Annotated in this window: 428 protein-coding genes, 2 tRNA genes, 2 pseudogenes and 3 riboswitches (1 of these 435 running past the window's edge); of the genes and pseudogenes, 207 read left to right on the top strand and 225 right to left on the bottom strand. The window is 45.5% G+C overall.

Going from position 1 to position 461,373, the window contains the following annotated elements:
• The first annotated feature begins 21 nt into the window (after positions 1 to 21).
• Positions 22 to 1,308, top strand: a complete 1,287-nt coding sequence (hemL, locus tag FLM48_RS05175) for a glutamate-1-semialdehyde 2,1-aminomutase (RefSeq protein ID WP_179023930.1) — start codon at positions 22 to 24, stop codon at positions 1,306 to 1,308.
• An 83-nt stretch (positions 1,309 to 1,391) separates the two neighbouring features.
• Here the strand turns inward: hemL and FLM48_RS05170 are convergent, their stop codons facing one another.
• The 3 genes from FLM48_RS05170 to FLM48_RS05160 form a co-directional block, all read right to left on the bottom strand.
• Complete coding sequence (locus FLM48_RS05170; protein ID WP_179023929.1) at positions 1,392 to 1,586, bottom strand: hypothetical protein; 195 nt, start codon at positions 1,584 to 1,586, stop codon at positions 1,392 to 1,394.
• Positions 1,587 to 1,866: 280 nt separating this feature from the next.
• A complete protein-coding gene (locus tag FLM48_RS05165) occupies positions 1,867 to 2,922 on the bottom strand; it encodes a general secretion pathway protein GspB (protein ID WP_179023927.1) in 1,056 nt (351 codons plus the stop codon).
• On the bottom strand, positions 2,922 to 4,541 hold the full coding sequence (locus tag FLM48_RS05160; protein WP_179026276.1) for an ExeA family protein: 1,620 nt from the start codon (positions 4,539 to 4,541) through the stop codon (positions 2,922 to 2,924). Before FLM48_RS05160 ends, FLM48_RS05165 begins: the two co-directional genes overlap by 1 nt.
• Positions 4,542 to 4,703: 162 nt before the next feature.
• On the opposite strand from FLM48_RS05160, the gene FLM48_RS05155 reads away from it, so the two are divergent.
• The 3 genes from FLM48_RS05155 (at position 4,704) to FLM48_RS05145 (ending at position 6,917) form a co-directional block, all read left to right on the top strand.
• Positions 4,704 to 5,933 carry a multifunctional CCA addition/repair protein gene (locus FLM48_RS05155; protein ID WP_179023925.1) on the top strand — a complete coding sequence of 410 codons (1,230 nt, stop codon included), beginning with the start codon at positions 4,704 to 4,706 and terminating at the stop codon, positions 5,931 to 5,933.
• Between the two features lie 230 nt (positions 5,934 to 6,163).
• Positions 6,164 to 6,430, top strand: coding sequence for an Lpp/OprI family alanine-zipper lipoprotein (locus tag FLM48_RS05150; protein WP_028774029.1), 267 nt, complete (start codon positions 6,164 to 6,166; stop codon positions 6,428 to 6,430).
• A 289-nt stretch (positions 6,431 to 6,719) separates the two neighbouring features.
• The gene (locus tag FLM48_RS05145) at positions 6,720 to 6,917 is read left to right on the top strand and encodes a hypothetical protein (RefSeq protein WP_028773712.1); all 198 of its coding nucleotides are present in this window, start codon (positions 6,720 to 6,722) and stop codon (positions 6,915 to 6,917) included.
• Between the two features lie 106 nt (positions 6,918 to 7,023).
• Here the strand turns inward: FLM48_RS05145 and FLM48_RS05140 are convergent, their stop codons facing one another.
• The 5 genes from FLM48_RS05140 to folB form a co-directional block, all read right to left on the bottom strand.
• Entirely contained in the window at positions 7,024 to 7,947 is a 924-nt protein-coding gene (locus FLM48_RS05140) for a L,D-transpeptidase family protein (RefSeq protein WP_179023922.1), read from the bottom strand.
• A 79-nt stretch (positions 7,948 to 8,026) separates the two neighbouring features.
• Complete coding sequence (locus FLM48_RS05135) at positions 8,027 to 8,857, bottom strand: methyltransferase domain-containing protein (RefSeq protein ID WP_037471434.1); 831 nt, start codon at positions 8,855 to 8,857, stop codon at positions 8,027 to 8,029.
• Positions 8,858 to 8,883: 26 nt separating this feature from the next.
• Positions 8,884 to 9,684, bottom strand: a complete 801-nt coding sequence (locus FLM48_RS05130; protein WP_179023920.1) for an undecaprenyl-diphosphate phosphatase — start codon at positions 9,682 to 9,684, stop codon at positions 8,884 to 8,886.
• A 52-nt stretch (positions 9,685 to 9,736) separates the two neighbouring features.
• Complete coding sequence (gene folK, locus FLM48_RS05125; protein ID WP_179023918.1) at positions 9,737 to 10,231, bottom strand: 2-amino-4-hydroxy-6-hydroxymethyldihydropteridine diphosphokinase; 495 nt, start codon at positions 10,229 to 10,231, stop codon at positions 9,737 to 9,739.
• Between the two features lie 2 nt (positions 10,232 to 10,233).
• A complete protein-coding gene (gene folB, locus FLM48_RS05120) occupies positions 10,234 to 10,587 on the bottom strand; it encodes a dihydroneopterin aldolase (protein WP_028774291.1) in 354 nt (117 codons plus the stop codon).
• 269 nt (positions 10,588 to 10,856) lie between these two features.
• Here folB and plsY point away from each other — a divergent pair, with 269 nt between their 5' ends.
• The gene (gene plsY / locus FLM48_RS05115) at positions 10,857 to 11,465 is read left to right on the top strand and encodes a glycerol-3-phosphate 1-O-acyltransferase PlsY (RefSeq protein ID WP_179023916.1); all 609 of its coding nucleotides are present in this window, start codon (positions 10,857 to 10,859) and stop codon (positions 11,463 to 11,465) included.
• Positions 11,466 to 11,510: 45 nt separating this feature from the next.
• On the opposite strand, the gene tsaD is transcribed toward plsY, so the two are convergent.
• Positions 11,511 to 12,527, bottom strand: a complete 1,017-nt coding sequence (tsaD, locus tag FLM48_RS05110) for a tRNA (adenosine(37)-N6)-threonylcarbamoyltransferase complex transferase subunit TsaD (protein ID WP_179023914.1) — start codon at positions 12,525 to 12,527, stop codon at positions 11,511 to 11,513.
• A gap of 287 nt (positions 12,528 to 12,814) precedes the next feature.
• Between tsaD and rpsU the strand changes: the two genes are divergently transcribed.
• The 5 genes from rpsU (at position 12,815) to FLM48_RS05085 (ending at position 17,552) form a co-directional block, all read left to right on the top strand.
• The gene (rpsU, locus tag FLM48_RS05105; protein WP_006080725.1) at positions 12,815 to 13,030 is read left to right on the top strand and encodes a 30S ribosomal protein S21; all 216 of its coding nucleotides are present in this window, start codon (positions 12,815 to 12,817) and stop codon (positions 13,028 to 13,030) included.
• Between the two features lie 6 nt (positions 13,031 to 13,036).
• Positions 13,037 to 13,480 (top strand): GatB/YqeY domain-containing protein, encoded by a 444-nt coding sequence (locus FLM48_RS05100; protein ID WP_028774294.1) that lies wholly within the window; start codon positions 13,037 to 13,039, stop codon positions 13,478 to 13,480.
• Positions 13,481 to 13,575: 95 nt separating this feature from the next.
• The gene (dnaG, locus tag FLM48_RS05095; RefSeq protein ID WP_179023913.1) at positions 13,576 to 15,303 is read left to right on the top strand and encodes a DNA primase; all 1,728 of its coding nucleotides are present in this window, start codon (positions 13,576 to 13,578) and stop codon (positions 15,301 to 15,303) included.
• 123 nt (positions 15,304 to 15,426) lie between these two features.
• Positions 15,427 to 17,262 (top strand): RNA polymerase sigma factor RpoD, encoded by a 1,836-nt coding sequence (rpoD, locus tag FLM48_RS05090; protein WP_157577635.1) that lies wholly within the window; start codon positions 15,427 to 15,429, stop codon positions 17,260 to 17,262.
• Positions 17,263 to 17,475: 213 nt separating this feature from the next.
• Positions 17,476 to 17,552 (top strand) — tRNA-Ile (locus FLM48_RS05085).
• Between the two features lie 167 nt (positions 17,553 to 17,719).
• Here the strand turns inward: FLM48_RS05085 and FLM48_RS05080 are convergent.
• From FLM48_RS05080 to FLM48_RS05070, 3 genes are read right to left on the bottom strand one after another with little or no spacing between them, the layout of a single operon-like run.
• A complete protein-coding gene (locus FLM48_RS05080; RefSeq protein ID WP_179023911.1) occupies positions 17,720 to 19,138 on the bottom strand; it encodes an FUSC family protein in 1,419 nt (472 codons plus the stop codon).
• A 10-nt stretch (positions 19,139 to 19,148) separates the two neighbouring features.
• On the bottom strand, positions 19,149 to 20,021 hold the full coding sequence (locus FLM48_RS05075) for an HlyD family secretion protein (RefSeq protein ID WP_179023909.1): 873 nt from the start codon (positions 20,019 to 20,021) through the stop codon (positions 19,149 to 19,151).
• Positions 20,022 to 20,034: 13 nt separating this feature from the next.
• Positions 20,035 to 20,235, bottom strand: coding sequence for a DUF1656 domain-containing protein (locus FLM48_RS05070; RefSeq protein ID WP_028774301.1), 201 nt, complete (start codon positions 20,233 to 20,235; stop codon positions 20,035 to 20,037).
• Positions 20,236 to 20,567: 332 nt separating this feature from the next.
• Between FLM48_RS05070 and FLM48_RS05065 the strand changes: the two genes are divergently transcribed.
• The 3 genes from FLM48_RS05065 (at position 20,568) to FLM48_RS05055 (ending at position 23,992) form a co-directional block, all read left to right on the top strand.
• Positions 20,568 to 21,464: a LysR family transcriptional regulator gene (locus FLM48_RS05065; protein WP_179023907.1), complete on the top strand. Its 897-nt coding sequence runs from the start codon at positions 20,568 to 20,570 to the stop codon at positions 21,462 to 21,464.
• Between the two features lie 238 nt (positions 21,465 to 21,702).
• Positions 21,703 to 22,878 (top strand): BamA/TamA family outer membrane protein, encoded by a 1,176-nt coding sequence (locus FLM48_RS05060; protein ID WP_179023905.1) that lies wholly within the window; start codon positions 21,703 to 21,705, stop codon positions 22,876 to 22,878.
• Positions 22,879 to 23,059: 181 nt separating this feature from the next.
• On the top strand, positions 23,060 to 23,992 hold the full coding sequence (locus tag FLM48_RS05055) for an SPFH domain-containing protein (protein ID WP_028774304.1): 933 nt from the start codon (positions 23,060 to 23,062) through the stop codon (positions 23,990 to 23,992).
• 54 nt (positions 23,993 to 24,046) lie between these two features.
• On the opposite strand, the gene FLM48_RS05050 is transcribed toward FLM48_RS05055, so the two are convergent.
• Positions 24,047 to 24,901 carry a sulfurtransferase gene (locus FLM48_RS05050; protein ID WP_256871126.1) on the bottom strand — a complete coding sequence of 285 codons (855 nt, stop codon included), beginning with the start codon at positions 24,899 to 24,901 and terminating at the stop codon, positions 24,047 to 24,049.
• A gap of 361 nt (positions 24,902 to 25,262) precedes the next feature.
• Here FLM48_RS05050 and FLM48_RS05045 point away from each other — a divergent pair, with 361 nt between their 5' ends.
• Together FLM48_RS05045 and FLM48_RS05040 are read left to right on the top strand one after the other, a co-directional pair.
• Positions 25,263 to 25,613, top strand: a complete 351-nt coding sequence (locus FLM48_RS05045; RefSeq protein ID WP_179023903.1) for a hypothetical protein — start codon at positions 25,263 to 25,265, stop codon at positions 25,611 to 25,613.
• A gap of 415 nt (positions 25,614 to 26,028) precedes the next feature.
• On the top strand, positions 26,029 to 26,331 hold the full coding sequence (locus FLM48_RS05040; RefSeq protein ID WP_037471437.1) for a hypothetical protein: 303 nt from the start codon (positions 26,029 to 26,031) through the stop codon (positions 26,329 to 26,331).
• Positions 26,332 to 26,408: 77 nt separating this feature from the next.
• Here the strand turns inward: FLM48_RS05040 and FLM48_RS05035 are convergent, their stop codons facing one another.
• Entirely contained in the window at positions 26,409 to 26,591 is a 183-nt protein-coding gene (locus FLM48_RS05035; RefSeq protein WP_179023901.1) for a hypothetical protein, read from the bottom strand.
• A 169-nt stretch (positions 26,592 to 26,760) separates the two neighbouring features.
• On the opposite strand from FLM48_RS05035, the gene FLM48_RS05030 reads away from it, so the two are divergent.
• Entirely contained in the window at positions 26,761 to 27,108 is a 348-nt protein-coding gene (locus tag FLM48_RS05030) for a DUF3634 family protein (RefSeq protein WP_179023900.1), read from the top strand.
• Between the two features lie 71 nt (positions 27,109 to 27,179).
• Here FLM48_RS05030 and FLM48_RS05025 read toward each other — a convergent pair whose 3' ends face one another.
• Positions 27,180 to 27,365, bottom strand: a complete 186-nt coding sequence (locus FLM48_RS05025; RefSeq protein WP_179023898.1) for a hypothetical protein — start codon at positions 27,363 to 27,365, stop codon at positions 27,180 to 27,182.
• Positions 27,362 to 28,291, bottom strand: coding sequence for a DUF368 domain-containing protein (locus FLM48_RS05020; protein ID WP_179023896.1), 930 nt, complete (start codon positions 28,289 to 28,291; stop codon positions 27,362 to 27,364). The genes FLM48_RS05025 and FLM48_RS05020 overlap by 4 nt, the downstream gene beginning before the upstream one ends.
• 193 nt (positions 28,292 to 28,484) lie before the next feature.
• Between FLM48_RS05020 and FLM48_RS05015 the strand changes: the two genes are divergently transcribed.
• On the top strand, positions 28,485 to 28,961 hold the full coding sequence (locus FLM48_RS05015; RefSeq protein WP_028774311.1) for a hotdog fold domain-containing protein: 477 nt from the start codon (positions 28,485 to 28,487) through the stop codon (positions 28,959 to 28,961).
• Between the two features lie 30 nt (positions 28,962 to 28,991).
• Here the strand turns inward: FLM48_RS05015 and FLM48_RS05010 are convergent, their stop codons facing one another.
• Positions 28,992 to 29,423: a MarR family winged helix-turn-helix transcriptional regulator gene (locus FLM48_RS05010; protein ID WP_179023894.1), complete on the bottom strand. Its 432-nt coding sequence runs from the start codon at positions 29,421 to 29,423 to the stop codon at positions 28,992 to 28,994.
• A 163-nt stretch (positions 29,424 to 29,586) separates the two neighbouring features.
• Between FLM48_RS05010 and FLM48_RS05005 the strand changes: the two genes are divergently transcribed.
• From FLM48_RS05005 to FLM48_RS04995, 3 genes are all read left to right on the top strand, one after another.
• A complete protein-coding gene (locus FLM48_RS05005; protein ID WP_179023892.1) occupies positions 29,587 to 30,036 on the top strand; it encodes a hypothetical protein in 450 nt (149 codons plus the stop codon).
• A gap of 53 nt (positions 30,037 to 30,089) precedes the next feature.
• Entirely contained in the window at positions 30,090 to 30,485 is a 396-nt protein-coding gene (locus tag FLM48_RS05000) for a DUF1294 domain-containing protein (protein ID WP_179023890.1), read from the top strand.
• 162 nt (positions 30,486 to 30,647) lie between these two features.
• Complete coding sequence (locus tag FLM48_RS04995) at positions 30,648 to 31,121, top strand: FKBP-type peptidyl-prolyl cis-trans isomerase (protein WP_028774314.1); 474 nt, start codon at positions 30,648 to 30,650, stop codon at positions 31,119 to 31,121.
• Between the two features lie 93 nt (positions 31,122 to 31,214).
• On the opposite strand, the gene FLM48_RS22845 is transcribed toward FLM48_RS04995, so the two are convergent.
• The 5 genes from FLM48_RS22845 to FLM48_RS04970 all read right to left on the bottom strand — a co-directional run bounded on the left by FLM48_RS22845 (position 31,215) and on the right by FLM48_RS04970 (position 39,783).
• Entirely contained in the window at positions 31,215 to 32,918 is a 1,704-nt protein-coding gene (locus FLM48_RS22845) for a glycoside hydrolase family 19 protein (protein ID WP_179023888.1), read from the bottom strand.
• Positions 32,919 to 32,997: 79 nt separating this feature from the next.
• The gene (locus FLM48_RS04985; protein WP_179023886.1) at positions 32,998 to 35,601 is read right to left on the bottom strand and encodes a glycosyl hydrolase family 18 protein; all 2,604 of its coding nucleotides are present in this window, start codon (positions 35,599 to 35,601) and stop codon (positions 32,998 to 33,000) included.
• Between the two features lie 150 nt (positions 35,602 to 35,751).
• A riboswitch (cyclic di-GMP riboswitch) is annotated at positions 35,752 to 35,874 on the bottom strand.
• Positions 35,875 to 36,160: 286 nt separating this feature from the next.
• Positions 36,161 to 37,378, bottom strand: coding sequence for a Xaa-Pro peptidase family protein (locus tag FLM48_RS04980; protein WP_179023884.1), 1,218 nt, complete (start codon positions 37,376 to 37,378; stop codon positions 36,161 to 36,163).
• Between the two features lie 234 nt (positions 37,379 to 37,612).
• Positions 37,613 to 38,386, bottom strand: a complete 774-nt coding sequence (locus tag FLM48_RS04975) for an ROK family protein (RefSeq protein WP_028774318.1) — start codon at positions 38,384 to 38,386, stop codon at positions 37,613 to 37,615.
• 188 nt (positions 38,387 to 38,574) lie between these two features.
• The gene (locus tag FLM48_RS04970; protein WP_179023882.1) at positions 38,575 to 39,783 is read right to left on the bottom strand and encodes an MFS transporter; all 1,209 of its coding nucleotides are present in this window, start codon (positions 39,781 to 39,783) and stop codon (positions 38,575 to 38,577) included.
• 200 nt (positions 39,784 to 39,983) lie between these two features.
• Here FLM48_RS04970 and FLM48_RS04965 point away from each other — a divergent pair, with 200 nt between their 5' ends.
• The 6 genes from FLM48_RS04965 to FLM48_RS04940 all read left to right on the top strand — a co-directional run bounded on the left by FLM48_RS04965 (position 39,984) and on the right by FLM48_RS04940 (position 48,724).
• Complete coding sequence (locus FLM48_RS04965; RefSeq protein WP_179023881.1) at positions 39,984 to 41,771, top strand: aminopeptidase P family protein; 1,788 nt, start codon at positions 39,984 to 39,986, stop codon at positions 41,769 to 41,771.
• Between the two features lie 1,371 nt (positions 41,772 to 43,142).
• Entirely contained in the window at positions 43,143 to 43,676 is a 534-nt protein-coding gene (locus tag FLM48_RS04960; RefSeq protein ID WP_179023879.1) for a HEPN domain-containing protein, read from the top strand.
• 627 nt (positions 43,677 to 44,303) lie between these two features.
• Entirely contained in the window at positions 44,304 to 45,602 is a 1,299-nt protein-coding gene (locus tag FLM48_RS04955) for a DEAD/DEAH box helicase (protein ID WP_179023877.1), read from the top strand.
• A gap of 160 nt (positions 45,603 to 45,762) precedes the next feature.
• A complete protein-coding gene (locus FLM48_RS04950) occupies positions 45,763 to 46,395 on the top strand; it encodes a peroxiredoxin-like family protein (RefSeq protein ID WP_179026275.1) in 633 nt (210 codons plus the stop codon).
• A 179-nt stretch (positions 46,396 to 46,574) separates the two neighbouring features.
• Positions 46,575 to 47,207 carry a DUF2913 family protein gene (locus FLM48_RS04945; RefSeq protein ID WP_179023875.1) on the top strand — a complete coding sequence of 211 codons (633 nt, stop codon included), beginning with the start codon at positions 46,575 to 46,577 and terminating at the stop codon, positions 47,205 to 47,207.
• Positions 47,208 to 47,242: 35 nt separating this feature from the next.
• Positions 47,243 to 48,724, top strand: a complete 1,482-nt coding sequence (locus FLM48_RS04940) for a carboxypeptidase M32 (RefSeq protein WP_179023873.1) — start codon at positions 47,243 to 47,245, stop codon at positions 48,722 to 48,724.
• 38 nt (positions 48,725 to 48,762) lie between these two features.
• Here the strand turns inward: FLM48_RS04940 and FLM48_RS04935 are convergent, their stop codons facing one another.
• Positions 48,763 to 49,131: a hypothetical protein gene (locus tag FLM48_RS04935; RefSeq protein WP_179023871.1), complete on the bottom strand. Its 369-nt coding sequence runs from the start codon at positions 49,129 to 49,131 to the stop codon at positions 48,763 to 48,765.
• A gap of 209 nt (positions 49,132 to 49,340) precedes the next feature.
• On the opposite strand from FLM48_RS04935, the gene FLM48_RS04930 reads away from it, so the two are divergent.
• The 5 genes from FLM48_RS04930 to FLM48_RS04910 all read left to right on the top strand — a co-directional run bounded on the left by FLM48_RS04930 (position 49,341) and on the right by FLM48_RS04910 (position 54,431).
• On the top strand, positions 49,341 to 50,432 hold the full coding sequence (locus tag FLM48_RS04930; RefSeq protein ID WP_179023869.1) for a calcium:proton antiporter: 1,092 nt from the start codon (positions 49,341 to 49,343) through the stop codon (positions 50,430 to 50,432).
• Positions 50,433 to 50,497: 65 nt separating this feature from the next.
• Positions 50,498 to 51,151 carry a DedA family protein gene (locus FLM48_RS04925; protein ID WP_179023867.1) on the top strand — a complete coding sequence of 218 codons (654 nt, stop codon included), beginning with the start codon at positions 50,498 to 50,500 and terminating at the stop codon, positions 51,149 to 51,151.
• Between the two features lie 50 nt (positions 51,152 to 51,201).
• The gene (locus FLM48_RS04920; protein ID WP_179023865.1) at positions 51,202 to 52,593 is read left to right on the top strand and encodes a magnesium transporter; all 1,392 of its coding nucleotides are present in this window, start codon (positions 51,202 to 51,204) and stop codon (positions 52,591 to 52,593) included.
• Positions 52,594 to 52,640: 47 nt separating this feature from the next.
• Positions 52,641 to 53,291 (top strand): MarC family NAAT transporter, encoded by a 651-nt coding sequence (locus FLM48_RS04915; protein ID WP_179023863.1) that lies wholly within the window; start codon positions 52,641 to 52,643, stop codon positions 53,289 to 53,291.
• Between the two features lie 222 nt (positions 53,292 to 53,513).
• The gene (locus tag FLM48_RS04910) at positions 53,514 to 54,431 is read left to right on the top strand and encodes a LysR family transcriptional regulator (protein ID WP_179023861.1); all 918 of its coding nucleotides are present in this window, start codon (positions 53,514 to 53,516) and stop codon (positions 54,429 to 54,431) included.
• A 29-nt stretch (positions 54,432 to 54,460) separates the two neighbouring features.
• On the opposite strand, the gene FLM48_RS04905 is transcribed toward FLM48_RS04910, so the two are convergent.
• Together FLM48_RS04905 and FLM48_RS04900 are read right to left on the bottom strand one after the other, a co-directional pair.
• Complete coding sequence (locus FLM48_RS04905; protein WP_218645329.1) at positions 54,461 to 56,296, bottom strand: mechanosensitive ion channel family protein; 1,836 nt, start codon at positions 56,294 to 56,296, stop codon at positions 54,461 to 54,463.
• A gap of 139 nt (positions 56,297 to 56,435) precedes the next feature.
• Entirely contained in the window at positions 56,436 to 57,467 is a 1,032-nt protein-coding gene (locus FLM48_RS04900) for an alpha/beta hydrolase (protein WP_179023859.1), read from the bottom strand.
• A gap of 249 nt (positions 57,468 to 57,716) precedes the next feature.
• On the opposite strand from FLM48_RS04900, the gene FLM48_RS04895 reads away from it, so the two are divergent.
• The 3 genes from FLM48_RS04895 to FLM48_RS04885 all read left to right on the top strand — a co-directional run bounded on the left by FLM48_RS04895 (position 57,717) and on the right by FLM48_RS04885 (position 59,075).
• Positions 57,717 to 58,196 (top strand): GNAT family N-acetyltransferase, encoded by a 480-nt coding sequence (locus tag FLM48_RS04895; protein ID WP_179023857.1) that lies wholly within the window; start codon positions 57,717 to 57,719, stop codon positions 58,194 to 58,196.
• Positions 58,197 to 58,272: 76 nt separating this feature from the next.
• Positions 58,273 to 58,524 carry a DUF2960 domain-containing protein gene (locus FLM48_RS04890; RefSeq protein WP_028773247.1) on the top strand — a complete coding sequence of 84 codons (252 nt, stop codon included), beginning with the start codon at positions 58,273 to 58,275 and terminating at the stop codon, positions 58,522 to 58,524.
• Positions 58,525 to 58,565: 41 nt separating this feature from the next.
• A complete protein-coding gene (locus FLM48_RS04885; RefSeq protein ID WP_028773246.1) occupies positions 58,566 to 59,075 on the top strand; it encodes an RDD family protein in 510 nt (169 codons plus the stop codon).
• Between the two features lie 1,178 nt (positions 59,076 to 60,253).
• On the opposite strand, the gene FLM48_RS04880 is transcribed toward FLM48_RS04885, so the two are convergent.
• From FLM48_RS04880 to FLM48_RS04810, 16 genes are all read right to left on the bottom strand, one after another.
• Positions 60,254 to 60,544: a hypothetical protein gene (locus FLM48_RS04880; protein WP_179023856.1), complete on the bottom strand. Its 291-nt coding sequence runs from the start codon at positions 60,542 to 60,544 to the stop codon at positions 60,254 to 60,256.
• An 83-nt stretch (positions 60,545 to 60,627) separates the two neighbouring features.
• Positions 60,628 to 60,978, bottom strand: coding sequence for a hypothetical protein (locus FLM48_RS04875; RefSeq protein WP_179023854.1), 351 nt, complete (start codon positions 60,976 to 60,978; stop codon positions 60,628 to 60,630).
• Positions 60,979 to 61,079: 101 nt separating this feature from the next.
• Positions 61,080 to 61,412, bottom strand: coding sequence for a hypothetical protein (locus FLM48_RS04870; protein WP_179023852.1), 333 nt, complete (start codon positions 61,410 to 61,412; stop codon positions 61,080 to 61,082).
• Positions 61,413 to 61,517: 105 nt separating this feature from the next.
• On the bottom strand, positions 61,518 to 61,856 hold the full coding sequence (locus FLM48_RS04865; protein WP_179023850.1) for a hypothetical protein: 339 nt from the start codon (positions 61,854 to 61,856) through the stop codon (positions 61,518 to 61,520).
• A 62-nt stretch (positions 61,857 to 61,918) separates the two neighbouring features.
• Positions 61,919 to 62,233, bottom strand: a complete 315-nt coding sequence (locus FLM48_RS04860; RefSeq protein ID WP_179023848.1) for a hypothetical protein — start codon at positions 62,231 to 62,233, stop codon at positions 61,919 to 61,921.
• An 82-nt stretch (positions 62,234 to 62,315) separates the two neighbouring features.
• Positions 62,316 to 62,648: a hypothetical protein gene (locus tag FLM48_RS04855; protein ID WP_179023846.1), complete on the bottom strand. Its 333-nt coding sequence runs from the start codon at positions 62,646 to 62,648 to the stop codon at positions 62,316 to 62,318.
• Positions 62,649 to 62,753: 105 nt separating this feature from the next.
• A complete protein-coding gene (locus tag FLM48_RS04850) occupies positions 62,754 to 63,134 on the bottom strand; it encodes a hypothetical protein (protein ID WP_179023844.1) in 381 nt (126 codons plus the stop codon).
• A gap of 20 nt (positions 63,135 to 63,154) precedes the next feature.
• Positions 63,155 to 63,508, bottom strand: a complete 354-nt coding sequence (locus FLM48_RS04845; RefSeq protein WP_179023842.1) for a hypothetical protein — start codon at positions 63,506 to 63,508, stop codon at positions 63,155 to 63,157.
• A 1-nt stretch (position 63,509) separates the two neighbouring features.
• Entirely contained in the window at positions 63,510 to 64,541 is a 1,032-nt protein-coding gene (locus FLM48_RS04840) for a hypothetical protein (RefSeq protein ID WP_179023840.1), read from the bottom strand.
• 367 nt (positions 64,542 to 64,908) lie between these two features.
• Complete coding sequence (locus tag FLM48_RS04835; protein WP_179023838.1) at positions 64,909 to 65,118, bottom strand: hypothetical protein; 210 nt, start codon at positions 65,116 to 65,118, stop codon at positions 64,909 to 64,911.
• Positions 65,115 to 65,480: a T6SS effector amidase Tae4 family protein gene (locus tag FLM48_RS04830; protein ID WP_179023836.1), complete on the bottom strand. Its 366-nt coding sequence runs from the start codon at positions 65,478 to 65,480 to the stop codon at positions 65,115 to 65,117. Before FLM48_RS04830 ends, FLM48_RS04835 begins: the two co-directional genes overlap by 4 nt.
• A 42-nt stretch (positions 65,481 to 65,522) precedes the next feature.
• Positions 65,523 to 65,771 (bottom strand): T6SS effector amidase Tae4 family protein, encoded by a 249-nt coding sequence (locus FLM48_RS22880; protein ID WP_372847470.1) that lies wholly within the window; start codon positions 65,769 to 65,771, stop codon positions 65,523 to 65,525.
• Positions 65,768 to 66,010 (bottom strand): type VI secretion system amidase effector protein Tae4, encoded by a 243-nt coding sequence (locus FLM48_RS22615; RefSeq protein ID WP_218645328.1) that lies wholly within the window; start codon positions 66,008 to 66,010, stop codon positions 65,768 to 65,770. Before FLM48_RS22615 ends, FLM48_RS22880 begins: the two co-directional genes overlap by 4 nt.
• A complete protein-coding gene (locus tag FLM48_RS04820) occupies positions 66,007 to 66,387 on the bottom strand; it encodes a Rap1a/Tai family immunity protein (protein WP_179023834.1) in 381 nt (126 codons plus the stop codon). Before FLM48_RS04820 ends, FLM48_RS22615 begins: the two co-directional genes overlap by 4 nt.
• A 416-nt stretch (positions 66,388 to 66,803) precedes the next feature.
• Positions 66,804 to 67,235 carry a T6SS amidase immunity protein Tai4 family protein gene (locus FLM48_RS04815; protein WP_179023832.1) on the bottom strand — a complete coding sequence of 144 codons (432 nt, stop codon included), beginning with the start codon at positions 67,233 to 67,235 and terminating at the stop codon, positions 66,804 to 66,806.
• The gene (locus tag FLM48_RS04810; protein ID WP_179023831.1) at positions 67,217 to 67,705 is read right to left on the bottom strand and encodes a type VI secretion system amidase effector protein Tae4; all 489 of its coding nucleotides are present in this window, start codon (positions 67,703 to 67,705) and stop codon (positions 67,217 to 67,219) included. The genes FLM48_RS04815 and FLM48_RS04810 overlap by 19 nt, the downstream gene beginning before the upstream one ends.
• A 665-nt stretch (positions 67,706 to 68,370) precedes the next feature.
• Between FLM48_RS04810 and FLM48_RS04805 the strand changes: the two genes are divergently transcribed.
• Complete coding sequence (locus FLM48_RS04805) at positions 68,371 to 68,517, top strand: hypothetical protein (RefSeq protein ID WP_179023829.1); 147 nt, start codon at positions 68,371 to 68,373, stop codon at positions 68,515 to 68,517.
• Positions 68,518 to 68,910: 393 nt separating this feature from the next.
• On the opposite strand, the gene FLM48_RS04800 is transcribed toward FLM48_RS04805, so the two are convergent.
• A complete protein-coding gene (locus tag FLM48_RS04800) occupies positions 68,911 to 70,176 on the bottom strand; it encodes an amidohydrolase family protein (RefSeq protein ID WP_256871125.1) in 1,266 nt (421 codons plus the stop codon).
• Positions 70,177 to 70,568: 392 nt separating this feature from the next.
• Here FLM48_RS04800 and FLM48_RS04795 point away from each other — a divergent pair, with 392 nt between their 5' ends.
• From FLM48_RS04795 to FLM48_RS04770, 6 genes are all read left to right on the top strand, one after another.
• Entirely contained in the window at positions 70,569 to 72,296 is a 1,728-nt protein-coding gene (locus tag FLM48_RS04795) for a pepsin-like aspartyl protease (protein WP_179023827.1), read from the top strand.
• Positions 72,253 to 72,843, top strand: a complete 591-nt coding sequence (locus tag FLM48_RS04790; protein ID WP_179023825.1) for a GNAT family N-acetyltransferase — start codon at positions 72,253 to 72,255, stop codon at positions 72,841 to 72,843. Before FLM48_RS04795 ends, FLM48_RS04790 begins: the two co-directional genes overlap by 44 nt.
• Positions 72,844 to 72,951: 108 nt before the next feature.
• The gene (locus tag FLM48_RS04785) at positions 72,952 to 73,791 is read left to right on the top strand and encodes an SAM-dependent methyltransferase (RefSeq protein ID WP_179023823.1); all 840 of its coding nucleotides are present in this window, start codon (positions 72,952 to 72,954) and stop codon (positions 73,789 to 73,791) included.
• Between the two features lie 177 nt (positions 73,792 to 73,968).
• Positions 73,969 to 74,259 (top strand): hypothetical protein, encoded by a 291-nt coding sequence (locus tag FLM48_RS04780; RefSeq protein WP_179023821.1) that lies wholly within the window; start codon positions 73,969 to 73,971, stop codon positions 74,257 to 74,259.
• 110 nt (positions 74,260 to 74,369) lie between these two features.
• The gene (locus FLM48_RS04775; protein ID WP_179023819.1) at positions 74,370 to 74,633 is read left to right on the top strand and encodes a hypothetical protein; all 264 of its coding nucleotides are present in this window, start codon (positions 74,370 to 74,372) and stop codon (positions 74,631 to 74,633) included.
• Positions 74,634 to 74,754: 121 nt separating this feature from the next.
• On the top strand, positions 74,755 to 76,434 hold the full coding sequence (locus FLM48_RS04770; RefSeq protein ID WP_179023817.1) for a GGDEF domain-containing protein: 1,680 nt from the start codon (positions 74,755 to 74,757) through the stop codon (positions 76,432 to 76,434).
• A 131-nt stretch (positions 76,435 to 76,565) separates the two neighbouring features.
• Here FLM48_RS04770 and FLM48_RS04765 read toward each other — a convergent pair whose 3' ends face one another.
• Positions 76,566 to 77,102, bottom strand: a complete 537-nt coding sequence (locus FLM48_RS04765; RefSeq protein ID WP_179023815.1) for an NADPH-dependent FMN reductase — start codon at positions 77,100 to 77,102, stop codon at positions 76,566 to 76,568.
• Positions 77,103 to 77,226: 124 nt separating this feature from the next.
• Here FLM48_RS04765 and FLM48_RS04760 point away from each other — a divergent pair, with 124 nt between their 5' ends.
• A complete protein-coding gene (locus FLM48_RS04760; RefSeq protein WP_028773235.1) occupies positions 77,227 to 78,126 on the top strand; it encodes a LysR family transcriptional regulator in 900 nt (299 codons plus the stop codon).
• A 181-nt stretch (positions 78,127 to 78,307) separates the two neighbouring features.
• Positions 78,308 to 80,476: a cation:dicarboxylate symporter family transporter gene (locus FLM48_RS04755; RefSeq protein ID WP_179023813.1), complete on the top strand. Its 2,169-nt coding sequence runs from the start codon at positions 78,308 to 78,310 to the stop codon at positions 80,474 to 80,476.
• A 58-nt stretch (positions 80,477 to 80,534) separates the two neighbouring features.
• Here FLM48_RS04755 and FLM48_RS04750 read toward each other — a convergent pair whose 3' ends face one another.
• Positions 80,535 to 81,317, bottom strand: coding sequence for a CLCA_X family protein (locus FLM48_RS04750; protein ID WP_179023811.1), 783 nt, complete (start codon positions 81,315 to 81,317; stop codon positions 80,535 to 80,537).
• 169 nt (positions 81,318 to 81,486) lie between these two features.
• Here FLM48_RS04750 and FLM48_RS04745 point away from each other — a divergent pair, with 169 nt between their 5' ends.
• The gene (locus FLM48_RS04745) at positions 81,487 to 81,672 is read left to right on the top strand and encodes a hypothetical protein (protein WP_028773232.1); all 186 of its coding nucleotides are present in this window, start codon (positions 81,487 to 81,489) and stop codon (positions 81,670 to 81,672) included.
• Between the two features lie 22 nt (positions 81,673 to 81,694).
• On the opposite strand, the gene FLM48_RS04740 is transcribed toward FLM48_RS04745, so the two are convergent.
• Both FLM48_RS04740 and FLM48_RS22840 read right to left on the bottom strand, forming a co-directional pair.
• Positions 81,695 to 82,372 carry a DUF4124 domain-containing protein gene (locus FLM48_RS04740; protein ID WP_179023809.1) on the bottom strand — a complete coding sequence of 226 codons (678 nt, stop codon included), beginning with the start codon at positions 82,370 to 82,372 and terminating at the stop codon, positions 81,695 to 81,697.
• 219 nt (positions 82,373 to 82,591) lie between these two features.
• Positions 82,592 to 83,122, bottom strand: coding sequence for a type II secretion system protein (locus tag FLM48_RS22840; RefSeq protein WP_179023807.1), 531 nt, complete (start codon positions 83,120 to 83,122; stop codon positions 82,592 to 82,594).
• A gap of 271 nt (positions 83,123 to 83,393) precedes the next feature.
• On the opposite strand from FLM48_RS22840, the gene pyrC reads away from it, so the two are divergent.
• Positions 83,394 to 84,425 (top strand): dihydroorotase, encoded by a 1,032-nt coding sequence (gene pyrC / locus FLM48_RS04730; RefSeq protein ID WP_028773231.1) that lies wholly within the window; start codon positions 83,394 to 83,396, stop codon positions 84,423 to 84,425.
• Positions 84,426 to 84,502: 77 nt separating this feature from the next.
• Here the strand turns inward: pyrC and FLM48_RS04725 are convergent, their stop codons facing one another.
• Together FLM48_RS04725 and FLM48_RS04720 are read right to left on the bottom strand one after the other, a co-directional pair.
• The gene (locus FLM48_RS04725) at positions 84,503 to 85,729 is read right to left on the bottom strand and encodes a threonine/serine exporter ThrE family protein (protein ID WP_028773230.1); all 1,227 of its coding nucleotides are present in this window, start codon (positions 85,727 to 85,729) and stop codon (positions 84,503 to 84,505) included.
• 138 nt (positions 85,730 to 85,867) lie between these two features.
• Positions 85,868 to 86,101 (bottom strand): hypothetical protein, encoded by a 234-nt coding sequence (locus FLM48_RS04720; RefSeq protein WP_028773229.1) that lies wholly within the window; start codon positions 86,099 to 86,101, stop codon positions 85,868 to 85,870.
• A 182-nt stretch (positions 86,102 to 86,283) separates the two neighbouring features.
• On the opposite strand from FLM48_RS04720, the gene FLM48_RS04715 reads away from it, so the two are divergent.
• The gene (locus FLM48_RS04715) at positions 86,284 to 87,159 is read left to right on the top strand and encodes a LysR family transcriptional regulator (protein WP_179023805.1); all 876 of its coding nucleotides are present in this window, start codon (positions 86,284 to 86,286) and stop codon (positions 87,157 to 87,159) included.
• A gap of 19 nt (positions 87,160 to 87,178) precedes the next feature.
• On the opposite strand, the gene FLM48_RS04710 is transcribed toward FLM48_RS04715, so the two are convergent.
• The 5 genes from FLM48_RS04710 to FLM48_RS04690 form a co-directional block, all read right to left on the bottom strand.
• Positions 87,179 to 87,739, bottom strand: coding sequence for a cytochrome P460 family protein (locus FLM48_RS04710; protein ID WP_179023803.1), 561 nt, complete (start codon positions 87,737 to 87,739; stop codon positions 87,179 to 87,181).
• A 68-nt stretch (positions 87,740 to 87,807) separates the two neighbouring features.
• Positions 87,808 to 88,785 (bottom strand): linear amide C-N hydrolase, encoded by a 978-nt coding sequence (locus FLM48_RS04705; protein WP_179023801.1) that lies wholly within the window; start codon positions 88,783 to 88,785, stop codon positions 87,808 to 87,810.
• A gap of 315 nt (positions 88,786 to 89,100) precedes the next feature.
• Complete coding sequence (locus tag FLM48_RS04700; protein ID WP_179023799.1) at positions 89,101 to 90,240, bottom strand: permease; 1,140 nt, start codon at positions 90,238 to 90,240, stop codon at positions 89,101 to 89,103.
• Positions 90,241 to 90,523: 283 nt separating this feature from the next.
• Positions 90,524 to 90,823 carry a helix-turn-helix transcriptional regulator gene (locus FLM48_RS04695; protein WP_028773224.1) on the bottom strand — a complete coding sequence of 100 codons (300 nt, stop codon included), beginning with the start codon at positions 90,821 to 90,823 and terminating at the stop codon, positions 90,524 to 90,526.
• 496 nt (positions 90,824 to 91,319) lie between these two features.
• Positions 91,320 to 91,895, bottom strand: a complete 576-nt coding sequence (locus FLM48_RS04690) for a sigma-70 family RNA polymerase sigma factor (protein WP_179023797.1) — start codon at positions 91,893 to 91,895, stop codon at positions 91,320 to 91,322.
• A gap of 260 nt (positions 91,896 to 92,155) precedes the next feature.
• Between FLM48_RS04690 and ppiC the strand changes: the two genes are divergently transcribed.
• A complete protein-coding gene (ppiC, locus tag FLM48_RS04685; protein WP_028773222.1) occupies positions 92,156 to 92,434 on the top strand; it encodes a peptidylprolyl isomerase PpiC in 279 nt (92 codons plus the stop codon).
• Positions 92,435 to 92,511: 77 nt separating this feature from the next.
• Here the strand turns inward: ppiC and FLM48_RS04680 are convergent, their stop codons facing one another.
• The 3 genes from FLM48_RS04680 to rsgA all read right to left on the bottom strand — a co-directional run bounded on the left by FLM48_RS04680 (position 92,512) and on the right by rsgA (position 95,611).
• On the bottom strand, positions 92,512 to 93,291 hold the full coding sequence (locus FLM48_RS04680) for an alpha/beta fold hydrolase (protein WP_179023795.1): 780 nt from the start codon (positions 93,289 to 93,291) through the stop codon (positions 92,512 to 92,514).
• A 24-nt stretch (positions 93,292 to 93,315) separates the two neighbouring features.
• On the bottom strand, positions 93,316 to 94,323 hold the full coding sequence (locus FLM48_RS04675; RefSeq protein WP_028773221.1) for a DUF2817 domain-containing protein: 1,008 nt from the start codon (positions 94,321 to 94,323) through the stop codon (positions 93,316 to 93,318).
• 145 nt (positions 94,324 to 94,468) lie between these two features.
• Complete coding sequence (gene rsgA, locus FLM48_RS04670; RefSeq protein ID WP_179023793.1) at positions 94,469 to 95,611, bottom strand: ribosome small subunit-dependent GTPase A; 1,143 nt, start codon at positions 95,609 to 95,611, stop codon at positions 94,469 to 94,471.
• 503 nt (positions 95,612 to 96,114) lie between these two features.
• Between rsgA and FLM48_RS04665 the strand changes: the two genes are divergently transcribed.
• The gene (locus FLM48_RS04665) at positions 96,115 to 98,241 is read left to right on the top strand and encodes a GGDEF domain-containing phosphodiesterase (protein ID WP_179023791.1); all 2,127 of its coding nucleotides are present in this window, start codon (positions 96,115 to 96,117) and stop codon (positions 98,239 to 98,241) included.
• Here FLM48_RS04665 and FLM48_RS04660 read toward each other — a convergent pair.
• Complete coding sequence (locus FLM48_RS04660) at positions 98,238 to 98,603, bottom strand: DoxX family protein (protein ID WP_179023789.1); 366 nt, start codon at positions 98,601 to 98,603, stop codon at positions 98,238 to 98,240. The genes FLM48_RS04665 and FLM48_RS04660 overlap by 4 nt on opposite strands.
• Before the next feature lie 131 nt (positions 98,604 to 98,734).
• Here FLM48_RS04660 and FLM48_RS04655 point away from each other — a divergent pair, with 131 nt between their 5' ends.
• The 7 genes from FLM48_RS04655 (at position 98,735) to FLM48_RS04625 (ending at position 108,386) form a co-directional block, all read left to right on the top strand.
• Positions 98,735 to 99,637 (top strand): LysR family transcriptional regulator, encoded by a 903-nt coding sequence (locus FLM48_RS04655; RefSeq protein WP_179023787.1) that lies wholly within the window; start codon positions 98,735 to 98,737, stop codon positions 99,635 to 99,637.
• A gap of 86 nt (positions 99,638 to 99,723) precedes the next feature.
• A complete protein-coding gene (locus FLM48_RS04650; RefSeq protein WP_028773217.1) occupies positions 99,724 to 100,185 on the top strand; it encodes a DNA polymerase III subunit chi in 462 nt (153 codons plus the stop codon).
• Between the two features lie 37 nt (positions 100,186 to 100,222).
• Positions 100,223 to 103,084, top strand: coding sequence for a valine--tRNA ligase (locus FLM48_RS04645; protein WP_028773216.1), 2,862 nt, complete (start codon positions 100,223 to 100,225; stop codon positions 103,082 to 103,084).
• Between the two features lie 447 nt (positions 103,085 to 103,531).
• Positions 103,532 to 104,203 carry a hypothetical protein gene (locus FLM48_RS04640; RefSeq protein ID WP_256871056.1) on the top strand — a complete coding sequence of 224 codons (672 nt, stop codon included), beginning with the start codon at positions 103,532 to 103,534 and terminating at the stop codon, positions 104,201 to 104,203.
• Between the two features lie 47 nt (positions 104,204 to 104,250).
• Positions 104,251 to 106,575, top strand: a complete 2,325-nt coding sequence (locus tag FLM48_RS04635) for a GGDEF domain-containing protein (protein ID WP_256871055.1) — start codon at positions 104,251 to 104,253, stop codon at positions 106,573 to 106,575.
• Positions 106,576 to 106,587: 12 nt separating this feature from the next.
• Entirely contained in the window at positions 106,588 to 107,814 is a 1,227-nt protein-coding gene (locus tag FLM48_RS04630; RefSeq protein WP_179023783.1) for a hypothetical protein, read from the top strand.
• 164 nt (positions 107,815 to 107,978) lie between these two features.
• Positions 107,979 to 108,386 (top strand): hypothetical protein, encoded by a 408-nt coding sequence (locus FLM48_RS04625; protein ID WP_179023781.1) that lies wholly within the window; start codon positions 107,979 to 107,981, stop codon positions 108,384 to 108,386.
• 81 nt (positions 108,387 to 108,467) lie between these two features.
• On the opposite strand, the gene FLM48_RS04620 is transcribed toward FLM48_RS04625, so the two are convergent.
• The gene (locus FLM48_RS04620) at positions 108,468 to 108,872 is read right to left on the bottom strand and encodes an HMA2 domain-containing protein (protein WP_218645327.1); all 405 of its coding nucleotides are present in this window, start codon (positions 108,870 to 108,872) and stop codon (positions 108,468 to 108,470) included.
• 107 nt (positions 108,873 to 108,979) lie between these two features.
• Between FLM48_RS04620 and FLM48_RS04615 the strand changes: the two genes are divergently transcribed.
• The 6 genes from FLM48_RS04615 (at position 108,980) to FLM48_RS04590 (ending at position 114,524) form a co-directional block, all read left to right on the top strand.
• Complete coding sequence (locus tag FLM48_RS04615) at positions 108,980 to 109,315, top strand: HMA2 domain-containing protein (RefSeq protein WP_179023779.1); 336 nt, start codon at positions 108,980 to 108,982, stop codon at positions 109,313 to 109,315.
• The gene (locus FLM48_RS22610; protein WP_218645326.1) at positions 109,308 to 110,084 is read left to right on the top strand and encodes a YtxH domain-containing protein; all 777 of its coding nucleotides are present in this window, start codon (positions 109,308 to 109,310) and stop codon (positions 110,082 to 110,084) included. Before FLM48_RS04615 ends, FLM48_RS22610 begins: the two co-directional genes overlap by 8 nt.
• Positions 110,081 to 110,386: a hypothetical protein gene (locus FLM48_RS04605; protein ID WP_179023777.1), complete on the top strand. Its 306-nt coding sequence runs from the start codon at positions 110,081 to 110,083 to the stop codon at positions 110,384 to 110,386. The genes FLM48_RS22610 and FLM48_RS04605 overlap by 4 nt, the downstream gene beginning before the upstream one ends.
• The gene (locus tag FLM48_RS04600) at positions 110,379 to 110,690 is read left to right on the top strand and encodes a YtxH domain-containing protein (RefSeq protein ID WP_179023775.1); all 312 of its coding nucleotides are present in this window, start codon (positions 110,379 to 110,381) and stop codon (positions 110,688 to 110,690) included. The genes FLM48_RS04605 and FLM48_RS04600 overlap by 8 nt, the downstream gene beginning before the upstream one ends.
• Positions 110,690 to 112,750, top strand: coding sequence for a heavy metal translocating P-type ATPase (locus tag FLM48_RS04595; RefSeq protein WP_256871053.1), 2,061 nt, complete (start codon positions 110,690 to 110,692; stop codon positions 112,748 to 112,750). Before FLM48_RS04600 ends, FLM48_RS04595 begins: the two co-directional genes overlap by 1 nt.
• Positions 112,751 to 112,991: 241 nt before the next feature.
• Positions 112,992 to 114,524, top strand: a complete 1,533-nt coding sequence (locus FLM48_RS04590) for an MFS transporter (protein WP_179023771.1) — start codon at positions 112,992 to 112,994, stop codon at positions 114,522 to 114,524.
• A 35-nt stretch (positions 114,525 to 114,559) separates the two neighbouring features.
• Here FLM48_RS04590 and FLM48_RS04585 read toward each other — a convergent pair whose 3' ends face one another.
• From FLM48_RS04585 to FLM48_RS04575, 3 genes are all read right to left on the bottom strand, one after another.
• On the bottom strand, positions 114,560 to 116,599 hold the full coding sequence (locus FLM48_RS04585; RefSeq protein WP_179023769.1) for an EAL domain-containing protein: 2,040 nt from the start codon (positions 116,597 to 116,599) through the stop codon (positions 114,560 to 114,562).
• A 139-nt stretch (positions 116,600 to 116,738) separates the two neighbouring features.
• Complete coding sequence (locus FLM48_RS04580; protein ID WP_179023767.1) at positions 116,739 to 117,443, bottom strand: pseudouridine synthase; 705 nt, start codon at positions 117,441 to 117,443, stop codon at positions 116,739 to 116,741.
• Positions 117,444 to 117,446: 3 nt separating this feature from the next.
• On the bottom strand, positions 117,447 to 118,073 hold the full coding sequence (locus tag FLM48_RS04575) for a metalloregulator ArsR/SmtB family transcription factor (protein ID WP_028773209.1): 627 nt from the start codon (positions 118,071 to 118,073) through the stop codon (positions 117,447 to 117,449).
• A 144-nt stretch (positions 118,074 to 118,217) separates the two neighbouring features.
• Here FLM48_RS04575 and FLM48_RS04570 point away from each other — a divergent pair, with 144 nt between their 5' ends.
• Positions 118,218 to 118,826: an NADPH-dependent FMN reductase gene (locus FLM48_RS04570; protein WP_179023765.1), complete on the top strand. Its 609-nt coding sequence runs from the start codon at positions 118,218 to 118,220 to the stop codon at positions 118,824 to 118,826.
• A gap of 24 nt (positions 118,827 to 118,850) precedes the next feature.
• Positions 118,851 to 119,276: a VOC family protein gene (locus FLM48_RS04565; protein ID WP_179023763.1), complete on the top strand. Its 426-nt coding sequence runs from the start codon at positions 118,851 to 118,853 to the stop codon at positions 119,274 to 119,276.
• 30 nt (positions 119,277 to 119,306) lie between these two features.
• Here the strand turns inward: FLM48_RS04565 and FLM48_RS04560 are convergent, their stop codons facing one another.
• Positions 119,307 to 120,053 carry an SDR family oxidoreductase gene (locus FLM48_RS04560; protein ID WP_179023761.1) on the bottom strand — a complete coding sequence of 249 codons (747 nt, stop codon included), beginning with the start codon at positions 120,051 to 120,053 and terminating at the stop codon, positions 119,307 to 119,309.
• A 227-nt stretch (positions 120,054 to 120,280) separates the two neighbouring features.
• On the opposite strand from FLM48_RS04560, the gene FLM48_RS04555 reads away from it, so the two are divergent.
• Entirely contained in the window at positions 120,281 to 120,496 is a 216-nt protein-coding gene (locus FLM48_RS04555) for a hypothetical protein (RefSeq protein ID WP_028773205.1), read from the top strand.
• 62 nt (positions 120,497 to 120,558) lie between these two features.
• Here the strand turns inward: FLM48_RS04555 and FLM48_RS04550 are convergent, their stop codons facing one another.
• Both FLM48_RS04550 and FLM48_RS04545 read right to left on the bottom strand, forming a co-directional pair.
• On the bottom strand, positions 120,559 to 120,807 hold the full coding sequence (locus FLM48_RS04550) for a hypothetical protein (protein WP_256871050.1): 249 nt from the start codon (positions 120,805 to 120,807) through the stop codon (positions 120,559 to 120,561).
• 115 nt (positions 120,808 to 120,922) lie between these two features.
• The gene (locus FLM48_RS04545) at positions 120,923 to 121,150 is read right to left on the bottom strand and encodes a hypothetical protein (RefSeq protein ID WP_179023760.1); all 228 of its coding nucleotides are present in this window, start codon (positions 121,148 to 121,150) and stop codon (positions 120,923 to 120,925) included.
• A 162-nt stretch (positions 121,151 to 121,312) separates the two neighbouring features.
• Between FLM48_RS04545 and FLM48_RS04540 the strand changes: the two genes are divergently transcribed.
• From FLM48_RS04540 to FLM48_RS04525, 4 genes are all read left to right on the top strand, one after another.
• Entirely contained in the window at positions 121,313 to 121,873 is a 561-nt protein-coding gene (locus FLM48_RS04540; protein WP_256871049.1) for a YcxB family protein, read from the top strand.
• 156 nt (positions 121,874 to 122,029) lie between these two features.
• A complete protein-coding gene (locus FLM48_RS04535; RefSeq protein WP_179023758.1) occupies positions 122,030 to 124,759 on the top strand; it encodes a PAS domain-containing hybrid sensor histidine kinase/response regulator in 2,730 nt (909 codons plus the stop codon).
• Positions 124,746 to 125,087 carry an Hpt domain-containing protein gene (locus FLM48_RS04530; RefSeq protein ID WP_179023756.1) on the top strand — a complete coding sequence of 114 codons (342 nt, stop codon included), beginning with the start codon at positions 124,746 to 124,748 and terminating at the stop codon, positions 125,085 to 125,087. Before FLM48_RS04535 ends, FLM48_RS04530 begins: the two co-directional genes overlap by 14 nt.
• Positions 125,084 to 126,247, top strand: a complete 1,164-nt coding sequence (locus tag FLM48_RS04525; RefSeq protein ID WP_179023754.1) for a response regulator — start codon at positions 125,084 to 125,086, stop codon at positions 126,245 to 126,247. The genes FLM48_RS04530 and FLM48_RS04525 overlap by 4 nt, the downstream gene beginning before the upstream one ends.
• 29 nt (positions 126,248 to 126,276) lie before the next feature.
• Here FLM48_RS04525 and FLM48_RS04520 read toward each other — a convergent pair whose 3' ends face one another.
• From FLM48_RS04520 to FLM48_RS04510, 3 genes are read right to left on the bottom strand one after another with little or no spacing between them, the layout of a single operon-like run.
• Entirely contained in the window at positions 126,277 to 127,374 is a 1,098-nt protein-coding gene (locus FLM48_RS04520) for an ACP S-malonyltransferase (protein ID WP_179023752.1), read from the bottom strand.
• Entirely contained in the window at positions 127,374 to 129,605 is a 2,232-nt protein-coding gene (locus FLM48_RS04515) for a dehydrogenase E1 component subunit alpha/beta (RefSeq protein WP_179023751.1), read from the bottom strand. The genes FLM48_RS04520 and FLM48_RS04515 overlap by 1 nt, the downstream gene beginning before the upstream one ends.
• Before the next feature lie 59 nt (positions 129,606 to 129,664).
• Positions 129,665 to 130,840, bottom strand: coding sequence for an acyl-CoA dehydrogenase (locus tag FLM48_RS04510; RefSeq protein WP_179023749.1), 1,176 nt, complete (start codon positions 130,838 to 130,840; stop codon positions 129,665 to 129,667).
• Positions 130,841 to 131,087: 247 nt separating this feature from the next.
• On the opposite strand from FLM48_RS04510, the gene FLM48_RS04505 reads away from it, so the two are divergent.
• From FLM48_RS04505 to FLM48_RS04485, 5 genes are all read left to right on the top strand, one after another.
• On the top strand, positions 131,088 to 131,930 hold the full coding sequence (locus tag FLM48_RS04505; protein ID WP_179023747.1) for a LysR family transcriptional regulator: 843 nt from the start codon (positions 131,088 to 131,090) through the stop codon (positions 131,928 to 131,930).
• A 167-nt stretch (positions 131,931 to 132,097) separates the two neighbouring features.
• Positions 132,098 to 132,988: a MipA/OmpV family protein gene (locus FLM48_RS04500; protein ID WP_179023745.1), complete on the top strand. Its 891-nt coding sequence runs from the start codon at positions 132,098 to 132,100 to the stop codon at positions 132,986 to 132,988.
• Positions 132,989 to 132,993: 5 nt separating this feature from the next.
• The gene (locus tag FLM48_RS04495; RefSeq protein WP_245608419.1) at positions 132,994 to 133,416 is read left to right on the top strand and encodes a DUF3019 domain-containing protein; all 423 of its coding nucleotides are present in this window, start codon (positions 132,994 to 132,996) and stop codon (positions 133,414 to 133,416) included.
• On the top strand, positions 133,416 to 134,129 hold the full coding sequence (locus FLM48_RS04490; RefSeq protein WP_028773192.1) for a response regulator: 714 nt from the start codon (positions 133,416 to 133,418) through the stop codon (positions 134,127 to 134,129). The genes FLM48_RS04495 and FLM48_RS04490 overlap by 1 nt, the downstream gene beginning before the upstream one ends.
• A gap of 21 nt (positions 134,130 to 134,150) precedes the next feature.
• Positions 134,151 to 135,437, top strand: coding sequence for an ATP-binding protein (locus FLM48_RS04485; RefSeq protein WP_179023743.1), 1,287 nt, complete (start codon positions 134,151 to 134,153; stop codon positions 135,435 to 135,437).
• Between the two features lie 16 nt (positions 135,438 to 135,453).
• On the opposite strand, the gene FLM48_RS04480 is transcribed toward FLM48_RS04485, so the two are convergent.
• On the bottom strand, positions 135,454 to 135,729 hold the full coding sequence (locus FLM48_RS04480; RefSeq protein ID WP_028773190.1) for a DUF1289 domain-containing protein: 276 nt from the start codon (positions 135,727 to 135,729) through the stop codon (positions 135,454 to 135,456).
• Positions 135,730 to 135,889: 160 nt separating this feature from the next.
• Between FLM48_RS04480 and FLM48_RS04475 the strand changes: the two genes are divergently transcribed.
• Positions 135,890 to 136,426 (top strand): DUF4136 domain-containing protein, encoded by a 537-nt coding sequence (locus FLM48_RS04475; RefSeq protein WP_179023741.1) that lies wholly within the window; start codon positions 135,890 to 135,892, stop codon positions 136,424 to 136,426.
• A gap of 339 nt (positions 136,427 to 136,765) precedes the next feature.
• Here FLM48_RS04475 and FLM48_RS04470 read toward each other — a convergent pair whose 3' ends face one another.
• Both FLM48_RS04470 and FLM48_RS04465 read right to left on the bottom strand, forming a co-directional pair.
• Positions 136,766 to 137,902 (bottom strand): HlyD family secretion protein, encoded by a 1,137-nt coding sequence (locus FLM48_RS04470; RefSeq protein WP_179023739.1) that lies wholly within the window; start codon positions 137,900 to 137,902, stop codon positions 136,766 to 136,768.
• Between the two features lie 2 nt (positions 137,903 to 137,904).
• Positions 137,905 to 138,276, bottom strand: a complete 372-nt coding sequence (locus FLM48_RS04465; protein WP_028773187.1) for a DUF3302 domain-containing protein — start codon at positions 138,274 to 138,276, stop codon at positions 137,905 to 137,907.
• Between the two features lie 275 nt (positions 138,277 to 138,551).
• Between FLM48_RS04465 and purT the strand changes: the two genes are divergently transcribed.
• Positions 138,552 to 139,727, top strand: coding sequence for a formate-dependent phosphoribosylglycinamide formyltransferase (gene purT, locus FLM48_RS04460; protein WP_179023737.1), 1,176 nt, complete (start codon positions 138,552 to 138,554; stop codon positions 139,725 to 139,727).
• 54 nt (positions 139,728 to 139,781) lie between these two features.
• Here the strand turns inward: purT and FLM48_RS04455 are convergent, their stop codons facing one another.
• Genes FLM48_RS04455 through FLM48_RS04435 form a run of 5 tightly spaced genes read right to left on the bottom strand, consistent with a single transcriptional unit; the run spans position 139,782 to position 143,922 of the window.
• A complete protein-coding gene (locus FLM48_RS04455; protein ID WP_179023735.1) occupies positions 139,782 to 140,735 on the bottom strand; it encodes a D-2-hydroxyacid dehydrogenase in 954 nt (317 codons plus the stop codon).
• Positions 140,736 to 140,750: 15 nt separating this feature from the next.
• Complete coding sequence (locus tag FLM48_RS04450) at positions 140,751 to 141,368, bottom strand: outer membrane beta-barrel protein (RefSeq protein ID WP_028773184.1); 618 nt, start codon at positions 141,366 to 141,368, stop codon at positions 140,751 to 140,753.
• Positions 141,369 to 141,401: 33 nt separating this feature from the next.
• Positions 141,402 to 142,178 (bottom strand): co-chaperone DjlA, encoded by a 777-nt coding sequence (gene djlA / locus FLM48_RS04445; protein WP_028773183.1) that lies wholly within the window; start codon positions 142,176 to 142,178, stop codon positions 141,402 to 141,404.
• 56 nt (positions 142,179 to 142,234) lie between these two features.
• Entirely contained in the window at positions 142,235 to 142,921 is a 687-nt protein-coding gene (gene murU / locus FLM48_RS04440; RefSeq protein ID WP_179023733.1) for an N-acetylmuramate alpha-1-phosphate uridylyltransferase MurU, read from the bottom strand.
• Entirely contained in the window at positions 142,918 to 143,922 is a 1,005-nt protein-coding gene (locus FLM48_RS04435) for an aminoglycoside phosphotransferase family protein (RefSeq protein ID WP_179023731.1), read from the bottom strand. The genes murU and FLM48_RS04435 overlap by 4 nt, the downstream gene beginning before the upstream one ends.
• 157 nt (positions 143,923 to 144,079) lie before the next feature.
• Between FLM48_RS04435 and lptD the strand changes: the two genes are divergently transcribed.
• The 7 genes from lptD to FLM48_RS04400 all read left to right on the top strand — a co-directional run bounded on the left by lptD (position 144,080) and on the right by FLM48_RS04400 (position 153,051).
• Positions 144,080 to 146,401: an LPS assembly protein LptD gene (lptD, locus tag FLM48_RS04430; protein ID WP_028773180.1), complete on the top strand. Its 2,322-nt coding sequence runs from the start codon at positions 144,080 to 144,082 to the stop codon at positions 146,399 to 146,401.
• Between the two features lie 125 nt (positions 146,402 to 146,526).
• Complete coding sequence (surA, locus tag FLM48_RS04425) at positions 146,527 to 147,831, top strand: peptidylprolyl isomerase SurA (RefSeq protein WP_028773179.1); 1,305 nt, start codon at positions 146,527 to 146,529, stop codon at positions 147,829 to 147,831.
• 5 nt (positions 147,832 to 147,836) lie between these two features.
• A complete protein-coding gene (gene pdxA, locus FLM48_RS04420; RefSeq protein ID WP_028773178.1) occupies positions 147,837 to 148,835 on the top strand; it encodes a 4-hydroxythreonine-4-phosphate dehydrogenase PdxA in 999 nt (332 codons plus the stop codon).
• The gene (gene rsmA, locus FLM48_RS04415) at positions 148,835 to 149,638 is read left to right on the top strand and encodes a 16S rRNA (adenine(1518)-N(6)/adenine(1519)-N(6))-dimethyltransferase RsmA (RefSeq protein ID WP_028773177.1); all 804 of its coding nucleotides are present in this window, start codon (positions 148,835 to 148,837) and stop codon (positions 149,636 to 149,638) included. Before pdxA ends, rsmA begins: the two co-directional genes overlap by 1 nt.
• Positions 149,639 to 149,690: 52 nt before the next feature.
• Complete coding sequence (apaG, locus tag FLM48_RS04410) at positions 149,691 to 150,071, top strand: Co2+/Mg2+ efflux protein ApaG (protein WP_028773176.1); 381 nt, start codon at positions 149,691 to 149,693, stop codon at positions 150,069 to 150,071.
• 32 nt (positions 150,072 to 150,103) lie between these two features.
• Entirely contained in the window at positions 150,104 to 150,928 is an 825-nt protein-coding gene (locus FLM48_RS04405; RefSeq protein ID WP_179023729.1) for a symmetrical bis(5'-nucleosyl)-tetraphosphatase, read from the top strand.
• Positions 150,929 to 151,026: 98 nt separating this feature from the next.
• Positions 151,027 to 153,051 carry a methyl-accepting chemotaxis protein gene (locus FLM48_RS04400; RefSeq protein WP_179023727.1) on the top strand — a complete coding sequence of 675 codons (2,025 nt, stop codon included), beginning with the start codon at positions 151,027 to 151,029 and terminating at the stop codon, positions 153,049 to 153,051.
• 67 nt (positions 153,052 to 153,118) lie between these two features.
• On the opposite strand, the gene FLM48_RS04395 is transcribed toward FLM48_RS04400, so the two are convergent.
• The 7 genes from FLM48_RS04395 to rplU all read right to left on the bottom strand — a co-directional run bounded on the left by FLM48_RS04395 (position 153,119) and on the right by rplU (position 157,630).
• Complete coding sequence (locus tag FLM48_RS04395; RefSeq protein ID WP_179023725.1) at positions 153,119 to 153,505, bottom strand: DUF3718 domain-containing protein; 387 nt, start codon at positions 153,503 to 153,505, stop codon at positions 153,119 to 153,121.
• A gap of 99 nt (positions 153,506 to 153,604) precedes the next feature.
• On the bottom strand, positions 153,605 to 154,087 hold the full coding sequence (gene folA, locus FLM48_RS04390) for a type 3 dihydrofolate reductase (protein ID WP_179023724.1): 483 nt from the start codon (positions 154,085 to 154,087) through the stop codon (positions 153,605 to 153,607).
• A 326-nt stretch (positions 154,088 to 154,413) separates the two neighbouring features.
• On the bottom strand, positions 154,414 to 154,881 hold the full coding sequence (locus FLM48_RS04385; protein ID WP_179023722.1) for a threonine/serine exporter family protein: 468 nt from the start codon (positions 154,879 to 154,881) through the stop codon (positions 154,414 to 154,416).
• Positions 154,878 to 155,639 (bottom strand): threonine/serine exporter family protein, encoded by a 762-nt coding sequence (locus tag FLM48_RS04380; protein ID WP_179023720.1) that lies wholly within the window; start codon positions 155,637 to 155,639, stop codon positions 154,878 to 154,880. Before FLM48_RS04380 ends, FLM48_RS04385 begins: the two co-directional genes overlap by 4 nt.
• Before the next feature lie 35 nt (positions 155,640 to 155,674).
• Positions 155,675 to 156,832, bottom strand: a complete 1,158-nt coding sequence (cgtA, locus tag FLM48_RS04375) for an Obg family GTPase CgtA (protein ID WP_179023719.1) — start codon at positions 156,830 to 156,832, stop codon at positions 155,675 to 155,677.
• A 216-nt stretch (positions 156,833 to 157,048) separates the two neighbouring features.
• Positions 157,049 to 157,303, bottom strand: coding sequence for a 50S ribosomal protein L27 (rpmA, locus tag FLM48_RS04370; protein ID WP_028772566.1), 255 nt, complete (start codon positions 157,301 to 157,303; stop codon positions 157,049 to 157,051).
• Between the two features lie 15 nt (positions 157,304 to 157,318).
• Positions 157,319 to 157,630, bottom strand: coding sequence for a 50S ribosomal protein L21 (gene rplU / locus FLM48_RS04365; RefSeq protein WP_028772565.1), 312 nt, complete (start codon positions 157,628 to 157,630; stop codon positions 157,319 to 157,321).
• A 271-nt stretch (positions 157,631 to 157,901) separates the two neighbouring features.
• Between rplU and ispB the strand changes: the two genes are divergently transcribed.
• Positions 157,902 to 158,873 carry an octaprenyl diphosphate synthase gene (gene ispB, locus FLM48_RS04360; protein WP_028772564.1) on the top strand — a complete coding sequence of 324 codons (972 nt, stop codon included), beginning with the start codon at positions 157,902 to 157,904 and terminating at the stop codon, positions 158,871 to 158,873.
• Between the two features lie 70 nt (positions 158,874 to 158,943).
• Here the strand turns inward: ispB and mdh are convergent, their stop codons facing one another.
• Positions 158,944 to 159,879: a malate dehydrogenase gene (gene mdh, locus FLM48_RS04355; RefSeq protein WP_028772563.1), complete on the bottom strand. Its 936-nt coding sequence runs from the start codon at positions 159,877 to 159,879 to the stop codon at positions 158,944 to 158,946.
• Positions 159,880 to 160,195: 316 nt separating this feature from the next.
• Here mdh and argR point away from each other — a divergent pair, with 316 nt between their 5' ends.
• On the top strand, positions 160,196 to 160,666 hold the full coding sequence (gene argR, locus FLM48_RS04350; RefSeq protein WP_028772562.1) for a transcriptional regulator ArgR: 471 nt from the start codon (positions 160,196 to 160,198) through the stop codon (positions 160,664 to 160,666).
• Between the two features lie 163 nt (positions 160,667 to 160,829).
• Positions 160,830 to 161,288 carry a cupin domain-containing protein gene (locus FLM48_RS04345; protein WP_179023717.1) on the top strand — a complete coding sequence of 153 codons (459 nt, stop codon included), beginning with the start codon at positions 160,830 to 160,832 and terminating at the stop codon, positions 161,286 to 161,288.
• A 31-nt stretch (positions 161,289 to 161,319) separates the two neighbouring features.
• Here FLM48_RS04345 and FLM48_RS04340 read toward each other — a convergent pair whose 3' ends face one another.
• From FLM48_RS04340 to FLM48_RS04325, 4 genes are all read right to left on the bottom strand, one after another.
• Complete coding sequence (locus FLM48_RS04340) at positions 161,320 to 162,255, bottom strand: Dyp-type peroxidase (RefSeq protein ID WP_179023715.1); 936 nt, start codon at positions 162,253 to 162,255, stop codon at positions 161,320 to 161,322.
• Positions 162,256 to 162,447: 192 nt separating this feature from the next.
• Positions 162,448 to 163,476, bottom strand: coding sequence for an ABC transporter ATP-binding protein (locus FLM48_RS04335; RefSeq protein ID WP_037470689.1), 1,029 nt, complete (start codon positions 163,474 to 163,476; stop codon positions 162,448 to 162,450).
• A 3-nt stretch (positions 163,477 to 163,479) separates the two neighbouring features.
• Positions 163,480 to 165,108 carry an iron ABC transporter permease gene (locus FLM48_RS04330; RefSeq protein ID WP_179023713.1) on the bottom strand — a complete coding sequence of 543 codons (1,629 nt, stop codon included), beginning with the start codon at positions 165,106 to 165,108 and terminating at the stop codon, positions 163,480 to 163,482.
• Positions 165,109 to 165,287: 179 nt separating this feature from the next.
• Entirely contained in the window at positions 165,288 to 166,295 is a 1,008-nt protein-coding gene (locus FLM48_RS04325) for a Fe(3+) ABC transporter substrate-binding protein (RefSeq protein WP_179023711.1), read from the bottom strand.
• Positions 166,296 to 166,537: 242 nt separating this feature from the next.
• On the opposite strand from FLM48_RS04325, the gene FLM48_RS04320 reads away from it, so the two are divergent.
• Positions 166,538 to 167,014 carry a hypothetical protein gene (locus tag FLM48_RS04320; protein WP_179023709.1) on the top strand — a complete coding sequence of 159 codons (477 nt, stop codon included), beginning with the start codon at positions 166,538 to 166,540 and terminating at the stop codon, positions 167,012 to 167,014.
• On the opposite strand, the gene FLM48_RS04315 is transcribed toward FLM48_RS04320, so the two are convergent.
• From FLM48_RS04315 to FLM48_RS04305, 3 genes are all read right to left on the bottom strand, one after another.
• Entirely contained in the window at positions 167,011 to 167,601 is a 591-nt protein-coding gene (locus FLM48_RS04315) for a glutathione S-transferase (protein WP_179023708.1), read from the bottom strand. The two genes, FLM48_RS04320 and FLM48_RS04315, sit on opposite strands and share 4 nt — an antisense overlap.
• Before the next feature lie 10 nt (positions 167,602 to 167,611).
• Positions 167,612 to 168,358 carry a ferredoxin--NADP reductase gene (locus FLM48_RS04310; RefSeq protein ID WP_179023706.1) on the bottom strand — a complete coding sequence of 249 codons (747 nt, stop codon included), beginning with the start codon at positions 168,356 to 168,358 and terminating at the stop codon, positions 167,612 to 167,614.
• Positions 168,359 to 168,448: 90 nt separating this feature from the next.
• Positions 168,449 to 169,048: a DUF5610 domain-containing protein gene (locus FLM48_RS04305; protein WP_179023704.1), complete on the bottom strand. Its 600-nt coding sequence runs from the start codon at positions 169,046 to 169,048 to the stop codon at positions 168,449 to 168,451.
• 174 nt (positions 169,049 to 169,222) lie between these two features.
• Here FLM48_RS04305 and FLM48_RS04300 point away from each other — a divergent pair, with 174 nt between their 5' ends.
• Positions 169,223 to 169,735, top strand: a complete 513-nt coding sequence (locus tag FLM48_RS04300; RefSeq protein WP_179023702.1) for a phosphoglycerate mutase family protein — start codon at positions 169,223 to 169,225, stop codon at positions 169,733 to 169,735.
• A 354-nt stretch (positions 169,736 to 170,089) separates the two neighbouring features.
• Here FLM48_RS04300 and FLM48_RS04295 read toward each other — a convergent pair whose 3' ends face one another.
• Together FLM48_RS04295 and FLM48_RS04290 are read right to left on the bottom strand one after the other, a co-directional pair.
• The gene (locus FLM48_RS04295; RefSeq protein WP_028772553.1) at positions 170,090 to 170,353 is read right to left on the bottom strand and encodes a hypothetical protein; all 264 of its coding nucleotides are present in this window, start codon (positions 170,351 to 170,353) and stop codon (positions 170,090 to 170,092) included.
• A 90-nt stretch (positions 170,354 to 170,443) separates the two neighbouring features.
• Positions 170,444 to 172,219: an ABC transporter ATP-binding protein/permease gene (locus FLM48_RS04290; protein WP_179023700.1), complete on the bottom strand. Its 1,776-nt coding sequence runs from the start codon at positions 172,217 to 172,219 to the stop codon at positions 170,444 to 170,446.
• 339 nt (positions 172,220 to 172,558) lie between these two features.
• Between FLM48_RS04290 and FLM48_RS04285 the strand changes: the two genes are divergently transcribed.
• Entirely contained in the window at positions 172,559 to 172,735 is a 177-nt protein-coding gene (locus tag FLM48_RS04285) for a hypothetical protein (protein ID WP_157577481.1), read from the top strand.
• Positions 172,736 to 172,800: 65 nt separating this feature from the next.
• Here FLM48_RS04285 and aroG read toward each other — a convergent pair whose 3' ends face one another.
• The 5 genes from aroG to FLM48_RS04260 form a co-directional block, all read right to left on the bottom strand.
• Entirely contained in the window at positions 172,801 to 173,853 is a 1,053-nt protein-coding gene (gene aroG / locus FLM48_RS04280; protein ID WP_179023698.1) for a 3-deoxy-7-phosphoheptulonate synthase AroG, read from the bottom strand.
• A 380-nt stretch (positions 173,854 to 174,233) separates the two neighbouring features.
• Entirely contained in the window at positions 174,234 to 175,397 is a 1,164-nt protein-coding gene (locus FLM48_RS04275; RefSeq protein WP_179023696.1) for a lipopolysaccharide assembly protein LapB, read from the bottom strand.
• Positions 175,398 to 175,480: 83 nt separating this feature from the next.
• Entirely contained in the window at positions 175,481 to 175,819 is a 339-nt protein-coding gene (locus FLM48_RS04270; RefSeq protein WP_372847447.1) for a hypothetical protein, read from the bottom strand.
• A 92-nt stretch (positions 175,820 to 175,911) separates the two neighbouring features.
• Positions 175,912 to 177,162: an ammonium transporter gene (locus FLM48_RS04265; RefSeq protein WP_179023694.1), complete on the bottom strand. Its 1,251-nt coding sequence runs from the start codon at positions 177,160 to 177,162 to the stop codon at positions 175,912 to 175,914.
• An 11-nt stretch (positions 177,163 to 177,173) separates the two neighbouring features.
• Entirely contained in the window at positions 177,174 to 177,512 is a 339-nt protein-coding gene (locus FLM48_RS04260; RefSeq protein WP_028772547.1) for a P-II family nitrogen regulator, read from the bottom strand.
• A gap of 248 nt (positions 177,513 to 177,760) precedes the next feature.
• On the opposite strand from FLM48_RS04260, the gene FLM48_RS04255 reads away from it, so the two are divergent.
• Entirely contained in the window at positions 177,761 to 178,303 is a 543-nt protein-coding gene (locus tag FLM48_RS04255) for an isochorismatase family protein (RefSeq protein WP_028772546.1), read from the top strand.
• A gap of 55 nt (positions 178,304 to 178,358) precedes the next feature.
• Here the strand turns inward: FLM48_RS04255 and nrfA are convergent, their stop codons facing one another.
• On the bottom strand, positions 178,359 to 179,762 hold the full coding sequence (gene nrfA, locus FLM48_RS04250; RefSeq protein ID WP_179023693.1) for an ammonia-forming nitrite reductase cytochrome c552 subunit: 1,404 nt from the start codon (positions 179,760 to 179,762) through the stop codon (positions 178,359 to 178,361).
• Between the two features lie 246 nt (positions 179,763 to 180,008).
• On the opposite strand from nrfA, the gene narQ reads away from it, so the two are divergent.
• On the top strand, positions 180,009 to 181,715 hold the full coding sequence (gene narQ / locus FLM48_RS04245; protein ID WP_179023691.1) for a nitrate/nitrite two-component system sensor histidine kinase NarQ: 1,707 nt from the start codon (positions 180,009 to 180,011) through the stop codon (positions 181,713 to 181,715).
• Between the two features lie 138 nt (positions 181,716 to 181,853).
• Positions 181,854 to 182,483 (top strand): response regulator, encoded by a 630-nt coding sequence (locus tag FLM48_RS04240; protein ID WP_028772543.1) that lies wholly within the window; start codon positions 181,854 to 181,856, stop codon positions 182,481 to 182,483.
• A gap of 55 nt (positions 182,484 to 182,538) precedes the next feature.
• Here FLM48_RS04240 and FLM48_RS04235 read toward each other — a convergent pair whose 3' ends face one another.
• Together FLM48_RS04235 and fkpA are read right to left on the bottom strand one after the other, a co-directional pair.
• A complete protein-coding gene (locus FLM48_RS04235) occupies positions 182,539 to 182,916 on the bottom strand; it encodes a YacL family protein (RefSeq protein WP_028772542.1) in 378 nt (125 codons plus the stop codon).
• 140 nt (positions 182,917 to 183,056) lie between these two features.
• Positions 183,057 to 183,839, bottom strand: a complete 783-nt coding sequence (gene fkpA / locus FLM48_RS04230) for an FKBP-type peptidyl-prolyl cis-trans isomerase (protein ID WP_179023689.1) — start codon at positions 183,837 to 183,839, stop codon at positions 183,057 to 183,059.
• A 224-nt stretch (positions 183,840 to 184,063) separates the two neighbouring features.
• Here fkpA and FLM48_RS04225 point away from each other — a divergent pair, with 224 nt between their 5' ends.
• From FLM48_RS04225 to FLM48_RS04195, 7 genes are all read left to right on the top strand, one after another.
• A complete protein-coding gene (locus FLM48_RS04225; protein ID WP_179023688.1) occupies positions 184,064 to 185,014 on the top strand; it encodes a WD40 repeat domain-containing protein in 951 nt (316 codons plus the stop codon).
• Between the two features lie 14 nt (positions 185,015 to 185,028).
• Positions 185,029 to 185,241: a SlyX family protein gene (locus FLM48_RS04220; protein ID WP_179023686.1), complete on the top strand. Its 213-nt coding sequence runs from the start codon at positions 185,029 to 185,031 to the stop codon at positions 185,239 to 185,241.
• Positions 185,242 to 185,270: 29 nt separating this feature from the next.
• Positions 185,271 to 185,756: a peptide deformylase gene (gene def / locus FLM48_RS04215; protein WP_256871048.1), complete on the top strand. Its 486-nt coding sequence runs from the start codon at positions 185,271 to 185,273 to the stop codon at positions 185,754 to 185,756.
• Positions 185,753 to 187,120, top strand: coding sequence for a COG3014 family protein (locus FLM48_RS04210; RefSeq protein WP_179023682.1), 1,368 nt, complete (start codon positions 185,753 to 185,755; stop codon positions 187,118 to 187,120). Before def ends, FLM48_RS04210 begins: the two co-directional genes overlap by 4 nt.
• A gap of 114 nt (positions 187,121 to 187,234) precedes the next feature.
• The gene (gene lpoB / locus FLM48_RS04205) at positions 187,235 to 187,828 is read left to right on the top strand and encodes a penicillin-binding protein activator LpoB (protein ID WP_028772537.1); all 594 of its coding nucleotides are present in this window, start codon (positions 187,235 to 187,237) and stop codon (positions 187,826 to 187,828) included.
• A gap of 102 nt (positions 187,829 to 187,930) precedes the next feature.
• Positions 187,931 to 190,564 (top strand): aminopeptidase N, encoded by a 2,634-nt coding sequence (pepN, locus tag FLM48_RS04200; RefSeq protein ID WP_179023680.1) that lies wholly within the window; start codon positions 187,931 to 187,933, stop codon positions 190,562 to 190,564.
• A 211-nt stretch (positions 190,565 to 190,775) separates the two neighbouring features.
• A complete protein-coding gene (locus tag FLM48_RS04195; protein ID WP_179023678.1) occupies positions 190,776 to 190,991 on the top strand; it encodes a hypothetical protein in 216 nt (71 codons plus the stop codon).
• A 62-nt stretch (positions 190,992 to 191,053) separates the two neighbouring features.
• Here the strand turns inward: FLM48_RS04195 and FLM48_RS04190 are convergent, their stop codons facing one another.
• Both FLM48_RS04190 and FLM48_RS04185 read right to left on the bottom strand, forming a co-directional pair.
• Positions 191,054 to 191,614 (bottom strand): phosphoribosyltransferase, encoded by a 561-nt coding sequence (locus tag FLM48_RS04190; RefSeq protein ID WP_028772534.1) that lies wholly within the window; start codon positions 191,612 to 191,614, stop codon positions 191,054 to 191,056.
• 264 nt (positions 191,615 to 191,878) lie between these two features.
• Positions 191,879 to 193,651 carry an alkaline phosphatase gene (locus FLM48_RS04185; protein WP_179023676.1) on the bottom strand — a complete coding sequence of 591 codons (1,773 nt, stop codon included), beginning with the start codon at positions 193,649 to 193,651 and terminating at the stop codon, positions 191,879 to 191,881.
• A 320-nt stretch (positions 193,652 to 193,971) separates the two neighbouring features.
• On the opposite strand from FLM48_RS04185, the gene FLM48_RS04180 reads away from it, so the two are divergent.
• A complete protein-coding gene (locus tag FLM48_RS04180) occupies positions 193,972 to 194,391 on the top strand; it encodes an HPP family protein (protein WP_028772532.1) in 420 nt (139 codons plus the stop codon).
• A gap of 137 nt (positions 194,392 to 194,528) precedes the next feature.
• Here the strand turns inward: FLM48_RS04180 and FLM48_RS04175 are convergent, their stop codons facing one another.
• Both FLM48_RS04175 and FLM48_RS04170 read right to left on the bottom strand, forming a co-directional pair.
• The gene (locus FLM48_RS04175) at positions 194,529 to 195,173 is read right to left on the bottom strand and encodes a peptidylprolyl isomerase (protein WP_179023674.1); all 645 of its coding nucleotides are present in this window, start codon (positions 195,171 to 195,173) and stop codon (positions 194,529 to 194,531) included.
• A 95-nt stretch (positions 195,174 to 195,268) separates the two neighbouring features.
• Entirely contained in the window at positions 195,269 to 196,195 is a 927-nt protein-coding gene (locus FLM48_RS04170; RefSeq protein WP_179023672.1) for a DUF808 domain-containing protein, read from the bottom strand.
• 295 nt (positions 196,196 to 196,490) lie between these two features.
• On the opposite strand from FLM48_RS04170, the gene rpiA reads away from it, so the two are divergent.
• On the top strand, positions 196,491 to 197,147 hold the full coding sequence (gene rpiA / locus FLM48_RS04165) for a ribose-5-phosphate isomerase RpiA (protein ID WP_179023670.1): 657 nt from the start codon (positions 196,491 to 196,493) through the stop codon (positions 197,145 to 197,147).
• A 339-nt stretch (positions 197,148 to 197,486) separates the two neighbouring features.
• Here the strand turns inward: rpiA and recJ are convergent, their stop codons facing one another.
• From recJ to brnQ, 4 genes are all read right to left on the bottom strand, one after another.
• Positions 197,487 to 199,211, bottom strand: coding sequence for a single-stranded-DNA-specific exonuclease RecJ (gene recJ / locus FLM48_RS04160; RefSeq protein WP_179023668.1), 1,725 nt, complete (start codon positions 199,209 to 199,211; stop codon positions 197,487 to 197,489).
• A 572-nt stretch (positions 199,212 to 199,783) separates the two neighbouring features.
• The gene (dsbC, locus tag FLM48_RS04155) at positions 199,784 to 200,515 is read right to left on the bottom strand and encodes a bifunctional protein-disulfide isomerase/oxidoreductase DsbC (RefSeq protein ID WP_028772527.1); all 732 of its coding nucleotides are present in this window, start codon (positions 200,513 to 200,515) and stop codon (positions 199,784 to 199,786) included.
• 164 nt (positions 200,516 to 200,679) lie between these two features.
• A complete protein-coding gene (xerD, locus tag FLM48_RS04150; protein WP_028772526.1) occupies positions 200,680 to 201,585 on the bottom strand; it encodes a site-specific tyrosine recombinase XerD in 906 nt (301 codons plus the stop codon).
• A gap of 97 nt (positions 201,586 to 201,682) precedes the next feature.
• Complete coding sequence (gene brnQ, locus FLM48_RS04145) at positions 201,683 to 203,023, bottom strand: branched-chain amino acid transport system II carrier protein (RefSeq protein WP_037470679.1); 1,341 nt, start codon at positions 203,021 to 203,023, stop codon at positions 201,683 to 201,685.
• A 442-nt stretch (positions 203,024 to 203,465) separates the two neighbouring features.
• Here brnQ and FLM48_RS04140 point away from each other — a divergent pair, with 442 nt between their 5' ends.
• From FLM48_RS04140 to FLM48_RS04110, 7 genes are all read left to right on the top strand, one after another.
• Positions 203,466 to 204,173, top strand: a complete 708-nt coding sequence (locus FLM48_RS04140; RefSeq protein ID WP_179023666.1) for a tRNA1(Val) (adenine(37)-N6)-methyltransferase — start codon at positions 203,466 to 203,468, stop codon at positions 204,171 to 204,173.
• A gap of 109 nt (positions 204,174 to 204,282) precedes the next feature.
• The gene (srmB, locus tag FLM48_RS04135) at positions 204,283 to 205,515 is read left to right on the top strand and encodes an ATP-dependent RNA helicase SrmB (protein ID WP_028772523.1); all 1,233 of its coding nucleotides are present in this window, start codon (positions 204,283 to 204,285) and stop codon (positions 205,513 to 205,515) included.
• Between the two features lie 467 nt (positions 205,516 to 205,982).
• Positions 205,983 to 207,185 carry an efflux RND transporter periplasmic adaptor subunit gene (locus FLM48_RS04130; RefSeq protein WP_179023664.1) on the top strand — a complete coding sequence of 401 codons (1,203 nt, stop codon included), beginning with the start codon at positions 205,983 to 205,985 and terminating at the stop codon, positions 207,183 to 207,185.
• Complete coding sequence (locus FLM48_RS04125; protein WP_179023662.1) at positions 207,185 to 210,319, top strand: efflux RND transporter permease subunit; 3,135 nt, start codon at positions 207,185 to 207,187, stop codon at positions 210,317 to 210,319. Before FLM48_RS04130 ends, FLM48_RS04125 begins: the two co-directional genes overlap by 1 nt.
• Positions 210,320 to 210,420: 101 nt before the next feature.
• Positions 210,421 to 211,020 (top strand): TatD family nuclease-associated radical SAM protein, encoded by a 600-nt coding sequence (locus FLM48_RS04120; protein WP_028772520.1) that lies wholly within the window; start codon positions 210,421 to 210,423, stop codon positions 211,018 to 211,020.
• A gap of 172 nt (positions 211,021 to 211,192) precedes the next feature.
• Positions 211,193 to 213,406, top strand: a complete 2,214-nt coding sequence (locus tag FLM48_RS04115) for a diguanylate cyclase (RefSeq protein WP_179023660.1) — start codon at positions 211,193 to 211,195, stop codon at positions 213,404 to 213,406.
• 197 nt (positions 213,407 to 213,603) lie between these two features.
• Positions 213,604 to 213,948, top strand: a complete 345-nt coding sequence (locus FLM48_RS04110) for a hypothetical protein (protein ID WP_028772518.1) — start codon at positions 213,604 to 213,606, stop codon at positions 213,946 to 213,948.
• A 24-nt stretch (positions 213,949 to 213,972) separates the two neighbouring features.
• Here FLM48_RS04110 and FLM48_RS04105 read toward each other — a convergent pair whose 3' ends face one another.
• The 8 genes from FLM48_RS04105 to tkt all read right to left on the bottom strand — a co-directional run bounded on the left by FLM48_RS04105 (position 213,973) and on the right by tkt (position 223,710).
• Complete coding sequence (locus FLM48_RS04105) at positions 213,973 to 215,364, bottom strand: hypothetical protein (RefSeq protein ID WP_179023658.1); 1,392 nt, start codon at positions 215,362 to 215,364, stop codon at positions 213,973 to 213,975.
• Positions 215,365 to 215,509: 145 nt separating this feature from the next.
• Complete coding sequence (locus FLM48_RS04100; RefSeq protein WP_179023656.1) at positions 215,510 to 216,022, bottom strand: hypothetical protein; 513 nt, start codon at positions 216,020 to 216,022, stop codon at positions 215,510 to 215,512.
• Between the two features lie 4 nt (positions 216,023 to 216,026).
• Entirely contained in the window at positions 216,027 to 216,761 is a 735-nt protein-coding gene (locus tag FLM48_RS04095; RefSeq protein ID WP_179023654.1) for a winged helix-turn-helix domain-containing protein, read from the bottom strand.
• Between the two features lie 298 nt (positions 216,762 to 217,059).
• Positions 217,060 to 217,800, bottom strand: a complete 741-nt coding sequence (locus FLM48_RS04090) for a YdiY family protein (RefSeq protein ID WP_028772514.1) — start codon at positions 217,798 to 217,800, stop codon at positions 217,060 to 217,062.
• Positions 217,801 to 218,063: 263 nt separating this feature from the next.
• Positions 218,064 to 219,128 (bottom strand): class II fructose-bisphosphate aldolase, encoded by a 1,065-nt coding sequence (gene fba / locus FLM48_RS04085; protein WP_028772513.1) that lies wholly within the window; start codon positions 219,126 to 219,128, stop codon positions 218,064 to 218,066.
• Between the two features lie 164 nt (positions 219,129 to 219,292).
• Complete coding sequence (locus FLM48_RS04080; protein ID WP_179023652.1) at positions 219,293 to 220,468, bottom strand: phosphoglycerate kinase; 1,176 nt, start codon at positions 220,466 to 220,468, stop codon at positions 219,293 to 219,295.
• Between the two features lie 100 nt (positions 220,469 to 220,568).
• Entirely contained in the window at positions 220,569 to 221,585 is a 1,017-nt protein-coding gene (gene epd / locus FLM48_RS04075; RefSeq protein WP_179023650.1) for an erythrose-4-phosphate dehydrogenase, read from the bottom strand.
• 130 nt (positions 221,586 to 221,715) lie between these two features.
• Entirely contained in the window at positions 221,716 to 223,710 is a 1,995-nt protein-coding gene (gene tkt / locus FLM48_RS04070; protein ID WP_179023648.1) for a transketolase, read from the bottom strand.
• 389 nt (positions 223,711 to 224,099) lie between these two features.
• On the opposite strand from tkt, the gene metK reads away from it, so the two are divergent.
• Positions 224,100 to 225,254, top strand: a complete 1,155-nt coding sequence (metK, locus tag FLM48_RS04065) for a methionine adenosyltransferase (RefSeq protein WP_028772509.1) — start codon at positions 224,100 to 224,102, stop codon at positions 225,252 to 225,254.
• A gap of 62 nt (positions 225,255 to 225,316) precedes the next feature.
• On the opposite strand, the gene FLM48_RS04060 is transcribed toward metK, so the two are convergent.
• From FLM48_RS04060 to FLM48_RS04050, 3 genes are read right to left on the bottom strand one after another with little or no spacing between them, the layout of a single operon-like run.
• On the bottom strand, positions 225,317 to 226,036 hold the full coding sequence (locus tag FLM48_RS04060; RefSeq protein WP_179023646.1) for an SDR family NAD(P)-dependent oxidoreductase: 720 nt from the start codon (positions 226,034 to 226,036) through the stop codon (positions 225,317 to 225,319).
• Positions 226,033 to 226,419: a thiol-disulfide oxidoreductase DCC family protein gene (locus FLM48_RS04055; protein WP_028772507.1), complete on the bottom strand. Its 387-nt coding sequence runs from the start codon at positions 226,417 to 226,419 to the stop codon at positions 226,033 to 226,035. The genes FLM48_RS04060 and FLM48_RS04055 overlap by 4 nt, the downstream gene beginning before the upstream one ends.
• 49 nt (positions 226,420 to 226,468) lie before the next feature.
• A complete protein-coding gene (locus tag FLM48_RS04050) occupies positions 226,469 to 226,897 on the bottom strand; it encodes a DUF3429 domain-containing protein (RefSeq protein WP_179023644.1) in 429 nt (142 codons plus the stop codon).
• A 162-nt stretch (positions 226,898 to 227,059) separates the two neighbouring features.
• Here FLM48_RS04050 and FLM48_RS04045 point away from each other — a divergent pair, with 162 nt between their 5' ends.
• Positions 227,060 to 228,043, top strand: a complete 984-nt coding sequence (locus FLM48_RS04045) for a glucosaminidase domain-containing protein (protein WP_179023642.1) — start codon at positions 227,060 to 227,062, stop codon at positions 228,041 to 228,043.
• Here the strand turns inward: FLM48_RS04045 and FLM48_RS04040 are convergent.
• From FLM48_RS04040 to FLM48_RS04030, 3 genes are all read right to left on the bottom strand, one after another.
• The gene (locus FLM48_RS04040) at positions 228,037 to 228,489 is read right to left on the bottom strand and encodes a VanZ family protein (RefSeq protein ID WP_256871047.1); all 453 of its coding nucleotides are present in this window, start codon (positions 228,487 to 228,489) and stop codon (positions 228,037 to 228,039) included. The two genes, FLM48_RS04045 and FLM48_RS04040, sit on opposite strands and share 7 nt — an antisense overlap.
• 83 nt (positions 228,490 to 228,572) lie before the next feature.
• Positions 228,573 to 228,908 (bottom strand): hypothetical protein, encoded by a 336-nt coding sequence (locus FLM48_RS04035; RefSeq protein WP_179023640.1) that lies wholly within the window; start codon positions 228,906 to 228,908, stop codon positions 228,573 to 228,575.
• A gap of 5 nt (positions 228,909 to 228,913) precedes the next feature.
• Positions 228,914 to 229,456, bottom strand: coding sequence for a GNAT family N-acetyltransferase (locus FLM48_RS04030; protein ID WP_179023639.1), 543 nt, complete (start codon positions 229,454 to 229,456; stop codon positions 228,914 to 228,916).
• 125 nt (positions 229,457 to 229,581) lie between these two features.
• On the opposite strand from FLM48_RS04030, the gene FLM48_RS04025 reads away from it, so the two are divergent.
• Positions 229,582 to 230,532: a GGDEF domain-containing protein gene (locus tag FLM48_RS04025; RefSeq protein WP_179023637.1), complete on the top strand. Its 951-nt coding sequence runs from the start codon at positions 229,582 to 229,584 to the stop codon at positions 230,530 to 230,532.
• Positions 230,533 to 230,755: 223 nt separating this feature from the next.
• Positions 230,756 to 231,700 (top strand): GGDEF domain-containing protein, encoded by a 945-nt coding sequence (locus FLM48_RS04020; protein WP_179023635.1) that lies wholly within the window; start codon positions 230,756 to 230,758, stop codon positions 231,698 to 231,700.
• 5 nt (positions 231,701 to 231,705) lie between these two features.
• Here FLM48_RS04020 and FLM48_RS04015 read toward each other — a convergent pair whose 3' ends face one another.
• Positions 231,706 to 231,936, bottom strand: coding sequence for a hypothetical protein (locus FLM48_RS04015; protein WP_179023633.1), 231 nt, complete (start codon positions 231,934 to 231,936; stop codon positions 231,706 to 231,708).
• Between the two features lie 192 nt (positions 231,937 to 232,128).
• Here FLM48_RS04015 and FLM48_RS04010 point away from each other — a divergent pair, with 192 nt between their 5' ends.
• A complete protein-coding gene (locus tag FLM48_RS04010; protein WP_179023631.1) occupies positions 232,129 to 232,542 on the top strand; it encodes an META domain-containing protein in 414 nt (137 codons plus the stop codon).
• 177 nt (positions 232,543 to 232,719) lie between these two features.
• Here the strand turns inward: FLM48_RS04010 and FLM48_RS04005 are convergent, their stop codons facing one another.
• Positions 232,720 to 233,097, bottom strand: coding sequence for a hypothetical protein (locus FLM48_RS04005; protein WP_256871046.1), 378 nt, complete (start codon positions 233,095 to 233,097; stop codon positions 232,720 to 232,722).
• A 141-nt stretch (positions 233,098 to 233,238) separates the two neighbouring features.
• Between FLM48_RS04005 and FLM48_RS04000 the strand changes: the two genes are divergently transcribed.
• A complete protein-coding gene (locus FLM48_RS04000; RefSeq protein ID WP_028772499.1) occupies positions 233,239 to 233,682 on the top strand; it encodes a GNAT family N-acetyltransferase in 444 nt (147 codons plus the stop codon).
• 55 nt (positions 233,683 to 233,737) lie between these two features.
• Here FLM48_RS04000 and FLM48_RS03995 read toward each other — a convergent pair whose 3' ends face one another.
• Positions 233,738 to 235,105: an L-serine ammonia-lyase gene (locus FLM48_RS03995; RefSeq protein WP_179023629.1), complete on the bottom strand. Its 1,368-nt coding sequence runs from the start codon at positions 235,103 to 235,105 to the stop codon at positions 233,738 to 233,740.
• 77 nt (positions 235,106 to 235,182) lie between these two features.
• The gene (locus FLM48_RS03990; protein WP_179023627.1) at positions 235,183 to 236,478 is read right to left on the bottom strand and encodes an HAAAP family serine/threonine permease; all 1,296 of its coding nucleotides are present in this window, start codon (positions 236,476 to 236,478) and stop codon (positions 235,183 to 235,185) included.
• Positions 236,479 to 237,075: 597 nt separating this feature from the next.
• Here FLM48_RS03990 and yjjX point away from each other — a divergent pair.
• The 6 genes from yjjX (at position 237,076) to yegS (ending at position 242,850) form a co-directional block, all read left to right on the top strand.
• Positions 237,076 to 237,654, top strand: a complete 579-nt coding sequence (gene yjjX, locus FLM48_RS03985) for an inosine/xanthosine triphosphatase (RefSeq protein ID WP_179023625.1) — start codon at positions 237,076 to 237,078, stop codon at positions 237,652 to 237,654.
• 187 nt (positions 237,655 to 237,841) lie between these two features.
• Complete coding sequence (locus tag FLM48_RS03980; protein ID WP_179023623.1) at positions 237,842 to 238,882, top strand: helix-turn-helix domain-containing GNAT family N-acetyltransferase; 1,041 nt, start codon at positions 237,842 to 237,844, stop codon at positions 238,880 to 238,882.
• A 106-nt stretch (positions 238,883 to 238,988) separates the two neighbouring features.
• Complete coding sequence (locus FLM48_RS03975; protein ID WP_179023621.1) at positions 238,989 to 240,029, top strand: NADP(H)-dependent aldo-keto reductase; 1,041 nt, start codon at positions 238,989 to 238,991, stop codon at positions 240,027 to 240,029.
• Between the two features lie 124 nt (positions 240,030 to 240,153).
• On the top strand, positions 240,154 to 241,368 hold the full coding sequence (locus FLM48_RS03970; RefSeq protein WP_179023619.1) for an aminotransferase class V-fold PLP-dependent enzyme: 1,215 nt from the start codon (positions 240,154 to 240,156) through the stop codon (positions 241,366 to 241,368).
• Between the two features lie 19 nt (positions 241,369 to 241,387).
• Positions 241,388 to 241,825, top strand: coding sequence for a SufE family protein (locus FLM48_RS03965; RefSeq protein WP_179023617.1), 438 nt, complete (start codon positions 241,388 to 241,390; stop codon positions 241,823 to 241,825).
• Positions 241,826 to 241,947: 122 nt separating this feature from the next.
• Positions 241,948 to 242,850 (top strand): lipid kinase YegS, encoded by a 903-nt coding sequence (gene yegS, locus FLM48_RS03960; RefSeq protein WP_179023615.1) that lies wholly within the window; start codon positions 241,948 to 241,950, stop codon positions 242,848 to 242,850.
• Positions 242,851 to 242,854: 4 nt separating this feature from the next.
• On the opposite strand, the gene FLM48_RS03955 is transcribed toward yegS, so the two are convergent.
• From FLM48_RS03955 to FLM48_RS03940, 4 genes are all read right to left on the bottom strand, one after another.
• Positions 242,855 to 243,949, bottom strand: a complete 1,095-nt coding sequence (locus FLM48_RS03955) for a DUF5700 domain-containing putative Zn-dependent protease (RefSeq protein WP_179023613.1) — start codon at positions 243,947 to 243,949, stop codon at positions 242,855 to 242,857.
• Between the two features lie 190 nt (positions 243,950 to 244,139).
• Positions 244,140 to 246,080 carry a TRAP transporter fused permease subunit gene (locus tag FLM48_RS03950; protein ID WP_179023611.1) on the bottom strand — a complete coding sequence of 647 codons (1,941 nt, stop codon included), beginning with the start codon at positions 246,078 to 246,080 and terminating at the stop codon, positions 244,140 to 244,142.
• 101 nt (positions 246,081 to 246,181) lie between these two features.
• Positions 246,182 to 247,108 (bottom strand): TAXI family TRAP transporter solute-binding subunit, encoded by a 927-nt coding sequence (locus FLM48_RS03945; RefSeq protein WP_179023609.1) that lies wholly within the window; start codon positions 247,106 to 247,108, stop codon positions 246,182 to 246,184.
• Positions 247,109 to 247,319: 211 nt separating this feature from the next.
• Positions 247,320 to 247,868, bottom strand: coding sequence for a GNAT family N-acetyltransferase (locus FLM48_RS03940; RefSeq protein ID WP_256871045.1), 549 nt, complete (start codon positions 247,866 to 247,868; stop codon positions 247,320 to 247,322).
• A gap of 229 nt (positions 247,869 to 248,097) precedes the next feature.
• On the opposite strand from FLM48_RS03940, the gene FLM48_RS03935 reads away from it, so the two are divergent.
• Both FLM48_RS03935 and FLM48_RS03930 read left to right on the top strand, forming a co-directional pair.
• Entirely contained in the window at positions 248,098 to 249,213 is a 1,116-nt protein-coding gene (locus FLM48_RS03935; protein ID WP_179026265.1) for a membrane dipeptidase, read from the top strand.
• A 35-nt stretch (positions 249,214 to 249,248) separates the two neighbouring features.
• Entirely contained in the window at positions 249,249 to 249,608 is a 360-nt protein-coding gene (locus tag FLM48_RS03930) for a RidA family protein (RefSeq protein ID WP_256871044.1), read from the top strand.
• A gap of 182 nt (positions 249,609 to 249,790) precedes the next feature.
• Here the strand turns inward: FLM48_RS03930 and FLM48_RS03925 are convergent, their stop codons facing one another.
• The gene (locus tag FLM48_RS03925; protein WP_179023608.1) at positions 249,791 to 251,266 is read right to left on the bottom strand and encodes a lytic polysaccharide monooxygenase; all 1,476 of its coding nucleotides are present in this window, start codon (positions 251,264 to 251,266) and stop codon (positions 249,791 to 249,793) included.
• Positions 251,267 to 251,707: 441 nt separating this feature from the next.
• Here FLM48_RS03925 and FLM48_RS03920 point away from each other — a divergent pair, with 441 nt between their 5' ends.
• From FLM48_RS03920 to FLM48_RS03900, 5 genes are all read left to right on the top strand, one after another.
• Positions 251,708 to 252,178 (top strand): GNAT family N-acetyltransferase, encoded by a 471-nt coding sequence (locus FLM48_RS03920; RefSeq protein ID WP_179023606.1) that lies wholly within the window; start codon positions 251,708 to 251,710, stop codon positions 252,176 to 252,178.
• Positions 252,179 to 252,218: 40 nt separating this feature from the next.
• Complete coding sequence (locus FLM48_RS03915) at positions 252,219 to 252,824, top strand: DUF998 domain-containing protein (protein WP_179023604.1); 606 nt, start codon at positions 252,219 to 252,221, stop codon at positions 252,822 to 252,824.
• A gap of 92 nt (positions 252,825 to 252,916) precedes the next feature.
• On the top strand, positions 252,917 to 253,354 hold the full coding sequence (locus tag FLM48_RS03910) for an acyltransferase (RefSeq protein WP_256871043.1): 438 nt from the start codon (positions 252,917 to 252,919) through the stop codon (positions 253,352 to 253,354).
• A 63-nt stretch (positions 253,355 to 253,417) separates the two neighbouring features.
• Positions 253,418 to 254,005, top strand: coding sequence for a hypothetical protein (locus FLM48_RS03905; protein ID WP_179023602.1), 588 nt, complete (start codon positions 253,418 to 253,420; stop codon positions 254,003 to 254,005).
• A 43-nt stretch (positions 254,006 to 254,048) separates the two neighbouring features.
• Positions 254,049 to 255,056, top strand: coding sequence for a hypothetical protein (locus tag FLM48_RS03900; protein ID WP_179023600.1), 1,008 nt, complete (start codon positions 254,049 to 254,051; stop codon positions 255,054 to 255,056).
• A gap of 81 nt (positions 255,057 to 255,137) precedes the next feature.
• Here FLM48_RS03900 and elbB read toward each other — a convergent pair whose 3' ends face one another.
• The 5 genes from elbB to norR form a co-directional block, all read right to left on the bottom strand.
• Positions 255,138 to 255,788: an isoprenoid biosynthesis glyoxalase ElbB gene (gene elbB, locus FLM48_RS03895; protein WP_179023598.1), complete on the bottom strand. Its 651-nt coding sequence runs from the start codon at positions 255,786 to 255,788 to the stop codon at positions 255,138 to 255,140.
• A 96-nt stretch (positions 255,789 to 255,884) separates the two neighbouring features.
• On the bottom strand, positions 255,885 to 256,463 hold the full coding sequence (locus FLM48_RS03890; RefSeq protein ID WP_179023596.1) for a dienelactone hydrolase family protein: 579 nt from the start codon (positions 256,461 to 256,463) through the stop codon (positions 255,885 to 255,887).
• A gap of 170 nt (positions 256,464 to 256,633) precedes the next feature.
• Positions 256,634 to 257,011: a PH domain-containing protein gene (locus FLM48_RS03885; RefSeq protein WP_028772476.1), complete on the bottom strand. Its 378-nt coding sequence runs from the start codon at positions 257,009 to 257,011 to the stop codon at positions 256,634 to 256,636.
• A gap of 40 nt (positions 257,012 to 257,051) precedes the next feature.
• Complete coding sequence (locus FLM48_RS03880; protein ID WP_179023594.1) at positions 257,052 to 258,968, bottom strand: U32 family peptidase; 1,917 nt, start codon at positions 258,966 to 258,968, stop codon at positions 257,052 to 257,054.
• Positions 258,969 to 259,072: 104 nt separating this feature from the next.
• Complete coding sequence (gene norR / locus FLM48_RS03875) at positions 259,073 to 260,644, bottom strand: nitric oxide reductase transcriptional regulator NorR (protein ID WP_179023592.1); 1,572 nt, start codon at positions 260,642 to 260,644, stop codon at positions 259,073 to 259,075.
• Between the two features lie 282 nt (positions 260,645 to 260,926).
• Between norR and FLM48_RS03870 the strand changes: the two genes are divergently transcribed.
• From FLM48_RS03870 to hmpA, 3 genes are all read left to right on the top strand, one after another.
• A complete protein-coding gene (locus tag FLM48_RS03870) occupies positions 260,927 to 261,223 on the top strand; it encodes a hypothetical protein (protein WP_179023590.1) in 297 nt (98 codons plus the stop codon).
• A gap of 94 nt (positions 261,224 to 261,317) precedes the next feature.
• Positions 261,318 to 262,583 (top strand): NnrS family protein, encoded by a 1,266-nt coding sequence (locus tag FLM48_RS03865; protein WP_179023589.1) that lies wholly within the window; start codon positions 261,318 to 261,320, stop codon positions 262,581 to 262,583.
• 118 nt (positions 262,584 to 262,701) lie between these two features.
• Positions 262,702 to 263,925, top strand: a complete 1,224-nt coding sequence (hmpA, locus tag FLM48_RS03860) for an NO-inducible flavohemoprotein (RefSeq protein ID WP_179023587.1) — start codon at positions 262,702 to 262,704, stop codon at positions 263,923 to 263,925.
• Between the two features lie 49 nt (positions 263,926 to 263,974).
• On the opposite strand, the gene FLM48_RS03855 is transcribed toward hmpA, so the two are convergent.
• Positions 263,975 to 264,649: a nitroreductase family protein gene (locus tag FLM48_RS03855; protein WP_028772471.1), complete on the bottom strand. Its 675-nt coding sequence runs from the start codon at positions 264,647 to 264,649 to the stop codon at positions 263,975 to 263,977.
• Positions 264,650 to 264,977: 328 nt separating this feature from the next.
• Here FLM48_RS03855 and FLM48_RS03850 point away from each other — a divergent pair, with 328 nt between their 5' ends.
• Positions 264,978 to 266,663: a diguanylate cyclase gene (locus FLM48_RS03850; RefSeq protein ID WP_179023585.1), complete on the top strand. Its 1,686-nt coding sequence runs from the start codon at positions 264,978 to 264,980 to the stop codon at positions 266,661 to 266,663.
• 94 nt (positions 266,664 to 266,757) lie between these two features.
• On the opposite strand, the gene FLM48_RS03845 is transcribed toward FLM48_RS03850, so the two are convergent.
• From FLM48_RS03845 to nagB, 3 genes are all read right to left on the bottom strand, one after another.
• Positions 266,758 to 268,893: a TonB-dependent siderophore receptor gene (locus FLM48_RS03845; protein ID WP_179023583.1), complete on the bottom strand. Its 2,136-nt coding sequence runs from the start codon at positions 268,891 to 268,893 to the stop codon at positions 266,758 to 266,760.
• Between the two features lie 327 nt (positions 268,894 to 269,220).
• Entirely contained in the window at positions 269,221 to 269,754 is a 534-nt protein-coding gene (locus tag FLM48_RS03840; protein ID WP_179023581.1) for an SRPBCC family protein, read from the bottom strand.
• A gap of 147 nt (positions 269,755 to 269,901) precedes the next feature.
• Entirely contained in the window at positions 269,902 to 270,696 is a 795-nt protein-coding gene (nagB, locus tag FLM48_RS03835) for a glucosamine-6-phosphate deaminase (protein ID WP_179023579.1), read from the bottom strand.
• A 230-nt stretch (positions 270,697 to 270,926) separates the two neighbouring features.
• Between nagB and FLM48_RS03830 the strand changes: the two genes are divergently transcribed.
• The gene (locus tag FLM48_RS03830; protein ID WP_179023577.1) at positions 270,927 to 271,514 is read left to right on the top strand and encodes a pseudouridine synthase; all 588 of its coding nucleotides are present in this window, start codon (positions 270,927 to 270,929) and stop codon (positions 271,512 to 271,514) included.
• A gap of 416 nt (positions 271,515 to 271,930) precedes the next feature.
• Here the strand turns inward: FLM48_RS03830 and FLM48_RS03825 are convergent, their stop codons facing one another.
• The 4 genes from FLM48_RS03825 to prfB all read right to left on the bottom strand — a co-directional run bounded on the left by FLM48_RS03825 (position 271,931) and on the right by prfB (position 276,518).
• On the bottom strand, positions 271,931 to 272,410 hold the full coding sequence (locus FLM48_RS03825; protein WP_179023575.1) for a helix-turn-helix domain-containing protein: 480 nt from the start codon (positions 272,408 to 272,410) through the stop codon (positions 271,931 to 271,933).
• Between the two features lie 71 nt (positions 272,411 to 272,481).
• A complete protein-coding gene (locus FLM48_RS03820) occupies positions 272,482 to 272,832 on the bottom strand; it encodes a DUF2628 domain-containing protein (protein WP_179023573.1) in 351 nt (116 codons plus the stop codon).
• Between the two features lie 1,072 nt (positions 272,833 to 273,904).
• Complete coding sequence (lysS, locus tag FLM48_RS03815) at positions 273,905 to 275,407, bottom strand: lysine--tRNA ligase (protein WP_028772128.1); 1,503 nt, start codon at positions 275,405 to 275,407, stop codon at positions 273,905 to 273,907.
• A 12-nt stretch (positions 275,408 to 275,419) separates the two neighbouring features.
• Positions 275,420 to 276,518 (bottom strand): peptide chain release factor 2 gene (gene prfB / locus FLM48_RS03810; protein ID WP_179023571.1). Its coding sequence is split into 2 segments (ribosomal slippage): positions 275,420 to 276,442 and positions 276,444 to 276,518, totalling 1,098 coding nucleotides; the frame shifts between segments, so codons are not numbered across the junction.
• A 235-nt stretch (positions 276,519 to 276,753) separates the two neighbouring features.
• Here prfB and FLM48_RS03805 point away from each other — a divergent pair.
• The 3 genes from FLM48_RS03805 (at position 276,754) to FLM48_RS03795 (ending at position 282,410) form a co-directional block, all read left to right on the top strand.
• Positions 276,754 to 277,737, top strand: a complete 984-nt coding sequence (locus FLM48_RS03805; protein WP_179023569.1) for an ion channel — start codon at positions 276,754 to 276,756, stop codon at positions 277,735 to 277,737.
• 247 nt (positions 277,738 to 277,984) lie between these two features.
• Positions 277,985 to 282,208: a formate dehydrogenase subunit alpha gene (fdhF, locus tag FLM48_RS03800; RefSeq protein ID WP_179023568.1), complete on the top strand. Its 4,224-nt coding sequence runs from the start codon at positions 277,985 to 277,987 to the stop codon at positions 282,206 to 282,208.
• A gap of 64 nt (positions 282,209 to 282,272) precedes the next feature.
• Positions 282,273 to 282,410 carry a hypothetical protein gene (locus tag FLM48_RS03795; protein WP_157577362.1) on the top strand — a complete coding sequence of 46 codons (138 nt, stop codon included), beginning with the start codon at positions 282,273 to 282,275 and terminating at the stop codon, positions 282,408 to 282,410.
• Between the two features lie 137 nt (positions 282,411 to 282,547).
• Here FLM48_RS03795 and FLM48_RS03790 read toward each other — a convergent pair whose 3' ends face one another.
• Together FLM48_RS03790 and chrA are read right to left on the bottom strand one after the other, a co-directional pair.
• Positions 282,548 to 284,215 carry a methyl-accepting chemotaxis protein gene (locus tag FLM48_RS03790; protein WP_179023566.1) on the bottom strand — a complete coding sequence of 556 codons (1,668 nt, stop codon included), beginning with the start codon at positions 284,213 to 284,215 and terminating at the stop codon, positions 282,548 to 282,550.
• Positions 284,216 to 284,332: 117 nt separating this feature from the next.
• The gene (chrA, locus tag FLM48_RS03785; RefSeq protein WP_179023564.1) at positions 284,333 to 285,481 is read right to left on the bottom strand and encodes a chromate efflux transporter; all 1,149 of its coding nucleotides are present in this window, start codon (positions 285,479 to 285,481) and stop codon (positions 284,333 to 284,335) included.
• A gap of 379 nt (positions 285,482 to 285,860) precedes the next feature.
• Here chrA and FLM48_RS03780 point away from each other — a divergent pair, with 379 nt between their 5' ends.
• Positions 285,861 to 287,333, top strand: coding sequence for a VCBS repeat-containing protein (locus FLM48_RS03780; protein ID WP_179023562.1), 1,473 nt, complete (start codon positions 285,861 to 285,863; stop codon positions 287,331 to 287,333).
• 194 nt (positions 287,334 to 287,527) lie between these two features.
• Here the strand turns inward: FLM48_RS03780 and rlmC are convergent, their stop codons facing one another.
• The 3 genes from rlmC to FLM48_RS03765 all read right to left on the bottom strand — a co-directional run bounded on the left by rlmC (position 287,528) and on the right by FLM48_RS03765 (position 290,430).
• A complete protein-coding gene (gene rlmC, locus FLM48_RS03775; RefSeq protein ID WP_179023560.1) occupies positions 287,528 to 288,667 on the bottom strand; it encodes a 23S rRNA (uracil(747)-C(5))-methyltransferase RlmC in 1,140 nt (379 codons plus the stop codon).
• A 69-nt stretch (positions 288,668 to 288,736) separates the two neighbouring features.
• Positions 288,737 to 289,903, bottom strand: a complete 1,167-nt coding sequence (locus tag FLM48_RS03770) for a glycerol-3-phosphate dehydrogenase/oxidase (RefSeq protein ID WP_179023558.1) — start codon at positions 289,901 to 289,903, stop codon at positions 288,737 to 288,739.
• Between the two features lie 68 nt (positions 289,904 to 289,971).
• Positions 289,972 to 290,430: a MarR family winged helix-turn-helix transcriptional regulator gene (locus FLM48_RS03765; RefSeq protein WP_179023556.1), complete on the bottom strand. Its 459-nt coding sequence runs from the start codon at positions 290,428 to 290,430 to the stop codon at positions 289,972 to 289,974.
• Positions 290,431 to 290,752: 322 nt separating this feature from the next.
• On the opposite strand from FLM48_RS03765, the gene FLM48_RS03760 reads away from it, so the two are divergent.
• From FLM48_RS03760 to FLM48_RS03750, 3 genes are all read left to right on the top strand, one after another.
• Complete coding sequence (locus FLM48_RS03760) at positions 290,753 to 291,181, top strand: hypothetical protein (protein ID WP_179023554.1); 429 nt, start codon at positions 290,753 to 290,755, stop codon at positions 291,179 to 291,181.
• A 243-nt stretch (positions 291,182 to 291,424) separates the two neighbouring features.
• Positions 291,425 to 292,837 (top strand): thioredoxin family protein, encoded by a 1,413-nt coding sequence (locus FLM48_RS03755; protein WP_179023552.1) that lies wholly within the window; start codon positions 291,425 to 291,427, stop codon positions 292,835 to 292,837.
• A gap of 160 nt (positions 292,838 to 292,997) precedes the next feature.
• Positions 292,998 to 293,195: a hypothetical protein gene (locus tag FLM48_RS03750; protein ID WP_028772117.1), complete on the top strand. Its 198-nt coding sequence runs from the start codon at positions 292,998 to 293,000 to the stop codon at positions 293,193 to 293,195.
• A 54-nt stretch (positions 293,196 to 293,249) separates the two neighbouring features.
• Here the strand turns inward: FLM48_RS03750 and FLM48_RS03745 are convergent, their stop codons facing one another.
• The 5 genes from FLM48_RS03745 to FLM48_RS03725 all read right to left on the bottom strand — a co-directional run bounded on the left by FLM48_RS03745 (position 293,250) and on the right by FLM48_RS03725 (position 298,746).
• Positions 293,250 to 294,383, bottom strand: coding sequence for a GGDEF domain-containing protein (locus tag FLM48_RS03745; protein ID WP_179023550.1), 1,134 nt, complete (start codon positions 294,381 to 294,383; stop codon positions 293,250 to 293,252).
• A 114-nt stretch (positions 294,384 to 294,497) separates the two neighbouring features.
• Positions 294,498 to 296,063 (bottom strand): alkyl hydroperoxide reductase subunit F, encoded by a 1,566-nt coding sequence (gene ahpF / locus FLM48_RS03740; RefSeq protein ID WP_179023548.1) that lies wholly within the window; start codon positions 296,061 to 296,063, stop codon positions 294,498 to 294,500.
• Positions 296,064 to 296,215: 152 nt separating this feature from the next.
• Complete coding sequence (ahpC, locus tag FLM48_RS03735; RefSeq protein ID WP_028772114.1) at positions 296,216 to 296,785, bottom strand: alkyl hydroperoxide reductase subunit C; 570 nt, start codon at positions 296,783 to 296,785, stop codon at positions 296,216 to 296,218.
• Positions 296,786 to 297,017: 232 nt separating this feature from the next.
• A complete protein-coding gene (locus tag FLM48_RS03730) occupies positions 297,018 to 297,761 on the bottom strand; it encodes a spermidine synthase (RefSeq protein ID WP_179023546.1) in 744 nt (247 codons plus the stop codon).
• A gap of 247 nt (positions 297,762 to 298,008) precedes the next feature.
• Positions 298,009 to 298,746, bottom strand: a complete 738-nt coding sequence (locus FLM48_RS03725; RefSeq protein WP_179023544.1) for a dienelactone hydrolase family protein — start codon at positions 298,744 to 298,746, stop codon at positions 298,009 to 298,011.
• Positions 298,747 to 298,984: 238 nt separating this feature from the next.
• Here FLM48_RS03725 and FLM48_RS03720 point away from each other — a divergent pair, with 238 nt between their 5' ends.
• The 3 genes from FLM48_RS03720 to FLM48_RS03710 are packed head-to-tail and all read left to right on the top strand — an operon-like array spanning position 298,985 to position 300,242.
• Positions 298,985 to 299,395: a hypothetical protein gene (locus FLM48_RS03720; protein WP_179023542.1), complete on the top strand. Its 411-nt coding sequence runs from the start codon at positions 298,985 to 298,987 to the stop codon at positions 299,393 to 299,395.
• Positions 299,370 to 299,915, top strand: a complete 546-nt coding sequence (locus FLM48_RS03715) for a bifunctional 2-polyprenyl-6-hydroxyphenol methylase/3-demethylubiquinol 3-O-methyltransferase UbiG (RefSeq protein WP_179023540.1) — start codon at positions 299,370 to 299,372, stop codon at positions 299,913 to 299,915. The genes FLM48_RS03720 and FLM48_RS03715 overlap by 26 nt, the downstream gene beginning before the upstream one ends.
• A 33-nt stretch (positions 299,916 to 299,948) precedes the next feature.
• Positions 299,949 to 300,242, top strand: coding sequence for a hypothetical protein (locus FLM48_RS03710; protein ID WP_028772109.1), 294 nt, complete (start codon positions 299,949 to 299,951; stop codon positions 300,240 to 300,242).
• Between the two features lie 533 nt (positions 300,243 to 300,775).
• On the opposite strand, the gene FLM48_RS03705 is transcribed toward FLM48_RS03710, so the two are convergent.
• Positions 300,776 to 301,027 (bottom strand): hypothetical protein, encoded by a 252-nt coding sequence (locus FLM48_RS03705; RefSeq protein ID WP_179023538.1) that lies wholly within the window; start codon positions 301,025 to 301,027, stop codon positions 300,776 to 300,778.
• A gap of 410 nt (positions 301,028 to 301,437) precedes the next feature.
• Complete coding sequence (locus FLM48_RS03700) at positions 301,438 to 303,567, bottom strand: winged helix-turn-helix domain-containing protein (RefSeq protein WP_179023536.1); 2,130 nt, start codon at positions 303,565 to 303,567, stop codon at positions 301,438 to 301,440.
• 191 nt (positions 303,568 to 303,758) lie between these two features.
• Between FLM48_RS03700 and rluA the strand changes: the two genes are divergently transcribed.
• Positions 303,759 to 304,436, top strand: a complete 678-nt coding sequence (rluA, locus tag FLM48_RS03695; RefSeq protein ID WP_179023534.1) for a bifunctional tRNA pseudouridine(32) synthase/23S rRNA pseudouridine(746) synthase RluA — start codon at positions 303,759 to 303,761, stop codon at positions 304,434 to 304,436.
• Positions 304,437 to 304,572: 136 nt separating this feature from the next.
• Positions 304,573 to 305,034, top strand: a complete 462-nt coding sequence (gene asnC, locus FLM48_RS03690; RefSeq protein ID WP_028772105.1) for a transcriptional regulator AsnC — start codon at positions 304,573 to 304,575, stop codon at positions 305,032 to 305,034.
• A gap of 86 nt (positions 305,035 to 305,120) precedes the next feature.
• Here asnC and FLM48_RS22835 read toward each other — a convergent pair whose 3' ends face one another.
• From FLM48_RS22835 to FLM48_RS03670, 4 genes are all read right to left on the bottom strand, one after another.
• Positions 305,121 to 308,921, bottom strand: a complete 3,801-nt coding sequence (locus FLM48_RS22835) for a S8 family serine peptidase (protein WP_306294427.1) — start codon at positions 308,919 to 308,921, stop codon at positions 305,121 to 305,123.
• Between the two features lie 360 nt (positions 308,922 to 309,281).
• Positions 309,282 to 310,388: a succinylglutamate desuccinylase/aspartoacylase family protein gene (locus FLM48_RS03680; RefSeq protein ID WP_179023532.1), complete on the bottom strand. Its 1,107-nt coding sequence runs from the start codon at positions 310,386 to 310,388 to the stop codon at positions 309,282 to 309,284.
• Between the two features lie 3 nt (positions 310,389 to 310,391).
• Complete coding sequence (gene lysC, locus FLM48_RS03675) at positions 310,392 to 311,771, bottom strand: lysine-sensitive aspartokinase 3 (protein WP_179023530.1); 1,380 nt, start codon at positions 311,769 to 311,771, stop codon at positions 310,392 to 310,394.
• 132 nt (positions 311,772 to 311,903) lie between these two features.
• Positions 311,904 to 312,083, bottom strand: a riboswitch (Lysine riboswitch).
• Positions 312,084 to 312,226: 143 nt separating this feature from the next.
• Positions 312,227 to 312,655 (bottom strand): DUF3293 domain-containing protein, encoded by a 429-nt coding sequence (locus FLM48_RS03670; protein ID WP_028772102.1) that lies wholly within the window; start codon positions 312,653 to 312,655, stop codon positions 312,227 to 312,229.
• Positions 312,656 to 313,233: 578 nt separating this feature from the next.
• On the opposite strand from FLM48_RS03670, the gene arcA reads away from it, so the two are divergent.
• Positions 313,234 to 313,953, top strand: a complete 720-nt coding sequence (gene arcA, locus FLM48_RS03665) for a two-component system response regulator ArcA (RefSeq protein ID WP_179023528.1) — start codon at positions 313,234 to 313,236, stop codon at positions 313,951 to 313,953.
• A gap of 129 nt (positions 313,954 to 314,082) precedes the next feature.
• On the opposite strand, the gene FLM48_RS03660 is transcribed toward arcA, so the two are convergent.
• Positions 314,083 to 316,332, bottom strand: coding sequence for a DPP IV N-terminal domain-containing protein (locus FLM48_RS03660; protein WP_179023527.1), 2,250 nt, complete (start codon positions 316,330 to 316,332; stop codon positions 314,083 to 314,085).
• A gap of 262 nt (positions 316,333 to 316,594) precedes the next feature.
• Here FLM48_RS03660 and FLM48_RS03655 point away from each other — a divergent pair, with 262 nt between their 5' ends.
• On the top strand, positions 316,595 to 317,584 hold the full coding sequence (locus FLM48_RS03655) for a class 1 fructose-bisphosphatase (RefSeq protein WP_179023526.1): 990 nt from the start codon (positions 316,595 to 316,597) through the stop codon (positions 317,582 to 317,584).
• Positions 317,585 to 317,782: 198 nt separating this feature from the next.
• Here FLM48_RS03655 and FLM48_RS03650 read toward each other — a convergent pair whose 3' ends face one another.
• Positions 317,783 to 319,570, bottom strand: coding sequence for a flavocytochrome c (locus tag FLM48_RS03650; protein ID WP_179023524.1), 1,788 nt, complete (start codon positions 319,568 to 319,570; stop codon positions 317,783 to 317,785).
• A gap of 416 nt (positions 319,571 to 319,986) precedes the next feature.
• Between FLM48_RS03650 and FLM48_RS03645 the strand changes: the two genes are divergently transcribed.
• Together FLM48_RS03645 and FLM48_RS03640 are read left to right on the top strand one after the other, a co-directional pair.
• The gene (locus tag FLM48_RS03645; protein WP_179023522.1) at positions 319,987 to 321,960 is read left to right on the top strand and encodes an ATP-binding protein; all 1,974 of its coding nucleotides are present in this window, start codon (positions 319,987 to 319,989) and stop codon (positions 321,958 to 321,960) included.
• Positions 321,961 to 323,337: a sigma-54 dependent transcriptional regulator gene (locus FLM48_RS03640; protein ID WP_179023520.1), complete on the top strand. Its 1,377-nt coding sequence runs from the start codon at positions 321,961 to 321,963 to the stop codon at positions 323,335 to 323,337.
• A 70-nt stretch (positions 323,338 to 323,407) separates the two neighbouring features.
• Here the strand turns inward: FLM48_RS03640 and FLM48_RS03635 are convergent, their stop codons facing one another.
• The 9 genes from FLM48_RS03635 to FLM48_RS03595 all read right to left on the bottom strand — a co-directional run bounded on the left by FLM48_RS03635 (position 323,408) and on the right by FLM48_RS03595 (position 338,240).
• Positions 323,408 to 324,667, bottom strand: a complete 1,260-nt coding sequence (locus FLM48_RS03635; protein ID WP_179023518.1) for a dicarboxylate/amino acid:cation symporter — start codon at positions 324,665 to 324,667, stop codon at positions 323,408 to 323,410.
• A gap of 478 nt (positions 324,668 to 325,145) precedes the next feature.
• The gene (locus FLM48_RS03630; protein WP_179023516.1) at positions 325,146 to 326,366 is read right to left on the bottom strand and encodes a phosphoenolpyruvate carboxylase; all 1,221 of its coding nucleotides are present in this window, start codon (positions 326,364 to 326,366) and stop codon (positions 325,146 to 325,148) included.
• 1 nt (position 326,367) lies between these two features.
• Positions 326,368 to 327,021, bottom strand: coding sequence for a hypothetical protein (locus FLM48_RS03625; protein ID WP_179023514.1), 654 nt, complete (start codon positions 327,019 to 327,021; stop codon positions 326,368 to 326,370).
• Positions 327,021 to 330,695, bottom strand: coding sequence for an ATP-binding protein (locus FLM48_RS03620; protein ID WP_179023512.1), 3,675 nt, complete (start codon positions 330,693 to 330,695; stop codon positions 327,021 to 327,023). Before FLM48_RS03620 ends, FLM48_RS03625 begins: the two co-directional genes overlap by 1 nt.
• Before the next feature lie 422 nt (positions 330,696 to 331,117).
• Positions 331,118 to 331,828, bottom strand: a complete 711-nt coding sequence (locus FLM48_RS03615) for a DUF3581 domain-containing protein (protein WP_179023510.1) — start codon at positions 331,826 to 331,828, stop codon at positions 331,118 to 331,120.
• Between the two features lie 85 nt (positions 331,829 to 331,913).
• Positions 331,914 to 332,888, bottom strand: a complete 975-nt coding sequence (locus tag FLM48_RS03610; RefSeq protein ID WP_179023509.1) for a sterol desaturase family protein — start codon at positions 332,886 to 332,888, stop codon at positions 331,914 to 331,916.
• 36 nt (positions 332,889 to 332,924) lie between these two features.
• On the bottom strand, positions 332,925 to 335,147 hold the full coding sequence (locus FLM48_RS03605) for a TonB-dependent receptor domain-containing protein (RefSeq protein ID WP_256871042.1): 2,223 nt from the start codon (positions 335,145 to 335,147) through the stop codon (positions 332,925 to 332,927).
• Positions 335,148 to 336,386, bottom strand: a complete 1,239-nt coding sequence (locus FLM48_RS03600) for an imelysin family protein (RefSeq protein WP_179023507.1) — start codon at positions 336,384 to 336,386, stop codon at positions 335,148 to 335,150.
• Positions 336,387 to 336,476: 90 nt separating this feature from the next.
• Complete coding sequence (locus FLM48_RS03595) at positions 336,477 to 338,240, bottom strand: DUF4856 domain-containing protein (RefSeq protein WP_179023505.1); 1,764 nt, start codon at positions 338,238 to 338,240, stop codon at positions 336,477 to 336,479.
• A 669-nt stretch (positions 338,241 to 338,909) separates the two neighbouring features.
• Here FLM48_RS03595 and FLM48_RS03590 point away from each other — a divergent pair.
• Entirely contained in the window at positions 338,910 to 339,551 is a 642-nt protein-coding gene (locus FLM48_RS03590; RefSeq protein ID WP_179026260.1) for a CatB-related O-acetyltransferase, read from the top strand.
• Positions 339,552 to 339,568: 17 nt separating this feature from the next.
• On the opposite strand, the gene mrcB is transcribed toward FLM48_RS03590, so the two are convergent.
• The 3 genes from mrcB to FLM48_RS03575 form a co-directional block, all read right to left on the bottom strand.
• Positions 339,569 to 341,902 carry a penicillin-binding protein 1B gene (gene mrcB, locus FLM48_RS03585; RefSeq protein ID WP_179023503.1) on the bottom strand — a complete coding sequence of 778 codons (2,334 nt, stop codon included), beginning with the start codon at positions 341,900 to 341,902 and terminating at the stop codon, positions 339,569 to 339,571.
• A gap of 36 nt (positions 341,903 to 341,938) precedes the next feature.
• The gene (gene hrpB / locus FLM48_RS03580) at positions 341,939 to 344,422 is read right to left on the bottom strand and encodes an ATP-dependent helicase HrpB (RefSeq protein WP_179023501.1); all 2,484 of its coding nucleotides are present in this window, start codon (positions 344,420 to 344,422) and stop codon (positions 341,939 to 341,941) included.
• A 103-nt stretch (positions 344,423 to 344,525) separates the two neighbouring features.
• Complete coding sequence (locus FLM48_RS03575; protein WP_179023499.1) at positions 344,526 to 346,715, bottom strand: bifunctional diguanylate cyclase/phosphodiesterase; 2,190 nt, start codon at positions 346,713 to 346,715, stop codon at positions 344,526 to 344,528.
• 139 nt (positions 346,716 to 346,854) lie between these two features.
• Between FLM48_RS03575 and FLM48_RS03570 the strand changes: the two genes are divergently transcribed.
• On the top strand, positions 346,855 to 347,382 hold the full coding sequence (locus FLM48_RS03570) for a 2'-5' RNA ligase family protein (protein ID WP_179023497.1): 528 nt from the start codon (positions 346,855 to 346,857) through the stop codon (positions 347,380 to 347,382).
• Between the two features lie 95 nt (positions 347,383 to 347,477).
• Here FLM48_RS03570 and FLM48_RS03565 read toward each other — a convergent pair whose 3' ends face one another.
• The 4 genes from FLM48_RS03565 to pepB form a co-directional block, all read right to left on the bottom strand.
• Entirely contained in the window at positions 347,478 to 348,509 is a 1,032-nt protein-coding gene (locus FLM48_RS03565) for an HlyD family secretion protein (protein WP_179023495.1), read from the bottom strand.
• Positions 348,509 to 348,817, bottom strand: a complete 309-nt coding sequence (locus tag FLM48_RS03560) for a hypothetical protein (protein ID WP_028772084.1) — start codon at positions 348,815 to 348,817, stop codon at positions 348,509 to 348,511. Before FLM48_RS03560 ends, FLM48_RS03565 begins: the two co-directional genes overlap by 1 nt.
• A 420-nt stretch (positions 348,818 to 349,237) precedes the next feature.
• On the bottom strand, positions 349,238 to 350,089 hold the full coding sequence (locus FLM48_RS03555) for a winged helix-turn-helix domain-containing protein (protein ID WP_179023493.1): 852 nt from the start codon (positions 350,087 to 350,089) through the stop codon (positions 349,238 to 349,240).
• A gap of 171 nt (positions 350,090 to 350,260) precedes the next feature.
• A complete protein-coding gene (gene pepB, locus FLM48_RS03550; protein ID WP_179023492.1) occupies positions 350,261 to 351,541 on the bottom strand; it encodes an aminopeptidase PepB in 1,281 nt (426 codons plus the stop codon).
• 138 nt (positions 351,542 to 351,679) lie between these two features.
• Between pepB and sfsA the strand changes: the two genes are divergently transcribed.
• From sfsA to FLM48_RS03510, 8 genes are all read left to right on the top strand, one after another.
• A complete protein-coding gene (gene sfsA / locus FLM48_RS03545; RefSeq protein ID WP_179023490.1) occupies positions 351,680 to 352,402 on the top strand; it encodes a DNA/RNA nuclease SfsA in 723 nt (240 codons plus the stop codon).
• A 160-nt stretch (positions 352,403 to 352,562) separates the two neighbouring features.
• Positions 352,563 to 353,006, top strand: a complete 444-nt coding sequence (gene dksA, locus FLM48_RS03540) for an RNA polymerase-binding protein DksA (protein ID WP_028772080.1) — start codon at positions 352,563 to 352,565, stop codon at positions 353,004 to 353,006.
• 75 nt (positions 353,007 to 353,081) lie between these two features.
• Positions 353,082 to 353,963, top strand: a complete 882-nt coding sequence (gluQRS, locus tag FLM48_RS03535) for a tRNA glutamyl-Q(34) synthetase GluQRS (protein ID WP_179023488.1) — start codon at positions 353,082 to 353,084, stop codon at positions 353,961 to 353,963.
• Positions 353,964 to 354,210: 247 nt separating this feature from the next.
• A complete protein-coding gene (gene pcnB / locus FLM48_RS03530) occupies positions 354,211 to 355,506 on the top strand; it encodes a polynucleotide adenylyltransferase PcnB (RefSeq protein WP_372847469.1) in 1,296 nt (431 codons plus the stop codon).
• On the top strand, positions 355,506 to 356,009 hold the full coding sequence (gene folK, locus FLM48_RS03525) for a 2-amino-4-hydroxy-6-hydroxymethyldihydropteridine diphosphokinase (protein WP_179023486.1): 504 nt from the start codon (positions 355,506 to 355,508) through the stop codon (positions 356,007 to 356,009). The genes pcnB and folK (FLM48_RS03525) overlap by 1 nt, the downstream gene beginning before the upstream one ends.
• A gap of 67 nt (positions 356,010 to 356,076) precedes the next feature.
• A complete protein-coding gene (gene panB / locus FLM48_RS03520) occupies positions 356,077 to 356,871 on the top strand; it encodes a 3-methyl-2-oxobutanoate hydroxymethyltransferase (protein WP_028772076.1) in 795 nt (264 codons plus the stop codon).
• A 67-nt stretch (positions 356,872 to 356,938) separates the two neighbouring features.
• On the top strand, positions 356,939 to 357,784 hold the full coding sequence (gene panC, locus FLM48_RS03515) for a pantoate--beta-alanine ligase (protein ID WP_028772075.1): 846 nt from the start codon (positions 356,939 to 356,941) through the stop codon (positions 357,782 to 357,784).
• Positions 357,785 to 358,030: 246 nt separating this feature from the next.
• Entirely contained in the window at positions 358,031 to 358,558 is a 528-nt protein-coding gene (locus tag FLM48_RS03510; protein WP_179023484.1) for a DUF4124 domain-containing protein, read from the top strand.
• A gap of 25 nt (positions 358,559 to 358,583) precedes the next feature.
• On the opposite strand, the gene FLM48_RS03505 is transcribed toward FLM48_RS03510, so the two are convergent.
• Positions 358,584 to 358,754: a hypothetical protein gene (locus FLM48_RS03505; protein ID WP_157577429.1), complete on the bottom strand. Its 171-nt coding sequence runs from the start codon at positions 358,752 to 358,754 to the stop codon at positions 358,584 to 358,586.
• Between the two features lie 327 nt (positions 358,755 to 359,081).
• On the opposite strand from FLM48_RS03505, the gene FLM48_RS03500 reads away from it, so the two are divergent.
• Positions 359,082 to 360,812: a tetratricopeptide repeat protein gene (locus FLM48_RS03500; protein ID WP_179023482.1), complete on the top strand. Its 1,731-nt coding sequence runs from the start codon at positions 359,082 to 359,084 to the stop codon at positions 360,810 to 360,812.
• A 46-nt stretch (positions 360,813 to 360,858) separates the two neighbouring features.
• Here FLM48_RS03500 and FLM48_RS03495 read toward each other — a convergent pair whose 3' ends face one another.
• The 8 genes from FLM48_RS03495 to FLM48_RS22670 form a co-directional block, all read right to left on the bottom strand.
• Positions 360,859 to 363,033 (bottom strand): peptidase domain-containing ABC transporter, encoded by a 2,175-nt coding sequence (locus tag FLM48_RS03495; protein WP_179023480.1) that lies wholly within the window; start codon positions 363,031 to 363,033, stop codon positions 360,859 to 360,861.
• A 1-nt stretch (position 363,034) separates the two neighbouring features.
• On the bottom strand, positions 363,035 to 364,294 hold the full coding sequence (locus tag FLM48_RS03490) for an HlyD family secretion protein (RefSeq protein WP_028772072.1): 1,260 nt from the start codon (positions 364,292 to 364,294) through the stop codon (positions 363,035 to 363,037).
• Positions 364,295 to 364,320: 26 nt separating this feature from the next.
• Positions 364,321 to 364,887, bottom strand: a complete 567-nt coding sequence (locus FLM48_RS03485; RefSeq protein ID WP_028772071.1) for a hypothetical protein — start codon at positions 364,885 to 364,887, stop codon at positions 364,321 to 364,323.
• A gap of 104 nt (positions 364,888 to 364,991) precedes the next feature.
• Complete coding sequence (locus FLM48_RS22690) at positions 364,992 to 365,120, bottom strand: hypothetical protein (RefSeq protein WP_256871039.1); 129 nt, start codon at positions 365,118 to 365,120, stop codon at positions 364,992 to 364,994.
• Between the two features lie 28 nt (positions 365,121 to 365,148).
• Positions 365,149 to 365,277 (bottom strand): hypothetical protein, encoded by a 129-nt coding sequence (locus FLM48_RS22685; protein WP_256871038.1) that lies wholly within the window; start codon positions 365,275 to 365,277, stop codon positions 365,149 to 365,151.
• 31 nt (positions 365,278 to 365,308) lie between these two features.
• Positions 365,309 to 365,437 (bottom strand): hypothetical protein, encoded by a 129-nt coding sequence (locus tag FLM48_RS22680; protein ID WP_256871037.1) that lies wholly within the window; start codon positions 365,435 to 365,437, stop codon positions 365,309 to 365,311.
• 31 nt (positions 365,438 to 365,468) lie between these two features.
• Positions 365,469 to 365,597: a hypothetical protein gene (locus tag FLM48_RS22675; RefSeq protein ID WP_256871037.1), complete on the bottom strand. Its 129-nt coding sequence runs from the start codon at positions 365,595 to 365,597 to the stop codon at positions 365,469 to 365,471.
• Positions 365,598 to 365,629: 32 nt separating this feature from the next.
• Positions 365,630 to 365,761, bottom strand: coding sequence for a hypothetical protein (locus FLM48_RS22670; RefSeq protein WP_256871036.1), 132 nt, complete (start codon positions 365,759 to 365,761; stop codon positions 365,630 to 365,632).
• Positions 365,762 to 366,143: 382 nt separating this feature from the next.
• Between FLM48_RS22670 and FLM48_RS03480 the strand changes: the two genes are divergently transcribed.
• Positions 366,144 to 366,527, top strand: coding sequence for a DUF4144 family protein (locus tag FLM48_RS03480; RefSeq protein WP_179023479.1), 384 nt, complete (start codon positions 366,144 to 366,146; stop codon positions 366,525 to 366,527).
• A 39-nt stretch (positions 366,528 to 366,566) separates the two neighbouring features.
• Here FLM48_RS03480 and FLM48_RS03475 read toward each other — a convergent pair whose 3' ends face one another.
• The 5 genes from FLM48_RS03475 to mpl all read right to left on the bottom strand — a co-directional run bounded on the left by FLM48_RS03475 (position 366,567) and on the right by mpl (position 371,004).
• A complete protein-coding gene (locus FLM48_RS03475; protein ID WP_179026259.1) occupies positions 366,567 to 367,337 on the bottom strand; it encodes an ABC transporter permease in 771 nt (256 codons plus the stop codon).
• Between the two features lie 19 nt (positions 367,338 to 367,356).
• Complete coding sequence (locus FLM48_RS03470; RefSeq protein WP_179023477.1) at positions 367,357 to 368,298, bottom strand: ABC transporter ATP-binding protein; 942 nt, start codon at positions 368,296 to 368,298, stop codon at positions 367,357 to 367,359.
• A 79-nt stretch (positions 368,299 to 368,377) separates the two neighbouring features.
• Entirely contained in the window at positions 368,378 to 368,908 is a 531-nt protein-coding gene (gene hpt / locus FLM48_RS03465) for a hypoxanthine phosphoribosyltransferase (protein WP_028772068.1), read from the bottom strand.
• Between the two features lie 17 nt (positions 368,909 to 368,925).
• Positions 368,926 to 369,585 (bottom strand): flavin prenyltransferase UbiX, encoded by a 660-nt coding sequence (locus FLM48_RS03460; RefSeq protein WP_179023476.1) that lies wholly within the window; start codon positions 369,583 to 369,585, stop codon positions 368,926 to 368,928.
• 30 nt (positions 369,586 to 369,615) lie between these two features.
• Complete coding sequence (mpl, locus tag FLM48_RS03455) at positions 369,616 to 371,004, bottom strand: UDP-N-acetylmuramate:L-alanyl-gamma-D-glutamyl-meso-diaminopimelate ligase (protein WP_179023474.1); 1,389 nt, start codon at positions 371,002 to 371,004, stop codon at positions 369,616 to 369,618.
• Positions 371,005 to 371,270: 266 nt separating this feature from the next.
• Between mpl and FLM48_RS03450 the strand changes: the two genes are divergently transcribed.
• Positions 371,271 to 371,981 carry an oxidative stress defense protein gene (locus FLM48_RS03450; RefSeq protein ID WP_179023472.1) on the top strand — a complete coding sequence of 237 codons (711 nt, stop codon included), beginning with the start codon at positions 371,271 to 371,273 and terminating at the stop codon, positions 371,979 to 371,981.
• A 50-nt stretch (positions 371,982 to 372,031) separates the two neighbouring features.
• Here FLM48_RS03450 and FLM48_RS03445 read toward each other — a convergent pair whose 3' ends face one another.
• Positions 372,032 to 374,095 carry a TonB-dependent receptor gene (locus FLM48_RS03445; protein WP_028772065.1) on the bottom strand — a complete coding sequence of 688 codons (2,064 nt, stop codon included), beginning with the start codon at positions 374,093 to 374,095 and terminating at the stop codon, positions 372,032 to 372,034.
• Between the two features lie 155 nt (positions 374,096 to 374,250).
• On the opposite strand from FLM48_RS03445, the gene FLM48_RS03440 reads away from it, so the two are divergent.
• From FLM48_RS03440 to FLM48_RS03430, 3 genes are read left to right on the top strand one after another with little or no spacing between them, the layout of a single operon-like run.
• Positions 374,251 to 374,514 carry a hypothetical protein gene (locus FLM48_RS03440; RefSeq protein ID WP_179023470.1) on the top strand — a complete coding sequence of 88 codons (264 nt, stop codon included), beginning with the start codon at positions 374,251 to 374,253 and terminating at the stop codon, positions 374,512 to 374,514.
• Positions 374,511 to 374,810, top strand: a complete 300-nt coding sequence (locus FLM48_RS03435) for a hypothetical protein (protein WP_179023468.1) — start codon at positions 374,511 to 374,513, stop codon at positions 374,808 to 374,810. The genes FLM48_RS03440 and FLM48_RS03435 overlap by 4 nt, the downstream gene beginning before the upstream one ends.
• Complete coding sequence (locus tag FLM48_RS03430) at positions 374,807 to 376,435, top strand: PepSY domain-containing protein (protein WP_179023466.1); 1,629 nt, start codon at positions 374,807 to 374,809, stop codon at positions 376,433 to 376,435. Before FLM48_RS03435 ends, FLM48_RS03430 begins: the two co-directional genes overlap by 4 nt.
• A gap of 79 nt (positions 376,436 to 376,514) precedes the next feature.
• Here the strand turns inward: FLM48_RS03430 and FLM48_RS03425 are convergent, their stop codons facing one another.
• The 3 genes from FLM48_RS03425 to FLM48_RS03415 are packed head-to-tail and all read right to left on the bottom strand — an operon-like array spanning position 376,515 to position 377,695.
• Positions 376,515 to 376,877 (bottom strand): hypothetical protein, encoded by a 363-nt coding sequence (locus tag FLM48_RS03425; protein WP_051484432.1) that lies wholly within the window; start codon positions 376,875 to 376,877, stop codon positions 376,515 to 376,517.
• A 47-nt stretch (positions 376,878 to 376,924) separates the two neighbouring features.
• Positions 376,925 to 377,287: a hypothetical protein gene (locus tag FLM48_RS03420; RefSeq protein ID WP_179023464.1), complete on the bottom strand. Its 363-nt coding sequence runs from the start codon at positions 377,285 to 377,287 to the stop codon at positions 376,925 to 376,927.
• A 45-nt stretch (positions 377,288 to 377,332) separates the two neighbouring features.
• Positions 377,333 to 377,695, bottom strand: coding sequence for a hypothetical protein (locus FLM48_RS03415; RefSeq protein WP_037470508.1), 363 nt, complete (start codon positions 377,693 to 377,695; stop codon positions 377,333 to 377,335).
• Between the two features lie 547 nt (positions 377,696 to 378,242).
• On the opposite strand from FLM48_RS03415, the gene FLM48_RS03410 reads away from it, so the two are divergent.
• A complete protein-coding gene (locus FLM48_RS03410) occupies positions 378,243 to 378,503 on the top strand; it encodes a hypothetical protein (RefSeq protein WP_051484431.1) in 261 nt (86 codons plus the stop codon).
• Between the two features lie 4 nt (positions 378,504 to 378,507).
• Here the strand turns inward: FLM48_RS03410 and FLM48_RS03405 are convergent, their stop codons facing one another.
• The 5 genes from FLM48_RS03405 to FLM48_RS03385 all read right to left on the bottom strand — a co-directional run bounded on the left by FLM48_RS03405 (position 378,508) and on the right by FLM48_RS03385 (position 384,009).
• A complete protein-coding gene (locus FLM48_RS03405) occupies positions 378,508 to 379,032 on the bottom strand; it encodes a hypothetical protein (protein ID WP_179023462.1) in 525 nt (174 codons plus the stop codon).
• Between the two features lie 600 nt (positions 379,033 to 379,632).
• On the bottom strand, positions 379,633 to 380,817 hold the full coding sequence (locus tag FLM48_RS03400) for a potassium/proton antiporter (RefSeq protein ID WP_179023460.1): 1,185 nt from the start codon (positions 380,815 to 380,817) through the stop codon (positions 379,633 to 379,635).
• 273 nt (positions 380,818 to 381,090) lie between these two features.
• Positions 381,091 to 381,879, bottom strand: coding sequence for a prolipoprotein diacylglyceryl transferase (gene lgt, locus FLM48_RS03395; protein WP_028772058.1), 789 nt, complete (start codon positions 381,877 to 381,879; stop codon positions 381,091 to 381,093).
• A gap of 140 nt (positions 381,880 to 382,019) precedes the next feature.
• The gene (locus tag FLM48_RS03390; protein ID WP_179023459.1) at positions 382,020 to 383,477 is read right to left on the bottom strand and encodes an NAD-dependent succinate-semialdehyde dehydrogenase; all 1,458 of its coding nucleotides are present in this window, start codon (positions 383,475 to 383,477) and stop codon (positions 382,020 to 382,022) included.
• A gap of 1 nt (position 383,478) precedes the next feature.
• A complete protein-coding gene (locus tag FLM48_RS03385; RefSeq protein WP_179023457.1) occupies positions 383,479 to 384,009 on the bottom strand; it encodes a DUF3087 family protein in 531 nt (176 codons plus the stop codon).
• Between the two features lie 345 nt (positions 384,010 to 384,354).
• Between FLM48_RS03385 and FLM48_RS03380 the strand changes: the two genes are divergently transcribed.
• The 3 genes from FLM48_RS03380 (at position 384,355) to FLM48_RS03370 (ending at position 387,269) form a co-directional block, all read left to right on the top strand.
• On the top strand, positions 384,355 to 385,701 hold the full coding sequence (locus FLM48_RS03380; protein ID WP_028772055.1) for a Na+/H+ antiporter NhaC family protein: 1,347 nt from the start codon (positions 384,355 to 384,357) through the stop codon (positions 385,699 to 385,701).
• 160 nt (positions 385,702 to 385,861) lie between these two features.
• Positions 385,862 to 386,542 (top strand): hypothetical protein, encoded by a 681-nt coding sequence (locus FLM48_RS03375; protein WP_028772054.1) that lies wholly within the window; start codon positions 385,862 to 385,864, stop codon positions 386,540 to 386,542.
• 25 nt (positions 386,543 to 386,567) lie between these two features.
• Positions 386,568 to 387,269: a pseudouridine synthase gene (locus FLM48_RS03370; RefSeq protein WP_179023455.1), complete on the top strand. Its 702-nt coding sequence runs from the start codon at positions 386,568 to 386,570 to the stop codon at positions 387,267 to 387,269.
• Between the two features lie 458 nt (positions 387,270 to 387,727).
• Here FLM48_RS03370 and FLM48_RS03365 read toward each other — a convergent pair whose 3' ends face one another.
• Both FLM48_RS03365 and FLM48_RS03360 read right to left on the bottom strand, forming a co-directional pair.
• Positions 387,728 to 389,884 (bottom strand): S46 family peptidase, encoded by a 2,157-nt coding sequence (locus tag FLM48_RS03365; RefSeq protein ID WP_179023453.1) that lies wholly within the window; start codon positions 389,882 to 389,884, stop codon positions 387,728 to 387,730.
• 181 nt (positions 389,885 to 390,065) lie between these two features.
• Positions 390,066 to 391,265 (bottom strand): aromatic amino acid transport family protein, encoded by a 1,200-nt coding sequence (locus FLM48_RS03360; protein WP_028772051.1) that lies wholly within the window; start codon positions 391,263 to 391,265, stop codon positions 390,066 to 390,068.
• A 463-nt stretch (positions 391,266 to 391,728) separates the two neighbouring features.
• A riboswitch (yybP-ykoY riboswitch) is annotated at positions 391,729 to 391,894 on the top strand.
• Between the two features lie 21 nt (positions 391,895 to 391,915).
• On the opposite strand from FLM48_RS03360, the gene FLM48_RS03355 reads away from it, so the two are divergent.
• Positions 391,916 to 392,470, top strand: coding sequence for a TMEM165/GDT1 family protein (locus tag FLM48_RS03355; protein WP_179023451.1), 555 nt, complete (start codon positions 391,916 to 391,918; stop codon positions 392,468 to 392,470).
• 108 nt (positions 392,471 to 392,578) lie between these two features.
• Here the strand turns inward: FLM48_RS03355 and katB are convergent, their stop codons facing one another.
• The 5 genes from katB to FLM48_RS03330 all read right to left on the bottom strand — a co-directional run bounded on the left by katB (position 392,579) and on the right by FLM48_RS03330 (position 397,405).
• A complete protein-coding gene (katB, locus tag FLM48_RS03350; protein WP_179023450.1) occupies positions 392,579 to 394,045 on the bottom strand; it encodes a catalase KatB in 1,467 nt (488 codons plus the stop codon).
• A gap of 378 nt (positions 394,046 to 394,423) precedes the next feature.
• The gene (locus tag FLM48_RS03345) at positions 394,424 to 394,669 is read right to left on the bottom strand and encodes a YgjV family protein (protein WP_028772048.1); all 246 of its coding nucleotides are present in this window, start codon (positions 394,667 to 394,669) and stop codon (positions 394,424 to 394,426) included.
• A 97-nt stretch (positions 394,670 to 394,766) separates the two neighbouring features.
• Positions 394,767 to 395,204 carry a PaaI family thioesterase gene (locus tag FLM48_RS03340; protein WP_028772047.1) on the bottom strand — a complete coding sequence of 146 codons (438 nt, stop codon included), beginning with the start codon at positions 395,202 to 395,204 and terminating at the stop codon, positions 394,767 to 394,769.
• A 187-nt stretch (positions 395,205 to 395,391) separates the two neighbouring features.
• Complete coding sequence (deoD, locus tag FLM48_RS03335; protein ID WP_179023448.1) at positions 395,392 to 396,102, bottom strand: purine-nucleoside phosphorylase; 711 nt, start codon at positions 396,100 to 396,102, stop codon at positions 395,392 to 395,394.
• A gap of 76 nt (positions 396,103 to 396,178) precedes the next feature.
• Entirely contained in the window at positions 396,179 to 397,405 is a 1,227-nt protein-coding gene (locus tag FLM48_RS03330) for a NupC/NupG family nucleoside CNT transporter (RefSeq protein WP_028772045.1), read from the bottom strand.
• Between the two features lie 819 nt (positions 397,406 to 398,224).
• Between FLM48_RS03330 and FLM48_RS03325 the strand changes: the two genes are divergently transcribed.
• Positions 398,225 to 398,611 (top strand): curlin, encoded by a 387-nt coding sequence (locus tag FLM48_RS03325; protein ID WP_179026258.1) that lies wholly within the window; start codon positions 398,225 to 398,227, stop codon positions 398,609 to 398,611.
• 13 nt (positions 398,612 to 398,624) lie between these two features.
• A complete protein-coding gene (locus FLM48_RS03320) occupies positions 398,625 to 400,145 on the top strand; it encodes a curlin (protein WP_179023446.1) in 1,521 nt (506 codons plus the stop codon).
• A 66-nt stretch (positions 400,146 to 400,211) separates the two neighbouring features.
• On the opposite strand, the gene FLM48_RS03315 is transcribed toward FLM48_RS03320, so the two are convergent.
• Positions 400,212 to 400,877, bottom strand: a complete 666-nt coding sequence (locus FLM48_RS03315; protein WP_028772042.1) for a LuxR C-terminal-related transcriptional regulator — start codon at positions 400,875 to 400,877, stop codon at positions 400,212 to 400,214.
• Between the two features lie 261 nt (positions 400,878 to 401,138).
• Positions 401,139 to 401,747, bottom strand: coding sequence for a DUF2238 domain-containing protein (locus FLM48_RS03310; protein ID WP_179023444.1), 609 nt, complete (start codon positions 401,745 to 401,747; stop codon positions 401,139 to 401,141).
• Positions 401,748 to 401,910: 163 nt separating this feature from the next.
• Here FLM48_RS03310 and serA point away from each other — a divergent pair, with 163 nt between their 5' ends.
• Positions 401,911 to 403,140 (top strand): phosphoglycerate dehydrogenase, encoded by a 1,230-nt coding sequence (serA, locus tag FLM48_RS03305; protein ID WP_028772040.1) that lies wholly within the window; start codon positions 401,911 to 401,913, stop codon positions 403,138 to 403,140.
• Positions 403,141 to 403,255: 115 nt separating this feature from the next.
• On the opposite strand, the gene FLM48_RS03300 is transcribed toward serA, so the two are convergent.
• The gene (locus FLM48_RS03300; protein ID WP_028772039.1) at positions 403,256 to 403,684 is read right to left on the bottom strand and encodes a GNAT family N-acetyltransferase; all 429 of its coding nucleotides are present in this window, start codon (positions 403,682 to 403,684) and stop codon (positions 403,256 to 403,258) included.
• A gap of 176 nt (positions 403,685 to 403,860) precedes the next feature.
• Between FLM48_RS03300 and ygfZ the strand changes: the two genes are divergently transcribed.
• The 9 genes from ygfZ to FLM48_RS03255 all read left to right on the top strand — a co-directional run bounded on the left by ygfZ (position 403,861) and on the right by FLM48_RS03255 (position 414,629).
• Complete coding sequence (gene ygfZ, locus FLM48_RS03295; protein WP_179023442.1) at positions 403,861 to 404,823, top strand: tRNA-modifying protein YgfZ; 963 nt, start codon at positions 403,861 to 403,863, stop codon at positions 404,821 to 404,823.
• 387 nt (positions 404,824 to 405,210) lie between these two features.
• Positions 405,211 to 405,879, top strand: a complete 669-nt coding sequence (locus FLM48_RS03290) for an ABC transporter ATP-binding protein (protein ID WP_028772037.1) — start codon at positions 405,211 to 405,213, stop codon at positions 405,877 to 405,879.
• Positions 405,872 to 408,370, top strand: coding sequence for an FtsX-like permease family protein (locus FLM48_RS03285; protein WP_179023441.1), 2,499 nt, complete (start codon positions 405,872 to 405,874; stop codon positions 408,368 to 408,370). The genes FLM48_RS03290 and FLM48_RS03285 overlap by 8 nt, the downstream gene beginning before the upstream one ends.
• Positions 408,371 to 408,489: 119 nt before the next feature.
• Positions 408,490 to 409,497: a lipocalin-like domain-containing protein gene (locus FLM48_RS03280; protein ID WP_256871035.1), complete on the top strand. Its 1,008-nt coding sequence runs from the start codon at positions 408,490 to 408,492 to the stop codon at positions 409,495 to 409,497.
• Between the two features lie 346 nt (positions 409,498 to 409,843).
• Entirely contained in the window at positions 409,844 to 410,113 is a 270-nt protein-coding gene (locus tag FLM48_RS03275; protein WP_028772034.1) for a chaperone NapD, read from the top strand.
• Positions 410,110 to 412,590 (top strand): nitrate reductase catalytic subunit NapA, encoded by a 2,481-nt coding sequence (gene napA / locus FLM48_RS03270; RefSeq protein ID WP_179023437.1) that lies wholly within the window; start codon positions 410,110 to 410,112, stop codon positions 412,588 to 412,590. The genes FLM48_RS03275 and napA overlap by 4 nt, the downstream gene beginning before the upstream one ends.
• A gap of 31 nt (positions 412,591 to 412,621) precedes the next feature.
• On the top strand, positions 412,622 to 413,353 hold the full coding sequence (napG, locus tag FLM48_RS03265) for a ferredoxin-type protein NapG (protein WP_179023435.1): 732 nt from the start codon (positions 412,622 to 412,624) through the stop codon (positions 413,351 to 413,353).
• Positions 413,350 to 414,207: a quinol dehydrogenase ferredoxin subunit NapH gene (gene napH, locus FLM48_RS03260; protein ID WP_179023433.1), complete on the top strand. Its 858-nt coding sequence runs from the start codon at positions 413,350 to 413,352 to the stop codon at positions 414,205 to 414,207. Before napG ends, napH begins: the two co-directional genes overlap by 4 nt.
• Positions 414,204 to 414,629 (top strand): nitrate reductase cytochrome c-type subunit, encoded by a 426-nt coding sequence (locus FLM48_RS03255; RefSeq protein WP_028772031.1) that lies wholly within the window; start codon positions 414,204 to 414,206, stop codon positions 414,627 to 414,629. Before napH ends, FLM48_RS03255 begins: the two co-directional genes overlap by 4 nt.
• Positions 414,630 to 414,692: 63 nt before the next feature.
• On the opposite strand, the gene FLM48_RS03250 is transcribed toward FLM48_RS03255, so the two are convergent.
• Positions 414,693 to 415,004, bottom strand: coding sequence for a hypothetical protein (locus FLM48_RS03250; protein ID WP_179023431.1), 312 nt, complete (start codon positions 415,002 to 415,004; stop codon positions 414,693 to 414,695).
• 238 nt (positions 415,005 to 415,242) lie between these two features.
• Between FLM48_RS03250 and FLM48_RS03245 the strand changes: the two genes are divergently transcribed.
• The 5 genes from FLM48_RS03245 (at position 415,243) to FLM48_RS03225 (ending at position 417,889) form a co-directional block, all read left to right on the top strand.
• Positions 415,243 to 415,503: a DUF5062 family protein gene (locus FLM48_RS03245; RefSeq protein WP_028772029.1), complete on the top strand. Its 261-nt coding sequence runs from the start codon at positions 415,243 to 415,245 to the stop codon at positions 415,501 to 415,503.
• A gap of 122 nt (positions 415,504 to 415,625) precedes the next feature.
• Positions 415,626 to 416,270, top strand: coding sequence for a hypothetical protein (locus tag FLM48_RS03240; RefSeq protein ID WP_179023429.1), 645 nt, complete (start codon positions 415,626 to 415,628; stop codon positions 416,268 to 416,270).
• 498 nt (positions 416,271 to 416,768) lie between these two features.
• Complete coding sequence (locus FLM48_RS03235; protein ID WP_179023427.1) at positions 416,769 to 417,041, top strand: helix-turn-helix transcriptional regulator; 273 nt, start codon at positions 416,769 to 416,771, stop codon at positions 417,039 to 417,041.
• The gene (locus FLM48_RS03230) at positions 417,004 to 417,369 is read left to right on the top strand and encodes a hypothetical protein (protein WP_179023425.1); all 366 of its coding nucleotides are present in this window, start codon (positions 417,004 to 417,006) and stop codon (positions 417,367 to 417,369) included. The genes FLM48_RS03235 and FLM48_RS03230 overlap by 38 nt, the downstream gene beginning before the upstream one ends.
• The gene (locus FLM48_RS03225) at positions 417,344 to 417,889 is read left to right on the top strand and encodes a hypothetical protein (protein ID WP_179023423.1); all 546 of its coding nucleotides are present in this window, start codon (positions 417,344 to 417,346) and stop codon (positions 417,887 to 417,889) included. Before FLM48_RS03230 ends, FLM48_RS03225 begins: the two co-directional genes overlap by 26 nt.
• Before the next feature lie 88 nt (positions 417,890 to 417,977).
• Here the strand turns inward: FLM48_RS03225 and FLM48_RS03220 are convergent, their stop codons facing one another.
• Positions 417,978 to 422,528, bottom strand: a complete 4,551-nt coding sequence (locus FLM48_RS03220; protein ID WP_179023421.1) for a biotin carboxylase N-terminal domain-containing protein — start codon at positions 422,526 to 422,528, stop codon at positions 417,978 to 417,980.
• Positions 422,529 to 422,648: 120 nt separating this feature from the next.
• On the opposite strand from FLM48_RS03220, the gene FLM48_RS03215 reads away from it, so the two are divergent.
• Entirely contained in the window at positions 422,649 to 423,560 is a 912-nt protein-coding gene (locus FLM48_RS03215) for a LysR family transcriptional regulator (RefSeq protein WP_179023419.1), read from the top strand.
• 12 nt (positions 423,561 to 423,572) lie between these two features.
• Here FLM48_RS03215 and blaOXA read toward each other — a convergent pair whose 3' ends face one another.
• Positions 423,573 to 424,367 carry a class D beta-lactamase gene (gene blaOXA / locus FLM48_RS03210; RefSeq protein WP_179023418.1) on the bottom strand — a complete coding sequence of 265 codons (795 nt, stop codon included), beginning with the start codon at positions 424,365 to 424,367 and terminating at the stop codon, positions 423,573 to 423,575.
• A 192-nt stretch (positions 424,368 to 424,559) separates the two neighbouring features.
• Between blaOXA and FLM48_RS03205 the strand changes: the two genes are divergently transcribed.
• The 10 genes and pseudogenes from FLM48_RS03205 (at position 424,560) to FLM48_RS03160 (ending at position 439,394) form a co-directional block, all read left to right on the top strand.
• Complete coding sequence (locus FLM48_RS03205) at positions 424,560 to 425,732, top strand: hypothetical protein (protein ID WP_179023416.1); 1,173 nt, start codon at positions 424,560 to 424,562, stop codon at positions 425,730 to 425,732.
• Positions 425,733 to 425,834: 102 nt separating this feature from the next.
• Positions 425,835 to 426,338 carry a SprT family zinc-dependent metalloprotease gene (locus FLM48_RS03200; protein ID WP_372847468.1) on the top strand — a complete coding sequence of 168 codons (504 nt, stop codon included), beginning with the start codon at positions 425,835 to 425,837 and terminating at the stop codon, positions 426,336 to 426,338.
• Between the two features lie 125 nt (positions 426,339 to 426,463).
• Positions 426,464 to 427,188, top strand: a pseudogene (locus tag FLM48_RS03195) (endonuclease).
• Positions 427,189 to 427,192: 4 nt separating this feature from the next.
• Complete coding sequence (rsmE, locus tag FLM48_RS03190; protein ID WP_179023414.1) at positions 427,193 to 427,924, top strand: 16S rRNA (uracil(1498)-N(3))-methyltransferase; 732 nt, start codon at positions 427,193 to 427,195, stop codon at positions 427,922 to 427,924.
• A 30-nt stretch (positions 427,925 to 427,954) separates the two neighbouring features.
• Positions 427,955 to 428,908 carry a glutathione synthase gene (gene gshB, locus FLM48_RS03185; RefSeq protein WP_179023412.1) on the top strand — a complete coding sequence of 318 codons (954 nt, stop codon included), beginning with the start codon at positions 427,955 to 427,957 and terminating at the stop codon, positions 428,906 to 428,908.
• Positions 428,909 to 428,914: 6 nt separating this feature from the next.
• A pseudogene (locus FLM48_RS03180) lies at positions 428,915 to 430,222 on the top strand (alkaline phosphatase); the annotation flags it as partial.
• A 600-nt stretch (positions 430,223 to 430,822) separates the two neighbouring features.
• Positions 430,823 to 431,854 carry a methyltransferase gene (locus FLM48_RS03175; protein WP_179023409.1) on the top strand — a complete coding sequence of 344 codons (1,032 nt, stop codon included), beginning with the start codon at positions 430,823 to 430,825 and terminating at the stop codon, positions 431,852 to 431,854.
• 189 nt (positions 431,855 to 432,043) lie between these two features.
• On the top strand, positions 432,044 to 433,714 hold the full coding sequence (locus tag FLM48_RS03170) for a DUF342 domain-containing protein (protein WP_179023407.1): 1,671 nt from the start codon (positions 432,044 to 432,046) through the stop codon (positions 433,712 to 433,714).
• 112 nt (positions 433,715 to 433,826) lie between these two features.
• On the top strand, positions 433,827 to 434,960 hold the full coding sequence (locus FLM48_RS03165) for a site-2 protease family protein (protein ID WP_179023405.1): 1,134 nt from the start codon (positions 433,827 to 433,829) through the stop codon (positions 434,958 to 434,960).
• A gap of 117 nt (positions 434,961 to 435,077) precedes the next feature.
• Entirely contained in the window at positions 435,078 to 439,394 is a 4,317-nt protein-coding gene (locus FLM48_RS03160) for a response regulator (RefSeq protein WP_179023403.1), read from the top strand.
• Positions 439,395 to 439,561: 167 nt separating this feature from the next.
• Here FLM48_RS03160 and FLM48_RS03155 read toward each other — a convergent pair whose 3' ends face one another.
• From FLM48_RS03155 to FLM48_RS03140, 4 genes are read right to left on the bottom strand one after another with little or no spacing between them, the layout of a single operon-like run.
• Entirely contained in the window at positions 439,562 to 440,323 is a 762-nt protein-coding gene (locus FLM48_RS03155) for a hypothetical protein (protein WP_256871033.1), read from the bottom strand.
• Between the two features lie 11 nt (positions 440,324 to 440,334).
• Entirely contained in the window at positions 440,335 to 440,589 is a 255-nt protein-coding gene (locus FLM48_RS03150; protein WP_179023402.1) for a DUF2024 family protein, read from the bottom strand.
• Positions 440,590 to 440,603: 14 nt separating this feature from the next.
• A complete protein-coding gene (locus FLM48_RS03145; RefSeq protein WP_179023400.1) occupies positions 440,604 to 440,837 on the bottom strand; it encodes a hexameric tyrosine-coordinated heme protein in 234 nt (77 codons plus the stop codon).
• A gap of 27 nt (positions 440,838 to 440,864) precedes the next feature.
• Entirely contained in the window at positions 440,865 to 442,319 is a 1,455-nt protein-coding gene (locus FLM48_RS03140) for a hypothetical protein (RefSeq protein WP_179023398.1), read from the bottom strand.
• 89 nt (positions 442,320 to 442,408) lie between these two features.
• Between FLM48_RS03140 and FLM48_RS03135 the strand changes: the two genes are divergently transcribed.
• Entirely contained in the window at positions 442,409 to 442,975 is a 567-nt protein-coding gene (locus tag FLM48_RS03135) for a MarR family winged helix-turn-helix transcriptional regulator (protein WP_179023396.1), read from the top strand.
• Between the two features lie 319 nt (positions 442,976 to 443,294).
• On the opposite strand, the gene FLM48_RS03130 is transcribed toward FLM48_RS03135, so the two are convergent.
• Positions 443,295 to 443,379: transfer RNA gene (locus FLM48_RS03130), tRNA-Leu, on the bottom strand.
• A gap of 314 nt (positions 443,380 to 443,693) precedes the next feature.
• Here FLM48_RS03130 and FLM48_RS03125 point away from each other — a divergent pair.
• Positions 443,694 to 443,822 (top strand): DUF3149 domain-containing protein, encoded by a 129-nt coding sequence (locus FLM48_RS03125; protein ID WP_179023395.1) that lies wholly within the window; start codon positions 443,694 to 443,696, stop codon positions 443,820 to 443,822.
• 118 nt (positions 443,823 to 443,940) lie between these two features.
• Here the strand turns inward: FLM48_RS03125 and FLM48_RS03120 are convergent, their stop codons facing one another.
• Positions 443,941 to 444,552, bottom strand: a complete 612-nt coding sequence (locus FLM48_RS03120; RefSeq protein WP_179023393.1) for a superinfection exclusion B family protein — start codon at positions 444,550 to 444,552, stop codon at positions 443,941 to 443,943.
• Positions 444,553 to 444,780: 228 nt separating this feature from the next.
• Here FLM48_RS03120 and FLM48_RS03115 point away from each other — a divergent pair, with 228 nt between their 5' ends.
• Complete coding sequence (locus tag FLM48_RS03115) at positions 444,781 to 446,406, top strand: ATP-binding protein (protein WP_179023391.1); 1,626 nt, start codon at positions 444,781 to 444,783, stop codon at positions 446,404 to 446,406.
• Between the two features lie 38 nt (positions 446,407 to 446,444).
• Here FLM48_RS03115 and pepT read toward each other — a convergent pair whose 3' ends face one another.
• Positions 446,445 to 447,686: a peptidase T gene (gene pepT / locus FLM48_RS03110; protein ID WP_179023389.1), complete on the bottom strand. Its 1,242-nt coding sequence runs from the start codon at positions 447,684 to 447,686 to the stop codon at positions 446,445 to 446,447.
• Between the two features lie 125 nt (positions 447,687 to 447,811).
• Positions 447,812 to 448,633 (bottom strand): tRNA cyclic N6-threonylcarbamoyladenosine(37) synthase TcdA, encoded by an 822-nt coding sequence (tcdA, locus tag FLM48_RS03105; RefSeq protein WP_256871032.1) that lies wholly within the window; start codon positions 448,631 to 448,633, stop codon positions 447,812 to 447,814.
• 398 nt (positions 448,634 to 449,031) lie between these two features.
• Between tcdA and FLM48_RS03100 the strand changes: the two genes are divergently transcribed.
• On the top strand, positions 449,032 to 450,090 hold the full coding sequence (locus FLM48_RS03100; protein WP_179023385.1) for a porin: 1,059 nt from the start codon (positions 449,032 to 449,034) through the stop codon (positions 450,088 to 450,090).
• A 586-nt stretch (positions 450,091 to 450,676) separates the two neighbouring features.
• A complete protein-coding gene (locus tag FLM48_RS03095) occupies positions 450,677 to 451,702 on the top strand; it encodes a porin (protein ID WP_179023383.1) in 1,026 nt (341 codons plus the stop codon).
• Between the two features lie 348 nt (positions 451,703 to 452,050).
• On the opposite strand, the gene FLM48_RS03090 is transcribed toward FLM48_RS03095, so the two are convergent.
• Positions 452,051 to 452,710 (bottom strand): thiopurine S-methyltransferase, encoded by a 660-nt coding sequence (locus FLM48_RS03090; protein ID WP_179023381.1) that lies wholly within the window; start codon positions 452,708 to 452,710, stop codon positions 452,051 to 452,053.
• A 169-nt stretch (positions 452,711 to 452,879) separates the two neighbouring features.
• Positions 452,880 to 453,224 (bottom strand): hypothetical protein, encoded by a 345-nt coding sequence (locus tag FLM48_RS03085; RefSeq protein WP_028773682.1) that lies wholly within the window; start codon positions 453,222 to 453,224, stop codon positions 452,880 to 452,882.
• Positions 453,225 to 453,481: 257 nt separating this feature from the next.
• On the opposite strand from FLM48_RS03085, the gene FLM48_RS03080 reads away from it, so the two are divergent.
• Entirely contained in the window at positions 453,482 to 455,290 is a 1,809-nt protein-coding gene (locus tag FLM48_RS03080; RefSeq protein ID WP_179026256.1) for a protein kinase, read from the top strand.
• Positions 455,291 to 455,366: 76 nt separating this feature from the next.
• Here FLM48_RS03080 and FLM48_RS03075 read toward each other — a convergent pair whose 3' ends face one another.
• Complete coding sequence (locus FLM48_RS03075; RefSeq protein WP_179023379.1) at positions 455,367 to 455,930, bottom strand: FxsA family protein; 564 nt, start codon at positions 455,928 to 455,930, stop codon at positions 455,367 to 455,369.
• 259 nt (positions 455,931 to 456,189) lie between these two features.
• Between FLM48_RS03075 and cutA the strand changes: the two genes are divergently transcribed.
• From cutA to FLM48_RS03050, 5 genes are all read left to right on the top strand, one after another.
• A complete protein-coding gene (gene cutA / locus FLM48_RS03070) occupies positions 456,190 to 456,513 on the top strand; it encodes a divalent-cation tolerance protein CutA (protein WP_028773685.1) in 324 nt (107 codons plus the stop codon).
• The gene (locus FLM48_RS03065) at positions 456,510 to 458,321 is read left to right on the top strand and encodes a protein-disulfide reductase DsbD (protein WP_179023377.1); all 1,812 of its coding nucleotides are present in this window, start codon (positions 456,510 to 456,512) and stop codon (positions 458,319 to 458,321) included. The genes cutA and FLM48_RS03065 overlap by 4 nt, the downstream gene beginning before the upstream one ends.
• 211 nt (positions 458,322 to 458,532) lie before the next feature.
• Positions 458,533 to 460,167: a cation:proton antiporter family protein gene (locus tag FLM48_RS03060; RefSeq protein WP_179023375.1), complete on the top strand. Its 1,635-nt coding sequence runs from the start codon at positions 458,533 to 458,535 to the stop codon at positions 460,165 to 460,167.
• 114 nt (positions 460,168 to 460,281) lie between these two features.
• Positions 460,282 to 461,241 (top strand): hypothetical protein, encoded by a 960-nt coding sequence (locus FLM48_RS03055; protein ID WP_256871031.1) that lies wholly within the window; start codon positions 460,282 to 460,284, stop codon positions 461,239 to 461,241.
• A 27-nt stretch (positions 461,242 to 461,268) separates the two neighbouring features.
• On the top strand, positions 461,269 to 461,373 hold the 5' end (the start) of the coding sequence (locus tag FLM48_RS03050; protein ID WP_256871030.1) for a glycoside hydrolase family 2 TIM barrel-domain containing protein. The gene runs 3,117 nt beyond the window's last position; the window shows 105 of its 3,222 coding nt (coding positions 1-105); it begins with the start codon at positions 461,269 to 461,271; its stop codon lies off the right edge, out of view.

Raw genomic sequence — 461,373 nt, 5'->3', positions numbered from 1 at the left:
GACTGACTTAAAGGATTTAGCATGACCCGTTCTGAAACGCTATTTGAACAGGCGAAAAAAACCATTCCTGGCGGCGTTAACTCGCCAGTACGTGCATTTAACGGTGTAGGTGGCTCGCCACGCTTTATCGAAAAAGCAGATGGTGCCTATATCTATGATGCAGATGGTAAAGCTTACATTGATTATGTAGGTTCGTGGGGCCCAATGATTTTAGGCCACAACCATCCAAAAATTCGTGAAGCGGTATTAGCTGCAGTAGAAAACGGCCTGTCTTTTGGCGCCCCAACTGAACTAGAAGTGACCATGGCTGAAAAAGTCATTGAAATGGTGCCTTCAATGGAACAAGTTCGTATGGTGAGCTCAGGCACAGAAGCCACTATGAGTGCCATTCGCCTAGCACGCGGTTTCACTAACCGTGACAAAATCTTGAAGTTTGAAGGTTGCTACCATGGCCATGCTGACTGCCTACTCGTTAAAGCGGGTTCTGGCGCACTGACCTTAGGTCAACCAAGCTCTCCGGGTATTCCTGAAGACTTTGCTAAGCACACATTAACCGCCGTTTATAACGAGCTTGAATCGGTTAAAGCCCTGTTTGAACAGTACCCAGAAGATATTTCTTGTATCATTCTTGAGCCTGTTGCTGGCAACATGAACTGTATCCCACCAATCCCAGGTTTCTTAGAAGGTCTACGTGCATTGTGTGATGAATACGGTGCGCTACTGATCATTGATGAAGTCATGACCGGTTTCCGCGTTTCGAAAAGCGGTGCTCAAGGTCACTACGGCATCAAGCCAGACCTAACCACACTAGGTAAAGTTATTGGTGGCGGCATGCCAGTTGGTGCTTTTGGTGGCCGTAAAGATGTCATGCAGTTTATCGCACCTACTGGTCCGGTTTACCAAGCAGGTACACTTTCAGGTAACCCTATTGCCATGACTGCAGGTTTGGCACAAATGGAAGCCCTATCAGCACCAGGTCTATATGAAGAGTTGGCAGCAAAAACTAAACTTATCGCCGAAGGCTTTAAAGCTGCAGCCGATAAGCATGGTGTGCCAATGTCTATCAACTATGTTGGCGGCATGTTTGGTTTCTTCTTCACTGACGAAGCGCAAATCACGCGTTTTGACCAAGTGACTCAGTGTAATGAAGAGCAGTTCCGTGTCTTCTACCACGGCATGTTGGACGAAGGCATCTACCTAGCACCAAGTGCTTATGAAGCCGGATTCTTATCTATGGCTCACGGTGAAAAAGAGCTAGAAGCAACCTTAGCTGCCGCTGATCGCGTATTAGCCAGCATGGCAAAATAATATTGCTTTATTAGCCCAAACAAAAAAGGACGCCAAGGCGTCCTTTTTTAATGTCACGATAAAAGCATTCACACTACCAAATACTAGTATGGGTCGCGTTTACCGCCCATATTCATCCGTAAAATAATCAAAGCCACTACCACCTGCATAAGCAATGAAGTGTGTTCGAATATGACACTAGGGTTATCCATTACGCCCATGCTCAGCAAGCTTTTAGCGCTGATAATTAACCAGATTAATGCGCCCATTAACAGGCCACTTCTGAAGATAAAACTCATAGCGATTCCCAAAACCGAGCGGCAAAAGTGTGCAGCTCAAAACAATATCAGCCGCAGATTACTGTTTATTTATTGCCCGGTCAATATTTTGACTTCGTCAAAATATTGTTTGCTGCAAGCGTTTTAATACTTAGGAAAAAGTTATACAAAATCCAGCAGATTAAGTGACTATTTTTTCGGATATTTATCCCCGTTAAACAATCCAGTTCAGTAGAAAAAATAATCCATAAAAAAACGGATACCTAGGCATCCGTTTCATCATAAAAGCGGCAAAGCTTAACTATATTGCCGGTACTTTAAACTCTGTGCCTGCCACCTCTAACACCACGTCGCGCGGACGGATCTCTACAATGGTCATCTTGCCACCAATAAGATCGCCTTGTTGCAGCTCTGCCCCATCAACATTAAGCCAGCGATTATTAGGATCGCTAGCATAAACATGGGCCAAGATAGTAAATTCAGGCACCTGTAACTGCACCCCGGCCGGCAACTCTCCATAACGCGGCAGTTCATCACTTGGGGTTGCAGGGATTGGGTCAAGCTTGGGCTCAGTGACCGGCGTCGCCACAGAGTTTTCCCGCTCCAGCTCTAGCAGCGCGGCTTCAAAAGCGGCCACTAAATTATTGTCAGGCTGCGCTGTTTGACTGTCGCTACTGACCGTCTGTTGCGCGTTATCTTGGCGACGGGCACTATTGACCGTTTCGTCAAACCCCACATCATTGGCAGCGGCTTCCACCTGATACTTCAACGAATCGAGGAGTTGCTGACCACGTTGGTTGCTATTAGCACCTAATATGATGGGCTCTTCGGCAGTGACTGTTTGATCACTCGCAGATGGGGTATTGCGGCTTGAATTCGACACGTTTAACTGACTGGACATTGACTCACCACCGACTCGCAAGGGTTCATCAACAGCATTAGCCGCGCTAGCTGACTGAGGCACATAAGCCTGGTTAGCTGGCGTGTTAGCCACATAGGCCTGCGCAACTGGCAGTGCAACTTTACCGGCTAAACGCACTGATTGCTGCGGAGTTGGCAAAGCAGGTTCAGCAGCTAAACTATCAGGCTTTGGCGCGGTTAGCGGTGTCTTTTCACTCTCAACTTGCACTTGATGCTTGCTACTCTGCGCTGCGTTGCCTTTAAGTTCAAAAAACTGGCTAAACAACCACGCGCCACCAATACTCAGTGCTATCGCACCAGTAAGTAATGCCACTTTACCCCAAGGTAAGGTTCGCTCATTCGCCAGTGTCGATTGCGCACGCGGCGCCATTACCGGATCAATTTGACCATCTTGTTGCTGCTTAGAACGTGTCACCGCATCGAGTAAAATCGACATTAGTAACGTCCTCGATTTTCAACCAACCTAGGGCCTTGATCACTCAAATATAAATTAAGCTGCACTAAGGTTTGGCTACCTGCAATCGCATCGGCACGCAGTCCATGGGTTCGCTGGAACTCACGCAGTGATTGTTCAAGTTGCTGATCGAAATAACTCACTAATCGAGGCGGCTTGCTGGCAATGGTGGCTAAACTATTTTCAAGCCATTGCAACTGTGCTTGACTGGCATTGCGGCCGATTTCAGTGACATTAGAATTGGGCGACTGCCAGAGTAGTTCAAAGGTGCCGCTAAAGTGACGATTAAACCAATCGCGATCAACCCATAGCTGCTGCTCATTGAGTTGAATTAACATCTGCTCACCTTGACGAGAGACCAGCGTGCCGTAAAAAGGCTCACCACTGTCATCTTGCAGGTAAACCACCGCAGGAAAGTTTAGCTTCACAATCGTATGCCAATTGCCCTGCTGCTGAAAACAGTCAAGACCTTGTTGCTGCGCCGATTGGCACGCCGTTAATCCAACATAAGGCGCTTTGCCCCATAGACCAAGAATGCTGGCATAAGCACTGTCGATATCACGACTGGCATTGATGGCGTTTTGCAGCACACGCTGACTTGCAGAAAGCTGCTGGTTACTGGCAGATTTAGTCACTTGCTGCGTTATAGGCTGTGTTGTAGGCTCGCTCGCTGCTGTTGACGTTTGCTTTACTGGGCCGTCGCCGCCTTGGCTGAACCAGTAAAGCGCACCACTAAAGGTAGTCACCACAGCTAGCCCTGCCACCGCAGGCCACAGGTAGTTAGTTTGCTTAATCTCTTCACCTAACACTTCACCAGAGGCGGTGCGCACCATCTTGGCATCAATCGGCACTTTTGATTGAGCATAACCCGCCATCAAGGCGCGTTCACATAACAAATTGATTAGCCGTGGGATCCCGCCACTGTGCTTATGCAGGGCTTTTATTGCGCCGCGATTAAATAGCGGCTCATGTCGACCCGCAACTTGCAACCGGTGTTGCACATATAACGCGATTTCCTGCTCAGTCAAAGGCAATAAATGGTAACGAGCTGTAATACGTTGGGCAAGCTGACGCAGCTCTTGGCGTTTAAGCAGCTGCTGTAACTCTGGCTGACCGATTAAGATCACCTGTAATAGCTTTTTTGTGTCGGTTTCTAAATTGGTTAATAGCCTTAACTGCTCTAACACTTCCGCACGTAGATGTTGCGCTTCATCAATGATCAGTACCGTATTACGGCCTTTCTCATGATTAGCCAATAAGAACGAGCTAAGTAGATCGGTAAGCTGCTTGAGAGTGGGTGAGTCACCAGATTCAATGCCTAGCTCATCACACAAGGTGGCGAGCAACTCAAGTTCTGTCAGCGATGGGTTAAGAATGAATGCGGTATCGGTATTGTCAGGCAGCTGGTTCAACAAGGTTCTCGATACCGTGGTTTTACCGGTCCCCACCTCGCCCGTTAGCAACACAAAGCCACCGGTTTCACCCAGCCCGTATGTCAGGTGTGCTAGCGCTTCACGGTGACGATCACTGAGAAAAAGATAATGCGGGTTGGGTGCGATAGAAAACGGGTTATCGCTTAGTCCATAAAACGCCTTGTACATGCAGCCTAGAGTCCAATTCAATAAATGAGGCTCCAAATTAATCCCTAGGCCAATCATTGTCAAAAATTACCCTAAATTAATTCTAACCAATCACAGTTCAGTCCCCGATTTGATATACAGCCATGCTAAGATATCGCCAAGCAGTTAAAGAGGTGAATCAAGGTGAAAATCTACCTAGTAGGCGGTGCAGTGCGTGATGCTTTGTTGGCGTTACCAATAAAAGATCGCGATTATATGGTGGTGGGGGCAACCCCAGAACAGATGTTGGCACAGGGCTACCAACAAGTGGGCAAAGACTTTCCGGTATTTCTGCACCCCAAAACACAGCAAGAGTACGCCCTTGCACGTACCGAACGAAAAACCGCAAAAGGCTACAATGGGTTCAGCTGCTACGCTGCGCCAGATGTAACGCTTGAGCAGGACTTGATTCGCCGAGACTTGACCATCAACGCCATAGCCCAAGACGATGAAGGCAAGTTATACGATCCTTACGGCGGCCAACAAGATCTGGCCCGTAAACAGCTGCGACACGTATCAGCGGCATTTATTGAAGATCCATTGCGGGTGCTAAGAGTAGCACGCTTTGCCGCTCGGTTTGCTCACCTAGGCTTCACGGTAGCTGAGGAAACCCAAACCTTGATGGCAACCATGGCCAGCAATGGCGAATTAGACGCCTTGACACCAGAGCGGGTATTTCAAGAACTAGATAAAGCATTAGCCACCCAGTCACCGCAGGTTTTCTTGCAGGTATTACGAGATTGCGGCGCCTTAAAGGTATTATTTAAGGAAATTGATCAATTATTTGGTGTACCGCAACCGCAAAAGTGGCACCCAGAAATAGACAGCGGAATTCACACTTTACTGGTATTAGAGCAAGCCAGCTTACTGAGTGACGATAAAGCAGTCCGCTTCGCTGCATTACTGCATGATTTAGGTAAAGGCGTAACGCCTGCAGCCATGTGGCCGAAACACCATGGCCACGGGCAAAAAGGCCTGCCTTTAATCAAACAATTGTGTGCCAGAATTAAGGTTCCAAACGAATACAAAGACTTAGCTTTACTTGTTAGCGACCAGCATCAAAACATCCATAATGCATTCGAGTTACGTGCAGAGACTTTGTTAAAAATACTCGATAAAGCCGATGTTTGGCGCAAACCACAACGATTAGCACAATTACTGCTTTGTTGCGAAGCTGATATGAAAGGCCGAACAGGCTTTGAGCAGCAGGACTATCCGCAAGCAGATTATGTCAACGCCGCCTATGAAGCCGCTAAAAATGTGCCAGTAAAAGCCATTATCGAAGCGGGTTATCAAGGGGCTGATATTAAAACTCAGTTGCAAATCGAACGCATCGCTTGCATCGAGAAAGTTAAAGCCAAGTTAGTCACTTAGGCATCAGAACAGTCGAATAAACTGTCGATATATGACTTTTATGTGAAGAAAACGTCAACTTAGTTTAAAAATGCGGCTTTCGACTTGCATTTGGGCATTTATTAGTTAATGTATTAATACCTTAGGGTGAAAATAAATAGCAAATTACGCTATCTATGACATAATTAACAAGTTGCAGTTGTACTACGCATCTGCTCCATTCAATCCAACTGATTTAAAGGGATTTCCCAATGAACAAAAAAGTACTGATGATTGCTGGTGTAGCAATGACTGCCCTACTTGGTGGCTGTGCAAACACTACTGCTCTTGAAGAAAGCGTTGCTAACCTAGGTAACAAGGTTGATCAATTATCAGCTGAAGTTAGCTCTCTGAAGTCTGAGCAAGGTTCTCTAGCTTCTGATGTTAAAGACGCTAAGTCTGCTGCGATGGACGCACAAGCTGAAGCTAAGCGCGCTAACGATCGTATCGACAACATCGCTTCTTCTTACAAGAAGTAATGTGTCATGTCGGCAACACGTCAGTGTTGCCGATATCTCCTCCCCCACTGCCACTTCTTCGCCCTCTAATTGTAAAGCCCCGCTAAAACTGTCTTGCTTATTATTAGAATTTAATTGCGCTAAATTTCACGCCGTCAATCAGCGTATCCGCCGCATAAATACCACAGAAAATGAGCCTGCACTAAACTCGCGCTATGAATAATACCAATCAGTATAAGAATTTGATCAACTCAGCGCGCTTTTGGCAAACTAATTCAAGGCGAATAATTGAAACAATGGTTGTTCCCTTGTGAAATTATTCAACGCAGAAGTAGGTAGCCAAAAACGCGCCACAATGGCGAGTTTTAGCGGTTCTGATGCTGAGTTAACGAGCTTAACCGTAGAACAACTATGCTCTTCACTCGTTGCAAGCCACATGGATGTGGTGAATGTCATTAATGCAGGAGCATTTAAGGACCTTGCCTCAGTACCGCTAAACTCTCGCTGAGTGACTAAATGTTTATACTGATTGGTATAAGACCTAGTTCAATCATAAGCCAAGATTCAGACACAAAAAAACGCCCATATAGAGCGCTTTTTCAATACCGGTTTGATTATAACTCCGCAGTTAACTCACTGACACTAATATCCAGTGGTAAGCCACTTTGCGTTAAGATGGCGTCGTTAGCTTTAAAACTATCGACCTGTGCATTGCTAATGAAGTTTACAATGTCACTGCTTAAAGCAGTCACTTCATCACTACGTTGATTCTCATGCTTTGATAGTGGCGAGTGTACCTCTATCAATTTACGGCCATCGGGCTCTGCAGAGACTTTCACCGTTTGATTAATAATCTGCACATCATCACCATACTTCATCTGATGGAATAACCATTCGATGTCATCGGGATTTAGGCGAATACAGCCGGCACTCACCCGCATACCAATACCAAAATCTTTATTAGTGCCATGGATCAGGTAGCTGCCGTCACCGTAGGATAACTGCATGGCATACTTGCCCAACGGGTTATCAGGCCCAGCCGGCACGACTCTTGGGAGCACTTCGCCAAGTTGCTCTAAATGCTCTTTACGGATACTGGCAGGCGGTGTCCAACTTGGATTTGGAATACGTGCCTTAATCTTGGTGACCATTTCAGGGGTTTCGCGACCTACACGCCCAATCCCAACAGGAAACACGTGCACTTCTGCTTTATTTTTTGGAAAGTAGTACAGGCGCAATTCAGCCAAATTAATCACGATGCCCTTATGCGGCACATCAGGCAGCAACATCTGTGTTGGAATCAGTAGCTCGCTACCTACAGCCGGTAAGAACGGATCAACACCAGGATTGGATGCCATCAGCTCCAAAATACCGATATTGTATTGTTTAGAAATGGTTTGAAAGAAGTCGCCTTGTTGAACCACATGGATCTGGGTATCGCCCACTAACCGACTGCCCTTTTCGGGCATAGGGTAAACATTGGCCAAACTACACAGAGGAATAAAGCTCACGATGAGCAACAGCAATTTACGCATCATCAAATTAACAACTTCCACATTAGATTTTTATTAAGTGCTCAAAGATTAACGTGAGCAGCAGCATTTTTCCAGTAATACCTTAGGAGGTAGACTTTTTAGCCAGTGTCACATGGTAACCGAGCTCAAGTGCCGCAAAGCTATCCATTTCAATCTGTTTTAGCACCTTGTCATTAGCACGCCACGCAAACGGGCTCATTTGCAATAACGTCACCGCTTGCTCGCCAGAAACTACAGCTTGATAATTGACCTCTTGCGTCGAAATTAGCTCAAAACCTTTGGGCAGGTTAATGTCGACTTGTTTTTGCTGCAGATTGTCATACAAATGGTTTTTTATCTGCCACAAATGTCTAGCCGCCGGCTGAACCAATAGCAATAATCCACCCGGCTTGAGCACACGTAGCGGCTCTTTGCCTTTTAACGGCTTATCAACCACGCTGACCAAATCGACACTATCGTCACTTAATGGCAGCTGCTTAAGCTGGCTGACAATCAGCTGTAACTCAGGGTCTATCTTTGCCCCAGCAAAGAGGGCATTTTCCGCCTCGCCTAATCCACAACCATTGACCTGTTTATCAAGTTTTTGCAGTTGCTGCTTAATTGCGCGCAAATAGAAGCCGTCACCACAGTCAATATCTAGCACATCGATGCTTGAAGCCGGCAAGTGCATGCTGGCTTCGCTTAACACCTTAGACAAGGTATCGATTAATGGCTGATGAATGCCTGATTCCAATAAAAACCGCTTGGCACGCATCACTTGGCGCGAATCAAGCTGTGGTTTCTTAGCCTGACTGAATACCCAGTAACCTTGTTCGTGCTTGTCATAGTGATGCTTATTAGCACAATAAAAGCCCGCTGATTGCGCATGCACCATTAACGGTTGCTGACACTTTGGACATAAAAACGAGCTCATAATATTCCCCGGCTAAAGGCCGCCACTTAGAAAAAGATAAACGCACATAATAGGCCGCCAAGTGCAAGTCGATACATCACAAAAGGTGTCATACCCATACGGCTAATAATCTTCAAAAACAGATGAATACAAGCATAGGCTGCCACAAAAGACACCGCCACACCGACCGCGAGTTCTGTAAAGTTAAATACGTGACCGCCTTCAGTTAAATCTTTACTCATCAAAATCGCAGCACCTAAAATGACCGGAATAGACATTAAGAATGAAAACCGCGCAGCGGCCTCTCTATTGAGGCCAAGCATCAAGGCTGCGGTTATCGTGATGCCCGATCTTGAAGTACCTGGAATAAGTGCCAATGCTTGAGCAAAACCAATGAGCAGTGCTTTTTTCCAGCCGGTTTGATATTCCGATAGCTCACAGCGCGACATCTTGTCTGCCCACCATAGCAGCAAGCCAAACAGTACCGTAGTAACCGCAATCACCCCAGGCCCTCGCAGGTAGGTTTCAACCACGTCCTTCAGCATAAAGCCAAACACGACTGCGGGAATCGTGGCCAAAATAATCCACCAAGCTAATTTGCTATCATCCGTGTGTTGACCTTTAAAAATGCTCGCAATCCATGCATTCAGCATAGAGACGATCTCTTTGCGAAAATAGATCATTACCGCTAGCAGTGAGCCAATATGCACTGCAACATCAAAGGCTAAACCTTGGTCTTCCCAACCTAGAACCTGTGAAGGCAAAATCAGATGTGCAGAACTAGAAATAGGTAGAAATTCTGTTAGCCCCTGAATTAGCGCTAAGACAATTACCTGAAAGATTTCCATGAGTTTCCTTTTAATAAGGCGATGAGTTCACCGCTTAATTACCGCGTAAAAATTATTGATTGGGCCAGTCAAATTCAATGGGCCACAAATGCTGACTACTTTTGTCAAACTCGGCCCACATCTGCTGGTAGTTTTTCTGTGTCACTGGATGCACGGTATCGGGTGCTAATTCAGCCAGAGGCCATAATACAAATGCGTTGTAAGTAATTTCAGCTCGCGGCAATACTACCGGCACTTCAGTTACTGTGTGGTCATACAACAGTAGGTCAAGATCTATGGTTCTTGGACTGAACTTCTTAGCGCCACGTTGACGACCATGTAACTGCTCTATCTCTTTGAACAAGCTGACGACTTGCTCAATCGGTTTATCCGTTTCTGCCGCCACCACCATGTTTAAAAAGTTGCTACCGTCGAAACCGACAGCTTCGCTTTCATAAACTGATGAGCAGCGGATCTCGCCGAGATGATAGGTGAGCTCACTTAAAGCAGCCTTAACATATTTATGTGGCTCAATATTGCTACCAATACTGATGTATATTGTTGCCATGCCTAGATATGACCTCGCTCAATTTCAACCCCAACGGCTTGCGCGGTTGGCACAGCTCCGGGTTTCATTACCCGCACTTTAACCCAAGGCACATTAAACTCTGTCATGACACATTGGGCACAGCGCTCAGCAACGGTTTCAATCAACTCAATCGGCGCTTCGGTGATCAATTTGGTCAGCGTATTCGATACCGTCTCATAGCAAAGGGCATGCTGATAATCATCTGTTTGCGCAGCGGGTCGGTTATCCCACGCCATTTCCAGATCGATCAGCAAGGTCTGATGGATCTGCTTTTCCCATTCATAAATGCCAATCACAGTCTCAACTTTTAACTGTGAAATAAGTACCTTGTCCATGACTTCTCCCAAAGCGGTGGCCTTTGTCTATCGATGAAAACAGCCCTTGTACTCGCCTAATGCCGTTTCGAGGTAATTTACCAAGATTAATACTTTCTTACCGCGGCAAACACAAGTAGGATAAGCCACTGTAAAGTGACTCATCGCAGCACACTTGGCGAGTAACAGCTCTATTAAACTTGGTCTATGTGACACAATAAAATCCATAGACACTAATTGAGTAAACTGTCGAGGCGCGATAATACCTTAACAAGGATAAGGAAACCAATTTGAGCGAAGCAGTATTGACAGTTTCTCTGATAATAGCAGCCTATTTAGCCGGCTCTATATCAAGTGCTGTGCTTGTCTGTCGCTTAAGAGGTCTTCCCGACCCCCGTACTGACGGCTCTGGTAACCCGGGCGCAACGAATGTATTGCGCATTGGTGGTGCGACGGCCGCCGCTATGGTACTGATTTTCGATATGCTTAAGGGCGCACTGCCAGCCTACCTCGCATTTCGCCTTGGAGTCGATGCCGTCTCACTTGGCCTGATTGCCATTGCTGCTTGTTTGGGACATATATTTCCCATTTTCTTTCACTTTAAAGGCGGTAAAGGTGTGGCCACGGCCTTTGGTGCTATGGCCCCTATTGGTGAAGATCTAGCCCTAAGCTTAATTGGCACTTGGATTGTGTTAGTGCTGATATGTCGTTACTCGTCACTGGCCGCCATTATCACCGCCATACTAGCCCCAATATACACTTGGTACTTTGATGACCGCTTTACCATCCCTGTTGCCATGCTGTCGGTGCTAATCGTGATCCGCCATCGCGACAATATTCACCGTTTGTTGAATGGCGAAGAGTCACGCATCTCCAGAAAAAAACGCCAACCTAAATAGGCTGGCGTTTTCAATTAAACAATACACTCACAAGGTTGTGGCTAACTAATCCACCGGCGGCAAGGTATCTAGCGGCCAACGTGGCTGGCCTTTCACAGCGAGGTCTTCAATTTGCCCGGCTTTTAGACGTTGCATACCCGCATAGGCAATCATGGCGCCATTATCAGTACAAAACTCGCCACGAGGGTAATACACTTGGCCTTGCAGGCTTTGCATCATCTCAGCCAACGAACTTCTTAAACGCTGATTAGCACTCACGCCACCGGCAATAACTAGACGCTTATAGCCGGTTTGCTTTAAAGCGCGCTTACACTTAATCGCTAATGTATCCACCACAGCTTCTTCAAAAGCGCGGGCGATATTGGCACGGGTCTGCTCATCATCTGGCTCTTTGGCAATGGTATTAGCCGCAAAGGTCTTTAACCCAGAGAAACTAAAATCTAAACCAGGACGATCAGTCATTGGTCTCGGGAAACGGTAACAGTTTGGCTCACCTTGCGCAGCTAACTTAGCAAGACGCGGCCCACCTGGGTAATCAAGCCCCATAAGCTTAGCGGTTTTATCAAACGCTTCACCGGCTGCATCATCGACCGACTCACCCAAGACTTCATAGCGGCCGATCCCCTCTACCGCAACCAACATTGAGTGACCGCCAGAAACCAGCAAGGCTAAAAAAGGAAACTCAGGTACATCATCTTCTAACATAGGTGCGAGCAAGTGGCCTTCCATATGATGCACCCCCACGGCAGGCTTACCCCAGGAAAATGCCAAAGCTCGGCCTACACAAGCCCCCACTAACAATGCACCAACCAATCCAGGGCCCTTAGTATAAGCAATACCATCAATATCATCTTGGCTGCAATTGGCATCGGCCAGCGCCTGACGAATAAGCGGCACAATTTTGCGCACATGGTCGCGACTGGCAAGCTCAGGTACTACCCCGCCATAGTCAGCATGTAACTTCACCTGACTATATAAGGTGTGAGACAACAGTCCCAATTTGTCGTCATAAACCGCTATACCGGTTTCATCACAAGACGTTTCTATACCTATTACTCGCATGCTTATCTTTCTACCCCGTGGTCAATGGCCGCCAATTTTACCTATCTCTTAGCAATTATACCAATCATGTTGCCTCGCATTTAGCCACAAACTCAACCACACTTAAAATTGACATAAAATATCGCTATAATCGCCGCGATCGATTGGTGATGGAAAAGATCTGAAATTGGATCGCAATATGGGCTTTACAAACCTGTATGAGTCGGTATAGAATTCCGCACCATTTTTAAATTAACTTGAGTTAATTATTTAACTCAATACAACCTACACCTAAGGGGTGATGGCGTATGCCAATTATTAAAGTACGTGAAAATGAACCATTTGACGTAGCTTTACGTCGTTTCAAGCGCTCTTGTGAAAAAGCTGGTATTTTAGCTGACGTTCGTGCTCGTGAATTCTACGAGAAGCCAACTACTGCACGTAAGCGTGCTAAAGCCGCTGCAGTTAAGCGTCTTGCTAAGAAGCTTTCTCGCGAAAATGCGCGTCGCGTACGTTTATACTAATCTATTATGAGCCTAGTTGATCAGCTAAAAGAGCAGATGAAAGTTGCCATGCGTGCCAAAGATAAGGTGCGCTTGGGAACCATTCGTATGGCACTGGCTGCCGTTAAACAGATTGAAGTGGATAACCGCGAAACTCTGTCTGACGATCAAGCCATAGCGGTCTTAACCAAAATGGTTAAACAACGTCGTGATTCGATTGCTCAATATGAAGCAGCCGGTCGCAGCGAACTAGCTGAAGTCGAGGCAGCAGAGATTCAAGTTCTTGAAGACTTTCTACCTCAAGCTCTTACTGAAGAAGAGATCACTTCACTAGTTGATGCCACTATTACTGAAATAGGTGCATCATCCATGGCGGATATGGGTAAAGTAATGGGCGCATTGAAACCGAAAGTACAGGGACGAGCTGATATGGGCGCCATTGGCGGCATGATCAGAGCGAAACTGAAATAACTTTTTGTTTTATGCGTAAATAAGCCGTGCCTGTGCACGGCTTGTTTGTTTATACTGATTATGTTTTAGCTGCGTTAAGGTGATATTGACGATAAATGGCGATTCCGCGTGATTTTATCAATGAGCTCGTTGCTCGAACCGATATTGTCGATCTTATCGACGCTAAGGTACCGCTAAAAAAAGCAGGTAAAAACCACTCTGCCTGTTGTCCTTTCCACAGTGAAAAGTCTCCGTCGTTCACAGTAAGTCGAGATAAGCAGTTTTATCACTGTTTTGGCTGTGGTGCTCACGGTAATGCCATTGACTTTGTCATGGAATATGACCGATTAGAATTTGTCGACGCCATTGAAGAACTGGCCGGACAGCTTGGATTAGCCGTCCCCCACGAACAAGGCACCGGTAAACGCCGCGATGAAGGACTCAGTCGCGACCTGTACCAATTAATGGAAGAAGCGAGTTTATTTTATCAAAATCAACTCAAGCAACATCCAGACAAACAAAAAGTCGTCGACTATTTAGCCCAAAGGGGCCTATCCACCGAAGTGGTAAACCACTTTAACATCGGCTTTTCACCCGATGGTTGGGATGGATTGTTAAGTCGATATCGACAAAACCAAGATTCACAAGACAAATTGCTCACCGCAGGAATGGTGATCGAGAACGATAACGGCAAACGCTACGATCGCTTTCGCGACAGATTAATGTTTCCCATTCGTGACCGTCGTGGTCGAGTAATTGGTTTTGGTGGGCGAGTATTAGGAGAAGGTACGCCAAAGTACTTGAATTCTCCAGAAACGCCCATATTTCATAAAGGCCACGAACTCTACGGCCTTTATGAATTAAAGCAACGTCACCGTGACCCACAACATGTACTGATTGTTGAAGGCTACATGGATGTTGTTGCATTGGCACAATTTGATGTCGATTACGCCGTCGCTTCTTTGGGCACCGCAACCACCGCTGAACAATTTCAGCTTCTGCTGCGTACTGCCAAAGAGGTGATTTGTTGCTACGACGGTGACAGAGCCGGTAGTGAAGCCGCTTGGCGAGCACTAGAAACGGCGCTACCGCTGATTAAACCCGGCGACCAAGTAAAATTTATGTTTTTACCTGAAGGCGAAGACCCTGATTCACTAGTCCGGCAGATTGGTAAGACCGAGTTTGAAAAACTAGTGAGTAATGCCAAATTGCTGCCAGAGTTTCTGTTTGAAACCTTGGCGGCCAAATATGGCACCGATAAAGGCACCTTAGCCAAACAAGCTATGGCGTTAATCGAGAAAGTACAAGACACAGTATTACAGAGTTTGCTGCTGGAAAACTTAGCCTACAAGTTAGGTATGAACAGCGCAGAAGAACTCAAGCGTAAACTTGGCTTTAAAGGACAGAACGACAATAAGCCATTAAAAAACAAAGCGCTGAAAGGGCGCGGTACCCCATTGCGATTAGCCATTGCCTTGTTGGTACAGCACCCCAAGTTAGGCAATGGATTACCGATACAACCAGCACTACAACATATCAAGATGAACGGTATAGCACTACTGATCAACTTATTAGATATAACTCGCGACACCGAGATTAACAGCGCACAACTACTTGAACAATTCAGAGGTGAAGAGCAATTAGCCACTCTGAAGAAACTAACCCAATGGGAACATCAAGTGGCGGATGAAAACTTGGCTCAAGAGTTTAAAAAAGCCCTGGTATGGTTGAACAATCAATATATTGAACAACGTTATCAGGAGCTAAGCTTAAAGCAGAACCATTCTAAAGAAGAACGGATTCAGCTACAAAAGCTAATTGCAGTGATGCAAGGTCGACATTAAGGCAATTTTTGTCTCAAAATTCGACACTTGCACTAGCACAGCAAACAACACAAGGCTATAATTGACGATTTGCGCGGCAAAATTGCCCGTCGTTGTAACAGTTACCCAACTTGGATGATATCTATGGATCATACTCCGCAGTCGCAACTCAAATTGTTGCTAGCCAAAGGTAAAGAGCAAGGTTATTTAACCTATGCAGAGGTGAACGATCACTTACCTGCAGATATGGTCGATTCCGACCAGATCGAAGATATTATCCAGATGATTAATGACATGGGTATTCGCGTCTATGAACAGGCGCCGGATGCTGATGACATGATGATGTCTGAAGACAGCACTGATGAAGATGCTGCAGAAGAAGCCGCAGCGGCACTTGCTACGGTAGAAGCTGAACTTGGCCGTACCACGGACCCAGTACGTATGTACATGCGTGAAATGGGTACCGTTGAACTTCTTACACGTGAAGGCGAAATTGTTATCGCTAAACGTATTGAAGAAGGGATTAATACTGTTCAAGCCTCTGTGGCTGAATACCCACAAGCGATCTCAATGATCCTTGAGCAGTATGATCGTTACGAAGCCGAAGAGATCAGACTATCTGATATTATCTCTGGATTTGTTGACCCTAATGCTGAAGATGTGGCGCCAACCGCGACACACGTTGGTTCTGAATTATCTGACGAAGATCTTGATGACGAAGATGATGATGAAGATGAAGACGAAGATGACGAAGATGATACGCCAAAGGGCCCATGCCCGGAGGAAGCTCGCGAGCGCTTTACTCAGTTAAGAGAAGCCCACGAGCATGCGTTAAGCACCATTGCTAAGAAAGGTCGCGAACATCCAGAATCAACCGGTGCATTATTTGTTATCGGTGAAATTTTCAAAGAGTTCCGCTTAGTACCTAAGCAGTTTGACCGCCTAGTAAAGAACATGCGCGAAATGATGGACAAAGTCCGCATTCAAGAGCGTTTGATCATGAAGCTATGTGTTGAACAAGCGAAAATGCCAAAGAAAAACTTCGTTAAGGTCTATACCTCAAACGAAAGCTCAATTGCATGGTTTGACGAAGAAATCGCTGCTAATAAGCCTTATAAAGAAGGCTTAGAGATGGTAGAAGACGATGTTAAACGTTGCCGCGCTAAGCTAGATGCCATTGAAGTTGAAACCGGTCTTGCGATTGCGGCCATTAAAGATATCAACCGTCGTATGTCTATCGGTGAAGCTAAAGCTCGCCGCGCTAAGAAAGAGATGGTTGAAGCGAACTTACGTCTAGTAATCTCTATCGCTAAAAAGTACACCAACCGTGGTCTACAGTTCTTGGATCTGATTCAAGAAGGTAACATTGGTTTGATGAAAGCGGTTGATAAGTTCGAATATCGTCGTGGTTATAAGTTCTCGACCTATGCAACTTGGTGGATCCGTCAGGCTATTACGCGTTCAATCGCTGACCAAGCCCGTACTATCCGTATTCCGGTGCATATGATTGAAACCATCAACAAGCTAAACCGTATCTCGCGCCAAATGCTGCAAGAGATGGGTCGTGAGCCTTCACCTGAAGAGCTTGCAGAGCGCATGTTGATGCCTGAAGACAAGATCCGCAAGGTATTGAAGATTGCTAAAGAGCCAATCTCAATGGAAACCCCTATCGGCGATGATGAAGATTCGCACTTAGGTGATTTTATCGAGGATACTACCCTCGAGCTACCATTGGACTCAGCAACAGGCGAAAGCTTGAAAAACGCGACCCACGAAGTGCTAGCAGGCCTAACAGCCCGTGAAGCTAAAGTACTGCGTATGCGTTTTGGTATCGACATGAACACTGACCACACCTTAGAAGAAGTGGGCAAGCAGTTTGACGTAACCCGTGAGCGTATTCGTCAGATTGAAGCGAAGGCACTACGTAAATTACGTCACCCATCGCGTTCAGAAATCTTAAAGTCGTTCTTAGACGAATAAGACTTTTTCGATACGAAAGACTAAACCTAGACAAAAAAGCCAACCTCGCGGTTGGCTTTTTTATTGGTGTTTTTTGGACTAAAAGCAAAGAGATTGCACAACAGATAAGCAATTGAATTCAAACTTGGGTTTTCAGGCTAAAACACAGGTGACAAGCGCTTTTAAACCTCGTATACTTCTCTGCGCTTTCGATAGTGACGACTATCTTAAGTCGGCCCCTTAGCTCAGTTGGTTAGAGCATACGACTCATAATCGTCAGGTCCCCAGTTCGAGTCTGGGAGGGGCCACCAATTTAAACAGAAAAGCCTGCATTAATCTGCGGGCTTTTTTGTGCCTGAAATTCAAGCTCCCTTGTATAACCCATGATCGTCGTCTCTTGTACTCACAGCTTGAGTCTGGGAGAGGCAAAGCAATCTATATGAAAAAGCCCGCATTATCTGCAGGCTTTATTGTAATACTAGGACCTTAACGGCTGAAACAACCTCATGAAAAACACTATAGCCACCAGTGCCACACTTAAATCCACTAACATGTTCAGGGCAATACTAATGTCATAACTTGGGGTGGTACTCAGTGCGCTCACCGTTAACAAAACCAGTAAATTTCCAGCTAACATGCGTTGCAACATCAATCGCGGTGATTGGCATAGCATCCAGATGGCAAAGCAGTTAATAAAGTAAAACAAGCCTAGCTGCCAAGCTTCGGTGAGCGTGGGCAGTAACAACACATACTGAGTTAATATTAGGGCTGTCCAAAGCGGTAAGCCTTTAGCCACGTCGCCTAAAATCGTTGTCGGCATTGCTGCCATAGTGACACTCAAAGAGGCGACAACCATAGGAAACATCACCCCGCCAGGAAACGCCGTCCACAACCAAAAACCATAGCAACTAGTGATACATAGCATCGCCATTAGCGCGTCAATGGCGTGGCTTTTCCTATCCAGTGGCTGCGCAAATTGCTCTTGCAGCTCTTGCCAACTAATCACACCTTTACTGTGACGATGATTAACGATATCGATACTCAATTGCGGCTGCGCCATTGCATCTTCCACTAACATCAATCTTGACGAAGACAATAGCGTTTGCGAGTAAAAATTAGTCTGTTGACGAAACGACAGGCCAGGCTCAGTTTGATTAAATTGATAGGCCAGCCGTTGCAGTAGCAGGCCGTTGTCATACAGCACCCGAATCACCATTTGCCACTGCTGTTTGTTAGCCTTTAAATGCAAACTATCGGTTAACGGTAACCCCAGTATTAAGCTCATTTTATGTAAGCTTTCAAAGCCAGCAATGGTTTTGCTGTCTAGCGCTTGCTCCCCATCGCCTGCCATCGCACCGTACAGCGCTTGCTCTAATTGACGCTGTTGAGCTACAACCGCTGCCAGTGCAGCAAAAAAACGCGATTCGCTGGTCACCGGCCATAAAAACCGATACACCATTGAAAACACGCAAACACCAAGCAATGTCTCTTGGATCCGTAAAATCGCAATATTAAAAGTGGCAGCGCCGTCAAAGGAGCCAATACAGCTAACAATCGCGCACACCATAAAGCCGATTTTGAAAATGTAGCCGTAGTGATAGTTAAATGACAGGTAGGTACATAAGCCAGCAAAGCCGATAAAACAGGTTAAAAACAGTAGCGGCTCTTGGGCAAAATTAATAATGAGTACCAATGCTGCGCCTATGCCGAACAAGGTGCCTAAAACTCGATCACGCGCGGTTTTAATCGAATGCGCAAATGTCTCATTCATCACCAACACTATCACTGTAACGGCAGCCCAGTAGGGCTTATCCCAGCCTAGCGCCAAGGCGATGATGATCGCCAACGAAAATGACAAGGCGACTTTGATGGCTTCTTTGGTGGATAAGCTCAGCATCGGTTAACCCCTATTGCGGACCGACAGATTTAGCAATCAATACCGAGGCGGTGGTCCCTACCCGTAACTGCACATCAGCGGGCACATCAAGTAAGCTGACTTTTACGGGTAACCGCTGCGCTAAGCGTATCCACTGAAAATTGGCATTAACATTAGGCAGCAAGGTATTGCCGGTACTGCCATCGGCTTTGGCGATACCATAACCCACACTCGTTACCACTGCTGGCATTGGCTCATCTGGGTTCATCATTAAGGTTACCATCGCAATATCACCCGTTTGCACGCCTTGTAGATCAGTCTCCTTAAAGAAGCCCTCAACCCAAAAACTGTTGGCATCGATCAAAGCCACAACTGGGGAGTTAGCCACCACTTGCGCGCCCACACGTAAATTCAAGTTAGTGATATAGCCAGAGGTGGGCGCGATCACTTTGGTAAAATCCAGGTTCAACCTGGCCTGTTCGACCACTGCGGCCGCTGCAGCTAAGTTGGCTTCAGCGGTTTTGACTGCATTATGGACATTGTTTAAATCTAAGGTTGAAACAGTGCCTTTCTCTAATGTTTCTAACGCGGTAATACGGGCACTTTCGTTGCGCGCTTTCTCAAGTAACGCCGATGCTTGCAGCTCATTGGCTTTAGCATTAGCCAATGCGGCAATATAAAGACTCGGCTCAATTTCAAACAGCAAATCTCCTTTGCGGACATACTCATCATCACCCACATGCAATCGCGTCACGGGACCGGTGACTCTTGGGGTGATCTGGATAATGTGGGCACGTACCTGGCCATCTCGCGTCCAAGGGTTTGAAAAGTAATGGCTATAGGCCTGCGACAGGCACATCATAGCGATAATCACCACCGTCATAGTGGCTAACTGTTTTTTCATCTTCTGTTACCTATTAAATCGCGATGAGTTTGCTAATGGCGCTAGCAAAAATCACCACCAGAGACACTTCTAGTAATGCGGGCATAGCAAAATACTTAAGCCAATCCAGCCGTGACAGTATTTGCATCACCACCAGCATAGAAATGTATGCCATGGCACAAACAACCAATAGTGGCGGCAAATAGATTTCACCTAAAATAAACTCATGCGGCATACGTCACTCAGCAAGCTAAGTTAACTAGCTCACTCCCATACATTGTTAGTTAATTTTCAAGCACATATCTGTGTATGAATAGATTGGTTAGTTGGCTGAAACACCCACGCACTGTTGATGACTGCACAGTTTCGGGTGGTACTCTCTCAGCGATTGAATCAACGGCTTAAGCGGTTTTAAGCGTTAATCGTCACGTTATTGCCACAATGATAACTGACTCAATAAGCTATACTGAATCGCATATGCAGGATCAAACCCTGCAAAAAAAGCGACAATATGCAATGATGGCGCTAATATATGCTCAGTTCAGGCGATTTTGGCAGAGGAAAAAGATGAACTTCAGCTTAGAGCAGTTAATTACCTTTGTTGCGGTTTACGAGCAACGCTCATTTAGTCAAGCAGCGGCTAAGCTCGACCGTCACCGCACTACGGTTGGCCAAGTTATCACTAACCTTGAAGATCAATTAGCCATTGCGCTATTTGACAGGGTTGGTCGCAAGGTAGAGCCAAGCGAAGAGGCGACCTTACTCTATCACTACGCAAACCAAGTTGTTGAACAAGCAAGAACTTTCGACAAAGTCGCCTTAAGCCTGTCTTACGAGCAATTAGCCTCTATCACTATCGCTTATGCCAGCTTTTTGCCACATACCTTGCTGTCGCACATTCGTAAATCACTCACAGCCGCCTACCCCAGCATGCGAGTGAATTTTATTGTGCGAACTCAACCGGAAATTAAACAAGGTATCCAAGATGGCAGCATTCATTTCGGGATTGTAAATGTGCACAAGAGTAAGTTGATTAATAGCATCGACTTTACCTTTTTGGGGCATATGGACTTCTCTTTGTTTGTTGGCAACAACCACCCATTAACCCAGTGTGAAAGCAGCGAAATGCTCACCGCCATGAAGAACAGTAAACAACTGGTGGTCAAATCTTTATTAGATGATGATATGGCAGAAAAAGTGATTCTGTCGGCCGAGTATGAAATCATTGATCAGCTCGCCCTAGTGATTAAATTTGTCCAAGAAGGCTTAGGTTGGGCACTGCTCCCCAGAACCATTCTCGAGTCAGAATACGTCACCAGCAATTTAGTTGAGATCCACAGCGCTCAAATTAAAGATAACGTTAAAGTACCCATCGCCCTCTGGTCCCCACACAATAAGCAAGTCATCTCGATTAAGAAAACGATTGTCGATAGCATCACCAGCCGAGAACCTAAAATCACCTAGCAACCGCGGGGGCTTGGTTAGCAGAGCCACTGGTTATCACAAACAAATATCCATGCCCCCTCTTTAGCTATCCAAATAACCCCGCAAATCAAACCGCTTTAGCCTAAACCGATGACAGGATCCATCATAAGCGAGTTATATCGTTAGCCCATCAAAGCTACACTGGCCAGCTTAATTAAGGCTGGTGCGCTGCTATTAAAGCTCCCGGTAGCCGCGTCCGCAGATGATGAGAGAACAAATGGCAATCAAACAACTCGGTCTATTGTTAACACTGATGAGCGCGCCAATAGCCTCAGCAATGGCCATCTCCTTTACCGACCCCCTCGACGGCCAGTTCGATATGGGTGAGTACTTAGCTGAAAATGCCTATGGCTTTTTGCCTGTCCCCATTTTACTGACAGAACCCGCACTGGGTATCGGTGGCGGTGTTGCTGGGGTATTTTTGCATGAGAATGAACAAGAAAAACAACAAAGACAGCAGCAAGCGGCGCAGCGTCTAGATGGCGGCGCGAATCTCATGACCCCAGCCATAACGGTTGTTGGTGGCGCAGGCACCGACAATGGGACTTGGATAGGTTTTGCGGGTCATCGTCATTCATGGCTCAATGATAGCATTCGCTACACTGGGCTTGGGGGCTATGGCAAAGCCAACTTAGCTATCTACTCCGACTTAGGCGGCCTGATGCCGCCAGAAAATGCTATCGGCTTCGACACCACCACCGAAGGCTTTCTTGCAGTGCAGCATTTACAGTTTCGTGTTGCTAAAACCCAGCTCATGCTGGGCGTAAAACAAAGCTATAGCCAATCATCGGTTTCTTCATCTAACGCTTTGGTAGACTTGCTACTGCAGCGCTATCTTGGTGACGCGACAGCCCAGTCAGCCATAGGACTCACCGCAGAATTTGACCAACGCGATAACCATTTCTTCCCAAAAGATGGCTACCTCATTGATGCGCAATATATGGCTTATCGGCAGTCTTTCGGTAGCGATGAAAACTACGACACTGCAGAGGTAAACGCCGAATACTACTTACCTGTCAATCAACGATGGACTGTGGCATTCGCAGGTAGTTACCAAGGCCTATACAGTGATAACCAGCAACTGCCACCCACGGTACGCCCTTATGTCAAACTGCGCGGTGCACCCGCCTACCGTTATCAAGGCGATGAAGTGCTGACCGCACAAGCGCAGCTGATGTACCACATTAACCATCGTTGGTTAGTATCGGCTTTCTATGGCCAAGGCCATACCAAAGAGCAGACTAACCTAGGCAGTAGCGCACAAACCATTAGCGCTTATGGCAGCGGTTTTCGCTATCAAATTGCCCGCCGCTACGGCTTACATATGGGGATTGATGTGGCCCGAAGTGACGAAGATAGCGCCATATATTTTCAAATAGGTTCAGGGTTTTAGTCTGCCGTAGGCTGTCACGCAACTAACCATGGATGCAAGATGGGACGGGAGATGACAAATGGCCAACACAAGGGTTTTACTCCATGAAATCAACCATATTGACTAATCATGTTAATCAGTTAGGATGCTGCTTAGCTGGCAAACCTTGCCAACCACGGATTTAGTCTAACAGGGAAATGAAATGGATTTATTGAAAAAAAATGGCCCACAACAAAATATAAAAACCAAAGGCAAAGGCGCCGCTATTGCTGTCATTGGTGGGCTGATTGTTATCAGCACTTTATTCCAAACTTTATATACCGTTGATGAAGGCCATGTCGGCATCATTAAACGCTTTGGCGAAGCAACCGAGCAAGTCAATCCCGGCTTACATGTAAAAATACCTTTTGTTGATAAAGTAGAAGTATTAGAAATTCGTACCCGCAAAAACTCTGAAAAACTTAACGCCTCTACCCACGAGCAAATGCCAGTTACCGCTGAAGTCTCGATTAACTGGACCGTCAATCGCGACCAAGCATTTGATCTGTTCAAAAGCTATGGTGGCCTAAGTCAATTCGAATCCCGCATACTCGACCCTAAATTACGCTCAGCCGCCAAAGATGCCCTGGCACGCTATAAAGCCGAAGAGATCATTCAAAACCGTGGCCAAGTGATCGCCCAAATTGAAGATGTCTTAGTTGAAGAGATGAAAGACTATCCGGTGAAGTTAGACTCAGCCCAGTTAGAAAACTTAGGTTTACCCCAAAAGTATATTCAGTCGATTGAAACTAAACAGACTGAAAAGAACTTAGCCGCCGCAGAAAAGCATCGCCTAGAGCGACAAAACCTAGAAGCCCAACGTGAAGTTAACACCGCAAATGCGAAACGAGATGCGGCCAAGGCCACCGCAGATGGTAAAGCCTATGCAATTCAAACTGAAGCCATTGCTGAAGCTGAAGCCATTCGACTCAAAGGCTTAGCAGAAGCAGAAGCGATTCAGAAAAAGGCCGAAGCGCTGCGAGAATCGAAAACCTTAGTGGAATACGTGCGCGCCCAGCAGTGGAACGGACAAATGCCAACCACCGTCATGGGCAGCGACCAAAGCGTGCTATGGAACATGGACAGTAAAAAATAGGTCCTGCACAAAGGAGCACTTTTACAGCGTTAAAAGTGCTTTGCTTTGCCAACGTTAAAGCGTTTCAATCGGCATATCATCAAGACTGCCCCACTCCGCCCATGAACCATCATATAAGGCAAGCTGCTGATACCCAGCCTCACTTGCGGCTAGTAGGCCGATACAGGCAGTAATCCCTGAGCCACAACTCATCACCAATAACTGCTGTGCACTCAACCCTTGCAGGTTAAAAATTGCCGCAAGTCTTTGGCTATCATGCAAGCAATGACCATCAAAAAACGCTGCAAAGGGGATATTGATTGCACTCGGAATATGACCACTGCGCACGCCTTGACGAGGCTCTGGCGTATTCCCCAGAAAACGCCCGTTGGCCCTCACATCCACAATTTGCAGGCCAGTCGAGGTTATTGCCGCGTGGATCTGTTCAGCACTAACAACACTGTCACCGTCAAATTGGTACGCATGGGGCGGCAAAACGAGTGCACCAGTGCTGCGCGGTCGATGGTTATCCGCCACGGCATGTCCAGCTGCTATCCACTGCGGTAGGCCGCCATCTAACACGTAAACCTGCTTAAAGCCCATAGACTTGAAAATCCACCAAGCGCGTGGCGAGCTATAAATTCCTTGGTCATCGTACAGCACCACTTTACTCTCAGGGCCTATCCCCACAGCAGCGATAGCTTGGTGAAACTGCGCCGCGGTTGGCATCGCATGTAACATCGCACTGCTGCTATCGTATAGCTCGGTTTCTAAGCTAAGTTTCATCGCGCCCGGTATGCAACTAAAGTGGCGATAAACGATAGGCTCTTTGCCCACAACCTTACTCATGCTGACATCCAATACAATAAGCGAACTATCGGCAATATGCGCCGCAAGCCATGGGACCGAAACTAACGAAGAACCGACCAAATGAATTACCTCAAAGCATTCCAATTAAATATCATATAAAATTGCTAACAAAAGCCTAGCAATGAATAAGCTTTTAATAGCTTTCCCAAAAAAATTAATAAAAATATAGCACGGCCAGCAATTTAATACTTTTAGTTGACGCAAAAAATAGCTAAGCCTATAAAAACAGCATGAACTGGCGTAAATTACAAAGACAAGTCATTCAATTACGCTGAAACCTCCCCCTACAAATATACTATTTTTGTTACATCTACGACTAAAACCCCGATTCAAAGCTCGCCAAACGCTTGTAGTAAATAATAAATGTGATTAATTTAATATTGTCGTTCTATCCAGGGACATAATTTAATATTAAGGGACTATGATGTTAAATAATTTGATTAAAGCAAATTTACTGATTGCATTACTAGCACTTACTGCTTGCAGTTCAACTACTGACTCAAACAATCAACAAGCCATAGCAGACACTAATGAGAACATAACGGCAGCTGACGATAACTCTAATGCATTAAGTGATGCAGAACAGCGAAGAATCGCTCGATATGAAGGTTATCGCTGCGACAGAATAGCAAGAACGGGCTCACGTATTAAGACTAAAACTTGCTCGACTAAAGCTGACCGTGAAGCCGCAGAGCTTGCTGCAAAAGAGCTGCTCGACCAAGGTCGCCGAAGTACACGAATGATTGAAGATGTCAGCTTCTTACGCCAATAAAAAGCCACTCAAAAAAACCGCCTAACGGCGGTTTTTTTGAATCATATAAAGCATTCGTCGTTTTTTATTTACTTCAATGCCACTGTAAACTTCAATCAAATTGAACTAGCTAACTGCCGCATACGCCTAAACCTTTAGCTTTAATCGCTGTCAACAATACTAATAGCCAATAGAATTTTAATACTTTTGACCTACTTCAATAAAAAAAACACAACAAAAACCCTGTAAACCACTGATTAATAGTCCTTAAGCTCCATAGATAGTTATCATTCCCCCCCTACTAAACTACTATGAGCGCAGAATTATTTACAATCATAAGAGCTTGATACAAACACAGACTTGCAGCAAAAGTTATATTTTCTTAATTTGATATTGTTGTTCTATCAAGGACATAATTTAATATTAAGGGACTATAATGTTAATAAAACTCATTAAAGCTAATTTGATAGTAGCACTAATAGTGCTTACTGGGTGCGCTTCAACCTCTGAATCAGACAGCCAACATGCGAACACCTCAACTGAAACAACCGAAAATAGTGATGCAGAAAATCAGAAATCAGCACGCTATGCTGGATATCGATGTGAAAAGGTAGCTAAAACAGGTTCACGTATTAAAACTAAGCAATGTTCGACACAAGCCCAACGAGATGCAGCTGAATTGGCAGCCAAAGAGCTACTTGATCAAGGGCGACGCAGTAGCCGATTAATTGAAAATTAAAATATATCCTGTTGATTACAAAAAAGCCGCCTTTCGGCGGCTTTATCATTAGCAGGTTCGATTAACTGTCTTTGTTGTTACTCGACATCAAACAGTTTAGGTTTCACCCCGTTGACAATCTGCTGCTCAAGTCGGCGCCAGCTTAAACCTAAATTAGCATGTTGCTCTCGACGCTCTGGGAATGTTTCAGAAAGGCTTTCAATTAGTTCAGCTTGATCATGGCATAACTTGGCCCACTTTTGGGCATTTGATAGATACATAATGTCTTCCTTAACTGGTATGTAAGACCGTAAACTCACTCCGTACAAGTTTCAGTCTAGTCAGGGTTCACAAAAAATTCAAACTAAAAAACATGATCTATGCTACTACCAAAAATAAGCTAGCCAGAGTATCTTTACCATAAGCACCTAGTTGATAAGGGAATAACATATGTCGCCAACCGTTTATAAAGTCCTGTTTATCTTAGGCGGACTCTTCTTGGCCTATAAGCTGATTTTTTCCGGAAAAAAAGGGCTAACCGTGTTTGAGTTACACTTTAAAGAAGGCCGTTTAGATCGACATAAAGGCAAAATTCCAGAGAAGTTTCAACGCGAATGCAAGGCGCTGGCTAAAGCTGAAAAGCTAACCGGATTAGTGCGGGCTGAAAAGCTTAATGGCGCAGTTAGATTACATGTCTCTGCCAATATTAGTGACGATATCACCCAGCGCATCCGCAACGTATTTCCATTTGAATACTACGATAAAAAAACCATCGACAATAGTCGCCAAGCGGGCTAAGAATTGACGCGCAACATAGATCCAAATACCAAAAAGCCTAGCAATTGCTAGGCTTTTTACCGCTGTCAGCGCTATTTTAGTCGGTCTCTTTCCCTGGCATCATCTAAAATACGTTGATTATCATCAGCCATAGGATTAACGGGTTCAACTAAAGGCTCTGGCCTATTAGCATCCACATCGTCTAACTGCCAGCTTATATCATTTGCGCAACCGGCTAAAAAGATAGCGGTAACGGCCATTATCCATCGTGCGTTCATACTTCATCCTTGTGTTGTTTGCCTGCAAACTGCTCCAGCCCCCACACCAAAGCCATGCCGACTAGCATAGCAACAATGGCGGCGACTAGCTGTGGGTTTTGGCCGGTAAGTTGCTCAAACGCCAGCGGGCTTAAATTCGCTTCCAGTAACGGCACTTGCTCACCAGATGAATTTTCCCGCCAAGTCAGTACCTGCTTCCAAGGCCATATTTTACCTAATGTGCCTAACATTAACCCGGTAAGAAACACCAAAGTTTCGTCATGATAGCGCTTAAGCAAAGCACTCAATAGATGACTAAATGTCAGCAAACCACAAATACAGCCTAACGCAAACAAGCTGATAATCACTAAATCAAAGCTCTTAACCGCACCAATCACCGAAGTATAAAGCCCCAGCAGTAACAGGATAAAACTGCCTGAAATCCCAGGTAATAGCATCGCGCATATGGCAATACAGCCTGCAAAAAAGATATTTAGGTAACTCATCTCAAGGGCAATTGGGTTAAACATCGTAATACCCCAAGCAAATGCTACTCCAATCACAAACAAACTTGCCCGCAGCAGGCTAAAGCCTTTTACTTGGCGCAACATGTGCACGACTGAGATTAAGATCAACCCAAAGAAAAATGACCATACCGGAATGGGGTAAGTTACCAGTAAATAAGAAATTAACTTTGAAAGACTGAAAATGCTGGTCAGTATACCGCCAAACACAGCCACCAAAAATGGGCCATTAATATGATAAAACGCGCCCTTAATGCCTTGAGATCTCACCACTGAGATTAAACTCGGGTTAATGCGTTTAATACTCTCCAATAAGGTATCGAGTATCCCAGTAATAAAGGCTATAGTACCTCCTGACACACCTGGCACTACATCAGCTGCCCCCATCGCCATTCCCTTAAAATAGGTCAGCAGATATTTCACAAATCACCCTTAGTTTCATTTAAATTCCGCCAAATTGTACCTTGTGTACCGTGAAAGGAAAGTGAACTTTACTTCATAGGTAACACAAGTCTCTTCATTTGAAGCAACATGCTAGTACGGCATAACACCTGTTCTTATTGTTAAAATCGTGTAAACTCATCCGACCAGAACAAAAAATAATAACGGAGTTGCTATGGGTAGCGGTAAAACGACGAAAGTCATGGGACTGTATAACAAGGTCACGCGTCTTCCTTGGGGACACAAAATCTTCTCTATCATGGTGTCTCGCATGGCGCCCTATTTCGGCACCATTAAGCCATTGATCACTGAATTAAGACCTAACTATTGCGAGTGTAAAATCACCAAGGGTAAACGGGTTCATAATCACATAAAAACCGTCCATGTCATTGCCATTTGTAATGGTCTCGAAATGGCAATGGGCGTAATGGCTGAAGCATCCATTCCGGCACACCTACGTTGGATCCCAAAAGGTATGAGCGTTGACTACACCGCCAAAGCGGGTACTGACATTCGTTGTGTTGCAGAAGTCACCCCCGATCAATGGCAAGAAGGCGACATGCTGGTTAAAGTGACCGCTTATGACACCAACAATACGGTGGTGGTGTCGGGCCACATTAAATTATGGATCTCAGCTAAACCTGCTAAATAGCAATGGCACTACCCAGAAGCAGCTAATGAATTAAGACTGCTCAAAATGCTGCGTCAGCTTGGCAACGACCTTTAACGTCGTTGCCAGCTCCTGTTCACTAATCCCTGCTAACGCCGCTTCACTCCACGCAGGCAACATAAGTGCAAGCTGTTCAAACAGTTCAGCACCTTTTGGCGTTCGTTCAATTAGCTTGGCCGTTTTGTGATGCGGATTATCCACAAATCGAACTACCGCTAACTTTTCCAGTTCGTTGGCAATACGCTGCACACTTTGGCGGGTTTGCCCCATGGCCTTGGCAATTTGTGAAACCGTCTGTCCACCATGCTCAATCGCCCCCAACACCTTCCATCTAGCGCTGGTTAACCCTAGTGGTTGGCTCAAATTATCGCCTTCATTAATGAGCAAGCCGTTTAGTCTAAAAACGCCTAATACCAGTTGCGTAAACCCTTCTGTTTGAGCCATACCCTTATCACCTAGCCGACTGAGTGGCAGCCCTTTAGCTGCATTAGGCTAACTAGTTTAGCAACTGCCAGCAAATATGACAACACACTGTCAAACTTGACAGCATTCTGTCAAAAAACTATATTATGACAACACACTGTCAAAATATAGATCGGAGTGAGTTATGATATTACACCTACATCGCGGCGCCGCCATTGTGGCAACCTTATGCATTGCAAGCTTTTTTAGCCTCACACTAATCACAGAGCTTGTCGCCAGTCATGCCACCATAGCCTTAGTCAAAGCTGCCGTTGTGTGGCCAGGATTGTGGATCTTGATTCCGGCGATGGCACTAACAGGCATAACGGGCAACCTGCTTGCCAAAAAACGCCGTGGCAAATTGATTCAGCAGAAACTCGCAACAATGAAGATCATTGCCGCCAATGGCTTGTTGATTTTAGTCCCCTGCGCTATCGTGCTTAATCAATGGGCACAGGCACAGCAATTTGATACGATTTTTTACCTAGTCCAAGGCGTTGAGCTACTGGCCGGTGCGACGAATCTCTGCCTATTAATAGCCAATGCCCGTAGAGGCATGAAGTTAACCCAAGGTGCAAGGAAACCACGTCATTAATCTCAGCAATATTCACCCTAGCTACAACAGCCTATTCGTTTGGCAACAACTTAATGAATCAGCAATGGTGCGAGCGCAGCAAGATGAATAGTAAAGTGATCGCTTGTTTACTGTTTATCAGCGCGCTGCTATGTGCCAGCTACCTCAATAAGCTGCCAATGATAGTCACAGCCGTCTATTTAGGCTGCAGTATTATTACCTTTGCTGTGTACGCATGGGATAAATCTGCGGCAAGAAAAGGTCATTGGCGTGTTAAAGAGCGCAGCCTGCATCTACTTGCCCTCGGATGTGGCTGGCCCGGGGCGCTCATCGCTCAGTCCGTGTTACGGCACAAATCGCAAAAGCGGCCTTTTAGACTAATGCTTGCTGTTATTGTGTTAGTTAACCTCATGATGCTGGGGCTGCTAGCGTCCCCGATAGGTGAGCCACTTACCCAAGCATTGCCTTAATTGAACTGACTCCACGGTAAAGATGCTGGCATAGAGTGAAGAACTGGTAGTCAGGCTGTAGCCTAAATGTCCTTTTTAGTGATCACCATTCAGGCTTTTATTTGCCTAAACAATGAGATTGGTTATGATAGGCGCTCTGTTACTTGAACAAGACCACTACCCATGAAAGTACTACTTGCAGTCGTCGTTTTTGCCGGCGTGATTTTTTATTTTTTCAGCTCGATGAATAACCAAAAAGCAGCCAAAGAAAATATCGCTTTAGGCAATGCTTTCCTCGCAGAAAACAAAACTAAAGAAGGCGTGGTAGAAACCCTTTCAGGCTTACAATATAAAGTCCTCAATAAGGGCGATGGTGAGCGCCATCCTAAAGCCACAGATACCGTCACTGTGCATTATCATGGCACGCTAATCGATGGTACGGTATTCGATAGCTCCGTTGAGCGTAATGAACCTATCGCTTTCCCACTTAACCGCGTTATTAAAGGTTGGACCGAAGGAGTACAGCTCATGGTTGAAGGTGAGAAAATGCGCTTCTTTATCCCTAGCACCCTCGCTTACGGTAATCGTAATGCAGGTAAAATTGCCGGCGGCTCAGTACTTATTTTTGATGTAGAACTGATCAGTATTGATGACTAAACCGCTCGCGGTTTTAATGAGTCATCAATAACAAAAATGCGCCATTTGGCGCATTTTTGCTATCTATAGATTTTATTGAGTCTACTGGGCAAACTACTTGGCTATCCAGGCATCTTGCCAAGCCGCACCTACTCCGGGCTCGTAGGCCCAAGCTGCACCGCCGCACCATGCGGTATAGGGAAAAGGTTTACATTGGTAAACTCCACCCATATTACTCACTAAATCACCATCCGCATAAGCCGTACCGGCTTGATAAGCCGCCACATCATCGGGTGGCGTGCTGCTATCGACATTGACCATCACATTATGACTAACACTATCACTTAGCCCCGCCCCGTCGGTCACCGTCACCATCACTGAGATTACCGTGCTCTGGGTTAGCGTTGGTAATGTCAGCGTCAGGGTGGGTTGATCTATAACAGCAGCTACAGCACCTGACGGTAGTTGCCATAGATAGCTTAAGGCCGTTTGCTCAGGGTCACTCGACTGCGCGGCAGAGAGCTGAATTTGCGCACCGCTACTGGCACTCGCTGGCCCAGTAATGAATGCTGTTGGCGCTTGATCTACTGGGTCTGTCGGATCCGTTGGTTCACCACGACCTTCAATCACCACTTCAGGGAAAAAGTGCTGTAAACACTGGCCATAGTCACCAGCTTTAAATGCACTAAAACGAGTTTGATAGCCAACCAACTTACAAGCATAACTTTTACCACCATTAGGATTACCCGGTACATATGACCAATCTTGCTCCCAATAAATCGCCATCGCTCCCGCGCCTTGGGTATCGAATGGTTGCATGGATTTACACCCTAACTGCTCACCACTGTCTATCGGCACGCCAAGATATGGGGCGATAGCTTGATAATAACTGATTCGATTTAGCGACTGAGGTTTTTCAGCGCCGGCACCACACTCAATACCGCCGTTGATAATGTGGGTCGTCAAACCAAACCCTGCGGTTAAGCCCTTAGTTGCATCATGACTATTGGGTTGCCACGTACCATCTATCACATGCAACATAGAGGGTTTTGGCGGCTGCGGATAGGTAAAAAAGAACACCGCACTAGCTAGGTTTAACCAAGTATCAGCCACCTTTTGTGGATCGTTAAGCAGCACGCTGACATCACCAAACATGGCATCAGAAAACGGCCCATAGTTGTAGTTATATGAAAGCTGCTTTGCCCCACGGCCAAAATAGCTTTTATAACTGCCATCAGCAAATGTGCCGCAGGGCCACTGCTGTCCTTGCCAAGTGCTTGGGTTACATTCCATGTTGTAACCTCCGCGCTTGGTCTCATCCCAGCCCACTTCACGCACCCAATATAATCCTTGGCGCCATTCAGGCTCAGGGCGATACTGATCATGCGCACCCGTTTCTTGGGCAAAATGAGCAAACATGGTTGCCAGTGACTTTCTACATATGGCTTCGCTATCGCGGCCATCATCATAACTGCCACAAAGGGCGGGAAATTTAGCCGCGGCTTGTAGCAAACCTTGGTAGGTATACTCAGGTGCACGCAGCGCAAATAAATACTCAAATTGGCTTTGGCTAAAAACCGATTCAAGTCGTCTAACATTGTCTGGGTTGTTGGAATTTAGTGGCGTAACGGCTTCAACAATGGAGTTGTCTCGGGTAGCAATAGACGCTTTTACTGCTTGCATCAAAGGAAAGTCAGTTAGCTGGTTTTCTGTGGCATCGACCTGTGCTTGGGTCAATATTACCGGCTCCACGGCCGCAACTTGTGCAGCCGTTAGCGCACTTAGGCCAAGACCTAAGATCTGTATGGGATATTTCATCGAAGAGTACTCAATATGATCAACAAGAAAAACCTTGCTGATGGTTGGCCACCAGCAAGGTTGAGCGAGCTAAATAGCGTTAGTTAGCTGGACCAATATCGGTCCACACGCTGGCAACACCAGGCTCTTCACCGCGGGTCCACCATTTGGCTTGCCAACTGCGACCATTGTGGGTAGTGGTTTCACCGCCATTGTAGGCAACATTGGCATTCCAGCCCATTGCGACACTACTCACCAGCGCCCAAGCATCGGCACTCACTGTTGGCTCGTTGCCTTGAGTCCAGTATTTGGCTTGCCATACTAAACAATTGTGACTCACAGTATCGCCACCTGTATAGACTGTGCTTGCATCCCAAGCAGGATGGTTGGGTGCATCTGGGTCACTAACATCACAGCCTCCAGTGCTTTCTGCCGTTACAGTTAATACCGTTTGAGCACTGGCATCTAACGCCCCATCAGAGACGGTTAAACTTAGGGTGTAATCGGTATCAACGGTCACTGTTGGCGCGGTAATCGCTAAGGTAGCAGTGGTGTCACCGCTGACCACTAGGCCTGCTGGCACTGACCAGCTGTAGGTCAGTGGATCACCGTCAGGGTCGGATGCGCTAGCGCTCAAGCTCGTACTCTGGCCAGATACCACCGATGCGGTAGCAGGTAAACTCAGCACTGGCGCGCCATTAGCTTGTTCGGCAAGATGGTTAACCGTGGTGCTAGCCACAGCCGAGAGCCCTTCAGGATCGGTCACAGTTAAACTGAAACCGTATTGAGTGTCAGTCTCTGTTGCCATAAGAGCAAAACTAGCTGCAGCTAAATCAGCGTTCACTAGGGTCACTGCTGGGCCGGAAGTTTGCTGCCAGGCGTAAGTTAACGCCTTATTTTCCGGATCGCGAGATAAGCTACCATCTAAAACAACATCCACTGTGCCAGTGACATTTTGCGCCGCGCCCGCATTGGCAATCGGGGCTTTATTCGCTGGCGGATTAGTGCCTTCACCGTGGCCTAACCCTTCGTGCATTGCATTAAGAATGTCACCATTATCGGCATCAATTTCCCAAGCAAATAGACCACCAAGCTGATTTGCTGTGACATACTGGCCTTTAGCTGTTACTGAGCGAGGATCATCATAAGTAATTAAGTCACCGGTTGACGCCTTAAACACATAAGGTGCTTCGGCAATCTCATCATATTGATATTCCCAGCCAGCACCTAGATACTCATTGACGATCTGGCGGTAATCGACCACGCCATCTTCCCAGGTGCCTTTAACTTTCCCTGTGGCGGTGCCGGTAAATGGATTATTACCTTGGTAGCCACTGACACCGGTCCAGCCACGGCCATACATCGCCGCACCTAAAACGATTTTGCCCGGCGTCACCCCTTGAGCAAGCAGCGCATTGACACCTAAATCAGCGGTATTTTTAGTCTCGGGATCCCAGCTCGCGGCATACAAGGCAGCTTGGTGATTCAAATCAGTATTTGACCAACCACCGTAAAAGTCGTAGCTCATTAGGAAGATATAATCCATATACTGCTGAGCAGCCTGATAATCAACAACGGCAACCTTTTCACGACCCGCACTGATAGCTGAAGAAAGCTCATAGGTTCGCCCTGTCTCTGCCGATAACTCATCGAGCATCGCGCGCAGGTCTTTCATCAACAGTACATAGGTATCGCCGTCATTCACTGGATCCCCAAGATCGGGATTAGCCCCTGCTCCACCTGGGTACTCCCAATCGATATCGACACCATCGAAGAATTTCCATGTTTGCAAAAACTCTTTCACTGATGCCACAAAGCGGTCTCGCTTAACCTTGTCACCAAAGAAATAAAACGGGTCTGATAAGGTCCAGCCACCCACCGACGGTAGAATTTTTAAATCAGGGTAAGCCTGCTTTAACGCCATTAACTGGCCAAAGTTGCCTTTGTAGGGATCGCCAAAATCGCTGACGCCACTTTGTGGCATTTGCAGCGCCGCCCAAGGATCGTGAATGGCGACTTTGAAATCTTCTCGGCCACTACAGGCACGTTGCAATGCTTGAAAACTGCCTTCAATTTCTTTGAGGCTATCGTTAATGCCATCGCCGCCACAAATAGGGGTAAAGCCATATAAAATATGAGTTAAGTTTTGCGCCGGAATTTTATCAACCGGAAACTTACGACCATACACGCCCCACTCGACAAAATAGGCCCCCACCACCTTGCCGGTTTTGTTGACATAGGGTTTATTGTTTTCTTGCAGTGCAGTTTGCAATGGCGCTAAATGGCTACCATCGGTGTCGGCTACCACAATCTCTTTGGCATCACTTTGAGTACAGCCGCTGGCATTACATAACTCAACCTGCATTTGATAACGGCCACCTTGGCTAACATCAAACACTGCACTACCCGACGCTGCTGAAGGCCCGCTCCATACGGTAACACCATCAAGCAGTACATTGGCGGTGTCACCAACATCGCCACTCCATAAATTCCAATTTACATCGACACTGGCAGCATCTTTTACAGTGATAAGTTGCTCGTAAGCGGTAGCCGATTGGCTGACTTCGATGATAGCAAAGTTGGTTTCTCCCCAGCCGATAGTCGGCTTTCCAGGAGCGTTGGCATAGGCGGCACCAGATAGCACCGAGCTGACGAGCAAAGCGCACAGGCTTGGTGTCGTCATGTTAGATTTTGCGTTAAACATAGGGTAAAAATCCTTATTTCTAATTATCTATTAGCAATAAGGCAAACAAAGCGATGACAGAATACAAATCTGCTCTTAAGACCATAAACTCCTGCACTTAATGACCTTTGCGGTTCTATTTAAGCAGCACTCATTTATGAAGAAACTTCCTGTGGCATCCCCGCTGTCCTAGGTACTTCCGATGTAGCACAATAGTGCGACCCTATTGGCTATATTCCCCTTAGACCGGTAGCTTTGCGTCCCAACTTTTCAATTGGTTTGCCTTCCACTTTATTTGATGACAACGCTGTCATCGGTAATTAGCATAGACCCACAATTAACAAAGATGCAACAACTTATTTTATAAAAATTGGAAAATAATGGTAAAAAAGGAGATAAACAATCATTAATCGGCCAACTAAAAGCATAAAACTCTGGCCGATGGTGAGCGTCATTTCAATGTCATAAAAAGATAAAAAAAGCGACAAGAATCAAGTTCATGTCGCTTTTTAATAATTTAGCCAGTGCTAATTTGAAAGGGCTTACACCTAGCTATAAGTATTAGCACTAGTCCAACAAGTTATGCCTCATAACCAAATGGATCATCAATCGAGTGTGCCGGTGCAGTAAACCATTGTGGGCCATCATCAGTCATAAAGAAATGATCTTCATGACGTACACCAAACTCACCCGGTACACAAAGCATAGGTTCATTGCTAAAACACATGCCCGCTGCCAATGGTGTTTTATCATTCAATACCAGATAAGGCCATTCATGAATATCTAAGCCCACACCATGACCAGTACGGTGCGGCAAGCCCGGAATATCATAACCAGGGCCAAAACCTGCAGCCTCTAAAACAACCCGCGCCGCTTTGTCTACATCGGCACAGGGAGTACCAATTTGCGCCGCTTCAAAGGCCGCAATCTGTGCGTCTTGTTCATGCTGCCACAAACTGCGCTGACGCTCGCTGGGGGTACCAAAAACATAAGTGCGAGTAATGTCTGAATTGTAACCCTGTACTTGGCAACCGGTATCAATCAGTACTGTGTCATTCAACTCCAACGCTTTAGGCGATTTAACCCCGTGTGGATAGGCACTGTCTTCGCCAAATAATACGATGCAAAAATACGAACCTGCTGGTGCCCCAACAGCAATGTGCGCCTGATTAATAAAGCTTTCAACCTCAGCAACGGTTATACCTTCACGTAAAATACGTGCCGCAGCTTTATGCACCTCTAACGTCATGTCTTTAGCACGCTGCAACAGGCTGAGTTCAGTGGCAGATTTAATCATTCTGCAGCCCGCGGTCACGGGTTTAGCATTGACATATTGGTAATGAGCATGGGCCTGACGTAATCCATCAAAAATGAAAAAAGCCGCCGATTCATCAATGCCAATAACCCCTTGGCTGATACCCATAGCCGCTATCGCATCGCCGCATAGTGCATAGGGGCTTTCATCTTCTTGCCAGGTGTTAACCTTACCCTTAATCACCATAAAGCCCTCAAGCGTATCAAGCTCGAACGCCGGTGCGATGTACTCTAGCTCGCCCTGTGCCGGCAAAATAGCGCCAACCATACGCTCGCTGGCATACCAACGGGTCCCGGTGTAATAGTACAAATTGGTCCCGGCATTAAGGTAGATAGCCGCAATTCCTTGCGCTTGCATTATCTGCTGCGCCTTAGCAATGCGTTGGCGATACTCTTGCTCTGTGATCGGCTCAACACCTTGGGTCATGTCGGAAAGTTTTGCTAATTCTATTGCTGCGGTTGAACCGCCTACACCTAGGGTCATTTTATTGCCTCGCACGGTCTGATAACTGTTCGCTATATTGCGAATTGATGGGTTCTCTAGCAAGCACAGCGTCAGCTGATTAACTCAGCTGTCACGCACTGGGCCGCGTTATGCTATTGAGCTGCCTGTTTTAGCATAAAGTATACAAATATGCAGTAGAAAAATATTCAAACTGATGGCAAAACGGCGCGAATCGCGCCGTTTTGCTCAACAAATAACTCAATAGGAGAAAAGTTAAGATCTATCTAGCAATACACTTAAGCCTCTGCAGACCAAAGTTTCCATGTCATCTACTCGGCCAATTTGAGTTTCACTGAGGGGATCAGGTAACGCCATCTCATTGATCGCGTTAATACAACCTTTGTAATAGTCGGGATTGTTCATCATGCCACCCGCCAACCAGATACGGTTAGGATTAAACAGGTTTACGGCCCAAGCCAAGCCCATGCCAAGGTAGCTGCCAGCGCGATAAAGTTGTGCAGGGGTTTTTAAATCGCGGGTACGAATTGAATCTCCACTGGCAAGCTGCTCTAAACTAAACTCACCAGATTCGGTCATCACTCGGCAATGGCCTAACTCACCCGCCAAGCCACTTGCGCCAGAAAATGGTTTACCATTAAGCGCAATCGACATACCAATGCCCGTACCAGCCATCACCAGTAACTCGCTGGTGTGTTTAGGGTCGCATACCGCCTGCATCCCCGCATCAATGTCGTTATAAATAATGACATTAGCAGCCTCAGTGGCCAGGTGCTCAGCGGTTAAGCCATTGAGACAAGGCAGTGACTTGCTGGTCAACAGGGTGTTATCTCTCACTAGCCCCGGCACAGCGATAGCCAACTGATAGCCAGTTAAACCGTAATCACTCTCTAACTCAGACAGTTGCTGATTGAGAACCGTCGCGTTAAAGCCTTCGCCAGTTAAGATCTTGTATTGCTCAGTACGACCATCAAAGCTGATTTGAAATAGTGCTTTGGTACCGCCAATATCAACCGTAATTTTTTGCATAACTTGCCCCAAACGTCGCCATCCGTGAGCGCTTAATTTTCTTTTTATGTGGCAGTCACATTAACACATTAGCGGTACATTTTCGCTATAAAATCTTAACCTATCTTATGTCATCTAAAGTGCGTTAGCTCTCACCTAATAGGTTGAAAATAATTAATTTATACCCGCCACACACCTAAACAGTCGCATCAGCTATTTTCAACTGCCGAAGCCTGCTTGCTGTAGAAGTATTGCCAAGCCATTAGCAATAAATGTAGTGCAATAAACGGAATACAACTGAGCAGTAAAACTTGCCAACCGAGTAAATGAATCACCCAGCCTGCACTTAATGACGCAATGGCTTGGGCACCAAACACAAATGAATCGTTAAATGATTGCATGCTATAGCGTTCACTGCGCGCATAATAACGTGGTAATAACACCGTGCCGGACACAAACAAAAAGTTCCAACCTATGCCTAATAACACTAACGCCAACCAATAGTTAAGTAACTCAGCCCCCATTAAGGCCACGACAATAGTGACCACATAGGCCAGTAAGCCAATAAGCATCATTTTCGATGTGCCCCATTTAGCAATCAAATAACCACTAAACAGGGACGGCAGATACATGGCGATAATATGGCTTTGAATCACCCATTTAGTATCGGCCAGTGAATGATGCTCAATATGGTGCATGTGCAGTGGGGTGGCCGTCATCACAAAGCTCATTAATGCATAACCTATGGTTGCCGCAGAAATGGCGACCCAGACCCCAGGCGTTGCCAAAATATGTATCAGCGGCCGCGGCGACACGGGCGTGCTATCGAGTCGATCATCACTTGCCTGCTGCTGTGTCACTTCGGCTTGGCTATCATAAAAACTTAAGATGATGGCTGCGCCCAAGCTCACCAAACTTAAGAACATAAAGGCCCCTACATAGGGAAGACTAATCAACTCGCCACCCAATACGGCGAGTTCTGGCCCCACAAAAGCCGCGACTAAGCCACCGACTAAAACCCGCGACGCCGCCTTAGGTGCCAACTCGGCACTGACCGACTCCATCGCCGCAAAACGATACTGTTGCACTACCGCGCCGGCACTACCTAGCATAAAGCCACTGAGACAAAACAGCGCAAACCATTGCTGCCCGGTGGCGATGATAGCCACCCCGCCCGATATTGCAGCCCATAACGCGCCGGCAATAAACAGGGGTTTACGACCAAAACGACGCATCAAGCGGCTCACTGGCACAACCGATAACGCCACGCCAATCACCATAGATGCAATTGGCAGCGTAGCTAACGCTTCACTGGGGGCTAGCTTTGCGCCGATAATGCCACCTAACAGCATCATCATCGGCGTTGCGCTCATGGCAAACGCTTGCGCTAAGGTGAGAATCCAAACATTCTTGGCCATAGTTAAATCCCTAAACTTAGACAAAATGGATTGCGGCAAACCGCCTAAAAAACAACACCATAACATTAAGTTTTACACTCAGGTAAAATTTGCATAAAGAAAATTGTCGCCTAACCTTCCCTCACACATATTCAACTGCCATAATCAGCCACTTTCTCACAACCTCTATGCCCTAACCGGCTGCCGTCCTTGGAGAGTTTATGACCCAATCAATTGCCGATCGTCTTAGCGCAGTCCGCGCTGAAATGGCCAAAGCTAACTTAGATGCTTTTATTGTTCCACGCGCCGACGAATACTTAGGTGAATATGTGCCTGAACGCAACGAGCGCCTGCACTGGCTCAGTGACTTTACCGGTTCAGCGGGTATGGCTATTGTGTTGAAAGATAGCGCCGCAATATTTATTGATGGCCGCTATACCGTGCAAGTTGCCCAGCAGGTAGATTCATCTCTGTTTGAATATTTAAGCCTCACTGATGTGCCGCAATTGCCGTGGTTAGCTGAGCAGCTGAGCGCCAACGCACGTATCGGCTATGATGCCAAGTTACATCCACTAAGCTGGCAACAGAACGCACAAGCGCTATTTAGCAGCCAACAGATGCAATTAGTGGCCGTTGAGCAAAACCCTATCGACAGCAACTGGCAAAACCGACCTGCATTATCTAACCAAGCAGCCCGTCTGTTTGATGAGCAAAGCGCCGGTCGCAGCAGTTTGGATAAACGTCAACAAATTGGAGCTGCCATTGCCAAACAAGGCGCTGATGTTGCACTCGTTGCCGCATTAGACTCCTGCTGTTGGTTATTAAATCTACGTGGCAACGATGTACCGCGCCTGCCTGTTATTCTTTGCACCGGCTTACTGCACGCCAATGGCGACATGCAGGTGTTTACCGACCTCAGCAAGCTACCAGCAGGGACCCAAGAGCATGTGGGTTCAGGCGTTAGTTTATGTGACGAATCAGCCCTAGCTGGAGCTTTGGCTAACCTTGACGGTGTGAATCTATTAGCCGACCCCAACAACGCCAATGCTTGGTTACAGCTCACAGCAGCCAACCATGGTGCTAAACTGATTGCCGCAAGCGATCCCGTCGCCCTGATAAAAGCACAAAAAAATGAGGCTGAACTAGCCGGTATGACAGCTTGCCATATTCGTGATGGCGTTGCCGTTAGCCAGTTTTTAGCCTGGTTAGACCGTGAAGTGGCGGCAAAACGTTTTTATGATGAAGGCCAGCTTGCCGACAAGCTCGAATCTTTCAGACTCAAAGATGCACAATACATCGAGCCTAGCTTTGACACCATTTCTGCCACCGGCGGCAATGCCGCCATGTGTCACTACAACCACAACAATGGCACCCCTGCCATGATGCAAGATAACAGCATCTACTTGGTTGACTCTGGCGCCCAATATCTAGACGGCACCACCGACGTGACCCGTACTATCGCCATTGGCGAAACCACGGCTGAACAGCGCAAAATGACCACCTTAGTGTTAAAAGGCCACATTGCGTTAGATCAAGCCAAATTCCCCCGCGGTACAACCGGCCAGCAACTCGATGGTTTTGCCCGTCAGCACCTATGGCAATACGGTTTTGATTATGATCATGGCACTGGCCACGGTGTGGGCCATTTCCTCAGTGTGCACGAGGGACCACAGCGTATCGCCAAAAACAGTAACAATGTCGCCTTACTACCGGGCATGGTGCTATCTAACGAGCCAGGCTACTACCGCGCCAACGAGTTTGGTATTCGCTTAGAAAACCTAGTAGAAGTCCGCCCTGCAACAAGCCTTGCCGATGCAGAGCGCGAGATGTTTGAGTTTAACCCGTTAACGCTGATCCCAATGGATACACGTTTGTTTGATAAGTCGCTATTAAACGAGGCGGAAATCAATTGGCTGAACGCCTATCACCAACGAGTATTTGAGGCCATCGCCCCACATATGCAAGGTGAAGATCTCGACTGGCTACATCAAGTGACTCAAGCCATTTAACCTCGCGGTTAACCCTCCAATTTAAGAAGCCACCTAATTTAAGGTGGCTTTTTTGGGCCTCTCGGCCAGAGGTTAGGTTCCACCGCACACCAAACCAGAACAAGGGGTGGGTAATCATCCACCTTGATGATTTAGCAAATAGTGTCGCTTCCCAGCGGGGCATTGTTGGACGCTCATCCAGCGTTGAACGGTAACATCCGCCAAACTACGTTTGGCAATAGATCGCAGGATTCCATCCTGCACCGGGCAAGGAGGACTGCTCGTCCTCATCCTCCTTGCAACCACCATAACGCCCGGCGAACATTTCAAAAAGCGAAATTTCGCGACGGGAACTCCCTTGTAGCGTCTGGCCTTAGTTGAATCTAGATAGGTTATCCATCTATTACATCTTCATGGGACAGTAAACGGTAAATTCAAAGAGAAATTATACCCAGTGCAAGCGCGGCTGTGACTGTCCATGACAGGGATGTCATGGCCAAGCGTATAGGGATATATCCACAGCGTGTCACAGAAGTGCTTGTACTGGGATTCTACTTGCTTCGATTTGACAGCGCTTTGTACAGTTATCGCTCTTTCCAAAAAAGCCATGAAAACGAGCAAAACGAGGAAACTGAGAACTCGAGCACCGATGAACTTCCAATTAGCCTCTGACTTATCGATAATTTCTTTTTCATAGCAGCAGAAAAGCGTCACAAATAAGTCAACTGCGACTTTCTACAGCGAACAATGAAGATAAATCACCCTCGACTTGTTCATAAGCTATTGAAGGTGAATAACTTTTAAGTTAACTTGCTAGTATTAAAAGCAACATGGCTGTCCGTTATTATGCGGAATTCAGCCTAATATACTGTTATACACCTTTCAGGCATGGAGTGCATTTGAATCAATTTAAATCGAATCTACAATCAACAATTAAGTTTGTATCTTTGGTGTATTTTCCGATATCGATATACATAATAATTGATTCGTTGCTGGATAATAATTACGAAAACGCCTTAATTCCATTGTATATGTTGTTTCTATTACCGAGCCTAATGGCTTCCGTTTACATTTTTTCGAAGTTAGAAGGTGTTCAGCTAAATAAATATATAAAAGCGGTAATTTTCTCTGTATTGAGTACGTTAGCTTTTATTCTTTTCTGCGCTGCAGGTGATTATTTAGATGCTCAAGAATTAAACCTTAATTCTATATTTCGTTTTTCAATTTTAAGTTTAATTATTCAAGCATTACTGTATATTCAATTACCGTGGTCTAGTGATAGCGATGTATAACAAGCTAATTAATAAGGACAAAAAACAGTTGGCTGTTTTCGTTCCTCAACATTTTATTGCCCATTATTAGGGCGTTAAATACAAGGAAGGTATCCAAATTATGTCAGTTTCATCGAAAAACTTTAATCTAGCAATTTCTGATGCTCAGGAATTACTAGATTGTTATGACTCATTGAATAAATGTGGAGGCGAATTACCGCCTGAAGTATTAAAACGTGCAACTTTGATAATGGTCTTAACTGCTTGGGAAACATATGTAGAAGACATTGCGACTGAACTTTTTGAAAACAAATTTGGTGCATTAAAAGGCTGTCATGTTGGAAACTTCATGGAAGAACAATTTACGACTCGCCTTAAAATGTTTCATAACCCAGACTCACAAAAAACTAAGAAGTTATTTGAAGAATTCTTTGGAATTGACGTGACAGAAAAGTGGGTCTGGAACAATTACCAACATCCTGATCAAGTGAGGAAAAACTTGAATAAATGGTTAAAAAGAAGAGGCGAGGCTGTTCATCTTGCTCAAGTTGATATAACCAAGCCAGGCATTGTAAAAAGAGATGAATTAGATAAATGTGTAAGATTCTTTTCTGAGTTGGTTATTTCTACTGACAGAACACTAGAATCAGCATAATAGGTATTTAACAAACACTTTAAACTGAACTCAATCAGTAGGCTCAGTTCCGCTTCACTACACATTTTAGCAAACAGTTATCAGCCCTTTAAATGGGCGTTGGGATATGGTGGTCAATAAAAATTGGCCACATCCATAGATGTCTTCTCATATATTCATTGCCATCAAGGCTTGCTTTCTATTTTACCGACTTCACTACCAATAAAAGTAGACGCTACAAGTATTTAAATAAGTTAGGTATTCATCGAACGTGCATACCACAGGCAACGGTAAATTCGAAGAAATAGTTAACCCAGTGCAGGTGCGGTTGAGGGTATCGAAAACATGGATGTTTTCGTTAAGCGGCCATGGATGGCGTAAAGCGTCCCGAAAAAGCACCTGCACATCCCCCGCTGGGAAGGCGTCACTATACTCACTAAATGGCGATAGCCTAACTTTAAACACATACCCCGCCCGGAAGGCGATACCCCCTCCCCCAGCTAAGAAGCCAATATCCAACAGATAAATAATAAAGATCAGGTGCAAACCTAAAAGATTTGCTATACTCCGCGGCCGCTAAATCGCTTAATATTAGTTCAGTGCTCGATTTGGCCTATGCTCAAGTTCGGTAATTAATAGGATATCCCCATGAAATTTGAATCTTTTAGTTTTGCCCCTGAGATTTTGCGCGCTGTCGCTGATTGTGGATATCAGAAAATGACCCCGATCCAACAGCAAGCCATTCCCGCGATTCGCCGTGGCCAAGATGTACTCGCGAGCGCGCAAACCGGTACCGGTAAAACGGCAGCATTTGCTTTGCCTATTTTGCAAAAAATGCTCGATAACCCAAGCGATACCCAGCGTTCTAACACCCGGGCTCTTATTTTAGCCCCAACCCGCGAGCTTGCCGCGCAAGTGGCTGACAACATAAAAGAGTACAGCCGTTACCTGCCTATTTCAGTGCTGACGATTTATGGCGGGGTAAAAATGGATACTCAAGCCAATAAGCTAAAGCGCGGCGCTGATATTATTGTGGCCACACCCGGACGCCTGCTAGAGCACTTGCAAGCCTGTAACCTCAGCTTGTCACACGTTGACTTTATGGTGTTAGATGAAGCCGATCGCATGCTCGACATGGGCTTTATTAGCGATATTCAAAAGATTCTTCAAGCGGTAAACAACAATCGTCAAAATCTACTGTTTTCTGCCACCTTCTCTAGTGCAGTTAAACAACTAGCCAATGAGATGTTGGTTAAACCTAAGCTGATTAGTGTCGACAAGCAAAACACTACCGCGGTTACCGTCAGCCAAGTTGTTTATCCGGTAGAGCAACGCCGCAAACGCGAACTGCTGTCAGAACTCATAGGTAAAAAGAACTGGCAACAAGTGTTGGTATTTACTGCTACCCGCGAAGCAGCAGATACTTTAGTAAAAGAACTCAATCTCGATGGTATTCCATCAGCCGTGGTTCACAGCGAAAAAGCCCAAGGGAATCGTCGCCGTGCGTTACGTGAATTTAAAGAAGGCAAAGTGCGCGCGTTAGTGGCAACAGAAGTGGCGGCTCGTGGTCTGGATATTCCAGAACTTGAATACGTAGTGAACTACGACTTGCCGTTTCTGGCCGAAGATTACGTGCACCGTATTGGCCGTACTGGTCGTGCTGGTCGCAGTGGCGTAGCTATCTCATTAGTCAGCCGTGAAGAAGAGCGCACCTTAGCCGATATTGAAAAATTGATTGGCAATAAAATCCGCCGGATCACCATTCCAGGTTATGAAGTGGGTAGCCGTGAGCTACTTATCAAGCAGCTGCAGAAGCGTCGTAGCTTTGCTAAACGTCAACAGCGTAGCGATAATGTCGGCGCCCAAGTGGTCGCTGAAAAGAACATGGGGTCGCGCCGAGTAAAATTGAAAAACTCAGCCAACGCCAAAACAAAGAAGGCAAAATAATCGACGTACGGTCATAAGATTTTTTGTTACACGATTAAGGCACCAAAAGGTGCCTTTTTTGATCAATATGATTTATTTTCGATCGCGGTGAAATATTTTCTGCACTAGCAGGGTCTTGTTTGGTAACGCAAACAATCAGCCAAATTTTACCGGAGAGAAAATGCCGTTTATTGCCCGTCTTAGCCTACTGTTAATCTTTTTTGCCTTACCCAGCGCAGCTAAACCTATCGCAGACGATGACCTGAGTGTCGCCCCGTTAATGAACGGGCAAACTGTACCATCAGCACAAGTCAGTACGTTAGACGGTAGCCAAACTGATATCGCCAAACTCATTGATGGAAAGCCAAGCGTGATATTTTTTTACCGTGGTGGTTGGTGTCCATTTTGTAATGCCCAAATGGGACAACTAAAAGCCATTGAGCAAGATCTGCTAAAAATGGGCTTTCAGCTGATTGGCATATCACCTGACTCACCTAAAATGCTGCAAGACTCACTTACCGACCAAAAACTTGATTACACTTTAGTGTCTGACAGCGAGTTACATGTAATGCGTGCCTTTGGTTTAGCTTATTACACCAGCGAAAAGACTACCGAACGCTACCGTAAAAAAATGCAGCTCGGCAATAAACTATGGACCACCCCAGCTGGAGATGAGCGTTTAGTGCTGCCTGTGCCAGCCATTTACATTGTTGATGAAGATGGCTTAGTTCACTTTCAATACGTCAACCCTAACTTCCGTGTCCGCGCCGATCCTAAATTGATCATCACCGCCGCCAGCTTGATTGCCGACTAAGCAAACCGTGCGGCTATTATCGCCGCATCACTCCTATTTCGTTAACTCCATGTTGGCCGCAATTGCGGCCTTTTTTTTGGCCTTATCAGGGCTAGCATCACAACTTTGTTTACCGCAACCGCGCAGCATTAAGCTATAATCTTGGCGATAAATTTAGGCGCCTTTTTTGTGGAGACCCCATGTCCGCCCAAACCTATAACCAAGCCATTGTTGAACTTGTCCAAGCCGGTCTTAGCGCACTAGCCGAACGCAAACAAAGTACCAAAGCCATTCAGACACCCGCCGCAGAAAGCCATTTTTTATGTAGCTTTTTGGTACAAGCATTAAAAGAGCGTCGCTTCTCTAAATTGGTTGCTGACGACATAAATACCTGGATCCGCAACGGCCGTAGCATGGGCGCAGGCGCACAACTGCCCGCTTTAATGCAGCGTATCGACGAGCAATACTTAGCCTTAGCAGACAGCAAACAGTTAGGTGACAAGCTGCAAGCGATGCTAGATGAGCTTGACGAACAAGACTGGGTGGTGATTATTGATTGCGATGTTGATACCAAACTGAAACTCGACAGCGATGGTAGCGCCAGCTTAGTGATTGATGCCAGTCAATTTGAGCAACATATCGACCAAGGTGAAGTGGTTAAGGCCATTAACATTTTTGTGCGCGCCGATGAACAGCAACTTGCCGCGGCCGCGGCTAAGCACGGTTTACTACTTAGCCAAGGTAATAAGAAAACCAGCCTAGTCAAACACCATAAAACCTATGTGTTGCAGCCTAATAATCAGCAGCCAGCGTTAGGCTTGTTAGTCAACTAGTCACCGCCTGTTTGTGGTAAAAACAAGGAGCCAGTATGAGCCAAGACAACACTGCCTATCAGCGACTTAGCGCTCGATTTAATCAAATAGCCCAATTTGAACATCTCAATGCGCTCGGCGATTGGGATCAGGCCACCATGATGCCTCCTGGTGGCAGTGAAGCTCGGGCAGGTGCTATGGCAGAGCTGGCTAAACACATCCACCAGCTTAAAAGCGATCCGCAAGTGGGTGAATGGCTAGAGTACGCCCAAGATGAAACCTTAACGTCAACTGAGCAGGCCAACTTAAGGGAGATGCAGTATCACTATGGCCAAGCAACCGTAGTGCCCAGCGACTTAGTAGAAGCCAAAACTAAACAGGCCTACGCCTGTGAACATGCCTGGCGTGAGCAACGCGCCAATAACGACTGGCAAGGTTTTGCACCTAACCTCAAAAAGGTGATCAGCTTAGTGCGTGAGGAAGCGCAAATTCGGGGCGAGCAGCAACAGCTATCCCCGTATGATGCCTTGCTGCAAAAGTTTGAGCCGGGAATGGACAGCCAACGCATCAGTGATATTTTCAACCAAGTTAAAAGCTGGTTACCACAACTGATTAGCCAAATACGAGCCAAACAACAAAGCCAAGCTAGCATTGTCATCCCGCCATACAGCGCCGACAGCCAAGCAAAGCTTGGTCGCGCAGTCATGAGCTTGCTCGGTTTTGACTTTAATCATGGTCGACTCGATATCAGCAGTCACCCATTTTGTGGCGGCAGCAGTAGCGATATTCGCCTCACTACCCGCTTTGACGAAAGCGATTTTACCAGCGGCTTGATGGGGATCATTCATGAGACTGGTCATGCACGTTATGAACAAGGCCTGCCCATTGAATGGCGCGGCCAGCCCGCAGGGCAGTATCGGTCAATGGCGATTCACGAAAGCCAAAGCCTGTTCTTCGAGATGCAAATGGCCCGTGGCAGTGGCTTTCTAAGTCTGTTAGCGCCGTTACTGAAACAACACTTAGGCAGTGAGCTTTCACTAGCGCAACTGCAGCAAATTTATTCGCGAGTGGAGCCTGGCTTTATCCGCGTTGATGCCGATGAAGTCACCTACCCATGCCATATCATGCTGCGCTTTGAAGCGGAGCAAGCCATGGTTAACGGCGAACTTACGGTCGATGACCTACCTGATTTTTGGGATCAACACATGCAGCAACTGCTAGGGTTAAGCACCAAAGGCAATGATAAAATGGGCTGTATGCAAGATATTCACTGGCCAGTGGGTGAACTGGGTTACTTCCCAAGCTACAGCTTAGGCGCCATGTATGCCGCGCAGTTCAAGCACAGTATTGAGGCGCAACTAGGTGATATCGACAGCCTAGTTAGTGCGGGTAAGCTCAATGATATCTGCGCTTGGCTACAACAGAACATTTGGTCTAAAGGCGCATTATTGACCACCGATGAGCTGGTCAAACACGCCACCGGGGAGTCGCTCAACCCCGATCATTTTAAGCACCACTTACAGCAGCGTTATCTATAGCCGCTCAACAAAGTGCTTTGCCATGTTCACGTGCCACATCAAGCCGCTGTGGTACGTGGCTCCACCACAAAACGCCCTTCTGCCTGGCCTTGCAAGATATTGGCAAAGGTCTTTGGCATGGGGGCAATATCTATCCGTACTTCATCCAACCAAAAAATATCAATCAGTAAGTGAAGATCTTTGGCTAGTGTGATGCTGTCTTCAATCGAGATCTGAGTGATATCAATACCGCTTTGCCAAAACGGCACCGCAATATAAATCAACCTCTCCCCAGTTTGCAGTTGCTCGTTTGCGCAAGCCATTACCTGCGAGAACTGCTGAGTATCAATCAACCTTATCAAACAATCACCATCGCCTACATCAAGAATTTGATAGCAGCGATCGTGCAGGTAAACCATCGTTTCCATAATTGAACCATAGTCAGTAAAAACCCCATCTTAGCCCTGCACTATTCACAACCACATGAATTACAGAAATGCATATTTGACTATCGAGCCAATGCAAAAATGAATTTGTGGAAACCATAGGCCCAACAGTGCGCACTGCTTAATCTACTCGCCAAGGCAATCCGGCCAACGTCTAGCTTCTCTTTGCTGATAAACTTTAGGAAACCACTATGTTTACTGCACTTAAAGGTGAATATCCGCTAATACTCGGCATATTTACCATTATCTTTTTCAAACTGATTGGTGAGAACCTACTCGCCACCAATCTGGCAATCGTACCCTACCTGGTCACTACAGCAGTGTTGTTTTATGTGGTGATGCGGATGATCTTCGCGGTCGTGAGGCATTCCGATGCCTTAGCCATTAAATTAGGCGACCCCTACGGTACCCTCATTCTGACACTGGCTGTGATTTCGCTAGAGGTGATCATGGTGTCATCGGTCATGTTAACTGGTGATGCAAATCCCGTGCTCGCCAGAGACACTATGTTTGCTGTAGTGATGACGGTGCTCAATGGTTTTGTCGGTGTGACCCTGCTCATTGGTGGGATTAAATATCACACTCAAAGCTATAACCTCGATGGGATTAAAGCCTACATGCTGGCAATTATCCCACTGGCAACCCTATGTTTAGTGCTACCGAATTTCACCAGCACCGATGCCCAAGGCAATATGTCTACAGGCTTAACCTGGACATTGGTACTAGCCTCAATCGCACTTTACGGGCTATTTCTGTTTATTCAAACCCGCAGTCATACACACTTTTTTATCGATGCGGACAATCAAGATGACCATGACCACCATGGGCCAGTAAACAGCACCGTATTCCACAGCGTGATGTTAGTTGCCTATCTTGCGGTAGTGATTCTACTGGCTAAGGGCTTAGCCATTCCAATCAATGACAGTATTTCAGTGATGGGAGCACCAGCTGCCCTGGGCGGTTTAGTGGTGGCATTAATCATCTTGGCACCCGAAGCCGTTGGCGCCATCAAAGCAGCACTAAGTAACCAGCTTCAGCGCGCTATGAACCTGTTCTTTGGTTCGGTGCTGGCCACCATCGCCTTAACCGTACCCGCAGTGTTATTTATCTCAAACTTTGTCAATGAGCCGATTCAATTAGGGCTAGCACCAGCAGAGATGGTGCTATTAGGGGCAACGTTACTGATGAGTATCGTCAGCTTTAGCAGCGGCAGAACCAACTCCCTCAACGGTGCGGTGCATCTAGTACTGTTCTTCGCCTACATCATTTTGATGTTCGACTAATTCATTAAGCTCGAAAGCAGCCTGCATGCCTAACGCGCAGGCTGCATGATTTATTTGAGGTTTTTATGTCTGAAATGCTAACGGCCATTTGGCTGCAAGATTTTGATGCCTTGTTGGCAATGCCATCGTTTTTATTACTACTACTGCTACTGACATTAGTACTGTTTTTAGAATCGAGCTTTTTCTTTCTACCGTTACCGGGTGATGGCCTAGTGCTATTTGTCGGTGGCATGATTGGTATGGGGTTCATTGAGTTCTATCCCGCATTCATCCTACTCACCTTAGCAGCGTTTAGCGGCACCATGCTCGCCTATTACCAAGGCTACTGGTTGCAAGATGGCCTTTTCATGCAAAAGGCGCAGCGCAGCTTACCGAGCAACGCATTACCTAAAGCCAAGAAACTGTTGAATAAATACGGCTTACTGTCGTTATTTTTCTCACGTTTTGTGCCCTTTGTACGGGTACTGACCCCGATGCTAATGGGCATTACTCACATTAACCCGTGGCGAACGCTGTTCATCAGCCTCATCAGTGCGGCCTATTGGGTGTTAACCCTATTACTTGTCGGCCAATGGGTGATTAAACACCCTTTAGTGAGTGAGTACCAACCCTTGCTAACTAAATGGCTGATTATAGGGAGTTTTGGCCTAATGCTCGTCGCTTCTTGCACCCTTATTGTTCGACTATTTAAACGCAATAGACATAGCAAAACCGTGTGATCGCCCATGACCTTGAAGATCCACAAAACAACTAGGGATACGCAACCGATATGACCCGACTCGCACCCGCGTTACACTCAGAACAAGCGGTAGCATTGCATCACGCATTGCTAACCGCCATTGAGCAAGCTAATCACACTACGATTGTTGAATTGGCCAGCCATGCTGATTCAGTCAATCTAGCGTTAGTACTGCGCCGACTTGAGGAGATTGATACCATACAACTATGGCGATTACTCAACCAAGATGAGTCACAAACTGCGACTCACTTGTTTAACCACCTCACCACAGAACAACAGGTCGCATTAATCCAAGGGTTACCATTTAGTATCGCAGGTAACTTGTTTCATGATTTGCGTTCTGTCGATCGTCGTAAGCTATTACTGCTATTACCAAAGACTCTGAGGAAGCAATTACTACAAACACTGCCGCAAGCAACTCAAACTGAGCAACATGCCAGCCTTGCCTATCATTCACATTTCGCAGGTGGTATCTGCAACAATGACATCATTAAGGTTTCGGGATTAAGCCAAGTCAGTGAACTGCAGCAGCAACTGCAAAATCAAGGCCTGTTCACTGAAAAGTTAGAATGGCGCTACGTGTATCTATATGACCAATATGGTAACTATCTGGGCGCGGTAAAAATCCATGATCTGTTGCTGCTTGCACCTGAAGATATCTTGGTCGATCACATTGATCCGAGCATCGTCAGCATCGATCCACAACTTGATTTACAAACATTGAGCCATGAACTCGACAACAGTGTTCACCCCACCTTACCGGTGGTCGACAGTAATGGCTTACAAATTGGTGTTGTTGGCCGCAACCAGTTAAATCAGGCATTGCTCGAACAATCCCAGCAGCAACTTTTAGAAAACTCAGGAGTATTGGGTGGTGACGAGTTCCGTCACATGCCGACCTTTTCCCGTAACCTCCGTCGGCTTGCATTTTTGTTGCCGTCGGTGGTGCTCAGCTACGCCGCCATTTCCATCATTACTAACTTTGAATCTTTGATTGAGCAGATTGCTCTGCTAGCAGCTATTTTACCGCTAGTGGCAAACCTTTCTGGTGCGGCGGGAAATCAGGCAGTGGCAGTATCAATACGTGAACTATCAACGGGCCATATCAGCTACAAGGACTTGCTGTTTGTCGCGGCCAAAGAGCTGCCTATTGGTGCCATCAACGGTGTCATTCTCGGCACTATTATGGCAATGCTATTAGTTTTCACCCAGCAACAGCTAGACATTGGTCTACCGATCATTGTGGCATTGGCTTATACCATCTCATCAACGCTAGCAGCGGTAATCGGCGGTTGCTTACCACTGATACTAAAAGGGTTAAGGCTCGACCCTGCCATGCTTTCAAGCCCCATTTTAACCACAGTAACCGATGCAATTGCCTTTTTCTCTGTACTGATTCTATGCCAAATGTTCTTACTGTGATCCTTGAGTTTTTATGAACTTGCCAACTAAATTTATGAGAATAAACTATGCACTTTGAAACCTTATTTACCTACCTTATCCTCACCGTCATTGGTCTGCTACCTATGATGAACCCACCTGCTGCGGCCTCGATTTTTCTTGGTCTCAGCAAAGGCAAAGATCGGCAATACATGACTAAGCAATCAAAAACCGTCGGTATCTACCTGTTCTTTGCCCTCACTATCACCTTTTTAATTGGCACATCAGTGTTGGAGCTTTTTAGCATTTCAATTCCTAGTCTTAGGCTAGGCGGCGGCATGATAATTATGGTGATAGGCTTTAACATGCTGTTTCCTAAGCCCACTACCAATGAGTGCCCTAATAGCCAAGGTTCAATCGCGCTGGTACCGCTGACAATCCCATCCCTGTGCGGCCCAGGCACCATGGCACTGATCATCAGCTTGGCTGCTGAAATCGCCACCGACCAACAACCTGTGGCGAGTTTAAGTATTTATAGTGGCGTGGTCATGGGTTTTGCCATTGTCAGTGCCATCGCGGCATTTACCTTAAGCATGGCCTACCCACTGTTAAAGCTACTGGGTGACAGCGGCATTAATGCCTTTACTCGCATCATGGGCTTTTTATTGATTTGTATGGGCGTGCAGTTCTTTACTGCAGGTATTGCCGAAGTGGTACAAGAGATAGCATTAATCCTGTAACCCTGCAGCAACCAAGCCTACTTTTTCAAGTAGCAAACGCTGCACGGTTTGGCATCAACCTCGGGTAATAAGCTTACAACGCCCCCATGCCAAACCGTCGCAGCAAGTCAAACTCCCCTGCAAACAACACCAGCATATAGATATTTCCAATAGTTATTATTTCCCTTATGCTTAACACACTTGGCTCATTATCAAAGCCATCGACAGTAGGCATATTGCACGATGAAAAACGTACAAGATTTAGATCTCAATCTGCTCAAAATACTCAAAGCGGTAGTGGAAACCCGCAACACTCACGCAGCAGCAGACAAGCTCGGCATTTCGCAAACCAGTGTCAGCCGAGGCTTAGCCAAACTGCGAGAGTCATTTGGCGATCAGTTATTTGTGCGCAAAGCCCATGGCGTTGAACCTTCAGAGCTCGCCGAAAAACTCGCCGAAGCTGCCGATGAAATGTTCAACCCCATTGTCAAAGTGATAGAGCAATACCAAGAGTTTGACCCGCAAACCTATGCGGGTACCATCACGCTGGCCATGCATATTTATTTTCTTGAAATACATGGTGAGGCTATCTTTGACAAGTTGCGTCAACAGCTTCCTAACGCTAAGTTCAAGTTAAACTATTGGCAAGATAACTCGTTAACAGAAGTGCTCAAAGGCGAGATAGATTACCTCATCCATCTCAGCGGCTACCCGCTGCCTCAAGATGTCTATCAGCATAACCTCAAACAGGTCAAATTCGGTATTGTCGCCAAGAAAGACCACCCGGTACTCAGTCAGGGCTCAGACTGGGAAACCATGCACTCATTGCCGGTAGCGCGCGTGGCTGTAGACGGCCTGAACACTAAACGCTCCCCCATAGAAGAGATATATTTGAATAAAGGCTATCAAGCCAATGTGGTATTAGTGACCCACAACGTCAATGTGGTGATTAACCAGCTTAAACATTCAGATGCAATCCTATTTGGCAGTGCCGTGGTGGCCGCCATGGATGATGAGCTAGCCTTTTATCCGCTGCCCCCTCTAGCAGCACAATACCGACAAGTTCAGTACTTTGGTGGTTATCTGCAGTCCAAAAGAGGATTACCGCTAAACCAATTGCTGCAACACACAATTGAAGAGTTTTTTAGCGCGCTCCCCTAAGCTATCATTCGCAGCGGAACCAATGCCGTTTAGCCTTGGGACTTTTGCCGCGTCGCTGCTGTATTGGCGGGATAAATAATGGTATCGGTAATTTCATAACGATATTCCGCACTAAAGTCAGGAAACGGAAAGTTATGATTATCGTGCCATTGTTGCACAGTATCAGTGGCTTTTTGTTTATGTTGCGCATCGATTGCCGCCAATTTACCTGCAAACTGATATTGATTAGAAAACGCCAGTTGGGCGCCAACCAGCTCAACCTGGCGCATCACCATAAACAACACATCTTCCTGAACCGCCATAAACTCCTCAGTATCGCGGCACTTGATATAAACCACCACATTGATTAAATAGGCAAATTCCCCGACCCCCATAAATCGCACCCTCACTGGGTCTTCGTCAAGCATAGGATGCTGCAATAACACCCGACGTACATTGACTAAGAGCAGTCGCAATTGATCTTGGCTCAGCTCGGAACGAAAACGAAACACATGCTCCATCCGGCGCTTATCTCGACGTTCTAAATTATCCACTTCCATATTGGCAAACTCAGAGTTAGGGATGGTGATTAGCGAACGCTCTAAAGTGCGAATGCGAGTCGAGCGTAGGCCAATGCTTTCAATCGTGCCTAAATTGTCACCGTAACGGCACAGCTCGCCAATTTTAATGCCGCCATCTGCATACAAGGTCAAACCGTTAATCACATTTTCAAGTACTGGCCGAATCGCTAATGCCACTGCTAAGCCGCCCACACCTAAACCGGCCAAAATAGGCGAAATTGACACCCCCATAAACTCAATCACGTAAATGCCCAGTAACGCGATAGTTAGCCCACCTGCTATCCGTGCTAATACGATCAACAAAGATGAGTCAACGTGACGGCCTTGGTGCTTTTTAAACACCAATATAGCCGCAATATAGTTAAAGGTGGCCATGATAAGCCATGAGATAAAGAAGAACTGACCAATCAAAAATGACGACGAGAAAAACTGATAAACTTGACCGGTGATCCAAATACCATCATCTATCACCCGTCGCGTCACCGCGAGGATGATGACAATCGCCACCAAGGCGAGCAGCTTACCCACTTTCCATTTAATGCTTTTCTGCTGCCAGCGATCATTCCAACGCCGCCCCAGCATAAAGCAAACTTGAATGCATAACTTGCAACTGAACATCACCAGCAAAATAGCCAACCACTGCCAAGCCGGTAGCGGGCCATACAATTGACTAAAAGAGCTGGGCAATGAATCAATCAACTGCTTGGAAAACAGCGGCCCTGGGCTAACTAAAAATATCTGATACAGATCAGCGCGCTCTTCCTGCACATGAGGCAATGCAGACACCTGCCGATACCAGCGTGGCAACTGTGCCACGGTATTGGCTGAAAAGCGAAATTGACCATGGCTGGCCGATTGTGAAATTAACAAGTCTGTCTGCGATAAGCGCCAACTTGTTAGCTCGTTGCGGTTGACTTCGGCAACATTGGGCGCATCAGCCAAGCTGGCAGGATCCATTCTGGCAATGATTTCCCGCAACAACACCACTCGTTCCATCACCACCACCGTACGGGCACGGTTGGCGACCAAAGACAAGTCCATCGTTCGCAAGGTTTGCTCTAGCGCGTGCTGCGCTTCGCTTTGACTTAACTGCTCGTTGAGCCAGTGCTGGATCACTATGTCAGAAAAATGAACAAAGCTGGCTAACGTGGCTTTGGGGCTGCGGATATCAGCTAAGTGCTGCTCATTATTAGCCAATGCTTGAGCGCTGCAAAGCCAAAGTAGCATCATTAAGTTAAGCCATGAAATCAGCCTAAATTTGCTGGGTAATACTGAACAGTAATGACGCCAAACACGAGTTAGCATTCAGGCTCCTTAATATTGACCATCAGTTAGCGAAAATTACCCAGTGCAGCTCTAAGCTAGTAGCTGCCTACCCCGTGAATTTTCACTAAAAGCGCAACGATAAAGAAGGCTGCCGGTATCGGCAGCCTTGGTCGAGAGATTACTTCAAGTGCAGGTTAAAGAAAGCGTTAAGCTCTTTTATTGCATCATCAGATTCAGGAAACGGTGTCATTGCACCATGCAAGTAATCTGCATGGGATTGGCCATCATAAATATGCAACTGGGCATCAACATCAGCGGCGCGCAACACTCGGTGCATACGCACTGTGTCGCTAAGCAACAAATCGCGGGTGCCTGAAATCAACAAGGTAGGTGGAAACTGCTCAATATTAGCGTTCACAGGTGATAATAACGGGTCACTCAAAGGCGTCTCTCCCGCATAAAGATCCATAGCGCCTTGCACTAAGCCGTCACGTTGCCCAAGCGGATCTAACCCTTGCAAGGTGTACCAACTGTCTGTGGTTTGCGCGAGATCTGTGGCTGGCGTCCCGGTAAATAGCGCCGCAGGTAATGGTAGGTCATGTTGCTGCAACTTCAACGTGGTGGCTAAAGTTAAGTTGCCTCCAGCTGATGTACCAAATAGTGCCATCGATTGCGGATCGTGAGCTTCTAGTAGCGCTTTCCATACCGCAACACTGTCTTCTAGTGCCGCTGGATGCGCGTGCAATGGCGGTTTACGATAATCAATCGACACCACTTTAACCCCCAAACCATTCGCTATCCATACCGCCTCACGCAGCGCAGACTCTTGGCCACCAAACACGAAAGCACCGCCATGTAAGTGAACAAATAAGCGCTGCTGATGCTCCTTTGCAATCTGTTTAGGCGTCACCACAAACGTATCAACACCGGCTATTTGCTGTTGCTCGTAGCTCACCTGATGCTTTTCAGCTAGCGCTTTACCTAACGCAATACCCGGCGCATCAAATTTCTTTTGAAAAGCTTGCCACTGCTGCAGTGTTTGCGGCGTAGGCACACTAACTGGCGCAGCGCGATCAGCAAGGATTTGTCCAAACTCTGCCGATACTCCTACCGGTGTTGGAACATCGTCATGATTGGCAACCGCCATCGAACTGGTAATAGCCGCACTAAGGGCTAAAGTAGGGAGTAAGCTAAATACGGTCGATTTCATAAGGCCTCCAACAGGCGAGTAAATAGTGGGCGTGATAACGCGATGGAGGCATTATGTGGCAGCCAATAAGCTAATCCCATGAATTAGAGAAATTCAAATTTGCGCCGAGCAATTATCCTTTTGTCAGGCGTAGTACCTCAAACTGTCCCGCTGATTAAATACTCACTCGCCCCGCATTCACGGCGGTTCAGCGACTGTGGTAAACTGGCGAAATCGACCCCTTAATCACCTACCTAAGCGGTACTGACGATGCAAATACGCCGTATTAACGCCAGCGACTGGCCAGCGATTATGGATATTCAAGCGGCGAGTTATCCCAGTATTGAACCTGAATCGTTAACCGTGATGCAAAACAAAGCCGAGCTTGGTCCTCAAACCAGCTTTGTCGCCGAGCATCATGGCAAGATCATCGGCTACTGTTTAGCGCATCCGTGGTTGTTAGGCACACCTCCGGCATTGGCGCAGCAGCTCAGCCCTTGCCCGCAACCCGACACTTTGTATTTACACGATATGGCGCTTGCGCCTCTAGCGCGTGGCCAAGGGTTAGGTCAGGCATTTTTTCAACAACTATTGCAACAGGGCCAACAACTGCAGCTTGGCAGTATCAGCTTGGTGGCTATCGCGGGCGCCAGCAGCTACTGGTCGACCATGGGTTGTGAAATCTGCCCTATCGACAAAGATTTAAGCAGCTACACCACTGATGCCTGCTATATGGTGCGTCGGTTATAGTAGGCACACAGCACAAATTACGCTAAAATCGGCGCGAAAATTCTGCCCTCACGGGCTGCACAGCATAGAGAATCACATGGCACGTAAAGTCGGCTACACCTTTAAAAAGCAGTATAAAGAGATTAACTTTGTCTACGACAGGTACCACGACATGTACGAAGCCGTGGCCGATGCCGAAGGGATTGACCTTACGCGCTTTCTTGCCATGGAAGCCCAAGTCGCCATGACCTCTAAAGGCTCCAAAGCGGTAAAAGATTTTCGCATTAAAGAGTTTGAACGCTTTGGCTTTAACAATATCCATTTCATTCGTGAAGAAGAACAAGAATAAGCCTAAACAGCAGCCCTGTTTCACAACCGATAGGATCTCCCATGTCCAATTTTGAACATGCTAACTTTCCCCGCGCTGGCTTTTTTCGTCGCATCGGCGCCATTGTTTACGATCTGTTATTAGCCGTAGCGGTTTACATGATTGCTGGCGCCATTGGCTTTGGCGTGTTTACCGCCCTGACCTCAAGCGGCATGATTGCCATGCAAGATTACGAACATGTATCAGACTTGCTCAACGGCACGCCACTTTACAAAGGCATTTACCAATTGTGGATCACCTTATGTGTGGGCGCTTTTTATGTGGCCTTTTGGAGCCGCGGCGGCCAAACACTTGGCATGCGCGCATGGCGACTTAAGATTCAGCACCCCAACGGCCAAAGCCTCAGTGCAGTCACCGCCACCGCCCGCCTTGTCTGGTCACTACTGGGCATCGGCAACCTATGGATTTTGATTAACGGTGACAAACTAGCCTTGCAAGATATGATGACCCGCTCTGAAGTGGTGGTGTTATCAAAAGAAGCCAACCAGCTGCGTAATTGGCGGGGAGTGTAATACCAATCAGTATAAGAAATTGATCTACTCAGAGTGTTTTTGGCAAGCTAATTCAAGGCGGATTATTGACATAATGGTCATTCCCTTATGAGTTAATTCAACGCCGAAGTAGTAAGCCAAAAACACTCCTACTGGCGAGTTTTAGCGGCTTTGATGCTGCGTTAATGAACTTGAACGTAGAATGACTATGCTCTTCATTCCTTGCCTTACCTCAAAGCCGCTAAACTCTCGCTGAGCGATCAAATCTTTATTCTGATTGGTATAAACCTTCAAACTAAGGCTTGGTTCGCTTCCCAGCAGGGGATGTGAGTAATCATCACCTGATGATTTAGCGAAGGGTTTCGCTTCCCAGCGGGTAATAGTTGGACGCTCATTCAACGTTGAGCGGTAACATCCGCCAAACTACGTTTGGCAATAGATCGCAGGATTCCATCCTGCACCGGGCAAGGAGGACTGCTCGTCTTATTCAGTTTGAATTTTCAATATCCTCCTTGCAACCACCATAACGCCCGGCGAACATTTCAAACAGCGAAATTTCGCGACGGGAAAACCCTTGTCGCTTCTAGCCGTAGTTCAATCTAATTAGGTTATCTATCTATTACATCTTCATGGAACAATAAACGGTAGATTCGAAGAGAAATTATATCCAGTACAAGCGCGGCTGTGACTGTCCATGACAGGGATGTCATGGCCAAGCGTATAGGGATATATCCACAGCGTGTCACAGAAGTGCTTGTACATTCGCCTGCCGCAGGCATCACGACACTTTCAGTGTATGGCAATAGCCTAACTATAAACACATACCCCGCCGGAAAGGCGATATCTCGCGACGGGAAAATCTTTGTAGCGTCTGGCCTTAGTTGAATCTAAATATGTAAAACACTTATCGAACCTTAATGCCACACCATGCCGCAAATTCGAAGATAAATTATATCCAGTACAAGCGCAGTTGTGACTGTCCATGACAGGGATGTCATGGCCAAGCGTATAGGGATATATTCAAAGCGTGTCACAAAAGTGCTTCTGCATTCGCCTGCCGCAGGCATCACGACACTTGTGGATATGGATATGGATATGGATATGGCAATAGCCTAACTTTAAACAAATACCCCGCCGGAAAGGCGATATCTCGCGACGGGAAAACCCTTGCCGCTTCTGGCAATCCTAACTTACCCGACTCATAAATGCTGGCCATACAGTATGAAATGAATTGCACCAATAACTAGTAGCAATACCAAGGACAGCAGCATCCAACCAGCAAAGACACGATCAATAGGCCGACTAAACTTCAAAATAGCCTCATCATTAACAAAAGCTTGATTGTCAGCTTTATTGCGAATAAGGACAATTGCATACATAGAGAATCGCATACCAATGCCTGAATCCCAACCAGGTAATTCAATGCCCTCAATGGCCATTTCTCGCTCAATGCGTTTGATAGATAGCCGATGAAATAATATGGTACTCATGCACCATGAAAATATCAGAAGTACAAAAATTGATAGAAAAGTGATGTCTAGAATAGTTATTTCCATAAATTACCAACTTATTTTTAGTCAAAATAAATTGCATGAATAAGGCAACCTAAACAAAGCAGCCCAAAAGACACTCGCAGCCACATAGATAAGAACCAGTCAATTTTACGAGTATGTCGCTTTATGGCTGCCACATTAACAAAAGGATTAGTGTCCGGGTAATTAGGTCGCAATATAATCGTCGAATACATGGCTAGACGTGTCCCGACTCCCCTATCCCACTGAGGCGGCTCAATACCTTCTTTACTCATTTCTCGCTCAAGATGTTTCACAGTAACTTGCGCGAAAACCAATACACCAACTCCCCAAGCAAGAAATATGATTACTGAAGTAATTACAAAAACAATTTCAATTAGCGGCATATCCACTATATCGCCCTATCCTTAACTCGAAATGCCCTAGTCATATCAATATGCTAAGTCCCGTTAACTACAATCAAAAACCTAAATGAAGCATTTACTAAGCACGCTTAATAGAACAATGCTATGAGCATTAAAATGACAAATGAACTCATCATCCAAATAGCTAAAAAGCGATCGATTGGACGGGCATACTTGAGCACTGCTGCGTCATCTATTGGTGATCGCGCTGCCGCCTTGTTACACACTAATACCATCGCGTACATGCCATACCGCATACCTACACCGCTATCCCATGAAGGAATCGATTGCTGCTCCTTAGCCATCATTTTTTCTAAATAACGACCAGAAAATATCGTGAATGCTAGAAAACTTACACTCCAACTTATCAGCAGCAATACAGGAAAAAGCAAATACCAATCTTCAAAAATTGATGACTCCATACATTTTTCACCTAAAACCAAGAGCTATTTGAGCTACAACTCATTTCACGAAAAACATATTTGCAGATGAACGTAACTAAAGCGCCATAGCCAACTCATATTTAACTAATTGGATAGAAAATAAAAACACACACAAAAGAACATCGCACCGATAAAGGAAATAACAGTCCAAAAAGCAAGAATTCTATCGACTTTTCTTGCGTACTTTAAAACGGCTAGATCATCAATTGGCGAAACTTTTGCTGCCGTATTGGCAACAAGCACCATGGCATACATGTTGTATCGAGTGCCTATCCCACGATCCCACCTAGCTTGGTTCAAGGCATCTTGTTTCATTTTTCTCTCGAGGTAATTACCTGATACCTGCATAAATACCAGCACACTTACCATCCAATTAATGCTAAAAATGCCTGTAGCTAGCAATATTAAGTCAACAAATTTCATTTCAGTATCTGTAGAAATGCCAAGCCCTGTCATTTCAAGAAAGGGCTTCCGCAACGATTTATTTATTGTTCAAAAAAAACAAGATTAATTAAACTAGCTAGAAAAAGCAGCCCAAACGACACTCGCAGCCACATGGATAAGAACCAATCAATTTTTCGACTATGTCGCTTTATGGCTTTGACATTAACCAAGGGATTAGTATCCGGGTAATTTGGCCGCAATATAATCGACGAATACATCGCCAGCCTCATGCCTATACCACGATCCCACTGAGGCGGCTCAATCCCCTCTTTACTCATTTCTCGTTCGAGATGTTTCACAGTGACTTGCGCGAAAACCAAAACACCAACTCCCCAAGAAAGAATCAAAATAGCCAAAAAAATTCCAAAGTATAAACTCATATTCGCCAAACAAACATTTATGAATTATTAAACAACTGATTTAAATGACAATTAAAGGCTAATCTAAAAAAGCCAATACAAGAAAAAAAATAAACGAATCCATGGTCCAAATAGCTAAAAAGCGGTCAATTGGACGGGCATACTTAAGTACTGCCGCATCATCGATTGGTGATCGCACTGCCGCCTTGTTAAACACTAATACCATCGCGTACATGCCATACCGCATTCCAACACCGCTATCCCATGAAGGAATCGATTGCTGCTCCTTAGCCATCATTTTTTCCAAGTAACGACCAGAAAATATCGTAAATGCTAAAAAACTCACTAGCCAACTAACAAAAAACAAACCAGAAAAAAGCAAATACCAATCTTCAAAAATTGATGGCTCCATACATTTTTCACCCGAAACCAAGAGCTATTTGAGCTACAAATCATTTCACGAAAAACATATTTGCAGATAGCCGTAACTAAAGCGCCCTAGCCAACTCATATTTAACTAATTGGATAGAAAATAAAAAAACACACAAAAGAACATCGCGCCGATAAAGGAAATAACAGTCCAAAAAGCAAGAACTCTATCGACTTTTCTTGAGTACTTTAGAACGGCCTGATCATCAATTGGCGAAGCTTTTGCAGCCATATTGGCAACAAGTACCATGGCATACATGTTGTATCGAGTGCCTATGTCACGATCCCACCTAGCTTGGTTCAAGGCATCTTGTTTCATTTTTCTCTCGAGGTACTTACCTGGTACCTGTATAAATACCAGCACACTTACCATCCAACTAATGGTAAAAATGCCCGTAGCTAGCAATATTAAGTCAACAAATTCCATACCTGTGTCTGCAGAAACGCCAAGCCCTGTCGTTTCAAACAAGCTCTTTCTAAACGACTTCTTTATTGATCAAAAAAAATGAAGTAAATCAAGCTGACTAAACAGAGTAAAGCAAAAGAGACTCGCAGCCACATAGATAAAAACCAATCAATTTTTCGACTATGTCGCTTTATGGCTGCAACATTAACTAAAGGATTTGTGTCTGGGTAATTAGGCCTCAATATAATCGTCGAATACATGGCAAGTCTCATGCCCACTCCACGATCCCAACGAGGCGGTTCAATACCCTCCTTACCCATTTCTCGCTCAAGGTGCTTTACAGTGACCTGCGCGAAAACCAATATACCGACTCCCCAAGCAAGAATAATAAGCACAGAGGCAACAATAAAAACTATCTCTATTAGTGGTTTATCCATTCTACCTCCACTTAATGGATGAACTTATATCATAAGCGCTGCCCGCGATGAACTGTCCGACTTCGTCAAGCGCTACTGAAGCTAATGTTCCCATAGCTATCGCCCCTCCAACCGCTAACACCCAACCAACAGGAGTTGCGAGTAATGCGACACCAAGCGCTGACATAACAACCTGAGAACCAACCCAAAGCCCTGCAGCAGTCCCTAAACCAAACCCGGTTGTTTCAACTACTGCACTGCGGTGCCAATCTCTACCGGCATAGAAGTCTTCTCGTACACTTCTTGCTCGAATGCCTGCATCGAGGACTATCATGCCACCGCCGAACAATTTTGCCCCTGCTTCAAAGCGGCGAATAGAGTTAAATGAATTTGTCGAAGTCAGGTTCAACTTAGCTGGATGTCGAGAGGTTTTTGCAATGGCAATGCCGCGGTTTGGATTAGTCCAAACGTTGCCTCGCTTACCTGATTTAACTCTGCCTAAAAACTTACCAAACTCCGTTTGGAAGCGGCCATTAAACTCCTGATAACAACGCTTTGCTATCTGCTCTAACATCACCATTTGATGTTTGGGTAGCTTGGCTTTGGCCCCCTCCCTCACCTTCAGTAACGCATCTTGATATTTAATAATTGATTTACCAAATTGAGAAACACGCTCATCGATTGCAGTTGCCGCCGCCCCCGCAGCGCCAACCGAGTACTTTTCTAATACCGGCTGGACTTCAACGGCATAAAACTCTGACATGGCCACAATGACATCACCACCAAAGGTTTCTACCATATCGGCAATATTGCGCCGTGATTGCGCCGGTAAGCTATTGGCTTGATTAAGAGCACAGGTCAAATCTGGCCTAAGCGCTGATATATCATTACTGTTACCACTGCGCACCACCATCGGCATGCCTTTGGGGATCCGCGGGCCTATAATATGTGGATTATCTTTTCGAAACTGCTTTACCGCTGCAGCATCATTCATATCTACAGGGTATTCACTGTAGGGTTGGTTGCTAAAGCAAAATGATTGAGTGGCCGACATAGAAAATCCTTCTCTATTGATGTTTATCCGATGGAACCTGTCCTTGTGTGGTGCAAATGGTACCAATCACCCGTTTAAAACCCTATGCATCAAAAGTTGCATTTAAATTGGCCGGTTTAGTATGAAATTAGGGGATGGGTATACCCAGATTGCTATTTGCACACTCGCGGGGATAGTTGGACGCTCATCCAACGTTGAGCGGTAACATCCGCCAAACTACGTTTGGCAATAGATCGCAGGATTCCATCCTGCACCGGGCAAGGAGGACTGCTCGTCTTATTCAGTTTGAATTTTCAATATCCTCCTTGCAACCACCATAACGCCCGGCGAACATTTCAAACAAACTGCATCAAGCTCAATGAAAAGCTCATGTTTTTTTATTACTTAATCTATGGCCAATAAAAAAACCAACCGCAATAAAGCACAACGCCACTCCCAAAAAAACTTTCACATTCCTCGCTGCTTCATCTTCGCCTTGATAGAGTGGCCCGAAAAAATGCCCAGCCAAAAAAAATATGCCGACGGTTAGGATGAAGCCGATAATCCCGCCAACAATTGGAAAGAGTATTTTACTCATTTCAACGCTCTCCAAAAAATAATCTCTTTAGACTGACTGAAATCAGACCAAACTCCATCAATTGTCAGGCCGGTTGAAATTCTTATCCAAGACGTCCAATCTGTTAACCTTGAACCATTCCAAAGGTCTATATGATCACCTGTAGGGTTATTTGTTGGATCAGAATTTCTTAACCAATAATCTTTAAAAAATATTATTTCTTTTTTCCCGGATATATGTTTCTTAAAATCTCTAACAGGAATTTTTATACCTTTTGTAAAAGATGCTGGCCAGCTTTTTGTCAGTGCGGAGGCCAACTCTTCGGCTCTAAGTATGTGTCCTTCAGATTTAGCGTGATGCCAACAATGCTCAGCCCCTAGCAAGCTAGTGGTATCGTTAGCCCCTCTCAATTGCTATTATTAGCCCTAGCTTAATGGCCAAAACCATATTTCTTTTGAGTTTATATAACAATTTGAACTGCATACTGCAGAAGCTGTTGTGGAGTCAATAAGATCGATATGGCCACCACCATACCCAGTAATTTTCCAGAACAGAACTACACCTTTTCTACCTTTGATATTCGAAAGAAATTCAGTAGGTTTGTTTATTTCGGGCATACCAAATAATGACGGTTTTTTTAATTTATCTGCCAGGAGCTTAGCCCCCGCTTCTATTTTTTTCCTGCAAACCTCCCACTCTTGACAGGCAGTCTGCCTACAAATGACACACCTGATTTTAGCAATGCTAGACTTACCCTAGCTGCACAAGTATTAACATATGCGGGGTTTTGCTTGATTAATTTATCATGTTCTATACCCATCTCAGCGTATAAATCTGCACCACTTTTATAATTTGATTGAAGCTCATTGGATGAATAATAATTTGACTTAAGAGATTGAAATGTGGGTTTCATTTGTCTTCCTTACAAGGTAATAATTCTTTCAATCTCGAAACAATTGCTTTGGAGGCTCTTTCATCTGGTTTAGCATTAAGAGTATTTTTTAATCCGATATAAGCTTGCTCTTGAATAGCGCTAGGGGAAGCCGCACCATATCCGCACCAAATTCGCCCTTCAGTGCTATCAATAACACCAACCAAATACATTTCAGCAAGCCTCCGTTGCTCCAGATTCGCCCCCATATAGACTTCCATAAATGATTTCGTGCTCATATCCAAGTTTTGAGAAATCATCCTTTGAGTATCACTTTTTGGTACAACCAAGTTAGCTGCACACGCAGTTTGCATTAATAAAACTGCTATAACAGGTAGGTAGAGTAAATTTATTAACATTTAATTTCCTATGTTTCTCCGAACCCAAAGGGGGCTAACATAGCCACATAGAGCTAAGGAATTTCCAACTCTAATTGCACATTGATTTGAAAATACTGGTTTGCCGTCTTTTAAGGATGGGGTCTCGACATCACTAAATGGTTGCATGAGAGTCCCATAGCCCATCAAATTTGACCATTTGTCGTTCCTTCTCCAAAATTCATGGTGTTATAACCTTTTGCTAAAGCAAAATGATTGAGTGGCCGACATAGAAAATCCTTCTCTATTGATGTTTATCCGATAGAGCCTATCCTTGTGTGGTGCAAATGGTACCAATCACCGGTTTAAAACCCTATGCATCAAAAGTTGCATTTAAATTGGCCGGTTTAGTATGAAATTAGTGGGATATACCAACTTTTTAGCCGACATACCTTAGCCTAATTTGATGACTCTAAAGGACAACGAACTTTAAACTGACTCTTATCTCGCCAATTCGTATCATCTAAACAAGGATTGTTTTCTAAAAAAAGATTCTCAATTTCAGGTGAATTATGGAAATCAATACAGCGGGCAAGCTTTATAGGATCGCCAGATTGAGATAAGTAAGGTTTGCTTTTCCAGTCTTCTAATAAAGCATAAGCATCGCGGTACACGCCAAGGTCTAGCTTTCCAAACTCTCTATATCCAGTTAGTGCGCGACCTGCATCTTTAGAAATACTTAACTCCTTATATTCAGAAGCAATGCATATAGCTAAAGCATAATTTTTAAAGAGCTTTTTTTCTGTCATCAAATCTAACTCATGAGCATGAGTCATTACAGACGTCAAATAGCACATACACGAAAGAATAGTTAACTTTTTAATGCCCATAAATATGCCTTGTGCGATAGCGGAAAGTAACACTCATCAGAGCAATTTATTCCATTCCAAATTGTTGCATGGCCTGATGCATCCCCCCAACCTTGAACCTCAACGACCAAAATTCCACGAAAATTTTCTAACTTAGATGCTGAAGGAGAAGGTACGACGGTATCTGGTTCACCAAATGTGTCGTATAAGAAATCTATCAAATCGCTAACTCTATATAGATACCAGTTCCCTCTCCCTCCAGATATAGTCTTTCCTTTTAGATAGGGAACTTTAACGCCTATTGTATTTAGCACATAACTCATTCTAATCGCACAGGCATTTTCAAATCGACCTTGCTCTATAGTTAGCATGTTAATATTGTAATCAACATTACCACCGATTTTAGTGCCAACGGAAGACACTGACTTCCCAATGTCATCGTAGATATTCTTAAATGCGTTCCTTGCTAAAATCAAGCTGGGTCTTTTCATTTCACCTCATTCAATACAATCATTTTGATTACCTCAGGATGACTCATATCAACGGGGTATTCACTGTATGGTTGGTTGCTAAAGCAAAATGATTGAGTGGCCGACATAGAAAACCCTTCTCTATTGATGTTTATCCGATGGAGCCTATCCTTGTGTGGTGCAAATGGTACCAATCACCCGTTTAAAACCCTATGCATCAAAAGTTGCATTTAAATTGGCCGGTTTAGTATGAAATTAGGGGGTGGGTATACCCAGATTGCTATTTGCATACTCGCGGGGATAGTTGGACGCTCATCCAACGTTGAGCGGTAACATCCGCCAAACTACGTTTGGCAATAGATCGCAGGATTCCATCCTGCACCGGGCAAGGAGGACTGCTCGTCCTCATCCTCCTTGCAACCACCATAACGCCCGGCGAACATTTCAAACAGCGAAATTTCGCGACGGGAAAATCCTTGTAGCGTCTAGCATTACCTGAATTTAAATAGGTTAAATACTTATCGAACCTGCATGCCAAAAGCAACGGTAAATTCGAAGGGATATGAAATCCAGTGTAGATGTGGTCGAGGCCTTTGACAGCATGGATGCTGTCGCAGAGCGCCCAAGGATGGGTTCACAGCGTGCCGAGCAAGTATCTACACATTCCTCGCCGGGAAGGCGTCACAATGCTAGCTAGATGGCGGACTGTCCATGACAGGGATGTCATGGCCAAGCGTATAGGGATATATCCACAGCGTGTCACAGAAGTGCTTGTACATTCGCCTGCCGCAGGCATCACTGCACTTTCGGATATGTCGATAGCCTTGCTTTAAACACATCCCCCGCCCGTAAGGCGAAATGAGTAAATTCGAAGAGAAATTATATCCAGTACAAGCGCGGCTGTGACTGTCCATGACAGGGATGTCATGGCCAAGCGTATAGGGATGTATCCACAGCGTGTCACAGAAGTGCTTGTACATTCGCCTGCCGCAGGCATCACTACACTTCCAGTGTATGGCAATAGCCTAACTTTAAATACATACCCCGCCGGGACAACGCTCACTGCTGTTAGGCACACTGTGCCGTTCGCCAACCTTGCCCCATTGGGTAACAATTGCAAATCAGATACAAAAAAGGGTTAGCAATTAATGCCAACCCTTTACTCAAAGAAGATAAAACCACTCGATTATTGGTGTGTCACCAACCAACTTTGATTTATCACCAAGCTATTTTTGTTTATAAACCACGCCGCCTTTCATAACAAAGTCGACATCAAGTAAGGCTTTGATGTCATCAAGCGGGCTTATCTCGGTGGCAATAATGTCGGCGTATTTACCTGCTTCTAGGGTACCTAGTTTGGCTGACTTACCGCCAAGATCTGCGGCGTTAATGGTGGCAGAGACTAAAATATCGCTGTTGCTCATGCCCGCTTGATGCATTAATACCGCTTCTTGGGCATTGTTACCGTGCTGCGATACGCCGCTATCGGTGCCATAGGCAATTTTAACCCCGGCTTTATACACGGCTTTAAAGTTAGCGGTCATGTCAGCGCCAACGCGCTTAGCTTTGGCTTTAATCGCCTCTGACATAAAGTCGGAGTGGTGCGCCATTTGCACCACGGTATCCCCTGCAAGCAAGGTTGGTACTAAATAAGCGCCGTTTTTCTTAAACAGCTTAATACTCTCTTTATCGGCATAGCTGCCGTGCTCAATGCTATCAACACCGGCGCGCAGTGCGGCATTAATACCGGCGGTGGCGTGGGCATGACTCGCCACTTTACGCCCTAAGCCATGGGCGGTCGCCACAATTTCGGTTAGCTCATCATCGGCCATCTGCTGCCCAGTACCGGTATTGGTGTCTGACAACACCCCGCCAGTTGAGGTCACTTTAATCACATCGGCACCAAACTTAATCGCACGGCGGGTGGCGCTACGGCAATCATAAGGGCCGTCACAAATGGTTTTTTGGGTGTACTTTTCCAGCAAATCTGGGCTCATGCCATCCACATCACCGTGACCACCAGTAACAGAAACCCCGCCTGAGGCAATGATACGTGGCCCTGCAATCCAGCCTTTATTAACCCCATCGCGCAGCGCATAAATTTGCTCAGGTTTGGCACCTAAATCACGCACGGTAGTAAAGCCGGCCATTAAGGTTTTATTGGCAAAATGTACACTTTGCATGGCCACATCGGCATCAGACATACGCAGTTTCTCGCTGTCGTTTTTCGGCCCTAGCTCGCCTTGTAAATGCACATGCATATCCATTAGACCGGGCATAACAAAGCGGTTTTTCAGATCGATATAGGTCACATCATCACCAAAACTAGCGGCATCGACATAACCGGATTTAACCTGTTCAATCACGCCGTTATTAATCACCACAGTTTGCTTTTTAGCGCTGGACTTACCGGGCACTGCCAGTAGCTCTCCGGCGTGAATCACGGTAACAGGCGCGGCAATGGCGGCAGTGCTGGCTGCGGCGCTCAGCATTAACGCCGCGCTCATGGCCGCCAGCGACTGGCGATTGTTGGTTTTTGATGGCTGGATTTGCTGCTTCATGTCTTTCCCTCAGGGGTAGGTTAGCGGCTTTTCGCCACGTATCTTCCACCTTGTTGTTATCGTTTATTATTGTTATTTCAATGGGCTAACCATAGCATCGTAACTTGCAAGTTCAGTTGTTTAGCCATTGATTAGCGCTAATAACATACAAGCAGCTCTGGTCGCTTTCCAAGTCATAAATTGTAACAAAAGGGTTAAAAGCAGTTGAAGGCGGCAGTAAAACTAGGTAAAAATACGCAATAAAACATAGTGTTGAATAAAGCTAACTGCTTAAATTTGCAGCTGTTAAGCAGGTTATTATACCAATCGCAAGGAAAGCCAACATGCCATCACCTGCCAAACCTGCGGCCGTAAAGCCACGCACGTTAAAAATCCCGCTCACCAATGTTTACGCCCGCGGTGGTTATAGCGCCCAGTTAACAATTGGCGCCAATCAAGATACGGTGAACCTTATCCTAGATACTGGCAGCAGCACTTTGGTAATTAGTGGCAGCGACTATAACGAGCAACAGGACAAGGCCCTCAATCCCACCAGTTTTGCCCAAGAAGTGCTATACGGCATGGGCGGCTGGGATGGACCTGTGGTGCATACTCGTGTGGGGATTTGTGAAAATGCCATCGACTATGATCTTACTGACGACTATCACGAGCATGCCCATCAGCCGGTGGTTCTGAGCAGCTGCCCAGTTGCCGTGGTGTATTGCAATGCCCAAGAAACCACCTTTGCCGAAGCCGATGGCATTTTGGGGCTGGCCTATCATGCGCTTAACAAAAGCTATAACCTCAAGCCCTATTTTGAGCACTATGATATCAACCCAGCGTTAACCCACCCTTGGCCCTTCGATGATGAAATTGCTTTAGACCCAAAAGACTTCACCCCCATACTCAACCCCGATGCCGATACTGAAAACAGCGCTGACGGTCAGTGTGATTGCGTGCCCGGCGGCGCCACTCAAACAGACGCAGACAATCAGGGTAAAGCCCAAGCGGACAGCACACCAAAAGATGCTACAGAGCCGTTTACTAGCCACGATTTACGTAAATTTAAGCAGTTTTTAAATCAGCAACCTAGCCAAGATGTGGTGCCCTATTTTACCGAGCTCACCCAGCACGGTTTAACCGCTAACAAGTTTGCCTTTTACTGTCGCCGTTCCAGTATTCATGTCAATCAACAACTTGCTAGCACCACCAGTGCCGATGGTACTCGGCAGCTCAATCACTACGAACAGTTAGGCCAAGATCCACTTAACCAAGGTTGGCTAATTTTGGGCGGAGGCGAAGAACATACTGAATTGTACCAAGGCGATTTTGCCACTATTTCGGTGGTGGAAGATAAATACTATAACGTCAACCTAATCGCCCTGCAGGTTGCTGACAATGAAGAGATAGACTCGCAGCTCACCAACGAACTAGAACAAGAGCTAGAACAAGCGCAAGCAGATGCAGAACAGCAAGCCGCAGGCGATACAGAAAGCCACAGCCACTCTCACTGCCACGCTGACAGCAAATCAGACAACCACTCTCACAGCCACACCCATGGGGTGAGTTTTAGCCCCGCAGCGCGAGGCCGCAGCAATGCCATTATCGACACAGGTGCATCGGCCATTGTGCTCACTCGCTATCTGTTTGATGCCATGGTTGAGCAGCTTAATGCCATCAACCCCCAATTTGGCCAGCAAATTGCGCCATTTAAAGCGGTATCTCAACAGTTTGTGGGAATCGACATGGATGAGCTTAACTTAAATGACTGGCCAACGCTGACCTTTCGTTTTGTTGGCTTTGGCCAAAATGACACACCACAAGCGGTCGATATTGAGGTTGCCCCGCAAGATTATTGGCAACTCAATACCCCAGCGGCAGGCAAAGCTTGCTTTAAAATACTGTCGCAATTTCCCAATTGGCCCAATCAATCCATTTTGGGGCTACCACTAATGAGCCGCTATTACGTGGTGTTTGACCGCAGCGCCCACCAAAATGGCGTCATTCGCTTTGCCAAACAGCAAGTTAATGCTAGCAGTGCCGCGCCACAGCCGCGCACCGTGGCCAACTAACCGAGACATCATCATGCATCAATTTACGACTCAACGCCTGCATATGCGCCTGCTGGATGAACGCGATAAGGCACTGTATTGCTCGTTATATACTGACCCCATTGTCATGGAAAAAATTGGCAAAACACTAGCCTATGAAAAAACGGAAAAATCTTTTGCCATCGCTTTAAAGCTATTAAACGCGACGCCACAGCGCCATTATGTCTGGCTAATTTCAGATAAGCACACTGGTGAAGCACTGGGGATGCAAAATATTGCTATCAATAAACACGATAGTACCCAAGCTGAGTTTGGGATCATGTTAACCCCCAAGAGCTATGGTAAGCATATTGCTTTTGAGTCAATTGGCGCATTAACCGAATACGGGCTTCATACGCTTAAGCTGCAAAAAATGTACTCCTATTTTCAGCCTTCCAATACGGCCATTTTAAAAATCGCCCAAAGACTAAATTACCAAATAGATATGCAGAATTTACAGCCCAATACAGGACAAGCAAGTTGTTATATGCTGCAAGCTCAATACAAAGACACATTTATACAACATTAGTATCACGATAGCGTTTCAAATTTTGGCATTAACTGGTATCTTGCCATGTATATCAGCTTGGTTTTGTTGCTAAATTATTCTAATAAATTGATTGCCTAAGGTTTTAACATGTCTGGAAGTTTAGCCTGCGTAGGGATAGGTATGACGCTAGGGGCGCACATCTGCCCACTGGCGCGCAGTTACATTGAGCAAGCCGACGTGGTGTTCTCCGGCGTATCCGATAGTGTGGTTGAGCTGTGGCTGCAAGAGATGCACTGCGATGTGCGCTCATTGCAGGTGTATTATGCCGAGGGCAAATCACGCCATATCACCTACCGCGAAATGGTCGAGGCCATGCTAAGCGAAGTGCGTGCAGGCAAAAAAGTGGTTGGCGCATTTTATGGCCACCCGGGCGTATTTGCCCACGCGCCGCACAAATCCATTGAAATGGCCCAAAATGAAGGCTACCCCGCGGTGATGGTGCCCGGCATTAGCGCCGAAGATTGCTTAATTGCCGATTTGGGTATTGATCCTGGCCGAGTCGGCTGTCAGCAATTTGAAGCCAGCCAGTTTATGTTTTATCAGCGCCAATATGACCCTTCATGCTATGTAGTGCTGTGGCAAATTGGCCTAGCAGGTGACAAAAGCCTGACTAAATTTGCCACGGGTAGGGCTCATCGCCAAGTCTTAATAGAGTTACTGGCCGATAAATACCCACTCGATCATCAAGTCATATTATATGAAGCCGCGGTGCTGCCCATCGACAGCGTGCGCAAACAGCGGCTCAGTATTAGCGAACTGGCTGATGCCGATATCCATATGCATACCACGTTAGTGATTCCGCCTAGTGAAAAAATGCGCCCCAACCAAGCGGTATTAGACAGGCTGGCGCAAATAGAGCAGCAATTAACACAGGCTGAACCAGCATCAGCTGCGCCAACGGCAGCCACACTGGCCTTGGTAAAATAGCCATGAATGTTTTTGCCAAATGGCAGCCAAAATCATGGCCAAAAACCAGCGTTGCAGTAGTCAGAAACCAGCGTCGCAGTGGTCAGAAAAATAGCTTAATAACGATAAAAAAATAACAACACAGTGGCAGTTACGCTGCCACGCAATCATTACACATAACCTTGAGGGAACAAAATTATGTCAACCAACAAAACAATGTCAACCATTACGCAGCTATTAGAACAACTCGGGCAGGATGCCAGCTTGCAAATTGATACAGCACAACGCCACGCAGCAATTACCTCAGCAGATATCAGCAATGAGCTTAAACAAGCCTTGATACAAGGTGATAGCTTAGCGGTTAAAAACCAGTTAGATGTCTGCCCTGATGTTTATTGCGTTTTTGTCGCCCACGAAGATGAGGATGATACAGGTGAGAGCGATAATAGCAGCCAGGATAACAATCCAGTGATCGAAAAAGCCGCTTAAGCTGCAAAAGGTGCTATAGCCAGTCGTTAAGAAACGAAGCTATAGCACTAAAAAAACCAAACAACAGTTAACCCCTTTTATTAATATCCAACAGCCAATAAGGAAATACTATGTCATCGGTCATTGAACTACTTGAACAAATGGGTCAAAACGCCGCGCTGCAAAACCAAACTAGCTTCGAGCAAGCAATTGAGCAATCAGATCTGTCTGACAACTTAAAAACCTCGCTACTGAATCGTGATGATATCAGCCTTAAACGCGAGCTGGATGTGGTACCGGATGTTGTTTGTGCTTTTTTACCTGCGGAGGATGAAAAAGAAGAGAAAAAAGAAAAAGACGAAAGTCCTTCAGAAAAAACTGACGTTCATAATTAATACTATCATTATGCACTTTTTTGTTAAAGTTGGGTTCTTTGTAATCAGCTTCATCTATTTCACAGTTCCCAACCTGTGCTTTGCTTCAGGTGTTGGGCTTTCAATAAGCGAGAAGCTAGTTTTGGCTGATAAGTCTAGAAGCAGTAACCCGGAAGACTTTACTCTCTTAGTTGATGAACTTAAAGAAAGAAAGCTTGATATGTCTTTGGATGAAAAAGACTATCTTAAATATTTAATTGCATATCAGTTATCCTTCTCAGGCGAGTTTTCTAAAGCGGTATTAATTTATAAAGACCTTACACTAAACTCTAAAAATGAGATTCTTAAATTTCGCGCCAACCTATCTCTAGTAAACACTTATGCAATATCAAAAGACTGGGCTACTGGATTAGAGCACCTTTCTACTAATTTAGACCTTTTACCCAATATTAAAGAAGCTGAATTTAAACAATTAGGGATTCTAATCGCTGCGCTATTTTATAATCAACTGGGTCAATATGAATTAGGTTTATATTACGCTAATCAACTAGACGAGCTCGTACATGAAGGCCGTAATGCCTGCTTAGCAAAACAGTTAGCTATTGAGGCTAAACTGAAATTAGGTAAACTCAACGAACGCAGTAGCGAAATAGAGTCGGCAACGAAAATTTGTCAACAAAGCGGTGAACATTTGATCGTTGCAATCATCGCTGGTTACACTGCTACTAACTTAATAAGTGAAGAGAAGGTAACCCAAGCATCTAATGTACTTCATTCTCATTTAGATGCTGTAAATAAAATCAACTACCCTCCTGTATCATCAAGATATTACTCTCTTTTATCTCAAGCTTATTATCTAAACGATGAAATAGTTAAGGCTGAATCCTTTGCTGCAAGGGCATTAGAAAAGTCTATTTCTTTAGGTAACAATGAATCGACACTGGAGGCCTATTACATCCTATTCCAAATCGCCGAATCCCGTGGTGAGCATCAATTGGCGCTGGATTACCATAAAAAGTACGCCGCTGCCGATAAAGCTTATTTAGATGATGTTAAAACCAAGCATTTGGCGTTTCAGCTGGCCCAACACCAAGCCACCGAGCAGCGCAACCAAATTGATCTGTTAGACAAGCAAAACAACCTCTTGCGGGTGGAGCAAAAACTGGCCACCACTGAAGCAGAAAACAACCGCTTGTTTATCTCACTGCTGATATCAATTATTACCTTACTGGGGTTTTGGGCCTATAAGTCGTGGAAAACCCAGCAACGCCTAAAACAGTTGGCCGAATACGATGCGCTTACCAAAGTGTACAATCGTGGCCACTTTACCCACTTAGCTGAAGATGCGCTTAAATACTGTGGCAGTGCCAATATCCAGCTTAGCTGTATCTTGTTTGACTTAGATAAGTTTAAACAAATTAACGATAACTATGGCCACGGCTGTGGCGACTGGGTGCTAAAACAGGTGGCTAAAGTGTGCCAAGCTCAAGGACGCAAAAACGATATTTTTGCCCGCTTAGGCGGCGAAGAGTTTTGCATGATTTTACCAAGCTGCGATCTGCATACTGCCTTAAAGCTAGCGGAGAGTTGCCGTGTGGCGATTAATCAAATTGATACCGCACCTTCAGGGCACGACTTTACCATTAGCGCCAGTTTAGGGGTCACCGATACCCAGTTGTCGGGCTACAGTTTAGAGCAGCTCACTACCGATGCCGACAGCGCCATGTATCAGTCTAAAGATGACGGTCGCAACCGCATTAGCGTATATAGCCCCAAGGGTGAACAGCTCAGTTTAGATGCACTTAGCTCGGCGCGCTTATAAACTGCTGTGATTTTATAAGCCAGTGCCTAGCTAGCTGCGCCATTGTGCAAAGCGGCGCAGCTTAATCCAGCGTACCGCGACTTCATCATGCATTCAGCCGCCATAACTATTAGCCGCGCAGCAATGTTCCCTTAAGCAATCGTTGCCACTGCTGATTGCAGTTTATCCAGTAACTCAGGATTGCTTAACTGCTGGCTTTGCATGTCGAAATTATCAAAAAAGCTAGGAATAGAAAGACTCGCTTTCACATCGGCGCCAAAATACGGTGCGCTTGTGGTTGCCGCGGTCAGTACAGTATTGGCACCACCTGGGCCTGGTGATGTGGCTAACATGACCATAGGCGTATTTTGAAACACCTTCATGTCGATACGTGAGGTCCAATCAAACAGGTTTTTATAAGCTGCGGTGTACGAGCCGTTATGCTCAGCAAACGAGATAATAATGGCGTCAGCTTCGGTAATTTTGGCAAAGAAGCGTTGGGCTTGTTCTGGCTGGCCTAGCTCGGCTTCACGGTCTTGGCTAAAAATCGGCATTTCGTAATCGTTGATATCAAGCACTTCAACTTCCACGCCCTCTTGACCTGCTGCGACGAGCGAAGCGGCATAGGTGGCAAGTTGCTTGTTGATTGATTGGCTGCTGTTGCTGGCGGCAAAGGCTAATAGTTTCATAATCATTCCCTCAAATTTAGTGATGCGAGCCAGTAACTGGCGCTGTAATGTCTTTCAATGCAAATCAGTGTATATTAATAGTTAACTGTAATTAATCACCTCAAAAGACAATCACTGTTTCCATATGACTAACAATAATCTATTTGAAGGGGTAGTGATATTTACCGAAGTGGTCAACCAAGGTGGTTTTAGTGCCGCAGCGCAGGCCCTCGGCCATTCGACCTCGTTTGTCAGTAAGTCGGTGAGTAAACTTGAAGCCCGCCTTGGAGTGCGCTTACTTAACCGCACGACCCGCTCAATTGGCCTCACCGCAGAAGGCCAAGCCTACTATGATCGCTGCCTCGCCTTAGTGAGCGACGCCGAACAAGCCGAGCAACTTCTCACCCCCCATAATGCCACCCCTAAGGGGCGGTTAAAGATCAGCTCGCCGGTGGGCTTTGGCCGTAGCCACTTACAACCGATTATTTCCGAATACCTGCATTTATATCCCAACGTCTCTCTAGAAATGGATTTAAATGATAAACGCATTGATGTGATTGGCGATGGCTACGATTTAGCCATAAGAGCCTCGGCGCAGCTGGAAGAGTCGAGCCTGATTGGCCGCAAGATCTATCAGTGCGACGCACTTACCGTGGCATCAAAAACCTATATAGAAAAACGTGGCCTGCCCCATCACCCTATGGAGCTCGCTCACCACGACTGTATTAGCTATAGCAACTTGAAAATGCCTAACCGATGGCAGTATCTCGATGCCAAGGGCGAGCCTTTTAGCGTTGATGTGCGCGGTCGCATTTTGTGTGACAGCGGCGACTTTGAACTGAGCCTAGTGCGCAACCACCACGGCATTTGCCGCTTACCGGGCTTTTACCTCGATGAAGTGCTTAAAAATGATGAACTGGTCGTGCTGTTTGACAACCTGCCCACGGCGCAGGTAGAAGTGTACGCCGTCTACCCTAGCCGTAAACATCTGTCGCCCAAAGTGCGCGCCTTTATTGATTTAGCCGTGGCGCGCTTGGAGGGTTAACACCTCGTCAATGTCATTGAGCTAGCGTTAAAAAATCTTCGCACCGATAACATTTTACTATCAAATTTTTAGCTGATTTACGCTACAATCAGTAGCAAAGTGGCGCTCTGCTGATTTGGACGCTTGCCATGATGTCTAACCACGTGCAGTGAACGCGTGACTTCAATATGGAAGTAATGAAGTGATAAAAAGAATTCTAAAAATGCCAAGCTCGAGCTTGATGATTGTCGCCATGTTTGTCGGTTTTGCGGTGGGGATTTTTTTTGGTGAGATGGTGGGCTGGCTTAGCACCATAGGGACCAGTGTCATTTTGCTGATGCAGATGACCGTTCTACCCTATATTGTGGTGTCACTGGTTGGCGGTATTGGTAAGTTACAAAAATCTACCGCGATTATGATATTTAGCCGTGCTGGTTTAATTATGGCGCTGCTGTGGTTATTGGCATTGGTGTTAATTGCTTTAGTACCGCTGTCGTTTCCGTTTGTTGAATCCGCTTCGTTTTTTAGTACCAGCAGCATTGAAGCCGTTGAAGCAATTAACTACTTTAAACTGTATATCCCCTCTAATCCGTTCGAATCAATGGCCGCAGGTTATGTCCCCGCCATCGTGGTGTTTAGTATTGCCATGGGGCTGGCATTAATCGGCATGGAAGGTGAGCCTAAACTGCAAATTTTGTCGTTTATGCATACCACCTCAGAAATATTTTCTCGCATCACCCAAGGGCTAGTGAAGATTTTACCTATTGGTATTTTTGCCATGTCAGCCGCAGCGGCTGGCACCATGGGGGTAGAAGAGTTTGCCAGCATGCAGGTCTACCTCATTACCTATTTTGTGTTGTGTTTACTGCTGACGTTCTGGGTGTTGCCTTGGATTGTGGCATCGCTCACGCCAATCACCTACAAGCAAGCTGTGAGCATTACCCGCTCGACCTTAGTGACAGCGTTTGCCACCGGTAATATCTTTATTGTTATTCCGGTGATTATTGAAGAGTGTAAGCAGATCATGCGCGAGCATGACAAGCTGAGTGATAACGGCGAAACGCTGATTGAAATTCTAATCCCCATAGCCTTCACCTTCCCCAATATCGGCAAGCTAACGGTGATTTTATTTGTGCTATTTGCTGGCTGGTTTAACGGTACGCCGGTTGAAATGAGCGCAATTCCATCGCTGTCGATAAGTGGCTTATTATCGCTGTTTGGCAGTGTGTATGTGGCTATTCCATTCATGTTGGATTTAGTGCACTTACCCTCAGATCTGTTCCAGCTGTTTGTGATGTCTGGCTTTATTACCGGCAAGTTTAATTCGATTGCCGCAGTAATGAACCTGTTTGTACTGACACTGCTTACGGTGTGTTTATTTGAAGGTTGTTTGCGCATTAAGCCACCACAAATCGTTAAGATGACAGTGGGTATTGCCATTAGTGTTGTGGCAACCTTGCTGGTTTGCCGAGTCGGCATGGGCATGTTTATTCACAGCCCTGAGGTCACCAGCGGTGTGATTGCTAACATGCAGGTAGCAGACAAGGTGCCTACCAAAGTGAAGCGCCAGTTCCCAGTGGTGGGTGAAACGCCCCAAGAGCCAATTGCTAATGTTAGGCAAATACGCGAGCGCGGCGTATTACGAGTAGGCTATATCCCCAGCAATGTGCCATTTAGCTACTACAACAACGGCGCGCAACTGGTGGGCTTTGACAGCGCCATGGCCACTAAACTTGCCGAAGATTTAGGGGTAGAGATTGAGTTTATCCCGTTTAGAAAATCGCAGTTAGCCGCCTCATTAGAAGCAGGCTTTTTTGACATTGCCATGTCAGGTCTAGCGATGGATATTGAGCAAATGGATAAGCTGAGTTATGCCGACCCAGTATTGGAGCTTACCTTAGCCATTGCCACCCGCGATCATATGGTGAGTCAGTTTAAAAACGCCGAGTCGATTCAGGCATTACAAGACATTAAGGTGGCCTATGTGGAGCATAGCGATATTGTCAGCGATGCCAAGCAGAAGTACCCGCACATTGAGTTTGTCAAAATTGATGGTTACAAAGACTTTTTCCGCCAGAAAAAGCACAAGTATGACGCGCTAATTATCAGTGCACAGGCGGGCTCAGCGTGGACCCTGTTCTTCCCCGGCTATGGGATTGCCATTCCCACCAACAAGAATCGTTATCCGGTGGCTTACGCCGTTGCGCAGAGTAATCAGTCGCTACTTAACTACGTCAATAACTGGCAGAAGCTACGTAAAGTTGATGGCCATCAGGACCGCTTTTATGAGTACTGGATGCTAGGTAAAGGTGCCAGCAAAGAGCAACCTCGTTGGTCAGTGATCCGTAATGTATTAGGCTGGGTTGATTAAGCCTCTGCCCCGCCCGACACCACAAGGCTAGCACTGCCGCGCTAATTGATTGGCGCGGTTAACCCTCGCGCCCAAGGGCATCCCCTAAGGGTTCAAAATAAGCCAATAGTGCCGCAAAAATTTGCTGCCGATGCTGCGCGTCTGGGTAACCGCCCGCTGCCGCTAGATCAGATTTAAGGGTTTCGTTGACCAAGTAGGGGTTACGGATATCGCTGCAAGATTCAATACACGCTTCAAAGGCACGTGCCATCAACTCAGTGGGTTTAGAGAAATATTGCCGCGCATATTGCTTATCGAGCGCCACCGCCCGCGCTACATAGTCGTGGCCATCGTTACCATCGTCGGTTAATAAGGTCACCGCAAACAGCCTAGATAAACGCTGGTTGAGCTGATGGTCTATCAATGGCACATCGGCTAGCCAGGCATTACTGGCAAAGGAGATCGCGCCGGGTTTAACCCTAAAAGCCTTTGCAGCAATATAATGATCAAACGCATGCCAAAATTCATGGGCCAATGCCCCCGCGCCAGCATTTTTAGCTAATGCCAACTCACGATGGGCAGGCATATAGTGCGCCTGCACCCCCTGCTGTCCACCAGTACCAAATGCTAGGTTAAGTGTTTGCCGTAAGCCAATCGCTTTGGGTGGCAGTTTGAGCATGTAAGCTAAATCGGCAAGCGCATCAAAAATGAGATTGGCGGCTTTGTGTTTCTCTTGCTCTTCCACCCAACTGCCAATGCGGATTTGGTTTAAGTTAAAGGTATGCTTCACATCCACAAACGACACTTGTTCGCCGAACCGGTAGTCTGGCCCTTGGCGTTGGTACTGTTTTTGTTTTAACACGGCTTTTGCTCTACCACTGAGTGACTCAATTGTCGGTAATTGGACCTGGCTATTGTAACGGAAGTCGTCGCAATCACGTGATAAAAGTTTAGCAAAAGGTGTTCAACAATCATTCAGCTAGTGCTTGTTATTCTAGCCCCGCATTCACAAAACAGCAGGAGATAGCACAATGAAATTATCAACTTTATGGTTAGTTATTTTAGTAATGAGTACTGTAGTGGTTGCAGTTTCAGGTACTGTCTTTTGGCCAATGTTAGCCACCATGTTTGTTGCAATGAGCTTAGGTTTGTTGGTGATGTATAAGCTAGGTAAGGCAGCCGACAAACATTTTGTTGATTTTTGCTCACCGCACTAGCACGGCAAATAACTTGGCAAAATTAGCTGCTGTCGGTGGTGACAAGATGCACTGCAGCTAGCGCCTTTGCATAGGCGCTCGAACCGATATCATGACTCAAAATGGTAATATTGATTAGCAGATCCCCACTGACAATCGCACCGCCGGTAACATATGCAAATTGTTGCTGGCGAGTTCCCCCCATCCCTACTAGCTTGTTATCCACATAGTGGCTCAAACGCCCATTTCCAGCCAGCATCACAGGTTGAAAATCATCACTGCCCAATTTTACGCTTTGGCTTGGCTGCAAATACTGCAGATCCGTTTGCTGTTCTATTTGCGCTAATAACGCCATGGCATCTGATGTTTGCTGACGCTGAATAAAGGTCATGAGTAATCGGGTCGCTTGCCGACCAGTGCCAGCTTGCGCCTTAAAAGTGGATGCACCACCGCTCACTTGACGAGTCACCTGCCAATGACTGGGCAGCCCAATAAGATAATCGCTGCCTGCTGCGCTAATGCGGTGTAACTTCAATGCTGCAGGCGCATTTTGCAAGGTCACTTCGATTGATTCAGCTTGACTGGAATCGGGGCACGGTCGGTCCTGATAACTGATTTGTCCTGCCGCATTGACGCATTTATTGATGGCGGCATGACTTGGACTGAGGAGCAAAACTAGCGCTAGTGTTAGCTGAGATAAGCAAAGCTTAATGACTGACATGATTGGCCGCACTCCTTAAATTCGTAACATAGGATTACGCTTTAAGGTTAGCCCGTGGTGCAGGCTATCAGCACAGGACAATGTAACAAGTTACGTGAGTTGTTACATTGCCGCGATGACGACTTACAGGGCTATCTCAAATAGGAATAGGCCAAATAGAGCTAAGCTCAAACAGGTCAGCCAATACGGTTGGCAACGCTGAGCTTGATACCACGCAGATTAGCAACCGTCGGTTCGAATATCGATGGAGTATTCAGTATCTGATGGGTTTTGTGAACCGCCGGGCTCGTTGTAACGCACATAACAAGCATCGGCATCGTCGGGGATGTCGGTACCTGGGCTTAAGTTATAGCCCACTTGCAAGCGCGATGAGTTAGATGAGTCTGAACACGGATCGCCGTAACACACGTCAATACCTTCGCTGATATCGAGCATATCTAAAATATCTAAGCCATCTTCTGCCCACGCTTCAGGGTAGCCATATTTAAGCTCAAAAATACCGGCTGGGATCTCCACATAAGGTGGGTTACTGTCTGAGCTGCGCTCTTGATCCGCAGCATTATTGATTTTGGCCTTAAGATAGGTTTCATCGGCGGCAAATTTCATAGCAGCAGCTACGCCGTCAATCACGCTCACCTTGGCATCACTCGATAGATTAATAAACTTAGGTGCAGCAACAACGGCCAAAATACCGAGAATTACTATCACTACCACTAACTCAATTAAGGTAAATCCGCGAGGCTTATTCATATTGCTACCCATTAATCATTCAACGTTTGTCACTGCAGGTAAAACCGGCAAGTTTTGCTGTTAAGTTACAGAGAACACGTATTTTTATTGCTTAGCAATAGCGTAACATAATTTGCAACGTGAAAGACAAACCGTGGTGCTACTCCTACCAGCAACAGCCACGAACGATGAATATCAACCATTACTATGCAAGTTGATCTATGCTGATTATCGGTTTTCAGGCACAATATGCGCCATAATTTGGCCCGCTAATAACCGCTTAGGAACTCTAATGACGCAGATCACCCTACTTACCCCTGACGATTGGCACCTACATTTTCGCGATGGCGATATGTTACAAGAAACAGTGCCGGCCACTGCCCGCCTGTTTCAACGCGCAATCGTTATGCCTAACCTCCTGCCGCCAGTGACCAATGCGGCAATGGTCAATCAGTACCGTGAGCGTATTTTAGCGGCGCGTCCACAAGGCTCAACTTTTGAACCTTTGATGACAATCTTCTTAACCAACGACACCACTAAGCAAGATATTATTGATGCCAAAGCCGCGGGCGTTGTTGCCGCCAAGCTGTATCCTGCTGGCGCGACCACTAACTCTGATGCCGCGGTTAAAGCCTTAGATGCGCTGTTCCCAATTTTTGAAGTGATGGCTGAAGAAGGCATGTTGCTATTGGTGCACGGTGAAGTGACTGAATCGCACATCGATATTTTTGATCGCGAAGCCATTTTCATTGAGCGCAACCTCACTCGCATCGTTGCGGCCTTCCCGCAGCTTAAAGTGGTGTTTGAGCACATTACCACTAAAGATGCAGCTGAGTTTGTGGCAAGCGCCTCAGACAATGTGGCGGCCACCATTACCCCGCAGCACTTATTGCTTAACCGTAATGATTTATTAGTTGGCGGCGTGCGCCCGCATAACTTCTGCCTGCCTGTGCTAAAACGTAACATCCACCAGCAAGCACTTCGCGAAGCCGTGGCAACCGGTTCATCGAAGTTTTTCTTGGGTACCGATTCGGCGCCGCACGAAAAACATCGCAAAGAATCTGCCTGTGGCTGTGCAGGTTGTTACAGTGCCTGGAGTGCACTAGAGCTATACGCACAAGTCTTTGATGACCTAGGCGCGCTCGATAAGCTAGAAGGTTTTGCCAGTACCCATGGCCCAGATTTTTATGGATTACCACGTAACACCTCAACCGTGACCCTAGTGAAAGAGACCTGGACAGTACCCAGCGAGATTATTTTGCCAAATGGTAACCCGATTGTACCGTTCTTTGCGGGCGAAGAGGTTCACTGGAAAGTGAAATAATTACCGCCAGTAAATAACAACGGCCAAGGTGCGTGCACCTTGGCCGTTTTTTTATGCCTATTAAATTCGTGTGGTGTTTACAATGCCTTACGTGTGGGGACTATCACGTTAGCAAAAATCAATCCCGCCACCAGCGACATGAAGATAATAAACACCTCTGGGCCCATGTTTTGTGTATTGACCAGATCTTTACCGGAAATAAACGAATCTAACCCCATGTAGGTTTTCGAGCCGGGCACCAGCAAAATTAACGCATGCATGGCCACAATGCTGGACGGCTGATTGGCAATACGGCTGAAGATATTTGCAAACGCCCCAAGCGCGAATGCGCCCAAAAATGATCCCACGCCTTGGGTGACATATTGTGAGCTCCAAACCGTGACGCCAAAAGCAATAAACGCCCCTACAACCGCCCACGGGATATGTTTGATCCGAATCCGGAATATGGGCACTAAGGCTAAGCTTAAAAACAGAACCCCAAGCCAGCGCCCCCAATAGGGTAGTGACTCACCGGCTTGATAGACGTTCTCGCCAAATAACGCAAAGCCCAAGCTAATGCCTAGAAATGCGCCAAAGAACAACTTAAATAGCTGCATAATCGAGTCCATCACCCTAGCCGTGCCCGACACTAAATTGCGCGATGACAGCTCAGACAAGCCAATGGTAAGCGATAAACCGGGGATCAAAATAATGATTGATGACAGCACAATAATGGGGATATTAATACCTGGGTCGAGATAATAGCCGATAGCACAGGCAATTAAACCCGACACAAATGCCGTGACCGGTTCTAACATCGCTAAATATCGATCAGATTGCAGCGACCCCAAAATACCGATGTAAGTGAGTGCGCCTAACAAACTGGACCAGACAATCTCTGACACGCTGGCGCCCATTAACATGGCAAACGCGCCCGATGCCAAACAATACGCCAATAAGGTGAGCACTTTACCGTAAGGCGGCTGCATCATGTCGATTTCATCAAGGCGTTGATCGGCGGCCGCCAAGCTGATTTCGCCCGCTAATAATGCCGCTGCAACTTCATCGGTCAGCGACAATGCTGCCATATCGATCTCGCCCGGCTGCATCCGTACCGCATGGTGATATTCATCTTCTTGATCGCTAGTACGCAACATGAAAATGATTGACGTGGGTGTTGAGATAAACGACGAATTGAGCCCAAAATGATTAGCAACCTCAATCAGGTAAGACTCTAATCGAAATGATGGGCTACCGTATTTGTGCAGCATCTTGCCCAACTTAACGATAAAACGCCGATAAGCTTTAAACGCTTGCGGATCCATGTGGTGTTTCCTCAATCCTGCATTGCCAATCAATATTGCACTGCTGACGTACTATAGGCTAATAAGCTAACGCGAAAAGCAGCTTCTGTGCAAAAATACTTGTCCATTAATCAATGAAATTCAATATCTAAGCCAAATTTAGTACAGCTCTGCCCCATCGTGTGGGTCAAGTGCATCTTCTAGGATGATTCTATCTTCAATGTCACGCCGAATAAGCTCATCTTTCATACGCTGACAAGCAAAGTCACAACCTAAGTGTTGATTGTGTACCCGATGAGTCACGCTAGAGCCAGTGTCACTTCGTTGGGCGCAACCGCTAGTCATCGCCAAAACGGTGGCAACGAGTGCCAATAGGATTAACTTTTGCATCATAAACCTCGCAGTTTGGTCATTACCAATGATGGAACGTCTGCGAGTATTATCTATTCAAGTCGCGCTATTACTAAGGCAGCTACTATTCACAATTTAAATAGTTTGTTGCATTTACAGCGATTCATATTAAATTATTGCTTAGGTGGCTTAATTGAGTCATTGCAACCAAAGAGAGCAGCAAAATGTTAATGACGACCGAGCGATTACGCTACCTAGTTGAAGTCGCCAATAGTGGCTCATTTTCCGCAGCAGGACGCAATCTAGGTGTCAGTGCCTCTGCGGTCAATCAGATGATCAACAATATGGAAATTGATTTAGATCTGAGCCTGTTTGATCGAGTTGCAGGCAAAACGCCGATACTGACCGCTGCGGGCAAAGCTATCTACTTTCAAGCACAAGAGCTGCTGCCTCGTCTCAATGCTATTGAACTTAAAGCACAATCATTAAAACAAGGCGTTGAACCTAGCCTCACCATTGCCTTGCACGGCTTGACCTTCTTTCCGCGATTTCAGCAAGTACTGCATCAACTTAGTGAAGCTTACCCTGAGCTACAGATAAACCTGGTGGATAGTGAAGTGGCAAGCCTGCAGCCCAATCCCGAACAGAAGTTAGCTGACATTACCATCGCCCCGGCTAACCTTGAGCCTAAACGGGGTGTGGAATCAAAAATTATCGACAAGATCAATTGGTGCTTTGTGGCCGCCCCAACCCACCCATTGGCAAAACGTCGCGGCGAGCTTTCGAGCGCCGATTTGAGCCAATACCAACAATTGCTACCCAGTGAAGGCAATATTGCCACACCTGAGTTAATAGAATCGCTGCGTTACAGCCCCAAAGTGGTCAGTTGCGACCGCCTGTATCAAATCACTGAGCTAGCCTGCTCAGGAATGGGGTTCGCGTTATATCCACAAAAACTGCTACACAGCGAATTACGCCAACGTTTAGTTGAGCTGCAAGTCGATTTTGTCGAGGGGGCACTCGAATGGCCCGTTGAGATCTGCTGGACCCAATCTTTAGGGGTGGCTGGTAACTGGCTGGTCGATGAGTTAACCGAGTAAACCTAACCACCCGCCCTACTTAGCGTTGCATCAACGGATAAATATCTGTGTACAACCAGTCAGTATTTTTGCGTGGCATATGGCAACCTTGGCAATAATTTCTATCGTCATTGGTGTTGCGGCTTAGATCTTTGGGGTCTGTAAACTGCGCCCAGCCCCACCCTTCACCCCATACGGCTTTATTGGCAGTATTTTGAAAGCGGCCAACACGGTCTTTAATCATCACAAACTCAATATCACGATCTGTTTGATGCTGCACATCGCCTGACAACAGTGACTTTTTGTCTGATACAAATTTGATTGATTTGACAATCATGGTGCCATCGGGCCATTGCCCAGTTTGCCTATATTCCTGCAACGCCGATTTTTGTACATAGGTGGCATTGATATTAAGCAAGGTTTGCGTTTGCGGGTCGGCAACGGTGTTACTGCCAACGTGGACAAAGTCCTGCATTAAATAATCGCTAGGTAGGCTAATGTTGCCCTGCGTATCGACAAAGGTTTGATAGGTCTGTTGATGATCAACCGCGCTGGCATAAGTACTGGCTAACAATAAGCCTAAGATCATTAGTTTTTTCATGTTGCACTCTCTCATGATTGAGTAATAAAAAGCACCGCCTTAGGCGGTGCTTTACTGACTATGGCTGCCTACTTGTTAGCAGGGTGAGCACCCAGTACAACTCGCTTGGCTTCGTCGTTGTTGAACATATCGAAGCTATAGTGCTCGACAGCCCAGGTGTCGTAGCGATCGAATGTCCAAGTTTTTGCATCACGGTCGGTGTAGTTGGTCCACAATGTTGGGAAGACATCGTTAACCGATTTATCAATTTGGTCGTAGCCTGCAAATGCGGTCGCACCTACAGCTTTCATTGAATTTTGTGCTTTAGTCGCATCAGTCACATTGCGCTCATACATGTCAGCAATCACTGATTTGGCACGTAGGCGACGGTCTGATGGCAAGATAGTCGACCCCGCCTCAGCTTGTTGCTCGTCCAACGCTAAGTGCTCATCAAATGCTGGGTCATTGCTCATGTAAGCTGAACCTGAACCCGTGTAGATCTTCATTTCACCTTTGATGAACTCAACAACCGCAGTGTTACCTTGCGCATCGGCAAACTGGTAGTGTACTGGTGGGTAAATGCATTCACCTTCATGATTTGGTAAGTCACATACCGCTGTGGGTAGCACATCTACACTTTGCAGGGCGCTAACGACTTCAGTCACTGAGCTGAAGTTATCAACTGCCCAAGTAGGCACCATGCCTGCGTCAACATTTTTAGTGTCAGCTCGGTCTTGCGCAAACTCAGTACCTGCGCCAGTGCCAAGATACAAAATGCGTGCTTCTAGGCCTTGCTCGTTCATGGCTTCAGCGACGATGCCTGGGTTGAAAGATTCGATTTTAAGCGCAGCAAACTTACTGCGAGTCGCTACGCCGTCAGTGGCGCTGTATTGGGTGTCGATACCAGCACCTGTGCCGACAACAACCGCTTGGTCATGACCAAACCAATCCATTGTGCGCATGGTTAGCTGCGCTTCACCATTGTTGTAAACTGCGGTGGTACAAGCATTGGCGATGCCAACAGTAGCGGTAGTAGCAAGTGCGATAGCAAGTAGTGTCTTTTTCATAGTGTTGTCCTCAATGTGATTGTTTGCCTCGTTGGCTTGGTTGAATTATTGCCGAATTGACTATGTGAGGTACAATTAACACCTATTAGCTTTGCTTACAGGCTGACTGATAACATGAAGCACTAACATGAAGTGCTAAGATGAAACACTAAGATGAAGTGCTGAGATTGAGTGTTGAGATGAACGACTAAGATGAAGCACTAGAATGAAGTGCTGGTAGGAAACGGCGAAGCAGTGCTACAAGCCAATGCTAAAAATGTAAAAAGCGCCTGTGTTACCACAGACGCTTTACGTTTACGCTAACTAAGCGGCTAATTAGCTAAACAACCATTGATACATAAACCCGGCGCCAATGGCCATGGTTAATATGACGCTAACAAAGGCAATGATCATTTGATTCTTGAAAATCGATTTCAATAGAATCACTTCAGTCAAACTTGCCCCTGCACTGCCAATAATCAATGCCATAACTGAACCCAGCGCCATGCCCTTTTTCACTAAAGCAGCACTCAATGGAATCACTGCTTCTGCACGAATATACAGCGGAATACCGATAACGGCTGCAACAGGAATCGCATACCATAGGCCATCACCCGCATATTTTACGATTAACTCGGTTGGCATAAAGCCATAAATAAATGAGCCTAACGTAATACCAAGCAATAAGTACGGCAGCACCTGTTTAAAATCTTTCCAGGTTGAATGCCATAACGCCAGCCACTTATTCGGTGTAGCCTTTGGTGCATCTTCACTGCCACAACATGATTGTGCGGCCTGTGGCTTAGCGTCTTCAGCGGCGCAATTCGTTGCCGTAGGTGTCGATTTAGCTGAATCACCACAGCAGCTTTCTGCAACCGATGCCGACAGCGGAGCCTTGGCCGAATCACCACAGCTGCTTACCTTTGGCTGTGGTTCACCACAACACGCAGTGGAAGCAACAGCTTTTGCCTTAGGTTCGCCACAGCCAGTACTAGCGCTACAACCACTCACACCCGCTGCTTCATACGCTTCTGGTTTGACATAACGTTCAAAGCCCAGTTTTTCCAGTGCCCAACCAGCAATAATTGACACAACCAAGGCTACAGCAAAATAAAATAGTGCTACCTGCCAGCCAAACGTCACGACAAACAAGCCAATAATAATGGGGTTAAGTAGTGGGCTTGAGAACAAGAACACCATCATAGGACCAAACCCAGCTTTGGCTCGCAGTAATCCTTTTAAGAAAGGGATTGTTGAGCAAGAACAAAACGGTGTAATTGAACCTAATAAAGCCGCAATCACATACCCTTTGCCATTTTTTGAACTTAAAATGGTTTGAATTTTCTCAGGCGTAATGTACATCTGTAGTACGCCCACTAAATAGCTAATCGCTAAAAATAGCAGTGTTAGCTCTACCGCTAAAAACACAAACATATCTGCGGCCTCGTAGGCCATGGCTAATGTTTCAGGACTCATTACTTTTCCCACCTTGATCTGACTTAGTACGGTTTATCGACTTATTTCGATATTTGTCGAAATAATACTCCTGAAAAATATCAAGTCAACCCATAATTCCAGAATTATGGAAATATTTATTAAAAAATCTAATATGCATTGATGGCGGCGATAAAAGAACAACCTAATGCTTTGATATGGTTAAATTATTTTGTTTTTACTGCGAAAAGAAGTGTAACGAAGTGATGTTTGGTGCCCGTATATCACACCAAACAAGTTAGCATAGTTCAACTTTAACAAAGGGTTAGTTGCAGTTTTGCTCATCAAAACAACACTCATCCTGTAAGAAGCCGATCACTTGCTCTAGGTTGTCGAACTCACCAACACAATATAAGGTTCGTCCCTCTCGACGCTGCGATAATAATCCAGCCGACATTAAACTGGCGATATGGTGAGAGAGTGTCGAAGCAGGAATAGACAGTTGCTGCTGTATATCACCAACTGCCACACCTTGATATCCAGCACGAACAACGCGCTTATAAATCCCTAAGCGGGTGGGATGACCTAACTCTTTGAGGGCCTTGGCAACAACTTCAATATCCATTGTTATAACTCAACTGTATTAGCAATATTTCGATAATAATAGAATTAATTGTTAAACAAAACAACCCACAATAGCGTTAAGCCATTGTGGGTTGCCGTATGACCGCTCAATGAGCAGTAAATGGGGAATTATCGATTATGGTTATGCACAGCACTTGGCCTGTTCGGGACAACAGCCATCGGTGCAGCAATCATCATTAGCACAGCACTGTTGATCACAGCAGTCAGGCTGACAGCATTCGGGTGTGCAGCACTGTTGGTCCGTGCAACAATCTGCCTGACAACAATTATCTGTGTCACAACAGTTAGACGTGCAGCAACTGTTGCTACTTGGCTGTTTATCTGTGGTAGCTGCGCAGCAAGCTGCATTGTCTGTGTAGTTTTTGGCGTTGGTTGGTTGCATAGGTCTCTCTTAATTAAGTTAGCTCAATAGCATGGTGAGTCTTACTTAGATAGACGAAGCACAACCAAAAAAGATGCAAATAATTGCCGCTAATTTAACACCCCTTGCAATTTGCCTGCTCAGTATCAAAGTCATCAATGCGGCCACTTTTGTTAACTACTGGGGCGCAGCAACCTTGAATACTGCTTGCCAGCAATTGGCGTCCACGACGTACTCGAGATTTGACTGCCGGTAAACTGAGATTAAGCTGGTCCGCCACAGCTTGATGTTTGAACCCTTCCAACTCACTTAGCAGTAGCACGTGTTGATACTTATCATCTAAGGTCATGATCATCGGTCGCATGCACTCACTCATATCGCGAAAAGCATCACTTTTCTCGACCTCTTGCAGTAGATCTTCGGGCAAGGCCTCGTTGGGCTTGCGCGTGCGGTAATAGTCAATAATCGCGTTTTTAGTCACTTGGTATAGCCAAGCAATGGGCGAGTTGGGCGGAGTCTGCTGTTGTAGCAGCTTAACGAAAACACCACTGAGAATATCTTGTGCATCATCTCGGTGGCCAATCTTTTTAATGATGTAAGCGAGCAATTCTTGCTGGTACTGTTTAAACGCCGTCGATGCGACTTGCTGCATAGCATAACCTCTTGGGTAAATACACGTGGGCTTATTCATACGCCCGGTCATTGCAGGCATTAGCCATAGTTAGTGCTAATGACGATCCACTCGCCAAAAAGATGCAAACTAGGTAATTATTTTTGCAGTTTAATCAATATTAGCCATTTATGCAGAGGTTAGTGACTGCTAATTGACTACCAATTAAACCTTTCGCTTATTCCACCCTAATGAAAATCCCCACCTACATCGCAGTGGTCAGCTTTTTACTGATATAATTAGCGGATCACTCACTATCGCTCAATACGGCTTTCACTATTATGGCAAGAACCGCTGCAGCATTGCATATATTGGTTAAACACAAAGAACTCGCAGAAGAGATCATTCAAAAACTCAATAAAGGCGCTAAGTTTGATGTGCTTGCCAAAAAGCACTCTAGCTGCCCGTCGGGCAAAAAAGGCGGTAGCCTAGGTGAGTTTAAAAAGGGCCAAATGGTACCGGCGTTTGATAAAGTTTGCTTTACCGGTGAGCTAATTACCCCACACCTAGTAAAGACCAAATTTGGCTGGCATGTGGTCAAGGTGCTGTACCGCACTTAAACTAGCGCCATATTTATCAGCCTTAGCAATCTGTATATCTAGACTTTTTAGCAAAAATAAACAGAACATCGGCAGGATTATTGATACTGCAGGAGTTTTCGTAGCAGTATTTGCGGCTGATCTAAACTGATGTCATGGCCACAGCAGTCAATCTTTACTAGCTCGGTTTGGTAAAATTGGGCTAAGGCAGCACTGCAACTGGGCATCACCAAAGCATCTTGGTTAGCCACCATCACATAGATTGGGCAAGAAAGTGCGCTGGGGGCATTAAATTTAGCGCAGGCGATTATCTGCCTGACACCATTAAAAAAGTGGCAATGTCGCTCGGTCCGCCACTGTGACCATTGCTGAATATAATCTATTTGATTCGCCGCTTTTAGACTGGTCAGTGCCAACACTAATCGCTCTACTGGGCTGGCCTTTTTTGCACTCCCTCTAGCGTTAAGCTGTTGTATTACATGTCGCCAACACTGGGCTGCGCCAATAGCGATTAGCCGATCGAGCCGAAAGCGTTGATACCAGCCGGAGAGATTAGCAGCGCTGCTATTAAGCAGCACAACCTGCTTTATCATCTGTGGTTGCTGCTTGGCTAAACGCAGTGCAATCATCCCTCCCATTGATAGACCCACTATGGTCAGCTGAGGCACACTTTGACCTTGAAAGTGCGCCTGTATTTGCCGGGCAACTTGCTCGGCGTATTCATCAATATTCAAGGGGCTGCGCTGCCGGTAATAGTGGCCGTTACCCAGCACGTCGACACTCAAAACCTGACAACCTGCATCAATAAGCCGCTGCTCAAAACCATGCCAATGACGTTGGTCTCGCATTAGGCCGCGCAGCAACACCACTTGCATCATTGTAGCTCCTAAGCACTGAGTGAATTAACGGTACCACACCCGCTGCGCATCATGATTAAGTGCCATAACTGATTGCGCAGGTAGCTTTTCCAATACGTTAGCATATGCCGACTCCATCAAGAACTGCATCAAAATCAAGTGCCGACGCAAAATACGGTCATGACGATGGGGCTTTTGTGGATTGAAATAGCCAGGGAAATTGAAAATTTGCCGTGGATTTTTGCGCACCCACGCCCACGAGCCCATCTCTAAAGTTAACGGAATAAACAAGCTATCGCTGCTGTTAGCAACACTCAGGTAGTCCCAGATGTCACCATGGGTTTGATAAAAGTGATTTTGCGGCGCAAAACGATAGTAGCCGTGGTGCGGGTAACCTTTGTCAAACAGCTGCTTTAGATGGTAGATATAACCGGCATTCTCAAAGGGTTGCTTTGAATGCGCATAGGGAAACCAGATGTGATCAACCATGCCAAAGCCAGAATGCACATCTAAACACACTAAACTACTACTGCTCTGTTGTAGGGTTTGCACATAATCGATAACCGCTTGAGTTTCCGCCTCCACTTTTGTGCCACGGTACCAAGGCAGTTTGGGGGAAAATGTCTGCCCACCCACCATGAAAGTCACTGGTTGTTCAGAGTCTATGGGGGCGTTGCGCATTAAGTCGACATTATTGCCATTACCACGGCTGCCACGCAAAAAACCCACCGGATTAACCACAGGTAGAAAAGCAATTCTGACATGGCGTAATAGCTGTTGTAGATGTGTATCCCAAGGCAGTCTATTAAGTAAATTATTGAGAAAAGCCAACACCACTTGCGCGCCGATTCGCTCAACGCCATGCACCCCACCGACAAATAGCACTGTAGGGCAATGATGTTGATTGCCTAGCTCTATGGCCGTTAAAGACAAAGGCGTGCCGCGGTAATGCAGATCCAATAAAGACTGATGCCTGAAGTGGTTTTGATGCTTAGCCACTAAACGTTTTAGCGTATCGATCTCAAATGCATGTTCAAACGAAAACTTAGCCATTATTCTCAAGACTTTATCGCCACTTTGACAATAAATCTAACTGTTCAATGAGACAGATAAATGACAGTCCAAGAGAAAATTAGCCCCACAAGTTTAAACTTGTGGGGCTATAAAGTTGACGATAATTTGAACCCGCTAAGCGGCGTTAACCGCGTTTATGACTGCGCGCATCATCTTGAACACGGCGGTACATCTTACTTAAGCTTTTACCATGGGCACGTTTTTGCGCGATTGTGGCACCGTTAAGCGCTTGCTCTCGCAAAAGCTTTTGATAACTCACCAACCGGCGCTCATCTATTTGCCCTTGTACTATTGCCTGTTGCACGGCGCAACCGGGCTCGTTGTGGTGGCTGCAATCAGCAAAGCGGCACTGCTGAGCTAACGCCGTGATATCTGCAAAAGTATGGTTCACGCCCTGTTCACAGTCTGCCAGCTGCAACTCGCGCATCCCTGGGGTGTCGATAAGTAACCCGCCCCCTGCGGTAAAGTGTAGCGATCTACCGGTGGTGGTATGGCGGCCTTTCGCGTCATCTTCTCGAATCCCTGAGGTTTGTTGCGATGGTTTCACAAGCAAACTGTTAACTAAGGTCGACTTACCCACACCCGAAGAGCCAATTAACGCAACCGTTTTACCCCGGCTTGCATAACTGGCAAGTACAGCAACGCTTGCACTATCAAGACCATTAACCGTTTCAATAAGCAATTGACTATCGAGCTGCCTTAACTGAGTGATGTAGGCTTGCGTGTCGGCACATAAGTCTTGTTTTGTCAGCACTACCACAGGGGTAACGCCCGCCTCATTGACCAGTGCCAAATAGCGCTCAATACGGTTAAGATTAAAGTCTTGGTTGAGTGACGAGACAATAAACACCCAGTCAACATTGGCGGCAATCAATTGCTGCGCAATTTTACTGCCTGCGGCCTTACGGCTAAACAATGATTGTCGCTCAAACAGCTGTAAGAACTGCTGTTCAGAATCAAGCATCACCCAGTCACCAACCGTCATTGCAGGCAGTTGAGGATGCATGTTTAGCTTGTGCTCGCCTTGGGGAGATAACAGCTGGTAGTGTTGGCGATGATGACTAGTCACTCTGGCCAAAATACCGGTCTGAGTATCAATGCTGTTGTTTAGCTCTATCTCGGCAAGCTGAGTTTGCAACGCGCTATTCCAGCCCAATTGCTGCAATGTCAAAGCGGCACTACTTGCAGATGCTGATGTTGTTGTGGTTTTCGTTACGGTTGTTGTTTTGTTCGCGCGAATTGACGCGAAACGATCGAATTTTGTCATGGTGACCCCAGCGCAAAGCGCCTGAATATTACATTCTGGGATACTTAAATTAGGTAAGTTCCCCGGTATTAGTTATCTCAATGACCGGGCAATATGCAGCAGTTAACGACTTTGTCGACAGGACAAAACCGTGTCAATTAACGTGCGTTTGTTGCCCAGTTAAGGCTAACAACAATCATCAAATCTCCTTAATTACTTATATCAGTAAATATCATTTAGCTTAAGTTGGCGAATTTAGCAGCATACTTAGCCAATGGCTAGTCAAATTAGAAACTGCGCTAAGCCTTTATGTAAACTATGTATATTCAGTCACACTTTGAAGCTTCCGCCCCAAAGCAGCAGCTACCGCTAAACATGAAGTTGCAAACAATATTTTCCACTAAGTAAAGCGAAAAGCGCAACCATAAACTAAACTCAATAATACTGTTTGATGTCATTTCAGCACGGACGCCACTGGACTTGTGTGAGCACCCAAGAGTTTTGCAGCTAAAGGATTAGTGACAATGAGAATAATCAGACCTACCCAGCCCCCAATCACAGAATTTAACGGCATTTTGGAGCTGTTCCCCTACCCGGCTGCAATTTTAGATCTCTATGGCGTGATTGTGATGACCAATCAAAAATGGCAACAATTTGCCTGCCTTAAAGGCTTACAAGTTTCACAGTGGGTAGGCGCTAATTACTTAAACCTATTAAAACAGCAAGACAAAAACGCCGCTATTCTCCCCCAAGATGCTCACCTGCAGTTGGATCAAGTCATTGAACAAAAAGTGGATATGACGAAATACAGTTATACCTGTAAAAACAATGGCTGTGGCCACTTTTACGAAATGGTCACTAAGCGTTTTCAGTGTGAATGTCATGACTACTTGATTGTCAGTCACCAACAAAAGGAAAACCGCGACGAGTTAATCAATAGCCAACAAAGGTTAGCTATTGCCGCTGATGCGGCGCAGATTGGTATTTGGGATTACGATTTAAAACATGATCTATTGATTTGGGATGAATGGCTGTATCGAATATATGGTATCGATTCTTCTACCACCCAAGCAGTGTATGAAACCTGGGAAAATGGCGTTCACCCTGAGGATCTGCCACAAGCGATACAAGATTTCCAACGGGCAATCACCACCGGTGAGAACTTTAATAGCCAATTTAGGATTATTCGCGGTGATGGTGAAATCCGCCATATAGAAGCTTCGGCCAAAGTGATTAAAGATAACCAAGGTAAATCAACCCGCATTATTGGATCCAATATCGATATCACCGATAGAGTCGCTTCAAATCACACAATTGAGCAGCTGTCCCACTATGACCCACTGACGAAGTTACCGAATCGACAATCATTGGAGCAAAAATTACTCCGCGGTTTTACTAGCCTAGATAAACCCGGCTTTTTTGCCGCTCTACTACTGATTGATATAGACCATTTTAAAGAGGTGAATGATATTCATGGTCACCCTGTTGGTGATCAGGTGCTCATCAGCGTCGCAAAGCGCTTAAAAGCTAACATTGGCAGCGAAGACTATATTTGCCGCTTTAGCGCCGACGAATTTGTGATTTTTGTGCCGCACATCTCCGATAGTATCAACACCACCAAGCAATATTCACAAGTCTTTGCAGACAACATTCAGCACAGTTTTAGGCAGTCACTACTGACAAATCAGGGGCGCTTTAAGCTGACCTTAAGTATCGGCGTCACTTTATTTAACGAAGCACGCTCCAACACTGACGAACTGCTACAGCAAGCAGATTTAGCTTTATATCAAGCCAAGAAAAATGGCCGCAATAGTGTCAGTTTTTTCGCCGAGACCATGTTAGATTGCATGCTGGAAAAGAAACAGATGATGAGTGATCTGGAATATGCTTGTCGGCATCATCAATTTGAACTGCACTATCAAGGGCAGTTTTCGCAGCAACACGGGTTAATTGGCGCTGAAACACTGCTGCGCTGGCACCACAAATCAAAAGGGATGATTTCACCAGACCAGTTCGTTCCTTTACTCGAAGAGTCCGGATTAATTGTCCCAACAGGAAAGTGGATACTCGAACAAGCCTGTCTGCAACTCGGAGACTGGGCAAAAGATGACAAATTTAAAAACCTCACCTTGTCTGTCAACGTGAGCGCGGTGCAGTTACTTGATGATCAATTCTGCCGAGATGTAAAACGACTGCTAGCCCTATATCATGCCCCCGCAGACAAACTTAAGCTGGAGATCACCGAAGGAATATTCATTGAAAATATCCAAGCAACCATTGCCATCATGGCGGAGTTGGCCGAGATTGGTGTCACCTTTTCACTAGACGACTTCGGTACGGGTTTCTCTAGCCTAAGCTATTTAAAAAGCTTGCCATTGTCGCAACTAAAAATAGATAAATCTTTTGTCACGGATATCTTGCACGATGACAACGATGTGGCCATCGCTGCAACCATTGTAACCTTGGCTAAGAGCTTAGGGCTTAACGTCATTGCAGAAGGCGTTGAGCTAGAACAGCAACAAGCGGTGCTGAAAAAAATTGGTTGTGAATGCTATCAAGGCTTCCTGTATCACAAGCCGTGTAGAATTGACGAGTTTAAGCAGCTCGTCAATCATTCTCTCCCTGCTGAGCCACATATGCAGCGCGCTTAAAACAGCGCCAGTGATTCGTTGAGCGCGAGTAGTGTAACAGACAGGCTTAAGGTCACTATTGCTGCAATGGCATTCTTGGCACTGTCATAGCGCAAGTGACACGCTATCGCCCCAGCTGAGACTGTCGCTATCACCATCGCGCTTATAACGGCAATGATTGTTTGCGGCCACCACAAACCCAGTGCCGCAAGCATTTCAATCACCCCCACTAACCCCATGAATTGTCTATTAAAGCCATAACTTTTGAAAAATGCTAACTGGGTTTCAAATATCAACTTTTGCCAGCCAAACACTTTAACCGAACCGGCAAATACGAAGAAAACACTTAATAAACTACTAAGCACTAATGCGACAGGTGTCATTGGATAACTCCCACTACTGATGAATTTGAACTCATTATAATCAAGACTTTTTGTCGCAAATACAGGGTTAATAGACTAGTATCTATTCCAAAATAGAATAGATATCAATGTAAGAAAGTGGGTAAATTGTCATGAACAAATTGGATGCTATGGTGGATTTTTCACGAGTAGTCGCCCTTGGTAGCTTTTCAGCTGTGGCGGCTGAGCGCCAAGTATCACAAAGCAGCGTCAGTAAAAAGGTCGCGGCACTTGAGCAGCATCTCGGCGTGCAGCTCCTCAACCGTACTAGTCGCCAATTAAGCCTCACCGCGGCTGGCGAAATGTACCTGAACCAGTGTCAGCAAATACTCACTAAACTGGCTGATATTGAAGCTGAGCTTCAACAAGGCAATGTCACCCCGACGGGGCGGTTAAAGGTATCCATTCCGGTATCACTCGCCGAGTCGCTACTGGTTGAAATGCTCGCTCAGTTCGCCGCTAGCTATCCGGATATTGAATTGGCAATCTCTTTGAGCGACCACTATGTAGATTTGATTGGTGAAGATTTTGATGTGGTTATTCGTGCTGGCGAGCTAGATGATTCAAACCTAAAAGCGCGCAAGCTATTTAACAATCAAGCGGTATACGTTGGCTCAGCAAAGTATTTCGCCCAACATGGTATCCCTAAGCACCCCCAGGAACTATCTAGCCATCGCTGCATTGGCTATTCATTGTCACCTAGGTTAAGTAGCTGGCCCTTCACCCAATCTAATACCACAACTCAGATCAGCATAAGACCAGCAATTAAGTGTGATAACGCCAATATGATCATGCAGTTGGCTATGGCAGGCCAAGGGGTTGCCATGCTGCCCTATTGGATGGTTGAGCACGCGATAGCTCAAGGAGCACTTCAGCAAATTTTTAGCGACTATCAAGGTTTAGCCATGCCGGTACATGCGCTTTATCTACGCAGCAGTCATACACCGTTGCGGATCCGCTGCTTTATCGATGACTTGGTGGCACATTTTAGTCATCACCCACCAAAAAGATGCTGAACTTAGCCCGCGTTTTAGTGTAAAATCCCCTCTTTCGTCAGTGGCAAAATGCCACTTAACCCAACTGATGCGATTGACACTACACTATGCCTAACGCCTTGTTTCATGTACTGCCAGCGCTAGCTCAGAATCCAACTGCCGATTCTTCAGCAGCCAAACAAGCCGTATATCGATTAGCTTGCCAGCTATCGCAACAAGCATATAGTCAGCAACAATGGGTGTATATTCACTGCCAAGATCAACAGCAGGCCTATGATATTGACGAATTATTGTGGCAATTTGAGCCCAGTGCTTTTGTACCACATAACTTAAAGGGCGAAGGCCCTACAGGCGGGGCGCCAGTTGAAATTGGCTTTGACAAGCTAGGCGCCAATAAAAATCGTCATGTTCTGATTAATCTTGCAGACCAAGCACCGCAGTTTGCGGTAAACTTTGCCCAGATTATCGATTTCGTTGCTAGTGATGATGCCCAAAAAGCGATCGCCCGTGATCGTTATCGACAATACCGCGATTTAGGTATTCAGTTGTCGACCGAAAATCATCAGTAGCACAACCATTTAATTAGTTTGAGAAGCACACGCTCCTATGGAAAAGACATACAACCCGCAATCCATTGAACAATCTCTATACCAACAATGGGAAGAGAAAGGTTACTTTAAGCCCCATGGCGATACGTCAAAGGGCAACTATTGCATCATGATTCCGCCACCAAATGTCACTGGTAGCTTGCACATGGGTCATGCTTTCCAAGACACTATCATGGATACGCTCACCCGTTACCAACGCATGAAAGGGAAAAATACCCTTTGGCAAGTGGGTACCGACCATGCGGGTATTGCGACTCAAATGCTAGTTGAGCGCAAAGTGGCGGCGGAAGAAGGGCTTAATCGTCACGATTTAGGTCGCGAAAACTTTATTGAACGCATTTGGGATTGGAAAAACCACTCAGGTGGCACCATCACTAAGCAGCTACGTCGCCTTGGCGCCTCAGTTGATTGGGATCGTGAACGTTTCACCATGGATGAAGGTATGTCTGAAGCCGTACAAGAAGTGTTTGTACGCTTGTATGAAGATGACCTCATTTACCGTGGTAAGCGTCTAGTTAACTGGGATCCTAAGCTACACACCGCGATTTCAGATCTAGAAGTCGAAAACAAAGAAAAGCAAGGCAGCATGTGGCACTTCCGCTACCCGCTAGCCGATGGCGCGTTAACAGCTGATGGTAAAGATTACCTAGAAGTTGCGACCACCCGTCCAGAAACAATGTTAGGTGACAGTGCCGTTGCCGTGCACCCAGACGATGAGCGCTATCAGTCACTTATCGGCAAGTTCATTCTACTGCCGATAGTCAATCGTCGCATTCCGGTTGTCGCTGACGACTATGTTGATATGGAGTTTGGTACAGGCTGCGTGAAAATCACCCCTGCACATGACTTTAACGATTATGAAGTCGGTAAACGCCACGCACTGCCCATGTTCAACATCTTGACCATTGATGCCGCAATTCGTAGTAGCGCTGAAGTAGTTAACACCGATGGCACCGCCAACAATGAGCTGGATAACAGTCTACCTGAGCGTTACGCCGGTTTAGATCGTTTTGAAGCGCGTAAGGCCATTGTTGCTGAGTTTGAAACATTAGGACTACTTGGCAAAATCGATCCCCACGGACTAAAAGTCCCTTACGGCGATCGCAGTGGTGTGGTTATCGAGCCACTACTAACAGACCAATGGTATGTGTCGGTTGCGCCAATGGCTAAAACGGCCATGGAAGCGGTGGATAACGGCGACATTAAGTTTGTACCGCAGCAGTATGAAAACATGTACAACTCTTGGATGCGTGACATTCAAGACTGGTGTATTTCACGTCAGCTTTGGTGGGGTCACAGAATTCCAGCTTGGTATGACGAAGCGGGTAAAGTCTATGTTGGCCGCGATGAAGCTGAAGTACGTGCCAAGCATAACTTAGGCAATGATGTTGTACTGCGCCAAGACGCCGATGTTTTAGATACTTGGTTTAGTTCCGCATTATGGACCTTCTCAACCTTAGGTTGGCCAGAAGACACCGAAGCACTGAAAACCTTCCACCCAACCGACGTGTTGGTTACAGGTTTTGATATTATTTTCTTCTGGGTAGCCCGCATGATCATGATGACCATGCACTTCATCAAAGATGAAAACGGTAAACCTCAGGTGCCTTTTAAAACCGTGTATGTAACAGGTCTCATCCGCGATGAAGCCGGTAACAAGATGTCGAAGTCTAAGGGTAACGTGCTTGATCCTCTCGACATGATTGACGGTATCGACCTTGAAAGCTTGGTTGAGAAGCGTACTGGCAACATGATGCAGCCTAAACTGGCGGCTAAAATTGAGAAAAGTACCCGTAAAGAGTTCAGTGAAGGGATTGAAGCCCACGGTACCGATGCATTGCGCTTTACATTAGCAGCAATGGCGTCGACAGGACGTGACATCAACTGGGACATGAAGCGTCTAGATGGTTACCGCAGCTTCTGTAACAAGATTTGGAACGCCTCACGCTACGTGTTGATGAACACTGAAGAGCAAGATTGTGGTCAAGCAGGCGGCGAGATGCAACTGTCACTGGCGGATCGCTGGATCACCGGTTTGTTTAATCAAACAGTGAAGAGCTTTGATGAACATATGGCCAGCTACCGTTTTGATTTGGCAGCCAATACCCTTTATGAGTTCACTTGGAACCAGTTCTGTGATTGGTACCTAGAGCTGACTAAACCAGTACTGCAAAATGGTACTGAAGCAGAGCAACGTGGTACGCGCCATACATTGGTGACCATCCTAGAAGCTATGCAACGCTTATTGCACCCAATGATGCCCTATATCACCGAGACCATTTGGCAGCGTGTTAAGCCGCTAGCTGGCGTTGAAGGTGATACCCTAATGTTAGCGCAGTTCCCGCAATATCAAGCGGAGCAAGTTAACAGCCAAGATATGGAAGATCTTGAGTGGGTTAAGCAAGTTATTACTGCTGTGCGTAATATTCGCGCCGAGCTTAACATCGCCCCATCTAAGCCGCTTAACGCCCTATTAAAAGGTGTGAGCGCCCAAGATAAAGCACGTGTTGAAGCCAACCAAACCTTCTTTGCAACCTTAGCTAAGCTTGAGTCAATGACCATTCTTGCTGACGGTGAGGAAGCGCCAATGTCGACCACGCAACTGGTGGGAGAGATGGAACTGCTTATCCCTATGGCAGGCTTAATTGATGTGGCCAAAGAGCTGGCACGTATCGATAAGCAGCTTGAGAAAGTGACCGGCGAGTTTAAGCGTATTGAAGGCAAGCTATCTAACCAAGGTTTTGTAGCTAAAGCGCCGGCAGCCGTGATTGAAAAAGAACGCGCTAAGCAAGCCGAATATCAACGAGACATGGATAAGCTCATTGAGCAGAAAGCGGAGCTCGCTAAGCTAGAGAGCTAATTTGCTCACGCTAAATCGCTAAACACTCACTAAAAAAGCAAAACATCAGTTTTGCTTTTTTTATGTCTAGCTTTTAACAAATCCATACCGCCGACATTGCAGCCACATAGACCATCTTAACGCTGACTACTCCACACTAACGACTCAACACTGACTACTCAACACCGGCAGGCTTTATACTGCTGCGTAAACGCGGTCAGCAAGCTGCCATCCAAAGCCACTGTGGGCAGCGGGTAGACTTTGCCACCAAACCAGTCAGCGTTTTGAAGGTAAAAATGCGTAGACCCAGAGGTAGTAACAATTGCTCATATTTTGCTACGCTTATAACAGCTTGAAATAATTATCATGATTCCCCGTTCTATTATCTCAAGCGGTACAGGTGAGTCATATCCAAGCTGGATAACTGACCTGATGAGGATTGGTATAACGGCATAATAAGAGGTTGTTGTGGGCAGCAAAGGTATCAAAAAATTTATCCCCCTCGTTGGCGCGATGATCGCAGCCATAGGGTTACCAGCATCAGCGACTGAAATCGTTGTACATAACGCTGACGGTGAGCCAATGTCAGGCATGGTGGTGTATTTACAAGCTGATGCCACCAACCAGGCGACCAAGGTTGACACAATCCGAGAACCGATTGAGATCCATCAGTACAACAAGCAATTCACCCCTTATATCACCGTGATTCAAAAAGGCTACCAACTGCAATTTATCAATGACGATGATATTACCCACCACATCTATTCCGCATCTGGACCAAAACGTTTTTCATTCAAGTTGAAAAAAGACAATGCCCAAAAACAGATGCTATTTGATGAAACTGGGCATATTTCTATGGGCTGTAATATCCACGATTGGATGAGTGGTCATGTGTTGGTGGTTGATACCCCCCACTTTGGTGTGACAGATGAGCAAGGTACTGTTAACTTAGAACAAGTAGCAGACGGACACTATCAAGTCGTTATTTGGCATCCACAATTACTCAGCCAAGATAACATCGCCACATCTGTTGGCCAGTGGCCATTGACCCAAGCCATGACTATCAGTGTCGCCGCTCCTATGGCAGATATTCCGACCCAACAAAGTTTGGATGATTTTGAATTTTTGGAAGGATATTAACGTTCGATATGTTTAATCGAATTCAGACAAGGATTTTTGCGTTTTTCGTGATCTTATTGATCGCTGTGCAAGCGATCTCGTTTGCTATCACTTTTTACGCCAACAAACGCCTTGAGCAACAGCAACTGGGCAATCAACTGTCTATTGCTGAATTAGTCTTTAAATCTGAATACGACAATCGTAATTACTACCTGTCAGCGTTTGCCGAAACCGCTGCAAAAGACTTCGGTCTTAAGGAAGTCTTTATTGATAACGACCGCCGTAGCTTCTTAGTCGCCCTTAATAACCACCGTAAGCGCATCAATGCCGATCTTGCCATAGCAGTCGATAAACAAGGTAAAGTGATTGGTGAATTGCTGTTAACGCCCGCAGGCGTCGATCAAGGTAAAGTCAAAGTTGGCCCAGAGCAGGGTAACTTGTTTCGTTATCCCTTAGGCTCGGAATTTGACAACAACAGCCCGCTTTATCCCTTAGGCGAACATGTCTATCAGTTAAAGTTCGCCCCCATTACTAGTGGCGCGGCTAATATCATTGGCTGGATCGGCTTTGGCTACATTATTGGAGATGAGCTCACCCACTCGCTATCGCAACAAACCGGCCTCAATACAGGCTTTATGCTAAGTGGCGATAATCAGGCTCAGCAAATCATTAGTTTATCTGCTGGCGAGCTGTCTACAAGCGACAGCCAAGTCCTCAATGACTTTATTCAGCAAGGTGTGCGTAGCGAAGAATATCAGTTATGGCAGGCTTTCTTAGGTGAAATTAAGGGCAGAAAGTTACACGCTTTTATGTACTTAAGCCGCACAGATGCACTTGAATCATCGCAAGCGCAATGGCTGCAGCAACTGATGTTGATTCTGCTGATGTTGCCGTTGTCGTTAATGGTTGCCTACATCATCGCCCGCGGCGTCACTAAACCGATTACCCAATTAATCACCCAAGCCCGATTTATTGCTAAAGGTAATTACCACACTAAAGTAGAGGTGGGTTCTAGCACTGAAATGCAAGCGCTAGCGCAAGAGTTCACCGAGATGCAGCAAGCGATTTTAAGCCGCGAAAACAAGATTGCATTTCAAGCCTTCCACGATCCGCTCACCAATTTAGGCAATAAGAATGAGCTTGCAAGGGTCACCCAAGCTTGGTTTGAGCAAAAAATGCCACTGGCGTTATGTCAGATCAACATTCGCCGCATGACTGAAGTTAACGGCACCTTAGGCCATGAAGTCGGGGATAAAGTCATTGAAGAGGTGAGCCGCCGACTCACTAACTTCAACAATATTGACTTAGTGTGCCGTCTTAACGGCGACGAATTTGTCGTGGCAATCAAGCAAACCGAAGCCAAAGCGATCAGGAGCTTGATAGCGCAAATCCAGCAAGAGATTGAAGCTGAGTACTGCTACCAAGATATCTCTTTGCATTTACAGCTGACTATCGGGGTTAGCTTTGTCCATTACCCAAGTGACTTAGAAACCTTATTGCGCCAAGCCGATACCGCACTGCAGCACGCCAAAAAGCATCGCTTAGATGTACAGATTTACCACCAGCAAATAGATGTAAATAGTGTCGACCGTTTGCAGCTGATCAACGAGCTAAAACCCGCTATAGCCAATGATGAATTAGTGCTTTACTACCAACCTAAGCTGAACCTATCACTGAACAAAGTCACCCATGTCGAGGCCTTAGTGCGCTGGCAACATCCGGATCGTGGCATGATCCCACCGGATACGTTTATCCCGATTGCTGAGCAGATGGGACAAATGAATGCCCTAACCCGCTGGGTCATTAATTCTGCATTAACCCAATACTTAGATTGGCAGGCACAAGGTGTGGACTTAGCAATTGCGGTGAATATCTCTGCAGAGAACCTTAAAGATCCGGATTTCTGTGACTATGTGCTAACAACTATTGCCAACAAAAAGGTGCCCATTGAAGCACTCACCCTTGAGATCACTGAAGATGCTGTGGTTGCCGATCCTGAGAATGCCATTAAGCAATTATCAGTGCTAAAACAGCACGGTTTGAAGCTGTCCATTGATGATTATGGCACCGGCTACTCTTCACTAGCCCAATTAAAACAGTTGCCCGTAGACGAGCTTAAGATTGATAAGTCATTTGTACAAAATCTGATGATCAATAATGATGACCAAATCATCGTCGCCTCCACATTGCAATTGGCCCACAACTTAGGCCTAGGCGTTGTCGCCGAAGGCATTGAAAACCAAGCCACACTCAGTTGGCTAACCGAACGTGGCTGTGAAATGGGCCAAGGGTTTTATCTATCTAAACCCATAGATGCGCAGGCATTGACCCTATGGTTGGCAAAGTCTGGCTATCAGCGTAAACGTCACAACACTGTCGTAGAACTCAATTAACAAGGGGCACGGATGAGATACTGGCTATGGATGCTATGTTTTTTAACTGCAGATATTACAGCTGCAGAACATAAGTTCAGCGGAGTACTCGATGTAAGAGCCAGTTATACCGACGGAATTGATTCCTATGTTGATGGCGGCCTAGGCAAGCTGCGATATGATGATGGTAGCCAATTTTCCATAGCGCAAGCGGGATTGACCTATCAATTGGCCCTAGACAATGGCTTAGCGGCGCACGTGACTGCTAATGGCTATTTAGACGGCGTACGAGATAGTCTAGGGATCACTGAAGCCTTCGTTAAGTATCGTGGTCTACCCTCGCAAAACGGTTTTAGAGTGCAAGCTAAATTAGGGTTAATGTATCCCAGTATTTCACTTGAAAATGTCGCCACCGCTTGGTCTTCCCCCTATACCCTCAGTTATTCAACAATCAATAGTTGGCTTGGAGAAGAATTTCGTCATATCGGTGCTGAAGTCACCCTAGAACATTTAGGGAAGTTCACTAACAGCCAGCATGATTTTGCCCTGTCAGCAGCGACCTTCCAGCACAATGATACCGCTGGGGCGATGTTGGCTTGGCATGGTTGGACAATGAGTTCGAGACAAACCTTGATTCAAGAAACTCTGCCGCTGAGTAATATGCCAAGCTTATCTGGCGGTACACTCAAAGATCAGGCAGCGGGATCAGACCCTTTTTTAGAACTCGATAATCGTTTTGGTTACCACGTGAAAGGCAGCTGGCGCTACAAAGGCAACGGCGAACTGTCTGCCGGCTACTACGACAATAACGCCGATACCTTAGTGTTTGAAAACGGCCAATATGCTTGGCGCACCCGTTTCTTTCATATCGACAATAAATGGCACCTCCCCTATAAAATACTGCTACTTGCTCAATATATGCGGGGCGATACTTTGATGCAGTCTCCCCAAGGCATTGACGTGGTAAACAACCAGTATCAGTCTGCTTACCTACTACTTAGCCGCCGCTGGCAGCAACATAGACTGACCTTGCGTTTCGAGAAGTTCGAGGTAACAGATAACGACCTGACACCCGATGATGACAATAATGAAGACGGTTATGCCATGACGGCATCGTATCAATACCGCCTAAGTAAAGGCTGGTTTCTACAGGCTGAATACAACCGCGTTGACTCCAGTCGCGCCGCTAGAGTCGAACAAGGTTTGCCTTATGACTTGATAGAACAGCAATGGCAGCTAGCAAGTCGCTGGTATTTTTAATCGGCACGGCAATAGCGGCGCTTTACACTACAATTCATCAAGCTCAGTTTCTGCCTGCTCATTATATTAGCGATCACACATTAATGCGATTAATTATCATTTAGCTTTAAAGCCAAGAAAAATATTGTTATATTGCTTACAGAATTTAGAGTCTATGAGGTGAAATGTTGAACGCTAAAAAAGCACTGAAGAAGCTCAAAAAAAGCGCTAAAAAGGCTAATAAGCAATCACTGAAACAACTTAAAGGGTTACACAAGCGTGTCACCGAGTTAGAGAGTGTCAATGATGAACTTCGGGTTGAATTAAGCCAGCTCTCTCAGCAAGCACTTAAGTCTGCGGTGAATGAACTAAAAACGCCTTTTAGTCCTGTTCTGTCCTGGTTTGATGATGGTGAAGTGGTGGCGAAAGAAACCACCAAGACCAAGCAGAAACTGGCACCGGTTACTCGCCTAAAACCCGCAGTGGCCAACAAAGATATCACCCATTTCCCATTCAAGTCACCGCCATGTAAAAAGTGCCCAGCACGTCAGGGTGGTCAATGTAAATGCGCATTAAAAAAGCTGGCTATGTAGCCAGCTTTTTTATCGAAAACTCATCTTAAAATAACGATTCTATTGGGCATTAATACCTATAAACGGTTTGCCACACCTAGTTTAAATACTCAGGATTGCTCGGCTAAATGTCGGGCCAACTAACTGCTTCAGTGCCATCACTGTCACGCCCTTGGCTAAAGTTTTAGTGCCTTTTACCACCGCAGTTTCAATATAAGAAGGCTTAGCGGTTTCTTGCATCCAACTATGGCTTTCTAGCAACTCTTGTAAATCATCAGCACTCATCTGCTGTGCATCAAAACAAACTGCAACCGAACCCGCATGTTTTTTATGCTTAATCTCAGTAACGGCATCAATTTGCTGCAACTGTGACAGTAACTGCGTTACCTCAACAGGGTGATTACGAATATAGTCAGAACGAACCCGTAAACGCTGTGCAGTTTTATGAATATAGGTTTGCATAATTTTACCAACCATTCTCAATAGTGTGATGATAATCATTTTCATTCGCAATCATATCATTTAAGTTTGATTTAGCACAAACAAAAGTCGATTAATCTTAAAATTTACCTATCTATCAATGGATAAAGCCTAATTGTGGATATAATCTAAACATGAACAAACATATAGAGTCGGCGCTAAAGCTAAGGCGCTGGGTGACAATTGGTCACCATATACCAGGTCGTATTAGGCTGAAATATAAACTGGGCATTTTGGCCCAGTTTGCTTCATTTAATACCGGCGATATTGAACAAGCGGTACAAAAGGTGCCCGCTTTGAAGCAATACAAGATTAATCACTCGACCGGCAGTGTGGTTATCGAATACGACCCTCAACAAATCACACCAGCACTAATTGACGCCTTATTTGCTGAATCAGAGCAAGCAGCCCGCGAGGCCTGCCATCAAATTAGTGACCGTTTAACGCTAAATGGAGCAGATAATGAGTGATGACAAGGAACAGGCATATAATCAGCCTCCAAACGGCACTGAGCCAGCTAACCCTTGGGGCCAACCTACTCCGCCACCGGGATACTATGCTCCGCCACCTCATATGATGCACCCCTATTATTATCCACCTGTGCACCACTATGGTTATCCGCATGGCGGCTACCCTCACGGTAGCCACCCACAACCACAACACCCAGGGCAGCCCTATGGACATCCGTATGCGCACCCAGCAGAGCATGCTTCTCCCTATGGGCCGTCGCATATGCCACCTGCTGGAATGCCCCCAAATATGACGCCATCAGATCCACAACAGGGTGACGTCAGCGACCCTTTCTTCGAACAAGCACAAGCCATGTTAGAAGGTGCTTTGGGAGAGGAAGCTGGAATTTTTAAAGAACTACTAGGAAATATGGGTATGAATGATAAAGAATTTTGGAAAGGCGCAATGGTCGGTGCCGCAGCGGCATTACTACTAAGCAATGAAAACGTCAGAAAAGGCCTGATGAATGCCGTATCTGGTGCGGGCAATATGCTAAAGACTGGCGGTGAAGGTGTTAAAGACGCTGCGGTAAAAACCGCATCGAATGTGCAGCAAAATGTGAATACTGGCGGAGAAATATTCCGCGATACCTACTCTGCCGGCAAAGAAGGTTTCAAAGAGTCTGTTGACCGCCACAAGCAAGCAGAGCCACAACAACTAGGTAATGAAGAGGCTGAAACTACGGCTGCTGAGCCTGAACTTACCACCGCACCAGAAGCCAAGTCATGAGCAACAGCCAAGACACGCTAAGCCCTGCCAGCAGGGCCATGCTGGTTGGCGCACTCGTCGGTGGGGCAGCGTCAGCGGCCAGCCAATGGCAACGCCGTCAAAGTGGCGAGATAGACACCGACCATATGGTCAAGCAGGCAACACAAGATGCCCTAAAAACGGGCATTGCCAGTGGCGGTGCCACTTATCTTGCGCAACAAATGGCGGGCCGTCCAGCATTGTCGATGCTCACAATACTGAGCGTCGGTGCTGCGGGACTCTATATGCTGCAACAACATAAAGATGGTCAACACAATGAATAATCATAAACCTTATTACCCCTACCCTTATTATGGCGCGCCTACGCAGCCAACCTCGACGCCTCCAGCACCGGAGCAGCCGAATTATAAGAGTAGTAATAGCAAAACCCACTTTGTCATGGGAATTGCTGCTGGTGCAGCCGTTGCCTACCTACTGAGTAACAAGAAAGTTCAGCAAGGTGTTACCGCAACCGGAGAAAAAGCTTGGTCGGCAGTCCGTGGTGAAGTAGAAGAGTTAAAAGAGCGTCTTGAAGATACCCAAGCAGAGCTAGAGTATTACCGCAACTTGCATAAAGGTGAGGAGTGATGGCCATTACCATCAAGCACCACATTCCGGGGCGGGTTCGCTTCAGTTTGGCAGTGCTTAAGCAATATCGCGATCTGGAAGATTGGATAAAGCAAAGCTTAATCGCTATACAAGGTATCAAGCAGGTCAGAGTCAACAGTCATGCAGGTTCAATTGCGATTGAATACGATGCACAGATACTGACCGAAGAGACAATCAAGCAACGGGTCGCGGCGCTAGACTTTGAACAAGGCGAAGCGAAAGAGACTGAGCATCAATATACGCGCGGTGATGTTGCCATGAATGCGATTGGCACATTAGCTGCAGTATTATTGCCTTCTCGATGGGGTGCGATGACAACCGCAACCTTAATTGCTCCAACCTTGATTGAAGGCGTGAATGAGCTCAAAGATAAGCGTTTATCTGTTGAGGTACTCGACGCTATTGCCGTAGGTCTGTCTGCTTGGCGTGGCGACTACAGCACCGCCATGATGACCCAAAGCCTGATTAGTTTTGGTGAATACATGGAACAACGCACCAGCCGCAATAGCGACCAGTTGTTAGCAGAGCTTATGCAACCTGCTGAAACTATGGTGTGGAAGCTCAATGATAACCAGTCTGTTCAGGTGCACTCTTCTTCATTAATCGAAGGTGATCTCATCGAGCTCAAACCCGGCGATGCGATTCCCATAGACGGTACCATTATCAAAGGCGCAGCGCTGATTAATCAATCGGCACTCACCGGAGAAAATGTGCCAGTACGCAGAGAAGAAGATGCCGTCATCTATTCTGGCACCAGTGTCCATGAGGGCAATATTTTGGTGCGTGTCGATAAAGTCGGCAGCGAAGCCACTACGGCAAAAATCGCCCAGTTAATTTATGACTCTTTAAGCAGTAAAAGTGAGATTCAGCAAGTCACTCAAGATATGGCTAACCGCCGAGTGAAAATCACCTTAGGAATTGGAGCTGCGGTGTTTGCGCTGACCCAAGATGTTAATCGACTCGCTTCGGTGTTCCTAGTTGACTACTCCTGTGCTCTCAAACTGAGTACACCGGTGACTTTCAAATCCATTATGTACCGCGCCGCTCAAAATGGCATATTGCTCAAAGGTGGCAGCGCCATTGAAAAGCTAGGTCAGATTGATACCTGTGTTTTTGATAAAACCGGTACCTTGACCTACGGTGACATGCAAGTTACTGATGTTGTGCCGCTCGATGGTACTAATGATGCGCGTGGTCTGCTCGCGATAGCGGCTTCTGTTGAAGAGCATAGCAACCACCCTTTGTCTCAAGCGATAGTCAATGCCGCTCAAGATAACCAGCTGCCGCATATCGCCCATGGTGAAGTGGAATACATTATTGCCCATGGCTTGAAAAGCACACTAAACCAGCACTGTCTCAATATGGGCAGTCGCCACTTCCTTGAAGAACATGAAAATGTCGATTTCAGTCCTTTTGAAGCTGAGATCAAAGCCCTAGAACAACAAGGGCGACACTTGATTTTTATTGCCCATCAAAAACGTCTAATTGGCATGATTGGCCTGCGTGATCAGTTGCGCGAAGATGTAGTAGATACCTTGTCGCAGTTACGCGCCAGCGGTATCAAGCAATTGATCATGATCTCTGGCGATAGTCAGTATAAAGCGCAAATGCTGGGTGATGAGTTGGCTTTAGATAAAGTGTACGCACAAGCAACACCAGAGAGTAAGTCCCGCATCATCGAACAGCTCAAACAAGCTGGTCATAAAGTCATGTTTGTTGGGGATGGCGTTAATGATGCACCAGCGCTCACCCAAGCCGATGTCGGTATCGCAATGCAAAACGGTACTGAGTTGGCACGCCAAGCGGCGGATGTCGTATTGCTAAAAGATCAACTCTACGCCGTTGCAGAAGCGAGAACTCTCGCCAATATCGCGATGAAGTTAATCAACAGCAACATTAAACTCACTGAGTATATCAATAGTGGCATTATGTTAGCTGCGGCCTTAGGCTGGCTAACCCCTGCCACCAGTGCGTTGCTCCATAACGGCACAACCATTGGTATTCTTGCTCGCTCCTTAGCTGCTAAACATGCCAAATAACCATCTCGACCAATTAAAAAGCTGCCTAATGGCAGCTTTTTTTATCGCCATAGTTTTGATTGCAACGATTAACATGAGATTTGCTCATTAAGTATCACAACAAGCGTACAAGTATGGATTTGGCGCTGTTCTTTTGCGGCAAATTAGGTAAAGTGTGGCAAGCACTCACAAGCGCTTAGCGTTCTGGCAAACTTGCTAGTCGCAAATAACAACAATAAACAACAAATTGTAAAGGATAACTATGAGCGACCCTAAGAACCCTTATGCGGATAATGATCTGCGTGAGGTAAAACAGCTCGGTATGTGGGCCTCCATTGCCAGTTTGAGCTATGTATTTTGGATTGTTGGCGGTATGGAGCTGGTCGAACGTATCGCATACTACGGCGTTAAAGCCAGTGCCGGCCTCTATGCTAAAGCCCCTGTATCGGAAGGTGGCTTGGGTATCAGCCTAAATGATTACGGTGTCATCATCGCAATTTGGGCATTTATGCAGACCTTTATTCCAGTTTTTACCGGCGGCATTTCTGACCGTGTAGGTTATAAAGAAACAATTTTCGCCTCAACAATCATTAAGATTGCAGGCTATTTAGTCATGGCATTTTTCCCAAGCTTTTGGGGATTCTTATTTGGGGCGATTTTGCTCGCGGGTGGTACCGGCATATTCAAACCCGGGATTCAAGGCACCTTAGTATTATCAACAGGAAGGCAAAACACCTCGATGGCTTGGGGTATCTTCTACCAAGTCGTTAATATTGGTGGTTTCCTTGGCCCGCTAGTTGCGGTACATATGCGCCAGCTATCTTGGGACAATGTGTTCTACGCCTGCGCAGCGATAATCTCTCTTAACTTCCTATTTTTGCTCGCATATAAAGAGCCGGGTAAAGAGGAGCGCTTAGAGCGTAAGCGTAAGATTCAAGCGGGTGAGATACAGCAACAAGCGCTTTGGAAAGATGCGTGGCATGAGTTGAAAAAACCTGTCGTTATCTACTATATGTTGGTGTTTTCTGGCTTCTGGTTCCTATTTAACTCACTGTTTGATGTGTTACCTATTCATATTGCTGAGTGGGTAGATACCAGTATCATTGTGACCTCATTATTTGGTCCAGAAGGCACCTCAAACGGGGTGATCCAATTCTGGCTAGGTTTGGATAACACCGGTACCAAGGTTATGCCTGAAGGTATGCTCAACCTCAATGCAGGTATGATCATGACCTCCTGCTTCTTGGTTGCAGCACTAACCGCCAAGTATCGTATCACCACGGCTATGCTCGGTGGCTGTTTAATGAGCATCATCGCATTTTTCCTGATTGGCGCAACCAACGCGGCTTGGATGATGGTATTGGCCATCGCGATGTTCTCATTTGGTGAAATGATGATCAGCCCTAAAAAGAATGAATTTATGGGTAACATTGCCCCTGAAGGCAAAAAAGCCATGTACTTAGGCTTTGTAATGCTACCTCAGGGTATCGGCTGGACCTTAGAAGGCTACTTTGGCCCTAAGCTATACGAGATGTACGCGTCTAAAGAGATCTTCTCGCTGCAGTTACTGGCAGAGCGAGGCATGAGTGCCCAAGAGATCGAGGTGATTCCTCAAGGTGAGGCGTTTACTACGTTGGTGAGTTATACCGGCGAATCTGCACAAGCACTGACAACCTTGCTATACAACACCCATGACATTGGCATGGCTTGGTATATCATTGGCGCCATTGGCACTATCTCCGCCGTTGGTATCTACCTCTACGGCAAGTGGTTACTCAAACTGCAACGAGCTTAACCACCGCATTAAAAAAGCAGCCAATGGCTGCTTTTTTATTGCTTAACCACCGCAGACGAAGTACCAAGTTGCTGCGATAAAATCATGTAGCGCTTGGCCTCTTCTCGCGGCAACGCTTTGGCATAAAGCCATCCTTGTACATAATCGACACCCGCAAGCTTAACAAATTTGGCTTCCTCGGTCGTTTCCACACCTTCAGCAATCAGGCTAAAACCAAGGCTTTGGCACAACATACAAGTGTGCGAATAAAGCGTTCGCCCTTTGGGGTTAACAATATTTTCTAACAGGGTTCTATCTAGCTTAATGCCATCAATTTTAACCTTGCTAAGTAAGCTAATACTTGAAAAACCGGTGCCGAAATCATCGAGCAAAATAACAAAGCCAGCGTCTCTTAGGCGTTTGATGCAGCTTTCAATACGTTCAAAATCAATCATGAATGCCGACTCAAGCAGCTCTATCTCTATCGACTCGGCATATTGACCGAGCTTTTCAAACAGCAAGGTTTGAATGGCTTCATCAATAATATTATTGGGATTAAGGTTAAGGCTAACCTTGGGGAAGAAGTTACTGTTGTGCCATTTGAGCATATCTTCAGCCAAGCGGTTTATCACAAAGGTATCAATCAAATTGGAATACCCTGCTTGGTCAAACTCCTCAATGAAATAGGGACCGACCACATTGCCTTCGCTATTTTTTAGCCGTAATAATGCTTCGAAGCCCACGGCAACGTTATGCTCAACATCAACCTTAGGCTGATAATAGAGTAGCAACTCACCATTCAACACCTCTTTCATTGTCTTCTCTAAATTGCGATTGTGCTCAATGGATTGCTGCTGTTTTTGTGAGTAATTTTGCTCGGCAATTTTGTCGATATCGTGTTGAAGTTGTACCCGTTTAATCATGGTTGCATCGATGCTATTGACGCTTGAAATCAGATTAGAACGCTTTACAAAAGGCAGGTATATCACCACACCTAAGGCGATTAATATCAGCTGCAGGATCACCACGCTTAAGCCTTGGCCCGCAATAAGACCATTAAGAATAGTCGGGGTTACCCAGGGAAACCCTTGGCCGGTAAAGGCGATAAAGCCATGTTCTACAGCAAAATAGCCGATCAACATATTCAAACAAGGCACCAGCACAAAAGGCAGCACTAGCCTAGGGTTAAAGATGATCGGCAGACCATAGATCAGTATTTCGTTAATATTGAACAACGAAAACGGTAATGAAATGCGAGCAACGTTAATCGCATTACGATCTTCCGCTGCAATAAAAATAGCAATAAGCAAAGACAGGGTTGCCCCACTACCGCCAAAGAGTACAAACAGATCCATAAACTGCGCGATAGTGAGTGCCGGAAACACCTGCTGCAATCCATTGTCGACGCCAACAACCAGCAGGTAAGCATTATCACCATGTACCCCAAAACACCAAAGGATATGGGTGACGAGCACTCTGAAAAATACTTGGCTAAATAGACCTGCCCCCGCCAACTGTTGTACAAACGGCTCAAGTATATTTTGCGCTAGCTCACTCACCATCCACACACTGCTGGTCACCACAATAAAACAGATTATCAACGGCAGCAGCATATTCAAATGCTGTTTAAGGTAACCACTTAACGAGGTACTGGTCAGTATCTGTAGGCGCTCAATCGACATCACAAATTGCAGGCTATAGGCCATAACAATGGGAATGATCACGGCTCTGGGATCACCGAAAAACTGGCTAAAGCTCTCGCTGTCGATAGACACACCGTGAACATGAATATGTAAGGCAATTAATGCGCTAATGGATAACGATGCCACGACGACGGCAGAAATATTGAGATATTTGGCAAAATGAAATGACAATGACAACATCGCCATTAACGGAAAAAATGAGAACAACACAATGCCGAACTCTCGCAGCCACGTATAAAAGGCATACTGCTGCCATTGCGGCTGCCACACATCGACTAACGCAAGAATTAACGCCATTAGCGAGTTTACAAAAAGAAATGGCAACAGAGCGATAAAGGATTCGCGAATCGCTATTAAGAATCGACGTTCTGCAACCTTTTGTGTGCCCGGCATGCTGTCCTAAAGTGTTTGTGGCTAACACTTTAAGTTAGTCTAAAAACAGCAAAATAGACAAATAAATCAATATAAACAGTGCAGAATATTGGTCGGCCTAAAAATCAGTAATATTGACCTCGATGGCACAACAACTACGCTAAATTTGGCTGACCTCATCGGCGCTCAACATTCTGCTTTGGCCAACCTGCAAGCTGTCATCGAGAACAAGGTTGCCCACTGCAAACCGATGTAAACCAATGACTGGGTTTCTAAATCGGCCAAACATGCGCTTGATCTGATGATAACGCCCTTCGGTCAAGGTCACTATCGCGCTTGTCGTATCAATGATTTCCAATTGCGCAGGTTGAGTAACAATGTCTTCATACTCAAAATACATCCCCTGTGCAAAAGCCTCTACATAATCATTATTTAGTGGATTTTGTAGTGTCACTCGATATCGTTTAGCCACCTTGTGCTCGGGCGACATTAAACGTTTTGACCATTGTCCATCATTGGTCAATAACATTAATCCTGAGGTATTGAGATCTAATCGGCCTACGATATGCAGTTGCTGCTTATCTTGATGGTCAATAAGGTCTAAAACGGTTTGGTGTTTATCATCAACCGTAGCGCTCACCACCCCCACCGGCTTATGCTGCATTAGGTAAACGGGCTGTTGCGCTTGCAGCACCTCACCGTGCAGACAGATATAACTAAACTGATTGATTTGCATGGCGACATCGCGAGCTACAACCCCATCGACGGTCACAGCACCTTGCGCCACAAGCAGGCGTATCTGTTTGCGCGGCAACTGTTGGTGTTGGCTAATGAATCGATCCAAGCGACTTCTATTTGATCTCATGGTTTAAGCAGTCAAGGGGGTTAATTTGTAGGCACATCGTCTAGCACCTTCGATGATATGCTCTTCACGGCTAACACTCGCTAAGTCACCCAGTAAGCTCTGAAATAGTGCTAATTCGGAACGACAGAAATTTAGACAACCACTGGCCGCAGCACAAATAGGGCAATGATTTTCCAATAGCCAGTAGCACTGGCCATCAAACTCAACATTGGCCACATAGCCCTCTTCAGTACGAATTTGTGCTAACTCATTAAGTTTTCCTGCCAAGTCAGGGTGCGATTGCAGGCGTTGTGAATACTGCTTATAGCTTTGCTGCTCGCGGTGAGCAATAAGCTGCTCTAAGCCACCGTCGCCAAAAACAGTGACCACAGACTCAATCAATTGACTGGTAAGATCATCATGTCGATCGGGAAAGAACTTATTGGTACTTGCTGTTAAAGCCCAATAACGTGTCGGTCGACCACGGGCGGCTTTTTTATCTTCAAAAACCAACATGCCGTCATCTTCCAATGACTGCAGGTGCTGACGCACTCCCATCGTCGTCAAAGCAAACTCGCTCGCGAGCACTTTAGCCGTTGTTGGTCCATGCTGCTTAATATACTCAATAATACGTTCACTGGTTTTCTTCACATGCGTACCTGTTTCAGCCTATCGCTATAGGTCTATTATTACCTATTCACCACTTAAGTAAACTTTTTTATTTACTTTATACTTTACTTTATTAAGTAAAGCATTTACCTTACATAATATTAAGTAAACAAAAAGGATTACATAATGAACTTACTCATCATCAGTAGCAGCCAAAGAGCAGCCTCACAAAGCGACAAGGTAGGTCGATACTTAAGCGAGTCAGAGACGCAATTTGAACAAATTAACTATGTGGAACTATGTCGCTACCAAATTCCATTCTGGGATGGCAGTCAAGAAAGTAAAGCGGCGTTAGGTAGTGATTGGAGTGCGCTAAATGATCTCGTTGCAACCGCTGATGCCATGATACTCATAACTCCTGAGTGGGGAGGAATGGCATCCCCCATTTTGAAGAATTTTTTATTGATGTGTGACAACCAAACCACCGCCCATAAACCGGCGTTGTTAGTGTCAGTATCTAGTGGCATAAGCGGCGCCTACCCAATTGCAGAGCTGCGAATGAACGCACTTAAAAATAATAAGATGATTGCCTTACCCGATCACCTGATCATTCGCGATGTCACCCAAATGTTAGAAGCTGATAGCAAGGATAATAGCCGCGATCAGCAACTTAGGCAGCGTATTAGCTACAGTCAGCATATGCTTTATCAGTACGCCCAAGCGTTAGCGGTTATTCGTCACAACCATCAGCACAAGCCCTACCCGAAACAACAAGAATACATTTACGGCATGTAATACCAATCAAACAAGGATAAAATTATGATTCATTTAGAGCACATTAATTTAGTAGTAAGAGACATACCAACAGCACTGAAGTTTTACCAAGCCGCCTTCCCACATTGGTCTGTGCGCGGTGGGGGAACGGGTAGCTGGTATGGGGTGGCACGTCAATGGGTACATTTTGGCGATGATTATCAGTACATTGCGTTTAATGACGATGGCGACAGTGATAACCGCGATTTAAGTGGCCATCAAGTCGGGTTAGCCCACTTTGCTTTTGTTACCGATAACTTAGATGCCATCATCGAAAGACTTGCTGCTGCCGGTTTTAACATCGACAAAGACGGTGCCGAAGATCCCTATCGCCGCAATGTCTACTTTATTGACTCAGATGGCTATGAGATTGAGTTTGTACAGTACCTCAGCGATGTTCCTGCGCTGCGTAACCGCTACGATGAGTGCTAATTTAACTCACCCTAAAAGCCATAGGTGCCGTTAACTGAATTTGCGTAGTACAGACAACGGCACAAACTTCAACAAACGATATACCACTGACCAAGGCCAACTGGGCACATAACTATGACGTCGCTCCTGCTCTATCGCACAAAATAGGGCTTTACCACCCGTTTCAAGGTCGACAATAAAAGGTACTTTTTCCACTTTGGCGTTGATCTCAGTACGAATAAAGCCTGGATGTATGCACGACACCTTAATAGGAGTGCCTAACATCTCTACCGCGAGACCTTCTGTCATTGAGGTTAATGCGGCTTTTGTTGCACCATAAACTGTCAGAGCACGCCTAAATCCCCTAGCGGCGCTAACTGAAGAGATAGTCACCAAATGGCCGTAGTTTTGCTTTCTAAAAATTTGCATTGCGGCTTCAGTTTGCGCTAAAGCGGCAACAAAGTTAGTCATTGCCGTTGCCTTATTGGCTTCAAATTGCCCAGTACCTATGCTGGCACCTTTGCCAATGCCGGCGTTAATAATGATCCGGTCAAGCCCGCCAAATTGCTCGGCTGCTTGCTCAAATGCGCTGAAAACCGCTTGGTGGTCATCAACATCAAGCTGCTGAATCAACACCTTTATACTGGGATTGATCTGCTTCAATTGTTGTTGCAACTGCTGCAAGTTATCTAGCCGTCTGGCACATAACACTAAATCACGACCATGTGCTGCGAACTCAATGGCCATCTGCTTGCCAAGCCCTGAACTTGCGCCTGTTATTAGTATCCTTTTACGCATATCCATCCCAAACTGAACAATGACTCTAGAACGTAATGCTTATATAAGTAAATGTAAACCATTAAGGATTATATGACGCCAAAAAAACTACAACTAAATATTGAGATTACAGTCGAAAATTTCGCTGAAAAGCATTATATAAAATCGTCATTAATTAAGTAATGATGAAGTTGAGTAACACTCAAAAATAACAATCAGAAATAACAACCACTACAAGGAATTAGTAAATGAATATCAAAAAAACACTCGCGTTAGCCGTCACTGCCATTGCAATCTCTACCGCAGTACAAGCTGCTTATTGGGAGTTTTCCATCTACTCATATGTCGATGACAATGGTGTTGAAGTCGGCCGAGTTTATATCCCGTGTTTTAACCGTAAAGCGGTCCTTACCGGTGTTAGAACCAGTAATAAAGTACTGGTAGAGCGCGGCGTGTGCGCATAGGGAACAAGTACCGCTAACGACGTATGTTGGCGGTTTTTCAGTTCAAACTAAAACATAAAATGCTAGTAGAAATATATTAAGGCAGCAAACAGGACAACATAAAATACAATACCTAAAGCACAAACAGCATTAAAATCTTTACTTTTAATTCGCTTTTCTCGGCTAAAAATAGCAGGTAGATATAATGGCTTTTGTATTTTCCCAAAGGAAAATATCGCCAATAAAACCGCCCCTGTTGTATAAAACAACACGGACAAAACTAACTCCCATACAACCCAAAAAATCAGTTCTGCCGCAAACTGCACCACCATGAGTCCTCCTTGAAACGATATTGTGTTACTGCGCAATTAAGCCAAATGGAACATTCAAACTAAAATGCGCCGATAATAAGTAAACTGAGCGTTACCTCTATCTTTAATTACCACCTTAGCCAGCCATATACTTGAGCAGCAGAAAAAATCCACCAAAGAAGCACAAACCAAATAACACCATCATGGTCAACGTCTTAGATTGGCGCATCGATTTAACTAGCGCGAACAGGGTATCAGCTTCGAGTAAGTCACGAGCCCAGCCACCAGCATGACTTTTGTTTCGACGCTCGATGTTGGCTTGAAAACGGTGAGATTGCTTAGGTGTAGAAACGAAATTATCCATGTTTTGCCTCTTCTGCTTCATTGCAAAAGCCAGCATAACCACACCAAGGTTAACCAAATAACAACAAACCATTAAACTTAATTAACAGTGGAACGAGGGACATTTGAGTTTATTTATTAAATGATGAAGTTGGCAACGATAGGCAAAGGTCTTTTGCGGCTAATGAAACACAGTATTTTGCAAGGACAAGCATTGCAGTTAAACTACAACAAACACTTTTACTCATTTTGTGTCATGACATCAGCATATCGCTACCAGCACCAATACACCCTAGATAAACACTACTACCTAGAATGCTTTGATCAATCAGTACCGACCGTTGAAGGCTATAAACCCTACACTAAAGCAATCGGATTTATTTTTGTGGGTACCGCATTGTTACTTACCGACACCAATGCCTATGCTTCTTGGTTTATTATTGGCTTGGGATTTGTTGAGGGGCTCAGTGTCCGTTTCAAGCGTACATGGTGGTTATGGCGACAACTCATGAGCAAAGCGTCTGGCCACAGTGTGGATCTAACCATCGATGATGAGGGGATCACTAGCCAATCGGCCGTCATTACCCACACCATAGCATGGCAGCAGGTCAATCAAGTTATCACCACCAGCAAGGGCTTGTTGCTACAACTGGAAAAGGGCCAAACCTACTTATCAAATCAGGTGCTTGATGAGTCGGCAATTGCATTTATTCATCAAAAAGTCGCCGAGACAAAACCTGCGTAACACTTAACTATTGCCGAAGGTATTTCTTATCACTGAATTACCTTTGGCTAGATTTAGCCTACATAACAGCATAAAAAAGGTGCTTATTCACAACGCAGTAAAATTTTGAACTGCTACACTTAAAGCCACACCCCTATATATGGATGTATATGGCTTATGTATCAAAAGTTCATGGATGATGACTTCCCCTTTGCCATGATGCTGTCCAGCGTTAATGGTGACATTATTGAGTGCAATCAGGCGTTCAAGTCCCAGTTTAACTATCAGTTTGATTCAACGATAAAAACAAGTGTTACGTCGCAGCTTGTACCACTGGGTGCAGCCTTTGCTAACCAAGCTAGTAAACAATTTAGTGATTTGGTCCTGCAAAAAGATGGCTTGTTTATGTTCAAGCATGCCAACGGATGCACACGAGTACGAATATCAGCGCAATATGATCATCACCAGCACCACTACTTACTTCTATTTACGCCGCAGTCTTCTGATAAAGCTTGTCCATTACAACTAAATCAATTGATCGACAGTGCCAGTATTGGTTTGTGGCGATATGACATTAAAACAGGGCAATTTAGCTGCTCGCAAAAAATGCTATCACTCCTTGGCCTCGAGCTTAACTGTCGCTATCAATGGCAAGAGTTTGTCGAACAGATTTGTCCTAATGACCGACACAAATTTGCCAGCCTAGCCGACCTAGCATCCGCCAATAGCAGCAACTGCTTTCAATTTAGTATGGAAAACAATCCTAGCAGTCTTTTCGAACTGCGCTGCAAGCACTTTAGCTATCAATCATCGTCAGAGCTCATCGGCTTAGTATTTGATAGAACTGAATCTAATGACATGCTGCAGGATTTGAAGAAACTGCACGAAGCGCGAGACTTAGCACTCGATGCGGGCAACATCGGTAATTGGCACGCCGAAATAGACCGTCAAGGTCAGTGGATGTGGAACTGGGACAAACGTGCCAATGAGATGTGCGGTATTGCTGAGCATCGGCGCGGAGATATTAAAGCTTGGGTGGAACGTCTACATCCAGAAGATTGTGATCGGGTGTTTTCAGCAATAGAGCATTCCCTTGAAACGGGTGAAGCTTTTCATCAAGAGTATCGCGCTATCCATGACAATGGCGATATCGTCTACGTTGTCGGTAAGGGCCAAGTGGGTAAAAACGATCTCAATCAAAATAGCCGAATCGATGGGGTTTGTATCGACCAAACCCCGATTGTAGAAGCACAAAAGGCACTTCAAGAAAGCAATAACACCTTAGAGTCGCGAGTAGCGCAGCGTACAACGGAATTACAAAAGGCCAAAGAACTTGCCGAACGTGCCAGTCAGGCAAAAAGTGAGTTCCTGTCGATGATCAGTCACGAATTACGCACCCCGATGAATGCGGTAATCGGTGCACTTGAATTGCTAGAGTTTACTGACGATTCTAAGGAGGCGGATGAACTGATCAATACGGCCTCCACTTCGGCAAACAACCTTATATACATACTCAACGATATTCTCGATATCAATAAAATTGAGTCTGGAAAGATGGATGTCGAACAAGCTGATTTTTGCATCTCAGAGGTCGTGCAAAACCTGCAACAGCTATTTGCCCCGACAGCCCATCGTCAAAACCTAGATTTTGTGATTAATGAAGACCCTGACATTCCAGCCTTACTTGAAGGCGACAGTGTCAAAGTCAGGCAAATATTATTTAACCTGCTAAGCAATGCGATGAAGTTTACCCATTCAACTTCAGATGTAAGAGGCAAAGTTGGCCTCAAAGTATCCATTAGCGAACAAAACAGTGTGGTAACTAAGGTTCGATTCACGGTCACAGATACCGGCATTGGTATAGACAAAGACACTCAAAAACAGTTGTTTACTCCATTTACCCAAGCTCAAAAATCAACTACCCGAGAGTACGGTGGTACTGGGCTGGGCTTAGCAATTTGCGGCAAGTTGACCAATCTACTTGCAGGAGAAATCAGCTTAGAGAGCGAGCAAGGCAAGGGTTCCAGTTTCAGTGTTGAGCTGCCTTTCTGGCCAGCAAAATCAAGTGGCCCCGCCCCGGCGTTACTGCATCATCAAATAGCAGTAGTGACGTTACAGCATAATCCGCTCGATACTCACCGAATCACCCAGTACTTAATCAATGCCGGTGCAAACGTCACCAAGGTTTCACTTGATGAGCTTTTTGATGCCGAGCAGCACTTCGATGCAGTGCTAGTGCTCAGCGGCAACTACACTGAAAGCCAGCAGGAGTTGGTGCAACTTTTTGGACAAAATGAACAAGCTGATAATCTATTGCTACTGATCCCCAATGGCGATAAAAACAAGCTGCAAAGCCTAATACCACTTGCCGTTAGCTTAAATCCTTTTCCGCTGTGTCAGGCACAGCTAATTCAAGCCTTAAGCGACTCGATTAATCAACGAGATACCATAGACTTAGATAACCTAGACTTGAGTTTTACTAACCTTAGCCAGCCGCAACAGACCACAGAAACTGCTCGTCAACATGCCGACATTTTGGTGGTAGAAGATAACCCACTCAATCAAAAGCTCATCGTAAAACAACTCAAGACATTAGGTTATCAATGTGACTTAGCTGAAGATGGTGTCGATGGCATTGCACTATGGCAAAACGATCAATACAAGCTTATTTTGACCGATTGTCATATGCCTAATTTAGATGGTTACGACATGTCTAAAAAGATTAGAAATCTTGAGTCATTAAGTAATAAGGATGCCATCCCTATTGTGGCCATTACCGGTGCGGCGATGAGCACTGAATTAGACTATTGCTATCAATCTGGCATGAATGATTTTGTCAGTAAGCCAATCCAGTTGCGCGATTTAGAAAAAGTGATGCAAAGGTGGTATAGCCATGACTCCTATTGAAAGCGCCATTTTGGATCGCAATATCCTAATTAGTCTCATTGGCGATGACCCGCAAGAAATTGCCGATTTTCAGCATCAATTTATCGCTCAGGCACAACAGAGCCTTAAAAAGTTAGCAATGGACTTCAATCAAGCCGACTTTAATGGGGTAAAACAAGAAGCTCACTTCTTAAAAACATCGGCTAAAGCCATTGGCGCACTGCAAGTGAGCGATATTCTACAATCGATAGAACATGCCGCCGTTGCTCACGATAAAGCGACCACTAAAAGCCTCATTTTGTCACTTAAACACGCGCTGCAAAGCTTAATTGGAGCGATTCAACAATGATGAAAAAATCCAATATTGCCAGCCGTCATCCTAAGGTGATTATGATTTATGATCACGAAGAAGACATTGTCGGTGCTGCGAGTATTATTTCGGAACAAGTACCAGACTACCGCACCCTCCCGGCAGATAGGCACATTAAAGATAGGTTGCAGGAGTTTAAGCCCAGTGTCATTTTATTTGCGATGAGTACCATTACCGACAGTATCGAGCTTTATACTAAGCTTATCGACGCCAAGGTCATTGATTTTATTCATTACAGTGTCTTGATGTGTAAAAACAAAGAATCAGGTATCGCCTTTCGTTGTTGCATCAAGAATGTGTTCGACAATTACTTTGTTTACCAACCTTTATACGAAAAGTTTCGTCTCAAGGCGATAGTCCATAACGGCTTATCGATCACCCAATCCCACAGTCAATACCAGGGCCTTTCAGACGACCAGCTCGATGATATTGATGCCAGCTTAAAAACCCTCATCGATAGCGGCAGTGATTGTCGGCAGCACCTACTTGATTCAGTGGCAGAGTGTAAATCAGCACTTGCTGCCGCACCAGCAACCAACCACGGCATTAATGATGACCCGGAACAGATCATTGCGGCACTAAAAAGCCAACATATCGATCCACTGCTGGCTGATTTAGAAGACCAGATAAAGTCCGGCCTCGATGCCATGCTAGATCAAATGCTAACCAAGCAGTTAGCGTTAAAACAGAGTAATCGACGTCAGCAACCAAGGGAGAAAACCAGTAGCAACACCCTGAATGACTTGCTTGTCCCACCGCCCATAACCAAAGCCAAGCGCCACAAAATTCTCGTCGTTGAAGACAATCACCTGTACCGAGAAATGATCGTTAAAGCCCTGCAACAAGATAAATTTGATACCGATGAAGCCAGTGACGGCATCACCGCATTGAAAAAGATTAAGGCGAATGACTACTCACTTATCCTGATGGATCTGTTCATGCCTAATTTGGATGGCATTAACACCACCAAACAAATCCGAGTGGTTAATAACGGGCAAGATATCCCGGTCATCGCGCTCACAAGCAATAATAACCGCGACTTAATTAAACGTTGGGCACAATTAGGGCTCAAAGGTTATATTCTGAAACCCTCAACCAAACAAGAGATTATCGCTGCAGTAAACACCACCATTAACTAATTGGGTGTATTGGCAGTGACAAAGTGCCTCTACGTAACAAAGTGCCGCTGCGTAATAAGATGACGCTGCGCTTCATCACCCATAGAGATCAGTTGTGGCTGCTTAACTTGCGCCGTGCTAAAGCTGGCTTTATCTGCCCAAGCAAACCAATTGATATCTATCAATGACTGCGCAGTCGCGCCGCCTAAGGTGTTACCCGGCCCGAGTATAATCACTTTATCGGGTGCAAACTCCTTCACCGCTACCTGAATCGCGCGAGTAAAGTCATAGGGCTCGACCACCTGATTGCGCAAAGTATATTGATGCAACTGGCGTATATCGGTGCTGAGCGGATACCACAAGTGACCGCGACCATCGACCATCGGAATAGTGGGTGCTTGAAACAAGTGCACAGGTAACAACTCTTGACCTCGCTGCGAAATATCTTGCATCAGCGGCGTGTGAAATGCGCCATGATTATAAAGGCGCAGCGGATACTTATCGTCAATACTGGGCAACAACTCAACCGCTTGGCTCAAACCCGCTTCGTTACCAGCGATAACTTGATAGCCACCTAGATTTATTGACAAATATAACTCGCAGCCGTCAATTTGGCTGACTTGTTGGATCACCTGCTCAACTGCCTTTTTCGCCTGTGAATTAACTTGCCAGTGCGCATCCATTACTGGGTAAATAATCTGCCCACCAATCAAACCATCTGCCATCATAGAGCCCATGGTGTTAATCACTTCAATCGCATTAGGCTGTGACAACGCGTCCGCGCAGGCCATCGCAATATACCAGCCCATCGAATTACCGGTCACGGCCACCACTTCATAACGGCTTTGATCGATATCCATAAAATCAGCTAAAGCACAGGCATAAATCAATGCAGAAGCATTCTCCCCAGGCGTATGCAACTTGAAATTGTATTTCTTGGCCTGATCTAATTGGCTGATGGCTGCCTGTTGTTGCTTAGCTCTAAAGTGGTCAATGCCTGCAACAAGCTGTTTTTTATCAGCATGGTACTTAGCGAGGTAACCCAGTTCAGTCTTGTTGTAGCAACCGCGTCCAGGTGCGACTACGACCACTCGCTCACGCTCAGCGCTACCATGTTGGCTCTGGTCACTATGTGGATTAAAGCTCATCAATTGGCCTCGTTCGAGTTAGAATCGTTTAACATAGCAAGCGCTTTAGTCATGATGTCATTGCGACTTGGCAGTGGTAAGGTGGCCGCATCAGCCAGAGGAATAAAGCTGTCTTGTGCGGTAATGCGCGCAAGCCTTGGCGTATCGTCCCCCAAATGCTCATGCAGTTCCGTACATATTTGCTCACTGATAGACCCGGTACGGCGACACTCATCAACAACCAATACATTAGTCGCCCCACTAATTTCAGCCGCTAACCCCTGGCTATTTAATGGTGCTAACCAGCGCAGATCAATAACGGAAACCTGCCAGCCCTGTTGCAATAGTGCTTGCTGTGCTTGGCGGCAAAGAAAGTAGCCATTACCGTAGCTGATCATGACCAATGCTTTACCCTCACCCTCAACATGAAAATCCCCGCATCTCATCGGCACACTGGCGGCTTCGCTTTGGTAACTATGACTCCAGAGGCCATCGCCCTCTTTCAGCAAATCTCGAGTCATATAACGTGCGATAGGCTCCAGAAAAATCACCACTCGCTGCTCTTCTAGCGCTAACCGCACGCATTCACGCAACATAGCCATGGCATCAAAACCATTTGATGGACAGGCAATGATGACGCCGGGAATATCTCTAAATACCGCAAACGAGTTGTCATTGTGGAAATGACCACCGAAGCCTTTTTGATAGGCGAGGCCAGCAATGCGGATCACCATAGGGTTAGTAAATTGACCATTTGAGAAAAATGGCAACGTAGCGGCCTCGCCTCTAATTTGATCTTCAGCATTATGCACATATGCAAGAAATTGGATTTCAACAATCGGCAAAATACCATTGTGGGCCATGCCGATCCCCAAACCCAAAATGGAGGTTTCATCTAACAAAGTATTAATGACTCGGTTAGGACCAAAACGCTCAACTAATCTGGCAGTAACGTGGTAAACCCCACCTTTACGACCGACATCTTCACCGCATACCACGATGTTTTTGTGCTTCGCCATCAACTCCGTGAGTGTTAAGTTAAGCAACTTCCCCATATGGATGGGCTTACCCAGTGATGCTTTGTCAGCTTTTAGCAACAAGCTGAGTTGCTGCTCATCTAGATTTGGCGGTGATAGCCGGTCACGCTTTGGCGGAATGATTGAGGCCATCACGTCGGCGGCACTCGTTAGTTTAGGCCGACTAACCGCAGCGTTAGCAACAGCATGGATTTGCGTTTTTAATTGCTGATACCGCTCAACAATCTGCGTCGCCGTCATCAGCTCGCTGTCAATGAGTTGCTGGGCAGTAACCAACAATGGGTCTTGCGCTTCGTTGTCCAATATTTGCTGTTTGCTCATATAAGCAATTTCGGCATCACTACCCGCGTGCCCCATCAGTCTCACGGTACGAACATGTAAAAATACTGGAGTACGATGAGTACGGGCATAATCTGCGGCCGCTCGGCTAGCCTGATAGCAATCCAATATGTCACGTCCATCACAACGGATGTACTTTAATGCGGGCCGATTGGCAAAGTTTGCAGCAATCCAGCCTTGTGGCGTCGGTGTAGAAATACCTATGCCGTTATCTTCACAGATAAACACTAATGGCATTGGCACATGTTGATATGCCGCCCAACAAGCCGCATTGATTGCAGTTTGTGCGCTTGCATGATTTGCTGATGCATCGCCAAAGTTACACAGCACCACACTATCGGCAGCCATGTGAGCCGCCACAGCCACTCTTTCGGTGAGCGGAATACTCAGCGCTGCGCCTACGGCTTTAGGTAAGTGCGAGGCAATCGTTGATGTCTGCGGCGGGATATTAAGGGCTTTACTGCCAAGCACTTTATGACGACCGCCGGAGATAGGATCATCACTGGCGGCGGCAAAAGATAACAACATGTCGTATAGCTGACTCTCACCGTCTAAATGACGACCACGTTCTAACATAAATGCGGCACTACGATAGTGCAAAAAAGCCATATCATCGACCCGAAAAGCCAGTCCATAAGCCGCGTTGCCTTCATGGCCCGCACTGCCAATGGTGTAGAAGCCTTGATTACGACTGCGCATTTGCCGAGATTCTAGATCTAATAAGCGGCTTTTCAACTGAGAATCAAATAAGCCAATAAAGTCATGTTGACTCAAACCTAGCTTGCGATAGTCATGCCCATGGGCAATATCACTAAATTGCTGTTGATTAATGCGATCGATAAAACTGCGATCGATAGCGATAGCTCTGTCTTCCATACGAATCCATTACCTTGCTAATAAAGAGGAGCAAGGGAGCAAAGCTCCCTTGTTATCGATCACCCGAAGGCTTGAATGCCGGTTTGTGCCCGTCCTAAAATGAGTGCGTGAATATCGTGAGTGCCCTCATAGGTATTAACAGCCTCAAGGTTCATAACATGGCGAATAACATGAAATTCATCTGAAATACCATTGCCACCATGCATATCTCTTGCAACTCGCGCAATGTCCAATGCTTTACCACAGGAGTTACGTTTTATCAGCGAGATAGCCTCAACCGGTAACTGGCCAGCATCCATTAACCGCCCAGCCTGCACACAGCTCAGTAAGCCTGTGGCTATCTCTGTTTGCATGTCTGCGAGTTTCTTTTGAATCAACTGTGTAGCCGCCAATGGTCGATTAAACTGAACTCTATCTAAACTGTATTGCCTTGCCGCATGCCAGCAAAACTCTGCGGCACCCAGTGCGCCCCATGCAATCCCATATCGGGCTTTGTTAAGACACCCAAATGGCCCTTTTAGACCGCTGACATTTGGAAGCAGGGCTGACTCGCTCACCTCGACATTGTCCATGACAATTTCACCGGTTATCGAAGCTCGCAAAGAGAATTTGCCTTCGATTTTCGGTGCACTTAATCCGGGCATGCCTTTTTCTAAAATAAAGCCCCGAATTTCACCGTCCAACTTAGCCCATACCACGAATACGTCAGCAATCGGCGAATTAGTGATCCACATTTTGGCTCCGTTTAACCGATAGCCCCCCTCAATCGCTTCCGCGCGCGTTTTCATGCCGCCGGGGTCAGAGCCAACATCAGGCTCTGTTAGACCAAAGCAACCGACCCACTCGCCTGTTGCCAATTTAGGTAGGTACTTCTGTCGTTGATCTTCGCTACCATATTCATGGATCGGGTGCATGACCAATGAAGATTGCACACTCATCGCCGAACGATAGCCACTATCTACCCGCTCTATCTCTCGCGCCACCAGTCCGTAACTGACATAATTTACATTCGAACACCCGTATCGCTCTGGCAGCGTCGCGCCTAACAAGCCTAATTCACCCAGCTCATTCATAATTTGCCTGTCAAAATGCTCTTGGCGATTAGCCATTAGCACCCGGCTCATCAATTTATCTTGCGCATATTCGTGCACACTATCGCGGATCATCCGCTCTTCTTCAGTTAAGAGTTGATTTAATTGCAGTGGATCAGCCCAGTCAAAATGTGCACGTGCCATGAGAATTCCTTTGTTGATGTCGATTTAATAACCCAGCAAGTGATTACCGATGTTAGCGAGTAACGCCACGCCCTAGCAGCGAGTGTTTAATCCGTCCGTTATGCCAGTAATCAATAATCAGCAATAGCTACAATAAGGGGATTCTCGGTCAATAAAAAATATTGTTTTTCTTTGTCATTTATAGTTTTTAGCTATACCTTACGTAAAGGTAAATAAAATCAAACGTTGAGTGATTTTGGGGGCAGCGATGAACCTGCGAGCGCTAAAATATTTTGTCGCGGTATTAGAAAAAGGCAGTATTAGTGCCGCTGCGAAGCACTGTTATATTGCTCAGCCTTCGATTTCAACGGCCATTGTACAGCTGGAAAAACAGCTCAATAATCAATTATTCATCCGTCACGGCAAAGGCGTGCGTGCCACTGAAGCGGGTTTACGGCTTTACCCTTTGGCGCAACAACTACTCAGCGAAGCAAAAGCCATTGAATCTTTGTTTAGTTCACCTCTGCAACGGGCAACATTCAAGCTGGGACTAATCCGCTCATTGGGCGTACAGCGGATGAGTCAACTACTAAAAGAATTTACCCACACGGCAAGCGATATTGAGCTCAGTTTAGTTGAGCCAAACGAGCCTGCTGACGCTAGAATTATTACTACGACAGATTTGGTCTCCACTGAGCATTTTGAAGCAATCTGGCACGATAACTACCTACTGGCGATTCCTGCCAGTTTTAGTCTCAGTTTACAAAGCAAAATACAGTTACAGGATCTTAACCAGCAGCCTTTTATTTATCGCGCCCCTTGTGAAGCCTTAGCAGAAATGCAGCAGTTAATGGATTTAGAAGGGATACAGCTGCAAATTCGCGCGCGTATTCAAACCATAGAGTATGCAGTTGGTTTGGTCAGTGCCGGAGTCGGCATCGCGCTTGTTCCCGATATTCCAGCCATTACTGAGCAGAAAAATATTGTATTTAAGACTTTGCAGGATATCGAATTAAAACGCACTGTAGGATTGGCACTCCCCAGAGAAAGGCAGCTCACTTCAGCACAACAACTCCTGCAACAAATCTGCCAACAACACAAAACCAAATAGCAGCATTAACACACAAAGTGGCAACATAATAGTCGTTACCGACAAACAATCACCTAGTTTGTGTATCAGTTTGCATCAGAAACCATTAAAAAACTGCTTAAGAGTGAGCGAGATGATACTCTGTTGCCGGATATGTTAATTCTGTGATGGGGTTTTGAGTAGCTGCTATGAAAAAGCTTAACCTGATTTTGCTCAGTGCAACTTTATTGTGCACACCACTGTTTGCCAGCGAGCAAAACTCTTGTGGTGAGTATAGTGAGTGCATTGCCATTGATCGTTGGGATATCGGTATTGCTGCTGGCTACGGTGAAAGATCTAATCCATTAAAAGACTACGATGATATTCCCATCTACCTGGCACCGACCATTGCCTATTACGGCGACAGTTGGTTTTTTGACAATGGTAATTTTGGCTATACCTTAGCAGAACAAGAAAAATATACCGTCAACCTAGTCACCAGCTTTAGTGCCGATAGCGCGTTTTTCTACCGCTGGGATCCATCTAATATCTTTATTGCTGGAACAAACTCGTTCAAACAACAAGTGAGCGCGATGCCAATGCTTGCTGACTCGAGTGGCAAAGACAAGCATTCTGCGTCAAAAACGGTTTTTAACGAACTAGAAACTCGACACTTTACACTTCTTGGCGGAGCCGAAGCATTTATTTACACTCGAGCTGGTATTATCAATCTCAGCCTTGCACATGACATGTTCAATGTGCATCAAGGCACAGAGGCCAAAGTGAAATGGTTGTATAACGTCGCCATTGAACAATGGAAGTTCGAATTAGCCGCAATAATGAACTGGAAAAGCGAAGAGATAGTGGACTACTACTACGGAGTGAGACCCAGTGAAAATATCTACTGGAGTGAACACTTTGATGCTAAATCAGCGATTAATCTTGGTATGGAATTTACCAGTCAGTTCGTAATGACCGAACATTGGGAGCTAGTGTTTTTAGCTCGCTATACAGATATTGCTGATGAAATAGCTGACAGCCCACTGCTCAATGAACGCTACTCGAGCACTTTTTTTGTCGGCACGGCTTATAGGTTTTAAGTGTAGTGCGTTTGTTTCATCCTTTATTGATAACTTGGTGTTTATTGTTACTGTCTTTATTTGGCAGTGATTTTGCGCAGGCCAATGATGATAAATTTGATCTAGGGCCCAGTTTAAATCTCTCACCTCAGTTTTGTATCACGTCAATAGACGATAATATCTGTGAACTAGATATCACACTCGAGTGGGATGACAGTGTGACACAAACAGTGTGCATATTATCTGATCACGAGGCGCTGCCTAAATGGTGCGCTCAATCAGCTGATATTCACTCATATAAGTTTTCAATAGAAGCTAGCAAGGACGTGCAATTTATCATGACTGATAAAGCCAGCAATCAAACATTAGCTGGTGTAAAACTCAAGGTCACGCCCGCCACTGAAAAGCAGGTGCGACGTCGCTACCGAAACCCATGGAGTTTATTCTAATGACCGAACCTCAATCGACCCATCGAGTCCTGTTGGTAGAAGATGATATTCGTCTTGCCAATCTGATTGTGGATTACTTAAAGTCGCATGGAATGCACGTAGAAGTCGAACGCCGCGGGGATACCGTTCTTACGCGTTTAATTAACTACAAGCCTGATATTATTCTACTTGATATCATGTTACCTGGCATGGATGGCTTGACCCTGTGTGAGAAACTACCAGACTACTTTGCTGGCCCAATATTATTAATGAGCGCTTTAGGCTCTAATGAAGACCAAATTAAAGGCTTAGAACTTGGGGCTGACGACTACGTAGTTAAACCTGTCGACCCAGCGTTACTCATTGCCCGAATCAATAACCTATTGCGCCGCACAGCAAAACCACCTCAAGTGGAATCGCACTGCTTAAGCTTTGGTAAATTGAGCATTGACCCTCATACTCAAGCAATTCGACTAGGTGAAACCGAAGTTGATCTGACCAGTCACGAATTCGAGCTATTGTGGTTACTTGCTTCGCAAGCCGGACAAGTACTAAGTCGCCAGTACATCTACCAATACCTGCTAAATATTGATTTTGACGGTAAAGATCGCAAAATAGATGTAAGAATTTCTCGCTTGCGTAAGAAATTAGGCGATAATATTGAAACACCGTTCAGAATTAAAACGGTATGGGGCCAAGGCTACTTATTTGCGCCGGAAGCTTGGAACAACTAATTAACCAATATTGGATTTCGCTTGAAACGACTTTTTATCAGCCTTTACCTGCTACTGAGCTTAAGTTTTTTAGGTATTGGCTGGACGTTAGATAGCATATGGCAAAACAATATTGAAGACAGTGGCGACATGGATGCGCCGCTGATTGCCCTCGCACAGTTACTATCAAGCTTGCCAGAATATGAGCGCGATGAGTATCTACAAAAAATCAATCACAATCCTAGCTACCCGCTACGATTACTCAATCAATCCCAAGTTGCATTTGGTAAAAGCCAAGGCCTATCCTCTGACAGTATTCTGGTCACGCGTCACGATGATAATCACGAACTGCAATTTATCGCAGTCGACAGTCAAGTGCTGGTCGCTGGCCCGGTCGAGATCGATCCCCGTGGGCGCTTACGTGGCTTGTTTACCTTGTTCTTTTATCTGTCGCTCGCTTTTGTCGCCTTGATTTGGGTTTGGCCCCTATCGAAAGATTTAAAAACCTTGCGCCATGCCACTCGTAAGTTTGGCCAAGCTAATTGGGATACCCAAATACAATTATCTCCTAGCTCGCAGGTACACTCTCTGGCCGATACTTTTAACGAGATGGCTAAACACATCAGTGCGCTGATTGAAAATCAAAAGCACTTATCAAATGCCGTTTCCCATGAAATTAGAACGCCGCTCGCTAGGCTCAAGTTTGCCCTTGCCTTAGCACCGCAATACTGTACTCCAGAGTCTGACCCAGAAAGGCGTCAAGCTTTTTTAGATGACATGCAGCAAGATGTCAAAGAGATGGAGAACCTACTGCAGGAACTGCTGACCTACGCCAGTTTAGAGTCCAACCGCCAAGGGTTAGATTTTGAACGTTGTAATTTAACCCGCTTAACCCAACAAACTATCGAGCGCTTACGTGGCTTAGGGCCGCAAAATATTAGTATCAATACCGATAGAACCATGGAAGTGATGGGCGATCCATCACTTATTGAGCGCGCACTTCAAAACTTAGTCACCAATGCTCAACGCTTTAGTGAACATAATATTGACATCAGCCTGATTAACCAAGGCAATCGGATCTGCTTAACCGTAACCGATGATGGCCCAGGCATTGCGGAACAAGACCAAGAGATGATTTTCGAGCCTTTTTACCGCAGTAAAGTGGTGCAAAATGGCAACAAAGGCCACGGCTTAGGTTTAGCGATTATTAAACGCATCATGGAGCGTCATCAAGGTGAGGTGAAGTTATCTAGCCAACCGGGAAAAACGGCATTTACCCTTATTTGGCCTCATGTTGATTTACGAAAAAGCCCCCAACATAGCGAATAACGGCTGATTTTCGCTATCAGTCTGGCTCTGGTTCTTCAAAATCAAACGTGGGAGTCGCAGACTGTCTGGCGGCAATAATTTGTTGCTTTTTCGCCTTCATTAACGCCAGCTGGCGTCGGCGCTTACGCTGTTTACACAGTCGAATCACATCATATTTTTTTGCATCAGAGAAATGTAACCAATTAAAGCGCTCATCTCGATTTCTTAAACATCCCTTACAGTAACCCTTAGCATCTGTTTGACAGATACCAATACATGGGCTGGGGATATCAAAAAACTCGAGTTGCTCCATAACGATAACTGACAGGCTCCGCGACCATAATAATCTATACTTTAACCATAACTGATTTATTAAGCCTTGGCTAAAAATTATCCGCTATTGAGCAAAAAACCTTGCATACTGAGCGCGTTAGCGCCACATTGAAACAAACACCTTGAGGATAATAAACGATATGAAACAACTTCTGGTTTGTCTTTTTACCCTATTATTTATAAGTGGTTGTGCGACTAAGTCACAGCAAGACTACGACACCAATTATGATTTCACCCAACTACAGCGTTTTGACCAATTAGCCGCAAGTGAAAGTAATGATAGGTTAAGCGCCGGAAGAATCGAGCAAGCCATACTAGAAGAAGTATTAGCAAAAGGTTTCGTGCTCGATACCAACAATCCACAGTTTCATGTGACATATGGCTTTAAAGTTGAAGACAAACCCAAAGACTCTGGCATGTCGATTGGGGTAGGCACCGGTACATGGGGCAGCGGCGGCGGAGTCAGTGTTGGCACCTCCGTTGGCGTACCACTTGGTAGTGACAATGTTAAGGTGCAAACAATTCAAATAGACGTTATTGATACTGAGACCAATCGACTGGTTTGGCGCGGTACCGATAAGTTTAATTTTGATGCCGGTGGAGAACAAAAAGCCGCCGATACCCGCAAAACCGTGGCGAAAATCTTAGCCCAATTCCCGCCCAAAAAAGGCAACTAAAGCCATTTATCATAAAAAAAGAGGCGCAAGCGCCTCTTTTTTATCGTTGTAGCGCTAGGTTATACCAATCAGTATAAGAATTTGATCTACTCAGCGCGCTTTTGGCAAACTACTTCAAGGCCGGCTAATTTAAAGTGAGTACTGAAACAATGGTTGCTCCCTTGTGAGGTTATTCAACGCAGAAGTAGGCAGCCTAAAACGCGCCACAATGGCGAGTTTTAGCGATTCTGATGCAGTGTTAACGAGCTTAACCGTAGAATAACTATGCTCTTCACTCGTTGCCTTGCCTCAGAACCGCTAAACTCTCGCTGAGTGACTAAATGTTTATACTGATTGGTATTAATGAAACAGATAGTTTAACCAGCCTTGCATCCGCAGAATTACCCGGCGCATCACTGCAACGTGGGCAAAGTGCTCAGTATAGATAGCTGCTTGACCCGCCACACCCGCAGGGAAACGGGTATTCATGTCATCGGCTTCTAAATCAATCAGCACGATTGAGCGGCCGCGAGGCATCAACGCCACACCTGAAACCAATAACCCCCGTGATTGCATTTCACCTTCTGCCATTGCAGGAAGAATTGTTGCAACCTTGCCCTTAAAGACTTCACCTGGGGCTGCATCAAGAATAATCTCTGCTTCATCGCCCTCTTTGAGCCTTAGCAGCGAGTTCTGCCAAAATGCGCCAGCGAAGTAACGCTCTTCATCTGGAATAAAGCTCACTAACGATCGCAGCGGCATAGGCACGGCTATAATACCGGGGCGCAATAGCATTTGGGTCACCATACCATCAGCCGGCGCACGTACCACAGTTTGCTCAAGATCGAACAGGGCTTTATCCAGCTCAGCCTTAATGCCAGCCACTTTAGTATTCACGCCATCAACGTTAGACTCAAAAGCCAAGCGAGCACGTAATTCCTGCGCTTGAGCTGCAGAAAGCGACGCTTCAGAACCCAGATAAAGTTGGCGTTTGTTATCGAGTTCTAACTCAGTAAACGGAGAATTAGCACCGCCACGTTTACGCCCTTTCTCATAACGTTCATAGGCCGATTTAGTCCGGTCTCTGTCTGCTACCGCACGTTCAACGCTTGCCAATGAGGTTTTCCACTGCGCTTCGAGCTGCGGCACTTCGAGTTCAGCTGCGACTAACGCGGCTTTCTTTTGCTGCACAATCGCTTCAAAAGGACGCGGGTCGATTCGGAATAACACATCGCCTTTTTTCAGCGACACATTAGGCTCAACTTCGACCTCTGTAACAATCCCTCTAACCGCAGGGTTAATAGGCACCGTAACGAAAATCTCTTTGGCAAAAGGCGTGTAAGGATGGTTGTAATTCATTAACAGCACTAACGCACCAACAATGAATACCCCACCTAAAATAGCGGTAGGAACGGTCCACTTATTTAACGGGATCTTAAATACTTTAAATACGGCGATACAGATAGCGGCATAGGTAAGAATCAGTAGTAAATCCATGGTTATTTCTCTCCCGACTTATCTGCATCGCTAGCTTGTGTACCCGCGCTTAATGCGGCGACTTGTTGCTGCAGCTCAACTACCGTTTGATTGAGCTTTTTGACATCATCTTCAAGCTCTATCTCGCGTTTAGCCACATCATCAAAGCCCCAACCTCGGTCTTCTCGATACAATGTGGCCCATATCCATAAAAATGGCCAAATGGCATGGAGCGTAAATAAGCTGATCCAACCAGCGACATGTAAAGCATCTTGCTGAGGATGGTTGCGCTTTTTGGCTATTTCATAGGGAATATCATGAATCACAATAATTCCGTAGAAAATAAAAATAGCCACAAAAAATAACACACCTAACGCAAAGTAATCTAAGAACACTATTCGCTCCTTAAAAGTCGATATCGCAATCCTGCGACATTTAGTGGCTTTAGTTTTTTGTAAATAAAGGATAAACACCTTATTCAACATCTTCCCAACATTTGGCTAGCAAATCCAGTAATTTTTATCAGCATCTGGTCTTAGTTTGGTGATCTAACACACAGCTTCTATTGTACAAAAAGCGTTTGTCATTGCTTCACGCTATGATATTGCGCAACTGCAAACTGCTTTGCTGATAATCATTTTTATAACAAGTAACCGACAAGGTACCCACAATGATAGGCACCCCAAACTCTACAAATGCCACTCGCGCTATGCTGCTAGGCTGTGGCGAACTTGGTAAAGAAGTCGCAATTGAGCTGCAACGCATGGGCGTTGAGGTCATCGGTGTAGACCGCTACCCAAATGCCCCCGCAATGCAAGTGGCTCATCGCAGCCACGTCGTCAACATGCTTGACGCCAGCGCATTAAGAGCGGTGATAGAAGCCGAAAAACCTCATTACGTGATTCCTGAAATCGAGGCGATTGCCACCCAAACATTAGTCGAAATGGAAGCTGAAGGCGTCAATATTGTTCCCACAGCCAAAGCCACGCAACTCACAATGGATAGAGAGGGGATCCGTCGCCTAGCTGCGGAGACTTTATCGATTCCAACCTCACCCTATTTCTTTTGTGATACTGCAGAAGAATTTGAGCAAGCGGTGACTGACATTGGCTTACCTTGCGTCGTTAAGCCGGTAATGAGTTCTTCAGGTAAAGGCCAAAGCGTTATTCGCCAAGCAAGTGACATTGACAGCGCGTGGCAATACGCGCAAGAAGGTGGCCGTGCCGGCCAAGGCCGAGTGATAGTAGAAGGCTTTATAGAGTTTGACTATGAAATCACCCTACTCACAGTCAGCGCTGTAAACGGTATTCATTTTTGTGATGCCATTGGCCATCGCCAAGAAGATGGCGATTACCGCGAGTCATGGCAGCCACAAGCGATGTCTGCGACCGTACTAGAGAAGTCTCAAGCAATCGGTAAAAAAGTCGTTGAAGCACTAGGCGGCTATGGTCTTTTCGGTGTCGAGCTATTTATTAAAGGCGATGAAGTGTATTTCTCTGAAGTGTCTCCGCGCCCACATGATACCGGTTTGGTTACGCTCATCAGCCAGGATTTATCAGAGTTTGCCCTGCATGTTCGTGCAATTTTAGGCCTGCCTATTGCTAATATTGCCCAGCATGGGCCTTCAGCATCTGCTGTGGTACTCGCTGAAGGCACCTCAAGCAATATTCGCTTTGAAGGTGTCGAGCAAGCACTTACACAAATTAATACCCAAGTGCGTTTGTTTGCGAAACCCGATATTGACGGACGCCGCCGTTTAGGTGTTGCACTGGCACGGGATAACGATATCGACAGCGCGGTAACCAAAGCGGTTAGCGCAGCCAGCGAAATTAAGGTTATTCTTTAACAGTTAGTACCTTTAATCAATAAAATAGGGCTATCAGCCGATAGTCCTATTTCATCAATTGACCTGATTTTCAGGCGTGCCGGCCAAAAACGCTTGCAAATTGGCTACCGCTATCGCCATTAAGCTTTGCCGCGCTTCTCGGGTTGCCCAGGCGTTGTGAGGGGTGATATTGGCATGCTTCGCAGTTAACAATGGATTATTACTGCTTGGTGGCTCAGTCGATAAAACATCCAACCCTGCCGCAGCAATTTGACCTCGATTGAGCGCATTAGCTAACGCTTGCTCATCAACCAGCCCACCCCGCGCAGTATTGATCAGCATTGCCGATGATTTCATCTTAGCCAAGTTTATACTGTTAATTATCTCCTGGGTTTCAGGGGTTAATGGGCAATGCAGTGATAAAATATCACTGTCTTTAAAAAGTTCGACTTGCTCGCACCAACGCACACCATCAGGCAGATCTTGTTTTTCATTTGGTGTATGAATTAACACGGACATTTGAAATGCCACCGCTATGCGAGCCACTTGCTGGGCAATTGCACCGTAGCCCAGTAATCCAAGTGTTTTGCCTTTTAATGATGTAAGTTGCGATAGGGTAAAACAAAAATCCTCACAAGATTGCCACTGACCGCGACTCACCGCTTGGTGGTGGATAGCAACTTGTTGAGTGTGGACTAAGATGTGAGCAAATACCATCTGTGCAACCGCATCTGGCGCGTACGCAGGTACATTGGTTACTATGATACCCAGCTTGGCTGCAGCCTTAATATCAACCACATTAACACCGGTAGCCAGCACCCCAATGTAGCGTAATTTGGGTAACTGCTGCAGCAACTTTGCATCAAGTACGGTCTTGTTGGTTAAAATAATTTCAGCATCAATGGCTCTAGGCAATCGTTGCTGTTCAGCACTACGCTCATACACTGTAATATCTGCTAAATCAGCAAAGCCTTGCCAGCTGATATCACCAGGATTAAGGGTGTATCCATCCAACACAACTAAATTCATCGGGTAACTCTATAGTTAGAAGGTGAACTTTATCCCAGCATTCGCTTGACCTTGCCACATGGTTTCAGCATCAATCGTCCACTTACAAAAGCCGTCACTACAAAACAGACTACTGTCGCTGCTCATAAAAGTGCCATAGCCACGAACATCAGCAAACAGCGACACTGACGGTGCAACGACATATTCAACTCCGCCACCAAAACCAATAGAGAAGCGTGATTCATTGCTATACTGTCCGGCGGGGCTCATGTGGGTTAAACCTAAGCTCGCGGTGACGTAGGGTTTAAAGTCACCATTGGGGAAAAACAACGTACCACCGACATGAAAATAGTCCACTGTGATATCGGTAACCACTTGGTCGCTAAAATTACCACCAGTGCGTAAGTCTGAGTCTTGGCGGCTATATAAAAAATAAATATTGCCTGGGTCTTTAGTATTAAAACCTAACATGACACCGTAGTTAGCCGACTCAGCAACTTTTAAAGTACCACTGTCTTCAGTTTCAGTCTCTACTACATCAAGCTCACTAGCGGCGAAACTATAACCACCAAAAGGAGCCACAAACAGTTCAGTGGCTTGAGCTTGACTCATACCTGCAGCGACAACGGCTACCATCAAATAACATTGTTTCATATGTAGTCCCTTATTGTACTAAGTGCATAACAACTAACGCATTCCCCGTTCAAGCTTTACTCTATCATAGGCAGCTTGAATGTCTTGTGCTTTTGTTTTTGCCAGTTCCATCATTTCTGCCGGCAGGCCTTTGGCAACTAACTTATCTGGATGATGCTCATTCATCAATTTACGATAGGCGCGCTTAATTTGTTGATCTGAACTGGTATCATCAACGCCAAGTACATTATAGGCATCTTCAATTGAGGTCTGCTTACCACCTTGCTGATGGAAGCTAAACTCAGCCTGCCAGCGTTTAAGTAACGAGTCTAGTTGCCCCGCAGTAAACCCCAGCTCTTTGGCGATTAAAGTTAATACACTGTGCTCTTTGGCATCAAGTTGCGCATCAGACAAGGCGGTTTGAATTTGAATCTCCAGAAACATCTGCAATAGCTCTTTGCGCCCCATCGACAATAATCGAAAGGTTTTTAAGCACGCTTTGATATCAAAATCCGCTTGCTTACCCTCACTAAATGCTTTTTGCGCTTCTCTGCGCGCATCACCACTAAGCTGCATTTGATCCATTAACATACTCGCCATGCGAATATCATTTTCAGTGACACGGCCAGATGCTTTAGCCACATGTCCCATCACTGCAAATGTGGTATTAAAAAACAGTGATTGGCGATCAGACCCTTTACCGACGATCCCTTCAAGTTCAGCGCGCTTTTTATCGTACAGGTGCCCCAACCATAAACCGATCAACGCACCGATGATTTTGCCAAACATAAAACCAATAGCGGCGCCAAAAAACTTGCCCCAAATTCGCATCTTACAACCTTAATTAAGTTTATCTAATCTTATATTTTGCTTGTGTTCATAATGATTTAGTTGAGCGCCACATGACGTTCAACAAGCGCAAAGCGCGCCAATGTGCCAACATCACACCAGTATTGTTGATAATGAATACCTGTAACCTCTTTGGCGGCAATCTTAGTTTTCAACAATGGCCCTAAAGGGCTAGCCCCACTTGGTAAGTCATCAAACAGTCTAGGCTGATAAATTGCCATACCAGAAAATGTCAGCTTGTTGCTGCCATCAAGCATCAATAAACTATCGCTTAGAGCAAAATCTCCCTCAGGATGATGTTCAGGATTATCAACTAACCAGAGGCAAGCCTGCTTACCGTTAAGCAGGCGCTCCGCGCCCTGTTGTATTTGCAGGCGGCTAATGGGTAAATCATCAATGAAAATGTCGCCATTTAAGACTAAGAATGGCTCAGGTCCTAACAATGGCAACGCCTGCTTAATGCCGCCAGCCGTCTCTAACGCGGTGGTTTCAGGGCTATATTTAATATTAACTCCAAAGCGAGAACCATCACCGAGGTATTGGGTGATTTTATCCCCCAGCCAAGCATAATTGATGACAATATCAGTAATGCCCAGGGTAGCTAACTTTTCAATATGATAGACAATGAGCGGTTTGCCATGCACCGGCACTAACGGCTTAGGTACTTTATCTGTCAGCGGTCTTAATCGCTCCCCTCGCCCCGCGGCTAATATCATCGCTTTCATTGCTGGGCCTCAAAATTCACCAATACTTTTTGCTCAACCCATTCTCCAAACGCACTGAGCTCTGAATACTTTGCTGCCACTTCAATAATATAGCTAAGGGTCATTGGTATATCAGCCATGTATGCCGGCTTATGATCGCGATAGTTAAGCCGACAAAAAATACCAGCCGCTTTGATGTGCCGCTGCATCCCCATTAAATCAAACCAGCGTTGATATTGAGCAAATGACGTATCTATTGAGAGATATTGGTTATCAACGAGCAATTGGTAGTGCCTTAACATCATCAGCTCACGCACGTCATCAGGGCAGCGTGAATAGCAGTCCCGCAATAATGATACGGCATCATAAGTTACTGGGCCTATTACCGCATCTTGGAAATCGATAACTGCCAGCTGCTGCGATTGCACCATCAAATTACGACTATGGTAGTCTCGGTGCATACCCGCTGTTGGCTGCTCAAGCGCATTGGCTGTAAGCAAGGCAAAGGTAGTGTCTAACATCTGCTGCTCAGATGCTGACAACGCCAAGTTTAGATGCTCTGCTAACAGCCACTCAGTAAAAATAGTCAGTTCTCGTGCGACAAACTGCTCATCATATAGCGGCAGCGCCATTTGATTGCTTGAGGTAATCCCCATAATCGGTAACAACAAATCGATCGCCTGAGCGTATAATTTTTGGCAGCTAGTGCGGTCAAGACAACTGAGCAATTGAGTGTCACCCAAATCGCTAAGGAGTAAAAAACCTTGCTGCAAGTGTTGCTCAATAACTTGTGGTGCCAATAGGCCTTGGCGTTGATACTCTGCGGCTAAATCGATAAAAGGCTGCACAGGAGTTAATTCTGGTGGTGAGTCCATGGCGATATAACTGCCAGTTTCAGTATGAACGCGAAAATAACGCCGGAAACTGGCATCACCGGAAATCAGCTCAAGATGATGATTTGTACATAATATCGTCGCCAACCAGCTTTCTAGGGCAATAAATCTTGGATCTGACAAGGGCACCTCATGGCTCTTAGGCTAAAATTGCTTTATTATAATGCAAAATGGAAACAGCAATATAAGGTATTGTACCGACTTTTGCTGCAGTTGCAGTTATTTATGGATGCAACGTTTCTCTCCTATGACTTGTCTAGACTAAGAAATCAAAATAATTTAAACGATGCAAATCCGATATTTATTGGCTATCAGCCTTTTTCCCCAATTAGTCTTGGCAAACGAGGCTGCAGAACTAGATACTGCCAGCCAGTGTATCGTAGAACCTCCAGTTAAACGCTATATCCATGCGCCAGAATACGATACCCCGCTGAATTTACAGCAAATCAAGATTATTTCAGACAGTTCCTCAGCGAAAATGGGCGATAAAGCACGCTTTAACGGTGATGTATCATTTTCACAAGGAACGCGTCATATTGCTGCAGATACCGCCGTGCTCGACCAAGCCGAAGAGCGTTTAGATGCCAACGGTAACTTAGTCTTCCAAGATAGTATGTTTACGGTAACCGCTGAGTCTTTGGTTGCCCAAATGCGTACCAATAGCGCTACACTTAGTGGGGCGCAATATTGGATGCATGGTCAACAGATACATGGTGAGGCAGAAAAGTTAGAGATCACTCCGGACAATAACCTTCATTTGAGTAATACCAACTTCACCACCTGCCCTCCGGGAGATACTTCTTGGTTGCTTGAAGCAGAAAAAATTAAAATCGATAGCACTGAAGAGTGGGGTGAGCTTTGGGATGCCAAGCTTAAAATTGGCAATGTACCGGTGTTTTATATCCCATACATGACAATTCCGGTATCAGAGAAGCGTAAATCCGGTTTCCTATTTCCAACAATCAGCACCAGCACCACCAATGGTGTTGAGCTCGCGACGCCTTATTATTGGAACATAGCACCTGAATATGATTTAACCTTTACTCCCCATTATATGTCAGCCAGGGGCCTGTTCTTAAAAACAGATTTTCGCTATTTAGCGGGTGATGATCAAGCCGGGCGACTCAATGTCGAGTATCTTGGTAGCGATGGTATGTTAGACAGCAAAAAAGATCGCTATCTGTATCACTGGGAACATCAAGGTGCCATCAACAAAAATTGGCGGGTACTGGCTAACTATACTGACGTTTCCGATAACAACTACTTCAACGATCTCAGTTCAGACGTTAATCGCGCTACAGACAACCAGCTGTCAAGAATCGGGGAAATTGCCTATTTTGAGTCAAATTGGGATGTCAGTGCCCGCGTACAAGACATTAAAGTGCTGGGTGAAGATGAAAAGCCCTATCAAGTCATGCCGCAAATTAATTTCAACTATCGCTCACCCGGCCTTTGGCATGGGCTAGATTTTGATTTTACGAGTGAAGCCACCAATTTTGCTCACACGGAAAACCAATATGCTACTGCTACTCGGTTGCATTTAGAACCTAGTGTGTCATTGCCTATTCATGGTCCTGCCGGTTCATTTACCAGTGAGCTTAAGTTACTGCAAACAAACTACTGGCAGCAGCAAAATGGTTACCTAGGAACCGATGAGCTCGATAGCAGTGTTAACCGTACTTTGCCGCAAGTGAGATTACATGGCCAAGTTAATTTTGAACGCTTCACCAGTATGTTTGAGCAAAACTACCGCCAGACATTAGAGCCACAGTTCCAATATCTCTACGTTGGCTATAAAGACCAATCAAATATTGGCATTTACGATACTGCCCAATTGCAAGAAGATTACCATGGCCTGTTTCGCGAACGTCGCTTCTCTGGGTTAGATCGCATTGCCGATGCAAACCAAATGACGTTAGGCTTAACTACGCGTTTATTTGATGAACAAAACCGTGAAAAATTTAAGTTCAGTATTGGTCAAATTTATTACTTTCAGGACAGTAAAGTCGGTATTGGTGATTTTACTTTCCAAGGTACGACTTACACCCAAGAAGCCACCTCTAACTCTGTGTTAGCGGCAGAGCTTAATACCCAAATATATAACGATTGGTTTATCGGTGGCGCAATCCAATACGACACAAAACTCAGTGAAAACAAAAAAAGTGAAGTCACCTTAGATTTCCGTCCAGGTGCCAATAAACTCATTCAATTTAGCTATCGATACGTTCCAGACTTGGTTAATAGCAACAATAATGAGTCTGTTAACATTAGCCAGACCGGTATGCGGGCGGCTTGGCCACTCACAGATAGCTTGTATTTAGTCGGCAACTGGTATTATGACCTTAATGAAAGCCGTTCTGTAGAGACCTATACTGGCTTTCAATACGAGTCTTGTTGCTGGGCAGTCAGGCTAAGTTATCACTATCGCATTAAAACCAATTATGATGATGACCTAAGTGATACTATAGAGAATCGCGAACTGTTCGAAAGTGGTGTGTACCTTAACTTTGTGATTAAGGGACTTGGCGGCTCAGGACCGCTCGGGGTCGCTGATATGCTTAACGATGGCCTATTCAACTACCGCAAACCGTTATACCTGAAAAATTAAATATGGTTAAATCGCATCAGTTGCGCTGAACCAAGAAGCTGACTTATAGTCCAACACTGATAATAGAATGAACTAGCTGGCGTAACTTAAGTACGCCAGCCCCATAAAGCCAAGGATTTTTGTGGATGAGACCCTGTAAAAAACTGATTTTTGCTTTTTTAGCACTGGCACTGAGCCAAACAACCGTTGCCTCAGCTAACTCGTTAGATCGAGTATCTGTGCAAATTAACGAAGGCATCGTGCTTGAAAGTGAAATTGTAAACATGGTGAAAACGGTTAAGGCCAATGCGAAAGCCGCTGGGCAATCGCTGCCCTCTGATGCAGCACTGCGCACTCAGGTAATAGAGCGCTTAATCATGACTCGCCTGCAAATGCAAACCGCAGATAGAATGGGGTTACACATTGGTGATTTACAGCTAGATCAAACCATCGAAAACATCGCCAAAGAACAAAAAGTGACGGTTGCTCAAATGCAGCAGCAGGTTGAAGCCGACGGCATGAGCTGGGGACAGTACCGAGAGCAGCTGCGTGAAGAGATCACCTTAGGTGAAATCCAACGTATTCAAGTCCAGCGCCGTATTCAGGTTTCCTCTCAAGAGATCAACAACCTGGTTCAAATGATTGAAGAGCAAGGTATGCAGCAGGTTGAATATCAGATTGGCCATATTCTGATTGAAGTACCTAACAACCCAAGCAGTGAGCAGCTTGAGAGCTCAAGTAAGCGTGCTGATGCGGTACTTAAGCGACTTAACAATGATGCAGATTTCAAACAAACAGCAATTGCATCATCGGCTGGCCCCAAAGCACTAGAAGGTGGTGTTTGGGATTATATGAATGTCAATGAAATGCCAACACTGTTTGCTGAAGTCATGTCTGGCGCCAAAACCAACGACATTATCGGACCTATTCGTAGCGGTGCAGGCTTCCATATCATTAAAGTTATGGATGCACGTGGTCTACAGACTCAAGAAATAGATGAAGTGCGTTCTCGTCATATCTTAATCAAGCCTTCACCTATTCTGTCAGAAGAGCGAGCCAAAGCTATGTTGGATAGCTTTGTCACGCAGCTTCGCGCTGGCGATGCGGACTTTGCCACATTAGCTCGCCAATACTCTGAAGATCCAGGCTCTGGAACCAAAGGCGGTGAGTTAGGCTGGGCCGAGCCTACAGCCTATGTACCCGCTTTTGCTCAAACTTTAGATGCGTTAGAAATTAACGAAATCAGTGAGCCTTTCCGTTCAAGCCACGGCTGGCATATTGTCCAGTTAGAGGAGCGCCGGAAAACTGATGCAACTGATCAAGTGAATACCAATCGCGCACACCAGCTAATCTTCCGTCGTAAATTTAACGAAGAGCTACAAAACTGGTTAGATGAAATGCGCTCAGAAGCTTACATCGAAGTGTTCGATGAGAATTTTAATCGAGGTTAATCATATTGACGACCAAACGAATAGCTATTACGCCGGGTGAACCCGCCGGCGTAGGCCCCGATTTAGTCATCCAACTTGCTCAGCAGTCTTGGCCTGCTGAGCTTGTTGTTTGTGCTGACCCACAATTACTTAGCTCACGAGCAAAAAAGCTTGGCTTACCGTTAGCGTTGCAGCCGTTTCAGCCAGGGCAAGCACCGAAACCTCAAGAAGCAGGAACATTGACCATCGCTCCGTTTTCACTTGTAAGTGAGGCCGAATGCGGCAAACTTGATGAGCAAAATAGCGCTTACGTGGTCGAAACCTTGCGCTACGCTGGCGAGAAAAACATGAATGGTGAGTTTGATGCTGTGGTCACAGGCCCTGTGCACAAAGGCATCATCAATCAATCGGGTATTCCCTTTAGTGGTCATACTGAGTTTTTTGCCAATCAAGCCAATTGCCAAGACGTAGTGATGATGCTGGCAGCACCCGGTTTGCAAGTCGCCTTAGTGACAACACATATTCCTTTAGCCTATGTGTCAAAAGCAATCACCCGCGACCGTCTGCATCAAATTATTAAGATTTTGCATACTGATTTGGTCAACAAATTTGCTATCCCCTCACCTAAGATTTACGTCTGTGGATTAAATCCTCACGCTGGCGAAGATGGCCACTTAGGTAGAGAGGAGATAGATACCATTATTCCAGCTCTTGAAGAACTTAGAGAGCTAGGGATGGAAATTGTTGGGCCATTGCCAGCAGACACCCTATTTCAGCCTAAATATTTACAAGATGCTGACGTGGTACTTGCTATGTACCACGACCAAGGCCTTCCGGTGCTGAAATCACAAGGGTTTGGCAATTCAGTCAACATTACCCTAGGCTTGCCGTATATTCGCACCTCGGTTGACCACGGTACCGCACTAGAACTCGCAGGCACGGGAGATGCTGATATCGGCAGTTTTGTCTGCGCATTGAATAAAGCCATAGAATTGGCTAAGACAAATGAGTCACAAGATAACTAATGAGTAATAAAGTCCATTTAGGCCATACTGCGAGAAAACGCTTTGGTCAAAACTTCCTCACCGACACCAATGTCATCAATCGCATTGTTGGTGCCATTGCGCCTGACAATGACCATGTGATGGTCGAGATTGGCCCTGGTCTTGCTGCGTTAACCGAACCGGTTGCTGAAAGCATTGATAAACTGACGGTAGTCGAGCTCGACAAAGATTTGGTCGAGCGCCTTAAAGTACATCCAACCCTGAAAGATAAGCTTGAAATCCATCAAGGCGATGCATTGCAGTTCGATTTTAGTCAACTCATCAAAGAAGATAAGCAGCTGAAAGTATTCGGGAACCTACCCTACAATATTTCAACGCCCTTAATGTTCCACTTATTTGAGTTTGCAGAGCATATTGAGAATATGCACTTTATGCTGCAAAAAGAGGTAGTACTACGACTGTCTGCTTCGCCTGGCACTAAAGCCTATGGTCGCCTAACGGTTATGGCGCAATACTTTTGCCAAGTTATGCCAGTGCTTGAAGTCCCGCCCGGCTGCTTTACCCCACCACCTAAGGTTGATTCGGCTGTAGTTAGACTGGTGCCATACAAGAATAAGCCATTCCCATGCAGCGATGTCGATGTACTGCGTCATTTGTGCACAACCGCTTTTAATATGCGCCGCAAGACCCTACGCAACAATCTTAAGCACATGTTAAGTGATGATGACTTTGCGCAATTAGGTATTGATTCTGGCAAGCGTCCTGAGCAAATTACCGTTGAAGAGTATGTTGCCATGGCGAACTTGTTCGCAAACAAATCATAAGTAGATTGATAGCCAACGAGGCTTGCCTCGTTGGTGCTTGTTAGGAAATCCAATGACTGAACTTGAATCCTCTATCCGCATCGAGGTAAAAACGCAATACATCGAAGAGCAGTCTGCCCCCGATGAAGAACGTTACCTATTTAGTTATACCATCACCATCGTTAACCTAGGCGATAAACCAGCGACCTTAAAAACACGCTGCTGGAGCATCACCGACGCAAATGGTCACCATAGTGAAGTTCAAGGTGCTGGTGTAGTGGGTGAAACGCCAACCATAGAGCCAGATGCAGCCTACCAATACACCAGTGGCACAGTCGCTGAAACCCCACTGGCTGTCATGCAAGGTTATTACGGTATGGAGTTAGATGACGGCACTGAATTTAAAGCCACCATTCCAGCATTTAGACTCGCCATGCCGGGGTTACTGCATTAATCGCAACGATAAAAACAGTCAATAAGGGCCCAATGGCAACATATTTTGTAGGTGATATACAAGGCTGCTTTGATGAACTGATGGCAGTGCTCGATAAAGTAGATTTTAACCCGTCCCGAGATCAATTATGGGCCGTTGGTGACCTCGTCGCACGCGGTGAAGGGTCATTAGAAACCCTTCACTATCTACGTAGTTTAGGTGAATCAGCTCAAGTGGTTCTGGGTAATCATGACTTGCACCTGCTCGCGGTACAAAAAGGCCTTAAACGCGCAAACCCAAAAGATAACCTGCAATCACTACTTAAGGCGAACGATCTTCCCGAGCTTATTGATTGGTTAAGGGCGCAACCACTCTACCGCTTTGATGAAAGCAGCAAAATAATAATGACTCACGCAGGAGTGCCGCCCCACTGGAGCTTGCAGAAATTGCAACTGCGTGCTGATGCCGTCAGCGAAGTACTACAATCAGATGACTACATAGAACGCCTCATCTCACAAATGTACACCGATAATGTCGCTGACGATCGTGGTGACATGACCGAATTAGAACACCATATCTATTGCATCAACGCGCTAACTCGTATGCGTTATTTGTCCCCTAATGGCCATTTAGATTTCGCCTGTAAAATGCCACCAGAGCAAGTTGATGATCCGGCTCTTTCGCCCTGGTTTACCTATGCCAGTGAAACTCATCCAAAATACACTTTAGTATTTGGTCACTGGGCCGCCCTAATGGGTAATGTGCCGTCCGAAAGCCTACATGCATTAGATACTGGCTGCTGCTGGGGAGAGCATTTAACCCTGTGGCATAAAGAGTCAGATCAAAAAATTACCCAAAAAAGGTTAAAAAAGAGTTAAACTACCGAGTGATATGGCCGATATAAAAGCTAGCCGTTCGAGCCCTGAAATATAAAGCGTTTTTGTTAGGGATATAAAAATTACAACCGGAGTGCCCTATGAAATTGAATGTCGCCACTAGAGTCATTGGTGGATTTAGCGTTGTGACCTTGTTGCTGATAGCCCTCGGTATCGCCTCAATGCTAACAAACAATAATATTAAAAATAGTACTATTGTCCTCAAAGAGCTCAGCCTTCCTGCTTTAGAAGCCAGTAACAGCCTGATTTCAAGCATCTCACAACAAGAAAAACAACTGCTCACCGCCTTTCACAGTACGAAATCTTCACAGCTACCTGCCATTGAAAATACCTTTAACCAGCACGGCGGACGCTTTAGTGCTGAACTGAACAACTTAAAAGGCATTGTGAGCGGGCAAAGCGGTGATATTGCAGGTGTTATCAATAAGGTTAACCAAAGCTACCAGCAGTTTAATAGTAATAGCTTAAAGATGATGCAGACGCGTGAAAATGCCTTAATCACCCAAGAGAAGCTCATCAATAAACTCGATGATTTAGAAATGGCGGCTGACGATACTGCCTCCTTGCTTCTTGACCTGATTGACCTTGAGCTCAGTGAAGACACCACAGAACAAGAAATTGCCGCCACAGCAAGTAATATTGAAAATAGCTTCAGCGGCATAGTCAGTAGCGCCATTGATTTGGTCAATGCCGAAGATAAGTCTAAGTACCAAACCATCAGTAAAGAACTTGAGTACATATTAAGTGAAGCTAAAAGCAAACTTGATTATTTAAGCCGTCACGCAGAAGGCACGGTTGATAGTGACATGCTCGACGATATCAGCACTGAAGCCGCCGCCGTACTTGCCATGTTAACTGGCAGCAACTCAGTTCAAAATATGAAAGGTCGCCAGTTAGACTTTGAAACTTCAGCATCTAACATGCTAAATCAAGTCGCCAATGATGTGGCGAGTGTCAGTAGCAACATGGAGACCTTAACTCGCTCAATCGAGCGTGTATCTACCCAAATTAGCGATGCCGCTATCGCCGATATTGATAGTGCAAGCTTCAATACACTTGCCTTAGTCATTATCGCTATTTTGGTTGCCATTGTGGTCAGTATCGCCGTGGTTCGTCCGTTGACGCGCTCACTGGGTAAAGTGAACAACGCGTTAAATATTCTTGCATCAGGCAATCTAACCCATAAGTTGGATGACAGTGGCCACGATGAATTTGCCGAGCTATCGAAGAACTGTAACCGTTTGGTTGATAGTCTACGCACACTTATCCAAGGTATTCTTGACCGTTCAAATCAGCTCGCTGCGGCAGCAGAACAAACCTCTGCTATTACTGCGCAAACGACAGCTGGTATTCAAGAGCAAAAAAGCCAAGTAGACCAAGTTGCTACAGCAACAACAGAGCTAAGCTCTTCTGCTGAACAGGTAACAAGTAGCGCAGATGATGCCCTGCATCAAATTAAACAAGCAGATGATGAAGCCCAGCATATGCGCGCCATAGCAGACGAGAATAAGCGCACTATTCTGGCGCTTGCTGATGAAGTCGCCAAAGCTGGTACGGTAATTAACAAAGTCCACTCAGACAGCGCCTCTATTGGTTCTATCTTGGATGTTATTCGTGGTATTGCTGAACAGACTAACCTGTTGGCACTAAACGCTGCAATTGAAGCAGCACGTGCCGGTGAACAAGGACGCGGTTTTGCGGTTGTCGCCGATGAAGTACGTAGCTTGGCTTCACGTACCCAAGACTCGACCCAAGAAATCCAGCAAATGATTGAAGTCCTGCAACAAGGTACTCAAGAAGCGGTTTCTGTGATGGAACTAGGCAGAGAACAGGCAAGCTCTTGTGTCGATAAGACTGAGCAAGCTAATGCGGCACTTGAGAGCATCAGTGAAGCTGTGCATCAAGCCCATGATTCTGGCACTCATATTGCCCATGCAGCCCAAGAACAAAACTTGGTGAGCCAACAAGTCTCTGAGAAGCTTGAGCATATTGCTGCCATTTCAGAAGAAACAGCCACTGGTGCCGATCAAACTGCCCAATCAAGCCAGCAAGTGGCACAGTTGGCTGAGGAGCTACAAGCCTCGGTTGGCGAATTCAAGATTTAATAGACAAGCACCAACAAAAATGCCGGGCTAAGCCCGGCATTTTTATATCAAGACATAAAGTCGTAAATTAGCCGCCCGTGCGCTCTTTAATCGCAGCAGCGATTTCACTAGCACCGTGACCGTTAGCTTCTGCCCACTGTGAAATGGTTTGTCCATCCCCCTCAGCAGCTTGAAGATCTGATACTGAAAGGCGCTTAGCAACAAAAGTGCCTACGCTATTGGCGCCACTATTCATGGCTAAGCGCAAAATGCTATCACCATTACACGAGATACCCGTATAGATATTACGTAACTTAACGCGATTTTCTTTTAGTTTTTTACGTAAGCGGTTTTTGTCATCCGCTTGTACGTAGTTGCAGATATTTGCTGCAAGCTGGTCGTTAGCTTGTGCCGCGGGCATCGATATTGCCGAGGCCGCAATAATCGCAGCAATCGTCGTAGGTAACAGACGCATCTGATACTCCTTAGTCTTTATTGTTTTTATCAAGTGAAGTTTTGCTACTCAGGTATCATCGCCCCACTTACTACGATGGAACAAATTTACTACCATAATTTAACACTTTTTTACTAAGTTGATAAAGCTATATTGTATGCCTTTGTCGTTAATTGCACTTTCTTCGCTAACTTTTTGCCAACTACCATCATCCCAAACCGGAAAGTGAGTATCACCATCAACATCAAGATTAATCTCGGTAAGGTAAAGTATGTCAGCATGGGGAAGCATCGCTTGGTAAAGCTGACCTCCTCCCATAATAATTAGCTCCTCGCAGCTACCGGCCACTTGCTTAGCCTCTTCAATGGAAGTAACACAAGTCACGCCTTCAATGTTAAGGTCTGCTTGCCTGGACAGCACGATATTGAGCCGTCCTGGCAATGCCCTGCCAATAGACTCATAGGTTTTACGGCCCATTACGATAGGCTTACCCATGGTCATGGCTTTAAAGTGTTTTAGATCTTCTGGCAGGTGCCATGGCATTTGGTTGTCTTTGCCTATCACACGGTTATTCGCCATTGCTGCAATCATTGCAATTTTCATTTATTCTCCCAATGCCACATCGTAGCTTATTGTTATTGTTACGCTATTCATTAGCGTGAATTATACCAATCAGTATAAACATTTAGTCACTCAGCGAGAGTTTAGCGGTTCTGAGGCAAGGCAACGAGTGAAGAGCATAGTTATTCTACGGTTAAGCTCGTTAACACAGCATCAGAATCGCTAAAACTCGCCATTCTGGCGCGTTTGGGGCTACCTACTTCTGCGTTGAATAACCTCACAAGGGAGCAACCATTGTTTCAGTTATTCGCCTTGAATTAGTTTGCCAAAAGCGCGCTGAGTAGATCAAATTCTTATACTGATTGGTATTAGACCACTGGCCGACTTCGATAATAGAGTAAACTTGGCATGGCTAAGCCCACAGCGAGTGCGCCAAGTATGAACACGGTTTTTAAACCATTACTGATAACGCTATCGAGTAGCTCGGTTGTTACTGTAGGCAGCATCGATAATTGCACAAGTGCAATAACAGTATTAAATGCATAGGTACCTGGCACCATAGGTATAATCGCGGCAACAGCATACATTAATGGTGGCGCTAAATGCCGTTTAGCAAATTGTATAGTCAGTAACCCCACTATGGCTGCTGCAATAAAAGTGGCCCACTCTATCGGCAAGTTAAAGTGCATCAGTAAAGTGCGAGTGCTATGACCTAGCGCGCCGGCGATCGCGCAATAGCCAAGATAGCGCCGTGGAACATTGAACACCATGGCAAAACCGACAGCCGGAATAGCAGAGAAAATCGCATCATTGATTAACGAGGTAATCAGCATCATAACAACAAACCACCGAATTGCATCGCCATGGTAATGCCCACGACAGAGGCGACGGTCAATAAGGTAGCATGGCCCCAGCGGGCAATACCCACATTTAAATGGCCTTTGACCATATCTGAAATGGCATTGATCATCGGAAAACCAGGAACCAGCATGAGTACACTGGCCGCCATAGGCAATTTAGGCGTTGCTGTTAGCTCAAAGTGATAACCTAATTGGGCGATACCTACGGTAATAAAGGCTGTCACCGCAAAATTAACGAGTAAATTAAAATGATGCTTTGCTATCTGCAACCGTACCAGCATACCGACAGAGCTGGCTAAAAAAGTGAGTACGCTAGCTGCTAAATCCCCACCAAACAGATGACAAAAGCTTGCGCAAGAAAGGCCAATCATGGGAATCAGGTAACGCTTAGGGTAGCTTCTCGGCTCTATCCTATTAACTCGCTTGCGCACCTCAGCCAGACCATACAAGCCTTTCTCTGTCAGCAAACAGATTCGTTGTAACTCGCAAATAATGGTCATATTGATCCCATGTTCGCGAATACGTCTTGTGGTGGTAATGCACCGCCCATGAACTAGGCTAGTTAAAACAAGGGAGTTTGACGAGATAGACAGTTCGACACTGGCCAGTCCCAGTGCCGCACCTAGACGCTGACTCATCTCTTCAACGAGTTCTGACTCAGCACCGTAGGCAAGCAGGAGTTGCGCAACCCGCACAACTTGGCGGGTTATATCATTTTGAGTATCAGCGTACACAGAGCCCTCTATGGAGCTGATACGCTGACAATACTTTATCTTTGGTAGATAATCTCAACATCGTAGTCGTCATCGTCGAAGTCATCATCATCCATGTCATCTTCGTACTCTTCGTTGATAGAGTCTTGATGGTAATTATCCCACTTAAACTCAACTTCAGCATCTGCATCAACGGCTTCTTCTTCGGGCAACGACTCAATAAAATCGACCAACTTAAGTGTTAGCGGCTCAGTGCCTTCACGATTATAAGCAGAGATAGTATAAACATCGCCTTGCCAATCGAGCTCTTTCACTATGCGCTCAACCCGCTCCTGCAACTCTTCTTCTAGCAATAGATCGGTTTTATTGAAAACTAACCAACGCGGCTTGCTCGCCAGCTTTGGTGAGTGCTTTTCCAGTTCGCCTACAATGGCGCGAGCAGCATCAACCGGATCGCTACCATCAATTGGATCGATATCCAAAATATGCAGCAGCACACGACAGCGCTCTAGGTGTTTAAGGAAGCGAATACCAAGACCGGCACCTTCAGCAGCACCTTCAATAAGCCCAGGGATGTCAGCAATAACAAAGCTTTGCCCATGGCGCGGGGTCACAACCCCCAAATTAGGAACCAATGTGGTAAACGGGTAGTCAGCAACTTTAGGCTTAGCTCTGGATACGGCGCGAATGAAGGTTGATTTACCTGCATTTGGCATCCCAAGTAAACCAACATCAGCTAGCAACATCAATTCAAGCTTAAGACTGCGAACCTCACCCGGTGTGCCGAGTGTTTTTTGGCGAGGAGCACGATTGGTACTACTTTTGAAACGAGTGTTACCTAAACCGTGGAAGCCGCCCTTGGCCACTAACAATTTTTGACCGTGAGTGGTTAAGTCACCTAATGACTCAGCAGTTTCTTCATCGACAGCTCGGGTACCAACTGGCACTTTTAGAATCAAGTCTTCGCCACCGTGACCGGTACAATCTCTGCCGCGGCCATTATTACCACGCTCAGCGCGATGAAAGCGTTCAAAACGGTAATCAATTAGCGTATTGAGGTTTTCATCTGCTTGCAGGTATACACTGCCGCCATCGCCACCATCACCGCCATCTGGACCACCATCTGGAACATATTTTTCGCGCCTAAAACTGACACAACCACTACCGCCATCACCAGCTTCAACTCTGATAACCGCTTCATCGACAAACTTCATAACCACTCCTGACACCACAGAATAGAGAAATTATATCTGCTATCTATTCGGGTCGCCAAAAAAACAATGTTCTTTACACTGCTGGATAGTCAGTTGCTACTCAGCAGTCACATTCAACGTCGCCAATTAAATTGCTACATTGATTTTTACTCTCTACAAAAACAATAAAGCCCCGCCAAAGGCAGGGCTCTATTTAAATCTTTGCTTGCGCTCAGATTAAGATTCGATGCTAATGAACTTACGGTTCTTAGGACCTTTAACTTCGAACTTAACTTTACCGTCAGTCAAAGCGAATAGAGTATGGTCACGACCAATACCTACGTTTACACCAGCGTGGAATTTAGTACCACGTTGACGAACAATGATGTTACCAGCAAGAACTGATTCACCACCGAAACGCTTTACACCAAGACGTTTGCTTTCTGAATCGCGGCCGTTACGAGTAGAACCGCCAGCTTTTTTATGTGCCATGAGTTAGACTCCTAATTAAGCGTTGATAGCTGTAATTTTAACTTCGGTGAACCACTGACGGTGGCCCATTTTCTTTTCGTGGTGCTTACGACGGTTAAACTTCTGAATAGTTACCTTCTCACCACGACCGTGGTTGATAACTTCAGCGATAACCTTACCACCTTCAACTAAAGGTGCACCAACGTGTACAGTTTCACCATCAGCAACCAATAATACTTGGTCAAATTCGATAGTTTCACCTGTAGCAACTTCTAATTTTTCTAGACGTACAGTATGGCCTGCAGCAACACGGTGTTGCTTACCACCACTTTGAAAAACAGCGTACATAGCTATTTTACTCCGATATTTCTAACACGCAGACTTTTTTATTAGGCTGGGTGCTATAAAAGCTTTAATGACAATGGTCGCGGAGTTTACGCTAACTAGACCAAGCTGACAAGTCCTAATTCACTTTGATCAAAAAAAGATCGGAATTACTCTCACAATGGCTCACTAATACTGTCTTACAGCGTATTTTTAGGTAGAATCGCAATATTATAACATTTTTGCATTAAATTGGATGCGCCCTTTTTAAGTATCCTAACGGTAGAGCCTAAATATGGATTTGAACGCCATTCGTCAGTTAGCTGACCACGACATGAAAAATGTCGACCAGCTAATCTATAAACAACTCGAGTCTGATGTAGCCTTAATTAACCAGTTAGGTTTCTACATTATCAATGGTGGCGGCAAACGCATGCGTCCGCTGCTATCAATATTAGCGGCACGTGCCATTGACTACCAAGGTGAAGCCCACCTTAAATTAGCAGCCATCATTGAATTCATTCATACCGCGTCCTTGCTGCATGATGATGTCGTTGATGAGTCTATGCTACGCCGAGGACGTGAAACCGCCAATGCCCTATTTGGCAATAGTGCGAGCGTGTTGGTTGGGGACTTTCTTTATACTCGCTCGTTCCAGATGATGACAGAGTTAGGCAGCATGCAAGTACTAGAAGTTCTAGCAGATGCAACTAACATCTTGGCAGAGGGTGAGGTACTACAGTTGATGAACTGTAATGACCCCGATACCACCGAAGAAAGTTACATGCGTGTCATTTACTGCAAGACCGCCAAGCTATTTGAAGCTGCAACACGCCTAGCAGGGGTGCTTGCTGACAGTCCAATAGAGATTCAAACCGCACTTGCTGACTATGGCAAATACCTCGGCACCGCCTTCCAGCTCACCGATGACTTACTCGATTACACCGCAGATACTGAAGAGCTTGGCAAAAACATCGGTGATGACCTTGCCGAAGGAAAGCCAACACTGCCGCTGATTTATGCCATCGCAAATGGCACCGAATCGCAAAGCGCAATGATCCGCGAAGCGATTGAGAAAGGTGACGGTACTGAGCATATCGAAACCATTATGGCAGCTTTGCATAGTTGCGGGGCGCTGGCATATACCGAGAAACGTGCGCTAGAAGAATCTGACAAAGCCATAGCGGCACTTTCTCCCCTACCAGACAGTGAGTACAAGCAAGCGCTGATCTCTTTAGCTGAAATCGCAGCAGCGCGCAGCCACTAAAAGTCGCAAGCTTAATACCAAGCAAACAAAAAAGGAGCCATTAGGCTCCTTTTTTTGTTTTGCTAACGATTTACTTAACGAAATCGATACCTAAGGTAATGTCAGCTTTTAGGGTATCTAGCATTGCATCACGAGCATTAGCTTCAAACGCACTCGTTTCACCGTAAGCTAGTACCTGCTCAACACCATTTTTGCCAAGCAATACTGGTTGCGCAAAAAACTCTGCGTGCTCACTGCCACCATCGACATAGGCACACTCAACCACGTTGGCTTCACCTTGAAGACCACGCACTAGCGACAAACCAAAGCGGCATGCTGCTTGGCCCATTGACAGTGTAGCACTACCGCCACCGGCTTTAGCTTCAACCACTTCGGTACCCGCATTCTGAATGCGTGTCGTTAATGCAGCGACTTCTTCATCACTAAAGCTCACACCTTCAATTTGAGAAAGTAGAGGTAAGATAGTCACACCGCTGTGGCCGCCAATCACATTGACATTCACGTCAGCAACATTCAGGCCTTTGGCTTCTGCAACGAAAGTTTCAGAACGGATAACATCCAGTGTAGTCACACCGAACAAACGATTTTTGTCATAAACACCTGCCGCTTTCAATACTTCAGCTGCAATCGCTACCGTGGTGTTAACAGGGTTAGTAATAATACCAATCAATGCTTTTGGACAAGCAGCAGCACATTTTTCAACTAGGTTTCTAACAATACCTGCATTGATATTGAATAGATCTGAGCGGTCCATACCTGGCTTACGTGCTACACCAGCAGAGATAAGAACAACATCAGCGCCTTCTAACGCAGGTGTTGGGTCTTCACCAGCAAAACCTTTAACTTCAACATCAGTTGGGATGTGGCTAAGGTCAACGGCGACACCAGGGGTAACAGGTGCGATATCATATAGGGACAGTTTTGAACCGGCAGGCAGCTGAGTTTTCAGAAGTAGGGCTAAAGCCTGGCCAATACCACCAGCGGCACCAAGTACAGCAACTTTCATAGTTATCTCCGTTATTTCTTGGATATTTGTGATGTAGATCGTATTTGTTGATGGCGCAACATTACTGGAATCACAAACAAAATTCAATTATCCCTTAGTCGTGCAACTGACATTTTCGCCATATGTTATTGCCACAAGCAGCCCACATTAGTATTTTTACTCCAGAAAATGATACAAATTGTCACACACAGCCAATTCTCTAACTCTACAAAAGTCATCATATTGAATTTTTATTCAACCAATTCGAGTAATTGTTGACAAAAAAGTCAAAGATATTCAAAATGAGCGAGATTTTTGAATAAAGAATAAAAATACTATGCAAGCAAGTAAAAATCAGGATGAATTAGTTAAAACGTTTAAGGCGATTCTCAAAGAGGAGCGATTTGGCTCCCAAAGTGAGATTGTCAATGCGCTACAAAATGAAGGTTATAATAATATTAACCAATCTAAAGTGTCGCGCATGTTAAGCAAGTTCGGCGCAGTCAGGACGCGTAATGCCAAGCAAGAGATGGTGTATTGCTTGCCTGCTGAATTAGGTGTGCCTACTGCTGGTAGCCCATTAAAAAACTTGGTATTAGATGTTGACCACAATCAAAGCATGATCGTGGTACGTACGAGCCCAGGCGCTGCACAATTAATCGCTCGACTGCTCGATTCAATCGGTAAACCAGAAGGAATTTTAGGCACGATTGCCGGTGATGACACCATCTTTATCTGTCCATCAAATATCCAGCAAATCGACAAAACGCTAGAAACGGTTAAATCATTATTCAACTACGCTGACTAAACAACAACCGAGTTAGCACAGTTAACCCCATTAGAAAGAAGCGTAAATACGCTTCTTTTTTTTATCCCGGCAAAATGACGCATACAATATATTGAATCATGTAAACATTCGTGAGACGCTAAATAGCCAAAGTCAAAGCCGTTTTTGGGCTAAGGATGTATCGATGACAAGTAAAATAATTAATATCAATGACGTCTGTTGGGAGTCTTGGCAGCACACCGATCAATATGCCAGCGCACAAAAGCATATCGGCGACGCCGCTGGTTGCGAAAAAATTGGGGTCACAATGGAGAAGCTTGCGCCAGGTAAAACTTCCTCAGTGGCTCACTACCATACCAAAGAAGAGGAACATATTTACGCTATTGAGGGGCAGGCTACACTGCTTATCGACGGTGAACCGCAACTGTTTAAGAAAGGCGACTACATTTGCTTTAAAGCAAACAGCGCTATCGCCCATACACTAAGAAATGACTATGACAGCGAGTTTATCTTCTTAGTAATAGGCAATCGCGATCAGCATGATGTGGTGGTTTATCCCGACAATAATAAAGTGCAAGTCCGCAGCATCGACGAAATTTATGCCAAGCGTCCCACTAACTATTGGGACAGTGATGAGGCATAAAAAAACGCACCTTAAGGTGCGTTTTTTGTGTTTATTGGCTAGCGCTTTCTAAAAAGTCGAGTGATGGGCAGAAAAAGGAAGAACCAGTCAACGCTTGAGTAAAGTGCATTAAATGATCATGGTTTCCTTCACCATCCCCGTGTACCATGCTATGCAGCATTTTTTCAAAGTTGCTGGCATTGTGGCACATAGAAATAAACATCAAACCTTGCTCTTTAACAGAGCCATAAGGCATGCTCTGGCGCAAAATCTCCAATGAATTACCTTGCTCGTCCTTCAGGTTAACCCGCTTAATATGGCTGGTTAATGGCTTATCAGCACTGGCGTATTCAATATTGTCTTGCTTAGTGCGACCGATGATATCTTCTTGCTTTTTAACCGGAAGGCGATTCCATTTACTCAGGTTGTGGGCAAACTTCTGCACATGGATGTAGCTGCCACCTTTAAATGTTGGATCGTTATCTCCGACTAACGCGGTCGTTTGACGCCCATGCCCCTTAGGGTTTTCTGTGCCATCAACAAAGCCAGTAAGATCGCGGTTTTCCAAAAAGCGGAAACCACGCTCTTCATCGACTAACTCGACCAGGCCTTCGAACATCTGACACACTTCATTTGCCACTAAGTGCAAGATGTCAAAGCGATCGCAACGAACGTGCACAAACAGGTCATATTCAAGTGCAGGTGCATCACGGTTATCAACATGCATTGCTGGGAAAGGTTTAAGCTCTAGCGGACGCTGTTGCGGGTAAAGACTATCCCAATAATTTGCCCCTATGGCCACAAAACCATTGAAAGCACTATCGGCATACTGATCTGCCAATTCATGGATATACTGGGCTACATTAGCGACACAAGGACGAAGTTGAGATTCAACATTGTCCTCGGCATTAAACATCAAATAAACGCTGTGTAGGTTCCCTTCTGCACAAATACCTATTTGTTCTCGTGGCATAGCCTGGTTGTCCATCAATTCTCACCTTATGTCTGTCTCATTTTCGGCCATATTATGCGAAACTTTAGCGATTAATAGTATTAACCTAAGCACAAAACTAGCAACTGAAACATCAACTAATCATTAAGATTACCTTTTTTTAATCATTGCAACCAGTCCAATACAATGCTGACCGTCCAAAGCGCAAGATTAGAGTCGATTTTGTTGTTAAAACAATACCAATTGATGACTCGGTGCTGATAGCTGTACCCGCTGCCCAGGTGTCAATTGCAACAACTGGCTTTTAACTTCATAAAACTGTTCAGCTAACTGGACTTGATAATGACAAATATTGCCTAAAAAGCGACGCTCAACAATGACACCTTTACCACACTCGTCAGCTGCGATTTCAATCTGCTGCGGCCGCAGTAATACCATGCCTTCGTAATTAACCGGTTGGCGTAACACTTTGGTGCTGGTCAACAAGCCTAATGGCGTGTTCACTTGATAATCATCTGATACCGACGCTGGTATGTAATTACCGCTACCCAAAAAGTCCGCCACATAACGATCGCACGGATCTGAATACAGCTCCTCAGCAGTCCCATACTGAACGATCGCCCCATCTTTAAATAAAGCTAACTTATCGGCAAAAACAAACGCTTCATCTTTACTGTGGGTAACAAAAATGGCACTGACGCCGCGTGATTTTAGAATTTGACGGATCTCTAACATCATTTCACTACGCACCTTGGCATCAATGTTTGAGAAAGGCTCATCTAACAATAAGAGTTCAGGCTCATAGGCTAATGAGCGTGCAATCGATACACGCTGCTGCTGACCGCCAGATAGTTCATGGGGGTAGCGCTGAGCAAGTCCTTCTAACTTCACTAAACTGAGCATCTCATCGAGGCGAGCTTGGCGTGCGGCATTATCTAATCCTTTGACACCAAAAAGCACGTTGTCAGCCACAGTGAGGTGCGGAAACAGTGCATAGTCTTGAAAAATCATTCCGATGCCACGTTGTTCGCTGGGTCGATGTTCGCTTGGCGATGAGACCAACTCACCATTGATATGTATCTCGCCGGCAGAAACCGCCTGCAAGCCCGCTATCGCACGTAGTAAGGTGGTTTTGCCGCATCCACTGGGGCCTAACAGTGCAGCAATCTCACCCTTTTCTACTTGCAAAGATAACTCTGTCAGCACTCTCTGGCTTTGATAATCGCTTGATACCTTATTAATAGTCAGTGTCGACATAATTTAATGTTGCTCCAAAGAACGGTTGAGATAGATAAGCGGTATGAGACCCACCAATACAATGACGATAGCAGCTAATGCGCCATGTTCAAGTTGCTCGTCAGACACAAACTGGAACACATAAGTGGCGAGATTTTCAAAGCCAACCGGGCGCAACAACAAGGCTGCAGGAAGCTCTTTCATGCACTCAATAAACACTAATAATAACCCAGCAAAAACCCCCTTTCGCAGCAATGGCAGATGAACACGCCACATCAGCATTCTAGGTTTCATCCCCATGGTTATGGCCGCCATATCTAAAGATGGACTCACACGTTTATAGCTGTTCTCAATACTGCCGATAGCTATCGCACTAAAGCGAATACAAAAAGCCGCTATCAAGGCAAACACGCTACCACTTAAGATAAGCCCAGGGCCTCGCTGGTCAAAGTAAGCGTAAATATCATTGATAGCAAAATCTGCATAGGTCAAGGGAACTAAGATACCAATAGCGAGCACCGTGCCAGGCAACGCGTAGCCCGTAGAAGCTAAGCGTGACGGTAACAAATCTTGTTTTCTAGGGCTGCAGCGACGAACAAACATCAGCAGTAACCCCAATGCCACAGTCAGTACGCTGACAATCGCGGCGATATAAAAACTATTCCAACTGTACTGTAGAAACTGACTGTGCCAACTCTGGTCAAAATAGTTTATGGCGTACTGCAACAAAATGATAAACGGTAACAAGAAGGAAAATGTCAGTAGCAGTCCGCAATAGGCGGTTGCCAAAGCCCCTTTTATGCCCTTCAGTTCGTATAGGTCGGCGCGATTAATTTCAGTCTGCTTTTGAAACAGCTTTTGCTTACGTCGAGCAAAGCGCTCGAAACCAATCATAGAAAATACCACTAACAACATAATGGCAGACAACTTAGCTGCAGCTGCTAAGCTACCGTAGCCGAGCCAAGTATCATAAACGGCTGTAGTCAACGTTGGCACCGCAAAGTAGCTTACAGTGGCAAAATCTGCCACGGTTTCCATTGCAACTAATGACGCCCCTACCGCTAATGCCGGACGAGCCATTGGTAAACTCAAACGCCAAAAACTGCGCCAAGGGCCACACCCCATCACTCTCGATGCATGCTGCAAACTGGAAGACTGTTCCATGAATGCGGTTCGTGCCAACAAATAAATATAGGGAAACAACACCAATGCCAGCATCACTGAAGCGCCGCCTAAAGAGCGGACTTCAGGGAAGTAGTAGTCTTGCGGTGACTGCCAGCCAAAAAAACCACGTAAAACTCGTTGAACCGGACCGGCATAATCGAGTAAATCCGTATAGACATAGGCAACCACGTAAGCGGGCATAGCTAAAGGCAGCAGCAATGCCCACTGAAATACTGAGCGACCACGAAAATGGCAACGGGCGACTAACCAAGCCGCTGGAACAGCAACAATTAACGCCCCAATACATACCCAAAGCATGAGCAGTACGGTATTAGAAATATAAGTGGGAAGTACGGTGTTGAAAAGGTGCGAGAAAATCGCTTCATCGGGCACCATCGCTTGAACAATAATGGCCACCAACGGCAAAACCACTAAACCAGCTAACAGGTAGCTAGAGACAGACCAACTGCGGGAGAAACCTAAAATCATCCAATGTTCCAATAAGGGCGATGGCGGCGAGTATGATGTACTAACCTAAATCTAAGCTTAAATAAGAACGATTATAACTCACAATGTCGAATAGGCATTAGGTAAAATCAAAAATAGCCTTCAAAATGAAGGCTATTTTCCCAATTACAGACATTGTTTGCTAGCTTACTAGCAAGTCGTTATAGGTCGAATTTCACTTCGTCTAATAACTTAACTGCAGCTTCATGATATTCAGCCAGCTTAAATACTGGCAGCTTATCCGCTTTGAACTCGCCCCATGAGGCCACTAACTCTGAAGGTGCAACATCAGCTTTAATGGGATACTCAAAGTTAACTTCAGCGTAGGCTTGCTGCGCTTTATCACCAGACAAATACTCCATCAATTTGATAGCATTATCTTTATTTGGTGAATGTTTAGCTAACGCCATACCAGAAACGTTGATATGTGAACCGCGGTTATCTTGGTTAGGGAAGTTAATATACACCGCTTCAGCCCAAGGTACTTGCTTAGGGTCTTGCAACATTTTTCCTAAGTAGTAGCTATTACCGATAGCAATATCACATAAGCCTTCTTTCACCGCTTTAACTTGAGCACGGTCATTACCTTGTGGTTTACGCGCTAAATTACTCTTTAGACCTTGTAACCACGCCTTAGCATCAGCTTCACCGTGATGCGCAATCATCGAGGCCACAAGAGAGATATTGTATGGGTGCTTGCCTGAACGCGTACAAATTTTTCCTTTATACTTAGGATCAGCAAGGTCTTCATAATCAAGATCTAGCTTCCCAAGGCGGTCTTTAGAAGAGTAGACATTACGTACTCGCATCGTCAGCGCGTACCAGTCATTTTCTGGAGAACGATACTCTTGCGGAATATTCGCGCTTAACGCATCACTGGCTACTGGCGCAACTAAGTCCTTATCGGCTAACTCCATTAAACGAGAGAAGTCTGAAGTCAGTACCACATCGGCTGGCGATAAACGCCCTTCACGCATCATACGCTCAGCAATGCCTTTTTTGGAAAATACCACATCAACTTTAATACCCGTTTCTTTGGTAAAGTCCGCCAAAATGGGGTCAATAAGAAATGCTTGACGATATGAGTAAACAGTCAGGTTGTCTGCCGCATTGGCGACTGATGCTGCGCATGCTAATCCTAATACAGCTAGGCCAGTAGTGATCTTCATTCTTGCTCTCCGTACAGCGACAAAGTGGTCGCCTCTGAATAATGATAATTATTATCAATCGCAAAAAAGGATAATAAAACTTCAACATTTGAGCAAGGTTATTGACAAAAAAAACGGCTAAACCACGCAATTTAGCTAAAGCTACATAAGTCGACTAAAATTAACAGCTAACGTCAATCTATCCTTTAGCATTTACTTAAATTATAAGTGTTAGAGGTAGGGCTCACCCAAACAGGTCAGTTATGTTGCTCAAAGTCGCTATTTTAGGGTTACTCATTGTCGCTATCGCTTTAATCGTGCGCATGTGGCTACCTAATGGCCAGACTCAGCGCACAAGACGCGCACGAAAAACGGCTCGAAATGGTAATCAAGATGAGCCGATACCATCACGAAGTGCTTTAGAGCGATTGCCATCTGCCGCTACCAGTAGTCATGCATCAATACACCCATATCACTCTGTGGCGATAGAAAGTGAACAGCAATGCTGCGATGCAGCACAGAAGATAAAAAAGCAGCGGTTTCTTTCCGCTGAAGCTCCGGCGATACCGTTAAAGGAGTGTGACAAGTTAGATTGTCATTGCCACTACCAGCACTTTGAAGACAGGCGACAACCTGACAGCGATCGCCGTAGTGATTATGGCGTGACTCAAGATTTGTATGGCGCTTTTGGCGAGCAAAATCGCCGTATCCACAAAAAAGGCAGACGTAACACCGATTAAGGTTGCGTATCGCGCATTTCCGGATGCCCCGAGAAGCTGCGATACCAAATAGCAACGCTCGGTGCCACATGTTGCCAAGCAATATCACCATGACGAAAGTCTATATAGCTCAACAAACAAGCCAGCATAATGTTGTGGGCCGTTAGTGCTTGAGTACGCTGTTCGCCATGGTGCTCAATATGCTGTAACCCTCGTAATAGCGCTTGCTCAAAACGCGCGGTCCAGAATGGCGAGCGTACCCCCTCTTCTTCACGCATTTGTTCCTGACGTAGACCAACAGCACTATCAAGCAAACCTTTAAGCAATGAAAATTGCGTTTGTTGGTGCCAAGTTGGAGACAAGCCAAACAATGAATGCTCACCAAACTCGCTATCTAAGAACCTGAGTATCACCTCACTATCAAACAGCGCGGCACCATCATTCAAAATTAAGCAGGGAATTTTAGCCAGTGGGTTAGCGGACACAAAAGCTTCATCATTGAGTAGTGGGTTAATGGCTTGTTCTTTGACACCTTCAATAGCGAGATGTCGAATGGCGACACGCACACAGCGAGCATAGGGTGAAGCATCAGAATAATACAGTCGCATAGTGACTCCGTTACCAGTATTTTTCGACAGTGATTTGGCCGGGTTTACGACGTAAATTCTTTTCCAGACCACGTGCTTTTAGTATTTCGGTCACATCGGTTATCATCTGAGGATTACCACACATCATCACTTGCGCATCACGGCTGGTGAGTTGATGCCCCACCGCTTGCTCGAGTGCCCCCGATGTGATGGCATCACTTATTCTTTCAGGCAAAGCACCGTCAACTTTTTCGCGGGTTACTGAAGCGACAAAACTAAATTGCTCACCATATTGTTGCTTTAGTGCTTCAATGTCAGCCAAATAGGCTAAGTCTTGTTGCTGGCGAACGCCGTACACTAAAGCGATATGCGGATAGGTCTGCCATATCGCTGCAGTGCGCAGCATCGATAAAAAAGGCCCTACTGCGGTGCCAGTTGCTAACAGCCATAAACAGCTCTCAGTACTGATAGCGGGCAACTCTTCTAAAGTCATAAAACCTGTGGCCTTTGGCGAGATATCGATTTGGTCACCCACAACCAGTGATTGCAGTTGCGGCGACAGCTGCCCATCTTCCACCGCAATAGCTAACACTTCTAGGAATTCACTTTCTGGGGCATTAACTAAAGAATAGGCGCGCGCAACACGCTTACCATCAATTTGTTGTGACAACTTGATAAACTGACCAGCAATAAATGGGGCAACCTCGGCGTCTAGCTTTAACGAAAATAGGTTGTCATTCCAAACAATTTTTTCTACAACTGTCGCGGTTATCCACATTTAACACCTCACAGGAAAAGGGCAATGATATGAAATTATCATTGCCATTTAGCCCGCTAGAGTCAAGTTAACCTATTAGATTATTGTGTATTATTCTGATGGCTCTGGTGCAGGCTCTTCCGGAGTCGGCATCATACTTTGCCTAAAGTCGAGTAACCCGGCTTGCACAATGGAGTAGGTCTCATCCACACCTAAAGCAATGTCACCTTCGAGCACTTTTAGATTGGTGAGGATCTCTTTTGCTTCGTCAAAGCCTTGATCTATCGCCCCGCCAATCACGTCCATAAAAGAGTCGAGTTGCTCTTCAAATTCCATTCCCGAATTCTGCTGTTGATAAATGCTAAAAAATTGGGTGGCAAAACTCACTATGCGATCAGCCGTGGCTTGTGGAGAAGTATCCACTCCCTCCTCTACCGCCGTTTCAATGGCTCGCTCCCCCATTGTTGGCGCCAACTCTTCGTTTATCGCTTCAATGGCTGCTTTATAGAGCAACCGCATTGGCTCATCGCCAGCACTAAGCTGGGCATCATGCTGCGCAGACAATATCGCAGTATTCATTAATTGCTTACTGGTAGAATGCGCTGTTTTGTTTGATGCGACCTCTGACACTGACTGACCGTGATTAGCACCTGTGTCTGACTTATTTTTTGCAACATTAGATACTTGCGAACCGTGATTATGGACTTCCATAACGACCTCAAATGTTAACTATGGCTATCTCTATATTATCGGCCAAATTTCATACAACATAAGAAGAATTTTACGGTTAGCTGCCTACCGGACACACCACATCAATAAAAAACCGCCACCGCTCACGCCAACTGTTTGATATGATGCGCTATCACTCACAGAAGGATCTAAGCAATGACACGGCTAATGTGTGTATTTTTATTGGGCCTAACACTTATCTCGCCAACGGATGTGATGGCGACTCAAGCAGGTCAAATCATTGTTATTGTGCGCCATGCAGAGAAAATGTCTGATGTTAAGGATCCCGCACTTACCGAGCAAGGGCAGCAGCGTGCACAACATCTGGCCGAGCGCTTATCCCATCTGGTATTTACAACCGCATTAACAACACAGTTTAAACGCACCCAGGCCACCTTGGCGCCCATCATCAATAAGCAAAAGCTTAACCACCTCATTACAGTGGCCAAATCACCTTTAGACGACCACATCCAAGCCGTGGCAAAATTGGCTCGCCAACAGTCGGGTAACGTCATCATTGCCGGTCACTCCAATACCGTGCCACTGATTGTCACGGCCTTAGGCGGCCCGACTTTACCCAGTCTCCCAGAGACTGAATTTAGTAAGTTGTATATCTTGTCTATTACACCAAACAACGAAGTTTCTTTTATAGACGCCGAATATCATTAGTAAATTCACTATACTTAGGTATAATTTCGCATTCGCTAACTTAACGGTTTAATAGCCTTGCAATGTTAGTGATATCTACTATATCTAAAAGTAGATATTATCAGGGAGGGATTAAGTAGTGAGTGACTCTATGTTTGCAAGTGGCAGTAAAAGCACCCCATTATCAGTTAGCTGTAAGAGTTGTGATCGGTTAACCGTGATAGAAGGTGAAAGTGTGTGCTTTAAAAGCGGGGAAATTTTTCGCCTCACGCCTTTGAGCCAAGACTTGAGCCAACTTAACTTGCTTTGTGATAACTGGAAGATCGACGACAGCAAGCAATAACTTTAGTTATTGCTTGCTAACAGCTAGATTATTTATGCAACCATTATCGATGCATATTCTTGTTTAGATAAACTGACATCACGCGTGATACCCGTTAACTCTGTTGAGGGGTTAATTTTTGCTAAGCTCAAGCCGCGAGTTGTCACTCGCAGACCCGATGAAATTTCAAAGTAAACATTCATCAATTCATCATGTTCTAGACCGCGTTTTTTTAGCGTAGCCATAATCGCTAGCCAATCTGTATTGACAACACTCGCCTGACCTTCAATGTTCACTTGTAGGGGAATATTTTTCATCACAATCTCGCTGTGGCTATTTAATAAGCTTAATTATGCAGAATTAACCTGAATAAAGCCTGAATTAGCAACAACGAATTTCAACATTTGCTATAGATCACTATTTTGTACCCGCCATAATCGACTATACAAGCCATTTAGCGCCAATAAATCACTATGGCTGCCACGTTCAACAATATTGCCCTTACTTAGTACAATAATTTGATCCGCATCGACGACCGTTGATAAGCGATGCGCAATCACCAGCGAGGTGTGCCCCTTAGCAACCTCTTTTAGCGCTGTCAGTATGGCTTTTTCAGAGTGTGAATCGAGCGACGAAGTTGCCTCATCAAACACCAAGATAGGTGAGCCTTTTAATATCGCTCTGGCTATCGCAACCCGTTGTTTTTCTCCACCAGAGAGCTTCATACCACGCTCGCCTACTTTAGTATCAGTCCCCTGTGGTAAACGCTTTATAAAGTCTGCTAGGTGAGCCATTTCAATCGCTTGTTGGACCTGCTCGTCGCTGGCATCGGGTCTGCCATAGCGAATATTTTCCAGCAAAGTATCGTTAAACAACACCGTATCTTGCGGGACAATTGCAATAGACTGACGGAGTGCATGTTGGGAAATCTCACTAATATCATGACCATCGATACTGATTTTACCCGCTGCAGTATCGTAAAATCGAAACAGTAATTTCACTATAGTCGACTTGCCTGCCCCACTATCACCAACGATGGCAACCTTTTGTCCTGGTTTCACATCAAAACTAATATCATTAATGATAGGACGCTCATCATATTGGAACCGGACCCCATCAAACTGCAAGTGCCCACGTGTTAATGCCGGTGATGTCGCGTTTGCTTTATCTTCAATTTTAGGCTCGGTATCAAGTAGAGAGAACATTCGCTCAATATTAGCCAACGCCCCCCGGATCTCTCGGTAAACAAAACCAAGAAAATTCAGCGGAATGAACAATTGCATCATAAATGCATTCACTAACACGAAATCACCTATGGTCATTTGACCATCGACCACATTTTTTGCCGCCAGTCCAAGCATCAATGTCATGGCAACAGAAATGATTAAAGCCTGCCCTGCATTGAGGGCAAACAGCGATAACCTATTCTTACGCTTAGCCTGCTCCCAATAGGTGAGTGCTTGATCGTAATGCTTGGCCTCGTAAGCTTCGTTGTTAAAGTACTTCACGGTTTCGTAGTTAAGTAGGCTATCTATTGCGCGAGTATTAGATTGTGAATCCGCTTTGGCTGCTTCACGGACAAATTCAGTGCGCCACTCTGTGGCCACCACCGAAAAAGCGCCATAGGCAAACACCGCTAACAGCGTTATCAGCGCGAATGGCCAGCCATAGTTATAAAACAAGATCCCCACGACTAAGGCTATTTCAATCACCGTAGGCACAATGTTAAATACCATGAAACGCATCAGGAAATTAATGCCACTCGTGCCCCGCTCAATATCCCGTGACAAACCGCCAGTGCGACGCTCTAAATGGAAGGCTAAATCTAATCGGTGTAAGTGCTCAAATACCAACAAACCTAAGCGGCGGATAGCTCGCTCTGTAACGCGGCCAAATAAGGTGTCCCTTACTTCAGAAATAATGGTGTTCAGTAGTCGTAGCGCACCATAGGCAGCCACTAAACCAATGGGAACTGCTAATAGCTTCTCCGGGCCATCACTTAATGAGTCAACCAGATCTTTAAGTACGAATGGCAGTGACACACTGGCGATTTTGGCCACCACAAGACACAGGAGCGCCAACGCAACTCGCGTTTTGAATTCCAGTAAATAAGGCCACAGTAGCTTAAGTACATGCCAGTTTAGTTTGTCGATTGGGCCATCAAAATACAAAGAGGGGCGCATAGCGAATTCCGAACAACTGCTTGAATGACTTAATATAAATCATTTTTGTATTGATAGCTCTCACTATACGTCATTAAAGCGTAATCGTAGAGATTTACACTATTTGTGTGATTTTATTCGGTACAAAATCGAGTTTTTTGCTACACTCGCAGCATTACTATCAGAAAGTAACGCTAAAGTTGCAAAAAATGGTAAGTTTAATAGTAGCAAAGTCTAGTTAATCGGCTTTACTGTTATCTAAAGAAAAAGAATTTGATACTCTTGAACCGTCTGTTCAATCACTAAGCTTGGGTACTTGGTGTGAGTACAAGCTCAATAATAACAATGAAGGAAATAACTATGCAGGAATCGTCTGACGTTCAATATCCTCCACTACCGCTCATTCAAACTTGGGTATGGATGATGACCGAGTCCGGCAATCCCGAGATCCAACAAAAGGGCCAGAGCAATTTAATTGCTTCTTTTGGTAGTCTAGCTAAAGCTAATGAGTACATTATCAACAATCTAAAGCGCTAGCACCAAACAGAAAAAGGAGGCCTTAGCCTCCTTTTTTATGCGTTATTTTAAGCGATTTATCACCGTTAACCGCGACGGTTTATCACGCTCTGATTTAGCATTGCTAACATCTGCTCTGTGTCATCCCAGCCAATACAAGCATCGGTAATACTTTGGCCATAGCATAACGGTTGCCCTTCAATGTAATCTTGGCGACCTTCTACTAGATTACTCTCCACCATCACACCGAAAATGGCTTTATCACCAGCGCTAATTTGTGCCGATACATCCTCAGCGACAACTAACTGTCTTTTAAACTGCTTGCTGCTATTAGCATGGCTAAAATCGATCATAATATTATTGGCCAGCTTGGCGGTATTAAGCTGTGAGGTAATTTCCGCCACATCTTCAGCACTGTAGTTGGGCTGTTTGCCACCACGTAAAATGATATGGCAATCTGGGTTACCTTTAGTCTCTACAATCGCTGAATGGCCATACTTAGTGACCGATAAGAAGTGGTGCGGCGCACTGGCAGCCCCTATCGCATCGATCGCGATCTTAATCGTACCGTCAGTACCATTTTTAAAGCCCACCGGACAAGACAGTCCAGACGAAAGCTCTCTATGGACTTGAGATTCCGTGGTACGTGCACCAATAGCACCCCAGCACATTAAATCAGCGACATATTGGGGCGTGATCATATCGAGAAACTCACCCGCTGTTGGAATGCCAAGATCATTGAGATCTAATAGCAACTTACGCGCAGTACGCAAACCATCATTAAGCTTAAAACTGTTGTCCATGTAGGGATCGTTAATCAAGCCTTTCCATCCCACAGTCGTGCGCGGCTTTTCAAAGTAGACTCGCATAACCACTTCTAGCTGGTCTTGATACTTTTCTCTAAGCTGTACTAAGCGCTGACCGTACTCTAACGCGGCCTTGGGGTCATGGATTGAACATGGACCAATCACAACTAGCAAGCGATCATCTTGTTTTTGTAGTATTTTATGAATGTTTTGACGACCATTAAAAACCGTTGCTGATGCACGCTCTGACGCTGGAAATCGCTCGAGGATCGCCACTGGTGGCAATAACTCTTTAATTTTATTAATGCGTACATCATCATTCTGGTAATACATGGTGTTTAAACTCCGAAAAAACAGCTAAAAAATAACATCTCTCTCTTGCAATACTGACTCCAATTTATCAGTAATCCCTCCATTTGCAAGCAAGAACTAATAATAATAATAAATTATTAATAACCTGATGTTTTTAAAAACAATAAAAAGGCTTACTGCCAATTTACTATAACGGCAGCAAGCGCCTTAACTTAGGGAAGACAAAATTAAAACTGACAATGAAGCCAAGTTTGGGGGAAATTATGGCTGTGAAAGATAAAATAACAATTTTATGACAACCGACTCAAGCAATGACGCTTACGAATTTGAACCTTGGAAGGGACCGCCGCAAGCGGTATAAAGCCCACTCGCAGGCAGCGCCTCACAACAGTTCACAATGGCTAATGACCTTGCATAGCATGCAATTTAGCTTGATAACGCTGTTTACTGCCATCATCAGCTGTTAAAGCCAACGCTTTTTCTAAGCTATTTTTGGCTCTTCTCTCATCTCCTGTTGCCCAGTAAGCTCGAGACAAGCCAAAATAAAACTCATGGCGATAATCCGCTTTTTCTACGGCACGTTCATACCACACCACGGCTTCTTCATATTGCATTTCGAAATACGCTTGCTGCGCCATATCGTAGTAATAATAGGGGTTTCTAATACGTGCTAACTCTAATACCTTATGAACTTCAGCCCACTCAGTTAGCCTGTCCTGCGATGCCAGTAAAATAGCGTAGTTATACAGGGTATGCATATCCTCGTCATCATAGGTTAAAGCAAGCTTATAAACTGATTCAGCCTGGGGCTGTAGCTTCTTATAGCGATAAAGGACCGCCAAGGTATTTAAGGTAGGCACATAGTCAGGTTTCAATCTCAAACCAATTTTCAGTAATCCGTAAGCTTTATCATAATCGCCGACGACTAAAGATTCAGCGGCGACATTATTATAAAACATCGCCATCACGGTCTCTTTATTAATCACCTCTTTACCATAAGCTCTTACTGCCCGTTCCGGCATAAAATCGATCTGCACAGAGCTGGATAATAAGTTAACGGTGTTTGCTTCGCGCTTTGGAGTTAGCTTTAAATTGATATGGCCATTAACGAGGAAAAAACTGCCTTGTTTATCCCACACGGGCGGAACGGCGATATCTTGGAAAACGACTTTGACCCCCATGACATCAGCCAATGACCCCGTCAACAACACCAAAGACAAACAGTTTCCCATCCGAGTATCAAACGTCTCACTGGCAATCTTGGTCATATTGTCATAGTAGGTAAAGCCCCCGTCATCGGCATTAATATAGTTTGCCAACCATTTGTGGGTATCGAGATTATTTCCACGGGTCAAACGACTTAATTGATAGGCTGATAGTAACGACTTGCGCGCTTCATCCGGCAACTGAAACAATTCATCGGGCTGAACTAACCCGTCAACCTCTTGAAAATACTCATCATAAAAATAAGGCTCAACATTGGCTTGTTTGGGCGCCGAGGTAGAGGTACACGCACACAGAATTAAGGCGGTGAATATGCTTGGTAATCTTATTATCCACTTCATAATCAGCACTCCTATGCAATAGACACCTATTAAGCATAATAGAACAATGCCGTGTTAGCAGACAAAAGGGTTACAAAAAGTGACTAAGGCTCATCTACGGGCAACTCATTGTGTTGCGGTGGGTCAACCTGAATATACACATCTTGCTGTTGGTATTGATAAGGACGATAGTATATATGGCCACATCGATAATACCGAATAGGTAAAAATACACAGCCTAAGGGTAAGGATTGAAGGATTTGGATTTGCTGCTGATAACGCAGTGCCTCCTGCCATTCATGCTGCTGTTTCACTTGATCGCGCACAGCAAAAGCATCAAAGGGCTCACTCGATTTACGCACCACCACTTGACCTGCATGCGAAGTAAAAGTGCTTGAAAGCAACATCAAAACCAACAGGCATACTTTAATACATCGATTCATCACATCACCAAAAACAGTAACTAGTAAAGTGATGATATAAAAAAACAGGGCTTAATGCCCTGTTTATTATTTGTGCAACTTAAAGTTAGAAACTATCTAGCACTTTTTACCGAGACGAACTCTGGGTAAGCATCAATGCCGCAGTCTGATGCATCCATGCCTTTGTATTCTTCCTCTTCAGTAACACGGATACCGACTGTTTTCTTCAGCACATACCATACACAGAATGAGGCAGAGAATACCCAAGCAAAAATCACTGCTGCACCATATATCTGACCAATAAAGGTAGCATCAGGATTTGATAGCGGCACTAACATCAAGCCGTAGAAACCCGCAACACCATGTACAGAGATAGCACCCACTGGATCATCAATTTTAATGCGGTCAAAACTAACAATCGAGAACACCACAAGACCACCAGCAACCAGACCAATCACACCAGCCATGGTAAGTGATGGAGATAATGGGTCAGCAGTAATGGCGACTAAGCCTGCTAACGCACCATTAAGGATCATCGTTAGGTCAGCTTTGCCCCATACCATTTTACAAACGATTAATGCTGAAATGGCACCGAAAGCCGCGGCAGAGTTAGTGTTGACGAAAATCTTAGCCACAGCAGACGCATTTTCTGCATCAGAAACCAGCAGTTGCGACCCACCGTTAAAGCCAAACCAGCCCATCCACAAAATGAACATACCTAAAGTAGCCATAGGCAGGTTAGAACCAGGAATAGGATTCACTTGACCATTTGCACTGTACTTGCCTTTTCGTGCACCAAGTAATAGCACACCTGCAATCGCTGCGGCTGCACCCGCCATGTGAACAATGCCACTACCAGCGAAATCAACAAAGCCCGCTTCAGAAAGGAAACCGCCACCCCATGTCCAGTAACCTTCAATAGGATAGATAACCCCAGTAAGAACGATTGAGAATGCTAAGAAAGCCCAAAGTTTCATACGCTCAGCAACTGCACCTGACACAATTGACATAGCTGTTGCTACGAAGACGACTTGGAAAAAGAAATCAGATTCCAATGCATGATCAGCATCAGTGGCTTGGCTACCAATGATGGCGCCAAAAGACGGTAACCATCCCCCTTCAACGTTGTCGACATACATGATGTTGTAGCCTAAAACTAGATACATCACACAGGCAATCGAATAAAGACAAACGTTTTTAGTCAAAATCTCAGTGGTGTTTTTAGAGCGAACTAATCCCGCTTCTAACATGGCAAATCCCGCAGCCATCCACATCACCAGAACGCCAGAAATCAAAAAGTAAAACGTATCTAAAGCGAAACGCAATTCAGTGACCGTTGCACCTAAGCTTGCTAACTCTTCCATTATTATTCTCCTTACAGTGCTTCGTTATCAAGTTCACCGGTACGAATACGGGTGACTTGTTCGAGGTCAGTGACAAAAATTTTACCGTCACCAATTTTGCCGGTACGAGCAGCTGCGGTAATTGATTCTATTAATAGTTCGACATTCTCAGACTTGGTGGCGATATCAAGTTTGACCTTAGGCAAAAAGTCCACTTGATATTCCGCACCGCGGTATAGCTCGGTATGGCCTTTTTGGCGCCCGAAGCCTTTTACTTCTGTTACCGTCATCCCTTCAATGCCAACGCTAGCAATTGCTTCACGAACATCGTCTAATTTAAATGGTTTAATAATTGCGCTGACTAATTTCATCCCAGCCTCCAAGTGCTTTGTTATTTTTGCTGTAGATATCAATTCAATCATCAGGCCAACTTTAAATAGTTAACAAAAACAACAATGTAATAAAATCAGGCATGAAACCACATTCGCTGTTCGCACCAAATTAGTGCGACGATATCAGCCATGCACAATCACGGCGCACACTATTCGACCAAATACTAATTGGCACAAGTTGCTGCTAGGTTACTATCAAGACTGGCAAGTAACCTGAGGAGAGGATGATGTTAAAAGCAGAAGAATGCGTGTTAGTTTTCGTGGATGTGCAGGGGAAATTGGCTCAAACTGTTATCGAGCCTGCAGAGCTTGAACAAAGTCTTGCCACGCTAATTAGTGGGGTCGCACTGTTTGATATCCCCATCCTATGGGTTGAACAGCTTCCTGAGAAGCTTGGAAGCACCAGTGACATTTTACAGCAGCAGCTAAGTCCATTGTGCTCGCCCATTGCCAAGTCGACCTTTAGTGCCATGGATTGTGAGCAGTTTGCCACTCAGTTATCAGCCTTAAAGCGGCAACATGTACTCTTAGTTGGCATTGAAACCCACATCTGTGTTTACCAAACTCATCGCGGACTGATCGATGCCGGCTACCATGTCCATGTTGTTGCCGATGGTGTGTCATCGCGCACCGCTGCAAACAAACAGCTGGGCCTGACCATGATGCAACAAAGTGGTGCGCAACTGACAAATGTAGAATCCTTGCTGTTTGAATTACAGCAGTGCGCCTCGGGTGAACGCTTTAAAGCGCTTTTAAAACTAATCAAATAAATTATTCAAAAAAAAGCCCCGATTTAATCGGGGCTTTTGTCACTCTAAAACGTCATTAATAAGTTGCTTCGCGTTTCTTAGCTTCTTCGTCCCACTTAGGCACGACAGTTTCTAAGAACTCTTTCTTATCAGCGTTCATCTTCTTCATATCCATACCAAGCGCAGCTTGTGCTTTAGCTTTAGTAGAGATATCAGGAAGTGCTACAGGTTGTTTAACACCTTTAGCTGTTAGTAAGTGTGCAAGCTTAATACGCGCATCAGCGGCTTTGCTTACTGCAGTGCCTAGTACACGTAGTGCTTCATCAGGAGCGTGAGATGCAACACCGTGTGAAGCGATTGCATAATCCCAGCGCCATTGCGCATGACGGATATCAGTCAAAATAGGCTTCATTTCAGCTTCAGTCGCACCTGCTTTCCAAGCGGCACCCGCTTCGAAATGAGCATGAACTAACTGCTTCTCAGCTTTTAGCTGAATCTCTTTAACCTTAGCTTTACGCTCTTTATCTAGGTTAACCATGAACTCTTTGCTTTGCTCGTGACAAGTGCCACAAGTTTCTTCAAAGCGATCGAACGGGTTACCCACTTTATGGTCAGTAAACTTACGACCTTCTGGGCTTTTCACGCGTGGCATATGGCAGTCAGTACAGCTAACGTTGTTCTTACCGTGCATGCCTAGCTTCCAAGTTTCATAACCTGGGTGCTGCGCTTTTAGCATTGGTGTTTTAGAAACAGCGTGAGTCCAATCTGCAAAATCTAATGCATCGTAGTAAGTTTCCATCGCTTCAACGGTAGTACCACCGTCCCAAGGGAACTTAACAAAACCTTTGCGATCTTTGTTTTTCTCAAAGTAGTACTCTACGTGACACTGAGCACAAACCATAGACTGCTTGTCTTTACGTGATGCTTCGTCAAACGGAGTACCAATCGCTTCAAAGCCGCGCTCAGCAAAAGGACGCGAGATACGTAGCTTTGACTTGCCTTTTTCGTGACAGTCACCACAACCAATAGAATTAACGATTTCTGCACCACCTTTAGCCCACTTGCCGCTAAAGTAACCGTCTTCACCTTGCTCTTCAATTACGCGAGGTACATCTGGGCTCTTACAAGACCAACATGCCATAGGCATTGGGCCGTCTTCAGCCGATTTTGGTGCACCCGTACGTAATGTTGCACGTAGATCAGTAACAGCATAGTGGTGACCACGTGCTTTGTTATAATCTTTAGCAAACCCGTAACCTGCCCATAGGATAACTAGGTTAGGATCAGCTTCTAATGCATCAATCACTTCAACACTTTCAGAAGTCGCGTGCCAGCTGTCATATTGCTTAGAAAATTTATCTTTATATACTTCATTACGTGGGTCTGTTTCGCTTGTTTGTGCGAACGCGCCCGAGGCCATTAGGCTCGCAGCTACCAATGCACTCAGTGCAAAGGATTTTTTGTTTAATGTTCTCACCATCTCATCTCCATGTTACTTTTATAGTAGTCTTATTAACCACAACATCTCCAAGGCCAAAGTTAGCTGCAAACCCCTAGTAAAAATATACCCCCAATGGGGTATCCGAATAGAAATTTGCGGTAGATCAATTTGTAAACGTGTTGTTGCTCACATTTTTACTAGTTTGTTAAATTTTTCGCCACTAACCTAATGTAGAACATGGTGAATTAGTTGTCACTGTATAGACGTAATTAACGAGTTTTTATAATGAAAAAAGGCAGTTTAACCTCCACCATTCTCGGATTGATGCTAGTGCTCATATTGGTGTCCAGTGGCCTCGCCACTTTTGCCCTAGTCAACTTGGCATACAGCTTAGGTGATGCGCGCGCGATCAACGCTTCAGGGTCCTTGCGAATGCAAAGTTACCGACTACTCTTTTATGCTAATTCCGGCAGCCAAGAAGCGGAAAGCAAAATAAGTGAATTTGAAAATACACTTTATTCCCCAGCGCTTAGGCGCTCTATGGAATGGTCGACCCCCAAGGCACTCAAAGATCAATATCAGCTAGTGATCCAAAAGTGGCGAGTCATGAAGACCTACATCATCGAGGAGAATTCACGATTATACGTCGCCTCGCTAAAAGACTTTGTCGACACCATTGACTTGTTAGTGCTAGAGACTGAGCACCACGCGGCCTTTAAACTCAGATTGCTTGCCGCAAGCCAGATAACTGGCCTTGCAATCATGTTGCTAATTGCCATGCTGGCTGTGCGTTTTACCCAAAGAAAAGTCGTTAAACCTCTGCATCAATTAATGGAGTCGGCGAATACTATCTCTAAAGGCGACTTTAATGTAGAAGTACCTAAAACAGGTTATATTGAACTAGCGGCACTTAGTCATGCACTTGAAAGTAGTGCCAAGGAATTAAGCCGTCTTTATGGTGATTTAGAAGCCCAAGTTGAAGAGAAAACCATCGCACTGACTAAGGCCAATAACGAACTCAAGTTGTTGTATGACACGTTGGTGATGCTGCACTCAGGTAAGCTCGACATCAACTCATTGCAAAGTGCCCTTAATCAGCTCAAAGCCCACGAACCACAAAGCCACCTACGTTTGGTCATTGCTGAAGACAATGAAGACAAACAAGTCATTGAAGCCGATGGCGGTTGGCCAACTGATAATCTAAGCGTCACCCGTTACCCACTGAGCTTTGAAAGTAATGAACTCGGCTACTTAGAAGTTGCTAACCCAGAAACCGAAAATAACCCCATGTTTGAGAACTTCGCCATTATGCTGGCGCGCTCAATTGTCATTTACAACGCGGGAGAACAGCGTCAACAACTGGCATTAATGGAAGAGCGCGGGGTAATTGCCCGTGAGTTACATGATTCACTTGGGCAGCTTTTATCATTCCTTAAAATTCAAGTTAACTTGTTATCGAAGCAGCTAGATGGCAATTGTCGTAGCCCTGAAGTCGAACAACAGCTCGCTGAAATTAACGAAGGAGTCACGACTGCCTATGTGCAACTGCGCGAACTATTGTCGACCTTTAGATTAACCATCGATGATCCTAATTTAAACCATGCGATTGATGTCATGCTCACGCAATTGCGCTGCCAAACCGACACTGTGATAGAACTCGACTATAAACTGCCGCTGCAGTTACTTGGGGCACATCAGCACATCCATGTCTTACAGCTCACCCGCGAAGCAACCCTCAATGCCATAAAACACGCTAAAGCTAAGCGAATTTTGATTAGTTGCACCAAAACAGATGGGACCGATGTCAGCGTTAGCATTAGCGATGACGGTATTGGCCTAGATAAAGTCAAAGAGCGTGACCAACACTTTGGTATTGGCATTATGCATGAGCGGGCTAGTCGCCTCGGTGGCAATGTCAGCTTTAGCAGTAACCCAACGGGCGGCACCACCGTCACCTTAACTTTTCCACCTCAAGCAGAGCCTAGTCATTAATGATAAATCGCCTACCGAAAGATCAGTATGACACCCGCCCTGTAGGCTTGCATTCATTAGCAGACAGAGTAAGCTTGAGCGCATACACCAAGACACTACAGTCAATTAATAAGACTTCAGTTGGAGGTACAATAATCCATGGGTAAACCCTATTCCGTACTCGTCGTTGACGATCACCCATTACTTCGTCGAGGCATCTGCCAGTTAATCACTTCGGATTCCGATTTCACCCTATTTGGTGAAGCAGGTACCGGCTTGGATGCATTATCGGCCGTTGCCGAAGATGAACCCGATATTGTGCTGCTTGATCTTAATATGAAAGGCATGACTGGACTGGATACACTTAATGCTCTGCGCCAAGAAGGGGTGACATCTCGCATCGTGATTTTGACCGTCAGTGATGCAAAGCAAGATGTGATTCGATTAGTCCGTGCTGGCGCTGATGGCTATTTGCTAAAAGATACTGAACCCGATTTGCTGCTTGAGAAACTAAAAAATACCATGCAAGGCCACCGAGTGATTTCAGAATCAGTCGAAGATTACCTGTATGAGCTTAAAGATGCAGCCGATGAGCAAGAGTGGGTAAGCAATTTAACCCCACGCGAATTGCAAATCTTAGAGCAGCTAGCAGAAGGAAAAAGTAACCGTGTCATCTCTGAGCAGCTGCATATCAGTGAAGGCACTGTAAAGGTACACGTTAAAAATCTACTGCGAAAAGCCAATGCCAAATCTCGCACAGAAATGGCAGTACGCTATTTAAACCAATAATCGCTTGATTCAACGTCTCGGCCGTGCACGTTAAGTCACGGCCTGAGCCGCATGGCTAACTAGGCTGACCACTGACAAACTCTTGCCAGCTTTGTAACGCATATAAATAATCTTCTAAGCCACAGTGGGCCTCTGACTCCCCAGTGTACAATGAAAAAGCTTCGTCAAATTGTGGCTCTTCTTCCATATCCATTTCATTGGCAAACACTCTGACTTGCTCTTGATCCATACTGACCGATACCCCTCGCCCCACCAACGACCAGCTATGAAGACTCCCCTGTTGCAACTGGGCGATTGCCGTCAAAATCTGCTGCAGTTTCTGCTTATCTTCACCGAGTTCTTCAACAAACCAAAAACCAAGAATCTCATGGTCCATACTAAAGTTGGCCACTAACGTTCCTGTCATGGTATTGCGGCGAAAATCATATTCCATGGTTACAACCTACATCTTTGCTGAATAAGTAATAGTGAAACCCTATTATAGCCTGCCTTACCAGTGAGGCATGACGATTAATCCGCCAAGCAATAAAAAGGGCGCCTAAGGCGCCCTTTTTAACATCATGTGCTCAACGCTTAGTGAGCGTGGCCATGGTCACCTTCAGCTTCTGCTGTTGGCGCTGCTGCCTTTTCGATAGACAGTAATTCTACTTCAAAAATTAGCGTAGAATTGGCAGGAATCGTTCCAGTATCACGGTCACCATAAGCAAGTTCTGATGGGATAACGAACTTATACTTAGCGCCTACAGACATCAATTGTACGCCTTCCGTCCAACCTGGAATCACACGGTTTAGTGGGAACTTAGCACTTTCACCACGAGCAACAGAGCTATCGAACTCAGTACCATCGGTCAGTGTGCCAACATAGTGCACTTCTACTGTATCTTCAGCAGCTGGCTTTTCACCAGAACCTTCAGTCAATACTTCATACTGAAGACCAGACTCAGTTGTCGTCACGCCTTCTTTAGCTTTGTTTTCATCTAGATAGGCTTGGCTTTCTGCAAGTGCTTTTTCAGCTAATGCTGTGGCTTGCGCTTGACGCTTTTCATTTAACTTGCCGTCAAGTGCTTGCAATACAGTTTGCATCTCTTCTTCGGTAAGCTTTAGCTCGTCATTTAATCCATTGCTGAAACCAGTGATGATAAGATCACGGTCGACATTGAAACCTAAATCTTCTTGCTCTTTAATGTGACCTGACATGTATTTACCAATTGATGCACCCACGCTATACGCTTCTTTCTGTGCTTCTGTGGTCAGTTCAACGGTTTTCACTGTTTCTGCAACTGACTGCTCTTGATTACAAGCAGTTAAACCAACTACGGCTAGTGCGACCAATGAATATTTATAAATAGATTTCATTCAAGCTTCCTCAGCAAATTTCTTTTAGTGGCTCTCACCTTACTTATCTAAGGCGAACCACTTTATACTAGTTAATTAACATATACCAATTACATTCTTGCTAACATGTTTTTCAGTTAAGTGCGATAAGCAATCTGAGTAAAATCTGTCAAACTGGTGTGTAACAATGTTAAATGGCATAAAATAGCTTATGGGCTATCGACATCATCAACGGGGAGAAGTTCATGAAAAAAGTCTATTTGCTTATTTTCTCAACCTGTTTGAGCGCCTGTCAGCCAAAAATTGCCGATCAGCAGCTCATTAGCCAACCAAGTTATAGTGCCACTATTTCAGAAGATGCACAGTTAGCCTTAATCAGTACCAGCAACGCAGATTTACAGCTGTGGGATCTCAATACAAAACAACAAAAATACCACTGGGTACATGGAGCCGAAAACAACAGCGATGCCATTGATACCGCAATTTCGCCCAATGGTCGTTTCGCAGCCTCGTTAAGCAAACAGTCAGTTGCCCTGTGGCAAATTAGTGATGGTCAATCTTTAGGTTGGTGGTCTCTACCGGCCTCCGGTCAATCTGTGGCCATCTCTAACCGGGGTAATTTACTGGTAGGATTAAGTGACGCTAGCGTGATGTCACTCGATCCGCAGCAAAACCGTTTGATCCAGTTTCTCGGCCACAGTGAAAAAATTAACCGAGTGGCCATATCGGCTAATGGTGACATCGCCATTAGCGGCGCGAATGACAACCAAACCATTGTCTGGCGCACAGATACAGGGCAACCACTACAGCAATGGACATTGGATTCAAGAGTGACCCAAGTCGCGCTTAACCATGATGCCAGTCTCGCATTTGCAGGAGACAGTACCAATATGGCTAAAGTATGGCAGGTTAGCGATGGTAACTTGATTAGTGAGCTTAATATCAAACGCCGAACGATGAACTTTTCAACCGCCCGCTTTACCAATGACGGCCAATGGCTAATGACTGGCACTCCCGCTAGAGAGGTCATATTGTGGCAAGTGCAAAATGGTAAAAAAATCGCCAACTGGCGGGTAAACCGTACCGAACATGCGCAAATTAAGGGTGCCGTAGTATACTCTGTTGCAAACATGGCTAATCAACACTTGATCAGCTTTAGCAGTAACGGTTTATTGGAAACTTGGGCCGTCCCCTAAAATTAGAGAACAACATGCAACAACTAGAACAACGCGTCGCCGAATTAGAAATGAAGCAGGCTTTTCAAGATGATACGATTGAAGCGCTCAATCAACAGGTCATTACGCTAAATGAATGCATAGAAAAGCAGCAAGAAACGATACGTTTATTAGTCAGCAAGCTGCGTGCAGCCGAGCCAAGCAACGTCGCATCACAAGCCGAAGAAACACCGCCACCGCATTACTAGTGAGCCTGAAGTGACAATAAAGGATGACAATGCTAAGCATTATTCAACATGGTGACCCTAAGCTACTGCAACCGGCAAAGCCTGTGGTTCACTTTGACTCATCACTACAGCAGTTGAGTAATGAGATGATGGCGCTAATGCTAAGTCACTCTGGGGTCGGCATCGCTGCACCACAGGTGGGCCAACCTGTAGCGATGTTTATTGTTGCATCACAACCTAACCCGCGTTATCCAGAAGCACCAATGATGCAGCCTACGGTTATGTGTAACCCTAGCTTTAAAGCCATAGAGCCACAACGCCAGTGGGGAGAAGAAGGCTGCTTGTCGTTAGGCAAACAACGCATTAGTATTGCCAGATACACTAAAATTGCCGTACGCTTTCAAACCCTAACGGGCCAATGGCAACAACAAATAATGGACGATTTTATTGCTCGTATCTTTCAGCACGAGCATGATCACCTGCAAGGCATCACCTTAGTTGAACGCCAGCGCATACAGATGGAGCTTGCACAATGAAACAAGCGCTAGTGATTGCTTTACTGTGTTTATCTTTATCAGGCTGCGCACTGAATAGTATTTTTATCAACTACCCTTCACAGCTACACCCGGTGAAAGCCCAGCTTAATAGCGCGACCCCAAGTGCGGGTATCCAAGAGATAAGTGGTAAAATTGATGGCGCCGATGGGCTACTCTACGCCCAAGAAGCAGGGCGTGTCGCGCAAATAAGTGGCGATTTTGCCACTAGCCGCCAATATTTTGAAGCGGCGGAGCAGGGATATAAGCAGTTTGATGACCAAGCCACGCTCTCTGTCAGTGATTTGGGGGCCACCGCAAGTAGTGTGTTTATTAATGACAATGTTATCCCCTATCGAGGCCCTGGGTATGAGCGCATCATGTTGCATCAGTATCAAGCGCTGAACTACCTCTTTAGCGGTGACAGCCAAGGGGCACTCGTTGAAGTCCGCCGAGCTAACCAACTTCAAAGTGACGAGCAGCGCCGCTACCAAAAGTCAGAAAAATCCGTTCAGGCAATGGCCAATGGGGCAGTTGATGCGGAAATTAGCCGTTTAGAGACTGCTGCCGGAGACGTGACGAGCTCGTTCCTAAATGCTTATAGCTATTACACCACTGGGTTGCTATATGAGTTGCTCGGCGAACCCAATGATGCCTTTATTGACTATAGAAAAGCCGCACAATTGGCACCTGAAAATCGATATTTACAACAGGATTTAGTCAGATTAGCTCAGCAACTGTCCATGCCTCAAGCGCAAGAGTTTCAGCAACGTTGGGGTAAAGCCCCGCAACGAGGTAAAGAGCAAGGCCAAGTTGTTTTCATTGTAGAGCGGGGGTTTGTGCCTGAAAAGCAGAGCTTCAGTGTGCCTTTTCGTATTGATGGCAACTGGCAAACAGCTTCATTAGCCACCTACTCGTTTATGCCTCCTCGCGCTAAAGCGGCAAATATAACTGGGCTTCCTAGTCCCCTAAAAGCACAAACCATTGCTAACATCGACGCCTTAGCGGTAACAGCCTTAAAAGAAGAGCTACCCATGGCGCTGGTACGCCAAGCCGCGCGAGTCTACGCCAAAGCTGAAATGGCCAGCAGCGTCAGAAGTGACTCTAAGCGCCGTCATAATGAAACTGATTATGGTGCTATCGCGATGCAAATCTTTAATGTGGTCAGCGAACAAGCCGATCGCCGCAGTTGGTTGACCTTGCCACAGCAAGCACAAATAGCCCGAAGTTATGTCGATGCTGGCCAATATAATGTCGGCCTCGACAGCCGCTCAACAGCAGAAATTACTATTGAAACTGGACGCACGACACTGGTTTGGGCAATTGATACTGGAAATTACACCCGTTTTTATTCAATAATTATATAGGTACTGTTTAATAGTCTTAGTCGCGTAATTTGAGCTTGGTATTCTATCGGTTCAAAAATACATAGGCTGACAACTGGCACAGTTCCGAATCAACCATACAGGAATCGGTATTTTATGAAAAAGTTCAATCTAATATTTATCATTGCAGTGGCCATCGGCCTTGCGGGTTGCCAATCGAAAGTCCAATATGGTGATGCGACTGAAGTTGAAACCGTCAATGAAAACTTTGGTTCTACCGACCTACAAGCGATCACCGCTAAAATGGTTGATAGCATGCTCACCTTCCCACCTGTGGTGGCAATGACTGCCAATGACCGTCCAATTATCTTTGTTGACAAGATAAAGAACAAAACTTCTGAGCATATTGATACCGAGTCAGTCACTGACTCAATCAGCAACAAGTTGCTACGCTCTGGTAAGTTCCGTTTTATCGACATGACCAAGGTCGACTCAGTACGCAAACAGTTAGACTACCAAAATAACTCTGGCATGGTTGACCCATCAACGGCTATCAGCTTTGGTCGCCAAATTGGTGCGCAATATATGCTGTATGGCAACCTATCAAGTATTGTCAAACAAGATGGCAGTACTAAAGATGTGTACTACAAAATGACCATGCGTTTAATGGATTTAGAGACGGGCTTAATTGAATGGTCTGACGAAAAAGAGATCCGTAAAACTAAGTCAAAATCGTTTTTAGGCTTGTAATCTTAGCCATTGATAAAAAAACCAGCGAAATCGCTGGTTTTTTTATGGCTAAATGTTAAAAATAGTGCCCCTAATAATTAGTCATTTTGGGGATTGCTGCACTTGAACTGTTTGCGTATTGGCTTAGTGGTATTGGGTTGCCTTATTTTAAATGCCTGTAATGCTACCAAAGCTGTGATAGACCAACCTACCCCCGCCATAAACAGTGCACTCACGCAGCAACAAGCCCAAGCACGTCAAGCCAGAATTAGCGATGTGAGTTACCAATATCAATTGGATATTACCGACCCACAGCAACTTCGTGGCCACGCCCAGCTCAGCTTTTCACTAACAGACAATCGCGAGCCAATCAAAATTGATCTGGCGACGGCACAGGTGAGTCAATTTACCCTAAATGGCAGGCCACTATATCCCAACTATGACAATCAGGTATTTACCTTACCGGCTAGGTTACTTAATAGCGGCCGCAATCAAATTACCCTTCACTATCAACGCCCCTATAGCACAGAGCCTGATGGCTTATATCGACTGCAAGATCCAATAGATGGGCAAGACTACTTGTTTTCGTTTCTCAAACCGTCATCGGCTAAGAAGCTGTTTCCCCTGTTCGACCAACTTGATATTCGAGCCACCTTCTCATTGCAAGTTACCGCCCCCAGTTCATGGCAAGTCATCAGCACCACTGCCGCGGTTGAAGTTATTGAAGAGCAACAAGCTAGGCGCTGGCAATTTGCCCAGACAGAAACCATTAGCCCTTACCAGTTTTCGCTGCATGCGGGGCCATTTCAGTTTTGGCAGCAACAAGGTCAACCCAGTTTAGGTCTATATGTCAGACAATCGCAGGTGCAACAGGTTGAGCCACAACAGTTTTTCAACCGAACTCAAGCCAGCATTGAAAAGCTAGCACAACGTTTAGGGGTTGATTACCCCTTTGGCCAATACAACCAAGTGCTAGTGCCGGTCTCTATTCCATTTGCGATGGAAAGTAGTGCAACTAACTTAGTCAACGAACGCGACTTCTGGCAGCAACAACAGCAGCAGTCGCAGCAACCTATATTGAGCGATCTAACCCGCCAGTGGTTCGGTAATTTGGTGGCAATAAAATGGTGGGACCAACAATGGCTCAATGAAAGTATGGCGTTATATATATCGCAGCAGCTAACTGATGATGCTCATCAATCTGCGGTCCCGCAGCATACTTTTGATAAACAACAGGCCTACAACGAAGACAGACTGGTATCGAGCCATGCATTGCAGCCTAGTGCCATCAACCCTAACTCACCACTTCAACATGTTGATGCCATTACCCAGCAAAAAGGGCTGTCGAGCTTAAAGCAGTTAAACCACTTGATAGGCGACCGGGCTTTCTATCAGGGAATACAAGATTTTCTCACCCAATATCGATTTCAAAGCACGCCGAGTGAATCCTTTCTCGACACTCTAGCAAAAGCCGCTAAAACAGACTTAACACCTTGGTATCAACAATGGGTCCTTTCCAGCGGCTTGAATACCCTCAAGGCTGAATTTCAATGCGACAACAACCGTATCAGCCGATTTGTACTACATCAAAGTGGCTTGGACTCGCCGCAAGATAACTTTAAGAGTCAAACCGTTAAAATTGGTCTATTCACCAAAGGGCGCAATGCACTGCACCGCAATTCAACCGTGGTTGTTACCTATGATGGCGCCACAACAGACGTTAAGCGCTTAGTTGGCAGCCGCTGCCCAGACCTAGTTTATCCCAATTATCAAGACTGGGGTTACGTCAATGTAGAACTCGACAACAAGTCGCTGCAAACGGCGTTGTTTGAAATTGGTAAGCTGCAAGATGATCAACTCAGAAGCATGTTGTGGCAAGGGTTGTGGAACAGTGTGCTTCAAGGGCAGTTGAGCTTACAGCAGTATTTTGGCGCCATATTTGTCAACTTGCCTAGCGAAACTGAGCCGCAAGTATTGGCCCAAGTACTAAACCAGCTAAAACAAGCCAAAGTGTATCTAGAACAGATGCAGCCTTTGCATCAACGCTATGCTCGCCAAGCCCTCAATGGGGTTGAGCAGATGAGTTTACGTTTAGCCATGCAAAATAGCGCCAACACGACCCTACGTGACCTGTGGTTTGAACAGTATATCCATTTCGCAACCAGCCTAAGTGCCCAGCACCATCTCGCTAAACTGCTTAACGGAAAAGAGGGATTTGAGGGGCTGCAATTACCCCAGCAGCAGCGTTGGGGTATCTTGATTCATTTGAGCCGCTACGATTACCCCAACATTAATCGACTACTGAACCAAGAGAGTCAACGAGATAACAGTGATAGCGGTGCAAATTACTTATTGGCCGCTAAAGCTTCACAGCGGCAATCCCAACAAAAACGTCGCTGGCTAAACAAAGTCATGCAACAAACGACGCCCACAACACCAACTCAATTTGTGCAACTGGCGACGGTAATGCAGCATCTTTACCCTAGTGAGCAAAAAGCCCTCAGCCAAGCAACAGCAGAAGAAAGATTGGCACAACTTGAACAATTAGATAGCCATAGAGATGAGAAATTTATGGCACTGTATAGCCAATACTTACTGCCAATGAGCTGCAGTTATAATGGCAAACAGCGGTTACAAAATACGTTGACGCAACAAGCACAATTATCAACCGTTAGTCAGCGTGGACTCAAGTTAGCCATCCAAGCCGAACAGCAGTGCATTAGTATCAGTGAGCGGATGCTAAAGCATGGCACTTAGGGTAAAGACGATGGTGAAAAAAGCCATTCGTTGGTCAAAGCAACCTAACGTTAAAGGTTGATTTGTCACAGATTATTTTAAGTAGATGAAAATTAGTGACTTTTGTAACTGGTATAGTCTTTGCTTTAGCTTAAGATAACCGCAACAAACAAAGTTAACGGCATATCAGAATGAGTTTGATATGAGTTTATAAGAATAGAGAGGGAAAACTATGGGACCATTTGAGATCGCGGCAATTGCCATTATCGGCGCTTTTTCTGTCAGTGCTTACAAGGAATATAATAAACGCCACAGCCACAGCGCAGCCAATGCTGAGGTTGAAGCACTACAAGCTGAACTCGAACAGGTAAAACAACGGGTTGCCACGCTAGAAACCATTGTGACCGACAAATCTTATCAACTTGGTAAAGAGATAGACCGCTTATAATCATAGTAAAAAGCCAGCAAATGCTGGCTTTTTCTATAGAGACTGTTTGTTACCTGTTGTGGTTAAACAAATAGCTCTTTAATGTTTTTCAAATCGCCCTTACCTTGAGCAATTTCTTCAGCTGATAACCCTGATACCTCATGAGGGAATACCAACCACTCTTCAGATTCGTGAATAAAATAATCTGGAGTCATTGGTACCGCGGTATTCTTCGGCTTGTAATACGGACAAGCAATACGTACATCTTGCGGCATATTAAGGCGCATTTGCTCTTCGAGTTTGGCGATTAATGCTTGAATACTACGACCAGAATCGAACACATCGTCGACAATCAATAAGCCATCTGTCGCATTGGCATTCTCGATAATATAGTGCAAACCATGGACTTTGATTTTCTTGCTTTGCTGATTGATTCCATAATAAGAAGAAGTACGCACGGCAATATGATCGGTCTCAACTTTCTTAAAATCAAAAAACTCTTGTACCGCAATACCTATCGGCGCCCCACCACGCCAAATACCAACAATAAACTCAGGGCGAAAACCACTGTCGTATACTTGAGCTGCTAATCGAAAAGAATCTTCAAGTAATTCCTGTGCGGTAATAAAGCGTTTGTCTGACATTGGACCGTCCCCATCTTATTTTATATTTTGGTCAAAGCGAGTTGTTTTAGCGTAAAGCGAGAGTAAGTACCGGCCGCAAAATTCAACCTAGCACTATTTGCCACTTGCGAAATGCAAATGCGACATATCTTGTACCTACTGGATTTTGGGGCGCAATTTTATACTAAAACAAGTATAGATGCTGCAGATTTTATGAAAAACTTATGCGGGGAATTGTTAGCTAGCTCACGATATCAACAATCGCATATCGTGAGCTGGATCGGGTTAAAGCAGTGTAATACTGGGATCTCCGGCTTGCGTGACCGCAGTGACTTGCTTGTCCATCGCCTCGCGATAGTCAGTGGCCAACACAGTATCAACATAGTGCCAATCAGCAGAAACTTGTGCGTCAGTAAAAGTCATCACCATAAAGCCACGATCGCGCAAGTTAGTATATTTAAGCCCATCAACTAAGCCGACAATACCGGCTTCTGTCTGTGCTTGAGCTTCAGCCTCAATACCCAGATAATATTCTAGGCCTGGGGAGGAAACCGAACTAGTAGCAAACTCGACCGCCACCTTATCACCATGACTATCAGTTAACTCATTTGCCCACGCATTGTGCGTATCGCCAGCAATCACCACCAAATTTTTCTGCTGCGACTTAGCGGTAGCTAAAATCACCTCTCGCTCATAGGCATAACCATCCCAAGCATCCAAGTTGTAAGGTATGGCCGGCATCTGCACTAAAGCTATTGCTTCAGGAGTCAATCGGTGCTGATTTTCAACATAAAATGTGTATTCAAAAGTGGTGACTGTTGGATCATTCTGCTCTAGGCGCTGTGCTATCTGCATTAAGGCAACGAGCTCGCCAAACTCAGTGACCGACAGTTGTTGGGTCGCGATAGCAGCGGGCAATAGCATTTGCCCCATCAATACCTGCTGACCCAGTAATTGCCATTTTGCCGTTGAAGTTAACAGCTGTGCTTGTAGCCACTGTAACTGCTCTGCCCCTAACATCGTTCTGTCATTACTGGTGACATCTTGGCCAAAACGCGCCGCATCAATAGCGCCAGTATTCGGGTCTAGATAATCAGCGTAGTCTAGCTGCTTATCTCTGCCTAACAAACGGGTATCTAGCATATGCAGGTCGACAAGATCGCCAAAACTGAACGAGCGGTATATTTCTTGGTGATTGCCTTCTTGCCATGGTCGGATGGGCAACCACTCAAAATAGGCTTGTAAAGCTTGGCTCTTACGTGACTGATAATCCCCTTCGCCTTCATTATGATTTTCAGCGCCATCGAGCCAAGCATCGTTGCAAACTTCATGGTCATCCCAAACGGTAATAAAAGGTAATTTGCCATGCAGTTGCTGCAATGCTGCATCACTTCGGTATTGACCATAGCGAGTACGATAGTCTGCTAGTTCCAGTAATTCACCTTCTGGCAGCACTTGGCGATTTAGTTGCTCGGCGTTTTCGCTGGCATACTCTCCCCTAGCGTACTCATACAAGTAGTCCCCTAAGTGCACAACTGCATCAATATCATCATGTTGCAGTGCCAAATCGTAGACATTGAAATGCCCTGCTGGATAGTTTGCACAGGAAAAGACCGCTAACTTCACTTGCTCTACCTGCCCTTCAGGCAAAGTTGAAGTAATGCCTGTGGGTGACAGCACCTCTGCAACTTTAAAGCGATAATAGTAGGTTGTTCCAGCATTGAGCCCAATGGCATCTACTTTGACAGTGTAATCACGCGCTGCAGTCGTCGTCATTTCACCATTGGTGACCAAATCGGTAAATTCGGCGTCTGTCGCCACTTCCCAGCTCACTGTAACGTCTGCTGCCTGCTCAGGGGTAACACGAGTCCATAAGATAATCGCACTATGACTCGGGTCACCGCTGGCAACACCGTGCAAAAATGAGGCACTAGCGCTAACTTGCTCATCGTCACTGTCACTGCTTGAGCAGCCCATCAAGCCATAAGATATTACCGCAGCACCTGCACCTTTGGCCGACATAGCTAAAAAATCGCGACGAGTTATTATTGTTTTCATTTTGACTCCTTCAATTGAAAAACTCCTATAAAGCCTCTCTTACCGCCTTTTAGAGATGCTAACTTGCTACATTAGCAGGTTATTAATCAACTGGTAAGAGCTCTTACCTATCGAGTGTAAAGTCGGTATATTTCAGCGAGATGAATTGCCTCGCAATTTAAATGCAGCATCTTGTAGGCAATTTCTGTCAATTAAGCTGACATTATGCCGGGCACCTTATTGGTCTAAAACACTGACAATCGAGCCATAATCAACAAAATTGACGCGATATCTAACAACTGTCGTTATAATGAAATCAAACAATATCAACGGAGTGGATTATGAAAGTTAGCGATATTATGAGTGGCGAAGTGGTCAGTATTAGCGATATGGCCACCATTAAAGATGCCCACTTACTGATGCAAAATCGAAGCGTCCGTCACCTCCCCGTGATATCAGAAACCTCAGGCAAACTGGTTGGGGTGCTCACCCATAAAAAGATGATCGCCACCGTGATTAATATGCTCAACCAATATGGTGCTGGTGCGCTAGATCGTAAAGAAAGGAAGACGTTTGTACATGACATTATGGACAGCGATTTTCAAAAGCTAACTGTCGATGAACCGCTCGCTATTGTGGCGCAGTATTTTATTAATAATAAATTGGGGTGTTTGCCAGTCATTGATGACGAACATAACGTAATAGGGATTATCACCTCATCAGATTTTGTAAAACTGTGCGCAAAAATCCTTAATCGATAACCAGGTTTAGCCAACATTTCTAGCTAAATAGTCACTCAGCTGTCGCTTAAAATCGATCGCCCCTAATTCATCCATTGAATTAGGGGCGATCTTGGAGCACAACACGGTTTACAGTGCTGTTGACAATCAGACCTTAATTAAGGGCAATTTGTTGCAACAACACTGGTTATTTCTATATCAATAATTGGTACATCGGCAAAATTGCCAACGGTGTGGGTGTTAACGATACTAATTTGATCAACCACTTCCATACCTTCGACCACTTGTCCAAATACTGCGTAACCATCTGCGCTGGCACTGTAGTCAAGATGTGGATTGTCTAAGGTATTAATGAAAAACTGCGACGTAGCTGAATTGGGGTCATTAGTTCGCGCCATTGCCAATGTTCCACGCTCATTGCTAAGCCCAACATTAGCCTCATTAATAATGGGATCGCGACTTTCTTTCGCCACTAAACCGGCAGTAAAGCCACCCGCTTGCACCACGAAATTATTGATGACTCGATGGAACAAAGTACCGTCGTAAAACCCTTCTTCCACATACTGAATAAAGTTTTCACCAGTAACCGGTGTATTGGTGGTATCAATAGCAAGTGTTAACTGTCCGAGTTCCTCCCCTTCGGCATCAATACTCATCACGAAACACTGATCAGCACTTAATGATGGCGGAGTAGGCGTCGGTGGTGGGGTGGGTGTGGTTCCAGAGTCGCTACTTCCTCCACCACAGGCGGTCAATCCAGATAATATCAGCGCAACAAAGCCGGCTGTAGTCGGTTTAATCATATTGGGTCCTTAACTTCTCAATGAGCAGATGTTAATCCCAAGTAATTAATATAACAACCTTTTAACCAGTCAGTGTTACAAGTTGTCACCATCGGTTAATTTTTAACACGCTGCAGCATATTCATCGCCATTAATGCCACTGCGCCAGCCATTAAGCCAAATAGGGTATTTAACAAACTCGGCGTAATAAAAGCCAGCACGGGACCCACTAGCCCTAAACCATCAACTAGGGCGGCTATATGATTAATCACTTCACTCACAAGATGTAATCCGTGTGTTAAAATACCGCCGCCCACCATAAACATTGCAATAGTGCCAATAACCGTTAATCCGCGCATTAGGTAGGGAGCAGCATTGACTAGTTTGGCTCCAAGCCAATGGCCGAAGCGCACACCAACACTGACCCCCTCACGACGGGTGAGGAACAAACCAAAATCGTCTAGCTTAACGATTGCGGCCACTAGGCCATAGACACCTATGGTCATCAATATCGCAATGGCACTGAGGGTAAAGACCTGTGTCGCAAAACTACTCTGTGCCACCACGCCTAATGTGATAGCAATAATCTCTGCCGACAGCACGAAATCGGTGCGTATCGCACCGGCAATTTTCTTTTTCTCGAACGCTTGCAGATCTGCCACTGCTTCGGCGAGCTTCTCTGGGTCTATCTCAGCTTTGGTATTTCGATGCTTATAGGAGTGATAAACTTTTTCAAAGCCTTCATAACATAGAAACATCCCACCAAACATCAATAGTGGAGTGATAGCCCATGGGATAAATGCACTGATTAATAACGCACCGGGTACAAGTATGCACTTATTCTTGAATGAGCCCTTAGCTACCGCCCACACCACAGGTAACTCCCTATCGGCTGACACGCCCGATACCTGTTGGGCATTGAGCGCGAGATCATCACCGAGCACCCCTGCCGTCTTCTTCGCGGCCACTTTGCTCATTAACGCCACATCATCGAGTATCGCTGCAATATCATCGAGCAGCGCTAATAGACTCACACCAGCCATCGCTTTGTCCTTTTAGTTGTGCTGCAAATTACAGCGCAGTCCTTGTAGATCTAATTAATGCCTAAGTTACTCCCCGTATTCATCTATTACCAGTTAAGCTTTGCCGTAGGTTGGCTCACGATTATTCAGACTCGCCGTAAGCAAAGCCGTAAACTTACTCTAAGCACAATCGATTTCTACTGGCGCGATGGCAACTGTGAATCGCTGATTTTGTGACCCTATTTGGCATAAAATCACACCACGGTAGAGATAACTCAGGTTATAATAGAGCGATACTTCTCGTTAGGACACAAGCATGACTCAAGATGAAATGAAAAAAGCCGCTGGATGGGCTGCTTTAGATTATGTAGAAAAAGACAGTATTGTTGGTGTAGGCACTGGCTCCACAGTAAATCACTTCATTGACGCGCTGGCGACAATGAAAGCGGATATTGAAGGCGCGGTATCGAGTTCAGAAGCCTCTACCGAGAAGATGAAAGCATTGGGCATCCCAGTTTTTGATCTTAATTCTGTTGATGAGCTGTCGGTATACGTTGATGGCGCCGACGAAATTAATGCTCATATGGACATGATTAAAGGCGGTGGTGCGGCCCTAACCCGAGAAAAAATTGTCGCTGCTGTAGCTGAAAAGTTCGTTTGTATTGTAGACAATACCAAACAGGTCGACATTTTAGGTGAGTTCCCCCTTCCGGTAGAAGTGATCCCAATGGCTCGCTCTTACGTTGCAAGACAGCTAGTTAAGCTTGGTGGCGACCCTGTGTACCGTGAAGGCGTTGTTACCGATAACGGCAACATCATTCTTGATGTGCACAACATGAAAATCATCAACCCCAAACAAACTGAAGAGCAAATCAATCAGATTGTTGGTGTAGTCACCAATGGTTTGTTTGCTCAACGTGGTGCAGATGTACTGCTTGTTGGGAGCCCAGACGGCGTTAAAACCGTTAAATAAGCTGCTTGAAGCGCAATAAAAAGCGCCGCTGTGTCACAACAGCGGCGCTTTTTTACAATTAATACCAATCAGTATAAGAATTTGATCTACTCAGCGCGCTTTTGGCAAACTAATTCAAGGCGAATAACTGAAACAATGGTTGCTCCCTTGTGAGGTTATTCAACGCAGAAGTAGGTAGCCAAAAACGCGCCAGAATGGCGAGTTTTAGCGCTTCTGATGCTGTGTTAACAAGCTTAACCGTAGAATAACTATGCTCTTCACTCGTTGCCTTGCCTCAGAACCGCTAAACTCTCGCTGAGTGACTAAATGTTTATACTGATTGGTATAATAACTCGCAAGCTACATAGGCACGATCTGCTCGATCATCAACTGCAGTGTTTGTTTACCACGAAACTCATTCACATCGAGCTTATACACCACTTGAGCATGCTGCACGGTCGCATCTGGCCAAGTGTTGAGGTCAACATTAAACGCAATAGCATCGACCATTACTCGACTACACTCCGTTTCTAACACCAGCTTCAAGTGTTTCTCACCCACAATTCGCTGCTGCACGATTCTGAAATGGCCATCAAACAAAGGTTCTGGGAATGCTTGCCCCCATGGCCCTGCTTCTCTTATCAGCTCAGCCATTTCAATGCTGAGATCACTAGCGGTTAGCTCACCATCGCTGAGCAATTCGCCGGTCAAGTCCGCTTCATCAAGTAACTCTCTCACGACTTCATCAAACGCTTGAGCGAAGCGGTCAAACTGGCCTTTTTTCAGTGATAAACCTGCCGCCATAGCATGACCACCAAACTTAGTGATCATCCCTGGATAGCGACTATTAATCAGCTCCAAGGCATCACGCATATGCAAACCTTTAATCGAGCGCGCAGAGCCTTTGATTTCATCATCACTGGCCTGTGCAAAAGCAATAACCGGGCGGTGATATTTGTCTTTGATCCTTGAGGCCAAAATACCAATCACCCCTTGATGCCAATCGCTTTGATAAAGCGCAATGGCCCAAGGTAGCGCTTGCTCATCTAGGGACAATGCTTGCAAGCTCTTCAATGCTTCTTGCTGCATATCTGCTTCTAAATCCCGTCGCTCGGCATTGAGTCCATCTAACTCAGCAGCCATGCGCCTTGCTTGCATCATATCGTCACACAGCAGTGTTTCAACGCCTAGTGCCATCTCATCGAGACGTCCAGCGGCATTAAGCCGGGGTCCAACCGCAAAACCAAAGTCGGCGGCGATAATACGCTGCGGGTTGCGTTTAGCCACTTCCAGCAACGCCGTAATACCTGGACGGCATTGCCCAGAGCGAACTCGCTTTAACCCAGCTTGCACCAAAATCCGATTGTTACCATCCAGCGCGACCACATCGGCAACAGTGCCTAGGGCAACCACATCCAACAACTGGCCTAAATTGGGCTTGGCAATCCCCTGTTGTTGATACCAGTTGTATTGCTGCAACTTAGCCCGCACAGCCGACATAAGATAAAAAGCCACACCCACACCTGCAATCGATTTGCTACTAAAACCACAAGTGTCAATATTGGGGTTCACGATCGCATCAGCATCTGGCAGGGTTTTTCCCGGTAAATGATGGTCGGTGATCACTACCTGCATGCCCAATGCTTTGGCAGCTTTAACACCTTCAATCGATGAGATGCCATTGTCGACGGTGATCAATAACTCAGCACCTTGTTGGTAAGCAACATCGACTATCTCAGGGCTGAGGCCATAGCCAAAATCAAAACGATTGGGAATCAAATAACTGACCTGAGTGGCTCCCATCTGCCGTAAAGCTAACATACACACGGTCGTCGATGTCGCCCCATCAGCGTCAAAGTCGCCCATGATCAGGATTTTACGATTGTGCATCAGCGCTTGACAGACAATCTCGCTAGCTTCGCTCAAACCTGCCATTTCATTGGGGGTTAACAGGTTAGCGAGTGATAACTCACAATCATGAGGTTGGCAGCCGCGTACCGCATAAATTTGCTTAATCAGCCCAGGTAGGTGATGAGGTAAATGACTGTCATTTACAGGGGCGCGGCGGCGAATATTTCGAATCACAGATGCTGAACTCAGTTAACTAATCATTGGCCCGTAGAATAGCATCGCCATCGCGATAACTCACCCCTTAAACCAATCCCTATAATACCAATCAGCATAAGAATTTGCTCTACTCAGCGCACTTTGGGCAAACTAATTCGAGGCGAATGATTGAAACAATGGTTGTTCCCTTGTGAAATTATTCAACGCAGAAGTAGGCAGCCAAAAACGCGCCAGAATGGCGAGTTTTAGCGATTCTGACGCTGTGTTAACGAGCTTAACCGTAGAATAACTATGCTCTTCACTCGTTTCAAACCACATGGATGTGGTGAATGTCATTAATGCACGACTATAGGGATATAGGAGGTAGGGTAACGCAGGAGCAGTTACCGAGGAGCATTTAAGGACCTTACCTCAGAACCGCTAAACTCTCGCTGAGTGACTAAATGTTTATACTGATTGGTATAAGATGCTATAACGGAGATGAAGACCCTGTTTGGACCTAAAACTAATTTTTGTAGCTACTGGTTCATTAGGCCAATATAAGTCATAAAAAAGGCGAGCTAAGCTCGCCTTTTTTATGGATGTAATCACTAGTTAGTGATTGACTCAACGGTTCTTAATAAAGCCGCTGGCGGCTGGTAGCCTGGCACCATAGTGCCGTCTTCTAGAATAATGGCTGGCGTGCCACTCACACCGAAGCTTTGACCAAGATTGTATTGCTCAGCAATTTTGGCATCACAACTCGCTCGTTGCACGTTGCCGCCAGTTTTTGCTTCTGTCATCGCTTTTAACGGGTCTTTCGCACACCACACAGCTTCCATCTCATCAGCGTTTGCTGATGGCACACCTGCACGTGGGAATGCTAAATAGCGCACGGTAATGCCGAGATCGTTGTACTCATCCATCTCTTGATGCAGCTTACGACAATAACCGCAACTCACGTCGGTAAAAATCGTCACGACATGCTTTTCATTCTTGGCTTTGTAAACCAACATATGCTCTTCAAGTGGCTTCATCATCTCAACGCGAGGCCCGGCCATTGCCGCCTCGGTTAGATTTTTCATGCCTTTATCCATGTCATACATGTTGCCGTGCAAAAGCTTTGAACCATCTTTAGAGATATAAAGCACACCACGATTAGTCAGCGCTTCATACAAACCTGGAATGGCTGACGGTGCGATGCTATGTACATCAACACTTAGTGTATCTGTTAGCTTCTGTTTTAACGCTTGCGTGTCATCGCCTGCACTGCTTGACGCAGCACTTGCTAATGGCGCGACCATCAAACTGACCAATAGCGAAAATGTTCGGGTAAACTTCATCTTATTTCCTGTTATTCAATAGGCCAAAAATCTAATCCACATAGCATTAGACCCGACAAGTGGCAGAAAAGTTACAGCGTCAACGCCGTTAAAGCAACCATTTGCCCCGGCTTTGAGAATATTTAAAAAATCAAATCAGATAATTCATGACCTAAACCACAAAATCAACCCCGCGGATGATGCTCGCTGTGCATCTGCGCCAAGCGAGCTTTAGCCACATGGGTATAAATTTGAGTGGTCGATAAATCACTGTGGCCCAACAACAACTGCACCACGCGTAAATCTGCACCATGATTGAGTAAATGGGTAGCAAATGCATGTCGCAATGTGTGCGGCGACAAGTGACTATTAATACCGGCCCGCAGTGCATACAGCTTGATGCGGTGCCAAAAGGTTTGCCGAGTCATCATGGTGCCGCGTTTAGAAGGGAACACAACATCACTTAACTTGCCTTTTAACAGTTCATTTCTAGCCTCACCTAAATAGGCTTCAACTTCCGTTACCGCTAACTCTCCAATCGGCACTAGGCGCTCTTTGCCCCCTTTACCTACAATCCGCACTAAACCTTGACGCAAGCTAATTTGATCCATTGTTAGCCCAACAAGTTCAGACACCCGTAGTCCACTGGCGTAGAGTAATTCCATCATGGCTTTATCGCGGCATTCGATAGGATCGGCTACCTGTGGCTCAGCCAGTAATGTATCGACATCTTGCTCACTGAGCGAGTCTGGCAGATGACGGGCAAGCTTAGGGGCTTTAATCAATGCGGTGGGGTCAACTTGAATACGCTTGTCCATGATTAAGAACGCGTAAAATCGTCGTAAACTACTGAGTAATCTTGCGCTACTGCTTTTTGCAATGCCGTGCTCAACCCGATAACCGAGATAATCTCTAACATGGCTTTGGTCTGCGTCGCGCATCAATACTCCATGCTTCTGCCCGTATAGGTCATAGCCTTGTAAGTCAGTGCGATAGGCCGCAAGCGTGTTATCGCTGAGCCCTTTTTGCGCCCATAACTGGTCCAAAAAAATCTCAATAAGTGGGTCGGCTTGATAAGCTGATTTGTCCATGGACGCTAGTTTCCCATATAAAAAACGGCGCAAACTGCTATGAGTCTGCGCCGTTATACTAACTTAGCTTAATCGCTCGCTTCAATAAGCTCGAATGTTAACTCGCGGCAACTTGGGCATTATTAGGTTTTATAAATAAACACACCACTATGGTTACTGCTGTCGGAAGCAACCATGCCATGCCTTCATTATGCAGTGGCATAAACTCAAACAAACTCATGTCGGCACCCGCAGCTTTCAGTCCATCAATGATACCAAATACCAATGCGACACTGAGTACGAGTCGATGTGAAAATGCAGGTTTTGGAAACTTCTCCGTTAAGTAAGTCACCGCTACTAGTGCGATAGCAACAGGGTAAATGGTCACTAACACAGGAATACTGATACTAATTAGCTGTGCAAGTCCCACGTTCGCTACCGTGGCACAAATCACACTCATTACCACAACCAACAATTTATAAGATAGGGTCGGGATAAGCTCATTGAAATACTCAGCGCAAGCTGTCACTAGGCCGACAACTGTAGTCAAACAAGCCAGTGTCACTACCATTGCCAGCAATACTTGGCCTGCAGCACCAAACTCATGATTGACATAGTTAGTTAAAATCACTCCGCCATTATCTGCACCCGCTGCAAAATCTCCCGCTGTCGAGCCTAAATAGAATAGCGACACATAAACGAAAGCCAATCCACCAGCAGCAATTAACGCGGCACGAATGAGGTACTTAGTTTGCTCTTTAGGTTCATTGACGCCTTTCTTACGCAAGATATCGATAATCAACATACCGAAAATCAATGAAGCCAAGGTATCCATGGTGTTATAGCCTTCCAAAATACCTTTGGTTAGCGGGCTAGTTTGATAATCACCTACCGCATCACTCACGCCAGAACCTGGCACCAACACAACTGAAACCGCAAGACCTACCAATAGGAATATCAATACTGGTGTCAGCACTTTACCGACGTTATCAAGTAGCTTGCCAGGATAAAGCGACAAGACTAACGCAATGCCAAAAAAGGCTAAGGTATAAATCAATTGCGAGGTATTGAGCTCAATGGCCCCAATGGCAAAAGTCGCACTGCCATCTATAAATGGTTTAAAGCCCATTTCGTAGGCAACCAGCCCGGCACGAGGCGCGGCAAACGCTGGACCAATAATAATATAAATAGCGACGGCTAACGCTGTTGCAGCGAAAGCGGGCAACAACGCCATCACTTTACCATTGGCCTTTGCCACGGCAATCAAAGTGATTAACGGTAATGTCACCGCGGTAATAAGAAAGCCAATCATGGCTAAAGTGATATTTTCGCCAGCTAAATAGCCGGCTAAAGGTGGAAAAATTAAATTACCCGCACCAAGAAAAAAGGCAAAGGTCATAAACCCTAACCCTACGGTATCTGCCAAGCCCATCTTATTATTCTGCACGCGCTGCCCCATTATTTCTGCTTGTGTGTTTTGCTCTGTATTATTTCGCCTTATGGCACCATAAAAGAGATTATTATAACGACGTGTAAATTTAGAATTACACTTTTCTCTGGTAAACATGGCCTGATAACGGCGACTTTTTGAACTACAGCAGAATTAACCAACGCTAACCATGCTCTCAAACTGCTTTACCTATTACATTTGCGCTTCAAACTGGCAAATGCGCCCCTACTATTAGCAAACTGGTAAAAATTTAACAAGCAAGGGCGTAGCATTCCGCCCAATCAGCACCAAAAATCTTACAGACAAAAAACACAACTCCTACAATTATTACAACCAAGCACAATACGCAGTAGCAGCATCATCTAGGCAACATCGAAACAACAGCTAACAGCACGAGCCACAATGCAGTACACTGAGCCGGTTGTTAACTCTTAACTTTGTGTAGCGCGTTATGGCATTTACTTTCAAACAGTTTCATATTGATGATCACGGGTGTGGTATGCCCGTTAGCACCGACGGTGTGATTTTAGGTGCCTGGGCAAAGCTAGTGAATGCTAAACATATTCTTGATATTGGCGCAGGCTCAGGCTTACTGAGCTTAATGGCGGCCCAGCGCAGTCAGGGGCAAATTACCGCCGTTGAAATCGATAGCGTAGCGGCAAAAGCTTGTCAGTCAAATTTCAGCCAATCGCCATGGCAAAACAGGTTAAAGGTCCATCATGGCTGTATTTCTACATTGCCATATTCACTTTTATTTGATCACATCATCTGTAATCCACCCTATTTTAATCATGGTCCACGAGCACAATGCGACAAGCGAGCCCAAGCGCGCCACACCCAGACATTGTCATTTAATGATCTTTGCCAACACATCGAGCAACGACTACAGCCCACAGGTAATGCCTCGGTCATCATTCCAAGCCAGAGTTTGATCGACTTTGAACAAGCAGCAAAACAACATCAGTTACACATTAGGTTACGCACCGATATTGCCAGTACCTTAAATAAACCCGCAGCTCGCCACTTGCTGATGCTAAGCAAATCTCCCTGCAACACTGTGCCAGACAGCGTGCCAGAGACATTAGTTATCCGCGATAACAACAACCAGTACACGGCAGCGATGGTCGCCCTAACCAAGGCTTTCTATTTAAATCTTTGATCCTCGCTATACTTTAGTTTTTACGTGACACGCAAAAGCGCGCAAGCGCCTAGCGCTTATAGTGATGAAGCGCTATAATGTCGCGCTATTTTTTACTGAGATGCAGCGCATGCTATTTGAAGATTTTCAACTTGATCCAACGCTACTTGAATCGTTAAAAGCGATGGGGCACAAAACCCCAACCTCGATTCAGCAACAAACAATTCCATTGGCGATGGAGCAACAAGATATTCTCGCTAGAGCACCGACAGGAACAGGCAAGACAGCCAGCTTCTTGCTACCAGCGCTGCAACACATCATTGACTTCCCACGTCGATTTTCTGGCCATGCAAGAGTGTTGATATTAACCCCCACTCGCGAACTTGCCAGCCAGGTACACCGTTATGCTTCACATCTGGCAACGGGACTCAATTTAGATATAGGCATTGTTACTGGCGGCGTCCCATACGCACCGCAAGAGAAAGCCTTGAAAGAAAACATCGATATCTTGGTGGCAACACCTGGACGTTTGATGGAATACCTAGATAAAGACCTGTTTGATGCACAATCGGTTGAAATGCTCATTATTGATGAAGCTGACCGCATGCTAGATATGGGCTTCTCATCTGTGGTACAAGCGATTGCGATTCAAGCTCAGGGCCGCAAGCAAAACATGTTATTTTCTGCCACCCTTGAAGGTGGTGGAGTCACGCGATTTGCCAAAGAGTTGTTAACCGATCCTGTGACTATTGAAACTCAGCCTCCTCGCAGCGAAAAGGCTAAAATCCATCAGTGGATCCATTTAGCCGATGACAAAAACCACAAGTATGCCTTGCTTTGTCATATTTTGCGCCGCGAAGAAGTCAAACGTGCAGTCGTGTTTGTCAAAACCCGCGAAGTGGTTGCCAGCTTGGAAGGACAGCTCAATAAGGCCGGTATCAGCTGTGCATTCATGCGTGGTGATATGGAACAAAAAGCGCGTTTTCAGGCGTTAGGTCGATTCACCAAAGGCGAAGTGAGCGTATTGTTAGCAACAGATGTCGCGGCCCGTGGTATCGATGTTGACGATATTACCCATGTGATCAATTACGATATGCCTCGCTCTGCCGATGCTTATGTCCATCGTATTGGCCGTACAGGTCGTGCCGGCAACAAAGGCACCGCCATCTCTCTAGCTGAAGCGCATGATATGCGCATCGTTGCAAAAATTGAGCGTTATATCGAACAGCCGCTTAAACGTCGTATTATTGAAGAGCTACGTCCAAAACACAAAGAAGCCCGTCCGCCTTCAAAAAAGAAAGTGAAAGCATCAGACAGTAAAAAGGTTAACAAGAAGTTTAAAGCGAAGAAAAAGAAAAAATAGTTCAGTTATCGCTGATTAAAATTCAAACAAAGCCACCTATCACTCGGTGGCTTTGTTATTTTAAGCCGTCGACTTATATCCATTAGAATTAAAAATGGATCAACTCAATGTGATTTCTAGCAGGCTGACCCTATCCTAACAATGGGCACAAGCATTACTCTTTTTTAAGCTTGTTCAAGAGGAAGCCAGTTGTCATAAGTCATCCCCAAAAGCGCGTTTTTGCCCCAATATGCGCAGCTGACTCAGGTGAATCAGCCCCTATGCAGCCTGTTCTTTGAACAACTCTCCTCACGCAAAGTCACAAAATCTTTATACTAGTGAGCATTACTTAAGAATATTCAATTATTCGCCATCTCAATTAAATAAGTAATTCAGAAACATTTTATTTACAAAAATAGTTTTCACAGCCTGCAACACTCTGGTAATTTATAGGGTAGAAAAATTAAGCATGGACGTGCGTGAATATAATGTTAAAAAAAATCCTACGTAGAATCTCACCTCTTCTTATTCTTGTGGTATTTATCGGTTTAGCTAGCGCTTTGCTTAGTACTCAACAAGCACCTGAACAAAAAGAGCAACAAACCCCAGTACCGATTGTTGATGTGACTCAAGTCAGTGCCCAAACACTCTCATTAAACTTACCCTCATACGGTGTCGTGACTCCAAAATATAAAACTCAATTGGTCACCGAAGTCCAAGGCCGTATGTTAGAAATTTCCAATAAGTTTGTTGCTGGCGGCGTGGTAAAGCAAGGTGATGTTTTGGCAGTCATTGAGCCGTCAGACTACGAGGCCGATTTTATGCAAGCTGAGGCCAGCTTAGCCCAAGCACAAGCATCACTTGAAGAAGAGATGGCCAAAGGCGAAGTCGCTAAAATCGACTGGCAGGGATATGACGGTGGCGTGCCACCAGAACTCGGTTTACGGGTACCGCAACTAAAAAAAGAACAAGCCAATGTTAAATTTGCCCAAGCGGCGCTGGCTCGTGCACAACGTAATTTAGAGCGCACCACTATCCGCGCACCATTTGATGGCATTATTAAGTCTCGCAATGTCGATTTAGGCCAATATGTCACCTTAGGTACCAACCTCGGTGAACTGTATGACACCCATATCGCAGAAATACGCTTACCACTAGCAAACAATGATCTCGCTTACTTAGAGTCGGTTGATAATCCCGATACTCAAGTGACCCTCAGTGCAGAGCTCGCCGGTAAAGTGGTCACTTGGCAAGGGAATATCATTCGCAGCGAAGGCGTCATTGATGCCGAAAACCGTATGGTGTATCTGGTCGCTGAAATTAAAGACCCCTATTTAAGAAACAACAAAGTCGATGGCCAATTGCCACTCAAATATGGCAGCTTTGTCACCGCGGTGATTAAAGGTCGTACGGTTGATGGAATCGTCAAGTTACCTCGCCACATAGTCCGCAATGGCAATGTCGCTGTTGTGGGTGCGGACAGCACAGTGGAAATACGTCCGGTCAATGTAGTTCGCACTGACATCGAGTTTGTCTATATTAAAGACAACCTTAAAGATGGTGAGCGAATTTCAGTTACCAACATCAATACCATTACCAATGGTCAGTTAGTCAAAGTGATTGGTGAGACTTCAGGTCAAAGTCAAGACGACACATCAACTGGCACCCTAGTCGCAGCAGGTGAGCAGTAATGGAGAAACAAACAGGAATCATTGCCTGGTTCGCCCGCAATAACGTCGCTTCTAATCTACTAATGTGGCTGATTTTGGTAGGCGGCTTATTTAGCACCTTCATGATCAACAAAGAGGTTTTCCCCACCTTCGAGCTCAACTACTTACGTATTTCGGTCGCCTACCCTGGCGCCGCACCGCAAGAGATTGAGGAAGGCATTACCATTAAAATTGAAGAATCCATTCAAGACATTAGTGGCATTAAGAAAGTCACCTCTGTCGCGAGTGAAGGCTTTGGCAATGTCACCATAGAAGTGGAAGATGGCTTTGAGCCTCAAGATATTCTCGATGAAGTTAAGCTGCGCATTGATGCGATATCTACCTTCCCAGATAACATTGAAAAGCCCAATATCTTTCGCATCAAGCCCGAGAACAACGTAGTTTGGGTCTCTGTGTACGGTGATATCAGTCTGTATGAGATGAAAGAACTGGCAAAAGATATTCGCGAAGATCTTACCCAGCTTCCGTCTGTGACCCGCGCGCAAGTGACTGGTGTACGCGAATATGAAATTGGCATTGAACTATCGGAAGATAAATTACGTGAATATGGATTGTCGTTCGAGCAAGTCGCCCAAGCAGTGCGCGCCTCATCTATTGACTTACCCGGTGGTTCAATTCGCGCCCAAGATGGTGACATACTGCTGCGTACCAAAGGCCAAGCCTACACTGGTGATGACTTCTCGCAAATAGTAGTCAGCACTCGTCCTGACGGTAGTCGTATTATGCTGCCGCAGGTCGCCACCATTAAGGACGATTTTGAAGAGCGGCTTGAATACACCCGCTTTAATGGTCACCCTGCAGCGATCATTGAAGTTTTAAGTGTGGACGATCAAAACGCGTTAGCCATCTCCGAAGAGGTCAAAGACTATATTGCTAAGCAGCAAGAGTTTTTACCAACGGGTGCCAAGCTCGATACCTGGGGGGATTTAACTCACTACCTTAAGGGTCGACTGAACATGATGCTGTCTAACATGTTCTACGGCGCCCTATTAGTCTTTATAATTCTGGCATTGTTCCTTGAACTGAAGCTGGCGTTCTGGGTGATGGTAGGCCTGCCGGTTTGTTTCTTAGGCGCCATGTTGCTCATGCCTATGGAACCGTTTTCGTTGTCGATAAACATGTTAACCCTATTTGCCTTTATTCTGGTGCTGGGGATAGTGGTCGATGACGCCATTGTTATTGGTGAAAGCGCTTATAGTGAAATAGAACGCCATGGTCACTCATTGGAAAATGTCGTTAAAGGCGCCAAAAAGGTCGCCATGCCGGCCACCTTTGGGGTACTGACGACCATTGCGGCCTTTATGCCCATGCTCATGGTTTCAGGGCCGATGGCAATTATCTGGAAATCTATCGGTTTGGTGGTCATTCTGTGTTTGGCCTTTTCACTCGTTGAGTCCAAACTGATTTTGCCGGCCCATTTGGCTCATATGCGCCCTAAACAACCTAATCCCAATCCCAATGCATTTGTACGTTTTAAAATTGCGCTCAACGCTAAACTGCAGCACTTTATCCACAATCAGTATCGGCAGTTTTTGCAGTATTGCATAAAGCAGCGCTACAACGTGGTGGCCACTTTTATTGGCGTACTAATTTTGTCCATCGCTTTAGTGATGAGTGGTAAAGTTCGCTGGGTATTTTTCCCGGATATTCCGTCAGACTTTATTCAAGTCAATCTTGAAATGGATGTGGGCAGTTCTGAGGCCAATACCCTCAAAACCGTTAAAGAAATTGAAGATGCGCTGTATACCATGAACAATGATATGGAGCAGAAATACGGTGCACCAGTGGTACAGCACAGCTTTATTAATATGGGTTCGCGTACATCAGCCTTTATATTTGCCGAGCTAACTAAGGGCGAAGATCGAGAAGTTGATGGTAATACTATCGCGACGGCATGGCGCGAAGCCCTGCCGGAATTGATTGCAGTAAAAAAACTCAACATTAATTCCAGTACCAATGAGGGTGGCGGAGACATCTCCTTTAGATTGACCTCAAGCAACCTAGAGCAATTAAGCCAAGCCTCAACAGAGCTAAAGCAAAAACTAAAAACCTATGAAGGTGTATATGACATTTCCGATAACTTCTCATCTGGAAGTCATGAAATTAGATTGGATATTAAGCCTGAGGCCGAAGCATTAGGGTTGACCTTATCTGATCTTGCTAGCCAAGTTCGCTATGGTTTTTACGGCTTTGAAGCACAACGCATATTGCGCAATAAAGAAGAAGTCAAAGTGATGGTACGCTACCCGCTAGAGCAGCGCCGTACCATTGGTCATCTCGAAAATATGATGATCCGCACGCCACAAGGCGTGTCTGTACCCTTCTCTAGTGTGGCCAGTATTGAGATGGGCGATTCATACTCCTCCATTACTCGTGTAGACGGTCGCCGTGCTATCACTATATCGGCGACAGCGAACACCAACATTGTTGAGCCCTCTAAAGTCGTTGCTGAAATTCAAGAAGATTTCTTGCCTTACTTAGAAGCGCAATATCCACAGATTTCAACCAGTTTAGATGGCGGCAGCGCTGATGAACAAACGGCAATGGTAGGGCTTATTCAAGGCTTCTTCTTTGCCATGTTCACCATTTATGCACTAATGGCGATTCCGTTAAAGAGCTACAGTCAACCACTGATTATCATGTCGGTTATTCCGTTTGGTATGATTGGCGCCTTATTTGGCCACTTCATCTTGGGCTTATCGATGAGCGTGCTGAGCTTGTGTGGTATCGTCGCGCTAGCAGGAGTTGTCGTCAATGACTCATTGATTTTAGTCGACTTTGTCAACAAAGCACGGGCTGAGGGACACTCAATCACCCAAGCTGCAATCGATTCTGGTTGTCATCGTTTTAGGGCAATCATTCTGACTTCGATGACCACCTTTGTAGGCCTAGTGCCGATTATTATGGAAAAGAGCTTACAAGCACAAATTGTGATTCCCATGGCAACATCACTGGCATTTGGTATTGTATTCTCAACCGTAGTGACACTGATTTTAGTCCCGCTGCTGTATATCATCTTGGATGACTTTAGGCGTACCGCAAGCCGCTTCTTCCACTGGTGGTGGCAACCTAAGAGCGCGGTTAGCTCGAAGTAGCATCTGTAAAAGGGAGGCCTAGCCTCCCTTTTTGATCTAAGCAACATTTTCATTGACCACTTTGACGTAGACTAAGCGCAAGCTTCTTTTGGACTGCGACTATGACTGCCACCTTAGTTTACGACATTCGTCAATCACGCTATCTCAATATCACCGGACGATGCACGCTACGCTGCCAGTTTTGCCCAAAACACAACGGCAGTAAGCAAGTACATCAATACCAGCTTGATCTAAAACATCAGCCCACAGCAGAGGAAGTCATTGCCTTACTTGGTGAGGTTAAAGACTATGACGAATACGTATTTTGTGGCTATGGTGAACCCACTCTTAACTTAACAACCTTACTCAAGGTAGCTGCCGAGATAAAACACCGAGGCGGTAAGGTCAGGGTCAATACCGACGGGCTCGGTAATCTGTTTCATCGGCGCAATATCTTGCCTGAGCTGGCCGAGGTAGTCGATGCCTTGTCTATTTCACTTAATGCCGATACCGAAACTTGGTATAACCACCATTGCCAACCTAAGTTAAAAGGGGCTTACCAAGCACTGCATCAGTTTATCGCCCTCGCGCCGCGCTATATTAAACAGGTGCAAGTTTCAGCCATTGACGGTCTTGAAGGGGTAGATATCAACGCCTGCCAAACCCAAGTTGAAGCCGCAGGCGCAGACTTTAAACCCAGAACCCTCGGTATTGTGGGTTAATAAATGGCTGCGAGTACAAACGGGTCGAAACTAGCACAGCTAATTATCTCAACTGAACTAAGACAATCCCTAAGTTAGCAATAGGTTAGTCAGCTGTAACTAACGGTGTTGTTGGGTATAATTCGTGCTAACATACGCCCATGATTCATATAGGCAATTGAATGTACGCTGCATGTTAACCCCAAAAATACCACAACTGATCCCCGCCCAAGGCATTCATTGGTCAACTCAACGCGTTGTGGCAGTCGTTACCCAAATATCAATACTGATCATTGCCATGATTTTATTGAGTAATGTGGTTATCACTCTGGGTGAGCGTCGCTTGCAAGAAGACTGGGCTGCGCAGCGTTATAGCGAACTGCAAGCCGTAGGCAGTTTGATTGCCGATAAAGTATCATTTCAACAATTTCGCACCCAAATGTTCGCTAAGTCTGAACTGCTTAACCGCTACCTCAATATCCCCAGCGAAGTCAGACAACTGAAACTTGAGCAAAACTGGGATGTGATAACCAGTAATATTCCAGAGCTATTGGATATCGCCCTCTTTGACCCCCAAGGAAAATTTAAATTCTCAACCACCGAAAATTTTAGCCATGAGCCGCTGCCCCCAGCGTTACTCGGTGGTTCTCGTAATATGGGCGGCAATGAAATATATACCTCTGCGCTGGAATTTACCCCCATCAATGGCAAACTTGAGCCTTACATGTATCAGCTCGCTTGGCTCGAAAATCCTGATCAAAGTATCCGTGGTTATTTGGTCACGTATAACTCTATGTCGCGGATGTTAAAAAGCATTAAACCTGCATACTCCAGTACCGAATCGCCGTTGTTAATGCTAGATACCCAAGGTTTGCTGTATGCGGGCGCAGAAAAGAAACCAACAATCAAACGTATTCCTGACACCATGGGCGGCAGTCTCAAACAAACTTACCCAGCATTATGGCGTAAAATGGCCATGAGTAACTTTGGCCAGTTCCATGGTGATGACGCCACCTTCGTCTATTTAAAAGTTGAGCTGGCAACCCAGTATGAGGCAAGAAGAGAGTATTTCCTCGTGTCTTATGTGCGCAATGATGATATTGCTGCCAATTTTTCAGAGTGGCGTAACATATTAATCACGGTAGGTATCGCCCTCACCACGTTAGCCTCATTGTTGATTTTATTGAGCCATTTCTACCGATTAGAGCAGCGTTCACGACAATACAGTGCGCAATTAGCAAGTCGGTTATTTGGTCTAGATGGCGGCTGCTTGATTGTCAATGACACCCACCGGGTCATTAGCGCCAATGAGCAAGCGGCCCATATACTCTCAAGTCCGATTGATGAACTAAAAGAGCGTAGCCTGCAACGTATTTTACAGTTAGAGGATGAGCAATTTGAGCAAGTATTGTCTCATCTAAAGGAGCACAGTTATTGGTCTTCTGAGTTAGCCGATCCTGATGCCAACGCGCCCAAGCTTCGCGTGGTGATAAAGTCTGAAACTGATAACCATTTTAACCCTTATTTACTTGTGTCGTTTGAAGACATCACGGTTTTAAAACAAACCCAGCACAAGGCTCATCTCAATGAATTACTCAACGACAATGCCGTTGCCACAGCGCTTATCCAAGCGGATGGCAGCTTAGAGATGGCAAATGGTGCCTTCCAATCGCTAATGTCGGTCACACCTGAACAACAAGTTAATCTGATTAAACTGCTCAACAATGACCTCGGTGAACAGTGGTCAAGTATTTGTCAGCAAATCATGTTGCAAGGTCAATGGCAGGGTAAATTACTATGTGAAGCGCCCCAATTGGACAATCACTGCGTACAAGCCACACTCAAGGGGCACTTAGATAACGCGGGCGATATTGAGTATATCGTTTGTACACTTGAACGAGCGATAGACAAGGAGCCGCAAGCTGAGCAAGGCAACCTTAAGCCTCATCGCAGTACAATTTTAACCAACTTACGCGACTTAGATAATTACTTTACCTCTTTGTCACCATTCAATCGCGATAGTTCAAGTTTAGTGCTAATGGATATTACCGCTGAAGGTATGCTTAGCCACATGAGTGATATTGGTCAATTAGAAAGTCGCCAAAAAGAAGTTGAGCTGCACCTCCTCAAAGGGCTGCCGATGCCTTATCAAATGTCCCATTGGCAACTCGGTAAGCTGATTATTATCTTACCTAACACCAGCGCCGATAACGCCCATCAATTTGCAGTAAAGTCACTTAATGATCTCAATGACATTGGTCTTGGCAGTGGCATTTGTATGGGGATTGCCGCTTACCAACAAGGGCAAAGCTTAGAGCTATTTTTAAGTAATGCTGAAGTTGCGCTTAAGCGCGCGAAACAAATTGGCGAACAGAACATTTGCCAAGCCTTTACTCGCCAAAGCTAATTGCGACCGCGCCAGCACAAAACTGGCGCAATCACCTTCTTGTGTTGTTTGCCTCACTAAGTACATAAAATGCGCTGTTAGTGATGCTACTTTTCTGCTTTTAATACTAAAAATTAGAGTAGAAATACAAATTAAAAAATTCTGTGCTAACGTTAATGCTATCGAGATGTGCAATCTCACCTAGATGGAGCTTAGGTATGTCGATAGAATTAAATCAAAATGAAGCAGTGATAAAGCGGGCCAATGCAGGGCTGCAATCGGTATCGGGCAGTGTGCCCATTCAAAATGGTGATTTACAGCTCACCGATCAACGTTTAATTCTAAAAGTATTTCACCAAGACAGACAACAACAAGTCATTGAGGTTCACTTGTCTTCTATCGCTCACCTAGAAAAAGGCTGGACTAAGATTCTAGGGATTATTCCAATTATGCACAATGCGCTGATTGTACATCGCCATGATGCCAGCACGCTTAATTTAAGCGTTGCCCAGGTCGATGACTGGCTTAATGCCATTGATGAACAAGCAGCACAATTTATCTAGCGCCGTTAATTACGCTATATAAATCTAAATATCATCCATAGGGTTAACGCCACTGGGCAGTTCACTTTGGCTAATATCGACAATTGTGGAACGATTCATGGTGATTTTGTAGCGAGCATATTGCGGCTCACCTTTGCCCTCTCTTAAGGACAAAATCAGGTTAATTTGATAACGCCGCTCTACCGAATCGGAGGCAATTTTGCCTTCATGCTCGCGATAAATCTTCGCTTTTCCCCGCTCCAAATAGCGGGCAAACGGTGCAAGGCTTAGGTTGACCTGCTCTTGAATGGTTGAATAGCCCGCTAATAACTCTTTGTGGGCAACCCGAGTATGCAAACCATAATGCAGCACCTCAGCATCCAACTTATTCTGCCGATGACGACGCTTTAGAATGCGCTGTATTACCGCTGGTAACTCTTTACTCTTTACAAACTCAATCCAAATTAATTGCTTAGCAACGGTTGCTTGACTGGTGGTATCGGTCAAAACCCGGCTCCAGCGTGGGCGTCCCTTTTGTATCCAGCGCCACAGCGCATTGCGAATGTCATCCTTAAAAATCTCACGAAAACCATATATCACAGCCAGTGTGAGTACCAATGCTATCGTCAGTCCACTAAACACACCCTGCGCTTTGATGATCAATGCCGAAACCACCAGCATGACCATCGCTGTAGCAAAACCTGTGGTGAGCTTCTTTAACCCAACGCCTAACGTTTTTAAGTCTTCTTTTAATACGACACCCTGCTGGATAAGCCGGCGTAGTAACAACATTTTGTTAGAGATACGATTGGGCTCGTCAATGGTTTGCTGCGAATTATAATTCAGCTTGTGTCTATGCTCACTTTCACTTCGACAAAATGCAATAACCGCTTCGGTAACTTCACTGTAGTCACTGCTTCTTGGCGCATGGGATAGTAATTTCAGTAGCCGTTGCTCACACAGCCAAGACAGGTAATTATCTGCGTTTTCAAAGTAAGATTTCCACTTTTCATCACTCGGTTCATTGCGGCGAAACTTCTTCATTAACTGCTCGATGATATCTCGCAGCTCAGCTAATGCAGGGTAAAACTCGCTTACATCTTCAACCTGCGACAACTCCTTGCTATCGGTTTCGATAGCAACCGCAAACTGGTATGCAAACAAGTTTAGATAAAGACGAAACTCTTCAACGGTACGCTTTTTCTGGCTAATAAAACGGCTTTGTACGAGGGGAAGATGTAAACCTGATGAATAGTATGAGCGGCGGCCGCTTATCGCTGAGTGATAATACTCTTCTTCGTCAATACTATGCGGACCAATTCCCATCTCTTTGGGTAAAAATAGATATAAATCCAAACGACGATTGTCACCCACCTTCATCTGATGGATAAACTTGATAGATAAGGACTCTTCTTGCTTGACGGTAACTTTAGACACAGGCCTCCTAACGATTAGCCAACGACTTAAAGTTATTTTATCTCAAAAAAGGCATTTCACTAAGCCTTAAAATGAACTTGTCATCTCGGGCGCTCGCAGCGGCAACGCCATTGAGCTAACTTTTGACTTGCTTGGTGAACATAGACTAATTATGACATACCCAGATTGACTCACCAGGCAACAATTGAATGATGCTATAGCCCTGTTTAGGATCAGTGACTAGCACCCTGATGTCGACCTCTATTTCACTGTCATCCACCATACGTTCTCTACTAAAATCGATAATATTTTTCATATATGGTGGTATATACATAGAGGACAAATCGATATTAAACTGGCCCTCATTAAGTGTCGCTTTATAGGTCATATCACCATACTGTAGCTGCGTTAACATCCCATCTAGGGTGATTTCGCCAATCACCTCCCCGTCAGTGAGAAATTGATAGTCCATACTGAACTCATCCGCAAGGCTTTTAATCTCTAAACCAATCTGCAAATCTGTCTCTGTGGCGGCGATATAAGCATCAGCCTGGCACTGCAAAAAGATTTGGTCTTTATCATACAGATAAACATAGTGACCAAAGGCAATCAGAGCGACTGAAAAAAGAACAATAAACCTTGGCGCATAACGGCGCTTTTTAGCTGCAATGGTAGGCATAATATTAGCTGCAAATACCCTGACGAACTAACCACTGAGTATCAATAAATGCAAAGCTCTTTTCATCAGAATAGGCTTTGACATTTTTCACCTCTCTTTGGCCATTAATATCGCGAGTTAATACAATACTCATCAGTTTGTCACTGGTTGAGCGAGAGACATAGACCTCCTGCCACAATACCCTTTTGCATTGCGCCATCATCAAATCAAACTTATTAACACTGGCGTTGATGGCATGCTCACCGGCATTAATCATGATTGGATAATATTCTACCTGACCACTAGGAGTCGCCACTTGATAACCTTCAACTTGCTGAATAGTCGGTGTCGGCTCAAAAATTGAGTAGATAAAAATCAGCAATAGCATCAGTTGCGCCATCAAAATACCGTACTGTTTATTGCTAATGGTACGGTGTGGGCCTAAGCCATTGAGGTTAACTTTTGCCTTATTGATACGCTTAAGTAGCATGAAGCCCTGATCATCAACGGCCACTAACAACTCAGAGGAACTGCCAAGAAAAAACCGTATACGTTCAATTGCCGCCGTGAGTGCTTCTTTAGTTTGGGCATTTTCTGGCAATTGTTGCATTAGCTGCTGAATCGATAGCACTTGGCCACGGTGCTGGGTCAATAGTGTGACAACGTTAAACTCCACCACTGGCATTTTCCAGCTGGTGTCATTCTCGTGATTGGTCAGGGTCGTTTGAGAGGTATCAAACCAACAACAACCTATCTGCATGGTATGGTACCTTCAAAGTAGATAAACGTAGAGCTAGTCTAGCTTTCCTAGACAATAGAGTCTGTGATCGACATGTACATCGATGGCCCAAAATAACGTTTTGTGAAGCGCTGCACAGTTCATTACGCTCAAAAAAATCTTTAAGCAACAACCTGCTAACCTAAAAACAAGTTACAACCAAACTAAACAACAAGTGCAACAAAGCGTATCCACCATGGTCAATTGAGTAAGCAAACACCGATCTATAAGCATAAAAAAAGTGCCTAAAGGCACTTTTTAGAAAAATTAACTGTATGACTTAGAATGAGTACAGCAAAGTCATATTAGTTTCGGTATCGGTACTCTCTTTGCCATCAAGTGGGGTATCGTTATAGCGCACAATAACAGCAAACTTCATTGCTAACGCGCCCACAATATTGGCGGTAATAAATGTTTCAGAGCGACCTTCAAACGTATCACCAACATCGGCAACAAACATCTGGCCAAACTTCGAACTTTCAGTAATTTGAGTTTCGAAATTTAACACGCCATGGGCAACCCAACTGTCTTCGGTGTCATAGCCTTTATCAGCCGCATTTTCATCATCAAGACGCTTGTATTTATAACCTGGACCGATTTCGACATTAAAACGCGTGCTTTCTGTATCAATGAACTTATAACCATAACCAGAAGAAGCGGTCGTGGTAGAATCAAAACCTGTAAATGGGTCAATTTCATGGTTAGCATTGATGAACAGATAACTTTTCTCATCAAACTTATAATCAGCCTGAATTAAACCGAAATAACGCTTACCGGTTTCAACACCTGAATCCTCTTTATATAAAGCTTCCAAAAGGTATTGGTTTTCCCAATTACCTAATTCGTGCTTCATATCTAAACGCCCTTTTACTGAGGTCGTTTCAGTGTTACCGGTAGTTAAAGTTGCACCTAATTCAGCGTCACCACCGAATATTTTGTCACCTTCAACAAAATCCGCACCAGCTTGCGCCCCAAAAGGCACTGCTAACGTTATCGCCGTCGCGATTAGCAATCTTTTCATTATTAACCCCATTAAGTATCAACACTTCCCCTAAAAAATTGGCGCAATATTAACACTCAGCCAACAGATTGCAAGAATCCGCTACATCTACATGAATATATCCCTTTGTATACTTTCATTGATCGAGGGTGGCGCGTTAAATCAGGAATTACGGTTGTTCTGCTAACAGATTCAACTGCACTGCCAACGGCTGCAACCCAGTAAAGCTCGACACAAAAAAGCCCTCAACAGAGGGCTTTTATTTACCAACAGTCAATCGATAACTAGTTGATTTGTGGGTCAAGCTCACCGGCTTGATAAGCCTTATACATAGCCTGTAATGACTTAGGCTTGATTTTCGAGCCCATACCCGCACAACCGAAGGCTTCATAACGGGTAGTACAGATATCTGCCATCGCTTCCATTGACGCTTTTAGGAATTTACGTGGATCGAACTCTGTTGGATTTTCTGCTAGGAATTTACGCACAGCACCAGTTGAAGCTAAACGTAAATCGGTATCGATGTTCACTTTACGCACACCGTGCTTAATACCTTCAACAATCTCTTCTAGCGGCACACCATAAGTTTCAGGGATGGCACCACCATATTGGTTGATAATCTCTAGCCACTCTTGTGGTACAGAAGATGAACCATGCATAACAAGATGGGTATTAGGGATACGGGCGTGGATCTCTTTAATACGATCGATACGCAGTACATCACCGGTAGGCTTACGGCTAAACTTATAGGCGCCATGGCTTGTACCGATAGCGATGGCTAAAGCATCAACGTGAGTATCAGCAACAAAACGCGCCGCTTCTTCTGGTGTAGTAAGCAGCTGGTCGTGGCTTAACACGCCTTCAGCACCCACACCATCTTCTTCGCCAGCCATGCCGGTTTCTAGGCTACCTAGGCAGCCAATCTCACCTTCTACTGATACGCCACAAGCGTGAGCAAATGCTACGGTACGACGGGTAACATCAACATTGTATTCATAAGATGCCGGTGTTTTACCATCAGCCATCAAAGAGCCATCCATCATTACTGAGGACATACCCAACTGGATAGAGCGCTGACAAATGTCAGGATCGGTACCATGGTCTTGGTGAATACAGACTGGAATATCTGGATACTGCTCAAGAGCAGCGGCCATCAAATACTTCAAGAACTGTGGACGAGCATACTTACGTGCACCCGCAGAAGCCTGCACGATCACTGGGCTATCGGTTGCTTCAGCAGCCTGCATAATTGCACGCATTTGCTCAAGGTTGTTGACGTTAAAAGCAGGAACACCATAACCGTGCTCAGCTGCATGATCTAACATTTGACGTAGGGAAATTAAAGCCATTTTTTACTCCAATAATAGGGTGGTCGATTCATATTCCATATGAACGCGAACACCAAGGTCACTATCGTTTGGATTGATCTTTGTACTGCAACTTAAGTGGTTAACACTTAAGATGCAGCGGTTTTTTATAATACTAATTATTATTCTTTGAGCTTGGTGCCAGCTTAACTACCGCGGCTCTCAAGCATTGCAACTGCTGGTAACTCTTTGCCTTCTAAAAACTCTAAGAAAGCGCCACCACCGGTTGAAATATAAGACACTTTGTCAGCAATTTGATACTTATCAACCGCGGCCAAGGTATCACCACCACCGGCGATGGAGAATGCTGATGACTCGGCAATAGCTTGTGCGATACGCTTGGTACCTTCACCGAATTGATCAAACTCGAATACGCCAACAGGGCCATTCCAAACAATAGTTCCAGCGTTACGCAAAATATCCGCCAACGCTTCTGCACTGTCTGGACCAATATCAAATATCATATCGTCACTTGCTACTGCATCTACCGCTTTTAGCGTGGCACTAGCGGTTGGGCTAAACTCGCCGGCAACCACGACATCAGTTGGCACAGGAATATCACCACCTCGGCTTTGTGCATTAGCCACTAAGCGCTTAGCTTCATCGATTAAGTCAGCCTCATAAAGCGACTTACCCACTTCGTGGCCTGCTGCAGCAATAAAGGTGTTAGCAATACCGCCACCAACAACAAGTTGATCGACGATGCCTGATAGGCTTTCTAATACCGTAAGCTTAGTCGATACTTTTGAGCCACCGACTATCGCCACTAATGGACGAGCTGGATTGTCCATCGCTTTACCTAAAGCACTCAACTCACCCGCTAGCAATGGGCCAGCGCAGGCAATTGGTGCATACTGTCCAACCCCATGGGTTGAAGCTTGAGCACGGTGTGCTGTACCAAATGCATCCATCACATAAACGTCGCAAAGGGCTGCCAGTTGCTTTGATAGCTCAGGATCATTTTTCTTTTCGCCGACATTAAAGCGGACGTTCTCAAACACCACCACTTCACCAACATTGGCTTGCACACCATCAAGATAATCCGCAGCAAGTCTTACTGGGCAATCAAGGGCTTTGTTCAAGTAATCAACAACAGGTTGCATTGAAAACTCGGCGTTAAACTCTCCTTCAGTCGGGCGCCCTAAATGTGACATCACCATCACCGCTGCCCCTTTTTCAAGCGCTAGCTTAATGGTAGGCAGAGATGCGCGTAATCGTGCATCACTCGTCACGACACCGTCGCTGACAGGCACATTAAGGTCTTCACGAATAAGCACTCGCTTACCTTGAAGATCGATATCTGACATATTGATAATTGCCATCTGTGATATTTCCTCTTTGCTAATGTTAAAACTAAAAACTGGTTCCACCGCTTACAGTAAGGACAACACACTGACTGCAGGCTAAAATTTGTGTCTAAAGCTATTGTTGCTTGGCTTTTATCATCGCTAAACTGGTATCCAACATACGGTTGGCAAAGCCCCACTCGTTGTCGCACCATAAAAGTAACTTGACTAAGTGACCATCGCTGACTCTGGTTTGCGTGCCATCGACAATGCTAGAGCGTGGATCATGGTTAAAGTCACAAGAGACCAATGGCGCATTAGTAAAGCCAACAACACCTTGATACAGACCCGCCGCTGCGCCGGACAACGCTTGATTAATGGTGTCGATATCGACCCGCTTAGCTAATGTCACCGATAAATCGATTGCGGTCACATTAATCGTGGGCACGCGCACTGAAATAGCCTCAAACTTATCTTTCATTGTTGGAAGTATACGTTCAATACCACGCGCTAACTTAGTATCTACGGGAATAATCGATTGGCCTGCCGCTCGGGTACGGCGCAAATCATCATGATAGGCATCAATAACCTGCTGGTCATTCATTGCCGAATGAATCGTGGTTATTGCACCACTTTTTACGCTAAATGCACGATCGAGTACTTCAATCACCGGTACAATGCAGTTAGTCGTACAAGATGCGTTAGAAATGACACTGTGATGCGCCTGCAAAGTATGATCATTCACGCCGTAAACAATCGTGGCATCGACATCACTTGATGATGGATGGCTAATAAGTACTTGCTTAGCGCCCGCTTGAATATGTGCTTCACATGCGACGCGATCATTGAGTGCGCCGGTGGCTTCATAGACAATATCAATATCCATGTCAGCCCAAGGTAACTGACTGGCATCAGCTTGATGCAACAAGGTAATGCTATCATCGCCAACAAGCATCTTATTGCCGGCTAATTGGGCAGAAGATTGAAAACGGCCATGGGTAGTATCGTATTGAGTCAGGTGTAACATGGCTTCAGGTTTAGCGAGTTCATTAATGGCCACGATCTGGATCTGATCGCGTTTGCCCGACTCATACAGGGCTCGAAGAATTGAACGGCCAATGCGGCCATATCCATTAATAGCAACTCTGATCATTAAAGGCGTATATCCTCTATGTTAGCCATCGAGCTTACTTAAAATATGACAACGACTTATCAGTAAAATAACTGATAAGTCGTTCTATCAATGGGCAACGCTCAGGTTGCCCATGCGATATTAACCCGATTTATAAAATCGCGTTAGTTTTTGCCACTACATTGTCAACGGTGAAGCCAAAGTGCTTCATCAATGCGCCACCAGGTGCAGACTCACCGAAGGTTGTCATGCCAACTACTGCGCCGTCAAAACCAACATACTTGTGCCAGAAATCAACGTGAGCGGCTTCAATAGCAACACGCTTAGTGACACTTGATGGTAGTACTGATTGACGATATTGCTCATCTTGCTTATCAAACTCATTGGTTGATGGCATAGAAACAACACGTACCTGCTTGCCTTGTTCAGTAAGCGTAGCCGCTGAATCAAGTGCAAGTTGCACTTCACTACCGGTAGCAATCAAGATTACATCTGGCGTACCTGCACAATCACTCAGTACATAACCACCTTTAGCAACATTGGCTAACTGCTCTGCACTACGCGCTTGAGCAGGCAAACCTTGACGGCTAAATACTAACGATGTTGGCGCATCACGACGTTCAATTGCAGACTTCCAAGCCACTGCGGTTTCAGCTGCGTCACAAGGACGCCATACTGTCATATTTGGCGTCATACGTAAGTTGGCAAGTTGCTCAACAGGTTGGTGAGTTGGACCATCTTCACCTTGACCAATTGAGTCATGGGTATAAACGAAGATGTTTTGAATCCCCATCAATGCAGACATACGAACCGCATTACGTGCATATTCCATGAACATCATGAAAGTTGCACCATAGTTAATAAAACCACCATGCAACGATACACCGTTCATGATACCGCTCATACCAAATTCACGAACACCATGGTAAATATAGTTACCCGCTGGATCATCTTGAATGCCTTTAGAACCAGACCATAAGGTTAGGTTAGAACCGGCAAGGTCAGCTGAGCCGCCCATTAATTCCGGTAGGATGGCACCAAATGCACCAATGGCATTTTGTGAAGCCTTACGGCTAGCGATACCTTCAGCTTTGTCTTGGCATTCTTGAATGAAAGCCTGTGCTTTCGCTTCAAAATCAGCTGGGAGTTCACCGGTTACCACACGACGTTTGTATTCAGCAGCTAACTCAGGGAAGGCCGCTTCATACGCCGCAAACTGCTCGTTCCAAGCTGCTTCGTTGCTCGCGCCAGCTTGTTTAGCATCCCAACCTTCATACACATTGGCTGGAATTTCAAATTCACCGTGACTCCAACCTAGGAATTCACGTGCTGCTTTAATCTCATCAGCACCAAGTGGTGCGCCGTGACAGTCGTGGCTGCCAGACTTGTTTGGAGAACCAAAACCGATAACGGTTTTGCAGCAGATCATTGTTGGCTTGTCAGTAACAGATTTAGCTTCTTCGATTGCTGCGCGAATGGCGTCGCTATCATGGCCATCAACATTAGCAATCACATGCCAACCGTAAGATTCAAAACGTTTTGGCGTATCGTCAGTAAACCAGCCTTCAACATGGCCATCAATAGAAATGCCATTGTCATCCCAAAATGCAATCAGCTTACCTAGACCAAGCGTACCCGCAAGTGAACAAGCTTCATGCGAAATACCTTCCATCAAACAACCATCACCTAAGAAACAGTATGTGTTGTGGTCAACAATGTCGTGGCCAGGACGGTTAAACTGCGCTGCCAGTGTCTTTTCAGCAATGGCCATACCGACTGCATTACTGATACCAGCACCTAATGGACCTGTGGTGGTTTCTACACCTGGCGTATAACCATATTCTGGGTGACCCGGTGTTTTAGAGTGCAGCTGACGGAACTGTTTTAGTTCTGCCATAGGCAACTCATAACCCGTTAAATGAAGTAGAGAGTAGATCAGCATTGAGCCATGACCGTTAGATAGAATAAAGCGGTCTCTATCTACCCAATTTGGGTTGCTTGGGTTGTGCTTTAGGAAATCATTCCAGAGTACTTCGGCGATATCAGCCATCCCCATTGGGGCACCTGGGTGACCAGAATTAGCTTTCTGGATTGCGTCCATACTTAACACACGGATAGCGTTAGCGAGTTCTTTACGAGAAGACATGCTCTCTCCTGCTTAGGTTATTTTATAAGGTCTATAGGCGAATTTTGGGAGCCATATTTTCGCTTACATACCCGGCAGACGCAAACGTTTATTGACCAAATGGTGATATTAACAGCCAATGTGAACAATCTTATTGCTGCGAGCTAATTCACATAAAAGTAAATTACCTAAAGTTGCCTTAAGTCGTCAGCTATCAAAATGATAAGTAACCAACTGATAATTAGTACTTAAACTGCATAACATGATTTACAAGAATGACTATTAGGTCACAAGTTGAAGTAATTTTTGGCATCAGGGGGTGCGTAAAGACAGTTTTTCAATTATTATAGCCGTCTAGATGTAGATACTTCTACACACTCATTTTTGATTACTGACGAGATTTTCCAATTATGGCAAAACACTTGTTTACCTCTGAGTCGGTCTCAGAAGGTCATCCCGATAAGATCGCCGATCAGATTTCTGATGCGGTACTTGATGCAATTTTAGAGCAAGACCCTAAAGCCCGTGTGGCTTGTGAAACTTATGTCAAAACTGGCATGGTGATGGTCGGCGGTGAAGTCACGACTTCTGCATGGGTTGATATCGAAGAGATCACCCGTAAAACTGTCCGTGATATTGGTTACACCCATTCAGATATGGGCTTTGATGCCGATTCATGTGCGGTATTAAATGCCATTGGTAAGCAATCTCCAGATATCAACCAAGGTGTTGATCGTGCCGATCCAAAAGAGCAAGGCGCCGGTGACCAAGGCTTAATGTTTGGTTATGCCAATAACGAAACCGATGTATTGATGCCAGCTCCTATTACCTACTCGCACATGCTGGTTAAACGTCAGTCTGAAGTACGTAAAGATAAAACCCTACCTTGGTTACGCCCTGACGCGAAAAGCCAAGTCACGTTTGCGTATAACAGCGACGGCAGCGTTGCTGGTATCGACGCCGTGGTTTTGTCGACACAGCACAGTGAAGAAGTGAATCAAGCAGATTTGATTGAAGGCGTGATGGAAACCATCATTAAGCCGGTTTTGCCTGCTAAGTGGTTAAGCAAAGACACTAAATACTTCATCAACCCAACAGGCCGTTTTGTTATCGGTGGACCTGTGGGTGACTGTGGTTTGACGGGTCGTAAGATTATTGTTGATACCTATGGCGGCATGGCACGTCATGGCGGTGGTGCTTTCTCAGGTAAAGATCCTTCTAAAGTTGACCGCAGTGCAGCCTATGCCGCGCGTTACGTTGCTAAGAACATTGTCGCTGCTGGTCTTGCAGATCGCTGCGAAATCCAAGTTTCTTACGCTATTGGTGTGGCAGAGCCGACCTCTATCAGTGTAGAAACATTTGGTACCGCCAAGGTTGCAGAGGAACTACTGATAGACCTAGTACGTCGTCACTTCGACCTACGCCCTTACGGTCTAACTGAAATGCTAGACTTGGCTCGCCCAATCTATAAAGCAACCGCAGCATATGGTCACTTTGGTCGTGAAGAGTTCCCTTGGGAGCGTACCGACAAAGCTGAAGCTCTACGCGCTGATGCGAACCTATAATGCTTAACGCATTATAAAAAAGCCGCCTGTTTAGGCGGCTTTTTTGTTTTTACAACAGCTGACTACCAGTCAACTTTGTTGCCCTGCCAGTCAAGAAAATGTGCGCCACAAATCGGATGCACATGCTCACTGACATACAATAGCTGCTGCGCAACAAAATCCGTACTAAACAGTTTACCTGCAGGCACATTAGACTGAAACGGCTTCGACAAAGCGGTGTCGGTTGTGCCCGGATGAAAACACAGTAGTGCCACATTCTTAGCGCGGCGAGCGTACTCTATTCCCGCAGTTTGCATCAGCATATTTAGCGCCGCTTTTGAGGCTCGATAACTGTACCAGCCTCCAAGATGGTTATCGCTAATACTGCCAACCCTTGCACTCATCACGGTCAAACTACACACTTGCTTTCCCGACAGCACCGGCAACAAATGCTTCAACCACAACATGGGCACTACACTGTTAGACTGAAAACTCGCCAACATCGCTGTGGCATCAATGTCTTCAACACGCTTTTCTGGAAATTGGTCACTGTGGTGCAGCACACCATTAAAGATATACACCCGATTAATATCTCCACCGACTTCGGTCAGTAGATCTGTCATCGCGACAATACTCGCTTCACTATAGTCACATTGCCAGTCACACACATTAGGCTGGGGGTGCCGCTGTCGGTGGCGGGAGATCGCAATCACTTTTTGCTGCGAACGCAGCTTAGCAATGGTTGCTTGGGCAATTTCACTACTTGCGCCAATAACAACAGCAATGGGACTATTAGCCGTCATAATGAACAACTGCCCTCACTGCAGCGTTTTTTACCTGTTAACAAGTAGCTAATTCGATAGCGATGTTTAGCAAACCCAAGGTAGAAGATATCGGCAATTGGTTTTATCACAGGCCAACGTAAGAATGCCACGCGATACTTTTTCCCAACCAGTACCCAAGCGCGATAAGTCACATCTAAGCCCAACAAGATATTACCCTTGTCGTCCATGCCATGCAGGATCAGATTGGCACGGTTAGGATCTATCTCTGGGAATTTTTCCGCAAAACCTGTTTGATTAAGATCCTGCAGTTCGATGCTGCCATATTCATCATACTGTTTTAGCTGCTTCATCTCGGCGGCGCACAGCGGACATTGACCATCGAAAAATATTGTCAGTTTCATCTTCAACTCCCATTTCGTATCAACTAATGCCAGCTTATAGGGTGAATGATTAAAGCCCTAGTAACATTACCACGTGGCAGCCAACCGCCACAGCGGTCAGTAAGGTTCGTAATTTCAGGTAGCTTGGATCTATCCCCACCAAGGTAGCTTGACGACGCTCTACGATTAACGTGGTGATATACCCCAGCATTAACAGCGCAACTGCACCTAGCGTTGCTGTGAGCAACAAACACAACCATGCAAGCAAGCATAGAGCATTACTCAGCCCCATCACCCAATCATTGACATTATTTTGCAACGCATGGGTTTCTCGGCCCCATAAAGAGCCACTTAGAAATGCTAAAATACTGGCGCTGTAGGTGACAAAGAGCGTAGATGCCGCGTGACCAAACAATGGTTGCTGCACCATGGTCAAGCCACTGGCAATGATGAACGGTAGCAGACCTGCCACACCAAGAAGTCCCATCAATTTTGTCATTAGCGTGCCTCAATGATAACCATAACCTCATTACGTATTAGCGCGCCTATTGGTTCACTTATCGGCAGCGAGTAAGCTTAGTTATTTGACAAATAATCAATAACAACTTTAAGTTAGCGCTATAATTTGTTTTTACCGTGACCTATCAAAGCAGGCTCATTCATGACCCCTAGCCAAATCAAACTTGCCATCGCAGTAGCTGCTGTTGCGCTAATTGCAGTAGGCCTATATGTCAGCCAAACAGACAACACCGCGCCACAAACGACAGGCATGACAGATGAAAATAAAGCATCTCGCCTGGCAGCCAACACCAAGCAGATCAAAATTAGCCAAGCAAAAGATGTCACCATTGAGTCTTTAGATGCGCTAATCGCACTATTTGACTCACTCAACTACAACAACGAAAGCTGGCGTGAAGGCAACCGCGAAGTGCCAAGGCTAACGTTCAAAAGTGTCAGCGAAAAATGGCAACAAACCTCAAATGAAATCCCAGTGCAAACCAAAAAAATGGTATTTTTCCGGCTGATGGCCCCCCTCATACTGGTCGCAAACGAGAAGGTCCTTGCAGAGAGAAAGATCGCACAAGCTGCACAATTGGCTGACACCCAACTTATTGATCTGGCTGAGAAGTACCGGATAAAGACCGCTTCTACAACTCAACTTACAGAGCCTGAAAGACAAATACTGCTATCTCACATTGATATCATTCCACCTTCGCTTGCGCTTGCGCAGGCGGCCGAAGAAAGTGGTTGGGCAACCTCTCGCTTTACCGTTGAAGGCAATGCGTTTTTCGGACAGTGGGATTTTAGCGGTAATGGGATGATTCCAAAACAGCAACGCAAAGAGTTAGGTAATTATGGCTTAGCCCGCTTTGACACACCATTAGCCTCTGTTGAGGGGTATGTGCTTAATATCAATCGCAACGCTGCCTATGAAAAGTTACGCACATTACGAGCTGAGCTACGTCAGCAAAGCCTGCCTATTACCGGCATGGAGCTGGCCACCACATTGGACAAATATTCAGAACGTGGCCAAGCCTATATAGACGGTATTAGGTCAATGATCGACTTTAATAAATTACAACAGGTTGATGAAGCCTATCTCAGCAATGACCAACCGTTGCACCTAGTTGGCACTAATCAATAAGTTTGCGCTATTGCGCGCTTTTTCAGGCGCTGGTCGATGATGTAAGTCAAAATGGCGGCACATGCTAGGCCGCCAGCATCGGCGAGTAAATCAGCTAAGTCAAAAGTTCGGCTGGGGATTAACGCTTGAGAGCCCTCTTCCACCACCACAAATACCGCCACTAACAAGGTTCCCCAATAGCATTTTAGAGGCCGGAATACTCGCATCGACAAACTTAAATTGAGCAGTAGGCTTAACGTGCCAAACAACACAAAATGGCCAATTTTGTCACCATAGGGCAAAGCCCTCACCAACTCGGTAAATAGAGTCTGCTGGCCAATATTAGCACTGTAAATTGCCCAGCTGATAAATAGCAGCATCATTGCGGTGAGTAGCACAATGACGGCGTTAAATTTACTGAATTTGATTTGCGTTGGCATAGACAAGAACACAGATAAACACACCATTCATCGATGCTAACATAAGCGCTAATCGTTTCGGCTTAGTTTAACAACAATTAATATTCAGCAATCTGGTGCGCTATTTGAGCTTAACAATGATCAAAGTGTGCATATTCCATGCACATGTAGCCGACCTGCTGTAGTGACATAACCGGTACATCTATCTCTTCGCTTGAGCTAAAAGGGGTCGCTTTGTTTACAAGGGCAATACTGGCTGCATAGTCATTGGTTTTGCCACATTCAATCACTTGCTCTTGCCATTGGACAAAGTACCATGGCGCCCCATCGCGTTCACCACGATAGCATTGATGAGATTGCTCGTGCTCGGTCAATACCGCAGTGACTAACTTAAGATTATCAAAAGCGGACAATTGCAAACCCAAATAGGCCTTAAATAACTCACTAAAATCTTGCTCGTCTTGCATCACACTCACCTCGCTTGGCAACCAAGTAGGTAATAATCTCGGTCATCAAAGTCAAAATAATCCAATACTTGCATTTTTGCGCCATAAGTATGGGCGTTAAAAGAGGCTTGGTTGTCTTCGGCGATAAAAGTCACCACGCTATGAATATCGCGCGGTAATTGACTCAGCAATTGCGCAACTAATTGGGTAAAAATCCCTTGTTGACGAAAGTGTTGACTGATCCAGATTGGACCATACTGGCAACTGTTTTTCGCACTCAGTGTTCGACCATCAATTTGATAGTCGCTAACTTTTCGCTGTAAAAATTGATATAGCGGCCATTGCTGATAGAACGACCAGCGGCCCGCAATCACATAACCCACAATTTCTGCTTTTGATTGCGCTACCGCAACCCAGTGCTGGTTTATCAATTGTTCAATTTGCGCTAGTGAAAAGCTCTGCCCAGTCATAGCCACCGCTGACTGACCTAATTCAGCATTAATATGCTGCTGCTCTAACTGAGCAATAGCTGCGGCATCAGCAGCGATCGCGGCTCTAATTGTGATCATCAATACTGTCTGTAACGTAAAAACGCTATTGTACTGAGTTCGCCAGATTGAAACAAATCGCCTAGGTTTGCAAAAACACCGACCACAAGCCACAATGAATTAATGTTCACAAGGAAATAGTGCCCATGCTGCCCGACACCATAGATACTGGTTTGAGTTTACTTGAAGATGACCACGCGCAGATAAATTTAGTGCGTTGGATGCATCAGTGCGAGTTAATGAAACGCTACTACCAATCTGAAGCCGCCTTTGTCGCACAGCGCACCGATCTCGGTTTTGAAGTCATTGTTGGCTCAGCCAACCCTAGCAGAAAATTTATCTCAGGCACTTTATATGACGATAACTTGAGCTTATTTGACACAATGAGCAATTCCGACCCTGATGGCTTAAGCATAGATTTAACCCAATATATTAAAGAAGATGTGGTCAATGATTTAGGCGCCAATCGACAACTGATTTCGCGACCTATTCTATGGCCTGACGGCAGCGTTTTTGGTTGTTTATGTGTCGTTGAGCCTAACGAAGATGAATCGGCCAACATTAACGCGTTTATGTTGGAGCCATTTCAAATTTTGTTGCAGCAAGATTTAGCATTATTGTGCCAAAGCCAGCGCATTGAATCATTGTCGATGCGTGATCGCGAAACCGGCATGTTAAACCACTACGGCTTTATTATGATGGCTCCACGTCAACTCAATCTGGGCCGACGTTTTGGTGCCCATGCCGGTATTTTGATGTTTGAACTCGATAGCCAGTCTCCACAAATACCGCAAATTGAAGATAAACATAACCGCCTACTAGGTGGCATTATCCAAGACACCATTCGCACCGCAGATATTGCTGCCCACTACAGTCGAGATCTTTTTGTTGTGTTAGCTTTTGTTGATTCTGAGCGGGACTTGCAGCATATCTGTTTAAGAATAGAAAAACTGCTGACTCAGCAAAACCCTAACTTGCTACTCGATCGCTCCCACAGTTTTTTTGCACCAGACTCACCCGCTAAGTTAGCCCCAATGATAGAGGCGGCTAAGTCTGGTCTGAAATCTTATCAGCAACAACCGCAAGAAACTGAGTAAAAACTCTTAATTATCGATTGGTTATAACCGAATACAACACCATACATTCTATATGTGTGCAAGGTTAAAAATCATACAAGCCGCCTTAGATCACAGCTTTAACAGGCAAACAGACTGTTCCTTAAAACGGTAAAAGAAACGGTTATGCTGTAACGATTTTTTCAGTATGCTAGTTGGCTAGATAGTGTAGAGAATCATTTGCATCAACGTAGAGAAGGCGCCCATGCTTGCCCAGCAAAGTCACGACAATTTATGGCTGCGAGAACAAGATCACCCGGCCATTAATCTGCCTCGCTGGCAGCAACAAGTAGATATCCTTAGCGAATTTTACCAAGCTCAGTCCAGTGTCATCGTGCAAAAAATGGATGACGACTTTCAAATTGTTTGCAGCCGTCAAAAAACCAATTTTGGCTTATATGGCGGTGAGCAATTTCAAGATGCCGAGCTCGAGAGTTTGCTAACAAGCTACACGGGATATGGCATTGTTCAAAGCACTGAAACACAAAACCTATCTCTGCAACTGAGCCAGTTTGAGCAATTAATCATCTTACCTTTGTACTGGCCCGATGGTTTCCTATTTGGTGCTATTATTATTTGCCAAGCTAAACAATTGCAGTATCTGAACAAGCTTTTGCCACTGTTAGAAGCTGCAAAATCTCTAATACAAGGTGAGTTAAAGCAACTGCACTTAATGCAGCAAGTACAGATGCTGTCTGTACAAGATGAGCAAACCTGCATGCTCAATCCTTACGGCTTTAGCCTTATGGCCCCCAGACAGCTAAGCCTTAGCCGCCGTTTTGGCTCCCATGCGGGTATCATTTTGTTAGAGGATATTGCCCCACAAGCGAGCGAAACCCAATTACTGCATGAGCAAAAATTACGACAGATAGCACGAATCGTACATGATAACTTACGGGATGCCGATGTATCTGCGCGCATCGGTGAACGCTTGTTCATTATCTTGGCATTTGTAGACAACGAATCTAATTTGTCAGCGTTGATCAATCGGCTTAAAAAGCAGATAGCAAAAGAAAGTATCAAGCTTAATGTTGTTACAGGGCAAAGCTATTTTACCCCTGATACGCATCAATCGCTGGAGCCCATGCAAAAAGCCGCAATGCTAAATCTCGCTGATAACAAAGCAAAACTGCTAAATATTAAATTGTAATCAGCCTAATCCTTGTTATCCCGTGGGCTGTCTGTATGAGTAGGCTGCGCTTTAGCCCACTGGATAAATAGCACCACAGGAAATGGCGACATCGCCACCAACCCAAGTCCAATAAGGGAAGCGATGGTAACCATACCACTGACTTGTTGCGCCATCTCTGTCATCAAATAACAACCTACACCTACGGTAAGCATCAGCAGCCCAAGCCAGTGCAACAACTTTAATGTTCGAATCATAACTCGCCCCTCAATGAGCGATAACCGCGTTCAAGCGTTGATGTTATCGCGCAATTAGCCCAATTGATGGACTAAACAGCACAAAAACCGCCAAAATAAACAAAAGATCATCAAAAAAGCCTAATTTGATCTTTTTATCTAGCGTAAGAATTGTCAAACTATATCCCTATATCTACCTTGGAATCCACACTCATGTCTAAACAGCTTATTGTATTAGGTGCTGCATTATTGGGCTTGGCTGCTTGCCAGTCCGCACCACAAACCGAACAACCCCAGTTGAATCTTATTGGTACTTGGCATATTGAAGTTGCACAATCAAAACCCGTCATCGACTATAGTCCCGCCAAACTCACCTTTGCAGAAGATGGCCAGTTGTCAGGCAACAATAGCTGTAACCAGCTTTTTGGACAGTATAGTGTGGAAGGTCAGCAGGTGAGCATAATGCCTGCCGGTAACACCATGAAAGCCTGTGTTGAAGCACTAATGGTGCAAGAACAGCGCGTCATGGGGGCGCTACCTTTGATTTCGCAGGGTAAAATGAGCCAAGGCAAGCTACTGCTGCAAGATGAGCAAGGTAACACTCAGTTAATCTTAAGCCGCTTGTAAAAGCTCAATACCAATCAGCTATCACTTTAGTTGATTGGGCAAAAGAGCGTAACATCAGCCTTCGATGTTACGCTCATTAATATGCTGTTCGTACTGACTTTGTTTGACAACTTATCTTCGCTAGCTTGAACCTGTTCAACTTAACCCCACTTTGCTGCATGTCGCTAAGTTTATGATTTAGGCATCAAACTGACGGTAGCTGCGACTAACTGGCTTATCAAACTGTTGGCGATGCAAAGCAGCAGGCGGCTGTTCACGCTCAATAAGATAGCTCCAATAGGCATCATCAAATCCATGAAACAGATGCCCCTTCTTACCTTGTGCACGTAAAATAAGGTGCCACCAGACAAGTGCCCATACGCCTAGGGTTGCAAGCGTAATGACAAAATGCCACACATGGTGCACTTCATCACAGTCACGTTCGAGTGCGTGCTGTGTCTGCTCAATTAACTGAGCCTCTGACACTGATGGCGCCGAAGGATCCGGCCGCAGCGCAGCAGATTGATGTGTTTTATTGGCGGCTAACTGACTAGAAGTTTTACGCTCTGGCATCATGCACCTCATCAACAAAGTGGAATAATAAAAGTTTAGCAGAGTTAGACTTTAGTCGAATAAAAATTGCGGCTATTTTTCACTTCCACACAGAAGAAAAAGTGCTAAAGTAGCCAGCCGTATTCCTCAAAATAAGTAATGGTCATGCAGATCAGACAGGGTAATAGTAACGATATCAATGCACTTGTGGCTTTCAACCAAGCGATGGCACAAGAAACAGAAGGGTTAACCCTCGATGACACAATCTTAAGGCGTGGCGTAACCAGTTTGATTGAAAACCCTAGCCGCGGCTTCTATTTGGTCGCAGAAATTGATGGCGAAATTGCCGGCTCACTCATGGTGACTTACGAATGGAGCGACTGGCGAGCAAAAGATTATTATTGGATCCAAAGCGTCTATATTCGCCCACAAAACCGTCGCCAGGGCATTTATAAAAAGCTTTATGATGCGGTTAAAAACATCGCCGCAGACAATGGAGGCGCGGCAAGCTTCCGATTATATGTCGAGCAGGACAACACCAAAGCGCAACAAACCTATAGTGCTTTGGGGATGGAGCAAAGCTACTACTTGATGTATGAACAGAAGTAACCAGCCTAATACAAAAAAGCCGTCGACAAGCGACGGCTTTTTTAGCACTACACGGTTAAGCGCAGATACTGGTTACTTTTATTGCTAAGCCACCTTGACTGGTTTCGCGGTACTTCACATGCATGTCTTTGCCTGTCTCGTACATGGTAGCAATCACTTTATCTAAGCACACTTTGGGCTCGCTATTGCGACGCATCGCCATTCTTGATGCGTTAATGGCTTTAACTGCCGCTATCGCATTGCGTTCAATACACGGTACTTGCACTTGCCCAGCAACAGGATCGCAAGTCAGTCCTAAGTTATGCTCCATACCAATTTCAGCTGCAATACAGACCTGTGATGGCGTCGCCCCCATGATTTCAGCCAATCCAGCTGCAGCCATAGAGCAAGCTACCCCAACCTCCCCTTGGCAACCCACTTCGGCACCGGAAATAGAGGCGTTACGTTTATACAATGAGCCCACCGCAGCGGCCGCCAAAAAGTAGCGGGTATACTCTTGCTCAGTGACAGGCTGAATAAACTTATCATAATAAGCTAATACTGCAGGAATAATCCCCGCAGCCCCATTGGTCGGCGAAGTCACGACTCGACCACCTGCCGCATTTTCCTCACTCACCGCTAATGCAAACACGTTAACCCAATCCACAATCACCATAGGATCTGCCGATAAGCGCTCTTGGGTCATTAATTGACGGTACAGCACCGGGGCGCGGCGAGGCACCCGTAACGGCCCAGCTAATACCCCTTCAGTACGGCAACCTTTATCAATCGCTTGCTGCATGGTATTCCACACCGCACCAAAACCATCATAAATAGCTTGTTCGCTATTGAATACTTGTTCGTTAGCCATCATCAGTGCGCTAATGCTCATGCCATTTTCACGGCAGGTGCTGAGCAGTTCAGCGGCATTGTTGAAAGGGTAAGGCACAATCACTTCATTTGCCGCCACCAAATTAAACTGTGCTTCTTCGACAATAAAGCCACCGCCAATAGAGTAGTAGGTTTTGCTCAGCACGCACTCATCACCATGATAAGCGTGTAAACTCATGCCGTTTTCATGCAGTGGTAACGCATGATCGTGAAAAGCCACTGCGTGGGAAGGAAAGTCCACTAAGTGTTTTTCGGCGCTCAAAGGCAATACTTGTAATCGCTCGACTTCATTGATGAACGGCGTAATGCTATCAATGTCGACAGTCTCAGGACTATTACCCGCCAGCCCCATAATTATCGCGATATCGGTATGATGACCTTTGCCCGTCAGTGACAGCGAGCCATAGATGTCCACGCTGACACGGGTTACCTCACTCAATCGTTCGCTATCAATTAACTCTTGGGCGAACATTTTAGCGGCCTTCATCGGCCCCACAGTGTGGGAGCTTGATGGGCCGATACCAATTTTAAAAATTTCAAATGCACTGAACATGGCGTTACCTTAACCTATCCAATATCAACCACCGGCATTGGCCGATGGCTTGTTGTCACTCGCTGCAACAAATTCGCTTAAGACAGCATGCCAAACACGATTGCCGTCATGGCGAGTAAACCCGCAATGATGACAAACACGTTGCTAATGCGGCCACGATAAGCTTTTAGTGCTGGCACCTTGTAAACCGCGTACATCGGCATCAAATACAAGATAGCCGCAATAATCGGTCCACCTAGCGCTTCAATCATGCCTAAAATACTGGGGTTGATGATCGCGACACCCCAAATACTGAGGAACATAAAACCTAGAATAAACTTGTCTAACTTGGCATCTGATACGGTTTTATTGCTGCTGCGTAACTGCTTAGCAATGATCCCTTTTAAGCCTTCTGTCGCGCCTAAGTAGTGGCCAAAGAACGATGATACAATCGCGATAACCGCAATGATGGGGCCAAAGTAACTCACAAAGCCACTGGCATGGACATTAGCCAGATAGGACAAAATCGGTAGGTTTTCTGATTTGGCTTCAGCCAACTGTGCTGGGCTTAGCGACAACACACAAGAAAATACAAACAACATCACAAAGCCAACTAACATCATGCTGGTATTGCGCAGTATCACATCGGCTTTTTTAGCCGCGTTCGCGCCGTGCTCACGCTTCAAAGATACCGAGAATTGTGAGATTGCCGGAGAGTGGTTGAAAGCAAAAACCAATACCGGAATCGTTAGCCATACCGTCCCCAAAAAATCACCGGTAGTCGGTACCGACATTAACGCGTCGGTCTTCCAACTTGGGATAAGGTACAGTGACATAAAGGCCAAGATGGCGACCAATGGGTAAACTAAAAACTGGGTGACCTTGAGCATTAACTTCTCGCCAGACACCATCACTGACATCATCGCCAGAATCAGTACTCCTGACAGAATAAAACGTGGCGGTGAAGCCATACCCAACTGATTGACAATGAAGCTATCAACGGTATTAGTAATCCCTACGCCATATATCAATACGATAGGATAAATAGCAAAAAAATACAGTACTGTGATGGCTTTACCTGCACCTACGCCGAAGTACTCTTCAACCACGTCGGTGATGTCGCTGCCCTGCTTTTGTGAAGCGCAAACGAAGCGAGATAAACCGCGGTGAGCTAAGTAAGTCATCGGGCCGATGAGCAATGCCATCATCACGAGTGGCCAAAAACCACCCATACCAGCATTAATCGGCAAGAATAAAATGCCAGCGCCCACTGCGGTGCCAAATAAGCTCAGCATCCAGGTAGTATCTGTGCGGGTCCAACTGAGTTTTTCTGCCTGTGAAGCGTTAACTGATGGGGTGTTATCTATGGGTGAAGCAGCTACATCATTTCGCATAAACATGACCTTTAAGGTATGGGTTTATAAAACCTACGGAGTCCGGCTCGTACCGCTTCACCCATGACCATTTCTTAAAGGCAAAGCAGGAGCAAATTCGCGCTCAGGATATACAAGCGCACAGCGGAAAAATTGATCTAGCGCCATATTTGGTAATCAAATTTCAGAATGAGCTGATATTGGGATCAATATCGAAGATTTTACGTAGTAAATTTTCAAAAAAGTGTCATAGTAGTAACCGTAATGCAGCAAAATTTAACAGCAAATTCACCTTATATTACCCACTACTGATTTAGGTGTTGCTAACACCAAAGAAATGCAGCCTACAAAAGCGATAGCGCAGTCACAAAAAGACGTAGATTGAGACATGCTGCGAGACTGTGTTTGCAGATGGCGCTCTATATCACTGCTGCTAATCTCGGAAACTAGTTACCGCTTGCTGGATAGCGCAAGCAATCGCCCTATTGAGAAATGCTGTTATTGCTCAAATTTAATCAAAACGAAAAATAAGCTTTACCTAATGCACAGGGTAAAGCTTGTGGGCAAAGCGTATGCCCTATGGCAGAATGACTTCACAGCTCAATGTCCAATCACACTATGAACTTACTAGACAATCAAATTCAACAACTTCGCCTAACCGTTGGGTCACTTAACCCAGTAAAAATTGCCGCGGCTAAACATGCCATCAGTCCGTTTTTCCCAGATTTAGTGATTGAATGCCACGAAATGCATGCCCCCTCTTTAGTGCCAGATCAACCAATGACCAATCAACAGACTAAACAAGGTGCCATCAATCGCATGCAGTATTGCCGTGCCCATGGCCCCAAGAAAGCAGTAGGCGTATTAGATCTGTTTGTTGCTATAGAAGGTGGAGTCGATGAGTTTGAACATGGCGCAGTCACCTTTGCTTACGTTGTTATCGGCTATGGTGAACAACAAATGAGCTTAGGTCGCAGCTGTGAACTGCCCCTGCCCCGCGCTATTTTTAAGGCGCTGCAACAAGGTCAAGAATTAGGCGATGTAATGGACTCGGTGTTTAATACCCACAATATCAAACAAAAAGGCGGCGCCATTGGTTTATTAACCAATGGTCAAGCGACTAGGGAGAGTATCTACACCCAAGCCCTCACGTTAGCTATGGCACCTTTATTACATCCACAACAATACGCCAAATAGCTACTAGACCTTGGGACAAGGCCTACTACCTGCCCTCTGTAAACTCGTTAGGAAACAGACTCTGCCAAAACGGAGCCCATGCCCGTTTTGCGCAAAAAAAGTCCAGGCTTAGGCTAGCTGGGCTTGCATTTTCTGCCCTAGACTTCTAACTTAGATGTAAATCGCAACCAAAATGGCTTCTTCTTGGATGAAACATACTGACCTTGACCACGTCGATACTCAACAATCAAACCAGCTAGACTCAACGAGTGCCGATGCACCCTATGGCGGCCAAGACAATTCACAAGTGTGTCCGAGTTATCATTGTCAGGATGATACCGATGAAACCTGCTCAACCCTAAGAAGCTTATCTCGTTGTCTAGTTCGAAAGTTAGGCCTGCTCGACTCAGTGCTAGGCGACCTGCCCTTATCGCCAGTGCAAGCGCACACACTGATTGAGCTCAATCACCAAGAGTTGTCGATTAAACAGCTCAGCGAGATTCTCAATATTGATAAGTCCAATGCCAGCCGTGCCATTAGCCAGCTGTGTGAAAAGCATTTTGCGCGCACCCGCAATAATCCCAAAGACAGCCGTAGCTCTTTATGCCAGCTCACGCCGCAGGGAAAGCGCTTGCTTAACAAATTGAATAAGCAACAAAATCGATTGTTTGAACAGATTTTGGCACAACTGTCAGATGCAGCCATCGTTGAATTAGAAACCGCTTTAACAGGCTATACCCGTGCAATAGATTTAGCCGAGTTGCAGCAAGACTACTGTGTACGAATCATCGAGGCCGATGACGATGCCGCCATGGCTGCAGTGATCCGCGAAGTGTCTGCCGAATACGGTTTAACACCAGATAAGGGCTACGGTGTTGCTGATGCGAGCCTAGATCATCTTAGCCAAGTCTACGCCGATGAACAGGCTTGCTATTGGGTCATAGAAAAAGAGGGACAAATCCTTGGCGGCGCAGGCATTGCGCCACTCAGCGGTGCTGCCGGCACCTGCGAGCTGCAAAAAATGTACTTTAGCTCCGCATTAAGAGGCAAAGGTTTTGCCAAGCGCTTGGCTTACCAAGCCATCGCTTTCGCTAAGAATCAAGGCTATCAAGCCTGTTACTTGGAAACCACTGCAGTGCTTGCCGAAGCTGTGCGTCTGTATGAAAAACTTGGCTTTGTTCACCTTGATGCACCGCTGGGCAGCACCGGCCACGATGCTTGTGAAATGCCTATGCTATTAACACTTTGAGGCTTTGTGCTTAGCGATCCAGCACAAGTGGCGCTAACCCCTAGTTATTTGACCTAAACATTGATAGCCTCAAGGTAAATTAACTCATTTTTTCCGGGAGATTTTAATGGAATATACCCGCATCCCGCACTCTTCTTTGAATGTCAGTAAGATCTGCCTGGGCACGATGACTTGGGGGGCGCAAAATACCCAAGCCGAAGCCTTCAAACAACTCGATCATGCCATCGGCGCTGGTATTAACTTCATTGATACCGCTGAAATGTACCCCGTTCCTCCTGACGCCGAAACCCAAGGTGAAACAGAACGTATTCTCGGCGAATATATTAAGGCACGTGGTCACACAGACGATTTAATCATTGCGAGTAAAGTGGCGGCTCCTGGGGTGAAAGGCGACTATATCCGCCCCAACATGGCACTGGATTGGCGCAATATTCATCAAGCTGTCGACGACTCACTCAGTCGATTACAGCTCGATACCATTGATCTTTACCAAGTCCATTGGCCGGATCGCCATACCAACTTCTTTGGTAACCTAAACTATCAACACGATGAAACCGCTGCGCAGACACCGATAATCGAGACGCTTGAGGCGCTGGCTGATTTAGTGAGTCAGGGAAAGATACGCTACATAGGGGTATCGAATGAAACCCCTTGGGGGCTGATGAAATACCTGCAACTGGCTGAGAAGCATGGACTTCCTCGGGTTGTCAGTGTGCAGAATCCCTACAACTTACTCAACCGTAGTTTTGAAGTGGGTATGGCTGAGATCGCGCACCGCGAAGAGGTCCCACTACTGGCCTACTCCCCCTTGGCTTTTGGCGCGTTAAGTGGCAAGTATTTAGATAACCAGTGGCCTGAAGGAGCACGATTAACTCTCTATAAACGGTTTGCTCGTTACACAGGTTCGGCCATGGCAATAGAAGCGACCCGCGCTTACGTTGAGCTCGCAAGAGAGTTTCAACTTAATCCAGCACAAATGGCGTTAGCGTTCGTTAATCAACGCAGTTTTGTTGCCAGCAATATCATTGGCGCAACCTCGGTAGCGCAACTTAGCGACAACATCGCCAGCCTGCAAGTCAGCTTATCTGATGAGCTGATGCAACGGCTTGAAGAGCTTGGCCAGTTATACCGCATGCCTTGTCCATAATACCTATCAGCTTAATCAGTCAAATTAGGCTAAGATATGTCATAGAACTCACTTGCAATACTTGCCCAGATCTCCGAAGATCTGGGCGTTTTATATTGGCTTCTTAATTTATCAGGTTTTATAGATGCAACTTCTCGCATTGCGCGCACAGTTTCCCGCCTTAGAACAGACGCTTGACGGCTATCCGCTGTGTTATCTCGACACCGCTGCTACCAGTCAAAAGCCCCAGTCAGTGCTCGATGCGATGGCTGACTTTTACCGCTATGATAATGCCAATGTTCACCGTGCTGCGCATCAACTCTCAGCTCGTTCAACAGCCAAATATGAAGCCGTGCGTGACAAAGTGCAGGCATTTCTTAATGCCCAACGCCGCGAAGAGATCATTTTTACCCATGGCACCACCGAAGCAATCAACCAAGTAGCATGGGGCCTTAATCAACAACTTGATAGCAACAGTGTCATCTTAGTCGACACCGCAGCTCACCACGCCAATATTGTCCCCTGGCAACAACTGGCGCAGCGCACGGGTGCCAAAGTCATAGCCATACCATTGGCCGATGATGGCAGAATCGATCAGCAGGCTTACCAAGCATTAGTTGCGCAAGGTCCAAGTATCGTCGCCATCAACCATGTATCTAATGTGTTAGGCACCGTCAATCCAGTTCAAGCTATGGTTGCACAAGCGAAGGCTGCCGGAGCGCTGACTTTGGTCGATGGCGCACAAGCCGTCGCACACAAACATGTCGACATGCAGGAGATTGATTGTGATTTCTATGTATTTTCCGGCCATAAAATGTATGGCCCAACCGGCGTAGGTATTTTGTACGGCCGATATCAACAGCTTGATACATTGACGCCACTGCTTACGGGTGGAGAGATGATTGATCAGGTCAGTTTTGATGGCACCAGTTTCAATACACTACCCAACCGTTTAGAAGCCGGCACACCGGCAATTGCTGAAGTTATCGGACTAGGCGCAGCCATAGACTATATTGCTAACCTACCTCAGGCCGCCACCCAAAAGCGCGAGGCAGAGCTAGTCAACTACCTGCAAGCGCAATTACAGCAACTCGGTGGTATCACCCTGTATGCTGCGCATAATGACAACTGTGGTGCGGTAGCGTTTAATCTCAACGGAGAACATCATCAAGATGTGGGCATTTTACTCGACCAACAAGGCGTTGCTATTCGCTGTGGTCATCACTGCGCAATGCCGTTAATGCACAGCTTGCAAATTAGCGGTTGCTGCCGTGCATCTATTGGCGTTTATACCAGCCATGAAGATATTGACCGCTTTATTGGGGCTTTATCATCTGTTAAAGCTATGCTGATTGACTAATTTAAATATTGAGAACGCCATGTCTGCAACCCAACCTGATTCTGCCGCGTTTTTAGCGCTAAATTTAGATAGCGAAGCCGTTCTAAAACGCTTCATTCAAGCCGACGGCTGGCAGACTAGATACCGCGAAATCATGCTACTTGGCAAGCAACTGCCTAAACTGGATGAATCATTAAAAGTCGCCTCAGCACAAGTTAAAGGCTGTGAGAGCACAGTTTGGCTATATCACCGCCAGATTGACCAACAACACTATTTCGTCGCTGATAGCGATGCGCGCATAGTCAAAGGACTCATAGCCTTATTGCTTATTGCGTGCCACGGTAAGACCGCTGAGCAGATCCAGGCCTTTGACCTCAATCAGTTCTTTGAAACCTTAGGCCTTACAGGTCAGTTAAGCCCCTCTCGCACTAACGGTTTGCTGGCCGTTGCACAAACGATTCAGTCAGTGGCGATATAACAGGACTAGGCCGATATTATCATACTGCCTAACAGTAACTTGCTTTTACTCGAGTTAAGCGCCGCCAGCTATGCTACTGTGAGCAACATATTATACCCGTCAATCAATTTACGGTGGTGGCAATGAAAGTAAGATTACTCCTAAATGGTAAAAAAGCCGCGTTAGAAACCATTCGAGATGCGGTATATGCCATTCGGCAGCAAGGCACAGATTTAGAGGTCAGGGTCACCTGGGAAGGCGGTGATATGGCGCGCCTTGTCGATGAAGCCATTCAACAGGGTTGCCAGCGCATTATTGCTGGGGGTGGCGACGGCACAGTCAATGAAGTTGCCAGCGCACTAATGCATCATCCCATTGAACAGCGTCCACAATTGGCCATATTGCCCCTTGGCACCGCCAATGACTTTGCGACGGCCTGCGAGATAGACCCTGAGCCATTAGCCGCTCTTAAACTGGCCGTGAGTGGCAAGGCCTATGCGATTGATATCATCAAAGCCAATGAGCACTATTTTGTTAATATGGCCACTGGCGGCTTCGGCGCTCAAGTCACTGCCACCACACCGGTACAACTTAAAAACTTCCTTGGCGGCGGCGCTTATACCCTAACAGGTCTAGTTCAAGCACTTAACTTTCAGCCGTTTCCCGGCAATGTGATCATTGAAGATCAAGCCTATAGCAGCAGTATCTTATTTGGCGCCGTGTGCAATGGGCGTATGGCTGGCGGAGGCCAAGAGCTAGCTAAGCATGCGTACATAAACGATGGGCTTATTGACTTGGTCTCGCTACAAGCGTTCCCCGCCCACGAACTCAGCACTGTGGTTGCAGAATTGCTCGATGACAATATCGAGTCGGGTCAGTTTGTTAAACGCCACAAAACCACCCATGCAGTGTGGCAGTCCGAACAAGCCATGCCCATTAACCTCGACGGTGAGCCAATTAGCACCACCGAATTAAGCGTAAGTGTCAAACCGGGCGCCATAGATATGGTGTTGCCACAGCACTGCCCCATGCTATTAACCTCATAACAGGCTATTGCTGCGATAACAGCTCGTAGTAATTGAGTACTGCTTGGGAAAAACGCGGCTGAGTCAGCTGATGTTGTTCAACCACTTGGTTATATAGCGAAAATAACTGATGGGGCTGATTTAAGGTTGTGATAAGCGCCTCTGACTCTCCGGCTTTAGCTATGGTCTGGCATATGTACCAGCCCAGCGTATGCCCCCAAAAAGGTAGTGCCTGTTGAAAGGTCATAAAATCCGCTTGCTGGGGCTCATCTAGCGCCGCAGTGAGCAATCTATCAAGCAAGGCCAGGTGATCTGGCGCTAAGCTCATCTGCTTGGCAAACTGCTGTTTAAGGCTTTCAGCAAAAGGCGAGTCAGCATCACTGAAGTTATGCTTATCAATTAAGTTTGCCACGCCCTCTTTTTGCACATGGTACAACACCCGCTCAAATGGATTACTCATATCCAATGGCGCCACAGGATGAATAATACCGTAGAAAAAATGATGCAGCTCATGCCCTGCCAACTCAAACGGCGCTTGCTGATCGCTCAAGTAACCAATATAGGCGTCCATCACCACGCCAATTTCCGCCGCATGGGCATTTTGGCCAAATAGAGCAAACATAAACCGCACCTCATAAGCATTCGCATCAAACGAGGGCAGCAAGGCTAAGGCATGTGCTTTACTGCGCGCTAGGGCATCTTGTTCAACCAACCAATGCTGATACTGTGGCAACCAACTGAGGTCATCGAAAGCTTGACGTAGATGTAACACCTCAAACTGCTCAGACTCAGCTAAAGCCTCAAATGCTGAACGCTCATTCGGATTAAAAGCAACTTGATAGCGCCTAGTTAGCTGCTCAGGGCGATGGCTAGAAATGGTAAAAATGAGTTGATAAGCCGGCAACGCATATAAGGCTTGCCATTGCGACTCGCTCACCGTTTGCCCCTGTTTGAGTTGGGCCACTAAAGGTTGTATCTGCGCAACTGCGGTAAAGTCGTACAAGCGAGCTTGCGCATTTACCAGTGGCTCATCTGGCAGTAATCGATTGTCGCTGTGGATAGGTTTGGCATCGCTCGCCATAGACAGCAACAGTAATACCGCCAACCCTAAATACTTCATTTGAATTCCTTTTCATAATTGCCAGGCGCTCGCATGCTAATCGAGTGACGTTTACATGCGCTCATCAATGTCGGCTCAGTATGAGGTTTCGGCGAGTGAACATCAGTGAAATCTCGGTGAATTACCGACAGAGTTCAAAAATAGAGGGAGCCAATGCTCCCTTTTGCATCATCGATGAGAATATTGGCTGTTAGGGCTGAGACTGTACCTTCGCTTGCGGCGCACGGCGCCATTGCAAAAATACCAAAACCACAATGATACCAATTGCCACCATGCCGAGGTTCAGCGGGTTAAGCAGAATAAACGGCACCGTCACAATTGCGATGATGCGCTCCCACTTAGATAACGCCTGCATCAAGAACCCTTCAATAGCGATAGCAATGGCCAAAATTATCGCCGCGGTTTGTACGATGGCAAACACAAACTCCAGCGTACTTGCTTGCGGGTTAAGCAGATCGGTATAGGCCATCATAATCGGGATAATGAATAGTCCACCTGCGAGCTTAAAGGCTTCTACCGAAGACTTCATTGGGTTGGCATTCGCCACACCAGCCCCAGCAAAGGCGGCCAGCGCAATTGGGGGAGTGACATTTGATGTCTGCGACAACCAAAACACGATGAGATGTGCCGTCAACAATGGCAAACCAAAATCACCCAACATCGGAACCGCCATCACCGCCAGTACGATATAGGCAGCCGTAACTGGTAACCCCATCCCCAGTACCAAGGCAACAATACTGATTAAGCCCAGCGCCACTAACATATAGCCGCCAGAAAACTCCATCACAAACTGGGTAAATTGCAGACCAATCCCCGTTTGGCCAACCACTCCAACAATAATACCTGCGGCGCCGCAGGCAACCGATATTGGCAACGCCAGTAAGGCACCATTTTTCATGCCTGCAATGAATTTTTTCAGCCCTATACGACTATGTCGACGTAAGCCGGCGGTCACAATAATCGCCGCACAACCCGCAACCCCCACTAACAGTGGCGAGTAGGCCATCATTAGCAGCACGGTTATCATCACCAAAGGAATGAGGTGATGGGCACCTTGCTTCATTACTTGCCACACCGCTTCTGTTCGGCTCACCGCTTGTAAATTCAATTTACAGGCCATCAGATGGACATACAGCAGCGTACAGAAAAAATACAAAATGGCCGGAGCGATGGACGCCAGCATGATTTCGCTATAGGGCACGCCGGTAAACTGCGCCATCACAAAAGCCCCAGCGCCCATAATTGGCGGCATGATCTGCCCCCCTGTAGACGCGGCGGCTTCAATACCCGCAGCTTGCTGCGGTTTGTAGCCCAATTTTTTCATCATAGGAATGGTGACTGAACCTGTAGTAACCGTATTGGCAATGGCAGACCCTGAGATAGATCCTAACCCGGCTGACGCTAATACCGCCGCCTTTGCGGGGCCACCGCGATATCGACCTGCAATGGAAAATGCCAAATCAATAAAGAACTTACCGGCACCTGTGACTTCAAGAAAAGCGCCAAATAACACAAAAATAAATACTGTGGTTGCTGCAATGCCTAAGGCTGAGCCAAAAACACCATTAGCCGAATAAATCTGGAATTGAATCAGCTCTTGTAAGCTGTATGCCTTGGTCGCAATTGCGCTGGGCAACATATCGCCAAACGCGCTGTAAGCGAGAAATAAGCCAGCAATCAAGACCATCACCCAGCCAACAGTGCGTCGACATCCTTCAAGCAGCAAGGCCAGCAGCGCGCAGCCTGCCACGAGATCTTCGATCCCTAAGCCATACAGCAGATGGTCAATATCGTTATAGTCAAATATCGACATGCGATAACCCGCATAAACCGTGACCGCACATAAGGCTAAATCGACTAATCTGCCGGGTATGTACAGTACACTTTGACGGGTTTTAATTAGCGGGTAATGCAGAAATATCAGCACCAACACCCAGCATAAATGCACCGGACGAAAATACGTTGCCGAGATAGTAGAAGTGATCCCCTGCCAGATCTGAAATGCGCTAAGAGACACTGCAATCACTAATATCAGATAACCAAAGGTGTTAATAAGTTTATCTTGTTGCTGCAGTGCTGCCGGCTCGTTCTGGGGAGGATTGAGTACAGGTTCTTCATGACGTGTTGTCATATCTTGTCCTCAATAGTCATTTACAACATGGGCGCCAGCACATTAACAACACGGCTGCCGCCACAAATAGATTAGGCCGTGTTTAACACGGCCTAATGAAGTTACTTAGCAATAGAATCTAAATACTTTTGCGCGCCAGGATGCAGAGGCACTCCGGCTAAACGTGAGGCATTTTCTGGTGTGGTGGCATCGGCCACTTTAACCACTTTACGTACCTCATCCATATTTTCATAGGCGGCTTTAGTGAGGTTATACGCCATGTCATCATCCATTTTGGCGCTAACAACTAATACATTCCACACACTCAATGTCGAGACTTCATCAACATTGTTATACACATCGGCTGGAATATTGTAGCTGCTATATGCTGGGTATTGCTTGATAAAAGCGGCCGATTCTGCGGCACTAATATCAATAATATTAATCTTGTGAGTCAATGCTACCTGAGTGACAGCACCAACACCTTGGCCACCCACAATGAAACCAGCATCAATCTGACCGTTAGCCAGCGCATTAGTGGTTTCCGCATAATTGAGGTAGACAGCGTCGATATCTTTTTTAACATCGATACCAATAGAAGCCAGTAACGCTGCTGCAGTAACAGCCGTGCCACTTGCCGGAGCTCCCAAGGAGATACGCTTGCCTTTAAGCTGTGATAGCGAGGTAATGCCTGACTTTTCTAGGGTCAAAGCATGCACTAAGTTCGGATAGAGGGCGAACAAGGTTTTCACGGGCATTTCGCTGCGAAATTTGCCTTCACCTTTGTAGGCGTCCAGCACGACATTGCCCATGGCGATGCCAGCAATCATATCGCCACGCACCACTTTAATGGTGTTTTCTACCGAGGCTGCGGTCACTTCTGCTTTCACATTAACGTCTGCAACATTATCGGACCACACTTTGGCTAACGCACCACCAAAAGGATAGTAAATCCCACTTTGTCCACCGGTACCAATAGAGTAATTTTCAGCTTGTGCTTGCAGTGATAATACCGCTAACAATGCGATCGAACATAGCTTACGAATCATAACAGGCTCCTGATATTGATTAAGTAAACAGTATTAAGGATCACCAATTTGACACTATTTTTATGCTGGTAATCACGTCCATCTAATACCGACAACTTACTAAAAGTGCTCCGATATTTACCTATGCAGACGGGGTTGTCAAGCGCACAAAAAATCACAATTTTTGAATGGAATCGCTATTATTGGCGCGCATTGCAGTTAAACATGCAGCTTAAACGAGTCGTGACATTAAGGTGTGATCCAGTGATTGACCGTCAATGCGGAACATATCCGTTAACTCGCCACATAACTTAAAGCCCATCGACAGGTACAAATTCTTCGCCGCTTGATTGTGGCTCAGTACCCACAAATCAATACGCTCAACAATGCTGTCACCAAAATTAAGTTGCGAGGCTAAATCGCTAAACAGGTGATCAATCAAACGCTTACCAAGCCCTTGTTGGCGCGCACTGGCATCCACCCCTATTCCCATTAATGCACGGTGCTCGGTATAGGGCTCATCGGTGGCGCGAATATCGATATGGCCTAAAACTTGACCGTTATCCATGGCAATCCACAACTGGCGCCAACCAGCTTGGTCGCGCTCTCTGACAATGCCTTCAGCAAAACGAATACGCATATCATCACTCAATTGGCTTTTTGAGCGAGATAAGGGCTGAAAAAGAGGAGTATTATTGGCGCCATTTTCCTCAAGCTGCTTAGCTAAATATTGGAAAAAAAGCGGTAGATCTGCAGCCGTTGCCTGACGAATTTCAATCACAAAACTATCCCTGAATGTGTTAATACGCCAGTTAAAATACTTACTTTATATTTAAATATCAACAAATTATAATCAAACAATATTCAAGATATTGCATTAGATACTTTGTTCTACTTTTAGCTTGTTTACTGGTAGCATTTATTGCAAACACTCACAATAGGAGCATAGTGTGCTTAAAACTTCAGCAACTGCCTCAGCAATAGTTTCACGACGACGGATACTGCAAGCCATGGCAGCCGGAGTTTTACTGACACAAACCCCATTAGCCTATAGCCTCAACAGCCCTAAAAAACGGGTTTACATTGACGGCTTATCTTTCTTACCTGACGATCTCGCCGACTTAGCCTCATCTAAACTTGATGCTTACTTGTGCGACATTTCAGCCATAGAAGCCATCAAAAAGCCCGATGGCACCACCAACTATAAACGGACTTACAAAGCCTGCATGGACAGCATCACTGCTGCGCTAGCCCGAGTAAACCAAAATCCACAACAGCTATTATTAGGGCGCTCTGGCAGCGATATAAACAAAGCGATCGACAGCCAACGCACCGCGGTATTTTTCCAAATCCAAGGCGCCGACTGTGTTGAGCAAAGCATCACTTCTGAGCTTAGCCAAGTCGATGAGTTTTATCATAAAGGGTTACGCGCGTTACAATTAACCCACCACTACGGAAATTTATTTGCTGGCGGTGCATTAGATAATAATGGTAAGCAAGGCCTCAACTTGCCTCTAACTACCGCGGGTGAACAGCTGATTGCTAAACTCAATAGCCGCAACATTCTTATTGATGTCAGTCACTCCAGTCCTCAATCTGCCCTAGACACCGCAAAGCTGTCAAAAGCCCCGATAGTACAAAGCCATGGCGCAGTGCGATCGATTGTAAACCATGCACGCTGCACCCCTGACGATGTGCTTAAAGCCATCGCGGATACGGGTGGATTATTCGGGGTGTTCATGATGACTTTTTGGTTGACCCAAGATAACCCACCAACAACTGATCACTATCTTGCTCACCTAAAACATGTCGCCAATGTCGCCGGCATCGATGCGGTGGCCATTGCCAATGATTATCCACTACGAGGCCACAAAGAGTTACTGGCACTGGATAATGACAATACGCAAGGCGTTAAACAGTACCTAGAATGGTGGCACAGTTTACGCGCACGTGGCGTATTAGGCTTTGATGTTGAACCACAACACGTAGTGGTGCCAGAGCTTAATCATATTAACCGCATGCAGCGTATTGATGATGCCTTAGCCAGCGCTGGATTTAGCGGTCTAGAACGAGACAAAATCATGGGCGGTAACTGGCACAGGGTGCTAACAGCAGTATTGGGATAAGCGCAAATAGATACGTAATTAAAACAGGGAATACAATGGTGATTGAACGTCAACGCGGCAGATATATCGGCCGCAATAAGTCTACGGCCTATCAGGATTTGGTTTGGACAGTCGCAACAGCGGCGGATACACAGTTGAATATCGCTGAGCAAACCCAGCAGACCTTAGCCACCATAGAGCAAAACTTAGCTGAGCTGGGTAGCGATAAAACCCGCATAGTCTCGGCGCAGGTTTACATTAGTGATATGAAAGACAAACCCGTTATGGATCAGCTCTGGTGTGATTGGCTCGGTGACGACCCACAACATTGGCCACAACGGGCGTGTGTCGGTGTGGCACTAGAAGGCGATGTACTCATTGAAATTACTGTCACCGCAGTGCGAAAGCAGCATTAAGATAACAAGGCGCAAGCGCTTATGTTAAAGCCCTTGCGCCTAGATTTAGCCTCTATTACTCGCTCGTTTAGCCAAGTCGCAACCCGTGAGTCAATAGATTAAGTTGTTAGCATATACGTCTAAAATAAGGTTCTAGAATCAGCGTCTTAAGTCACTCTCTAGGCCAACAGATTTTATCACTATTAACGCCACACTCCCCACTCACCGGTAGTACCAGGTTGCTCACCTTGAGTCCACCACTGTGCAGTCCAACTACGACCAGCAAAAGTCACTATATCGCCCTGAACATACACTTTGTCAGCCAACCAGTTTCCATCACTTGGTATCTCATCATCGCCAGATTTCACCGTGAAGCTGTAAACCGAACTATCACTGCCTTGGACATTGGCCACAGTAAGCTGGAAGGATAACTGATGGTCTTGACCGCCAGATAAAGCGTCCGTATCAATGATCAATTCATCGTAGCGCCCTTGATCAGTATTAACAGCCGGGCCGCTCAATTGTTGCCAAACCACTTGGTCATAGTCACCAGTAGTGTTTAGCGGGTTGAGCACCACCACCGTGCCGTGCTGCACTTCCGCCAGTTGAATCTCTTGCAATGTTTGTGGGGTAATGACAGCAGTTAAGCCCGGATTGACCTCGTCAGCAACAATACTAAACACTCCAGATGCTCGTTCATCTTTGGCATTAAAATAGTTGGCGTAAAGGTTATCTCTGAAATACATATAGTGGTTCATTTCAGCATGCCAATCACCAATAAACACATTGCCATTGTGATTAGACTCATAATAACCACTGATCTTAGCCGCTAACAAACGGTCCCAATCTAGCTGGTTATCTTCGGTAATTTCTACGCTAAAGCTAGTGTGAATATCACCGTATCGATTGAGCACATCATACTTAACAGACTCGCCAATATGCGGTGTCTGTAACGAGACGTCATTGGGTATAAACTGTTCACCTTTATGTAGATACGGCTCATCAGGGTCGACAGGCGGTAACTCGTCACCGCTAATGTTTATGTCACTACAGTTGTAGAAGCCTTCTCCCACTGGATCGATACGCTGCCAACGGGTGTATAGTATTGCCTCACCACTGCGTTCAGCAGGAATCGTAACCCTCATGCGATACTTCTTGTCGGCGCCGACTTCAATATTGCCATACTCTTGGATCAGCTCGAGATCATCCCAGCTGAGCGCCTTTGACACATCGACAGCTGGCTTAGTGAGATAAATCTCCCAATATGACGGATTATGCGGCGCTGTGGCGTTGAACACGAGCTCAAAAGTGCCCGGCGCTACCTCTGTGCGGGTCCAGTCGCCATGCTCAACACCTAATCCTCGCTTTTGTGGGTCATTGGCATAGCAAAGGCTGCCATCGGGAATTGCTGCTCTGACTTTTTGCGCATCAAGATAATCCGGCGCCTGAATGTTAATCGCAACCTCATTACGCTGCACAAACTGATAAGTGCCTGACACTTCTAGCGCAGCCTTACATGCTGCATTAGGCGGATTACCAGTCCATATGCCGCCCTGTTCATAGCAGATAGATTGACGTGCCTGGGGAAATTCTACCCAACCGTGGGCAATTGCGGTTGTTGGCACAGAAAAATACAGCGCAGTAGCGATTGTCGACACCGAAAAAATTGACTTTTTCACAGCAAACAACTCCTTTTGAAAAATTGTTATTTATTAATAAATTTAGATAGTTCCGTTATTGAACTGGCAGCGATTATCACGACATAACTGAGCTAATTCAACTGGCAATATCTTGACGTATGCAAACAGTCAAATAGATAACTTTGAGATCGAAAAACTGTGTGATAAAACACTAAGCACAGCAAATTGATAGTGAAAAACAGCAATCAGCATCGATATCTGCAACACAAAATAAATCGATTAAAATAAACCGCTTTGAACGAGTGAATTAATTTGGCACCCAATGAGAAAAGTAGTGCTTTTGACGGTCACAACCGCTAACGTCAATCTTGTTACTCACACAAGTTAAATAAATGTAAAGTATGAAATAATCCTGATAGATTTCAATTGGCTGCCATGATATAAATTAGCCCATTCTAAGTAATCAAGGATGAGTAGCACATGGTGATAAGAAAAGCCCTGGCGGCAGATATCAGCGCTATATGTCAACTACGCAAACGGGCAATATTAGCCCAATGTAGCGACTTCTATTCATCTGAGCAGCTAGCGATTTGGACCGAAGGTGAAGTCTCTGAGGCCATAAAACAGGACATTATTAACGCATTTTACGTGGCAGAGCTTAACCAACTGGTGGTTGGTTGTGGCATGCTGACCGTAGATACGACCATGATTGACGCTATTTTTGTTGACCCTGACTACTTTGGCCAAGGGATCGCTACCCAGATGCTGGCTTTTTTAGAACAACAGGCCAAGCAACAAGGTTTATCTCAGCTGATGTTAGAGTCCACGCTCAACGCCGCTGCTTTTTATCGTAGCTGCGGTTTTGTTGGAGACAAAATTGCGACTTACCAGTCGCCAAGAGGCATCAGCTTAGATTGTATTGCCATGCAAAAATCACTCAGCCATAAATGAGTTAACTAGACATAAATCAATTCATGCAAGGACAGCAGCGTTGTTACATACTCTCAGTGTTTATTCAGGGATCATTGCCAGCATTTGGATCGTGCTGGGTGTCTATATTGCTGCTAGGTATTACCCTGGCTATAGCCACCAACGGCAATTTTGCAGTGAACTGGGCGCCGTTGGCAGCCCTACTCAAAAGCTATCACCACGGATCAATAATTACCCATTAGGCTTGTTATTTTTGCTGTGTGGCTGGCATGTCATCTCTATTGATAACGCCCATATCTCACTGCACGTGGCCGGTTACCTGATTGGATTGCATGGCATAGGGACATGGGTGGCAGGCTACTTCCCTATGGATGCCGACCCTTATGCTAAAACGCCCAGTCGCCATTGCAAGATCCACTCTTGGGCAGGTTTTATCATGTTACTGTCGCTACTCATCGCGCCAATTTGTGTCGCCCTGGGGCCAACATCTTTAATTACCCCCATCTCTATACGACTGATATCGGTAGCTGCAGTGCTTATCACTGTCTACTACCTATATAAGATGGTTATCGCCGTGCGACAACAAACCAACCCGGGGCTGCAACAGCGGCTATCCTATGGTGTGCAGCTGCTGTGGCTCTGTATGCTGTCGCTGAGTATCGCCTAACAGCAGCGTGGTGATAAGTATGATCACCACAACCAACATGTTAGCTTAAGGCAATAGCTAAACTACTGCTGCAAAAAGCACAAGGAGGCAAGTTGAAGCATCCGCAGATGACATTAGCGCAATACGTTAAAAAGCGAAATGGCGTTGCCCTTGGCGCTGCAGGCTCACTGAGCAATATGCTCCACAACTCCCTAGGGGCAGCCTCGTTTGCACAATTTTGGCTCTACTGGAATCCCATATGGGGCTATTATTTGGCCCGCTTTATCATGCAGCCTTGCAGGCAAGTGATGCCCGGCGCGTTAGCCATCATCGCCACTTTTACCGTCAGCGGCGCGCTGCATGATTTAGCAATTTCACTGCTAAAAGCGCAATTTGTTTGGCCCTTAACCCCTTGGTTTTCACTAATGGGTCTAGGCGTAGTTGCCACCAAAGTGTTCAACATCACCTACGGCAATCAACCCTGGCCACTAAGAGCATTCTTCAATGCAAGTTGGGTATTGGGCTGTTATGCCATAGTGAAACTACTTTAACGTCAACACCTCACTTGGGCTTAGCAACGGGCAACTGTTGCCACTGATTAGGAGTACATTGGGTTGTCTTTAAATTTTCACCCTATTGATGAGCTAGCACCTGCTAACATTGTCATGACTCGCTTTGATAACTTAGCAAAAGGTTGCCGCGAGAACGCAGACATCATCGCCCTAGCGCCCCAAGCTCTGGATGGTTGCGATCTGTTGATTGTCACCGGTGCTAATATGACGCAAGCGCAAGAAATCTTAATGCGCTGCCGGATAAATCATTGCCCGGTGCTATTTATTGCCAACCCGAGCAATGATGACCACATTGCTAGAACGGTAGCCAGCAACATTAAAGCCAAGTTGGTGAGTAAGACAATGCCCGACAATCTTGATGTGGCTGATTTACGATTATTTAGTGACCCTAGTGCGCACCTTTTTGCCTTTAGCTCACGGGACAGTGCCGTCGATTTTTTACGAGCGAACTCAAGGGCTAACATCAGCGCTGCATTGCTTTTAGCCCATGGACAAATCGATGTGAACCAATATCAGCAAGCAAACGAGCAAATCGCCGCCGCGCTGCCGAGCCATTGCAGCTTTTACTCTAGTGTGCACGCAGCAGGCGAAGGTGAGTGCAGCGTATTGTTTTGCGTCACCAGCCAGTAGTCATTCTGAATCCAATACAAGGCCTTAGGCCAAGGAGAAACCATTGAAAAGTATTGCTCAGTACAAACCCTACGCCCCCTTAGCAGTGATGTTATTGCTGGCATTCAGTTGGGCATTCAATTTTCATGTTCCATCACCGCTCAATGATGCAGGCCTCGCACAATTAGAGTGGTTATATCTATTGGATATTCTGCTGGTGCTGCCCGCCATCTGCTTTTGGGCTATCGGCGATAAACGCACTGCCACCCTCAAGGCATTGACCTATATCGCACTCATGCTGTTGATTGGGAGCCTGATAATTCCCTCCGAACAACAGGTGCTAATTAGTCAATTATCTCCCTTGCGCTATGTGGTGTTAGCAGCAATATTGGCCATTGAGCTATTTAGCATTGCACTGGTGATTTTAGCTGTCAAAAGCGCGTTAAACGCAGCTAGCGACCCTGATGACGCCTTAGCAAATGCCATTGCCAAGCTGACCCATTATCAACCACTGGCCACACTGCTGAGCTTTGACTTACGCCTATGGAGCTACCTGCTGTGCCACAACAGTATCCAGCCTCAATACTATCGTGGACAGCAACATTTTAGTTATCACAATAAAGACGGTTGCCGCGATAACACATTGGGGTTCATCGTAATTATTGCCTTTGAACTCCCTCTTGTGCACCTATTGCTGCACTTCTTATGGTCACCCCTCGCCGCCAATATCATTAGCGGTCTCACCTTGCTAAGCTTGCTGTTTTTCATTGCTGAGTACCGCGCTTTAGCCAAACGGCCTATTAGCATCGATAATCAGCAACTCATCATTCGCTATGGCTTATACCCAAGCTTAAGCATTGATATCGCCAATATTGCCAGTATCACACCTAACAGCCAATTTATCCCTCGTAGCAAACATGCAAAGCGCTATAACCTATCTGGCACGCCTAACCTCGCTATTGAGCTTAAGCAACCCATTGGCGATACCCGCCAAGTCTATCTCGGCATAGATCAGCCCGAGCGGTTAATTCACGCCATTGCTTGCCTGCAGGCTAATGGTGCTCAAAACTAAATAGCCTGAGGTAATGGCAATCAAGTACAAAAAAACCGCCAAAAATATGTGGCGGTTTTGTGGTCAAGCTAGTTTGATGAATTAGCTCATCGCGAGTACTTGATTAACTAACTTACTGATACCGGCATCGGCTTCAACAATTGAACTCGCCAACATATAGGCCGGTGTGCTGACCACACGGTGGTTTTGGTCAATCACAATCTCATCCACAGGGCAGTCTTGGTGATCGCCACCTATCATATTAATCGCAGCGGCGGTTTCGGCGTCATTGCCTATGGTTGCTTTCACTCCCTTACCATAAACCAAAGGCAGCATCGCCGGAGCAATGCACATATAGCCAGCAGGCTTTTTCGCCTCAGCAAAAGCTTGGCAAGAGGCTAATACCTCGGCTTGCACACTAGCTTGGGCGCCATTGACCGCAAAATCTGACAAATTTTTAGCGGCACCAAAGCCACCGGGTAAAATCAACGCATCAAATTCATTACAGTTAAGTTCACCCAACGCCTTAATGTCGCCTCGCGCTATACGCGCTGATTCGACTAACACATTGCGATTGGGGCTCATCTCTTCACCGGTTAGATGGTTCAATGTGTGCATTTGCTCAATATCGGGCGCGAAGCACTGATAGCTTGCGCCAGCTTTAGCAATATGCAGCAAAGTTAGCACCGATTCAGTGATCTCTGCACCATCAAATACGCCACAACCAGATAAAATAACAGCCACTTTTTTCATCTCTATTCACCTTCAATTCGAGTCAATATGCTTAACACGGTTTGCCCTGTTGCTAGCATCATAATCATTATTACTACAGCGCTCTAGTGCGCTCGGTCACGTGCGAGTCATTGAGTCGCTTAAACGGCCTACCTGCTTGGTTAAATATTGAAGCGCATCGGCGCAGCCTCTAGGATGAAAATTGACGGACAAGGGATTGATAAAGCCATGCAAATACTGACATTGCACAGCATTGACCTTAGCCGTAGCAGCCAACTGATTGACAAGTTCACCGACATCAAAACTGGGTTCTGTTCGCGGAAACACCAACTGCAGTTCAAATTGTGGTTGTAATTCAATTTGATGACGAATTTGCGAACCATAGTAACCAAACCCCGCCACCACGTGATTGATAGCGCTCATGGCTGAGGCTTGCCACAGTGCGGCAGCACCGACACTAAAACCTATCACCACCGTGGGGCTTTCATCAGCTTGGATAACCTGCGCTAAATGGCCAGCATAAGCATTGATACCGACATTGTTGATAAAATATTGATAGGCACTGTGCTCATCCGCAAAAGACTGATACTTGCCCTGATAGGGGTCGACAAGATGATAAGCAAAGGGAAATGATTCAAGACAACGACTGAACTCTGGGGTTTTGCCAAAAATATCCGTGGCAATGACAATGCGCAAACTACCTCCTTAACTTTAGCTAACATGAACTAAATACGCTATCGCTTAACCGTCGCAAGATTTAATCAATATCCTTCAACGTCACCTTGGTAACGTGCATCAACGCTCAGGCAACGATAACTCAAGCTATCAAAAGCAAACAGCCCGAGCTGATACTCGGGCTGTTTAAATTACTTCAATGAATAGTTGGCAATGGTTTTTTGAATACCCACCACATCAGTGCCTTTCTTCAACTCTTTGACTAAAGGATCTTTTTGTCCAGATATCCAGATTTTTAGCTCCGAGTCCATATCGAAGGTACCCGCGGTTTCCACTTCAAAGTGGGTGATCGACTTGTATGGCACTGAATGATAACTGACTTTTTTACCCGTCACGCCTTGCTTATCTATCAGGATAAGTCGTTTGTTGGTAAACACAAACATGTCCCTAATGACTTTATAAGCCAGTGATAAACTCTCACCGTCAGCCATAATAGGCGCTAACTCTGCGGCTAACTCCTCTAAGTTTACTTCGGAGGCATTGCCCATCAGCGAGTCGAGTAGTCCCATGATCGATTCCTTAATCCTTTAGTGTATTGACCCAGCTAGCTTATACCTGTCTATTGGCACCAACAACCATCATTTCACACTTAGGGCAATCAAATACAAGTTTAAGCACATCTTTACCAATCTCAAGCACCATAGGGTCGGCTTTAATTCCCGGTACTTCTTTTGGACAAAGGTTAAAATTAAATCGTAAGCAGTGCTTAGTGACCATTAAGGGCGCATCTTCGGTAATACCGTTTTTCTCATAGGTGTCTTCTATCTCAATCACACCATGCTGAGTATAAAACGCTTTGGCTTGTTCATTAGCCACATTGCCCATAAAGCTTAAATGCTTCACTGGATACACCGCATCTTGATTGTGTTTCCAGGCAGTAGGACGCTGATAGTCATTCACTCTAGCGGCTTCCAGTGCGCTCACTGCTTCACGACGTAAACCATTAAGCAGCGAGGCCGGCATAAACCACATCTGCTCGGTATTAATTTGCACTTCACGGGCGCTAAAGTCAGTGCTGCCTAATTTACTTAATTGCTTGCGGATATTCTTAGTGGTTTTTTCAATATCACTGGCCAATTGCTTTTCAACCACAATGGCCGCTGTCCCCTGATGACCGTATTGATCGGTAATGGTCAAACTGACCCCGTCTTCGCTATCCGTTAAGCACAAGTCCGCTTGGATAATTCGCTTAGATGACTCTTTTGCCAACACCATCTCAAAGGCTTGGTTGTGATTTCGATAAAGCGTCGCGCCCACTTTTAAGTCTTTAGGCATGGTTGTGACATAGAGCTTGAGCCCATCAGCACGGTTAACTCGTAACCCCTGCAACTTATCATCAGATTGCTTTGCTTGAGTGTAATTAGGCGGAAAATAGGCTAAGCCATCGCCATTGTTAAACACCTCAGTAGAGCTGACTTCAATAAAGTCTTTGCCTAACTGAATAACTTTACCGACCTCTTCACCTATGTATTTAGGCGAACGGAAGTCACTCACGCCTTGGCTACGCTCATTGACAAAGTAGTCAGTTCGGCCACGGTTGAAGGTTTTCTCTGGATCTGGGGTAAATGTATGCTCGCAGCGACCATGGGATGAGGCGCTAAGCTCTGGACGCTTAGCAATGATCTTGTCGAGTGCTTGACGATAGTGGGCGGTGACGTTTTTCACGTAACTTAAGTCTTTCAAGCGGCCTTCAATTTTAAAAGAACGCACGCCAGCATCAATCAAAGCCTCAAGGTTGTCAGTCTGGTTATTATCTTTTAGCGACAACAGATGCTCGTTTTCTGCCAACACTTCGCCTTGACGGGTTTTAAGCTCACCTGGCAAACGGCACATTTGCGAACATTCACCGCGGTTAGCGCTGCGATTACTAAAAGCATGGCTCAAATTACACAGGCCGCTATAGGCCACACACAAGGCTCCGTGAATGAAAAACTCAATCTGCATGTTAGTGTTTTTAGCCACTTCACGGATTTGGGTTAATCCTAGTTCACGGGCGAGTACCACTTGAGAGAAGCCGACTTGCTCTAAAAAGGCAACTTTTTCTGGGCTACGGTTATCCATCTGCGTGCTGGCATGCAGCGCTATTGGCGGAATATCCAGTTGTAATATGCCCATGTCTTGTACAATCAGCGCATCGGCACCGGCGTTATAAACATCCCAGATAAGTTGTTGTGCCTGCGGTAATTCATCATCCATCAAAATCGTGTTTATCGCGACAAACACTTGCGCATGGTAACGATGAGCAAATTCACATAAGCGGGCGATATCTTCAACGCTGTTACCCGCTGTCGCACGAGCACCAAACGCAGGGCCGCCTATATATACGGCATCCGCACCATGTTTGATCGCCTCAATGCCGTAATCGGCGTTTTTCGCCGGTGCCAGCAGCTCCAATCGATTCGATTGCACCGCAACCGGCTCTTTCGGGGGCTGTTCATTAGGTCTAAAGATGCCAACACTGCTCATAAACTTAGTCTCAAACTCGATTAACCGACATATTTGGGGCACGGATTATAGCAAAGTCGCAGCGATTTCGCCCAATTGAATATAAATTGTTGCTAAAGCAATACTCAGTTTAGCTCTACCCGTTTGCTCACTTGTATGCCTAAGCGTTTGGCTAAACGGTTTAAATTAGCACGATCCACATTCAGTGATTTAGCTGCGGCAGACCAATTTCCTTGATGGTCAGCCAGTTTTTGCATAATCAATTGTCGCTGAAATGCTTCCGTTTGCTGCTTGAGATTAAGCTGAGTATCAACAGCTACTGCAGCGCTGGCTGCTATGGGCTGCGTATCGGATTGCTGCGGCATGGTCAACGCCAGATGAGTTAAACCGATACGCACAATATCGGAGCGACTATCACCACGGGCACGCAGCGCTGCACGACTAATTACATGTTCAAGTTCACGCACATTGCCGGGCCAGTCATACGCCGACAATAAGGCTAAAGCATCTGCGGTTATCGCCAACTGCCCCATTCCTAACTTACGCCGAGTAAGCTCAATAAAGTAGCCTGCCAGCAAGCTGATATCGCCGCCACGTTCGCGCAGTGCTGGCACTTGCAACGGATAAACACTGAGGCGGTGGTATAGATCAGCGCGAAAACGCCCCTGTTCAACTTCAACGGCAAGTTGACGATTGGTCGCTGCTACAATGCGCACGTCGACGTGCTCAATACTGTCTTTGCCAACCACTTGGATCTCTTGATTTTGCAGGGCACGTAACAGTTTGCTCTGTACCGCAAGCGGTAGCTCACCAATCTCATCAAGAAAAATAGTGCCGCCACTGGCGAGGCTGAACTTACCCACACGGTCACGATCTGCACCGGTAAAAGCACCTTTTACGTGACCAAACAACTCACTTTCAATCAGGGTTTCCGGCAATGCGGCGCAGTTAACATAAACTAACGGGGCATCACGGCGAGAAGAGCGAGTGTGAATGGTTCTGGCCACCAGCTCCTTGCCGACACCGGTATCGCCTTCAATCAGTATCGAATAGTCAGAGCCTGCCACCATGTCAATTTCATTTTTAAGCTTGAGCATGACCTCGCTGTCACCGATAAGCTCGCCGCCATCTTTCACCAAGGCTTCATGGGTTAACTCAGCGACCACTTGCTGACTATGCTGCGAATGACTTTCTAGCTCCTGCAGCATCATGGCAGTATTTAAGGTGGCAGCGGACATAGCTGCGATAATATCCAAGCTGCGTTTGGGAATATCATCAAACACATTGGGCACCATGCTGTCTAATGTCAGTACCCCGATTAGCTGATCATTGGCCAGCAGTGGCAGCCCCATACAAGCATGCACAGGCAGATCGCCATCGTGAACCAATAACAGGCCATCGTAGGGATCAGGTAAGCCACAGTCTGCAGCAAAGCGTACCGGCTCCGTTGACTGACATATCTGTAAAAAACGCGGGTGGGCACCAATCTCAAATCGTCGCCCTAAGGTTTCTTTGGCAAGCCCTTGCAGTGCCAAAGGTTTAAGCTGCTCACCTTGTACATGTAGCAATACCACCGCATCACAATCCACCGCATGGCGCACCGTACTCAGCAAGCGATCAAACCTGTCTTTATCCGCCAAGCTTTGGGTCAAATCTAACGCTAAGGCAATTAGCGCAGCAGAGGAGATTTCGCTCATGTTGTCATCCTAGTTCAGCAGCTTAATTTGGCACGATGCCAAGTCATCGGCGCGATATCAGTCTAACACCACAGTCAAAAAGATACCAAGTAGTCTTTTTGACAACAGAAATAGTGAGTCATAAAGACTCTTTTTATCAATATGAAAATCATAATCAATTGATTATTAGTGATTTTTATAATTGGCACGATTATCGCTATTACAGTGTTAGTTACCCAAAATAAATTATCGCCGACACCTCAACATTGCCGTCACGATAATGGCTTATTAAGGAGCATTACTATGCAAACCATGACCTTAACAACTCCCGATTATTTCGCGACGCCATCGACTCATGCCCAAATCGCTCAAGGTTCCAGTTTCTATCAGCGTGTGCAGTCGGCGGGCAACATCACTATGGCTATCGCCGTGATCGGCATGTTGCTCAGCATATTGGTGGGATACACCTTTGCCACTCATTTCTCTTTAGTGGCCCAAGTTGCCAGCCATATAGCGCTCATCCTATTCGCAACCTTTATCAAAATCGGCTACGTGGTGCGCTGTATCGGCTTAGATGGACTGGGGTACAAACAGCTTTAATTGGCCGCTGACAAGTTAGCAGCGTTAGCTGTCTCTAGCCAACGACTAACCCCCTTAACTCACAACTCGACAAATCGATAACAAGAAGCAGGCTATGGCAAAACAACCCATTAAGCTAAATAGCAAAACTATCCTAAATAGTGATGGTCAGCTCAGCCAAATATCTCCACAACGTACTGTTGGATTGACCGACACGATTGCTAAACACCCGCTGTGGGAGCTGGCTTTTCGCCCATGGTTTATCGCTGCCAGCCTACTATCTTGTATCAGTATGCTAGCTTGGTGGTTAGCGCTTACGGGTAACGACATAATGCTTAGCAATAGCAGCTTATCGCCTGTCGTTTGGCATATCCATGAAATGCTATTTGGTTTTGGGGCCACTATCGCTGTCGGCTTTTTATTAACCGCCGCACAAACATGGACCGGCAAGCAGAGTATTCATGGCTGGGGATTGATTGCGTTGACCCTGATCTGGCTAGTGGCTAGAGGCCTGATTTGGTTTGCTACAGACGGACTACAATGGCTGACTGTCGGCATGCAAAGCCTGTGGTGGTTAATCAGTATCACCTACCTCGCGATGATGGTAGTCACTGCTAAAAGTCAGCGTAACTATCAATTCATTCCATTGCTAAGCATGATGATGCTGCTCAATATTGGGGTTTTGCTCAGTGACTTTGCTAACAACACTGCACTGGCTCTGCATTTATCTCGCTCGGCAATTTTAGTCTTTGGCCTGCTAGTCGGCATAGTCGCGGGCAGAGTTATCCCCTTTTTCACCGGTCGCGGCGCGCAACATGCCAAGGTCGCAGCAACGCCCATGCTCGATAAGTTACTGCTCATAAGTACAGTCATCGGCGCCAGTGTATTTCTGCTAGGTTATTTTGTGCCATTACCTTTCACGCCCGCTAGTCTGTTGATTCTCAGTGGCACCTTACACTTGATGAGACAGTATTTTTGGGCGCCACTGGCAACCGCCAAGGTCCCTCTGCTGTGGTCTTTGCACGCATCATACTTTGCTTTAGCCATTGGTTTAATCGGCTTAGGGCTAAGCTATCACGTCGAGACTATTCGTTTTGCCGATGCATTACACATGATCACGGTCGGCACGATAGGCGCGATGATCTTAGCGATGATTTCACGGGTCTCTTTAGGCCATACCGGACGTGCACTGAGTGTCCACCGCAACATGATTGCTGCCTTCGCATTGCTGCTGATAGGCGCTGTCGTGCGGGTCGCATTGCCAAGCGTTGGCCAACCGATACTTGGCTGGCAGCTCAGTGCTGGCTGCTGGATTATCGCTTTTGGGCTATTTCTTTGGCACTACATACCGATCCTCACAGCTGCAAGGGCCAGTAAATAAGCTTAAAGCTGAAGAACCCGACACTTTATTCACCTGAAGCAATAACTTGGCCTGATTGGGCTAATATATGGGTAGTCAGCATTGGCTACCGATAATGACAACAAAAAAGGATATATCGATGTTATCTGCGCAACATATCAATACCGTAAAAAGTACCGTGCCATTACTAGAATCAGCGGGCACTGCCATTACTGAACATTTTTACCAGCGTATGTTTAGCCACAACCCTGAGCTAAAAGATATTTTTAACTTGAGCCACCAACATTCTGGCGGCCAAAGTGCGGCGTTATTCAATGCCATTTTGGCCTATGCCAAACACATCGACAACCTTGCGGCATTAGGTAGCGCAGTGGAACGCATTGCCCATAAACACACGAGCTTTCATATTCAGCCCGAACACTACCCTATCGTAGGCCATCACTTAATTGAGACACTGAGAGAACTGGCACCTGATGCGTTTACCGCTGAAGTAGAAGAAGCTTGGACCGCAGCTTATGGGCTGCTGGCCAATGTCTTTATAGATAAAGAAGCCAGCTTGTATCACGCCAGCAGTCACAAGACCGGCGGTTGGCAGGGCCCAAGGGGGTTTATCATCAGTGACAAGGTCATTGAATCTGAGTTAGTCACAAGTTTTATCCTCAGCCCAGAAGATGGTCTCGCGGTCGCCGATTACCTACCCGGACAATACATCGGTATTAAAGTTGCTCCCGACGGTCACCCACATCAAGAGATCCGCCAGTACTCGCTATCTGATAAGGCCAATGGCACTCACTATCGTATTTCTGTCAAACGCGAGTCTGCCAATGCGGCTGCAACAGGCGAGTCAGCAGTGGATGGTGTTGTGTCCAATTATCTGCATCACAGCGTAAACGTGGGTGACCGTGTCGAGTTGTTTGCGCCTGCCGGTGATTTCCATTACCAAGATAATGATAAGCCAGTTGTGCTCATTTCTGCCGGTGTGGGGATCACCCCAATGCAGGCGATGCTAGAAACCTTAGCCAGTAATAAACATCAACATGGCATCACTTATTTGCATGCCTGTGAAAATGCGGCGCAGTTATCATTTCAATCACGTGTTGCACAATTAAGTGAAGCATTACCGCTGCGCAGCCACCTATGGCTTAATCAGCAGCAAACAAGTGACTCGATCAAGGGTACAGAGGTTCACCAGGGCCTAATGCAACTGGCTCCTATAGCCGAGCAATTACCCCTTAATGATGGTGATTTCTATCTTTGTGGACCCGTTGCTTTTATGCGCGCAGTGCAGCAGCAATTATTAGCGCTGGGCGTGCAGAGCGATGCCATTCATTATGAAGTTTTTGGTCCCCATGCCACGCTCTAATATTGACAAGTTCGAGTGATAAAAACGGGCATCATTGATGCCCGTTTTTTTATAGGAAAGTACAAATTTCATCCAGCGATTTTTTCTTAGTTGAATGCTCAGGAATGGTGGCATCGTCATCAGGATAACCCACCACTATCAGCATATAAGGCCTATCAACATCATTGTCTCGGTTACAGACTTTACTCAAAAAAGACATAGGCTTAGGCGTATGGGTTAGTGTACCTAATCCAGCATGATGCAAGGCTTGTAGCAAAAAGCCTGTGGCAATGCCAACCGACTCATGAACGTAGTAATTAGTCGTATCTTCATTGTTATCTAGGCCGCCACGTTTTTGTGAAAACACCGCAATGAGCCACGGCGCTTTTTCAAGGTAGCTTTTATTAGCATCGGTTCCCAACGGCTTCAGTGCTTCTAGCCATTCTTCGCCAGCTCTGCCCTCATAGAAAGAACGCTCTAACGCCTCTGCTTGCTCGCGAATTTGCGCTTTCACTTCAGGATCGCTAATGGCGACAAAATGCCAAGGTTGATGATTGGCACCACTTGGCGCTGTCGCTGCAGTCTGAATACACTTGGCAATAATTTCCTGCGGCACAGGCTTGTCTGAAAACATCCGAATACTGTGCCGGCGCTTCACTTCTGTATATTGCTCAGTGGCACGGGTAAGCATCTCAGCTTCACTGTATTTAATAAAATCGGTGAGTGGGTGATGAATCTCTGACATGCGCAATCCTTAGTCTAAAACAGTGCCAATAAACGATGACTCAAACTAGCAAACCTGACAACAAAAATCAGCTTTTCTAAGCAACGCTAAAATAACTCATCCTTGTAGCAGTTGCTTTACACAGCCTCAATTTCATTGCGCACGCAACAAAACTTTACCGATTAATACCAATAGCCGAGCCCCTTGGATGTTAAGATACTGTAAACTAGCCAACTATCATTGCCGGTAAGCAACCCAATCGCGCAGATAATTTGGCCAACTCCATATAAAGTGACCTTTAACTATGTTGACTCATCGATGGGCACCACTCGTTTTGTTATGCATATTCGTGTTGAGCAGCTTTTACACCGCGGCCCAGGCCAACACGCGTCAAGCGATTGCCTCGATTGACATTAGCCATGAATATCACCAGCCCATCGGCGAGCACAGCTATGTTTATCACCCCAAACAGCCCATCCAAGCAATACAAGCAAGGCAGTTGTTTCAACAAGGTCAATTTACGCGACAAAATAGCCCGACCATTAACTTCGGCATTGGAGCGAAGCCTACCTGGATAGCCGTTGAATTTCTCAACCCCAACGACAAGCCAACAAGCCGATTCTTTCAAATCAAAAACTCCTGGTTAAACCGCATCGAGCTTTACCAGTTTCATCAACAAGCTGTGACTAAAGTGCGTATTTTGGGGGACCAATACCCGTTTGATCAACGTGCTGACAACGGCCGTTACTTCAATAGCATGCTGATGCTACCGCTGGGTAAATCGCAGCTACTACTTCATATTACCAGCCCAGACCCTATGGTCGTGCCGATGTATTTACTCACCCATAATCAAGCGGCAGACGAGCTGGAGTTTGAAAGTTATACCTACGGGTTTATTTATGGCGCAATAACCTGTTTATTGATCTATAACCTGATGCTGTTTATCGGTATGCGTAGCATCAGTTACCTACTCTATTCCTTGTTTTTGTTTTCTTTTTTACTAATGAACATAGCCTATACTGGCCATGGGTTTCGCTGGTTCTGGTCTAACACTCCTATGTGGCAACAGTGGGGCTTACCACTACTGATGATGGCCTTCAACGTATTTGGCTTGCTGTTTGCGTTACGGTTTTTAAATATTCGCCAACTCTATCCGCGGCTACATAGGTTAATCAGTACTATCTGCATTGGTTTCCCTGGTCTCTTTGGCTTAGCGTACCTGTTTGACGACCAGGTGATGGCATTGATCCTTGCCTTTGATTTTATGCTGTTGTTCTCTTTTCTGATGCTGATGTTGGGGTTCTTTGCATGGCGCGCCAATATGCCCAACGCGAAAATTTTTCTGCTGGCATCGGTATCATCAATGTTAGGTACTGCGACGACCGGTCTTGCTGTTATTGGCGTAATTCCCTACAGCAATATGACCTTTAGAGCAGGAGAAGTGGGCTTACTGATTGATGTGGTCTTACTGGCTTTAGCGCTGGCGAACAAGTTTAGAATTAGCGAGCGCGACAAACTGCACGCCGAATACATGGCTAAAACGGATCCACTCACAGGTTTGAACAACCGCCGGGCTTTTTATCAGAAAACCCAACAGTTTATTAAGGCCAGCAAAGCAGATAAGAGCCTAGTTGTTGTGATCATCGATATTGATCATTTTAAAGCGATTAATGACAACTACGGTCATCAAACAGGTGACAAGGTATTGATTGCAATTGCTAAACAGATCCAGGCTAGCCAACGACAGCAAGATATCGCCGCTCGCTGGGGGGGAGAAGAGTTTATTATCGTATTACCGCAAACCAAGATGAAAGCAGCTCAGGCCATTGCTGAGGGTATACGCCAGCGCATTTCACAATTGAGGTTCAGTGCTGATGCTAGCGATCTTGCCGTTACAGCTAGTATCGGCCTCGCATACGGGCACCTGCGTAATACCGCCTTCGATGAGTTAATCGAACAAGCCGATAAACAGCTGTATCAAGCCAAAAGCCAAGGCCGCAATCAAACTTGCCCCTTGATAGCGCAAACCGCATAGCCTTGCTAGCGGGTAAAGGGTTTACATACAAAAAAGCCATAGCGTCAGCTATGGCCTTTTTTATGGCTACGTTGCCCGCGAGTGGATAGCGCAACTAGAAGTTATATCTCACATTAGCGGTAATGGTACGGCGCTGACCATAGAAACAATCACCGCGTGCTAAACAGCTAGTAATAACGGTGTCATCGGTAATGTTATCGACGTTAACGCTAATATCAAATTGGTCAAACTCGTAGCCAATCATCATATCAAACAGGTGATAAGCATCCGTATTTAACGCATTATGCGCTACCGTACCATCAGGCAATACGACATCAATACTGCCATCAGAGGTTTCGCCAACATAACGGAAACCGACACCGGCTTTGAAGCCTTGCCAGAAAGACTGTGGTCGATAGGTTAACCAAGTCGACAACATGTGATCTGGCATAGCGGCTAACTTAGCGCCATCTTCACCTAACGTTGAACTATGTTTGGTTGAGTCGGTATAGGCATAACTTGCATAGACATCAACCTCATCCCACTCTAACTGCGCTTCAAGCTCTAGACCTTGAATTTCAACTTCACCTAATTGTAAAGTCAGATCTGGCCCTGCCGACTGCTTGCGGTTTTTGTCGGTGATATCAAATACCGATGCGGTGAATAGATGCTCAGTGCCACTGGGTTGATACTTAACCCCCACCTCATACTGCTCACCTTCTTGTGGCTTAAATGGTGTACCCACTTCATTAGAGCCATAAATAGGTAGAAACGATTGTGAGTAACTTGCATAGGGTGCAATACCCGAGTCGAAGCTATACAAAATTCCCAATCTACCGGTTGTGGCACTTTGATCTTGAGTGCCTTCTGTGGCCGTGTCAGATTCGACTTGATCGTGTCGCAAAGCACCACTGATCACCCAACTACCGAACTTAATCGAGTCTTGCAGGTATATACCCAGTTGCTGGCTTTTCTCTGCTGGCGAATCAGGAATATCCGCATCAGTCGGATACTGCTCTGGGTTAACGCCGTATTGCGGATCATAAATATCAATCAAGCCACCGCCGTTCCAAACAAATAGACGGTCGGTATCAATTTCCACATCTTGATAATCAACACCGAAGGTTAAGTTGTGCTCCACTGAGCCGGTGTCAAACTTGGCTTGTAGGCGCAGATCTGAAGTATATGCCTCTGCCGTTGCATCACTCATTGAAATTGAGCGTAATAGCGAGCGATTGTCTGCTTGCAAGGCAAATGGCCAAGCATACATAGTACGGTAAGTCGATTCACTGTCTACGTATCGCGTCGCCCAATGCAGCGACATATAGTCATTAAGCTCTTGATCGACTAATAAGGTGATCGCACGCTGCTGCGTGTCATATTGGTCAAACCCAGGCTCACTGACAAAACGCTCACTTGGGATCTGGCCATTAGGCGCAGGCAGGATTGTGCCAACATGAGGGAAAAACTGGGTGCTTGAACCCGATTCATTCTTTTGCAAGTTAGCCAGTAAGGTAATCTTAGTGCTATCTGTGGCAAACCAAGTTAATGCAGGGGCAACAAAGTAGCTGTTATCTTCAACATGATCGGTTTGGGTATCACTATCACGGTATAAGCCGGTTAAACGGTATAACCAGGTTTCATCTTCATCAATGGCGCCGGTAACATCTGCGGCTAGTTGCTTGCGATCGTAGTTACCAACTTGTGCCCAAATTTCACCTTTTTGCTCAGCTTCAGGGCGCTTAGTCACTAAGTTAATGATACCGCCCGTTGAGCCTTGACCATAAAGTACTGATGAAGGACCTTTAAGAATTTCAATCTGCTGCAACATATAGGGATTGGTACGGACATTGTTATAATTACCAAACATCATCTGTAAACCATCTTGATATTGCAGGGGCGACACGCCACGAATTTGTGCCCAATCACCACGCGTGTCGACGCCATAGGGACCATTATAGACCCCGGCCACGTATCCTATGGCGTCTTGTACGTTTTCTGCCCCTAAATCAGTAATACGTTTTTCGGTTAATACCGAGATTGAAGACGACGTTTCAATAATCGGCATGTCCGTTTTAGCCGCAGAAGCACTGACATAAGAGATCAGGCCTTTACCACTAATGGTGATGATCTCCATTTCACTCTCATCTTCCGCTGCAGTTGTCGTTGGTTCTTCTGCCCAACTAGGCAGTGCAGTTAGCGACATTGCGAGTAGCAACCCTGGGTACTTTAACTTAAACATTTGGTCCATCTTCAGCCTCTATGACAAAACAAGCGGGATTCTAAATACAATAAAAAGGCCAAGATCTTAATGAAAACGATAATTACTCTCAACATAATTTACATTTAAGATACGAACGTGAAGAATAAGCAAATAAGCAGGCTAATATTTTGATTTAAATAGCAAGGTTGGGTGACCGAAAGCGACTTGGTGCATATAGCGCGGTTGATAGAGCATTGCTGAGACAGCGCATAAATTGACCCAAGCTTAATAGTTTGGCTAACGGCTGCCTTAGCTAAACCAAGACAACCGCAAAAGTGGAGGTAATGACATTGATGCTGGTGTTGCTAAGAGATATTAAGATTCCAATAACTGCTTCAAGGCTGCCAGCCCTTGGCTTAAATCGTTATCAATCATGGTTTCAAAATCGATAAACCACATCATCAAATTCATCGGATAATCAAGATGCCCAGTAAAACCCCAAGTAACTTGAGTATTATCAGCATCAATAGGGGTGACAATCATGTACGCCGGTGACACTGCCTCAAAAGGCGCTAAAAACCTGAGCTCATAATCAATGCGTTGCCCCGGTACAATCGCGGTGATCTCTTGCTCACCCTCGCCCACATCCGGATTATCGCTTTTCCAGGCAGACACAAAACCCACTTGGCCATCTTCGCCGCGATAGCTTTTTTGCATCTGTGGGTCCATCTGCGCCCAGACACTAAAATTATCTTGGTTTTTAAGTAACACCACATAGTCATAAACGGTTTGGTTATCTCGAGCAATATCAACGCTGGTAACCACTGAGTAGTTTTTTGGCGCAAACAGTGCCAGTACAAACGGCAGCGCAATGAGTACAGCAAAGATGATGAGTACTTTTTTAAGCATGAGGTCTATTCCCTGTTAACGTTATCTATTAACCATAGGAACTAACTGTGCTTGCCGTCAAATAGTTAACCAATTTAATCAGTTGGAATGGATAATTTGGCAATAAAAAAAGCAGGCTAAGCCTGCTTTTCTTGAATCAGGTGCCACTTACAACTTGGCGAGTTGTGCTTGCAGTTTCTGGTTCTCATTTTCAATGTGCTTGTAGAACTCACAGTCAGACAACTTTGATGCAGCAGCTTCATCGATGACTAAAACCGCATCGCGATGTAATTGCAACGCAGATGCTGGGCAAGATGCCGTTAGCGCACCTTCTACTGTTGCTAAAATAGCATCGGCTTTGTTTTCACCGGTAGCCAATAGCACGACTTTTTTGGCATCTAAAATCGTACCTATCCCCATGGTGATAGACAGGTGTGGTTGATATTCGTCGGCAGCAAAAAAGCGGGCGTTATCGTCGATGGTGGCTTTGGTTAAGGTTTTCACTCGAGTACGAGACATCAAGCCAGATGAAGGTTCATTAAAACCAATATGACCATTACGCCCGATACCAAGCAGTTGAATATCCACGCCGCCTGCGGCCACGATTTGCTGCTCATAACCTTCACAGGCTGCAATAGGATCGCTGGCATCACCGGGTGGCACGTGAGTGTTGTCTTTGTTGATATCAACATGATCAAACAACTGCTCGTTCATGAAGTAACGATAACTTTGTGGATGGCTACCCGCTAAGCCTAAATACTCATCGAGGTTAAACGTGGTGACATCCTTAAAACTGATCGCCCCTGACGTGGCTGCGGCTATCAACTTTTGATAAAGCGCAACCGGGGTTGAACCTGTGGCTAAACCTAAAACTGAGTTAGCTTTTTTCTGCAGTTGTTTGATAAAAATATTGGCACCGTAAGCCGCCACTTCATTACTGTCTTTTAAAATCACAATTTGCATAACGTTGACTCTATAAATGGAGATTGAATGTGGCTAAAGCGCCTAAGTGCACCAACCCAGCTTCAGTAACTGCTGATGCCTGACATTAACTCAGCGTTAATGCCATTTATTAACATAACTATAACCCCAAATGACAGCGCTGTCATCTATTAACTGTAAGCCAAAGTACATGCAGCTCCCTCTAAATGCCGTTACACTAGCTGCCTACCCTAAGCTAATTACAGTGCATTATGTCTGCTGCCCATTTTCGATGCTTTAAACCCTACGGCACCCTAAGCCAATTTGTCCCCGAGCAGCGTAAACGTAAGCCATTATTGGCTGACTTAGGCTCTTTTCCTCAAGGAATTATGGCTATTGGTCGGCTAGACCATGACTCTGAAGGACTCATCTTATTAACCACAGACGGCAAAATGAGCCATTATGTACGCAGCAAAAACGTTGAAAAAGAGTACTACGTTGAAGTTGACGGCTTGATAACCAAAGCGGCTATACAGCAGTTAGGCCAAGGTGTGTGTATTACCCATAAAGGCCAGCCCCACCAAACCCTACCTTGCCAAGTCAAGCGACTCGATAGCGTGCCCGACTTGCCAGACCGCGGCCGTAAAATCCGCGACGCTCGCCATGGTCCCACTAGCTGGGTGTCAATTGTGATTAATGAGGGTAAACACCGCCAAGTGCGCAAAATGACCGCTGCAGTGGGTTTTGCTACTCTCAGGCTGGTCAGAGTTCGAGTCGGGCACATCCAACTCGGTGATATGCAAGTTGGCGAGGTTTTACCGCTAAGTAATGTGGATATGCAACCTTTTGTGGGGAGTTAAAGGGATTAACATTGTAGTGCTTTGTCCCCTGTACTTCCCACCAAAAGCGATGCCCAGTCCAGTTTTCAGTGAAGTTAACAAATAACCCAGCATTGATTATATCAGCCTAGTTGCCTGCCGCAGGCTATTGTGCAGATACAACTACGAGACGCAGCAAGTACATCCCTGTAAGCTCTACCAAAACATCCATGTTTTGGAAGCTCGCAACTGTATCTACACCACAAATTTGTTTCTTGCCTGTGTACAATTTCATTTTTGTGATACGAGTGATTTCCAAACACTGTTTGGAACAACGTCGTGGCGCTTTGCCCACACCCAAGCTTTCGACCAAAAGCTTTATTTTGTTCAAATGTAAGTGAACCTGACATTGATTGTATCAGCCTAGTTGCCTGCCGCAGGCTATTGTGCAGATACAACTACGAGACGCTGCATGATGTTGATATAAAAAGATCCCTGTAAGCTCTTCCAAAACAGCCTTCCCTAAGGTTTTTATAGAGCTCGCCCCCGTTAGCCTTATCCTGAGCGACATACTGATAAACCCACTCATGGAAAAGTGCTAACCCTATCATGGCTCCCACATTGCTGATTTGCTCAGGGCTCCATTGGTATTCAAGCATTAACTCAGCAAAAATAACCGCCTTTTGGCTTACCTTATACTTAGCGGCTGAGTTCTTCCTGTCCGCTGTTAACTGTTGCACAAGCGCTGGCTCATAGCCTTTTTCAGACCTGTTTCTGGCAAGCTCTCGGCTAATACTTGAGGGATGAACCCCGATAACTCTGGCAATGCCTGCTTGTGAATAACCTTCAGCAAGTAAAGCTGAAATCTTTGTCCTTCGGTCAACGGTTGGTAGCTCATGGTAATACTGCTTTGATTTTGGCGAAGAGAAGCTTACCACTATCGGCAGTTGACCTCTTCTCGCCTAACTATCCATGAGCATTGCACTTATTATCTGAATTCAGGCTCTTGTTATTTGATTGAGTAAAGTTCTCGGCCGATATAAGCCTTAACTCGATCTTTATCGCCTACAACTAACTCCCAACCTTCTAAGTCGTAGTGCTTTGCAAGGAACCTATTGCGATGGAAGCTCCAAACAATGCAGCCAATCAAGCCAACAATTGACGCCATAATTTCTAGGTCTGGAGTGCAGCTAATTGCTACCCATCCAAGCCATACAGCGAAATAAATACCGCCTGTTTTAAAGTTGCCCCTAAAAAAGTCAGGGAAGTACATAAAAAAGAATGTTGTCCAAGAGAAACCCAACTTCACTTCTTTTAGTTTGCCGCTGAACTTGTTGCGGAAAATTACTCGATCACTCACTGTTAATACCCTTGTTGATGGTTATTTGTTTAAGCGTTGGCACGCCTTAATGTCTGAATAGTTTCGTGAGCGAACCTTTCGGCAAAGTGCATTGAACGCTCGGAATAGGTAAGCAATTTGCGTCAACCTCGCTTTATCCAGTTGGCTAGCAAGGTGCTTATGCGCTTTACACCTTGAGCTGTTCCAGCTAGAGCCAGTAGAGAAAGTGCGATAATTGACTTTTTTATTTTGATTTCAACTTTCTTCTTGTGATATTGAGGATTTATACAATTTACCAGCCAATAAAACGAGTTAGTTACTATAGGAAAAGCCTATAGATTTAGGCTTTGTTGCTTAGATCGATGGAACTAAATCAAGAAGCCACTTTCTGTTCGGCTACTTTATTAACTAGATATTTTTACTGTGCATCTGCTTTCCAAGCTCCGTTTGGATTAACATCGTGGCACTTCGCCCATACCCGACAAAAGGGAAACAACAGCATTTCCCTTTTCGATATCCCTTGCCGTTCCCGCGAAGTGCTAATCCTCGTGCTACAGAGTGAATTATCTAGCACCTCATAATCGCCATCCATGGCTCATCTGAGGCTATGTCAGCGTCCTGCCTCCAACACGTGAATTAACTCAACGCATTCGGGCACTTCCAAGGGAATCAGTTGAACCTGCAAGTGCACTTGAGCTGTTCTCGTGTTTATTTGAATGTTCCCAATGAATTGAGGGCGCAGAGAAAATAACGTGAGGCTGACAAGGATGTCAGTCTAGCTTTCGGGGGCCATAGATGGCCCGTTGGAAGCATTAGCATTTTCACTCTTAACAATAAAGAGGTGGCCGAAGCAGTCTACAAATGAAGTTAAAAGCCGGATCATTCCCATATGGAAATCTTTCGCTATCTTGTAAATAAAAAGCGAAATTTTCGCGATGGACGGCAGAGAGATGTAAGAGGGTATAGCAGTTGATACCCTCTTGCTCGGATGTGGTGGAAAACCCACGACTTTAAACCCATAAAAAAACCAGCCACTTTTTCAAGTAAGCTGGTTTTTTAATACCGATTCTTAAGCCAATGGCTTAATCAACAATTACCCTTGTGGGCGCATCGCTGGGAATAGGATCACGTCACGAATTGTGTGGGTGTTGGTGAACAACATCACTAGACGATCGATACCGATACCTTGACCTGCTGTTGGTGGCAGACCGTGCTCTAGTGCAGTAATGTAATCTGCATCGTAGAACATGGCTTCGTCATCACCGGCATCTTTAGCATCAACTTGCGCTTTAAAGCGGTTGTCTTGATCTTCAGCATCGTTAAGCTCAGAGAAACCATTAGCTACTTCACGGCCACCGATGAAGAACTCAAAGCGGTCGGTAATGAAGTGGTTTTCATCGTTACGACGTGCCAATGGTGAGATATCTGCTGGGTAACCCGTAATGAAGGTAGGTTGCATTAGCTTAGGCTCAGCGGTTTCACCAAAAATCTCTTCCAGTAGCTGACCGCAAGTCCAGAACTTCTCTATGGTCATCCCAATGCTTTTGGCAAGATTGCGCATGAATTCAACGTCTTTAACTTCTTCGTAAGTCATAGACTGAATCGTTTCGTTGTCTGGATTGTACTTCTTAATCGCATCTAGCATGCTCATACGGGCGTATGGGCCACCAAAATCAACCGTGTGCTCGCCATATGGTAACTGTGGAGAACCACAAAGTTCGGTTGCAATTGAACTTAGCATCTCTTCAGTCAGATCCATTAGATCGTTGTAATCTGCATACGCCATATAGAATTCCATCATAGTGAATTCTGGGTTATGACGAGGTGATAAGCCTTCGTTACGGAAGTTACGGTTAACTTCAAATACGCGCTCAAAGCCACCTACAACTAAACGCTTAAGATAAAGCTCGGGTGCGATACGTAGATACATTTCGATATCTAGCGCATTGTGGTGAGTAATGAATGGGCGAGCTGAAGCACCACCAGGGATGCTGTGCATCATTGGGGTTTCCACTTCCATGAACTCTTTTTTCACCATGAAGTTACGAATAGCGGTAACCACTTTAGAGCGCATAACAAAAGCTTCGCGCGAATCTTCGTTAACGATGAGGTCAACATAACGCTGACGGTAACGCGTCTCTTGATCTGACAGACCGTGGAATTTCTCTGGTAATGGACGCAACGCTTTAGTCAGCAGTTGGTAGTCTTCCATGTTGACATATAAGTCACCTTTACCTGAAAGGTGAAGTTGACCGGTTACGCCAATGATGTCGCCAATATCAAGACCTTGGTATGTCGCTTTTAGGTCTTTCTGCACATCTTTACCAGCATAAGCTTGGATGCGACCTGAGACATCTTGAATCACTAAGAATGGACCACGCTTAGCCATAACGCGACCGGCGATTGAACGCTGGATGCCCATGCCTTCAAGCTCTTCTTTTGAGAAGTGGCCATATTCTTTCTGAATGTCCGCTGCCTTGTGTTTTCGATCGAAGTTATTTGGGTGACCGTTAGCTGGGCAGTTCGCACGAATGTGCTCTAACTTAGCACGGCGTTCTGCAATTAACTTGTTCTCATCTTGTGTTTGTTCAGTCATCTTCTTCTCTCGTTAAAGGCCAGATTTCAGGCTAGCTTCAATAAACTTGTCCAGATCGCCATCAAGGACGCTCTGGGTATTCCGGCTTTCTACGCCGGTACGTAAATCTTTAATACGGGCATCATCAAGTACGTAAGAACGAATTTGGCTACCCCAGCCAATATCAGACTTAGCGTCTTCTGCTGCTTGCTTATCTGCATTTTGTTTGAGCATTTCTAGCTCATACAATTTTGCTTTTAATTGCTTCATCGCCGCATCACGGTTTTTATGCTGTGAGCGGTCATTTTGACACTGCACAACCGTATTGCTCGGTAAATGGGTAATACGGATTGCCGATTCTGTTTTGTTGACGTGCTGACCCCCCGCCCCTGAAGCGCGATAAGTATCGACGCGCAAATCGGCAGGGTTGATATCAATCTCAATCGAGTCATCAATTTCTGGGTAGACAAAAACCGAGCAAAAAGAGGTATGGCGTTTACCCGACGAATCAAATGGCGACTTACGAACTAAGCGGTGTACCCCGGTTTCGGTACGCAGTGAACCAAAGGCATACTCACCGGTAAATTTAACGGTCGCACCTTTAATCCCCGCCACATCACCGGCGGTCACCTCAATAAGTTCAGGCTTGTAGTCGTGGGCTTCTCCCCAACGCAAGAACATACGCAATACCATATTGGCCCAATCTTGAGCCTCTGTACCGCCTGAACCCGATTGAATATCAAGATAACAATCTGACGCATCATGTGGGCCAGAGAACATACGACGAAATTCGAGTTCTTCAAGACGTTTCTCTAAATCTGCCAATTCACTATTAGCATCATTAAATGTCTCTTCGTCGTTTTCTTCTATCGCTAACTCTAACAAGCCTTCAATATCTTCTAGGCCGCTATCCATGTCATTGATGGTTTTCACCACGGCCTCGAGCGATGCTCGCTCTTTGCCTAACGCTTGGGCATTGTCAGGGTTGTTCCACACTTCCGCACTTTCTAGCTCTCGACTAACTTCTTCTAGACGCTCACTTTTAGCATCGTAGTCAAAGATACCCCCGAAGAAGTTGGGTGCGATCAGCCAGCTCCTTGATTTTAAATTTAACCGGATTTACTTCAAACATGACTCTAATCTACTTTTGGTTACGTTAGGCAAAATTACAAACCGCGTATTTTACCCCAATCGAGCCTGCACGCCTAGAGAAGATGAACACTAATTGAGCCCCTAATATATGCCGTAGCGTAAGCTCTATAGCCAGCATGGTCTAAAACCTCGCCGTTAGGCCTATTAACTAGGCTAACAAAGATTTTTAAGCGCTTGCTTTCACAAACCTTGTTGCTGCTGTCTATACTTTTTTGATGAACGATAAAACACCAACATGCTGCTATCACGAAGATGAAGGGTTTTCATGCCATGAGCCGGCTGAGCCCTCTGGCTTATGCTATTGGCACGACCCTAAAATAGTTAAAGACCATCCCGACGACGCTGCCCGCCTTGAAGCCTATGCACGCCAAGGGGGAATGCTGCGGGGGATTGCATTAAAAAATGCCAAGCTTGCAGGCATAGACTTAGTGCGCCACCATCAAAAAACCGGCTTTGATATGAGCCATGCAGAGCTGTACCGTGCCGATCTACAAGGTGCGCACTTATTTAACCTCAACCTCCAAAACGCCAGCTTGATGAAAGCAGATTTGCGAGATTCCAATCTGCACTGCGCCAATCTTATCAACTGCAATCTGCTCGGCATAAAGTGGAATGGCGCTCGCATCGAAAATATCAATGTTGGTAAAGTTATCAAGCAAGAGCGCATGGCCAAAGAAGCCGAAAAAGTCGGTGAAGCTGAAATTGCCAAAGACTACTTTGAGCAAACAGAAGAGATTTACCGCGATCTACGCAAAGCCGCTGAACGTGAAGGGCTATTTGCCATGGGAGGCCACTTTTTACAAAAAGAGCTCACCATGCGCCGTCACTTAATGCCCAGGTTTAGCAGCCAACGTTTCATCTCTAAAGCCATTGATTTGTTTTGTGGTTATGGTGAAGCCCCCATGCGGGTGATTGGCTTCTCTTTGGCATTGATTTTTATCTGTGCCATTTTGTATATGTTCACCGGGCTAAGTTACAGCGATGAAGTGCATATTTTCAATTTAGACAACGGCCTAAAAGCCAATTTAGTATTGCTGTTTAACTGTATTTATTACTCCGTCGTCACCTTTACGACGTTGGGATATGGTGACTTTACTCCCATTGGACTATCTAGAGCCATTGCCGCCATTGAGGCCTTTACCGGCAGCTTTACCATTGCCCTGTATGTGGTGGTATTTGTAAAAAAAATGACCCGTTGACGACCACAACGTTAGCAACAGCCAATCAACCCTCACACTAAAAAACAACCACCAGCCGATAACAAGCCAGTGAATTTTGTGACTCCGACAGCAAATTTATCGATCCCTCCCCGTCCACCGCACAGATGTACGCCCGCTTATGGTTATACTGCTAATCAATATCAAAAAGTGACCCGCTCATAATGTATTGACTCAATGTGATGGAATGCCGAGTAATCTCTTCAGGGTCCAACTAAGGGCAATTGCAATGATTACATTCACTCTTGATGGGCAAGCAGTAGACGCAGTACAAGGCGAGTCGATACTCACCTGTGCAAAACGTTTAGATTTCGATATTCCCAACCTTTGTCATCATCAAGGTGAAAAGCAACAAGAGTGTGGCCTATGTGTGGTTGAGGTGCTATCAGCTGACGGCAACACTGCCGTGGTCAAAGCTTGCCAGACCCAAGTAAGCAGCAATACCCGTGTCATCACTCAGTCGAGCCAGCTAACTGAGCTTAGGCAACAAGCACTTAATCACCTGTTAGACGATCACTTTGCAGACTGCGAAGCCCCTTGCCAGCAGGCTTGCCCAGCCGGTGTTGATGTACAAGCCTACTTGCACCACATTGCTCAAGGTAATCATCAGCAAGCGGTTAAAATAATTAAGCAAACCTTGCCATTACCCCAATCAATTGGTCGAGTGTGTCCCGCCTTTTGTGAAGATGCCTGCCGACGCTCGGCGGTAGACTCCCCAGTGGCAATTAGGCAGCTCAAGCGCCATGCCGCCGATCTCGATGCGGCAAAAAGCCCTTATATCCCCGAGCGAGCACCACTCACACACAAGAAGGTCGCCATTATTGGTAGTGGCCCAGCGGGGATAAGTGCTGGCTTTTATTTAAGCAACAATGGCCATGATGTCAGTATATTTGAAGCCATGCCCGAAGCAGGTGGCTGGCTCAGGTATGGCATCCCTGAATATCGCCTGCCCAAAGCCATATTGGACCAAGAGATAGATATTCTTTGCCAAAATGGCTTAAGCATATTGCTCAACCAACAGCTAGGACGCGATATCCACTTAGAACAACTAATCAATGATTATGATGCGGTTTGCCTCGCAATTGGTGCCCAAAAAGCCGTACCGATGACCTACCCAGGCAGCGATTTGGCGGGCTGTTTTCTGGGTGTCGACTACCTTAAAGATCATTGCACTGAACAATCACTGCAGTTGGGACGTAAAGTTGCTGTCATTGGTGGCGGCAATACTGCAATTGATTGCGCCCGTACCGCCATTCGTCAAGGGGCGGCAGTGACACTGGTCTATCGCCGTACCCGTGAAGAGATGCCTGCAGAAGTGTACGAGATTGAAGAGGCAGAGTTCGAAGGTGTGGAGTTTTACTTCTTAACTAATCCGATTCAAAACCACAGTGACAGCAACGGACGGGTTAATGCAATTACGTTCGAGAAAATGGCACTTGGCGAAGCCGATAGCTCAGGACGGCGCCGTCCTGTCAGCACCGGAGAGACTTTCACTGAGTGCTTTGATACTGTCATTCCCGCTGTTTCGCAAACACCTGATATGGCATTTCTTAACCACCCACAAAGCCAATTATCCACTGGCGAAGTGGCCCTCACCCGCTGGAATACTTTTCAAGGTTGCCAACACACCATGTCCGCTGGGGTTGAAAAGCTATTTGTTTTGGGTGATTCCCGCACAGGCCCAGCCACAGCGATTGCAGCTGTCGCCGATGGCAAGAAAGCGGCCGATGCCATCGAAAAACTGTTAAATGGCCAGTTAAGTTGCCAGCTCAATCAGCAAGTGTTCAACTCAGTTAAGGCCGACAATGGGCAACTTTCTGCACAACATTTTGCTGATGTTGCCCCGGCACCACGAGCCAAAGCCGTAGAGCTGAGCGCCAAAGCACGACGACATAATTTCAACGAAGTGGAGCTGGGACTGACTAGCGATAGTGCAATCGCGGAGGCGCAACGCTGTTTAAGTTGCGGTTGCCAAGCTAATACCCAGTGTGGCTTGCGTGATTATGCTACTCAATATCAGGTCTCAGTTGATCCAGCCAAAAGCGCGGCCAGACAGTTTACCCAAGATAGCAGCAGTCCATTTATCGAGTTTGATGCTAACCGTTGTATAAGCTGTGGTGCGTGTGTAGAGGTTTGTCATCAACAAGCTGGGCACAAAGCAATTAGCTTTGAAGCCGATCATTTTCACGCATTGCCGCAGACCGACTCACAAAGTACTGCGACAAATGCGCCACAACGGCGTGCCCCGCGAGTCGGTTTTAGTGCCTCGATGGCCGACAGCCAATGTGTACAATGCGGCAGTTGTGTGCAGGTTTGTCCGACCGGCGCATTGAGTGACCAGCGCGCGCAACTTCAAGGCCAAACAACGCCGCTAAAAGTGACCTCAACAATTTGTACCTATTGCGGCGTGGGCTGTAGATTGAACCTGCACGTCGATGAAAACCTCAATAAAGTCATCCACGTCACGGGCGATGATGACTCACCGGTCAATCAAGGGATGTTATGTGTAAAAGGCCGGTTTGGATTTGATTTTATTAATGACCAGCAGCGCCTACAGACACCGTTAATTCGCAAACAGGGTCAACTAGTTGCAGCCAGTTGGGCAGAAGCAATCCGTTACATCGCCACTAAGTTAAGCGAAATTAAACAAGCTCATGGTAGCGACGCCATTGCAGGCCTAGCCTCTGCAAAAGCCACCAACGAAGATAATTATCTATTCCAAAAGTTTTTCCGCAGCGTTATTGGCACCAACAACATTGATCACTGTGCGCGACTCTGCCATGCCTCTACCGTTACCGCGTTATATGATGCGCTGGGCAGTGGTGCAATGACCAATGATATTGCCAGTATCGACCATGCCGATCTGATTTTCATTATCGGCTCAGACACCACCAATGCGCATCCGATCATCGCCTCTCGCATTAAACAAGCGCTAACCCAACACGGCGCCCGTTTGGTGGTGGCCGATCCTAAGCGGGTTGATATTGCCGACAGTGCTGAACTTTATGTCGCGCAAAAGCCCGGTAGCGACGTGATGCTACTTAATGCTGTCATGCAGCAAATCATTATCAATGATTGGCATGATCTGGATTATCTAGCGGAGCGAGTAGAAGGCTATAGCGAACTATATGAAGAAGTCATGCAGCCGAACTACAATCTCGCTAACGCCGAGAAAGTGACCGGCATTGCGGCTGCTGACATTGCGAAGCTTGCCAAAATGATAGGAACAGCGCAGAAAACAGCGGTCTTTTACGCCATGGGGATCACTCAACACACCTCAGGCCATGACAATGTTACCGCTATCGCGAACTTACAACTACTGTGCGGTAATATTGGCATTGAAGGTGCTGGCATCAACCCGCTCAGGGGGCAGAGCAATGTACAAGGTGCTTGCGATATGGGCGCGTTACCAAACTATTTTAGCGGCTATCAGAAAATTGATGACCCACTAATCCAAATGCGCTTTCGCCGAGCCTGGAACAAAGAGGAGCTCCCCCACAGCATTGGGCTAGCTGCCACTGAAATGATGCATGCACTTTACCATGGCGAGCTTAAAGCCCTGTACGTAATGGGTGAAAACCCTGTGCTTAGCGATCCTGATCAAGCTCATGTGTTACGTGGGCTGCAAAACGCTGAGCTGTTGGTGGTGCAAGATATCTTTTTAACCGAAACGGCCCAGTTGGCAGACGTGGTGCTTCCGGCATTTAGCTTTGCCGAAAAGCGCGGGCACTTTACTAACACTGAACGACGCGTGCAGCAGCTGCAAGCGGCGGTTGAGCCGCCAAAACAAGCCAAGGCGGATTGGCAAATTATCAACGACATCGCAATGCAGATGGGCGCAGATTGGCATTACCAGAGTGAACAACAAATATGGCATGAAGTTACCGCAGTTACCCCACAGTACCGCGGTATCAGCTGGGCAAACATGGACCCCAGTACCAGTAATGGCCGTATGGGGATCCAGTGGCCCTGTCCAGCGGATGGTCACCCGGGCACGCCGATTTTGCATACCCGAAAATTCACCCGAGGCCTTGGGAAAATGCGCCCGGTTAGCTACCGACAAAGCGCCGAAACACCATGCCAAGAATACCCGTTAACCTTATCGACGGGTCGCTTGCTGGCGCAGTTCCATACCGGAACCTTGAGCAGAAAAACCCAAGGCCTGAATGAAATTGCCACGCCTAAAGTGATGATCTCGGTGATTGATGCACAAAGCTTAGGGGTAAGTAATGGTGATATGCTCAAGCTGACCAGTCGACGCGGCAGTATTGAAATCCAAGCCTTTGTGACTAAACGTGCCCAAGTCGGCGTGCTATTTTTACCTTTCCATTTTGCCGAAGCTGCCGCTAACAAGCTCACCAATAACGCCTTGGATCCTGTTGCGAAAATTCCTGAGTTTAAGGTGTGCGCTGTTAAAGCTGAGAAGCTTATACCAATCAGTATAAGAATTTGATCTACTCAGCGCGCTTTTGGCAAACTAATTCAAGGCGAATAACTGAAACAATGGTTGCTCCCTTGTGAGGTTATTCAACGCAGAAGTAGGTAGCCAAAAACGCGCCAGAATGGCGAGTTTTAGCAGTCCTGATGCTGTGTTAACGAGCTTAACCGTAGAACAACTATGCTCTTCACTCGTTGCCTTACCTCAGAACCGCTAAACTCTCGCTGAGTGACTAAATGTTTATACTGATTGGTATTACACAGACGGTCAATCACAGCATGATTTAAGCTGCGCAACTAAAAAGGGAGGCCATTAGGCACTCCCTTTGTTTAACGATCATTAAAAACCGCGTCGCTATTGAGTTTTAAACTGACTCACCAAGCGACCTAAATTCTCGCCTTCTTCGGCAAGGTTAGCGCTCACCTGCTCGCCGTTTTCACTGGCACTGAGCAATTCATTGACGATATCTTGGATAGCAAACACGTTGCGATTAATCTCCTCAGTCACCGAGCTTTGCTCAGTAGCAGCAGTGGCAATTTGGGTGCTCATATCGTTAATAGAGGTCACCGCTGAGGTTACCGCACCTAAACTATCTGATATGGCCCGTGATGAGGTCACCGATCGATTGCAGCCTTGTTGACTCGATTCCATAGAACTCACCGCTAACGACACTAAATTATGCAGTTCATTAAGCATGTCGCTAATTTCTAAGGTGCTACTTTGGGTGCGACTCGCTAAGCTACGAACCTCATCAGCAACAACGGCAAATCCACGACCTTGCTCACCAGCACGGGCTGCCTCAATAGCCGCATTGAGCGCAAGTAAATTAGTCTGCTCGGCAATGCCACCAATCACAGTCAGTACGCTATTAATTTTTTGGGATTGCTCGCTTAAGGAGTGAATATGGCCCGCTGCAGCGTCGATTTCTGCCATCAGATTTGACACTTCACTCAGTGAGCTATCAACACAGAGCTGCGCATTAGCCACATCATCAGTCGCGGCGCTGGTCGCCTCAGCAACTTGAGTGGTACTTTGCGCGACTTCACTGGCGGTTGCCGACATCTCCGTTATGGCAGTCACCACTTGGTCAGTCTCGTTATTATGGTTCACCAACTGCGCGGCAATATGTTGAGTTTGGCTCGAAATCGTATTAGCGCCTTGTTTCACCTCGCCTGTCACATTGGTAACTTCGACAATCAACCCCTGCAACTTCTCTACAAAAGTATTAAATGCCGCGCCAAGTTGCGCAATCTCATCTTTACCTTGTACCTTCAGTCGCTTAGTTAAATCGCCTTCACCTTTGGCTATCTCTTCAAGGTTGGTCAACATTGAGCGAATAGGGTTAACGATAGTCTGCGACAACATCAATACCGCCACAGCAGTGATTGTCAGCATCACCACCGCAATCAGCAAAATGGTTATCGCTTTATCTAACATATGCTCGGTAGCGATACGCCTAAAGTCGGTCACTTCGGCTTCAATATCATCAAGGTAGGCACCGGTACCTATCATCCAATTGGTACCGGGGATCATCGCAGCAAAGCTTAATTTCTCAATCAGCTCACTGGCCCCAGGCTTTTGATAGTGGTAGCTAAATACCCCATCGCCATACCTAGCGGCATCAAGTAACCCAACGATAATCTTTTTGCCATTGGGATCGGTTAGGTCTATTTTATTGCTGCCTTCAATATCTGGGCTAAGGCCATGGAAAATACTCATGCCTTGCTCGTCATAAATGAAAAAATACCCTGCAGTACCAAAGCGCAAGTTACGCAGTGCCTTATTTACACTGCCCTGCTCACCTAAAGACAACTGGTATTCAACCACCTGCTTGCCAATTTCGACCTCTTCTGCAAGCTGGTGCTGGCGCTGTTGAAACAGTTTTTCTCTAAAAGACTGAATATCATCCTCTAAATAGCTCATCTCAATGTTATAGGCGATAACCATTAACAAAGATAAACTCACCACCAGCGGCAGTAGCGCAAACATCAGTAGTTTGCTCTTCATTTTTAGATTCTTCATTGACCCCGATCTCCAGCACAAAAAAGCAATACATGCATATAATATAGCTGATTATTGCAAGAAGTTAGCTCAGGGTTGTATTTATGCTACCTGGCGCAACAAATACCTAAAAAATCATCAACCAAAATATGACAGCAACATGCCGACCGATGCCGCCGCCAATACTAAAAGCAAAATGTTGGGTTTGAATTTTTGCAGCCAGATGAACCCGCCAATGACTAACACAACATCAAGCCAGTTTAACAATGCCGAAGTCGCCACAGGGCTGTAGAAAGCCGCCACTAAGAAGCCAACTACACAGGCATTGATGGCGATCAAGGCGCCATTAATTCGAGGCTGCTGACTTAAACTACGCCAGCGATTAAGTATGCCCAACAGCAGTAATAACCCGGGTAAGAATATAGCTAAGGTAGCAACAAGCGCCCCAAGAAATGGTGAGCTTGGGTTGAGCTCAGCGCCCAAAAATGCAGCCAAGGTGAACATAGGCCCGGGAACGGCTTGAGCCAGTGCATAGCCGGTTAAGAAGCGCTCAGCACTCATCGCTTCGCTGACACTCGATTCAAGTAATGGCAGCACCACGTGGCCGCCACCAAATACTAAGGTGCCAGCTTGATAGAAGTCGGCAAATATTCGCCCAAGGCCGCTTCCGGTCAACAGCAATAACGAGCCCAGAACTAAAAGCACAAAGCTCGCCAACGCCATAATATTCAGACGACCTTTGGCCACAGGCTCTGTGCTAGGGGCTTGTTGTAACACCGTTGCGCCCACAAGCGCCGCCACCAGCAACAACACAATCTGTGTAATGCTGCCAGTAAAACTTAATGACACCACTGTGGAGGCAAGCAAAATGATTTTACTTTGCCACGACAAACAAAACTGGCGATACATGGTCAAGATGGCATCAGCAACAACAATGACGGCTAACAACTTAAGGCCATGGATCAGCCCCACAAATAGCGATTGCTCTAGCCAGGCTTGGCTGGTAACCGCAATAAAATACAGCAGTAAAAATGACGGTAAGGTGAAGCCAACAAAAGCAGCGATTGCCCCGCCGATTCCACCTCGGTGATAACCAATTGCAAACCCGACCTGGCTCGAACCCGGACCTGGTAGAAACTGACTAAGCGCCACATAACTGCCATATTCTTCGGGTTTAACCCACTGCAGTTTATCGACAAATGTTTTTCGAAAATAACCAATATGAGCAGCTGGGCCACCAAAACTGACTAAGCCTAACAGCAAGAATTGAATGAATATATTCAGCAAAATTACCCCCCTAATTAATGATGAGCCCAAAGAGTATGACAAAAAGATGACAAGTTGATGACAACTTAGTTAGCCACTTTTTGCAATACAAAGCGCACAGCTGTTGAGTCAAGATAAACAGTAATTCAACCCACTCAGGCTCACTATTACCTCTGGCTGTATATATCCTTTGTTTATGCTGCAAACTCTTGGTCACTAACGGACCACTTTACCCATTAATTAGCGAACTTAGATTTAATAGGCTAATTTCTGGACAGCCTAATGTGACGATGCCTATACTCATTTGGGCATAGTATCTGCAAGGCTGAAGCAGTTTCTGAAGGGTCTACTTTGCTGTGTATAAAAATAAAAGGAATATAAAAACATAAGGATAATCTATATGAAGATATTGCTATTAGCGCTTGCAGTGATGTTTATGACGGCATGTGGAGGGGGAGGAGGTGACTCAAGTACACCTGCCAATAATGACACTCCCGCGCCAACACCAGCTCCGACACCTACTCCAACCTTAGAAGCTAGCATCCTACCTGGACCATTTTTGAATATTGATGATGAAGTGATTGCAGAACTTGAGATCATAGACATCAACAATGACGGTTTGCAAGACGTACTGATGTCAGCGACTAATTACAGCAGCAACAATACGTTCAAGGTATTAGTCAATCAAGGTGAAAAAGTTTTCGTTGACCAAACCGCCAACCTGTTTCCAGCAGGCTCAAACCCCACCCAAAATAATTTGCCCTATTGGGTTTCACAATTTTACTTCGTCGACCTCAATAATGACGGTATGAAAGATCTCGTCGCCGGCGCATCTAACCCGCAAACAGGATCATTTGACCAAATTTTTATTCAACAAGCGGATGGCACCTTTGATGAGCTACCCACCTCGACTTTTGCCCCCTTTGATTTCACCTATAACAATGGTGAATATGACCCAGGACACGGTCTAGACGGAATGCTACTACCTGTTGATGTTGACGGTGATGGTGATGTTGATTTGGTTAATCTCGATAATAGTCATAGCGTCCTATATGACAATGATCTGGCTACAACTGATACCATTTTTGAAGTGCGTGTTTACAGGAATGATTCACTGAACGGCGCAACAATATTTACCAAGAGTTCCGAGGCACGCTATCAAGACATCAATCCAGAGAAGGCCGCATTTGTAGACAACCCAGCGGTGGTTGATATTAACCACGATGGATTTGATGATATCGTTTATTTTGGACCTAAATGGAAAGGTAGCTTTGTTAATGAGGCTGTCGAGCTTAAGGTACTGCTGAGCAATGGCATGGGTAGTTTTACAAGCGGAGCAGCACAAGTTATCAGTGGTGAAATACCGACACTTATCCACGGAAACGCTCATAGTGTAGGTGACTTTAATAGCGACGGCTATGTTGATATTGTTGTTGGCGGTAGCGGCTATGATGCAGCGCCGTTCGATGGCGAACGTAATGTATTATTGTTATCTCAACCCGATGGCAAATATACCGATGCCAAACAGCAAGCCTCTGCATTTATTGACAACCCTATAATGACTCACTCATCAGCTGTTGGCGATTTGGACGGCGATGGCAGCCTTGATATTGTTTTTGCCGACATAGCCAAGGGAACTGTCGCAGACCACGTCAAACTGTTACTGAACGACGGTAACGCTAACTTTCAAATCCAAGCCGATGCCTTCCCAAACGGTGCCTCATACGGTGATGAAGCAGAAGGCAATGCATGGACATCTGTTCGCATTGCCGATATGGACAATGATGGCCGTGCCGATATTATTCTAGGCGCTCAGTTTACCACCACCAATTCAATTATTTACTGGAACGATGGCTCTGGGACGTTTAAATAATTTAAAATCCAACTAGAAGAAAAAGCCGAGTGACTTTTTGGTACTCGGCGCTATTTTATCGTGCTATGAGCGGTGTAACCTATTAGGTGGTAACGCTTAAACTAATCATCACACAATAAACTAAGCACCAACGCAGTCACATCATAACTAAGCGCTATTATATAGTGATAGCGTCAGCCACAACGGCCAGCAATCTAATTTGCCACTTTTTGCAGCAGGACTAGCACTTCAAAATGATCCGTGTGGGGGAACATATCAAATAGCTGCACTTTGCTTATCTGGTACCCTTCTAGCTTGGGTAAATCTTTAGCCAAGGTTTTTGGATTACAACTTGAATAGAGTATTGCAGCAGGTGCAAATTGACTCAATTGCTCACACAACTGCTCGCCAATACCGCGCCTTGGGGGATTAACAATCACCACATCAGGCGTATCTTGTGCATGACGGCCAGTGGCAAAGCCGGTGGAATCCAGTGCACTAAATTCAACTTGAGTTAAGCCCAATGCCGCAGCCGACATTTTTGCGCACGCAATCGCTTCAGCCTCAATTTCAATCCCTGTCAGCGCCACCTCTTTGCTAGCACAATGCAAACCAAATCCACCGACGCCACAAAATAAATCCCACAATGATTTGGGTTGCAATTGAGCAACCCAATCTCTTGCGGTTTGATAAAGCTTGGCAGCTACCTCGGGATTAGTCTGAAAAAAGCTTTTAGGTCGAATATACAGCGGCACCTCATTGAAGCACTCTTCCAGGCGAGTTTCATCGGTCAAAAATATTTCTTGCTCGCCCTCTAATATGGCCATATGTACCGGCTGGATGTTGATAGATACCACTTTTATTTGCGGATACTCGGCTAGCAGCCTAGGCAGTTCTCGCTCGATACGACTTTGACTATTATTACTATTTAGCACAAAGCGCAGCAGGTACTCACCGCGCACTTGGCTACGGGTGAGCAAAATAAACTTCAGCTCCCCCTTGGCTTTGTCAACGCGATACGGCGGTATACCTGCTTGGCGCACAAAATCGGTCAGCCGATATAGGAGTTGCTGCATGTCTTCAGGGTATAGCTGACAATCACACAGACTAACTGCCTCCCCTTGCGGACTGACAATCCCCAGCACCGGCTCATGCGCTGCGCCTAGGACAACCATTTTAGCTTTGTTGCGAAAATGGCTTTGCGAACCATATACAGGCGCCAACCACTCGTTCACAGTTAAACCCTGCAACAACTGTTTTAATTGCTGATCTTTAGCCTGTAGCTGCTCAGATTGCGGTTGGTTAATATGCCGACAGGAAAGGCATTGCTGAGTATTAAAGTGGTCGCAGTTCACGGGTTAACAGCTCTGAAATTAGAATAGAGGCTAATTATAACACTGCCCTTGCACGGGCTAAACCGCCATCTACCGCAAAATTAATTGCTCCACATCTGCTATGGTTTGGCGAGGCCCCAACACCATACTGAGTTGCTGCAACGTCTGCTGAGCGGTGTGCTTGTAGGTGGTCAGCTTACCACCATACACAGAAAGTAAGCGTGGATGTGATGGCTTAATATGCAGTAAGGTTTCCCTTGATTGTGAGAATGCCTGGCTATCAAACGCTGGTAGCACTCGCACTCCACAAAACTGGCCGGAAACTTTCTCAACCAATTGCTGCTCACTCATATTCGCGGCAAAATAGTGACGGTAATTTGCCAATAAATACTGCTGCTCAGCAGCAGTCATACCTTTTTGCTCAATCGATGCTATTGGCGTCTCGGTGGTGCCTACCAAGGTTTTTCCGTGCCAAGGCATGACAAAAATAACCCGCTCATCAAAGATAGATTCAATATAGAAAACACCGGCCGGTGCAGCAATATCAAGCACTAAATGGCTCCCTTGTACTAGCGATAGTGGCGGTGGTTTTAAAGGCGGCGTCACCCGCGAAAGTAACTCAGTTACCCAGGGGCCTGCCGCGTTAACGATCATTTGTGATCGTACTTGTTGGCGCTGTCCCTGGTGTTGATATTGCAAACTACAGCCATCAGCCAAATGCTCGATAGATAACACTTCAGCCTGACTCAATACCCTAGTACCGAGTGATTGTGCACTGTTGATCACTGCCTGAGTTAGCGCCTTATCATCGGTTTGTGCATCCCAGTATTGAAAAACTCTATTGAGCCCCGACTGTTTCAGGCCGCTTAGTTTAGGCCACTTGGGCCGAGCAACCGTGGTAAAACGTCCCAACGGATTGAGCTCGCTAAGTAACGCATAGGCACTAAGGCCGGCGGCAATGGTTAACGCGCCACGTCGACTATGCTGATAAATAGGAATGTAAAACTTAACCGGTTTAACAAGTGACGGCGCAAGCTTGAGGAGGCTTTGCCGTTCCCGCAAAGACTGACGCACTAAATCAATTTGGCCCGACTCTAAGTAACGAAGGCCACCATGAATGAGCTTGCTAGAATTGCGAGATGTTTGCCCACCAAACTCGCCACGCTCTAGCAGTAGTGTGCGATAACCAGCCGCTTGGGCCGCTTGCGCGATACCCGCACCATTGATGCCTCCGCCGATAACTACAATATCCAACAAAAGTTATCGCTCCTTATTTCATCCTTAAAACCAGCATTTTGAAAACCAGCTGTAACGAGCTTTACTATCTAGTCATTGTTGCTCATTTGATTGAGATGCTTCAATGCCTGTTCACACAGTTGTTTGAGCTGCAATAAATCTTGCGACTCGCCACCGACTTGGCAGCGCATATTGGCGGGAATACTCAAGGCCTGCTCATGTAAGGCTTTTCCCGCCTTGGTAACATGTAGCACTCTGACACGCTCATCACTCTCGCAACGACCACGGGTCACCAACCCTTTACCTTCAAGTCTTTTAAGCAATGGCGTCAAGGTCCCTGAGTCTAAATAGAGCTGCTCACCTAAGGTTTTCACGCTAATACCTTGATTGCGCCATAACACCATCATTGCTAAATACTGAGGATAAGTTAGATCGATGGCATCAAGCAGCGGCCGATAGGCACGTATCATGGCGTTGGTTGCGCTGTATAAAGAAAAACACACTTGGTTTTCGAGTGCCAAAGGATCATTTGGGTTTTTATCGGTCATTTGATGATTCAATTAAATTGCACACAACTTATAACTATAATAACCCAAATTAAATTAATTCATAATATTTTTTAGTCTACTGTTTTTAAAGCCATTTTATTGTCACTTAGGTTAATCAGAGTATTTAACTGTATCTAATTGGTTGATATCGCAAGCAAACACCCTGTGTCTGGATTTTGGCGTAGAAACGTGTAAGCAATTCCGCGCTGTGTATTGACAGCAACAAGCTGTAAAGCTTATTGATTTTCCGTATTTATCGCTGTAAATTTGCGCATAACGGGTGCGGACGCACAGGATAATATTTGGATAGGGATGACGAAAAATGCGATTTACTTTGCTGCTACTGAGCTTTTTAGCAGGCCATGCTATCGCTCAATGTGACGAGCCTAGGCACATGGCTGATATCCCCTACCCTAAAAACAGCTCCTATTTTAATAGCCAATATGCCAGCCAACTGCAGGCAATATTGCAAGCGCCAACTGACAGCGATGGATATCTGCTACTTGAGTTTCCTGTCACTAAATCCCAGAAAGATGAAACAACCCGCCAATACAATATGTGGCTTGCGGGAAAACGCTTAACAAGAATCAAACAATTTCTTACTGATGCTGACTACCCACATCCGGTAATTACCCGCATATTAACTGCCAGTACTGAAGAGCTTCGCCAAGTCAGTATCAATTGGTGCGCGACATCCGATGCACCGCAATTAGCCAATACTCACCCCGTAAATATTCCGCAAAACCACTAGTTATCAGCGTTATCTCATAGGCCCGTTTGCCACAAAACTGCGACAACATTAATTAAGAGATTACTGTTTCGCAGAAAAGTTTCAAAAAATTATGGGTTATTAGTGGCAGTTAACAAATCAATTTTTATCGCGATTGAGTTAGCATTTTCGAAACATAATATTATCGCTGCAACGCTATAGCGGTAGAATATTGTTAAGAGAATTCCGAGATCAGCCGATCTTACCTGCCCCCTAGGAGGGAAAATGTTGAGGACTATCCTGATTAGCCTAATGCTCATGTTTAGTATATTGAGCCCTTACGCTAGCGCACAAAACCAGACCGATAACAACCCAATGTGGCATTACGTCAATGACCAAGGTGAGCTAAAAGTTAAGCTTTACTTTTTTTGGTCCGAAACCTGCCCCCACTGTGCCGAAGCCCACCCGTTCATTGACTCGTTACCTGAACATTACCCTTGGATTGAACTAGAAAGCCATTTAGTTTCAGCGGATGGCACCATGGACAAATGGCAACAGATCGCCGACGCCACTCAGGTACCCGCGCGCTCAGTTCCCTATATTGCTGCCTGTGACAGTGCTACGGTCGGTTACAGCAGTGAGGCTGTCACTGGTAAATACCTGTTAAATAAACTCAAGGCCTGTTACCGATCGCTAGGCGGCACGATTGTTGAAAACGATCCTATTGGCTCCCCAGCGGGCTCAAGTGATGCGCCGCTATTTGGCACCTGCAGTGAAAGTGCTGAAGAAGGAACCTGCGATTTAGGCTTAGACAGTACCGCAGATGAGACTGCTATAAGCTCAGTGCAACCGGTAGAAATTCCACTTATTGGTGTCGTTGCACCGGAAAAGCTATCGTTACCTCTGTTAACCATAGTGCTTGCCGGTGTCGATGCCTTTAACCCATGCGCATTCTTCGTCTTGCTATTTTTGCTGAGCATCATGGTTAATGCGAAAAGCCGAACCCGCATGCTGATTGTCGGCGGTATATTTGTATTTTTCTCCGGCTTTATTTATTTCCTCTTCATGATAGCTTGGCTCAACATATTCAAGTTGTTGGGCGCGGGTAGTGATGGCGGAATAATCATCTTAGGGGCAGGAATTCTGGCGCTCATCGCCGGTGTGATCAATGTTAAAGACTACTTCTTCACCAAAGGGGAAGTCACACTGTCAATGTCTGCCGAAAACCGCACCGGATTGATTAAGCGTATGGGTAAGCTCACCAGCGCCAGTTCAATGGCTGCAATGATAGGCGGGACCATCGTATTGGCAATTCTAGCAAACGCTTACGAGCTGCTGTGTACCGCGGGTTTCCCAATGATCTATACCAGTGTGCTATCGATGCATGACCTGCCAGATATAGAGCGCTACATGTATCTAGTATTCTACAATGTGGTGTATGTCATCCCGCTTGCCATCATCGTCATTGTGTTTAGCGCGACCTTGGGCAAACGAAAGTTAACTGAGAAAGAGGGCCAAACACTGAAGCTAATGTCGGGCATCATGATGATTGGCATGGGTATCATGCTGGCTATCGACCCCGTCTCTTTGCAAAACCCTGGGTTAGCGATTTCGCTTATTGCCGCATCTATCGGTCTAACCTTTATCATTACCTTTATACGTAAGCGCATGAACAAGCTTAATTCAAAGGCTAAATAGTAGAGTCAGCAGCTCATTAGCTAAGTATTGAGCAGTAGGCCGCCAATAACATGGCGGCCTTTTTTGTTTACTAAATAACCCAAAAAATAACCGTAAAGTTTCGCTAAACAAGGCCGATAGTTATATAGTTAACCGAATAGTCATATGAAATGGGGTAGTAATGGCAATTACAATTGGTACAGCAAATTTAGATCCGAATCTAAGTAATGGCAGTGTGGGCGTAAAAGTCGCGCAACTGGCTAAAGATCAGCAACAAGCAGAAGGTGATATCGCCCTGCAGCTTATTGAAGCTGTTGATGCCGCACCACAAAGCGCCCCAGTGGGTAATAGTGGCCACAATATCAATACCAAAGCTTAAGCGATAAAATTCAATCGTATAAATTCTATCAAGCCTCGCTAATCGCGGGGCTTTTTATTGCTCATCTACCACAAATTGATCTCTGCCAGCTTGCTTGGCTTGATACAGCATTTTGTCAGCATTAGCTGTAAAGTCAGTGGCACTCATGCCATTTCGCCACTGGCATACCCCTTGAGAAACGGTAACAAACTCGCCGTTCTCGGAGTCAGGATGGGGTAACTTCAATGCTGCAATATCTGCTTTAATATTGGCAGCAATTGCGGCAGCGCCGGCAATATCAGTCTCTGGCAACACAATAACAAACTCTTCGCCGCCATAACGCGCAGCCAGATCTCTTGGCCGCATGGCAGACTGTGCTAGCAATTGGCCTAACTGGCTTAAACACTCATCCCCAGCCTGATGACCTGCTTTGTCATTAAGCCTTTTAAAATAATCAACATCTAACATGATAAGGCTAAGCGGCCGATTATTTCGCTCGGTGACTTTGATTTCTTGCAATAAAATGTCATCAAAATGGCGACGATTGCTTAAATTGGTTAGCCCATCAACCAAGGCCAAGCGCTTGAACTGTTGCAATAACTTCTTATTTTCTAGATTCCGTAAGATGGATTGTACAAACCAGCGAGAAAATATTTGTTGGCCCGTATAGAGAATCACAGTAAAACAAATGAATTTAACTATCGGAAACACCAAATTAAGCGGCTGTTCACTTAAGTGAATAACGACGTTGAAGACCATCAATGGCAGTACCATTAACAGCATGGTTTTCCGATCTGGAAATAGCGCTATAGCGAATGTCAGTACCAGAATATCGACCATGGATTCAATGCCTGAAATCGCACTGGTTCTAGAGTAACTGTCGACAGCGGACCGAGCTAATGTCACTAAAACCAGCAACCATGCAACATTAAAAAGCGCCAAGTACGCTTTGAGAAATTCATCTAGATATTGGTGTAATGAAACTCTAGAAAAGAAAATGTGCCCTAGCGCGCCGATGACGAATATCGGTATAGAAAATAATGACAGCTTGGCAAGGCTAATAAAAGGATTGGGGTGGCTATAAATTGTCAAGCAAAGCGCAGCAATCAGAAAAAATGACAATAATGTCGCCCACTTGACTCCCATCACGCTATAGCTTAGGCGCTCTCGTTCAAGTAGTTGTTCTGCTGAAGGCAGCGGCGTATACATGTCACATTCCCTATTTTACCTGCTGATTTAATAAGGAATTATAGGGTACAGAAACAAAACAGCCAGCAAAATATTGCTGGCTGTTTATCTTAGTGTACTGCGAGGCTGATTAAACTATGCAGCTTGCTCTGCTTGTGGCACTTCATTGCGAATGAGGTAATCAAATGCCCCTAGTGACGCTGTCGCACCACTGCCCATGGCAATTATAATTTGCTTATAGGCAGAGTTGGTGACATCGCCGGCTGCAAACACTCCAGCAATTGAGGTTTCACCTTTGTTATCTACAACAACTTCGCCTCGGCCATTCAACTCAAGCGTGTCAGTTAACCATTCTGCATTAGGAATTAGGCCTATCTGCACAAAAATACCTGCTAACTCCACATGGTGGCTTTCACCTGTCGCTCTATCAGTATAGTTAAGTCCATTGACTCGCTTACCGTCACCAGTGACTTCCGTCGTCATCGCTTGGGTGATGATATCAATATTACCCATTGAGGCCGCTTTACGCTGCAGTACTTCATCGGCGCGCAGTTTCACATCAAACTCAAGCACTGTCACATGCTCAACGATATTAGCTAGATCGATCGCGGCTTCAATGCCCGAGTTACCACCACCAATAACCGCTACACGTTTGCCCTTAAATAGCGGTCCATCACAATGTGGACAATAAGCAACACCGCTACCACGATACTCTTTTTCACCTGGCACGTTCATCTCTCTCCAGCGTGCACCTGTGGCAATGAGCACCGTTTTACTGCGCACTTGAGCGCCACTTTCTAATGTAAGCTCAAACAGTTCACCAGACTTAAGGCTCAAGGCACGTTGATTGTCCATAATGTCGACATCATAGTCATGCACATGGGCTTCTAAATTGGCGACTAACTTCGGTCCCTCAGTCGACTTAACAGAAATGAAGTTTTCAATACCCACAGTTTCAGCAACTTGGCCGCCAAATTTATCGGCAACAATGCCAGTCCGTAAGCCCTTACGTGCCGCATAAATTGCGGCGCTCGCGCCTGCTGGACCACCGCCAATGACTAACACATCGAAGGCTTCTTTCTGGCTAATTTGTTCAGCTTGTCGGCCTGCGGCATTGACATCAAGCTTGTTTAAAATCTCTTGTACACTGATGGCGCCAACAGAGAAAGGTTCGCCATTGAGGTAAACAGATGGCACAGCCATAATGTTGCGCTCATTCACTTCATCTTGGAATAATGAACCATCAATCATCACATTGGTGATGTTAGGGTTTATCGCCGCCATCATGTTTAGTGCTTGCACCACTTCAGGGCAAGTTTGGCAACTTAGCGATACGTAAGTTTCAAATTGATATTGACCTGGCAAGGCGCGGATCTGCTCAATAACATCATCGGCAAGTTTGATCGGATGTCCACCTGAATGCAGTAATGCCAATATCAATGAGGTAAATTCGTGTCCCATCGGTAAGCCAGCAAAACTAATTGCGGTTGCTTCGCAGGGGTTGCGCACGGTCATAGAAGGTGTACGAACACCCTGTGTTTGAGTGAGGCTAATATGCGTGCTCAATGAGTCTATATCTTTAGCTAAACCCAGTAGCTCTTGCGCCTTTGGACTGTCATCTGCTGATACGACAAGTTCAACTGGGCGTTTTAGGTTTTGCAGGTAGGTTTTCAGCTGAGTTTTTAGGTTCGTATCTAACATGGTGACTCCCGAAAATTCGATGAATAATAAAAATTTGGCAATAAAAAGGGTCCAGACCATGCAGGGGGAAGCCCGGACCCTTATTTGGAGATGAATTTTAGGTAAAGCGCCGGAGATGGAGCTAACTTTACCTTTTAACTCTTAAGTAGAGTTTAGATTTTACCTACTAGGTCTAGTGATGGTGCTAGTGTTTCTTCACCTGGCTGCCATGCTGCTGGACATACTTCGCCGTCGTGAGTAGCAACGTACTGTGCAGCTTGAATCTTACGAACTAGCTCTGATGCACTGCGACCAATACCCAGGTCATGTACTTCAGCAACTTTAATTTGACCTTCAGGGTTGATAACAAAAGTACCACGTAGTGCCAGACCATCTTCTTCAATCATCACACCGAAGTTACGGCTGATAGTACCGGTTGGGTCACCAATCATTGGGTAGTTGATTTTACCGATAGTGTCTGAGCTATCGTGCCATGCTTTGTGAGTGAAGTGAGTATCTGTAGATACTGAGTACACTTCAACACCCATAGACTGTAGCTTTTCGTAGTGGTCTGCCATGTCACCTAGCTCAGTAGGACATACAAACGTGAAGTCAGCTGGGTAGAAAAATACCACTGACCACTTACCTAGTAGGTCTTGCTCAGTTACTGGAGTGAAATCACCATTGTGATATGCAGTTGCTGAAAATGGCTTGATTTCTGTGTTGATGATTGATTGTGTCATGTGTTACTCCAATAGGGTTATTAACTAATTAAACAACATATACATCACGATGGTTTGGATGACTGCGTGTTGTCGATGTGAGAATAATAGCGCTACTGGATAATTAAATATAACGGGTAAATCCTATCATCCTAATCGGTTTTTCATATCAGAAATGACAAACTTGTAAAAAACCGATTAGCGATAGCTTGGCTATAGTATGAGTGGGGAAATAACATTGCTTACCAGCGAGTTAAGACCAGACATCAAAACGGGTCAATAATCGAGCAAGCGGAAAGTCTAGCTGTTGAGATAATTGTTGGGCTTTGTTTTTTAGACCGGAAATCGTCATCTGTTGATCACGCTTGGTGGCAAAGATAACCCAATTGCCGCCGCCTGTTAAACAAGCACTCACTTGGGCAAAATGCTGCTGCAATCTAGCAAGCAAAGCACGGTCTTGGCTATGCTCTTTCCAACAGTTAAGAACTAACACGCCTTCAGCTTTAAGCATCGCTGATGCGTCGGCAATAAATGCTGCAGATAACTGTTTATCATCAACGCCTTCAGCGCTATAGATATCGGCAAAAATGATATCCACTTTTTTATGTTGCTTAGCAGCAAGAAACTCGGCGGCATCCGCTTGTTCTATCGTGAGCTTTTTACTCATTGGCAACTGGAAGTAGCGCTTAGCAAGCTCAATCACCTGTGGACGCAATTCAACAGCAGTCATTTTGATCCCGGCGTCAAAGTGTTTTAGCGCGTGAATAAGCCCTCCGCCGCCCAAGCCTAGCACCATGACGCGTTTCGGCTGTTGGAACAGTAACACCAGCAGCATTGCTTGCAGGTAAGTATGCTGCGGGATGTGAGGTTGTAATTTAAGTAACTTACTTTGCTCGTCACTATCGCCAAAAGACAAAGTACGGGTTGTTTTTGAATCCAACACGATAAGCGGACCCAAAGCATCACTTGATTCATAGAGAACTTGAAATTCAGACATAATCACTCCAGTTAAGTCTGCAGCATTATGCGCATTTGTAGACGCAGGTACAGCACTAATCAATCAGCCTGTGTGGCCACCAATCAATTTTGTCATTCACAGGTTCGCTAGATTGATGTGAATAGCTAAGCCGTGTGGATAAGCACTGCAGTGGATGTGTTAGGCGGGCATAAGTCAATTATCGACCTAGCCCGTGCAGAGAAGCGGGATACAAGACAGCAAGTTTTTGCCCGCGGGCTGGGTCAGGTTAACGCAAGGTGCGTTGGAAAAAGCTCACGGCCTGCAGATACATTTGCAGTGCCAAAGCAGGATCGTAACGCTCTCCTTCATCACGCATAAACGCGTGCTGAGCATTGACCTCAAGCCAAGTAAATCGCCTTTTGGTCTGCTCAAGCTGGTTAAATATCAATTTGCGACCTTCAGCAGAAACATGCGGATCTTGTTTGCCAAACACCATGACTAATTCAGCCTCGATATCAGCAGTACGAGTTAACGAATCATTGCCTTCTTCGCAGGGAAGAGTATTAGAATGGATATCGGTGGCATATAAACAAAATGCCCCAAGTACATTACTGTTTAGCGCTGCTCGATATGTTAAATGTCCACCTATGCAAACTCCCATCACCCCAACATGTGGCGTACAGAACGTTTGTGCTTGGGCAAACTCGACTAATGCTTGGGTATCTGAATCATGGTGCTCTAATGGCTTGGTGAATTTATCGCTATTGCCTTTATCTTTGCCAGCATCGTCATAGCCAAGTACGGTACCGATTGGATTTAGCTCATGAAACACCTCGGGCACTAACACGACAAATCCGTGACCAGCTAATATGCTCGCAGCGCGTGAAATAGGGGCGGTTTGCTGAAAAATCTCAGAATAAAAGATAATGGTAGAAAACTGACCTGTACTATCTGGGCGATACAAATAGGTACGCATCGTCCCGGTAGGCGTTGAAATATCATGAACTTCCTGTTTTACCATCATAGTGCGTGTTCCTTAATAATCAGACTACGGCTAATTTACCAGTCAACGTAACCGATGTCAGGTTATTCCACTGCAACACTGTCATCATTTGCTGAAACAATGATGTCGACAATTACTGTACGCATTTGGGCTATACGCCGCTAGCCAATCGATTAATTCCTAAAGATATGATCTGACGCCACTGCAACACGATGGTAATCCTGCTAAGCTGCTAACAAATGTAAAAACTATCTTCACCATGGCTAAAAAAACTCTATCTGAAGCACAATTTTGGGCTCAGCGTTTAGGTAAAACCAGCTTACGCGCCATTCATATTCTCGGTGTTACTGGCGCAGGCGGTGGCATACTGCTACAGGTCCCCCAATCAGAATGGATATTTTATTGGTGCGCAGCCATGACAACAGGTAGCTTATTGATGCTATGGGAAATCATCCGCGACTGGCGCTGGTTAATCCAACTAAAAGGGGTATTGACCTTATTCAAGTTAGTGCTACTCACCCTATTCATTCCATTTGCCGAATATAAGCCAGAGATTCTCGTGGCTGTGTTATTGTTGTCTGTCATAGTATCCCACGGTCCTTCGGGGTTACGGCACTTTTCGGTAATACATGGAAGACGAATTGATGGAAGAAAAGAGATTAAAGGCTAGTCAAGCTTCAGCTCTAATCACTCAAAACAGCGTTAAGTTAGCACCGGGTACTAAGGTGCTGGACCTAGCCTGCGGCAGTGGCCGCAATGGGTTGTGGTTTGAGCAACAAGGCTGCCATGTGACCTACATGGACAGAAATCTCGATGGATTGCTTAAGCAGAAGCAGTCAAACGCCGGTACGCAATTCGAGTTAGTGGCTATTGATTTAGAAGATGGTAATGCCAATAAGCTGCCAACGGCTACATTTGATATTGTACTGGTGTTTAACTATTTACATCGGCCAATTCTTGACGATATAGCCAACAGTCTCAAACCAGGAGGCACGCTATACTACGAGACATTCATCAGCCAGCAAGCTGAAGTCGGCCGCCCCAAAAATCCTAATTTCCTGTTAAATCCACTAGAACTCCAAAATAGGTTTGCTCAATGGCACGCTTTCCACTATTTTGAAGGCAATGTAGGCACGCAATTAATCCCTTGTTATAAAGCTCAGTTAATTACTAAAAAGCCTACAATTTGATTTAGCCGCGGACATGAACAGAAGGAATTAGCCGTGTTTCCCTATCCAGAACAGTATCGTCTCGCCGCACCGCCATTAATCACCGCATTTATGGTGTTATGGACACTCATTACTCGCCCTTTACTTGGCGATGCTAGTCCGTTTGCACTCTATCCGTTGTTTATGTTGTTTCCGCTAGTTATCTTACTTCATCTACAACTTATTTGGCATGCAAAGGACGGAATGGATCGCCTCGATCAAGCGACCTACGCTCTCATACACCTGTGCCTATCATTTGTCGTATGGACATTCGCGATTATGAACAGCAATGGCACCGCTTTTTCATAACTAAGCGCGCCAATGCACTCCACATTTAAAAATCTAGAGCAAAGCCTAGTTGATACAGATAAGTCGCCAATCGCTACATACATAAAAAAGGCCAACAAAAAAAGCACTGAGACAAAGTCACAGTGCTTTTCAATTCATCGTCAAAGCCACCTTTAATTGGCGCAATAACAGCTAAACCGCTTTAGGCACATCAGTAATAGAAGGTCTTCCCCTCGAATCGATGAACCTTGCCATGCAATGTGCTCAAAATGCACTGAATCTGTAAACCACAGCAACAGATATCACCTCCCCAAACCAAGATGCCTTTATATAAATCACATCGTTACATGGACAGAATGGTCATTGAAGCCAATGCTCAATAAAAAAAAGAGCATGCCCACTTAGGTGGCACGCCCTTGTCTGAAGGGAGATAAAAATATCCTGACTACATATAGAACTAAAAGCCATACGCAACAATTAATTAAATATAGTCAAATTTTTAAAGCCATTTAAAAGCAAGGATGGCAACGACAAATTTCACTCAAAATTTAAATTTAGTAGGTAAATGATTGAGGCTGATGAAGTTCGCAATCAGGCCACGGTTTACAGTGCAAAATAACTGGACCGTCATCTTCAGGAGAGTACAAACTAAAATTTTCCTCCAATTGGTTTTGAACAAAATTAGATGTTCCACCAATACCCACATTGTAATTTACTGAAGAAACGTGATCAGGAGACGCATTAGCTGCTGAAAACACCAGAGCCAACCCTACAATTTTCATGCAATTAGCTATTTTACTCTTCATACCTACCTCACATTAAGTTATAAATCATTAAGTAATGTTGCTTAATTCTTTCGTCAACCTTTAGATAAAAGCGAGCATTACTAAATTATAATTTCTCATAAATTGGGAGACAGGTTAATAAGCGCGACACTTATAGGTTTCGGCGAGGCAATATTTCGCAGTTTGACTATATAGAGAGCTAGGAGCGATACTCTAATTTTTCAACAGTATGGACCAGATACTGTAAGAGTCTTAAGCGAGCGTTATTGTCTGCATTAAATGAACCCAGGGTAAAGCTCATTTCACCTAGTGTTAAAAAAAAGCACTTGATTAACCCGTCTGCAACAAAAACTAACGCTGGATCCTACCTTGAGCCATAACGCAAAAGTGATAAAAAAGTGATAACAATAAAAAACAAAGAGTTAAGTAACTTAAAAATCTATTTTTACAATATCCATTTCACCCATAGATACCTTATTTACAAGTATTCCACCATCCGAAGTAATCGATAATCCGTTCATTTGAAAGGGCTCGCTGGCCAAATCAATAGATTGTATCTCACCCGTCGCTAAATCTAATCGTTGAATAACTGAACCACTCAATGTGGCGTTGACTCTATAAACAGCCTGATGATTAACTAACCAAGAAGTTGCGTGAGTTATCTTGAAGTCGGGGTGAACTAATTTTTTTTCGTCACCTTTAAGCTGCCAAAGGCTATTATCATTTTTCTCATTATAAAAATAGCTGTTTGATTCTGGATCATACCTCCCATAAATACCATCTTCAGAAAGTGCCCGTACAACTTTATTTTTTTCAATATCAAAAATATCCAAAGACCAGCTACCTATATTCTCTCGAGAAACGATAATCTGTGAATCTCCTGCTCCCCAAGACACACCAAAAACATTATCAAGCTCTTTAACAAAGCTTAATTCACTAGTGTCAAAGTCATATATGAAAACCTCTGAATTAAATGTTCCTAACAACCGTCGACTCTCATTGGAAAAATCTAGCTGTCTGATAATCCCATAACGTTCAAAATGACTTATCTGAATCTCATAGCCATTCGTTTTCTTGAGCCAAACCTCAGGAACTCCGCTTCGGCTTGATAAAAAAGCAGTCTCCCCTTTGGAATTAGCAACTCCAGCACTATCGCTACTACTTGAATATATAAAACGCTTGCTACTAATTTCTGCATTCGCGGCTGCAAATGGGTTGTCAATCTTCCAGATTTCAGACGAATAATAATTACCAGCAACAGCAACTATGTCCCCCTTTATATTTGACATGTGTCTCGAGATCCTCTGAGACACTAAAGCGATTTCTGTATCCTCTTTAGTAACCAAATCAAATTGATTTAAGTGACCCGTGATCGATTTATAGGTCAATCTATCACTACCACTCCCCCACATAATGCTATTAAGTGGATAGTCGACAGTAAACAGTGTTTCCCAGCTACCTTTGTCCAGCGAGAACAACATCACCACACTCTGAAACCATTTTACATTGCGTATTACCGCGAGTTTTTTTCCATCCGGTGAAGCGGATATAGCATAATCTCCACGACCCACATTAAATGGCTGACTTAATTGCCGCTTATCCTTACCATTAGTTGATATAGAAAATACCAGTTTAGCCGACATATGCTTATTTGAGGCATCTTCATCCGTGTAGTACAGGCTAGTGCCTGAAGGATGCCACGCAATACTGGTTCCTACTGAGTTCTGTTTGCATTGAGTAACAGTTCTCGATTCTGCAAAATATCCATTCTCAATAGCGACTATACGGATTTCACATTCCCCGGAAGAGTTAAAAGCGATATAAGACACATTTTTTCCGTCTGGACTAAAAGCAGGATTATTTGCGTTTTCAAAAGCATCCGTTAGAAATGTTATTGCTTTGCTGTTCATATCCATTAAGCCCAAACGCCAGTTCATCTGCTCTTCAGTCCTATGGGCAAACACTAGTAGTTTGCCACCGGGAGACAATGAAGGAGCAAACTCTTGCCCCTCTAAAAAGGTCAAAGGTGATACTTTCGCAACGACTGGGGGCGTTGAGCTAGGCGGCATACTTGCAAATACATATACGATAGATATTACAAATGCGGCTAACAAGCCAACATAGAGGCTTGTATGTTGATATAACGAAAAAAATACACGATTCTTCCAGCTCTTTACGTGGCTATGTTGTGACTCCTTTTGTGAGAGCTTAGTAAGCACTCGTTCTTTTTCAGTTTCCTCGACCTCACTGACATGGCAAATCAAAACATAGCCGACTTTTGGAACGGTTTTTATGAACTGGGGAGATTTGGCATTGTCACCAAGTTGATTGCGCAGAAGACCAATAATACGGTTAATGGCGTTGTCGGAGATGTGGCCTCCACGCCAAACCGTCTCAATTAGCATGTCGCGACTAACCGGCTTTCCCGCATGTTCAATCAAGCAAAGCAATACCTGCATTGCACGCAGTTCTATTTTGTTGACCGCATCTGCAAAAGAGATAGTGCAATGATTAGGATCAATAAGACGATCTGACAGTAAGAAACGCTTTTCGGGTAACATGGGGCGCCATTTATTAATATGTATCTAGCTAATATGACTAATAGAGCAATATAAACCTATGAAATCAATAGAGGATGCGTATTATTCACATGCTTTTACGATTTCCTTTCACGACACAATATAATTCACTACTTGCATAGAGAAAACTTTGTAAGTATCTTGGCAGCCGATTATTTCAACAGCAAACTACTATGACAGACTTTATCTACCGCCCACCAACAACTCCTTGGCTTGAAATACTGTATCAAGATAAAGATATCATAGTGCTTAATAAGCCCTCTGGCTTACTTTCTGTTCCTGGCCGAGCGGCCGAACATAAAGATAGTCTTTATCAACGTGTTCTCGACACGCACCCCAATGCACAGGTCGTCCATCGATTAGACATGTCGACCTCTGGCATCATTGTTGTTGCGCTTAGACGCAGTGCTGAACGCGAATTAAAGCGCCAATTTAGTGAGCGTGAAACCCAGAAAACCTATTACGCACGGGTTGCCGGTCACGTTAAACAACAAAACGGTAGTATAGAACTACCACTTATTTGTGATTGGCCTAATCGTCCAAAACAAAAAGTCGACCACATTAACGGTAAGTCCTCTACTACGCACTATGAAGTGATTAGCTATGGTCAGCGCTCGACCTTAGTTAAACTGACCCCTATTACTGGGCGTTCTCACCAACTAAGAGTGCATATGATGGCACTTGGCCACCCTATTCTTGGTGACAACTTTTATGCTGACCCTTTAGCTAAGCGATTATCACCACGACTGCAATTACACGCTCAATCTTTGACAATAAAACAACCCTACAGCGGTGAGACTTTGACCTTTGCAACAGATGTCCCCTTTACTACGCTGCTTAAAGACCAGTAACAGCTCTATCGAGTTAGACTTATCAAAATTTCACCTCGAAACGCTGTTTTCTTACTATTTTTAATATTCAATTAGATTAACTATAGCCAATTGGGTAAATTAACCTATAAATCACTCTCATAATGAATCAATTACTATGGAAACATCATTTCAACGCGATCAGCTAGACAATCAGATTTTGTCAGCACTAATGGAAGAGGCTAGAACACCGTTCGCCGAACTGGCTAAACGATTCGGCGTCAGTGCTGGGACCATCCACGTTCGAGTAGAGAAGATGAAACAAGCGGGTATTATCACTGGTGCTCAAATAACGGTGAATCCTAAAGCACTAGGATATGACGTTTGTTGTTTCATCGGAATTAATTTAAAAAGTGCCGGCGATTACCCGGCGGCTTTAGCCAAGTTAAATGCATTAGAGGAAGTGACCGAAGCTTATTACACAACTGGGAATTATAGTGTATTTGTCAAAGTCATGTGCCAGTCAATTGATGGCCTGCAGCATGTGCTCATCAATCGAATCCAATCGATTGATGAAATTCAATCAACAGAAACATTGATAAGCCTACAAAACCCAATCGTTCGAGCAGTAAAGCCTTAAACATTACTGTCCAAAAACGCATGACTCAAAGAAATTGGCGAAAAAAAAGGCTAACTTACGTTAGCCTTTTTATTAGCGGTTGGATATTAAGCTTTAAGCTTGCGGCGTAACCAAACTAATGGCAATAACAATGTAGTCATCCATCCAGTAGAGCCACCATCATCGCTGTTATTGGTCTCTACTACTGGAGCGTCTGTAATAGTCATCGATGCTGAAGTCGAGTCACTATTACCATTACCGTCAGCAACCATTAATTCAAACGATAAGATAGTGCCATCCGCATCAACATCTGGTGCTGCAAACGTGATTGAATCACCACCGTTAGTGAAACCAACTGGCACACCACCCGTTTGAGTCCATGTATAGGTTAACGCGTCATCGTTACCATCGTATGAAGCTGCGCCACTGATAGTAACATTGCCATCATCATGTGCAGTTGCAGGCATATCCATCATAGCAACTGGGGCGACTTCCATAACACCAAACTTCATCATCTCTTCAACAGTGTCATCACCATGAGTGTTAGTGAACTTCATAGCATATGCATCACCAGCACGAGTTGGAACAAAGTCAAACCCGACTGACATGACTTCACCGGTGTCAGTTGGTTGCGTTACATTCCAAGTGATTGTATTTCCTTCATGGCTTCCGTCATGGGAAATATTCTCAACCTTATGACCCTCAGAGATTTGAGCAGTGAAAGTGTATTCTCTATCAGCTCCGCTATAGTTTGGCTCAATATCAAAACTAATTGGCGTTGCTTCGCCAGCAACCATTTCCTCAGAAAGGCTAGCCATTAGTGTGACATCATCTTTACGAACGATGCTGTATGGAACTTGCAACATCGCGCTACCATCAGCTGATTCTAACGCCACAATACCAACAGAGTTTGTATCAGTATCCCAATCGAAAGTTAGAGAAAACTCTCCACCTTCTTCAGTCACATCAACCATTAAATCACTACTGAGTGAATCTTCGTCAGTTAAAATCGAAGTAATACGTACCGTTACTTCATCTGTTGCACCAGGAGCTGAAGGTGTATATGCATCTACAACAATATAGTAAACACCGGCTGGCAGGTTAGTAAATGCCACTTCTTCATCTGAATTAGGGCCACCACTACTACCGATATTGGCAAAGTTTGCATCCAGAATACGTAAGTCGACATCTGGTGCCGTAGCTGATGCTGTAGAGAAAACCACATTCGGCATGAATGGGAATTCTAGAGCGATGTAGTCAAAACCACCGTCTGGTACATTCAACGTAGCAGGTTCAATAAGATCAGACTTCTTATCATAAACACCTGCTGTAATATCTGTCAGTTCACTAGACACCATACCAGTGTAGGTCATGCTACCTTCAGAACGACCTGCTGTGATCTCAAAACTCGTTGGCAAATTATTTCCACTGGCTTTAACTGCCACTGGTAACTTAACTTCTGGTAAGCCATCAGCTTCAAGTTTAACATTGGCAAAGTTCCAACCAGCATCTGCACCGCTCACATCTGCTGTAATAGTAAGCTCTTGGCTCGCACCGGCGACCAACTCAAACTCAGCTGGCGATACTGTAATAGATAGACCGTCCGCTACACCCATAGTGCTGGCAGTCCAGCTACCATCTTGCGTGGCTTTAACAGTACGAGTCCAAGTACAAGTACCTACACACTTAGAGTCTGCCATTGTCGGCAGGTTAATGGCCGAAGGCTTCCCACCTAATCCAGGATCAGCTTTTACGTAGTTAACGTAAGTCTCATCCATAACCAGACCGGTTTTCGCTGCTGCTTCTACGTTGGCATAACCAGCACCCATATCAAAAAAGTCAGACGGTGTTACACCATCTTCTTTGAAGGTATCTTGGTCTGCTGTCAACATTAACGCAGATTGAACCTCAGCTGGTGTCCACTCAGGGTGAATACTAGCAAGTAGAGTCAATGCACCCGCTACATGTGGACTCGCCATAGATGTTCCGCTTAAGAAACCATAATCACTTGGATCTGGATTTTCTTTAAATGCGTCAGATTGATCATCTGCATAAGCAGCAAAAATGCTGACACCGGGGGCTGCAATTGAAGGTGCAATCACATCAGGCACGGATTTATTTGGACCACGTGAAGTGAAGCCAGCCGCTACGCGCGCTAAATCTTCATCTTGAATCACTTCGGTACCTGAAATGCTAGCCATATGGCCTTCACCACTTGCAAGCCAAGTACGCAGTAGATCACCTTGGTCCGCATCAATATGGATGGCTGGTAGCACATGTGCATCGGCAACAACACTTGTTGCTCCGCCTTGCAAATTACCTAGTACTAAACCTGCAGCACCGCCGGCTAGTACATTGCGGCCTTTATCTACACGTGCAATCGCACCACGATCACACATAACGATTGTGTTTTCGGCAAAGGTATTTTCAGGGAACGGTTGTAAACATTGGGCTGGGTCGTTATCGGGATCGTTTGCATTTACAAAATCACCAGCATAAACAATAGCACCAGCAAGTTCGCCAGTCATTGCTTTACCGGTTAATTCACCAGGAGCTTCAGTATCACCGCCGGTGAAACCGCTAATGGTTTTGTCCGCGAAATCACGATCATGCGTATACGCCGCGACGGTACTTAACCAAGGTGCATCACCTGGTGAGCCAACAGTCTCAGGACCTGGGCCATCATTACCTGCAGATGTAGCGACATGTATACCCGCTTTACGCGCAGATAAAAAAGCCAAAGCATCCGCATCATTCCACGGGTTGCTCGAACCACCACCAATTGAATAGTTCAGTGCATCAACACCATTTTCAATAGCATGCTCAACAGCAAGAACCGTCAATGATGGAAAGCAGCCTGAGAAACGAATGGCATCATTTTCACCAGGTAAACAAACCTGATAGGATACGATATTAGCATGCGGTGCGACACCAGAAACATTATCAAAAACAACCCCAGTATCTTCACCGTCTACGTTTGGCACATTGACGTTCATCAATACGTTACCTGCCGAAGTACCGGCAGTATGAGAACCATGACCGTTATGGTCTTCACCATTTGGCGGCACATCTAAATCATAATCTAAATATCTGTCTGTGATTGCTGGCCAGCTGTGAACACCAATGAGCTTATCGTTACATAGCTCTGGGTAGTTCATTGCACAATCACCAGAGTATACCCCTTCACCCCAAGGGTTAGTATGGTCATACTCATCACCGCCAATATCGGCAAATGAAGGGTGGTCGCTATTAATACCAGTATCAATGATACCGACAATCATACCTTCACCTTGACTAGCAACTCCTGTTGCATCGCCACTCCAGACTGAAGGTGCTTTGATTATTGCAGGGCCCGAATCAGTAGTCGGCTTACGTAAAACTTCGCGCTGAATTTGCGCTATACCAGCCACTTTCGCTAGTTTGGCTGCTTGCGCCTGCGTCATTTCAACCACCATACCATTGTAGGCAAGTGTGGTTTGTTGTTTGATATCTAGCTCACCGAGAATCGATGTTGCTTTTTGAATGACATTGTTTTGGCGAGAGTTAAGGAAAGAGCGGTAAGATTTAACTGCAGCACTGTTAACATCTAATTTTCTACTCTGGCTTGATACCACGTCAGTTGATGTTGCCTTGTAGCCTTCGATACCACCTTGGTAAAGGGCAACCGGGCTCTCATTCAAACGAATAAAGTAGCGATATACACCATCACCTAAATCTGCTTCTGGTGTGAATACTGCATTGGTTCGAACGACATGATTCTGTACTTTAATTTTAGAGTCAACGACTGGTATGTGTGCACTTACCCCGGCTGGCTTAGACAATACTACGTTTGGGCTACTCGTTGCAGCCGCAGTCGCAGACATGCTTATTATTGCAGTCGATACTGCTATAGCGATTTGAGTTTTCACTTGTCAATTCCTTAACACTTTGCTGTGCTTTTGTTATATAACTTCCTGAACAACACCTAACTCAGCCACTCCCTTCCCAGAAGATTCACCAAGCTAAAAAAGGTTCATTAGTACAAATGACTAACGAACCGATATTATTAACACAAAAGAAACAATAAAAAAACAAACAAGAAATAGACGGGTTACACTTTAAACCGATAATCCTTATTAACCACAACAAAAGTGTAAAGAAACTGTTACTCAACTATGAGAGACTATAGCCGTACTGGCGCTTAGCGCTAGCCTAATCAAAAAAGAATTAATTATTACAAATTGCAACAGCAGAGTATATTTTTCGCACTGTTCACAATATTTAACAGCTCACAGCTCAAACACATTGGTCATCACTTTATAAAGTTCAGTGCCTTGATAGACCGATGCCGAAGCAAAGTGCAAAATAGGTACGCAGTCTAGGGGCAAGGTCAGTGGCGTTAAAACCTGATCACTACCGTATTTATCTAAGCGCAGAATGTTGGCCAGTGGCTGGCCTGCACTCAGTTTCTCACCCAATGTTGCCTTATATTCCACCATGCCACCTAACGGCGCATGGTACTTTTTATAATCTTTCAAATAACAGCCAAAACGCGACATCTCTGCCGGTAAAACTTGCTCACCAATCACCCCTTTTGCACTCAGGTAAGCCATGATGCCATGCGCGTCCTGTTTTGCATCTTCAAGATCAATATGCTCTTGGCTTCCAAGCTCTAAAGTAAAGGCATCAACCGCTACCGCAAAACTACGCCCCTGGGTCGCCATGTGCTCACTGAGTTGCCACCATGGACAAAAGATAGACTCGTCCATCGCGCCACCAAAATCATTGGGGATTATCAAGGTATAAGGAATAGAGAATTGTTTCGCAAGCTCATAAGCATAAGTCGGACAATACAAATGTTTGCATGATTTAGGCCCAGTGTGCAGATCCAGCACAATATCGGCATCATGAGCCATTTTTTGTAAACTAACCGCAAGTTGATGACCGCTAGTGATCCCCCACTCGCCATCAAGACGAGCTTGACAAGCCGCAATCAAATGGGTGCGAAATGCATGCGTCAGAGCAGCATCGTCTAGATGGTGATGCTGAGCATACCAAACCTCAACGTCTACCTTATGGTCAAAATACTCCCGATTCCAGTTCACCCCGGTGATTGGATCAAACCGACCGAGTGTAAATTCACCACTCTTTTGATTAATACCTAGCGGGTTAGCCAAAGGGACAAGTACCACGTCACCTAACACGTTTGCAGTCTCTAGGCGTTGCATTAACTGATAAATAACCGCGTTGCCCTGCACTTCGGCACCGTGAACATTGGCTTGAATATAAACACGTGGCGCTTCTACATCAGTACCGCGAAAGCGGAAAATGGGCACATTCAATTCATGGCCCGTGGCTAATTCGCCGACTTTCAATGATGACTGAGTAAATGACATGTTTTATCCTTCAAATAGATTTTGGTGCAATGCTTGAACCACTTGAGCCGCTTCCGATTCGGCCACTAAGACACATAAATTATGCGGGCTAGCGCCTTGGCATATCATGCGTACATTATGGGTTTCCAATACTTCAAACACCCGTCGACAAACACCAGCAGTGGAGGCAATTTTATTGCCTACGATAGCCACTAAGGCTAAGTCATCTTCCACTCTCACTCGACAATGCTGAGATAACTCCTGTAGCAGTGACTCGCTCAGTAGACCATTGCCCGCAGAGTCTGAGCCGGTTTTGTCCAAGGTAAGTGATACGTTAACTTCTGACGTGGTAATCAAATCGACACTGATTTTATGCTTAGCTAAAGTCGCAAAGGTTTCAGCTAAGAAGCCTTGGGCATGTAGCATCTGCAAACTATGTAAGTTTAACAGCGTCTGATCACGTCTAACCGCCACGGCACGGTAAACAGGTTCATCACTGACTTGATGACGAATCCAAGTGCCGCCGCGCTCAGGCTCTTTACTTGAACCGACAAAAACCTGAATTTTTTGTCTTACCGCCGGCAAAATTGTTGCTGGGTGCAGAACCTTGGCACCAAAGGTCGCCATTTCGGCCGCTTCATTAAAGCTAATTTCTGCAATAGGGCGAGCGTTCGGTGCTAAACGAGGATCGGTTGTGTAGATACCAGCCACATCGGTCCAAATTTCTACCGCGTTGGCCCGCAATGCCTCTGCCAATAATGCGGCAGAATAATCGCTACCGCCGCGGCCCAGTGTGGTGGTTTTACCTGCTTCATCGGCACCAATAAAGCCTTGAGTAACAATTCGCTGACTCGCCAGTAATGGCAGCAATTGGCCTTCTACTAACTGAGCAATCGTTTCAACTTGCGGCTCTGCCTTACCAAAATGGCTGTCGGTTCTCAGTACTTGGCGAACATCAAATGCAGCTGCTGATTCACCTTTCTCGCGCAGTACGGCGGCAAACAAAGCTGATGAGCATTGCTCACCTTGTGCCAATAACTCGTCCATAATCTGTTTGCTGCGATTAAGCACCAACTGCTCGCTGAGGTTGTCAATTTGGCTTAGTACACTATCTATACGTGCTGCGACATCTTGCGGTCGACCTAGGTCATCCAAAATACGGTACTGAATAGACGCAATTTCTTTAATTACTTGCTTGCGTCTATCTTCTTCTAATGTGGCTTGAGTTAGCTCAACCAGCAAGTTAGTGACACCGCTTGATGCACTGACCACCACAACGCGAGTATTGGGATTAGCCAGAATGATATCTGCGCAACGATTCATGGCAGCATAATCAGCCACAGAAGTGCCACCAAATTTGGCAACAACAATTTCATTCACAACAGATTGGGCAACAACAGACATTAGCTTTCCTCCGAACTAAATTGAGAAAAGGCTACAACATAAGAATTGATTAACATATTTACGCTCCGAACTTACTTCGTTCGAAGAGCCTGGTGTAAAGATTACACACCCTTAAGATAGGGAAAAGCGATCGTCACCAGAAGCTCTCCACCAAAAAAACAGGTGACAATCGTTAGGATTCAACCCAATCGACCGATATTGCTGTGAGCCAAACACAATGGCAATACCTCGGCGCTAATCTCCCTCATAAACTGTCGTCGGGGTTGGCCCCCCTCAAGCTTACTACCTAGTTAACGCTCCTCTTCTGTATTGGTATGTTTTCCATACCAATGACGCAAAACTAACAAATTTGACTAAATACTGTCAACGCTACAAACCAGAAAACACTGAGTTTTGTTGATTTAATCGTGTCACCGCGCCATTAAGGCTGAAAATGAAATGAAAACTGAAGCTAGCTAGCAAGATTCTGGCAGTTCACTGACTAAATTAACCCGACTAGAAAAGCGCCCTATCGCCGTCTCGTCATGCTTCAACAAGCACGGAACTAAACGTAAAGTGTCATTTTCAACAAAATAGATGGCATTTTGTTTAAAAGCTAAACCTAATGCAATCGCCGCTGGTTTATCTATCGCCACAGCCCAACTCTTTTCCATATGGCGCCGATCCGACGAAGTCCCCACCATCGCCCTATAGGGTAGGCCCATTTTCTCAATCTCACCTTGTAGCTTTCGATCTAATAATCGATTTTGACTGGCGCTCAATATTTCACCCTGTGGATTGTGGGCAGTAATAATAGCGAAAGATAAAGTGGGAGAAAGTGATTGAGTAAATAAGAATTGGGTCTGCTGATAACATTGCCAAAGGGGGTGATTATCCGTGCTCATTGCCGTCAAGCTCCAATATTCGATTCGAAATATTATAGCAAATACTGCTAGCTATCTTACAGGTGTGATCCCGATCACCAAAATGATTTTTTTATGAATGTTATAAATCAACAACTTAGGTCAAGTCGTGTGATATAGCTCAAAACCCAAAGTAAATTTGTTAACATTTCATTTGTTAACAAATGCCTAAAACGAGTACAATAAGCACCGTTGGTTAGCATTTTAGAACAATAAGATGCACCGCACTTAGTTACTTCGACTGACTGACACGCAAGTAACGAGCAAACCAACTTCCTGTATAAAATGTCGGCGTGACCAGCCAGCACATTTAAAGCTTAAAAATAATTAACTAGTAGGGGGAACTAATCTCTACTATTGTTAATCGAAGTGAATACAGTTCGCGTTTCCTAAAAATATAGAGATACGCATACTTTACTAATCATGAAGTGTGTTGCTGTTTCAGGCTAGTTTTTGAGAGCACCGACGTGGATCAGTAATTGTCAGTAGATGAGATGGGGCGCAGCCGTAGCACGCGCTCATGGTTAGAACAGATTTGAACAAATATTAGGTACTTTAATATGCAAAACCCGCACATTCTGATCGTTGAAGATGAAGCCGTTACCAGAAACACGCTAAGAAGTATTTTTGAAGCAGAAGGATATGTGGTATCAGAAGCTAATGATGGCGCAGAGATGCATAAAGCAATGCAAGAAAACAAGATCAACTTGGTAGTGATGGATATCAATCTACCGGGTAAAAATGGTCTGTTACTTGCGCGTGAACTACGTGAGATCAACAACATCGGCCTAATCTTCCTAACGGGTCGTGATAACGAAGTTGACAAGATCTTAGGTCTTGAAATTGGTGCTGATGACTACATCACTAAACCATTCAACCCACGTGAGTTGACTATCCGTGCACGTAACCTACTAACGCGAGTCAATAGCACTGGTACTGAATCAGAAGAGAAAAGCGCAGTTGAGTTCTACCGTTTCAACGGTTGGAGCTTAGAAATTAACAGCCGCTCTCTAGTTAGCCCACAAGGCGAATCTTACAAATTGCCACGTAGCGAATTCCGCGCGATGCTGCACTTTGTTGAGAACCCTGGCAAAATCTTAACTCGTGCTGACCTACTCATGAAAATGACTGGTCGCGAACTTAAGCCACATGACCGCACTGTTGACGTGACTATCCGTCGTATCCGTAAGCACTTTGAAAGCTTGCCAGATACGCCAGAAATCATCGCGACTATTCACGGTGAAGGCTATCGTTTCTGCGGTAACTTAGAAGAAGTTTAAGTTACTCAGTAAGATAACTAAAAAGCCAGTCTAAAGACTGGCTTTTTTGTGGCCGCGATTTGATGAGGATTGCCTATAACAATCGGCAATTGCTGCCTCTAGGGCATTATCTCGCGCGGTTAGCTTGCACTAAGGTTTTAGCTGCCTATCTAAAAAGTCTGCTAATGAGCGATACAAATGAGTGCGTACCTTATGACCACGCATTGAGTGTTTCGACCCCGGGTAGTCAATCATTTGAAATAGCTTACCTTCATCTTGCAGGGCTTTGTACACCCGAGTGCTATTTTCAAACAAGACATTATCATCAGCCATGCCATGATACATCAACAGTCCCGACTGATAGTTTTTCACATAGGGGAATACACTGCTCGCCTCATAGCCTTGAGCATTGGTTTGCGGGTGACCTAAATATCGCTCAGTATAGTGCGTATCATACAATGCCCAGTCAGTTACTGGCGCACCAGAAATAGCCGCTTTGAAATGCGTAGGCGCTTTAAACAATCCCATTAAGGCCATATAACCGCCATAGCTATGGCCATATAACGCAATATTCTCGCCATCAACAAATGACTGAGTACGCAAGAAGTCGACACCGGCTTTCTGATCATTAACCTCAACTTCGCCTAAGTGCTCATGAATAACAAACTCAAACCGAGTGCCGCGATGCGCCGAGCCACGATTGTCTAGCTGAAAAACAACATAACCTTGTTGCAATAAGTATTGCGTAAAGTAGTCATGCTCGCTCCAACTGTTCACTACTAACTGTGCATGCGGGCCGCCATACACTCGCACTACCACAGGGTAACGCTGACTTGCATCAAAGTTAGTTGGCTTAAATAGGCGATATTGCAGTGCTTGGCCATCCTCAGCTTTAATCTGGCCAAACTCCGGTTGCTGCCACAAACCAAAATAGGGATAGAGTGGATGAGTCTTGTTGATGGCATTCTCTTCCACCCAAGCTAAACGTTCACCCTGTTCATCATGTAAGCTGATTTGCGGAGGCTGTGACAAGCTATTGAAATAGTCTAAATAGATTGCTTGGTTATCGGCAAACACTGGCATATGCATACCACTGCGCGAACTTAACTGCTCGACATCACCACCGCCAAGTGGCACTCGATAAAGGTGTCTTTCGGTGACCTTAGTTTTACGGCCAGTGAAATATAACCACTGATTGGTCTCATCAATAAAAGAGACGGTATCAACGGCCCACTCACCTTGGGTAAGCTGTTTGGCCAAGCTGCCATCTAAATTAAATAGATAAAGATGATTAAAACCATCGCGCTCCGACGCCCAAATAAACTGCTCGGTTTTCTTTAAGAAATGCAAATCGTCATTGAGGTTTATCCACGCACGGCTACGCTCTTTGACTAAATCGCGACTTTGCTTAATATCTGCTAGATCCACAACCCGTAGATCTAAGGCTTTTTGATCGCGGCTTTGCCATTGAAAAGATAGCTGCTGGCTATTTGGCAGCCATTTAACTCTCGGCAAATAGATGTCCTTGTCGGCACCAAGGTCGACCCATTGTGTCTGCTTTGAAGCCAGGTTAACAACGCCCAATTGCACGGTAACATTGGTTTTACCCGCATAAGGGTAGCGCTGCTCAGTCAGTTTAATGCCATCAGCGTATATTTCATTACGCGTGACCAATTCTACCCCTGACTCATCAACTCGGGTGTAGGCAATTGCAGATTCATCCGGTGCCCACCAGTAACCTGTCATGCGGCCCATCTCTTCTTGAGCGACAAACTCCGCCATTGCATTCTTAATCGCGCCACCACCGTCAGTGGTCATTGCCGTCAATTGGTTGTTGGCAAGATCTAATACATACAGGTTTTGCTCACGAACGAAAGAGACATAATGTCCTTTAGGCGACAAGCGCGCATCTGTTGCAAACCCTTCGCCAATGGCAAGCTGGGTAACTTTGCCAGAATCGATTGCAAATAAATACAAGTTGCCACTGGCTGGGATTAGAATCGTTTGGCCATCGTCAGACCAAAAGTATTCCATGATCCCCTGGCCATAAATACGTTGACGTTCACGCCTTGCCTTCTCTTCATCAGATAGCTCAGCAATGGTGAGCTTTTGTGCATCAAGCAAACGACTTTGTTGACCCGTTGCCACATCCATCTGCCAAAGATCGTAAAAGTGTTGATCATCAGCACGGCCAGCTAAATAGGTCACCAGCTTGCCATCAGGCGATAGCTTTAACCCTCTAGGGCTACTGCCAGCTAAAGCAGGCGAATCATATAAACGTTCTATGGTTAGCGGCGTTTGGCCACCAACAGATGTAGATTGCGTGCTAAGCGCACTGCAAGACTGAGATAAAAGCATAGGCACCGCCATTAGGGCTAAACTCATCCATTTTTTTGTCATTATTGTGTCCTGGACGTAAGTGAACTGATAAACGTTACAACATCTGCGCCATTGTGCCTTAAAGCTTCACAAAACTAAAACAATCATCGCACTATTGTTGTCACTGAAACTTGTTATAAATTCAGATATAATCAGCGCCAAATTATAAATAATGCACTAGACGAGATAGCCACCGTTACTACCTACTCGGTGATAAAGGTGTCACGTCGCTACCCCATAAGATCTCACGCTGAGCTCGCTCGGCAATGAAATAGGAAACAAGATGCAAACTCTGGCTGAAAATCTGACCTCACAAGCAATTTCTCCTACTCTTGAAAAACTTATTCTGACCCTAGCTAACACCTCAAAAGAGATTAGTCATGCAGTACGCCACGGCGCATTAGCCGGTGTTTTGGGCGCGACTGAGCAAGAAAACGTTCAGGGTGAAACCCAGAAAAAGCTCGATATCATCACCAATGATATGCTTAAAGATGCGTTACAAGCTGACGGCACGGTTCGTGGTATCGCGTCTGAAGAAGAAGACTATGTGGTTGAAGCGGATGCCAATGGCGAATTTTTAGTGTGTTTCGACCCATTAGATGGCTCATCGAACATCGACATCAACTCGCTGGTCGGTACCATTTTTTCAGTGCTACCTGCGACTGATGGTGAGTTAACAGAGCAAAGCTTCTTACAAGCTGGTCGTAATCAAGTGGCTGCAGGTTATGTACTTTATGGTCCATCAACTATGTTGGCACTCACCACAGGTAAAGGCGTACAGTTATTTACCCTAAACCCAGAAACCAACGAGTTCTTGCTAACCGATGGCGCTATGGCCATTAGCAAAGACACGGGTGAGTTTGCCATTAACATGTCAAATCAACGTTTTTGGGAAGCCCCAATGCAAACTTACATCAGCGATCTATTGCTAGGTAAGATTGGCCCACGTGAAAAGTCATTCAACATGCGTTGGATTGCCGCTATGGTGGGTGATGTGCATCGCGTACTGTCGCGCGGCGGTATTTTTACCTACCCAACAGACAACAAAAACCCTGAAAAACCATACAAGTTACGGTTAATGTATGAAGCAAACCCAATGGCATTCTTGGTGGAACAAGCAGGCGGTAAGGCTTCAACCGGTTATGAAACGATTTTGGACATTCAACCCACTGAAATTCATCAACGTGTCGCAGTGATCTTAGGCTCTGCTAACGAAGTTGATATGTGTTTGGAGTATCACGGCCAAGATTACAGTGAAGAGCCAAGCCTATAAATAGTGATATACGCTGATACATAAACGCCACTTAGTGTGGCGTTTTTTTATTGCATAAAAAAAGCCACAGTAATAACACTGTGGCTTGGGCTAGCGATGCTTAGCACCGCTTGTCTTTACCTAAGACGAACTTATTAAACATGCTAGTTAAGTAGAGTACACTGATTTGTATAAGTCCTCTTACTTAGCAACCAGTTCTTATTTGGTTGAATACTTAGCCGCTTCTTCACCCGCAACTTTACCAAAGGTAATGATGTCGGAAATCGCGTTACCACCAAGACGGTTAGCACCATGAACGCCACCAGTCACTTCACCGGCACCGTATAGGCCTGGAATCACTTGCTGTTTGGCATTGATGATTTCCGCTTTAGAATCGATTTTCACCCCACCCATAGTGTGGTGAACACCCGGTGTGACTTCAATGGCGTAGTAGTTACCTTCGTTTAGGGCGCGTGGCAGATTTGGACGTTCAAAGTCTGTATCTTTACCTGCTTTAACAAAGCCGTTGTAACGTGCAATCGCTTCTGCTAATGCCTTACCATCGATGTTTTCAAGTTTACCCAGCTTCTCTGGTGACTCGGCAGAAGGCACCACACCTAGGCCAATGTACTTATCAATTTTCTTCAGTGACTTACGTACTGAGTCATCAAAAATTAAGTAGGCTGTCTTACCCGTTTGTTGCAAAATAGCCGCGGCCGCTTTATCACGCGTGGTGATTTCATTAACAAAGCGCTTGCCTTCACGGTTAACCAAAATGGCACCATTACCACGTACCGCTTCAGTCACCATCACCCCACCTTTAACCGATAGCGTTGGATGAGCTTGAATATATTGTAGATCCTGCATTGCAGCACCTGCATTACCTGCCACATCAATACCATCACCAGTTGCACCTGGTTGGTTGGTTGATACAAAGCCTTTTAATTTAGGATCAAGCTTAGCCACACGGTCATTATTCTTACCAAAACCACCTGTCGCTAACACGACGGCATCCGCTTTCACCCAGTAGTATCCTGTGTACATGCCTTTGACTAAGATACCGGTCACTTTGCCGTCAGTATCTTGCAGGATCTCAATACCACGGGTATTCATGCGCATGTCGATGTTGCGCTCTTTGGCATTATCATAAAGCACTTGGATAACATGAGCACCGACACCTGCACCACCAGTTGGGCGATGTGAACGGTTAGCTGAAGCGCCGCCCATACGACCGATATCGGTAAGGTCTGCGCCCATCTTAGTCATCCAATCGACAGAACCTTTAGAGTGAGTAACTAAAACATCAACCAAGGCAGGATCGTTTAGGTCACGGCCGCCTTTCATGGTGTCTTTACGCATTGATTCAACACTATCTTCAATGCCTTTGGCTTTTTGCTGATCGGTCCAAGCCGCATTCATGCCTCCCGCTGCTAGCTTAGCGTTACCGCCGATGACAGGCTCTTTTTCAATCAGAATAACTTTAGCGCCTTTGTCATGAGCTGCGACTGCCGCAGAGAAACCTGCGCCACCAGAACCAACAACCACAACATCAACGGTGTCACGAGGAGCGGCCGCAAGTGCTGCTTCGCGGTCAGACTTATCTTTCGCTAGCTCTGCAATTGTTGGTTCGTCACGCTGCCATTTTTTAGTGTAAGGCATGTCGAAATCAAAACTGTGGCAAGAGTCGCAATACACCATCGATTTTTCATGTGCACTGTGACAAGAGGTACAAGCGATATCACCAGGGAAATGAGAGTCATGGGCGTTATAGTGATCATGCTGGGTTTGCTCAGCAACTTCTTCCATCGTCCCATGACAAGAAACGCACTGTGCATTTTCATGGCTTAGGTTATCGTTAGACAGTTCACCATCTGGCGTATGACAGCTTTCACATTCCATGTTTTCACCATGGAAGTCGGCCAAGTTGTCTGCTGCAGTTGCGTTTGCTGCAATACCAGCACTACCCAATAGTGCTGCTATATAGACCGCTAATTTTACTTTTTTCATTTTTGCTCCCAGTCTCTCTGCTTCTGGCCGTCATTGGCCGCTGCCAAGAGATGCTTTATCGTTTATTCAGGCTTCACACTGAATGATGTCCATCAACTGGACCATTTCATTGCTCTGGATTAATCATTGCTTAAAGCTGGCTTAGCAACAATTAACTCAAGTGGGATATGAAGCCTCAATCACAAGCTGAAAAAACCGCTATGCAATCTTGCATGGGAATACGCGCAGTTATGCAAAAATGCATAATGACAGTTGAAAGCGATCACAATGTCTATACTCTTGCAAACCATCACCATTGGCTGAGGTGACAGCAGTTATCTGAAAAATAAATAACTGAACAAGTAATTATCATCCTTGGTTAACAAAAAACGCCGCTGCGCACAGTTTCACTATGTTGCGACTGCTAAGATGTCCCCATGAGATATTTATTATTGGCATTAGCGCTACTGTGCTTTAACAGTTACGCTGAACAAAGCATCACCTTTGGCGTTCACTCAAAAACCGCACCACTTGAATGGCGCAATAACGGCGTCGACCAAGGGTTTAACATTGAACTCATGGACCGCATTGGTCAGCTGACTAACCGCCGTATCATCGTCAGACGCAAAAGCTTTCAAGAGTTAGTCAGTGATGTCCACAACCCCGATAGTGACATCGATGTCATAGCCGTTGTTAGCCCGGTAAACTTAGGTCGGCAGTTGAGTCAGTCCGACCCCATCTATGCCACCCATGCAAAAGCTTATACCCTACATGGCAAAGGCTATATAAATGATTGGCAAGACCTTATCGGCAAACGAGTCGCGATAAAAAAAGGCGCTTTTGTCGATGTTTACCTATCGGGTTACCCACAAGAATTTGAACGGGTTGATGTCGATTTGTATGAAACAGGCTTTCAACTAATGACCCAAGGCAAAGTCGATGTGGTGTTAGCTGAAAGTTTTGTGGCTCGGCGGCTGCTTCCGCTTTACCCCGCCATTCGCAGCGGCAGTGACGCGCTGATTTATGGTGCATTTAACTTTGTCGCCAACAACCAACGCAGCGCACTCATGACTGAGATCAATGATGCACTCAGACAACTAAAATTGTCTGGCGAGTATGACGCCTTAGTCAATAAATGGTTTGGGACTGGGCGTGAGAAAGTGGATCTCACTTCCACCCAAAAACGCACCTTTGCGCTGGCTATCGTAGTGAGCATTATCTCCGCAATCGGCATGATTTTTACTGGGTTTGTCAGTATTAGCCTACGCAAACAAAAGCGCGCACTTAAAACAGAACTGGCCCAACGCCTTGATATTCAGCGGCAACTAGTCAGCTTATCTAAACAGTTTCAATCAGTGCTCGACGGTATCCCCAATGGTGTAACTATCTATAGTCATGACATGCAAAAGCTGTGGAGTAATGACAATAATATTGAACTACTGAGTAGTGCTGAGTTTCACCATGAAGATGGCCGCCCGCTTGAACTCCAAGACTTGGTTACGCAGGTATTGGCTAAGCAAAGCTCACAAATTGAAGAGATGGCCTACTTACAGCAGTTTTGGCAGCTACAAGTCCACCCCATCGCCGACAATCAAGTGGTTATCTTGCTTGAAGATACCACCGAGGCTCATCAGTTACGCCAAGCCAACGATGAAGCCAGCCGCTTAGCTTCTTTGGGTGAGCTGTCAGCGGGGATCGCCCATGAGATCAATAACCCAACCGGCCTAATTGTGCACTCAATATCTCAGCTACAGCAAGCAATGGCTGACTGTCAGCCCGCCTTTGATAGCTATCAAAAACAGAACCCCTTTTGGTTGATTACCGGTCTGCCTCCAGAGCAAGCGTTGGCAGAGGCGAGCCACAGTTGCAACACGATCGAAGAAGGGGCGCAAAGAATTAGCCGTATTGTCAGCGACCTTAAACGCTACGCACTACCGACGCTATCGAGCGAACAAGAACGGGTTTCGCTCAATGAAGTGGTCAATGTCTCATTGCGCCTAACCGCGAATCAGATAAAAACTTTTCAAGTGAGCATCCAACTGAGTCAACCTGCTGCTTGGGTTTACGGCGACGCCCAGCAATTACAACAGGTAGTGATCAACCTTATCCAGAATGCTTGCCATGCGTGTGAATCTGGTAAAGGTCATATTGTCATCGAAACCCGCATTGCCGATGAGCAAGCCATAATCAGTATTACTGACAATGGTTGCGGTATGAATCGCTCGACACTGGCACGGGTCACCGAACCCTTTTTCACTACGCGTCGCTCCGTCGGCGGCAGTGGCTTAGGTTTGTCTGTTTGCAGCCGTATCGTCAAGGCTCATAACGGCGAACTACAGATGACCTCTAAAATCAAACAAGGTACCTGTATAAAAGTACGGCTGCCTTTGGCTAAAGAAGAGAGCAACTAGATGAAATTAGCCCGCAATATTCTTTTGGTTGATGATGAAGCAGCTTGGTTACGCACCTTAGCCAACACCCTTAACCGCCTTGTACCCGAAGCACAAATCGATACCTGTGTTGATAGCCGTCAAGTGGCCAACCGTCTTAATGTGGCCGACTATGCGCTAGTACTGCTTGATCTGACTATGCCGTTTCATTCGGGGGAAGAACTGCTAGCAATGATACGCAGCGAGCACCCTAACACCCGAGTGATCATTGTCACCGGCGTTAATGAGGTCGACACTGCTGTTAGGTGCATTAAAAATGGCGCCTATGATTATTTTATTAAAACCGATGCAGTTGAAGATTTAGCCCGTACGGTCAGGCGCGCGCTAGAGGTCGTTGGGTTAGAGCGCAACTACCTTAAAATCAAAGAGCACTTTTTAAGCCGTACGCTCGAACAACCTCAGGCCTTCAATAATATTCTCACTTGCGAGCCACAACTGCTGGACCAATTTCGTTACCTTGAAGCCATCGCCCATAGCCCAGAACCGCTGCTAATTTCTGGCGAAAGTGGCACAGGTAAGAGTGAATTTGCTAAGTCGAGCCATCAGCTATGCTGTGCTGACGCGCCTTTTATCAGCCTCAACCTAGCGGGTATTAGTGATGAATCGTTTGAGCTGAAACTGTTCGGCCAGTTAAAACACCATGATGATGGCCAAGTCACCGCACAAGCCGGCGTGCTGCATAATGTTAATGGTGGCACCTTGTATCTCAATGAAGTGGGCGCACTGTCAATTGCCAGCCAACTCAAATTGCTCGATGTGATAGAAAGCCGACAATATTATCCCGTTGGCAGTGAGCGCCCTTATCCGGTGAATTGCCGCATTGTGGCCTCTACTCAAGATGACCTACTTAAGCTCAATCAGCAAGGCAGCTTTCGCAGCGACCTACTGTATCGATTAAGAGCCCACAAAATCCATCTACCACCGCTATCCCAGCGCAATTTAGACTTGTCGATGCTCATCAATCACTTTATTGAACTCGCCGCACAAGAAATGGAGTTACCACCGCCACAACAACCGCGGGATCTAGCCGCGCAGCTTAGCGAGTATCGCTTTCCGGGTAATCTCCACGAATTAAAAGGAATGGTATTTGATGCCGTCAGCCGTAGCGATGGTGTACAGCTCAATATCAGCCCATTCATGGAGGCAATAAACGAACACCGCACTTTAGATAGCCAACCACAAACGGCAATGGTGTTCCCCAAAGCATTGCCGACGTTGGCTGAAATGAGCCAAGCATTGATCGATGAAGCCATGAGTCGCACCGCTAATAACCAAACTGCCGCAGCGCAAATGCTCGGTATCAGCCAAAGTGCACTCAGCCGACGCTTAAAAGGCTAGTCCGAGCTCAACATACAAAAAAGCCGAAGCAATATGCTTCGGCTTTTTAGCTTAACCATCTCTTCTAACCCTAAGCGTTACTTTGTAGCGCTTGCGCTTCTTCAGCATCATGGGCTTTCTCAGTCGCATCAACGATGGTCAATACGGCTGTATCACCTACCACATTACAAGAAGTCAGTACCATGTCAATCAATCTATCAAGTGCCGCAACAATCACGAACGCTTCAACAGGTAAGCCCATCTGGTGGATAAGCACTCCAATCATCACCATGCCGCCGCCGGGCACACCGCCCGCACCGACTGACAATAAGAAAATACTAAATAGCAATGCTGGCAGTTGGTCCATCGCTATTGGCGCACCAAATGAATTGGCGACAAAGAAGATAGCAATGGTGATATAAATCGATACGCCGCCCATATTCATAGTGGCACCCAGTGGCACACCAAACCCGGCCACGGCGCGTTTTACACCGAGTTTTTCGGTTAGGGTTCGCATGGTGACAGGAATCGTCGCGTTAGAGCTTGCGGTAGATAATGAAAATAAGATCTGCTCGCGGGTTTTAGCACGAAACGCCTTAGCAGAAACCGGTGTAAACAAGCTCACTGCAAATGGGTAGACCACAAAAATCCACAATAACAACAAGCCTAAAATTAGTACTAGGTATTCCAGTACACTGAAAAATAACGCTGCTTCAAGTGTTGCACCAAGCTTCAACATCAACGCAAACACACCAATAGGTGCCAGTTGCATCACCACACTAATCAGCTTCATCATTACCTTGTTGCCCTCTTGGAACCCTTGGACCAACAACGGCACAGACTGACTCATTGATTTAACGACACCGCCCACAAGCAATGCCATAAAGATCACCTGCAACATATTGCCTGAACTAAACGCGGCAATCGGGTTGCTTGGTACAATACCCACAATAAGCTGGACTAAATTGGGTAACTCTGTAGCAGTAATCTCCACTCCACTGCCGCCAGACATATCAACTCCACGCCCAGGAGATAGCAGCAACGCCACACAAAGCGCAGCAAAAATCGCGACAACAGTATTAATGATGTAGAAACCAAAAGTTTTACCACCGAGACGGCCGAAACTTCTTAGGTCTTGTAACTCCAAGACACCGCAGACAATGCTGACAAATACCAATGGCACTACCAACATCATAATCATGTTGACGAACATGGTGCCAACACCGCTGGCCAGATCCACGACTGTGCCTGAAAGGAAGCCTACCTGAGGCAGAAAATACTGAATGAAGCTACCGAGGATCAGTCCGGAAAATAGACCAATAAAAATCCGGGTCGAAAGAGATTTAGTCATATGCTTGCCTTTTATTTGCACGATTCAATACGTACATTTATCTATTTGTCGACGCCTAAGGATTTAAAAGTATTTTTATTATAAATAAATCAATAAATTAAAATCTATTGACCGTCCTTCCCTCAAGGAGGAAAGCCTTAAAACGCGTTACTCACAAAAGATAGTGAATCATGCTGGCACTAATTTCAAACCCAATTACCCAATTGTTAAAAGCAACAAGATAGAAACACACGGAAAAACAAGCACTAAGTACCAGTAAGTAATGAAATTAATCCTTAGGACAGCGAAAAGCAGTGCAGGTAACTTTTACAAACTTAAACCCCCATTAACAATGAGGGCTTATTTGCTTAAATAACGATAGATATAAGCACCAATCAAAATCAAAATCTTGGCTAAAAACTTCAAAGCAGACCCATAAAACAGCAAGCAATACCAGCATACTGTATATCACTAGATGCTCATAGCAATACCACTTAGGTTAAGCGAGCCACAACTCAACATCTTTAATAATAAAATTACCATTAAAACGAGGATGAGGCTCACCTATGGGTTCTAGCTCAAAGTACTGGCGATGCTCTTCAGGCAAACCCTCGAAGCCGCAAATCACCTGATAAAGCCAACTTTCAGTGTCCCACTCTAATCCCTGCTGTTGATGATACTGTAATGCTGATTGCCTCATACCACTATCAATGACCGCACAAAAATACTCATCGACAGCCAGCTTGAGCGGGTTGTCTGGTATATCAAAGTCTTCGGCTGCCGCTAAAGACATGCTCACATCATGCTCGCGCGTTGGAGTTGCAACCTGATGGCGGGCAATCGACTTGATTTGAGTCACCAATTGCAACAGCTCATTCTCATGACCCGTATTGAACACATCAGCCGATGCCGGTGCTATCAAGGCATCAGCTTGATTAAACAGATTCGGTACCTGCTTATGGCCAACATGATTGTCAGGGTTATAGTCTGGATGCTGATCGGTATACAACAGCCAGCCCTTAAGTAGCCGCGTACGGCCTTGGATTTGACGGAATCGGCCAAGCAGTTCAAGTAAACGCCCCTGAACCACGCTCAACTCCTGGGTACAATCACTCAAGGTTTCTTGCAAACGCGTCACTAACAGCTTACGCAGTTCTCTGATATCACCGGCAATATTTGCAAGCTCATCAAACTGCACCATCTCTAAGCCATTAAGCAGCTCTGTCACTTGGCTTTGGGCCAGTTCATTTTCTCGAATTTTGGCATTAATCGTGCCCACATAACCAAATTCGTTATTAATACGACTCCAAAGCACACGGATGGAATAACGCAGTCCTTCAGCAAAGGCGTAGACGTGCTCGCTCAGATCCGCTAAATAAGCCTCTGAAGCCGCATAGTCAACCGCATGGCGCGCTTCTTTATAATGATCTGCCAGTGTTTTAATGGTCGCCATTGATGAGCCCACGTTAGCGTCAATTTGACGATTACGCTCATCTTTTAGCGCCTCTTCCAATAAGGCCCGTACCGAGCGTTTGAGCCTAAGCTCCTGCTCTGCTTCTGGGCGATACAAGATATCCGCTTTACGTAGCTTATCTACGATTGCGGCATTGTCGTTGTTTTCTGCGATAGAGCCGGCCAAATAGACATCCATCACCAACTCAGCATGACGGCCTAGCTGCTTTAGCAGCTTTACCCCCGCCTGATGTAAGTTGTTTCCCATGCTACATCAGCTCCCTTTGGGTCGCCGTTTCCGCTTGCAGCTCTAGGCTTAACCCTTCAGTCTCATCAATAAAGCGAATCACTTCATAAAGGTAATCAAGCTTACCCGTGGCAATGTAGATCTGCTTTTCCTGATTAGGGCGCAACAAGTAACCCAGTTCAACCAAGCGCTTAAACACTAATTTTATTTGCGCATCAACTTGGCTACTGGTTGAACCAAACAAGCGATAGTGGCTTATTTTAGCCAGTTGCTCTTTGAACGCTGGTGTATCTTCGATACGGCTTTGTAGCTCGGTTAATCGTATTGCTGCCCCTTCACTTAGCGGGGCATCTTGGCCATTTGCCTCTTGCACTAAGACTAACCACTCCACCAGCGGGGTTAACGCATTGCAAATATCGCGAAACTGCTGTGATATCACTTTACGTTCGCGCTCACCGAGCTGCAGATAGCCACAGAAAAACACTTCGCCCTCACCGGCTTGCGCTAAGGTGCGATTGATTTGATTGAGGTATTGTTCAATATGTTCTCGGGTACTGGCACTTTTAAGTGCACGCCAACCATCTTCATTGGTGATTTTACAAATAAACTCACCCCGTAATAGGGCTTCAATCAGCGCACCTTGGCCAACTAGCACAGTCTCTGTCATTGCAGTCATTACACCGCCTCCTTAGCCACACGTTGATTGAGTTTATCGGCTATAGGGTTCATCTGCGGTTTCACCACTTGTAGCTTTTTGGTTTGTTTATTGATGATGTAGCGATTGGCAAACAAGTTCAGCACCTCAGACTCTGGATTAGGGAATGCCCCCAAAACACTGATGTTGTTGTTCTCACAAGCATCAAAAATCTTTTTCACATTGCCGTGGTGCAAGGTTCCAAGCTCATCAATAGGCCAGTGGATAGTCACCGCGGCAGGACCGCGCAATAAACGGGTAAATGCCAATAGGAACTTACATAAAATCAAGTAAGCCATACCGTGACTGGATGATTCATTCAACTGACGGTCAGTACGGATGACCAGATCGCTATTGCCCTCTTTAAGGCGCAATTCAATTTCTAACAGTTTTGCAATTCCGCCGGTTAGTGCTGCGCGGCCAATAATATCTAACGCTCGGCGCATACTGCTGGTGTAGTGCTCATTGGGTAATTCATTAAAACCATCGGCCTTCCACTGTTTAAAGGCTTTTACAAACTCTTCTAACTCTGGCCAGAACTCCAGTTCGCTGATCCGCGAGCGAATTTTCACCGCGGATTCTGACACACCATCAAGGAACAGCTCTTCACCGACCTCGCGAGTAATTCGGGCACTTTGCGAGGCGATACGGCGGTCGATATCGGCAAGCACATCATAAAATGCCGTCAAATCCACGCCAAAAATACGCCCTTGTTCACGCAGTGCCATCATTGACTGAGGCACCATGACATTTAGCAGCTGTTCAAGTTGCGGCACCAGTTTACGGTAATCAAGCAAGCGAATACCCTTGTCATTCACTGAGCTCGACTCTTCACGGGCACGCTCCCAAGTTTCAGACAAACTTGAGCCCGACTTGCTGGCAATCACCGAATCAAAATGCTCAACGTATTGCTTGACCGCGGTCAGTAATTGGTCGCGACTTAGCAATAACTCTTCGCCCTGTCTAAGGCGCTCGGTCAACCCACCTTGTGGTTGATCGTTGTTAGCCGGTAACTTGAGTTCAGCTAATTTGCGCATGACACTGCGCAGTTTAGTGAGGTTTTCAGACGCTTCAACTTGGACTGCATCCGATGCTTTGCGAGCCGTATCTAACTCAGTACGACGCTGCTTAATTTCAGCGGCGCGCTGCGCCAATTGCTGCTCAAGCTCAGAGGTGGCAATTTTCACCGTTGACAGTTCTGATTGCAGCTTAGGCTTACGCACTAACCAAGTATGTTGGTACCAGTCATCAAAACGTAGCACTTCACTGCGACGCTGCTCCGCTTTGGCAATGTTTTGCTCTAGCTGCTTAATATCTTGTTTGAGCTTAACAATTTTTTCTTCGTCGACTCCACGTGATTTAAGCTCATTTTTATACCATTGCTCGCAGGCTTTCTGCTCAGCTTTGGCGTCGGTGCGGCGCTGACTAATGTTTTGCTTAACTTGGGCAAGTTGCGCTTCGAGTGCACCGATGACCTCTTGCCAATAAGCTTTCTTTTCCATACGCGCTTCAAGCGCCTGCTCTTGTTGCTCATCGAGCCAGTGTTGATGCTGATGTTCAAGCTGCTTAGTGTCGCTCTCGAGTCGAATGAGCCCCTGTTTAGCTGCGGCTATACGGGCACTTAACGCTTCATTGATACGCTGTTGCTCACTGCGCTTTTCATCAAACAAACGACGTAAGTCATCGCGGCTATTTTTGTGCGCAGTACGCGCAACCGTAAGACTACGGTTAACCTTATCCAATTCACCGTTAATATTTACTAAGTTATCTTCCGCTTCTGCTTTGAGGTTTTTGGCACTCACTAAGGCCTCATCGGCTTGCGCTAAGCGCTGACGCAGCGCTTGCTCTGAATGGGCATATTCAGGAATGTCGATAGACTTAAGGTCAATGTTTAGCCCAAACAGGGTACTGGCTGAATCTGGCGAAACACTGGGATGCAGGTCGCTACGGTGCAGTAACTCTGGGCTAATCACTTTACCGATGGAACCTTCCCACTCAGGCACTTCTTTGCGCAAATATTCCAGCAGCGTATGCGACTGCGGAAACAGCATGTGGTTAATTTCATCCAGTGCTGACTGACGCTCAATCACCCGCACACCGGCAAGGCGCAACGCTTCATTAGCCTGATCGCGCTTAGCTTTTAGCTTGCGCTCATCACTGCTGATGCGATCAACATCATTATTACAGGCTTCTTGATGTTCATCGGCCAAGCTAATGCGCTCATCAAACACCGCTAGGTTCAGTTTTTCCTCTTCGGTATAGGTTACATTGGCCACTTGCATGTTAAGCTCGGCCACTTTCAGCTTTAACCCATACGCTTGCTCACTAAACTGTTTTTCACCCTGTTGACGTTTGTCACGCCACTGCGTTTCTAACGCTTCAAGCTCTGCGCGAGCCACATCTCTTTGCTTGTCGCGCGCTTCACGATGCTTATCTTGCTCTTTATCAAGCTGTTCTAGCTCACGGTTGAGACTCTCACCAATTTTACTACGACGGGCGTTATACGCCGCTTCAATATCTTGGTGCTTCTCAGTTTGCAGTTTATGCCGCTCGCTGAGGTTTTCTAAACTGCCGCGCCAATTAGGCAGCTGGTCTAAATCTAGCTTGGCCTGCTCAATGTCAGCATCGAGAAAGGCACCATGTTGATCTTCAATGGCGTCGAGTTCAAATTCAATTTTGGCCACGTCGCCTTTCGCCGCTGAAAGATCGAGGTTGAGCTCATCACGCTGCTCTTTCCACTCTTCATCCAACTGACGCAACTGCTGACCCAACAACTTTGATTGTTGCTGGTGTTCTTCTTGGCGCACCACTTCTTGCGTTTCGTCGCGCACATAGCCGCGCTTTAATCCGCCTAGCCGCTGTTCAACACTCAGCAGTTGGTTAAACTCCTGCTCAAGCTTTTCAAACTCTGGACGAATTTGTTCAAAACCTTGTATGAGCTGGCTTTCGCGGATCCACGCTTCTACCCGTTGCGGATTTAAACGTGAAGCAGGCGGATTAACCCCATCCTCTTCTAAAATGGCAGCGATCATCGACTTGATGGTTTCCATCTTGCCTTCTTTTGAATGCACCGCTTTGGCGAGCTTTTCAATATGGCGCAATGAATGCTGACTTTCGCACAAGCTAAATTGACGCGCATAATTACGCAGTTCAGTGCGATTACTCCCGGTACTAAGCAAAGTGCGGTCATTTTGAATAATGGCACGAAACTCTCGGGTATTAAGCAAATTGGTCACGCTGACACCAGCGCTTTTCATTTTTCTACCTAGCTCTGCCATCGTGTGGCATATAACGGTTTCGCCTTGCTGGGTTTTAATATAGTCATCAAGCTCAAACGCTTTGGCGATAAAGCGGTAGTTCACCCCTTTACCTTCACCGGCTGAAGCTAATACCGCCTGGTTAAGCTGGCCGTCGTCACGCTTATACTCATAGATGATAAAACTTGAATCGTGGGGCAAATACCAGCGCTCGAAACTATCTCGCGTTGAGGGCACAACACGACTGGGGTATTCACCATAAAACACCGGTACCAAACGCTGTAAGGTGGTTTTACCCGAAGCATTGGTACCACAAATGTTGGTATGGCCATCTAATAGTAATTCAACAACGCCAGGAAGGTGGGTGTTAATCAACACGATTCGATTCAAGCTTGGCATTTTTATCCTTATCCAAACAGTGCCGCAAGTCGGCGACATAAAACCAGCGGTATTAAGCCGTAATCTATGGGCTATAAGCGACTTAATGGGGCAAAACTATCCCTAAAATAAAACAAAAACAGCACACTTGGCAATGATATGCACCGCTGAGTGTTATCTAAGGATTAATAGCCGAGTATCATACGCTAATTTGACGAAAATCAGTGTTCAAGGAAGGAGCAGATAACTTAAGTTGTCGGTGAAGATTTTAGCCGCTTGGGCAAAACAAAAACAAGATAGGCACGACGAAGTCGAATCACACCTTAGCGGGCAGAACAGTACGGGGATGCAGCGCCATAAGTCTGTTGACGCGACGGCGGCAAAATTTAACTTAGTGTCGATAAAAAAGCGCGCTAGGCGCGCTTATTTATATAGAGACTCAGTTACGCCGCTTCAAAGGCATGACGATAGCTTTCATAGTCTGCGACCATGCCAGCGGCCTTTTCAGCCTCATAAGGACGCAAGCCACTCATCACTAATGTTTTAACGCCAGTTCCCACTACACGGTCGTTGGCAAGCAGCTCAAAGCTCAATGTAACATCACCACGCTTACCGGTAATCTCGAGTTGTTGATCAACCAGCTTTAAAGACACTTGGTCAAAATCGAGGGTATGCAAATCAAACGACATGCTTTCATAAATGACCAATGGACGTGCAGGATTAATCATCATCTGATGTTGTTTCATCATGGGAACCAGCACATGAATGAAATTCAAACCTGAAAAAGCCACATAACTGCGTACAAAAGATTCTATTTGGGTCGCGCAGTGCACCTTATCGCCACTGGTTTCAACCTGTAGGTAGGTTTTATCACGTGAATCGCTAATGGCAAACTGACTAGAAACCGAATCGGCAAACTGTAATTCAACCCCATCGCCCACCATACCTTCAAATGTAAAATGCATTTTTTGATGCAAACCATATTGATTTAGGACCAAAGCAAACAATAGGTCTCCCGGTACACAAAAGCGCTTCGCGCCGACGTTATGAATGGGATTAAAATCACTGGCAATCGCTTTAGCAAAGTCACTGGCTTGCTGCGCTGTTACGTGAACGGTTTGGTCTTGCTTGGAAAAATAGGGCGTTAAAAACATGTCTACTCATCGGTTGTTAGCACTTCTGGGCGCATATTCTATAGCAGAACAGCAAAACAACTCACCCGATGACTTGCAAATACCGTTAAGCTCTTGAAAATAGACGTCCTACTTGCTTTTTAGTACGAAAGAAAACCTGTTTAAAGGGATCAAGGTACAACCCCAATAAGCTTTGATGGGCTTCATCATCATGAATACCGATTTTGAGAGAGTCCACAGTACTCGCTTTTACCAACGATCCTGCCATTCTATCCCATATTGCGAGTGCTGATCCCAAATTGGTATCTCGGTGAATTCGTGCGATGCTGTGGTGAACTTGATGCTGCGCGGGACTGATAAACCAGTTTTCTAACCGGTCACCCCAACTCAACCAAATATGGCTATGACGTAAATTAGAGCCAAAAACATTGAACAAAAACACAAATACATTGGCCCCAAGCACATCATACATTTTTAACGTCGCACCAAAAAAGTAATAGCCTAATCCAACCGCGACACCTTGTGCTAATGCCATACGGCAGCCATAAAGATAGGTTTCAACAGGATGACTTCGATAGATGGTGAATGGAGTCATCACCCTAGCGGAGTGATGTACTTTATGAAACTCCCATAAAAACGGGACCTTATGAAGCACAAGATGCAATAAATAGCGGGTAAAATCATCAAACAAGAACAATAGCAAGGTAAAAGCAGCTATGACTACGGCTTGATTCTCGGTGATAGGCTCAATAACACCAAACAGCTGTTCTAGCCCTCCACTGACACTGAGCGCAACCGGTACCATGGTGAACATAAGCGGCACCAGTAAAGCCGCTTTGAGTAATTTATTGAGTATCAACAACGCATAGTCATGCTTTGCTGAACTCGACAAATAGATAGCTTTTGGAAACAAGAAGCGCATAAAACCAACTGCACTACGTTGTTGTTGGCCAAGCCAATAAACAGGCAAGGCCAACACAATCGCACCAAGAACATAGCCGATATAAAGGCGCTTATTGGCATCAAACGGATAATTAACTAAATCCGTTAAACTACTAGATAACAACTCGATAAGCGCCAATGTAACGACTCCTTGACTTGACTCAACTAAGCTAAATTAAAAGCGGTATTGATAACCTACTTGGAACTGCTGAGGTTTACTCGGTCTTGCGCCATAAGGGCGACGGCTAACGATTTCTTGAGTATCGAATACATTATCAGCTTTAACATACACTAAGCCATATTCGTTAAAATCGTAACTTGCCGACATATCAACCACTGTCAACGCCTCTGTTACGCTCCCCGATAGCACCACACCATCACCGGATGCTTCAATCATCTCGTCGATATAGCGTACAATCATGTTAACGTCCCAGTTATTGCTAACCAAGCCTAAATTGAGTGATAACTGATTTTCAGGTAAATACGGCAATTCATCACCGGCCTCAACATCACCCCACATATCAAATCCTGACTCAAAGCTGGTTTTAAACTCGCTTTGGGTATAGGTATAAGATAGTGACACCGGCAACTCAATATCATCGGACAAGTCAAAGCGATAACCTGAAGTTAACTCTAAGCCAATAACATCAACTTCACCGCCATTAAACTCAGTGTCATCATCGCTGCCACAGCTTGAGAACTGGCAGCCTTCTTTCAAGTTCCCAATATCATTGAAGAAACCAATCAACTCAAAATTAAAGTTACCGTCGTTATAACGACCACCTAACTCGTAGTTAATACTGCTTTCAACATCAATACTTGGATCTTGTTTCGGGCTGGTCGGCAAGAATCCCTCATGAACACCGAATAGCAGTCCGGCATTATCAGATAGACTATAAAACACGCTCAAGCTAGGTAACCAAATACGAGTCGTTTTATTGAGGTAGTCTTCTTCGCTATCTGGCGCTCGATTCTGATACTTAGCATCGATATATTCACCGCGAACTCCCGCCGTCACATCCAATGCATTCCAGCTAATAGTGTCTTGCAGATATACCGACCATGCATCCACTTTTTCCCGGTCCGTCGTTGACGCTTGAGTCGGATTGCCATCCGTGACTAAGTTAGCTTGCTGCATTAAATAGCTATCGGTGGTGTGGTTACGCTCAATTTGATCTTGATGGAAACGCACGCCTGATTGGAATTCATGTTGTAAGCCACCTAACTCAAATCGCCAGCTCAAGTCTGACTGAATACCTTGAGAGTAATAGCTACGATCGTTGTTACCTAATATCAGTTTTTCGTACTCTGCAACAGAGTCCTGCTGACCAGTCAAAATCTGATAAAAACGCGCATTGGTTTCATCTTTGTCCGGGTCCGCTAAAATCTCCTGCAAACTTCGATTAACTAAGCCACCTTTAAATCCATTTATCTTGTACCACGCACGTTCAAATTCGTTTCGATACACACGAGTAGTGATGTCTAAACTGTCTGAAGCAATAAAGTGATTGAACTGAAACTGCTTATGCGTCCAGTCCATATTGTCTAGTTGACTAGCTACATAACGACGGTTTGGCGAAGCAGCAAAATCCTCATCTGATAGACCGAGATAAGTCTCATTAGAAGTTTCATTTGCGTAAGAAAGCTTTAGCTCAAATACTTGGTCGAACGACTCTCCAGCTAAGTCATAACGTAGTTTGGTCATCACATCGCTTTTTTCAAAGCCTGTGTCACCGCCGCCATCCAGCTCTTTAAAGCCATCGGCACGCATATGCACGCCTTCAATCAAAAATCCAAAATTACCTATGGTATTACCGTAGTAACCATGGGCTTTAGCATAACCATCACTGCCAGCAGAAACATCAATTAAGCCTTCTGATGCCTGTGGTACTGCACGGGTTACCATATTCAATGAACCCGCGACAGTATTCGGACCATATTTAATCGCCGATGGCCCTTTAAATACTTCAATCGAAGTCATCTTCGCTGTCATCGGGAAGTAATAGGCTGATGCAGCTGAATAAGGCGCAGGACCAATCAGTACCCCGTCTTCCATAATATTAATTTTTTTACTGCGCTCAGGCGTAGCACCACGAAAACCGATATTAGGCCTTAGACCATATCCATCTTCTTCACGAATATTGACTCCGGGTACGCTGTATAAGATGCGGTTTATGTCATCAAACTTAAACTGCTCTAACTCAAGCTCATCAATCAGCGTTTCTGAACCACTTTGACGGCTCAATTTTTGGTCGCGACCAATGATCTGCATTTTTTCAATGTAGGTGTCATTGACGGTTTTCTCTGCTTGGTCCTCAGCCGCAATAGCTGAGGTCGTCAAAGCTACTTGTATCGCCGACGCTAACACCAATTTTTTCATTAGGGGATGTGAGTTCATTTAGTCGTTATCTCCAGCAGATGTTTGCGGTAATTCAAGCGCTAAGCTATTAATAAAGTCATTTTTCAATTGATCTGTCACTGACTTTACTTCAGCGTGGGTATCAGTCACTTGCTGTTCATTATCCGTTAGCGTCTGAGCTAAACTACTTTCATAGGCTTGTACATTGGTGATCGCACTTTGAATATTCGCAGTTAAGGTTTCTGCGGTTTCAACATCATTTTCATCAACTAGGTAGTCATCAAATCCGACACCTTCGTTACCGCTATAAAGCGATTGCAACGCTTGCAAGTTACTCGCAATATTTTCTATCGAATGGAAAGCAAGTGGCGACTCAACATCTTCTGGGCAAACACTGGTGCCGCAACTATTGGCAAACAAACCAAGCGGCGTAGCTAACTTGCCATCTTTGGTGACACTGTCGATATAAAACAGCGCGTCAGAGACCTTATTTACCGCTTGATGTACATCATCGAATTCACTACCTGTCTGCCCGGCATTTTTCAAGGCAGCCGCATAGCCATCTGCTGCAGACCACTCAGTTACTAATGCTTGCGCATTATTGTGAATGTCGCCTGCAATCTCAGCGGCAAATTCACAACGGGCGACAATACGATCCGCTTCTGTACGGTTATTCCAGCCATCAGGGGTCACACTTTCAGTACAGCTATGATCAAGGTTTGAGTTAAACAGCAGATACTCTAATGCCACTAGCCCCTTACGCGCAGGTGTCCTGTTAGCAATATCATATGGCACGCCATTAATGTTACCGGTTTCAAAAGACACCACATCTAAGTCAACGCCACAGCGGCTGACAACGGGCCAAGAATAGATCTTATTGCGAAGCGCTCCATCATCATCGAGTAGCGGACCTAACTGCATCATTTCTACCTGCTGCCACACTGACATGGCACCACGCCAATTTTGTTGTGCGGTTTGCTGCGCGCTAGTTAACTCAGCCTGAGTGTTATTGCCTTGCTCAAACCCAACTGCTACGGTGCAATACGCATCAACACCAGCTTGTTGCTGTTCACTGACAGAGACAAACTGCTCAAACGTGGGGGTGATGACACCATCAACTAAATTGGTCAATAACGCGGTTTGGTCAAAGTCAGAAGTGGTATTGTCTTGGTTACCATAGTCAGCACCAGCGCTACTGCTCGTGCTCTCACCACAGCCTGCTAATAATGCACCTGTGATTGCGACACAGATGAGTGAATATTTAGAGGGAGTTGGCATATTTATTCCTTACTTTAAATACGACAAAAGCTCAGCACCCGAAAGTGCTAAGCTTTTTATGCCTATAGGGCGAATTTGGAGTTAAATGACTTACCAGTTAGCCGCATTCTCTGCATCAAATACGTAGCTGGCTTGTAAGATATCTCTAGCCTTAATCAGGTCTGCACGATAAGCATCAACATCACCAGTTAATACTGGCTCAACGCCCATATAATCGTGAACCTTCTTAAAGTCGGCATCGCTAATTTGGCTGTATTCACTGAATTGCAAACCTAGTGCGAAGCCTTTCATTTCTGAATAGTGCTTAGCTAAGTCTTCATAGTTGAAGTCGGCTGCATCACCGTCAGTAGCCAGCGGAGCTAAGTCGGCAGCAACATCATTGATGTAGTGAACAACAGTCGATGCAATCGCACGTTCCCATGCATCGAGTCCCGCTTCTGCATGCTCACTTAACTGAGCAAGTTGCTCATCAGTCAGTGCTGCACCTACGTTGTCATTAATTAGCTTGCGGCCTGCAATAAATGCTTCCATCGCTTGTGTGGTGTAGTCGGTTGCAGCCGCATTGCCCACAGTACCTAAATCACGTTTAGCGGCATTGACAGACTGGCCGAAGTTGTACTCACTATGTAGGTCAATTTTGCCGTCGCCATCTGTATCTTGAGCACCATTCCAATCAGCACGGCCTTCATCGTCTGAAACCCTACTTGCAATCTCTACATCGCTGTATTCTAGATAGTTACGCGCCGCACCAAAATAGCCAAAACCTTCATCGAACTGATGCTCTAGGTTGGTATATGCACTGCCGTCTTTAGCTGGGTTGATGTTGTCAGTTGTTAAGCCCTTACCATCCGTATCAACACCAAAATAATCATCAGACGCTTGTGAGTAAGTGATCGACATCAGCAAGAATTTTTGAATCAGTTGCGCTAAATCAACGCCATTTTCATCAACATAAACTTTAGAAATGTCATTACCTAATACATCTTTACGTACTTCACCATTGATTTTAGCAACCGCGTTGTCCGCCAAACGGTCAAATAATGTCGCTATCAATTCTGACGGAGTTGTTGAACCTGTTTCGCCCCAACCTGCAAATGCACCGTCATTCCACATTTCATGTTGTCCACCAGCATCATTACCAGCAACTTTGTCATGTAAGTTTTTGTAGCCAGTGATATCTGACAGCAAGCCATCTTTAGAGTTGTCGATAAACGTGACTGGAATATCTGGATACTCTGTATCTTCGTCAGGGTTGTAGAAATAGTCTAGTTTCGCTAGGACATCTTCTTTGCTCATTAATGTATTAGCATCAATATCAGCATCTAAGCTGTTTTTGATATAATCATTTAGTTCAGCGATTAGAATATTACGCGCAGTTTGACCAGTGTAAGAGACACTAGATTCACCATCATTTAGTTTACTGTCAAATACATAACGATCCATCAAATCATTGATGGTAATAGTAATATCTTTCGAATATGTGTTGGAGTCACTATCGGTAACTGTCAGTGAAGCCACCATTTCTAACGAATCGAGACTATCAGCATCTAACACAACACCATCTGCTAATTTCAACGTTGTGCCATCAACAACAAATTGGTCACCTTCAACAGCGAAAGTATGCGTATCTGATGCATCAGCATCAGTTGCGCTTAACGTACCCACTACTGCCGCGGCAGTATTTTCATCGACAGTGACATCTGAAAGCAGGATATCTGTTGGTGCGCTATTACTTGGCGCCGGAGTTGGAGCTGGATCAGGCTCTGGAGAAGAGCTGTCTGAACCGCCACACGCGGTAAGTAGGCCCATAGACAGTGCAATCGTTGTTGCCAAAATAGATTTTTTGAGCTTCATGCTAATACCTTGTATTTATTTCACGTTAGTCCAACCATCTTGATTACGTGAATTTTACACAAATACAAATGATAATCCATCTTATTTGCAATATTAACATAACATTTGTTACCAACAGCAATATAATAGCAAGACATATTCTGCTTGTGATTAAGGTTCAAATTACAAACTAAACAACTGATAACAAAACACTTAAATAAATTCCACGCAGTTCACTAGCCAAGAAGCACCACTGAAAAGCTTGTTGCGAAGATTTTAAAAATCATACCAATTGCGGATGCTGACAGTGTAAATCAGTCGTTAGTTACAGCTTGTTGTCGCTGTATAGTGACCAAATCCCAGACTAAATTGTCATAGAGTGAGCTTATCTCACAGCCTAAACAGGCGCTGGAAAGCCATTTTATGAGGCAAGATTGACAGCATAAACTGTGGAAAGATTCACACTTCCTTAACCAAGCATGCTGTATAGTGCATTTTTCACTCTCTTAGCTAAAATAAGCTTGCTGCAACACCGGCATTAACAATCAGCTTTCTGCTACATCAATGAACATCTAGACAGGCAAACCATGAAGCCGATAAAGCACCTACTACAGCCCTTAATTTCTTGACGGACTGCAATCAATAACAGTACGAATTCAAGAAATCAGAATGGCAATTTAAAGTAGGTAAATCATGCAAAAGCATTGGACCAAAACCGAAAAACTTCACCTCAGTGTCAGCAACCCCAATATTCATATCAGTGGCACTCACAGCTACTACAGTGATTACTGGGATAGTGGATTTGAAAAGTCAGTGGTGCGTTACCTGCATGGCGACGAGATGACCCGTGATAACCCACCACCTTGGCCTGTCGACCAACTCTATATTGGTAATTATGTCTGTATAGGTGCAGAAGCCGTGATTCTAATGGGCGGCAATCACACCCACCGTACTGACTGGTTGTGCCTTTACCCATTTATGCAAACTATTACGGAAGCTTACCAGAGCAAAGGCGATACCAGGTTAGCTGACAATTGTTGGATAGGGATGCGGGCGATGTTAATGCCCGGCATCAGCATAGGTGAAGGCGCAGTTGTGGCCGCTAACGCTGTGGTGACCAAAGATGTACCTGCTTACAGCATTGTGGCGGGCAACCCGGCTAAAGTGATTAAGCACCGCTTTGATGAACATATCATCACGCGTTTGCTCGCACTTAAGCTATACCAACGTCCGGAATCTGAAATCATCAAGCTGATTCCCTACTTGTCTGCCACAGATATTGCAGGGTTAGAACAAGCGATTAGCCAGCTTGAGGCTTCAAACAATACTTGACGCCATCGCTACGCCTATTAGCCACCAGTCAGTTTTTGCCACCAAGACAGCGGCTCACCGCAGTTTTTAGCTGGCTGGTAGCTTACCGAGAGTGCCGGTAAGCGCTGAACATTGCCACAATCAGATTCCATAGCTTGGCCTGTGGTTTTATCAAAGTAACCATTGACGATACCGTCAACTGGCGTGCGCCTTAGACTAATTGGCGCACGATTGTTTAAAAACGTTTGATAAACCGCCATAGCACCGCTACTGCCATACAATCCTGTTTTGCCATTATCATCCAGCCCGACCCACACTGCCGCGACATTCCGCTCATCAAACCCGGCAAACCATGAATCTCGCGAATCATTACTGGTGCCGGTTTTGCCCGCTAATGTCACCCGTGGAAACGCCTGCCCTAGACGTTTAGCCGTGCCCTGCTCAACCACTTGTGTCATCGCATGTTGCACTAAGAAATTAGGCGCTGCTTCAATCGCTTGGCTTTGCGGCACTCTTTCTACCGCGAGTGGATTGTCATGACTATCCAGCACTGCGGTTACCGAAGACAACTGCCGATAACGGCCATTGTCAGCAACGGTTTGATAAACCTGCGCCACCATTAATGGCGATCCATTTACCGCACCAAGTAACATAGAAGGATACTGCGGTATGGTATCGCGCCAACCAGCTTTATCTAGCACACTGGCGACACTGCCGGTGCCCACCTGCATGCCTAAATTGACGGTAGGCACATTCATCGACTTCATAAACGCGGTCATTAGCGGCACTTCACCGCGAAATTGTCGATCGACATTTTGCGGCGACCAAGTGTTGCCTTGACCATTTTTTAAGGTAATGGGTTTATCTGCCAGCGGCGTTGCTAAACTGTATTTGTCGCCCTGCGACAAGGCAGCCGCATAAACAAACGGTTTCATCAACGAGCCGATAGGGCGACGTATTTCAACCGCGCGGTTAAAACCTTGATACCCCGGTACCTTGTCACCGACCATTGCAGCAATACCTGCACTGTATTTATCTGTCACCACCATACCCACTTGCAAGGCTTCGTCTCGCTGACCTAGCTGTTTCATGGTGGTCACCACTGCTTTTTCAGCCGCTTCCTGAGCCAGTGGATCGAGTGTGGTGTATACCTTAATACCAGATTGCTGCAGCAGTTGGTCGCCAAAACGACGATTGAGCTCATGTTTCACCACGGCAAAAAATGCCGGCAGTTTTTGATGAACCGGCTTGCTTGCTTTACGTAAACCTAATGGTGACTCAACCGCGGCTTTATATTCAGCGACCGTGAGCTTGCCGTCTTCCATCAAGAGTCGCAGCACCAAATCGCGACGCTGTTGAGCGCGCTCAGGGTAACGCCACGGGTTGTAATAGGATGGGCCTTTAATAACTGCAATCAAAAAAGCTTGCTGGGGCACGGTGAGCTCGGCAATCGGGCGGCCAAAATAAAACTGCGATGCCAACCCCATACCGTGCACGCCACGAGCTTTGTCTTGCCCCATGTAAACTTCGTTTAAATACGCCTCGAGGATTTCATCTTTGTCATAACGAAAATCAATGATCACCGCCATCAAAGCTTCGCGAACCTTGCGCACTAACGAGCGCTCACTCGATAAGAAAAAGTTTTTCGCCAACTGCTGCGTCAAAGTTGAGCCACCTTGCACTGTGCGCCCAGCGCTAATATTGACCATAGCGGCACGCACAATCGCAAATGGATTAACCCCATGATGCTGATAGAAACTGCGATCTTCGACCAAAATCAACGCATCGACAATCGCTTGCGGCATTTTGTCTGTGCTAACAAATAAGCGGTCTTCGTCGTTGCCAGTCACAATGCGATCAAGCAACACTGGCTCAAGGTGGAATACAGCAAGCTGGCGTTGGTCCGTATGCCGGCTCACTTTGCTGACGCCTTGGCTATCAAAACTTATCATCACCCGCTGCGCATCTTGCTCACCTTGAGGGTGCAAAAACGGGCGGCGCCATAAATCGACTTTGGTTTTAGAGGCAGAGAACTCCCCAACCTGACGAGGATTGGCGACTTTGCGATACCCCAACAGTTTAAGCTCAGCAATTAACTGCTGATGACTCACCGCTGCACCGGGATACAAGGCCATAGAGCGGCTGAAAACTTGTGCCGGCAAATGCCATTTTTGCCCTTCAAACTTACGCGCAATGATTTGATCTAAATAGATACAATAAAAAACCACCGCCGTGAGGCCAATCAGTGACAGCTTCCAGGTCAACGACCACAACTTAGCCCAATGACTTCTGCTCTTCGCTTTGGGCTTAGTTTTAGCCGTCTTGGCTCTAGGCTTTGCTGGGCGTTTCTTGGCTGTTTGTTTACTTGTCATTACTATTCCATTACTACAGATAAATCATCACAGCCATTACTGCGCACGATTGAGAGTTTTCTTTTTGGTATATTTAGTTGGATTGGTATTAGCCGGATCGTCCGGCCACAGATGCTTGGGATAGCGCCCCTTCATCTCTTTTTTAACCTCAACATACGCCCCTTGCCAAAATGCTGATAGATCTGCAGTTAAGGCTATCGGTCGCTGTGCCGGCGATAACAACTCCATGGTGGCAGCCAAATTGCCATTGGCCAACTGCGGACTTTGAGCCATACCTAGTGCTTCTTGTAGACGGACACTTAATAACGCACGTCCGGCATCATCGTATCGGATAGGTGAGCGTGTTCCCGTCGCCATAGGCCAGTGCGTGGGTAACCATTGACTGAGTAACTGCTGTTGCTCCCAAGTCAGTCGATTCAGCAGCAAGGTATAAAAATCAAGCTTTAGTAACTGTGGTAAGCGGCTAATATCCGTCAGGTAAGGCTGCAGCCAATCTGAGACTTCCGCCAACAACGACGGTTCATCATAGGCCGGCCACTGTGGATGCCATTGCTGCATTAACTGGGCACGCATCATCAGCTGCTGGGTTTTATCATTCAGTTGCAACCAGGTAAGCCCTCGCTCGGCAACCAGTGCACACAATGCTGGCGCAATAAGTTGTGCATCGAGTTTACTAGGACGGCAGCTTAAAGTGATCTCACCAACACTGCGGCGCCATTGCGCATCGAACTTCTGCTTCGTATCGTCCCAGCCACATATTTGTTGCTCGTTCACCAATGACGCTAGCGGACCATCAAACAGTTCGTTATCCAACTCTGCTGCAAGGTAGACTCGGCCACTGGCTTGACCTTGGGTTTCTTGAAAATCCGCCACCACTAACCAAGGTTGATTGGCCAACGGATCTTGCTCATTAATACTGACCCCTGAACCACAGGCCAACTGAAACCCTTGACCACGTTTTTTGGCAATGCGGTCGGGATAGGCAAAGGCGAGTAACATGGCCACATCGCGACTATTGGCTGCATTTAGCAACTCCGCATCACTGCAACTAAGATTGAAATGACGTAACCACTGCCTAACTCTTTGTCCCGCTTCGCCGCGCAGTGCTTCGGCTAAGTAACCCTGAATGTCCGCGCCTTTTCTTGAGCGACTACGCGATTCAATCACGCCAACTAATAGCGCTGCTAAACCAACCAGCATAGGTTGCTGTTGCGCATCGGCTAATAACTTGGCTTTTAATAGCATATGCGCCAAACGGGGTTCACACCCAAGCTGATAAGCCGCTTGTCCATGGGCGGTTATTTTGTGCTGATTGTCAGTTAACTCTAGTTGCTGCAGAAGTTGCCACGCAATTTGCTCATTGGCCGGTGCAGCTGCGGTTAATAATGGTAAGGCCGACAGTTGATTTACTCCCCAAAGCGCCGCATCTAGGCACATTGAAGTCAGATCATTATGGCTTATTTCTGGTTCGTCACTGCTCAGCAGTCGGTCATGTTGCTCTTTGCTCCACAAGCGAATACACACTCCCGGGGCAATACGTCCGGCCCGTCCACTACGCTGGGCGGCAGAAGACTGACTAATCCGTTTCATCGACAGGCGAGTGACACCGGTTTTAGGGTTAAAGCTCGCCTGACGCTTATAGCCGCTGTCGACCACATAGGTTATCCCTTCAATGGTTAAGCTCGACTCTGCAACATTGGTCGCCAGCACAATTTTATTGCGGCCATCGACTGCTGGGGCGATGGCTATATCTTGCTGTTTGGCCGTCAGTGCACCATATAATGGGGTAATAACAAACTGTGCATCATCGATTCGCGCGCTTAAATAGCGCTGCAGCTGCATAATTTCACGTTGACCCGGTAAAAATGCTAGCAATGAGCCGTCGATTCCGTTAGTGCACAACTCGCTAATGACCGCCCCCATATGGTTTAGCCAATCGTCAGTCGCCTTTGCTGCGCGATACTGCACATCGACCGGAAAACTGCGGCCTTCACTGCGTAACTGGGCTGCACTGGGCATCAGAGCTTGTAATGGTAAACCGGTTAAGGTGGCCGACATCGCTATCAAGGTTAAATCTTCCCTTAACGATGCTTGCACCTCTAGCGCTAAAGCGAGGCCTAAATCTGTGGTTAAATGACGCTCATGGATCTCATCAAAGATGACCGCAGCTATCCCTGTTAATTCAGGGTCTTGCTGTATCATCCGCGTGAGTACGCCCTCGGTAACCACTTCTAATCTGGTATTTCGACTCACTTTAGTTTCACCACGGACGCGAAAACCGACTTCATCCCCTAAGCGACAACCACGCTGTTTAGCAATAAACTGCGCTACGCTTCGTGCCGCGACTCGGCGAGGTTCTAACATCAATATTTTGCCGTCTATCTCTGGCCAATCAAGCATAGCCAACGGCAGAGCCGTTGACTTACCGGCCCCTGTGGGGGCTTCAATAATCAACTGCTGATGGCTTGATAGTGCCTGACGAATTGGCTCAAAAAGGGAAAATATTGGAATGTGGTTCACAACAGATAATCAACTATAAAATCCAGCAGCCAGTGTACTAGGATTCAGCACAAAGCGAAACTTGCCCTAGGCGGTTATTGCGCTTTATTGAGTTAAACAATATTCATGCTGATGGACTTAGCGTGGCTGCCCATTGCAAATTATCGGCGCAGGTTAACTGGGTTAACGGTTGTGGTTTTGCAATACCGTATCCTTGTGCAAAATCGACACCGAAAGAGCGGACTAACTTACCTATATCTTCAGATTCTACAAACTCTGCCACCGTTTGAAAGTGCATATCTTTTGCTAACTCGCAAATGGCTTTCACAATAGCCTGATCCGCTGGGGTACTGCATATTTGACTGATGAACTGGCCGTCAATTTTAACAAAATCAACATCTAATAGTTTAAGGTAGGCAAAGCTAGAAAAGCCGGATCCAAAGTCGTCTAAGGCTAAACTACAGCCCATAGGGTGAATGATATCAATCAGTCGCGTGGCATTATCAAGCTGGCTCACCGCTGCTGTTTCAGTAATTTCAAAACACAGTTTAGCAACCAACTCTGGTTCAGATAGCAATCGCATTTCTAACCATTCCATAAACTCATCATCATCGAGTGACAACGCCGACAAGTTTATTGCCACCATCGACATGCTTTGCCAGGTTTCGAGATGGGCGTTTCCCCAACGCAGCACATGTTCAATCACCCACCGATCGACCTTTGCCGCTAAGTTAAAACGCTCGGCAGCGGGCAGAAAAATACCCGGTGCCACCAGCTCGCCGTCCTCATTGATCATCCGCAATAGTACTTCAACATGCAAACCAGCATCGCTGGTGTTCACTGGCTCAATGGGCTGATAAAACAAGGTAAAATGGTTCAGAGCAAGCGCGCCAACAATATCAACTGAAGCGCTCATATCCGTATGTATTCTATCCATCAATGGGTCGCCAAGGCGATAGAAATGCCAACCATTGCGGCCACCTTCTTTAACCACTCGACAGGCGGCATCCGCGCGACCCAATACTTGGGTAATATCATCATCGGGATTGATGGCAGCCAGCCCCATACTCACAGTGACAGCGTGAGTTCGCCCTTGCCAAATAAACTCATGCCCTGCCAGCGCCTGGCAAATCCTTCCGGCCACTTGCTGCGCAGTATTTTGGCTAATGCCGTGCATGAGTATGCCGTACTCATCACTGCCCAAACGGGCCACCACATCACCTTTTCGTACCAGTTTCTTGAGCCTTTGCGCGACCTCGATTAGTAACTGATCACCGGCCTTATGGCCACTGATGTTATTAACGATTTGAAACTGATCGAGATTGATAAAGCCAATGAAGTTAAGCTCGTTCGCCTGCGACTGCTGACCACTACTAAAAATTGACTCAAAATAGGTTCGATTGGGTAATCCGGTTAGGGCATCAAAGTTTGCCTGTAATTGCTGACCGTGGCCGTCGACTTCATTACTGCTGCACTGCTCAGCAATCATCAGTAACATGCCATCATTGCTGGGCATGCGGCTAAAATTGAGTTTAAACCAGTTATATTTATCGGCTCCGGCCACAGTAGGTAATTCACACCATGCTTGCCCAAGAATGCGGTCGCGGACTAGCTGAATAGTATCAAGCAGTATGCCCCTTTCGGCCTCGCGCACTAACTCCTGCACCGCTTGCTGCTCACTAACAAGAAAGCCATGTTGTGCGGCATGGTTAAAAACACTGATTTGGTTGTGCTTATCTATGAGCACTGCCGCCATAGGCAGACGATACAAAATTTCGGTACTTGACTGATGATTGGCTTGTAATTCATTGAGTAAAAATTCGCTTTCAAAGCGTAACCCAAGCTGCTGCACCGCAAGTGACAATAGCTGCAACAACTCGGCCGGACAATGCCACTGTCTATCGCCGTTAGCAATACCAAGCAGGTAATCATGCATTGCAAGACGCTGCCTTGGCAATAAAGTTAACTGTTCAATGCTGGCAGATTGCAACAGCCTTGCTTCTTGAGAATTGGCTTCGGGCCAGCGTTCGTCAATACGTAATTGCTGTAATCTATCTTGATTGATCAACTGAGTGAAATAGCGACTAGCCGCAGCCATTCGCGACAGTTCGTTAGTGGGAGGAACGGTTAGATCTTGTTGCTGATATTCACAAAACGTGATGTGGCCATCAGGCTTAATTCGCATAAAGAACAGCCCATCACATTTAAGCAATGCACTTAACCTGTGCAGCAGAGTGGCATTATCTGATTGCTGCAGCAATTCAATAAATTCGTGCAGCCAATTATCTGATATTTTGGACACGCTGTTGGACATGGTGCGCCAAACCCTCAAAAACTTAGTTAAAATGATGAGTTAAGTATAGGCACAACAAATGAAACTGCCTGACTAAAGCAAAAAAACTCAATATGATGCAGCTATCTTGCTGACAGGCGCATTCGAATAAGGAAGCTCTATGAACAGAAGGTTATTTTTAGGCTTTGGTTTATCCGCAGCACAGCAACAGCAGTGCCAACAGCTACAACAAGCCATAGGTGCACCGTATCGCGCTGTTATTAGCGAAAACTTGCATGTAACGGCGCTATTCGTTGGCCAGCTTAATGAGCCACAAATACAGCGCCTAATTAGCGGCATCAATGAGTCAATCTCAGCCCAACAGCTAGTGGGGTTTCAGATAGTATTTGATACATTAGTTTATTGGTCGAAACCACAAATACTGGCACTTGAAGCCAGTTATTGTCCCGCTGCGTTACTGAATATACATACTTGCCTCACCCAGTTGGCGGCACCCTTGACTGAGCTGCCAGCTCATGAGCAATACCGGCCCCATATTACCTTGTTTCGTAAAGCCAAGGCGTTGATGCCCATGCCTAACACTAGTGTTACAGCATCGATGAACTCACTGGCGCTATATGAATCGGTCTCTACGACGCAGGGCGTGCGATATCAGGTACTAGAGCAGTGGTCACTTGCGAACAGCTAAAAACAAAAAACTCAGGTAAGCAAATGAGCTGCTCACCTGAGTTTTGTTACCTTGCACTGCCACCCTTGATGGCAGGCAACGATTGTTTAGCTAGCTTACAATGGGTTGAGGTAAGACTTAACTGCTTGTAGCCTCACGGTTGCGCCACCAATAATATCGAGAAAGCCTAAAATACTATGAGGCTTTTCAGCACTAACCCATGCAGAGCCTGTGGCACCAATAGGCAACATATCCATGGTGGCTTTATCAATCTCTAATACTACAGTTCGACCAACCGGCATGGCTCCCATACTGATGTGTCTTGATACCATCTGCTCTCGTGGTAACAAGTCGCCTTGCGCTTCACCGGTTGCCTCAACTTTACTGTGCACCCTCGCACGGAAAATCTGACCCGGATAGGCATCAATGTAAAACTCGGCAAATTGGCCGGTCTTAATATTGGCAAACGATTGATCTGGAATACGCATCTCAACAAACTTTCTCCCGGTATCCCACAAATGCATAGCACCAATACGTGAGCCCCCAGCAAGATACACGTGGGTCACCATGCCATCGAACGGCGCACGAACTTGCAAGCGTTCAAGCTCAAATTGCTGTTTGCGCATCTGGGCGTATTGCACTTCAAGTTGCGCGCGCTGCACCTGCAAGTCTGCGGCGCAGATTTCTACTTGGTCTTCAGCGGTCTCTAAATCATGATCACTGACATGCTCACCTAAGTTCTGGCTGCGGATCAGTGTTCGCTTAGCTTGAGCAAGACGGACTTCAGCCGCCTCAATATTGCGCTTTACCTCATTAATTTTGGCATTAATCTCATCGATGGCACTACTCACCTTATCGTCCACTAAGGTGTAAAGCAGCTCGCCCTTCTTGACGTGCTGGTTATGGTCAACATAAATATCACCAATCTGCTGACCAATGGTTGACGATAATACCGCATGCGGTGCTCGTACTGTGGTTGATTGAGTTAAATCTGCTGGCGAATAAAATCGATGTGCAATAAATAGCGTCCCCGCAATTAACACCCCAATAAGCACACTAATGAAATAGTTTCTTGGGCGAGATTTGACCACTTTAAACTTAAACAGTAACCAAACAATCAAAATATAGGGCAACATGATCTCTTTCATTAACGCGTCCCCCTAAGCCATTCTTGTACTCGGTCCCAGTCGGTCACAATTGCTACCACGGCCAGTACCCATAGCGGCTTCCATGCTAAGCCCAGCATACATAACCAAAAGACGAGTTTCGCTTGGCGCATGCCTTTTTCTTTCGCAAGATACTTGGGCAACGAGTGCAAATGCCACAGCTTTAATAATACCCAGGCAAAAATGGCCACAGTCACTATGGTAACAAACCACATAAAGCCGACAGACTCTAACAGCGGCATAACGCTGGGGGTTTGATCATATAATAAATCAGTTGGATGGATGTTCATTGCACTCTCTAGTTGGCTATTCAAAGTTTGGCTACCAAAGGCGACAAACAGCGCGCGGTAACCCAATGGCTGAACTATACTGATTGAATGCTGAACCCAAGTTGAACTGGAAATTGTGCTGGAGGAGCCTTTAGCCTAGTCGAGGTGAGATTTGTGACAAAGTTAACATAAAAAAAAGCCACCCTGTTCAAGGGCAGCAATTGAAGAATACTTACGAACTGGTCCATACGTAGCAAACTGTTAATATTGATAACACACTGGAAAAAATTGTTCATGGCTATAGATTTGAAAGAATTTGAAAAGTTTTGAATGCCGCTACTGACGACCGTTAAAAAACGTGAACTACCACCCTCCCAGCAAGAATAGTAAGATACTGATTTTATTTGCCATAAAATCAAAAGCGCCCCAAATAACTCCCATTTAAAAATGCGATAACACCAACTTGTAAAGCTGATTTGAGGTGACTGCCGCTCCTTGACCATCATGCTGACTCAAGGTGTCTCTAAGCCCCGGCGATGCCGCAATGGTATACAGATAAAAAGGGTTAGCATGTTGCGCCGCACGCATACGCTGCAATAACTTCATTCCAGCTAGTGGGTCACCATGACGCCCCATGTCAGAAATCACCACATCATAGTGATACATGCCAAGCAGTTTCAACGCCTCTTCTGAAGTAACCACAGAATAGACTGACAACTGTTTGTCATTAAAAAATTGCCGTTCGATATCATTGTTACTGGGGTTATCATCAACCCAGAGAATACGTCCGAGACTGCCAGCTGACTCACTGTGGATTAAGTCGGGTCGACTGGTAAATTGAACAAAACTAATCCCTAATACCAGTACCATAGTCGTGACCAGCAAGGGCCATTTAAATGTACTAACAAGCCGTCGATATTGTGGGACTTGCGGTGAGATTAGTGCTTGGTTGTGATGCGTCTCATCTTCCAATGACTGGCGAGTACGCAACTTAAGTTCATTAGATAAACGATAACCACGGCCATGTACCGTTTCAATCACATTGATTTGGCAACCAGATTGCTTAAATAACTTGCGCCCTTGCGATACTAATTTAGACAGCGATAGATCAGACACCACCGTATCCGGCCAACAAACCTGTAAACATTGTTGCTTACTGACCCAATTAGGCGCATTGGCAATTAACAACGCCATCAAACTAAACAGCCTATCGTCGGCAGGCACTTTTTGCCCATCAATCAATAACTGACGAGACTCGCAATCTATCGAAAACGGCTCAAACTCAACCCACATATGCACTTTTCTCTACAGTGACAATTTATCCTCTTAAGGTTAAATAACTTGCCACTGAAACCTGCAACTGGCAACCGTAACGCATAGTGATGCCACTGAATATTGTTGCGACAAAATAAAAAGCGGACCCTAAGGTCCGCTTTTTACCGATAGTCTATTTAGTGACAGTGCTTATTCAGACTCAATTAAATTGGCAATGGTCAATACACCGTGGGTCGTTGCACCTGCCGCCCAAAGCTCATTAGCACTGTCAGCAAAAGCCGATGCTAAGTCCATGTGCAGCCATTGCACATCAGGTCTCACAAAGCGAGCTAAGAAACCCGCGGCATTAGATGCTCCGCCTGCTCCGCCACCTTTCATCGGGCGGCTGTTGGCAGTATCAGCATAGGCTGATGGGCACATATCTTGATGCCAAGGCTCTAATGGTAGAGGCCAAACTCGCTCCGCCACTTCAGCCGCTTTGGTTTGAGTGTGAGCCAGTAACTCGCTACTTGGCGAGAAAATAGCATTGTAGTTAGTGCCAACAGCCATGACCGCAGCGCCAGTTAAGGTGGCTGCATCGATAATTAGTGGCGCGCCTGTTTCAGATGCGGCCTGCAGGCCGTCAGCTAACACCAAGCGACCTTCTGCGTCAGTATTAACCACTTCAACCGTCACGCCATTTTTATAAGTGAGAATGTCGCCAAGCTTATAGGCATGTCCACTAATGAGGTTCTCAGCACAACATAAGAATAACTTCACGCGCTTGTTAAGCCCTGACTTCATGGCTAAACCCAGGGCTGCGGTAACGGTAGCCGCACCACCCATGTCGCACTTCATTCCCAACATACCTTCAGAGGCCTTGATGCTGTATCCACCTGAATCAAACGTGATGCCTTTACCGACTAAAGACACCGCCACCGGCGCATCTTCACCAAGTGGATTGAAGTCCAGTTCAAGTAGTGCCGGTGGACGCTCACTACCGCGGCCCACCGCGTGAATACCAATCCATTGGTGCTCTAAAAGTGCTTCACCTTCAATAATGCGATAGCTGACTTTGTCGCCACCAATGTCACTCAGCCATTTAGCCGCTTGTGTGGCTAAACTCATTGGCGATAGATTTTCAGGAGTTTCATTAATTAGATGGCGAGCAAAACTGGCGCTAGCTAATTGGTCTGTTAGGCGCTGTTGTTCGGCCTCGGTTCCCGCCCAAGTAATCAGCGGGATCTGTTTTGCTGTAGCAAAACCTTGAGCGAAGGCCCATTGAGAATGGATATCCCACAGGTCACCAATGAGTGATACTGATTCAAGGCCTTGGCTACGCATTTTACGCGCTGCTTGTTGAACTTGGCGTAACTCATCCCCCCCATTAAGATGGATGGATGCACCTTCGCTGTTGTAGCTAATATCGGCTTTGCCCCAGTGAGCATCAGCCGTTGTTTTGGTCAGGGTAATCTTCATTGAGCTTGTCATTATTATTCCTTTTTAAACGCGATGTACGCATCAGCGCAGTGTACTCTATTTGCCTCAGTCATCGAAAGCCTCATCACAGTTTGGCTTTTCTGTTAGGCTAAGGCCACTGATGAATCTAGCCATTATATAGTTATACCTATGCAATTTACCCCTGAATTTGACCAAGCAAAGTTAATCAAACGCTATAAACGTTTTCTGGCCGATGTCACCTTAGCCGACGGCAGCACCGTCACCATTCATTGCCCTAATACCGGTTCAATGCGCAACTGTTTATTCCCTGAGCAAACGGTCTACTTTTCAGTATCAGATAACCCTAAGCGCAAATACTCTCGCACTTGGGAACTCACAGAAACGCCTGCAGGGCACCTGATTGGAATTAATACTGGCAGAGCCAACGCCTTGGCGGAAGAAGCTATCAAAGATGGCACTATTACTGAGCTGCAGGGTTATAAAAACCTAAAGCGTGAAGTGAAATATGGCAGTGAAAATAGTCGTATTGACATTTTACTTTCTGAGCCTGACGATGACTCGAGCTCAAAAGCTAGCCAAGTCTATATCGAAGTTAAAAGTTGTACTTTGCTCGAAGATGACCGCGGTTATTTCCCCGATGCTGTTACCACACGCGGCCAAAAACATCTGCGCGAACTAATGGAAATGGTCGAGCAAGGTCACCGCGGGGTTTTGCTATTTGTGGTACAACATACAGGTATCAATAGCGTTCAGGCTGCTGAGCATATCGATCCACAATACGCTGAACTATTGAAACAAGCCGCACAATCTGGTGTCGAAGTGTTAGCTTATTGTGCGCAAATGTCAGCAAAAAGTACCCGCTTGATTAAATCCTGCCCTGTCAACCTCTAAAATGGCGGAAAAAGTTGTATTTGATTGGAATAGGGAACATAGTCAAAGGATACGAATAATGCAAAATAAAAAGTTTGCGTGACATATCAGTTTCTGATATAGATATCGGCCTTTAATAAAAGACGCCCTACAAACGCAAATGATTAACAGGAGATGCGTTATGCCAGAAGGCACTAAAAAACTTGGCGTGCTCGCTATCGCAGGTGTAGACCCTTACCAGGAAAAACCCGGTGAGGAGTACATGAATACGGATCAACTGGGCCACTTTAGAAAAATTCTAGAGGCATGGCGTGGTCAATTACGTGAAGAAGTTGACCGTACGTTGAATCATATGCAAGACGAAGCGGCTAACTTCCCAGATCCTGTCGACCGCGCAGCGCAAGAAGAAGAGTTCAGTTTAGAACTTAGAGCGCGTGACAGAGAACGTAAACTAATTAAGAAAATCGAAAAGACACTTCAAAAAATTGAAGATGATGATTTCGGTTTCTGTGAGTCTTGCGGTATCGAAATTGGTATTCGCCGACTTGAAGCTCGCCCTACTGCTGATCAATGCATCGACTGCAAAACCCTTGCAGAAATTAAAGAAAAGCAGATGGCAGGCTAGTCATCACTGACAAAAAAGCGGGGGTTAAATCCCGCTTTTTTTGTTTGATGCACTGCTGTTAATCTAGGTGTAACCTTGCAAGTCCCCGCTTATATAGGCCGATTCGCGCCTTCTCCTTCTGGTCCCCTGCACTTTGGCTCTCTTATCGCTGCGCTAGGTAGTTTTTTGCGTGCTAAATCTCAACAGGGAAAATGGCTAGTCAGAATTGAAGATATCGATCCTCCACGCGAAGTAGCCGGTGCCGCAGACGGTATTTTACGTACCCTTGAAAGCTATGGCTTACACTGGGACGATAGCGTGTTCTATCAAAGTCTGCGACTTGATGCATACCAGCAACAACTCGATGTGCTACTTAACCATGACTTAGCCTATTACTGTCAATGCACTCGCAAACAAATTCAAGCAATGGGTGGCCTCTATGACAGCCGTTGTGGCCAGCGGAACACCGCACATAGTCATGGTGCCATTCGTGTACGCAATCAAACCCAAAGCGATCACTTTTACGACCGCCACATGGGTATGATTCGCGTGGACAATCACTTTGCCAAAGAAGATTTTATTATTAAACGGCGTGATGGTCTCTATGCCTACCAATTGGCGGTAGTCATGGATGATATTGAGCAAGGGGTAACTGAAGTCGTTCGTGGCTGCGATCTGCTCACTTCTACGGTACGGCAGATAGACCTGTTTACCCTTTTTGATAAGCCCGTGCCAAACTGGCTGCATCTACCGCTGCTGTGTGCCGAGCCGGGGCGAAAGCTGTCTAAACAAAACCATGCGCCCGCCATCGACAATCATGCACCGCAAGCAAGTATCAATGCCGCGTTGCAGGTATTAGGGCAATCACCGGTCGAGACTCATTCAGATGTCACAGTCATGCTGCAGCAAGCGATTGCGCAATTTAATCTGGCAACCGTCCCCAAACAGCAAGAAATTGTCTTAGCCACAACGACATAAGTACCTATTGCTAAAGTCTGTTGCACAACACCGGCTGTCATATCAAATTTCGTGCAAATAACCAACGCATCGCGACACTCAAGGTATACTCATTAACCAATATTTGAGTTATCATAGCCGACCAGTTTCTAGCAATCATTACGACCCAACACTGAGGTGCACTATTTTTCGCCGCATTAGTCAATTCTGTAAACAGCTATTTGACGATAACTCCCATGATCAGCACAGCACAGATTCAGGCCTAAGCCTGCAAGTTGTTGCGCGTAAACACCACACTATTTCACGCAAGCAGATCAGCGAAAATGCGATTAAAGTGCTATACCGATTGCATAAATCAGGCTTTAAAGCCTATTTAGTCGGCGGCGGGGTCAGAGACATTTTATTAGGCTTACAACCTAAAGATTTTGATGTGGTGACTAACGCCACTCCTGAAGAGATTAAGAAGCTATTTCGTAATTGCCGTCTAGTTGGCCGCAGATTTAGATTAGCCCATATCGTTTTTGGCCGTGATATTATCGAAGTAGCCACACTACGTGGTCACCATGTCGATAGTGGCGAGAAAATTTCCAAAACCAATGCTGAAGGTCGCCTGCTACGTGACAACGTATATGGCACCATTGATGAAGATGCCGAGCGCCGCGACTTTACCGTGAATGCCTTGTATTACGATATCAGTGATTTCTCAATTCACAGTTATGGCGGTGGCTTACAAGATTTAGAGTCTCGGACTATACGTTTGATTGGTGACCCACAAAAACGATACCGAGAAGATCCGGTGCGTATGCTGAGAGCGGTGCGCTTTGCCACTAAGCTTGGTATGTCTATCGACGAAGCAGCGAGCCAACCCATCTATGAACTCGCACCGCTGCTAAAAGATATCCCTGCGGCACGTATGTATGAAGAAGTGCTTAAGCTATTCTTTAATGGCCAAGCGCAGAATAACTTTACCATGATGCGCGATTACGGTTTATTTGAGCCACTGTTTCCGCAAGTAGAACAATTGCTGACTGAAGACAGTAAAGGTCCTAGTCAGAAGATGCTGCAGGCCATCATGCGTAATACTGACGCACGGGTCGATGCAGGAAAAACAGTCACACCCGCGTTCTTCTATGCAGCAATTTTGTGGTACCCATTACAGCAACGTGCTGATGATATCGCCTTAGAAAGTGGTTTAAGCAGTTTTGATGCTTACAATACGGCTATGGGTGATGTCATGGAGCAACAGTGCCGCTCTATTAGCATCCCACGACGTTTCAGTACTCCTGCAAAAGATATTTGGCAATTGCAGCTACGCTTTGACCGCAATCAAGGTACCCGTGCCTTCAAGTTTATTGAGCACCCTAAATTCCGTGCGGCCTATGATCTACTGCTATTACGTGCGGAAGCTGAAGGTGGCAATATCGCAAAATCTGCCGCATGGTGGCGCAGTTTTGTCGAAGGCAGTGAAGAGCAACGTAGCGTGATTGCCAGATCGGCTAACAAAGGGGGTCGCAACCGCAACACCCGACGTCGCCGTAAGCCCAAACCTAAAACGGCAGAGTAATGCTAACCACAGTCTATGTCGCATTGGGCGCTAACCTCGCCCAACCGCACAAACAACTGGATGATGCCGTACAGGCCCTAACTCAACTTGCTAAGCATACCAGCTTGCAAGTATCAGCTTATTATCAATCAACCCCTATGGGTGAAGTCGAACAACCTGACTATCTCAACGCGGTAGTCAGTTTTGATACTGACCTTACACCACTAGCATTACTCGACGCGCTGCAAGCAATCGAAAACCAACAAGGGCGTGAGCGCATTGTACGTTGGGGGGCTCGCACCCTTGATTTAGATATCCTCTTGTACGGCCAGCAAGTCATCTGCAGTGAGCGCTTAACAGTGCCTCACTCTGGCATGAAACAACGAAGCTTTGTGTTGGTTCCCCTTGCCGATATTGCGCCAGCACTGATCCTCCCCTGCCAAACGCCTTTGTCCGCTCTAATTGACGATGATCTGCGCGCTGAATTGCAACAACATAGCTGGGAACATTGCACTCAGCGCTAAGTTAGCTTATAACTGCTTGCAGCTTTGTATTTAGATTTATTTTCAACGCAAAATTAAGATTATCATTATGTCAAAGATCACCAGCTCTACCTTGCTCAAATTCAAGCAAGAAGGGAAAAAGTTCACCTCACTTACCGCCTATGACGCCAGCTTTGCCAGTGCATTTGATAGCGAGGGCGTAGACGTCCTGCTCGTCGGTGACTCGATGGGTATGGTACTTCAAGGGCATGACGATACCCTGCCAGTTTCTGTTGATGATATCGCCTATCATACCCGTTGTGTGCGCCGTGGAATCAAACGTGCATTGCTGATCGCAGACATGCCATTTATGAGTTATGCCACCGCAGAACAAGCGATGACGAACGCAACAACCCTGATGCAAGCCGGTGCCAATATGGTTAAAGTCGAAGGCGGACATTGGCTGCTAGAGACCGTAACCAAACTGACCGAGCGCGGTATTCCCGTATGCGCCCATTTGGGTCTTACGCCGCAATCTGTGCACGTATTTGGTGGTTTTAAAGTGCAAGGTCGCGATGCAGATAATGCTCAACGCATACTCGATGAAGCCAAAGCTCTACAAGCGGCTGGCGCCCAGCTGTTAGTCGTTGAATGCATTCCAGCCGAGCTTGCTAAGGCCATCACCGAAGCATTGACCATCCCCGTCATTGGGATTGGCGCAGGAGCCGACACTGATGGACAGATACTGGTAATGCACGACGTACTTGGTATTTCCAGTGGCTATATTCCTCGATTCTCTAAAAACTATCTTTCCCAAACTGGTGAGATTCGTGCGGCGATAAAAGCCTATATCGAAGAGGTACAGCAAGGTACCTTCCCAGGCGATGAACATACCTTTAATTAGGCCGATTTTTATTCTTAACTCTGGCCCTAGCTGCGGTTTCTAGGGCCAATTGATTCAAGATACTTTTATGCTAACCACCAGCGATATTAATCAAATTAGAACTCAGGTGCGTCAATGGCGCCAACAAGGTGAACGTGTTGCATTTGTGCCTACCATGGGCAACCTACATCAGGGCCATATAAGCCTTATAGAGGAAGCGAAACGCCATGCTGATCATGTTGTTGCCTCTATTTTTGTCAATCCAATGCAATTTGGTCAAAACGAAGATTTAGACGCCTACCCGCGAACATTAGCGAATGACCAGCAAGCACTTAGTCAGGCAGGTGCTGAATTACTGTTCACCCCTACTGCAGAGATTATTTACCCAAAAGGGTTAGCAGAACAAACATTTGTTGATGTCCCGGGTATTTCCGAACAATTGTGCGGACAAAGCCGTCCAGGGCACTTTCGTGGTGTCGCAACAGTTGTATGTAAGCTATTTAATATCGTGCAGCCTGATGTTGCCGTATTTGGCGAAAAAGACTTTCAGCAACTCATGGTCATTAAAACCATGGTAGAAGACTTATCATTGCCAATATCCATTGTCGGCGTCGCAACCAAACGCGAAGCATCGGGCTTAGCCATGAGTTCTCGTAATGGCTATTTAAGTTCGGCGCAAAAACAAAAAGCCGCAATGATTAAACAAACCCTAGATGCGTTAATTCTTGATATAAAACAGGGAATGAGTATCGAGCAGGCCACAATCAGTGCGCAATCCAAATTGCAACAAGCGGGCTTTGAGCCTGACTACCTAGCAGTTAGGAACGCTAATAACCTCGCAACAGTTGCTGCCAACGATACTGAGCTAGTCGTACTGGTAGCTGCCTATATGGGTAAGACTCGACTGATAGATAACCTCACTTTCAGCCGCTGATAAAACACTGATGTAGGCCCTGCTTTGCCATAGGCCTACATCAAGCTAACGCGCTAATCACTAAGCAAAATAAACTGTTATTGACGCTTTTTTCTGGTGTTAACCGTAAACATCAGCCATAGTAGTATATGCACTCAGTAGCGATAGAAAGGAAGTCCGACCATTTTGCTGTCGTCTTCTATCCGTGAGGCAAATCATTCATACTTTTGAAAGTATACTTGTGGACGCACAAAGGACGTCAGCTACATGGTAAAAATCTTGGTGATCACTTTCATCGCGCTCTATGGCTCTACTGCGTCCGCTAGTAGTATCTATAAGTGCATAAAAGATAATAAAATTGTATTTAGCCAAGAAAGTTGCCCTGAAGAATACCGCCAACATGAGATTAAATACTCCCTAGGTATTACCACAGAAACCGATTCTGACAAACGCAAAGAATATCAAGATCCACTGCAAGCTTTATTAAATAGGAGCACGATTTCTCAAGAGAAATTATTGCAGCTTATCAGTAGTGAAATTTATCGACTCAATCAAGAAAATAGCTACTTTGAAATCCTTCGAGCCAGTGAAGCCCAAAAACTAGAGCGTAAACGCTACTGGGAAAAACTCGACAAAGAAGATCCTGGTCATATAGCTGCGCTGGCAGAAATGAATAGCTACTTTGATGATTTAATTGTCAATAATCAAAGTAGCATAGACATATTGCAGCAGCATCAAACTAGAATAAACTCTGCACAGAACGATATAGATAATAGCGATAGCAGTCCACGTTAACAGTGCTTACTATTTGTTGCTATACTCAACTCCCCTCTTGCACTTCGCAAAATTGATGCCCAACACACATCTCGACCGAGTCTATAGCACCACCAGAAACTAGATCTAATAATGCATCTTCAATTATCTCTACGCGCTTATTTACTTCGCCACGGTCACCAACATTGGTACTAGTGTTTAAATTTTCCTTATTCATAATCTTAATCCTTTTATTTAAAGCTTGTGAGATTTTAAAGGGCTGACGCATAAACAACGCTCATCTGATCTGTTAATAAATCGTTAACACCTGTACCCTTGGAGCAATCAATTTGGTATATTCTTGAGATGATTGTAAGGACTTAACTGGGATTAAATAAGGCTTTATTAGGATAGAATTTTATGGATGATTACCGCTATAATTGATTGTAAAACAAATATAATAAGTCAAACTCTACCCATAGGATTACTGCCTAAGTAGTATCAATAAAAACTATTATAAAAGTGCTTTATTTACGCTCAACAACAAATAAACAAGGAAAGTAGTATGGTGATAAATCATCAAAGTCGCTTGGTCAGCGTGCTTTTATTACTGCTACTACTGTGTAGCAACAATGCTATTGCAGAGGCACTTTGCATAAACCAAGAGAATAAATCACTCAACCGTAGCCAGATAATTTTACAATGTAATCAGAGAATTCAAAGCTTGCACGAAAGTGACCCAGAGTTTTTCTCTTTATCTATCTCACTGGCTAAACTCTATAAGGAAACGGGAGATCTTAATTCAGCAGGTAAGATTCTCAACTCTCTGTTAAGTACGCCTCACAACATCAGTGATATCGACCGTATTCAAGTATTAAGACAGTCCGGTATTATTTACTTTCAACAGCGTCAGTATGAACAAGCTTTTAATGCTTTTGAGCCAGCATTAAGCTTATCAATCAGTTTAAAAGATAATCGAAGAGTGGCACTGGGCTATAATGATTTAGCCAATATATACCATGCCTACGGCGACCATGATACTGCTGCAAAGTTACTCTTAAAAAGTTATGAAATCCACTCTCAAGAAGGTAATGAGATTGGTCAAGCGAGTGTATTGAATAATTTAGGGTCACTGTATAAAGATAAAGCAGAATACGATGAAGCCATTGTTTCTTATCGCAATGCATATACTATTTATAGCAAATTAGGTAAAGATTTACGCGCAGCTCAAACACTGTCAAATTTAGGCGATACCTTTGATTTAAATGGAGAACCAGAAAAAGCTATTGAATTGCTAAAGCAATCAGCAAGTAGCCTTGAACAACTTAATTCTTACCGATTTCTCGCCGACATATATGTATTGCTCGCTGAGATATCAGTAAAAAATAACTTAGCTGATAGTGCACAACAATGGCTCAATAAAGCCAAGCAAACACAAAACCTATTACAAACTAATCAAGACACACCCAAATATTGGTTTGTACAGGGGTTGGTTTGGCAGTCTCAGCAAGAGCTAAAGCAGGCATTGACTGCGTTTGAAACGGCATTTTCACAGATAGATCGTTATAGAGAGTATAAATTCCAAAAAGAACTTTATACCGCCATGGCGGAACTCAGCGAGCAAGTAGAAGATTACCAGGCCTCGAGTCGATATTGGCGAGTCTACGCCGATACGCTGAAATCACAGCTGTCCCTAAAAGATGCCATTAACTCAAAACACATTCGCAGTACTTTCACCTTTGAACCAGCCGAAAATGGCGATCCGACAACCTGGATTATTATTAGCTGTTTAATACTACTGCTACTCACCCTGGCAACCTATATTTTGTGGTTCAGACAACGACTGCCATCTGCCGACACCAGTACCACGAAAAAATCTCCCCAAAGCCACCAAGCAAATATAAAAACAGAGACACAATCAAAGCCACCAGCTCCAGAGAACTTGCGCCAAGATTTGGTTGAACTTATGCATTTATCATTACAGATGTGGGAAGAGTCAACCCAAACCGGTAAGCTTGAGCTGGCACAACAGAGTAAAATTTGGAGTGTGGGTATCGATGATGGACGGCTTAGGGCAAGGGCAATGGAGCGCTATTTTGGTATCAACACGTTGCCCCAGCGTCCAAGGTGGCGGTCAGTAGTCAGAACCTGTAACTTTGTTTTGCAACGTTGTCAGAACAGCAGCCTCTACCGAGAAGAGCTTCAAATCAAGCTTAAGCGGTTTCAAGATAATATGAAAAGAAAAGCTATTATTAATAGCCAAAGCAACAGTTTAGATGAAGAAGTCTGCCGTTAATCAATTCATCTGATTGCCATAAGACTTCTCAACCTAGACCAAGCGATTAATTTGCTGCCATGGGCAAAGGGGCTGCACCTATACCGCCGCTCGTTTTAGCACTTCTATAGTCTTCCTTACTAATCTCTAAACAAGCGCCTTTGGCAAAACGGATAATTCGGTCGGCAGACATGATAGTCTGTGGCCGATGGGCAATCATTATGCGAGTAATATTAAGTGCCCGAATGGCTTGGTTAACATGTTGCTCTGCTTTTAGATCTAAGCTAGCGGTGGCTTCATCTAAAAATAAAATTTTAGGCCGTTTATACAAAGCTCTGGCTAACAATAAGCGCTGCGCTTGACCACCGGATAAGGTGGAGCCCATATCACCAATCAATGAGCGATATCCCATGGGCAAACTGTTTATGTCGCGGTGAATTCCCGCGGCCTTGGCACACTCTTCAGCCCACTCTTTATCTGGCTCTTGACAGAAAAAACTAATGTTTTCAAGAATCGTCCCTGAGAGTAACTGGTCATTTTGCAACACACTTGCCACTTGCGTGCGGTAGTTGATTAAACCCACTTTGCGAATATCGCGTTGGTCAATTTGAACTTGCCCTTGGCTTGGCTTAAGCAAGCCAAGCATCACCTTCATTAAGGTGCTTTTCCCGCAACCAGACGGACCCACAATAGCTACAGACTCGCCCGCATTCACCTTTAAGTTTATGTCAGACAATACATCACGCTCTTCGTCTGAATAACTGAAATTGATTCCGTTAAGGTTAAGCTCACCAGATACGTTAAAATCATCATCACGCTCACCCAAATCACGTTCTTGCTCAGTTAAGGTAATGTCGCCTAGACGTTCAAGGTGTAGAGAACACATTTTGAACTCAATGTACTTATCAATGAGATTGCTAACCTTTTGTTCAAACTGGGTTTTGTAAGATACGAAAGCCAATAGCATGCCCACTGTTAATAGGTTTTCCATCACCATGCCGGCGGCAAAGTAGATCACTAGGATATTCTCAATGCCAAATATCAACATGCTGGTCCAACTGAACAACACGCGTAAGCGCTCTACTTTAATGGCACTATTTGCGCTATCTACATTGAAATTATTAAACAGGTTAAGTCTGTCGCTTTCTTTAGTGAACAACTTAATGCTTTGGATACCACGTACTGACTCCATAAAGTTACTGTCTTTTTTTGCTAAACAGACAATATTCTCACGGTTAACGTTTTTAAGCTTTGTGTAAGAGATACAGCGGACAGCAAGATAAAGCGCTGAAGCGCACAACACCACTAACATCAGGTCGACACTGTAAATATACATCATCACTAGCAGGCCAATAATGATTAGGCCATCGACGAGGCTTTCTATCAAAGTCGTCGTCAATAGATTCTTTAGCGACTCCAATGAACGAAAACGCGACACAACATCACCAATATGACGCTTCTCAAAATAATCCATCGGCAATTTAAATAAATGACTCACTAGATTCGCATTCATCTGCAGGGAGAGCTGATTACCCAGTAACATGATGATTAACGATCGCAACGCCGTTGACAGGGCTTGCAACAACAGAACGGCCCCGAAGCCGACCGCTAAGATATTTAACAGGCTATAGTCATTTGCAATAAGCACATCATCGACAGTCAACTGCATGTAAATTGGCGTCACCAAGATAAACGCTTGCAGCAACATGGAAAATAGGAACACGGTTAGCAACGACTGCTTCCAACCATCTAGGTTTGACCAAAATGACGCAAGTGAAGCCTGAGGCGCTGCTTCCTGTTTGGCAAAATCATCGCTTGGCTCAAGTTCTAGTGCTACGCCGGTAAAGCTTTGTGAAAGCTCTTCTGCATTGCAAGTATGCTCACCCAGTGCAGGGTCATGTAAGTAAAACTTATTGCCCGACACTTTCTTTAACACCACAAAGTGGTCTAGGTTCCAATGTAGGATGCAAGGTGTTTTTAGCTGCGAGATGCCTTCAATGTCACACTTAACAGCACGATGTGCCAAACCTACTTTGTCTGCTAGCTGGGTCATGCCTCTTAATGTTGACCCTTTGAGTGATACCCGATGCTTTTGGCGCATTTGAAACAGATCGGTTTGAAAACCATGGTAGCTGGCAATCATTGCCATGCATGCTAGGCCGCATTCGGCAGCCTCTGTCTGACGAATTACAGGTAGCATCTTGCCGCCAGTAAAGTTAATTCTATCAATCAAGGTTTGCATCTTATCTATCCTTTAAGCTGTAGATAGGCTCAAGCAGCCATTGAACTAATGAGCGATTTTCTAGTTTGACACTGGCTTCGAGTTCCATGCCCACGCCAAGCGCGAGCTCTTCGCCTTTTGCTGCGATAGTTTGTGAATTTAGGCCAACAATGACTTTGTAGACCGCGCCCGTTAAGTCAACACTGGTTTCCAGTTCTTCTGGCAGTGAAATAACTTTAGAGACACTCAGTACAGTGCCTTTTTGCAGACCAAAGTGTTGATAGGGAAATGCGCTATATCGCATTGAGACTTGCTGATCCGCTTTAATAAACCCTATTGAGCTTGCTGGCACATAGAGTTCCGCTTGCAATTGAGATTCAGCAGGAATGATGCTCGCCATCACATCACCTTTGGTGATGAACTCGCCCACATGAGTGAGTTGGTTCCCTATCACGCCGCTCAATGGCGCGTATATGCGATAATCAACATTGGCAGCAACCTCGGCAATGCGTTGCTCATTTTCAATCAAACTACGTTTGAGGCGATTTTGCTTTTCTTGGAAGATGCCTGGCTTCATGGCAAGATCATTGTTTAGCTCAGTTAGTATCAATTGATTACTATTACGCTTCATTTTCAAATCGTTGCGCATACTGACTAGCGCTAAATGCTCTTCAATTACCTGGTCAAGCTGGGCTTGGTTGGTATGACCTGCATCCATTAAACTACGATTACGATTAAGGCCCTGTTCACTAATCGTGAGCCGTTGTTGGTACAGCGATAACTGTTCATCAAGGTGTACTATCTCAGCTCTTTTTGCTTCTACTTTGCTTTTAAGTAATTCGATTTCAAGATTAAAAGCCGACTGAGCAATTTTAATGTCTCGCTCCAACGACTGCTGCAATACCATTTGCTGCTGGAGGATATTTTGGTCAATGTTCTGATCCAAAGAACTATGGCGTTCAGTCGAGATAACATAGAGTAACTGGCCTTTGTCAACAAACTCGCCCTGGTGAAAGATTTGCTCAATGATTTGCCCTTCTCGGCGAGCGCTGACTTTAACAAGTCCTTTATCAACGGTAATAACGCCAAATACATCGGCATATTTTGTATAGGTGCCCACAAATAGGAACACGAAGGCTAGCGAGACAACTGCAAACAGCAATATGGCAATAATTTTGTACTCTTTGGGCTGCCTTAATAGCACAGTGCCCAAAGAGTTTGACCCTGACTTATTCAGTACTTCTTTCCTAAATAGTTGGTCTGCCGACGAGTTATTTTGCATCGTTTCCTCCATCTCTCCTGTGATGTTTAAGCCGCTACTTGTCGAACTTGCTTAGCTTTTTCCAGCTCATCTCGCTTCGATTTTTGTCGCGCCTTTTCAGCCTCGTAGGCCATCTTGCTGAGTGTTTCCGCACCATATTTCTTAGGAAAAACTTTGTACCAACGAATGAATGTTTCTTCGCCTAAATGATCATAAACAAACTCATACTGCCAACGTTTCGATTCCATGATTTCGCGCTTACGTTCGGCGATTGTCATACCTGCGGTCCGCTGCTGCTCTTTTTCTATCTCTCGCTTAGAGTTCGGCGCATGGTGGCAAAAACGACCAAAGTAGGTTTGGCAAAACTCGCCGTATTCTCGTGAGAACAAAATAAAGTTGTGCCACATCTCATCCAAAACTAATAAGGCACTATCAATAACAACCGGCTTATTGATCCCCTGTTGCTTTACTTGATTTGCCATCCACAACCAACGTTTTACATCATCAAACAACTGCTGTGCTTCAGCCTCTTCAACTGCAAATATTTTTACAAATCTATCGATAACATCCTGGTTTTGATAAGCCATTACCGACGCTAAACTTGGATTGCTCATGTCGTTCTCCTTAACCTTAAATAGATGGGGAGTAGCACTCCCCCGTCATGACTCTAACTTCAGCCTGGGCCTCACTACAGCATGAGGCCTGACTCAATTGCACGTTAGTCTTGGAACAAACATTCGATGCAACTGATGCAGCTGATTCGACATAAATCGATGTCTAACTGACCACCGGATACGCTGTCTAACAATGCTTCTTCAATCAGTTCGACTTTGGCTTGATTTTCCATTGCTATTTTCCTTGTATTAATCCGTTAATTAGTGCTGAAACAAGCATTCTAGGCAGCTGATACAACTGATATGACAAATGTCGATATCCAACTGGCCACCCGATACATTATCTAAAAGCGCTTCTTCAATTAGCTCAACTTTGTTTTGCTCTTCCATGGTGTTTTCCTCTTTTTAATCCGTTAATGGCTTAGTGTTGAAATAGACATTCAATGCAGCTGATGCAACTGATATGACACAGGTCGATATCCAACTGGCCACCTGATACATTGTCTAAAAGGGCTTCTTCAATCAGTTCTACTTTGTTTTGCTCTTCCATGGTGCTTTCCTTTAATTAGTCCGTTAATGGTTTAGTGTTGAAATAAACATTCGATGCAACTGATGCAACTGATATGACATAAATCAATGTCTAGTTGGCCACCTGATACATTGTCTAAAAGGGCTTCTTCAATCAGTTCTACTTTGTTTTGCTCTTCCATGATGTTGTCCTTAAGTTGGTTAACCTGACTATTTAGTCTTGAAACAAGCATTCAATGCAGCTAATGCAAGAGATGCGGCACAAGTCGATATCCAATTGACCACCAGATACACTGTCTAATAGTGCTTCTTCAATTAGCTCTACTTTTTGAGTTTGGTTTTCCATATTACTTTCCTTTCGTTTGTGAGTTTAAAAATGCGATTCAATATCGCTTTGCCAGTTTTACAATTTCATAGCTCAATCAATGTGAGTGATTGAGTTGTCGTTGGCTAAGTTCATTTAGCGACACCACACTTGATTTAGCTAGGAGATTAGCGGGATATAGGCAGGATGTAAGCGGGAAAATACACTGGGAATAAGTCTAGACTAAGATATTGATAGGTAAATATAAAAACATCAAAAGTACCCGAATCATCCCTAAAAACTCACGCCAATAAACTCAGTACTATTCGGTCGTTTTTACTCATTGGCTTCAAAAATTACAACGATTTACTCCGCCAGTTTTTGCCGTTAAGCTGAGCTGACTAGTGCAATACTTGGGGGTGATATGCCAGTAATACCCAAATTACTGCTTTGGCCGGCAATGATGTCTGTCAATAAACATGATGAATTGGTCTACTTGGCTACGGCAGAGGACTTGTTGCAAGAATACGGGGCTTATGCGGGGCAAGCGCTGGAACTTATAGATAGCAAAGGTTATCGCTTTAGCGTAAAACAGGCTGAAAAAGCTATCCAGTCAAACAACACCGAATCTAAACTAGCGCTCATATCCAGCGGCGAAGCGCCGCTGCCGGTGTCTATGATATTGGCTAAGGTGCAACGTCACGCCGCATTAACTGGTCAATGCTGTACGGCAAAAATGGCAGCCACAGACTATAGCCAAGTATTTGAAATGTTAGCTTACTTAGAGGAAGGTGCCGTTAACCGCTAAAGAGATAGTCGGTTAACGGCTAAAATGATCGGGCTTGATTTAGGTTCGCAGACCAATACCGCGACTAATTAGGTAATAAGCAACAAGCCATAGTCCAACACAAAAGCTTATCATCACCGCAATCGACATCGGCACACTCATATCGGCATAACCTAAAAAGCCATAACGAAATACATTAATCATATAAACCACGGGGTTTAGCTGTGACACCCCCTGCCAAAAGCTGGGCAGAAGGCTTAATGAGTAAAATACCCCGCCCAAATAGGTTAGTGGTGTGAGCACAAAAGTGGGGACTATGCTGATATCATCATAGCTCTTAGCAAATACCGCATTGATTAAGCCGCCTAAGGCGAACAGGATTGACGTCAGTAATACGGTAATCGCCACTAAGCCTGCATGGTGCAAACTGATATCAACAAAAAACATCGCCACTAGCGTCACAATCAAACCGACACAAAGCCCGCGTGCCACTCCGCCACCGACATAACCGGCTATCATCACATAGTGAGGCACTGGCGCCACAATAAGTTCTTCTAAATTGCGCTGAAACTTGGCACTAAAAAAGGACGAGGCCACATTGGAATAGGATGCGGTTATGACCGACATCATAATCAAACCTGGCGCGATAAACTCCATATAGCTAACACCGCCCATCTCACCAATACGCTTACCTACCAAGTTACCAAAGATCAAAAAATACAAAGTCATACTGATAGCGGGCGGAACCAAGGTTTGTACCCAAATACGGGTAAAACGGTTAATCTCTTTGGTGATGATACTTTTGAACGCGGTAAAATATAGTGCTCTCATATTCATTTGCTGGCTCATGCTACACGGCTCCCTTCGCTTTACCTTGCTCGACCAATTCTACAAATAGCTCTTCTAATCTATTGGCTTTATTGCGCATAGATAACACCGCAATATCTTGCTCTGTCAGCTGAGAGAAAACCTTGTTGATACTATGATCTTTGGCCACATCCACTTCTAATGTGTGCGGGTCGGTCAATCGGCACACCATGCCATCAAGCTGCGGCGCTTGTTTGATATCTTTGGCTAAATCTAGAATGAAGGTTTCCAAGTTCAGTCTGCTGAGCAATGATTTCATGCTGGTACACTCCACGAGCACACCTTTGTCGATAATGCCGATATTGCGACACAACATTTCCGCTTCTTCTAAATAGTGGGTCGTCAATATTATGGTGACGCCTTGCTTATTAAGATCTGTCAGAAAGGTCCACATCGACCGACGTAACTCAATATCTACGCCCGCAGTAGGTTCATCTAGAATTAGCAATTTGGGTTCATGCATTAATGCCCGGGCAATCATCAAACGGCGTTTCATACCACCTGACAAGGCTCTTGCAGGACTATCACGCTTGTCCCATAAATCCAATTGAGTTAAGTATTTCTGCGCGCGCTGCATTGCCACCTCACGCGATACGCCATAATACCCGGCTTGGTTAACCACAATTTGAATTACTTTTTCAAATTGATTGAAATTAAACTCTTGTGGCACTAAGCCAATAGAAAGTTTGGCAAGTTCAAGTTGGCTATCAATATCATGCTCAAATACCTTCACGCTGCCAGCCGTCTTTTGCACTAAGGAGCTAATGACGCCAATAGTGGTCGACTTGCCTGCGCCGTTAGGGCCTAGCAAAGCAAAAAAGTCGCCTGCGGCGACGTTAAGGCTAATGCCTTTTACTGCCTCGACACCACCTTTGTAGGTTTTCTTCAGATCTTCGATCACCAAGGCATATTGATTCGTTGCCATGTAAAACATCCATTCTTTCTATGAGCTAAAAACAAAAACTCCTGCCTAGGCAGGAGTCATTACCCAATGCCGTTTGGCACTAGTCGAGCGGTACAACTTTGGCGATATACGGCAAGTTGCGGTATTGCTCGGCATAATCGATACCATACCCAACAATAAATTCATCTGGAATGGTAAAACCGATAAAGTCTACCGGCACATCCACTTCTCGACGCTCTGGCTTATCGAGTAATGTACATAGCGCTAGGCTCTTAGGGCCGCGAAGCAGCAACATGTCGCGTACTTTATTTAAGGTGTTGCCAGAATCAATCAGATCTTCAACGATCAACACATCGCGACCTTCGATATCAGACTGCACGTCTTTTAAAATTTTCACATCACGTGAGCTGGTCATTGCATTACCGTAACTTGATACCGACATAAAATCGATTTCAACATGCCCTTTAATGCGACGACAAAGATCCGCCATAAAGACCACCGACCCTTTCAGTAAGCCGATCATTAGCAGACGTTCACTGTCCTGATAGTGGGCATTGATCCTTTCTGCCAATATATCCAGTTTCTGGTCGATCTCTTCAGCCGAGATCATCACTTCTGTGGTGTGTTTCATACTCTTCTCAAATTGTCTTATTTGTCACCCGTATCGGCGCTATGTTTATCATAGCCCCAACGTTGGGTAAATACGTGCTCGATACCTAAATGATCTAAAATGCGAGCGACCATGAAGTCTACCAGATCTTCAACTGATTTGGGACTATGATAGAAACCGGGTGCAGCAGGCATAATGGTGGCGCCAAGCCGAGAAAGCGACAGCATATGCTCTAAATGTATGGCACTAAAGGGAGATTCTCTAGGTACCAGTATCAATTGGCCGCGTTCTTTAATCACGACATCTGCAGCTCGTTCAAGCAAACTGTTACTCATTCCCGTGGCTACCGCTGCCAACGTGCCGGTACTGCAGGGACAGATGACCATCTGTTTGGGTGCCGCCGAGCCCGACGCTGGTGGCGAAAACCACTCATCTTTTCCCAATACATGAAGGCTACCACTCACAACCACACCTTGGTCGGCAAACAGTTGCAACAATTGCTGCTGCGCTTTGTCGCCATTGGCACTTAACTGCAAGCCATGTTCAGCTGCCAGTACCACTCGCGCTGCACTCGATATCATTAAAAACACCTGATATTCAGCACTCAGTAAACACTGCAGCAGCTTCAGCCCATAAGGCGCACCAGAGGCCCCCGTCCAAGCTAAGCTAATTGATTTGTCGGTTCGTGGATAATTCATTAATACCTTCTCAAAGCTTGCTGCCCGCCACTACTTAGCGGCAAGTTGCGCCAATAACTTTTGGTGAATACCAGCAAAACCACCATTACTCATGACAATAATAGTATCGCCCGGCGCGGCAACAGCTGCGACGTCAGTCACGATTTGCTCGATGTCAGTCAATACTGTGACCGGCAAGCTCGCCTGCTGCATCGCCTCGGCGAGATCCCAGCCAACATTGTCAGCTTGATATAGCCAAGCACAATCTGCCAATTGCATTGACTGTGCTAGCGTCGCTTTATGCACACCGCTTTTCATGGTGTTGGAACGCGGCTCCAGCACCACAATAATCTTACCGTCGGCCACTTTAGCTCGGCAGCCTTGTAGTGTCGTCGCAATGGCGGTCGGGTGGTGGGCAAAATCATCGTACACCGCTACCCCGTTTTCTATCCCCAACAGTTCCATCCGCCGTTTTGGTGGTGCAAACTGCGCCAGAGATTTCAGCGCCTCACTAGGTTTAACACCAACGTGTCTTGCAGCAGCGATCGCCATACAAGCATTTTCAACATTGTGCTGACCAATAAGCTGCCAATCTAAACATCCCTGGGATTCACCATTAAAAAACACTTCAAACTGATGACCATCATCCGCTAACAATTTCGCACTCCAACCTTGTGCTGCCGCCTCGCTAGCGTAGTTGTGGTGGTAAGTCTCTTGCTCACTCCAGCAACCTCTTTCTATCACATTTTGTACTGCCGAGCTGTCAGATGGCCAAATCACCTTACCTTCACCGGGCACTGTGCGGATCACATGATTAAATTGTTTTTGAATTGCGTTTAGATCTTCAAAAATATCAGCATGATCAAACTCTAGGTTATTAATCACCAGTGTGCGTGGTTGGTAATGCACAAACTTAGAACGTTTGTCGAAAAAGGCACTGTCATATTCATCAGCCTCAACCACAAAAAAGGGTGAGTCACCTAGTCGTGCCGATACCCCAAAATTCTGCGGTACCCCACCAATCAAAAATCCAGGCTGATAACCACAGTCTTCAAGAATCCAAGCTAACATGCTTGCCGTAGAGGTTTTGCCATGGGTGCCAGATACCGCTAACACCCAGCGCTGAGGTAAGATATGGTCGGCTAAGAACTGTGGCCCTGAGGTATATTTCAAACCACGATTGAGTACTGCCTCAACACACGGATTGCCACGGCTCATGGCATTACCTATCACCACAATATCAGGTGCATCATCTTGGTTTTTTCCAAGTTGCTCAGGATCAGAGCCTTGAATCAATTCAATGCCTTGTTGCTCTAATTGCGTGCTCATTGGTGGATAAACATTGGCATCACTGCCTGTCACCTTGTGTCCCATCGCACGAGCTAAAAGCGCCAGCCCACCCATAAAGGTGCCGCAAATCCCTAAAATGTGTACATGCATGTTGTTGGCTCTAAAGAATAAAGTACTGCCGCCATTCTAATCTATCGTGGTGCGAATTGTCAGTGTCGTCTAGTTGGATTTGGCAGATTATTGCCCAGCTGCAACCGTATATTGACCTATTTTGCTAACTAAATGGGCTATTGCTTTGTGGCCACAAAAGTGGACTGAAAAATATATTCAAAATAAATAACCCTTTTTGAAATCCGCAGCGTTTATAGCTGTAAACAACCTTACTCAACGAGTTAAAAGATTTCAGGAGCATTACCATGACAAAATTTTCATTGAGCGCCCTAATAGCAGCAACCGCCATGACTGTCGCCCCTTTTGCCAGCAGTTACGCCGCAGACCTAAACTTCCCTCACATTGAAACGATTGGTACCAGCCAGATCTCCATTGCAGCAGATGTGGCGATGATCAATGTCGAAGTGGTCGTCCAAGAAGACTCTGCCAGTGCGGCAAAAGCCAGTTCAGATAAAGCTGTTGCCGAATTTATTAAGCGTTTAAAGGCCCAAGGCGTGGCAGCGAAGGATATTCAAAGTGCCAATATTCGCCTAAACCCACGCCACCTTTACGATCCAGAAACTCGTATTAACAAAGAGATTGGTTATCAAGCCAGACGCCAAGTGACGGTCACAGTGACCGAGCTCAACAAGCTCAATCAAATACTCGATAGTGCATTGGCAAATGGGATTAACAAAATTAATCATATTAATTTCAAAGCTAGCCAAGAGCAGGAGTTAATCGCCAAAGCACGTGCGCAAGCAATACAAGATGCAAAGCAAAAAGCCCAAGCATTGGCTTCTGGATTTGATAAAGAGCTCGACGGCGTATGGCAAATTCGTTATTACGAGCAACGACCCGTTCAACCTGCCATGTATCGAATGAAAGCGGGTATGGAAGCTGACGTAGCCGAGAGTTATCAGCAAGCCCAAACAACCATTAGTGATCGTGTCGAAGTGATCTACCGTTTAAAGTAACCGACACTAACAACAAAAAGCCCTAACAGGATTGTTAGGGCTTAAATTCATTAGAAATTATAGGTGACATTCACGCCAATGTTACGCGGATCAACCACAGCATCGTAACCATTGGGATACCAAGCGCTAGGTGGATCCGTTACCGTTACCGCCTGTTCGTCAAATAGGTTGTTAACAAATGCACTGACTCGCCAAGCGTCATTGATGTAATCAACGTTGAAGCGACTAATCACATAGTCACCCGCTTTGAGTTCTTCAGTATTGGCGATATCTCCCTGGTATTCGCTGACATAGTTAGCCGAAATACCAAAACTAAACTCATCATTTAACCAATACTTTAGGCCCAAATTGGCCGTTAAATTGGGAGCTGAGCTCAATTCATTGCCAATGATGTCACCAAATTCCGGTGCTGCCGCTTTAATCTCACTTTCAAGTAGTCCCAAGCCCGAAGTTAACTGTAGATCGTCGGTCAACATGGCGGTTAATTCCGCTTCAGCGCCATAGGTTACCGCTTGGTCTACATTAGTGATTCGACGTTGCGTATTTGATGCTTGATAGCCATCGAAGTCATTGTAAAACACATTGGCACTGAGGTTCACATCACCATTGGCAAAGCTACTTCGGGAGCTAAATTCGTAAGTATCTACTGACTCTTCATCATAGTAATAGTAGAGGTTTTCGCGAGATAAGGCTCCGCCACCTGCGTTGTAACCGCGTCGAGCACTCAAGGCTAATGTTGTGGTATCCGTGACCAGATATTGCAACACGAGCTTGGGCAACGTCACGGTGTTGTCAGTATCAAGATCTTCATTGATGACCCCGTCACCACTACTCATGACAAAATTACGATTCTGCTCATCCTGCATCACTCGACCGCCGACAGTTAACCGCCATTGGTCTGCAAAACCATAAGTTATTTCACCATAAACAGAAGCTGAGGTACTGGTATCATCACCATGATAAGCAAAGCCGCCAACACTGACAAAATCCTGTTTACGTTCAAAATAGGCTAAGCCTAAGAAGCCATTAAATTCCGGATCATCAAGGCCAAAGGTGTATTTTCCATCAAGTGTGTAGCTCTTATCATCCATCTGCACATTTTGTTGTCGAGCGGCCTGGGCCTCATAAGACTGAAACCCCCACTGATAATCCATATAAGCAACTAACAAGTCTAGCGACTGGCCACTACCTAAATCATAATCGAACTTCAACGAATGAGTATCAGACTGTGTATCCATATAGCGGTGAAACATAGGCTTATATTGCCAGGGATCTTCACCATCGTAATACTTTCGACCCGAGCTACCTTTCTCTTGGTTATAGGCATAGGTATACATGACCTTTAGCGCATCTAATGCCGCCGGCTGCCAGAGCATTTTTGCCCGTAAACGGCTGGTTTTTAGCTCTTTCTGATCATAAGTATCTGGGTTGGTTTCATATATCACTTCTTGATTGTAATGCTCTCCATCAACATGCTGGCCGGTAATTCTTACGGCCAGTTGATCTTCAACAATCGGCCCCGACACCATAAACGCACTATCAATGAAGCTATCTTGATCTCGGTAACCCAATCGAGCTGCACCATTCCAATCAAAGGTAGGATCAAGGGTTTTGATGAACACAGTTCCACCAATACTGTTACGGCCATTAATGGTTGACTGTGGTCCTCTAAATACCTCAATCTGTTCAATGTCCCACAGACCCGTATCGCCAGTTAAGTCAGCAACAAAAGGTTCTGCCACACCATCTATTAGTGTAGAAACCCGCGCTTTAGCGCCGCCGGTAAATGAGTTAAAGCCCCCTGCTGCACCATTACCCGTTACCCCACGAATATCCGGGGCGGCACCGGTTAATGCGACGATGTTGGGGATTTCAGACAGTGCGCTGGAAACTGATAAGTATTGACCGCTATCAAGCGTGTCCTTATCAATAACAGAAACAGATGAGGTCGTGTCTTTTAAACTACGTTCTATTTTCTCACCGTGTACGGTAATGACTTCTATAGATTGTGTTGGTTCTGCGTCAGCCACGACTGCAGCTTGAGCAGCAGAAAGTGCTGTGCACGCCAACACACTGGTCGCGATGATGCTCTTTTTAAATACCCTGTATTCCATGGGATACCTCAGATTTCCAATGAACAAATTGTGATACAGCTTGTAAAACCGCCACAATTTACGTTAAAAACCGCAACAATGCAATTGCGAATCATTAGCATTTACATTACGATTGGTGCGGGATTTATTTTGGAAAAAGGGAAGTTAACAACATTATGTTTCAAATACTGGCATTCACTATTACGCTGTTTGGTGCCTACTTACTTTATCTCACCAGTCGCCATCAGCAGTTTCAAGCTCAGCCACTCAAGCAACGCTATCGCCTACTAGGCTACCTATTACTTGCTGCCGCATTCTGCTGCTTTTATCAATCTCTTGACGGCGCACCGGCACTGTTTATGTGGTTATTTACCACAGCGACGTGCTTAACCTTAATGCCAATAGCCGCAATCCTTAGTCCATGGAGGAAAGCCAAATGAGTCGCTTGGCACAGGCAGAGAAAATACAGCCACACTGGTGGCGTAAATCTATCTTCTCAGTGTTATTGGGGTTGAGCTTAGCCTACGGTGTGATTGCCATTTTTGCTTGGTTTGGTCCTGGCGGGATTGATGCCGCGGTAAAAGTCCAATTCAATATGTGGGCAACAGCACTATTATGGTTATTGGTACTGAGCTTGAGTTTTCTATTTAAAACCGGCAACAAAACACTGATCTATTTGCTATTAGCCAACCTAGTTACCTATCTTAGCTATGCAACATTATGGTGGTTAGCATGAGAATTCGCGCAGACATTTTAAGACACTACCAAGTTATTCATACCTGGACAGGAATTATCGCAGGCTTAGTGTTATTCATCGGTTTTTATGCCGGTTCACTCACCATGTTTAAGCCGCAAATCCAGCAGTGGGCGACACCACCAACCCAAGTACTCGCAGCCATTGAACCGACTAAACTTGATCTATTGGTCAAACAGGCCATGGCAGAATATCAATCTGCTCAGCAAGGGTTTGTCATTAATTTAACCGATAATGCTTCACCAATGTATTGGTACGAGCAGGGTGGTGGCCGCGGTATTCGCTTAGATGATGCACTGCGTCACGCCAGCCTGAGCAGCGAAGATACGCTGATCAGTACCACAAGCAGTAGCAACGAGCTTGGTAGTCTTATTGACCAATTACATCGTACCGCGGGAATTGTTGGCAAAGTCGGTCACGAAGATTTAGGAGTATTGATCTTAGGCATAGCAGCAGTGTTGTACTTTTTAGCGCTAGTTTCTGGATTGATCTTCTTACTGCCCACCTTAGTCAAAAGCTTATTTGCACTTAGATCAAATAAAGGCAGTAATCGCTTTTGGCTCGATAGCCACAACCTGTTGGGCATATTTAGCTACCCATTCCATCTCATCATCGCGTGGACTGTGGTGGTGTTTGCTTTTCATGACCTATTTTATGGTGGGCTTAGTCTTATTTATGGTGACAAGCCCTTATTTGAGCCGCGCCAATCTAGCGAAGTAGTCTACCAAGTCGAGGATTTATCACCAATATCCTCCTATCTCACTAAGGCAACAGAAATGGCAAAAGATTATCAAGTGACTAAATTGGCGTTCTCTGATTTAAACAGCAATCGCCCTAGCCTAGCTATTGAAGTCGTCAGTGATAATCAAATGATGCGCGGTGGCTATAGCGATTTCATCTATATGAATCCGTATAATTTTGAGGTGCAATTTAGCACTATCAATGACAGTGAAGATGGTGCCTATGGCCCAATTGTTACCAGCTTCTTTGGCTTACACTTTGGCAATTATGCCGGACTAACAGGGCGTTGGCTTTATTTTGTCATGGGCTTAATGGGGGCAATGCTGTTTTACAGTGGTAACTTACTGTGGCTTGAAAAACGGCGAATAAAGTCACCCACACAAACTAAGTCAAGCCGATTCATGGCGGCACTTACCGTGGGCGTTTGCCTAGGTTCCATGTTAGGTGTTGCAATCACCCTGTTATCGACTAAATGGCTGTATCTGCTTAGCAGTAATATAAACTCTCACTACTTGTGGAGTTACTATGTCATCTTTTTTGCTGCTATCGCCTATAGCTTTCTGCGTGGGGCCGCAATCAGTGCTATCCATAATCTTTATGCTTTAGCCCTAGCCTGCTTGCTCATTCCCATAAGCTCATTGCTTACCCACTACATTAGCGTCAGTGACTGGCATCAACAGTCTATGCCTGTGTCAGCAATCGATTGGGTAGCCATTTTATTTGGCGTTGGTTTCTATGTAATGGCTAGAAAGACCAGACAACGGGCATTACACGGTGAAAGACACAGTATTTGGGCAATCGCACCAGTCAAACATCAGCGCGAACAAGCACAAGAGCTTAACGATCAAACAGAAATAAAGGTCTAATAGCTCAAATTGCAGGGCTAATCATTTTAGTTAAGGTAACAGCATGCTAAACAGTATGCTGTTACCCATCACTTACTTATTAACGCCCGTCTTCAAAAGAAGCAGTGCCAGATTTAGATTCATAGGTGCCATCTTGATAAAGAATCGTTGCAGAGGCTTTGTGAGTCGTAAACCCTGTAATGGTAAATGAGCAAGAGGTTCCTCTTGTACCACAACTTGCAGCTTTATCACCCCAAATCACACTACTAATCGGTTTAGCTGCACCGCTAATTCTAAATACAGCCGTTGCAGTACGTTGACCAGGAATCATCGCAAAACAATGGTTCTTGGTATAACGATCATAACCTTGTGTATCAACATAGCACTCTAGTGTTGCAGCAGAAGCCTGCGCGGCAATCATAGAACCAACTAACACCAAACCAGCAGTAATCAACTTTTTCATTTTAATTCCTTTTATAAATAGATCTAAATAAACGATTTAATGTGCGACTAACGGCCATCTTCAAAAGACGCGGTAGCCGAAGCTGTTTCATAAGTGCCATCTTGATATAAAATGGTCGCTGAAGCTTTATTTGAAACAAATGGGCGGATAGAGAATGAGCATGAAGTTCCACTGGTACCGCAACTTGAAGCTCTATCACCCCATATCACTTTGTTGATAGGCTTATTGGCACCACTAATGCGAAATACTGCCGTTGCAGAGCGCGCGCCCCAAACCATTGCGAAACAGTGATTTGGAGTATATTGATCATATGCTTGTGTATCGACATAACACTCCATCGTAGCAGCTGAAGCACTTTGTGCCATAAATGAACTAGCGACCAATAGACCTGCTGTAATAAATTTATTCATAACAATTCCTTTGTATCTAAATTAATATTATTAAATAGTTAATTATTAACGGCCATCTTCAAAAGAAGCCGTGGCTGATGCGGTATCATAAGTGCCATCTTGATATAGAATAGTTGCAGAAGCTTTATTTGGTACAAACGCACGAATCGTAAAAGAACAAGAAGTACCACTTTGACGACAACCTGTGGCTTTGTCGCCCCAAATAACTTTATTGATTGGCTTATTTGTACCGGTTATGCGAAAAACTGCAGTAGCCGTTCGCGCTCCCCAGACAATTGCGTCGCAGCGATCTGCTGTATAATTATCGTATGCTTGAGTGTCAACAAAACACTCCATCGTAGCCGCTGATGTTTGCAGTGAAAAAAAAGAACTGGCGACCAAAACCCCAGTAGCAATTAATTTATTCATGAAATTTCCTTTTATAATTTTATTTGGTGCTAGCGGTAACCAACACACAACTAAATTACAACAAGATAATCTCACTTCAATACAAGAATAAAAATTATTGAAAACAAATTAAATATCAAGCTAAAACTCAACAAAGACAAGAACAGTAAATCTCAAGTACTACACGACCAATACAAAATGATTAGTAGTAATGATTAAAACCTGTAGGAAACATAAGTCATTAAAAAAAAAGGAATTAGTAAAAATATGGACCAAACGATTGTAAAACTAAATTTACAACAACCTTATAAAATTATTTATATTTATCTAATACTCAAAAATAAAATTGGAAGTAAATTATTGCCACCCATATATTTGAATAGTTTTAACAAATAGCGTATTCGAATAGTATTTAAATGCCCACTAAAGCGGCATCGCTGCACCAACTTAGTGCGCATGGCGCTTGCAAAAAAACAACAAACCCATATTTAACAACACCTTAAAAGTTGGCACAGCTTGAGCATACCCCTAAAGAGGTATTTGATGGATTAAATTTGAGGAAGTCATCATGAGTAGAGCAATCAAACTAATTAGCCCTAAACTAGCCCACAAAATAGTTGAGGAGGTTAAACTGCAAAACTGCCTACTATCAGAAGTTGCCAAAAGACACGGCATTTCAACAAAGCTGGTATATCAGCTAGTTAGACAAAATGATCAGCAAAATAACAATGGCCAAGTCAGCCACCTAAAGTTTGAAATAAGCCAAGCCAAGAACAATCTAAAGCACTTGGTCAATGAGCTAACTCACCTACAACAATCAACGACCTAAGAGGTTATCCATAATAAGATCGTAAGTAAGGCGATAAATAACGCCTTGCATACAGTAAACCTATCCCTAAAGCGGGTATCAATAACATCAAAATGTTATTCATAAGGGCTGCACTACTGAGTGTGAGAACACTCAGTAGCAACTGCTTATAGTCAAATTCTGGCTTATTGTTGTGGCCGGTAACTGCAAGTGTTATTACGGCAAGCAGCATTAAAAAAGCCAATGACTTATATTGATTACTTTGCTGACTCTTTTGAGTGGTAGCCGGACCTACATAGCGAGGCGCGGTTGCTTGAGCTGCGTTAAACTCGCTAGCTGTAGCACCCTCCACCAACCTGACAGGACGTGGTTGCGTTATGGCTGCACCGTCGCTCGTACCATATTGATAGCTATCGCCAATGACAGCCCTATCTAGATGAGATACATTGTTAAATTGATGCAATGACCAAGCAGCCAAACAATACAAAAGTGCAATCACAATCGTCATCACTAGATTGCGAGCGCTGATTGTATTTACTTCTATTGCCATAGTCATCACCTACATCCGCTAAATAATCGTACCTTTTAAGGCACAGGCTATTGTAGTCATAATGAAAAGTTCACAACAAAAAATCAACAGCTCAACCATAAACATTACAAAGTGATGCATATGTAAGAAAACTAAGTCTCTGCCACTCCCTATGCGCCCTACAACATCAATAAAGAAAACTTGAATACTAGCCAAAAACTACGAATATACTTTCAGAAAATTAAAAGACTATTCAATAGTTATATTAAGAGCAGATAAAACAATAAGAAATGTCAAAGTATATATAATGATTGATGCCTAAATGTAGACACATTAAAAAGAGGCCTGTGACCATTTTAGGAATGGGGATTTGATTAGGGGGTGGTGCCAATGCTAAGCCAGGTCAATGGGAGCAAAGATATTGCGCTGAAAACCCAAGAGATTGTTACTGTGAATATCGTGGCGGTGTGAAGTACTGCTTTATTAAGTAACCGCAAATAGAGCGAGATAATTAACCCATCTCGCTCAATCATTTTATTCTGCCAACTTAATAGAATCGTTCAAATCACTGATTGTAGATATGCCCTACTTTAAAATCACTTACATACCCTGTTCGCAAGCCTATTGATCTAGTTTAAATTTTTTGGCTAATGGCTCCAATGCCGCGCCTTGTAATAAAATAGAGAACAGCACGATAAAGAACACCATGTGCACAATATCAATGGAGCCTGGCACCCCTGCGGTCGCAGGTATTAACGCAAACACTATTGGCGTAGCCCCTTTTAGCCCAATAGCTGAAATCAGCATTCGCTTTTTCCAGCTTGCCTGGGTAAAAGGTAAGTAACATAGCTGTACTGCCAGAGGACGCGCAACAAACATCAGTAATGCCGCAGGAATTAGCGACACCATAAATACGTTAAACAAGGTTTGTGGGAAAATCTGCAAGCCGAGAATAATGAACATCAACGACTGGGCTAGCCAAGACAAGCTATTAAAGAAGTGTTTAGATACTTCACCACCGCGACTAATGCCATTGCCGATGACAACCCCCACCACATAAGAGGCGATCAAAATATTACCGCCTAACAGCTCACTGCCATATGCTGCAATAATAAAACTGGCCAGAATAAATACTGGAATAAGGCCATATTCTTCAAGCTTAACGTGGTTAAGTAGATAGACCGCTAACTTACCAATTAAATAAGCGAACACAATTCCGACGAATATTTGCTGCGCGAGAGTGATAGATATTGCGCTGTATGACACAACCTCTGTAGGGGCTAATGCGATAGCGGTGAGAATAGTCACCATCACTAACGCCACCGGGTCATTGGTAGCAGATTCAAACTCAAGCACGGTATCAGTTTGCTCTTTCAATTTCAGTTTTTTGGACTCTAAAATCGAAAACACCGCCGCAGCATCAGTAGATGAGACTATCGCAGCAAACAACAAGCAAGTGATCAGCTCCCAGCCCAGTATGAAGTGCAGCAGCGCAGCTAAGCTTACGGTGGTGAACAACACCCCAAATGTTGCCAGCATGCCTCCCTCTTTATAGGCCAGCTTAATACTTTGCGTTGACGTATTGATGCCCCCTACAAACACAATGATATTAAGTGCAATGGCCCCTACCGTTGATGTCAATGCCAGGTTATCGTAAACGAAATTAAACTCACCATTGCCTAGCCCTAGGCCCACCCCCATAAAAATAAGTAGTGATGGAATGCCTAAGGTCTTCGATGGGTGATGCAGCAATATGCCAACTGCCACTAAAATCGCCACACCCAGTAAGATTATTTCGTATGTCATCAACACCTCATATAAGTTCTGCCACCTCAATTAGGGCAAAAGAAAAGACTAGTTTAGTTTATTGGAAAAGATTTAAGCTGAAAGGTATTACAACTAATCATGCTGTAACATCAAACATTATAACACTTTAACCTTAGATTAGTGTTAAATATAGCATTTAGCTATAACAAAAAGCTCAGCTAATGCTGAGCTTTTATCTAACCTTTGGTGCCACTTTCACCGGTTTGTACAATCAGCGAAAGCGCTACTGTTCAAGCAATGCTGTCTATATGACTATGCCTGCGATGGCTTAGCCATATAAGCGCGAGCTAATAGCACTACGCCCACCAATAAGAAAGGAATACTCAGCAGTTGTCCCGCGCTAAAAGTCCATTCATCGGCATACACAGCTTGTTTGACTTTGACCATTTCGATGACAAAGCGTGAGCTGAACACCAAGACCAAAAACAGTCCAAATATCGCCCCGTAACGGCGCTTCATTTCAGTCATTTTAAATAGCATAGCCAAGCTAACAAAAATCAGTAAGTAGGCAATTGCTTCATATAACTGTGCTGGATGTCGCGGCAACAAATCCACTCGCTCAAACACGATTGCCCATGGCACATCGGTTTGCACGCCTAAAATTTCAGAATTCACAAAATTGGCCATCCGTACAAAAAAGCCAAATATTGCCGTGGCTATCGCTAAACGATCTAATAAAAACAAAAACGGCATTTTGACTTTACGATGGTAATAATAAAGGGCCAATATTGCCCCTAAACCACCACCATGGCTCGCCAACCCGCCTTCCCATATGGCAATAATCTTACCCGGATTAGCAAAGTAATAGGCAGGGTCATAAAACAGCACATGAGCTAATCGGGCACCGACAATAATCCCGACCACACAATAGATCAGCAAGTTATCCAGTGACTCAACATCAAGTTTTTCGCTGATGTAAATGCGTTTCATCACTTGATAGCCGCTGGCTATCGCAACTGCGAATAAGGCGCCATACCAATGTACGGTTAGCCCCATAAATGAAAACAATACCGGGTCAATATTCCAAATAAAATGTTCCAAAACTTAGCCTTATAAGATCTTTCAATGTCACAGCCTAGCTAAGGGAATTAGCTCCCTTAAAGCGGCGCTCAACCTGACACAGATAATACGCCAATTTTGACGTATTACTACCGCCCAGTAACGTTTATTAACGCTTTAATTTAGCTATCTATTCCACCCAAACACAAGTACTTAATGTCGGTGTAATCATCAAGGCCATACTTGGAGCCTTCACGACCATGACCTGACTGTTTAACCCCGCCAAAAGGTGCTGCTGCGTTAGATATTATGCCCTCATTAATTCCTACCATACCAAACTCTAATGCTTCAGAGACGCGGTAAATTCGGCCTATGTCACGGCTATAAAAATAAGCGGCTAAACCGTATTCAGTGGCATTGGCCAGTGCGATCACTTGCTGTTCGGTGTCAAATACGCTAATGGATGCGATAGGCCCGAACACTTCATTGCACATCACTGGCATGGTTTCACTCACATCAGTTAGCACACAGGGCGACAGGAACTGACAGTCATCCTTTGCCGGTATTTGCCCCAACGCCAGTTTTGCGCCCATGTCGAGACTCTGTTGCACCCAATCAATTATTTGCGCCTTAGCTTGAGTCGAAATCAAAGGACCGATATTAGTGCGACTATCCAAGCCGTCACCTACAGTTAGATTGGCGGTTTGCTGTAGCAGCTGTTGCTGGAACGCTGACGCAACATCGCGATGCACATAAATACGGTTAACACTGACACAAGTTTGTCCCGCATTGCGAAACTTTGCAGCCATGACACCCGCAACCGCCGCTTCAACATCGGCATCATCAAAAACAATAAATGGCGCATTGCCTCCTAACTCCATCGACACCCGCTTGACGCCACTGGCACATTGCGCCGACAAAAGTTTGCCGACCTGGGTCGAGCCAGTAAAAGTGAACTTTGCCACGTCACTGTGTTGGGTTAATACCTCTCCAATCGCCTGGGCCTGCTCAGCGACCACCACATTGAACACCCCAGCAGGAATCCCTGCTTGCTGCGCCAGTTCCGCCAGTGCCAAAGCCGATAATGGTGTTAAAGGCGATGGTTTAACCACAAATGTACAACCCGCAGCCAGTGCCGCTGCAGCTTTACGTGCAATCATCGCATTAGGAAAGTTCCATGGAGTGATTGCGCTCACCACGCCAACAGGTTGTTTGATGACCGTAATACGCTTATCCGCACCTGGCGCGGCAATGGTGTCACCATACAAACGCTTGCCTTCTTCAGCAAACCACTCGATAAAGGCTGCCCCATAGTGAATTTCCCCCTTAGCTTCGGCCAACGGCTTACCTTGCTCTAAGGTCAATAATCTGGCTAGGTCGTCTTGATTAGCGATAATCAATTCATGCCAACGGCGCAATAAGCGGCAGCGTTCATTGGCGCTAAGTTGCCGCCAGTGCAGTTGTGCACCTTTGGCTGCAACGATCGCTTGCTCAGTTTGCGCGGCAGTTGTCTCGCTAACTTGAGCAATGACTTGACCATTAGCAGGGTTATACACCGCAAACTTGTGCGCGGACTCCAGCCACTGGCCATCAATATAGGCAGCAGTTTGTAATAACTGCGAATTGCGTAAACCTAGCATATTAGGACTCCGGACTAACCAACATAGACTCAACGAAATCATCGGCGGACACCGCTAACCCCAGCTGTGCTATTTGCGTTTCAACCGCGGCAAGATCGGCTTCAAGCTTGGCAAGTGTCAGGGTATTATCATCGAGCAAATACACCAATTTTTGGCTTTGGTAGTAAAAGCTCAGCACAATCAATGCCTGTTTATCATTTTGCTCGGCGCGTTGTCGCCACTGTTTCAACTGTCGATAAATACGGTTATGTAGACTCTTTAGCCGCGCGACATAATAGACTTCTTGTAAGTATTCATGATTGCGTAAACTGTATAACACGGTGCCGCACAGGCTTGCTGCCAGTATGACTCCTAGTAGGTTCCACTGGAAATTTCCGGTGGACTCACCGCTTACTGGGGCGCTTTGTCCAAACCAACTAATCAGCAAGCCACCAAAAACTAGCGACAAAATCGCCAACGCAGCAATGAATACCGCGATCACACGATTTAGCCGCTGGCGGTAACAAGCTTTATCTATTGCAATTAACTTCACTTGATATCTCAATTGGATAATTTTCAATTTGCCAAGGTTATCACGAGCGTGGGGGTTTGATTAAGCAACGATTACGCTTAGCCTCAGAGTTATACAGATTTGCTATTTGCTGATGAGGTTGGCACTTTAGGAGTTAAATAAGCGTTCACTGATACGTGATGTATCGCACAATTAGCGCACGCGGGCAATTAGAAGTAAAAACATCTAGACGTCTAAATTGACAGACGTCTGTGAATCTCATATGCTCTTCCCATAATCAAGAACCATTGCATTGAATGACAATGTGTTCCTGCAAGGAGGGCGCGGAACTGATGGTTTGCACGACTAGAATATAGAGAGAACACTTTGACAACTTCAACCACGACCTCATCGGCGAGCAACAAGGTAAGCCCATCGTTTATCGCCCTATTACCGTTATTTTTATTTTTGACCTTATTCATTGGTGCCGGAGTCTACTTCCAAAGCCAAGGGGTAGACTTTGCCTTCTATCAACTACCCAGTGTGGTCGCGATATTGCCGGCAATCATCTTAGGAATCTTACTGTCAAAGCAAAAGCTTAATCAGAGTATCGAAACCTTTATAGGTGGAATTGGCCATAGCAATATCATCGCAATGTGTCTTATCTATCTGTTAGCTGGTGCATTTGCTTCTGTTGCCAAAGCCACTGGCGGTGTTGATGCTACCGTTGCCCTAGGTTTATCACTGGTACCATCAAGTTTACTACTGCCAGGTTTCTTTGTGATTGCCGCCTTCATTGCCACCGCAATGGGGACCTCAATGGGTACCATTGCAGCAGTCGCACCCATTGCGCTTGGCGTCGCAACTGAAGCAGAAATAGGCCTTGCCGTTATGGCCGGTGCAGTGATTTCTGGGGCATTATTTGGTGATAACTTATCAATTATTTCCGACACCACCATTGCTTCAACCCGTACTCAGGGTTGTGAAATGAAAGACAAGTTTAGAGAAAACCTTATTTTTGCCATTCCAGCATCGATCATTACTCTCATCGTGTTTACCTTAGCTGGTCAAGGCCAAGCTGAAGTCGCCGCACAAGAGATAGACTTTATTAAAGTGATCCCTTACTTGACCATTTTGTTCTTAGCTGTCGCCGGTCTTAACGTATTTGTAGTGCTCACGGTCGGTATTTTACTTGCTGGGATAACCGGCTTGTTCACCATGGATTACGGTGTGATTCAGTTTGGTCAAGATATCTATGCCGGTTTTACCAACATGCAGGAGATCTTCATTCTCTCAATGCTAGTGGGTGGCCTCGCGGCGCTCATGCAGCAGCAAGGTGGCTTAGCGTTTGTGAGTCAACAAATAGAGAAACTGATCACTAAGTTTTCTAAGGCTAAAGGCGAAGCATCAACCCGCGCTTCTGAGCTTGGCATGGCTGGCATTGTTGCAATGACCAATACTTGCGTAGCGAACAACACCGTATCGATTGTTGTAACAGGTGACATCGCCAAAGAGTTAGCGCAAAAGCACCAAGTCACGCCGAAGCGCGCAGCCAGTATTTTGGATATATTCTCTTGTATTATTCAAGGCTTAATTCCCTACGGTGCGCAGGCATTACTGATTGCATCAACCTTCAGTATTAGTCCGCTTGAAGCCGTAACTCACGCTTGGTACTGCATGATTCTTGCTGTTGTCGCCATTTCTATTGTGATACTGCGGAAACGTACTCACTGATAACTATTTACGCAAATTGTTATCGAGATGTTGGTAATCGCCTAGTTATGGCATACACTAGCTGAGATAAGGATAGCTAACTTGCCCATTACAGGCGGGGACGGAGAAGGAGAGCACTCACCATGCACTCCTTTTTTATTGCCTGATTAATGGGAGCCCTATGCAGCTGGCACAGCAACCGATCAATACTGACCTACACAAACTGGTTATCTGGATGATTTTTGGTGGTGCCATAGTCTCAGCGACCGGTATCTCAATTTGTGTATGGGCCCAATATCAAGAAATAGGTCCAGCGGTATTTGCACTACGGGCCGACTTTTTAGGCGATTATATGCGCACACCGCTGGCTTATGTGTATAACATGGCGTTAATTGTCGCGGGTTTATGCATCTTGTTGGCCATGTACGGCTTATTTTTACTTAAACTAGGGCATTTTGGCCTCTATATATCGTTTGCCGGACTCTGGGTTGGTGGCTCAATTATCTTGATGGGCGTATTTCCAATCAACTACCTCAGCGAACATCGCCTGTCCTCTACCAGTTTTTTACTTGGCACCGTAATTCTGCATTTTTTAACCTTAGCGGCGCGAATTAACCATAAAGAGATCTGCTCAAAACGCCTATTTTTCATTAGCTCATTAGGGCTTGCCAGTGCATTGGGGCTAGTTTTTCAACTCAATTGGCAGACCTTAGACTTTGATGCCTGCATCCCACAAACCGGGGAAAATTGCTACGTGGCAATTAATATGTGGGGCCAAACTAACCTCACTATGTTGTGGTGTTTAATGTTAGCATTGACCATTAAGAAATTGACCCACACGCTACAGCAGCCTGCGCTGTAATAACTAAAGGCGACAACTTGTTGCTATGCGACTAGCCAAATACCTTGCGCTGACCGGACTATGCTCACGGCGCGCCGCAACGCGATTTATCCGTGATGGCCGAATTAATATCGATGGCCGCATCGCCAACCATATCGACACCATAAGCCTAGATAAAGATCAGCGCCAATGCCTGCAAGTCATACTCTTTGATGGTGAGCCCATAGCTGCCATTGAATCGCCGCACTATTACGCCTTCCATAAGCCCGTAGGCATTGATAGCCGCTTGCTCCCAGATAATCCTGCTAGCCTGATACACTTTCTGCCGCCCACACCACGGCTCTATCCTGTTGGCCGCCTAGACAAAGACTCCCACGGATTACTACTACTGACCAATGACGGTGAACTCACCCAGCGTTTGATGCACCCAAGCTTTGCCCATAAAAAGCACTACCTTGTTCAAGTTAACCGCCCCCTTGACGACGACTTTTGTCAGTTGATGGCGCAAGGGGTCAGTTACAAAGATATCACCACCCTCCCCTGCACGGTCGCAGCAACAGGTGAAGACCGTTTTAGCATCACCTTAACTCAAGGGCTCAACCGGCAAATACGCCGAATGAGCCAAGCACTGGGCTATCAGGTTATTGATCTCAAGCGAGTGGCCATTGAATCACTGCAACTTGGCGATTTGGCCGCAGGTGAAATGCGACCGCTGACTGCGACAGAGATTACTGCGCTCAAAGGTTAATGGACTAGGCTGTGCAGCGCCCGATGGGTTATACCAATCAGTACAAACATTTAGTCACTCAGCGAGAGTTTAGCGGTTCTGAGGCAAGGTCATTAAATGCTCCTTGCATTAATGACATTCACCACATCCATGTGGCTTGCAACGAGTGAAGATCATAGTTGTTCTACGGTTAAGCTCGTTAATACAGCATCAGAATCGCTAAAACTCGCCATTCTGGCGCGTTTTTGGCTACCTACTTCTGCGTTGAATAACCTCACAAGGGAGCAACCATTGTTTCAGTACTCACTTTGAATTAGCCGGCCTTGAATTAGTTTGCCAAAAGCGCGCTGAGTAGATCAAATTCTTATACTGATTGGTATTATGCAAATAGCAGTACCGACAGGTAAATCAGCCAACAAAAAGGGCTTAGATATTCACCTAAGCCCTTTATGCAAATCATGCTAATTTAATCATAACGATTAATGCACAATTTCCATCTCTTCCAATAGGTTATCTGCATTATCTAGGTATTTCATAACCCAAAGCATATAACGGCTGTCCACTTGGATTGAACGGTTAGTTTGTGGGTCGTAACCCCAATCGCCAATGATACTTTCGTAAACGCCATCAAACAGCAGGCCGACTAACTCTGCACGGCCATTTAAGGTCGGCGAGCCTGAGTTACCACCAGTGGTATCTAGGGTTGATAGGAAGTTAACCGGTACTGAATCAATCTCCTTCATGTAGTAGTCACCGTATTGCTTATTGGCAATGAGCTCTAGCTGTTTCGCTGGCGCATCAAACGGATCAACACCCGTGTCTTTGGCTAAGATACCTTCAAGGCGAGTGAAAGGCACGGCTTTCAAACCATCTTGTGGTGAGTAGCCCTTAACATGACCCACAGTCACACGTAGGCTTGAGTTAGCATCGGCATACACTGGTTTACCTTGCTCACGGTTATAGGCAATGATGGCGTCCATATATTGTGGGCGCACTTTCATTAGATCACCGGCAAGCTGCTTTTTCTCCTGTTCACGCTTCATGCGCTCATCATAAGTAGCAACAGCGTACTGAATGAAAGGATCTTTAGACTTTTTAAACTCAGCCACAGATTTGTCCATCCAGGCTAAGCGAGTGTCTTTATCAGACAGCTCAGTGTTGGCGTACATGTTATCTAATGTCTTGGCAAATTTAGCCTTGTCGAAGTTACTACCAATACCAAAGGCCTTATCGAACGCTGTTAAACGCTGATCTTTCGGCAATGCGGCATAACGACCCACTAAATCTGCCAATATCGCTTTATCGACACTTGCGGCATAGCGACGCTCAATACGCTCCATACCTGAGGTAAAGCGAGTCATATCACGATCTTGATAGCCTGGTTCACGCTGCATATCTGGTAGCGCTTTTTCATTCGCTAAGCGATATAAGCGCTCAGCGGTACTCATCATAGTACTGTAACCCATGTAGCTAAGCAGTAAGTTGCGCTCTTGGCCTTGCTGACCTTTTGCGATTAGCTTGTCCAGTTGCGCTAATACTTCACCGTACTTAGCTTGGCGCTTTTTGTCGGCTTTAATCCAGTTGGCAAGGTCTTGCTCTACACCTTTACGGTCGTCAAGCATGGTTGATTTACCATAGAACTCAATCATCGAAGTGAAGTTTTTAGCGTAGTTAGCTAAACCTGCAATGGCGCTTTCATACTTAATGCGCTCGTCGCTGCCTTCTGGTGCTGTCTCTTTGATGATATCAATAATGCGCTCACGCAGAATTTTGCCTTCTGGATAAGCCCATTCAAATTGGTTTTGTACTTCATTGGCAGTGCGATAGCGGTTAGTACGGCCAGGATAGCCAGCCACCATAACAAAGTCGCCCTCACTCACACCTTTAGCCGATACTTTTAAGAAGCTTTTTGGCTCAAATGGCACATTGTTTTCGCTAAAATCAGCAGGCTTGCCGTCTTTAGATACGTAGGCGCGATAGAAAGAGTAGTCGCCAGTGTGACGAGGCCACATCCAGTTATCAATATCGCCACCATACTTACCTACACTACCGGCCGGGTTATACACTAAACGCACGTCACGGATCTCAAGCTGCTTAACCAAGTAGTACTCAAGCCCACCATGGAAGCTATACACCTTACAGCGGTAACCCTCTTCTTGCTCACACTCGGCTACTAAGCTTTTTTCCTGTTGCTCAATACCTTTATAAAACGCGTTGCCCGTTTTACTATCTAAGCCCTTTTTCACCTTGTCAGTGACATCGACAACTGACTCGGTCACATAGATGCGCGACCCCGGTGTTGCCGGCAGTTCATCAGCAAAGCTTTTCGCTAAAAAACCGTCTTTTAGTAGGTTATTTTCAGGCGTTGAATTGTATTGAATTGAGCCATATGCACAGTGATGATTAGTCACGACTAGGCCTTTAGGTGACACAAATGATGCGGTACAGCCACCGAGGCTGATAACCGCATTCATTGGAAACTCGGTTAATTTAGAAATGGATTTAACATCAATTTCTAAGCCTTTGGCTTTCAGTTCGTCAGCCATGGCAGGAAGCTGGTAAGGCTGCCACATCCCCTCATCCGCTTGTGCAGCAAATGAAGCCGCTAGCGCTGCGGTTAACATAATTTTTTTCATGCTGTTAAGTCCGTTTTTATCGTTATTACGTCGATTGCTTGAGAATATATGCTGTCCAACTACAAAATTTAGCAATAAAAAAGTCGGGCAAGTGCCCGACTTTATCACACAACCTCATTCAACAAACAGCTAACGAGGCACAACAAACCGCAATCTAACCCGGCTTTGTTGTAAACATTTGTTATAGCGCTACCCAAAGTTGTGCCGCAATGATCACCGCACCAAGCAAACCTGCAACCGCTAAGGCTGGCGTGCCGCCACTGACTTGGTAACCCCCTAACTGCTGTTTACGCTGTCCTAACGCCATGGCAATCGGCAAGAAGATAATCATCATCACCAATGGAATTGCAGCAAAACCCAACACCTGAATGAAACCATCAGGGTAAAATAGCGCGCACAATAATGGCGGTACGAAAGTGATCAACCAGGTTTTAGCGCGGCCCATCACATCATTTCTTGCTCGAGTTAGCTCGGCAATGTAATCAAACAGGCTCATGGTCACGCCTAAGAAAGAGGTGATTAAGGCTAAGTTAGCAAACAGATCAATGCACTGCTGCATAATTGATGACTGCGCAATAGCTTGCAGGGCTGTCACAAGTTTTGGCAATGAGCCTTCAAAGCCATGCACGGTTGCCCCACCCACAGTACCTAAAGTCACCATCAACCACAGGATATAACACACAAGTGGAATGGTTGAACCAATGATCAATACCTTACGCAGTGACATGGCATCGCCATCTAAGTAACGCACAATCGTGGCAATACACACGTGGAAGCCAAATGAGGTAAACACAACGGGTATCGCTGCTAACCACAAGTCACCCAGCTCAGCTTTCTCTACAATATTAGCCGATGATTCACGCAATATATAAGCGGGGCTAACTTCCGGCAATAGGAACACAACCACCAGTACAAACAGGGCGATCATCGCAGTAAATAAGATACGTGAAACTTTATCAATCCAAGCTACGCCAACCGCAATAAAGCCCCCAAATACCAGGGTAAACAGCAACACCGCCGCTTTATTATCAATTTCAATGCCCATTTGATCAAAGCGTGACTCAAGCAGCGATGAGCCCCCCATCAAATACACCATCGTCAGGGCGAAGAGTAAGCTCAGCAGTGAGCCACCCTGTAATAACTGGCCAGTTTTTCCTAGTGTTTTACCGGTTATGGCGTGGACGTTAAGCCCAACCCCCGTACGTAAGTTGATCTCTAACATCAACAAACTGGTGTAGATGGACACCCCCCAAATACACACTAAAAGTAATAGCGCGGGAATGGTACCCAAAGAAGCTGTCGCCAGAGGTAAGGCAAGCATACCGCCACCAATAGCAGTACCTGCAACAATGGCAATAGAGCCGAGGATTTTTAAGTTCACTACATTGTCCTGTCTTGATTTGTTTTAATAGTTTTGGGTCAGATTTAGAACAACGACAAGGAGGGGATTAGTAACAAAACAACTAAGCTTTTAGCCTCCTAATCGAATGGCATCATACTGCCCTATTTCGATTGGGTTTGGCCTCAACAGCTTGGCTAACATTACTTTTACCTAATCTTTAGCTAAGCCCCTGAGGCTGCGTAAATCGGTAAAAATATCGATAGGTTTGTTTCATCACTACCTTAAACTCTAAAAAATTGACTGTTAGGGACATTAACAGAGGCAATCACTGTGTACAAGCCATCAAAGGCAATCGTAAACAACTTTGTACAGCGCACAAATAAGTTGCCAACACCCTCACCACAAGCCGTTTACTATTGCTGATTTTTCCAGCAAAACAGCGGCAAAGTCGCGCAAAAAACATGTTGCACTTGCAACCTTTTTTAGGGCGATTATAATGGCGCCAACCTTCTCAGGGGAGTAGCTACCAACCGATCGTCGTTTTTGGTTGGGTATTCATCAACATAATTGGCCACATGCCATGGTGAATACAGTGAGCCATCACCCAGCAAGACCTGAGCAGAGATCCCGTCCAATATTAGGGGGCGGCGGACTCTGCTTAGCTAATTTTGCCCCCTAAGGAACTCATTGTGGAAGCACTACTCGCCTCAACCTTTACTGTTGCAATTGCCGAAATCGGCGATAAAACCCAATTACTCGCTCTGCTACTTGCCGCCCGGTTTAAGAACAAAACCGCTATTGTCATGGGTATTTTTCTGGCGACGCTGGCGAATCACTTTGCTGCGGCCTGGTTGGGTCAATGGGCCATGGGCCTTATTTCACCGGAAGTTGGCCGTTACATCGTGGCGGGATCGTTCTTTGCCATTGCATTGTGGGTACTGATCCCCGACAAAGTTGAATCAGAAGAAAGTCGTTTGTATCAATGGGGCCCATTCATTGCAACTTTTGTGTTGTTCTTCATCGCTGAGATTGGCGACAAAACCCAAGTGGCAACGGTGGTGCTGGCAGCCAAATATGATGCATTGGCAATGGTTGTCATCGGCACGACCTTAGGCATGATGCTAGCCAATGTGCCAGTGGTTTACGCCGGCCATTACAGTGCTGAAAAGCTACCTTTGACGTTAATTCATCGCCTATGCGCTGCGCTATTTGCGCTATTGGGCGTGATGACATTGCTACTTTAGTTAACAGGGTAGTAAATAACATACCCACATAGCGTTGACGTTCACAGCTAAAAAAAGCCAGTCACTTTACAGTGACTGGCTTTTTCATCTCAGTTAATAAGTTGGCTTTTAACCTTGAATTGCCTTAGCAATTCGCGCTCCGTAGTCAGCATCTGCTTTGTCAAAATGCGCTAGCATACGTGCTTGTACATCAGCACTTGCTTGGCTAAGAGAACCGGCGATGGTATCCACTAGGCGCGCTTTTTCATCTTCAGAGAACATACGGTATAGGTTGCCCGCTTGGCTATAGTCATCTTGGTCGTAGCGGCTATAGCGATCAGCTTCACCAACTAAGCGCAGTGGTGGCTCAGCTAAGTGTGCAGGCTCAACCAACGCATCTTCACGGCTACTAGGACCATAGTTAGCAGCTGCATCGCCACCTGTTTGACTGCCGCTGAACGGACATTGGGTTCCAGCCATAGCACCAGCACGCTGATGATGATTCGCTTTTGCCGCATGTGGGCAGTTGACTGGCAACTGATTGTAATTAGTACCGATGCGATGACGTTGTGCATCTGCATAAGCAAAGATTCGCGCTTGCAGCATCTTATCTGGTGATGCGCCAACACCTGGAACTAGGTTACTTGGTGCTAAAGCCACCTGCTCTACTTCAGCGAAATAGTTTTGTGGCATACGATTAAGCTCAAGCTCACCAATTTCAATAAGTGGGTAATCGCTGTGCGGCCATACCTTAGTCAAATCAAACGGGTTGATGTGGTAAGTATTGGCATCCGCTTCTGGCATGATTTGTACATTCACTGTCCAACGAGGGAAGTTTTGCTCGGCAATCGCTGCCACCATATCGCGCTGCGATGAATCAGGGTCAATACCTTTGAGCTTATCTGCTTGCTCGTTGGTGAGATTGACAACGCCTTGTTGCGATTTGAAGTGGAATTTAACCCAAAAACGCTCGCCTTTGGCATTCCACAATGAGAATGTATGAGAACCATAGCCGTGCATCTGACGGTAATTTGCAGGAATACCTCGGTCTGACATCAAAATAGTCACCTGATGCATCGCTTCAGGGTTAAGTGACCAAAAGTCCCACATTGCCTGTGGATCTTTAAGGTTAGTCAGTGGATTACGCTTTTGAGTATGAATGAAGTCCGGAAACTTAATACCATCACGCAAAAAGAATGTCGGGGTGTTATTACCCACGATGTCATGATTGCCTTGAGCAGTATAGAAACGCAAACCAAAACCACGTGGATCACGCTCAGCATCAGCAGAGCCCATTTCACCGCCCACCGTTGAAAAGCGAACAAAAGTTTCGGTTTGTTTGCCTACACCGTTAAAGTGGTCAGCTATGGTGTATTCGCTTAAATCTTTGGTCAACGTAAAGGTGCCATATACCCCAGTACCTTTTGCGTGCACAACACGCTCAGGAATACGTTCGCGGTTGAAGTGAGCAAGCTTTTCAATCAACTGCCAATCTTGTAGTAATAGCGGGCCGCGCTCACCTGCCGACAATGAGTTTTGGTCGTCTGCGATTGGGGCGCCGTTTTGGCTGGTTAAGTAATCTTTTTGCGTAGTCATAGTCATCTCCAAAAATTCCGTAATCTAAAATGCTGTACTTGGCTTAGCTAAGCCAATCTTCAATAACATCAAATATCGTCGCCATATTGACCTCACAGTGGGCAGCGAAGGCTATTACCTGCTGAGTTATCCCGATAGCTAAATAATAGTCGGTAACAACTGACAGTTAAAACGATTAGAACCGATAACTTTAATCGCTTTTACAGAAAGCGAATAAAATTGACAACCCAGTGATACTACTAATTAGGTATAAAAGGGGGAATCATTTGGGAGGTAAAGCTGTGTAAAGGAGGGTTATCTAAATAAGTAAATAATAACGGCAATCCACTGGCGCAGGGATTGCCGCTAAACGACAAATTTGATAACTGTCATACAGGCCTAATCAGAAGCCTGTTGCCGCTCTTCTTGGTAGATTTTAACTAAATAGTAGATATCAATAAGTACAATAAAGAAGTTAACCAATGCAACGGGAATGGCGCCAATGGCCAAGCCATAAGCAACAAATAACGCTGCACCAATCAAATTCCACCAGCGTAGCTTCTTAATGTTCGACATCATCAGTGAAATAGCCACGACCACCGATGCCAAATAGCCGACCCACTCCCAAATAGTTGCGTTATCCATGCGCTCTCCATTGGTATTAAAGTTAATTAAACTTATTATGGCTAACTAAATAGGTTTGTAACAGGCCATTTACCCATCCACACGCAATAAACTGCGGTTATCGCTTAACTACCGCAGCAGTCATTCTTGAGATACAGCAGAGCTCACCGGCTCCATTGTGAATAAGGATCTCCCACACTGAGCTACGCTTACCCAAGTGTACCGGCTTAGCTGTGGCTGTTAGCGTGCCTTTGCGAGATGCTTTTAAATGGTTCGCATTAATCTCTTGGCCGACACAATAATAGTTATCAAAGTCCACTACAAAATTAGCCGCATAACTGGCGACAGTTTCTGCAAGAGCCACGTTGGCTCCGCCATGCACAATACCGAGCGGATTGTGTACTTGCGGTGCAGCTGGCATGGTCGCTTTCATGTAGTCGTCGCCAATTTCGGATATTTTAATCCCCATGGTTTGCATCAAAGTACCTTTGCCATGCATCCCTTCGTCCATCTTATTGCATTGTGCAAGCGTGACCGGCCTAAACCAAATACTCATTACTACATCCATTTCAATTGATTATGCTGCCAGTCTACTGTGTCCATAGCGAAGATAAAAGCCAGTTAAGAGTATTGGCTCTAGTCGCAGAGAATATGAAGGGGTGGCTTTCAAGCATGCTTATGGGTATTTGTTGGTGCACACTTGAAAGCCGTAGGGTGTAGGGAGAAAGGTTAGAACTGAATCACTATTTCAGCTTACTGACTGCTTCTAGCGTCAGTTTAATCATCTCATTAAGCGTCTGTTGACGCTCTTCAGCGCTAAGGTGCAAGCCCTGACGTAAATGGTCGGTCACTGTCATCATGGCAAGTGCATTTGCGCCATATTCAGCGGCTACGCCATAAAGACCAGCCGCTTCCATTTCCACACCTAAAATGCCGTATTTTTCCATTAAGTCGTAACGGCTTTCATCGGCGCTATAGAACAGATCAGAAGAATATAGGTTGCCAACATGATAGTTGACCGCCAGTTTTTCAGCAGCATCGACGGCGCCTCGAAGCAGGCCAAAGTCCGCAATCATGGCAAAATCAGTATTGGCGAAACGACTGCGGTTAACCGCTGAATCAGTGCTCGCGCCCATAGCCATAACGACGTCCATCAACTTGATTTTATCGCTCACAGCGCCACACGACCCGATGCGAATAATGTTTTTCACACCATATTCAGTAATAAGCTCTTTGGCATAAATAGAAATTGAAGGAATACCCATCCCCGATCCCATCACTGAGATACGTTGACCATTAAACTCACCGGTATAGCCAAGCATATTACGTACATCAGTCACTAAAGTGACGTTGTCGAGAAAATTCTCGGCAATGTACTTCGCCCGCAATGGATCGCCTGGCATTAAAACCGTATCAGCAAAAGCACCAGCTGGTGCGTTAATATGTGGTGTCATCGTGTTACTCCGTTATTCATGCTCCACACTCGCCTTTTGTAAGCGAGTATGGATATCAAGTATTTAGTTCAGTGGATTAGCCAGCTAGGCTAAATAGCAGACCAGCAATAGTACCGCTCATTAAGTTGGCTAAAGCCGCTGCAATTAGCGCTTTCATGCCTATGGCACTGAGGTCGTGACGACGCTCAGGACACAATGCAGCTAACCCGCCTATTACCATGGCTAGTGAGCCAATGTTGGCAAAACCGCACAACGCAAAACTAATGATAATTTGGGTTTTAGGTGACAGGTCTTCCGCCACTTTGAGGAAGTCGATATAGGCAACAAATTCATTGATCACCATCTTCTGACCAATAAACGAAGCCGCTTGCGTTGCTTCACTCCACGGCACCCCCATTAGCCATGCTAGCGGAGCTAACAGATAACCTAAGATCATCTGCATAGTGAGCTCACCATAGCCAAACCAGCCGCCAACACCGCCAATTATACCGTTGACCAGCGCAATCAACCCGACGAACGCGAGCAGTAATGCCGATACATTAAGTACTTGCTGCATCCCCATTGCTGCGCCGCCCGCTGCAGCATCGAGTACATTAGTCGGCTTATCTTCTTGCTCATCCATGACTTTCTTGATGTCATTTCGCGGTGCTTCGGTTTCTGGCCACATTAGCTTGGCAAATAGTAGACCGGCGGGCGCTGTCATAAAGGCGGCGGTCAGTACATACTTAATGTCGACGCCCATCTGGATATAACCAATCATGGTGCCGCCGGCCACAGAAGCTAAACCACCAGTCATCACCGCAAAGAGCTCTGAGCGGGTCATGTGCTTAACAAAAGGACGCACCATAGATGGCGCTTCAATCGGACCAACAAAGATGTTGGCAGTGGCAGACAGTGACTCTGCACGGCTAGTACCCAGTAACTTAGATAACGCTCCGCCGATAATGCCAATCACCAGTTGCATAATGCCTAGGTAATACAGCACAGCAATTAGTGCACTAATAAATACCACTACACAAAGCACATTAATCACAAAAATGAACCCAACCCCAAACTTGGCCAAATCACCAAATAAAAAAGCTAAGCCTTCGTTGCCGTAGTTGATTACATGCATTACACCGTTTGATGCGCTATCCAATACAGTTTGACCAAATGGTACATACATAACAAATGCGCCAAAAGCGACCTGAAATGCCAATGCACCGGCCACCGTTCTGACACTAATCGCGTGGCGTTGCTCTGAAAACAACACGGCAATCCCGATCAGCGTTGCCATCCCCAACAAACTGATGAAAACTTCCATACATTTTTACCCCCATAAACTTTGTTATGGCGGCAGTGTATACAGCTGGATAGTACAGACAAGGGATCAAAATCACTTTGCAGAATTTATTTCATTCAACTGCTAACTTGGTAATAACTTTTGGTAAAGCGCTCAAAAATATCAATAAATATGCATCAGTAACGCATCAATCCATAAAGAAAATAACAACAACATTAACACCAACAACAACTAACACCCAATAGTGACACTTTTAAGCTGATTAGATGAATGATGATTTATCGCAATAAGCAGTACAAACATACGTAATAAAATTTCAATTAAGTAATTTTGTGATCGAAAATCCATTCAAAAAACATGCCTGCCAAGCAGTAGGCGCTGTATTTAGTCCAATTCACCACGAAAGAATATTTTTGCAGTTTAAAATTGCAGTTAAACTCAATAATTGAGAGCCTCAGTCGCTGTATTTCATCTGCTTTTAACGAGCAAATAATACTTTTCTACTAAGCGCATTGGATTACAAATAGGCGACTATTTGCAATCACTCTAAAAATAACCCCCTATTTTTCAATCAATTGAACAGCAATCTCAGTGAATGAAAATTAACCAACAAATAGACCTTCTTCCAATTGTTCAAAGGTCATTCACTCCGTACCTTTGTTCTACATTCGGCAGACTAAATTAGTTCACTACAGAACTTTGTGCTGATAGTGAATTAATTTTTTATACGAACCGCTAAATAGTCTTGCTCATTGACGAGCTGTTGTATCTGTTTGGCACATAACAAAGGAGTGTTTAGTGTCTGCTTTAATAAAAAGCGTTGTTAGCTTTGTACTCCTTATGTCGACCTTTGACTTGTACGCTAATGATATTCGAGCCAATCAAGTCAGCGAACTTCCCATTACTCTCCAAGTGTTGCTTGAGCAGGGCGGCAGAGATAACGCTATTGGCCTAATGCAACTTGGCTATAGCAATCACGCGGAAATGTTGCAATCTGGCCATGATAATACCAATGCGACCTTGCAATTTGGTGCTGAAAATCAAGCCAATGTTCACCAATACGGTAGTGGTAATGAAGTACAGCTTTTGCAAGTTGGGTGGTCAAATCAGGCCGACATCACTCAAGTGGGTGACGGCAATTTAGTCCAGCTCAACCAACTCGGAAGTGCGAATTTTTCAATTGAACAGATTGCAGATAATGCCGCAATCACTATAACTCAATATTAACAGGGAGCGTCCAATGAGATCGCAAGCAAAGAAGTCTATTATCGCGTTAGCTATTACCGCAAGCATCGGTATGTCTGCATCAGCTTTTGCTGCTTCAGATAACGAAGCCACCATCAATCAGACAATTTCAGTCGCAGCTGATGCCGCTGTTGTTGGCCAAGAAGTTGTGGTTACCCAGACAGGTGATTTAAACATCACCACTGTTGACCAAACTGGTGACGACCAAACAGCTACGATTACTCAAGATGGTGTATGGCATGAAGCTTACGTAACATCTGAAGGTGAAAGTAACAACGTTGAAGTTGACCAAGTTGATGATTGGCATGTATCTAGCATCGACATTGAAGGCAACGGCAACGAAGCAATCACTGATCAAACAGGCTTTTGGAACCAATCTGATGCCAATGTTATTGGTAATGAAAACAGCGTTGATGTGTTACAGGTTGGCGTGACAAATACCTCAGACATTGACCTTATTGGTGATAGCAACACCGCTGTTGTTGATCAAGCAGGTGACAATAACGAAGCTTTGTTCTTGGTAGAGGGTGATGAAAACGACGGTAGCATTACTCAAATAGGTAATGACAACTTAGGTGGTATGGTTTCACTAGCACTCACCCCAAATGTCGGCAACAACAATGATGTCACTATCTACCAAGAAGGTGACTTTAACTTTGCTGGCGTACAAGGTGTTGAAGGCGACGACAATACTTTTGATGTTAACCAAGTTGGTAATTCGAACGCAGGCTTTGTATATACCCTTGCAGGTAACGAAAACACGATAGAGATCGACCAAGATGGTGACTCTAACCGCGCTTACATGCAATTTGCCACTGGCGATGGTAATGAGGTAGCTATTACCCAAAATGGTGATGGTAACGTTATTGGCGATATCTTAATTGCTGATGTACAAGGCAGTGAAAATACCATCACGATTGACCAAGTTGGCGATACCAACGGCGCTGAATTCCAAGTTTGGGGTGATGAGAACACTGTAGATTTAGACCAGACTGGTGACACTAACTTTGCTACATTTGGTGTTTACGGCGACGAAAATGATTTAACTCTGGTTTCTACTGGTGACAATAACCAAATCGTTGCTTTTGCAGTATTCGATGGCAATGAGATCAATGTCGAGCAAGAAGGTGACTTAAACTACACTGAAGTGGTTGCTGAAGGGTTTGATAATGTCATTACTTCAGAGCAATTTGGCAATGAGAATGAAGCAATTGTCACTGTAGCTGGCGACCTCAATGTTGAAGTCGATACCCTGCAAACGGGTGACTTGAACGTTATTGACTTGCTCATCAGCGGCGATGAAAACTACGCCAACATTACCCAACTTGGTGATGGTAACTGGGTTGGCGGTGATAACGGTACTGCTGAATTTGCCGTAGTTGGTGACAACAACAGCTTAACTGTATCGCAAACCGGTAATGATAACCTAGTGATGGGTTCTCAGACAGGTACTGAAAACATGATCAGCGTGACCCAAATGGGTGACTTCAATACTGCGACTGTTATTCAAAACTAAGTCAATATATCAACAATAAAAAAGGGAGCAATTGCTCCCTTTTTTTAATTTAAAAATAAGTGACTATTAAGAGCACAATTCAAAATGACTTTGATAAGTTTGTGCCCAGCGTAATAACTCGACTCGATTACGTGATTGCGTTTTTCTAAAAATAGAAGAAATATGTGCTTTAACAGTATGTTCACTGATACATAAGCGATGTGCAATTTCTTTATTTCTAGCACCGCTAGAAACTAGCTGAATAATAGTTCTCTCTCGACCAGTGAGCATTTGCAACATCGCTACTGTATCTTGGGAAAAGTCATTCGCACCATCTAACCGTTTAACTAGCTGACGAAACATTTTAGATATCAACGTTCTATCATACCAAAGCTCATCGCCTACCATTTTCCGCAAACCGGTTAATAATAGATCCATGCGCTGATCGGCATACAGTAAGCCTCGAATACCGAGCAGTAATGCTGATTCGGCTTCTAAAGTATCTCGTTCCACTTGATATAGCGCAACAGGCACATGAGGCACCAGTCGAGAGGCTAATAAAGGAATTCCTTTATTGTCTAATGCCGCCCCTTTTTGGGCGATAAGATAAAAGCTATTATTATCCCGCTCAGGATCAAGCTCTGAAACTTGCTTAACAATCCGTGTTTTTAGACCGATAGACTCGGCCAGTACTGCTAAATGGCAAGGTGCAGCCACTTGATGCAGAAAGACTAACTCGTCAATTTTACTCATTTACTTCTCTCCCTGAAAAGTCAGTAATTAACTCAATAACCAGGTTAATCACATTTCCCTATCAATCAGAATAATGACTCTTTCCGATAAGGTTTAGTAGGTTTGAATAAATCCTACCGAATTACCATAGTAAAAAAGTATGAACGCTAATATTATATCAACAAATGTTACAGAGGAATAACATTTAGTTATAAAGAGTCAATAATATAGAATATGTAGACTTAAAAAATGCACATAATTTATTTTATACAGAATAAAAATCTAATTTGGCGTCTTAATTTGCTTAATTAGCCTATCATGTGTTTGCGACAGCAAGATTAAACAGCTTATAGCGCCAATGAGTGCCATCATCATGTCCGATTGCGTATCCCAAACATAACCTTGTGTGCCTAAAAACGCCTCAGCATCTTCACCGGTTGCTAGCGCCACCCACCACTCAATTAACTCATAAAATGCTGATAGCGCTAGGGCAAAACAACAGACTAAGAAATGGCACCAAGCGCCCGCCTGCAACACAGCCTGCCTAATCAACACCTCTCGTGCCAAAAGCGCCGGAATAAACCCTTGGGCCAAATGACCGACTTTGTCGTAATTGTTGCGATCTGACCCCATCCACTGTGCAATATCATCAAACAGTGGCACTTCAGCATAGGTATAGTGACCGCCCACCATCAAAATCACCGCATGCACTAAAATTAGACCATAGGCCAATGAGGTTAACGGAAATGACTTTCGCGTAAAAAATAGTATGGGTAAGGCCGCAATTGCGGGGAGCACCTCTAAAAACCAAGTGAACTGATCTTTGGGTTGGTAACCTGACCAAAGCAACACCGATAAAAAAATCGTGAGCCAAATAGCGCTTTTATTCAAAATAAGAACTCCTTAGACGATATTGTTTTATTATCAGAATAATAACTTTAGCCATCTAGCCCTCCACAGTGGCGAAAAAAAGTGCTATTTTGGGCGGGCATAATAATAATTACATCATTGATAGTGACATAGTAGCAACAACAAACAAGAGGGTACCCATATCATGGCGAAACATTCGCTGGACAAGGATAAGATCAAGATCCTGCTGTTGGAAGGCGTCCACCAGTCTGCCGTTGATGTATTTAAACGTGCAGGATACAGCAACATAGAGTATCACAAGGCATCACTCGGGGAGGAAGCACTATTAGCTTCCATTAAAGATGCTCACTTTGTTGGTCTTCGCTCGCGTACCCAAATCACTGAAACTGTGCTGAATCATGCCGAAAAATTAGTCGGTATTGGTTGCTTTTGTATCGGCACTAACCAAGTCAATCTTGCTGCTGCCGAAAAACGCGGTATTCCGGTATTCAATGCGCCGTTCTCAAACACTCGAAGTGTAGCAGAATTGGTATTAGGCGAGATAATCATGCTATTTCGCGGCATTCCGCAGCGAAACGCACTGGCACACCGCGGTGGCTGGTTAAAGAGCGCGGTCGGCAGTTATGAGGCCCGCGGCAAAACTCTTGGCGTGATTGGCTATGGTCATATCGGTACCCAACTAGGTATTTTGGCGGAAACCTTAGGCATGCGTGTCATCTTTTATGATATTGAAGACAAACTGCCACTCGGTAATGCGCAACAGATCCACTCGCTACCTGAATTGCTATCCCTTGCTGATGTAGTCAGTTTACATGTACCAGAAACGGCACAGACTAAAGAGATGATAGCAGCAGCCGAGCTTGACTGCATGAAGCAAGGAAGCATCTTAATCAATGCTTCTCGCGGTACAGTGGTTGATATCGATGCCCTTGCCCAAGCAATCAAGAGTGAACGTATTGTTGGCGCCGCCATTGATGTGTTCCCTGTAGAGCCAAAATCTAATGACGATGAATTTATCAGTCCGCTACGTGGCTTAGATAATGTTATTTTGACTCCTCACGTGGGTGGTAGCACCCAAGAAGCTCAAGAGAACATTGGTATCGAGGTCGCGGGTAAGTTGGCGAAATACTCAGACAATGGCTCAACGGTAACAGCGGTTAACTTCCCTGAAGTCTCGCTGGCTCAGCATGAGAATGCTTCGCGACTATTGCACATTCACCATAACAAACCCGGTATTCTAATTAAGATTAACCAAGCGTTTGCGGAGAAAGGCATCAATATTGCGGCGCAATACCTACAAACTACCGCTGACATTGGTTATGTAGTGATGGAAGTCGACTCTGACCAAGCCGTAGAAGCGCTTGAGCAGATGAAAGCTATCGACGGTACCATTCGCGCTAGACTGCTCAACTAGTCCGGCACATCGGTAATTAAAAAGCACATGAATGACATGTGCTTTTTTCATTTAAGGGCCATGATGAACAGTCAAAAACTGCGTTGTTTGGACGTCAAAGCCGCTACCTAAAACGCTAATAATGTTTCAGCATAAAATAGCGCGCTGGACTTGCCACTAATTCTGGCACCTCACCGACCACTTCAAAACCTAGCTTTTGATAAAAAGGCTGTGCTTGGAACCCCAAAGTGTCAAGTTGTGCCACCACACAGCCACGAGACTTAGCTTCAGCTTCAGCTTGCATCATTAAGCGCTTTCCAAGTCCGCTACCACGCTGATTTTCAGCAACCCACACCACCTCTATCAAGTAATTTCGATATATGGTGCATCCTGCCACGCCGCCAATCAATACCCCGTGTTCATCACGGGCAACCACCATGAGTGGCTGCGATTTTTCATCCCCCATGTGCTCGACATTAAACTGCCTAACCCCAGCGACAAGCTGTTCAAAAACTGCGTCATCTTGCTGGTTAATAGTGTTTAAGGTTGCGCTATTGCTGGACATATTCCTTCCTCAATTGCCTCAGTTGTTGTGCTCATCTATGCTCAAATATTGTTTTTGTTCTACGGATCACATTTGATCCCTTTATATTTTTATAAATGCCCATATATCTTTAACTAACCACACGATAGGATGACACTCTTTAGTGATTCTACCCGCTTTAGCTTAGGACGATTACCATGACTTTAAGCCTTTCGCAGCCACAATGGCTAGCAACCGACTCTACTCCTGCTGTAATGCTATCTGTACTTGACCATTTTGGCCTGATGCGCGTCACCGGAGAGCAAGGTCGAAGCTTTATTCATGGACAAGTTACCACCGATATCAGCTCTTTAGCTAACGATCAGTGGCGTTGGGGGGCACATTGTGACCCTAAAGGTAAAATGTTAGCGGCATTCAGAACATTTGCTATCGATGATGCACTGATGCTAATGATGCCAAAAGACACCTTAGCAGCCGATTTACCTCAATTAGCTAAATACGCCGTATTTAGTAAAGCAGAGCTAACCGATGCCAGTGAAGACTTTGTTATATTGGGCGTAGCAGGCACTGATGCTAGCCAGTGGATACAAGATCATTTTGGCGAAATCAACCAAGAGCTGAGTGAAATTCCCGGCGGCGTTTTACTTAAAGATGGCGAGCGCTACATCATGGTATTAGAACAAAGTGCTGCACAGCCATTATTGGGCTCAATTAGTGAGCCTTTATACAGCGCCACAGCTTGGCAAGCGCTTGATATCAAAGCTGGCTACCCTAATATTGCTGCCAGTCATCAAGGTCAATTTGTGCCGCAGATGTGTAACTTACAAGCTATCAATGGCATCAGCTTTGAAAAAGGCTGTTACATGGGCCAAGAAACCATCGCCCGAATGAAATACCGTGGTGGCAACAAGCGTGCACTGTATATCATTACTGGCACAGCAGAGTCAGCGGTTAATACCGACAGTAAATTGGAAATCGCCATCGAAGATGGCTTTAAAAAACTCGGCACCATTATTGAGGTTGCTCAGCAAGACAACCAAGTGCTGCTTAGTGCCGTACTGCCTAATGATACTGAAATCGGTACCCAACTACGTATTGCTGACATGCCAGCATCGTCGCTGACTATTCAGGCGCTGCCCTATTCGCTGGACGAAGCATAATACACGCCTCAGCCATCGCAATAACAATGCGGTAACGAGTTCATTAAAAGGCGCATCTTGCGCCTTTTTCTTATCTATGTCCCGCACACTCAACCGCCCAACCCCGACCGATAAATACCGCCATTATCGATATGATAAATGATCCTTCTAGGCACGAGTTAAGTATGTATTATCTAATACCGATTCAGGTATGATGAATTTGTGAAGTGAAGCGAACCAACCTAGATCTTGTATATGTAGCATTCAGAATCAAGATTTTATCGCAAAGCGATAGTGTCGCCATTTAAAGAGTTGTTAGTGGCATATGGGTCAAATCCACTCACCATCGCGTTAATATTCGGTCTGGGTTCGAGTGGGATAATTGCAGCAGTTAGCAATGGAGTGATAATGAGTCATGCAATCGTTGAGCTAAATAATCTATCCAAGTCTTTTATGGATGGCGAGCAACAACACCAAGTACTTAATCAAGTCAATTTTGTGCTCAACAAAGCTGATAGCGTGGCGTTAACTGGCGCCAGTGGCTGTGGTAAGAGCACCCTGCTAAATCTCATTGCAGGCTTTGAACCATTATCAAGTGGTCAAATCATCCTTCGTGGCGAAGACACTCAGCAATGGCAAGACAAACAGTGGAGTCGTTTTCGACATCAACAATTAGGCGTCGTGTTTCAACAGTTCAATCTACTAACGCCAATCGATGTTAAACATAACATCGTCTTTCCCCTTAGTTTGAATGGCCATAAATGGAATGACTGGTGCGATCATTTAGTCACCACTTTAGGGTTGGGAGACCTGCTATCACGGCATGTGCAGTCGTTATCTGGCGGCCAACAACAGCGAGTGGCCATCGCACGAGCATTAGCGCATCAACCGGCGCTGTTACTCGCCGATGAACCGACAGGCAATCTCGATCAGCAAGCCAGTATGGAAGTGATGCAGCTGATGACGGCATTGACAACAGAGCAGCAAACCAGTGTATTGATGGTGACTCACAGTGAAGAGTGCGCCGCTTTCATGCAGCGTCGCTGCCATGTAAAATTGGGCACAGTCCATGAATAGCTTTGGCGTACAAGGCTATTGGCACAGCTTAGCTATTTTTGCGGCCCATTATCGGCAATCTCCATTGCAAGCCAGTGCCATTTTAGTCGGGATCATACTCGCGGTGACCTTGCTAACCGGCGTCAGGGCCACCAATGAGAACGCCATTGCCAGCTATGCCTCAGTCACTGAATTACTTAGCCAGCAGGCAAGCTATACCATCTCGCCAAAGTTCGCCCAGTCCCATATTAATGAATCACTCTATTTCGATATCAGGCAACAAGGTATCAGTCAGTCACTCGCCGTCATAGAGGGCGTACTGATGGACGCCAAACAGAAACCTTGGCGAGTGCAAGGCAGCGATTTAATTGCAGCAATTAGCGCCCTAAGTCATCAAGTTGCAGACGGTAGCCATAGCACAGCTTCGGCCCCTAGCCCCTTTAGCGGTGATATTCCGCTAGCTCGATTACTTAATGGCGCCCCCGTGGTGTTAATGAGTCAAAGCTTAGCTAACACATATCTCACGCAACCATTTTCACTCGCGGGGCAGCCGCTTGAAATCATTGCCGTAAGCGATGATTTTAACCTAGGTCAACGTTTGCTTATGGACATCTCTTTGGCACAGCGCTTAATGGGGCAAAAGGGTCAACTGAGCTATATCGCGCTGTTTGGTGAGCTGACATATCAAATACCGCAACTAGAAAGCCTGATCGCCCAGCAGGCACTGTTGGTCGAAAATGATAATGGCGCAAGCATGACCGCGCTGACAGACAGTTTTCACCTTAACCTGACTGCAATGAGTCTGTTAGCGTTTATTGTCGGCTTGTTCATCGCCTACAACGGCGTACGCTACAGTCTGCTGAAACGCCAACATCTGCTGACTCAATTACAGCAGCATGGCATTTTAAAAATCAGTTTAATTGCCGCCGTGATCAGCGAATTATTCGTACTGGTGATTATCGGTGCCGTTATTGGTTTTATTTTAGGGCTTCAACTGAGCTACTGGCTTCAGCCTATGGTTTCAGTGACCTTAGAGCAACTGTATGGTGCCAATATTTTGCCCGGCAAGTGGCATTGGAGCTGGCTCGCTCAAGCTCTACTATTAACCTTCTTCGCTGCACTGTTGGCCTGTAGTTCGCTGTTTGTCGATCTGTATCGACAGCCTTTGGCACGTAATAGTAATAAACTCATCAATGAACATAGCGCACACCAATCCCATAAAACCATGCTATTCATTGCTTTGGCACTCGGCACAATTGCCACAATCGGCATGCCTTTTAGTGATGACTATCGGGTCACCATGGTATTGCTTGGCCTAGTGGTTATTGCCATTCCATTGGCTTTACCCTGGACACTGATGCAATTGGTTAGCCTCATTAGTCGCTTGTTCACTAAGGGGTTAGTCGGTTATCAGGTAGCTGAAACGAAAGAGTTGGTACCGCCGCTATCATTAGCGATGATGGCAATTTTGTTAGCACTGACTGCCAATATCTCCATGAATACCTTAGTCGGCAGTTTCGAAATCACCTTAAAACAGTGGCTAGATGCACGGCTTCACGCCGATCTTTATATGCGTCCGCCTAGCGATAAAGTCGAAGATATCGCCCGCTATCTGCAACAGCAACCCGATGCCGACAAGGTCTACAAGCAGTGGTACCTCAAAAGCAGCTATCAAGGCTACCCCAGCTTTATCCTCACTCGCGATGCCAACTCCATTGAACAAACTACCGTATTAAAACAGGCAATGGAGGACATTTGGCAGCAGTTTTTTGATGGCCGATTCGTGCTACTCAGCGAGCCACTGGCCCTCAAGCTCGGGCTCAATGTAGGTGACAAACTCACCATTACAGCACTAGGTGACAAGCCGTTTACCTTAGCGGGCATCTATTTTGATTACGGTAACCCCTACGGCGAACTGCTGATTCCGCCAGCATTGTGGCAACAACAAAATCTCCCCGCGATCCCCACCAGCTTAGCTGTTGCCGTCACAGGCGATGAACAAGCACTTATTTTACGCATTCAACAAACCTTCGAATTGTCGGACGCGCAAATCTATAGTCAGCAAGGAATTAAGCAGCTGGCGGTGACAATGTTTAAGCGGACGTTTTCAATTACCCAAGTACTCAACAGCTTGACCTTATTAGTGGCTGCTGTGGGCCTATTTAACGCTTGCTTCATGCTAACTCAATCGCGTTTGGCTCCTATCGCCCGCTTATACTGTCTAGGTATCAATCGTGGCCAACTTAGACTTATGGTATTCGTGCAGATGTGGCTTATCGTGCTGCTTACCTGCTTAGTGGCTTTGCCTACTGGCGCCCTACTTGGCTATTTACTCATCCACAAGATCACCTACCAGGCCTTTGGCTGGACCATCGCCATGGTTTGGGATTGGCAGGCGTATTTTCAGGTTATTGTGCTCGCCTTATTGGCCAGTACGTTAGCGGTCATGCTGCCACTCTATAAACAAACTCGCCGCCCCTTAGTCAGCAGTCTTCAAAGCGAGCTATTATGAATATCATCAAGCTTCAATCAACCAAGACATGGCCGCAATATCTCACCACAAATTTGCTGCTCACAGCCATAATACTAATGCAAGGCTGCTCTGATAGCCCCCCACAAGGCAGTGCGTCAATGGGTAATATCATGGGACAACAGAGCAGTGGTTTTGCGCCGGTACTCGACACGACAGAAATCCGCTTCCCAGCAGATCATAATGCCCATGATGACTACCGCTTAGAATGGTGGTATCTCACCGCTAACTTAAGAACCGCATCCGGTGAGCCCATCGGGGTGCAGTGGACCCAATTTAGAATTGCAATGTCACCACCGCAACAGCAAAGCAGCGATAGTGGTGAGTCATCTGCATGGGCGACGAATCAGCTTTATATGGCTCACAGTGCGCTAACTAGCAAACAGAGTCATTTAGCCAGTGAGCGCTGGTCGAGACAACACAATCAACTCGCTGGCACAACAGCAAAGCCATTTAGTGTGGTATTGGATAACTGGCAATGGCGCGCCAGCGGCGAAGATTTATTTCCCGCCACCTTATCGGTCACTGATCCACAATATCGTTATGAGCTTAAACTCACGACACAAGCACCCTATCAGTTGCAAGGTAATAACGGCTATAGCATTAAAGACCCAACTGGTGAAGTGGCCTCTCATTACTACAGCCAGCCCTTTATCGACGTGAGCGGCTGGATTGAGCGACAAGGTGAACAAGTCGCTGTCACCGGACAAGCTTGGCTTGATAGAGAGTGGAGTTCACAGTTTTTAAAAGACAATCAGCAAGGTTGGGACTGGTTTGCGTTACGGCTTGATGATGGCTCTGCTCTGATGGTGTTTCAACTGCGTGGCCAACCTAACTTCTATAGTGCGCGGCGCATGTTTGCCGATGGCACCGGTCATGCGATTGCCAATGAAGATATTCAACTCAGCCCCATTGGTTGGCATAAAATCAATAACCAAGACTATCCAGTAAAGTGGCAAGTGAGTATCGCTTCAGAGCAGATAGCGTTAGAGGTTTCTCCCTTAAACGCCAATGCGCTGCAACCTTTATCAGTGAACTATTGGGAAGGCCCAGTTAATGCTACAGGCAGCCACACCGCACAAGGCTATATGGAGTTAACGGGATATTAAACATGGCTATGACTGACTATCGGCGCCATTTATACCTCTTTGTTAATAGCCTTAACCCTAAACGATAATCAATCGCAATGGCTTAAATATCATTATTTTAGCCATTGATAGAGCTAGTTCGTCATCCCCTAAATAAGCTTTCATACAAGCAATTTGTATAAATTTCAATCTGTGATAAATATCACGCTCAAAAGTTTGATCTAGATCCACAATACCGCCCAATACCTCTTGTGGGGTATACCCACACTTTATATGAGGTTTAGACTCAATTTATAGCTTGAAGATTGTTTTTGTTTCGCAATTGGCGAAACAGCAGTAATCATAGCCATTAAGGATCCGTCCCAAAATGAGTCAAGAATATCATGTAACTAGCTTAGTGGTGCATGCTGCGCCCAAAGCGCTAGTTGAAGTCAAACACAATATCGATGTCCTCCCGGGCACCGAGATCCACGCCGTGACCGACGAAGGAAAGTTAGTCGTCACCCTAGAGGGTGAGACACAAGCATCTATACTGGATAACGTCGAAGCCATTAATGCCCTAACGGGCGTACTATCAAGCAGTCTTGTATATCATCAAGTTGAACCATTAAAAGAAAAGAGTGAGGAAACACCATGAGCATTAGCCGTCGCGAGTTTCTAAAAGCCAACGCTGCCGTTGCCGCTGCAACCACAGTTGGTGTCACTCTGCCAGTGAAGATCGTTGAAGCCGCTGAGCAGAAGGACAACATCAAGTGGGATAAAGCGCCATGCCGTTTTTGCGGTGTAGGCTGTAGCGTTTTGGTGGGTACCAACAACGGTAAAGTTGTTGCCACTAAAGGCGATCCAGAAAGCCCCGTCAACAAAGGCCTTAACTGTATTAAAGGCTATTTCCTATCTAAAATCATGTACGGTAAAGACAGACTAGACTCGCCTTTACTGCGTATGAAAGATGGCAAATACGACAAAGAAGGTGAGTTCACCCCAGTAAGCTGGGATGTCGCACTAGACACCATGGCTGACAAGTGGAAGAAAACCCTAAAAGAAAAGGGTCCTACAGCAGTTGGCATGTTTGGTTCAGGCCAATGGACAGTGTGGGAAGGTTACGCAGCATCAAAACTGCATAAAGCCGGTTTCCTCACCAACAACATTGATCCTAATGCTCGCCACTGTATGGCGTCTGCAGTTGGTGGCTTCATGCGTACCTTTGGTATTGATGAGCCAATGGGCTGCTACGATGATTTAGAAGCCGCAGATCACTTCGTGCTTTGGGGCGCGAACATGGCAGAAATGCACCCAATTTTATGGGCTCGTTTATCTGACCGCCGCTTGGGTAATCCAGATGGTCGTGTACATGTATTGTCAACGTTTGAAAACCGTAGCTTCGATTTAGCTGATAACCCAATGGTGTTCAAGCCACAAACAGATTTGGTGATTCTTAACTATATCGCCAACTACATTATCGAAAACAATGCAGTCAACAAAGACTTCATTAGCAAACACACTAAGTTTGTTTTAGGTACCACAGATATTGGCTACGGTCTGCGCCCAGACCATCCATTAGAGAAAAAAGCCAAAAATCCAGGTAATGGTAAATCAACACCGATTAGCTTTGATGAATACGCTAAGTTTGTCAGCAGCTATACCTTAGAGTATGCCGCTGAAATGAGTGGCGTTGAGCCAGAGAAGCTCGTAGAGCTAGCCAAGGCCTATGCCGATCCAAAAGTGAAAGTCATGAGCTTATGGACCATGGGTATTAACCAACACGTTCGTGGTGTTTGGGCCAATAACATGTTGTATAACCTACACTTGTTAACCGGCAAGATATCAACTCCAGGTAACAGTCCATTCTCGTTGACCGGTCAGCCTTCTGCTTGTGGTACTGCCCGTGAAGTGGGTACGTTTGCCCACCGTCTTCCTGCAGACATGGTTGTGGCTAATCCTAAGCATCGCGCCTTGACTGAAAAGCTGTGGCAAATCCCTGAAGGCACGATTCCGCCGAAGCCGGGGTACCACGCTGTACTGCAAAGCCGCATGTTGAAAGATGGCAAGCTAAATTGTTACTGGACTATGTGTACCAATAACATGCAAGCCGGTCCAAACATCAATGATGAGATCTATCCTGGTTTCCGTAATCCAGATAACTTCATTGTGGTATCGGACCCTTACCCGACTGTCACCGCCATGGCTGCTGACTTGATTCTGCCTACTGCCATGTGGGTAGAGAAAGAAGGTGCGTACGGTAACGCAGAGCGTCGTACTCAAATGTGGCACCAACAAGTCAAAGCACCAAAGGGTGCAAAATCGGATCTGTGGCAGCTCGTTGAGTTTTCTAAGCGTTTCAAAGTATCAGAAGTTTGGCCTGCAGAGCTCATTGCTAAGCAACCTGAAAATGCAGATAAAACGCTTTACGACGTATTATTTGCTAACGGTACCATTAATAAGTTCCCAGTCTCTGACTGTAAAGGCGAAATGAACGAAGAGTCTGAGCATTTCGGCTACTACTTGCAAAAAGGTATCTACGAAGAGTACGCCCAGTTTACCCGTGGTCATAAGCACGATTTAGCTAACTTTGATACTTACCATGAGACCCGCGGTCTACGTTGGCCAGTGGTTGACGGTAAAGAAACGCTACGTCGCTTCTCTGCAGGTGACCCGTATGTGAAAGATGGCAAAGATTTCGACTTCTACGGCAAACCAGACGGCAAGGCACTAATTTTTGCCTTACCTTTTGAGCCTGCTGCTGAAGAACCGAATGCAGAATTTGATCTATGGATGTCAACAGGTCGTGTACTTGAGCATTGGCATACAGGTTCAATGACCGCACGTGTACCTGAACTTTACCGCGCCTACCCAGATGCACAAATCTTTATGCATCCTGAAGACGCGAAAACACGTGGATTAAAACGTGGCGATGAAGTGGTTGTTGCCTCTCCTCGTGGTGAAGTGAAAACCCGTGTAGAAACCAAGGGCCGCAACAAGCCACCTAAAGGTGTCGTGTTTATGCCGTTCTTTGATGCGCGTCAGCTGGTTAACAAGTTACTACTTGATGCAACTGACCCACTGTCTAAAGAGACAGACTTTAAGAAGTGTCCTGTGAAAGTAATGAAGGCCTAACAGCCTAATTGATGCATAGACGGAGATAACAATGAGTCGGGCGAAGCAAGCTTCCACTACAGCCAAAGGCGTAAACCGCCGTCAGTTCTTAGCCACTAGTGCTAAGGCAGGCTGTGCTGTGGGGTTAGTAGGGTTAGGGGTAACAGGGGTGGCGAAGTCGTCACGCCTCGATCCTCTGGCTATTCGCCCGCCAGGCGCATTAGCAGAACAGGAGTTTCTTTCAGCCTGTGTTCGTTGTGGACTTTGTGTCGAAGCTTGCCCTTACGACACGCTCAAGCTAGCTCGCTGGTTTGAAGGCGCTGCAACCGGTACACCCTATTTCACTGCACGCACAATTCCATGTGAAATGTGCGATGACATTCCTTGCGTGAAAGTTTGTCCATCGGGATCGTTAGATCAAACATTGGACGATATTGACCAAGCAAAAATGGGTATTGCAGTACTAATAGATGAAAAAAACTGTCTTAACTTTAAAGGCTTAAGATGTGATGTATGCTATCGAGTTTGCCCTCTGATAGATGATGCTATCACCCTTGAACGGCAACACAATGAGCGCAGTGATCACCATGCGATGTTCCTTCCTACCGTCAACAGCGACAGCTGCACGGGCTGTGGAAAGTGTGAACATGTATGTGTATTGGAAGAAGCTGCAATTAGAGTGTTACCCAGTGCTATCGCACTTGGCAAAACTGCCTCACACGATACGTATATCGATACTGAGAGCACCACGCTAGAGATGCTGAATAAAGGGTTTGAGATATGAGTCAGGCAAAGTTCGCCCAGGCCGCAATAGACGAGTTAGGCTGGTTTAAAGCCCATCGTTTTTTGTTGCTGCGCCGCAGCTGCCAGCTCATAGTCCTTAGCCTGTTTGCCATCGGCCCTTGGCTGGGTTTGTGGCTATTTAAAGGTAATCTCTCAGCCAGTGAATTTATGGGAGTCGTGCCGTTAGCCGATCCGCTAACCACACTGCAGGTATTTATGACAGGCCACCTACCAGAAATCAGTCTGATAGTCGGTGGTGCGCTTATCGCGCTGTTTTATGCATTGGCCGGTGGCCGTGTATTTTGCAGCTGGGTCTGCCCTGTCAATATGATTACCGATGCAGCCAGCTGGTTACGCAGAAAGCTGGCCCTGCCCCGTATTGCCGAACTGCCCCGCAACTTGCGCTATTACATGCTAGCTATGGTAATGATTTTACCCATGCTAAGCGGAATAACAGCTTGGGAGTGGGTCAATCCGGTACCGCTGGTTTACCGTGCCGTGTTATTTGGGTCGCTAACTGGACTGTGGATATTAGTGGTCATATTTTTACTCGATTTACTGATAAGTGAACGAGCTTGGTGTGGTCACCTATGTCCAACCGGTGCGCTATTTGCCCTACTGGGCAAAGTGAGCCCAATCAAAGTATCTGCAACTCGTGCGGGTGCCTGTGACAACTGTATGGATTGCTTTGAAGTGTGCCCTGAACGCCAAGTGCTTAAACCCGCACTTAAGGGCAGTAATCCAATGATAGTTGACAGTGATTGTACTCAATGTGGACGTTGTATCGATGTCTGTGCCCAACGCGTTTTCCAGTATCAAAACCGAATTGCCATAAAGGCGGAGAACAACCAATGAAAAAAGTACTCACCTTAGCCGCGCTGGTCATGGCGCTTAGCGCTTGTTCAGGCCAACAAGCTAACCAAAATGCCGAACCTGTAAATATCAGCTCACTAGGTAAATCAGAGATTACCGATGTACGTGCTGCTGATGCAATGCCAACCTATCCAAAACGCGGAGAGTCAATTGAACGTGGATTTGCTCATCAACCACCTTTAATTCCTCATAAGGCTGATTACCCAATCACCTTAAAGCGTAATGGCTGTATTACTTGTCACAGCCCAGAAAAGGCGCAGCGTATGAAGGCAACAGCGGTTGACCCTTCACATATGCTTGCTAACGGCAAGTTAAACAATGAGTACTACAGCTGTACTCAATGTCACACGCCACAAGCGGAAAATAAGCAGCAACTAGTCGAGAACGATTTCTCAGCTCAGTAATTGACTGCTTAGATAAAAAAGCCCCGCTATTTTTGTATAGCTGGGCTTTTTTAATTTGCGGGATCACAAGCTGCCTTTGAGCATCGGCATAATAAGTTCGTAGTAACCGACTTTGTAACTACCAATAATTATCACGCTACTCAAAAATCCTAATACCCAACCAGGGTGCATACCTAAGAAAGTCCACTGCATAAGCCAGAAAAAACTAAAAACCACTATCGGTGAATGCACCACAGATAAAACCAGCATAATATTGCCTTTATGCTGCATAGCGCCGGGGGCTGCAAACATCATCGGTGAGGTCATTGAGGCCGCAAACCAAACCATTAAAAATACCACGGTGATAACAATGATAAACCAGTGTGGGGAAGTCATTTTTCGCATCCTTGCTTAAAAATTTAGGGGCTCAGTCTAGCCAAATTTAGCCAAATAACAATAGCAGCACTGTGACGGTGAACAGAATCAGTATTAAGTTGTAAGCCCGCGCACTAGTTGCATTAAAACAGTGAAAATAAACATAGTTCTGTGAAATGCCATCTGCTAATCACCCAATAAGTTTGTTATGGTAGCCCTACAACAGCGACATAATGAGTGTGACTACTGAGGATGTTTTATGAAGCAAGGTAAACATGATGCTCAATTGCTCAAGCTAGCATTAGAAATAGGCGTCGGCTATGCAAAAAAACGGGGCTTTGCCGATTTTGACAAAGGCATCTCACCGAAAGATAAGGTCGAATGTATCTACCGACTACTCGTGCAAGATAAGCTGATCCAACCGTTAGCGACAGATAAAGAAGATGGCCCGAATATGAAGCACAAACTGGTTCTATGGATTAGTCGCCAGTTACCCGAAGATCATGCGCTACTCAATTAACATTAACCCACAAACACCAGCCCGATTCAGCATTTAACCTATTAGATTATCCTATAGGTACCAACTTAGTTATTAGCTTAAAACCGATACAATAGCGGCATACACTGCCTTTGGATGCCGCTATGAACCCATTACTTCAAAAATTCAAACACTGCTTATTCAGTGGACTGTTATTTGTGGTACCGCTATTACTATTTTACATTATGATTAGTGAAATCATCGACTTAATCGTTAGTATTTCCAATCCACTTGCAGAGATGGTGCCCAGTCATTTGCAACTGCTTAGCACCTCACCATTTGCCCAGGCATGCGCTTTACTAACGGTAACCTCATTACTATTTGGCACCTTGCTTCGCAGCCCATATGCTCGCCAGTGGTTAACCAAGGCTGAGCAACATACACTTGCCAAGGTCCCCTTATACCAAGCAATTAAGTCAATTTCTCGCGGCCTACTCGGCGATAAAACGGATTCGAGTTACTCAACAGGCTTATATCGCGGAGTCGACGACAGCTTACAGTGGGTGTATATCATTGAAGAAAGCGACAAATACTGCACCATTTTACTTCCTGATGCCCCTTGTGGCTTCAGCGGCCCAGTAAAAATAGTTGCTCGAGGCCGAATAACCATTACCCCTAATAGCGTAGGTGAGGTCAGCGGCGTGCTCACCCAATGGGGTCAAGGAAGCTTAGGCCTGAGTTGTTTGGCTAAGGCAGAAAAATCAGATGCGAGCTTAGTCCACAAAGAGATGAGCAAACAATCAATGTGAGCGAGCTGCTCATTGAAAAGCACTGCAATTGTGTCGCTATGAAACCAGCGCACGAGTAGGCATGATAATGGTGAGTAAAATACCACCATCACCCAATATCAGTTGATGATATTGGGCAATGATGAAGTTGCGTATGTTGCCGCATATGAATGTCACCCTGGTGCGGCTAATGCAACACCGATACTCTGGCCTGTACGACGTTACTCTGGCTTGAATAGCACTTGCTCTGGGGGCAAATTTCATCGCTTATTGAATAGTACCCTGGGCCTCTCAATAAACAAACTTGTGGTCACTCACTATCATTCAATAATGGTGAAGGCTAGTTTTCTAGCTTATTATTTATCTATACGCACAAGTTAAGCCGGCATCCACAATACCTGAATCACTGTCAAAAAAATTAGACTAATTTATCGACAAGTGATAATAATATACCACTCGATTATTTGAGAATAAGGATGTTTCTCGTGATGCTAATACAACACAGCAAAAAGGGATTTTATGCTAAATACACCGGATATAGTCAAATCACTTCGCCTAACACAAGGATATAGTGTCAGTGAATTAGCCCAAAAAATGGGTTGTAGTCGGCAAACTATCTATAACTGGGAAGATGGTATTTCAGAGCCTAAACTGTCGCAATTTATCAAATTGTGTGTCGTGGTAGGCTTAAATCCGAATAATTTACTGCCGAGAAAAGCAATAGGGCAACATATTTCAGACAAGGAGGTACAAGATGAACATCACCAGTCAGCCGCCACTGATTCAAAGTAATACTACAGATTTACCTGTACCAAAAACCATTGCAGTTGGCACTAACACTTCTGGTGGAGATATGCAGCCGCCACCAAACTCAATTAGAACCTCTGGTGGTGATATGCAACCACCACCAAACTCAATCAAAACTTCTGGTGGAGATATGCAACCACCGCCATACTCAATAAAAACTTCTGGCGGGGATATGCAACCACCACCAACTATCCAAGAAGAAACTTTCACATATAGTCGTACTCCAACTGGCTTAGCTGGGCCGACAGTAGAAAGTAACTCTGATGCTCAGGAAGCTACTCAACCAAATGTTAGAGTATTATTCACCGCTTAATCTATTAGAATGGGTTGCTCTATTTCTAGCATTTGCCATCAGTGCGAGATCACCAAATATTCGCTGGCTAACTGGTACTTTGATAGTCTTTAAGAGTTTTGACCTACTTACTATAAGTATCATTTTAAGTTGGGGCGGTTTTTATTACGTATTTATTAGTATTATGGATTTGATTGTCATATTACTAATATTAAAACGGCAGAAAACTGCAACAGCTTTATCCGGCGTTAATTTTAAGTTTATTCAGCACCTAGCGCGTCGTTCTGCAGAGTACTATAAATTAACAAGCAATGAGATAGGTATCATTCTACTTTATATGTTGTCGATAAGTGTAAATCTTGCATCTCTTGTTGAAAGAGCTATTAGAAAATATACCCAATTTGATCCGATGTTCGTATACAATAATTTCGCTATGAGTAAATTTGTAATCACAACCTTAATTACACTGATTCTCTACTCAGTAGCAATTGATGGTGCAAGAAATCTTTACCTAGATAGAAAGAGACCTAACACTGGATAATACCATCAATACTTTGTTTTATACTGCTATAAAAAAACACCCATCAAATGATGGGTGTTTTTGTTTGATTTAGCTTAGTGAACTGAGGTTACACTGGCGATACCACAAACAAGAGCTCACCTTGCGATACCTGTTGGCCATTGCCGTTAAGGATACGCTCAATACGGTACTGCTTATCTTCTGGGTAAAGCACGGCATCTTTACGGTTAAAGCCGGCTAATGTCACTTGCGAGAACATCTTCATCGCTTCTGTAAGCGCTAAAGTCTGATCAACACTAACAATGTCACCTTCTTTAACAAAGTCGGCTTCACCAGGCGCTGGAGAGGTATAGAAGATACCGGCACCTTGAGCTAGGACTTTCAGTTCGTTACTTTCACCAACACGTAATGACTCAGTATCTACCCCTTCGGTTTCAGCAGCAGCTTCCATCTCAGCGATCAACTCAGGAATATCAAGTTCTGCCATAAAGCGCGGTAGATAGTTAGTGTCATATACACCTTCATTGAAGGTACCATCTTTCAAGATGCGGGTCAGCAGCGGAATGTTAGTCGCAATGCCTTTGATAACTACGCTATTGGCTAAGTAGTCATGTAGCTTGTTAATTACATCTTCACGGCTTTCACCTCGACAGATGATTTGTGCAATCAAGCTATCGTAATAAGGTGAAACCTCTTTGTCCTGACCGGCAATCGAGATGATCTCTACATCGTCACGCTCAGGCATCACGCATTCAGTGATCTTACCTGGATGAGGTAGCAACTGCAGAATACCGTTGCTATCAAGCGCAGCTTTCTCTGCTGTAACACGCACTTCAATCGCATAACCGATATCTTGTGGCTCAAGATCTTCAATTGAGCGGCCAGCGGCAATATCAAAACCAGCGCTAACAATATCAATACCAGATGTTGCTTCTGTCACTGGATGCTCTACCTGCAGACGAGTGTTCATCTCCATAAAGTAGACTTCATTGGCATCTAGGTTGTAGATGAACTCAACCGTACCAGCACCCATGTAATCAGTGGCATCACCCAATGCACGGGTATATTCCATAACTTGTTGCTTAAGCTCGTCAGGCAACATGGTTGAGCCAGACTCTTCAACCACTTTTTGGTTGTTACGCTGCACTGAACAGTCACGTAAACCCAGTACTTTGGTATTGCCAAACTTATCACGCAGCAATTGCACTTCAATGTGGCGCAGAGACGTCACGTACTTCTCTAGATACAAGTCACCGTTACCAAATGCAGCCGCGGCTTCTGTAGATGTTTTCTGGAATAGAGAAATCATATCTTCAGGGCGTTCAACAACTTGAATACCTTTACCGCCACCACCTTGTACCGCTTTAAGCAGCACTGGGTAACCAATTTCATTTGCCACGTTCACTGCTTGCTCAGCGTTGGTCAAAATACCATGGCTACCAGGGACTACGGGCACGTTTTGCGCTTGTGAAGTCTTAATGGCGTTCGACTTGTTACCCATCGTCGTCATACTGTGGACACTTGGTCCGACAAAGTTAACGCCGTTGTTTACACACAAAGCCGCAAACTGTGGGCTTTCTGACAAGAAACCGATACCAGGATGCAATGCATCAACTTGCTCATATTCGGCAACTTTTAGCACTGAGTATGCATTGAGGTAACTTTCATCAGAAGTGTTACCACCGATACAAACGAGCTTGTCATCACCTTTTAGCATGTCAGCAGGCACTGAGGTCATATCAGGATCTGATGCCACCAATACCACATTGATGTTGTTGTCATGGGCTTTGCGGATCAGCTTAACTGCCGTACAGCCACGTGCATGCACAAGTACCTTATTAATTGGTTTCATTAGCGCACGAGGATCGTCTTGAACAATCTCCTCTTCCGCTACCATCATCTCTGGCACTAAAGTTGATAGTGCATTGCCAATCACATCTTCAATCTGTGCAGTTGGCTTAGGCATAAGTGGATCAATGCTGCTTAACTGATCATCAATAGTCGTACTAAATGGGTTTGTCACTAGTGCATTCATCGCACCAGGTACTTTCGACAAATAGTTAGATAATGTTGATGTAGAAGGCAGGTAAGCTGGTACCACCATTTGGCCAGCAAATGGCATGTTAGTACCCGACAGGTAGTAAGTTTGCACAAGCGGATGAGTCACAAAACTTGCTTGAGCACCACCAGTACAGTCACCGTAACCGAACATCAGTACCGGTAATTCGTTATCACGAATAAAGCGAGTAATACGATCGTTCACAACCGCCATAGAGAATAGCGCTGCAGCACCTTCTTTGGTTTGCATACCGCCAGAGCTAATAAAACAGATAACTGGCAATTTACGTTTAGCACACTCAATCAATAGCGCACTAAATTTCTCGGCACTTGCCATATCAAATGCACCAGCTTGGAACGCGGTATTTGATACTGCTACACCCACTTTAATCTTTTGACCATTGTGTTCAAAATCTGCAGTACCGGTGATCAGACCGCAAGGACGAATGCCTTTGTCTAACGCATCTTCAATCGATAAGCGGAAACCTGGGAAGTTAAGCAAGTTAGCCGACATTTTATCGCCATTGGTTTCATCAAACTCAGTGAAGAATTTGCCGATAACGTTTTCCCAACCCATCTTGCCAGCACGTTTTTCATCGCGCAGTACCTTTTGGATGAGGAGATCTTGATAACCCATGGTCAAGCGGTTCCAGAAGTCTTTACGACGACCGATACGCACAGGGTTAATTGCACCAGTATAATCGCCCTTCTCTTCTTCACTGGCGAAATACTCAGGGAGTAGACGCTCAAAGAAGTAAGTCAAAATAACAAATAAGCTGTCATTTAACTGTGGGAAACCAACACTCTTCCACTGCTCTGTTTTAGTTAACAGTTCAGCGCGGTTGGACTGGTCCATGAAGTACTTAAGCCACTTATAGAACTTGCTCTTATCATTGGCGGTATCTTGCTTAGAAATCGCGCGGTCGATAGAGTCATGTAGTAGATTATCAACAGAAGCACGAGATAGGCTTTTCGCCATCATAGCTTCTTTAGCAATCGAGGCCAAATTACCGACTACATTGTCATATAAGGCGTTAAAAATAAGAATGTTATAGCACTGCCAGATGAAGTCTTCACGCAGTTCATCGTGAACAATTACATCTAACACTGTCAGCTTGTTAAGCTCAGGCCAATCTGCTTGAGTCACTTCAGCTGGTAAGGTTTCTAAGTACTGAATCAAACCTTTGAAGTTATTTTCAGCGTTGCCTTTCCAGCGGTGGTACAGCGACCAACCAATATTAAATAATAACGCCTTACGTGCTTTCTTATAGTTCTCTTTTGGTTCACCCAAAATCAAACGAGTCAGCATGTTACGTTCGGTCGAGATATCATCACGCTTAGAGGTAAAGTTACCCCAAAGCTTATTCAGCTCTTCGTCGTAAACCAGTTTATCTGGGGTCGATAACCACGATTGGAATACTTTATCTTGCTCTTGCTGAATCCGTGCCAGTAAATCACCTTCAGGTACGCTCACCTTAGACAGACGCCCATATTGATCTTGAGAGATCGAATGGATACGGCTGCGCAAAGTCAGGTAACGTAAATAACGATAGGAGCTACCGAATAAATTTAGGTGCATCGTTGGGTTATTAGCAACCGACAACTCTGCATGGTGCTCTAGGGCGGCAAGGTTCTTAGAAGGCTCTAAGAAGCGCGTCAAACTGCGGTCGTAATGCTCGCGTAAATCTTTAGATTCACGAACAAATTGCACTGCAGCTTGCTCTACGGCTTCAATACTACTGATGATCGCACGGCGAAGGTTGTGCTGACGCTCATCTTTATCTGATGGAGAAAAATCAACAATGCCATCAATACAACCTGAGGTGTACAACTCTTCTGGAGACACACCGACTGACTTAGCACACTCTTGCCAAGACAAGTTATATTTACGAGCAATACTCTGTAGGCCCTGTGGCTGAATGGTGTTGAAAATACCATCACGTAACGACAGCAAGATATTGGCTGCTGCTAGCGGAATTGCACCACCTGAGTAACCCGCACCAATCACGATACCGACAGTCGGTACGTCAACATTGGCACTTTCTGCAATCGCTTTTGAAATTGAATGCGCTTGGTTTTGGCTGTTGGCTATCTCACCGGCATCGGCACCTGGGGTGTCAATGAGGTACACAATAGGCATAGACAATTCAGCAAAGTGGCGAATAGCAGTACAAGCCGCTAAATGATGCTCAGGCATCCAAGCGCCATTATTGGTTGAACGCTCTTGTGCAACAAAACCTAGGCGGCGAGTACGAGATCCAAAATTCAGTTCAATCTCGGCACTATAAAAAGGCCCCATGTGGTTTTCGGCAATCAATTTGCCTTTAAGGTCGGCAATAACGCGTTTGGCGCCAGCACGATTCTTATCTTGGGTAGGTTGGATAACTTTGGCGACGTATCCGTCAACGTCTAACTGTTCAAGCTCTTTAAGGTTGGCTTGAATAGTGTCATCGCTCAGAAGACCTTTAATTTCTTCTGAAAGACTCTGTTTACTGTGCTCTGGAAACAAAGAGAAATCTTGCGCCAGATGTTCAGCTTGTAGAAAAAGCGGGTCGGCAGTTTGAGCCTGAGTCGTGTCAGCGGGCTGATTTTTGCTGGTCATTAATTGATCCTCTGCTTAGCCTCTAAAATTTTTAGCCAATAAATATAACTTTGTATTGCGGTCAAATGCTATTAAACTGCTGTAGACGCTTTGTTCCATATTTGAGACAGTATAGTAAAGATGCCTGATTTAAACGGTATGATGCTATTTGCGGCGGTAGTGAGAGCCAAGGGATTCTCGCAAGCGGCACGTGAAACTGGCATGCCAAAATCCACGATTAGTCGTAAAGTTGCGCAGCTAGAAGAGCAGCTAGGTGTACGGCTTTTGCAGCGTGATACCCGCAATTTAAGCCTGACTCAAGTAGGGGCGTTGTTTTATCAGCATTGCAATAGTATTAGTGATGAAATCGAAGCCGCCAAAGCCACCATCGAAAATACCCACAATGATGTCTCAGGTTCATTACGCATTGCTATCCCGGTATCTTTTAGCCAAGAGCTCATTGCCAACTTATGCAGCAGTTTTATGCGCCTCTACCCCAAAGTAGAACTGGACGTGCAGTTTACCGACAGCGATGTGGGCTTAGTGGGTGAAGGCTATGATATCGCCATTAAATACGGCCCACTACAGTCATCTGATCTTGTCGCGCGATTACTATTTGAAAGACAGCCCATTTTAGTCGCCAGCCCAAACTATTTAAAAAGCAATGGCACCCCAGCCACACCGCAGGACCTGACTCAACACAGTGGCATCTTGTTAGGGACTTCTCGCTCTGCGCCTATTTGGCCGGTGGGCAAAGGGTCTCATAAAACCATGGCAAGCTTTAAGCGCAAAGTTCGCGTCAACAGTGCCGTCATGGTTAAACAATTAGTCCTCGATGACTTTGGTATTGCCATGCTGTCGCACTCAGTGTGCAAAAACGAACTGGCAAGCGGCGCATTAGTGCCGTTGCTACAAGAGTGGCCTATCGAAGCTTTTAAGGTTTATGGTGTGTACTCAAGCCGCCGCCAATTGGCGACCAACATCAGTGTTTTTCTCGACTTTTTTACTAAACGATTTAGCAGCCAAGAGTCTCTGCAATCACTGATGATGTAGCAAGAACCTCCGCTACTGAGAGAGATGCGCTTTTATCGCCTGTTTGACTAACTTTTGCCTTAGCGGTAACAGATGCGGATCGCTAATATCCATATTTAATGCAAAAAATATCACCCGCTGGTTTTGTTGATACCAGCCCACAAACCAGCCAATACCGGGCGCTGAACTCACCCCATAGCCGGTCTTGCCAAACCACTGGCCAGGATTATTTGCCGGTAATAACATCATTTGTTTGACAATTTTCTGGCTGCGTTGGCTCACCGGTAAATTTTGGTGATACAAGCTATGCATGAATTCAACTTGTTGTACGGCTGAAATCGCTAATTGGCCCTCAAGCCAAAAATTATCTATGGCGCCGCTGATATCCATATTGCCATATTCCAGCAACTTAACCCCGTCAGTCATCCGCTGTGAACCAAGCTCTTTGGCTAATGCTTGATATATTGGTACCACAGAGTAACGCAGTGCGGTCGCAAAACTGTGGTCTTGATTCCAGCTAGCGTAGCTGTGTTTTTCACCTGTCCATGAAAACGGGCTATGCTGATCTTTTACCACGCCTGCTTCAAGCAGTAATAAACTATGGGGCACTTTAAAGGTTGAGGCAGGAATATAGCCTGTATTCGCGCGCTGAGTATCATTAGTCACCCACTTGTCATGCTGCTCATCAAACAGCACGATGACCCCGGAAACTTGGCGCTGCGCCATCACTTGGTCTACATCAGCACTGTGCTGTAAATCTTGGGCTTGCGCACTTAAACACAACATTGCGCTCATTAACAGCAATCCATGTAACACAGATATTCTCACAGTTCTTCACTCCTATAGCCTGATTACGCACTGGGAGGTTAATTCTAGCAAAAACCTAAGGTGAGATAGCGATAAAATGGGGTGCAAATATGACAAAAAAAAGGCAATATCACTAACAGACTACTCGCATTGAAACGTTAAACCTTGTTGGTTTAACTCATTGATTACCTGCTCAACACAAAGGATATTGTTATGGCTAAGCTGGGTATTTTGCCGCTAACTATCACCACAATTTTAGCTCTAAGTGCCAATGCAGCAGCCCATGCTGCCACAACTGCACTGGATGTCGAAGAAGCACGTATCGACAAGGCGGTAAGCCAAATGCCGCAGGTTGCAAACCGTTACCAAGCCTTGGTTGAATCATTAACCGCCCAATACCAACAACAAACGGATGAGCTACAGCTCACCAAAATGGTGGCTCGACAAGGCGAGCGACTATGGCAACAAGCGGTGCGAGATGTGCAGTCCGGTGGTGAAGATGATAGACCATTATATTGGGGCCGTTTAATGATGCGCCAGCAGCTCAAGCAACAATCCCCGCAATTCAATATGGTTGACTGGCAGCAGAAAGTCGCTATCAATGCGGTTGAAAAGGCATCTCGTGGCTTCAGCAATATTCAATTTGATGACCAAGCAGACATCAAAATATTGCTAACCGGTTTTGACCCATTCTTTTTAGATCGCAACATAGATCAAAGCAACCCGTCAGGCTTAACAGCCCTAGCGCTAGATGGCTATGCTTTTAGCGTCAATGGTCGCCAAGCACAGATTGAAACGGTAATGATTCCGGTGCGTTTTGCAGACTTTGATCAAGGCATGATTGAATCTTTACTGACCCCCATTTACCGCGACAATAGCGTCGACATGATAGTGACTGTCAGTATGGGCCGCGATGATTTTGACCTTGAACGTTTTCCTGGGCGCAATCGTAGCGCAGACGCTCCAGATAATCTCAACGTTTATACCGGCGCTACTAAACAAAACCCGCAAGCACCTTTATTTAACGGTGGCACGCTCAACGGACCGGAGTTTGTTGAATTTTCCCTGCCAGTTAGTGCCATGCAAACGGCTGATGGACCGTGGAAAGTCATAGATAACCATACTGTTTCAAGCGTGAACCGCGGGGAGTTTCAAGCAAAATCGTTATTAGAGTTGAGTAGCGAAACGTCAGTAGAAGGTTCTGGCGGTGGTTACTTATCTAATGAGATATCTTATCGAGCAGTCTTGCTACAACAGCAATTTAATAGCGCCATACCTGTTGGCCATATTCATACGCCAAGGATCAGTGCCTATGACGCTGACGCCGAAATGAACATAGTTAAACAAGTAAAAGCCATGGTAAAAGCAGCAGCGACTACTTTATAATGATAGGTCGTTGTTACCGAGTGACCTTTGAATTTGTTTAATCGTATCCGCCAGCGGTTAACTGCTGAGCATCGCCAAACTCTCGCGCCAAGCACGGCAGTTTTGAATAAAAAGCTGCCGCCTTTGACCGACGAGCAACAGCAAATATCACTGCGTGTGGAGCAATGCTATCAGCTAGCAGAAACTAAGCTGTGCCGCAGATTTCCCCGCCCTAGCGTATATTTCACTTTACGTGGAAAAAGTGCAGGCACCGCCCATTTGCACGAAAACAAGTTACGGTTTAACCCTGTGCTGTTGGTAGAAAATCAGCAAGAGTTTGTAAACACTGTGGTCCCCCACGAAATATGTCACCTACTTGCCCACCAGCTGTATGGTCGCGTGCGTCCCCATGGCAAAGAGTGGCAATCACTAATGATAAACCTGTTTGGGTTATCTCCCAGCACCACTCATCAACTTGATGTCGGCTCAGTAATAGGTAAACAGTTTGACTATCAATGCCTATGCGGACCGGTAAAGCTCAGTGTCAGGCGCCACAACAAAGTCGTCAGAGGTGAAACCCAATACCAGTGCCGGCGTTGTAAAACCCAATTATATCAATCGCAATAACTCGCGCTATCGGCTATTGCCAGCCATGGAAGCAATCACGTAGAATTCCCGTCGACGCTGACAAACGATCAGCGCATTAAGCCCATTTTTGTCTGTAGGTAATCCCATTGAATAATGCCGTTGTAATTGCATTAAGTGGCTTTTTGCTGCTGTTTGTTCCGCAAATAAACGCCAGTGAGGCGCAACACCCCACCAGCTTCAATCAGGCTAAACGTATCGCTAAATCGATTTATGCTGACTATTTGCCGCACCAGAGTTTTTATTGCGGCTGTAACATTATTATTGAAGGTAAAAAGTGGCAACCCGATTTAACCAGTTGTGGCTACCAAGTCCGCAAACAGCAGCGCCGAGCCAATCGGATTGAGTGGGAGCATGTGGTGCCAGCATGGGAAATCGGTCATCAACGCCAATGCTGGCAACAAGGGGGCCGAAAGCACTGTGCTAAAACCGATAGCCAATTCAAAAAAATGGAAGCAGATTTACATAATCTAGTGCCTGCCATCGGCGAAGTGAACGGCGACCGCAGTAACTATCGTTTTAGTCAGTGGAACGCTAAACCTGAGCAGTATGGCGCGTGTGACATGACAGTCGATTTTAAAGATCGCAAAGTCCAGCCACCAGTAGCGAGCCGTGGTCAAATAGCACGCACCTACCTATACATGCAAAAAAGTACAATTTGGCCATATCAAATAGCCAATTAAAATTATTTAAAGCATGGGATAAAAGCTATCCAGTTGATAGTATTGAATGCCGAAGAGACCAGCAAATCGCTGCAAAGCAAGGTAACCATAATCCTTTCGTGCAGCAACAGTGTCACCTTTTTAAGTTGAATAACCAAGTAGCGGAATAAGACCATGAGAGTGCCAAGGATCTATCAAGACAGCGATATCAATGTCGGTGCAGCATTAATGTTAGACGCTGAAGCCGCAGGCCATGTTGGCCGTGTGCTGCGCATGACCAGTGGCGAGCAACTGCAATTATTCAATGGTGATGGTCACAACTACCTTTGCGATATTGTCAGTGCCAGTAAGAAAAATGTCGAAGTTCAGGTCCTATCATCAAGCAGCAACGACAGCGAATCACCGCTTAAATTACACTTGGGCCAAGTGATCTCTCGCGGCGACCGTATGGATTTCACTATTCAGAAGTCGGTTGAGCTGGGAGTCAACACCATTACACCGCTGTTTTCAGAACGTTGTGGCGTAAAACTATCGGGCGAGCGTTTAGAGAAAAAAATCCAGCAATGGCAAAAAATTGTCGTCAGCGCCTGCGAACAATCGGGCCGCAGTGTGGTACCGCAAATTCGTCCGGCAATGCAACTCAGTGATTGGTGTGCACAAAGTACCGACGCCGTTAAGCTTAATCTACATCCGCGTGCGAGCCACGGTGTCAATGGCCTTAGTTTGCCTACAGGTAAAGCGCGACTATTGATTGGCCCAGAAGGTGGTTTATCAGCTGAAGAAATCTTGATGACTGAACAACATCAATTTACCGAAATTCAACTCGGTCCCCGCGTGTTGAGGACTGAAACAGCAGCACTGACGACTATCAGTGCATTGCAACTCAAATTTGGCGACCTTGGTTAAGTTCAAGCTCGCACAACAAAGGATGATATTATGATCAAGCTCGGCATTGTGATGGACCCCATCAGTGACATCAACATTAAAAAAGACTCAAGCTTTGCTATGTTGCTCGCGGCCCAATCCCGTGGATACCAACTGTACTATATGGAAATGGCCGATTTAGCCATGGTTAATGGTCAAGCCATGGCAACCATGAGAGAGCTCAAGGTAGTCGATGACGCCACCAGCTGGTATCAACTTGGCGAAGTCGTCGACACCCCACTGAGTGAGCTAGACGTCATTTTGATGCGCAAAGACCCGCCATTCGATACGGAATTTGTCTACGCAACTTATATGCTGGAGCGCGCTGAAGAGGCTGGCACATTAATCGTTAATAAGCCGCAAAGCCTACGTGATGCCAACGAAAAACTGTTCACCGCATGGTTTGCCGAATTTACCCCAGAAACTATCGTCACTCGCGATGAGCAGCGCATTCGTGATTTTTACCAAGCCAAAGGCGACATTATTCTCAAACCTCTCGATGGCATGGGCGGCAGTTCAATATTTCGTGTTAAGCCCAAAGATCCTAATCTAGGCGTGATTATTGAGACACTGACCAGCCATGGTCAGCAATACGCAATGGCACAAGCTTTCATTCCCGATATCACCTCAGGCGATAAGCGTATTTTGGTCGTCGATGGCGAACCCGTACCATACTCACTCGCCCGTATTCCGCAAAAAGGCGAGACCCGTGGTAACTTAGCCGCTGGCGGCCGTGGTGTCGCACAGCCGCTATCTGAATCAGATTGGGCTATAGCGCGTGCGATTGGTCCAGAGCTGAAAAAACGCGGATTAATCTTTGTCGGCCTAGATGTCATTGGCGACAAACTCACTGAAATCAACGTCACTAGCCCAACGTGTATCAAAGAGATTGAAGCGGCTTTCGATGTCGATATTACCGGCATGTTGATGGATGCTATTGAAACTCGTATTAACGCTAAAAAATAGGAACGATTGATGTTTGCCAAGCTGCCAACCACCCTAATAGCCATTGTTTTAGCCAGTTTCAGTAGTGGCAGCTTTGCCCAAATACTCGAAAACGAAGCGCCGGCTGTCCCTAAAAATATCGTCATCATGATTGGTGACGGTATGGGGCCAGCTTATACCAGCGCCTATCGCTATTATCGTGACAATCCTGATACTGAAGAGATTGAACAAACCGTATTTGATCGGTTATTGGTTGGCAGCGCCAGTACCTACCCAGCAAGAGAAAGCGGCTATGTGACAGATTCAGCCGCCGCAGCAACAGCCTTAGCCACCGGGGTCAAAACCTACAATGGTGCTATTTCGGTCGACAGCGAAAAGCAACCCATCCCCACCTTAATGCAGCAAGCTAAAAAGGCGGGGATGGCGATCGGTGTCGCGGTAAGCTCGCAGGTCAATCATGCTACACCCGCGGCGTTTTTAGTGCACAACGAGAGTCGTCGCAATTATGAAGCCATCGCGAAAGACTATCTCGACACTGACGCCGACGTCATTCTTGGTGGCGGTCAGCGTTATTTTTCTCAAGCATTAATCGAACAATTTGAACAGCGCGGCTATCAGTATTTGAGTGATATGCAGCAATTGGATCAAATTCAACCCGGTAAGGTGTTGGGGCTCTTTGCAGACGTGCAATTACCTTGGGCGATTGACGAACCTAACGGCAATCATCTTAGCCGCTTAACGCAAGTGGCACTTGATCAGCTATCCCAGCATCCACAAGGATTTGTACTACTAGTTGAAGGTAGCCTTATCGACTGGGCGGGACACAACAATGATATCGCCACAGCAATGATGGAGATGCATGAATTTGCTAATGCCATTGAAGTTGTAGAGCAATATGTTCGCCAACACTCAGATACGTTAATGGTGGTGACTGCAGATCATAGCACTGGCGGGCTGACTATCGCGGCTAATGGCACCTATGAATGGCACCCAAAGTACCTAAAGAATATTAGCGCCACTCCACGCAAACTTGCTAATGCCAGCATGGCCGATCCCCAGTGGCAAACATCGCTGGTGCAGCAGCTAGGTTTTGACATTGACACTGACGAGTTACGGCTATTGGACCAAGCACGCATGCAAGGCGAAGCGGTGCTAGCAACCGCAATTAAGCAGCTCATCGATAAGCGCACCAATACAGGCTGGACAACAGGTGGTCACACAGGCATTGATGTGCCCGTGTTTGCTAACGGTCCCGCGGCCAAGCTGTTTTCAGGCCAGCAAGATAACACCGACATCGCCAACAAGATTTTCAGTTTGCTGCCAAAACCTGGTAAAGCGGCCACTAAACCTAAGCAGCCTGCCGCTGAAGTCTCTGCAACCGATAAAATCATGCGCGCGTTTCATCAAGATGAAAGCTTAACGACTGAAAGCGCAACTGACACGGTCGAAGCCAAAACCCAATCACCGGCTAGCGACACGGCAGAAATTGAGCCTGAAACAACTAGTCAAACGGAAAGTGAGCCTTCAAGCCAAACGAAAAGTGAGCCTTCAAGCCCGATTACGGAAGAGCCTTCAAGCCTAGCGGAAAATGAACCTTCGAGCGACAAAGCGATAGAAACTGAAGCTGAGTCCAAAGCGCAAACACCGCAGCCAACTAGTGATGAAAGCCAAAGCACTCAGCCAAACGTTGATACTGACAACCCAGCAAAAGCGCAACAAAGTGCCGATACAGTGCAAGCAACCCAAGCGGCTTCACCAAGTTCTCCTGAGCTCAACCAGCCAGCGACACAGCCTGCTACTCACTAGTCATAGCTTAACACTGCCACCCGGCTGCGGTGGCAGTCATGCCAATTACGGTCATCACAGCCTTAAAAATTACTCAGTCTGCTGTTTTACGATATAATCAGCGCAAATATTTATTGATTGTGATCCGCTGTGTTATCAAACCCATCATTACTCATTGAAAAAAACAGCCACTTGCTCGAAGGGCAAGATGTACTGTTGCTCAACTATGAATCAGATACCCTTGCTAAGTCATTGCTGCAAGTGGCTAACCATGTCACCGCATTAGCACTCGATTTCAATCATCACCTGATGATGCAAAGCCATGCCAGTGACAAATTAGCCCTACACTTTGGTCATTGCCTTAATAGTGATAGGCAATTTGATACAGTCATTATTTATTATCCTAAAGCGAAACCATTAACCGCGTACTTACTTAACTTAGCCGCTCTGCACCTAAAGTTAGGGGGACAACTACTCATTGTTGGGGAGAACAAAGGCGGTATCCGTTCGATTCCCAAACAGTTACCCGACTATTTTGATAAGGCTTTTAAGCAAGATAATGCCCGTCACTGCATTTTGTTTTCATCTGAGCTAAATGCAGCAGCACCAAAAATCGATCTGCAAGACTGGTTAACTCGCTACCAACTCGACACCCCTCAGGGGCCGCTAACTATCTGTAACCTAGTGGGCGTGTTTAGTGAAAAGCGCTTAGACGCGGGTACCGCCCTATTGCTAGAAAACCTGCCAATACTATCAGGACAAGTATTGGATTTTGGTTGCGGCGCTGGCGTACTGGCGGCCGCCTTACTTAAAGCTCAGCCCGAACTTAAATTACAGTGTATCGATATCAATGCAATGGCATTAGCATCGTGCCAGCTAACATTAGCTGAAAATGGTTTGGCCGCTGAGATATTTGCATCCGATGGACTGACACAATGCCAAGGCCTATTTGACGCCATCATTTCTAATCCACCGTTTCATGACGGCTTAGTCAGTACCACTAATATCGCTACGCAATTTGTCAGCGATAGCCAGCGACATTTAAAACGCAATGGCGAGTTACATATTGTCGCTAACCGACATTTGCCCTATAGCGATGCGCTCGCCAATACTTTTGGTCAAGTTAACGTGATAGCCGAAAATAATAAGTACAAAGTCTATGCTAATAAAAACAATCACTAATACAAAAGTTGGATAAAAATAAAGCGAACTCAATGTTCGCTTTATTTTTGCGTGGCATCCATCACGAAAGCTTGAAGTTACTTACAAATTGGCGTCAAATATCACTTCATAGGTCAAAGTTTATGCTGTTATACTCAAAGTGACAAAATAATAACTATTAATGATATATCACCCTTTTCGGAAGCGACTATGCTGGATCCAGAGTTAATCGAACTAAGTGCTGACGGCAACCTAGTCGAGTTTAAAGTGACCCCGAACACCCATGGCCCCTTAACCGCTACCGCAGTTGAAGAGCTATTGCAGTTGCCTGGTTTTTATCAATATTTCCCGCGTAAGAATGTGATCGACCAAGCTGTGATTAAAGTAAATCAGCTCGTAGGCCAGGACGATGGTCAATATGAGCTGTTCTTTGAAATAGCTGAGCGCCGAGATGGCGAAATCACCCTCACTGTTGATGACGACAAAATGCATGCGCAGATGACAGTTTCAGCCGCCTGGGGCGGTGAAGAAGTCACCTTACCTGCGGTACTCAAAGCCTTGAAAGCCGCCAATATTTCAATGGGGCTCAGTAAACTAAAAATTCAGGCCTTACTCAGCCAAATACCGCAACTAGATCCTGGCCAAAGCTGCACAGAAACCATCGCAAACGGTAAAGCAGCAGTAAACGGCACCAATGCAGAATTAACCCGTAAAGTCTCCCTTGCTCGTGAGCGCCTACTGCAGCCACAGCAGCGTGAAGATGGTACGGTAGATATGCGTAATTTGGGCGACATCATCATGGTAAAACCTAATGATGTACTGATGGTTAAGACACCAGCCACACCTGGCAGCCCAGGCTACGATGTCCATGGAACCAAATTAGCTCCGCAGCCGGGTAAAGATGTAAAAATGACGGTCGGCAATGGCTGCGCCCTGTTGCAGTCAGATGAAAATGTGCTTATCGCCACCGTCCCCGGCCAACCTGTTGAAAGTAAGTCAGGAATGCAAGTTGATGATGTACTGCAAATAAAAGATGTTGATGTGGGCTACGGCAATGTCGACTTTAAAGGCAGTATTATGATCACCGGTGATGTCCACGAAGGCATGGTAGTAAAAAGCAGTGGCGATATAACCGTTATGGGCTTTGTTGACTCAGCAAGCCTCTATGCCACAGGCGATATTACCGTAAGTAAAGGTGTCATTGGTCGTCAGTTAAAAGATGATAAATTGTCGACAACTCTCGATGCTAAAGGCCAGATAACCGCACAATTCGTGCAGTATTCCAACCTGAATGCAACTCGCGATATTGTGGTCACTAAACAACTGCTCCATAGTCACACCACGACCCAAGAAAAGCTGATTGTCAGCGATGCCAATGGCCGCCGTGGTGACCTTGTGGGTGGTATCGCTAACACCGATAAAGGCGTCAGTGCTGTCATTATTGGTGCCACCGCAGGTACCAAGACCGAACTGTTCTGCGCGATGAAACAAAGTAGCTTAAAACAGCAGCTCAAACAGCTGGATGAAAGTGTTAAAGCTATGGTGGTTGCTAAACTCAACATTGAAGCGCAGTTAAAAAAGTTACCGCCTAAAGCTGAATGGCAAAATGATGAGATGATGGTCGAGCAAGTTAAAGCCATGCTAGAGGAAAAGCGACGTATCACCGAAGAGCGTGCTCGCGAAGAAGCGGAATTTAACGAGCTTGAAAAAGAAGTGAAGGCCTATTACCAAATGTACCGCATAGAAGCCAAGAAACACATCTTTGCTAATGTTGAACTACATATCGGCCAAGCCTTTGTCAAAACACAGCGCGAACATGGACCCTGCATGGCATTTAACGAAGGCCAAGAGATCAAGTTCGATTACAATAATCGCAAATAGACAAAGGTCAGTATCACATCAGGGCTACGTACAACACGTAGCCCTTTTCTTTATCTGCGCATAACAGGCATAATCTGCCCCTATATCCCTGTGGTCAATTTGAGAGTTTTTAGTGGAATTATTACATATCAATTGTTTAGGTAAGCCGCTGCGTTTAGAAGGTTCTATGGCAGGCTGGCAACAACTCTTCTGGGGCGATGATCTGGTGTCGGTGATTCCTGCATCGGCGGATTACCAAGGACAACGAAGCCACGAGTTCAACCTCAGCATGCAGCGCCAACAAGCCAGCACCACACCAGAGGGCGAGGTCAATGTGGCGCCAATCGCAGAAACCATCAGTATACGCTTAGACATTGACTTGCAATGGCAACCCTTCCAACTCAAGTTTGAGCTGCTACAAAATGGTCAAGTGATAGAACAGGGCCAGCGCGACACCAAAGATATTGAACGCCAAGTGCCGGTAAAACCGATAGAAGCTAAACGCCAGTTTAGCCTCATTGGACTAGCGTCTTTAGGGCTGAAACTATTTAAAAGTGCCAAAGTGATTAAAGTGGTGCTCGCCGGGGCCAGCGTCGCCGCATACTCGTGGTTGTTTTCATTTCAGTTTGCCCTCGCGCTCATTGCCTGTTTGGTATTTCATGAATATGGCCATATTAGAGCGATGAAATACTTTGGTATGAAAACCAAAGGCATTTATCTGATTCCGTTTATGGGCGGCTTGGCACTCAGCGACGAGAAAATTAATACTCGCTGGCAAGATGTGGTGATCTCCATCATGGGGCCCACATTTGGCTTGTTCATGTCCATCGCCGCCCTCTTTGCCTATTGGTTTACCGGCAATATCTTTTTTGCTGGCTTAGCCACCTTTAATGCTCTGCTCAACCTGTTTAATCTATTGCCCATTTTGCCATTAGACGGTGGCCATATATTAAAGAGCATTAGTTTTTCAATGAACAGTGTACTCGGATTGGTAGCTTGTATTGCAGGTGCGGCGATCGGTGTATTTATCAGCTATAGTTTAGGACTGGCATTGCTAGGCTTCTTGCTACTCATTGGAAGTGCCGAAATTGTATTTGAGTGGAAAAGTCGCCATCAAAGTCACTTGCTCCCCTTAGATAGGTACGGTCAGTTATTTTCGGCGGTGTGGTATTTGTTAACTGTAGGAGCGCTTGTTGGCATTATTTGGTACTTCGCCGGCAGTGGTGATGACATGCTTGGTCTGCCTTTGAAAATATTGCAAAGCTAATAAGAATAATACCAATCAGTATAATAAGCCGAAGCAATGGGCTGTATTTGACTTTAATATCAAAGCAGTCCAACTTAACAAGGAGGATGTAGCACCGTTAACTAAGGGATAAAACGCATGTTCTCACAACTCAAAATTAAGGCAAAAATCACCTTAGTATTTGCCACTATTCTTTCAGTCCTGCTACTGACTATCGGCTTTATCATCTATAACCTGCAATCTAGCAGTGAAGACTTCAAACAATACCGTGAATTCGCCCGTGAAAGTGTACTCTCAGGCCGAGTACAAGCCAATATGTTAATGGCATCACGGGCGGCCGGCCGCTTTCTAAAAACCCGCAATGAAGATTATGCCAAAGAGTTTGACCACCGTATTAAGCTGGCAAAGCAGTTTTCTAGTCAGCAAGTCGAAGCGATGGACGACCCCATCAGAAAAACCTTAAGTGTTGAACTGGTCGACAACATTAAGCAGTACCAAGATGCATCAAAGCAAGTGTTTAACTACATGCGCCAGAGGGATTTAACTCTCAGCGAACGTCTCGACCCTCAAGGGCTATTAATGCGCCAAAGCCTAGAAGCAATCATGGTATCGGCATTTGAAGACAATGATGCTGCAGCGTCATTCCATGCCGGAAAAGCGTTGGGGAGCGTGTTACTAGGCCGTCTCTATGTGCTGAAATTTTTAGACCAAAATAGAGATACATACGTCGACAGAGTCAACTCGGCGCTTGGTGTGGGGTTTGAGCCGACCTTCCAAGAAATGGTGGTTAATATTCAAAATCCGCAGCGTAAAAAGCTGCTGCAGGAGTTTTCTTACGCTCGTGGCCTGTATTTGGCCGCCTTTGAAGATATGGTCAACACCATCAATGATCGCAACCAGATTATTGAACAGGAAATGGTACCGCTAGATAAACACATCGCTGCAATATCTGAACAAATTAAGCTGTCGATAAAAGATGCTCAGGATGCCCTTGGACCGCGAGTAGAAAACAGCAATGCCCAGAGCATAACTACCGGTATAACCAGTTCCATTCTCGCCACCTTAGTCGCGATAATTTTAGGCTGGCTACTGGTTCGCGCCATCTCTCGTCCACTCAATCAACTGGCCGATACGGTGGAGAAAGTTAAGCAAACTGGCGACCTTTCATTACGTTCAAACCACCAGTCGAATGATGAGCTCGGTACGATATCTACAGCCTTTAATCACTTTTTAGATAGCATTCAACTTAAATCAACCGTGGCGAGCAACGTAGCCAAAGGCGATTTGGCAACCCGAGTCGAACTGCTGTCAAATAACGACTCGTTAGGTGAGTCGTTACGCACTATGCTCGACAGTTTACGAACCAAAGAGCAGGCATTAAAATCCGCCTCCATTGGGGTTTTAGATACCGAAATTGTTGCACCGTCCCCTTCTGATGAACTAGCGGTAGCCATCAATAAACTGATCTCCAATATGCAGGAAATCGCCAACAAAGCTGACATTATTGCCAGCGGTGATTACTCCGTTGAGATTTTACCGCGTTCAAAACAAGACATTTTGATGCTGTCGCTATCACGTATGACCAATACCCTGCAGGAAAATGCCCTCGCCGCTCAGCAAGCAAGTTGGTTAGAAGGCGGTTTAGTGGCGATGAACAGTGCCATCATCGGTCACTTATCCGAGCAAGACATTGCGAAGAAAACCCTTGAGCTTCTGTGCCAGTATCTCGATAAACAAGCCGGCGTTTACTACCAAAAAACCGACCAAGACAGCCTAGTTTATCTTGAGAGCTACGGAGCCAATATGCTCAGCGATAGAGAATATCGCGCAGGTGAAGGCTTAGCTGGTCAGCAACTTATCAACCCTAAAATGAGCTGCATCTCCGCCCTACCCGAAGACTATTTTGAAATCAGCTCGTTAACAGGCAACACCGCCGCTAAACATGCACTGTTAAATCCGATTGTTTATGACGGCGAACTGTTGGCATTGATTGAACTACTGTCGCTAACTCCATTTACAGCACAAGAGCAAGAGCTGTTGCGTAAGGTCAATGAAACAATCTCTGTGACAATATTAACGGCCAGAAATAGAGCTAAAACCGAGGCGTTGCTCAGTCAAACTCAACAGCAAGCCGATAATCTCACTGAGCAAAAACGGGTCATTGAATCAACCAAGAATGAGCTTGAAGTCGCTATGCATGCCGCTGAAAGTGCTAACTCTTCTAAGAGTGACTTCCTTGCTAACATGTCCCATGAAATTCGCACACCGATGAATGCCATCATAGGCATGTCGCACTTGGCGCTAAAAACCCAGCTGACTAAACAGCAACGTAACTATATTGAGAAAGTTCATCGCTCATCAGAATCACTGCTTGGCATTATCAATGATATTTTAGACTTCTCAAAAATCGAAGCCGGCAAGCTTGATATGGAAGCCATCGATTTCCGCTTAGAAGACGTATTTGATAACTTAGCTAACCTTGTCGGTTTAAACGCTGAAGAAAGTGGCCTTGAGCTGATTTTTGATATCCCTAAAGATCTGCCCACAGCGCTCATCGGCGACCCCCTAAGACTGGGGCAGATTTTAACTAACATCGGCAACAACGCCGTTAAGTTCACAGAAGAGGGTGAGATTGTTATCAAGGCTCGCGCCGTTGAACAATCCGCGGAGCAGGTCAAAATCGCTTTCTCAATTAGGGATACTGGTGTCGGTATCAGCCCAGAGCAATCTAAAAAGCTGTTCCAATCTTTCTCCCAAGCAGACAGCTCTACAACCCGAAAATTTGGCGGCACGGGATTAGGGCTGGCCATTAGTAAAAAACTCACCGAAATGCTCCATGGCGAGATCAGTGTCGAGTCAGAACCTGGACAAGGCAGCACCTTTCACTTTAGCGGCGTATTTGGCATTCAGCAGCATCAACCCGCGCCACGCCGTGAACAACTGACCGAGCTAACCGGCATAAAAACCTTAGTCGTCGATGACAATAACTCCGCCAGAGAGATTTTGGTCGCCATGCTTGAAAGCTTTGGTCTTGATGTCATTGAGGTCAATAGAGGCGCGAAAGCGATTGAGTTGCTTAAACAAGTCAATGATGAAAGCCCGGTAGAACTTATCTTTATGGACTGGAAAATGCCGGGTCTAAATGGCATTGAAACCACGAAAATCATCCAAAGCGAGCTATCACTAACCACGCAGCCCAAAATCATTATGGCCACTGCTTACGGTAAAGAAGATGCCTTTAGTGCTGCTAACGAAGTGAGTTTTAGCGCCATTTTAAATAAGCCCGTCACCGCATCGAGTTTACTGGATTCCATTATGTCCGCTTATGGTCACCAGCAGGACATTCGACGCCAACATGACCGCTATGATGTCGACAGTAGCTTGCTTGAAAAACTTGCAGGTAGCCATATTTTGCTAACCGAAGATAATGACATAAACCAAGAGCTTGCTTGTGAAATCCTCACTTCAAATGGTTTGACTGTCGAAGTAGCAAATAACGGCCAAGAAGCCGTTGATATGGTTCAACAGCAGCACTATGACGGCATATTAATGGATTGCCAAATGCCGGTACTTGATGGCTACCAAGCAACAAAAATCATTCGTCAGCTACCCAATATGGACAAGCTGCCCATTCTCGCGATGACCGCAAATGCCATGGCTGGCGATCGCGAAAAGGTACTTGCTGCCGGTATGAATGATCACATCTCTAAACCCATAAATGTGCCTAACATGTTTGCCACAATGGCACGCTGGATCACCCCCAGTCGCAAACCACAAGATGCTGCACATCTCACGTCACAACCCGCTGACAAAAAGCCAGAGTCGAGCCTAGAGTCAGATCTATCCGACATGACTCTTGCCGGTATTGATATCGACAAAGGCCTAGCAACCATTCAAGGAAATCAGCAACTTTATAAGCGTGTGCTACTGAAGTTTTATGAAGGCAACCAGTCTTTTGTCAGTCAATTGCAACAAGCACTGGGCTCGCCTGATTGGGACCAAGCACAATCGTCAATTAAATTAATGGCCCATACGATGAAAGGTGTGGCGGGTAACATCGGTGCCGTGGCGCTGCAGCAAAGCGCCGCTGAATTAGAGCAATCTCTCAACCAGCCACAAACCAAAGAACAGGTATTGGCATTAACTCAGTCACTCACAGAGCAGCTAACGCTGGTATTGCAAGGGTTAACACAGTTGCTCGATGCCGAGCAACAACCACAGAAAGACCTAAAACCCGCACTTGACCTCGAAGTCCGCAATGAAAAGTTGGCGCTATTGCTACAAATGATTGAATCGGGAAATACAGAAGCGCAATTATTGATGGAAGAGCTGCTTGATTCAGCCCTTCCCGCTGATTTAGCTAAGATATGTCAGCAATTGAGCGATGCCATCAACCAATACGACTTTGAACTCGCATTGACGCTCTACCACAAGTTACCAACGCAAGCAGAGTAACGCTTTGCACCAATGACTAAGTGAGTTAATAGGCTCGATGGAGCTATGACACTCAAACCTGTTTATTAGCAGGTTTGAGTGATAAGCCCAGCCAAGTACAATGCCGTCAAGTACTATGCCTTCAAGTACAGTGCCGCCAAGTTAATCGCCATTCACTTTAGCGCTTTTTAGCGGTTTACTTTGCCGGGTAGGCTCAGATCGCCCGATGCAATATCCATCACATCAACAACACACAATAACGGCGAATGAACACTTTGATTGACTCTTAATCCAGAGGTGACACCATCATAACTTGAGGCCTCAATGATGTTAATGTCATTAAAGGGCACCTTAACTTCAACAGTATCACCGTCAAAAGTAGGCTGCCACCCGGGGCTATCTATCAGTAAGGGCAGGCCGGGCCAAGTTTTGGGTAACCTTGGCGACGCACCATCGGGGATGTCGACGACACTAAGCGCACCAACACCACATTGCTCATTGGGCTGAAGTACCACCCAATGACTGTGCCATAAATCGCCATCATTATCCGTATTGCCATCACCGTTCTCATCAAACAAGGGAGTATCATCAAAGTCTGGATGAGACGTCACTGCCAAAGCTAATATTCCGGCACTTTTCTCAAAACCCACCTCATAACTATCAATACTGGTTGGCCAGACATAGGAAAACACATCGCTACCCGCCAGCTTACCAATCGAATTAGGTTTCGCTTCACCAGCATTGCCAGCAACAGCCATATGGAATACCGCCACATTGCCATTCGTCGTGATTTTCGCGTGCACAATATCAAACGGTGCGAGTATGGAATCCCCCTTTGCTGAGTGAATACCACCTTGGTGCCTATCGTGTGCGATAGCCGAACTTGCGGCCAAAGATGCCGTTAGCACAGACACAGTAGCTAACATTGATCTACTAAATAATTTCATCATTTTTCCTCTTGTTAGCAACCACTTATCGGCAAAATATAATAACCGTGGCTGTGAATCGATTGCTGAACTTCTGGGTTAGCGGCTTCGCTGTGACAAAATTGACACGAGGCCGAAGCCAGTGTGGCGGCGACAATCCCCTTAGTCTGCAAATAGCGCTCAACAAAAGTGGCAACATTCGCGGTATTGCTGTCATCCACTAAAACATCAAAATGGAGATATTTCCCTTCTGCGGTTGTCACATGGGTGTCGTATACATGAATTTGCATGGTGTGGGTCCTCGTCATTTCCAAAAGTTGTTGGCCAGCGCGATGGTCTGAAACTCGGTGGCAACGACCTGCCCAGCATGAATGAGTATTTCCACATTCTCAGCGTATGCTGGTCTCAAGCGCTGTCTAACATCACTATCAGGCTGCATTGCAGCAATGGTTTTTCGTGCTATCACAATCGCTAACTCTCGGCCTTCCGCTGGTGTCGCGGTGATTAGGCTAGGTATGGCTTCATTGAATACTGACATTTCGTATCCTCCTGCTATTGAAATCAATTATTGAAAGTCGACAAGTAATTTCTCTGTCACTGTGTACGGCAGGCTTAAATCACCTGATTGCACGTCAATAACACCATTGACTCTCAATACCGGCCCTTCACCTGTGGTATCAACATTCATCGTGGCCGTGACGCCATCAAAGTTAAAGGAGGTGATATTGTTTACGCGTTGTGTGGGCACGATGACTCTCAGAGTGTTATCCGATGCATAAGCATGAAAATTGGGAGAATCAAGATACATAGGCATTGGTGCGGTTGGCGGTAAGTTGCTTTGGTCCAGCGTATAAGGTACCGACAGACCCGCTTGCGACGCTTCGTCAGGCACTAAAGCGACCCAGTGAGTGTGGTACACCACACCGTCATCGAGGAAGTCGCCATTGGCATTTTCATCCCATAGTGGGGTGTCGTCAAAATCAGGATGGGTGGTCACGGCGAGCGCTAGAATGCCGTCATCAATGTTTTTGAAGCCTACCGCATTAGGTGACACATTGGTCGGGAATACATAACCTAGCACTGGTGCTCCATTGACCTCACCAATCGGCATCACTGTACTCGTCGCCGCAGGTGCAAGAGTCGTCATTGAAAAGATCAAAGAGTCGATTTCTTCAAGGTAATCAACACTTGTGTTAACTAGGTTAAATGACTCCGTTGTCATTTCGGTGGATAAGCTTGGCCAGTTAAATGCTGGTACGCGGGCACTATTTTGTATCACAAGCTGGGCGTCTAGCTCGCTGTATATACGTTCAACTTTTAATAGAGGGGTTTGATCGATGATCGCCACTTCTAAGTAAGCGGTTAGCGCATTTGAGACAAAGTCAGCTTGGCGTTTAACTGCATTGACTGGCACGATAACGCTAATTTCGCGACCTTTCTCAACAATAGTGAACCCCGGAGAATCAAGATACATCGCCATGGGAGAGGTTGGCGTCAAAACATCATCAACGCTAGCCTGCACCACGGCGAGCCCCTCACCTGCTAAGGTATTCTCTTCAAGCACTACCCAATGAGAGTGATACACAACACCATCGTCATCATAGGCGCTGTTATTATCTTCATCCCATAGCGGCGTATCATCAAAGTCAGGGTGGCTGGTTATTCCAAGCGCGACAGTGCCTTGTACACCAGCATAACCAATATCTTCAGGCCGTAGGTCAGTGACGAACACATAGCCTAAAACAGGTGCGCCATCTACTTGCCCAGCCGGAACCGGCGCGACAGAACCTGCTTCCTCACTGGTCTCAATAGTAAAGACATAGGCATCTAAAACAGCTTCATATTTCACGTGCGCGTTGCTGATTTCAAACGCCCCTACATCGTAATCGTCTCCTGGCAATACAGCCTCAACAGGAGCAGGGATTTCAAAATCAGATTGCTTTGTGCCATCAGAGCCACATCCAGATAGGAGTATCGTCGTCACCCAACAGGGGATGATAAGTTTTTTCAGATTATTCATGTTAAATCACCATATAGTTTCGAATCGAAACTATATTTGATCAAAACATTTTGCTTGTCAACATTGTTTTTAGTCGATACCATTCTGTTATGGATATATATGAAACATACAAACTCATAGAAAGGTTGGGTGAAATCACCCGGGCGAACCTGAGAAAAGTGGCGACCAAATGCGGCCTTCAACCTGTGCAGGTTGAGGTCCTTCATTACCTTGTTTCATGCAACCAATTTTCTAACACCTTGATGTCGGTGGTGGACTACCTGGGCCAAACAAAAGGGACAGTGTCACAAACCATCAAATCGCTCGAGGCAAAAGGCTTTATTGAGAAGATTCCCGATAAGCATGACAAACGCACAGTCAGGTTATGGGTGACGCAAAAAGGCAAAAAACTCATAGAACAAGAGTTACCAGGAATGCCTTTCACTGAAGCTTTGGAAAGTTTAGATACAGAAAGTCAGTCCTCGCTAACCAAATCATTAAGCGCATTGAATAGCGCCCTATTGAAAACCAATAACATGGATACGTTTGGTGTATGCAGGACATGTATTCACAACGAAAAACACGCCAATGGCTATTTTTGTCGCTTGCTCAACATTGATCTCACCGAAGATGAAACAGACAAAATCTGCAAAGAGCATGCATTAAAGGTCTCATAGGCTGTGAGTCTCCCGCAGCTGACCGCCAAAATGTTATCCGTACAAACGCCTGTTTGGCACCATGGTCCAAAAAACGAGTATCACCTGCTAGCTAAATAAGTTGTTGACCACTTTCCTGCACCTGTGTTCCACCGTGCTAAGTCATCAAGCTACAAGAAAATAAAAAAGCACGGGTTTAATTTAACTCTGACGGGATTGAAGCGTTTATCTGTAGGGCGTAGAGGAGATCTGGTTGATAAAATTTAGACATAAAAAAACCTGCTTATTAGCAGGTTTCTTACTTTCTTAATGAAAGTCTCTTCGAAAAGAGTATTTTGATTGGTACCGGTGGACGGACTTGAACCGTCACGCTCGAAAGCAACGGATTTTGAATCCGTCGTGTCTACCAATTCCACCACACCGGCATTAATCAAATAGACCTTAAATCACAGGCTCTGCGAAGTAAGTGAACGGAATTATACCTTTGGATTTGGATATCGCAAGCCTTTTACTTAACCTTTAGTATCAAACGAGCATTTTTCCAGCGAAGGCGCCCTTGTTGGCCCCTTTGACAATCGAAACCATGCTGCCTGCCAGTCAATTGCCAGCTTCACAACACAAAATAGATAAAATTTTCCATTTGCATAGCAATCCTTGATCAAGATCAGCAAAAGTTGGTAACAATCGCGGTAATTTAGGGATATCAAATTTTGATACATCTGCGAAAGAGGATTTCACTATGGCATTTTGGTTAGATTTAATGTTTGGTAACGCCATTGGTTTGCTGTCGATGATTGTGATATTCGCCACAATAGGGATTATGTCGTACATCATGTGGATGTTCATTAGCAAATCCAAACCACAATAAGCCGCAGCAGTAGCTAAGCGCGCATCAAAAAAATAACAAAATTTCTAATGCAGGGGGCCCATTGAGCCCCCATTTTTTTGTCTAGGCAATATGGATATTAACAGTGGCAGCCTGCGCCTTAAGCGGCATGCTTGCGCTGCGGCGCTATGCTATTGGCAAAAGTTGGGCGTGCTTTTATCAATAACTGCATCTCTTCCTGGCTAGGCTCACCCACTGGCAAACGTAACACCTGACGGTTAAGGTAACTGCGCGCCTGCATTGATATTTTAAAGTCGGCCGTCGACCCCTGAATCGCGTAATGCCTTTGGTTACCCATCGGCTGCAAAATATTGGTTTCAACTAAACTCATTACCGCGGGTTCAGCTTCAGGTAGAGTTAAAATAGTTTCGCCTTGTAAAAAGAACTCCCGCAATAACGCTCGCTCGGTTGGGTCAAGTAAGCGGACTTTTTTCTCAATCACTTCAACATTGCGCTTGCTCTTGAGGTAGGTAATTGCTTCATCTAAAAAGTAACTTGCCACCTGAGTCAGCAAGTACGCACTACCGATTATCAATCCTAACCCTAAGTAGTGAGCATATTGTTGGACAAACACATCCAATCGCAAGGTTTCCATCACAGCACTTGGGGCAAACAGCAATGTTGCGCTGACCAATGCAAGCCAAAGCATAGTATTAAACACCACTTGTTTTGGGGTGATCTGTTTCATTATTTTGACGTCCACTTTTTCCATCTTCATATACCCAGTGTCAAAGATCTGTACTGGATCTACCAAATGCAAAATAAATGCCAAAATTTTTTTGACGCCTTATATCCATAGATGTATCGAAATAGCCAGAAAATCCCCATAAATCAGTAAGCAGAAAACTGTAGGCCGTCTATGCTTAACACTATATGGATCTGAGACCTAGCGATGATCAGGTAGATTTCATTTAAGGAAAAGGCGCCCCCTGAATACACCATGCAAATATTGACTAGCCAATTGCTCAAGAGCCCAATCGGTAGAAAGCTAACGCTATCTATTATTTTGTTTAGCTCATTGATCACTATACTCACAACGGGTTTTCAACTTTTTAAGGACTACAACAGTGATGTCAGTCGCATCAGTGAGCAGTTTGACAGCATTGAAAAAGTTAACCTAGAGGTGCTAGCGGCAAGCATTTGGGTCATTGACGAGCGACTAATCAATACGCAGATTGACGGTTTGATCCAGCTGCCAGATATCACCTTTATCGCCATCAACGATGACAGTGGCCAAGAGTGGGAAGCGGGGATACCCAAACCAGAAAATACCATAGAGAAATCCTTTCCACTGACCTATAACTCAGGCAATGATGTGATTCCTGTTGGCAGTTTGTTAGTGCAAGCCGATCTGCGGGCGGTGTATGACAAACTACTCGATCGCGCCATCGTCATCTTAATATCTAATGCGATAAAAACCTTCATTGTGGCCGGCTTTATCTTGTTTTTAGTCTGGTTTCAGATCACTCGGCACCTGCTTAAGTTGAGTTTATATAGCCAAAATATCCGTATTGATACCGATTTCGAACCACTTATTTTTACTGATAAACAACATCGCCAAGATGAGTTTACTCAAGTCGCTCATGCTATCAATACTATGCAACAGCAGCTGCGAGTCTCCTTTGACGATATCAAGAAATCTAAACAGGAATTGCAAGACGCACTGGCCGATCGAGAGCGCTTGCTGGATTTAGAACGTAGTTACAAGGAGGAGCTTGCTAGACAAGTCAAAGAGCGTACGCAAGAACTAGAACAATCATTGCTGGTATTGAAAAAAGCACAAGAAGTGCTTGTAGAACAAGAGAAAATGGCAGCCTTGGGCGGACTCGTCTCTGGGGTTGCCCATGAGATCAACACCCCAATCGGTATCTGCTTAACAGCAGCCAGTACCCAACTGGTGCACATTAAAGAATTGATCGAATTGATCCACAGTGAAAATGCCACCCTTGAAGAGATCAATTCAATCTTAGAAGAGTACCAACAAAGCTGCGAACTCATTATCAGTAATATTACCCGAGCAAGCAGTTTAATTCAGAAGTTCAAAACAGTCGCTGCCGAGCAGAGTTTAGAAGAAAAACGCAGTTTAAATCTGCGGGAAACATTGCAAGATCACTGTGACTCTATGAAGCTCATCTACCCTAATCAACAAGTTGAAATAGATATTAATGTTGATCCCGAATTGGTGATCACTACCAATCAAAAGCTGCTCAAGCAGATCGTCACCAACATCTTATCTAATGCTTATGCCCATGCTTTTACTGATCTACAGCAAGGCCGCATTTACATAGAAAGTGAATTTGATGGTGAGCACATTAATATCGCCATTCAAGACAATGGCTGTGGCATTAGCGCTGAGGCTGCCACCCATATTTTTGAGCCTTTTTATACCACTACACGTAATAAAGGCGGCACTGGCTTAGGGCTATCTGCCGCCTTTAATGCCGCAACCTTACTCAAAGGCAGCATCAAACTTGATACTGCGCCAATTTTGGGCGGCGCCTGTTTTGTGATTAGCTTTCCTACCAGCAGTGACCCCATTGAAATGCCGGTGATTCCATTACCTTAACCCCAATCAAGCTTAAGATGCATAGCGTTATACGTAACTTAAGCCTTATTGGTGCTTGAGTAACGCTCCGCAGTAAGACAACTAATAGCAATGATCACTTCGACCGCTTTTTGCATCGACTCTAAGCAGATGTATTCATGCTTACCATGAAAATTATGCCCGCCGGTAAAAATATTCGGACAAGGTAATCCCATAAACGATAAGCGACTGCCATCGGTACCGCCGCGAATCGGCTTAATAATGGGTTCGACATTGCAGGCCAGCATTGCCGCTTTAGCAATATCGATAATGTGAGGATGGCCTTCGACCTGCTCGCGCATATTGTAATAGCTATCGGTAATGTCTATGGTCAGTTTGCCAACGGTGAGCTCAGCATCGTACTTAGCAACACGGGATGCTAACCACTGCTTACGCTGCTCAAACTGGTCACGATCAAAGTCACGAATTAAGTACGTTAGCTGCGCAGATTCGGTGACCCCTTGCATGTCCATTAGATGGAAAAAGCCATCGTAATCTTGACTGTTTTCAGGGGTGTCAGCCAACGGCATAGTGGCATGAAAACGTGCTGCCATTGTTTGGGCATTAATCATCACCCCAAATGCACTGCCAGGATGGCAATTGTTACCGGTTGCAGTAACTACTGCGGTGGCAGCATTGAAGTTTTCAAACTCCAGCTCCCCCAGCTCACCACCATCAACCGTATAAGCCCATTGGGCGCCAAAACCCGCTACATCGAACAGGTCTGCACCGCGGCCAATCTCTTCATCGGGGGTAAAACACAGCAAAATATCGCCATGGGATAGTTGTGGATTGTCGATAAGATGCTTTAATGCAGTAATGATCTCGGCTATACCAGCTTTGTCGTCACCGCCAAGCAAAGTTTCGCCATTGGTGGTGATCAGGGTTTGTCCACGATATTGGTTAAGGCTGGGATACTGCTGGGCTGATAAGCTTACCGTTGACGACAGCATGATATCGCCACCTGGGTAATTTTCTATGATTTGCGGTTTAACATCGGCACCGCTGAAGTCCGGCGCAGTATCAAGATGGGCAATAAAGCCAATGGCTGGCACACCTTGAACCGTTGCGGGCACTTTAGCCCTAAGATAAGCCTTATCGTTTAGATGTACATCGCTAAAGCCAAGTTGCTGTAACTCTTGTGCCAGTACTTGAGCAAACGCCAATTGGCCTGCCGTACTTGGGCAAGCGCTAACTTGAGCATCTGACTGGGTATTAAAAGTGACATAGCGTAAAAATCGATCTAAAAGTGGTTTGCTCATAGCTGAGTACCGATGACTAAAAGTGGCCTGAGTCTATCAAGACCACTGAGTACAAAACTTAGATATCGATCAATTTTGCTGCGATTGGTTAACCTACTGCTAACGACACTGCCGTTATCACAACACTAGCTTTTAGCTGCTTTTGCTCGCTGGGCCAGTTTAATCAGTACTCGGCTTACTGCCACAAAGCCGAATGTGCCAGTCACCACAGTCACCGCGCCAAAACCAGAGGCGCAGTCCATACGCATACTGCCATCTGCACTGGCTTTTGCATGGCAAACACTGCCATCAGCCTGCGGGTAGACCAATTGCTCAGTAGAATAAACCGCTTCAATGCTGAAGCGTCTAGCGAGATTTTTGGAAAAGTTATATTCGCGGCGCAGTAAGTTACGAACTTTCGCCAATAAAGGATCTTGATGGGTCTTAGCTAAATCGGCCACTTGCACTTGAGTCGGATCAACTTGTCCCCCCGCCCCACCCACTGTGACGATGGGCAGTTTTTGTCTTTTACACCAAGCAATCAATGCGGCTTTGGGTTTGACCGCATCAATACAGTCGATGACGTAATCAAGGCTGCCTTGCTGCTTACGGCCAATAAAATATTCATTTAAATTGGTGGTGGTAATAAAGTCTTCCACTTCATGTACCACACATTCTGGATTGATAGCTTTAATACGCTTAGCCATCACCTCCACTTTAGACTCGCCGATGGTGTCACGTAGTGCATGGATCTGACGATTGGTATTAGTCACACAAATGTCATCTAAATCGATTAGAGTTATCTCAGCGATACCACTTCTTGCAAGTGCTTCGGCCACCCAAGTGCCCACTCCGCCGATACCAACAACGGCTACGTGAGACTTTGAGAATTGCTGTAGCGCATCTTGGCCATATAAACGGCCAATGCCAGCAAAACGATTTAAATAAGCTTCAGTAAGTGCACTCAACAATCACGCTCCAACAAAATAAACACTGCGGCGCTGATTTTATCTCAATCTGCCAGCAAACCCCACAGCAATTATTCAAATCAACAATTGTTAACTTTACTCACCAAAAGTAGTCAACTTAAGTCGCATCAAAAAAGGGTGTTACCAACACTCACAACTAATTGAATAACAATGTAAAAAAACATGAAAACCGTCACGTATTTAGTGATTTTTTTGAACTTCATCACAAAACATTCTGGCAGATTTATGCAGACTGCCCAGCGACAAACACAGGCTCTCACATTAGCCGACAGTGGATGTTTCCGCTGTCATTAATACCAACAGATTCTATATAGCCCAGCTTAGTGATGTCACTGCATACCGCAGTTGTACATCCTTATCGCTACAGGAAGATGACAATGAAAAAAACTGTTCTGTCCGCAACAATTATCTCAGCATTAGCAGCAACTTCTTTTACTGCCCTAGCTGATGGTCCAAACTTCTATGGCCGTGCCGATCTTGCATTCACTAACTCAGATCTTGGCGTTGCTACACAAAATCAAAAAGATGGCACTATCATTGAGAACAACTTCTCATGGTTAGGTGTTAAAGGCACTGAGAAGATCAACGAAGATCTTGAAGTGATCTACCAAATGGAGTTCGGTGTTAGTAACTTCGACAACTCGGGTAACACATTCGCTGCACGTAACACTTACCTAGGTTTAAAAACCGCAGCGGGTACTGCGCTTGTTGGCCGTAATGACACTGTGTTCAAATCATCTGAAGGTGGCTTCGATATCTTTGGCAACAGCAACTCAGATATCGATCTGCTAGCAGCTGGTCAATCTCGTACTGCTGATGGCATCACTTATTACTCGCCAAAAATTGCTGACCTAGTCACCCTAAACGCTACTTACCTAATTGAAGATAATCACGTTAGCTTCGACGGTGAAGAGCGCGTTGACGCTGGCAACATGTACGCCCTAAGCGCGACATTAGGTGATAAAGCCCTTAAAGCACAAAACTACTACGTGGCTGCTGCTTACAACGACGGCATTGACGATGTCAAAGCATACCGCGGTGTCGCTCAAGTTAAATTGGGTAACGTCATTCTTGGTGGTTTCTACCAGAATACTGAACACAAAGATGAAAAGTATTCAAACCTTGAAGGTGACACATACTTTGTCAACGCGGCATACGTAATGGGCAATGTTAAGCTAAAAGCGATGTACGGTAGCGATGACTCAGGTCTTGGTAAGTACGTTAGCCGTTATGTAGGTAACGCTGACGGTGCAGGTATGGAAACCGTAACTGACGTTGATATCCAACAGTTCAGCATCGGTGCAGACTACCGCGTAAGTAAGAACACCCTATTTTATGGCCACTACACCAAATATGATGGTGACATGAAGCTAGCGGGTGTTACTGCAGATTTAAGTGATGATATCTTCACTTTAGGTATGCGTTACGACTTCTAATCGCTGTTGCGAATCAAGTCGTCCTACCCACGAATACTTGATCGCTATTTTATATAGCCATTAAGTGTTAGTTAAAAAGCACCCTCAGGGGTGCTTTTTTAATGGCTATTGCCAGTCACCTAGCTCCAAATAAGATCACAACCGCTAAAGATCCCCCACCTAAAAATACCACTTCAATGTGCACTTATAGCTGGCGCAACTGCCCCTTGGCGGAGCCTGCCGTTTAACTATTTTCAACATTGGTAAGCATTTTTTAGCATTTCGACTACAATTTTAGCAAACCCTTATAAAGGTGAGGTTAATGTTATAAAAAATGCAGTCATATACCCCTTTTTAAATAGAAAAAAGCTAGATTTTTACACGACTTGAGCAATTAGCGCTCAATAAGGACAAACTTGTCACAAAAACGAACCGAATCTGTGATGGGAAAGCAGAACTTTGATCTAGCCCACACTCTTTAACACACAAAACTGTAAAATTCGGCCCTATGTTTGTTACAAGAATGGACGCTTGCAACAAAGAATGGAAACTATCTAAATAACCATTAAAAAAATGGAGAAGAACCTCGGTTCTTGGGAGCACACACATGAAAAAGACACTAATCTCTGCATCAGTTGCATCTGTAATTGCTATGACTTCTTTCAGCGCGCTAGCTGAAGGTCCAAGCTTCTACGGCCGCCTAGACCTATCAGTAACTAACTCTGACAATGGTGCAACCACTCAAAACGGTAAAGACGGTACTGTTTTTGAAAACAACTTCTCTCACCTAGGTGTTAAAGGCAGCGAAAGCCTGTCTAAAAATATCGATGTGATCTACCAAATGGAATTTCAAGTAGAGAATACAGCGAAAGAAGGTGACACATTTAAAGCGCGTAATACTTACCTTGGCCTTAAAACTAACGCAGGTACTGTGTTAGTGGGTCGTAACGACACCGTATTTAAGCAATCTGAAGGTGGTATCGATCTATTCGGTAATACTAACGCTGATATCGACCGTTTAGTCGGTGGTCAAACACGTTCTGGCGACGGTATCTGGTACTACTCGCCAAAAATTGCTGACCTAGTGACGTTAAACGCCACTTACCTAATGGAAGATAACTATGTTGATGAAAATGGTAATCACTCATTTGAAGATCAACAATACGCACTAAGCGCAACCATTGGTGACAAGAAGTTCAAAGCGCAAAACTTCTACGTTGCAGCTGCTTACAACACTATCGGCGGCATCGATGCATACCGTGGTGTAGCACAAGTTAAACTGGGTAACTTCAAGCTAGGTGGTCTATACCAAAGCACTGAAAGCCAAACAACTGACCAAGAAGGTGATTCTTACTTCGTCAATATCGCTTACAACCTAAACGGCGTTAACCTAAAAGCTGAATACGGTAAAGATGAAGGCGGTTTCGGTAAGTACTACAAAAACATCACCGAAGTTGATGGCACCGATGTAGACGTACAAGTTATCACTGTTGGTGCTGACTACAAAGTGGCTAAATCAACGATGATTTACGGTCACTATGCCATGTATGAAGGCAGCCACAAAATACTTGGCAACAAAGTTGACCTAGAAGACGACAACGTATTCACTGTGGGTGTACGTTACAACTTCTAATCTGTCGCCGCTAAGGCTGCAACAGTAAAAAAAGCGACTCATTGAGTCGCTTTTTTAATGTGTGAACTTAGCTTGTTGAAGCTTATACCAATCAGTATAAGAATTTGATCTACTCAGCGCGCTTTGGGCAAACTAATTCAAGGCGAATGATTGAAACAATGGTTGTTCCCTTGTGAAATTATTCAACGCAGAAGTAGGCAGCCTAAAACGCGCCAGAATGGCGAGTTTTAGCTATTCTGATGCTGTGTTAACGAGCTTAACCGTAGAATAACTATGCTCTTCACTCGTTGCCTTACCTCAGAACCGCTAAATTCTCGCTGAGTGACTAAATGTTTATACTGATTGGTATTAGCCTTTCCTCACTAACCGATACACTGACTCGGTCAGCCAAGGCACGCCTTTACTGACAAACCTTTGGTTGTCATCTAGTACATCTTCACTATGTAATAATTCAATAGAAAAATCGGCCGATAAATGGCGGTTAACCCAATCATCAGACACAGCAAATGGCGGACCTTTTAATGTCTCTTGCGGATAATCAAGGGTAACTAATAAGCCAATGCTTTTTGGCGCAATTAACTCAGCAATGCGTTTAGCATAATCACTGCGCATTGACTCCGGCCAGGCGATTAACGCCGCTCTGTCATAAAAACCCACCGCTTGCTGGGTCACCTCGGCAGGCAAGGTGAAAATGTCCCCCTGATAAAGGGCTATTTGCTCAGTGATAAAGCACTGGTGCGCACCGCTTATAGTTTGATTAACCGCTAGATTATTGTCGGTAAAAAACTGCTGCACGGCCTGTTCGCTAAGCTCGCAGCCGATCACCTCATGCCCTTGCTCTGCTAAAAAGCACATATCTAAGGTCTTACCGCATAACGGCACAAAAACTTGGCTTTGGGGGGCTAGGCCTAAGCTAGGCCAATATTTGATTAACAGCGGATTGACAGCATCAAGATGAAAACCGATCTGTGCGGCGGCCCATTTCTCATGCCAAAAATTGGGTTGCATGGTGCGACTCCTAACATTGATCCAACCTAGAAACGGCTGATGTTATAAAGTTGCCCACTTTAATCGCTCACACCTTCAGATGCAAAGGCGCAAGCTTATTGACAGTATCGCAATGCGTAAGGTCATCTTAACGCAATTTAGAATTGTCACCGGCAATCACAGTCGCAACCTACTGGATATCAAGCACCTTCTGTACACGACGTAACCAAACACAATTTTCGCACTCGCAATTTCGACGCGATAGATGATGCGGCGTTAAACTGGAATCGATAAAATCGACCGCAATCAACAGCTGCTGCTTTAGCTCTTGTACCGATTTTTTCTCTACGGCGACGAGCTCATCATTGTGGTTCATCCAGATACATTCCATTCCCTGATGACAGTTCAAGCACTGCTCATCGCTGGTATTAAAAAAACCTGCATGGGGACAGAATTTTAGCTCCATTGACTGCACAATTCGTTTTCTTGGATATGCTAATAGTTCAATTAATTGGGCTTTATCTAGCTCTGTCATATGCCCTCCAACCTTGTTTAAAGTCCATTATCAAATACTGATTAACTCAGTATCAGACTACCCGCATGTGTCTGTAACAGATTTGATATAGGTCAACATCTCATCCGAAATTATTCGCTAGGGATCACAGATGTGAACTGTCAAAGCAGCGTAGGGAATCGCTATTGAGTCACAACAAATCTACTTGCTCAACAACGGGCTTTAGGGTAGAAATTAACTAACGTACTTCGGTTAAGGTCAGCATGACAACCGCCGCAATCAATACCCCACAATTACAGCACTTCTATATATCTGAAGAGCAATCGATTTACTTACTTAAGGCAGATGATGCGCGTAAACACAAAGCGTGGATGCGCTTATGTAAACAGCAACTGGCTAAGTTGGGCTATCAACAAATAGAACTCATTGGTAAAGGGGCCTACGGCTTTGTGTTTGCTGGAATAGACAAACATCAACAGTCCCATGTATTTAAGTTCTCACGCATGACCTTACCGCAACATGTACAAGATAGGCTCGAAGAAGAAGCCTTTATGTTATCTCAGGTCAAACATCCCAACGTGCCACCAGTGATTAAATTTGAGCATGTAGGTAAACAAGGCATACTGGTGATGGCCAGAGCCCCAGGGGAAGATCTTGAGCAGCTTTGCCTGCGTAAAGGCGCCTTACCGGTGTCAACGGTAATGAGTATTGCGCGCCAACTGGCCAATATTCTGCAATATCTACATCACGGACGCCCGTTAGTGCACGGCGATATCAAACCTTCCAATTTAGTTTATGACACCCAAACTGGCCACCTATCGTTAATCGATTGGGGCTCAGCTGTTTTTGCCCAACGTGATGCCCATGGTAATCCCGTTAATGGCAACGTGATGGATGTGATGTCCAATGATCAGCAGCATACCAATGCGCGCATGGGGGATGTGTACTTCATCGGCGAAGAGCAACTCAATGGCGCACTTTCAAGCCCTCGGTTTGATGAGCAAGGCGTTGCTGCCACCCTTTATGCGTTAGCCTCAGGGCAAGCCAGCCGGTTTGGAAGTAAAGTGATTCCAGCCACCAGCATCGGCCTACCTATCGAGTTAGCCCGTACATTAGATGCCATGTTGAGCGACGATCCTGCCACCCGCAATCGCGCCGGCGATTATTTTCTCAAAAGTATGCTGCACGCCCATCGCATGCACCTCCCCGAGTTACCCACTCCTGCGATGCAAGCAGAAATCCCGGTATGGGAACTGGGTGAAAAAAATGAGGTAGAAACGGTAACCTACAGCTCACGAAAGTCATTCCTGCGCGAACACAACCCAGATGATCCCATCGCCAAAATGGATGATCTGCAGTTAGAAAAGTATTACCGCAACTTTATGGCAGGCATGGGCGATACCGAAAAAGGCTTTATTGCCGCTGTTAGTCGTTTAGCCCAATATGCCATTGTCGGTGGTTTAGCCATCCACTGGCGGGAGTCAGGCGTATTTATCGACTCCAACCTAGCCTTGTACAACCGCGAACAAAAATCGGCATTGATATTAGCCGTCAATAACATGGTCACCCTCGCCCGCGGCATCCGCAGGATCGGGGTATTTAAAGCGTGCTTTTTTAACGCACGAGACACTCTGCATTTAGAGCGAGATAATACCGAACAGCCATTTGAGATCGCACCGGATCAACAATTGCCTTTTGAAGTGGGCGATGTACCGTCACTTGAGGATAAGTCACGACTACACAGCTACTTTGAGGATGGTCGAGATCCCGATGAGAACTTAGAGCTGCCAGAAGCGATTATGACGGAGCTGGCGTGGATCAACCAGATCCATCATACCGGTTGTATTATTTTTGAAGTCTTGCCACAACATATGAAAATCCATAGCTACTTGCGACTACTCAATCCCAGAAAACAAGCAGCGTTTCGTGGCAGTCTCGACCGCATTCTAAGTCATGTTGGTAAAATTCAGGGGAAAGGTGTCGCTGGCTTTATGAAGCTGCCTTATAAAAATACCCGCAAATTTTCTGTGATCGAAAAACAAGCCGACCGCTTTTACCCTAAAAACCCAAAAACCCTCAATGACTGATAAGCGCGCCATCAAAGGTTACTTGGGCACTGGTTCAATGGTCAATCTCAGTGCTCAGTACTTGTTACTCAGTCTATTAAGCTTTAGGGTCTTGCTTGTCATCCAGTTGATGTGATTCGGGACGTTTATCACTGGGGTCGACTTTATGTTCATAGTCACCGTCAAAGGTATTACCTTGGTCTTGACCAAAAGGCGAACGCGGATCTTGGCCGAAGGGTGAGCGCGGGTCTTGACCAAAAGGACCTTGGCCAAAGCCAGCTTGAAAATGATTTTGATTAGCCACTTTAATTTGCATGCGTTTATACAGCACTTTAGCGACAGGCTTACGGGTAAAGGGAGTCAGTAGCAATAACCCAATAAAGTCGGTCACAAAGCCGGGGATTAACAATAACAAACCAGCCATCGCTAACATCATGCCCTCAACAATCTCTTGTCCAGGCGCTTGACCTTCTGCTAGCTTTTTTTGCACTTGCATCAAAGTACTAATACCTTGACTGCGCACCAGTGATACCCCAACAACTGCGGTAAAAATCACTAAGCCTACCGTATTCCAACTGCCAAGCGATTCACCGACGCGGATCAGTACATTGAGCTCCAAAACTGGAACCAAAACAAAAATTATCAACAAGATAAAAAACACACTGACCTCACAATATCAATTTTTTCACTGGCGTTATGAAACATAAATGGGGATTGCAGGGTCTATTTTCAAGTCGATACGCTAACAACAAAAGCGACAGAAATATCGACTGTCTCACTATTTTAGTGAACCCTTAATGCAAGGATAGCGTAAAACACGTAAAGTAGAGCCCACTAAACCATTTATTGACTTTAGTAAGGCTAGCATAAGCCTATTGGCTTAACTCAGTTTTAATGACCGTGAGAAGTAGCATATCACCATGAAGCAAACATGCTTAATTGTCTGTAGCAGCTGTCCCGATTTGGCTACCGCTGAATCCATAGCAACCGCTTTAGTGCAAGCTAAGCTTGGCGCTTGCGTCCACATTAACGGTCCGATTAGCTCGGTGTATATGTGGCAAGGTGAGATGTGTAAAGATCAGGAGTATCAACTGCAGATCAAGTGTTTACAGCAGAATTTTTTGCAGATTGAAGCCTTGGTGACTCAGCTACATCCCTATGATGTACCTGAACTCATCGCCACCCCTATCACTCACGGTTCTGCCGCCTATTTAGAATGGATAAAAGAAACGACACTCTCATGAAAAAAATCCTGTTTGTTTTTCTCTCCGCCCTATTGCTGCTGGCGCCGACGGCCCATGCCGATGGTATTTTCAGTAGTAGTAAATTCAGCTTCCTCAAAGATGAGCCCAAGCTCATGCCCGTTGACGAAGCCTTTGTATTTGATTTCGAACAACAAGGTAATCAAGTTAAAGTCAGTTGGGTGATTGCTGACGGCTACTACATGTACCGTGACAAACTTGAATTTGAAGCTGATGGCGCCAAAATTGGCGACATAAAGCTGCCCAGAGGTAAAGCGCATACCGATGAATACTTCGGTGAGCAAGAGGTGTATTACACCTATGTCGATATTCCTATCGGTATCAAAGAAGCCAGTAGTGAAGCGACCCTTAATGTCACCTTTATGGGGTGTGCTGAAGGTAAATTATGCTTCCCGCCAACCAAACGCAGTGCGGTTTTAGACGCCGTTGAACCCAATGACGGTAAGGTAGCTGGCGCCAACGCCGATGCCCCTGCAGCACCATCGGCAACGAGCGCCCCCATTACGCAGCAAGACAGTCTCAGTGCCATGCTATCGGGTGACAACCTGCTGTGGACTTTAGTGATCTTCTTTGGCTTAGGCATCGGCTTGGCATTAACGCCTTGCGTGTTCCCTATGTACCCGATTCTATCCGGTATCATTGTTGGTCAAGGTGAAAAGCTCTCTACTGCTAAAGCCTTCAGCCTATCAATGGTCTACGTACAGGGTATGGCCATTACCTATTCACTGTTAGGGCTCATTGTTGCCTCTGCCGGCATGAAGTACCAAGCGGCACTGCAGCACCCGGCGGTACTGATTTTCTTGGCGGTATTATTCCTGCTGCTCAGCTTATCCATGTTCGGCTTATACGAGCTGAAACTGCCTGCTCGCTGGCAAGAAAAGCTCAACAGTTTCTCCAACAATCAAAAAGGTGGCAATGTCGCGGGGGTTTTCCTCATGGGCGTTATCTCTGGATTGGTTGCTTCCCCTTGCACCACAGCGCCACTATCGGGTGCCTTGGTTTACGTGGCACAAACTGGTGACTTGATGCAAGGCTTCTTGGCCCTATACGTATTAAGTATGGGTATGGGTTTGCCGCTGCTCATCATCGGCTCATCAGGTGGTAAGTTGCTGCCTCGCGCTGGAGCCTGGATGGATGTCATTAAGACTGTCTTTGGCTTCTTACTGATTGCCGTTTCGGTTGTCATGATTGGCCGCATCTGGCCCGATACCGTCTCAGATGTACTTTGGTCACTTTGGGGCGTGAGTTTAGCGGGTTACTTAATGCACCAGAACAAGCTCACCGAGTTTAACTGGAAACAGACCGTACGCTCAGTCAGCTTATTGCTACTGCTACTTGCTAGCTTCTCCTACGGTTTTCAAGCGGTAATGGCTGCATTAGGCTACGAGACACCAGTTGCGCAGCAAAGCCAAACCAGTGAGCATATCACCCACAAAAAGATTAAGTCATTGGCTGATCTTGAACGTGAGATTGCCGCCGCAAGTGCTGCAGGTAAACCGGTTATGCTTGACCTTTATGCTGACTGGTGTGTCGCCTGTAAAGAGTTTGAGAACATCACTTTTAAGGCACCAGAAGTTCAGCAGCGTTTAGCTAACTTGGTATTCCTGCAAGCCGACGTGACGCGTAATGATGATATCGATATTGAGTTACTAGAGCATTACGATGTGCTGGGCTTGCCCACTCTGTTGATGTTTGACGCCCAAGGTGAAGTGCGTGATGAACTACGGGTAACCGGGTTTATGCGTCCGCAAGCCTTTGCAGATCATCTCGACTTATTGCTAAAGCCTTAACTGGCAATGCCCAAAAATAATGCCTAAATTTAAAGCCTCCACGATTGGAGGCTTTTTTATTGTCACTTTTGCGCCTATCTCGCAGCTAAGCCCGTTCCCTAGCGCAAAAAGAACCGATTTGATACAAGTTTCTTGATTAAATTTCATTTAAAGTTAACAGAAATCTTATACAATAATAGGTATTTACCCCTAGCCTAAAATCAGGAGCGACATGGAACCCGCGATTCTTCTTATAACCTTAGCCTGCGGTATGTTGGTGAGCAGAGTTGGACTGCCGCCGTTAATTGGCTATTTAGTTGCGGGCTTTGCGCTATTTCTATTTGGCATTGATGAATCCAGCTTGCCACTGCTGGAACAGTTAGCCGAGCTAGGGGTGACACTGCTGCTGTTTGCCATCGGTCTAAAACTCGATCTTAAAAGCCTGTTTAAAGCTGAAGTACTGGCGGGATCCAGTCTGCACTTGATGGGCTCCATGCTATTTTTTATCCCGTTGCTCAAGCTGCTGGGATTGATTGGCCTTGAACAATTAAGCGGCATGGATATCAACCAGCTGGCACTGCTAGCCTTTGCCTTGAGTTTTTCAAGTACCATTTTTGCAGTAAAAATTCTCGAAGATAAAGGTGATATTCAGTCCCTCTATGGCCGAGTCGCCATTGGTATCTTGATTATGCAAGATATCTTTGCGGTCGCATTTTTAACCATCTCAAAAGGCGATTTCCCGTCAATATGGGCATTAGGTTTGCTGCTGTTACCGCTGGCAAAACCGCTTATTTATAGAGCTTTTGATAAAGTTGGCCATGGTGAGCTATTAGTCTTATTTGGCTTAGTGATGGCTCTGGTGATGGGCGCATGGTTATTTGAACTCGTTGGCTTAAAACCAGACCTTGGTGCACTGGTCATCGGTATTTTACTCGCGGGGCACCCTAAATCTTCTGAACTTGCTAAGTCGCTGTTTTATTTTAAAGAGCTATTCTTAGTTGCCTTCTTCCTTACCGTCGGGCTTAACGGGTTACCGAGTTTCTCAGATATCGGCCTCGCCACCTTGTTAGTGTTTGCTGTGCCTATCAAAGTACTGCTGTTCTTGTACTTGCTGACCTATTTCCGCCTACGTTCTCGTACCGCCTTAATGAGCTCGTTCTCATTAGGTAATTACAGTGAGTTTGGTTTGATTGTGGCCGCCGTTGCCACCAGCAAAGGTTGGCTACCGCCACAATGGATGGTGATACTGGCCGTTGCATTGAGTATCAGCTTCCTGTTTGCCGCGCCGCTCAATAACATTGCTAATAAGCTGTATCAGCGTCAACAAGGCAGACTGCAAAAGCTCGAGCGCCACCCACTGCATATGGAAGACAGACCGATACGTGTAGGTAACCCACGGTTCTTAATCTTAGGTATGGGGCGTATTGGTAGTGGTGCTTATGATGAGCTCGCCACCCAATTTGACGGTGAAATTCTTGGTGTAGAACACAAACAAGAGTTGGTCGATTTCCATAAAGAACATGGCCGCCATGTGGTTCAAGGTGATGCTTCTGATACCGATTTTTGGGAAAAGCTAGAACATGCCCCTAACCTAGAGTTAGTGCTGTTGGCTATGCCACATCACATCGGAAATCAATTTGCCGTTGAGCAGCTACAGCGCCTCAATTATCAAGGTAAAATCAGCGCGATTGTTCAATACAGCGAAGATGCCAGCTCGTTAAAAGCTGCCGGAGTAGACAGTGTATTCAACCTGTACGAAGCCGCCGGTGCCGGTTTTGTCGACCATGTCATTCAAGAGCTTAAAACCGGTGAACAACATGAAGCTGACATCAGCCCACCGTTAGCTGAAGAACACACCAGCAAATAACTCCCCGAGCCCAGCAATCATTGCTGGGCTTTTTATTGCGCTCACACTTTGTATACATTATTCAAACAGTATTGTAACCTAACGCCATCCTACAACTAAGATAGGCGGCTTTAGATGCGATTATTAGCACTATTTGCACAAAAACTCACATTAGCGACACCAAAGCATGCGGGCAACTTTTTCAGAACACTCGTGATTCTTATCTGGCTCACTCCCACTGCTTGGGCCGATGGCTATGATATCTATCTCTATGAGCTAAACACGCCTTCTGCCTCGCAAATCACCTGGCATATTGGCCCGCCGCGGGTGGTCGCCGCGCGCGAAGGCTATGATAATCAAGCCAGCTTTAACCCTGAAAGTAGCGCCGTTGTGTTTGCCTCCAATCGCGATAACCCCAAGGGTTTTAACGATATCTATCAGTTCGATATCACCACCGGCGAGGTAGTCAAGCTTACCGATACCCCCAATCTCAGTGAATTCTCGCCACAATGGCACACAGATGAATTGGTTTATGTCGTTGAACAAGGGGTTCCACACCAAAGTGTTTGGCTGCAACGCGATGGCCAACAAGCTCAGCGCGCAATTAACTCTCTTATTCCCACGGGTTACTATGCTAAGCATCCACAACTAGGCACTTTGCTATGGGCGCGATACGCCTATAGTTTGTATTTTGAACCCCAAGGCCAGCAGGCTGATGAACGTCACTTTGTGGTCAATAATGCCGGGCGCAGTATTCATGTAATTCCTAACACTACACAGTTCAGTTACCTACATAAACAACTTGATGGTGCCTGGGTTATCAAAGCGTACGACCCCATCAAGCAGGCCCAGCAAAACATCATCGCGCTAACCGGCGGCAGTGAAGATTATGCTTGGACCCATAACCACTGGATATTAAATATGCAGGGCAACACCTTAAGAGGGGCTCACTTTCAAGGCCAGCCGTTAACGAATTGGCAAACCCTGAGTCAGCTTACCCCGCCCACCGCTACGCATCATAGCCCTTCACGTCTCAGTGTTTCGCCAGACAATCGTTACATGACGGTGGTTTGGCAGCGACAAACAAACCAATAATAATTAATCTCGACGATGAGTTTATTCATGATGACTTTTACTGCCGCCAAGATGCGCCATACCCTACTCGCCCTATTATTCGGCACTCTAACTCTCGCCTGCTCAGCCATGGCCAAAGATCGTTGGCAAGAC

The organism is Shewanella sp. Scap07, from assembly GCF_013394145.1.
Taxonomy (GTDB): Bacteria; Pseudomonadota; Gammaproteobacteria; order Enterobacterales; family Shewanellaceae; genus Shewanella; species Shewanella waksmanii.
Note: the sequence above shows the minus strand (reverse complement) of the source record. Positions and strands in the feature narration are given on the sequence as shown.

What these genes read in the sequence shown, in the direction of transcription:
- hemL (WP_179023930.1), top strand. Translation starts at nt 22, where the DNA reads ATGACCCGTTCTGAAACGCTATTTGAACAGGCGAAAAAAACCATTCCT.
- FLM48_RS05170 (WP_179023929.1), bottom strand. Translation starts at nt 1,586, where the DNA reads ATGAGTTTTATCTTCAGAAGTGGCCTGTTAATGGGCGCATTAATCTGG.
- FLM48_RS05165 (WP_179023927.1), bottom strand. Translation starts at nt 2,922, where the DNA reads ATGTCGATTTTACTCGATGCGGTGACACGTTCTAAGCAGCAACAAGAT.
- FLM48_RS05160 (WP_179026276.1), bottom strand. Translation starts at nt 4,541, where the DNA reads ATGTACAAGGCGTTTTATGGACTAAGCGATAACCCGTTTTCTATCGCA.
- FLM48_RS05150 (WP_028774029.1), top strand. Translation starts at nt 6,164, where the DNA reads ATGAACAAAAAAGTACTGATGATTGCTGGTGTAGCAATGACTGCCCTA.
- FLM48_RS05140 (WP_179023922.1), bottom strand. Translation starts at nt 7,947, where the DNA reads ATGATGCGTAAATTGCTGTTGCTCATCGTGAGCTTTATTCCTCTGTGT.
- FLM48_RS05135 (WP_037471434.1), bottom strand. Translation starts at nt 8,857, where the DNA reads ATGAGCTCGTTTTTATGTCCAAAGTGTCAGCAACCGTTAATGGTGCAT.
- FLM48_RS05130 (WP_179023920.1), bottom strand. Translation starts at nt 9,684, where the DNA reads ATGGAAATCTTTCAGGTAATTGTCTTAGCGCTAATTCAGGGGCTAACA.
- folK (WP_179023918.1), bottom strand. Translation starts at nt 10,231, where the DNA reads ATGGCAACAATATACATCAGTATTGGTAGCAATATTGAGCCACATAAA.
- folB (WP_028774291.1), bottom strand. Translation starts at nt 10,587, where the DNA reads ATGGACAAGGTACTTATTTCACAGTTAAAAGTTGAGACTGTGATTGGC.
- tsaD (WP_179023914.1), bottom strand. Translation starts at nt 12,527, where the DNA reads ATGCGAGTAATAGGTATAGAAACGTCTTGTGATGAAACCGGTATAGCG.
- rpsU (WP_006080725.1), top strand. Translation starts at nt 12,815, where the DNA reads ATGCCAATTATTAAAGTACGTGAAAATGAACCATTTGACGTAGCTTTA.
- FLM48_RS05100 (WP_028774294.1), top strand. Translation starts at nt 13,037, where the DNA reads ATGAGCCTAGTTGATCAGCTAAAAGAGCAGATGAAAGTTGCCATGCGT.
- dnaG (WP_179023913.1), top strand. Translation starts at nt 13,576, where the DNA reads ATGGCGATTCCGCGTGATTTTATCAATGAGCTCGTTGCTCGAACCGAT.
- rpoD (WP_157577635.1), top strand. Translation starts at nt 15,427, where the DNA reads ATGGATCATACTCCGCAGTCGCAACTCAAATTGTTGCTAGCCAAAGGT.
- FLM48_RS05080 (WP_179023911.1), bottom strand. Translation starts at nt 19,138, where the DNA reads ATGCTGAGCTTATCCACCAAAGAAGCCATCAAAGTCGCCTTGTCATTT.
- FLM48_RS05075 (WP_179023909.1), bottom strand. Translation starts at nt 20,021, where the DNA reads ATGAAAAAACAGTTAGCCACTATGACGGTGGTGATTATCGCTATGATG.
- FLM48_RS05070 (WP_028774301.1), bottom strand. Translation starts at nt 20,235, where the DNA reads ATGCCGCATGAGTTTATTTTAGGTGAAATCTATTTGCCGCCACTATTG.
- FLM48_RS05065 (WP_179023907.1), top strand. Translation starts at nt 20,568, where the DNA reads ATGAACTTCAGCTTAGAGCAGTTAATTACCTTTGTTGCGGTTTACGAG.
- FLM48_RS05060 (WP_179023905.1), top strand. Translation starts at nt 21,703, where the DNA reads ATGGCAATCAAACAACTCGGTCTATTGTTAACACTGATGAGCGCGCCA.
- FLM48_RS05055 (WP_028774304.1), top strand. Translation starts at nt 23,060, where the DNA reads ATGGATTTATTGAAAAAAAATGGCCCACAACAAAATATAAAAACCAAA.
- FLM48_RS05045 (WP_179023903.1), top strand. Translation starts at nt 25,263, where the DNA reads ATGATGTTAAATAATTTGATTAAAGCAAATTTACTGATTGCATTACTA.
- FLM48_RS05040 (WP_037471437.1), top strand. Translation starts at nt 26,029, where the DNA reads ATGTTAATAAAACTCATTAAAGCTAATTTGATAGTAGCACTAATAGTG.
- FLM48_RS05035 (WP_179023901.1), bottom strand. Translation starts at nt 26,591, where the DNA reads ATGTATCTATCAAATGCCCAAAAGTGGGCCAAGTTATGCCATGATCAA.
- FLM48_RS05030 (WP_179023900.1), top strand. Translation starts at nt 26,761, where the DNA reads ATGTCGCCAACCGTTTATAAAGTCCTGTTTATCTTAGGCGGACTCTTC.
- FLM48_RS05025 (WP_179023898.1), bottom strand. Translation starts at nt 27,365, where the DNA reads ATGAACGCACGATGGATAATGGCCGTTACCGCTATCTTTTTAGCCGGT.
- FLM48_RS05015 (WP_028774311.1), top strand. Translation starts at nt 28,485, where the DNA reads ATGGGTAGCGGTAAAACGACGAAAGTCATGGGACTGTATAACAAGGTC.
- FLM48_RS05010 (WP_179023894.1), bottom strand. Translation starts at nt 29,423, where the DNA reads ATGGCTCAAACAGAAGGGTTTACGCAACTGGTATTAGGCGTTTTTAGA.
- FLM48_RS05005 (WP_179023892.1), top strand. Translation starts at nt 29,587, where the DNA reads ATGATATTACACCTACATCGCGGCGCCGCCATTGTGGCAACCTTATGC.
- FLM48_RS05000 (WP_179023890.1), top strand. Translation starts at nt 30,090, where the DNA reads ATGAATCAGCAATGGTGCGAGCGCAGCAAGATGAATAGTAAAGTGATC.
- FLM48_RS04995 (WP_028774314.1), top strand. Translation starts at nt 30,648, where the DNA reads ATGAAAGTACTACTTGCAGTCGTCGTTTTTGCCGGCGTGATTTTTTAT.
- FLM48_RS22845 (WP_179023888.1), bottom strand. Translation starts at nt 32,918, where the DNA reads ATGAAATATCCCATACAGATCTTAGGTCTTGGCCTAAGTGCGCTAACG.
- FLM48_RS04985 (WP_179023886.1), bottom strand. Translation starts at nt 35,601, where the DNA reads ATGTTTAACGCAAAATCTAACATGACGACACCAAGCCTGTGCGCTTTG.
- FLM48_RS04980 (WP_179023884.1), bottom strand. Translation starts at nt 37,378, where the DNA reads ATGACCCTAGGTGTAGGCGGTTCAACCGCAGCAATAGAATTAGCAAAA.
- FLM48_RS04975 (WP_028774318.1), bottom strand. Translation starts at nt 38,386, where the DNA reads ATGCAAAAAATTACGGTTGATATTGGCGGTACCAAAGCACTATTTCAA.
- FLM48_RS04970 (WP_179023882.1), bottom strand. Translation starts at nt 39,783, where the DNA reads ATGGCCAAGAATGTTTGGATTCTCACCTTAGCGCAAGCGTTTGCCATG.
- FLM48_RS04965 (WP_179023881.1), top strand. Translation starts at nt 39,984, where the DNA reads ATGACCCAATCAATTGCCGATCGTCTTAGCGCAGTCCGCGCTGAAATG.
- FLM48_RS04960 (WP_179023879.1), top strand. Translation starts at nt 43,143, where the DNA reads ATGTCAGTTTCATCGAAAAACTTTAATCTAGCAATTTCTGATGCTCAG.
- FLM48_RS04955 (WP_179023877.1), top strand. Translation starts at nt 44,304, where the DNA reads ATGAAATTTGAATCTTTTAGTTTTGCCCCTGAGATTTTGCGCGCTGTC.
- FLM48_RS04950 (WP_179026275.1), top strand. Translation starts at nt 45,763, where the DNA reads ATGCCGTTTATTGCCCGTCTTAGCCTACTGTTAATCTTTTTTGCCTTA.
- FLM48_RS04945 (WP_179023875.1), top strand. Translation starts at nt 46,575, where the DNA reads ATGTCCGCCCAAACCTATAACCAAGCCATTGTTGAACTTGTCCAAGCC.
- FLM48_RS04940 (WP_179023873.1), top strand. Translation starts at nt 47,243, where the DNA reads ATGAGCCAAGACAACACTGCCTATCAGCGACTTAGCGCTCGATTTAAT.
- FLM48_RS04935 (WP_179023871.1), bottom strand. Translation starts at nt 49,131, where the DNA reads ATGGAAACGATGGTTTACCTGCACGATCGCTGCTATCAAATTCTTGAT.
- FLM48_RS04930 (WP_179023869.1), top strand. Translation starts at nt 49,341, where the DNA reads ATGTTTACTGCACTTAAAGGTGAATATCCGCTAATACTCGGCATATTT.
- FLM48_RS04925 (WP_179023867.1), top strand. Translation starts at nt 50,498, where the DNA reads ATGTCTGAAATGCTAACGGCCATTTGGCTGCAAGATTTTGATGCCTTG.
- FLM48_RS04920 (WP_179023865.1), top strand. Translation starts at nt 51,202, where the DNA reads ATGACCCGACTCGCACCCGCGTTACACTCAGAACAAGCGGTAGCATTG.
- FLM48_RS04915 (WP_179023863.1), top strand. Translation starts at nt 52,641, where the DNA reads ATGCACTTTGAAACCTTATTTACCTACCTTATCCTCACCGTCATTGGT.
- FLM48_RS04910 (WP_179023861.1), top strand. Translation starts at nt 53,514, where the DNA reads ATGAAAAACGTACAAGATTTAGATCTCAATCTGCTCAAAATACTCAAA.
- FLM48_RS04905 (WP_218645329.1), bottom strand. Translation starts at nt 56,296, where the DNA reads ATGCTAACTCGTGTTTGGCGTCATTACTGTTCAGTATTACCCAGCAAA.
- FLM48_RS04900 (WP_179023859.1), bottom strand. Translation starts at nt 57,467, where the DNA reads ATGAAATCGACCGTATTTAGCTTACTCCCTACTTTAGCCCTTAGTGCG.
- FLM48_RS04895 (WP_179023857.1), top strand. Translation starts at nt 57,717, where the DNA reads ATGCAAATACGCCGTATTAACGCCAGCGACTGGCCAGCGATTATGGAT.
- FLM48_RS04890 (WP_028773247.1), top strand. Translation starts at nt 58,273, where the DNA reads ATGGCACGTAAAGTCGGCTACACCTTTAAAAAGCAGTATAAAGAGATT.
- FLM48_RS04885 (WP_028773246.1), top strand. Translation starts at nt 58,566, where the DNA reads ATGTCCAATTTTGAACATGCTAACTTTCCCCGCGCTGGCTTTTTTCGT.
- FLM48_RS04880 (WP_179023856.1), bottom strand. Translation starts at nt 60,544, where the DNA reads ATGAGTACCATATTATTTCATCGGCTATCTATCAAACGCATTGAGCGA.
- FLM48_RS04870 (WP_179023852.1), bottom strand. Translation starts at nt 61,412, where the DNA reads ATGGAGTCATCAATTTTTGAAGATTGGTATTTGCTTTTTCCTGTATTG.
- FLM48_RS04865 (WP_179023850.1), bottom strand. Translation starts at nt 61,856, where the DNA reads ATGAAATTTGTTGACTTAATATTGCTAGCTACAGGCATTTTTAGCATT.
- FLM48_RS04855 (WP_179023846.1), bottom strand. Translation starts at nt 62,648, where the DNA reads ATGGAGCCATCAATTTTTGAAGATTGGTATTTGCTTTTTTCTGGTTTG.
- FLM48_RS04845 (WP_179023842.1), bottom strand. Translation starts at nt 63,508, where the DNA reads ATGGATAAACCACTAATAGAGATAGTTTTTATTGTTGCCTCTGTGCTT.
- FLM48_RS04840 (WP_179023840.1), bottom strand. Translation starts at nt 64,541, where the DNA reads ATGTCGGCCACTCAATCATTTTGCTTTAGCAACCAACCCTACAGTGAA.
- FLM48_RS04835 (WP_179023838.1), bottom strand. Translation starts at nt 65,118, where the DNA reads ATGAGTAAAATACTCTTTCCAATTGTTGGCGGGATTATCGGCTTCATC.
- FLM48_RS22615 (WP_218645328.1), bottom strand. Translation starts at nt 66,010, where the DNA reads ATGAAACCCACATTTCAATCTCTTAAGTCAAATTATTATTCATCCAAT.
- FLM48_RS04820 (WP_179023834.1), bottom strand. Translation starts at nt 66,387, where the DNA reads ATGTTAATAAATTTACTCTACCTACCTGTTATAGCAGTTTTATTAATG.
- FLM48_RS04815 (WP_179023832.1), bottom strand. Translation starts at nt 67,235, where the DNA reads ATGGGCATTAAAAAGTTAACTATTCTTTCGTGTATGTGCTATTTGACG.
- FLM48_RS04810 (WP_179023831.1), bottom strand. Translation starts at nt 67,705, where the DNA reads ATGAAAAGACCCAGCTTGATTTTAGCAAGGAACGCATTTAAGAATATC.
- FLM48_RS04805 (WP_179023829.1), top strand. Translation starts at nt 68,371, where the DNA reads ATGCTAGCTAGATGGCGGACTGTCCATGACAGGGATGTCATGGCCAAG.
- FLM48_RS04800 (WP_256871125.1), bottom strand. Translation starts at nt 70,176, where the DNA reads ATGCTGAGCGCCGCAGCCAGCACTGCCGCCATTGCCGCGCCTGTTACC.
- FLM48_RS04795 (WP_179023827.1), top strand. Translation starts at nt 70,569, where the DNA reads ATGCCATCACCTGCCAAACCTGCGGCCGTAAAGCCACGCACGTTAAAA.
- FLM48_RS04790 (WP_179023825.1), top strand. Translation starts at nt 72,253, where the DNA reads ATGCTAGCAGTGCCGCGCCACAGCCGCGCACCGTGGCCAACTAACCGA.
- FLM48_RS04785 (WP_179023823.1), top strand. Translation starts at nt 72,952, where the DNA reads ATGTCTGGAAGTTTAGCCTGCGTAGGGATAGGTATGACGCTAGGGGCG.
- FLM48_RS04780 (WP_179023821.1), top strand. Translation starts at nt 73,969, where the DNA reads ATGTCAACCAACAAAACAATGTCAACCATTACGCAGCTATTAGAACAA.
- FLM48_RS04775 (WP_179023819.1), top strand. Translation starts at nt 74,370, where the DNA reads ATGTCATCGGTCATTGAACTACTTGAACAAATGGGTCAAAACGCCGCG.
- FLM48_RS04765 (WP_179023815.1), bottom strand. Translation starts at nt 77,102, where the DNA reads ATGAAACTATTAGCCTTTGCCGCCAGCAACAGCAGCCAATCAATCAAC.
- FLM48_RS04760 (WP_028773235.1), top strand. Translation starts at nt 77,227, where the DNA reads ATGACTAACAATAATCTATTTGAAGGGGTAGTGATATTTACCGAAGTG.
- FLM48_RS04745 (WP_028773232.1), top strand. Translation starts at nt 81,487, where the DNA reads ATGAAATTATCAACTTTATGGTTAGTTATTTTAGTAATGAGTACTGTA.
- FLM48_RS04740 (WP_179023809.1), bottom strand. Translation starts at nt 82,372, where the DNA reads ATGTCAGTCATTAAGCTTTGCTTATCTCAGCTAACACTAGCGCTAGTT.
- FLM48_RS22840 (WP_179023807.1), bottom strand. Translation starts at nt 83,122, where the DNA reads ATGAATAAGCCTCGCGGATTTACCTTAATTGAGTTAGTGGTAGTGATA.
- pyrC (WP_028773231.1), top strand. Translation starts at nt 83,394, where the DNA reads ATGACGCAGATCACCCTACTTACCCCTGACGATTGGCACCTACATTTT.
- FLM48_RS04725 (WP_028773230.1), bottom strand. Translation starts at nt 85,729, where the DNA reads ATGGATCCGCAAGCGTTTAAAGCTTATCGGCGTTTTATCGTTAAGTTG.
- FLM48_RS04720 (WP_028773229.1), bottom strand. Translation starts at nt 86,101, where the DNA reads ATGATGCAAAAGTTAATCCTATTGGCACTCGTTGCCACCGTTTTGGCG.
- FLM48_RS04715 (WP_179023805.1), top strand. Translation starts at nt 86,284, where the DNA reads ATGTTAATGACGACCGAGCGATTACGCTACCTAGTTGAAGTCGCCAAT.
- FLM48_RS04710 (WP_179023803.1), bottom strand. Translation starts at nt 87,739, where the DNA reads ATGAAAAAACTAATGATCTTAGGCTTATTGTTAGCCAGTACTTATGCC.
- FLM48_RS04705 (WP_179023801.1), bottom strand. Translation starts at nt 88,785, where the DNA reads ATGAAAAAGACACTACTTGCTATCGCACTTGCTACTACCGCTACTGTT.
- FLM48_RS04700 (WP_179023799.1), bottom strand. Translation starts at nt 90,240, where the DNA reads ATGAGTCCTGAAACATTAGCCATGGCCTACGAGGCCGCAGATATGTTT.
- FLM48_RS04695 (WP_028773224.1), bottom strand. Translation starts at nt 90,823, where the DNA reads ATGGATATTGAAGTTGTTGCCAAGGCCCTCAAAGAGTTAGGTCATCCC.
- FLM48_RS04690 (WP_179023797.1), bottom strand. Translation starts at nt 91,895, where the DNA reads ATGAATAAGCCCACGTGTATTTACCCAAGAGGTTATGCTATGCAGCAA.
- ppiC (WP_028773222.1), top strand. Translation starts at nt 92,156, where the DNA reads ATGGCAAGAACCGCTGCAGCATTGCATATATTGGTTAAACACAAAGAA.
- FLM48_RS04680 (WP_179023795.1), bottom strand. Translation starts at nt 93,291, where the DNA reads ATGATGCAAGTGGTGTTGCTGCGCGGCCTAATGCGAGACCAACGTCAT.
- FLM48_RS04675 (WP_028773221.1), bottom strand. Translation starts at nt 94,323, where the DNA reads ATGGCTAAGTTTTCGTTTGAACATGCATTTGAGATCGATACGCTAAAA.
- rsgA (WP_179023793.1), bottom strand. Translation starts at nt 95,611, where the DNA reads ATGACAAAATTCGATCGTTTCGCGTCAATTCGCGCGAACAAAACAACA.
- FLM48_RS04665 (WP_179023791.1), top strand. Translation starts at nt 96,115, where the DNA reads ATGAGAATAATCAGACCTACCCAGCCCCCAATCACAGAATTTAACGGC.
- FLM48_RS04660 (WP_179023789.1), bottom strand. Translation starts at nt 98,603, where the DNA reads ATGACACCTGTCGCATTAGTGCTTAGTAGTTTATTAAGTGTTTTCTTC.
- FLM48_RS04655 (WP_179023787.1), top strand. Translation starts at nt 98,735, where the DNA reads ATGAACAAATTGGATGCTATGGTGGATTTTTCACGAGTAGTCGCCCTT.
- FLM48_RS04650 (WP_028773217.1), top strand. Translation starts at nt 99,724, where the DNA reads ATGCCTAACGCCTTGTTTCATGTACTGCCAGCGCTAGCTCAGAATCCA.
- FLM48_RS04645 (WP_028773216.1), top strand. Translation starts at nt 100,223, where the DNA reads ATGGAAAAGACATACAACCCGCAATCCATTGAACAATCTCTATACCAA.
- FLM48_RS04630 (WP_179023783.1), top strand. Translation starts at nt 106,588, where the DNA reads ATGAGATACTGGCTATGGATGCTATGTTTTTTAACTGCAGATATTACA.
- FLM48_RS04625 (WP_179023781.1), top strand. Translation starts at nt 107,979, where the DNA reads ATGTTGAACGCTAAAAAAGCACTGAAGAAGCTCAAAAAAAGCGCTAAA.
- FLM48_RS04620 (WP_218645327.1), bottom strand. Translation starts at nt 108,872, where the DNA reads ATGAAAATGATTATCATCACACTATTGAGAATGGTTGGTAAAATTATG.
- FLM48_RS04615 (WP_179023779.1), top strand. Translation starts at nt 108,980, where the DNA reads ATGAACAAACATATAGAGTCGGCGCTAAAGCTAAGGCGCTGGGTGACA.
- FLM48_RS22610 (WP_218645326.1), top strand. Translation starts at nt 109,308, where the DNA reads ATGAGTGATGACAAGGAACAGGCATATAATCAGCCTCCAAACGGCACT.
- FLM48_RS04605 (WP_179023777.1), top strand. Translation starts at nt 110,081, where the DNA reads ATGAGCAACAGCCAAGACACGCTAAGCCCTGCCAGCAGGGCCATGCTG.
- FLM48_RS04600 (WP_179023775.1), top strand. Translation starts at nt 110,379, where the DNA reads ATGAATAATCATAAACCTTATTACCCCTACCCTTATTATGGCGCGCCT.
- FLM48_RS04595 (WP_256871053.1), top strand. Translation starts at nt 110,690, where the DNA reads ATGGCCATTACCATCAAGCACCACATTCCGGGGCGGGTTCGCTTCAGT.
- FLM48_RS04590 (WP_179023771.1), top strand. Translation starts at nt 112,992, where the DNA reads ATGAGCGACCCTAAGAACCCTTATGCGGATAATGATCTGCGTGAGGTA.
- FLM48_RS04585 (WP_179023769.1), bottom strand. Translation starts at nt 116,599, where the DNA reads ATGCCGGGCACACAAAAGGTTGCAGAACGTCGATTCTTAATAGCGATT.
- FLM48_RS04580 (WP_179023767.1), bottom strand. Translation starts at nt 117,443, where the DNA reads ATGAGATCAAATAGAAGTCGCTTGGATCGATTCATTAGCCAACACCAA.
- FLM48_RS04570 (WP_179023765.1), top strand. Translation starts at nt 118,218, where the DNA reads ATGAACTTACTCATCATCAGTAGCAGCCAAAGAGCAGCCTCACAAAGC.
- FLM48_RS04565 (WP_179023763.1), top strand. Translation starts at nt 118,851, where the DNA reads ATGATTCATTTAGAGCACATTAATTTAGTAGTAAGAGACATACCAACA.
- FLM48_RS04560 (WP_179023761.1), bottom strand. Translation starts at nt 120,053, where the DNA reads ATGCGTAAAAGGATACTAATAACAGGCGCAAGTTCAGGGCTTGGCAAG.
- FLM48_RS04555 (WP_028773205.1), top strand. Translation starts at nt 120,281, where the DNA reads ATGAATATCAAAAAAACACTCGCGTTAGCCGTCACTGCCATTGCAATC.
- FLM48_RS04550 (WP_256871050.1), bottom strand. Translation starts at nt 120,807, where the DNA reads ATGGTGGTGCAGTTTGCGGCAGAACTGATTTTTTGGGTTGTATGGGAG.
- FLM48_RS04545 (WP_179023760.1), bottom strand. Translation starts at nt 121,150, where the DNA reads ATGGATAATTTCGTTTCTACACCTAAGCAATCTCACCGTTTTCAAGCC.
- FLM48_RS04540 (WP_256871049.1), top strand. Translation starts at nt 121,313, where the DNA reads ATGAAACACAGTATTTTGCAAGGACAAGCATTGCAGTTAAACTACAAC.
- FLM48_RS04535 (WP_179023758.1), top strand. Translation starts at nt 122,030, where the DNA reads ATGTATCAAAAGTTCATGGATGATGACTTCCCCTTTGCCATGATGCTG.
- FLM48_RS04530 (WP_179023756.1), top strand. Translation starts at nt 124,746, where the DNA reads ATGACTCCTATTGAAAGCGCCATTTTGGATCGCAATATCCTAATTAGT.
- FLM48_RS04525 (WP_179023754.1), top strand. Translation starts at nt 125,084, where the DNA reads ATGATGAAAAAATCCAATATTGCCAGCCGTCATCCTAAGGTGATTATG.
- FLM48_RS04520 (WP_179023752.1), bottom strand. Translation starts at nt 127,374, where the DNA reads ATGAGCTTTAATCCACATAGTGACCAGAGCCAACATGGTAGCGCTGAG.
- FLM48_RS04515 (WP_179023751.1), bottom strand. Translation starts at nt 129,605, where the DNA reads ATGGAAGACAGAGCTATCGCTATCGATCGCAGTTTTATCGATCGCATT.
- FLM48_RS04510 (WP_179023749.1), bottom strand. Translation starts at nt 130,840, where the DNA reads ATGGCACGTGCACATTTTGACTGGGCTGATCCACTGCAATTAAATCAA.
- FLM48_RS04505 (WP_179023747.1), top strand. Translation starts at nt 131,088, where the DNA reads ATGAACCTGCGAGCGCTAAAATATTTTGTCGCGGTATTAGAAAAAGGC.
- FLM48_RS04500 (WP_179023745.1), top strand. Translation starts at nt 132,098, where the DNA reads ATGAAAAAGCTTAACCTGATTTTGCTCAGTGCAACTTTATTGTGCACA.
- FLM48_RS04490 (WP_028773192.1), top strand. Translation starts at nt 133,416, where the DNA reads ATGACCGAACCTCAATCGACCCATCGAGTCCTGTTGGTAGAAGATGAT.
- FLM48_RS04480 (WP_028773190.1), bottom strand. Translation starts at nt 135,729, where the DNA reads ATGGAGCAACTCGAGTTTTTTGATATCCCCAGCCCATGTATTGGTATC.
- FLM48_RS04475 (WP_179023741.1), top strand. Translation starts at nt 135,890, where the DNA reads ATGAAACAACTTCTGGTTTGTCTTTTTACCCTATTATTTATAAGTGGT.
- FLM48_RS04470 (WP_179023739.1), bottom strand. Translation starts at nt 137,902, where the DNA reads ATGGATTTACTACTGATTCTTACCTATGCCGCTATCTGTATCGCCGTA.
- purT (WP_179023737.1), top strand. Translation starts at nt 138,552, where the DNA reads ATGATAGGCACCCCAAACTCTACAAATGCCACTCGCGCTATGCTGCTA.
- FLM48_RS04455 (WP_179023735.1), bottom strand. Translation starts at nt 140,735, where the DNA reads ATGAATTTAGTTGTGTTGGATGGATACACCCTTAATCCTGGTGATATC.
- FLM48_RS04450 (WP_028773184.1), bottom strand. Translation starts at nt 141,368, where the DNA reads ATGAAACAATGTTATTTGATGGTAGCCGTTGTCGCTGCAGGTATGAGT.
- djlA (WP_028773183.1), bottom strand. Translation starts at nt 142,178, where the DNA reads ATGCGAATTTGGGGCAAGTTTTTTGGCGCCGCTATTGGTTTTATGTTT.
- murU (WP_179023733.1), bottom strand. Translation starts at nt 142,921, where the DNA reads ATGAAAGCGATGATATTAGCCGCGGGGCGAGGGGAGCGATTAAGACCG.
- lptD (WP_028773180.1), top strand. Translation starts at nt 144,080, where the DNA reads ATGCAAATCCGATATTTATTGGCTATCAGCCTTTTTCCCCAATTAGTC.
- surA (WP_028773179.1), top strand. Translation starts at nt 146,527, where the DNA reads ATGAGACCCTGTAAAAAACTGATTTTTGCTTTTTTAGCACTGGCACTG.
- rsmA (WP_028773177.1), top strand. Translation starts at nt 148,835, where the DNA reads ATGAGTAATAAAGTCCATTTAGGCCATACTGCGAGAAAACGCTTTGGT.
- apaG (WP_028773176.1), top strand. Translation starts at nt 149,691, where the DNA reads ATGACTGAACTTGAATCCTCTATCCGCATCGAGGTAAAAACGCAATAC.
- FLM48_RS04405 (WP_179023729.1), top strand. Translation starts at nt 150,104, where the DNA reads ATGGCAACATATTTTGTAGGTGATATACAAGGCTGCTTTGATGAACTG.
- FLM48_RS04400 (WP_179023727.1), top strand. Translation starts at nt 151,027, where the DNA reads ATGAAATTGAATGTCGCCACTAGAGTCATTGGTGGATTTAGCGTTGTG.
- FLM48_RS04395 (WP_179023725.1), bottom strand. Translation starts at nt 153,505, where the DNA reads ATGCGTCTGTTACCTACGACGATTGCTGCGATTATTGCGGCCTCGGCA.
- folA (WP_179023724.1), bottom strand. Translation starts at nt 154,087, where the DNA reads ATGAAAATTGCAATGATTGCAGCAATGGCGAATAACCGTGTGATAGGC.
- FLM48_RS04385 (WP_179023722.1), bottom strand. Translation starts at nt 154,881, where the DNA reads ATGATGCTGATTACCTCGTTAATCAATGATGCGATTTTCTCTGCTATT.
- cgtA (WP_179023719.1), bottom strand. Translation starts at nt 156,832, where the DNA reads ATGAAGTTTGTCGATGAAGCGGTTATCAGAGTTGAAGCTGGTGATGGC.
- rpmA (WP_028772566.1), bottom strand. Translation starts at nt 157,303, where the DNA reads ATGGCACATAAAAAAGCTGGCGGTTCTACTCGTAACGGCCGCGATTCA.
- rplU (WP_028772565.1), bottom strand. Translation starts at nt 157,630, where the DNA reads ATGTACGCTGTTTTTCAAAGTGGTGGTAAGCAACACCGTGTTGCTGCA.
- ispB (WP_028772564.1), top strand. Translation starts at nt 157,902, where the DNA reads ATGGATTTGAACGCCATTCGTCAGTTAGCTGACCACGACATGAAAAAT.
- mdh (WP_028772563.1), bottom strand. Translation starts at nt 159,879, where the DNA reads ATGAAAGTTGCTGTACTTGGTGCCGCTGGTGGTATTGGCCAGGCTTTA.
- argR (WP_028772562.1), top strand. Translation starts at nt 160,196, where the DNA reads ATGCAAGCAAGTAAAAATCAGGATGAATTAGTTAAAACGTTTAAGGCG.
- FLM48_RS04345 (WP_179023717.1), top strand. Translation starts at nt 160,830, where the DNA reads ATGACAAGTAAAATAATTAATATCAATGACGTCTGTTGGGAGTCTTGG.
- FLM48_RS04340 (WP_179023715.1), bottom strand. Translation starts at nt 162,255, where the DNA reads ATGGACAACCAGGCTATGCCACGAGAACAAATAGGTATTTGTGCAGAA.
- FLM48_RS04335 (WP_037470689.1), bottom strand. Translation starts at nt 163,476, where the DNA reads ATGTCGACACTGACTATTAATAAGGTATCAAGCGATTATCAAAGCCAG.
- FLM48_RS04330 (WP_179023713.1), bottom strand. Translation starts at nt 165,108, where the DNA reads ATGATTTTAGGTTTCTCCCGCAGTTGGTCTGTCTCTAGCTACCTGTTA.
- FLM48_RS04325 (WP_179023711.1), bottom strand. Translation starts at nt 166,295, where the DNA reads ATGAAGATCACTACTGGCCTAGCTGTATTAGGATTAGCATGCGCAGCA.
- FLM48_RS04320 (WP_179023709.1), top strand. Translation starts at nt 166,538, where the DNA reads ATGTTGCTCAAAGTCGCTATTTTAGGGTTACTCATTGTCGCTATCGCT.
- FLM48_RS04315 (WP_179023708.1), bottom strand. Translation starts at nt 167,601, where the DNA reads ATGCGACTGTATTATTCTGATGCTTCACCCTATGCTCGCTGTGTGCGT.
- FLM48_RS04310 (WP_179023706.1), bottom strand. Translation starts at nt 168,358, where the DNA reads ATGTGGATAACCGCGACAGTTGTAGAAAAAATTGTTTGGAATGACAAC.
- FLM48_RS04305 (WP_179023704.1), bottom strand. Translation starts at nt 169,048, where the DNA reads ATGGAAGTCCATAATCACGGTTCGCAAGTATCTAATGTTGCAAAAAAT.
- FLM48_RS04300 (WP_179023702.1), top strand. Translation starts at nt 169,223, where the DNA reads ATGACACGGCTAATGTGTGTATTTTTATTGGGCCTAACACTTATCTCG.
- FLM48_RS04295 (WP_028772553.1), bottom strand. Translation starts at nt 170,353, where the DNA reads ATGAAAAATATTCCCCTACAAGTGAACATTGAAGGTCAGGCGAGTGTT.
- FLM48_RS04290 (WP_179023700.1), bottom strand. Translation starts at nt 172,219, where the DNA reads ATGCGCCCCTCTTTGTATTTTGATGGCCCAATCGACAAACTAAACTGG.
- FLM48_RS04285 (WP_157577481.1), top strand. Translation starts at nt 172,559, where the DNA reads ATGCAGGAATCGTCTGACGTTCAATATCCTCCACTACCGCTCATTCAA.
- aroG (WP_179023698.1), bottom strand. Translation starts at nt 173,853, where the DNA reads ATGTATTACCAGAATGATGATGTACGCATTAATAAAATTAAAGAGTTA.
- FLM48_RS04275 (WP_179023696.1), bottom strand. Translation starts at nt 175,397, where the DNA reads ATGAAGTGGATAATAAGATTACCAAGCATATTCACCGCCTTAATTCTG.
- FLM48_RS04270 (WP_372847447.1), bottom strand. Translation starts at nt 175,819, where the DNA reads ATGAATCGATGTATTAAAGTATGCCTGTTGGTTTTGATGTTGCTTTCA.
- FLM48_RS04265 (WP_179023694.1), bottom strand. Translation starts at nt 177,162, where the DNA reads ATGGAAGAGTTAGCAAGCTTAGGTGCAACGGTCACTGAATTGCGTTTC.
- FLM48_RS04260 (WP_028772547.1), bottom strand. Translation starts at nt 177,512, where the DNA reads ATGAAATTAGTCAGCGCAATTATTAAACCATTTAAATTAGACGATGTT.
- FLM48_RS04255 (WP_028772546.1), top strand. Translation starts at nt 177,761, where the DNA reads ATGTTAAAAGCAGAAGAATGCGTGTTAGTTTTCGTGGATGTGCAGGGG.
- nrfA (WP_179023693.1), bottom strand. Translation starts at nt 179,762, where the DNA reads ATGGTGAGAACATTAAACAAAAAATCCTTTGCACTGAGTGCATTGGTA.
- narQ (WP_179023691.1), top strand. Translation starts at nt 180,009, where the DNA reads ATGAAAAAAGGCAGTTTAACCTCCACCATTCTCGGATTGATGCTAGTG.
- FLM48_RS04240 (WP_028772543.1), top strand. Translation starts at nt 181,854, where the DNA reads ATGGGTAAACCCTATTCCGTACTCGTCGTTGACGATCACCCATTACTT.
- FLM48_RS04235 (WP_028772542.1), bottom strand. Translation starts at nt 182,916, where the DNA reads ATGGAATATGATTTTCGCCGCAATACCATGACAGGAACGTTAGTGGCC.
- fkpA (WP_179023689.1), bottom strand. Translation starts at nt 183,839, where the DNA reads ATGAAATCTATTTATAAATATTCATTGGTCGCACTAGCCGTAGTTGGT.
- FLM48_RS04225 (WP_179023688.1), top strand. Translation starts at nt 184,064, where the DNA reads ATGAAAAAAGTCTATTTGCTTATTTTCTCAACCTGTTTGAGCGCCTGT.
- FLM48_RS04220 (WP_179023686.1), top strand. Translation starts at nt 185,029, where the DNA reads ATGCAACAACTAGAACAACGCGTCGCCGAATTAGAAATGAAGCAGGCT.
- def (WP_256871048.1), top strand. Translation starts at nt 185,271, where the DNA reads ATGCTAAGCATTATTCAACATGGTGACCCTAAGCTACTGCAACCGGCA.
- FLM48_RS04210 (WP_179023682.1), top strand. Translation starts at nt 185,753, where the DNA reads ATGAAACAAGCGCTAGTGATTGCTTTACTGTGTTTATCTTTATCAGGC.
- lpoB (WP_028772537.1), top strand. Translation starts at nt 187,235, where the DNA reads ATGAAAAAGTTCAATCTAATATTTATCATTGCAGTGGCCATCGGCCTT.
- FLM48_RS04195 (WP_179023678.1), top strand. Translation starts at nt 190,776, where the DNA reads ATGGGACCATTTGAGATCGCGGCAATTGCCATTATCGGCGCTTTTTCT.
- FLM48_RS04190 (WP_028772534.1), bottom strand. Translation starts at nt 191,614, where the DNA reads ATGTCAGACAAACGCTTTATTACCGCACAGGAATTACTTGAAGATTCT.
- FLM48_RS04185 (WP_179023676.1), bottom strand. Translation starts at nt 193,651, where the DNA reads ATGAAAACAATAATAACTCGTCGCGATTTTTTAGCTATGTCGGCCAAA.
- FLM48_RS04180 (WP_028772532.1), top strand. Translation starts at nt 193,972, where the DNA reads ATGAAAGTTAGCGATATTATGAGTGGCGAAGTGGTCAGTATTAGCGAT.
- FLM48_RS04175 (WP_179023674.1), bottom strand. Translation starts at nt 195,173, where the DNA reads ATGATTAAACCGACTACAGCCGGCTTTGTTGCGCTGATATTATCTGGA.
- FLM48_RS04170 (WP_179023672.1), bottom strand. Translation starts at nt 196,195, where the DNA reads ATGGCTGGTGTGAGTCTATTAGCGCTGCTCGATGATATTGCAGCGATA.
- rpiA (WP_179023670.1), top strand. Translation starts at nt 196,491, where the DNA reads ATGACTCAAGATGAAATGAAAAAAGCCGCTGGATGGGCTGCTTTAGAT.
- dsbC (WP_028772527.1), bottom strand. Translation starts at nt 200,515, where the DNA reads ATGAAGTTTACCCGAACATTTTCGCTATTGGTCAGTTTGATGGTCGCG.
- xerD (WP_028772526.1), bottom strand. Translation starts at nt 201,585, where the DNA reads ATGGACAAATCAGCTTATCAAGCCGACCCACTTATTGAGATTTTTTTG.
- brnQ (WP_037470679.1), bottom strand. Translation starts at nt 203,023, where the DNA reads ATGGGGCAGCGCGTGCAGAATAATAAGATGGGCTTGGCAGATACCGTA.
- FLM48_RS04140 (WP_179023666.1), top strand. Translation starts at nt 203,466, where the DNA reads ATGGCATTTACTTTCAAACAGTTTCATATTGATGATCACGGGTGTGGT.
- srmB (WP_028772523.1), top strand. Translation starts at nt 204,283, where the DNA reads ATGCTATTTGAAGATTTTCAACTTGATCCAACGCTACTTGAATCGTTA.
- FLM48_RS04130 (WP_179023664.1), top strand. Translation starts at nt 205,983, where the DNA reads ATGTTAAAAAAAATCCTACGTAGAATCTCACCTCTTCTTATTCTTGTG.
- FLM48_RS04125 (WP_179023662.1), top strand. Translation starts at nt 207,185, where the DNA reads ATGGAGAAACAAACAGGAATCATTGCCTGGTTCGCCCGCAATAACGTC.
- FLM48_RS04120 (WP_028772520.1), top strand. Translation starts at nt 210,421, where the DNA reads ATGACTGCCACCTTAGTTTACGACATTCGTCAATCACGCTATCTCAAT.
- FLM48_RS04115 (WP_179023660.1), top strand. Translation starts at nt 211,193, where the DNA reads ATGTTAACCCCAAAAATACCACAACTGATCCCCGCCCAAGGCATTCAT.
- FLM48_RS04110 (WP_028772518.1), top strand. Translation starts at nt 213,604, where the DNA reads ATGTCGATAGAATTAAATCAAAATGAAGCAGTGATAAAGCGGGCCAAT.
- FLM48_RS04100 (WP_179023656.1), bottom strand. Translation starts at nt 216,022, where the DNA reads ATGCCTACCATTGCAGCTAAAAAGCGCCGTTATGCGCCAAGGTTTATT.
- FLM48_RS04095 (WP_179023654.1), bottom strand. Translation starts at nt 216,761, where the DNA reads ATGCAGATAGGTTGTTGTTGGTTTGATACCTCTCAAACGACCCTGACC.
- FLM48_RS04090 (WP_028772514.1), bottom strand. Translation starts at nt 217,800, where the DNA reads ATGAAAAGATTGCTAATCGCGACGGCGATAACGTTAGCAGTGCCTTTT.
- fba (WP_028772513.1), bottom strand. Translation starts at nt 219,128, where the DNA reads ATGGCTTTAATTTCCCTACGTCAAATGTTAGATCATGCAGCTGAGCAC.
- FLM48_RS04080 (WP_179023652.1), bottom strand. Translation starts at nt 220,468, where the DNA reads ATGGCAATTATCAATATGTCAGATATCGATCTTCAAGGTAAGCGAGTG.
- epd (WP_179023650.1), bottom strand. Translation starts at nt 221,585, where the DNA reads ATGATCAGAGTTGCTATTAATGGATATGGCCGCATTGGCCGTTCAATT.
- tkt (WP_179023648.1), bottom strand. Translation starts at nt 223,710, where the DNA reads ATGTCTTCTCGTAAAGAACTCGCTAACGCTATCCGTGTGTTAAGTATG.
- metK (WP_028772509.1), top strand. Translation starts at nt 224,100, where the DNA reads ATGGCAAAACACTTGTTTACCTCTGAGTCGGTCTCAGAAGGTCATCCC.
- FLM48_RS04060 (WP_179023646.1), bottom strand. Translation starts at nt 226,036, where the DNA reads ATGACGGCTAATAGTCCCATTGCTGTTGTTATTGGCGCAAGTAGTGAA.
- FLM48_RS04055 (WP_028772507.1), bottom strand. Translation starts at nt 226,419, where the DNA reads ATGAAACTGACAATATTTTTCGATGGTCAATGTCCGCTGTGCGCCGCC.
- FLM48_RS04050 (WP_179023644.1), bottom strand. Translation starts at nt 226,897, where the DNA reads ATGACAAAATTGATGGGACTTCTTGGTGTGGCAGGTCTGCTACCGTTC.
- FLM48_RS04045 (WP_179023642.1), top strand. Translation starts at nt 227,060, where the DNA reads ATGACCCCTAGCCAAATCAAACTTGCCATCGCAGTAGCTGCTGTTGCG.
- FLM48_RS04040 (WP_256871047.1), bottom strand. Translation starts at nt 228,489, where the DNA reads ATGGTGTGTTTATCTGTGTTCTTGTCTATGCCAACGCAAATCAAATTC.
- FLM48_RS04035 (WP_179023640.1), bottom strand. Translation starts at nt 228,908, where the DNA reads ATGCAAGACGAGCAAGATTTTAGTGAGTTATTTAAGGCCTATTTGGGT.
- FLM48_RS04030 (WP_179023639.1), bottom strand. Translation starts at nt 229,456, where the DNA reads ATGATCACAATTAGAGCCGCGATCGCTGCTGATGCCGCAGCTATTGCT.
- FLM48_RS04025 (WP_179023637.1), top strand. Translation starts at nt 229,582, where the DNA reads ATGCTGCCCGACACCATAGATACTGGTTTGAGTTTACTTGAAGATGAC.
- FLM48_RS04020 (WP_179023635.1), top strand. Translation starts at nt 230,756, where the DNA reads ATGCTTGCCCAGCAAAGTCACGACAATTTATGGCTGCGAGAACAAGAT.
- FLM48_RS04015 (WP_179023633.1), bottom strand. Translation starts at nt 231,936, where the DNA reads ATGATTCGAACATTAAAGTTGTTGCACTGGCTTGGGCTGCTGATGCTT.
- FLM48_RS04010 (WP_179023631.1), top strand. Translation starts at nt 232,129, where the DNA reads ATGTCTAAACAGCTTATTGTATTAGGTGCTGCATTATTGGGCTTGGCT.
- FLM48_RS04005 (WP_256871046.1), bottom strand. Translation starts at nt 233,097, where the DNA reads ATGATGCCAGAGCGTAAAACTTCTAGTCAGTTAGCCGCCAATAAAACA.
- FLM48_RS04000 (WP_028772499.1), top strand. Translation starts at nt 233,239, where the DNA reads ATGCAGATCAGACAGGGTAATAGTAACGATATCAATGCACTTGTGGCT.
- FLM48_RS03995 (WP_179023629.1), bottom strand. Translation starts at nt 235,105, where the DNA reads ATGTTCAGTGCATTTGAAATTTTTAAAATTGGTATCGGCCCATCAAGC.
- FLM48_RS03990 (WP_179023627.1), bottom strand. Translation starts at nt 236,478, where the DNA reads ATGCGAAATGATGTAGCTGCTTCACCCATAGATAACACCCCATCAGTT.
- yjjX (WP_179023625.1), top strand. Translation starts at nt 237,076, where the DNA reads ATGAACTTACTAGACAATCAAATTCAACAACTTCGCCTAACCGTTGGG.
- FLM48_RS03980 (WP_179023623.1), top strand. Translation starts at nt 237,842, where the DNA reads ATGAAACATACTGACCTTGACCACGTCGATACTCAACAATCAAACCAG.
- FLM48_RS03975 (WP_179023621.1), top strand. Translation starts at nt 238,989, where the DNA reads ATGGAATATACCCGCATCCCGCACTCTTCTTTGAATGTCAGTAAGATC.
- FLM48_RS03970 (WP_179023619.1), top strand. Translation starts at nt 240,154, where the DNA reads ATGCAACTTCTCGCATTGCGCGCACAGTTTCCCGCCTTAGAACAGACG.
- FLM48_RS03965 (WP_179023617.1), top strand. Translation starts at nt 241,388, where the DNA reads ATGTCTGCAACCCAACCTGATTCTGCCGCGTTTTTAGCGCTAAATTTA.
- yegS (WP_179023615.1), top strand. Translation starts at nt 241,948, where the DNA reads ATGAAAGTAAGATTACTCCTAAATGGTAAAAAAGCCGCGTTAGAAACC.
- FLM48_RS03955 (WP_179023613.1), bottom strand. Translation starts at nt 243,949, where the DNA reads ATGAAGTATTTAGGGTTGGCGGTATTACTGTTGCTGTCTATGGCGAGC.
- FLM48_RS03950 (WP_179023611.1), bottom strand. Translation starts at nt 246,080, where the DNA reads ATGACAACACGTCATGAAGAACCTGTACTCAATCCTCCCCAGAACGAG.
- FLM48_RS03945 (WP_179023609.1), bottom strand. Translation starts at nt 247,108, where the DNA reads ATGATTCGTAAGCTATGTTCGATCGCATTGTTAGCGGTATTATCACTG.
- FLM48_RS03935 (WP_179026265.1), top strand. Translation starts at nt 248,098, where the DNA reads ATGGCAGCCGGAGTTTTACTGACACAAACCCCATTAGCCTATAGCCTC.
- FLM48_RS03930 (WP_256871044.1), top strand. Translation starts at nt 249,249, where the DNA reads ATGGTGATTGAACGTCAACGCGGCAGATATATCGGCCGCAATAAGTCT.
- FLM48_RS03920 (WP_179023606.1), top strand. Translation starts at nt 251,708, where the DNA reads ATGGTGATAAGAAAAGCCCTGGCGGCAGATATCAGCGCTATATGTCAA.
- elbB (WP_179023598.1), bottom strand. Translation starts at nt 255,788, where the DNA reads ATGAAAAAAGTGGCTGTTATTTTATCTGGTTGTGGCGTATTTGATGGT.
- FLM48_RS03885 (WP_028772476.1), bottom strand. Translation starts at nt 257,011, where the DNA reads ATGGGACTACTCGACTCGCTGATGGGCAATGCCTCCGAAGTAAACTTA.
- FLM48_RS03880 (WP_179023594.1), bottom strand. Translation starts at nt 258,968, where the DNA reads ATGAGCAGTGTTGGCATCTTTAGACCTAATGAACAGCCCCCGAAAGAG.
- norR (WP_179023592.1), bottom strand. Translation starts at nt 260,644, where the DNA reads ATGAGCGAAATCTCCTCTGCTGCGCTAATTGCCTTAGCGTTAGATTTG.
- FLM48_RS03870 (WP_179023590.1), top strand. Translation starts at nt 260,927, where the DNA reads ATGCAAACCATGACCTTAACAACTCCCGATTATTTCGCGACGCCATCG.
- FLM48_RS03865 (WP_179023589.1), top strand. Translation starts at nt 261,318, where the DNA reads ATGGCAAAACAACCCATTAAGCTAAATAGCAAAACTATCCTAAATAGT.
- hmpA (WP_179023587.1), top strand. Translation starts at nt 262,702, where the DNA reads ATGTTATCTGCGCAACATATCAATACCGTAAAAAGTACCGTGCCATTA.
- FLM48_RS03855 (WP_028772471.1), bottom strand. Translation starts at nt 264,649, where the DNA reads ATGTCAGAGATTCATCACCCACTCACCGATTTTATTAAATACAGTGAA.
- FLM48_RS03845 (WP_179023583.1), bottom strand. Translation starts at nt 268,893, where the DNA reads ATGGACCAAATGTTTAAGTTAAAGTACCCAGGGTTGCTACTCGCAATG.
- FLM48_RS03840 (WP_179023581.1), bottom strand. Translation starts at nt 269,754, where the DNA reads ATGCTTAAAAAAGTACTCATCATCTTTGCTGTACTCATTGCGCTGCCG.
- nagB (WP_179023579.1), bottom strand. Translation starts at nt 270,696, where the DNA reads ATGCAAATTGTGATTTTAAAAGACAGTAATGAAGTGGCGGCTTACGGT.
- FLM48_RS03830 (WP_179023577.1), top strand. Translation starts at nt 270,927, where the DNA reads ATGTCTGCTGCCCATTTTCGATGCTTTAAACCCTACGGCACCCTAAGC.
- lysS (WP_028772128.1), bottom strand. Translation starts at nt 275,407, where the DNA reads ATGACTGAACAAACACAAGATGAGAACAAGTTAATTGCAGAACGCCGT.
- FLM48_RS03805 (WP_179023569.1), top strand. Translation starts at nt 276,754, where the DNA reads ATGAACGATAAAACACCAACATGCTGCTATCACGAAGATGAAGGGTTT.
- fdhF (WP_179023568.1), top strand. Translation starts at nt 277,985, where the DNA reads ATGATTACATTCACTCTTGATGGGCAAGCAGTAGACGCAGTACAAGGC.
- FLM48_RS03790 (WP_179023566.1), bottom strand. Translation starts at nt 284,215, where the DNA reads ATGAAGAATCTAAAAATGAAGAGCAAACTACTGATGTTTGCGCTACTG.
- FLM48_RS03780 (WP_179023562.1), top strand. Translation starts at nt 285,861, where the DNA reads ATGAAGATATTGCTATTAGCGCTTGCAGTGATGTTTATGACGGCATGT.
- FLM48_RS03765 (WP_179023556.1), bottom strand. Translation starts at nt 290,430, where the DNA reads ATGACCGATAAAAACCCAAATGATCCTTTGGCACTCGAAAACCAAGTG.
- FLM48_RS03760 (WP_179023554.1), top strand. Translation starts at nt 290,753, where the DNA reads ATGCGATTTACTTTGCTGCTACTGAGCTTTTTAGCAGGCCATGCTATC.
- FLM48_RS03755 (WP_179023552.1), top strand. Translation starts at nt 291,425, where the DNA reads ATGTTGAGGACTATCCTGATTAGCCTAATGCTCATGTTTAGTATATTG.
- FLM48_RS03750 (WP_028772117.1), top strand. Translation starts at nt 292,998, where the DNA reads ATGGCAATTACAATTGGTACAGCAAATTTAGATCCGAATCTAAGTAAT.
- FLM48_RS03745 (WP_179023550.1), bottom strand. Translation starts at nt 294,383, where the DNA reads ATGTATACGCCGCTGCCTTCAGCAGAACAACTACTTGAACGAGAGCGC.
- ahpF (WP_179023548.1), bottom strand. Translation starts at nt 296,063, where the DNA reads ATGTTAGATACGAACCTAAAAACTCAGCTGAAAACCTACCTGCAAAAC.
- ahpC (WP_028772114.1), bottom strand. Translation starts at nt 296,785, where the DNA reads ATGACACAATCAATCATCAACACAGAAATCAAGCCATTTTCAGCAACT.
- FLM48_RS03730 (WP_179023546.1), bottom strand. Translation starts at nt 297,761, where the DNA reads ATGTCTGAATTTCAAGTTCTCTATGAATCAAGTGATGCTTTGGGTCCG.
- FLM48_RS03725 (WP_179023544.1), bottom strand. Translation starts at nt 298,746, where the DNA reads ATGATGGTAAAACAGGAAGTTCATGATATTTCAACGCCTACCGGGACG.
- FLM48_RS03720 (WP_179023542.1), top strand. Translation starts at nt 298,985, where the DNA reads ATGGCTAAAAAAACTCTATCTGAAGCACAATTTTGGGCTCAGCGTTTA.
- FLM48_RS03715 (WP_179023540.1), top strand. Translation starts at nt 299,370, where the DNA reads ATGGAAGAAAAGAGATTAAAGGCTAGTCAAGCTTCAGCTCTAATCACT.
- FLM48_RS03705 (WP_179023538.1), bottom strand. Translation starts at nt 301,027, where the DNA reads ATGAAGAGTAAAATAGCTAATTGCATGAAAATTGTAGGGTTGGCTCTG.
- FLM48_RS03700 (WP_179023536.1), bottom strand. Translation starts at nt 303,567, where the DNA reads ATGTTACCCGAAAAGCGTTTCTTACTGTCAGATCGTCTTATTGATCCT.
- rluA (WP_179023534.1), top strand. Translation starts at nt 303,759, where the DNA reads ATGACAGACTTTATCTACCGCCCACCAACAACTCCTTGGCTTGAAATA.
- asnC (WP_028772105.1), top strand. Translation starts at nt 304,573, where the DNA reads ATGGAAACATCATTTCAACGCGATCAGCTAGACAATCAGATTTTGTCA.
- FLM48_RS03680 (WP_179023532.1), bottom strand. Translation starts at nt 310,388, where the DNA reads ATGTCATTTACTCAGTCATCATTGAAAGTCGGCGAATTAGCCACGGGC.
- lysC (WP_179023530.1), bottom strand. Translation starts at nt 311,771, where the DNA reads ATGTCTGTTGTTGCCCAATCTGTTGTGAATGAAATTGTTGTTGCCAAA.
- FLM48_RS03670 (WP_028772102.1), bottom strand. Translation starts at nt 312,655, where the DNA reads ATGAGCACGGATAATCACCCCCTTTGGCAATGTTATCAGCAGACCCAA.
- arcA (WP_179023528.1), top strand. Translation starts at nt 313,234, where the DNA reads ATGCAAAACCCGCACATTCTGATCGTTGAAGATGAAGCCGTTACCAGA.
- FLM48_RS03660 (WP_179023527.1), bottom strand. Translation starts at nt 316,332, where the DNA reads ATGACAAAAAAATGGATGAGTTTAGCCCTAATGGCGGTGCCTATGCTT.
- FLM48_RS03655 (WP_179023526.1), top strand. Translation starts at nt 316,595, where the DNA reads ATGCAAACTCTGGCTGAAAATCTGACCTCACAAGCAATTTCTCCTACT.
- FLM48_RS03650 (WP_179023524.1), bottom strand. Translation starts at nt 319,570, where the DNA reads ATGAAAAAAGTAAAATTAGCGGTCTATATAGCAGCACTATTGGGTAGT.
- FLM48_RS03645 (WP_179023522.1), top strand. Translation starts at nt 319,987, where the DNA reads ATGAGATATTTATTATTGGCATTAGCGCTACTGTGCTTTAACAGTTAC.
- FLM48_RS03640 (WP_179023520.1), top strand. Translation starts at nt 321,961, where the DNA reads ATGAAATTAGCCCGCAATATTCTTTTGGTTGATGATGAAGCAGCTTGG.
- FLM48_RS03635 (WP_179023518.1), bottom strand. Translation starts at nt 324,667, where the DNA reads ATGACTAAATCTCTTTCGACCCGGATTTTTATTGGTCTATTTTCCGGA.
- FLM48_RS03630 (WP_179023516.1), bottom strand. Translation starts at nt 326,366, where the DNA reads ATGGGAAACAACTTACATCAGGCGGGGGTAAAGCTGCTAAAGCAGCTA.
- FLM48_RS03625 (WP_179023514.1), bottom strand. Translation starts at nt 327,021, where the DNA reads ATGACTGCAATGACAGAGACTGTGCTAGTTGGCCAAGGTGCGCTGATT.
- FLM48_RS03620 (WP_179023512.1), bottom strand. Translation starts at nt 330,695, where the DNA reads ATGCCAAGCTTGAATCGAATCGTGTTGATTAACACCCACCTTCCTGGC.
- FLM48_RS03615 (WP_179023510.1), bottom strand. Translation starts at nt 331,828, where the DNA reads ATGTTTTTAACGCCCTATTTTTCCAAGCAAGACCAAACCGTTCACGTA.
- FLM48_RS03605 (WP_256871042.1), bottom strand. Translation starts at nt 335,147, where the DNA reads ATGAACTCACATCCCCTAATGAAAAAATTGGTGTTAGCGTCGGCGATA.
- FLM48_RS03600 (WP_179023507.1), bottom strand. Translation starts at nt 336,386, where the DNA reads ATGCCAACTCCCTCTAAATATTCACTCATCTGTGTCGCAATCACAGGT.
- FLM48_RS03595 (WP_179023505.1), bottom strand. Translation starts at nt 338,240, where the DNA reads ATGAAGCTCAAAAAATCTATTTTGGCAACAACGATTGCACTGTCTATG.
- mrcB (WP_179023503.1), bottom strand. Translation starts at nt 341,902, where the DNA reads ATGACAAGTAAACAAACAGCCAAGAAACGCCCAGCAAAGCCTAGAGCC.
- FLM48_RS03575 (WP_179023499.1), bottom strand. Translation starts at nt 346,715, where the DNA reads ATGTCCAACAGCGTGTCCAAAATATCAGATAATTGGCTGCACGAATTT.
- FLM48_RS03570 (WP_179023497.1), top strand. Translation starts at nt 346,855, where the DNA reads ATGAACAGAAGGTTATTTTTAGGCTTTGGTTTATCCGCAGCACAGCAA.
- FLM48_RS03565 (WP_179023495.1), bottom strand. Translation starts at nt 348,509, where the DNA reads ATGAAAGAGATCATGTTGCCCTATATTTTGATTGTTTGGTTACTGTTT.
- FLM48_RS03560 (WP_028772084.1), bottom strand. Translation starts at nt 348,817, where the DNA reads ATGAACATCCATCCAACTGATTTATTATATGATCAAACCCCCAGCGTT.
- FLM48_RS03555 (WP_179023493.1), bottom strand. Translation starts at nt 350,089, where the DNA reads ATGTGGGTTGAGTTTGAGCCGTTTTCGATAGATTGCGAGTCTCGTCAG.
- pepB (WP_179023492.1), bottom strand. Translation starts at nt 351,541, where the DNA reads ATGACAAGCTCAATGAAGATTACCCTGACCAAAACAACGGCTGATGCT.
- sfsA (WP_179023490.1), top strand. Translation starts at nt 351,680, where the DNA reads ATGCAATTTACCCCTGAATTTGACCAAGCAAAGTTAATCAAACGCTAT.
- dksA (WP_028772080.1), top strand. Translation starts at nt 352,563, where the DNA reads ATGCCAGAAGGCACTAAAAAACTTGGCGTGCTCGCTATCGCAGGTGTA.
- folK (WP_179023486.1), top strand. Translation starts at nt 355,506, where the DNA reads ATGCTAACCACAGTCTATGTCGCATTGGGCGCTAACCTCGCCCAACCG.
- panB (WP_028772076.1), top strand. Translation starts at nt 356,077, where the DNA reads ATGTCAAAGATCACCAGCTCTACCTTGCTCAAATTCAAGCAAGAAGGG.
- panC (WP_028772075.1), top strand. Translation starts at nt 356,939, where the DNA reads ATGCTAACCACCAGCGATATTAATCAAATTAGAACTCAGGTGCGTCAA.
- FLM48_RS03510 (WP_179023484.1), top strand. Translation starts at nt 358,031, where the DNA reads ATGGTAAAAATCTTGGTGATCACTTTCATCGCGCTCTATGGCTCTACT.
- FLM48_RS03505 (WP_157577429.1), bottom strand. Translation starts at nt 358,754, where the DNA reads ATGAATAAGGAAAATTTAAACACTAGTACCAATGTTGGTGACCGTGGC.
- FLM48_RS03500 (WP_179023482.1), top strand. Translation starts at nt 359,082, where the DNA reads ATGGTGATAAATCATCAAAGTCGCTTGGTCAGCGTGCTTTTATTACTG.
- FLM48_RS03495 (WP_179023480.1), bottom strand. Translation starts at nt 363,033, where the DNA reads ATGCAAACCTTGATTGATAGAATTAACTTTACTGGCGGCAAGATGCTA.
- FLM48_RS03490 (WP_028772072.1), bottom strand. Translation starts at nt 364,294, where the DNA reads ATGCAAAATAACTCGTCGGCAGACCAACTATTTAGGAAAGAAGTACTG.
- FLM48_RS03485 (WP_028772071.1), bottom strand. Translation starts at nt 364,887, where the DNA reads ATGAGCAATCCAAGTTTAGCGTCGGTAATGGCTTATCAAAACCAGGAT.
- FLM48_RS22690 (WP_256871039.1), bottom strand. Translation starts at nt 365,120, where the DNA reads ATGGAAAATCAAGCCAAAGTCGAACTGATTGAAGAAGCATTGTTAGAC.
- FLM48_RS22685 (WP_256871038.1), bottom strand. Translation starts at nt 365,277, where the DNA reads ATGGAAGAGCAAAACAAAGTTGAGCTAATTGAAGAAGCGCTTTTAGAT.
- FLM48_RS22680 (WP_256871037.1), bottom strand. Translation starts at nt 365,437, where the DNA reads ATGGAAGAGCAAAACAAAGTAGAACTGATTGAAGAAGCCCTTTTAGAC.
- FLM48_RS22675 (WP_256871037.1), bottom strand. Translation starts at nt 365,597, where the DNA reads ATGGAAGAGCAAAACAAAGTAGAACTGATTGAAGAAGCCCTTTTAGAC.
- FLM48_RS22670 (WP_256871036.1), bottom strand. Translation starts at nt 365,761, where the DNA reads ATGGAAAACCAAACTCAAAAAGTAGAGCTAATTGAAGAAGCACTATTA.
- FLM48_RS03480 (WP_179023479.1), top strand. Translation starts at nt 366,144, where the DNA reads ATGCCAGTAATACCCAAATTACTGCTTTGGCCGGCAATGATGTCTGTC.
- FLM48_RS03475 (WP_179026259.1), bottom strand. Translation starts at nt 367,337, where the DNA reads ATGAGAGCACTATATTTTACCGCGTTCAAAAGTATCATCACCAAAGAG.
- FLM48_RS03470 (WP_179023477.1), bottom strand. Translation starts at nt 368,298, where the DNA reads ATGGCAACGAATCAATATGCCTTGGTGATCGAAGATCTGAAGAAAACC.
- hpt (WP_028772068.1), bottom strand. Translation starts at nt 368,908, where the DNA reads ATGAAACACACCACAGAAGTGATGATCTCGGCTGAAGAGATCGACCAG.
- FLM48_RS03460 (WP_179023476.1), bottom strand. Translation starts at nt 369,585, where the DNA reads ATGAATTATCCACGAACCGACAAATCAATTAGCTTAGCTTGGACGGGG.
- mpl (WP_179023474.1), bottom strand. Translation starts at nt 371,004, where the DNA reads ATGCATGTACACATTTTAGGGATTTGCGGCACCTTTATGGGTGGGCTG.
- FLM48_RS03450 (WP_179023472.1), top strand. Translation starts at nt 371,271, where the DNA reads ATGACAAAATTTTCATTGAGCGCCCTAATAGCAGCAACCGCCATGACT.
- FLM48_RS03445 (WP_028772065.1), bottom strand. Translation starts at nt 374,095, where the DNA reads ATGGAATACAGGGTATTTAAAAAGAGCATCATCGCGACCAGTGTGTTG.
- FLM48_RS03440 (WP_179023470.1), top strand. Translation starts at nt 374,251, where the DNA reads ATGTTTCAAATACTGGCATTCACTATTACGCTGTTTGGTGCCTACTTA.
- FLM48_RS03435 (WP_179023468.1), top strand. Translation starts at nt 374,511, where the DNA reads ATGAGTCGCTTGGCACAGGCAGAGAAAATACAGCCACACTGGTGGCGT.
- FLM48_RS03430 (WP_179023466.1), top strand. Translation starts at nt 374,807, where the DNA reads ATGAGAATTCGCGCAGACATTTTAAGACACTACCAAGTTATTCATACC.
- FLM48_RS03425 (WP_051484432.1), bottom strand. Translation starts at nt 376,877, where the DNA reads ATGAAAAAGTTGATTACTGCTGGTTTGGTGTTAGTTGGTTCTATGATT.
- FLM48_RS03420 (WP_179023464.1), bottom strand. Translation starts at nt 377,287, where the DNA reads ATGAATAAATTTATTACAGCAGGTCTATTGGTCGCTAGTTCATTTATG.
- FLM48_RS03415 (WP_037470508.1), bottom strand. Translation starts at nt 377,695, where the DNA reads ATGAATAAATTAATTGCTACTGGGGTTTTGGTCGCCAGTTCTTTTTTT.
- FLM48_RS03410 (WP_051484431.1), top strand. Translation starts at nt 378,243, where the DNA reads ATGAGTAGAGCAATCAAACTAATTAGCCCTAAACTAGCCCACAAAATA.
- FLM48_RS03405 (WP_179023462.1), bottom strand. Translation starts at nt 379,032, where the DNA reads ATGGCAATAGAAGTAAATACAATCAGCGCTCGCAATCTAGTGATGACG.
- FLM48_RS03400 (WP_179023460.1), bottom strand. Translation starts at nt 380,817, where the DNA reads ATGACATACGAAATAATCTTACTGGGTGTGGCGATTTTAGTGGCAGTT.
- FLM48_RS03390 (WP_179023459.1), bottom strand. Translation starts at nt 383,477, where the DNA reads ATGCTAGGTTTACGCAATTCGCAGTTATTACAAACTGCTGCCTATATT.
- FLM48_RS03375 (WP_028772054.1), top strand. Translation starts at nt 385,862, where the DNA reads ATGCAGCTGGCACAGCAACCGATCAATACTGACCTACACAAACTGGTT.
- FLM48_RS03370 (WP_179023455.1), top strand. Translation starts at nt 386,568, where the DNA reads ATGCGACTAGCCAAATACCTTGCGCTGACCGGACTATGCTCACGGCGC.
- FLM48_RS03365 (WP_179023453.1), bottom strand. Translation starts at nt 389,884, where the DNA reads ATGAAAAAAATTATGTTAACCGCAGCGCTAGCGGCTTCATTTGCTGCA.
- katB (WP_179023450.1), bottom strand. Translation starts at nt 394,045, where the DNA reads ATGACTACGCAAAAAGATTACTTAACCAGCCAAAACGGCGCCCCAATC.
- FLM48_RS03345 (WP_028772048.1), bottom strand. Translation starts at nt 394,669, where the DNA reads ATGGATAACGCAACTATTTGGGAGTGGGTCGGCTATTTGGCATCGGTG.
- FLM48_RS03340 (WP_028772047.1), bottom strand. Translation starts at nt 395,204, where the DNA reads ATGAGTATTTGGTTTAGGCCGGTCACGCTTGCACAATGCAATAAGATG.
- deoD (WP_179023448.1), bottom strand. Translation starts at nt 396,102, where the DNA reads ATGACACCACATATTAACGCACCAGCTGGTGCTTTTGCTGATACGGTT.
- FLM48_RS03330 (WP_028772045.1), bottom strand. Translation starts at nt 397,405, where the DNA reads ATGGAAGTTTTCATCAGTTTGTTGGGGATGGCAACGCTGATCGGGATT.
- FLM48_RS03325 (WP_179026258.1), top strand. Translation starts at nt 398,225, where the DNA reads ATGTCGACCTTTGACTTGTACGCTAATGATATTCGAGCCAATCAAGTC.
- FLM48_RS03320 (WP_179023446.1), top strand. Translation starts at nt 398,625, where the DNA reads ATGAGATCGCAAGCAAAGAAGTCTATTATCGCGTTAGCTATTACCGCA.
- FLM48_RS03315 (WP_028772042.1), bottom strand. Translation starts at nt 400,877, where the DNA reads ATGAGTAAAATTGACGAGTTAGTCTTTCTGCATCAAGTGGCTGCACCT.
- serA (WP_028772040.1), top strand. Translation starts at nt 401,911, where the DNA reads ATGGCGAAACATTCGCTGGACAAGGATAAGATCAAGATCCTGCTGTTG.
- FLM48_RS03300 (WP_028772039.1), bottom strand. Translation starts at nt 403,684, where the DNA reads ATGTCCAGCAATAGCGCAACCTTAAACACTATTAACCAGCAAGATGAC.
- ygfZ (WP_179023442.1), top strand. Translation starts at nt 403,861, where the DNA reads ATGACTTTAAGCCTTTCGCAGCCACAATGGCTAGCAACCGACTCTACT.
- FLM48_RS03290 (WP_028772037.1), top strand. Translation starts at nt 405,211, where the DNA reads ATGAGTCATGCAATCGTTGAGCTAAATAATCTATCCAAGTCTTTTATG.
- FLM48_RS03285 (WP_179023441.1), top strand. Translation starts at nt 405,872, where the DNA reads ATGAATAGCTTTGGCGTACAAGGCTATTGGCACAGCTTAGCTATTTTT.
- FLM48_RS03280 (WP_256871035.1), top strand. Translation starts at nt 408,490, where the DNA reads ATGGGTAATATCATGGGACAACAGAGCAGTGGTTTTGCGCCGGTACTC.
- FLM48_RS03275 (WP_028772034.1), top strand. Translation starts at nt 409,844, where the DNA reads ATGAGTCAAGAATATCATGTAACTAGCTTAGTGGTGCATGCTGCGCCC.
- napA (WP_179023437.1), top strand. Translation starts at nt 410,110, where the DNA reads ATGAGCATTAGCCGTCGCGAGTTTCTAAAAGCCAACGCTGCCGTTGCC.
- napG (WP_179023435.1), top strand. Translation starts at nt 412,622, where the DNA reads ATGAGTCGGGCGAAGCAAGCTTCCACTACAGCCAAAGGCGTAAACCGC.
- napH (WP_179023433.1), top strand. Translation starts at nt 413,350, where the DNA reads ATGAGTCAGGCAAAGTTCGCCCAGGCCGCAATAGACGAGTTAGGCTGG.
- FLM48_RS03255 (WP_028772031.1), top strand. Translation starts at nt 414,204, where the DNA reads ATGAAAAAAGTACTCACCTTAGCCGCGCTGGTCATGGCGCTTAGCGCT.
- FLM48_RS03250 (WP_179023431.1), bottom strand. Translation starts at nt 415,004, where the DNA reads ATGACTTCCCCACACTGGTTTATCATTGTTATCACCGTGGTATTTTTA.
- FLM48_RS03245 (WP_028772029.1), top strand. Translation starts at nt 415,243, where the DNA reads ATGAAGCAAGGTAAACATGATGCTCAATTGCTCAAGCTAGCATTAGAA.
- FLM48_RS03240 (WP_179023429.1), top strand. Translation starts at nt 415,626, where the DNA reads ATGAACCCATTACTTCAAAAATTCAAACACTGCTTATTCAGTGGACTG.
- FLM48_RS03235 (WP_179023427.1), top strand. Translation starts at nt 416,769, where the DNA reads ATGCTAAATACACCGGATATAGTCAAATCACTTCGCCTAACACAAGGA.
- FLM48_RS03230 (WP_179023425.1), top strand. Translation starts at nt 417,004, where the DNA reads ATGAACATCACCAGTCAGCCGCCACTGATTCAAAGTAATACTACAGAT.
- FLM48_RS03225 (WP_179023423.1), top strand. Translation starts at nt 417,344, where the DNA reads ATGTTAGAGTATTATTCACCGCTTAATCTATTAGAATGGGTTGCTCTA.
- FLM48_RS03220 (WP_179023421.1), bottom strand. Translation starts at nt 422,528, where the DNA reads ATGACCAGCAAAAATCAGCCCGCTGACACGACTCAGGCTCAAACTGCC.
- FLM48_RS03215 (WP_179023419.1), top strand. Translation starts at nt 422,649, where the DNA reads ATGCCTGATTTAAACGGTATGATGCTATTTGCGGCGGTAGTGAGAGCC.
- FLM48_RS03205 (WP_179023416.1), top strand. Translation starts at nt 424,560, where the DNA reads ATGGCTAAGCTGGGTATTTTGCCGCTAACTATCACCACAATTTTAGCT.
- rsmE (WP_179023414.1), top strand. Translation starts at nt 427,193, where the DNA reads ATGAGAGTGCCAAGGATCTATCAAGACAGCGATATCAATGTCGGTGCA.
- gshB (WP_179023412.1), top strand. Translation starts at nt 427,955, where the DNA reads ATGATCAAGCTCGGCATTGTGATGGACCCCATCAGTGACATCAACATT.
- FLM48_RS03170 (WP_179023407.1), top strand. Translation starts at nt 432,044, where the DNA reads ATGCTGGATCCAGAGTTAATCGAACTAAGTGCTGACGGCAACCTAGTC.
- FLM48_RS03160 (WP_179023403.1), top strand. Translation starts at nt 435,078, where the DNA reads ATGTTCTCACAACTCAAAATTAAGGCAAAAATCACCTTAGTATTTGCC.
- FLM48_RS03155 (WP_256871033.1), bottom strand. Translation starts at nt 440,323, where the DNA reads ATGATGAAATTATTTAGTAGATCAATGTTAGCTACTGTGTCTGTGCTA.
- FLM48_RS03150 (WP_179023402.1), bottom strand. Translation starts at nt 440,589, where the DNA reads ATGCAAATTCATGTATACGACACCCATGTGACAACCGCAGAAGGGAAA.
- FLM48_RS03145 (WP_179023400.1), bottom strand. Translation starts at nt 440,837, where the DNA reads ATGTCAGTATTCAATGAAGCCATACCTAGCCTAATCACCGCGACACCA.
- FLM48_RS03140 (WP_179023398.1), bottom strand. Translation starts at nt 442,319, where the DNA reads ATGAATAATCTGAAAAAACTTATCATCCCCTGTTGGGTGACGACGATA.
- FLM48_RS03135 (WP_179023396.1), top strand. Translation starts at nt 442,409, where the DNA reads ATGGATATATATGAAACATACAAACTCATAGAAAGGTTGGGTGAAATC.
- FLM48_RS03125 (WP_179023395.1), top strand. Translation starts at nt 443,694, where the DNA reads ATGGCATTTTGGTTAGATTTAATGTTTGGTAACGCCATTGGTTTGCTG.
- FLM48_RS03120 (WP_179023393.1), bottom strand. Translation starts at nt 444,552, where the DNA reads ATGGAAAAAGTGGACGTCAAAATAATGAAACAGATCACCCCAAAACAA.
- FLM48_RS03115 (WP_179023391.1), top strand. Translation starts at nt 444,781, where the DNA reads ATGCAAATATTGACTAGCCAATTGCTCAAGAGCCCAATCGGTAGAAAG.
- pepT (WP_179023389.1), bottom strand. Translation starts at nt 447,686, where the DNA reads ATGAGCAAACCACTTTTAGATCGATTTTTACGCTATGTCACTTTTAAT.
- FLM48_RS03100 (WP_179023385.1), top strand. Translation starts at nt 449,032, where the DNA reads ATGAAAAAAACTGTTCTGTCCGCAACAATTATCTCAGCATTAGCAGCA.
- FLM48_RS03095 (WP_179023383.1), top strand. Translation starts at nt 450,677, where the DNA reads ATGAAAAAGACACTAATCTCTGCATCAGTTGCATCTGTAATTGCTATG.
- FLM48_RS03090 (WP_179023381.1), bottom strand. Translation starts at nt 452,710, where the DNA reads ATGCAACCCAATTTTTGGCATGAGAAATGGGCCGCCGCACAGATCGGT.
- FLM48_RS03085 (WP_028773682.1), bottom strand. Translation starts at nt 453,224, where the DNA reads ATGACAGAGCTAGATAAAGCCCAATTAATTGAACTATTAGCATATCCA.
- cutA (WP_028773685.1), top strand. Translation starts at nt 456,190, where the DNA reads ATGAAGCAAACATGCTTAATTGTCTGTAGCAGCTGTCCCGATTTGGCT.
- FLM48_RS03065 (WP_179023377.1), top strand. Translation starts at nt 456,510, where the DNA reads ATGAAAAAAATCCTGTTTGTTTTTCTCTCCGCCCTATTGCTGCTGGCG.
- FLM48_RS03060 (WP_179023375.1), top strand. Translation starts at nt 458,533, where the DNA reads ATGGAACCCGCGATTCTTCTTATAACCTTAGCCTGCGGTATGTTGGTG.
- FLM48_RS03055 (WP_256871031.1), top strand. Translation starts at nt 460,282, where the DNA reads ATGCGATTATTAGCACTATTTGCACAAAAACTCACATTAGCGACACCA.